Source organism: Metabacillus sp. KH_069 (assembly GCF_057838075.1).
In genome coordinates this window covers 2,689,532-3,144,270 of sequence record NZ_CM174460.1, presented here as the reverse complement: position 1 = coordinate 3,144,270, position 454,739 = coordinate 2,689,532, and the positions used below count along the sequence as shown (strand labels likewise).

The following is a 454,739-nucleotide window of genomic DNA, read 5'->3' as shown; positions in this document are numbered from 1 at the left end:
CGATCTTCTTGGGGAAATACGTGTCTTAGAGCTGATCGTGCCATATGGTTTTTTAAGGGGAAAATTCGAGCAGGAAATCATCGATAAAGCGAAAAGTACAGGGACGGAGGTTTCCGTTTTGAGAAGCGGTGACGCTGTATATGACCAATTTTTTAAATTGAATATTTTATCTCCAATCGCGTTATCCGAGAGTGAAAATGACGATTCACTAGTTATATTTGCAAAGATTGGAGGATTAAAATGGCTGTTTACGGGTGATTTAGAGCACGAAGGAGAAAAACGCATCCTTGAAAAATATAAAGGACTAAAAACCGACGTATTAAAGGTTGGACATCATGGAAGCAAAGGTTCTACATCCGAATCGTTTTTAAATCAGCTCCAGCCTGAGTTTGCTTTAATTTCAGCAGGTGAGAACAACCGGTACAACCATCCTCATGATGAAGTCCTTCAGCTATTAAAGAAATATGATGTATCAGATCTTCAAACAAAAAGGGATGGTTCGATTACGTATAAATTTCACGGTGACAGTGGAACGTTTTCCGTGCAGCCTCCATACGATAGCGTATCAGATAAATGATTTATGTAAATGAAAAAGAGACTGCTCTGCAGTCTCTATGTAAGGGTTGTCATGAACCGATTAACTTAATAACTGTCGCTAATACGAAAATAGTGGCAAAAAAGCCAAATGAAACGATAAATCCTACTCCCGAGTCTACTGCATCGTTGCGTTTGCTTTGAACATTCTTTTCAAATTCATTCACAATTTACCCCTCCTATATGCCTTATAGTATAAGCCAAATCATACAAAAAATCTATCATTTTCCAATATGGGTTTTGACAACACTTTACACCTATAGAAACCCATCATCGTGAGAAAAATAATGACAACATATCGATCGCTTACCTGCACATGTATCCTGGGGCATGGGCGGTGGCGTTTATATATAGGGGAACCGGCTGAGCCTGTTCCCTGTTCATTTTGCCCATTTCCAAAATCCGCACTTGCTAAACAGGCAAGGGACCGATAGGATTAGAAAAGAATGATTGAAACTGGGTGATAAAATGATATCAAACGTCTGGAAAGATTTAAAAAATAAACAGCTGAAGCCTGCTTACCTGCTTCTTGGAAAGGAATCTTATCTTATTCAGGAAACCGTTCAGCTGATTATTGAAGCTGCATTGGATCCGTCTGAAATGGATTTTAATCTTGCGCAGTATGACCTGTCTGAGACAGCATTGGAATCTGCCATTGAAGATGCAGAAACACTTCCTTTCTTAGGTAAAAAAAGAGTGGTTATTCTTCGGAATCCTCACTTTTTAACAAGTGAAAAGAAGAAAGAAAAGATAGAACACCGCATTGAAAAATTAGAGGAGTATTTGAAAAGTCCTGCTCCCTACACCATTTTGGTTATTGTAGCACCTTACGAAAAGCTGGATGAACGAAAAAAAATCACTAAAGCTGTAAAAAAAATGACTGAAGCTGTTGAAATGAACGGGTTTTCTGAGCATGAAACAAAGAAGTGGATGAAGGAACTGGCAGATGCAAATGCCATTGCACTTCAGGACTCAGCAAGAGATCAGCTATATTTGCTGACAGCCGGAAATTTAATGGCGATTTCACAAGAGATAAAAAAGCTGAGTACATATGCGGGTGAAGGCGGAATGATAACGGAAGACATTGTGTCTTCTCTTGTTTCAAGAACACTTGAGCAAAATATTTTCGAGTTGATTGAGAAGGTTATCCGCAAAGACAGGACTCGTGCCATGCAGATTTTTTATGATCTGCTGAAAGCAAACGAGGAACCAATAAAGATTTTATCCTTGCTGATTAATCAATTCAGATTGATTCTTCAAGTGAAAGAGCTGTCTGTTCTGGGATACGGACAGCAGCAAATTGCAGGAAATCTTAAGGTGCATCCATTCCGTGTAAAGCTTGCCATGCAGCAGGCACAGCTTTTTCAAACTCAGGAACTGACATCGATTATGAATCAGCTGGGTGACGCAGACTATGACATGAAAACCGGCAAAATGGATAAAAGACTCGCCGTTGAACTATTTTTGCTCCGATTGTTCAAATAAAACCCATAAAAAAAATCCTCTTCTCGGGAAGAGGATTTTTTTATTATGCTGAAAGACCGTTAACAGATTTCGTTAAACGAGATTTGTAACGAGCTGCAGCATTTTTGTGGATGATACCACTTTGAGCAGCTTTATCAATTCTTTTAGAAGCTACAGCTAGTGCAGCTTTAGCATTGTCAGCATCATTGTTTACAACTAAAGCTTCTACTTTTTTAATAGCAGTACGCATAGCAGATTTAACTGTTACGTTTTGTGCATTGCGATCAGCATTAGTTCTTGTGCGTTTGATAGCAGATTTGATGTTTGGCATTCGTTTCACCTCCTAAAAAGCATTCGAGATCTATTATACTCGACATTTTCGTCAATAATAAGAACAAGTGATATTTTATCAAACGGACATATAGATTGCAATATAATTGTAAAGGAAATTATCACGGCTTATGACTGTCAAGAATGAAAGCTGGAAATTAAGGCAAAAATACAGATTAAGAAAGACTATGCAGCCAGGAGGTTATGACATTGAAAGAACCTTTAGATTTAAGTATGTATTCAGTCCGAACAGATTTGGCCATTGAAGCACGCGATTTGGCAGCTGAAACAAAAACGCCTGAGCCCGAAAAGAAATCACCCGAGATCGAAGGCGTAATTGTTAAAGAGCGGGATGATAATGGAGTGAAAATAACATCTCTTCAAATTACCGAGAAGGGGGCAGAGCTCACCGGAAAGAAGCCGGGAAATTACTTGACCCTTGAAGTACAGGGAATTCGCCAAAAAGATACAGCCTTGCAAAATCAGGTTGTTGACGTTTTCGCAAAAGAATTCAGCAGTTTTATGGATGGATTGAAGATTCCAAAGGATGCAAGCTGTCTTGTAGTCGGTCTTGGCAACTGGAATGTGACACCAGATTCGCTTGGCCCCCGCGTTGTAGAAAACCTTCTTGTTACACGTCATCTATTTCAGCTTCAGCCTGAAAATGTCCAGGAAGGCTTCAGGCCAGTGAGCGCGATATCACCTGGAGTAATGGGGATTACAGGAATTGAGACAAGCGATATTATTACCGGCATTATTGAAAAAAGCAATCCGGATTTTGTCATTGCCATTGATGCGCTGGCTGCAAGATCGATTGAGCGCGTAAATACAACGATTCAAATTTCAGACACCGGAATTCATCCGGGATCTGGCGTAGGAAATAAACGAAAAGAGTTAAGCATGGACACCCTGGGTATTCCTGTTATTGCACTTGGCATTCCTACAGTGGTGGATGCTGTTTCCATCACAAGCGATACGATTGATTTTATCTTAAAGCACTTCGGAAGAGAGATGAAAGAAGGGGACCGTCCTTCTAAGTCGCTTACTCCGGCAGGAATGTCATTTGGAGAAAAGAGAGTGCTCTCCGATGAAGATCTTCCTTCAGATGAACATAGACAGCAATTCCTTGGAATCATTGGAACTCTTGAAGATGAAGAAAAAAGAAGACTGATCCATGAAGTCCTCTCCCCGCTTGGACATAATTTGATGGTGACTCCAAAGGAAGTGGATACCTTTATTGAAGACATGGCCACAGTTGTAGCGAATGGGCTGAACGAGGCACTTCATCAGCAGGTGGACAGCAGCAACGCGAGGTCATATACGCATTAAAAATCAGTCTACTTTCTCCGGCTTCTGCATATAGTTAAGCAGGCAAGCTTTGAAGGAGGAAGAAGATGAAGCATTCTCGAACTAATCGCGGAATAATAGTAACTTTGAATGGGACAAGCTTGAAAAAAGGATTTGCACTCGGCTTTATCGGGTTTATGCTCGTATTTTTACTTTCAGGCGCGCTGACTTCCTTAAAGCCCGAATATAGAATCACTTCAAAATCGATTAATGAATTAACAAATAATATTACCGGCAATTCTTTTATTCATCTGCTTGGTTTTGAAAATCGTTATTTTGTTCAGGATCTGCCTGAAGAGGCTAAACCGCCAAGTGTTTCATCACTCTTTTTCAAAGCGGCAACAAGCATCAATCCGGAAGATCCCCGAAGTCTGCTGGGAAGGGAGCTCCCTGGATTCACCCTTTTTGACAGCGAAATTGTAGTTGCTGGAGAAGGAACAGATTATACAACAATGCCAATTGAATCTCCGCCGCCGACAGAGGTGCTTTTAGAGGAGCGGGAAGCATCAATCGCTGACTTGGAAGGTGCGGATGATCAGCCGGATCAGTCAAAAACACCGCCGATTGCGACAACAGGAGAACGGAAAGTGGTTTACATTTACCATACACATACAACAGAATCCTATCTGCCTATGCTAAAGAATGTCAAAAATGCAAACAGCGCTTATCATTCCGAAGCAAACGTAACACTCGTAGGTGACAGGCTCGGAAAAGCACTTGAAGATAAAGGAATCGGAACAAACGTAGATAAAACCAATTTCATGAAGAAACTGAATGAAAAGGGCTGGTCATTTACAAAAGCCTATACCATGTCCCGGCCGACAGTTGAAACAGCAATGGCGGGAAATAAAGAGATTCAGTATGTGATAGATATTCACCGTGATTCACAGCCTTATAAAATAACAACCGCGGATATTAACGGGAAGAAATATGCAAAGGTTGCATTTGTCATAGGGGGAAAAAATCCTCTTCATGATAAAAACAAACAACTGGCATCCGAGCTTCATAAAAAAATTGAAGCAAAATACCCGGGGCTGAGCAGAGGTGTGTTCCTTAAAGATTCTCCAGGTTCAAACAGCCTGTATAATCAGGATCTTACAGAGAATGCGATGCTGATTGAATTCGGCGGCATTGACAACAACCTTGAAGAACTTAATCGTACTGCAGATGCAGTTGCAGATATTTTCAGTGAGTATTACTGGCAGGCTGAAAAAGTAAATGCTGCAGCTCCTGAGAAAAAATAAGATAAATTCAGATTAGAGGGAAGTATGATGATGAAATTCATGCTAAAGTGCTTTGTCTTATGCTCAATATTGCTGCTTGGTGTTCTGTTTGGCATGCAGCAGGCCAATCAGGGTCTTGTAAAAATGAAAGGATACGATGACCCTAATTTGAGCAGCGCTTTTGAAGTGAAAAATGATTCATCAGGAGAACTGGAAGCTTCCGTATTAGGCGTCAGCCATAATCTCGAAGAAAAACAGGAAAAGCTTGAGGAAATGGAGGCATTCAATTTCTTTTCCCAGCTTGGAAAAAAATTTGCCGCGCTGGCAAGTGCAGTCATAACTGGCTTTATTACTTTTTTGGCAGGGCTGGTTGAAAGCCTGTTTCAATAAACCGAAGATTGAATAGGATGGAGGGAAGCGGATTGGAGGCTTTTCTCTTTTTTGTGCGGTGGTGGATTCTTATCTGTCTGCATGCGCTAACCGGGCAATTCCGCTTTTTTGGTGTCAAGCTCCGCCTCCCAGTCTTCGGCCAGAACAAAAATTCTCCAATTAAATTGGAAACCCCTCCAATTAATTCGGAAACCCTATGAATTAATACCAAAACCCCTCCAATTAAATTGGAAACCCCATCAATTCGGTATTGACTGCTCGGCCTGAACAGTCGGTTCCGCTTTTCGGTGATGTCCAGCTCCACCGCCCAACTCCTCGGCCAGAACGGCTCATCCAGTAAAGGCAAAAAGCGCCTTTTCTGGATGATCCTTATCTGTCTGTCGGAGCTAAACGGGCAGTTCCGCTTTTCGGTGTTGAATGTTACTTCCCCTATTGATATAATCAAATTTAGTGCATTGGCCAGTTTAGTAGGAGTGATAGAACGATTATGAAGAATAAAGAAGATAAATTAAATAGACAATCCAAGATACGCAATTTCTCGATTATTGCCCATATTGATCATGGGAAGTCAACGCTTGCGGACAGAATTCTGGAAAAAACGTCAGCGTTAACACAAAGAGAAATGAAAAATCAGCTTCTTGACTCAATGGATCTTGAGAGAGAACGCGGAATAACGATTAAATTAAATGCCGTTCAATTAAGATATAAAGCAAAAGATGGAGAAGAATATATTTTCCATTTGATTGATACACCGGGACATGTCGATTTTACATACGAGGTTTCCCGCAGTCTGGCTGCATGTGAAGGAGCTGTACTGGTTGTTGATGCTGCTCAGGGAATTGAAGCTCAAACCCTTGCGAATGTTTACTTGGCTCTTGATAATGATCTGGAAATTCTTCCGATTATCAACAAGATAGACCTTCCAAGCGCTGATCCTGAACGTGTCCGCCAGGAAATTGAAGATGTAATCGGTCTTGATGCTTCAGAAGCTGTCCTTGCTTCAGCTAAAGCTGGCATCGGAATTGAAGAAATATTGGAACAGGTTGTTGAAAAAGTGCCTGCTCCTCAAGGTGATCCTGATGCACCGCTTAAAGCGCTTATCTTTGACTCCTTGTATGACGCATACCGCGGTGTTGTGGCATACATTCGAGTGGTAGAGGGAACGGTCAAAGTCGGACAAAAAATCAAGATGATGGCAACGGGCAAGGAATTTGAAGTAACAGAGGTCGGAGTATTTACACCTAAAGCTCTATTGCTTGATGAATTAAATGTAGGCGATGTCGGATTCTTAACAGCTGCCATTAAAAATGTTGGCGATACAAGAGTCGGTGACACGATTACGGACGCTAAAAATGGTGCAACCGAGGCGCTTCCAGGCTACCGTAAATTAAATCCGATGGTGTATTGCGGCCTGTATCCAATTGATACGGCAAGATACAACGATCTGCGCGAGGCTTTAGAAAGATTGGAGCTGAACGATTCCGCACTGCAATATGAACCGGAAACGTCTCAGGCTCTTGGCTTTGGTTTCCGCTGCGGATTCCTTGGACTTCTTCATATGGAAATTATCCAGGAACGGATTGAACGTGAATTTAAAATTGATTTAATAACAACTGCACCAAGTGTAATTTATAATGTCTTTTTGACAGATGGCAGCGAAGTCCGGATTGATAACCCATCCAATCTTCCTGATCCTCAAAAGATTGACCGGATTGAAGAGCCATATGTGAAAGCGACCGTAATGGTTCCAAATGATTATGTCGGTGCTGTCATGGAGCTTTGCCAGAATAAACGCGGCAACTTTATCGATATGCAATATTTGGATGAAAACAGAGTCAGCATTGTTTACGAACTTCCATTATCGGAAATCGTTTATGATTTCTTTGACCAGTTAAAATCAAACACAAAAGGGTATGCGTCATTTGATTACGAGCTGATTGGATATAAAACGTCCCAGCTTGTGAAAATGGATATCCTGCTCAATAATGAGAAAATTGATGCCCTTTCATTTATCGTACACAGAGATTCAGCCTATGACCGCGGTAAAATCATTGTAGAGAAATTAAAAGAACTGATTCCGCGCCAGCAATTCGAGGTGCCGATTCAGGCTGCAATCGGACAAAAAGTGGTTGCGCGTTCGACAATCAAAGCCATGCGCAAAAACGTTCTTGCCAAATGCTACGGAGGAGATATCTCCCGTAAACGCAAACTTCTTGAGAAGCAAAAAGAAGGTAAGAAACGAATGAAAACGGTCGGTTCTGTAGAAGTTCCTCAGGAAGCTTTCATGGCTGTTCTGAAAATGGATGATAACTAATTCCAATCATTTTCATTCAAACAAAAATTATGATAACGTAAGAAAAAACATTTGCCGCAGTCAACGCACTGCGGCTTCTTTATTAGAAGGTGAGAAAAATGGTCAAAGCTGCATATCTTCACATTCCTTTTTGCGAGCAGATCTGTCATTATTGCGACTTTAATAAGGTCTTTTTAAAAAATCAGCCAGTTGATGAGTACCTTGACAGCATGCAAATGGAAATGAAAAACACTCTTATAAAATACCCGTCAGATTCTCTTGAAACAATTTTTATAGGCGGAGGCACACCCACTGCTTTAAATGAAAAACAAATGGAAAAGCTCCTGACAGCAATAAATGAGGAGTTTAAGCCATCCTCTTCTTTACACGAATTTGCAGTAGAAGCGAATCCTGGTGACCTTTCATATGAAAAGTTAAAGGTGATGAAAGACCTTGGAGTAAACCGCCTGAGTTTCGGCGTGCAGACATTTAACGATGGGCTGCTTGAAAAAATCGGGCGCACTCACCGGTCGGCTGATGTCATGAAAAGCATTGAGCTTGCCAAAAAAGCAGGCTTTGACAATATAAGTATTGACTTGATGTACGGGCTGCCCGGGCAGACAATCCATGATTTCAGAGATTCCCTGAAGATTGCGTTCGGCCTTGATGTTCAGCATTATTCTTCGTATTCTCTCATTGTTGAACCCAAAACGGTTTTTTATAATTTAATGTCCAAAGGCAGACTGATTCTTCCGCCTCAGGAAGATGAAGCCGTCATGTATGAATATCTCATGGAAGAGATGGAACAGCATGGTTTCCATCAATATGAAATCAGCAATTTTGCCCTTCCAGGATATGAAAGCAGACATAATCTTACGTATTGGAATAATGAAGAGTACTACGGAATCGGAGCGGGAGCGCACAGCTACACAGGCAATATCCGGCGGGCAAATGCAGGTCCGCTGAAAAAATATATGCAGCTGATTGAAGAAACAGGTTTTCCCTATCTGAATGAGCATCAAGTAACACAAGCTGAAAAGATGGAAGAGGAACTTTTCCTTGGATTGCGTAAATCTGCCGGAGTCAGCAAAAAGAGATTTGCCGATAAGTTCGGCAGACCTATTGCAAATGTTTTTGGTTTGCAAATCCAGGAACAAACCGAAAAAGGCCTGTTAAATGATGGACAGGATTCCATTTCACTCACGCACCAGGGGAAATTGCTGGGAAATGAAGTTTTTCAGGCGTTTTTAGGTGTTATGCCTGCTGAATAGGGTAAACAGAAAAGACGGCGTTTTTGCGCATGTCTTTTTGTTTTCCTTTTCTCAAATGATTTACCAATAAACTCATGGGGAACTTAATCTAAATAATTGACAATTAACGTTTGATTTGATACTTTTTATTATAGATTTAGCACTCACGCATACAGAGTGCTAACAGAGGTGATGATAATGTTAACAGATCGTCAGCTTTTAATACTTCAGGTCATTGTTGATGATTTTATTCAATCTGCTCAGCCGGTCGGCTCGAGAACTCTTTCTAAGAAGGAAACGATCACATTCAGTTCTGCAACAATCAGAAATGAAATGGCAGACCTTGAAGAAATGGGTTTTATCGAAAAGACCCACAGTTCATCTGGCAGAGTTCCGTCGGAGAAAGGGTACCGCTATTATGTGGATCACTTGCTGGCTCCGCAGAAACTGACAAATATGGATGTTGTTACGATTAAGTCCGTCTTTGCAGAGCGTATATTCGAACTTGAAAAAGTAGTGCAGAAATCTGCTCAGATTCTTTCGGACTTAACGAATTACACGTCAATTATTTTAGGTCCTAAAGTAAACGAAAATCGGCTGAAACGAATACAGATTGTTCCAATCAGTGAAGATACAGCTGTTGCAATTATAGTGACCAATACGGGCCATGTTGAAAACAGAACCATTTCTTTTCCGGGAACAATTGATCCGCAGGATATAGAGAAAATGGTTAACATATTAAATGAGCGATTATTTAACGTCCCGATTGTCGAATTGCATGACAAAATATACAAAGAAATAGTAAACTTGCTGAGGAATCATATTCAAAACTATGACTCCATCATGAAAGTTCTATCTGGAACATTCACGATGAACGCAAATGAAAAGATATACTTCGGCGGTAAAACAAATATGTTAAGCCAGCCGGAATTCAATGATATCTCGCGTGTCAGAACACTTTTGACAATGATTGAGGAAGAGCAGGAATTATATAACATTCTGCAGGCCTATGATTCAGGAATTACAATTAAAATCGGCAAAGAAAATCAGAACATTGCAATGGAAAACTGCAGTCTGATTACAGCAACCTACTCTGTTGATAATAAACAAATAGGGCGGATTGCCGTTCTTGGCCCTACACGAATGGAATATTCCCGAGTAATCAGTCTGCTGCAGAGAGTCACAAAAGATATGTCCAAAGCCTTAACAAATCTGTATCACTCATAAAAACATTGTCCATATTGTAAGAGAGTGGAAAATTGTTTTCCGCTCCCTTTCCATGGCTTTGCACTTTAAGGGAGGTGAAAGAAATTGACTAACGACGCAAAAGAAAGCTTAAAAGAAAATGAAACAGCATCAAATCAAGAAGAAACGTTGATAAACCAAGAGGGCGAATCAATGGATTCTGATACACAAGCTGAACAAGCGCAGGAATCTGATGAGTTAACAGCAGCTAAAGCTAAGATTGATGAACTTGAAGCCAAGCTTAGTGAAACTGAAAACCGCATGTACCGCGTACAGGCAGATCTAGATAACTTCAGAAGAAGAGCACGTCTTGATCTTGAAGCTGCCCAAAAATATCGTTCTCAAAATCTGATAACCGAAATACTGCCAGCTCTTGATAACTTTGAAAGAGCGTTAAAAATAGATACGGATGACGAAAAAACACAATCCTTACTACAGGGAATGGATATGGTTTATCGCCAGCTGGTTCAGGCGCTGCAAAATGAAGGCATTGAAGCCATTCAAGCAGAAGGGCAGCCGTTTGACCCGCATCTTCATCAGGCAGTTATGCAGGTGGAAGATGATCAATATGAATCCAATGTTGTCATTGAAGAATTCCAAAAAGGCTACAAATTGAAAGACCGCATTATCAGACCAGCAATGGTTAAAGTGAATCAATAACTTACATATTAGGAGGTTTCTACGATGGGGAAAATTATCGGCATCGATTTAGGTACAACAAACTCATGTGTTGCAGTATTAGAAGGCGGAGAACCTAAGGTTATTCCAAATGCAGAAGGCAACCGCACAACTCCTTCAGTAGTAGCATTTAAAAATGGCGAGCGCCAGGTTGGTGAAGTAGCAAAACGCCAGGCTATTACAAACCCAAACACTATTATGTCCATCAAACGACATATGGGCACGGACTATAAAGTAGAGGTAGAAGGCAAGGAGAATACTCCTCAGCAAATCTCTGCAATTATCCTTCAGCACTTAAAAGCATATGCAGAAGACTATTTAGGCGAGCCTGTTACAAAAGCTGTTATCACAGTACCGGCATATTTCAATGATGCTGAGCGTCAGGCAACTAAAGATGCAGGTAAAATTGCAGGACTTGAAGTTGAACGTATTATCAACGAACCAACTGCAGCAGCACTTGCTTACGGTTTAGATAAAACAGACCAAGATCAGACAATTCTTGTATACGATTTAGGCGGCGGTACATTTGACGTGTCCGTTTTAGAACTTGGAGACGGAGTATTTGAAGTTCGTTCAACAGCTGGAGACAACCGTCTTGGGGGAGATGATTTTGACCAAGTAATCATTGATTATCTTGTTTCAGAATTCAAAAAAGAAAACGGCATCGACCTTTCAAAAGACAAAATGGCTCTTCAGCGCTTAAAAGATGCTGCTGAAAAAGCTAAGAAAGATCTTTCTGGTGTATCTTCAACACAGATTTCACTGCCATTCATCACAGCTGGAGAAGCTGGACCTCTTCACTTGGAAGTAACATTGTCACGTGCTAAATTCGAAGAGCTTTCTTCTGATTTAGTTGAAAGAACAATGGGTCCTGTTCGCCAGGCACTTAAAGATGCAGGTCTTTCTAAAAATGAAATTGATAAAGTAATCCTTGTCGGCGGATCTACTCGTATTCCTGCTGTTGTGGAAACAATCAAAAAAGAGCTTGGCCAAGAGCCATCAAAAGGTGTTAACCCGGATGAAGTTGTAGCACTTGGTGCAGCAATTCAAGGCGGTGTTATCACTGGTGATGTGAAAGACGTTGTATTACTTGACGTAACACCACTTTCACTTGGAATTGAAACAATGGGCGGCGTATTCACAAAGTTAATCGAGCGCAACACGACGATTCCAACAAGCAAATCACAAGTATTCTCAACGGCTGCTGACAGCCAAACAGCTGTAGACATCCATGTTCTTCAAGGGGAGCGTCCAATGTCTGCAGATAATAAAACATTAGGCCGTTTCCAATTAACGGATATTCCTCCGGCTCCGCGCGGAGTTCCGCAAATTGAAGTATCATTCGATATTGATAAAAACGGTATCGTAAATGTTCGTGCAAAAGATTTAGGCACAAACAAAGAACAAACAATCACAATTAAATCTTCAACAGGTTTAAGTGATGAAGAAATCGAACGCATGGTAAAAGAAGCAGAAGAAAATGCAGATGCAGACAAAGCGCGCAAAGAAGAAGTTGAACTTCGCAATGAAGCAGATCAGTTAGTTTTTACAACTGAAAAGACTTTGAAGGATCTTGAAGGTAAAGTAGACGAAGCTGACGTTGCAAAAGCGAACGAAGCAAAAGATGCTTTAAAAGCTGCTATTGAGAAAAATGAGCTTGAAGAAATCAGAACGAAAAAAGATGAGCTTCAAGAAATCGTTCAGCAATTATCAATGAAATTGTATGAAGAAGCTGCAAAACAACAGCAAGGTGCTGAAGGTGCAGCAGGCGCGAAACAAGATGACAACGTAGTTGATGCTGAATATGAAGAAGTAAACGATGATAAAAAATAATACTGAGCGGAAATGAGTGACTTCATCCCGCATAAGGAAAAGTCAAAGTCAGGCTTGTCTTGACTTTGACTTTTTTTCATGAAGAAAGAAAAGACTTTTCAGAAAAGAATGAATAGATTATGAGTATGAAAACACCTTCTATACGTAAACAATATCTTGCAATCAGGCTAAATCGAGTGATACAATTTACTTTATGTGAGAATTCGGGAGTGAGAAATTATGAGCAAGCGTGATTACTATGAAGTGCTTGGAGTAAGTAAGAGCGCGACAAAGGATGAAATGAAAAAAGCGTACCGCAAGCTTTCTAAACAATATCATCCTGATATCAACAAAGATGCGGATGCAACCGATAAATTCAAAGAAATTTCAGAGGCTTATGAGGTTTTGACCGATGATCAAAAGCGTGCGCAATATGATCAATTTGGACATACTGATCCTAACCAAGGCTTCGGAGGATCTGACTTCGGCGGAGGATTCGGGTTTGACGATATATTCAGTTCAATCTTTGGCGGCGGCAGAAGACGCGATCCAAATGCGCCAAGACAAGGTGCTGATCTTCAGTATACAATGACTCTGTCCTTTGAAGATGCCGTATTCGGCAAGGATACAACCATTGAAATTCCCCGTGAAGAAACATGTGATACATGTGACGGCTCTGGAGCAAAGCCTGGAACTAAACCGGAAACATGTAAACATTGTAACGGATCAGGACAGCTGAATGTTGAGCAGAACACGCCATTCGGCAGAATTGTCAACCGCCGCGTATGTCATCATTGCAGCGGAACAGGCAAAATGATCAAGCATAAATGTTCAACGTGCGGAGGAGCCGGCAAAGTTCAAAAACGCAAAAAGATTTCCGTTAAAATTCCAGCTGGAGTCGATGATGGCCAGCAGCTTAGAGTTTCCGGACAAGGAGAGCCAGGATTTAATGGAGGGCCAAGCGGTGATTTATATGTCGTATTCCAAGTTAGATCTCATGAGTTCTTTGAGAGAGACGGAGACGATATTTACTGTGAAATGCCGCTTACATTTGCACAGGCCGCTTTAGGCGATGAAATTGAAGTGCCTACTCTGCACGGCAAAGTGAAGCTGAAGGTACCGGCCGGAACACAAACGGGCACAAAATTCCGCATGAAGGGAAAAGGTGTCGCAAATGTGAGAGGGTACGGACAGGGCGATCAGCACATTATCGTTCGTGTATTAACGCCTACTAATGTTACAGAAAAACAAAAAGAGCTTCTTCGCGAATTCGCTGAAATGAGCGGGGGAAGACCAGATGAGCACGAAGAAAGCTTTTTTGATAAAGTGAAGCGTGCATTCAAGGGTGAATAAACAGAAGTGGAGCTGGTAGAATGAAATGGTCCGAGTTAAGTATTCATACAACACAAGAAGCGGTAGAACCAATTTCGAATATATTGCATGAGGCCGGAGCGAGCGGTGTCGTCATAGAAGATCAAATGGATCTATTAAAAGAGCGCGAAAGTGTTTATGGAGAAATCTACCACCTCAATTCTGATGATTATCCTGATGAAGGTGTTATTATTAAGGCATACCTGCCGGTAAACAGTTTCCTTGGCGAAACCGTTGAGGAGATTAAAGAAGCTGTAAATAACCTGCTTATTCATGATATTGATTTAGGAAAAAATGATATCTCAATAAGTGAAGTAAATGATGAAGAGTGGGCAACTGCGTGGAAGAAATATTATCATCCTGTAAAGATTTCGGAGCGATTTACGATCGTGCCGACATGGGAAACTTATACACCGGTCCATTCTGATGAACTCATTATTGAGCTTGATCCTGGGATGGCTTTTGGCACAGGCACTCATCCTACAACGGTTCTTTGTATTCAGGCGCTTGAACGGTCTGTAAAAGAACATGATTTAGTAGTAGATGTCGGCACAGGATCGGGAGTTTTAAGCATTGCCTCTGCAATGCTTGGTGCAAAGCAGGTTCAGGCACTGGACTTAGATCCTGTTGCTGTTGAAAGCGCACGTTTAAATACGAAATTAAATAAAGTGAACCAGGCCGTCACAGTATCTCAAAATAATTTGCTGAACGGTATTCAAGGTCCTGTAGATGTAGTCGTTGCAAATATTTTGGCTGAAGTCATTCTGCGATTTGTCCACGATGCAAATCAGATACTGAAACAAGGCGGTTTGTTCATCACTTCTGGAATCATTCTCAATAAAAAGGCTGAGGTTAAAAACGGTTTAATCGAGGCTGGATTTGAGATTGAAGAAACAGTTGTTATGGAAGACTGGGTGGCCTTTATCGCAAGAAAGAAATAAGAGGTGCTCATCTGTGCAGCGTTATTTTATAAGTGAGAAAAAAGAAAATTTAACAACCAGGATTACAATCACGGGAGACGATGTTCATCACATCTCCCGTGTTATGCGTATGAAACCCGGCAGTAAACTGATTTGCTGTACGTCAGATGGACAGGCAGCGCTTTGTGAGATAGAAGAGGTAAATGATGAGACAGCAGTATGCATGATCATCGAATGGCAGACTGCTGATCATGAACTCCCTGTATCAGTCACGATAGCGAGCGGGCTGCCTAAAGGGGATAAGCTGGAATGGATTCTTCAAAAGGGTACAGAACTTGGTGCCGCTTCGTTTATCCCTTTTAATGCTGCTCGTTCCGTTGTAAAGCTTGATGCAAAAAAAGCAGTCAAAAAAGTGGAGCGCTGGAGAAAGATTGTAAAAGAAGCTTCTGAACAATCCTATCGCAACAGAATTCCTGAGGTTGCTGAACCATACAGCTGGAAGGAACTCATTAATACTTCCGCTTCATATGATGTCAAAATCGTTGCATATGAAGAATCCGCTAAAAATGGGGAACTCGCAAATCTTGCAAAAGCATTAAATGAAAGTCGTTCAGGGCAGACCATTCTTGTAGTTTTTGGACCAGAAGGCGGACTAACAGAAGAAGAAATAAAACAGCTGAAGGATGCAGGGTTTACAGCCTGCGGGCTGGGGCCGAGAATTTTACGGACGGAAACGGCTCCGCTGTATGTTTTATCTGCTGTTTCTTATTATTTTGAATTATCGAGGTGATTTCCATGCCAACCGTGGCATTTCATACACTTGGCTGTAAAGTAAACCATTATGAAACAGAAGCTATCTGGCAGTTATTCAAGGACGCAGGCTATGACCGTTCTGAATTTGAAAGCAAAGCTGATGTTTATGTCATAAATACATGTACAGTAACGAATACTGGCGATAAAAAAAGCCGGCAGGTCATTCGCCGTGCAATCAGAAAAAATCCGGACGGCGTTATTTGCGTAACCGGCTGCTATGCTCAAACCTCTCCTGCTGAAATTATGGCGATTCCGGGTGTTGATATCGTAGTAGGCACATCTGCCCGTGTTAAAATGCTTGACTATATTGAGCAATTTAAGAACGAAAGACAGCCTATTAACGGAGTCAGCAATATTATGAAGGCCCGGGTATACGAGGAGCTTGATGTACCTGCTTTTACAGACCGCACTCGTGCATCATTGAAGATCCAGGAAGGCTGCAACAACTTCTGTACATTCTGTATTATTCCATGGGCACGCGGCTTAATGCGCTCCCGTGACCCTAAAGAAGTGATTAAACAGGCTCAGCAGTTAGTTGATGCAGGCTACAAAGAAATCGTATTAACAGGTATTCATACCGGAGGATACGGCGAAGACATGAAGGATTACAACTTCGCTATGCTGCTTCGTGATCTGGACACTCAGGTTCACGGCTTAAAGCGCATCAGAATCTCATCTATTGAGGCAAGTCAAATTACAGACGAAGTCATAGAAGTGCTTGATCAGTCTGATAAAATTGTCCGCCATTTGCATATTCCGATTCAATCAGCCTCAAATACTGTATTGAAAAGAATGCGGCGCAAATACACAATGGAATTCTTTGCTGAGCGTTTAACGCGCCTGAAACAAGCTTTGCCGGGACTTGCTGTAACTTCTGACGTAATCGTCGGCTTCCCTGGTGAAACGGATGAAGAATTCATGGAAACATATAACTTTATTAAAGAACATAAATTCTCAGAGCTTCATGTTTTCCCATATTCTAAACGGACTGGCACGCCTGCTGCAAGAATGGAAGATCAAGTAGATGAGGACGTCAAAAATGAACGTGTTCATCAGCTGATTGCTCTTTCTGATCAGCTTGCCAAAGAATACGCATCTGTATATGAAGATGAAGTTCTGGAGGTTATTCCAGAAGAACTCTACAAAGAAGATCCTGAAAGCGGACTTTATGTCGGTTATACGGACAATTACCTGAAAGTTGTTTTCCCTGCAGCAGAAGAAATGGTCGGGAAAATTGTGAAAGTGAAAATAACTAAAGCTGGCTATCCATATTCAGAAGGACAGTTTGTACGCGTCATGGATGAAGAACCTGCAGCTGAAAGCATGCGAAACATCTCTTAACCTGGTCGATCAGACCGGGTTTTTTTTAGTTAACTTAAAAAATCAGAAAACGCTCTTTCTTTTAAAAATAGGTTTAGAATTATTTTACTGGTGTAAATTAAGTTTGTACTCGTATTTATTTTTAAAAAATGTTAAGATGTAAGAGGTCAGACGACTAATTAAATGGAAAAGGGGTACTTACATATGTCAGTAAATATTGGCAGTATGATTGACCATACAGCGTTAAAGCCGGAAACAACAAAGGCTCAAATCGAAACATTATGCGCAGAAGCAAAGGAATATAAATTTGCATCTGTCTGTGTAAATCCAACTTGGATTGAAACAGCAGCTGCTTTACTAAAAGGAACAGACGTGAAAGTTTGTACTGTAATCGGTTTCCCTCTTGGTGCTACTACAGTTGAAACAAAAGCATTTGAAACAAAAGATGCAATCGAAAAAGGTGCAACAGAAGTTGATATGGTAATCAACATCGGCGCATTAAAAGATAAAAATGACGAGCTTGTTGAGCGCGATATCCGTGCGGTTGTAGATGTAGCTAAAGGAAAAGCGCTTACTAAAGTAATCATCGAATCATGCCTTTTAACAGATGAAGAAAAAGTAAGAGCCTGCGAATTATCAGTTAAAGCGGGAGCGGATTTTGTTAAAACTTCTACTGGTTTTTCAACTGGCGGAGCAACTGTCGAGGATATCGCTCTTATGCGCAAAACAGTAGGACCTGATGTTGGAGTGAAAGCTTCAGGCGGCGTCCGTGACCGTGCAGGGGCGCTCGCAATGGTTGAAGCTGGAGCAACCCGCATTGGTGCAAGTGCTGGAATTTCAATCGTTAAAGGTGAAGTTTCAAACTCTGATTATTAATATAAAACTATTAAGACTGCTGAAATTTTTTCGGCAGTCTTTTTTTTAGGCTCTTTTCGTAAACATTGTTCCTTTTAGACTAGATATTTAAAACCATTAGTGGATTGTGGCGGATAAATTTGACTCCTGCGGGAAAATAGAGCGAAATGGAAGACCGCGCAGGCAGGGCAGATGAGGCTCCCACCCTCCCCGCGGAAAGCAGTTCCTGCAGCAGAAAGTAACGGACAACATATATAATCGAAAACAACAATCTATACGAAAACAGCTTTTTTAAAAGATAAGAAAGTATAAAATTTTGCGATTCGATGGCGAGCGGAACCTTATCTTTCTGCCTGCGCTAAACGGCCGCTTGCGCTTTTCTTATTTCCTTCTAAAAAAAGTTGAAAATGAAACAACGAAACTGCCGAATGCATTTGCAAAGGGAAGCAAGGCAAGTGAACTGATCACATTAAAAATTAAACTAAAATGAGCAAGCTGCAAGTCAGGCTGAGAAGATAGATTTTGAACAGCTGCACTGCAGAATGAAATGAAAGGGAAAAATGCGGCTGCACCTATAACATTTACCCATATATGTGCATAGGCTGTCAGCTTTGCTTCTTGATTTGCGGCGGCGGCTGCCATCCAGCCTGTAATACATGTGCCGATATTTGCTCCGAGAACATAAGCAATGCCTGCACTGAGTGTAAGAATATCTGCATTTAAAAAACTCATAATGATGCCTACAGTCGCTGCACTCGAGTGAATAATTGCTGTTAGAAGCGTCCCGCTGATGACTCCTGCAAAAGAATGTTCATTTGTATACAGCAATAACTCGCTAACAAGCTCCAATTGCGATAGAGGATAAGCAAGCCGGCCAAACCCAGACATTGCTGAAAAAAGTGCTCCGAGTCCGATAAAAGCTGCACACATTCGAATCAGCGCTTCCTTTTTTAACACAACTCCCATAAAAAAACATAGAAATCCAATAACGAAAAGCGGAAGAATCAATGATCCAATATCCAAAGTGATTAGCTGTGTCGTGAAAGTAGATCCGATATTCGTTCCAAGAATAATTCCAATCGTTTGTTTAAACGAGATGACTCCTGCTGAAACAAGACCGATTACGATGACCATCACAGCTGAACTGCTTTGCAGGATTCCCGTAAAAATGATACCTGCCATAAAAGCTTTAATCGGATGATTAATACAAGCAAAGATCCAGTCTCTCATCGCATGCCCGGATAGAATAGACAGGCCTTTTTTCAGCAAATGCATACCAGCTAAAAAGAATATCAAGTAAAGCAGGAAAAAGCCTGCAGCCCCCATCAAATCACCTCTTATTTTAAAAATATATGGACAAGCGCACGGCGGCATGACAAAAATCTACCGGACAAATGAACGAATTTAAGAACTTTTTCTTATATAAGTTGACCTCTGAGAAACGTTATATTATAATTGCAAAGTACATGTTTTCTTTAAACATGTTTATTAAACAGATGATGTCGATTGGTTGTATTCGGAGGGAGGGAATAAGAATGTCAAAAACGGTCGTTCGTAAAAACGAGTCGCTTGAGGACGCTCTTCGTCGCTTCAAACGTACAGTATCAAAAAGCGGTACTATACAAGAAGCTAGAAAGCGCGAATTCTATGAAAAACCTAGCGTAAAACGTAAGAAAAAGTCTGAAGCTGCTAGAAAACGCAAATTCTAAAGAGGGTGGATTTATGAGTCTTCTTGAGCGTTTGAATCAAGATATGAAACAAGCGATGAAGAACAAAGAGAAGGACAAACTGGCTGTTATCCGCATGGTGAAAGCCTCATTACAAAATGAAGGCATCAAGCTGGGTAAACAGGAGTTGTCTGCTGAAGAGGAACTGACTGTGTTTTCTCGCGAATTAAAGCAACGTAAAGACTCCCTCCAGGAATTCAGTAAAGCTGATCGCTTAGATTTAGTTGAAAAGACACAGGCTGAACTTGATATTTTAACTGTATACATGCCTGAACAGCTTTCAGAAGATGAACTTCAAGCTATTGTGAAAGAAACAATAGCAGAAGTAAATGCAACTTCTAAAGCAGACATGGGTAAAGTTATGGCTGCGATCATGCCTAAAGTTAAAGGTAAGGCTGATGGCGCGCTTGTCAATAAAACTGTAGCTGGACAGCTATCATAAAAAGACGGAAAACACCTTGTTCATTTGAACAAGGTGTTTTTTAATGTCTTAATGGAAAAACTTATTCAGCTATAACCTTAAAAATAGTCTTGAAAATCAATCGCAGGACCATTTCAGCTAAAAAAATAGGCCACTGTAACTTGTAACAGAGATAAACCGCTATACAGGTTTAAAAATAGACGAATGAAAAGATGAGTTGGCTAGATAAAACGTGAAAATCTTTTTGGCCCCCTTTATCTGCCTGTCAGGTCTAAACTGGTATTTCTGCATCACACATTGTCCAGCTCCACCTCCTAACTTCTCGGTCAGAACGTCTCAGCCTGAAAAGTCAAACCCGGACTTTCCAGTCTGAGACGTTCTGACTGTCGGAGCTAAACGGGCGGTTCCGCTTTTCTTTTAAGAATTTTTCCTAAAAACGAAACCTATACATAAGTTGATACGTATTACTGTTAAAGCTAAGGATTGAAAGGGGGCTTGCGATTCAATTGATGGGAAATCATAACCGTTTATTTCACATATTATTTGGGTGTGTTTTGTTTCTTTCCTTATTCGGCAGCGCGTATATGCCCGCTGCAGATAATCATTCTGAAAAAGTGGCGGTCATCCCAATTGAAGAAACCGTTGAAAAAGGGTTGTCACAATTTATTAAAAGATCTTTTAAGGAAGCTGGAGCTGAAAATGCTGACCATATTATTCTCGATATAAATACTCCGGGAGGAGCGGTTGATGCAGCACTTGAAATCGCGGATACAATAAGAGCATCAGAAATCCCTGTAACCGCTTTTATTGACAGACGGGCATTATCGGCTGGAGCTTATATTGCCTTAAATGCTGACCGGATTTACATGGTCCCTGGAGCCAAGATGGGTTCTGCGGCAATTATTGATCTCGAGGGGAATACCGCTGATAAAAAAGCGGAATCTCTCTGGCTGGCTGAAATGAAAGAATCAGCGGAACAGAATAACAGAGATTCAAAATATGCACTAGCGATGGCTGACCCTGATGTTGACCTTCCTGAGTTTGGGGCAGGCAAGGGTGATTTATTGACATTGACTGCAGAGCAGGCGGTAGAGGTAAACTATGCAGAAGGCATCGCCGAAAATCTGGACAGTTTGTTAAAAGAACTGAACTTAAGTTCTGCTGAAGTGATTGATATTGAAGTAAGCTTCGCTGAAAAAGTAGCAAGATTTGTGACCAATCCTATTGTGATTCCGATTCTGCTTTCGATTGGAAGTCTAGGACTTATCGTTGAATTATACAGTCCTGGCTTTGGGCTTCCGGGCTTCATGGGCCTATCCTCGCTGTTCCTGTTCTTTTACGGGCATTATATTGCGGGGCTGGCTGGGCTTGAAACTGTGATTTTGTTCATCGTTGGATTAATTCTGGTGGCAGCTGAGTTTTTTGTTCCCGGCGGAATAATAGGCTTTATTGGGTTTGGAGCGATCCTATTAAGCTTTTTCATCGCAACTGATGATATTGCATATATGGCATTTTCATTAGGTGTGGCACTACTCGTTGCCGTAACGGCAGCCATCATATTTGTAAAGGTGTTTGGAAAACGTATGAATATATTTAAAAAACTGATCTTGCGTGATTCTACAAATACTGAAAGCGGGTATGTTTCAAACCGGAACCGTCTTGAGCTGATTGGAAAAACCGGCATTGCCCTCACGTCAATGAGGCCATCTGGAACGGCACTCATAGACGATGAACGAATCGATGTTGTGACAGAAGGCACGTATATTACTAAAGATCAAAAAATAAAAGTGGTTAAAGTTGAAGGCTCTCGTGTTGTTGTGAGAGAAATCCTTTAATACAAGGAGGAGTACAATGGATCCGTCATTGTTATTAACATTAGGTTTAATTGTTATTGGAGTCATACTAATAGGTGTTTTATTTACATTTGTACCGATTACGCTGTGGATTTCAGCACTTGCTGCAGGTGTTCGAATCAGCATCTTCACCCTTATTGGAATGAGGCTTCGACGCGTAAGCCCAAACCGGATTATTAATCCATTAATTAAAGCGCATAAAGCTGGACTTGGTGTCACGATTAATCAGCTTGAGAGTCATTATTTAGCAGGAGGAAATGTTGACCGCGTAGTTAATGCCTTAATTGCCGCAGAACGTGCGAATATCGAGCTGTCTTTTGAACGATGCGCAGCCATTGACCTTGCCGGACGGGATGTTTTAGAGGCTGTTCAAATGAGTGTAAATCCTAAGGTTATTGAAACGCCGTTTATCGCCGGTGTAGCGATGGACGGAATTGAAGTGAAGGCTAAAGCCCGTATCACAGTACGTGCAAATATCGAACGGTTAGTCGGGGGCGCAGGCGAAGAAACGATTATTGCGCGTGTAGGTGAAGGGATCGTCAGTACAATCGGTTCTTCGGCCAATCACAAAAAAGTTCTTGAAAATCCTGATATGATTTCTCAAACCGTGCTGAATAAAGGGTTAGATTCCGGAACTGCTTTTGAAATTCTGTCGATTGACATTGCGGACGTTGATATCGGCAAAAATATCGGAGCCATCCTTCAGACTGATCAGGCTGAGGCAGATAAGAAAATTGCCCAGGCTAAAGCTGAGGAACGCCGTGCCATGGCAGTTGCTCTTGAACAGGAAATGAATGCAAAAACTCAGGAAATGAGAGCGAAAGTAGTGGAAGCAGAAGCAACTGTTCCACTTGCAATGGCTGAAGCTTTGCGAAACGGAAAAATTGGTGTAATGGACTATATGAATTTTGAGAATATAAATGCCGATACGGATATGAGAGATTCAATCGGAAAGTTATCTAAAGATCAGCCGGATCATGATAATAAATAGTAATAGCTCGAAAAGGAGGTGCTGAAGAATGGAATTAGTAGATTTTATTCTTGGCAATCCATTAGTCATTGTGGGCCTGATCTTTGTTTTATCATCCTTATTCGGCAAAAAAAAGAAGGAAAGACAACAGCGGAGGAAAAAGGAAAAACCAGCATCCGCAGCGCCTTCAATTGATCAGACCGCAAATCAGCAGCCGGCTAAAGAACGCATGAAGGAAGCGATTCAAACAATTGAATCCAGATACCAGGCAGCAAAAACGGATTCTGGCGAGCTTGGAAATGAAATTGGATCACCTGCTGATGAAATTAAAACGGAAATTGTGACTGTTTCCAAAATCAATCAGCCTGAGCGCACGAAAGCAAACTCTGTCATCAATAAGAATAATGTCGTTCAAGGATTTATCTGGAGTGAAATTCTTGGTTCGCCAAGATCTAAAAAACCTCATTCTTCTGCAAAACGCCGAGTTTAAAAAAGAAGTGTTAGAACCCCCTTTCTGCTCATACATATGAGATGAGAGGGGGTTCTTTTTTATGGCGAAAAAATGGCGACAGCAAGTAGCGAAATGGATCTCACGAACAGTAGAAATACCCCAGGATGTCATGATGGATCTTCCCCGTATCACGATGATCGGCCAAATACATATTTATATTGAAAATCATAGAGGGCTGCTCACTTTTACAGATAATGAACTGCGGCTTCTGCTCAAACAGGGACAGCTTCAGATTAAAGGCGAGGCTTTTGTCATAAAAGCGATTTTGCCCGAAGAAATCCTTCTGCAGGGAAAAATCGATCAAGTTAATTACTTAGAGCAATCATGAGTATAGGAGGGTCACGATGAAAAACCAATGGATGCATTTCTTTTATGGTGTCATAAAAGTCACAATAACAGGGAGGGGAACGGAAAGGTTTATTAATGACTGCATTAGAAAGGACGTACCGGTATGGAATGTAAGAAGAGAAGGAGAGGCGGTCTCTTTTTTTATTCGGCTGAAAGATGTACATGCCATCCGGGCTGCGAGCTCGTAAAAATGAATGCAGATGCTCTTTGAAGAAAGTGTCTGGCCTGCCTTTTCTAGTTCAGAAATCTTTGAAAAACAGCGGTTTTGTCATTGGATTCGCATTGTTTTTTACCGTTATTCTCCTTTTATCCAACATGATCTGGGGAATCGATATTAAGGGTGCCAAGCCCAGCACGGAGCATCTTATTAAAAAAGAGCTTGATGCTATGGGCGTGAAGGTAGGGAAATTGCAGTTTCTTACGCTTGATCCGGATTCCATTCAAAAAAATTTGACAAACAATATTAAAGAGCTTACTTGGGTTGGGGTTGAACTGAAGGGCACAAATTATCATTTTGAAGTTGTAGAAAAAAATGAACCGGAAAAAATAACGTATTCAAGTCCTCAGCACATTGTAGCAAAGAAAAAAGCGATCATTACTAAAATGTATGTTGAAAAAGGACAGCCTGCGGTCACTATAAACGAGCATGTGAAAAAAGGACAGATGCTTGTTTCCGGATTAATAGGCAATGAGAACAATCAGCAGAAGGTGGCAGCGAAAGCGGAGATACTCGGAGAAACCTGGTATCAAGCTGAAGTGGCTGTACCTATTAACACAACGTTTAATGTTTTCTCGGGTGATGAAAAACGGAAGTATTATGTGGAACTTGGTTCATGGCAGCTTCAGGTTTGGGGGTTTAAACAGGACATGTTTAAAGACACTGAAGTGGAGGAAGACATTAGAACCATTAAATTTCTGAAGTGGAATCTGCCGATTGGCTACGGCAAAAAAATATACCGTGAAAAAGAAATTGTTACACGCAGTTACAATAAAGAAGAAGCGCGAAAAGCCGGACTTGAGCTGGGCAAGAAAAAATTAATGAATGAATTGGGAGAAGAAGCAGAAATAAAGGGTCAAAAAGTTTTGCACGAGACGAACGAGAATGGTAAAGTAAAACTAACAGTGCTCTACCAAGTTATAGAAAATATCGTAAAAACAACACCAATTGTTCAGGGAGATTAAATCATGCCAGAAGAACTAGTTACGATAAATCAGCAATTAGAAAATCCAAATGAAGCGGTTGCGCTGTTTGGAAATAATGATGCACATTTAAAGCGTATGGAAGAGGAGCTTAACGTCTCTATTGTGACAAGAGGCGAAGCAGTATATGTATCCGGGGACCCTGACAGCGTTCAGACGGTGAATGATGTTTTAAAATCGCTGCTTGTCCTGATACGAAAAGGAATCACTATTAGTGAACGAGACGTTCTATACGGAATTGAAATGGCGAAACGATTAAAACTTGATGAATTTGAAGCATTATATGTAGATGAGATCAGCAAAGACGCGCGCGGTAAATCAATCAGAGTGAAAACTCTTGGACAAAGACACTATATCTCTTCTATCAGGAATAAAGATCTTGTCTTTGGAATTGGACCTGCAGGAACAGGGAAAACCTATCTGGCCGTTGTCATGGCAGTCAGCGCCTTGAAAAATAACGGGGTTAAAAAAATCATTTTAACCAGACCTGCCGTAGAAGCCGGTGAAAGCCTCGGCTTCCTGCCGGGGGATCTTAAGGAAAAGGTTGATCCATATTTGCGTCCTCTTTATGATGCTTTGCATGATGTTCTTGGAATGGAGCACACACAAAGACTAATTGAAAGAGGAACGATTGAAATTGCACCTCTTGCTTACATGAGAGGAAGAACGCTTGATGATGCCTTTGTCATTTTAGATGAAGCCCAGAATACGACGCCTGCGCAAATGAAGATGTTTTTGACGAGGCTTGGTTTTGGTTCGAAAATGGTCATTACCGGGGATATTACACAGGTAGACTTGCCAAAAGGCGTAAAATCAGGACTTGCTGCCGCTAAAGAAACTTTAAGTGCTGTCAGCGGCATTGCTTTTAACGAACTGCAGCAATCAGATGTTGTTCGCCACCCGCTGGTTGCGAAAATCATCGAAGCATATGATCAGACAAAGTGACCCGACAGCCCGATTTCGGGTCACTTTTTTCACGATTGCATAGGGGAGCAGGGGGTGATGTTATGAAATTGAAGCAGCAGCCAAAACTTAATCAGCTGATCGATAAAATAAAGAATTATAAGTTTATACATATTTCGATGTATATTATGCTTGCCGCGGTCATTTTTGTCTCGCTTTACAGCAATGTAAAGCCGGAAACGATTGATGTTGAACTTTTCACTTATTCAGATCAAACGATCATTGCTCCTACGCAGGCTGATGATACTTATGAAACGGAAAACAAGCGCCAGGAAGCCTATGATGCAGTGGAAGATGAATATGTTCTAAGAAAGGACTATGTCGTAAATAGAGTAGAAGTCATAACATCCATTTTTGATTTTGTAAAAGAAACAAATAAAGAGGCAGCAGACGAAATAAAAATGCAGAATGAAAATGTTACTGAAGGGGAAGAAGTCTATTCTATTTCTGCAGATGAAAAGCTTAAACGTTTAAAGGACAAGCTTACAGCGGACATTAGAGAAAAAATTCCTGATGACGCCTTTAGAGCGTTGCTGGATTCTTCAGACAATGAATTGGCTATTGCAAGAGATGCCGTCATTACTGCCGTTAACCGCGTGATGAGCGATGAAATTCCCCTTCAGAAACAGGATGAAGCAAAGGACCTGGTAGAAGAGGATCTTAAGTCTTCTACACTTAGGGCTGACTTGTCAAATGCAGCTGTACAGCTTGGAAGATATGCTGTAATAGCAAACTATGTTTTTGATCTCGATGCAACGGAAGAGAAAAAGCAGCAGGCGTATGATGATGTGAAAGAAGTACAGATAAAACAAGGCCAGATTCTTGTTGAAGAAGGCGGTTACATCAGCCGGGACATCTACCGGAAGCTTGATCTTGTCGGGCTTCTCGATAATCAGCTTGCATTAAAGCCATTTGCGGGCCTTATGCTGATTATTCTTCTGATTATTGCCACACTCATTTATTATTTTGAAGCACCTGATAAGCCATCAGATAGAAAGAATCATTCTCTTATTCTTTACGTGTTAATTTTCAGCATTACGATCCTGGTTATAAAAATCATCAGTTTCTTTCAGGAGATTGATTATTCTAATGTAGGATATTTGGTCCCGGTCGCAATGGGTGCGATGCTTATTAAACTTCTTCTGCACGAAAGGCTTGCTATATTAACGAGCATTATTTTTGCCGTCTGCGGAAGCATTATCTTTAATGAAGGTGTCACGGGTACCTTCAATTTTACGATCGGGGTGTATTTCTTATTTGGAAGTATTGCAGGAGTCTTATTTCTGAATGAACAAAATGTCCGTTCAAGAATTCTTCAGACAGGTCTATTTGTAGCCTTGATCAATATCCTGATTATCACTTCTATTCTGTTAATGCAGAATGGGAGCTACTCTAACATTGAACTTGGTTCTTACTTTATCATGGCACTTGCCTCAGGTCTTGTATCGTCCGTTTTGACCATCGGATTTATGCCGTTTTTTGAAACGGGGTTTGGTATTCTGTCTACCATGAAATTAATTGAATTATCAAATCCAAATCATCCGCTGCTCCGCAAAATATTAACGGAAACACCAGGGACATACCATCACAGTGTCATGGTGGCAAACTTGTCTGAGGCAGCTTGTGAAGCAATTGGTGCGAATGGCCTTCTTGCGCGTGTGGGAGCCTATTATCATGATATAGGCAAAACAAAACGGCCTCAATATTTTATCGAAAATCAAATGAATATTGAAAATCCGCATGATAAATTGTCGCCTCAATTAAGCAAAAATGTGATTATTTCTCATGCGTCAGATGGTGCAGAACTTCTCCGCAGGCACAAAATGCCAAAGGAATTTGTAGATATAGCAGAACAGCATCATGGAACAACATTATTGAAGTTTTTCTATCATAAAGCAAAACAAAATCATCCTGATATTTATGAAGAAGAGTTTCGTTATCCGGGACCAAAACCTCAAACAAAAGAAATAGCTATCATTTCGATTGCAGACAGTGTTGAAGCCGCAGTTAGATCCATGTCAAGTCCAACTCCGGACAAAATCGAAAAGCTTATTCGGGGCATCATAACAGACAGGCTTCAGGATCATCAGCTGAACGAATGCGATTTAACGCTCAGAGAGCTTGACATTATTGCAAAATCATTCAGCGAAACATTAAAAGGGATATTCCATTCCAGAATAGAATATCCGGAAATTTCAAAACAGAAGGTGAAACAAGCATGAATAAAATGATCATCGATATGGCAGATGAAACAGAATTGCTGACAGAAGAGCAGCTGGAAATGGTTGAAACGCTGCTTCAGTTTGCAGCGGATGCAGAAAGCATTGCACAGGATGCCGAGCTGTCTGTTACATTTGTAGACAATGAAAAAATAAAAGAAATCAATCGGGATTACCGCAGCAAAGACCAGGTTACAGATGTGATTTCTTTTGCCATGGAGGAGCAGGGGGAAGGGGAAGTTTCAATTGTAGGGGTGGACATGCCTCCGGTTTTAGGAGATATTATAATATCTGTCCCCCGTGCAGCAGAACAGGCAGAGGAATATGGTCATTCCTTTACAAGAGAGCTTGGCTTTCTGGCTGTTCACGGCCTGCTTCATCTGCTGGGCTATGATCATATGACAGAGGAAGATGAAAAAAAAATGTTTGGAAAACAAAAAGAAATCCTGGATGCATATGGGCTCAAAAGAGAGATCTGAGCGGGAACGATTTATTAGAAGTTTTTCATATGCGTGGGATGGGATAAAAAGCACGTTTGGAGCTGAACGGAATTTTCAAATACATACCGTGATTTGTATTCTTGTTACCGCGGCAGCCTTCTTCTTTCATATCAGTCTAACTGAATGGCTGATCGTCCTTATTTTAATGGGGGGAATGCTTTCGCTTGAGCTGATGAACACCGCGGTTGAAAGGCTTGTTGATCTTGTCACGGCAGAATATCATCCGCTTGCAAAAGCCGCTAAGGATGCTGCAGCAGGTGCGGTTTTGATTTATGCGGTGCTAGCAGTTATTATAGGGTTAATCATTTTTATCCCTAAAATTTTATAAGTTATGAGAAAATTCTTACAATTAAATTACATTTGCGGCATCTGCGTGAAATTTCACCTTATTTTAGGTAAAATAGAAATACATGATGTCGCCATACAGAAAGGAAGTAGAGCTTTGAACTCAGAACAACTCATCAAAGAAGCAAAAGCAGCACGCGAAATGGCATATGTTCCTTATTCCAAGTTCCAGGTTGGAGCTGCTCTATTAACGAAAGACGGAAAAGTATACAGAGGCTGCAACATTGAAAACGCCTCATACGGCATGACAAATTGTGCTGAAAGGACAGCATTGTTTAAAGCTGTTTCAGAAGGCGACAAAGAGTTTGCTGCCATCGCAATTGTTGCTGATACAGAAGGTCCTGTTTCACCGTGCGGAGCCTGCAGACAGGTTATTTCTGAACTTTGTCCAAAGGATATGAAGGTTATCCTGACAAACTTGAATGGTGATGTGAAAGAATGGACAGTTGCAGATTTATTGCCTGGGGCATTTTCATCGGAGGATCTTCATGAATAAAAAAGAAACTGAATACAAATCCGGCTTTGTCTCCATCATTGGCAGACCAAATGTGGGGAAATCAACATTCCTTAATCGGGTGATTGGTCAAAAGATTGCCATTATGAGCGACAAACCTCAGACTACACGCAATAAAATACAGGGCGTATATACGACAAATGAATCTCAAATTGTTTTCATAGATACACCAGGAATTCACAAACCAAAGCATAAGCTCGGTGACTTCATGATGAAAGTAGCGCAAAACACGCTGAAAGAAGTAGATGTTGTACTGTTCATGATCAATGCTGAAGAAGGATACGGCCGCGGAGATGAATTTATCATCGAAAAGCTGCAGCATACAAAAACACCGGTCTTTCTGATCATTAATAAAATTGATCAGATTCACCCGGATCAATTGCTCCCGTTAATTGATCAGTATCGCGCTTATTATCCATTTAAAGAAATTATTCCTATTTCAGCGCTGCAGGGAAACAATGTCGATACGCTTCTTGAGCAGATTGAATCCTATTTGCCTGCAGGTCCGCAATACTATCCTGCAGATCAAGTAACGGATCATCCTGAAAGATTTATTATTTCAGAATTGATCCGCGAGAAGGTTCTTCATTTAACGCGGGAAGAAATTCCGCACTCTGTTGCCGTTGTTATTGATGCTATCGAGAGACGTGATAACAATCAGTCTATATATGTCAGCGCAACAGTCATTGTTGAACGTGATTCCCAAAAAGGAATTGTCATCGGCAAGCAGGGGAAAATGCTGAAAGAAGTCGGCCAGCGGGCCCGCGTTGATATTGAAGCATTGCTTGGCACTAAAGTCTTTCTTGAACTGTGGGTTAAAGTTCAAAAGGATTGGCGCAATAAAATGACTCAGCTTCGCGACTTCGGATTTAGAGAAGATGAGTACTGATTTTAGAATTTGCTCTTAGCAAACCGCTTGATTTAACAAAATTTGTTTAACATGAAACGAAGGATATCAGGTCAAGATAACGATATAGAAATTGGTTTATAGCTTGCTTGTCTTAACGACAGAAAGGCGGGGGTTTACATGTTGGATTTTACCTGGAAAGTCTTTATTCAAACAGGTAATATTGATACCTATCTTCTTTTTAAGGAACTGGAAAAAGATACTGGTGACGGACCCGATTCACAAGATCATGAGCTGGCTGAAGCTGACTTTCCAATTTCGTGATCTGACCGAATCCTTCTGGATGGTGAGAAAGATTGCTTCAAAAGTGTGAAGGCATTGTCATTAGAACAAATGATTATGGTGAAACAAATAAAATTGTGACAATTTATACCCGTGAACTTGGGAAAGTGGGGGTAATGGCCAGAGGGGCAAAAAAGCCTAACAGCCGCCTAACCTCATCAACTCAGTTATTCACATACGGGTATTTCTTATTTCAGAAGTCTTCCGGACTCGGAGGGCTGCAGCAGGGCGAGACGATTTCTTCTATGCGGGGGATTAGGGAAGATATCTTTCTGACGGCATATGCTTCGTATGCCGCAGAATTGCTTGATAAAAGCACAGAGCAAAATGAACCTAATCCTTTTCTTTTTGAATTGTTCAGTCAGACTCTTCAGCGCCTGAATGAAGGCGTCGATCCTGATGTCCTGCTTTATATTTTTGAGATGAAAATAGTGAATGTTCTGGGGATGTACCCGCAGCTTGATTCGTGCGTAAACTGCAGCAGCAAGGATGGAACCTTTCATTTTTCGATAAGAGAAAACGGTTTTATCTGTCACAGGTGTTTTGATGCCGATCCGTACAGACTGCAAATTTCCCAGGCAACCGCTAAATTATTGCGTTTATTTTATTATTTTGACTTAGAAAGGCTGGGCAAGGTAACTGTAAAGCCTGAAACAAAAGCAGAGCTTAAAATGGTGATTGATTCCTATTACAGTGAATACTCGGGGATATTTCTAAAGTCTAAAAAGTTTCTAGATCAGATTGAATCGTTAAAAGGAAAGCTGACATGATGTATACATATTGACTTTGTCTTCTGTTTCTATTATGATGCTTGTAAATTAATATGTTGCTGTGAAGGAAAAAGAGTATTTGCAGAGCGTTATGAAAAGCGACCTTAGGATGGTGTGAGCTAAGGGATAACCGGCAAAGAAAGGCGTTTCTTGAGCAACTTTACCGGAAAGAGGCTGATGCATATGAAATGCATTGGCAATTAGGGTGGAACCGCGGGTTAACTCTCGTCCCTATGCTGAATCACACAGCATAGAGACGGGAGTTTTTTGTTTTATATATTTATTAGATATTTGGAGGTGCTTGGTTTGAATATTCAAGACATGATAGTAACACTGCAAAAGCATTGGTCAGATCAAGGCTGTATTTTAATGCAGGCCTATGATACTGAAAAAGGAGCAGGAACGATGAGTCCTTACACGTTCCTAAAGGCAATAGGTCCTGAGCCGTGGAAAGTGGCTTATGTAGAGCCATCCCGCCGTCCTGCTGATGGCCGCTACGGGGAAAACCCGAACCGTCTTTATCAGCATCATCAATTTCAGGTTATCATTAAGCCTTCTCCGGACAATATACAGGAATTGTACTTGGATTCCTTAAAGGCGTTGGGCATTGATCCCCTGAAACATGATATCCGTTTCGTTGAAGATAACTGGGAGAACCCTTCTCTTGGCTGTGCTGGACTTGGATGGGAAGTCTGGCTTGATGGAATGGAAATTACTCAATTTACCTATTTCCAGCAAGTGGGAGGCATCGAGTGCAAGCCCGTATCTGTTGAGATCACATATGGAATTGAACGACTGGCTTCCTACATCCAGGATAAAGAAAATGTATTTGATTTAGAATGGACGGATGGATTTACCGTCCGCGATATTTTCTTGATGCCTGAATTTGAGCATTCAAAGTATACCTTTGAAACATCGAACGCTGAGATGCTGTTTAATCTGTTTTCCATTTATGAAAAAGAAGCGCATCGACAAATGGACGAAGGACTCGTTCATCCTGCATATGACTATGTTTTAAAATGTTCTCACACGTTTAACCTGCTTGATGCAAGAGGAGCCATTTCTGTAACAGAGAGAACAGGATACATTGGACGTGTAAGAAACCTGGCCAGAAAAGTGGCAAAAACGTTCTATGATGAAAGAGAAAAATTGGGATTTCCAATGCTGAAAAAAGAGGAGGTTAAAACAGATGAGTAAACATGATTTGCTGCTTGAACTCGGACTTGAGGAATTGCCTGCACGATTTGTAACGGATGCAATGAATCAGCTTTCTCTAAAAACAACGAACTGGCTGAAAGAGAAAAATATCTCTTTTGGAGAGGTAAATGTTTTTTCAACACCAAGAAGACTTGCGGTGCAAATAGAGGGTGTTGCTGCAAAACAGGAGGATATTGAGGAAGAAGCTAAGGGACCTGCTAAGAAAATTGCGCTTGACGGAGACGGAAATTGGTCAAAGGCAGCTGTTGGATTCTCAAGAGGCCAGGGAGCAAGTGTTGAGGATATCTTTTTTAAAGAAATTGGCGGCATTGAATATGCACATGTACAAAAGTTCATTAAAGGGAAAGAAACACAAGAACTTTTAACAGAATTAAGAGAGATCATTACTGGCCTTACGTTTCCTAAAAATATGCGCTGGGGATCTCAGGAACTGAGATTTGCAAGGCCGATAAAATGGATGATCGCCCTATACGGCCAGGAAGTGATTTCTTTTAACATTACTGGCGTCCAAACAGGTAAAGAAACGAGAGGACACCGCTTTTTGGGCTCAGATCAAGTAATCAATCATCCATCTGAATATGAAAAGTCGCTTCTTTCACAATTTGTCATTGCTTCACCAGTAAAAAGAAAAGAAGCTATTCTCACACAGCTTCATCATATTGAAGAAGAAAACAAGTGGAATATTCCAATTGATAAAGATTTATTAGAAGAAGTGACCAATCTTGTTGAGTATCCAACTGCATTGTTTGGGAAATTTGAAGAAGAGTATCTGTCGCTTCCAGAAGAAGTGCTTGTAACAACAATGAAAGAACATCAGCGTTATTTTCCGGTGAAAAATGCGGAAGGTGAATTGCTTCCTTATTTTGTAACAGTCAGAAATGGCGACCACAATCATATTGAAAACGTGGCAAGAGGAAATGAAAAAGTTTTACGCGCACGTCTGTCAGACGCAGCTTTCTTCTATAATGAAGACCAAAAGCTTGTGATTTCGGACAATGTAAAAAAACTTGATAAAATAGTTTTCCATGAAGAGCTTGGATCTACAGGAGATAAAGTCAGAAGAATGACTTCTCTTTCACAAAATCTTGCTGAACGATTTAACGTATCCTCCGAAGAAAAAACGCATGTCTTGCGTGCAGCTGAGATTTGCAAATTCGACCTTGTCACTCACATGGTATATGAATTCCCTGAATTGCAGGGGATCATTGGCGAAAAGTATGCCAGAGCATTTGGAGAAGCAGAAGAAGTGGCAGCTGCAGTAAACGAGCACTACATGCCGCGTCATGCCGAAGATTCAGCACCAGCTTCAGCTGCAGGGGCGATTGTGGCGCTTGCAGATAAACTCGATACCATTGCAGGCTTCTTCTCAATCGGTGTCATCCCGACTGGCTCACAGGACCCATATGCCCTCAGACGCCAGGCGAGCGGCATTGTTCAAATCCTGTTAGCGAAAAAGTGGACAATTTCTTTAGACGAATTATTTGACTTTGCTCTTGCACCATTTAAAGAAATTGATCAAAACAAAGTGAAAAATGAAATGCTCGCATTTTTCAAAATGAGAGTAAAACACGTTCTTGATGAGAAAAAAATCAGATACGATATCATTGATGCGGTGCTCGGAGCAGGTCAAATGGAACTGACTGCAATTATGGATAAAGCTGCAGTGCTGGAAGATGCTGCTAAAGAGGAAAGCTTTAAGGGAATAATGGAAGCTTTTGCGCGCGTTCAAAATATCTCAAAAAAAGGTACTGGAGCAGCTGTTAATCCCGAACTCTTCAAAAATAAAGAAGAGCAGGAGCTGTATGATCAATACATGCACGTGAAAGATGAGTATGAAGCAAATACAGCTGCCGGTGAATACCATGCTGCATTTGGAGCTCTTCGTAAATTGCAGCCATTTATTCAATCTTATTTTAACGAAACAATGGTCATGGCGGAAGATGAGGCATTGAAAAGCAATCGCCTTGCACAAATGAAACAGCTTGCTGCATTGATAGAATCCTTTGCTAATATGGATGCTGTCATTGTAAAATAATACAGTCAGACGATTGCCTGCAATAGGGCAATCGTCTGCTTGTTTTTAAATAATAAGGAATTGATTAATGTCTTTTTTTAATTATATATTGAGCGTCTGTCGGGTCTAAACGGTCGGTTCCGCATTTCTTTTTTTCCAAAGGTTCTTTTCAATCCGTTCAAATAGTATATAATATTTTTATATAGTATAACCTATTTACCATCGGAAATTAGAACGCTTGATACATATGTATTGGAACCTTAAGGCGGTGAGTATAATCGAACTTAATAAAAGGCAGGAACACATTCTGCAAATTGTAAAAGATAACGGACCAATTACCGGTGAACATATTGCCGATCAGCTGAATTTAACAAGAGCGACTCTTCGTCCTGATCTCGCAATACTGACAATGGCCGGATATCTTGAAGCAAGACCTAGGGTGGGCTATTTTTATACAGGGAAAACAGGAGCAGGTCTTCTTTCAGATAAACTGAAAAAATTGCAGGTGAAAGATTTCCAGTCCATTCCGGTTGTAGTGAACGAGAATGTATCGGTTTATGATGCAATTGTTACGATGTTCCTTGAAGATGTCGGCACGTTATTTGTTGTAGATCAAGGGTCTATCCTAGTTGGAGTATTGTCCCGGAAAGATTTGCTCAGAGCAAGCATCGGAAAGCAGGAGCTTGCATCCATCCCTGTAAACATAATCATGACACGAATGCCGAATATTACGATGTGCAGGCGCGAGGATTACATCATGGATATTGCGAAATTTTTAATAAACAAGCAAATTGACGCCATTCCAGTCATTAAAGAAACGGAAAAAGGCTTTGAAGTAACTGGAAGAATCACTAAAACAAATATGACGAAGATATTGGTCGGATTAGCTGAGAATGAAATCATCTAACAAGGGGAGTGGGGAATGGTATGTACAATCGCCATGTCTATGTAGTATCAGATTCAGTAGGCGAAACAGCTGAACTTGTTATCAAAGCAGCTATCAGCCAATTCAATGGAAATGCTGCGGACACAAAAATTAAACGAATTCCTTACGTGGAAGATTTAGGCACAATAAAAGAAGTGGTGGCGCTCGCTAAACTTGAGCAGGCAATTGTGTGCTTTACCCTAGTTGTTCCTGAGCTTAGACAGGGACTGATAGAAGAAGCGAATTCTCAAGGGGTTGTCTATTATGATATCATCGGGCCATTAATAGACAAAATGGAATCTGCTTATGGGATTAATGCTAAATATGAACCTGGCAGAGTCCGTAAACTTGATGAAGATTACTTCAAAAAGGTAGAGGCCATTGAGTTTGCGGTTAAATACGATGACGGCCGTGATCCTCGCGGCATCATGAAAGCAGACATTATTCTTGTTGGTGTATCACGAACGTCAAAAACACCGCTGTCCCAATATTTGGCTCACAAGCGGTTTAAAGTTGCGAATGTGCCGATTGTTCCGGAAGTCGAACCTCCTGAGGAGCTATTTAAAGTTTCTCCTAAAAAATGCATCGGACTTAAAATCAGCCCTGATAAATTAAATGACATAAGAAAAGAACGATTAATCTCTCTCGGACTTAATGATAAAGCTATTTATGCGAATATCGACAGAATCAAAGTGGAGCTTGAATACTTTGAAAAGGTTATTGATAAGATCGGCTGTCAGGTAATCGATGTTTCCAATAAAGCAGTTGAGGAAACGGCAAACATGATCCAAAATATCATGAATCGGTATAACTGAAAATCAGGACAAAAATATTGAACTCAGAGAAGCAGAAGCTCTGAGTTTTATATATGTTCTTGCTAAAGCAATAATATAAGACTATGTCCTGAAATTAACAAATTAAGTTCGTGAAAAAGAATGGAAAATTTAAAGACTTTGTATTATAATAAAAAATTGTGATAAAATTACTTATTTTAGGTTTAGACTTGACCAAGAACGAATAAACTATTTATTGTGATCTGTCAAGTGAAGCGATGAAAAATAATTCGACAAATTCAGTCTCGTTTTCCATGCGATCTTTTCTAAAAGGTTAAGAAGGAATCTATCGGAGTGATGTAGAATAGTGAAAGATGACGAAAAAAAGATGCAGATAATTGTCGATGCAGATGCATGCCCTGTAAAACAGGAGATTGCCGACCTTGCTGCCCATTACCAGATCAATGTCCTGTTTGTTGCTTCATACAATCACAAAACATCAAATACATACGGATATGACTGGGTCTATGTGGACACCGGCAAAGAATCTGCTGATTTATACATCGTTAATCACTCTTACCGTGATGATCTCGTTGTGACGCAGGATATTGGTCTTGCGGGTCTTTTGCTGAAAAAAGGGGTTATAGTTATGACACCCCGGGGTAAACAGTATACAGAAGAAAATATTGAACTGGCGCTTGAGTTCAGGTATCTTTCTGCGAAAGAACGCAGAGGCGGAAAGCATACAAAAGGCCCCAAAAAGTTTACCCAGTCAGACAGAGACAGTTTTATTTTCACACTTGAAAAGATTTTGTCGAAAGATGCAGGAATTAGTGGTTAAATCGCGAATATTTGTATCACGGAGTTGTTAGTATGGGAAATCGAATTCCCGATGAAATAATCGATAAAATTCAGCAATCGGCAGACATCGTGGATGTTGTCAGTGAATATGTTCAATTGAAGAAGCAGGGAAGAAATCATTTTGGGCTATGTCCATTTCATGGCGAAAAATCACCATCGTTCTCCGTTTCACATGATAAGCAGATCTATCATTGCTTTGGATGTGGCGCCGGCGGGAACGTCTTTTCATTCTTAATGCAAATTGAAGGCTATTCATTTGTTGAAGCAGCTTCGGCACTTGCTGACAAACTGCATATTGATCTTCCCGATCAGCTAAATGCCGTTCAGCCAAAAGATGCAAACAAAGATGATGAAAAAATGATTGAAGCACATGAACTGCTGAAGAAGTTTTATCATCATTTGCTTGTAAACACTAAAGAAGGGCAAGCTGCCTTCGATTATTTAACAGCAAGAGGCTTTTCCAAAGAAACAATTGAACAGTTTGAAATTGGCTATGCTCTGGATTCATGGGATTTCGTTGCCAAGTTTTTAACAAAGCGGGGCTACGATCAGCAAATGATGGAAAAAGCCGGTCTGCTAGTTAAGAAAAGCTCCTCTGATGGGTATCTGGACCGTTTTCGCAATCGGATCATGTTTCCAATCCTGGATCATACCGGCCGTACCATTGCTTTTTCAGGAAGGGTGCTTGTAAAAGAACAGCCCAAATTTCTCAACAGCCCTGAAACACCTATCTTTAACAAAAGCAAAATTCTTTATAATTTTCATCAAGCAAGAGTACATATACGCAAAAATCAGCAAGTTGTTTTATTTGAAGGTTTTGCGGATGTTATTTCCGCTGTCCGTTCAGATGTGCAGCATTCGATTGCAACGATGGGCACATCACTGACAGAAGCTCAGGCAAAAATCATCAAAAGAAACGCAGGAGATGTTATAATCTGTTTTGACTCTGATTCTGCTGGACTTGAAGCGACATTAAGAGCATCTAAAACACTTGCTGCTGCCGGCTGCAAAATGAGAGTTGCTGCGCTGCCTGATGGAACAGACCCTGATGACTACATCCGGACATTTGGTGCAGAAAAGTTCAAAAAGGATGTAATAGGGGCAAGCATTACGTTAATGGCATTTAAAATGCAGGTTTTCCGCAAAGGAAAAAATCTTCAGGATGAAGGACAACGGCTGCAGTATATAGAAGACATACTGAAAGAACTCAGCCTGCTTGAGAATCCAGTAGAAATCGAACTGTATTTAAAGCAGCTGTCCGGAGAATTTTCATTATCAATGGATGTTTTAAAGAGTCAAATGCAGGACAAAAGATCCGGCCAAAAGCCTGAACGAAAAAAGGAGCAGCAGAAAAGCGCCCCTGTCCAGCATGCGATGAAGCCTCAGCAAAAGCGTCTTTTGCCGGCATTTCATAATGCTGAAAGACTCCTTATAGCGCATATGTTGCGAAATAAGGACATTGCACAGAAAGTGCTTGACCGTCTTGGACTTCAGTTCAATATAGAAGAGCACAGAGCGATTATAACTTACTTATATGCTTATTACGAAGAAGGAAATGAGGCAAGTGTCAGCTCGTTCCTGAGGAAACTGCCGGACAATCAGCTTCACCAGTTTGTTTCAGATATAGCCATGCTCTCGGTAAATGAAGAAATATCCGAGCGGGAGCTGTCAGATTATATCAAACAGGTGTTGAATCACCAAAATTGGTTAATGATAAAAGAAAAAGAAGCTGAAAAGCATGAAGCAGAGCGCCAGAAGGATTTTGTCAAAGCTGCCAATATCGCTATGGAAGTCATAAGACTTAAGCGCGATCTTAAATGAAGGCAGATGTTTGACTTGCGCAAAAACACAGAGATTCATTGCGGCTAATCGGTTTCAACTATCAATTAGCACATTCACATAAAGCATTAATTGCAAGAGTTTGGAAGGAGGGGATCCAATGGCTGATAAACAAACCCATGATTCTGAATTGACATTGGAACAAGCAAAAGACCAATTAACAGAAATCGGAAAAAAACGTGGAGTTTTAACATACGAAGAGATTGCTGAGCGCATGTCGGGCTTCGAAATTGAATCAGACCAAATGGATGAGTATTATGAGTACCTTGGCGAGCAGGGCGTAGAATTAGTAGGTGATAATGAATCGACCGATGATCCTAATATACAGCAGCTGGCAAAGGAAGAAGAATTTGATTTAAATGATCTAAGTGTGCCTCCAGGTGTTAAGATTAATGATCCTGTGCGTATGTATCTGAAAGAAATAGGCCGGGTTGATCTTTTAACTGCAGATGAAGAAATTAAGCTTGCAAACCGCATTGAAGAAGGCGATGAAGAAGCAAAGAGAAGACTTGCAGAGGCCAACCTTCGTCTTGTTGTAAGTATCGCGAAAAGATATGTGGGACGCGGAATGCTGTTTTTGGATCTTATCCAGGAAGGCAATATGGGCCTAATGAAAGCTGTAGAGAAATTCGATTACCGCAAAGGCTTTAAATTCAGTACCTATGCTACATGGTGGATTCGTCAGGCTATTACAAGAGCAATAGCTGATCAGGCCAGAACCATTCGTATACCTGTACACATGGTTGAGACAATCAATAAATTGATTCGTGTTCAGCGTCAGCTTCTTCAAGATTTAGGCAGAGAACCATCTCCTGAAGAAATTGCAGAAGATATGGACCTGACTCCTGATAAAGTAAGAGAGATCTTAAAAATCGCACAAGAACCTGTGTCTCTTGAAACACCGATTGGTGAAGAAGATGATTCACATCTTGGAGATTTTATTGAGGATCAAGATGCAACTTCTCCTTCCGAACATGCGGCTTATGAGCTGTTAAAAGAACAGCTTGAAGATGTGCTGGATACACTGACAGACCGCGAGGAAAACGTGCTTCGTCTTCGTTTTGGACTGGATGACGGCCGTACAAGAACACTTGAAGAAGTAGGTAAAGTGTTTGGCGTTACAAGAGAGCGCATCCGTCAAATTGAAGCAAAGGCACTTCGCAAGCTTCGTCACCCAAGCAGAAGCAAACGATTAAAAGATTTCTTAGAATAGAAAGCGGACTTTAGTTCGCTTTTTTTTTTCGTTTTTTTATAAAAAAACATTTTTGACAGCGGTAACAATAAATTTCATTATTACATCTTCTTTTCATTTATTTTACTTAATTGTTATTTAATTTGCAAATCACCCTCAGAAAATTTTAAGCCTTCATAAGCACTTTTCACCTCTGGAATTTGACATATAACTCCTTTATCCGGGTATAAAAATCCTTGAAATTGCTGACAAATTCATCAGAATGTCATTCTCATGAAGCAGCCTTTATAAAAATGAAACAGTGCAGAAAAATATTTTTTAATTAAATAAAAAATTTAAAAAGTTGTGAAAATAGAGTGTTACACCTTATAATTTAACATGTAAGCGTATTCATAACGGAGGGATAAAATGAATTTTGAACTATCACAAGAACAGCGCATGATTCAGAAAACCATCAAAGAGTTTGCAGAAGAAGTTGTTGAGCCAGGGGCATATGAAAGAGACAAAACAAAGCAATTTCCAGCAGAAATTTTTCAGCAGCTCGGTGAAATGGGAATGCTTGGACTTCCGTTCTCAGAAGAATACGGAGGAAGCGGCGCAGATACAATCAGTTTCGCAATTGTAACGGAAGAACTCAGTAAAGCGTGCGGTTCAACTGGAATTACATACTCTGCCCATATTTCATTAGGCGGAGCTCCTATTAATATGTTTGGTACAGAAGAGCAAAAAAGAAAGTATCTTTCAAGAATCTGCTCAGGTGAGTCTATGGGTGCCTTTGGGCTGACTGAGCCAAATGCAGGCTCAGATGCAGGAGGCACTCAGACTGAAGCTGTGCTGCAAGATGGTCAGTTTACGATAAATGGCAACAAGTGCTACATTACAAATGCCTCTTACGCAAAGTTTCTGGCTTTGACGGCCATCACGGATCGCAAAGAAGGAAAAAAAGAGATAAGCGCAATAATTGTTCCTACAGATGCACCGGGGTTCAAGGTAATTGATAATTATGAAAAAATGGGATTGAATGCATCGAATACAACAGAACTGATATTTGAAGATGTTGTCGTTCCTGAAGAAAATCTTCTTGGTAAAAGAGGGCATGGCTTCAGGCAGTTTCTCATGACTTTAGACGGAGGAAGAATTGGAATTGGCGCTATGGCAGTCGGAATTGCACAGGCAGCTTTTGAAAGAGCATTAGCTTATTCAAAAGAAAGAAAGCAATTCGGAAAAACATTAAGTGAATTCCAGGCGATCCAATTTAAACTTGCCGATATGGCCATGAAAATTGATTTGGCGCGTACAATGGTTTATAAAGCAGCCTGGTTAAAGGATCAGGGAAAATCATTTACGAAGGAAGCTTCTTTTTGCAAGCTGTTTGCATCCGAAATGTGTACAGAAGTAACAAATCAGGCCATTCAAATTCATGGAGGCTATGGCTACATGAAAGAATATCATGTTGAACGATATCTGCGGGATGCTAAATTGCTTGAAATCGGCGAAGGCACAAGCGAAGTTCAGCGGATGGTTATTGCAAGACTTATTGGCTGCTGATGAATAAGAAAAGCGCAATCCCCCGTTCTAGCCGAGGAGCCTGAGCGATTATGCCCGCCATCGAAGCGCAAAATTTTATACTTTCTTATCACTTGAAAACAAGAACTTCATCTTAATTGATGAAGTTTTTTTGACTAATTTTTGAAAAATAGCCCAACTTATACAATAAGTCTTTTACTTCCACAAATTTTAAAGTAAAATAGAGATTGTTTAAATCTATCGTTTACCTGCATTTCAAGATTTTTACATAGGGGAGGTTACATAATGAATCGCAATCCACTAATTCCATTCGCTTTAGTTGCCGTAATCGGAATCGGCCTTATGTTTTTCTTATCTATTAAAGGGCTCGGCGATATGAAAGAAATGGCTGGAGAAGGAAAAGAGGAAGATAAATCGGGAGAAGTTGCAAACGCTTCACCAGAGGAAATCTACAAGCAAAGCTGTGTTTCTTGTCATGGCGAGAATTACGAAGGCGGTGCCGGTCCTGCTCTTAAAGGGGTTGGGGACAAGCTTGGCGTTGACGGCATTAAAGAAACGATTAAAAATGGCCGCGGAAACATGCCGGCCGGTTTAGTTCCTGATGAAAAACTGGACGAGATGGCAGAATGGGTTTCTAAAATCAAATAGTTTTTCACGAAAGAAACGTAAATATGAATCGTTTTATTAAACGAAAAGAAAAGTCCTTTGCATCTGCGGAGGACTTTTCTTATTATATAGAGAGATCGAATTAAAAGTACATAAGAATGTGGTGGTTTAGAATGAATGAAGTTAATTTATCAAATAGGCTAAAAACTGTGGCTGATTATATACCAAAGAATGCTGTGCTGGCAGACATCGGCTCTGATCATGCTTACTTGCCCTGCTACGCCCTTTTAAACGGCTTGGCAGCTTCGGCTGTTGCTGGGGAAGTCGTTCAGGGGCCGTTTCAGTCTGCCAAGAAGCAAGTCCAAAAAAGCGGACTTGAGGATGTCATATCGGTTCGTTTAGGAAGCGGGCTCGATGTCATTGATCCTAATGAAGCAACGTGCATCACAATTGCGGGAATGGGCGGAGCATTAATAGAAAAAATCCTTGAAGCTGGAAAAGAAAAATTAGCCGGCGTCCAGAGGCTGATTCTTCAGCCCAACATTCATGCACATCATGTAAGAAGATGGCTGCTTGACAATGGCTGGGAACTGATAAATGAAGAAATATTGGAAGAAGACGGAAAGATCTATGAGATTCTTATTGCTGAAAAGGGTGAACCAAAAGCTCCATATCAGCATACTTCCCTGCAAAAAGGCTTGCTTGTCGGTCCTTTTTTGATGAAGGAGAAAACAGAACCGTTCATTAAGAAATGGACGCAGGAAATTGAGCATAACAGACGGATTTTAACTAGTATAGAAGGTGCGGCACTAAGCCCAGGGAATGAAGCTAAGAAGAAAGAGCTGAATGATTTGATTGAAATGCTTGAGGAGGTTACAAAGAAATGAGCAAAATACCTAACGGCTTTGAAATCATCCAATTGTTCGAATCGTTTTCGAAAAAAGAATATGCAATGGAAGGCGATAAGATCGGCCTGCAAATAGGAACTTTGAATAAACCTATTCATGGCGTGTTAATCGCCCTCGATGTTCTGGATGAAGTAGTTGATGAAGCAATCGAAAAAAATGCGAATTTAATTATCGCTCATCATCCGCCAATATTCCGTCCTCTTAAAAACCTGGTGACAGATCAGCCGGGGGGCGCACTGCTTGAAAAATGCATTAAACATGATATTGCTGTTTACGCAGCACATACCAATTTAGATGTTGCTGCAGGCGGTGTGAATGATTTACTTGCAGAAGCTCTCCAGCTGACAGACACAGAGGTCCTTGTTGACACCTATCAGGAGGAAATGAAGAAGCTGGTCGTCTATGTACCAAAAGATCACGCGGACGATCTCAGGGCTGTTCTGGGGCAATCAGGTGCAGGGCATATTGGCATGTACAGTCATTGTACATTCTCATCAAATGGAACTGGAAGCTTTCTTCCTCTTGATGGAACAGATCCTTATATAGGAAAATCAGGGGAAATTGAGTTTGTAGAAGAAGAGAGAATTGAAACGATCATTCCGGCAAGCAAGCAGCGGAAGATTGTTTCCGCAATGCTGAAAGCTCACCCATATGAGGAACCTGCATTTGATCTTTTTCCAGTTGAAGGGCACGACAAGGCTTTAGGATTAGGGCGTGTAGGTTTGCTTGGAAATGAGATGTCTTTAACTGAATTTGCAGAGCATGTGAAAAAGCAGCTTGATGTTCCTTGTGTAAGAATGGTAGGGAATAAGGATGCTAAGGTCCGGAAAGTTGCTGTTCTTGGAGGAGATGGAAATAAATACATCCACCAGGCAAAGCGCAAGGGAGCAGATGTTTATGTTACAGGTGATCTTTATTATCACGTAGCTCATGATGCCATGATGCTGGGCTTAAATGTGATTGATCCAGGTCACAACGTGGAGAAAGTCATGAAAAAAGGGGTTGCAGATCTGCTTCTTTCTATGTCTGAAGAAAAAAAATTTGAAGTAAGTATTTTCCCTTCAGACATTCATACAGATCCATTTACGTTTGTTTAAAAACAAAACCGCTGGAATTTGATCTCCAGCGGTTTGTATGATTATTTAGCTGCTTTTACTTTTGGCAGTATTTTTTGAAGAGGAACATTATGTTCGATGTTCCAGGTAAGGCTGTTTTCAGGATCATACTTTTCCAGGAACTGAATGACTTCTTTTGTAATAGGTGTTGGAGTTGAGGCGCCGGCAGTGATCGCGACCTTTTTAACTCCTTCAAACCATTCAAGCTTCAGTTCGCTAATGTCTGATACTCTGTAGGCTTTTGTTCCTGCTATTTCTTCAGAAACCTGTGCAAGCCGGTTTGAGTTATTGCTCTTTGGATCCCCAACGACAATCGTAAGGTCCGCATCTTTTGCCTGCTCTGCAACAGCTTCCTGCCGGACTTGGGTAGCCAGGCAAATCTCCTGATGATATTCTACATGCGGATATTTTTCTTTCACGCGCTCCATTATGTCATAAACATCCCATTGACTCATAGTCGTCTGATTCGTGACGACTATTTTATCGTTTTGGAAAGTAAGAGCATCAACATCTTCTTCTGTTTCCACTAAATGGACAATGTCAGGTGCTACACCAACCGCTCCTTCAGGCTCAGGATGCGACTTTTTCCCAATGTAGATAACATGATAGCCTAAAGCTTTTTTTTCGCGAATTAAATCATGTGTTTTTGTCACATCAGGGCAGGTGGCATCAAGCGTAATGAGGCCTTTCTCAGAAGCGATTTTTCTGACTTCCGGAGAAACACCGTGGGCTGTAAAAATAACGGTGCCGCTTTCTACTTTTTCAAGTATTTCCATGCGGTTGCTGCCATCCAAAGTTATGATGCCTTCTTCTTCAAAAGCGTCAGTAACGTGTTTATTGTGAACAATCATGCCCAAAATATAAATAGGCCTTGGCAAAGTTTTATCTAAAGCGGCATTCTTTGCAATAACCATGGCATCAACGACACCATAGCAATATCCCCGCGGTGCAATCTTAATAACTTCCATTAAAGGATCCTCCTAGAGAGAAGTTCGAGAGAAAATATAAAAAAGCCAAAGAAAAGGCTTTTGGCTCTCGTAATCTCTTATTATTATAGCGGAGACTGCAGAAGAATACAAAGAAGAATGTCAGATATAAAGCTTTGGAGCAGATGCGCCTTTGACAGCTGATGCTTTAACCTGTTCTTCTTTTACTGCTTTCTTAGGCGAGCTGACGGCAGGTGTGTCTGCTTCAGACGGTGCAGCACTTGAAACTTCAGCAGAGGTATTTTCTTCATTTGATTCTGTGGTTTCCACGTCGCCTGAACCTCCGCCTTTTAATTCACTGTAAATTTTAATCATGGCAGGAAGGTTTCTGACCAGAGGCCCATATTGCTGAACCATAGGCGTGACTTGCTGAGCCATGCCCAGAACTTTTTGTACGTTTCCAAGCATGCTGGATAAATTGGCGGGATTAGTTATTCCCTGCAGACCCTGGGCTGCATTGGCAGCACTTGCGGCACCTTGGCCGCCGCCAGGAAGAAACCTTGAGAGAATGCCTCTAAGTCCGCCCCCTTTTCCCATTGCCTGCTGACCGAATTGCTGACCGAATTGCTGCGCGCCAAACGGCTGGCCGCCAAATCCCGGCGGTCCAAACTGTGATGAAAAGGGTCCCATTTGCTGTCCGAACGGCTGGAAAGAACGAGGCGGTCCAAATCCCCGGGCTTGCTGATTTCCAAAAGGCTGGTTTGAAAACGGCTGACCGCCCATTTGCATTCTTTGAGGCTGGAATCCTCTAGAAGGCATTGGAGGCATAGGTCTTTGCTGAAACATGATGATCCTCCTTTTAAACTAACGCGTATACTACCTACACAATATGCAGAATCAGCTTAAAAGGTTTGCGCGTCTGAAAGAATAGGCGGAATCGATTGGAGTTTTTCTATAAAATCGTATATAATGTTTTGATGGACAACCGTGTCTTATTTTTTGGCTTTTATTGCAAGGATTGTTGTACTTCGCAAAAAGAATATTTCCCTTCCTTTATTAGAACTGTGCTCTTTTCTAATAAAGTGTTATAAATGAAACCTTTTGCCTGGATGAAACTCTCAGGTTAACACCCGAAAAACAGCAAGGTCTTATAATAGAGCCTATTTTTATTAATTTACTCATCAAGGAGATGATGAACATGGAACAAACTAAGTTCACTCAGTTTCCATTTAAGCCTTTTATTATAGATGCTGTCAAAGCGCTGGGTTTTTATGAACCGACTGAAATACAAGCACGCTTATTCCCTTCACTATTAAAAGGGGAAACAGCTATAGGACAATCACAAACAGGCACAGGGAAAACACATGCTTATTTATTGCCTCTTATTCAAAGGATTGATCCCTCAAATAAAAACGTACAAGTTGTGATTACTGCCCCTACAAGAGAACTGGCCAATCAAATTTATCAGGATGCTTTACATGTTCTTAAATTTGCACCGGAAAATGAAACGATTTCCGCAAAATGTTTTATTGGCGGAACTGACAAGCAGCGCACAATTGATAAACTGAAAAGCCAGCCTCAGCTCGTCATCGGAACGCCCGGAAGAATTAAGGATTTAATTGCTGAAAAAGCTCTTTTTGTTCATCAGGCAAAAGCATTAGTTGTTGATGAAGCAGATCTCATGCTTGATATGGGATTCATTGAAGACGTTGATAAAATTGGCGGCAATATGCCTGAAAAACTTCAAATCCTTGTTTTTTCAGCTACAATTCCTGAAAAATTAAAGCCTTTCCTGAAAAAATATATGGAAAACCCTAAATTTACTCACGTTGCTCCAAAGCAGGCAACAGCGAAGAAAATCAAGCACGTATTAGTGCCTTTGCGTCACCGTAATAAAACAAACCTTTTATTTGAAATGCTGAAAAACTACAACCCTTATTTAGCTATTGTTTTTACTAATACAAAGAAAAAAGCGGATGAGGTAGCGGACGGACTGATTGCTAAAGGTTTTAAAGTCGGACGCATTCACGGCGATCTATCACCTAGAGACCGCAAAAAAATGATGAAGCAAATTAATGATCTTGATTATCAGTATGTTGTAGCAACAGATCTTGCTTCAAGAGGCATTGATATTGACGGAGTAAGCCACGTCATTAATTTTGAGCTCCCAAGTGATCTTGATTTTTACATTCACCGTGTGGGACGTACAGGACGTGCAGATTATTCCGGTATTGCAGCAACGATTTATGAGCCGGCTAATGAAGATGCGTTAATCACCCTTGAAAAATTAGGGATTGAATTTGAAAATCAGGATCTTGTAAACGGCGAGTGGAAAAAAGTCGAGGACCGCAAACGCAGACAAAAACGCGTAAGACCTTCAGATGGCGTCGATCAAATGGCAAAAAGCAAGGTTAGAAAACCAAAAGGTGTAAAACCGGGATACAAAAAGAAACTGACGAGAGAAATGGACGAAATTAAAAAACGTCAAAGAAGATTGAATCAAAAGCGCAAGTAGGGGGAGAAGAGATGCTGAAAATAGGATCACATGTATCAATGAGCGGGAAAAAGATGCTGCTTGCTGCAAGTGAGGAAGCAGTATCTTACGGTGCGAATACGTTCATGATCTATACTGGAGCACCTCAGAATACTAGACGTAAAAAAATTGAAGAGCTGAATATTGAAGCCGGACAGGCCCATATGCGGGAAAATGGGATTGTTGATATAGTTGTTCATGCACCTTATATCATTAATATCGGCAATACCACAAACCCTGCAACCTTTGAACTTGGCGTGCAATTTTTGCGGTCTGAAATGGACAGGTCGCATGCTCTTGGAGCAAAACAAATTGTCCTGCATCCAGGTGCTCATGTTGGAGCGGGTTCTGAAATAGGCATAAAAAAAATCATTGAAGGACTCAATGAAGTTCTAGATAGAGAAGAAAATGTTCAAATCGCTCTTGAGACAATGGCCGGTAAAGGCTCTGAGTGCGGCCGCTCATTTGAAGAACTCGCACAGATCATTGAGGGTGTCACTCATAATGAGCACCTTTCCGTTTGCTTTGATACGTGCCATACACATGATGCCGGTTATGATATTATTAATGATTTTGATGGTGTGCTGCAGCAATTTGATTCTATTATCGGACTGGACAGGCTGAAGGTGCTTCACATTAATGACAGCAAAAATATATCTGGAGCCCGCAAGGACCGTCATGAGAACATCGGATTTGGCCATATCGGATTTAAGGCATTAAATAACATCGTTCATCATCCTGAGCTTGCAGATGTGCCAAAAATTCTTGAAACTCCATATGTAGGTGAAGATAAAAAAGATAAAAAACCGCCATATCAATTTGAGATTGATATGCTGCGCGGGAAAGAATTCAATCCTGATATATTGGATCTAATCCGCAATCAGGCATAAGAAAAGCGCAAGCGCCCGTTCTGTCCGAATAGTCAGGCGACTCCGCTTGCCTTCGAAGCGCAAAATTTTATACTTTCTTACAACTAAAAAAAGAAAGCTGTCGGAGGAAATCGACAGCTTTTTATCCTATAAATTGCTGAAACAATTGGTTCACTTGCTGCGCTGTGGCAGGCGAAGTAATGGCCGCTACCTTTTTTAATAGGCGGATTCGCTCAGCATCATCAAAAATATTAATGTTTTTGCCCCGGATGATTCTTACGATTTGCTGAGCCTGGGTTCTGTCAATGGCAAGGCTGTTCTGCTTGGCAAGCTGAAGCAATCCATCAGCATCCAATGAGTTGAGTTTCTGGTTGACAATCTTTTGAAATAGTATCACGTACATACCTCCTTCACCATTCAATGTATGGTGAAGTTTTAAGAAAAGTGCCTAATTTTTAAAAAGAAGGGGGATTATTCATATGACAAAAAAACAGCATAAAAAAGAAAGTACTGGGCGGCTGATCACAAGACTGATTTTGATCATTGTTGGTGCAGCGCTGGCAGCTGTCTCGATTGAGCTGTTCCTTATCCCCAATCAGATTATTGACGGAGGAATTATCGGGATCTCGCTGATCATTGACCACATTACACCAGACAGTCTGTCATTTATCAATTTCGGAACACTGGTCGTCCTTTTGAATTTGCCTTTCATGTATTACGGCTATAAGCAAATTGGGAAAACGTTTATGATCTCCTCTATTTTCGGGATTGTCTTTCTGGCAATCATCGAGAGTATGCTGCATCATGTCGAAGCCTTTACAGCGGAGCCGATTTTAGCGACTGTATTTGGAGGTTTAATACTTGGTGTAGGTGTAGGATTGGTCATACGAAACGGCGGTTCAATGGACGGAACTGAAATTTTAGGCATTTTGCTTACTAAAAAGCTGCCGTTTTCAGTAGGAGAATTTGTGATGTTTATTAACATTTTCATTTTTGCCTGGGCAGCATTTGTTTTTGGACCAGAGCAAGCTATGTATTCAGTCATGGCTTACTATATTGCTTTTAAAACGATTGATACAGTTATTCAGGGATTAGACGAAACTAAAGCAGTAATTATTGTTTCGGATTACTACGAAGATGTATCAGACGCCATTCTTCAAAGGCTTGGGCGCGGCACCACAAAATTAAAAGGCAAAGGCGGATATACCGATGACGAAAAAGAAGTCATTTATGTCGTTGTAACAAGGCTTGAAGTTACGAAGCTTAAATCGATTGTCCATGAAATTGATACAAATGCCTTTATTACAATAATGAATACCCAAGAAACTAAAGGGACGAATTTTAAGTCAGCGATACATTAATTTCTTAATTATTCGAAACAAGTTTCTTGCTCTTTTAAGTACAATCTTGTATAATCTCTATGTTAAAGATCAGACATTGGTTTCTGATCTTTTTTTACGATGTTAAATCGGAACCATTCTTAAACTAGAAGGTGAAAGTAATGAATCAGCCTATTATTGATATCCGTCATTTATCATTCACATATGAACGCACTAAGGTGCTTGAAGATGTTCATTTTAAAGTAAGAGAGGGTGACTTCCTGGGACTCGTCGGACCAAACGGTTCAGGAAAGACAACTCTGCTGAAATGCCTTCTCGGTCTATTGAAGCCCGACGAGGGAGAGATTCTCCTTTTCGAAGAAGATATCCGCAAATTTAAAGAGTGGTATAAAATCGGATTTGTTTCTCAAAAAGCAAACAGTTTTAATACAGGCTTTCCGGCATCTGTATACGAAGTAGTTGCAAGCGGACTGACGTCTAAATTAGGTTTGTTTAAAATGCTGAAACCGGCCCATCATGAAAAAGTAAAAGCTGCAATTAAGGCCGTCGGTTTAGAACAGCTGTCAAAACGGAATATCGGTGAACTTTCAGGCGGCCAGCAGCAGCGGACATTCATTGCAAGGGCGCTTGTGAGTGATCCGAAATTGCTCATACTTGATGAGCCGACAGTTGGAGTTGATGCTCAAACAGTTCAGAGTTTTTACGAAATGCTGAAAAATTTAAACACTGAAATGGGAATTACTTTGATTCTTGTCACGCATGATGTAGGGACCATCACAGATAAAGTAACTCACGTAGCCTGTTTAAATAAACATTTGCATTTCCACGGAAATACACAGGAATTCGAAAGCCTGCAGAACTCTGATATGTCTGACTTTTATGGTCATTCTGTTCATGTATTAACTCACGATCACCATGATCATGGGGGAAGATAAAATGATAAATAGTATCCTTAATTATGAATTTTTACAAAATGCATTTTTGGCAGGAATTCTCATCGGACTGATTGCACCGCTGCTCGGTGTTTTTGTTGTCGTAAGAAGACTGTCTTTAATAGCGGATGCACTTAGTCATGTGACTTTGGCTGGGATTGCAGCGAGCTTGCTTCTTGAGAAAAAAGTGCTTGGCATGTCAGGGCTCAATCCAATTTATTTAGGGATGGGTTTTTCTGTGGCAGGGTCTTTGTTTATTGAAAAGCTGAGAGCCGTCTATAAGCATTTTCAGGAGCTTGCCATTCCGATTATCCTATCAGCCGGAGTAGGACTGAGCGTTATTTTTATATCACTTGCTGATGGATTTAATACGGATTTATTTAGTTATCTTTTCGGAAGTGTCAGTGCGGTAACGAGAACGGATTTATGGGTGATCGCTGCCATTACAGTATTTGTTCTCATTGTCATTTTTGCGTTATTTAAAGAACTGTTTTTGTTGTCATTCGATGAAGAACATGCTGCAGCTTCAGGCATCCATTCTAAGTGGATTCACTTTATTTTTATTTTAACAGTTGCTCTTGTCATTGCTGCTTCCATGAGAATTGTCGGCATTTTATTAGTATCTTCTCTCATGACCCTGCCGGTTGCAGCAAGTATTCGGATTGCAAAAGGGTTTAAACAGGCAATATTCTTTTCTGTACTCTTTGGAGAAATCTCTGTTATTATTGGATTAGTGCTGGCTTATCAATTAGATCTAGCTCCAGGAGGAACGATTGTTATGCTTTCAGTCGTCATCCTGATACTGTCGATACTATGGACCAAAATAAAAAGGGGTCAGTAAGATGAATGTTCAAGAAGCTCTTCTTCTTATGAAGGAAAAAGGATATAAGTACACAAGCAAGCGCGAAGAAATGCTTGAATTATTCGCGCAGTCAAATAAATATTTAACAGCAAGAGATGTTCTGGAAAAAATGAAACCGGACTATCCGGGATTAAGCTTTGATACCATTTACCGCAATCTTTCTTTGTTTGCCGAAATGGGCATACTGGAAACAACAGAACTGTCAGGGGAAAAACATTTTCGATTTTTATGCGGAACGAAGCATCATCACCATCATTTCATTTGCCTGAATTGCGGGAAAACGAAAGAAATTGCTTCTTGCCCTATGGAAAAATTAAAAGAGAATTTAAGCGGATATGAAATCAGCGGACATAAATTTGAGATATACGGCACTTGTCCTGAGTGCCATGAACATACCGTATAAACTCAGTACAAAAAAGCTTGCGAAGTTTCGCAAGCTTTTTTGTGTCTATAGTGTTAGCGTATAACGGGAAATGTGTTTGTTTTGTAGGAATTTACCCATTCTCTTGCTTCAAGCCAATTATTTACACGGATGACCCCATTAGGAATGGGATCCTGATTGTATGGAGTATCAAACAAAATAACTGGAATGTTAAATTCCTCGCTGATCATACAGGCATTATCATGCTTGTCCTCAAAAAAGACGTCAATTTTGTTTTCACGGACCGCACCTAGTTTATCATGAGTGCCAATCAGGTCAATTTGATGATAAAATAGTTCATTGCGCTTAAACCAGTCAAATGTCACCTCGCGCAAGTGATTTCTGCGCGCACTGATAAAGAGAAGTTTATGGGTTTTCTTCCATTCATCAAGCACTAACTTTGCATCAATCGCCATAGGTGCATCTTTGTATATTAGCGGTTCTTGCTCATCCATCCATTTCCAGAAATCCTCTTCTGAAATGTTAAGTAATTTAGTCAGGTCATATTCCTTCATATCATCAAGCGTAATGTTTATGCCGAATGATTTGTTTAAATATGGAACGAATGTTTCAGGCGAAGTAACGGTTCCATCAATATCAATCCCTAATCGCAGCATCATGTACTCTCTCCCTTGCTGTCTGAACTATACTAGTTAGTGTATCATAATCCGTTCTTACAATCACAGTAATCTTTAACAGTTATACGGAAAGGCCGTGCGGCTCATACTATAAATGTTCCTTTACTATATGAATGGAGGGATCACGCATGGCAGATGAGAAACATTATGATTATCACGGAAACATTAAAGAATATGATCTTCGTGAAGATGAAGTTGGCTACAACAGACCAGATATGCGGGATGATTATAAAGAAGAAACAGCGGCTGAAATTGCAGCTCCTGCAACCCTAGGAAGAGATGCAGACTACGACCGTCATGAAGAAAAGGAAGGGACAGTTGATGACGGACGCAGAATGGGGTATTTGGCTATCGTCCTCTCCGTTATTTCTTTGCTGATATTCCCGGTTATTTTAGGCGCAGCAGGGATTATCGTAGGGTTTATTGCACGCCGCAGGGGAGCAGAAGGATTAGGAGGATGGGCGATCGGAATTGGTATCGTTTCATTAATCCTTGGGATTTTCATTTTGCCCTTCTTTTAAGGAACTAAAAAAACAAGCTTGGCATAAATTGCCAAGCTTGTTTTTTATTGAATTTCGGCAGCCGCTTTTTCAGCTGCCTGTTTTGCATAATATTCTTCAGCGATTTTATCAATTTCTTTTTTCAGTTCTTCTACCATGGTTTCCTCAGGGACTTTTCGGACAATTTGCCCTTTCATGAAAAGAAGTCCTTCTTTTCTGGCGCCGGCAATTCCAATGTCAGCTTCCCGTGCTTCACCAGGTCCATTTACTGCACAGCCTAAAACCGCAACTTTAATGGGAGCCTTAATCGTTGAAATATACTCTTCAACCTCGTTTGCAATGCTGATCAAATCAATTTCAATCCGACCGCAGGTAGGACATGAAATAAGTGTTGCTGCGTTTGAAGACAGCCCGAAAGATTTTAATAACTCTCTTGCCACTTTTACTTCTTCAACTGGATCGGCGCTTAGTGAGATGCGCAGCGTGTTCCCGATGCCTTTGCTCAGGATGGCACCAAGGCCGGCAGCACTTTTTACGGTGCCTGAAAATAAAGTGCCCGACTCTGTAATGCCTAAATGAAGCGGATAATCAAAAGCTTTTGCCGCTTTTTCATATGCTTCAATCGCCAAGTTCACATCTGAAGCTTTCATCGATACGATAATATCGTGAAAATCCAGATCTTCAAGTATTTTTATATGATGAAGGGCACTTTCAACCATGCCGTCTGCTGTTGGATATCCATATTTTTCAATAATGCGCTTTTCTAAAGAACCGGCATTAACCCCAATGCGAATTGGAATACCTTTTTCCTTTGCAGCTTTTACGACGGCTTCTACTTTTTCACGTCTGCCGATATTGCCCGGGTTGATTCTGATTTTATCTGCTCCGCCCTCAATTGCCTTAAGCGCAAGTTTGTAATCAAAATGAATATCAACAACAAGTGGAATATTTATGCGTTTTTTAATTTCTGCTATAGCATCGGCTGCACGTTCATCCGGACAGGCGACACGAACAATTTGACAGCCTGCTTCTTCTAATCGCAGGATCTCAGAGACCGTAGCTTCCACATCGTGTGTTTTCGTCGTTGTCATACTTTGGATGACTAATTCATTGTTTCCGCCGATTGTTAAATTGCCGACTTTAACAGGACGGGTTTTGGTACGATGTATGATTTCACTCACGTGTAAATCGCTCCTTAAATTAATAATCATGGTTCTATATTATCATGTTAACCATTTTTATCGTTCAATGCGAGAAATTGTGCTTTCCCTCACATATTGTAACAGTGTGTGCTTAATATTGACAAGAATTATGAAGCAACTTCTTTTTCATAAAGTGGAAATTTATATGTTTTTCCGACCTGAATATTGTCAGCTTTTACATTTGGATTCAGCTTTTCGAAATCCTGCCTGATTTGATCGATGGGCACCGGGAATTCCTTATGAAGCTGCTCGACAATTGTCAGCACGGTTTCTCCCTGACTGATCTTTTTTTCCATATATGGCTTAGAACCGGCGGATACTGCTTCAGCAGCAGGCTCTTCAATAACTTTACCTTGAGGATTTATGGAGATGGTGCCGCTGTTCATATCATAGTAGACGATATACATCAGAAATATAAATAAAATGAAGATCATAAGACGCTTCAATAAAATCATCTCCCATTTGAATTCACGATAGTTATTTCTATGCTTGTCCCAATTAAATATGCCTTTTTATATAAAAAAGAGGAAAAAGGTCCTCCAATTCATTAAAATGACAAGGTAATTGTTAAAAATTAATGATGGCTTTACACTTGCTTAATAAACATTTGGGATAATTTTCATGAACTGATGGGAAGGATGAACCAAAAATGAAGTTATTCTTATTTTTAAATGAAGCAAATATAAAACCCTTGCTTTCTAAGATCAGTCTTCAGACAAGGCTGCTGATCCTTGTGCTGTCTTTATTGATAGCCTCTATTGTGGCAGTGGGCTGTACTTCTTATGTAAAATCAAAAGCTGCGACTATGGAAATGGTTGAAGACCGTCTGCAGCGGGAGGTAAATACAACCGGAGAAATAGCTGGCAATTTAATGATTGCCTATCTTGGTGAAGAAGAGGAATTTTTAAAGAGATTCGACAAAGTTGTGCTGACTAATCAAGCTTCAGAGCTCATTCAGGATGGACTGAGTGCTGATTTCTTTTTAATTAAAGAAAATAAGGCAAACCCATTTTCAGTAAGTGAAAATTCAAAGGTTGCATTTACTGAAAAGCAGATCAGCGGCATCATGGAAAAAGACAATGGAATTTTTCACGAAAAGATAAACGGAATTGACTACACATTATCCTTTAAGCAAGTTCAGGAATTAAAGGGACAGTTTTTAATAGCAGTACAGACAGAGAGCTACATGAATACAACAAAGGAGCTTGCCTCGTTTTATGTATGGATGGTTCTTCTGAGCGGTCTTGTTACAACAGCTGTGCTAATCGTCGTGATTCGAAGTTTGACCAAACCTTTAGCGGTGCTCAGAAACACGATGAAGGAAGTTAGAGAGGGGGATTTAACTAAAAATATTCATGTAGAGACATCGATGCCTGAAATCAATTCACTCATGAAAAGCTTTAACCAAATGATGACCCAAATGCAGAAGATGGTAGGCAACATTGATAAAACTACAGGGGATTTGTCAGTAACGGGGGAGCAGCTCAGAGAAGCGACAGATGATGCAATCGTACATAACAGTCAGCTTGTTGAGGCGATAAGGATAGTAAGAGCAGGAGCTGTACAGACAGCATCAAGCTCAGATCACAGCATTCATGCTTTTGGTCAAATGAGGGATGAACTCAGAGTGGTTTTTCAGGATATGGAGTTTTTATTCAGCAGTGCAGCAGACATGAATATGTCAGCTGATCGCGGAGAAAAAAATGTGTCTAAAATGATAAAGGGAATGAATTCGTTTGAACAGGAATTTGAAAAAATGACAAATACAATAAGAGGAGTGAAAGAACACTCTTTATCAATTGCAAATGTAGTAGTAATTATTAAAGCCATTGCCGAACAGACTAAGCTGCTTGCTTTAAATGCAGCGATAGAAGCAGCAAGGGCTGGCGAAGCGGGAAAAGGATTCGCTGTGGTTGCGGGTGAAGTCAAAAAACTTGCTGAACAGTCAACAAAGGCGACTGAAGATATCACTATTTCCATCTTATCCATGGAAAATATATCTTCAAAAGCATCTAAGGAGTTTGAATATATGCTCGCTAACATTCATTCCCATCTTGATGTGGCCGCAAAATCCAGAGTCTCATTTGATGAACTGATGAGTGAGATTGATAGTGTAAACAGAAGGCTCTCAGATATGAAAAAGCAGATTCAGCATTTGAACGCTTCTCTTCCAATTATGGAAAGCTCGGCTGAAAGCTTTGCTTCCGTTTCTCAGGAGACACTTGCCAGTGCAGAACAGATGCTTGCTGCTTCTGAGGAGCAAATTGCCCAGATGAACAGAACTCACCAAATTGGGCAAAAAATAACGGATTTATCAAGAAATCTTTCCAGCGCTGCAAAAGAATATAAAGTGAGTTAAAAAAAGCGAACCTCTTGGCTGAAGGGGTTCGCTTTTCTAATTGCTTGTTATTTTTTTCGGGAAGCAGGAATTTCTTTTAGAACAAGATACATGATGATCAGATTAACAAACCAGTTCACAAGAATTCCGCTTGGTACGGATACTTGAAGAAACTCCATAATCATAAAGAAAACAGTGGAAAGCGTTACGCCATAGGCTGACATTACCCAAAGCTGTTTAAAATTAAGGTTTCGCTTCAAACTATTTTTAAACAGGATGCTGATAAAAGCTAAAAAAGTAATTTCAATAAATTTGGAAGCTGCTGTAAACAGAAACAGCATAATAAGAACAACACTCAATACAATCGGAAACACACTTTCAAATTCAGAGGAGTATTGGGATAAGTCATCCTTTGTTAAAGTCATTGTATTCAGCATGGAATAATCATAGCTTTGTGCTTGGCCAGCAACAGCATAAACAAATTCATTTTTTAAAATGCCGATTCCGTTTTGCTTATTTTCAATCTCATCTGCTGTGAATGCGCCAGTCGGATCAAAAACAATAAATAAATCATCCTTTTTTAATTCAAGAGGTTCTGTGGTATCTGAAATTAAAGTGCCATCCTCTATTTTAAATTCAGGAAGGTCTTCCTGCAGGGTAGAATCTAATCCTTTCAGCAGTCCCGAAATGCCTGTGGTCATATACACTGCCATGGGGAGAGTCGCAAGCAGGGTCAGTAAAAACACGTAAAGAATGGTTTTGCCGATTCCTTGAAATCTGAACATGGAAATCGATTTCGGAGAGTATAAACTTTTAGCAAACTGTTTAAAAATGTTCATTTATGTACACTTCCTTCATTATAATCCAGCTTTCATTTTATACATCTAAGAAGAAAGAAACAAGGCTGAAGGTATGCTGCTGATTAGAATGTTAAGATATTGTAAATTTTTAAGGAATTAGTTCTAAAAACCTTTACAAATAATCTACAATTCGTTAATAATTGGGGAGGTTGTAGAAAGTTGTCGATAAAAGATGTTAGGGGTTGAAATAGGTTGGATTTAGATATACAAAAAATGATATTTGAATTTCTTGGCGGCCTTGGGATTTTCTTATTTGGTATTAAATTTATGGGTGACGGACTGCAGAAATCTGCAGGCGACAGACTTCGGGATGTTCTAGATAAATTTACTACAAATCCTATTATGGGTATTCTTGCAGGTATATTTGTTACCATCCTTATTCAGTCAAGCAGCGGGACCACTGTTATTACAGTGGGCTTAGTAAGTGCAGGCTTTATGAGCTTAAGACAGGCAATTGGTGTCATAATGGGAGCAAACATTGGAACCACTGTCACGGCCTTTATTATCGGTATTAAAATTTCTGAGTACTCGCTTCCTATTTTATTTGCAGGAGCTATATTACTTTTCTTTTTCAAAAATAAAAAAATCCATAATATCGGTCAAATTATATTTGGATTTGGCGCTCTTTTCTTTGGTCTTGAGCTAATGGGCGACGGCATGAAGCCTTTGCGTTCTTTAGAAGCGTTTCAGGAATTAACAGTCAGCATGAGTGATAACCCTCTGCTAGGTGTAGTCATAGGGACTGTATTTACTGTAATCGTTCAAAGTTCAAGTGCCACAATTGGAATTCTGCAAGAGCTGCATGGCTTGGGCCTAATCGACATTAAAGCGGCATTGCCTGTTCTGTTCGGAGATAACATTGGTACTACGATTACTGCAGTCCTAGCATCAATTGGAGCTTCAGTAGCTGCAAGACGCGCTGCGTTAACGCATGTTCTTTTTAACTTAATAGGTACAGCAATCTTTTTAGTGATTTTGCCTTTATTTACAGCTTTTATAGGAATGCTGAAGATGAATTTAGGTTTAAATCCAGAAATGACGATTGCCTTTGCACATGGTACATTTAATATTACAAATACACTGATCCAGCTTCCTTTTATTGGCGTACTTGCTTATATTGTTACTAAGCTGATACCAGGAGAAGACTCCATGATCGAATACAAAGCAAAGCATCTTGATCCAATCTTTATAGAACAATCATCATCTATTGCGCTTGGACAGGCAAAAGAAGAAATTCTCCGTATGGGTCAATTTGCGACTCTCGGACTTGAAGAAGCAAATCAATATCTTAAATTGAACTTGCCTAAGCATTCAGAAACTGCCTATCAAATAGAAGATGCAATTAATAATCTTGACCGTAAAATCACAGATTATCTAGTGCTGATCTCCAGAGCGGAAATGTCAGCGGCGGAATCTGAAGAACATTCAACACTGATGGATACCGTTCGCGACATCGAGCGCGTGGGTGATCATTTCGAAAATATTGTTGAGCTTGTTGATTATCAATTATCAAATAAAGTGAAGCTTACTGAGTCTGCTCTTGCAGATTTGGATGAAATGTTTACACTGACGATCCAAACACTAAAAGATGCGATTTCAGCATTAGATGACAAAGACACATCCCTGGCTTCTAAAGTTATGAAATCAGAAGAGCAAATTGATAAAATGGAGCGCATGCTCCGCAAAAAACACATCCTCCGCATCAATGAAGGAAGCTGTACAGGTCAAGCAGGCATTGTGTTTGTTGACATCATCAGCAACCTTGAAAGAATCGGTGATCATTCAGTAAATATTGCAGAGGCAGTTTTAGGCTACCGTAAATAATGTTTAAAAAAGAATGATTCAGTTATAATGAAAGCAAGGGCTTATGCTCTTGCTTTTTTTACATATATTTTATAAGAGATCTAGAAATGGTGGTGGATGGCAGTGGAGGTTGTATACTGGGCTCTGATTATATTAATGTTCATCATTGCGTTTGCCGGATTGGTCTATCCAATTATACCCAGCGTTATTTTTATAGTTGGGGGATTTCTTCTTTATGGAGCATTTTTTGGCTTTCAGGAATACGGATATCAATTCTGGCTGATTGAAGGTGTATTTGTAGCGGTTTTATTTGCAGCGGACTATGTATCCAATTTAATGGGGATCAAACGGGTTGGCGGAAGCAGGGCTGCAATATGGGGAAGCACGATTGGCTTATTGATAGGTCCTTTTCTTATTCCAGTTGCAGGGATTATTATTGGGCCATTCCTTGGAGCAGTTATTGCTGAACTCCTGGTTCATAAAAAGGATATGAAAGAATCAGTTAAAGTAGGTCTTGGGTCATTGATCGGATTTATATCCGGAGTGTTTGCCAAAACAATTATTCAGCTGATCATGATTGGTTATTTTTTGTATGCAGTTCTATAAAAAGCTTCATAAAAAAAGACGCCTCATATTTTAAGGCTTTTAAATTGAAACAATCGGACAATTTTGGTAATCTTAATGTGACAAGCTTATGAAAGAATAAGCTTCCTATTTACATACAATTTAAGGAGGAGATTTAAATGGCTTACGAACTACCGCAATTGCCTTATGCTTATGATGCTTTAGAACCGCATATTGATAAGGAAACAATGAACATTCATCACACGAAGCATCATAATACGTATATTACAAACGTAAACGCTGCATTAGAGGGTCACGAAGATCTTCTCAGCAAAAGCGTTGAAGAACTAGTAGCTAATTTAGATGCAGTTCCTGAAGCAGCACGTACTGCAGTCCGCAACAATGGAGGCGGGCATGCAAACCACAGCCTTTTCTGGACAATCCTTTCACCAAACGGCGGAGGAGCTCCATCTGGTGAACTTGCTGATAAAATCAACAGCAAATTCGGAAGCTTTGAAACATTCAAAGAGGAATTTGCTAAAGCTGGAGCAACTCGCTTTGGTTCTGGCTGGGCTTGGCTTGTTGTTAACAACGGTGAGTTAGAAGTAACTAGCACTCCAAATCAGGATTCTCCTTTAATGGAAGGCAAAACGCCTATCCTTGGACTGGATGTTTGGGAGCATGCATATTACCTTAACTACCAAAACCGCCGCCCGGATTACATTTCTTCATTCTGGAATGTAGTCAATTGGGAAGAAGTTACAAGACGTTACGAAGAAGCTAAATAATGTTTCAAGTGAAGCAGGAGATCTTTTAAGATCTTCTGCTTTATTTCTGTTTCATTTAACATACATAACTCCTCCTCATAAAGAGAGACTAATGGTTAGTTAATAAAGGGGAGTTTTAAAGTATGTCTAAGTTGCAGAAAATATTTGGTGAAGTAGAAGTGAATAAAGAATTAATCTTTTTGCTGGTCATTGGAGGATTATATTCTTTAGGTATCGCCCTCTCAAATTCCTTTGTCAATGTGTATCTTTGGAAGCAGTCTGGCAGCTTTCTTGACTTGGGCATTTACAATCTGTCCATTGTAATCATGCAGCCGGTCACGTTTGTTATTGCAGGGAGATGGGCAAAGAAAATTGACCGGGTGATTGTTTTCAGGCTTGGTATTGCTTTTTTGGCTGTTTTTTATTTGTCAGTTCTTATAATAGGAGATAATGCGGCGAATAACATTATCTTGCTTGGAGGGCTGCTTGGAATTGGATCGGGATTTTACTGGCTGTCTTTTAATGTGCTTACATTTGAAATTACAGAACCTGAGACAAGGGATTTTTTTAACGGGTTTTTAGGAATCATGACATCCTCTGCAGGGATGATTGGTCCAATTGTCGCAGGTTTTGTGATCTCAAGGTTAACGGGTGATATCGGATATAAGTCCATCTTTTCAATCTCACTCGGATTATTTTTCTGTGCGGTAATTTTAAGTCTTTTTTTAAAAAGGAGACATGCGCACGGGAGATATTTGCTGCTTGACGTATTAAAGGAAAGGAAACGTAATGTCAATTGGAGAATGATCACTAACGCGCATTTTTTTCAGGGTATAAGAGAAGGAACTTTCATTTTTGTAATTGGAGTGCTGGTGTTTATTACTACAGGAAGCGAATTTGCCTTAGGTAAATACGGACTGATTAATTCAGCTGTAGCTTTTGTGTTTTACTATTTGGCAACTCGGCTGATTACAAAAAAGATGAGGAAAAAATCAATTTTAATTGGCGGAATTTTATTGTATGCTTCCATCTTTTTGCTTCTGTTTGACCTTACATATCCAAAGCTGATCATGTATGCTGTTGCGATTGCCATTGCATATCCGATGCTGCTTGTACCTTATATTTCTCTGACATATGATGTGATTGGGCGGTCATGGAATGCTGCGGAAGCGAGAATTGAATACATTGTTGTAAGAGAACTGTTCTTGAACTTTGGGAGAATCACATCTATTCTTTTATTCATTTTTGCCGTTACAGTATTTGATGAAAAAGAAAGCATTCCTATTTTACTGGCCGTTATAGGCTCTGGCCACAGCTTAATTTATTTCTTTATCCGCAAGGTATCTTTGTCGGAATCAAATGAACCAATAAATGATGACGGTCAAAAAAAAATGCCCGAACCGAATCTTGTAGATGGAGAAAGCAGTTAGGCTGACATATGACAATCGTGTTACAAGTGTCGAATTTAATAGAAATTCGTCGATATTTTTCATAAACTGTAACAATAGACACCTTAAAATGGTGTCTATTGTGTTTTAAAAGAAGATAAGGCGGTGCTATATGTCAAAGAGAAAGAAACGAACGGTTCCGCTTCGCCTTAACATTTTGTTTTTCCTCGTATTTTTAGTATTTTCAGGAATGATCTTAAGGCTTGGAATTGTTCAAATTGTTTACGGCGAGGATTACCGCAAAGAAGTTGAACGGAATGAGGAAGTGAATATCAGCACTTCAGTTCCGCGGGGAAAAATCTTTGACCGTAACTACAATACAATTGTCGATAACAAACCTATTAATGCCATTACATACACCAGGTCAAATTCCACGTCACAAGAAGAACGTATAGAAGTTGCTGCAAAACTTGCAAAGATTTTTGACCAGGACCGAACAGATTCAAAGGAAGACCAGGAGGCATTGGAACAAGAGTTAAAGAAGATTACATTAAGGGATAAAAAAGATTATTGGATTTTAACTCGTCCAAAGAAAGCTGAAAAGAAAATTACAAAAGCGGATAGACAAAAAGTTATTGATGGTGTCATAAGCGATGATGACCTGTATGATCTTCAGCTTGATCGGATAACACAAAAAGATTTACAGGATATTTCGATAGATGAATTAAAGATACTTGCGATAAAAAGAGAAATGGACAGCGGGTACGCATTAGCTCCGCAAATTATTAAAAAAGACAATATTTCAGAGCAGGAATTTGCATATATAAGCGAGCATCTCGAGGACCTGGCCGGCGTGGATATTACAACGGACTGGGAACGCCGCTACGTTTTTGACAAAACATTAAGAACGCTGATTGGCAGCATCTCTTCGTCAGAAGAAGGAATTCCAAACGATCGTCTGGATTATTACACATCCCGCGATTACAGCAGAAATGACCGGGTGGGAAAAAGTTATTTAGAGTATCAATATGAAGATATTCTTCAAGGCCAAAAAGCAAAAGCCCGCAATATTACAGATAAGTCGGGCAAAATTCTTGAAACAGAAATTATATCTGAAGGAAAAAGCGGGAAAGATCTGATTATGACAATCGATGTACAGCTTCAGCAGGAGGTTGAGAAGATTATCGAGGAAGAACTGCTTGCTGCTAAGAAAAAATCTGGAACAGCTTTACTTGACCGGGCATTTGTCGTCATGATGGACCCAAGAAATGGCGAAATGCTCTCAATGGCAGGTAAGCAAATTAAAAAAGATGAGAACGGAAAAATGGTTCTTGAGGATTATGCGTTAGGCGCGATGACAAGCTCCTATACAATGGGTTCTGCAGTGAAAGGAGCCACAGTTCTTTCAGGTTTTGAATCAGGCGTGATCAAACCCGGAACAGTTCAGCTTGATGAACCGTTATATATTAAAGGATCTCCGCCTAAAAAGTCGTACCGGAGCATGGGTAATATTGATGATCTTGAAGCTTTGCAAAGATCTTCAAATGTATATATGTTCAAAACAGCGATAGCAATGGCAAACGGGGAGTATAGAAGAAACAAATCTTTGCCTCTTGATACATCAGCATTCTCCGTGCTCAGAAATTATTACAGTCAATTCGGATTAGGAGTAAAAACAGGGATAGACCTTCCTAATGAAGCAACCGGCTTTAAAGGGCAGGATCTGACCCCCGGATTATTGCTTGATTTGTCCATAGGGCAGTACGATACGTATACCCCGCTGCAAATGGCCCAATACGTTTCAACCATTGCAAATGGCGGATACCGAATGAAGCCTCAAATTGTAAAAGAAATAAGGGAGCCGTCGCCTAAAGACAATCTTGGTTCTGTTATTCAATCTATAAATCCTGAAGTTTTAAACCGCCTCGATATGAAGAGTGAATACATTGAGAGGGTGCAGGAAGGATTCAGGCGTGTAACACAGGAGAAGAATGGAACAGCCTACAGTTATTTTTCAGGGGCAGATTATTTTCCTGCAGGTAAAACGGGTACGGCGCAAGCTTTCTACGACGGGCCGAACAAAGACAAATTCCTGTCGCCTACTTATAATTTAACACTTACAGGATATGCACCCCATAATAACCCGGAGGTTGCATTCGCTGTAGTAGTGCCATGGGCTTATGATGAGGCGAAAAATTCACATCCTATAAATAACCTGATTGGAAGACGGGTCATGGATAAATACTTTGAGCTGAAAAGCGAGCAAAGTAAAGAAGGCATTCAGGAAGGTGTAGGCCAGCCTGAAAATGCAAGGGTGCTGGAAGAGGAAGAAAATGAATAGAAACTAATACAAATGAAGATAATATAAGCACTCTGGTTAGAGTGCTTTTTATTATGCTTTAGACATTCTACAAAACGCGACAAAATTATTCATGCATTTACAAAACCTTAACATTCGATTAAAACCATGTTAACACTTTAGCGTTATTCTAGTACTTGTAGGACAAAAACACCACTTTGTAGGGGGAATTAAGAAATATGAAAAGCTTCAAATTTTTAGCCATGACAATTATGATTTCATCATTGCTTGCATTCGCAGCAGCTTGTGGAAATGGTGAAGGTTCAGAAGGCAACGGTTCAGAAAATGGTTCTTCTGAAGAAGCAGCTCAAGTAGAAGGTGAAGTTGGAATCGACGGATCATCAACTGTTGCTCCTATCGGTGAAGCAGTATCTGAAGAGTTCTCTATGGACTACAAAGATGTTAAAGCTCCAATCGGCGTATCAGGAACTGGCGGCGGCTTTGAAAAATTCGTAGCTGGCGAAACAGATATTTCTCAAGCATCACGTCCAATCAAAGATGAAGAAGCTCAAGCAGCAAAAGATAATGGAATTGAATATACAGAATTACAAGTAGCCTTTGACGGTTTATCAGTAGTAGTTAATAAAGAAAATGACTTCATTAAAGAATTAACTGTAGAAGACTTGAAAAAGATCTGGGTTGAAGACGGCAAAGAAAAGAAATGGTCTGATATTAATCCTAAATGGCCGGATGAAACAATCAAACTTTTCTCACCTGGAACTGACTCAGGAACATACGATTATTTCAATGAAGTAATTCTTGAAGATGAAGCAGTAGCTAAGCAGGCAACACTTTCTGAAGATGACAACGTTCTTGTAAAAGGCGTACAAAGCGATAAAACAGCAATGGGCTTCTTCGGATATGCTTATTACTTAGAAAATAAAGACACTTTAAAGGTTGTTCCAATTGTAAATGAAGAGGGCAAAGCTGTTGAACCAACTAACGAAACAGTTGAGTCTGGCGATTACAACCCGCTTTCACGCCCGCTTTACATCTATGTAAATAATGCATCAATGAAAGAAAAGCCGCAAGTTGCTGAGTATGTTAAATTCTACATGGAAAATGCTGGTGCATTAGCTGAAGAAGTTGGCTATGTAAGCCTTCCTGAAGAAAAATACAAAGAACAGCTAAAAACAATCGAAGGTTTAAAATAATTTCAAAATCTAATAGATGAGAAGCATAACTGCTTCTCATCTTCCCATGTTTTGGAAAGGGGTTTTCACAATATGGCAACACAAAGAAGCCAGTCTGTCAGTGAAATGATAAAAGAGAAAAAGGAAAAAAGATCCTGGTTAAGATATATAGAGAAGATCGTTCCTGCATTTCTGCTGCTGACAGCTATTATATCTGTACTTACAACTGTTGGAATTTTATTTACGCTGATTGTTGAGACAATTACGTTCTTCAGCAAAGTTTCATTTTTGGATTTTATTACACAAAGAGAATGGTACCCATTCTTTGCAAGTGACCCTTCTTACGGAATTATTACATTAATATCAGGTACGCTTCTCGTTGCATTTATTGCTATGCTGGTTGCATTGCCTATAGGCCTTGCTTCTGCTATTTATTTGAGTGAGTATGCTTCGGACCGCGTCAGAAGAATTATCAAACCGATATTAGAAGTGCTGGCAGGAATCCCTACAATTGTTTATGGATTCTTTGCTCTTTCATTTGTAACACCATTGCTGCAATCCATCATCCCGGACCTAGGATTTTTTAATGCACTTAGTCCCGGTATTGTTGTAGGTATCATGATTATTCCTATGATTGCATCCCTTTCAGAAGATGCGATGACTTCTGTTCCTAAATCAATGCGAGAAGGAGCTCTTGCACTTGGCTCTACGAAATTTGAAGTGGCAATGAAAGTTGTCTTGCCTGCAGCTGTGTCAGGTGTAGTGGCATCATTTGTTTTAGCTATTTCAAGAGCGATCGGTGAAACGATGATCGTAACTCTTGCGGGTGGAGCTACTCCAAAGCTTACATTTGATCCGACTGAATCAATTCAGACAATGACAGCTTATATTGTACAAGTAAGTTCAGGTGATGCAGGATATGGAACAACCATTTACTATAGTATTTATGCTGTAGGTATGACGCTGTTCATCTTCACACTGCTGATGAATTTATTCGCACAGTTCATTTCTCGTCGCTTTAGGGAGGAATATTAATATGAACTACATCAATAAAGATAAAGTCGCTAAAAAAATGTCAAGCAGGCTGGCCGTTAACGGTATTTACAAAGGCATTTTCTTATTGGCTACAAGTTTTGCACTGGTCGTGCTTGCGATCCTTTTATATCGGATATTCACTCAAGGATTTAGTTATATAACTCCAGAATTCTTTCAAAACTTTGCATCAAGAAGACCATCTGCATCGGGAATTAAAGCTGCACTTGTCGGATCATTGTGGGTAATGGCAGTTGTTATACCGGTTGGTTTAATTCTTGGAGTTGGAACAGCGTTGTATTTGGAAGAATACGCCAAGAAAAACAGATTTACAAATTTCCTGCAAATCAATATTGCTAATCTGGCAGGAGTTCCTTCTATTGTATTTGGCCTTTTGGGGTTAACGGTATTCGTTCGATTTTTTGATCTTGGAAGAAGTATATTAGCAGGCGGATTTACAATGGCGCTTCTTGTACTGCCGGTCATTGTTGTTGCGTCTCAGGAAGCAATAAAGGCTGTTCCGAAAGAAATGCGTGAAGCGTCATTTGGAATGGGGGCAACAAAGTGGCAAACGATCCGTCAAGTGGTTTTGCCAGCTGCTGTACCAGGTATATTAACAGGGAGCATCCTTGCTTTCTCAAGGGCAATTGGTGAAACAGCACCATTGCTTGTAGTTGGAGCTTTTGCGTTTGTAAACTACCTGCCTGCAAATGTTATGAGTACATTTACAGTAATGCCAATACAAATTTTCAACTGGGCTTCAAGACCTCAGGCTGATTTTCAGGATGTAGCTGCTGCAGGAATTATCGTTTTGTTCATTTTCTTGATTGTCATGAACTCAGTTGCAGTATTCATTCGTAATAAATTCCAAAAAAATTATTAAGCAAGCTTTGAAAAGGATGAAGGAGGTTTCACACGATGGAAATGACAAAAGTTGTGAAAGAGCGCAAGGAAAACGAAGAATTTGAAACGGTAGCTAAAAAAGAAAAAAGCATCGTTTACAAAACAGATAATCTCAACCTTTGGTACGGAAATGATCAGGCATTAAAAAATATTGATCTGGACATTTATGAAAATGAAGTCACGGCGATTATCGGACCGTCCGGCTGCGGAAAGTCTACTTACATTAAAACTCTTAACCGCATGGTAGAGCTGATCCCTACAGTTCGCACATCTGGAAAAATTATCTACCGCGGTAAAAATATCTTTGATAAAGGCTATGGTGTTGAAGATTTGCGCACGCGCGTAGGCATGGTATTCCAAAAACCGAATCCTTTTCCAAAATCCATTTATGACAATGTTGCATACGGACCAAGAATTCATGGAATCCGGGATAAAAAGACTCTTGATGCGATCGTTGAAAAGAGTTTAAAAGGTGCTGCCATCTGGGACGAAGTAAAAGACCGTCTTAAAGAAAATGCTTTTGGTTTATCAGGCGGTCAGCAGCAGCGTCTATGCATCGCCCGCTGTCTTGCCATTGAGCCTGATGTTATCTTAATGGATGAGCCTACATCTGCTCTTGATCCAATTTCAACGCTGAAAGTGGAAGAGCTTGTTCAGGAGTTGAAAAAACAGTACAGTATCGTAATCGTTACTCACAACATGCAGCAGGCTGCACGTATTTCTGACCGGACAGCGTTCTTCTTGAATGGAGAAGTTGTTGAGTATTCAGAAACAGACCGCTTGTTCTCGAATCCTTCAGATAAACGTACAGAAGATTACATTACTGGACGTTTCGGATAATGTTTAAAGGAATAAGTCGTGCATATGAAAAATTGCACGACTTATTCCCATATCAATCAACAATCATTTATTATTAAAAGACAGATAAAATGTGGAGGTAATTAAACATGGTGGTTAGAGAGAAATTTGAATACGATTTAAAAATCCTGCGTGATCGATTAAATGAAATTTCACAGCTCACTGAAAAGGCTTTATTAGAAGCGATTGAGGCACTTGAAACGAAAAATGTAGAAGCAGCTTTGGAAATCATTGAAAACGATGAGCGCATTGATGATTTAGATGAGGAAATCAACGATTTGGCTATCCTTCTTATTGCAAAACAGCAGCCGGTTGCCATTGATTTAAGGCGGATTATCGTTGCCATTAAAATCTCCAATGATGTTGAAAGAATGGCTGACTTTGCCGTGAATATCGCTAAATCAACAATTCGTATCGGTGATGAGCCGTTATTTAAACCGATTGAAACAATCAAAAAAATGCATGCGCTTGCTGTAGAAATGCTTTCACTATCTGTAAAAGCATTTAACGAGGAAGATGTCATATTAGCTAAGAGAGTTGCAGATATGGACGATCAAGTAGATGATTTTTACGGACAAACGATTAGAGAGCTTCTGGAAATTATGCCGGAGCGCAAAGAACTTATGCAGCAGATTACTCAATTAATGTTTGTATGCAGATATATTGAGCGTACTGCTGATCATGCAACAAATATTTCTGAAAGTGTCCTATATCTTGTTAAAGGCAGAAGATATGATTTAAATGCATAAACATAAAAAGAGCCTGTCACGTCTTAGTGACAGGCTCTTTTTATGTCATTTTACAAGGACATTGACAATTTCGCTGAAGGACATGCCTTTAGTAAGTTCAAATGTTCCCATACGAACCTTCGTATGATAATTTCCGTTAATGACAAATTCATTAAAATCCTTTGCAGAGGCAATGACGCCTTCTTGCTCAAGGATGTCAGAAACATCACCTGTATTCATTCCCTCTACAATTTTCAATGTGTATTTTTCATTTTGTGGCTTTTCTTCAGGCGGGGCCTCGGCTTGCTTTTGTTTTTCAATCAATGCAGTTTCTTTAAAGGCGATTAGCTCGTCATATTCTTTCGTGTCGATAGCCGTCTGGCCCTTTTTAATTAGATATTCTTTTATATCATTTTCAGTAACTTCTTTGCTCACAACAGCAGCTGTTTTTTCATTGGTTTCTCCCATGAAATATGTAGCGGCAAGAACAGATGTAGACAAAATCATTCCAGCTGCGAATGATTGAAATCCTTTTTTGCTCATGTTAAGACCCTCTCATTCTTTCTAAGAATGGCTCCGATCTCTTTTTCGCTTAAGTATTCAGATCTTGCAATTGCTTCAGTAGATAAGCCTTGATTATGTTTCAAAATGATGCGCTGCAGGGTCTGAGGATCGATTGAATCATTATCAGCAACCTCTAAATCATTTTGAAGAATTTCTTCTTCCAGCACTCTGACTTTTTTCTTCAGCTTATATATCTCTTGCATCGAAGAAACAGACAGGTGTTCAACTTCCTGTTCAATATCTTTTACATGGTCTCTTTGAAAGAATGAAACGCCAATTAAAAGAATACTGACTACAAACAGGGCAATGATCATAATCTCCATATTTATTCACCTTCTAATATTTTTTCCCTTTTTCTTTATATCACAGATTTCATACATTCTAAAGCGGAATATGCAATTTGTCGAAAAATGTCTTAATTCAAGCGATTTTCTCATAGAATAATCTTATGTCATAATAATAGCAGCAATTTATTAGGAAAGGGATGAAAATCCTGGAACATCTACCTTCAATGAATCAATTAAACCGCCTTCATGGTGATGCAATGACTCTATTAATGAGAACTCGATCCATGTTTTTTTTACAATGGAATATTGGAAGGAAAACGGAAACGGCGCTCTCAATCATTTGCAGCGAGCAATATACTTCACTAAAAAAAACAATAAGGTTTTATCAAAAGAAGCAAAACTCTCTATACTATAAAGATTTTAAGATCTCAGATCAACATGCTTGCCTTTTTATAGAAGGTATAGGACCAGATGCCGGATATTATGCAGAATTGATTCTTCATACATCTGAAAATAGTCAACTGACTGTTCTGAAGTCAAATGAATTAATAGTGAATGATACAAATGACAGTCAGATTGATTGGAGAGCATATAAAGACGAACCTGATTCGTGGGAAAAGCAATTCTCAGCATATACGGTATACGACAAATAGAAGGAGTATAAGCACATGGTGAAAAACAGCATGATCATTCTTCATGCCCACCTGCCGTTCATCACTGACTATACAAATACGGAATATGAACAGCTGTGGCTTTTTGAGGCTTTGTCAGAATCCTATATTCCAGTGCTTTGGAGTTTGAAGGCTGTGGAAAACCCGTCCATAACGATTTCTTTTTCTCCTACTCTTATGGAAATGCTTACAGATAAGAAGATTCAGGCAAACTATCGCCGTCACTTGGAAAAAATAATTTTGTTAATCAGATCAGAATTAAGCAGGGGTGTGGATGATGAGCAATCAGTCCTGAAATTTTATCTTTCTCGTTATGAGAAAATTATCGAAACCTATGAAGAATTTGAGGGCAATATTTTAAAAGGGTATATTGATTTATTCAATAGAAGAAAAATTGAGGTTATCACTACATGTGCAACACATGCAATTCTCCCTTTTCAATGCACAGAAGAGGGCATGAACATGCAAGTAGAAACGGGAATGAGAGTATTTGAACATCATTTCGGAACAGCTCCGAAAGGGTTCTGGCTGCCAGAGATGGCAATCAGCGCTCAAACTGTTAAAATTCTGGCTCAACAGGGAATTGAATATACGTTCGCCGATTCACCTGAAATAACCTGCCCGGCAGCAGTTGATCAAGGCCTAATCATTTTTAAACGGAATAAAGAAATGGCTGGTGCTGTATGGGATAAGCATAATGGATACCCATCACACCACGTTTACCGGGAGTATTATCGGGATGTCGGGTTTATTAGAGATTGGGATGATATTAAAGAGTTTGCATTTCTTGAAAAAACAAGAATCAATACTGGACTGAAGCTTTGGAGGATAACTGGTCAGACAGAACGGAAAAAGATTTATATGGAAAAAAAGGCATTCGACCAAGCTAAAAGGGATGCGCATGATTTTTTGCAGAGACTGGGCTCTGAAAGTGAGCTCTCTGTGATTCCATTTGATTTTGAGCTGTTTGGTCATTGGTGGTTTGAAGGGCCAGCCTTTCTATGGGAGCTGTTAAAACATGAAAGCCAATTTATTCTGCCGTCTAATTGGCTTAAGAATAAGAGCAAGGTCAGCGAGCATGTGGACTTAGCTTTTTCTACATGGGGGAGAAACGGATATGGCGACATGTGGCTTAATGAAAAAACAGCGCAATATTTTCAGCACTTTCACTTAATCGAGAAACAGCTATTTTGCACCACTGTCAATTCCCGGGAAATGAATGCGAAAAAAAAATGGAGTCTTATTAAAGAATGGATGCTTGCCGCAAGCAGTGACTGGACATTCATGATAGGAAATGGGACTTCTGCTGATTATGGACATTACCGGATTAGAAAGCATCTAAAGAATTATTATAAACTGAGTGAATCAACAGATGAAACACTAGATACCTATAATCAGGAACCAGATTTATTTGCCTTTCTTCCATTGAAAAGAACGGCATCTGAAATAAAAGATCTTGCTGCCGGGGCTAAAATACTGATGGTGTCTACAGAATATCCCCCAAATATTGTCGGGGGGCTCGGAAGACATGTAGATGAACTTTCAAATGCACTTGCCGGGCAAAATGTCGAAGTTGTTCTTCTTACAATAGCTTCAGATGAAAAACCTTTGTATGAAAACCCAATTCCAAATCTGCATGTCTACCGGATAAAGTCTCTTCAGCAAAAGCATAAGTCACTTACTGAATGGACAATGAATCACAATAGTGCATTTGTTCAATTTTTATTAAATAATAAACATATAGAATATGATATCGTGCATGTTCATGATTGGCTTACTGCAGGGGCAGGAAGAACCATACAGAACCTTTTTAAAGTGCCGCTCGTTGCAACCATTCATGCGACAGAAAAGGGAAGGAACAAAGAAATCTCGACCTCTCTTCAAAAGTATATACATAGGGAAGAGAACTTGCTTGTACAGGCAGCAGACCGGGTAATTGTATGCAGTGACTATATGCGGAAGGAGGTCACGGAACAATTTCACACACCATCTGAAAAACTAACTGTGATCCCTAATGGAATAAATCTTTTAAAAACTAATATGTATGATAAAAATTCACAAAAGTGCAAAGTGATATCTTTGACAGGGCAGCCTTATCTTTTCTCGATGGGAAGACTGGTCGCAGAAAAAGGTTTTGATATCCTTTTATCTGCCTTACCGGGTATTTTGAAGCGTTTTCCTAAAATCCGCATGATTATAGCAGGAGATGGGCCGCATCGCAACGAATATGAAAAAAAAGCGAAAGAATTGAACGTTCATAAAAATGTAACATTCCTTGGTTTTATAGATGAAGACCTTATACATATACTCCTTACGCACTGTGAGATGAATATTATTCCTAGCTATTATGAACCATTTGGGATTGTTGCACTGGAGAGCATGGCGGCAAAAAAACTGACAATTGCTGCAAATACCGGCGGTTTAAGAGAAATTATCAAACACAATGAAAATGGACTCCTGTTTGAGCGGGGAAATTCAAAAGCTTTGGCATCAGCTATCCTAGAGGCACTCCAACATAAAGAGCGGGCAGACCGTCTGGCTCAAAAGGGATATGAAGAAGTTTTGAGCCGTTTCGCCTATGAACATATTGTTAAAAAAGTTATTAAAGAGTACGAAGTGCTTTATCCTAAAAGATAAGGAGCTGAAAAATGTGAAAGCTGTGATCCTCGCAGGCGGAGAAGGCTGCAGGCTTAGACCTCTTACAAATCACTGTCCAAAACCAATGGTCCCAATATTAAACAAGCCTGTTATGGAATATAGCATTGAGTTATTAAAAAGACACGGTATTAAGGATATTATAATGACTGTGCATTATTTATCATCTTCTATTCGTGCCTATTTTGGAGACGGTTCAAAATGGGGAGTCACGATCACTTACAGTGAAGACGGGATGCCTCTCGGTACAGCAGGAAGTGTGAAGCTGGCAGAGCAATTGCTTACCGAGTCATTTCTTGTCATCAGCGGAGATATTCTTACTGACTTTGATTTGAGGGCAGGCATACAGCATCATGAGGATCAGCTTGCAGCAGCGACTATTTTTACAAAACCGCTGGACTTGCCGATTGAGTACGGAGTGCTTTTGTCTTCAGATAAAAAGATGAAAAAAATGTTCGAGAAGCCTAACTGGAGCGACCTTTCCCAGCATTCTATCAACACGGGCATCTATATTCTGGATCCGAAAATCTTCAGTTATTTAGAAGACTTTACTCATTATGATTTCAGTAAAGATGTGTTTCCTGCTATCTTAAAACATAATGAGAAAATCAGTATTTTTGAAGCTGTTGGATATTGGTCAGATATTGGGACGCTTGCAACATATCGCGAAGCTCAGTTTGATATGCTCAATCATAAAGTCAACCTTCCATCTAAGGGCAAAGAGATAGCTAAGGGGATCTGGATGGAGGATGGGGTAACCATTCATGATGATGTGACGTTAAAAGGGCCGATTTATATCAGCAAGAATACAATCATTCATGAAGGGGCAACAGTAGGTCCAGAGACGGTTCTCTCAGAGTCAGCCATTATCCATGAAAAATCAGAAATTACCCATTCTATTCTATGGGAAAACAGCTATGTTGGAAAATCGTGCAGCCTTGGCGGGATGATTGGACACTGTCAGATTCAGGATCATTCAGCTCTCGCTGATATCAACGAAGAGACGGTTAATGCCTGGAGAGAATATACAAAAAGAGATTCTTAATTCTTTTCTTTTCAGACATTGAAGAAAAAAATAAAATAATGTGGAATTTCTTTTTTAAAAATGCTATTATAGTTAAGTCTGATTTAGTATAAGTTTTTTAGTTTGGAGGGAAATCAACATGCGCGTTAATCTTACACTAGCTTGCACAGAGTGCGGCGAACGTAATTACATTTCTAAAAAGAACAAACGTAATAACCCGGATCGCATGGAGCTTAAAAAATATTGCTCTAGAGAGAAAAAGGTTACATTACACCGCGAAACAAAGTAAGCAGCAGGAATTTATTTCCTTGCTGTTTTTTTTATACCTATACATTAATTTTTAAAGGGAGCGCTTTGGAATGCTGAAGACAAATCTTAGAAATGATGTGAAACGCAGGCTTAATTCTTTAGAAAACGATACATACGAAGAAAATTGTGAACGTATAAATAAAAGACTGTTTGCTCAGCCGTACTGGCTGAAGAGCGAAACAATCGCCATCACCATTTCAAACGGCAGAGAAGTGGATACAGCCATAATCATACAAGAGGCCTTGAGGCTGAACAAAAGAGTGGCCATACCTAAATGTTATCCCGATCAAAAAAAGATGGAATTTCGCACCTTTCAGACGGCGGATCAGCTGGAGACCGTTTATTTTGGGCTGAAAGAGCCTGTTGTTTCAAAAACAGCCTTTGTTCCGGCTGGTGAGATTGACCTTCTTATTGTCCCGGGAATATGCTTTGACAGAAAAGGCTTCAGAATAGGGTACGGAGGAGGTTATTATGACAGATATATGACTCAGTACAGGGGTTTTTCTGTTTCACTCGCATTTGAGGCACAGTTGGTCTCTGCTGTTCCTGCTGAAGCGCATGATCTGCCTGTACATCAAATTTTGACGGAAAACGAGGTGATTGTTGCCAGTGGCTGATCACTTATTTGCCATTCTTTTTATTCTTTTTATTTCTATCGCCGGCCTTAAGCTAAAGTCGTTAACCATAAGCGGAGCCATCGCTGCGGGTTTCATTGGAATATCCATTTATGCAGGTTTTGGCTATTTAGGATTAGTGGTGCTCGGGATATTCTTTGGAAGTTCTAGTTTCTGGAGCAAATTTAAGCGTGATCGCAAAATGAGTACATCCGAACTGCTTGTGAAAGGAGATCAGAGAGACGCAGCTCAAGTGCTGGCAAATGGAGGTGTTTCTGCATTAATCAGCATTGTTCATACATTTATGCCTTTTGAAGGCAGTTTCGCCGTATACAGCGCTTCAGTCGCTGCTGCAAATGCGGATACTTGGGCATCTGAAATTGGGACACTCAGCAAAAAAATGCCAAGAATGATTTTTACTTTGAAAAAGGTAAAGAAAGGAACGTCAGGGGCAGTAAGTCCTCTCGGCACTGGTGCAGCGTTTGCAGGCGCATGGTTAATCGGAATTACAGCTTATGCTGTTTTTCCTGTGCAAGAGATGGATTTACTTCTTATTGTTCTTTTCGGATTCACAGGCAATCTGATTGATACGGTGCTTGGCGCTTCTGTTCAAGTGTATTATCAATGTCGAGTTTGCGGATTAAATACAGAGCGATACGAGCATTGTCAGGAACGCAGCATGAAGATTAGAGGTTTTTTAAATAATGATGCTGTTAATTTCATAGCCATTTTTACTGCTGCAATTCTAGCATTGCTTGTATACTGAAAGAAAATATGGATAAAAAATGGGATAGCGGCAAAAAGTATCAATAGGAGGGATGAAGATGCGAAAATTGAATTCAGTACTTCTTATGGTCCTTGGTATACTTGCATTTTACCAATATCGCTACCGTCTGATGAATGTCGTGCTCAGCCAGCCGAATATACGGCACTTTTTCATTCAGCTTTCCATGAGAATTCCTTTTATAAGGGAAAAATTTATGTTCCGTGCTTTTCATTAATGCTCACCTGTTGTCCAACAGGTGTTTTTTTTCATTTTTTAATAGTTGGCGTCTTGCATCAAAAATAGCCCCATTATAGAAAGAAAGCACTATTCTTTAACAAGATGCAGGTAAGTTGATATAATATTTTAAAAAAGTTCGGAGAGAAGAATATGGGAATAAGCGGGGATAATCTTTTTTGGAAGTTAACCCATGAAGCTGTGACGAGACACGATTATCAGATAATCCGTTTATCAGAAGATGAACAGGAAGTATTGCTTGGTCCATATAAAAATAAAGAGTTTCAACTTGTACGTTTCATTAGGGTGGATCTTGATTGGGGAAGAGAGCTTCACCAGGATATCGAAAGGACTGCCGGACACATTGACCGGATACGCAAACAATCATGGAAGCATCCGATCCAACTATTGAACGTTTATATTTCAACATATCCGCCAGTGGATGAGTGGGAATTTCGTATTGAAAAACCGCATCAGGAAGGACAAACGACTATAAAATCAATTGTTGTTCATAAAGACAATGAATCAGAAATGGTCTTTTACCTTGCACAATTGCTTGGAGTGAGCCTGTCTACAGATAAATCGCTTGATCCGAATGACACTGCAAGGCTTAGAAACGAGGCAATTACTCACTCAAATCGCAGAGTAAGGGAAGAAAGACAGATTTTTAATTTCGGAAAACCAATCTTCACCTATTTATTTACTGCGCTGCAAATCTTAATGTTTATCCTTTTAGAAGCTGCAGGAGGGAGTCAAAACACTCAAGTATTAATTCAGTTTGGCGCTAAATACAATCCCTCGATTATTAACGGTGAATGGTGGCGTTTCTTTACTCCGATTATTCTCCATATTGGGGTGCTGCATCTTCTGATGAATACGCTGGCCCTGATTTATATTGGCAGTGCGGTTGAGAGAATGTACGGATCTGTAAAATTTTTGTATATTTATTTATTTGCTGGCGCATCAGGGACGCTTGCAAGTTTTGCTTTAAGTCCCTCGATTTCAGCAGGAGCTTCAGGAGCTATTTTTGGCTGTTTCGGTGCCTTGCTTTATTTAGGAATAATCAAACCAAACTTGTTTTTCAGAACAATCGGCTCAAATTTAATATTTATTATCGCGCTTAATCTTCTATTTGGCTTCGCTGTCCCTAATATTGATAATGCAGGGCATATTGGAGGCTTGATTGGAGGGTTTTTGGCTGCACTGATCGTTCAGCTCCCTAAACAAAACAAATGGGGACTGAGACTGCTTGGAGCTTTTCTGTCCATTCTATTAATTGCCGGTGCATATATTTACGGAATTCACTTTGCGCGGATTTTTTAGGACAGGAGACTGTTCTTTTTTTTAGCTGTTTTCGCATAGATTGTTGTTTTTCTTGATAAATGTTGTCCGTTCCTTGCAGCGAGAGGAACTTGCTTTCCGCGGGGAGCACGGGAGCCTCCTCGGCGTTGCCTGTGGGGGTCTCCCGATTTGCTCTATTTCCCGCAGGAGTCAAGTTTATCCGCTGCAATCCACTCATGTTTTTTAACATTTAGTCTAATAGCAACAATATTTACGAGAAGAGCTTTTTTTATTTCCTGTTTTTTGGCTCCAGATAAAAGTCTGCGGACGATTTCAGAAGATATCTGTCCTAATTGATGATAATTCTCTTGACGCATTACGACATTCCTTTATACTTTAATGTAGTTAGATTAAGCTTCATATGAGTAGGTGGGAAAGTGAAAACAATTTATGATGTTCAGCAGCTCTTAAAAAAGTATGGAACTATCATATACATTGGCGATCGCTCAGCTGATTTAGAACTGATGGAGATGGAAGTCAGACAGCTGTTTGAATCGAATCTTATCGAAGTGCAGGATTACCAGATGGCAGTGCTGCTTTTAAGGCAGGAGCGCCAGCGGGTGAAAGACAAAATGTAAGGCAAACCGTTCAGGAAATTGTGCAAACGGTTTCTTAAAAAATATAAAAAAGGATGACATTGAAAATGACAGATAAATGGCTAGTAGGAATTGACTTAGGCGGAACAACAATTAAAATGGCGTTTATCAGCCATTATGGCGAAATGATCGAAAAATGGGAAATACCTACAGATAAAAGCGGAAAAACGATAACAACAGATATAGCAAAGGCAATCGATGCGAAGCTTGCCGAACTCGGACAAACAAAGTCCAAGCTTGCAGGAATTGGCATGGGAGCACCGGGTCCTGTGAATTTAGAAACAGGTCTTGTTTATGAAACAGTAAACTTAGGCTGGAAGAACTACCCGCTGAAGCATCATCTTGAAATTGAAACAGGCTTAAAAGCCGTGATAGACAATGATGCAAATATTGCTGCAATCGGAGAGATGTGGAAAGGTGCCGGAGACGGTGCCAAAGATGTGATCTGTGTTACTCTTGGCACCGGAGTAGGCGGAGGCATTATTTCTAATGGAACAGTTGTTCACGGAGTAAACGGAGCTGGCGGAGAGATTGGCCATATTACTTCTGTAGTAGAGGGAGGCGCACCTTGCAATTGCGGCAAAGAAGGGTGTCTGGAAACAATTGCTTCTGCAACGGGAATTGTGAGGCTTGCTGTTGAAAAGCTGCATCAGGACTCTTCACCAAGCTCGCTGAGAAAATTATACGAAGAGAACGGCAGCATTTCTTCAAGAGATGTGTTTGAAGCATCTGAACAAGGAGATCAGCTTGCATCAGAAGTTGTTGAATATATTACAAAGCAATTGGGTCTTGCTATTGCGAACTTATCGAATGGTTTAAATCCAGAAAAGATCGTTATTGGCGGCGGGGTTTCAAAAGCAGGTGAACACTTAAGAAAAAATACAGAAAAGTATTTCAAGCGCTTTGCATTTCCGCGCGTGGCAGAAGGTGCTTCCATATCTATCGCCACTTTAGGAAATGACGCAGGGGTAATCGGCGGAGCATGGCTTGTGAAAACAAAACTTTCGACTGTATAAGGCACATATAAAAAATAAAATAAATTATAATAAGAAGGAGCCCTATCTCGCATAGATAAGGCTCCTTCTTATTGTGATTAAATATTCTGAAAAGTTTTACTTTAATATTATTGAAACTTTTTTATGTTTTATACGTCTAACTATAGGGTAAAACGAATAAGCTGAACATTATTATTCTATCATCCTAGTGTAAGGGAAATGTTAAAAACGATTGATTTTTTGTTAAAGAAGTATTAAGATATGGTTTAGCTGTGATATTTCAGCCTAATTTATGGAAAAAATATTGATTTATAATAAATAAAAAAAAATATATGTTACGCAGGTTCTAACGAATGAGGAGGTTATGAAATGCGTATAAAATCACTTTCAAAAATTTCATTTTTACTGATTGCGACATTGTTCATGTGGATAAAAACATACATTGTCTACAAAACTAGCTTCGACATTAAAATTGAAAACTTCACCCAGGAATTTATCCTGTTCATAAACCCATTAAGTTTTCTTCTGTTCATATTTGGATTTGGGCTGTTTATGAAAGAGAAAAATCGCAACAGGTACATTTTAGGGGCAAGCATTGTTGTCACTGCTGTCCTTATAGCCAACATTGTATTCTACCGGTTCTTTAATGATTTCTTAACGATTCCCGTTTTATTCCAGACAAGCAATATGGGTGATCTCGGAAGCAGTATATCATCTTTATTTGAACCTTTTGATTTATTGCTTCTTGTTGACATCGTCATCCTCTTCTGGCTGATGAAACGTCCAAGATTTCAAATTGGAGCAGCTGTTACCAGAAAAGAAAAAACAGCTTTTTACCTTTTAGTAGCGGGGGTCTTTTTCTTTAACTTAGGCTTAGCTGAAACAGAGCGCCCTCAGCTTTTAACACGCTCTTTTGACCGTGAAATGCTTGTTAAAAACATCAGTGTTTATAACTTTCATGTTTATGATGGAGTCCTTCAGTCAAAAACATCTGCACAGCGTGCGCTGGCAGACAGCAATAGTTTGACTGAGATTGAAAACTATGTAAAAGCAAATAAAAAAGAACCAAATGATGAAATGTTCGGCATTGCAGAAGGACGAAATGTCATTATGGTTTCATTAGAGTCGACACAGAGCTTTGTCATCAACGAAAAAATTAATGGAAAAGAAATTACCCCATTCCTGAATGACTTCATTGGGGAAAGCTACAATTTTGATAATTTTTATCATCAAACCGGCCAGGGAAAAACTTCTGACTCAGAGTTTATTGTTGATAACTCTCTTTACCCTCTTGGACGGGGTGCAGTATTTTTCACAAACAGCAACAATGAATATGCAGCCACTCCGGAATTATTGAAAGATAAAGGCTACTACTCAGCTGTTTTCCATGCTAACAATAAAAGTTTCTGGAATCGTGACATCATGTATCAGGCTTTAGGATACGACAGATTCTTTGATGTAAATGATTATGAAGTAAACGAGGGAAATTCAGTAGGCTGGGGACTGAAAGACAAGGAATTCTTTGAACAGTCAGTTGATCATATGAAAGAATTGCCTCAGCCATTTTACAGCAAGCATATTACGCTCACAAATCACTTCCCATTCGAACTGAATGAAGAAGATAAAATGGTGGATGAGTTTAATTCTAACAGCAAAACATTAAATAATTATTTCCCGACAGTCCGTTACCAGGATGAAGCTTTGAAAAATTTCATTCAAAAGCTTAAAGATGAAGGGTTATATGAAAACTCAATTATTGTCCTTTATGGAGATCACTATGGTATTTCAGAAAATCATAATGCAGCAATGGGTCAATTCTTAGGCAAGGAAGTCACGCCTTTTGATGAAATTCAGCTGCAAAGGGTCCCATTTGTCGTTCATATTCCAGGTGTAACGGATAAAAAACCTGAAACGATTTCAGATGTTTCTGGACAAATTGACATTCGTCCTACACTTATGCATTTATTGGGCATCGAGACAAAAGAAGAAATTGAATTCGGCAAAGATTTATTCTCGAAAGACAAATTGCCATTTACTGTTCTTCGTGATGGAAGCTTCATTACAGACAAATTCGTCTATACAAGCGGAACATGCTACGATAAATCAACCGGTGAACCTGCTGAAGATAAAAATGCCTGTGAGCCGTTTATGGAAAAAGCGAAGCAGGAATTAAATTACTCAGATAAAATCATCTATGGAGATCTTTTGCGCTTCTATGATGAAATGAAAAACGGAAAAGAAAAGAAAGAACCTGAGAAAGAATCCAATAAATAAGTAATTTAAAGCTTTGGCCTTGCGGCCAAAGCTTTTTTTATGTCAGTCTTTGTGACTGTTTTAAAGCGTTTAACAAGAATAGGGAAGTTGAATCATATGCTAATAATAACCAAAAGCCAGGGGGGAATCAGGATGAAAGTCAGAGCAGAAAAAAACACAACCTTAAAGGAGCTCTCGAGTATTTTAAACGTCCATGAGCAGCTGCTATATGATTCAAATCCTCATTTGAAAACAACCTTTATAAAGTCCGGTGAAACATTCCATATCCCTTTTACTGAAAAATTGAAATGTCACATATCGTCCACTTCCAAAGAGGCACCAGTAAGGAATATAATAGACTTTTATGAGGGTCATGATTCTTTCCCTCAATCATCAGAGTTTATCCAAATAAAACGGGCATATGATTACAATGTTCTTCTTGAAGATTTGGCAAAAGTAACGGAAGCCTTTCCTTTTATAGAGAAACGAACCATTGGATACAGCGTACTCGGCCTTCCTATATTTGAACTTTTGATTGGAACCGGCACAAAGAAGGTTCACATGAACGGATCGTTTCATGCAAATGAATGGATTACAACATCCGTTTTAATGTGCTGGCTTCATGAATATCTGCAAGCAGTTGTAGAGGGAGGGGCATTTGAAGGGCACGCTGCGATGGAACTGTATCAAAAGACGTCTTTATCTTTTGTTCCGATGGTTAACCCAGATGGGGTGCAGCTGGTGATCAATGGACTGCCTGCTGAGCATTCTCATTACCAATCCGTCCTGTTCATGAATAACAACAGTTTAGATTTTGAGCAATGGAAAGCCAACATTAGTGGAGTAGATTTGAATAATCAGTTTCCTGCTTACTGGGAGATAGAAAAGGAAAGAAAAATTCCTAAATTTCCTGCATCGAGAGATTATCCTGGAGATGCGCCCCTTACAGAACCGGAATCTATTGCAATGGCTAAGCTTGCAGATGCCAGTGACTTTGATCTAATTGTGGCTGTACATACCCAGGGTGAGGAGATCTACTGGGGGTACATGAACTGTGAACCGGAGGAAGCATTGGCCATTGTGACCGAATACAGCCGTCTAAGCGGATATAAAGCTATAAAAAATATAGACAGTCATGCAGGTTTTCGGGATTGGTTTATTTATGAAAAGAAAAAATGCGGTTTTACCATAGAACTTGGCATTGGTGTCAATCCGCTTCCGCTAAATCAATTTGATGAAATTTATGAAAAGAGCAGAGGGATTTTCTGGGCTTCTTTATATTCTTTAAAATGATGAAACAATTAGGTTGACTGAAACGTAATACTAGATGTGACAGATAAGAGGGGAGCATTTGTTGATGAGATTCAGACTAACACTACTAGCATTCATAACGGCAATAATATTCACTGGCTGTTCACAACAATCTCATCAACCACATGATGTTTCTGAACTTGCAGAGATACGAAAGCCAGCAACAGTAGAACGATACATTTCTGTTGATTTTCTTGAGGAGAAAAATCTTATTCCCATCTCGGATGAGAATTTCTTTTCAGTTGAAGGCTGGCTTGATAATCAGCATGTCCTTTATTTAAGCGAGACTGCGGAAAAATCAACGGTTTATAAATATAACCTCTTTACAGGTGAAAAAGAGAAAGTCTTCGAATCGGAAGCGTCAATCGTGCAGCTCGAATTGAATCCTGATAAAAACTTAATTCTTGTTCACGCCAGTCCATCGAGCTTTGAGGCAGAAATAACGATTATTGATCCAATGGGCAATGTGAAGACGAAACGGTCTATTCCTTCTTCTGAGCTTACTTTTTCATGGAGTCCTTCAGGAGAACGTTTATTTTTGACCTCTTTTGATGAGAACTGGACGTTTCAAACTTTTATCTTGAATATGAGCGATTTCTCATTAGATAAAAATCCTGTGGATATTCCATTCATTCAGTGGCTGTCTGATGAGGATGTAACGTATCTGAAATGGGATGAAGCGGAACCTCAATTAACAGCACCTTTATATAAGCATTCATTAGTGAGTAAGAAAGAAGTTTTGATTGAAGAACATATTATTTCTCACGCGAATTTTAAAGATCTTTCATTTGCTGTTGTTGTTGAAAATGAAGAAAAATCAATCGGTTCTTACACTTTTTATGATGATAATTACGAGGATTACATCTATTCTTTTGATGAAAAGCTGCTGCCGCTGTACTCGGAATGGCTTGTGCCTGAATTTGATTATTCAAGCAGAAGCGGCCTGTTTTATACATTTGTTCCAACAGAAGAAAATAGTTTCAATTTAACAGCCGTTGATCCTAAAAATAAAAAAACAGAGATTGTCTTAAAAAATATTGAAAACAGCGACATCAAACTTTCTCCAAACGGAGAACTGGCCTTGTACGGCTCCTATTTAGAAAAGGTAATTGACTTGAAAGGCTCCGAAATTAAAGGTATTGTAAAGTGAAATCACTTCAGGAGGCGGTAGAGTATATGGCAATTGCAGACGTAACTGTTATTCCGATAGGCACTGAAACGGCCAGTGTAAGCGAATATGTCGCTGCTGTTCAATCAATTCTTAAAGATTATGAACGCGAGGGCAAAATTAAATTTCAGCTTACTCCAATGAATACAATTATTGAGGGTGAGTTATCTGATTTGCTCGATGTTATTAAAGCCATTCATGAATCACCATTTGAGAAGGGGATTAAGCGCGTGGCTACTAATATCCGCATCGATGACCGCAGAGATAAATCTTCAACGATGGAGAGCAAGCTAAACAGTGTAAATCGCCATTCAAAGTTATAATTAATACCGGAAAAGAAAAAGCGGCTCTAGTCTATTTCTGCTTGCGCAGACTGACTCGAGCCGCTTTTTGTCGATTAAGAGATAAGAAAGTATAAAATTTTGCGCTTGGATGGTGAGCGGAATCGCTCAGGCTTCTCGGACAGAAAGGATCCGCAAGTATTGGCAAACAGCGCCTTTTCTGCCGGATCCTTAATTGTCTGCCTGTGCTAAACGGGCACTTGCGCTTTTCTTATTAATGCGCAGTAGGAAATCCATGATGGATGATAGTCATGACAGTGAACCATCCAAATACTGCAAGAGTACCTCCGGCAAAGACGATGCCAAGTACGTTTTTGCCTTTAAACGAGCGGTAAAGTCCGTATACAGACAGTAATGTAACTAGAGCGAATATAATAACTAATCCCATTTTGAAGCCCCCTGACGTATGTAAGTCTTTTTTTTATGGTGAAATGTAATCAGAATGAAAAACAAAATATTCCTTTTAATATTTTAAACGTTTTCATTCTTTTTGTCGAGGTCGAAATCAACCGTTACTTCATATGATTGAGCAATTTTTTGAACAAGCTCAGAGTCGTGGCTGCCGGCATAAAACGTCTGATCACTGACAGCAAGTAAATGTTCTTCAATTTGCAGGATGCACATTTTCGTCTGAGTGAATTCAGTTGATTTAAGCTGAAAATGACAAACCATTTCTTTGAATAGGTAGTGATTGCCTGTCTCTGAAATCATTCCATAGTCAGTATAAGAGCTGTATATCTCTGTTGGATGCAGCTTTATTAATTCGTGCATTTCCTCATAGATGTTTTTGGAGATAAATTGATTTCTTAATAGGATTGCCTGCTTGTAACAATCTGTTATCAGTATACTGCCGTCTGAATCACAGTATTCATAGTCGGCAATTATGTCTTTAACATCTGCCTCTGAATGAAATTCGACTCCGTAATACACTTTCACCCCGCATTTCACTCCCTAATTATTTAGTTCAACATAAGTTTAGTGTAAAATAGAAAGAAAAATCATGCAATCGGGGTGTTTATATGAAATGGGAGCAGATGCCTTTAGGCCCACTCCAAACGAATTGTTATCTAATATCGAATGCTATGAAAGAATGTCTTGTCATCGATCCTGGAAGTGAAGGCAGAAAGTTAATTCAGCATATTCAAAAAAGAGGATTGAAGCCAATCGCGATTTTGCTGACACACGCACACTTTGACCACATTGGAGCTGTAGATGAAATACGGGATCAATTTAAGATATCAGTATACATACACCGTCTAGAAAAAAAATGGCTTTCTAATCCAGCAATGAACGGATCAATTGCATTTATGTCACAGACCATATCTGCGCGTGAAGCAGATCACTTAATTGATCAGGAAGACACACTCACATTGGGCTCTTTTTCCTGTCAAATATACGAAACACCTGGACATTCACCAGGCAGCATTTCATTTTATTTTAAAGAAGGCGGCTTTGTTGTTTCAGGGGATGCTTTATTTGCAGGCAGTATCGGCAGAACTGATTTGCCGCAGGGTGATCACGGTCAGTTAATTAAAAGCATTCATCAAAAGCTGCTTACTCTTCCAGAGGATACAATTGTTCTGCCTGGACACGGACAAGATACGACAATCGAAATCGAAATGGAAAGCAATCCATATTTAAATGGTTTTTAAAGAAAAGATGATTCAGCCTGTTATTGACTTTATTAATAAACAAGGCGGAGCGATCACATACTCAGAATACATGAATCTTGTCCTCTATCATCCAGAGCTCGGGTATTATTCAAAAAGGGAAAAGAAAATCGGCAAAGATGGGGATTTTTATACGTCCAGCAATGTTTCTGATGTCTTTGCAAAAGTATTTGCCAATCTGTTTGCAAAGCTCGTTAAAAGCGGGGCTGCAGAGCCGTTCTTTTGTGAGCTGGGAGGGGGAACAGGAAGATTTCTTTCAGCTATGCTCCGTGAATGGGAAGAGATATCTCCCGAGACATTCAAGGTACTGACCGTATATTCTGTTGAAAAAAGCGGATTTCACAGAGAACTTCAATCAGCCAGTGTTAAGCTGAACCGTCATACATCTATATCTACCATAGATGATCTCCCAAAACCTTACAGCGGCATATTGTTTTCAAATGAACTGTTCGATGCCTTTCCTGTAGAGGTCATAGAAAAAAATAATAACCAATTGTTTGAAGTGTGTATTTCCTTTAATCAAGAAAATGAGCTTGTTGAAAAACGTGTTCCTTTAAAAAATGATAAAATAAAAGAGTACTTAAATTGGCAGAGAATCAACCTTTGTGAAGGACAGCGATATGAGATTCCGCTCGCCATGCTCGAATATTTAGAAAAGATAAATGCCTTAACTCATCAGGCAGTCATTGTTACAATTGACTATGGATATACAAATAAAGAATGGCAGCATCCAGCCAGATATGAAGGAAGTATGCGGGGGTACTTGAGGCATAGAATGATGACTCCGCTTGCGAACCCTTTTGAAATGGATCTGACTGCGCACATCCACTTTGATGCAATTGAGAAAAGAGCAATGGAGTTTGGCTGGAATTTGCTGAAAAGCGAAAGGCAGGATCTATTTTTGGCGAACTCAGGAATTCTCTCATACCTTATGGAAAATGGAGATCTAAATCCTTTTGGGGAAGCGGCCAAACAAAATAGAGCGATCAGAAGTTTAATTATGCCGGAGGGGATGAGTTCTTCTTTTCAAGTATATATACATGAAAAGGGAACAAACCTACGTGAAAAAGATATCTATTAAAAAAAGGTGAGCTGCCACTGGCAGCTCACCTTTTTAATTTATTAATGTCCGCCCTGTCCAGGCACCATCATAAATGTTGTCCAATATGTAAAGCCTACGAAGAAAACGGTTAAATATGCTCCAAAAATGTAAATATACATGCGTTCAGATAATTTTAAATAAGATAAAAGCACGAAAAATCCAGTCTGTCCGAAGAATAATAATGAAGTCGTTTTCATATCTCCCAAATAAAACATGACAGCAAAGATGCCAGTCCAAAAGCCTAATACTCGGAACATGCGATCCATATGTCAATCCCTCCTTTGTTTAGTCCCTAAGTCCATCACTTTTTTTATTATAATGTACGTCCAATACCATTGTAAATAGCGTTTACATTCTAGAAGTGCCATTTATGTAACAAAGTGTAAACTTTTTATAAAAAAAAGATGGTTATTCCAAGGTTTATTGCTGTACAAAAGTTAAACAAATACTGTACAATGAAATTAGAAAGTAAGAATTGCTGCCGGATGAGCGTTATTTTTAAACAAACCTTATACAAGAATGGGAGATGAAGAACAATGAACGAGTTACTTTTTTATAGTTATCCAAGCTGCACATCGTGCAGGAAAACTAAGCATTGGCTAAAAGCGCACAATATCGAATTCAGTGAAAAGCATTTGTTTCGTGAAACTCCTTCTTATACAGAACTCCAGAAAATTCTTCAGCTTACAACAGATGGCATGGATGAGATTTTAGCTACCCGCAGCCAAACGTATAAAGATTTAAATTTAAATATTGATGATCTTCCTTTATCAGATGTCATTAAACTTATTATTGATGAGCCAAAGCTTTTAAGAAGACCGATTATAACAGATGGAAAAAAGCTGGTCGTTGGTTATAATCCCCAAGCTCTGACAAAACTTGCAAAGAAGAAGGAAGTTCATAAATCTGTATCATAATTTATAAAGAACGATTCGTTCTTTATAGGAAACGAAAAAGTGAGAATAAGTGAGTATTCGTAAGAAATATCAAGTAAATATAATATATATTAAGAAATCAACCATTTTTAGCCATTTTCAATCCGCCATTTTCTTTGTATAGTGAATACAAATAGTTCATTATAAAGAACGAAAAGGTGGAGCTAAAATGACAGAAATTCAATTCTTTTTAGAGGGCATCGGCAATAGGAATGTAGCAACCGACTATTCAAGTCCAAATTATATTTCCAATGAAATAAGCATTGAGAAAGCCTCAAAGGATTTCGCTAAAAAAAACAAACTTAAATACATCGATCATGAAATTCTAAACAGCGGTTACCGGGTATATTATATGAAACCGTCATTGCTTAAATCCAAGCGCAAGCCGTACATTTATTACGCCAAAAGAGAAGCATAAAAAAACCCTGCGGACATTCGCAGGGTTTTTCGCGCTTAATAAACTGGGCTAGCTGGATTCGAACCAGCGCATGACGGAGTCAAAGTCCGTTGCCTTACCGCTTGGCTATAGCCCAAAGAAAATCTCTATTCATTATTGACTGAACAAGCAAAATTATACAGTAAGCCGTGAAATCTTTATTTTTTCTGGGAGATAATGAAATTATCAGACGGGAAAACGACTAAAATGGATGAAAAAACTGCATTTTAAGGATGTGCATTTTGAACGGAAAACAAGTATGCTTTGTTAAATTGATCAGAAAGGAGGATGTCATGAATTCAATCGAATTATTAAGTGAAAGAATTGTGGAAGAAGCGTGTTCATTACATGCATCAGATATCCATTTTGTCCCGAGAGAAAAGGATGCCGTTATTCAATATCGTATAGATGATGACCTTATCGAAAAGCGCTCCATCAGAAAAGAGGTATGTGAACGGATTATCGCACACTTTAAATTTTTGGCCTCTATGGATAATTGGAGAAAGAAGAAGGCCGCAAAATGGGGCCTTGGCCCTTTCAAATGAAACCATTGATGTTCAGCTGCGTCTGTCAACACTTCCAACAATCTTTGAAGAAAGTCTTGTGATCCGCATACTTCCAAATGAAGTTATTCCCTCACTGGCGCATCTTTCTCTGTTTCCCCACACAGCAAATAAACTTCTCTCCTTTATTAACCACTCTCATGGTCTGATGGTATTTACCGGACCAACTGGCTCAGGTAAAACCACCACTCTTTATTCTCTGATTCATTATGCAAAAAAACATTTTAACCGCAGCATTATTACCCTTGAAGATCCTGTAGAAACAAAAAGCTCTGAAGTTTTGCAGGTACAAGTTAATGAAAAAGCCGGAATTACTTATGCCGTTGGATTAAAAGCTATTCTAAGGCATGATCCTGACATTATCATGGTAGGTGAAATCAGGGACAGGGAAACAGCTCAAATTGCCGTCAGAGCAGCGCTGACAGGACACTTAGTATTATCAACGATGCATACTAGAGATGCAAAAGGAGCTATTTACAGAATGCTGGAGTTTGATGTCAGTTTATCTGAGATTGAACAAACCTTTATAGCAGTTGTGGCACAAAGGCTTGTAGCGGTAAAATGCCCATTTTGCACGAATGTTTGTTCTCCGCACTGCAAAAAAATGAGAAAGTCCAGACGGCTTGGAATTTTCGAGATGCTTTATGGGAAAAATCTCACTCTCGCATTAAAGGAAGCCAGGGGGGAAGAAGTAGATTGTGACTATACAACCTTAAAAGATGTGATTAAAAAAGGAATCGCTTTAGGTTATTTATCTAATCAGACTATGAATAAGTGGATCTATCAGTATGAAGATTAAAAAAAAATGGCTGATAAAAGATCAGGCATTGTTCTTAAATAGACTCAGCGATCTTTTAGAAAAAGGATATACACTCAATGAAGCAATGATATTCACATCGATTGATTTAAATGAGGAAAAAAAACAAGCTGTTTTCTTTTGCCTGCAGGAATTATCCAAAGGAGTTCCTGTCCGAACAGCTTTTGAAAAGCTGAGCTTTCACACTGAAGTGCTAAGTTACTTGTATTTTGCAGAACGGCATGGAGATCTTGAAATGGCTCTTAGAGAAGGGGGAGAAATGCTCAGCCGCAAACTTGTTCAGCATGAAAAAATGAAGAAAGTTCTGCAATATCCTCTTTTCCTCTTTTTCACAATCGGCATTCTTCTGTATATTTCCCAGTCAGTTATCGCTCCGCAGTTTCAGCAAATCTATCATTCCATGAATATAAAGCCAAGTATATTGACTGAAATTCTATTTATAATTTTTGAGGGAACAAAGATTTTTATTGTATTAATTCTCTTTCTTTTTATATTAGGCAGCATTTTTTACATCAGTTATTTAAAAAAGCTGCCTCCTCAGGAAAAAATGAGATTTGCGATAAAAATTCCGCTCTGGAAGAAATTTGTGATCCTTATTAATAGCTACTACTTTTCCCTGCAATTAAGCAATTTACTGAAAGGCGGCTTATCTATATATGAAAGCCTGACGGTTTTTGAAAATCAAAATTTGCTCCCTTTTTACAGGGATGAAGCTTCATGGTTTATTGAACATTTAAAGAAAGGAGAGCGATTTGAGGGTTTAGTGGAACGAAACTCATTTTATGAAAGCGAAATGACACAAGTAATTGGGCACGGACAAGCAAATGGGAATTTAGCGAGGGAGCTCTATACTTACAGTCAATTTGTTCTTGAGCGCCTTGAAGGCAAATTAATGAAATGGATCATGATGATCCAGCCCGCGGCTTATTTGGCTGTGGGAGTGACGGTTTTATTGATGTATTTATCAATGATTTTGCCAATGTATCACATGATGGAAGCTTTATAAAAAGACTCTTTTCGTAAATATTGTTGCTATTAGACTAAATGTTAAAAAACTTGAGTGGATTGCAGCGGAAGGAACTTGACTCCTGCGGGAAATAGAGCAAAATGGGAGACCCCACAGGCAACGCCGAGGAGGCTCCCATGCTCCCCGCGGAAAGCAAGTTCCTGGAGCGGAAAGAAACGGACAACATTTATCATGAAAAGCAACAATCTATGCGAAAACAGCCAATAAAAAAGAGGAGGACCACCATGGTTAAAAATGAGAAAGGGTTTACTTTAATAGAGATGCTGATCGTCTTGCTTGTCATTTCTGTCCTGCTTTTGATTACTATTCCGATGATAGTGATTAATAAACCTATAAAATGACAAATAAAGATGTAAAATGACATATAAACGAATAAAATGAAAATTAAACAAGGAAAATCTGTGTATATAATTCATAATAAAATAAACCAAGGAATTCCTAAAATATATATTCAGGGAGATTTTTGCATGGATACAAGATGTCCACAATGTAGAAGGAAATTTCAATTTCGTGATCATGTCCATTTAACTCAGGACAACGTATTAATGCATACTGACTGTTACAAAGGAAGTCCAAACAATATAAAACACACAGGAACTTTTCAAGATATTATTGGAATGTATTCGTTTTTTTATAGTTCTATAGTGCATTAATAAAGTATCAAAAGTATCTAAAAAAGAGTCAGCTTATAACTAAGAAAATCAATGGTAACTGATTCTTCTTTTCATTAATTTTTTGTTATTTCAAGAATGGTAAAGATTATTCAAATTAGACCAATGAAAACTGCACTTCTAATAAAATTCGATGTTTTTTCAGAAACTGAAAACTTCTGAAAAAGACCAGAAATAGTGACTATAACAAAATGAAAATAGAGAAATCCTAAGTTTCTGAATACTTTTCCGTTTTAATTGAATCTTAAGGTTCCTATATTGTAAATAACCAACCCTCAATTATCATTTTATTGGAATGTATTTTAAGCTGTTACTTAATTAAACTTAGTGCATGTTCCATGATTTTTATTATGTGGTTCGTTTTTTCAGGGTGTGTTTTGCAAGTTTCAATTAATTGTTTAGTAAGTTCCCTTATACGAACGTCTTCTATATCTATGACTGACATGTCATTTTCTATGGGGAATAATCCTAAATCATCCTGCAGTTTCTGCAATAAAGTTAGATGAATAGTATCGGTTTTCCCTGTCTCTAAATTGCTAAGGTATGCTGGAGAGACATCTAATTTTTGTGCATAGGAGTTAAGACTAAAACCTTTTTTTGATCGAATGTATCTGAGTCGAGCACCTAGATCTGATATCATTAAGACCCTCCTACATGTTATAGACTATTATATTTTATTCTATAAAAGTTAAAATTTTTCCTTTAATAGTTTTCTCTATGGAAAAATAAAAGTGGAACATGTTTCAAATTGATAAACTTAGTAATCAATCAAAATAGCTTTTGTGATGTTTTATATATTAACCGATTTGATATGTTGACCAATTTTATAGGGTAAATCAAGCAGAATATGGCTACTATAAAATAAGACTTGTTTTTTTATGTGGTATTTTCTAGTAGTATAGAATTAATAGTCTATTTTTAGGAGGTTCTTCTGTGGCAGAAGCTGTTGAAAAAGTTGTATCAATTGAACCAGATTTAGTAATTAAGAAACCTGTAAAAAATGAATTATCTTCATTATTGCGTTCTCACCCTAAAGGGAGTCGGTCAGAGCTTCTTGAAAAGAAGTATGGAATAAAGTTGAAAATGACCGCTACTTTAGATGCAATCAGTAAACAGATTGAAAAACATGAAAACTCAAAGGAGATTATTAGCGACCTTGTGGAAATCAAGGAATGTGCAAGTAAGGTTCACCATGAGAACTTTATTGAACTCTGTAGGAAATATGGCATGGAAAACTTGGATTACCAAGTTCCCGTCAAAGAGGCAGTAACACGTTGTCTGATTGAGATGCCTGAGCAATTCAAAACGATAGAAGTTTTGGCTACAGTAAATGCCCAAAGAAACTTCGAAGTGTTAAAAGGGAAAGACATTGAGGATGAAGTGCAACTTCAAGAGGGGCATGGTGAACAGTTAAAAGAAGTCATGCAGTCATATCTTGAGCAGGAGCGTCAGTATATTGTCAACATAGAACAAGTGGGCTTCGAGGTAATATTAACAGCTCACATCGAACAGCGAAGGAGGACGATTACCACAATATCAAGCGGATCTTCTATCACTGATATTACAGTTACCCCTGCATCAAAAGTTGTAGCAAAGTATGACACAAAAACAAATAAAATCCACATGAGAGGCGGTAATCAAAAAAAGTTAAAAGATTGCATATTACAAACGATGGGTCAAGTACTTTTTAGCGATAACAACCACTTCTATACTGAACAAAATAAAAGCTATTCTCTAGAAAGTCTTGTTTCAGAGGGATACGAGATGAATATCGATGAAGAGCTTCAAGAAAAAGTTGCTTCTGCACGCATTGTGGAGCAAACCATCATAGTACCCCATCAAAATGAAAGTGTCATTCTTACTGTAAAGTCTAGAGATACAGAACAATTTTTAATATACCTGTCAAATGGGGAATTAGATCTGTCAAAACAGAAAAGGAAAAGTGTGACTATTGATATTGTCTTAAAAGATAAAATGGCGGCTTCGCAAAAAGAAGAAGGGGACAAAGTTATCTCAATTCCCAAAACTGTTCGAGTCACAGTTACAGATGATAGCAAGATTTCCTATAATCCTAAATATAACGCAATAGTCGCCACTTGCTTGGCAAAATGGGGGATTAAACTTGGAGTATAAAGACAAAACAGGTTTAGAACACTATTTCAGTCTATCCCGCTTTCACCCTTTTAAAAATGTGACTCACCAGGAATTATTAAATTCTCCAAGTGGTTCTGAAAAGTGGTTTGTTAAAAAAACTAAGGAGACACTGGTTTGCTCTAGATGTATTGGAAGAACATGTCATGTTTCTTTTCACCACTCTCAACCTTTTATTCTGTGTCCTGAAGGTGAGCCTGAAATCATTGAAGTGGATGACAACAATCGTTACAGTTATGAGTTTGACAGGACTAGATTATACGATTTCCTAAAAGAACCTCTATCTTTGGCATATCACGAACCAAAAGAGTATGGAAAGCTGGCTTTGTTAGGAGAAAATAGCTATAAAAATATTGATTGGCTGGTTGGTTTCGTCCCAACCTATTCCATCACAAACAGTATTTATGATTGTTTAGCAGGATTAAAAGAAAACCAGAAAAACGTCTTACTTATTCTTACAGATGATCTATCTTCGATGGATTCTTCCACTCTCGGTTTACTTTCTACACATGGGATTTTTGTTGCTTCATGGGATTCGCCATTGGAGAATGCGTTGTCTGAATTATATGATGATCAGAAAGCTAACTTATTTGTTCGAGAAACATTTCGTAAGATGAAACAAGAGACAGAAACAGAGCTTGAAATTTCTGCTTTAGAAAGAACAGCTACACATGCAGACGGTGACGGTTTTGAGGAAGAGGTTTATAAAGTCATTAGAAGGTTTTTTCAGACAGTCGTACCATTTGGAGGCCAATATAAAGGGTTTGCTGTACCAGATGGACTCATCACACAAGGAAAACACACCCCATTTCCTGTTTTGTTTTATGATTGCAAGTCATTTAAATCTGAAGAATACAAGCATAAACCCCAAATACCTATGCAACTGTCTTATTACGAAACGTTCCTCCAAGACTTTTATCGGGACAACCAAGTGGAGAATTCTGGATTTATTATCTTCTCGAGTTCATTTCCTGAAGAGGTTAAACAGCAAATTACTGGGTCTGCACAGTGGAAAACTGTCTTTCAAAGCAGCAAGCTGTTCTTTATTAGCGTAAGCGTATTGGAAAGAATAAAAAGAATTTTAGATTTGTTTGAGACAAACGGTAATTTTCTTTCTGAAGATTTCTTTCATTTATGCTTTAAACAAAAAACATCTCTGATCAGGCAGCCTAAAGCTCGTACCTATTATGAAAAGATTTTTGAACATAATGTTCATTTCAATTATTACTTTTTAAGTGAAGATCAAGTTGAGGTAGCCTTAGTTGTCTCGTTTCTAAATTATGTATCGTCAAATAATCAGATGGAAGGCTTAAGCCGCTCATTGAAAGAAGTATTGGAAAATGCTTTACATGAGAATCTGAAGAGAAAAGTTGAGAAACCCACAATGTTTTATTTATATGAGGTTTTTATGGGGAATCTAGAACAACTTAGAGCAGAACTGCATCCAATGTCCACTTTCTTGATTTTAATGAAACAGGAAGAAGAACTTTACAAGATTCTCGGTGAAAGTAAATTTAATCAGTTAAAAGACGATGTAATTAATCAATTAGAGTCATTGGAAGTTCAAATAAAATAAATATTCTGGTCACCTGAAATCTAACCATTTACTCGAATAAAAATCGTATTCCATTTATGATTTAAACCCTTATCAGCTACATGAGAATTCTGACTAAGCACTCTATTTAAATAGTAGACTGGTTTTACGGGGTGTAATTCGATTGGAAAACTTCTTAGGTTTTGCTTTATATATCTATGTAATTTTTCTTTATTATGAAATTCGCAATGTACCTTTTAATTCATCATATACAATCACTTTTGAAATTGATCAGAATACGAAAGAAAATAAAAAATAATTACAAAAAAAAAACTATGCCAAATAATATAGATTTGGTATAGGTTTATATATACAGTTCTGCTCTTTTTCCTAATCATTCTGAGGATAAAAAAGATCATATTTTCTTGGTTCTTACTCTATTAATTTCATTGGAGGTCACATGAAACAAAGTTCTAGTTCGAAAGGAATAAAGATTTTTTATGCAGTATTAGTAGTAGCGGTTATATTATTAGCTATTTGGGAAATTCCATCTCAAGATAAAGAAAATATAAGTAACAGTGATACCAAATTAACAACTTCAGGTACAAGTCCTGACTCTAAAATCAGCAATAAAACTGGTAAAGATAAAAGCAACTGGACTGATTTAGTTATAAAACCAATCGTAGAAAACCCAATAAATCAGGTTATTTTTAAAATTTTGTTTTATCTTATTGTGTTAGTTAGTTTATTTTTAATTATTCCTGCAGGTTTAGCTACTTTAAAAAGATTCAAGTTGTTTAATTTTGAATTTGAATTAGTAGAGAAGGAGCAAGTACAGAATACAATAGTTGATTTAGTTAATATTTATGAGGGTAAAGCTAATTACATAAAAGAATTAACAAAAGTTGAAACTTATCAAACTATCGTAGATAGCTTTGTAAGTAGTACTGGTAAAGTGGATTTTTTTGCAGCACTAAGTTGGTTTTTAAGTGATATGAAACTGAATTATAAAGAAAACTTCGATAAAAATATTAATTGGGTATTATTAGAAGTTGATTCCAATGACAAATTTAAAATTATTGAAAAAGATAGTAGTGGAAAGTTTAATTTGAACAAAAAAGGTAATCATTTAATGAAGAAGAGTATATCAGAGGAAAAAATTCAAGCATTAATAGATGAGAGTAGGTTTTTTACTACACATTATTTAATGTTACCTTTTAAACAAGATGGAAAAAATTATGTTATAGTTGTTTTCGATTATCAAGTAGGGTTTGATGCATTGGATGAGTCAATTTTAGAAGGTTTATATAGAATCATTCGCTTAAGTACTGACGGTATTGAATATTCGATCTTATCAAAGAAATTTTTTCAAATTCTTAGGACAAATAGTCTTATATAAGTAGTTGTGCTTAATTAAAGAATTAATTATAATGAAATTAAAGGGGGTAAGCAATATGCCTCAAAAGAAAATTAAATTATCAGACCATGAACTTAATTTGTTAAAAGAGCTTGAAGACATTATTATAAAAGAAAATGGGGATCTTTTATTTGTGCAAGTAAAGAGCAGTGAAACGATGACTACGCATAAAAAAAGACGGAATTTAAGAACTAGAAAGACGAAAAAAAATAGTCCATCGATTAGGGCTGCATACTCTAAATTAGGAATTTGACCATATCTCATAGGGGATATGGTTTTTTAGTTAAATAAAATTAATGTAAGGTACATAAAATATAAATGGAGGTGATAAATCCGTGAGTCTTAAAGATGTTATGGAAGAGTACTTCAACGGTGTAAAAAGGGAGCATAAATTAAAAGCAAAAAATTTAATCAAACATCCAAACTGTATGGAAGATGTAAGGAAGAAAGCAATAGCTTTTCCTATAATTAATAGAATGATCACTGACTACTATCGAAATCAATTTAGACCATAAGAGAACCTGTTAATTTTGCTCTAGATCAATGTATTAAAACCCGTTAAATTAAACGGGTTTTTCTCTATTAAAGAAAATGCTACTGCATCTAATGCAGAGTTTTCCCTCCTAAAACGGAACCCCTAGCATTCAGGCGATTAAAGGAATTATTCTGTCGCTATTTTAACTGCGTATCCATGCTCTTGGAATAAATGAACCAAATATGAACCATCAATTAAGGTAATGGGCTTATCCTTAACAAATTTGTGACTGTCATTTCCATAATAGCTTGTGGTGACCAAGAAGCCTTTTACCGCTCCTTCATTAATCATCGTTCCATATAGGTCACGTACTGCAGATACAGGAACAACTTTGTTATATCGTTTAGCTTGGATGACAAATGTACCGCCACGAATAGGATCAGGATCATAGATCACGACATCCACGCCTCCATCTCGGCTGGCCTTTGTAGTCCTCACTTCACTGCCATTATTGGAAAACATTCGTTCAAACAATCCGCGTACAAGGTGTTCAAAGTCTTCCCACGGCATTTTAGCAATATTAGGAATGTTTTCTACCTCCACTAAAATGTCTCTGGATTCAACAAATCTTTTCTCGTTCATCGTGAACTGCATGTAAGGTTTGACAGGTGCCACATTTTTTAAAGCACCAATTGATAGACCGTTTAGTTTTCTAAAGCACTCTTTTGGATCCACTTTTTCTAGATTAAGGCGTTGGTATTCCTCTTTTGATACATGTAATGTAAGAATACATGAAGTATATTCTTGACCAGTAGAGAGGCTTGTCCCATGTATCCACCCATTAAACACGATTGAATTAAGACATTGGTTTGCATCAGAACTAAATATCTCATGCAGGGTTTTCAATGTAAGTTGGTAGATAACAGAATCATAAAAAAGGTCCAACTCTTTTTGATTCATGTGCTTTTCAACTATATCTTTCCGAGTTTTAACATATTTCACGTCTATTGCTTTAGGTATCTCGCTTTGTTTAGGAAGAATGTAATCAACAACCATAATTTTGGTGTCATTCACATAATTGATTTCAAAATTACGTTCAAAACCTATAGGAGCGGGGGAATTCATCAGCACGATTGAAAAATAGTCGCAAATAGCTTTAGGATCTTCATTTTTTAAACCATCCTTTATCCCTTGTATATATTGATTGTGACTGTTTTTACTTGCTTCAAATAACCGCTTTTCTCGAAGATACTCTTGGTAAGACTTATCCTTCTCAGATTTGTGAAATTGGTAATCCGATTCAAATTCTGTTTTGGCTGCTTCCTCAAACTTCAATCTCGATTTCTTCATAAACGGAAGTATTTCTTCCCAAAAAGAAGGGGAGGGTACATTGTGTTTTATGAAATAATCATCAAGTTGAGGCGGCGATTCTTTGTATGTAAAAGGAGGCATTTCTTCTTTTTTCATGAGGTGATTCCAATTGATTGAATGAGTTTTTTCCGCCGAATGGAGGAGCATATTTTTATATTCATAAAGTGTTTGTTGTACTTCTCTCAATAAACCCTCGGCTCGCATCAATTCTCGCTCTTCGATGGATTTATTTTTTATTTTCTGTACTTGAGAATCCCATCTCGCTTTTTGATCATTTATTTTCTTTTCCATTTCTGTCCAGGTTTTTGCAGTAAGTTTTTTGCTAATCCCTAGACGAGTGTTGAAAATTGTTTTTTCATAAGGATTCTTTGTTGCCAATTCCATAGCCTCCATCTTTTATCTAGTTTGAATACATTCTAAAGCACACGATTTAAAAATACAAATTATGGTATAAAGATAATGAACATTAGGCACAAACTGTATAGCGAGGTGAAATCATATGTGCGGAAAAGAGAAAGGGTCCGAACAGAACGCCTGGTTTCAGGAGACAGTAAGAGTAGTGGATGCGGGAAATATGAAGTGCGAAGCGAAAAGAAAATGAATTACTCCGATTATTTGGCGGTCAAGAAAGCTACCGTGCATGAATGAGGTAAAGCAAAGAAAAGGGGGAGTTTAATTGAAAAAAAGGTTCGTATTATTTAGTTTTATAAGCATGTTTATTTTACTTACAGCCTGCACGTCTAAACCGCCTGTTGAGCTAATTCGTTCAACGATTGATCTGAAAAATGATAAGCATCACCTTGGCTCAATGACGATCATGACTGGAGAAAGAGAAGGCGAAGAAGTTGTTCCAACAGCTCTTTATTATTCCATTACCCTTAAAAATACCAGCTGGAAGAAACTTGGGGAAGAAGATCCTGAGGAACAGGTTTCGATCAAAATCATTCCTAGTGAAGAGTTGATTAACGCTTCGAAAAACATTGTCGGGTTTAATATTTTCAATTCTGATGAATATGTGGACTCAGGTGTCGGTTTCGGAGTGTCTTCTGATGGGATCATCCCAAAAGGAAGAACGGGACAGTATGATATGTATTACGATTTGGGAGTAGAGGATGCTAACCAATCTGAATTTAAGGTAGCTCCTTCAAAGGAAGCGTTGGAAGAATTATTGAAAGTCTCCTCACACGCAACAGTCGTAGTCTATGAAGGGAAAAAGGAAGTAGCTCGATTCGATTTGAGTAAGTAAGTTTCATTCCCACATTGCTAAAAACAAACGCATTTGGCATAAATGCGTTTTTGTGTGTGTTTTATTAAATGTCCACCAAAAGAGAACCCGTTAATTGCTAGTAAATAATCTATTTTTATTCCATTACAATCAAATATTCTATTTAAGCCGCTTCTATTAATCCTGCCAATTTGAAGTTATTCGTTAATAATTGTATGGTGGTTTTTTATTATTGCTAAAGTTATAAGAAACATAAGTAAATCCATAACAGATTAGAATCAGCGTATCACTTGGATAAGTGAAGTACTTAGGTCTACTTATCTTTAATGACATAAATGGGTAATGAATACACTATTCTTGCTAAACTAAAGTGTTAGTTAGTTTGTAAAGACGCCTTAAAGAAACACATTAAGATGGGTTCTGTTTTAATGCAAATACAAAACAGCACCCTTAATAGAATACGTAAACTTTAAAATACACATCATTAATGACGTGTATTTTAAAGTTAAACATAGATTTGAATTGATACGGCTATTCAATTAACGCCCCCTTAGTTGAATAAGATTGTTTCATTTTACCCTGTCCTTTGGAAATCCCTTGGCCCATTTGAAGGTTTTTTACTTGTCAGGTATAAATATGATCCTATATTCTGAACCCAATTTTTCTTTCAACTTTTCAGTTAGGTTTTGCCCGATTGCATTATGTTCATTAGTTGAGATTTTCTTATATTGTTATATCCATTGAAATAAGTCATTTTTAAAATTATCTTTCAAAGGAAATTCATCAATATCAAGATTCCATCCACATATGGTGCACCAAATTGGATCAGCCCCATAATCCGCTTCAAGTTTAAATGAATACGTAAATTTGCATTTACAAATATTTTTTAACATCAAAAGCCAGCTCCCGAAAATAAAGTCCTCAATATAAAAAAGCGATCACACTATGCAGCAATCGCCCCCTTTAATTGAAGATCACATTACAAACCTTAGAGACTATATAAATGTATTACTTCACAAGGCTTCTGATATATTCAATTCTCCAGCTTATAGCCTCGTCGTTGAATCCTTTTGACTTAATCATTGCAAATTGATAATCGTATCCGATCATTTCCGATGTTTTATAAGTGAGGAAAATTCTTTCTCCTTCAATTTTAAACTCCTCAAGATCAAGCACTGAATTAGGACGCCATTCTATGGCTCGATTTCTAAATGAAACACTGCAAGGGCAATTTCCTTTAATTGTGCCGAAGTCTGTGTACAATGAGTATGCAAAAAAATCTATCGCCTTGCTAAATGATTCTTCACCTTTATATACTTCGACTATACGTACTGCTTCTAGGAAATCTTTGTACGAAACTGGTGATTTGATACTTTCAATTTCTTTTTCGAGTTTGGAAATATTGCTTTTCAATCGTTCATTTTCATTCATTGTCTCTTCAGTCTGATTTAAACGCTTTGCTTTATCCTGTTTAAAAACTGAGACCTGTTCTGAGAGTTTGTCCTTTTCATTTTGAAGTTCCTCTGCAACATTATCCATTCTTAAGTTATCGGTAATAATCATTGCGAGAAGAATTAAAAATACAATGAATACATAAGTTCTTTTTCTCATAAGCGTTCGCCACCTCATTCTTTAATTCATTAAAATCTAGTAAAGAAAATAATAAATAATAAAATAGCTTATAAAAAACAATATGGAGCCAACTAGAAAGGGATTAATGATTAAGTAACTTTCTTCTCGTTTAATTTGATAACTTCCTGCCATTGCATTGAAAACGGAGTATTCAGAATTACTTGACAGAAATCCCCCAGAAGAACTGAGCAAGAAAGCGAGGAAAACAAATAAAGATGAACCAAAGAACATAGTCTCTGGAAAACGGGTATTAAAAGTAAAAATGATAGCAGTAATTAATATAGATTCAATTACCACTGTTAATAAGATTAATAAAATATACTTCTTCATAATTTCACCCCCGTTATATATATGACTTAATATACGAAATTAAATGATAAATGTTTCATTTTTCTGATAATTATAATGATTAAAGTTCGTTAATTACTCTTCTGGTATAATTTCATATCAAAAAAGGCTGCAATTAATGTTGCACGCCCATTTAATTATGCTTCTCCTATATTTCTGTTTATTCAACAATCCTGCCCTTTACTTCAATAAGAAGAGGCGACACTCTTTGTTAAGCAATCGCCCCCGATTGTTGAAAAACATTTTAAAATTTGAAGTGCATTATCATTTCTCAAATCTAACTAACGTTTTTGTTGGGATTTCAATCTGATCAATGTCAAAACTATTGATTTTCAAAGTTAACTCTCCTTCTCTCTTGTCAGCTTCTTCACCCACCCAGCAGCTAAACAGCTCAAAAAAATCGTCCTTTATAAGATGACCGTCCATAATCCTGCACAATTCTGTTAGCTTTTTTTTGGAGTCTTCACGCGTTTCTGCATCCAGATGTTCCGTAATTTCAATCCCCCAATGACTTGATACTTCATATACAAAAGGAGTAGAAAATTGATATTCCTTTACATCTTTTCGCATTTCTTCATCTGAAAAGCAGTTACCAATTACAATCAAATCCTCTGAGCTTTCATCACTCGTTGGAATTTTTACATTACTGCCAATATAACTTGCTAAACTCATTTTTTCATCACCACTTTAAATTAAATGTTTTCTACTAGAATCCATCAAAGAAACTGATATGCAAATAGGGCTATGCTATGCTGCAATCGCCCGATTGTGGGAATAAATCCTTATTTATATTAACAGTAATACAATTGGACCATTTTTATAATTCATAAAGGAAAATGAATTATAAATGCAGAATTCATCATACAATAATTTACAATTCAATAAAGTCATAAAAAGATTAACATATTAAAGCAGGAAGGAGTGGAACTAATTGAATAAACAGTCTAAAAAATTACTCATTATCGCTGCGTCTGTAATCTTTCTTGTCTTAGGATTTATTGGAGTTGCTACTTTCTTCTCTACATAACATTATTGTTTTACAAACTTGTTCTTCGTAAGGTTTACTAGTAAAATTCAAATGCTGGTTACTCGTAATTTAAAAAGTCTCGTTCCCATTCTAAAGGGATCCGTTTTAGAGTGCAAAACACAGAATAGCAGCCTAATTAGCAATACAATTAGCATAACTTAACGAGAAAAGACTCGTCATAATTTTATGATGAGTCTTTGTTTCGTATATGCAACTGGAAGCTGTTATTCCGATAAAGCCCCCTTATACGGTTTAAAATTATTTCTTATTAAATCGTAAATAAACAAAGACAAGTATGATAGCAATTATCGAAATTATTATTGAGTACTCTACTATCATAAAGAAAAAATCTGGATAAGAAGTTACTTCAGATGAACCCATACCGTTTACATCTTCTGTAAACTTTGTTCTATTTAAGAATACTAACAGCAATGAAAAAGAAGTTATAAATGAATAAATAGCAGTTTTAACTAAAATTTTCTCCAAAATAAATTCCTCCATCTATATAATGACATTGAATTGAATTATTAAACAACAATTCTTCACTTCACTTCACTTCAATAAGAAGTTGCGATAACTTTTTAAGCGATAGGCCTATGACTGAATCCAGGTTCACCTAGAAAATAGGCAAAGATAGTGAACAATATGATAATCGATGCAAATAATACCATCCCTAAACCGATTGAGAAAACATAGTTTGGCTTATTTATTTTCAGTAATGGGATACCGCAAAGCAAGCTTGTAATTCCAAATATTAAACAGGAAGTAGCAGCTAAAACAGGAGGCAAAACAGAAAGCAATGAACTGATAAACAGTAATATGAAAAACAGTTGCAATGTAAAACCAACCCACATAAACGAATTGTATTTAACGGTCATTAAGTTCTCCCCTTTTTTCAATTCTTTTATTCAACAATCCTGCCCTTTAACGAAATATCCTTATATAGACTTTAACATAAATACCCAGTTTCCTGTTGTAGAAGAATCAAAACAGTTTTCAAATGCAGAGAAAAGAGTCTGTCGTTATTTCATCATGAATTTTCAGTTGAAGTTATCTTGTATAATATGACTTAATGGTATCAGCAATGTCGTTTTAGATAATGCAATAAAAGGGGAGTGAATCGCTTGGATCAAACAGAAGTCATGGCATACTTCTCATTATTTGGAGAAACATTTCCGACTGATGAAGTAACTGAAATGCTGGGGATTGAACCAACTGAAGTATACAATAAGGGAGAACTCATAGTCAGGTCGCCCAATCCCAACGTGGTGACGAAAGGGAGAATCTATCGAAAAGAAACATCGTGGTCATTTGGCACGGTCTATGAAAAGAGTTTTGATGTCAAATACCAGTTGGACCAAATTCTGAAACCGCTTGAAAATAAGGTGGAAATCATCAATCGATTAAAAAAAGCATACAATTTAACAGCTCAAATTACCATCGTAATAAAGATGGAAGACGGAGCGACACCTGGGCTCCATCTGGATAGAGATCAGATTGAATTCGCGAATCAAGTCGGTGCGGAATTTGATATTGACCTTTATGTAAACCCTTATAAAGGAAACTTTGAGGACTAGAGCGTATGAATAGGAGTGGTTCTATGAAAAGGTACGATAAACTGCTGATGGCGATTCATAATGAAGAACGGAATTGCTATGCCTTAAAAGGTAGCTGGCTCTATATAGCAGATAAGAAAGATACTAAAAAGGGGCTTTTTAGACTGCCGCACTACATCTATTATTTTGTTTCTTTGGATGATGAACGCTTACCTTCCGAATTAGGAGTGGTTAAAAAGATAGAGGTTCCAATTTCAGCAAGAGAATTTGCAGAACGAGATTATACAAGCCGAAAAAAAGATCAATCCCTTTTGACGGATGAAATCGTCAAAGAATATGAATGGTTTTTAGAAAAAGTTAATGCTCAGCCTGAACATACTCCTATGGCAGTAACATGGTTTGAAAGGGTGTTTCCTAAAAAAGAAAAAGAGCTGTGGGTACATAAAAAATTCTTCACGGGATTAACAAAGGAACAGAAGAAAGAGCTGTTTGAGGATTAACCATTACTAAGTTATATTGACTGGAAAAAGTGTTTCTTCCATACTAAAAGCAAAATAAAAAGCCCAGTCCTCGCAAGGAGCGTGGGCCTGATCACTATTATCTTTGAATTCAGATCATTTTTTATGCTTAACTTTCTCCCATTTTTCAAAAATGAAAAGAATCAATAATATACTTCCAATTAATAATGGAGTACCTATAAATAAGTAGTAATTATTTTTGGGTATTCCAAAGAATTTGGCAAGGTAAATGAAAAGGACCATCCATAAAAATACAACTAAGTTTTTTAACAAACTCTTCATTGAATACCAAGCCTTTCCCTAGGTAATCAAATCGCTCCGCCTTAATTTATTTAAGATATGATGTTATATGCTTTTATTAGTCTGGTCATTATTGTGAACCAATCCTTTAGGAGCGTTTCTTAATGATGAATTTAATAGGAAATAAAAAGATACTACAATAAAGCTAAAGCCTGCAAGATAAAAAACGGTTGTTTGACTGAATGATGTACCTACTAAACCTCCTAAAAGAGATCCTAAAGGCATTGATGAAGCTGTAACGCTTGTAATAACCGACATTGTTCTTGCTAACATTTTCTCAGGTACAATGCTTTGTATAGCTGTAATAAAAATGACACCTGTGGCTCCTACGGGGATCCAGGAAATTCCGAACAACAGAATACTTACTAAAGTAGAAGAAGCAAATACGGAACTTACCCAAAAGACAGAGATGGTTATATAGGAGACAATCATTAATTTTCCAAAAGGGAACCTTGCGAATAAGAACGCAGTTAACGCACCAATTAAATTGCCGCCGAATAAAGCAGTTAAGAATAAACCATATACTTCTGGTCCACCGCGGTAATCCGCATAAGCTGGTAAATTCGCCATAGTAGCACCAACCATGAAATTTACCACAACAGCTCCAAAAATGAATTTTGAGAAGCTGGTTCCGAAAACATATTGAAAACCATCTTTCAGTTCTTGGATATAAGTTTTTATATTGGCTTTCACCTTCCCTTTTTCTATCGCATTTGACGTCTTAACTGGTTTGCTTAGTTTAGTCGATTGTAAACCGAGAAATAATAAACACCCAATAACAAAAGTGATTGTATCAAAATAAAACAAATATCCTACGCCAACAAGAACGATTAATATCCCTGCTAAGGCATTAAAAGCTAAGTCAACACCTTGATAGGCAAACGATAAAAGAGAATTCCCTTTTAATAAATCATTTTTAGGCAGGATATGGGGAATGATGGCTAATTCTGCGGGATCAGAAAATTGATTTATGGATGAGATAATAAACATTAATAGCAAGAAGATAAAAATATTCAGAGAGTCAAATGTGATCATAACAGAAACAATGAAAAGGAGGAACGCTTGTATACCTTGCGTAATGACCAATACTTTTTTCTTATCCCAACTTTCAACGAACGGACCTGCAAGAAATTGAAGAGATTGCGGCAGCAAAATTAAAAATCCTGCTAGTCCTGTATAAAAGGATGATTTACCAAGTTCAAAAACAAACCACATGGCAGCGACATAATAGATGCTATCCCCAGCATTTGTAATAATTCTTCCAAGAAACAGGTATAAAAAATTTCGATTCTTGAATAAATTAAATATAAAAATCCTCTCCCATCTGTTGTGTTACATTCGAAGATGTCCTATAGATGTTTGATAATTCTCTCCTTTAATTATACCATTTTAAGGGAATCGTCATGTTTGAAATCCTTTATTTTATTCGCTTTTCAGTAAAATTGGAATGTGTATTTTACAATAGTTAGACAGAATGATTTACGTTGGAAGTTAACTCTGAGCACAGAGTGAGAAGGAGGATTAAATTGAAGAACTTGAAAAAGCGGATATCCGATTACATGAATCATTACGCAAAATCATTCCCAATCAGTGGCAATGTATTAGTTGCCATAGAAGGTAGAATTATATTTGAAGAATGCTATGGATTTTCTAATCTGGAACATCAAGTATTAAATTTCCCAACCACCAAATTCCGCATCGCCTCTCTTACAAAACAATTTACAGCAGCACTCATAATGATCCTAAATGAAAAAGGACTCCTCAAAGTAGAGGACAAACTGGCAGCATTCTTTCCAAAATATCCTGAATTCAGCAACGAAATCACTATCCACCATCTGCTAACCCATACATCTGGAATACCTGATTATTACGACTGTGTTCCCACTTTTATTGATCGAGAAGACAAGCTTTATTTAACACCTGATCAATTTATCTCTTTGTTTAAAGATGAGCCTTTGGATTTTAAACCAGGGTCAGATTGGAAGTACAGCAACTCAGGATATCTATTACTCGGCTTGATTATCGAGCGAGTAACCTCTAAAAAATTCGAAGAAGTATTGAATGATTACATCTTGACACCATTAGATATGAATAGCACAGGTTGTGATCATCAAAATTCCATACTGGCAAATAGGGCGGCGGGTTACATTAGACCTGAACAAGTAATGGAGAATGCACCATATGTGGAAATATCAAAGTATTTTTCTGATGGAGGAATGTACTCTACTGTCCGAGATTTGCTTAAATGGGATCAGGCACTATATAGTGAGAGCGTTCTTTCTAATGAGACTCTAGGCAAAATCTTTACACCTAATCGTAATAATTATGGCTATGGATGGTTTGTGGAAACCCAATTTGAACGTAGAAGAGTCATGCATGCAGGTAAGATAAGCGGCTTTGTCAGTCTTATCGATCGATATCTTGACGATAAGGTAAGCATAATCATGCTGGGCAATTATGATTTCATTAATTGGTACACTATTTCATATGGCATCGCTGCAATCATTTTTGGACATCCGCACCCTTCACCATTAAAGGAACCTTATCCGATTTCTTCAAAACTGCTTGACTCTTATTTAGGAGTTTATGAGAGTACGGATGGAAGAAGATTGACTGTCACTCAAGAACAAAAAAAGATCTACTTTAAATGGGGCGATGATTCCAAATTTGAAGTTTATCCTATTTCGGATGTCAGCTTCAGACGTATATGTGACGATGTAGACGAAGTTCACACATTTAGGAAAGAAGGAAATAGGATTAAGATTTGGGAGTATGAAAAAATAAGACAACAAAACTAGGGAGAGATACACCTATGACAGAAGGTGAAGAGTATTTGATGATGTACCCAAAGCTTAGAAAATGGATCAATCAGTGCAATGCTTGTCAGGATATTGGGTACAAGCCTGAATTGCCACTGGGACCTGTCAACTTATGACGGTGATATATCTGCAGCGGCTGATAATCTACGGGCGTTTTTTAAATGCCTTCAAATAAATGAAGTTGGTCTTTGTGATGTTTGCAAGAAATTCATAAAATGATCAAACCCCAAGAAGAGGCTTGATCATTTCTATTCACTTGGCATATGTTAACCAATTACTTTTTTTGTATCGGTTTTAGTTTTCGGCAGTAAATGTAAATGTTTCTTTTAATGGTCTGCCATTTTTATCTTGAGTCCAAATGATTTCCACTTCCAATTCCGTTGCTTTTTTAGCCAGAAGAAAATTTTGAAATTTATAAGGCATACCATCATTTAACTGTTTTGCAGTAGATTTCGCCATTTTCAAACGATCTTTATTGCAATCCCAATCTTCAGGACAACTAAAAAGTGAGAATTTAGTTTTAGAATTAGGTTCATTTCTAAACATATTAATTTCCACAGAAAATGCATCCTTACCAATGTTATCAACTTCTAAGGAGTAAGTGTGAAATTTCCCCTTAACTGGTTTTACATTTTCTTTTTCATCTATAGCTTCCCCAACTCGAACTGACCACTGTTTACTTGTTTGTTTGATTGGTAAGGTATCAAAGGTTAAAGCGTTTGCTCCAGTTGGTACAAAGTAAAAGAACAGGATGAATAATGAGCAGCAAACAAATGAGATTTTCTTCATGTAAAACCCTCCTTAATGTTATTTTTTTATTTTCTCCAATAATTAATGAAATATGAAAATAATGTTTAATTAGAAAGGGGTGGGCTTATGAAATGCTATGCTAACTGCGATAAAGATCTATCATTTGATCAACTGATTGAAAACTTAGGCACCTTTCCTAGAAAACAGTCGAACATGTTGATTGGGATAGACGGTTGTGGAGGTTCTGGAAAAAGTACGTTTGCACAAAAAATATACGAGCAATGTAAGGGTGTAACGATTGTTCATAAAGATGATTTTTACATTCCCTCTGCACAGCGTTTACCCCGCCATCCAACAAGAAAACCTATAGGGGCGGATTTTGATTGGAAGAGACTTTTAATTCAGGTTCTTGAGCCAATAAGCCAAGAAAAAGCAGGTCATTTTCAACGATATGACTGGGAAATAGACAAGCTGGCTGAATGGCATACGGTCCCTGTAGGGGGGATTGTTGTAATTGAAGGAGTATATTCCATTCGCAAGGAATTGGCAGATAGATATGATATGAAAATATGGATCGATTGCCCAAGGGAAATAAGACTTTCAAGAGGGCTTGAACGGGATGGTGAAGGGGCTCGTGATATGTGGATAAGAAATTGGATGATTTCAGAAGACATTTATGTTGAAGAGCATAAGCCGCACAACAGAGCAGATATCATTGTTCTCGGTAATCAGGCAATATAGCCAGGAGGCGATTAAACGATGGGCATCTTAAGTAAGTTGTTTCAGAAAATGTTTCTTAACGATCTAGATCGGTATAGCCAAAGTCTGGGTTTCTCTACGTGGAAAGAGTTGAGGGATCACTCCTTTCATATCTTTACGATTCCTCCTGATGCAGAATGGTTCATCACTGAGTTGCCGAACAAAAAATGGGCAGCATGGAATGACGAGGGGCAGCCACCGTTTGAATATGTTGAGTTTGCAACTTGGGAAGAAGCAATAAAATATGTGAGAGAAGTATTCGAGGAAAGCGGAATTACTGAAGAAAATTGGGAGCCTGAAGTTTTTGAGTTAAACGATGATTTGTTCTTGCTTTTGCCCGATAAAAATAAACGACCATTAGACTAAACATCATGGATTCAATTTAAGATTAGCAAAGAAACAGTCAAATTAGAATGGAACTGTTTCTTTGTATTTTTAGTGACGAATTCCGCCAGGATATTTGGGTTTTTATGTTAAAGTGTATATAAGTGGTATTCAATTAAAGGGCAGGATTGTTGAACAATGGGGATTAACTTTAAAAGTGTAAATTTTATAATGATGGGAGTATTTTTTAGATGTCAAACTACGAAAACGAAGAAATGCTAACAGGAGGAAATATCTCAACCGTATATCGTTCTGGAGATACTGTTCGTAGAAATTTAAAGCCAGACAGTACCAAAATTCACAAGCTATTAAAGCACCTGGAAAACAAGAGGTTCATTTATGCACCAAAGTTTTTAGGTATTGATGAAAAAGGTAGAGAGATCTTGTCATTTATCGAAGGAGAAACTGGTAATTATCCTCTAAAAGAATATATGTGGTCTAATGATGTTTTAAAAGAAATAGCTAAGGTGCTTCGTCTCTATCACGATTCTGTGAGTGATTTTCCAATGGAGGAAGGTTGGCAGTCAATAGATAACACTCCGCAACCATTTGAGGTCATTTGTCATAATGATTTCGCTACATATAATATTATTTTTAATCATAAACGACCAGTTGGTATTATAGATTTTGACGTTGCTGGTCCTGGCCCGAGACTTTGGGACATTGCCTATACCCTTTACACTTGCGTTCCCTTAAGTAGGGTTTATCATTCTGAAACAGGTGAGGAAGTTTTTTATTCTTTAGACCACACTGAACGGAAAAAACAAAGAATAAAATTGTTTTTTGAATCCTATGGGGAGGAATTGGAAGAAGGCTTTTTGGATATGGTATTGTTGCGATTAGAAGGGTTATGTAAAACAATTGAAAGAAAAGCGAACGAAGGCGATAGTGCTTTTCTAAAAATGATAGATGAAGGACACCTTGAACATTATCAGAACGATATTGAATTCATTCGTGAACACGGAAAAGAGTGGATTTAAAGAGGAAAAGGTTTTATTGAACAAACGGGGGCTATAGCTGCAAAGTAATTTGCTTTGGTCCTTCATTAACTAATTGTAGGTGTTAATCCAAGGAGGGTTAAGGCCTTTTTTGTTGAATTCTTTGAATGTCGTTATCAAATTTCTCAACCAACCTAGAGGGGTAATGAAATTATGAGTGATATGAAATTGGTAAGGGGAAAAGTCAACTCCTTTAAAGAGTTTATGGAAACTATCAGTGAGATCACTAAAATGCAATCAACTTTGGTGATTGGAATAGATGGATGTGGCGGCTCAGGGAAAAGTGCATTTGCTGATAAAATGAAAGAAGTACTCCCTAGTATAACAATTGTACATAATGATGATTTTTACTTTCCTTCATCACAAATTATAAAAAAACATCCTACACAAAAGCCAGTCGGTGCAGACTTCGATTGGAAACGTCTTTTAAATCAGGTACTGGAACCAATAAGCCAAGGGAGAGAAGGGCAATATCAACGATACGATTGGGAAACTGATTCCTTAGCAGAATGCCATACTGTGCCTGTAGGTGGTATTGTCGTAGTTGAAGGTATATATACCATTCGTCAAGAACTAGAAAATAAATATGATATAAAGATATGGATTGATTGCCCTAGAGAGATAAGGCTATCAAGAGGTATCATAAGAGATGGAGAAGACGCTCGTGAATTGTGGGAAGATAATTGGATGATATCAGAAGATATTTATCTGGAAGAGCAAAAACCATTCCAAAGAGCAGATCTTGTATTCAGTGGGACTAAGTGAACTTTTCATTCCGTAATTGGGGAGTTCTAAAAAATATGGATTAACGCCAATGGTGATTCAAATAACATTATAGGAGCAGATGATGGTTTTTATCAACGAGGAATTATTGAGTCTAGTTCTACTTAATAAAAATGACATTTCAGATTTGATTAAATTATCCAACTCTATTGGGTGGGATTATGATGAAAAAGAAATTGCGACAATTATGAGAACAGGTAAAATATACGGGCATAAAAATTGCAAAGGTAAGGTTGTTTCAAGTGCTGCAATCATCACGTACGATACTAAAGCAGCTTCAATTGGGATGGTCATCGTGGATAAAGCATATAGAGGATTAGGACTAGCCAAAGATGCTACTCTAAAATGTATAGATTCTGTCCCTAATACCGTTTCTATTATGTTAATAGCTACTGAAGAAGGGATACCTCTATACGAAAAAATAGGTTTTAAGGCTATTAATAGTGTACATAAATATCTATGTGAAAACTATAAACCTGTAAAATTTGCGGAAATCAATGGTGTTACTTTAGAAAATTTTAGTAACATTCATTTTAATTGTGTTATCCACATTGATGAGAAAGCCTTCGGAGCTAGAAGAAGTAGTTTCCTTTATAATAGGATAATTCAATCGGAAAATTGCATAGTGGCCAAGGATTATAAAAATAATGTTATTGGCTATGGAGCAGCTATTTTAGGTCCCGAAAACTTGATATTAGGACCCATTGTAGCTCCAGATAATAAGGTAGCTGCCTTACTCGTAAATAGCTTGGCATCTAGGCATCAAGGAAAATTAAGAATAGATGTACCGTCAGGTAAAGAGGAATTTATGATTGTATTACAAGAGATGGGATTTATGATGGTTAATAATCCTCCAATAATGATTATAAATTCACCCACTATGCCATTGAGAAATAATACACTATTTGGAATTGCAGCCCAGGTATTTGGTTGAATTAGTAAACATACAATAACGAGCGTTACAAAAGTTATTTGATGTTTCGTTAAAGGGGGCGATTGTTGAATAGCAAAAGAATTTTTTGGTTTTAAAAGTGATTATTTTAACTAACGAGTAAATTAGTTTGGTTTCACAACAATCTTAATATAATTAGAGAAAAAATGAAAAGAGTGAAAAAGTGAAACTGTTATTCGCATTTTTATTAATAGGAACATTAAGCGGTTGTTCAATTTTTGAAAAAGAGAAAACTACCGATAACATTTACCTTATTCCAGAAGGTTTTGAAGGCTCGATTACGGTTTTCTATGATGTACCGAGTGAACCAAAACTTAAAAAAGAGGGGAAGTACACAGTTATTCCAGTAACCGAGTTAGCTTTAGAGGCACTAAAAGACACTGATATTTATATATATGGAGCTTCATTCACTTCAACACCAAATGTGACTTATGGAGTTGTAACCGACAAATATTATTATGTCGATGAAAACGGAAAAAGAACGCCTATAGATAAGCAATGCGTTCATCAAAGTGGAAATGGGTCTTTTTCGGGTGCAAGTGATATAAAAATTATATACAGTGAATTACAAATAACAAAAACACATTGTAATCAGTCATTTTGGACTGATGGTATAGAGAGATATCACTCGCAACAAAGTGAAGTGTTAGGATTCTGGATGAATAAGTATGATTAGGTGAAAAATGCGGAATTTTCTTTTTCGACAAACGAGGGCGATAGCAGCAGATAGTGATCACCCTTTAGATAAGAATTGGGCAATTTAAAAGGAATAATCACTGTTTTAAAACAAGGAGACTAGTAATGAGAGCAGCAATTGAAGTTGAATTAGATAAAATAAAAGGTTTGAAATTACAGTATGCAGGAAGAGCCTCAAACCTATTTTGGCTGGGATTTGGAGAAATGGTTCAAATTATTAGAAGTGGCCAAACAGAAGAAACAGCAGAATATGCATTACATATACAATGTTCGTGGAGGATTATATTAGAAAACAAAATTGTTATAGCTTTTCGCGATTTCTATTCTCCAAACTCGTTGTGGGACGACCTTGATGAGGATTTTGATTGGGATATTCAAGGTAACAATCGATTTGATGAACGGATTAAATCTTTTTTTAACGATAATGAACAATTAATAGTAGAAGAAATTAAAGCAGATGATTTCGGGGGATTCGCAGCCATTTTATCAAATGGTTATAAGTTAGAAACTTTTCCAGACAGTTCAGAAGACGATGAGGATAGTGAGCATTGGAGGTTCTTTAACCGAAAAGAAAAAAGCCCTCATTTTGTTGTTTCTGGAAAAGGGATTGAAAGAGTTTAATCTTCCACAATCGGGGGCGATTATCCAAGAAGGGATAAATCGCTTCTTTTATTGAACTCTTTAAAAAGTAAGCAAAGATTTAAAAGGTAGGAGGATGACCGTTGGATAAAACAGTTACCTTTTCTTTCGCTAGTTCAAATTATGTAGGTATAGAAGCGACAGAAACATTTAGTCTTAAAGAATTAGGAATTGACGAGGAATTAAATGATGAAAATTTGAAAATAGAAATAGATAAATTATTTCAGGCTTGGGTTTGGGATAAGATTAATATTTCATACAGTATTGTAATAAGTGACTAGTTAAAGGTTCTATGTGCTATTTTGAATGCTGGACAAAGTGGGGCGGTTATCTAAAAATGAATAAGAAGCTAGGGTATGCAAGTATATTAGCAGGCTTAGTGCTTATGGGCCTGTCGGTAATTAATTTCACTACACCTATTGGTGAAAGGGAAATGTCAATTGGTCATACATATCTAGGTATTTCTGAACCAGTTCCCACTCTGTTAGGATTATTTATTGGATCAGTTTTAATTTGCTGGTCTCTTAACCTTATTTGGAACATATCAGCGAAAAAGGTAATTAAAATAGCGATATTATCCTTAATTGTCATTTCTCTATTTCCAATAGTCATACTATTCTTTTATGCTGGCTCCATTTAAATTTCTTTTAGGTGATTTATTAAGCAATCGGGGGCGATTGCAGCATATTGTGATTGTCTCCTTTATCAAAGATTATGACAGGATGTTAAATAAACTTATAGTAGTTATATACAAATGAAGGGGTTCTTAAATGGATTGGAATTCTAATGAGACGAGAATAAACATTCCATATACAGTTGGAAACTTAAAAACATTATTGGATACCCTGTGCAGTAAAGAAAACAGATTTTCCCAATATGATTTTGTTAATTGGTGCGATAACTTAACAATGGTATTCGATAATGATGAAGGTATCGCATTAGATGAGAATGATTCAATGGCTATAAACATAGCAAGAGATATTGAATGTCAATGGGATTTGTTTTTAGTAAATACATATTCATTAGAAGAATTGCAGAAATTAGACCTTTCAAAAGTAGAGCTTCCTTACGAGTGGTTAAAAGAATGGTTGAAGCAGTTAAACGAGAAGCAAAAGTGAAATCCTTATTAAGCTATCGGGGCGATTACTGCTCAAGGTAATCGTTTTTCTTTATTTTGAAAGCAACTAAATTACAGAGAGGTAAAATAATGAAAAATGATTTAATAAACAATCTTAAAATCCTTTATGAAACAGAATTAAAAAATGCATTTCCCTATGAAGATATTGAACAGATTGAAAAGGATTTCGATGGAGAACTCTCGGAAGAACATTTTCTCACAGGGGATTTTAATGAATTTTGTATGACTATCGCAGGAAGTTCTACTTATGTAATTAGCAAAGAGAAAATACCTTATCATCAAAGGCAAAATCTTGATAAAAACTTTTTTTCACTCTACCCGCAATACTTCTTTTTAACTGATTCGGTAAGTAAATATCCACAATTCTATAAAGAACTTATGAGTTTTGAAAAAGCAAGATTATTATTAATAGAAATTACTCAATAATTAATTAGTCTGCAAAAGGTTTCTAATATTGTTACCTTATTCAACAATCGGGGGCGATTGCAGCAAAGCGGATCGCCTTTTCTTATTGAGGAATTGGGGTTTAATGGAATAAGGAAATAAACTCTCTGTTAAGAAATTAGGAATCAGATAAGTATCTTTTTCATTTTATTAGGGGTGTTTCTGTGATTGCATTTTCAATGGAAGAACATAAAGTAGTTGACGATTTTAAGTGGTTAAATTATGAACATAATTATCTCGAAAAGCTCCGTCAAAAATTCCGTTTAAATAGCTTAATTAATAATCAAATGGATGATTTGCAAATTGTTGAAGTGGTAATGAAATGGGTCAGCGGACTTTGGGAACATAATGGCGAAAATGAACCTCAACACTCTGATCCATTATTTGTATTAGAGGAAGTTTCAAATGGTAAACAATACAGATGTGTGGAATATGCAATCGTTCTAAATGGTTGTTTAAATGCATTAGTGCTATATTCCAGAATTCTATCCTTAAAAACCAAGGATTGTGAGACTAGGGAGTTCGGTGCAGGTCATATTGTAGTGGAAGTATATATTCCAAAGTTAGAAAAATGGATTATGGCGGATCCACAATTTAATGTAGTACCTTACATTAATAAAACCCCTATAAATGCTGTAGAATTTGCTCTAAATAAAAATCAATCAGTGCAAATAAAACCTTCTCTTAAAAATGATTTTTCTTATTTAAATTGGATAAGGCCATATTTATATTATTTCACAGTGAACTTTGATAATCGAGTCAATGATAACAGGTCATATAAAGAAAAAAAGCAATTAATACTTGGACCTATAAATGCAAAGATTCCAACTGTTTTTCAACGAATCCACCCAATTGGAGATATACAATTTATAAATTCTTTAAAAGCATTTTATAGTGATCCTAGAGCTTTTTAAAGCAGCTGCCATACGATATTCATTATTTAACAATCGGGGGCGATTGCTGCAAAGTGAAATAGTCGTTCCATTAGATAAGCCCATAAGTTAGACATTTAAGTTTAAGTAAAGGTATAGGTGACACTAAAATGACTTCGACTAAACGCAAACTAATGATAATCGGCATAAGAAATGTAGTTCAGCCTTTGCTGAAAGCAGAAGGATTCAAAGGTTCTATTCCTCATTTCAGACGAAGTAATGAAGCAAGTATAGATTTAATTACATTTCAATTTAATAGGTGGGGTGGCTCTTTTGTTGTTGAATTAGCATCTTGTCCAAGGCAGGGGATTTTTACGTCTTGGGGAGAACAGATACCACCAAATAAGGTTACCGCTCATCATATGGATAACAGATTTAGGCTGGGAGCAACTTCACAGGAGGAAGATGGAATTTGGTTTAACTTCGAAGAAGCTGAGTCGCAAGAGGATTTTGAAAAAGTTGCATCAGAAGTATTAAATTTGTTAGATGTCGCAGATCGAGATTGGATTTCTAATCTTCTCAAATAAAGTTAAATGAAGTATCCAGCAATCGGGGGCGATTGCAGCACAATGGATCGCCTTTTCTTATTGAGAAATTGGAGAGGCTAGTTGAGGAAAGGCTTTGTTACAATATTTTTGGATGGTGAATAATTTAGTGTTTATATACAAATTGAATGGTGCGGGTTGGGCGGAATGTCATCTAGAGATAAATTCAAGGAAATATTCTTTCACGGCAGGTTATCTAACCAATGCTCTAGGTGATTTACTTCAAGCCTTATTAAATATTAATCCCTTTTATACTGAAGATGTTTATGTGAAATCTGGTTCTGAACTCTTTTGGGATGCAGAACCTAGCAGAACGGATTGGTACTTTCGCTATTTGGGTGATGGAAAAATGCAATTAAAAGTCACGTTCTATGAGGATGACAATGATGATGAAAATCCTAAGATAGAACTAAATAATGAGTGTTACTACGACAATTTCCTAGGTGAAGTGATTGGTGAAGCTGAAAAAATCCTGAGAGAATATGGGATTGTCGGATATAAAAATATGTGGATTGAGCACGATTTTCCTTTAAGCACATTTTTGCAATTAAAATTCTATCTAGAACATAGATCAGAGTTTCCAATTACTAAAAATACTATTAGTGATTCAGAAATAATAAAAAGTGATATAGAAATGGAATTGAATTATTTGAACAGAAAGTAATTCTACCCACGGGAGAATTCAATCAAGGAAGTCTGCTCAACACTTTTTTCATCCTCAACAATCGGGGGCGATTGCCAAATATTTTCGCCCCTAATGATATCAGTTCTTTCTTATTGAGTCCGCGATTTCAGCTAATACTTCTTTTGAGACTGTTGTCATATCTTTACTAATGCTCAAAATGTATTGAAAGCCATACTTTTCAAAGACAAGAAGATTAAATCCGTCTGTAGCTGTGGAATAAATAGCTTTGCTACCATCCCTCAATTTAACGGTTTGGGATATGTGTCTCTCCTCAAATTTTATCCCGAATTCAATCAGTCTAACTGATATCATGTAATGATTGTGCGGTTTAGCTTCATTTATATATTCAATTTCAAACTCATCATTAATACGTCCATCTAAATCATTAAACCTGACAAAACTATGAGTAAATGCAACTGGAGGAAGCCTATTAGGTAATACGATATTCTTTCGGAAATGCTCTTTGCTGAGCTGAAGTTCCTCATATATATCCCCGTATCCACTCTGTAAATACATATTTGTGTTCTCATCAAGACTATCGTTTGCATTTGCCGTATTAATTAGAGGTCCAATAAATATTAGGCATACTAGCACTGCAATTCTAATGATTATCACTTCCTTCCCTATGTTTAATTGAAATATTCATCTTATTATTTGCTGAAATTCAAATTTTTATGTTATTAAACAAGCGGGGGACTACTGTATAAGGAAATCGCACTTTGTTTTCTAGAAGATATAGGCAAAATTAAGTGAGAATCTTCATTAATTATAAGGCCATCCTATAAGTAGGAGGGATGATCTTGATATTTCGGATTTTATTATTTCTAATACTCATTAGTTTTCATTTATCAACTATGGTCAATGCAGAAGCCCCGCTCAAAGCTGCATTTATCCGTAACCATCAACTTTGGATCAAAGAGGGAGATAAAGAAATACAACTCACCAAAAATCGTTATGTATATTCTCAGAAATGGTCATATGATGGTCGATTTATTGCTTATATTGATGGTGATAAACATGGAGAAAAAACGGATTTATTCATTTATGATACTAAGGAAAAAGAAAGCTACCAGCCATACGTCAGGGTCGAAACATCTAACTTCAAATGGTCACCTATCAAAAATCAATTAGCCTACAATGTTCAAGGTTTATTAAATGTGACAAAAATAAAAAATGGCCGCCCGCAAGGATTTGAGAATGTTTCATTAGGGGTCAGCGATTTTGAATGGTTTCCGAACGGGAAAGAATTTATTGTTTCTTCTCCATCCAGTTTACGCCCTACTGGATGGGGACCAATCAAGCTTTATAAAATACCAGTCGATGCAAATCTTTCTGCTGATAAGATGCAGCTTTTTTATACGATTCAAACAAAAGAGCCTGAATTGTTTGCAATCTCAGCAGATTATTTTAAATGGAGCTTTGATGGAAAGTGGATGAGTTTTCTAGCCACTCCAACAGCTTCTTGGTCAAATGATAGTAATACATTATGTGTGTTGTCATCACAGGGAGAGCAGTTTCAACCGATAGGAAAAATGCTTGGGTACCAAGATTGGATGAAGTGGGCTCCAGCTGCTAACCAATTAGCCTATATTTCAGGTGAAGGAAGATTTTTTGTTGAAAACAAGAAAACCACAATTGCAGATATGCCAGCTGCTAATCAGCAAAAGGAATATACACCTAAAGGATATGTAGACCTTGATTTGGAGTGGTTTTCACCAGATATTGTCATTGTGGCCCGTTCAAAAGAGAATAAGGAGTGGAAGGAAGGACCTGTTCCAATCATGTTCACAGCCCTTTATGCTATCAACATCAGAACAAAAGAACAAAAACAAATCACTTTTCCGAAGCAGAATGAACTTGATGAAGATCCTCAAGTTGTCGGTTCAAATCTTACCTGGTTTAGAAAGAAGGAAAGGGATTCTCAAGGCGATGTATGGGTGAAGGATGGTTTAAATGGTCAAGAGCATTTGTGGCTTAAGAATGTTGATTCAGCTCCTATCTTTTTTCCGCTGAATTGAAGGTCTTGAGAAAATGGCAATTAAATATGATTCAACAATGAGGCTTTACTTTAATTCGAAGTAGAGCTTTTTTTTAGCATTAACGGGCAGGTTAAATCTTTAAAGAATATCAATTAAGTTCAGGTCAAGAATAAGGAGTAAACATTCAAATGAGGTGAATCTTATGATTAAGCAATACATCATCTTATTAGGCTTTTTATTATCAGCCTTTACTCCTTGGCAAGCTGTCAAAGCAGATTCGAATTCAAAAGTAGAACAAGAAATATATGTCACAACTGAGGACATTATATCAGATATTATTTTTCCAACTGTAGATAAAAAAGTTCAAAAAGAATATAGTAATGATTTGATAGGATGGCAATGGGTAAGAATTGTTGGCATCAATTACAACAACAGTCATTCTTATGATATTGTTGTAAAGATTGAAGTGAATTCCCAGCTTAGTGGTAAAGATAGATACGCTGATGATTTGGTTAAATTAAGAATTTTTCCATCCTGTAACAGCAATAAGCTAAAATGTAGACACGATTTTAAAGTAGAGCTATTAGATTACAGTCATTTATCCCAATGAAAATTATGACCATTGTTATTCAACTGACGGGTGGTTTCATGGAATTAGAATTGTTCATAAAGGTTAATAAACTCAGTTCTTAAAGGGACTGGGTTTTTCTATACAAAAACACCGCTAAAGGCGGTGTGGTTAATCTTACTTTGTAATAGGGGTCTGATTTACAATATTTCGTCCTAAATCGGAACCCATTACATCAATATAAGTGCTATAAATCATTTATAACATTGCTTTAAAAGGAATTAAATGTCGTCATCCTCATCTTCATCCTCATGAACGTAAAAAGGATCATCATAATTCACAACATATGCCACTCCATAAACGAGGTCTGCTTGTACTTCCCAATCCCATGATGCTCCAAGCCGCTTCATAATTGGATTCCAGAAATCATGACGCTGCGTTTCAAATTCTTGAACAAAGGCAAAATATTTCTCGAAATCTTCGAATGACTTAGGATTTATATCGATAGCACTTAATGTTTCCGCTTTAATCTTGATTTCGCGTGCCGTTATAAGCTCTTCTTTTGTTAATGGACCTAAAACTGTCCCGTCTTTCGGCTTGTTTTGATAAATGTTGTCTAGTTTACTCAATTGAATGCCCCCATTACCTTGATAGATATTAAATTCTTCGCCCCTCCCAAATAACCTTCATGAAGTGAATAATAATCTATATACTCATTGTTAATCAACGGAAAATGAATTCTTCACATTTCAAAAGAGTAATACCCTAATATTTTCATTGTTTACAATATTTATCAATTCATCTAGAATTAGTCTATATTACATACGATGGGGGTCACTATGAAGAAATTAAGTTTTGTATTAACGGTTTTCTTAATCTTATATATTCAAATCTCTGTAGCGAGTGCTCATTCAGGTCGAACTGATGGTAATGGGGGACATAATTGTTCAGACAAATCAATTTCTAAAGGCTTATGCACAGGATACCATTATCATAACGGTGGTAGCTCAGAAAGCAGCGGAAGCGAGGATACAACATCAGTCAATCGGTCCTCGTCAACAACTGCCGCTCCCTCGAGTGCTGAAATCGAGAGACTTGAAGCTGATAATGCAGATTTGAGCAAACAAATCGATGATCTGACTAGTGAGAACTCTTCTTTAGATGCAACTCTGGACGAGAAAGAGCAGGAGCTAGTGGCATTGAAAGATCAGAATAATGACCTTTTAGAGGACATTGAACAAATTGAAAAAAAAGAAGCGGATTTAACTCAAAAAGAAAATGAGTTGGCTGAAAGAGAAGCGGAATTAAAAACACTTGAAACCGATCTGGTGAAAAAAGAGAAAGAATACGTCACAGAGATAGATGATCTAAACAAGGACTTGGACGATAAAGTTGTACAAATGAATGAAATGGAAGACGATGCAACGACTTCAATCATTGGAACTTCTCTTTTGTTTGGGACAGGTATTGGAGGATACGCCTTATACCGTAAAAAGCAAAGAAGGAATGCAGGATAATCAGTATAGGATGCAGGTCAGATTGAATCGAACGCTAATAGCAAACATGCTGCGATTTTATTTATGTAATATAAAAGGTAAGGGAGTTTCTTAAGTGGAGTTCTTTAAAAACTGAAAGAAGATTAGAGGGGGCAAAAATGAATGTTGGAATAGGATTTGTGCCGCAAAATTTATTAACTCCTCAACCAGATGCAGGAGGTTATTTTCCCTTTTGTATTGAAGGCGACGCTCCTTATATTCTGGAGATAGCCTATGATGAAGAAGAATCGGATGCATTCATGTCGAATTGGATGGACAATATAGATCAGTACCCAATCTATGTTTTCTTCGAAGCGTTTGACTTTCATTTAGAGGATTTTGAACATGACTGTGCAAAACACAAAATCGAATATGAAGTTCTCCCTCGGAAAAAACATGATTTCTACGGCAAAGCTAGAATCACAAACAAAGAGCAATTTGGTGCGGTTTCGCACTATCTATATAACAATGGAAACATGAATAACTTTTCAGCCTGGTCATTAGAAAAGGATGTCTTTAACCTAGGTAATAGGGAATTCAAGACATTATTTGGGAAGAAAAAGCTTGAAACACCGATTGTATCGATCACTGAAAAGACTACCGTTTTCTGGATTGGTCACGACGGGGATTATGTAATCATCATTTCTAATGATGCGAAATTCTCAAATTTATCTTCCGTTACAAGCACATTTCCAGAAGGAGTCGATTTCTCAATTATAGAATGAGCGGAGAGTTACTCAAATGAGCGTTAAATACAAAAGAATAAATAACATAAGAATATGGGAAGATTCCAACGGTGAAGGTGTAGAAATTTCTAAAAAGTATCTAAACGAGTGTATAGACTACATTAAAATGAACAGAGTCAAAAAGATTGATATCCTTGACTTCTTATATAAAGGGAAAGATCTCAATTTTTTGAAGGAATGTCCTACGGTAGAGGACATTCGTGTAGACAGTATTTTTTTGAAAGATATTAGTGGTTTGTATTATTTAAAGAATCTTAAAAGACTGGCATTAGGTGAGTCTACTACTATAGATGGGAAAAATGAAATTGATCTGACAGCATTCACCAGTCTGAGAATCCTTGATCTGACTTGGTCAAAAAAGATTAGGGGTCTTCATTCCCTAGAAAATTTAAAAGAGCTGTACCTTCATAAATACTCTCCCTCTAGCAGGAATCTTGATGAATTACGGCATTTAAAAACCCTTGAAATGTTGGAGATTAGAACATCTAAAATACAGTCACTGGAAGGTATTGAACAACTTCAAGAACTGCAAGAATTAGAATTGAGTTATTTAAGAACACTGGAGTTAATAAAGCCTTTAACAAATTTGGGCAGTTCATTAAAAAGACTCGAAATCAATTCTTGTAAGAAAGTAGCAGATTTCGGGGAACTAAAACATTTACATTCTTTAGAATGGTTAATGCTTGATAACTGCGGAGAAGTAGATTCCCTTGAATTTGTAAAAGGATTGCACAACCTAAAACATTTTGTTTTCCCAAAAACAAACGTTCTTGATGGAAACATCTCACCTTGTCTGCATATCAACTATTGCTATTTTGATAGCAAGAAGCACTATTCGCATAAGTGGAAGGACATCGAATATTGGTATAAACAAATACACTAATTCATAAAGGGTTGGCGTTTCTTCATTTAGAAGGAACGCTTTTATAGTACAGCAAAAATGAAAAACGATTCCAAGGGAGGGGACTCCATAAAGAATACATTCAGCTATCCACAGAATAAAGGGTGAGGATTTTTGAAACTAAGACAAATGGCGGTAGCCTTTCTAAATAACGATAATCAAGATTTCTTATTTCTTCAAAAAGATTCGAACAGTTCATTTTTACCTGGCCATTTGGTGCCGATCGGAGGACATATCGAAGGCCATGAAATAAATGATCCTATGAAAGCCTGTTTACGAGAAATTGGAGAAGAAACAGGGTTACTAGAGTCTTCCATAAACAATTTAGCACTCCGATACATTGTATTAAGGGTTAAGGACAACAAAGAGATTCGAATTCAATATGTTTATTTTGGAGATGTTGCGAAGGAACATACCCTAGTTGAAAGTGAAGAAGGGCAGTTATCCTGGATAAATGGTAAAAAGATAATCGATCTTCAAGTATCTGCTACAACAAAAGAAATCATCAACCATTTTTTCACTTATAGAAAATCCAATTACTTGGTCTATCTTGGAGGATTGGGAACAACAGAGTGGAATTTTAATAAAAGATTAAACTTTTTCCATAGAATGAGGAATATACATGAAAAATAAAGAGATGGGAGGACTTCTATCAATCAGCAGTGAACTATTGCAGCATGATTGAAGGTTTCGATTCCAACAAGGACACCAATAAATTAAAAAGTCTGCTGCTTGCACTTTTAGATCTGTATTCCAAAGCTCTTTATCTTCCGACAGTTGAAGCAGAAGATGATGGAAACCCTAGCTTTAAAATATCCGCACCACCTATTAATTTCGAAGAGTATGAACATTATTGGGAAGTGTTTGATCCGTACCACTTAGAGGAACCTGTGGGTTCGAGTTTAACGGATGATATTTTAGATATATATTTGGATGTAAAGCACGGTTTGAAGCTATACGATGAGAAACAATATAGCCAAGCAATCTGGGAATGGACAAACAGCTTTGAAATACACTGGGGCAGTCACGCGGTGGATTCAATACGGGCTCTCCATTCTGCACTGAATAGAAAAAAGACCGAATGTATTAATGACGGTTTTGATATCCCTCAATAAAACCTATATACGTTGAATCTTTCTATTAAAACCGCATCAAATCTTTAGTGAATTTATAGATTGTTAAAATCTTACGTGATGGTATGAAAATGTTTTGTGGTATCTGAATAATTCAGTAATCAAAAAGCGATCGCAGTATGCTGCAATCGCTCAGAGTTCTTATATAGGCTATAGTAATAAAACATTACTTATCTAAAGTCAATCATCACTCCCACAACCTCTTTAGAAACGTTATATTTTACTTTCACTTCGTACATTCCATCACCATAACCAGACATTGAAACTGCACCACTTGGAACAACTCCCCCATGTGCATCGGAAGCAACTATATCACAACATGCAAGATAATATTTTGCGTCTCTACCAAATGCTGTAAGATCGAAAATTCCAGCCTGGGCAGAGTCAACTCCAACTAGTTTATCGCAATCATGCCATTTCCCTTTCGGCTTCTGTACTCCATAAAATACAAATAAATTTTCAACCACATCTTCATGAGAGTAAGAGATGGTTGTTGTCCAATTCCCTTTTTTTACATTTGAAAGAAGAATTTGCATCTCATTTTCATTATCCACCTGAAAATATGGATCAGTAACAATTAATTTTCCAGATTCTACTGAAAAAGTACCAACTGTTTTGGGCTTATTAATACCAGCTCTCGGTACATACCAATCTATAAATTGGCTTAATGTTGATGCTTTACAATCGCTTATCCCAGTTTTATCATTCCAAAGATAGATTTGTTCCTGCATAAATCTTTTTCTAATACGGTAGCAGAGTATATCACCATTCATTTTTTCACCAATACAGATCATATCACTAGGTAAATTTTTAGGCCTTTTAGCTCGATTTCGTTTAACAATATCAAAGGTTATTTCTAATAGGTCAATTGTTGGAATGGGGAACAAAGTCCATTCGCCAAATTTTGCTCCATTCGTTTCTAGAAAGAGTTCCTTATATTCCTCTGGAAAAATAGCACCAAGTTCTTTTTCAGTTTTTTTCAATTCAATCAACGAAGCACTTGCCACTTTCGAACTTGAATCAATCATGTTAATTACTTTCATCCTCGATTCTCCTAAATAATAATATTCTAAGTGAATATGGAAGTATGTCATTGTTTATAAAATAAGAATTCATTGTTCCTAAAGCTATACACTTTAACATAAATGTCCAGAAGTTCAGATAAGTTATACGGTTATTCTGCAGAACGATACAAGCGTCCTAAAAATTCATCAAAGGTATCTGCAACCTTTATATACTCCCATGTAGTAGAATTGGAAGCGGACGGCGTGAAATTTTCTGCTATATACAATACAGATGGGTCAGCATCTTTAACTCTGTAATCAAGTACAAGCCAATAATGGAAATCTGTCCACAAAACAACCAGTTTGTCAGGAAGACTCATGTCTTTCAAAAGATTTAATGAAAATACGATGCTCATATAAGCAATTTCGAAATGGATAGGTAAGATATATGGAATACTTGCATCTTCGTCATAAAAGAAGCTTTCTTCATCACAAGCTGGGAGCATGATTTGCGGATAGGTTAGATCCCCTCCATTTTGTAATTTCATTAACTCAATAAAAGCTTCAGGCAATTTAACACGCAAACGTTCCTCCGCTTTATTGATTATTTCTTCAGTGATTGGAAAGCTCGGATCGACCTCGTCGTCAACTATCCAAAAATCTCGACCATTATAAAAATTTTTGCTCATATTGTTTCTCCTTTCCTTAAACGCCGCCACCAAAAAACATGTCTGCATAATACGCGATTTCAGTGTCTTTTAGAATTATCATCACGATATTCTTTATACATTGACGAGACAGCTGCCCATTTTCATTGAAGTGATGAGCATAGTTTGCTGCATTTTCTTTAATAGCTAGTTTTTCATTTTGGAGAAGAGCAGGTAATGCCTTTTCTAGGATGTGTTGACGATTGTCAGGATATAAGTACAAATTATCTAATGCATAGCAGATTTCAAATTCATCCTCTGAAGCAAAAGCAACTTGGATTTCCTCCAGCGTCCATTTCCTTTCAGGCACAGAAGCATATTCTTCTCCATCAACCACATCACTCTTGTATAAACTAGAAAGGAAGGCTTGAAAGCTTGGAGCCAATGTCATGATTATATCTGTGTCTGTATCAATATAGATGATAGGAGGTTCTTCTTTTGTATCGCGGTAATCTAATGCAATCCAAGAATGGCCGTCACCTGAAAACAAGATGATACCTTCAGGCAATCCCCATTCTTTAATTAAATAACTGCTTTCTGTTACACCATTCTCTTCCCCAATGCCTCTTATGTGATCTATATGTAGATGATCATCCGCCCAAGATGTTGGAATAGCGGTAGGGAAGGAATCGTATAATATGGATCCGCCGTTTTGTTCAAAAAGAATCCTTAAATAAGACTTGGGAAATTTCACTTTGAATTTTTCTTCTACCCGTTTTACTACCAGATCGGTTAATGGGTCTAACTTGAATGAATTATCGTTCACTTGCCATAACTTGTTCTCCAATAGGATCACCCCAAATTTATCTGCCTTTTTCATAATACAGTCTAGGTTTTTGTACTTAAAGGGCAAATTTTAAAAAAGGTACAATGGAAACTATCGATATCCAGTTTCTTGTTGTAAATGCATTAAAATAGTTCAACATCTACCAAGGAGTATTTCTTCGAAGCGAAGAAATTCTTTTTTGATTTAGGAATTAAATAAATAATTTGATAAATATTGTAAACTTAAATCACATGTAAACGTCTAGTAAGCAGGAGGACGATGATGAATGACATAAATGCGATAAAGGAACTTAATTCTGAACTGAATATCGTATACAGGTACTTACGTAAATTGCAAATCACTCATGCGGATGCAGAAGATATTGTTCAGGAAACAGCATATAAGTACTTACTCTACTCTGATACCATACAGTCTTCCAAGATTCGAAGCTGGCTCATTCGTGTAGCTTTAAACTTTCATTACGATCAATGCCGTAAGAAAAAGCGGAATGAGCTCTTTCTAAACAATGGAATTTTAGACACGGATATTGAAGAGAATCCCGAGGCAGTAATCCTACTAAAAGAAAAGCGAGGCCAGCTCGAACATGCCCTTTCAAAATTAAAGCCGCGATATAGGGAACTGCTGCTATTGAAGTATCAAACAGAGCTGTCATATGAAGAGATCTCTACATTATTAGAACTTCCTGTCGGTTCAGTTAAGACGAATTTATTTAGAGCGAGGAAACAGTTAGCAAAGGTTTACAAGGAGGAAAAACATGAGCGATAACCATGATTCAAATAATGTGGAGGATATTGATTTTCTTAGTAGCCCATCCATGCAGAAAGCTATCAAAAAAACGAAAAGAAAGCAGACAATAAAGTATGTGATTATATCGGTACTAACGATGACCATTCTATTGCCTGTTGTTATTAACGGAAGTCAATACCTTATGAATAAGCGAATAGAAAAAGAAGAAAGTACAATGTTTGACACGGTTCATGGTGCAAACATACACGCAAGTGGTGGGGGATATAATTATGATCTTTTCAGTGTAACTTCAGAAAAAAGATACCGTAAAACGATTGGAGACCGCTCCATACTATGGGATATCAAAAGGGAGAAAATCCCCCTTTTTGGAAGGAAGGAAACACTGGAAAGCGGAAATGGTATGGTAGAAGTCAATTCCATTAATAGAAATGCTCAGAGATACGTCCGTTACAATGATTTAAATAATGAGAGAAAAATTGATTTTTATTATCCAGAGCTGTCCTATGATTTTTTGCCAAACGAACTTGAACTCATTGATCGGTTAAATGAAGACATGCTGGTGGAAGTAGCTCTTTCTTTCGATGAGCCAATGACTTTAACAGAAGCAAGTAAGCAGCTCGGACATGACAATGTCAATTGGTTATGGGTGGATACAACAACCTTAGCTCAAATGAAGAGAATGGAAAAAGAACTTGATAGTGACAGTAATAAAACAAAGGGCGGTGGCGGAGCATTTGGTTTTGATGTGTACCCAGAATCCCCATATTCAGATAAAAACGGACAGTTTTTTATGGATACGATGGAGCAGCTGAGTCAATCTGGCTCACAGAAGGGATCTATCAGAGAAGCCCTTAAAGGAATAGAAGAAAACACACAATCGACAAATGGGATGATTCGAATTAACGGAGCGGTTGTAACGGGAGCACCTAAGGAGATTCAACGCTTTCAAAAGATGGAATTTATTCGTGCTTCTGTTCTTGGGGCGACGATTGATAAATATTAATCCATAAGGGGGGAGTTAGATGAAAAGTGAGAAAGAAAAGAGCAAAATCAATCAAGAGGACGGTTTGAATCGAACATTCTTTGGCAATCCTACCATCGGCGGCTTTATCATTTTTGGAATAGTAATCATCTATATTCTTTATCAGTTAATATTTGGCTGATTCAGCAACAAAAACGACAAGGAGGAAAGGAAATGGACTTTTTCTGGATTGGTCTCGTTTTTTGGCTGTTTAGCGTGTCTTCAATTTTCTTGCTCGTATGGGGAATTACAAAAAATTCCTGGAAATTGATAGCATTATCAGGCTTGTTCCTATTGCTTCCTTCGTTATATTTTTTAGGCACAAACAATGGATTTAAACTGTTCGTGCTCCTTCCTGTACTTCCTTTCATTCTTGCCTTCAGACTTAAACAAGAAGCTCTTTAATCAAGCTAAGCGGTTAGCGTTTCTTTAATTGAAGGAACGCTTTTTTATATTATTTGATGAAATCAATAAATTCGATCCAATGTTGTATAATTAATATATTTTAATGCTCCATCCTCATTTAATTATCTAATCTTTTTGCAAAAACAGACCGTATTAGGCGGAATGACCTCAGCTTCCTGGTACTCAGTTCTTCCAATAGAGGATATTTATATAAGGAACAACAGACGGAAAGTTCTTTTACTTTTATAAAGAGCTGTCATATTTAACTTCTTATAATTGAATAATGGTGTGTTTCTTTGAGTCTTACAAGTTCTAGGAGGGGTAGAAATTGTTCCAAAAAGTTGAAGTCCATAATTGGGTGATTGATGTTGATATTGATGCAACTAAAACACAATACAGTCATAATTGGGGATTATGTCATTGCTTAGATTGTTTTAATTTTTATGAATATATGAAGTCATTTTCTAATTTAGAGTCGAAATTTCTAAATAGTTTAGGAATAACTCCTTCTAAGTGTGTTCATTTATCGGAATTTGGACCCAATGAAAATGGATTGCACCTCTATAGTGGCTGCTACCATATCGTCGGCATAATAAGGAAGGGAGAACCTGTAAACACCGACACTTGGAATGATGAGAATGTAGGGAAAATAGGTCATTTCACTTTTGTTTTTTCAAACGATTTACAGTTTGTTCCTGGTGGATTTTCCAAACCAACACTTCAGATTGATTTTGAAATGGAAATACCTTGGGTACTTAAAGAATCCTAGGAAACAAACATGGCAATTTGTAATCGTCAGTTCTAATAAAGCAGCAAGCTTAGCTGATCGAGAAGCAGTTTAAAAATAAGGGAGTAACGATAAATGTATAAATTCCCAGAAGAAATCGACTTTCTCTCGTTATTTGAATGTGAGCCTATGTTATTTGATACCACTTCGAAGGATTTACCCTTCTACTATAATATAGCATCATATAAATTTTCTAACGGAGAAGAAGATTTTAATGTTACACTTTCACCCGCCTACGGTGAAGTGAAAATACAAGTATCCCATCGAGCCTCAAATAAATTGTTATCACTATTGGATTTAAAACGGGTTAGCAAATTCGAAATTACAAAAGATAAAAAGGAACAGGCAAGTATTCTGTTGACAATCCTAAACGAAGATTCCCAACAAATCATTGAAATTGACATTAAGCCGCGGTTTAAACTGATTTTTAAAGAACATTTATAACTCGTTAAAATGCCAAAAGCTGTGTTCAAGTGAATAAATGGGGGAATTTATTATAAAAACGTGCACAGAGTGTAAATCCTCTGTGCACGTTTTTCCAATCTACCATACTATCCTTGATATTCGGGATGGTTATGGCGGTTGCAACCAAATAGGTAGCATGCTGTATGGATAGGTGGATCAAAATCTAAGAGAGGGATGTAACCAGAAGAGATTCGTTCAACCATTTGTCTATACTCGTTCATTTCTTCGTACAATTCATTAATATGTTCCTGTTTATCCCTTTCTGTCCAGTCTTCATCACACATTTTTTCTGAAGCTTCTTTTAGTTCTTCCGCTTTTTGATTCATCAATTCTTGTATGATCTCATTAGCACGAGTTACTTGATTCAATTTTATAAGGGAATAAACATATTGACTAACCCAATTAGGTTCTTTTGAGTAACTGTTCCATCCCTTTGTGAACCATTTGATCGCCTCTTGGTGGCAGCCCAACTCTACGTATAATTCCGCTAAATCAACTCCACCAACAAAGTCATCGTCAGATTCGGAAAATGAATCGACTATCCGTTTCGCATCATTAACCTTTCCTAATTCAATCAGACACAATACATGGCTGTACCTTGCAAAATCTGTCTTTGCTGAAGCTAGCGAAAAATACTTTGCCGATTTTTCGAAGGATCGCAGATGAAAATGAGCAACCCCAAGATTATGATAAGCGGTTTGTGTAGGATGGATAGAAATGGCCGTGAGTAAGATATCTTTTGCTGGCAGCCACTTTTCTTGTCTGAGATAAACCTCTCCCAGTAAGTTATATGGAAAATAGGAAGTGGGATTCATGCTTACCGCTTCTTCCAGCAAAGAGAGGGCTTTTTCGTCATCATGCTCTTCATTGGAATAGAACCAAGCCAGGTTGGTTAGAGATTGGATGTCCCTCGATTGATTCACAGCATCTTGAAACAGGTTTAATGATTCATCATGCTGATTTTCCTCAAATAATTTTACTGCTCTTTGATTGATATTCAATTTATCCCACTTCCCATCATAATAATCTTGTTATTTAGTTATACCATCCATCCTTAACCGAGCTTTAAATTGTATGCTTGTTGCTTTTCCAGCATTTGAGTTTCTCGATACTCCTTTGCTTGGGTGAGCATTGTAAATTCGATATGAGCATTGTGATTTTGATGAACGATTTCTCTAATTTCTTCAAGCGTTACTCTAAAGAACTCTTTGCGTTCATTCATTTTATTTACCCGCTTATAAGCAAATGTTCGATGCAGAGTTGCTTCCAGGGATGGAGCGTCATCGGAAAAAATCATTGCATGTACATCAAAGTGAAAAGGTACAGAGGCAGCTCCCAATTCTTTAATGCGATCCATGGGTTCTAATCGTCTCGTCATCCCTATTTTATAAACATCTTCACCAAAGCAGCCAAGGTTTGAAATGATGTATACATAACCCGCTCGGGTATTTTTAACTCTATAATCCACATGAGCTTTTTGGATGTTGATTTCCTCTAATCTCTTTTTATATTGAAGCATTTCATCCTTGCTTATTTGACTTGAAAGGTTAGATATGGCGTTGAGTAGATGTTGTTCTTCTTTTTTTATTTTGGTTAATTCTTCTTCAAGCTCTTTTTGTACTCGTTTTTCTTCTCTAATTAAGTCATTAATTCTTCGCTGCTCTTCTTTTTCTTCGTGCTTTTTCTCTGCATATTCATGGACTAAGAATAATTCCTCTAATTTAAGATGCAAAAATTCTTCTGTGATGAAAATAGAATTATAGGAATTCAATTTGTTAATATCATAAAACGAAGTACGGATTTTCTTTTCTCCAAGTTCCACTGTGTTAAATTTCACTCTGCTAATAACATTGTCACATTCATTAATAAAAGAACGAACAGATAATGTCATTTGCTGTTTACTTTTTAAGCTTCCAGGTGTTACCCTGCCTTCTTCAATAGAGAGTATATCGTAATCTGCCGCTCTTCTTTCTTTTATCATCTGTTTTTGTTTTTCCCTTACCAGTTCCAATGAGCTTAGATACTCTTGGGAATTTACAAGGAAAAATTTATTGTCGTGAAAACCGAATGATTGAAGTGAAACCTCATCTTCAAGATCAATTTTCTTTTTTTCAAAATAGTGAATCTGCCGCTTAATTTCCTCTAGCTTATTTTTCTGACGATTAATTTCCCGATCGCATTTTAACATCTCTTCTTCTTTTGCTTTTGTAATATGGATTCTTCTTAGTTGCTGAGCTAATTGTAATCCGATGATCGTTTTTTGCATATGAAACAACTTCTCTGAAGTTTCTTTTTCATTTTTTTTCAGATCTAACCTACTTGCGTCCATTTCTTGTTCTTTCTTTAATAGTTCGTTTGCCCGATGAAGCAACGCTGCTTCAAATTCTTTCACTTTTTTGTGATTTTCATTTTGTACTTTATTAAATCTAATCAATAATACAATCCCTATTATTAGCGGGATAATGAAAAACCAAAGTGCAAACATGATCGCAATAAACCACAAAGAAAAATACCATTTATTTTTATTCATTATTAATCTCCTAAAATTTACAGTATATTCCTAGTTTAACTTATTTATCTGTTAATAAGAACTGCTAAAAAGGCGGAAGGACTTCAATCGTATCTTTATATTTTTAATTAGGAGGAATACGTATGTAAGAAGGGGGTTTGTCTTATGAAAAAATCCACAAGTCCAAATGCACTCTTTCTACCAGGAATCGTCGTCGTTATCGTCTTCGGGACATTCCTCATGGTAGGGGTATTGGTCAATTTGAATATTCGCTATCAAACTGATTACGTTCAGAAAATTGTAGACGACATTGGACCAGAGCAATTATTCTCATACTTCTTAAGAGCAGAAAATATTATTTTCACCAACCAAATGAGGCGGAAGAAGACTTGTTTTCAATTGGGAATCTCACCAGGTTATCCTTGCAGCTGAGTACAAACATCATTCCCGAGGATGCCAGAACTTTCTTGGGAAGGGAATTGCCTGGGCTTTCTTATTACGATACTGAAATTTCAGTGGCTGGCGAGGGGGTAAATCTTGCCACGCTTCCAATGGAGTCTTCTCCGCCGCTAGATGTCTTGCTAAAAGAAAGAGAAATTGCTGAAGATCAGCTGAAGGGCAGGGAGCAAGAAGTTGTACCTCAAACACCTAATACAAAAGTTCCTGCAGTTTTTGTTTACCAAACACACAGCTGGGAGTCCTTTCTTCCGCTATTAAAGAATGCAAAGGTGCCTAATGATGCAACGAGCAATGATAACAGGGTCAATGTGATTGCCCTTGGAACCCGATTAAGCAACAATCTCCTTAAAAAAGGAATAGGAGTTAAACACGATCAAACAAATATGACCCAAGAATTGCATAAAAGAAAGTGGAAAGATACTAAATCCTATAATCTATCTGGAGAAATTGTTCAAGCAACGGCTAAGACAGAGGGAGATCTTGAATACTACATTGATATTCATCGAGATTCAACAAGGAAAAAATCCACGACTAAAACAATCAATGGAAAGGATTATGCAAGGCTGTACTTTGTTATAGGTAAAGGGCATGCAGCTTATGAAAAAAATGAGGCATTCGCGAAAAAACTCCATTATGAACTTGAGAAACGTTTTCCTGGTATTAGCAAAGGGGTTTATCTTAAAAAGAAAACCAAGCTAACGAACGGTATTTACAATCAAGAAGTCTCAGACAGGGCTATTCTTTTGGAAGTTGGCGGAGTAGATAACAATCTTGATGAGTTAGAAAGAAGTGTCGATGCTTTTGCCGAGGTATTCTCAGACGTCTATTGGAAAGAGCGGAAAGCTCAAGAGGTAAATGGCGATGCGGATTAAAATGAGACAATCTTTAAAGTGGCTGTTGTTCACCCTTATTTCAACCTTTTTAAGTGCAATGTTATTGGGTCTTTCGTTTTTTACCATTGCCTTTTTTGCGACAGGCCTCATCTTTGCGATCGGTTACTTATATAAAGAAGAATTAATAAAACAAACGTGAGTTTTTCTTCCTGTTTTCAGTGAATAAGAATGTATATTCAAGACAGTAGAGACTATTTGAAATAGTAATTAATTTCCATGAGTCATCATAAAATTCTATATATAGTACTTAAACAGGATTGGAGGTATTACGATTAGAAGAATCCATCCGCTTGCCGTATTCTTAGGTGGCCTGATATGTACGGTGTTGGTTCTCCCAACCTTATTGGTTTTACCTTTTTCAAATCAGACAACGCATGTGCAGAAAGAAGATCATTCTTCAAAATTGGAACCTGCCCAAAATGTGAATTCAAATGCAGCATTCGAAGTGGCCGTATACCGTACCAAAAGTGAGAAAATAGAGAAGGTTCCAATTGAGGATTACGTATTAGGCGTGGTAGCCTCAGAAATGCCCATTAACTTTGAAACAGAAGCATTAAAGGCTCAAGCCATCGCTGCCAGAACATTTCTTGTTAAGCAAATGCTCTCGCCTAAAAAAATTGGCACTCCAAGAGGAGCAGATATTTCGGATAATCCCGAATTTCATCAGGTATACAAAAATCTAGATGAAATAGAAAAATACTGGGGAATGAAGTCCAATACAAATCTGGCAAAATTAAAAACTGCAATAGCTGCAACAGAAGGACAGATTTTGGTTTATGACGGGAAACCAATTGAAGCTTTATTTTTTTCGACAAGCAACGGGTTCACTGAGAACTCAGAAGATTATTTCACGAGCACCATACCATATTTGAAAAGTGTGGAAAGTCCATGGGACAAGCAATTTTCGCCTAAATTTGAAAACCAAATAACCATGAGTGTGCAAAATTTTGAACGTGTATTAGGGGTGAAATTAGATGAAGGAAAAGTAATTGGCTCAAGTATTTCCAAGACAACAGGAAACCGAGTTAAATCAATCGATATAAATGGAAAGAAATTAAGCGGGAAAGATATCAGAGTAAAATTGAAACTCAATTCATCCGACTTCGTTTTAGAGAGGTATGGCAACAAAGTACTGATATCAACAAAAGGAAATGGTCATGGTGTTGGAATGAGTCAATACGGAGCAAATGGAATGGCGTTGGGCGGACAGAAATATAAGGATATTATTGAGTACTATTACAAAGGGGTCGAAATGGCTTCGTTAGAATCCTTTATTGATAAAACTGTGGCGAAGAATTAAAAAAGGGCGGATTCCTAAACAGTTTAGAGGATTCATTTTTCGGGTGCATATTTATTTATAAAAATGACTTGGAATTTACACGGTCGTTTTTCTTATATATATGGTTTCATTTAGAGTGTATAAAAGACTCATCTTAAATTTTATGACGAGTCTTTATACATATATGCTTTCTAAAAAAGGACTCTACTCCATGTTTTCAAAGAACTGATAAATTGGATAAGTAATTGCGATTTCTTTATCTTCCTCTTTAAGAGAATCAAAGAGTCTCTGAGCTCTTACTTTATTTTTCAATAACACTTCACATGCAAACCTTATGATTTGCTCATTTTGAGTAACAGCCTTTTCTTGTATATCCAAAACATCTGCTTGGTCTTCGTTTGAAAGCTCAAGACTTTGCTTGAGTTGAATTAGATATATATTGATCTTTGCAACATCATTGTTTGGAACCACCGCTAAGTGTCGTTGATTAAGCTCATAAGCGAAATTTAAGTATTCTGGATCTCTCGATTTATCATAGAAATCTATATATGGCAAAGATGCATTAATTGTCAGTTCAACACTTAAGTCATGGTATTCGTCTGCAAAAGATAATTTTATAGTCTCAAAATTGAAATTAGCATCTTCAACCATATCCCCAATCCGTTGAGAAATATAAATGCTTACTTTCTTATAATAATCTTCCCAGTTATCAGGTACTACTTCAAGGTTCTCACCATTTTGTCCGAGAAGCTCGTTCAAATTTGTTTTTGGAAGTAACCCACCGATTGTTGTTAAGACCTCTTTACTATAAAAATCCACGAAAACTTCATTCACGTACAGTAACTTTAGTTTCAGAAAGTCGGATATCTTAATGTTATAAATATGAGTATTTTCCAATTTCCCTTGATGGAAATTCAGTGATCCGTACTGTTTGTTTTTAAAAATATTGATAATTGTACTGAATAAAGAAGGTAAATCTTCATCATCATGGAATACATAATTCTCACTTATTCCGATTTGACCGCAAACGTCAATCAGCTCTATATAAGACTCTATTTCTTCTTCTATCTTTTCGAAAAGATCCTTCCCTTCCAAATTCATCGTTGCTTGGAAAGATTGAAAAGGAAGCTTGTTATGCTCCTGAAAGTAGTTTATGAGCTGCAAGCATTTTAGGAATGAACCAAGTGTAATTAGTTTCCCTAAAGAGAATCTGCTGTTTTTCTTCTTTTTATCGATATCAAAAGTTAATGATTTTTCAATAATGACAATATATCTTTTTTCTGTTTGTTTAATCTGGTAAGAATATTCAATTTCCTTACCATTAATACTCACTATTTCTGTTTTACTTACTTCTAACTCTTCTACTTTAGCAGCTTCTACAGGCATAACAAGATTGTCAGAAGTAACTCCATATATGTAGGCAATTTCTTCAAACATATCAAATGAGCCTTCTCTTATGTCAATGAATGTTACTTCATAATGAGTAAACTCCTTATCCTTTGATGCTTCAATGTAGTGTTTAGGCTGTTTTTCAACCAAATCAATGAATATCTTACAGAGTGTCTCTAAATAGCCTTTTTCAAGGATTTTAAAAGACAAGGAAATTGAATTATTATTTTTTTGATTCATTTGCGTTAAGAGGCCTTTTAACTCTAATGGAGCCAATATCCGATAATATGCCTGCTTAACATACGTTAATGGATTGATTGTTACGACAAAAAATAAGACGCCTTGGCCATGTTTGTAATATACTTCTATGTCTTTCTTTTTTACAGAGTGCTTTATTTTGTCTTTAAGAATTTCTGTTTTTTGAATAGTTGTACCCTTTACTTGTACAGGAACTTTATTAATGAAATTTGATTTTTCTATCTCTTGATTGCTATATACCTCAATATCACCATCAAAAGAAACCCCTTTATCATTCCATTGAATATTACTGACTAGATGGAAGGGGGGGTGAAGGATTAAGCTATTGATTTCCATACACGCCATATGTTCGATAATTATTGTATTGAAAGCTCTAGGTTTAAACTCAACCTTTTTGGTATTTTTCTTTCTAGCCATTCCTTTTTCTCCTTCTTCCTTCAAATGAAATCCTGCTATGAAGCTTGTAAATGAAATCGATTCTAATTAATTAATAATGTTCTAACTTATTTAGAGGATATTTCCATATTATCATATCAACGCAATCCAAGGCGTTAAAATGGCCGCTCTTTGTGGAGCAGGCCTTCTTTGCATTTTCATTACATTCCGAATGTCAGTTCCCTTATAGGTATTTAAGTATTTTGATATAATTGACCTAATACTAATTTACATTTCAGATAAATATTGGAACTATTTTATGGGAGCGGAGGGTATTTTATTATGTCGTCGCCATTACGTGCTACCAGAAAAGAAGATTTTCTGGACCAATATATTCAGTCTTTACTCCGAGGCAATGGAGAGGAATTAAACGCTTATCTAACACAAGTAAATACTCATCAACAAATTATAGGAACAAAAGCTACGACAAGATGCTTTATGCTTTCGTCTGATGGGCAGCATTTACCGAGAGTAGAAGATTTTGCAATTAGAATAGCATGTTATCTATTAGATTATGCGATTCCTCGCTCAGAAATTGCAAAGGCAAAAAAGATGGATGATGAAGAGAATACTACTATTAATACAGTAATGTTAAAAAAGAAAGCCAGAAAGCTGTTTACCCAATTAAAAAAAACAGGAGAAGGCGGGGAGATGTTGCTCTATTTACTCATTCAAAGTGTATTAAGGTTCCCGCAGGCAATCTCCAAGATGTCGCTAAAAACAAGCGGACAACTTCATTACCAAGGGGCAGATGCTATTCATATAGGGTATGACACGACAACTGAAAAATTATTGCTTTATTGGGGGGAGTCTAAACTTTACCAATCAATTGATAGTGCGATTCGGGAGTGTTTTGAAAGTCTTGCTCCTTACTTAATAGGACCAGGAGGGGCGGAAAATCCTAGAGAAAGAGATCTTCAATTGCTTTTGACAAATCTGGACTTTGCAAATGAAGAGTTGGAAGCAGCTATGCTTAACTATCTTGATCCAAACCATCCATCGTTCAATTCTCTCGAGTATAGAGGTGCGTGTTTAATAGGATTTGATATCGATTCGTATTGTTCAGTCCCATTCGCAAAGACACAAGAAATTGTTTTAGGTGAAATTAATCAAGCTCTTACAAACTGGTTAGGAAAAATAAATACGGGTATTAATAGGCATCAATATCTAGAAAATTTCACTTTAGATGTGTTTCTTGTCCCTTTTCCTTCTGTACAAATTTTCAGAGACAAATTTTTGGAGGCAATTCAGGATGTATAAATCAAGATTGCCACATAATTTATATCAATTACAGGGATATCAAGAAAAATATAAACCTCTTCTTTATAAATCCATCCGAGAACAATTTCCATTAACTTATGACGAATCATCTGAAATCGATTTAAGATACTTGCTTATGTGTGCCAGTATCTTTTCAGAATCAGATGACGCAAAGCACTTGGATACTGCATTTAGAATTGCTCAATACGTCTTGCAAGCAGTTGGTACGTCAGAAAATCAAAAAAATTCTGCCGCTTACATTCTGGATAAAATGACAAATCACACAGCTATCAATCTTGGTATAAATAGGAACCAACTATTATCCAATTACAAAGATCATATACCAATGGAATTCAATTTAGATTCTATGAATCGGTTAATGAAGTATTCTATTTTTGACTCTAAGAGAGAATTGATCATTCCCATCAATAAATTTCAGTATGAGGTATTAGATGAAACAAGAAAAAATGACTGGGTTAGCATTTCTGCTCCGACTTCGGTAGGGAAATCCTTTATCTTGCTTCATATTATTCGAATGTATCTCCAAAATCATTCGAATGGAGTGATTGTATACATCGTACCGACTAGGGCTTTAATTCAACAGGTTGAGCTGGATATCAGGAAAATGCTTATTGAACATCAGTTGGAAAACATATTTGTTTCTACTGTTCCGCTTATGGATGATTTATCAAATAGGTTTAGTAAAAAAGTGTTTGTTTTAACACAAGAAAGATTTCAATGGTTATTAGCAGATCATCATGAAATGGCTCCTGAGTTGTTGATAGTAGATGAAGCACAAAAAATAGGGGATGGGACAAGAGGGATATTGCTTCAACAAATAATAGAAGAAGTTTCTAGGAGATCCGCAAATGGGAAGGTCATTTTCTCAAGTCCGATGACTTCTAATCCAGAAGTTTTACTAGAACAAAGAGCAGAAACTTCAAAGGGAAAAGCCGTAGAAAAAGAACTAGTTACTGTAAATCAAAACTTACTGTGGGCAAATCAGGTTTTTAGGAAGCCAAAAGAATGGACAATGTCTTTATGTGCAAACGGAGAAGTTGTTAAACTAGGTGATTTTTCACTTTCAAAAAGGTCGTCTAATGCCACGGAGAGATTAGCATATGTTACCCATGCATTAGCTGATCCCGCAGGAGGAAATCTCGTTTATGCAAATCTCCCTTCGAGTGCGGAAAATTGCGGACATATTCTATGGGAATTACAAGGTGCAGAAAATGATTCAAATCATCCTGAAATAATCGAACTGATTAAGTTAATCAAAGACACAGTAAATCCTGATTATACCCTTGCACATATCCTGTCACGAAAAGTGGGGTATCATTACGGCAACATGCCGCTGATCATAAAGAATGAAATAGAACGACTCTTTTCTGAAGGTATTATTCAATTTTTAATATGTACCTCTACTTTAATCGAAGGGATGAATCTTCCCGCAAGAAGCATATTTGTCAGGGGACCACAAAAGGGCAGAGGAACACCTATGGGAGAAATGGATTTTTGGAATCTTGCTGGAAGAGCAGGCAGGCAAGGAAAAGAGTTTCAAGGAAATGTGATTTGCATTGATACAAATAAAGAGGATATATGGAACAACTCACCTCCAACGATTAGAAAAAAATATCAGATAGAAAAAACGATGGACAATTTATTGAATAACGACGTTGAAAAATTGATCGAATTTATTGTAGAAGGAACACCTAGAAGTAAAAGTCTACAAAAGCCTGAATTTGAATATGGATTTTCATATTTACTGGGAGAATATATAAGAAATGATAGATTAAGTGAATCTCCATTTTTGCAAAAATATGATGAGGATTCCATTAAAGAATTAGAATCAAGCATATCGAACGCCTTAAAAGATATCGAAGTTCCAGAAAGGATTCTTCTTAAACATCCAGGTGTTAGCCCATTAGCACAGCAGCAGCTACTCGATTTCTTTAAAGATGCTTATCACTCAATTGAACTTTACACTCCAGTTCACCCCAATAACCAAGTTGCTTTAGATAGATATATTAAAATCGTGGAAAAAATACAAGAAATTTTATCAGGGGAACATCCTGGTAAAAACTATCCTTATTCATTGCTGATAATTGAATGGATGAGAGGTTATTCATTGTCTCGTATCATTGCTCGTAATATTAAATATTGGCAGAGACGAGATCGGAGTAAAAATAAACAAAGCATTATTAGAGAAACAATGAAGGATATCGAAGAGTTTGCCCGCTTTAAATTTGTAAAATATTTTGCGTGTTACCGCGATATTCTAAATTACTTCATGGAATTGAACAATGACTTAATTGAAGAAGATCTATCAGATTTAACGATGTGGCTAGAATTAGGTGCTTCAGAAAAAACACCTATTTCATTAATGGGAATAGGGTTTACACGTACAACGGCTATTAGTATTGCAGAAATATTAAAAGATCAAAATTTAGATGGAGAAGAATGCATTAAATTATTGAAACAAATAAATTGGGAAAAGGTTCCCTTATCGTCGATTGTGAGGCGAGAAGTGATACAAATACTTCGATTGTACATTTCAGAGGTTGAATTGAATTAATGAATTTTGACATTTGATACGGTCTGCATGTAACAGTAGGGGGGTATAGATGAAAATAGTAGAATATGAGAATCTGATAAAGAAAAGAAAAAACTGTTTTCTGTGTGGTCCAAACATGCAAAATCCATCAAAAATACTGGATGGGAAATTTGATTCCTCAGCAATAGGTCCTTGGAGTGAATGGTATGGGGATCTAGATGCGGAGGTTCTCGTTATTGGGAAGGATTGGTACAATAGTTCGGGGTTTATTAAACAAAAAGGGAAAGTAAATGTTTTGGATGATACGAACCGCAATCTGCTCCAACTCCTCAAATGGATTGGAGTTGATGAGAACGTTGGACTGTTTTTTACCAATAGCGTGTTATGTATGAAAGACGGAGAAAAAAACCAAAAACTAAAATCTGCATGGAAAAGTAACTGCAGTCATTCCTTTTTAAGGCCAGTGATTGAAATAATCAAACCGAAGATTATCATTGCCTTGGGCGAGGATGCATTCGATTCAATAAAGCGGGTGTATCGCAATGAATACCCAAAACTCAAATGCTCTTATCCAAAAGCCAGAGATTCTGCGGAGCCATTTATCGTTGGAGAAATGAAGCTATTTAGCGTGGTTCATCCAGGGAGGCTGGGTATGGCCAATTTCGGTGGAATGGAAGGGCATAAAAAAAGCTGGATGAAAATAATTCCTCATATTGACGCTCTGAAAGGATAAATGACGATGTCAAATCTAAAACATATTGATAGAATAAAATTAGAAAGATTTTTAAATATGGGCAGTGGGTATGTTTTACATTTTAATAATGGAACGCTACGAGATCTTGTAATCGAAACGACAGGTATTGATATATATGATGAACAGTATTCTATAAAAGGTGAATCGAAAGCAAATCGATTACGTGCTTTTTGGGAAATAGAGGCGGATGAAACCGTATCAAAGCTAGTTTTTGCATTACTTGAAGTTTGGAAAGATAGAAAAGAAATGTACGATCAGGAAATTGAAGAATCTGAGCAAGCTTTATTTAATGATTGTTTTTCCATTGCAGAGAATCTGAATCAAAAAGGTGTATCAGAATTTGTGCATGGAATTTTAAAACCACAGATAGAAGATAAAGACTTTTCCGTTTTAGCCAAAAATATTAAAGAAAGCATTGAAAGAAATGAACCAGAAGCAGCTCTTGACAGGCTTCATACATATACTGTGAAATACTTTAGGAGTCTGTGTAGAAAACATCAAATTTCTTATGATAAAGATAAAGCGTTACATAGTTTATACGGGGAATATGTAAAGGTGCTTGAGAAAAACAAGTTAATTGAATCTGTTATGACTCTGCGAATTCTTAAGTCATCCATTTCGTTGCTGGATGCTTTTAACTCAGTGAGAAATGACAAAAGTTTTGCCCATGATAACCCGATTCTGAATTATCAAGAAAGCATGTTAATTTTTAAAAATATATCCAGTATGATTGAGTTCATTGAATCTGTTGAAGGAAAGTTGAGTCATGTTCGTGCTAATACGTGAAACGGAGAAGAGGCAGCCTACATGGAGTTTCAAGCGTTTGAATTAATAGCCTAAGAAAACCGCTCATGTTGCATGAGCGGATATTTTATTTTCATTAATTTCTTCAGTGTCGATTATGCAAGCAATTAAATGGCAGAGAGCAAAAAAAGTGCGTATCCCTCAAGATGTGCACTTTTTTTATTTTATAAATAACCAAAAGTGTTTATTTATATAAACAGTGTTCATTATTATGAATAATTATTACTGAATATGGAAAATGATATAAATATGTTGGTTTAACGTTAATAATTCTTCAAGGGAAATACTGGTTTTTTTGTCGCGGAATGTTCAGTTCAATAAAAGTGAATAGTGATTTCAATAATAGGCCTACACCTTGTCAAAAAAGGGACAAATTGTTTTTAAGATTTTTTAAAGTATTTAATAAAAAAATATATATTAATATCTTATGCTAAATTCCACGAAAAAAAAATCTCAGTGTTTTCCATTTTTTAGTATGAGAGAATGAGGGCTTAATGTGTTTTAATGATCATGTTTCAAATATAAATTGATCAACATAAAAGGAAGCTTGATTTAATTGCCACGTTATAAGTATATAACATCTTCACAAATAAATAAGATGTTAAAAAAGGGCCGCGGTATTGGAGAGGGAAAATCATATTATCCTTGGACGACAATACGAGATGTCCCATCAAAAGGTTTTTTACACAGAATAAGAGGATGGAAAACGAATAGAGTCCATCACTTATTTTCTAATATAGAACTAGGTTTCTTTTTGAAACTGGAATGGGCTTCTAATGTAATTGATATTAGAGAAAGATTTCCATTGTTGCCGATAAATACTACATTAGAAATTGCCGATGAAATGGAAATTAACCATCCATATGATAGAAGTGTTAATGAACCAATTGTTTTTACCACCGACTTCTTAGTTACTATTCTTACAAAAAATAATGAGCTTAAGCAAATTGCTTATAATGTAGTACCTTATTCAAGATTTGAGTCAAAGCGGATATTGGAAAAAGCAGTAATTGAAAAGATTTATTGGAAACGAAAAGGTGTAGAATACTTTATTATTACAGAAAAAGATACGCCAAAGTCCTTTGTTAGTAATATGAAATGGATACATCAGTCAAGAGAATTGACATTCGCCCCTGGTGTATTGATAGATGATGTAATAAGAGCAGAAGAATTTATGTTTTATAGGTTGATGGAAAAAAATACATCATTATCAAAAGTATGTTCAGAAGTAGACGAACTACTTGAGTTTCATCCTGGTGTTTCCTTATGGATTGTTCAACATTTGATTGCAAACCGCTACTGGTTAATTGATATTACAAAGCAATTGGATACGACACAGCCGCTTTATTTCAAAAGAAATTTAAGGGGCTTATTAAGTAAAAATAATGCGAGGGATGCTTATGGAACATTTGATTAAAGGAACGGTTATACAATGGGAAGAATCCTCTGGAAGAGATAAGTACGAGCGAGTTTTGTGGCTAGATAGAGAGAATAATCTTTCGGTTGTATTTCCGCTTACGCCAGGAGTGAATGATAGTAATTTTCCACTATACCTACCTATATCAGATATTCAAGATGCACTTGAAATGAAAGAAGCTTTTATTAGAACGGTGGATCCTTATTTTAGAAACATTTCATCTGACTCAGATTTTTTATTGAAATATACAAATGAAAGAGATAGGGGTTGGCTTATTATTAAAGATATGGTGGTGAATGAGCCTGATATTTATGATCCAGATACAAGGGGAAAGTTACTTGAATTCACGGTTAAAAAGTTGGGTACAAGTTCAAAAACTGTATACAAAAATCTTCGGAAGTATTGGAGATATGGGTTGACTCCAAATGCTGTATTACCATTAAATGAAAACTGTGGTGGGCCAGGTAAAAGTCGAACTCTTACTGAAGAAATGGTTGCAAATGCTATAGAGAAAGGAAAGCCCATACCCAAGAGAGGTAGAAAATCGAATTTATCAAAAGAAAATCCAGAAATGATTGGAATAAATCTAACTGATAAAGATAAGGAGCTGATTAAAAAAGGAATTAATAAATATTACTTATCTAGGAAAGAGAATTCATTAAAGAGCACACACCAAAGGATATTAGAAGATTATTATTCCGTTATTGTGAAGGGTACTGAGGTAATCGATCCTGAAGGAAGATATCCTTCTTTATGGCAGGTTAAAACAGAGTTCTACAAAAATAGTAAGTTGAAAGAAACTATAACCGCCAGAAAAGGCTCCAATGAATACAATCTAAACTTCAGGCCCAATATAGGTACTTCAGATAAGGAAAACTTAATGGGGCCAGGATCGGTGTATCAAATTGATTCCACTGTCAGTGATGTAGAATTGGTAAGTAGTTTGGATAGAAGTAGGAAAATTGGAAAGGCAACTGTTTACTTTATTATGGATGTGTTTTCTAGATACATCGTTGGTGCTCACATTGGATTCGAAAAGGGCTGGGATGGAGCTCATAGAGCATTGTTTAATGCTTTTACGAATACGGCAATATTAAGAGGAGAAAGCCCTAAAGAAGAAAAACAGAAATTCTGTTCTGTCCCAAAGGTATTATATGCAGACAAAGGTTCAGAAAATATCAGCCTGAATTCTGATAATTTAACTCTTTTTTTTAATGTAGATGTGGCAATTGCCCCTCCTTATCGGGCTGACTTAAAAGGAATAATAGAACAGGAATTTAATCAGCTAAAAGAAAGCTGCAGAGAAATTCCTGGCTTTGCTAAAAATAGCATTAAGAAGAGAGCAGATAAAGACCCAGCAGATGAAGCTGCATTGACAATAAGTGAACTTAGGGAATTTATTAATAATATTGTTGATGATCACAATAATAAAAAATTTCTTGGGAATTACATTCGAAATACCGAGATGGTTAAAGAAAATATAGAGCGTTACCCGATTGATTTATGGAAATGGGGTTTGAAAAAGTCAGGTGCTCTCACTTTATACCCTGTTGATTTAGCAATTGCAAATCTTCTCCCTAGAGGAAAAGCCACGATTACTAGTAGCGGCATGAAGTTCAATAAGAAAACTATTCGGAAAAAGAATGAAATCAAAAATGTACAAAGTGAATCTCTATTTTATACTCATTCACGTGCAATTAAGGAAGGTTGGTTTGTAGAATCAGGATCAATGATAGGAAAGCAAGTGGATGTTTCCTATGATGTTTATGATACAAATGTTCTTTTTCTTATTTTAGATTCAGGGAGGATTATCGAAAAGTGTCAATTAATACCTAGCAATCAACGTTATGTTGGACTTCACCATATAGAGGCTATCGATTTAAAGAGGATGGAAAAGATTGAAAACTCTCTTCACAGCATAAAAAGATATCAATCTCAGAAAGAGCTGCATCAAAAGAACGATAAAATTACTAATACTGCTAAAACTAAAACCAAGCTTGCTATAGCTGAAAGTGGAATAAGCAAGACTAGGCAAAAAAGTAATAAACGATCTAACGCTAAGGAAGAGCGGCATCATGATCAAAGCGAGACATCTATTGCAAACATTATCAATGGTGAACAAAAAACAGGTGTTATAAAAGAACATGTTGAAAATCAAATTCATCTTGTACCAAAATCATCTAAATACCAGAAAATACTGAATCAAATTAAAGATATGGAGGATTAATTCATGGCAGGACAGATTGTTTTAAAAGGGAATTTTGTAGAAGCAAATTATACTGAGGCTGATATTCCTATGCACAGACATAATCTATACATTGAAGCATTACCCGATCTTTTAAAAGTTGCAGATGTAGTGAAAAAAGTGAAAAGGTATCCTTATTACAATTCTGAAGATCGGAAGCTGCCAGCATTACGAAGGGTTCATCGAGTTCAAACCATTTCTAATTTTATTGAACCATTACCGATTCACATTGATTTTGAAATGAAGTTTTCAAGGATGATTCGTCATGGATATATAGCGAGAAATCCTATTAAGGCAGAGTGGATAAAGCAGATGAGAGGTGGTTTTGAGGGACTGGAATGGGGAACAAAAGACGATCAATATGAACCACTTATCCGTTCAACATCAGCGGGTTTTGCAATCATTGGTCCTAGTGGAATTGGTAAAACTACAACAATTGAAAGCATTCTCGGTCTTTATCCGCAAGTAATTCAACATGTAAAATACAAGGATACTATTTTTGAGCACAAGCAATTAGTTTGGTTGAAAATCGATTGTCCAAAAGACGGTTCAATTAAAGCATTATGTCTGAATTTTTTTCAATCAATCGATCGAGTATTAGGAACAAAGTATTTTTCAAGACATTCTAAATCAGGTAGCAGTGCAGAGGTGTTAATCCCAGAAATGGCTAATGTAGCTAATTTATTTGGATTAGGTGTTCTCGTAATTGACGAAATTCAAAGACTTAGTTTAGCAAAGAGCGGCGGTCCAGAAAGTATGATGAACTTTTTTGTTCAACTTGTTAACACGATTGGGGTTCCTGTCGTTCCCATGGGCACACCTAAAGCTTTGAAAATTATTGAAAAAGATTTTGCAAATATAAGACGATTTGAAGGACAAGGTGACATCTATGCTTCTATATCTCATTTTGATGAAGCGTGGGATCACTTTATTCGAAAGTTATGGAAATTTCAATGGACCAATGTGGAGACTCCATTTACTAATGATATTAGTAAAGTTTTATACGATGAGTCTCATGGAATAATTGATATCGCTGTGAAATTATTTATGCTTGCCCAATGGAGAGTTATTGGAGAAGAGGATGAAAGACTAACTATAGCTTTAATTAGAGACGTATCAAAAAATGAATTGCGTTTAGTGAAAAAAGCCCTAAATAAAGTCTTTACAAATGCAAGTAAGTTGGAAGAATTAGAAGAAATATTTCCAGATTCAATAGACTTAAATAATTTCTTAAAAAATGCGACTGAAAGGGTCGTGTTATTAGGAAAAGCTGACACTTTGCATAATCAGCAAAAATCTAGCGAGGAACTAGAGGGAAATCAAATGTCTCCGTTATTTTCTATTGCTCATTGGTTAGTAGAGGCAGGTATTGAACCTAAGCTAGCTCAAGATTGTGCAAAAAAAGCATTGAGTAATAACGGTTCTAATTTTGATATGGGAATTGCCATGCAAGAAGCAATACAACTCGCTATTAATAATGGAAGTTGTAAGAATTCCAACGAAAAAAAGAGCAAAAAAGCAAAAAAGAAAAATAACTTGAATGAGAATCAAATGATAGAAATACTTAAAGCGGAAGAATTAGATGATTATCTTGAGTTTTAATCTTTTCAATCTCTTATAGGAGGTAAGTTTATATGTTAGCTTTTTTTCCAACTCCATATCCAGACGAATTGTTTTATAGCTTGTGTGCTAGATACCATGAATGGAGCAGAAATCCAACAACTCAATCAACTATCGAGGATTTGTTCAATCCTAAATTGATGGGACCAAGAATTGAATTTCCCTCTGGATTGAATGTATTCTGTAGTAATCTATCTCCCTCATCGACTATAACCCCAGAGTTCATCCTCTACAATCATACTTTCTTTCCACTATACCAACCCTTCATCCCACAAGAAAGAGCGGGAAAAGTTATGAAAGAGATGTTTGGAACTAATAGTGCGATTCATAGGGTAGTCGGAAAACATCTTGATAAACAAAAGATAGAATTCCTCAGATTTTGTAAAACATGTACTGAACATGATATTGAAAAATTTGGGGAGCCCTACTGGCATAGATGTCATCAGGAATATGCGGTAAAGATTTGTCCACACCATAATACGTGTTTATATGAAAGTGGCGTCCCTATTAGTAGAACTAAAGGAGGTAGTAGGCATTTTACTGCATTAGATGAAAGTATTATTGAGAGAGGAACTGTTTCAATAATTAACGATAGAAATAAACCGCTTTTTTTGAAGTTGGCTAAAGACTTTTATTGGCTACTAAACAATGAAAATACTCATGTAAATTTAAATGAGGTAAAAGAGAGATTGAGAGTATATTTGATTCGCTCAAACTGCATGACTGAATATGGTCAGATTAAGAAGGAATTTCTACAAAATTTCAAATCATCTTACTCAAGTGAAGTGCTAGAAATAACTGATGCAGATTTTGATTGTGCAAACAGTAAATCTTGGGTTCATAAAATGATTCATAATTATAATTACTACTTTAAGCCAGTTAGGTTTCTTCTATTATTGAATTTCCTTGAAGTTCCTATTTCAACCTTTTTTAAAACGAGGGTTAGATATGAGCCATTTGGCCAAGGTCCTTGGCTATGCCTAAATCCTAGCATAGCCCACTATAATCATAGAATCATAGAAAATATAAATACTTTCTATAATAGTCGAAAAAAACAAACCTTTGGTATTTTTAAGTGTTCATGCGGGTTCATATATTTAAGATCAAATAAAACTTCTGAGTCGGATATAGATAAAATCCTTCAATTTGGACCTTATTGGGAGAAGGAATTAATAAGATTAGTAGATAGTGTAAAACTTGATTTTGAAAATGTTGGACTTTTGCTAAAAGAAGATTCAAAAAAATTGAGAGAATATTACCGAAATCTTACTGAATCTGGTGAGGTTAAAATCGAAGATACATTAAAGTTGAAAAAAAGGGATTCTTACCGCAAATTATGGCTGCAGAAGAGGAAGGAAAACCCGCATATGACAAGGAGCAAGTTTTATGAAATACTTCCTGTAGAATATACATGGTTGAGAATAAATGATATTAAATGGCTTGCAAACAATTTACCTCCAAAGCAAAATAAACGAGATTTTAAGCGGAAAGAACGGATAGATTGGAAGAGTAGGGATCAAGAACTGTCTAATCAAGTCATTAATATAGCACAAAAAATCAATTCTATTGGGGGAAAACCTATTAAAATTACTAAAACTGCAATTATGAAAGAAATGAAAGATGGAAGAAAATTGGAATGGTTGGAAAAGTTGCCTATAACCAAAATGACTTTGAATGAAGTAATGGAATCCACAGAAAGTTTTCTAATTAGAAAAGTAAAGTGGGCTGTTAATTCTCTCTATAGTAATAACAAGAATATTTCTAAAACAAGTATTTCGAAATTGATTGGAGACCCTAAAGTTTTGTCTGAAACTTTAGAAAGGCTCATCTCGGAACAAGTCGAAAAATACAATTAGTACTTAAATTTATTTGTGTGAGAATCTCACGTTAAAAAACCAGTCCTCAATAATAAAGGATTGGTTTTTTTTAGTTTAAGATTTTTCAGATACATATTAAGCTATGTAATTGGGATAATAAAAGTATTATAAAACAAAGGGAGGTGTCTCAATTGGAGAAATTACCTTTTTTTCCTGCACCTTATCCAGATGAAATATTCTATAGCGTTATATCTAGGTATCATTATTGGAGCAGAAATAAATTTACAAGTTGGACCTTTGATGACTTATTTGATAATTCATCCACTTCAATATGTATTGATTTCCCAAATAATTTAAATGATTTATGTATGAAGTTTTCTAGAAAGTCATCAATAACTCCGAATAAAATAATTTATGATCATACGTTATTACCTCTATATCTTCCCTTTATTTCTATAAAAAATTCAGAAGATGTTATAAATAGCATAATAGGTGAAAATTCGTCAAAAGTAAGTATGCTTGTGGGTACAACTCAAAATAAAATTAAAAACCCTAGATATTTACGGTATTGTGAAGATTGCTTCCAAGATGATTTGCATTATTATGGTGAACCTTATTGGCGGAGAGAGCATCAGGTCTTCGGAGTACTTTTGTGTCCAATTCATAACAACGTTTTATATGAAACAACTTACGATGTTCGTAATTCATATCCCCTGCGTAAATGCTATCAGCTCTTTCCTGAAGACTTAAGATCTGCTATCCCTGTTCTAGCTTCCCAAGAACACATAATTCACTTAGAGTATTTATCTAAATCTATTAGGAATTTGTTAAATAACCAATACGAGTGTCTTGGATTAGACAAATTAAGAGAACGATACCTTTTCTATTTAGGAGAAAAGAACTTAACTACTTATAACGGTAGAATCAAAGAGAATGAATTAAATAAGGAATTAGTGAATTTTTATGGTGATGGTTTCCTGCAAGCAATGAACAGTAAAATAGTTGAAGGCAAGAGGAATAATTGGACTGAAGGTTTTTTTCGAACAAAGAAAGTGCATCCTTTGAGACATTTATTGATCATGAATTTTTTAGGTTTATCTATTACAGATTTTATGTCAAATCCAATATCTGAGTATAGACCTTTTGGTCAAGGACCTTGGCTTTGCTACAATGCAGCATCTTTACACTATAAGCAGCCAGTCATTGATGATCTTACGATTAAGAATAATACCAATAAAGACAAACTGGTTGGTATATTCAAATGTAAATGTGGATTTGAGTACTCTCGAAAAGGACCAGATCTTTCCCCTATAGATAAAAATAGAGTTGGAAGAATTAGATCATTTGGGTATGTATGGGAAGCGGAATTAATTAAATTGAGATATGAAGAAAAAAAGACTGTAAATACTATTGCAAAAACTTTAAAAACTACCCATTTAACCATTAGCAGAAAATTGAAGGAGATGAATAATAAAATAGTAGCCACTCAGGTCGAGGATATAACTATAGATATTAAAATGGTAAGAGAAAAATGGATTCAATTGATTAATGATAATCCTCAATTAGGAAGAAATGAATTAAGGAAATTGGCAAAGAAAGAGTATATCTTCCTATATCGCAACGATAAAAAATGGTTAATGACAAATCTGCCTAAACCATTAAAGAAAAATAACGTTAGAAAATCACACTATCTTATTACAGAAGATAAGGCTTTGTCTGAAAAAATTACTTTAACAGTAGATAGGCTGATCCGATTAGAAAGACCAAAAAGGATAACCAAAACTTTAATTGGTAAGGAACTCGGAGTAAGCATTAGGAAGATTGACAATTCACCTATTTCGAAAAAAACAATTGAGGCTTCCATTGAATCGAAGGAGGATTTTCAAATTCGCCGAATCGAACTAGCTGTAATTAAGCTATTGGGAAAAGGTGAATATCCAACTCCCCATAAATTAAAAAAAGAAGCTGGTTTATTGCAGCAGGATTTGTCGCAGCTTATTATCAGTAAAATAAATTCAATAAGTAAAAATTTTTAATAAACCACTACTGTAAAAATGGTTTAGGGTCTCAATCTGCGGAGCTAATAACATGGTGTTTTACAGGTTTATTTATCATTTATGCTTTGGGTGTATATTTCTTATTTTACGGGTTTATTTATCAACTTTTTTCTTTGAAATGTGGTAACCCTTGATAACACTGGTTTTCTTATTTTACAGGTTTATTTTTCACAAACACCGAACATTACGAAGCATCACTCAAATATTCAGGCTAAAGGATGCGAAGGTTTGAAAAATACTTTACAGGCTCAGTCCACTGCCTATCAAATTGAATTAAAATCGGTCCCTACTATTGATGATCTTAAGACAGAGAATTATATTGAGGAATCACCTGTATGCCCGAATGGAACCGAGCTGATTATTGATGGCGACGGCAAGGTTGCTGAGAAGGCAGATTGAGTCAGGCTTTACATTGGCAGAAACGATTATGGTAATGAGTATTGTATCTGTCCTAATGGTGGTAACAATGCTCATCATACAGCCATTTCAAAGTCAAAAAACAGCAGAATTATTTTTTGAAGCGCTTGAAAGGGATGTTCTATATGCTCAGCAGCATGCAATCTCGAATAAAAAAGGGGTTATGATTCTTTTTGATACAGCCAAAAACCACTACATCGGTGTAGAGGGCGGGATACCAGCAAAGAGATTATTCACAGTAAACTATGATTCGGATATTCAAATTGATCCCGCAACAATGGACGCCAGGGTACAATTTAACAGCGAAGGTGGAATAACAGCGAGCGGAACAATGAATGTTGCCTATCGCAAAAAGAAGTACAGGATGATCTTTTATATGGGAATGGGGCGAATGAATGTTGAAGGGCTGTAATGGGTTTACTATGGCTGAAATCCTTATGGCCTTCAGTATATGGTCGATGATTTCTCTTATGCTGCTTCCGGCATCGGTTTATTTAAAAAAAGAGCGGGAAGAAACTAAGATCAAGCATGAAGCTTTGGTTCTGCTGAAAGATCACATTGAATCCCTGAATTTTGAAAATCCTGCAAAAGAGAACCTTAATCTTTCCGTTAAAAATCAAAGGTTTGAGATTATATGGAGCAAGGAGGAAGGAATTGATCAAGCTTGCATCAAATGGGAAAGCCATAAAGCTGCGCAAACGGAATGCCTGTATTCTTTTTGAGAATAAAGGATTTACGTTTCTTAACATGCTGTTCTCTTTAAGCATAGTCGTTATAATTGTTTCTTCTTCGGCCATCCTTATCCCTTATCTTTATAGAATATCTGAAAGGGAAAATGATTTGAGTCTGCTGGAATGGGAAGTTTTTCTGCAGCAGACCGTTATCGAAATGCGGGAAGGGACGAATTTAATTGTTGAGCCCCAAAGAATTTCATTCACTTCAAAATCAGGAAGAATCATTGAATATGAAAAATACGGATTTCTTATTCGCAGACAAGTTGATGGAACGGGGCATATCATCTGTCTCAGAAATGTTAAAACGATTAAATTTGAGCAGATTGCAGGCGGAGCATCTCTTACGGTTACCAGCATGACAGATAATGAATACCGCTATAGTTTCAGAAATTTTCATGAACTGAAGGCCATGAAATGAAAAACGAAAGAGGGTATATTCTTCCTTCAGTCTCGATATTGGCTCTATTTTTTCTTATGGTTGTCTTTCATCATACAGCTTTATATATAACAGAAAAAAAATTCTACGAGGAAAGAAGCCAGTCGGTGTTATTAGAGAATCTTATGCTATTCGGGGTTAAACATTCTTTAAATCAAATTACTCGAGAAGATGCAACAGAACAGCAGCTCATAAAATTAAAAAAAGGGACAATAGTTTATACGGTTACTAAAATTGATCCGGAACATATTCTTGTAGAACTTTCATGCGAAACAGAAAATAAGAATTTTACTTCAGCAAAATATAGATACAGCATCATGCAAAAGAAAATTGTCTATTGGACGGTATATTAGAAGATCGATAGAAAATCATTTCCCATTATGAGCAAATCTGTGTTAAAGTTATGAAAAAAATGCGGAGTGAATGTTTGTGAAGGCTATTTTTTTAACAGGATTTATGGGAACTGGAAAAACAACCATCGGAAAAGCTTTGGCTGAAAGGCTGAAAGTTCCTGTTTATGATATGGATGAATTCATTGCTGATAAGACCGGAAAAGAAGTGAAGACAATCTTTAAGGAACAGGGAGAAGAATTCTTCAGGGATCTGGAGACAAAATCTATCCGGATGCTCCCCCTTGAAGATGTGGTCATTACAACAGGAGGCGGGCTTCCTGTGCGCACCCAAAACCGAAAGTATATGATGGAGAATGGAATAGTTGTATTTTTGCATACGGATCTAGATGTTATTTTTGAACGGCTAAAAGAGGATGAAAATCGGCCGCTTGCACTCCATGCTTCAAAAGAAGATCTTACTGAATTGTATTTGTCCCGAAAAACAGCTTATGAAGATTGCACATTCATGATAAATACGACAGGAAAATCAATCAATGAAGTTACTGAAGAAATGATTGAGAGATTAGAAAGACAAGACACTGGCTATACTGAATAAAAAAGTGTGCATGAGGTGTTTGTTTTGTCTACCAATGATTATGTGAAATATATGACACAGCAATTAGTTCGTTATATGGATACTCCAAAGGAAGTACGAAAAGCCAAAAAGTCAATCCGCAAAACGGAGCGGACTCCATTTGCAAGCAGATGGTTCGGAATTTTGCCATTTGCCGTCATGTTTTTTATGAAGAAAAGAAGATAAAAGGACAGGTGCTGGTATGATGTGTCCCCACAATGTTAGAACGATCTAATAATTGGGTGCAATTCAAAACAGCACTTTTTTAAAAGTTTAATGTTAAGTAGACTTTACAAAAAGGTTATTCAACCTTACAATACAAGTAGAAATAGGTAGAAGGTGGACAACATGATTTTAAAAAATCGAGTAAAGGAAATGCGTGCAAGGTTTGACTTTACTCAGGAAAACCTTGCAGCACGAGCAGAAGTTACAAGACAGACAATCGCAGCAATCGAAAAAGGGAATTATATACCATCGCTGCTGTTAGCTTTAAAAATCTGCAAAGTGTTTTCACTTAAAATGGAAGAATTATTTTGGATAGAAGAAGAGTTAATTGACTAAAAGATGGGGACCGATATGCAGCCAAAGTTTGATGGACTATATAATTTCCGCGATATTGGCGGACTAGTCACAAAGGATGGGCGGAAAATAAAAACATGTGTTATCTTCCGCTCAGATGAGCTTTCTAAATTATCTAAGGAAGATCTTCATAAGATGGCACAGCTTAACATTAAAATGGTTTGTGATTTAAGAACATTACGGGAACAAAAATCAAAGCCAAGTAAAATAACAGATGAACACGGGATAAAGGTTATAAAAATTTCCTTTCAAGATCAAAGCCAGGAATTTACACATTTTCAATTCTTTAAGTTTCTTGCAGGGAGATCAGGGGGGATTGATTTTTTAGAGGTTATGGAGAATCTTTACCGTCAAATGGCATTTGACAGCGGGAAGCAGATAAGAGAAATCATGGTGCAGCTTTCAGATGAAGACCAGCTTCCTGCTCTTATCCACTGTACTGGCGGTAAAGACAGAACAGGTTTTGTTTCAGCTTTTATTCAGCTTTTGGCGGGAGCATCTATTGATGATGTGACGGACCATTATCTCATATCAAACGAGCTCATTGGGCCGCGCATGAAAAAAATTGAGCGTTTTATAAGATATTTTAGTTTGTTCCGTGTGTCTGCTGAACAATTAAAGCCAGTTTTAGAAGTGAGACGGGAATATTTGCTTGAAGTCTATGAGGAAATTTTGAAGAAGTACGGAACGTTTGAAAAGTATGCGGAAGAGGTTTGCGGTATAAATCAGGATCATATTGAGAAGTTAAAACAGAATCTCTTTGTATAGCCAGAAAAGGTACCCATTTGGGTACCTTTTCTGGTATCGTTTCTTAATCCTTTAGTCTGCCTCTTCTAATACTTGAATCTTTTTTACTTTTTCTGTTTTGGCATCGTAAGAGATTGTTACAAAAACGCCAATGTCTTTCATTCCTTCACGTACTGTAACTTTATATTGTTTTACTGTTTGATTTTTTTTGGTATTATCCCAAATCTTTTGTGCAAATAGAACCTGTGACAAAGGATAACGTTTTTTTGTCTCTTTGACAGCAACGTTTTTCCAATCTGTGTGCTGTGCGGCTGAAACATCACTGGAAATTGAAACCAATGAAGGAGTTAATCCGTATATAAAGAGAAGAAGCAATACAACAATCGATTTTTTCAAACGCAACACCCTCCTTTTTAGTTATTTTTACCAAAAAAGGAGCTGTTATTCAAAAATGGGTTAATATCTGAAGGGGGCAATGAAATGGTATTCGTGATTATTTTCTTTTTTATTATCCTTATTGCTGCAATTGTTACAGATGGGAATAGAAGTAAAAACAGACACAGAGGCAACGGTTCCTCCGCAGTGTTTCCTTTTGCCGGAACAGATTCGGATGATCGTCATCACTCTGACTCTGGCTTCTTTGACTGGGGAGGCGGAGGAGATTCTGGAGGAGGTGACGGCGGCGGTGGAGGCGGGGGAGATTAAGCGGAATAAAGCCGTCAGCTGGCGGCTTTATTCTTTTTTTATTTTCGCGGAGAAAGGAATAGATCCAGGGACTCCAGCTTATTCCATAATTGAAAGCCATGTGTGTCGAAATGAAGCTATACCAGCTTCATTGTTTCTTTTTTTCTTTATATCGTTTAAATTTTATAAAATCCTGAAAGGTGCGAAAATCATCCTTTGTCAATCCCTGGTCAATAGCCTCAGAAATGAGATCCGTCCATTCTCTGTCCAATTGTTTTTCAGCCTTAGGTTTTAAATCCTGATCCTCTGCAAGAAGCTGTTCAAGATCCGTTCCTAATGAAACAGCAACTTTAGTCAAAAATTGCATGGAAGGATTTTTTTGAATATCCCGCTCAATATAGCTTAAATAGGATTTTGATACTCCTGATAGTTCTGCAAGTTCAGAAAGGGAATATCCTTTCTTTTGCCGCAAAGATTTAATCCTTTCCCCAATCATCAAGAATGCTCCTTTAATATCAGTGTGTTTTCATTATATAGAACAATTTGTTCTTTATAAAGTAGTGAAATAGTAAGAAAATAAGAGTAAATAGCAGATAGTGTACGAAAAATGTTCTTTAAAACGAAAAAACGACGGTTTTTAATGATATATTATTTGTCTTTAACGTTTTATAATTTAATAGATCCTTATAATAAATAACTGGTTGAAAGCTGTGCATGAAAAGAGATTAGACAGCAATAAATTGCAGGTAAAATGTTCTTAATTAAGAATATATAGGGGTAAATCAAGCAAAAAAGGGGAGACGCCCTTGAAACGTACTTTCATATTTTTGGCTGTTGTTAATGCGCTAGATGCTTTGCTTACTGTTATAGGTCTTAAATACGATTTAATAGCTGAAGCTAATCCATTTATGAAGCTGCTCTATGAGATACATCCCCTTTTATTTGCAGGTTTCAAACTATCCTTTTCTCTTTTTTTGCTTTTATTTATTTATTTCAGGTGCTTGCCTTCTTCATCACCAGTAAAATTCATTGCTTATACAGCTTCTTTGGCTTATGGCATTGTGCTGGCGATGCATGTCTATTGGATACATTTCATTTTCATTTAGAGCGGGGGGACAGTATTATGTATAAAAAACTTTGCAATCGCTGTTATCAGCCTTCATTCAGCAGCTGTCCGGCGGATCGATGGATTTGTCCAATCTGCACAAATGATCTGACAAAGATAAAAGCTATTCGAGCGGTACATACAGCTAATTTTAATCCGGAAAAGTATTTGCAGAACAATAGGACAAAATTAACCGGCAATTTTAATAAATACGCATAATAAAAACGCTCTGGCAAAATACCAGAACGTCTTTGTTCGTTATTAATTCGAGTCATTTAACATATAACCGCATGGTGAACCGAAATTGAAAAAGCACCGAATGAAATGAGCCTGTTTAAGGCTCTTTTCATTCGGTGCAGAAATTTATTATTTATCTTGGTTCATTTTCCACCGGTTAAATTCAAGAAATTCACGAAATTGATCCTTCGTCACACCAGAATCCATCGCTTCTTTCACGAGGTTTGCCCATTCACTATCAAGATTATCTTTTTTAGTCTCATATATTGGTTCGTCTAAAATCAGGGTATTCATAGATACTCCCAGTACGGATGAGACTTTTTCAAGAAATTGAACAGAAGGATTAGACTGCAGATTCCGTTCAATTGAACTCAAATACGATTTAGCAACACCAGCGCGATCGGCAAGCTCTGATAGAGAAAGTCCTCGTTCTTTGCGGTATTTACGGATGCGTTCACCAATCATATGATCACCTTCCCAGAGCCATTATAGCATATAACGAAGGTGGTGTTATATATATAGAACGATTTTTACAAAAAAAAAATATGTACTTTTCTTGTTTGTCAATTTTTAAGTGTTTGCGTTTTCAAAAATTCTCTAATTTCTTCTTTGCTGATGCCCATTTTTAAAGCTGACAGGATTAACTCTTTCCATTCCTGATCCATCTTTTCTACTTCCTTCAATAACATCTCCATTTTTTCTCCTCCTAAAATACGTCTCTGTATTTCAGGCAGTCCAGCCATCATAGTTTTGTGAACCTTAGATCTGTGACTTTGCGTCCCTGCCTTTCAGCAAGTTTGCCTTTGTCTGATTATGTGCAATCGTCCATTTTGCATAAATCAAGTTTTTGTTTCTTTAGTCCTTCAGAAGAGTGTATCTTATTTACTACTATTATAAAAAATGATTTTTGTTTTTTGTGCTGAAATGTGTCGATTGAAAAATATTTTTTAATTTTTTTGAAAATATTAGAATTAATTGGGTGTTAATTCCTTTATTGTAGGCATTTTGATGGGTTTTGTTTTTAAGAAACGACAGAAAATTTTACGGAATAAAACAAACTGCAAAATCTCATTTTCTTTTTTGAAAATAAGATTTTGCAGTTTTCGACATTAATAGAACGCATTTTGCGACAAATAAAAAATTCCGCCATTTACAATCGAAACGTTTATTTGCGGATCATATAATTCTTTCAATGCTTCTTTTTCTAATTGGTAGGCTTCCGGTTTTTCATCAAGATCTTCATAAAAATGACTGAGCAGCATCATATCAGCATTCCAGCGCTGTCTGGCATCTTCCGCCCAAGAGTGATCATCCTGCTCAATAATGGATTGAATATAGTTCTGAATACGATTTAATCCGCTTTGTTCCTTAATCATTGGGGAGGTCGTAAAACAAAGATCAGGAATGCGGGGAGTAAGCGTCATTTTTTCCAATTGATCCTGGAAGTTTTCAATGATTGCGCCGCTGATCAAATGGAGACCGATTGAATAAAGCTGGTCCTTCTTTTTGTCGCTCTGATAAGATACCATGATATTTACTCCGAGCCATGGATGCAGAGATTGAGAGCTTCCTTTGTTCGGAGGACTTTCATAAAGGCGGATGTGGCTTCCAAGCTTTTTGCTCGTCCGGAAAATTTGATGGAGCCGCGGTGCCCCGAAATGCATGATTTCTCCTTTTAAATCTTCTGGAGCCTGTTTGGCATCTGTAAGAAATGTCAGCTGCATAGGATTTGGAACACCGCCGGTTTTTTCAAGATAGGTCCAGTAAAAAGGCCGATTCATCAGCTCTTTATCCATTTCGATTGTTAACTGCACAGTCATATACTCTGGCTGTTTATCTGTGATCTGACATGAATTTGCTGTGAAAAAACTTTCTAAGAATTGGCTGATCTCTTGCTGCAGCATATCGTCAAGCCTCCTTGCCTAATTTTACTTTCCATTTGCAGCTTTTTGTTCTGATTGTTCCTGTTCTGCAAAATGAAGGATGGATGTTAAATTTTCCATTTTGATTTTCATTTCGCCCTCGCTTTTTGATTGAAAGAGAATATCCTGCAAATGATCTTCAAAATTGGAAATATCCAGTTTGGTTAAGATTTCATCAAGCTCACCGATTACTTTTTCGAATAGATTAATTTTTTCATAAAGCAGTTTTAATATATGCTCTTCTACCGTGTTTTTTGTAGCCATGTTATAAATGTAAACGTCCTTTTCCTGACCGAGGCGATGAATCCGGCCAATTCGCTGTTCTAGCCGCATGGGATTCCAGGGCAGGTCATAATTGATGATGTGATTGCAAAATTGAAGATTTATGCCTTCGCCCCCGGCTTCTGTTGCAATAAGCACTTGAACGCGGTTTTTAAATAAATCTTTCATCCAATCTTTTTTGCCCCGCTTAAATCCTCCCCGAAAAGGAACAGAAGTAATGCCGTGCTGCTGCAAAAACCACTGCAGGTAAAATTGAGTGGCACGGTATTCAGTAAAAATGATCACTTTATCATCAATTCTTTTAATAAGCTCTACTGTTTTTTGAGCTTTAGAGTTTCCGTCCACCTCATCAATGCACTGCATCAATTCCCTGATAATAGGTTCAGGAAGCGGGGAGGCCTCACCATCAGGCCGCTCGATCATTTTTTTCAGCGTCATATACACAGCTTCTCTGCTTGAGCAAGCTTCTCTTTGAAGGGTCATGATGGAAAACATGCTTGCAGCAGCCGTTCCGAACGATTTCAGCCTGGAAATAGCTGTGTACAAATTTCGTTCAGCTGGAGAGAGTTCAATTGGAACCGTTTCAACATGGCGTTTAGGCCAGTCAATTCCGGTATCGCCGCGGCGGTTTCGAATCATTACCTTGTTGACAAGCTCCTGCAGATGCTCATGATGTTCGAGTGAGCGATTTTTTGCTGAGAAAACTTCTGAAAAATAAGCTTCGTTTCCAAGATGACCGGGTTTAAGAAGAGAGACAAGATTGAAAATCTCTTCTACACGGTTTTGGATTGGAGTTGCTGTCAGAAGCAGGCAGTATTTCTTTTTCAGGCTCTGAACAAATTCATAGTTTTTTGTTTTATTATTTTTGAGTTTATGAGCCTCATCTATAATGACTAAATCATATTGCTGGGCAAGGACAATTTCCCTGTGAGGACTTCGTTTTGCTGTATCAATAGAAGAAACAACCACATCACATGCTTCCCATACATAGCTCTTTTTCTGCTCAACAGCTGGAATATAGAATTTTTCATGCAGTTCTCTTGCCCATTGTGAAACAAGGGAGGCCGGCACAAGAATTAAGATCTTATTGGCCAGTCCGCGGATCATATATTCTTTTACAATCAGTCCGGCTTCAATCGTTTTTCCAAGCCCTACCTCATCTGCCAGTATCGCTTTGCCGTTCATATGCTCTACTACTTGTCTTGCAACCTCTAATTGGTGAGGAAGCGGTGTGAAATCGGTCAGATGATTTGGTGCCTGCAAGCCTTCAAATGAAGGAACAATTAAATGTTTTTGCACTTCACAGGCGAGTTTGTAATTTTCCCAGCTTGCCCAGGGTCCATCATCTTCAAGTTTCTTAAAAAAAGTATCCTGCCAGGAGGAATCAAAGTTGATTTTTACATTCATTAATGACAGCCCTTTCAAGAAAAGGTATTGTTATACTGGATCGTTCACTTTAAAGTGTGAATTCGTAGTTTATTATGATAAAATACAAATAAAATAGGTTAAACACGAACATTAAACTAAAATATATGTTTAATATTTGTGTAAAAATAGATTGATGAATATTGTTCATAATGGTAGGATGTTAATAAGTAAGAAAGTTGCTAACATACTTACTTTTCAGTCAGCAAGCTTCTTTTGTCAAAAATGTCAAAATGTCAAAGAATGTTATTTCTTAGTATGACCAGTTTTAAAGAAAATATGAGCGAATGAGAACAAGGGGAGAGACTGCCGGCGGCTTCATTGGATGTATGCCGCAAACGCAGCGCCGAAGGAGCAAACATCTGTGAATCTCTCAGGCAAAAGAACTCTTGTTTGACGCAACTCTGGAGAGAGTTTGTGAAAGCAGCAAACCACCAAAGGGGAAAGCTTTGCATATATTGGCAAGGTAAACTTTCAGGTGCAGGGACAGAGACTTCCTTTTTACATAAAAGGGGGGTCTCTGTCCTTTTTTTATACTTTTTGGGGAGGCGATTTGATTATGGCGGATTTAAAGCGAACACCATTATTTGATGTTTATAAAGAGCATGGAGCAAAGACCATTGATTTTGGAGGATGGCATTTCCCGTTCAATTTTCTTCTATTAAAGAGGAGCACGAAGCCGTTCGGGAAATGGCAGGCTTATTCGATGTTTCGCATATGGGTGAAATTGAAGTGACAGGCACGGACAGTCTCGCTTTTCTTCAAAAAACGATGACGAATGATGTTTCCCTGCTGAAAGACGGCGGAGCCCAGTATACGGCTATGTGCTATGAAGATGGCGGAACAGTGGACGATTTATTAATTTATAAAAAATCAGACTCTCATTATTTATTAGTCGTAAATGCTTCAAATATTGAAAAAGATTATGATTGGCTGGTCTCGCACAAATTCGGAGATGCAGAGCTGCATAATGTTTCATCTGAAATTGCCCAGCTGGCCATACAGGGTCCAAAAGCTGAATCAATTCTACAACAATTAACAGAAACAGATTTAAGTGAAATCAAGTTTTTTAAATTCAAAGATGACGTTGTCATAAATGATGTAAAAGCGCTTGTCTCAAGAACGGGTTATACAGGCGAAGACGGCTTTGAAATCTATTGCCCTTCTTCAGAAGCGCCTTCCCTTTGGAGTGCGATTTTAAAAGCAGGCAAAAATGATGGAATTCTTCCTTGCGGTTTAGGGGCACGCGATACACTGCGCTTTGAAGCAAATCTTCCTTTGTATGGCCAGGAGCTTACTAAGGACATTACTCCGATTGAGGCAGGAATTGGCTTTGCGGTAAAACCGAATAAAGAGACAGACTTCATCGGGAAAGATGTATTAAAAGAACAAAAAGAGAATGGCACAGCAAGAAAGCTTGTCGGTATAGAGATGATTGACAAGGGGATTCCAAGGCATGGTTATGAAGTATTTCATGGAGACGAACAAATCGGCGAGGTAACGACCGGCACTCAATCTCCTACATTAAAGAAAAATATAGGCTGGGCTCTGCTGAAAAAGGAATTTGCAGAACCAGGCTCTGAAGTGAGTGTTCAGGTGCGCAAGAAACGCTTAAAAGCAGTTGTAGTTTCAACACCTTTTTATAAACGACCAAAAAAATGAACTAGTTTGAAAGGGGAACACATCCATGAAACATCGTTATTTGCCGATGACAGAACAAGATCAGCAGGAAATGCTTGACGCTGTCGGAGTATCTTCTATAGATGAGCTTTTCTCAGATATTCCCGAGAGTGTGCGTTTTCAGGGGGAATACAAGATCAAACAAGCAAAGTCTGAAACGGAACTTGTAGGTGAGCTGAGTGAGCTTGCTTCTAAAAACAAGGATTTAAGAAGCAATGCTTCTTTCCTTGGCGCAGGTGTATATGATCATTACATGCCGATCATCGTAGATCATGTTATTTCACGATCAGAGTTTTATACAGCCTACACTCCGTATCAGCCTGAAATATCACAAGGCGAGCTTCAGGCCATCTTTGAATTTCAAACGATGATCGCTGAGCTTACTGGAATGGATGTTGCAAACTCATCCATGTACGACGGCGGTACTTCTCTGGCTGAAGCTGCCATGCTTGCTGCCGGTCAAACAAAAAAGAAAAAAGTCATCGTTTCAAAAGCTGTTCACCCGGAAAGCAGAGATGTTCTGAAAACATATGCAAAAGGACAGTACATTGAAGTAGTAGAAGTGCCAGTGAAAAATGGCGTAACCGATCTTGAAGCTTTAAAAGCGGAAATGTCAAACGATGTTGCGGCTGTCGTTGTGCAATATCCAAACTTCTTCGGGCAAGTCGAGCCGCTTAAAGACATTGAACCTATTGCTCACACAGGAAAGAGCATGTTTATCGTGTCTTCTAATCCGCTTGCGCTGGGAGCTTTAACACCTCCTGGGAAATTTGGAGCTGATATTGTGGCAGGCGATGCTCAGCCATTCGGTATTCCTACTGCTTTTGGCGGACCGCACTGCGGATATTTTGCTGTAACTCAAAAATTGCTCCGCAAAGTACCGGGACGATTGGTTGGACAAACGACAGATGAACAAGGCAGACGCGGGTTTGTCTTAACCCTGCAGGCACGTGAGCAGCATATTAGACGTGACAAAGCGACTTCTAATATATGTTCAAATCAGGCTTTAAATGCTTTGGCAGCCTCGGTTGCCATGACTGCACTGGGAAAAAAAGGCGTAAAAGAGATGGCTTTGCAAAATATTCAAAAAGCAAATTACGCTAAAAAAGAATTTACTGCAAGCGGGATTGAAGTTCCATTTGAAGGGGCAATTTTTAACGAATTCGTCATTAAATTAAACAAACCGATTAAAGAGGTAAATGCGAAGCTTATTCAAAAGGACATCATTGGAGGTTTCGATTTAGGCAGTGTATACCCCGAGCTTGAAAACCACATGCTTGTTGCGGTAACTGAATTGCGCACAAAAGAAGAAATTGACTTATTTGTTAAGGAATTGGGGGATGGACATGAATAAGCAGGATCAGCCATTAATATTTGAACTGACAAAACCAGGACGAACAGGCTATAGTTTGCCTTCATTGGATATCCCTGAATTGGCAGCAGATGAATTGATTCCAAGTGAATATTTGCGTGCAGATGATGCTGAACTTCCGGAAGTATCTGAACTTGATATCATGAGACATTATACAGCTCTTTCCAAGAGAAACCATGGAGTTGATTCCGGGTTTTATCCGCTTGGATCCTGTACGATGAAGTACAATCCGAAAATTAATGAAAATGTTGCGCGTATGGCAGGATTGGCTCATATTCATCCATTACAGGATGAGAGTACAGTTCAGGGTGCACTTGAGCTAATGTATGATTTACAGGAGCATCTCATTGAAATTACCGGAATGGATGAAGTTACACTTCAGCCTGCAGCAGGAGCTCATGGTGAATGGACCGGCCTGATGATGATCCGTGCTTATCATGAAGCGAACAATGACTTGAACCGGACTAAAGTAATTGTTCCTGACTCGGCTCACGGAACAAATCCGGCATCTGCCACTGTAGCGGGATTTGAGACGATTACGGTTAAATCAAACGAACAGGGGCTTGTTGATCTTGATGATTTAAAGCGTGTGGTAGGGGACGATACAGCTGCGCTTATGTTGACGAATCCTAATACCCTGGGCCTTTTTGAAGAAAATATATTGGAAATGGCGAAAATTGTTCATGATGCAGGAGGCAAGCTTTATTACGACGGTGCAAATTTAAATGCCGTACTAAGCAAGGCACGTCCCGGCGATATGGGATTTGATGTCGTTCATTTAAATCTTCATAAAACATTTACCGGCCCTCACGGAGGAGGCGGTCCTGGATCTGGTCCAGTCGGAGTAAAAGCTGATCTGATTCCGTACTTGCCAAAACCTGTTTTAGTAAAAAGAGATGATAAATATACGTTTGACTATGACCGCCCGCAGTCTATCGGCAGAGTAAAGCCATTCTACGGAAACTTCGGAATCAATGTCCGTGCATATACTTATATTCGCACAATGGGACCTGATGGATTAAAAGCGGTGACGGAATATGCAGTACTAAACGCCAACTATATGATGAGAAGACTTTCAGAAGCTTATGATCTGCCATTTGACAGACATTGCAAGCACGAATTTGTTCTGTCAGGCAAGCGCCAGAAAAAATTAGGGGTCCGTACGCTTGATATCGCAAAAAGGCTGCTTGATTTCGGCTATCATCCGCCAACAATCTACTTCCCGTTAAACGTTGAAGAATGCATCATGATTGAACCGACTGAGACAGAATCAAAAGAAACGTTAGATTCATTTATTGAGGCGATGCTCCAAATCGCAAAAGAAGCGGAAGAAAACCCTGAAATCGTCCAGGAAGCCCCGCATACGACAGTTGTCAGCCGCTTAGATGAAACAACAGCAGCAAGAAAACCGATCTTGCGTTATCAAAAGCAATAAAAGATGCAAAAAAAGGATTCGCTCTTCTGCGGATCCTTTTTTCTATATTAGATAAAAAAGGGTCTGCAGAACTGTCTGCAGACTTCTTCTTATTTCTTTGCTTTAATTTTACCGCCCCAGCCCTTAAAGCCGCCTTTTAGCATGTAAAGATCATTGTAGCCTTTTCTTTTCAGCATTTGAGCTGTGCGTCCGCTTCTGACAGTGTTTTGGCAGTAGATGTAGACAGGCTGATCTTTGCGGATTTCCTTATGTCTTTGTCTCATTTGAGATAAAGGAATGTTTCTTGCTCCAAGAATATGTCCGCCGTCAAATTCATTTGGTTCACGGACATCAATTAACTGAGCTTTTCTGTATCCTGCTCGGAATTCTTCTTCCGTTAATGTTTTCATAATTTTACGCTGGTAAAAATAAGAGTAAATCGTGTAGGCTGCTAGTGCACCTAATAGAATCAATAAAAAAATCCATGTTGTCAAGCTGACCCGACTCCTTTATAAGCAACTTTTCTAAGACAAGTTCAAATGAACTTTAATAATATTGGACAACTACTATTATATAAGAGCAGGATCAAATTGTCATCTATGAATAAGACATAAATATTTTCAACCTTGCCTTCTTTTTGATAGACTAGGTAAGGCACAGAAAATGAAATACATACTTATCATGGAAAATGGGGTATGAAGATGGCTAAAGAAACTTGGAGATTTATTGATTCAGGGAATTGTTCCCCGTCCTATAATATGGCATTAGATGAAGCGCTGCTTGAATGGAACAGTCAGGGAATGATCCCGCCGGTCATTCGTTTTTACGGCTGGAACCCGGCCACTCTTTCAGTTGGATACTTTCAGAAAGCCGAAAAAGAAATTGATCTTGATGCCGTTAAAGAGTACGGGCTGGGATTTGTCCGCAGGCCGACAGGAGGCAGGGGGGTTCTTCATGACAAAGAGCTGACCTACAGCGTCATCGTGTCAGAAGAGCATCCTGAAATGCCAAAGACTGTAACAGAAGCATATAGAGTCATATCTGAAGGTATTCTTCAAGGTTTCAGGGAACTGGGACTTGATGCATATTTCGCCGTTCCGAGAACCGAGGAAGAGAAGCAGGGGCTTAAGAATCCTCGGTCTGCCGTATGTTTTGACGCACCCTCCTGGTATGAACTTGTTGTAGAAGGACGCAAGGTAGCAGGGAGCGCTCAAACGCGCCAAAAAGGAGTCATTCTTCAGCACGGCTCCATTTTGCTCGATATAGATGAAGAAATGCTTTTTAATCTGTTTAAGTATCCAAGCGAGCGGGTAAAAGAACGAATGCAGAAAAATTTTAAAAATAAGGCAGTAGCTGTCAATGCGTTGCGTGAAATTCCTGTTACTCTGGAGGAGGCAAAGCATGCATTTAAAAAGGGCTTTGAGATGGGTCTGAATATTTCGCTTGAGCCTTATACACTGACAGATGAAGAACATGCATATGTAGAGAAGATTGCAATGGAAAAATATGATACAGATGAGTGGAACTATAAACGATAAGCGACTTGAACTTAGTCGCTTTTGTTTATTTTTTTGTGATGGTTTTCAAATTATTTCAAACCATTCCTTATTTTTCTAACTTCAAGATCTCTTCGGATTTTGCAAGCGACAAAATTCATCAAAAAAAGTGATTATGGAGTTCCTACCTTCTTTTTTCTCATTATTTCTGCTTCATTTGTGCAGTTATTAATTTGACAAAATAAAATAGGTTTGCCTGTTTATCCATATATAGTATTGTCGAACGAAAATAGAATACTATATATTGATAAATGGGTCGCTTTGTGATAAATTAAATCAAGTAAAGATAGATAGGGGAGTTGTTTGAATGACCGTAGCACTAAATGAAAATTTAAAACTTGATGTGGACAAGCTGAACCACGATATTACATTGTTTCCCCAAGTTCACCCAATAACTGATGACATGAAATTGACACACAAAGGGGTATCGCGTTTAGTCATGCTTGACCGATACACGTTTAAAGACACTGAAAAGCTGACATTATCAAAAGGGGATTTTGTCGTTCTGACGATCAAAGAGGATCCAAAATTCCCTGCAAGAGGGCTTGGCTATATTTTAGAGATTGACTGGCAGACTAAAATGGCAAGTGTACAGGTTGAAGAAGAGTACCGCCATTCACTTGAAAAGCCTGAAGAGGTTGAAACGGGAGTTATCCATCGTTCTTTGGATGTCATTGAAAAACCGCTTGAAGTATTTTACGAGCAAATTGCAAAACGAAATGCAACAGGGCTTGCATCTGTTGAAAAAACAGAAGAGAAGCGGAATGAATGGTTCCAGAAGTTCTATCAGGAATTGGTCGGATTGAACTTTGTGCCGGCGGGACGTGTTTTATACGGAGCTGGAGCAGGCACAGACGTGACTTACTTCAACTGTTACGTGATGCCATTTGTGCAGGATTCACGCGAAGGCATTTCAGAGCACCGCAAGCAGGTAATGGAAATCATGAGCAGAGGCGGCGGCGTTGGAACAAACGGTTCAACACTGCGCCCAAGAAATACACTCGCACGCGGTGTGAACGGCAAATCGTCCGGATCTGTCTCATGGCTGGATGATATAGCGAAACTGACGCATTTAGTTGAGCAAGGGGGTTCGCGCAGGGGCGCTCAAATGATCATGCTTGCCGACTGGCATCCTGACATTATTGAATTTATCATTTCAAAAATGCAGAATCCTCGTATTTTACGCTATTTAATCGAAAATACGAATGACGAAACAATCAAGAAATATGCACAGGAAAAATTAAAGTTCAAGCCTCTGACTGAGGATGAAAAAGCAATGTACCAAAGCATTGTGAACTACAAGCAAATTCCAGGCTTCGGCGGATTTAACGAAAAAATCATTAAAGACGCAGAATTAAAGCTTGTGACTGGAGGAACATACAGCGTTCATAATTCTGAATTCCTTACAGGCGCCAACATTTCCGTTACGTTAACGAAGGATTTCATGGATGCTGTTGAAAAAGATGAAGATTACGAGCTTCGCTTCCCCGATGTGGAAAGCTATACTGCAGATCAAATGAAAGCCTATAACGAAGACTGGCACAATCATGGCGATGTCCGCGAGTGGGAGAAGCTGGGATACAAAGTCCGAACATACCGCACAATCAAAGCGAAAGAGCTTTGGAACTTAATCAATATTTGTGCGACATATTCAGCAGAGCCCGGCATTTTCTTTATTGACAATGCAAACGACATGACGAATGCTAAAGCGTATGGACAAAAGGTAGTAGCAACAAATCCATGTGGAGAACAGCCTCTCGCACCTTATTCTGTCTGCAACCTTGCAGCGGTCAATCTTGCTGAAATGGCAGACAAAGAAAGCAAAACAGTCAATTTTGAAAAGCTGAAAACCACGGTTGAAGTCGGTGTCCGCATGCAGGATAACGTCATCGATGCAACACCTTATTTCTTAGAAGATAATAAGAAGCAGGCATTAGGCGAACGCCGTGTCGGCCTTGGCGTTATGGGCTTGCATGATCTGCTGATCTACTGTGAAACAGAATACGGTTCAGAAGAAGGCAATCAATTGATTGATCAAGTCTTTGAAACGATCGCAACAACTGCTTATAAAGCATCTGTTGAGCTTGCAAAAGAAAAAGGCAGCTTCCCGTTCCTCACTGCTGAAACAGAAGAAGAAACAAACCGTTTGCGTGATGCATTCACACAAACTGGCTTTATGAGCAAAATGCCTGCTGATCTTTTAGATGATATTAAAGAATACGGTATTCGAAACTCCCATTTATTGACTGTTGCACCTACGGGCAGCACGGGGACAATGGTTGGCGTATCCACCGGACTCGAGCCATACTTCTCTTTCTCTTACTACAGAAGCGGAAGATTAGGAAAGTTCATAGAAGTTAAAGCGGATATCGTCCAGGAGTATCTGGATCAGCATCCTGAAGCTGATCCTAATAATTTGCCAAAATGGTTTATTTCAGCAATGGAATTGAGTGCAGAAGCTCATGCAGATGCACAGTGTGTGATTCAGCGCTGGATTGACAGTTCAATCAGCAAAACTGTAAATGCACCAAGAGGATATACGGTCGATCAAGTACAAAAAGTTTACGAACGTTTATATAAAGGCGGCGCAAAAGGCGGAACGGTTTACGTTGACGGAAGCCGTGACACACAGGTTCTGACTTTAAAAGCGGAGGAAAACACATTCTCTGAGAGTGAAGAAGCACCAGCTAAAGAAAAAGGAAAAGTTGTGCTGGTTGATACAATACAGGCATTAAGATCAACAAATGTAACGATAGGCAACGAGGTAGGAAATACATGTCCGGTCTGCCGTGAAGGTACGGTTGAAGACATCGGCGGCTGCAACACATGTACTAGCTGCGGAGCACAATTGAAGTGTGGCTTATAAGATAAAGAGCTGGCTATCCAGCTCTTTTCTTTTCGCAATTAGAACGAAGCCTTCCTTGTCATCACCCTAAAACTAGTGTACACTTGTAATGATTTCCTATGTTTTGAACGTTTTTTGGAGGGGACCGCATGCCAACACCGAGTATGGAAGATTATATTGAACAAATTTACTTATTAATAGAAGAAAAGGGATATGCCCGCGTTTCTGATATTGCGGAAGCACTTTCCGTTCATCCCTCCTCAGTAACAAAAATGGTCCAAAAACTAGATAAAGATGAATATCTCATATATGAAAAATACCGTGGACTTATCTTAACGCCAAAAGGCAAAAAAATTGGAAAGCGTCTCGTTTACCGTCATGAGCTTTTAGAGCAGTTCATGAGGCTGATCGGCGTGGATGAAGAAAAAATTTACAATGATGTTGAAGGCATCGAGCATCACCTTAGCTGGAATGCCATTGACCGCATCGGCGATCTTGTGCAATTCTTTGAAGGGGATGAAGCGCGCGTTGAAACACTGCGTGCTATACAAAAACAGAATGAACAGGACAGCGAGTCCTAAGAAGACGGAAGCAAATGCTTCCGTCTTTTTTTACGCTGAATTGCTTTTAAGCTTAAACATGACCACAGAATTATCCCTTCTAATATATCAACAAAAAAATGCTTAATGAAAGAGTGCTGTCCTAAACGTGCAGAAAAGGTCTATTTTCCCCCTCCCCAACTTACAATGTAAGGATGGGAAGAGGGGAGGAACTTCTGTGTATATTGATGGTGTCTTCTCTGGAGGTGGAATTAAAGGTTTTGCCCTAATTGGGTCTTATCAGGCAATTGAGCAAAGGGGCCTGCAATTTGTAAGGGTAGCAGGTACCAGCGCCGGATCCATTATTGCTGCCTTTATTGCTGCGGGATACCGAAGTGATGAAATTATAACAATGATGGATGATATGGAGCTCGGAAAGTTTTTGGAACGAAATCCTACCATCCTTCCATTTAAATTTATGAAATGGCTGAATATCTATTGGCGGCTGGGCCTTTATAAGGGCGGCAAGCTTGAAGAATGGATAGCAGGCAAGCTGAAGGAGAGAGGGGTATCGACCTTTGGTGATTTAAGACCAGGCTCCCTTAAAATCGTTGCTTCTGATTTGACTAATGGAAGAATTATTGTGCTTCCGGATGACCTGCCAAGGTACGGGCTTGTTCCAGAACGTTTTTCTGTTGCGAGAGCTGTTCTTATGAGCTCGAGCCTTCCCTATTTTTTTGAACCTGTCAAACTGACGTCTTCTGAAGGAACCAATATTGTCGTGGATGGCGGAGTTTTAAGCAATTTTCCAATTTGGCTGTTTAAAGAAAAGAAATCGCTTCAGGCAAGGCCGGTTCTTGGCATCAAATTAAGTCCAAGAGATGAAGAGAGGCCGAGAAACAATATCCGAAATGCAATAGAAATGTATGGCGCTCTTTTTGAAACGATGAAAGACGCGCATGATGCCAGGCATATTTCGAGCAGGCATGAAAAAAATATCATTTTTCTGCCTGTAGAAAGTATTTTAACGACTGAATTTGACTTAACTGAACAAAAAAAACTAGCTCTAATTGAGCTAGGAAGAAGCCGTACTGAACGTTTCTTAAATAAATGGACGTATTAACAGCAGGCTAGAAAAATGCCCTGCTTTTCTTTTTGCCTTTTTTTCCTTCAATCACTGTTAAATGAGAGGCTTGTTTCTTTTTAAGAGCAGATGTTTTGCTGCTCTTTTTTTGCGTTGAAACGCTTTTCAAATGGGAGCTGCTCTGATTGCGGTCGCTGAAACGTCTTTTAGAATGTTTAGCAGCTTTAGAGTATGAGGAAGAGTCTTTTCCCATTCTTTGTTTTGTAAAGTAACGGACAACAAAATAGATGATGGCTAGAACAATAACGAAGATCAGCATTTCTCTGAAGAGGAATCCGGGTCTGGTTATAAGCGTAACCAGGAACCCGATGCCGCCAAGAGCTAACACAATCATCACAAATGGATTCACACGATTTTTCATGAGTCCACCTCCCAAGATGAAAATGAATTAATGAAGTTCAGCTTATACAATTTGTTCCGTTTTTATACCTTCTTCAGTTTCCTTTTCCATCCGCAGCAATTCATTAAAGCTTGCGATGGCAACTTCGACCTGATCGTTGTCAGGTTCTTTCGTCGTCAGCAGCTGAAGACTTAAGCCGGGATAACCGAGCCATTTTAAAACAGGAACATCCCTGAGTTTATTTGTAAACTGAAGGACTTCAAATGAAATGCCAATCACGACAGGTATTAATGCCAGCCTGTTAAGGACACGCACATAAAGCGGTTCTGTCGGAACAAGCATGTAAACAAATACCCCTACAATAACAGTGAATAACAAGAAACTGCTTCCGCACCGGTAATGCAAACGAGTTTGTTTCTGAACATTTTCTATCGTAAGCGGCATTTCATTTTCATAGCAATTTATGACTTTATGCTCTGCACCGTGATATTGAAAAACACGCTTGATCAGCGGAGTAAATGATATCGCATAAATATAGACTAAGAGCAGAATTAATTTGAATAGCCCTTCGATTAATATTTGTGCAAGGTCAGAAGAGAAAATGGGCCTCGTCAGCTCAGCCAGAAACAGAGGCACTAAAGTGAAAATAAATTTCCCGAAGAGAAAGGAAAGAACACCGATTGCTGCAACTCCAAGAATCATCGTCATCTTTGATTCTTTTTTAGGCTGCTTGAGTATTTCATCTTCCTCAGGATCGAGATCATACCTGTCTGTTGAAAAATTCAGGTGCTTCGTTCCATTTGCGCTTGCTTCTATTATAGCTGCGATGCCGCGAATGAATGGAATCTTTTTAAGGCTTGTCATCATGCTGCTTGATTTTCGCGGTAACCGGAAATAGTCGATTTGTTTGTTTTTGCGTCTGATGGCTGTTACATAATGATGCTTTCCGCCGAACATGACGCCTTCTACCACTGCTTGCCCGCCATATGCAGGCTTATTCTGCTTTGACATTTTTCACCAACCTACCTATCTATTCTCTTTTTGGACTGTTTTTAAACAAAGCTGCAGAGAATGTTATGTTTATATTCTACATAAAAACAGGATAAACCTCTAGGCAGTTGAATTTAATTCTTTTTAGATTGTGATCAATTTTTCTCTGCTGTATTCGCAAAGGATTTTGTTTTCGATTATTAATGTTGTCCGTTCCTTTCCGCTCCAGGAACTTGCTTTCCGCGGGAAGCATGGAAGTCTCCTCGGCTTTTTTGCCTGTGGGGTCTCCCATTTTGCTCTATTTCCCGCAGGAGAGTCAAGTTTATCCGCTGCAATCCACTTATGCGTTTAAATATTTAGACTAATAGCAACAAAGTTTACGAAAAGAGCTTAAGACAAAGATCAGCTTATATTTTACTGTCAGTGCTGAACAAGCGATGTCTCACTCTTAGTAGTATAACCCAGCAGTCTTTTGCTAGACATCTGATTTGTATCCTTTTTGAATGAGGGAGCGGAATTCCTGCACATACTAAGAGCAGGAGGTGTACATATGACAGAAGATTTTCAATCTAATTCTGCCGGAGAAAAAAGAGATGATCCTGATAAGCCTGGTGAATCGATTCCTTTTATAGGAAGAGTGGTGATTACAGGTTTTGCAGGCGGTGTGATTTGGAGTTTGCTCGGTTATTTAGCTTATGTGCTGAACTTAACAGAAATTAGCCCGAATTTATTGCTTCAGCCCTTTATTTTAGGAGAATGGAAAAACGGCGTCATGGGAAACTTTGTTTCAGTATTCTGTATTGGTTTTCTTTCCGTCGGAACGGCGCTTTTGTATTATCTTGTTTTAAAGAGATTCTCATCCATGTTTGTTGGCCTTGCTTTTGGTCTCTCGCTGTGGGCGCTCGTATTCTTCCTTTTAAATCCGATTTTTCCTAATTTAAAATCTGTCTTTGAACTTGAACGGCTGACCACCGTTACGACAATATGTCTATATATTTTATATGGCGTATTTGTCGGCTATACCATTTCCTTTGAACATAACGAGATCTTAAGCAAAAAAAATGCGAAGGCGTCCCCTCAACATTAAGGAAAGTAATCGTCGATTATGGTAGAATGTTCATAAATTGAACATTCTATTTTTTTTAGTTTATTTAAGCAAGGAGTTTTTATGATGCGGCATTTCTTGATAATTAATGGTCCAAATCTCAATCGTCTTGGTCTGCGGGAGCCTGATGTTTATGGCAGCAAAACGCTTACAGACTTAGAACGTGAATTAATGTTATTTGCAGAAAAACAAGGATTTCAGATCACCTGCTTTCAATCAAATCATGAAGGGGACTTGATCGATGCGATTCATGAGGCAGACGATCAGTATGATGGAATTGTGCTTAACCCCGGGGCTTTTACTCATTACAGCTATGCCATAAGAGATGCCATTGCAAGCGTTTCCCTGCCTGTCATTGAAGTTCATATATCTAATGTGCATAGCCGGGAACCATTCAGGCACCAGTCTGTAACAGCGCCAGTTACAGCAGGGCAAATTATCGGCCTTGGTTTTGAGGGTTATCAATATGCTTTACTCGCATTACATAAAAAGATGGGGGAGAAATAAGATGAAGCTTGAGAAAATGAGAAACAGATTAAAAGAACTTGATGTGGATGCAATTCTTATTACGAGCAGCTACAACCGCCGTTATATGACAGGTTTTACAGGTTCTTCCGGTGTTGCGGTCATAACTGACTCGCATGCTGTATTTATTACAGATTTCAGATACACCGAGCAGGCAGCAAAGCAAATTGAGGGTTTTGAGATTGTTCAGCATAAAGGACCGATTCTTGAAGAGGTGGCAGCTCAAGCCGCTAAGATGTCGGTCAAACGTCTAGGTTTTGAGCAGGATGACCTTTCCTTCGCTTCATACTCTGCTTATAAGGCTGAATTAAAAGGGATTGAGTTTGTTCCCGTCTCAGGTGCTGTAGAAAAGTTACGCTTGATTAAGTCTGCAGCAGAGATTAAGATATTAAAGGAAGCTGCGGAGATTGCAGATGCTGCATTTAAGCACATTTTGACAGTCATTCGTACTGGAATGAAGGAAATTGAAGTCGCAAATGAGCTTGAATTTTTCATGAGAAAACAAGGCGCTGTTTCTTCTTCATTCGATATTATTGCTGCATCAGGTTATCGCTCTGCCTTGCCTCACGGTGTAGCAAGTGAAAAAGAAATTGAAAAAGGCGATTTTTTAACACTTGATTTTGGTGCATACTACAAAGGATATTGTTCAGATATTACAAGAACGATAGCGGTGGGAGATCCAAGTGATGAGCTGAAGAAGATTTATTCCATTGTACTTGAAGCACAGCTGCGGGGAATGAATGGGATAAAAGCCGGAATGACGGGAAAAGAAGCAGATGCTCTAACAAGAGACTACATTGCAGAAAACGGCTACGGTGAATATTTCGGCCATTCAACTGGTCATGGTCTCGGCATGGAAGTTCATGAGGGGCCGTCACTGTCTGTCAAATCTGAAACGGTTCTTGAACCCGGCATGATCGTAACTGTCGAGCCTGGCATCTATATACCAAAGCTTGGCGGGGTCCGCATCGAGGATGATACAGTCGTTAAAGAGGACGGTAATGAGTCGCTGACACACTCCCCGAAAGAGCTTATTATTTTATAATAAAAGCTTCCAGAACGTTAAAAAAGCAGCATTTACATAGGAGGAACATAAATGATTTCAGTTAATGATTTTCGTACAGGCTTAACAATCGAAGTAGATAATGGCATTTGGCGCGTAATGGATTTCCAGCACGTAAAGCCAGGTAAAGGAGCAGCATTTGTACGCTCTAAACTTCGCAACCTGCGAACAGGAGCTGTTCAGGAAAAAACATTCCGCGCTGGTGAAAAAGTTGCGAAAGCTCAAATTGAGAACCGCAAAATGCAATATCTTTATGCAAATGGCGATCAGCATGTATTCATGGATAATGAATCATACGATCAAGTGGAACTTCCGGAAGCATCTATTGAATACGAATTGAAGTTCTTAAAAGAAAACATGGAAGTGTCCATCATGATGTTCGGAAGCGAAACGCTTGGAGTTGAACTTCCAAACACAGTTGAGCTAGAAGTTATTGAGACGGAGCCTGGCATCAAAGGCGATACTGCTTCAGGCGGAACGAAGCCTGCAAAAGTGCAGACTGGCCTGGTTGTAAACGTTCCTTTCTTTGTAAATGAAGGAGACGTTCTTATTATTAATACTACTGACAGCTCATACGTTTCAAGAGCATAGTCATCAAAAACTCCATCTTTTCAGATGGAGTTTTTTGTATCCTCTAATAGCGGCTGCGTCTGGAAAACTTTTCCTTTACCCTCTTTCTTTTTACCCGCTCTGAAAAGAAGTGCTGCCGGTATGAAAATATAAATCATCATTCCAATGAACCATTGTAAATAATTATATAATTCATAAGCTTCCACTCCAAATCCCATGACACATCCCCCTTTCTACCTATTATTATTAAATCTGAAAATTCTGTCAAGAATTCTTTTTGTCTATTTATCCTTCGTTCTTCATAGGTTTTAGTAATAACCACAGAGGAGGACAAGATGAAACACTACCTCGCTAATTTAGATCCGGCAGTAAGATCAATGGCTCTATTAAGACTATTATCTGCAAGCATTGAAATGACGGCAGCTATATTAATGCTCGTATTCAACGATGTGCGCAAAGCTGTATTAATTAATTCCATGCTAGCCATCGTCGGTCCGATTATTTTTATTTTAACCATGACAATAGGAATCTTTCAGATTGCAGAGCAGCTTTCATATGCAAAACTGATTTTTATCGCAATCGGGGTGTCATTTATATTAATTGGCGTCTATAAGTAATATAAGAAGTCATATTGTGTCCAAGCCTGCATAAACATTAGAGTATCAAGAGACTATGCAAGGAGGAAGCCAGTTGAACGAGATTACAGAGATGCTTCCTGAAACTATAAGAAGACACGTGCTGAACCTGCCTCGGGAAGCGCTTGAAAAAATTGAAGAGATCCGCATCAGGATTTTGAAAAGAGTAGAAATTGTTGTTGCAGGAGAACCATTTTTTCTGCCTTGCGAGGCTACTTATCAAGACGGAATATCTCTATTAAATGAGCTGAGCCAATACTCCATCTATACGCTTGAAGAGGAGCTGAAGCGAGGCTTTATTACGATTCAGGGCGGCCATCGCGTGGGACTGTCAGGACGTGTTATTACAGAAAACGGCGCTGTGAAAGCAATTCGAAATGTAACATCTTTTAATATTCGGGTGGCAAAGCAGAAGAAAGGCATTGCTGAACCTTTTATTTCCAGCATCTATCATAAAGCCTGGATGAATACCATGATTATTGGTCCCCCTCAAACAGGAAAAACAACTCTTCTTCGCGATTTTGCAAGAGTTATGAGTACAGGAACAGGCAGTATTCCTTCTGTAAAAGTAGGAATTGTGGATGAGCGGTCAGAAATTGCAGGCTGCATCAATGGAATTCCGCAGCATGAATTTGGGGATAGAGTGGACGTGCTTGATGCTTGTCCGAAAGCAGAGGGAATGATGATGATGATCAGGTCAATGAGTCCGGATGTTCTGGTTGTGGATGAGGCAGGCAGGATGGAAGATACAGAAGCTATTTTGGAGGCCGTTCATGCCGGAGTAGGGCTTTTCATTTCTGTTCACGGCTATTCGCTTGACGACGTCATTTCACGCCCGACAATTAAGCCTTTGGCAGAGCATGGCATCTTTAAACGGTATATTGAACTCTCAAGAACGAATGGGCCTGGGACGATTCAAAGAATATTGGATGCTGATAGACGGCTGATACGGAATGAAGTGAGTATACCGTTATGATAAAAATACTAGGAGCTGTATTTATTTTGCTTGCGACTACATGGACAGGGTTTGAAGTGGCGAAGCATATAAGTGAGCGACCGCGCCAGCTGAGGCAGCTTAAGGTTGCTCTCCAGGCTCTTGAGGCGGAAATTATGTATGCGCACACTCCTCTCAAAGAAGCGGCAGCCACTTTGTCAAAACAGATGCCAAAGCCGCTCTCATGGTTTTTTGAAGAGTTTTCAAAACGATTGTCCGCAGGGCATACAAGTGTGAAGGCAGCCTGGGAAAATAGCCTGCAGGAAGTTTGGCGGATGACGGCATTTAAGCAGGGAGAATATGAAATTTTAAAGCAATTTGGTGAGACGCTCGGACAGCACGACATCGTATCGCAGCAAAAACATATTCGCCTGACCTTAACCCATCTTGAACGAGAAGAAGCGGATGCTCTTGATAAACAAAGCCGCTATGAAACAATGCTGAAAAGCTTAGGTTTTTTATCTGGATTATTGCTCGTTATTTTATTGATGTAGCAGTCAGGAGGATTACATGTAATGGGAGTAGATGTGAATATCATTTTTCAGATAGCGGGAATTGGAATTGTCGTGGCATTTCTGCATACGATACTTGATCAAATGGGAAAGAAAGAGTATGCACAATGGGTTACATTGCTTGGATTTATCTACATTCTGTTCATGGTTGCTTCCATAGTTGAGGATCTGTTCCAAAAAATAAAATCAGTCTTCCTCTTTCAGGGATAGGGGGGGCTCTGCGATTGAAATTATCCAGATTGTCGGACTTGGCTTAGTGGCCACTTTTTTAGCATTAATCGTAAAAGAACAAAAGCCGACATATGCTTTTATGCTTGTAGTATTTGTCGGCTGCGTCATTTTTCTATTTCTGGTCGATCAGGTTTCACAGATTATCACGATGATTGAAAAAATAGCATTGAATGCAAATATTAATATGATGTATGTAGAAACGATTTTAAAAATAATCGGAATCGCCTATATTGCAGAGTTTGGAGCTCAGATTACAAAAGATGCCGGACAGGGCGCCATCGCCTCAAAAATTGAGCTTGGCGGAAAAATTTTGATTCTGGCCATGGCAGTGCCGATATTAACTGTCATTATAGAAACCATTATCGGATTAATACCGGCTTAAAAGCGAGGCTTTAAGGGGTGAGTAAAATGAAAAAAGGAATCATCGCCATCTTCTTTCTTTTCTTTTTTTCTTTTCCAGTGATTGTACAAGCCTCTCCCCCTCCACAGCAGCAGGACTTAATTGATCAGCAAATAGACAAGCTCGGAATTCAGGAAATCAAAAAATTCTGGGATGATATTATGACAGAGTATGGAGGGTATCTTCCAGAGAGTCAAAAGGGAAGCTTGCTTCAATTTTTAAATGGAGAAAAGGAATTGTCCTTTCAGGAATGGTCAAAAGCGTTTTTGAAATATATTTTTCACGAGATCATTGCAAACGGAAAATTGCTCGGAACTCTAATTCTGCTGACGATATTCAGCATGCTTCTGCAGCTGCTTCAAGATGCATTCAGCCAAAGTACGGTAAGCAAAGTAGCATATGCGCTTGTCTATATGGTGCTGATGATCATCGCTCTTAATAGTTTTCACATAGCGATTGAATACACAGTTGAAGCCATACAGACGATGACAAGCTTTATCTTGGCGCTGATCCCCCTGTTGCTTGCGCTCATGGCGGCTTCTGGAGGCTTAATCTCAGCAGCGTTTTTCCATCCTGTCATCCTCTTCCTTATGAACACAAGCGGGGTATTGATTGAAAAAATCGTTCTGCCGCTGTTATTCCTCTCAGCTCTGTTAAGCATCGTAAGTACATTGACAGATCAATACAAAGTGACCCAGCTTGCACAGCTGCTGCGCAATATAAGTATTGGTCTTCTCGGAACGTTTTTAACCGTCTTTCTCGGTGTCATCTCTGTTCAGGGAGCATCAGCCGCCGTATCAGACGGTATGGCAATTCGAACAGCTAAATTTGTCACAGGCAACTTTATTCCGGTGCTTGGCAGAATGTTCACCGACGCAACGGATACAGTCATCAGTGCTTCGGTCCTTTTAAAGAATACAGTCGGGATTATCGGTGTCGCGATCCTGCTATTTATCGCAGCGTTTCCTGCGATAAAGGTTTTGACACTTGCCTTTATCTATAAATTTACGGCTGCCCTGCTGCAGCCGCTCGGCGGAGGACCGATTATCAAGTGCCTCGATATCATCAGTAAAAGCGTGATTTATATTTTTGCCGCACTTGCCATTGTTTCTTTGATGTTTTTCTTAAGTATTACGGTCATTATTGCTGCTGGAAACATTACCATGATGGTTCGTTAGGAGGAGGATGCATGTCTTTTTTAACAGAATGGATAGCGAATATCATTCTATTTATTATGCTTGCTGTCATCCTTGATTTGCTGCTGCCGAATTCGGCCATGCAAAAGTACGCAAAGATGGTCATCAGCCTTCTGCTTATCGTCATCATTCTCTCGCCGATCTTCAAATTATTATCAGCTGACATCAATACGCTTGTATCAGATGTTCAAATGGAATCTCCAACAAAGGAAGAAGAAATAAAAAAAATGATTGATTTGCAAAAAAAAGAAATACAAGCTTCCAATGATGCATATATTTTAAAAAACATGGCTGTCCAATTAAAATCACAGGCAAAAGAGGAGCTGGTGCAAAGCTATGATGTATCGATTAAACAAATCTCTCTATCTGTAGATGAACCATTTGAAGAAATTCAGGAAAGCCTGCAGGGCATAGAGGTGATACTTGAAGCAGAGGAAGCAGAATCCGAAGCGGTTGAAACCATTCAGCCAGTTGTTCTTGGTGCAGCGGAAACAGAAGAAACTGAAAAAGAAAATCAAATCAGGCAGGCATCAGAGATAAAAACATACCTGGCAAGTATCTGGGAAGTTGACCCTGATAAGATTTCCTTGAAAATGGAAGGAGGGGAGGGCAGCACAGATGAGTAATCCAAAGAATTTGTTTGAGAAGCTAAAAAGTATGATAAACATTGAAAACGGCAAAAAACCATCTAAGTATCATTATGTTCTAATCGTTTTGGCAATCGGAATAGGTTTTATGTTGATCAGCAACCTTTTCACGAATGAGGCAAGTTTGCCGAAGGTGTCGCAAGTCTCCGGTCTGACATCAACAGCTTCAGGTGATGCCGATGTCTTTAAACCCTCTGAAGAAAGCGGGGGTTCAGGGTCTATCGATAAATACGAGCAAGAATATGAGAATCAATTAAAAGAAGCGCTTGATTCAATGGTTGGCATTGAGAATGCAATGGTTGTCGTCAATGTAGATGCCACATCAGAGCAAATTCTTGAAAAAAACAGCGTGTCACAAAGCCAAACGACAGAAGAGACTGATCCTCAGGGAGGGAAGAGGACGGTCGAAGATGGATCAACAGAAGAATCCGTTGTCATTATCCGAAAGGGAGAACAGGAAACTCCAATCATCCTTCAGACAAAGAAACCGGAAATCAGGGGAGTGCTTGTTGTAGCTGCGGGTGCTGATAACATTCAAATAAAAAAATCAATTGTTGAAGCTGTAACGAGAGTGCTTGGGGTACCGAGTCACCGCGTTGCGGTTGCAGCTAAAAAAGGGAAATAAAGGAGGATTCACGAATGATGCTGAAAAAACAAACGGTTTGGTTATTAACGATGTTAAGTTTGGTTGTAGTTCTGTCAGTCTACTATATTACAACTCCTGAAGAAGTGAAAAACGATGTGGCATTGACTGGAGCAGAGGCTGAAAAAGGTGAAAAAGCAGAAGCCGTGAAAGGGACAGAAAAGGAAAATGACAAAGGGGAAGTTACGATCGAGGAGGCTGAGGACGGAACTGTTGTATCGGTTTCAAACGATGAGCTTTTTGCTACAATGCGCCTGCAGCTTGAAGATGCGAGAAGTGCAAGAAAAGAAAGCTTAGAGGATATCGTAGCAAGCAAAGATGTATCAGCCGCTGAGAAAAGTGCAGCAAGAGATGAAATGAATGCAATTGATGAAGCGGTGGCAAATGAGGAAATTCTTGAAACGTTCATTAAATCCAATGGTTATGACGATGCTCTCGTCCGCATCGAAGGAGAGAAAGTGAAAGTAACGGTGAAAGCAAAAGAGAGCTCAGCATCTGAAGCAAACAAAATCATTCAGCTTGTCAGCAGTGAGATGAAAGGCATGAAAGATGTAGCGGTTACATTGGAGCCTTCTAATCAATAAACAGCAACTTCCCTGTGTGTCTGCTACACAGGGATTTTCTATTTAATTGGTGTAAACGTTTCATATTTTTTTGATTTACCTTATAATTTAAAGTAGTCTTACATATTAAGATCCTCTTCTTCAGGAAAGAATTAATATTGAATTTAATGCATGACCTGTCGTAAGATGTATAATAGGACTAAGTTTTAGTACTAGATTATAAAACAAATAAGATGGTCAAGAAATCATCAAGAATTTGAATAGGGGTGCCAGCAGATGTTGAAGATACAAGAAATCAGAGAACTGATCAAACTCATTGACCAGTCATCTATTGATGAATTTACTTATGAACATGAAGGTTCAAAAATTAAATTGAAAAAACGTTTGGATGAATTAGAGAAAGCTGCAAATCGCGTTACTTCAGTAGCAGCAGTCGAACAGAGCCAAAGCCCTGCTCCACAGGCTGTGGCCGCAATGCAGGAAGTAAAAGAACAGCCTAAGAAAGAAGCAGAAGCTCCTGTTCAGGAGGAATCCTTACATAAAATCACGTCTCCAATGGTTGGAACGTTTTATGCTGCATCTTCACCGGACACAGACGACTATGTAAAAGTAGGATCAAAAGTGACAACTGATTCAGTTGTTTGTATCGTTGAAGCCATGAAATTGTTTAATGAAATTGAAGCAGAAGTAAAAGGGGAAATTGTTGAAATTCTAGCTGAAAATGGTCAGCTTGTTGAATACGGTCAGCCATTATTCCTTGTCAGACCAGAGTAAGGAGAGAAACTATGATTAAGAAATTGCTTATAGCAAACAGAGGAGAAATTGCGGTTCGGATTATTCGGGCGTGCAAAGAACTTGGAATAGAGACGGTTGCAGTCTTCTCAGAAGCAGACAGGGACTCATTGCATGTTCAGCTGGCTGATGAAGCGTATTGTGTCGGTCCGACAGCTTCAAAAGACAGCTATTTGAATTTCACGAACATTATTAGTGTTGCAAAATTAACCGGCAGTGAAGCCATTCATCCCGGCTACGGTTTTTTAGCTGAAAATGCTGACTTTGCAGAGCTTTGTCAGGAATGCAACATCATCTTTGTGGGACCAAGCGCTGATGCCATTTCCAAAATGGGAACAAAGGATGTAGCAAGGGAAACGATGAGAAAAGCGGGAGTGCCGATTGTTCCGGGTTCACAGGGAATTATTAAAGATTCAGGCGACGCTGTCTCGCTTGCAAATGATATCGGGTATCCTGTTATAATTAAAGCAACAGCAGGCGGAGGCGGAAAAGGGATCCGGGTCGCTAAAACAGAACAAGAGCTGATTAAAGGCATCCAAATTACTCAGCAGGAAGCAGCAACTGCTTTTGGAAATCCTGGAGTCTATATTGAAAAGTACATTGAGGATTTCAGACATGTAGAAATTCAGGTTATGGCTGATTCCCTGGGCAATGTCATTCACCTGGGCGAAAGAGATTGTTCCATTCAGCGCCGTCTTCAAAAATTACTTGAAGAAACACCTTCTCCGGCATTGTCAGCAGAAATGCGCGAGACGATGGGAAGAGCAGCTGTTAAAGCAGCAGAAGCAGTTAACTATACAGGAGCGGGAACGGTAGAATTTATTTTTGATTATCTTGAAAATAAATTTTATTTCATGGAAATGAATACACGTATTCAAGTTGAGCATCCCGTGACTGAAATGGTAACAGGCATTGATTTGATTAAAGAACAGATTAAAGTAGCCTCAGGATCTGCCCTGTCCGTTAAGCAGGAAGATGTTGTTTTCAACGGCTGGGCCATCGAATGCCGGATCAACGCAGAGAATCCGGAGAAGAATTTTATGCCGTCACCAGGAAAAATTGAGATGTACTTGCCGCCCGGCGGACTGGGTGTTAGAGTAGATTCTGCAGTGTACCCTGGCTATACAATTCCGCCATACTATGACTCGATGATTGCTAAACTGATTACATACGGCGCTACGCGTGAAGAAGCAATTGCGAGAATGAAGCGAGCCCTGGGTGAATTTGTGATTGAAGGAATTCATACAACGATTCCTTTTCACCAAAAGCTGCTTGAGCATGAAACATTTGTATCAGGGGAGTTTAATACGAAATTTTTAGAAATCCATAAAGTGATGGAAGCTTGAAAAATATATGGAGGTGCTGATTCTTGAAAGAAAACAAATTACTTGAAATGACTCATGAAGAAAATGGTCTTGGCAAGGTTGAAATTGCCCCTGAGGTCATTGAGGTTATTGCCGGTATTGCAGCTTCTGAAGTAGAAGGCGTTGCCCAAATGCGCGGCAACTTCGCATCTGGCGTAGTTGAGCGTTTAGGGAAAAAAAATCACGGCAAAGGTGTAAAAGTTGATCTTTCAGAAGACGGAATTACGATTGACGTATATTGTGTCATGATGTTCGGAGTTTCCATTCCTACGGTTGCTCAGCGCATTCAGGATAATACGCGCCAGGCTTTATACAACATGACAGCACTTGAAATCAATGAAATTAATATTCATGTAGTCGGAATTCAGTTTGAAACAAAGTCACAGGAAATTGAAGTCGACCAGGAAATGTAAAACCAGAGGAGATCTTCCTTTGGTTTTTTTTTGCATAAATAGATTGAACATTTGGTTAAGTACGAATATTAAGTTGTATGTGAAGTTTTTTATTCGTTATTTCGACAGAAAAGGTTTTTAACGATGTGCTTCTGTTCATGAAATATGGTATTATCTTTTTATGACATTTCGACATTTTTGTACATAAAGGAGCAAGAACAAATGAAACGAAGATTAGCAAGAGAAAAAGCGCTGCAGGCACTCTTTCAAATAGATGTAAGTGATATTGATCCTAAAGAAGCGATGTCTCATGCGCTTGACGGGGAAGAATTGGACGAGTTTATGACTGCTCTTGTTCTTGGAACAATTGAGCATATGGCAGAGATTGATGAACAAATCAAACCTCATTTAGTGAAATGGAAACTCGAAAGACTTGCAAATGTAGATCGATCTGTACTGCGTCTCGCTGTATACGAAATGATGTATATTGAAGAAATTCCAGTCAATGTGACTCTTGATGAAGCAATTGAACTCGCAAAAACCTTTGGGGATGATCAATCACCGAAGTTTATTAATGGTGTCCTCTCAAACATTAAACAGACGATTGACAAATAATCAATCACAATACTCGGAGGAGGAACAAACAATGACAGCTTCAATAATCAGCGGAAAAGAATTAGCTCAGGAAAAACGCAAACAGCTTGCACAGGAAGTGAAAGAATTAAAACAGCAAGGTGTTGTGCCGGGACTTGTCGTAATTTTAGTAGGCGATCATCCAGCATCTATTTCTTATATTAAAGGAAAACAAAAAGCGTCAGAAGAAATCGGCGTGGCATTCACGCTTGAACATTTTCCTGAATCAATGCAAGAAAAAGAACTTCTGGATGTAATTGAGAAATATAATCATGATGAAAGCTGCCATGGCATCCTTGTTCAGCTTCCATTGCCAGATCATATTCAAGAAAAAGCAGTCATTGAAAAAATTTCTCCTTTAAAAGATGTAGATGGATTTCATCCTCTGAATATCGGGCAAATGATGATCGGCGAAGATACATTCTTGCCGTGCACACCTGCAGGAATTGTGGAAATGATAAAATCTGCAAATATTGAAATTGCGGGTAAACATGTTGTAGTAGTAGGACGAAGCAATATCGTAGGCAAACCGGTCGGCATCTTGCTTCTGAATGAGCATGCTACTGTTACGTATTGTCATTCAAGAACGCCGGATTTAAAAGATGTAACAAAGCAAGCCGATATTTTAGTTGTAGCTGTAGGCAGAGCTAATTTCATTACAGGCGAGCACATAAAAGAGAATGCTGTCGTAATCGATGTTGGTGTCAATAGGCTTGAGACAGGGAAGCTGTGCGGAGATGTTGTTTTTGAAGATGCAAAGCAAATAGCAAGCCACATCACTCCTGTTCCGGGCGGCGTAGGTCCGATGACGATTACAATGCTTGCTCACAATGTAGTAAAATCAGCAAGAAATTCCGCTGAAAGACTGCAGGTAAGTAAAGAGCTTTAAAGGAGTCCTTGGCGATGAGTGAAATGAAGCATGTGACAGTTACGGCGTTAACAAAGTATATAAAACGAAAGTTTGATGTCGATCCCCACCTGAAGGATATATGGGTGAAGGGTGAACTTTCAAATGTTAAAATGCACAGCCGAGGCCATATGTATTTCACATTAAAGGATGAAGGTGCACGAATTGCAGCCGTTATGTTTGCAGGCCAAAATTCATCTCTTAAATTCAAGCCTGAAAATGGCATGAAAGTGCTGCTGCGCTGTGAAATTTCTGTTTATGAACCGAGCGGCAGCTATCAAATGTACGTGAAAGAAATGCAGCCGGATGGTATCGGAAGCCTGTACCTTGCATATGAGGAACTTAAAAAGAAACTTGAACAAGAAGGGCTGTTTGATCAAAAGCATAAACAGCCGATTCCAAAATACCCTCAGGCAATAGGTGTCATTACCTCGCCTACAGGAGCTGCAATCCGGGATATTTTGATTACAATCAAGCGCCGCTATCCTTCAGTTAAAGTCATCATTCTCCCTGCACTTGTGCAGGGAATCCATGCTGGCCCGTCTGTTGTTGGAGCGATTAAGCAGGCCAATGCACTGGGCTATCTGGACGTGCTGATTGTTGGCCGCGGCGGAGGATCCATCGAAGAATTATGGGCATTTAACGAAGAAATGGTTGCTAGAGAAATATTCAATTCCGCCGTTCCGGTCATCTCTGCTGTGGGACACGAAACGGATTATACAATTGCAGATTTCGTTGCAGATTTAAGGGCTCCTACTCCAACTGGAGCAGCAGAGCTTGCAGTACCGCATTTTGCAGAGCTTCTGGAGAGAACTTCAAATCGGCAAACACGTCTTCTGCGTGCAATGCAGGAAAAGATTTCTTCAAAAAAAGAGCAATTGGCCTATTATCAAAAGTCGTATGCCTTTAAATATCCGAAGCAGCTGTATCAGCAAAAGGAACAGCAGCTCGATCAATTAGTAGAAGCACTTCAAAAAGAAAGCCTCAGGTCCATTCAGCTGAAAAAGGACAAATATGATCAATTAAAAAATCGTTTATACCGTCTGCATCCCCGTGAACAAATCCACCGTGAAAAAGAGAAGCATCAGCAATTGATCAAGAAAATGACAAGGGATATGTCCGTTCTGCTGCGTCATAAACAGACGGAATTTCAGTCAATGGCCGCAAGCCTGAACGCGCTGAGTCCGCTGAAAATAATGGAGCGGGGATACAGCATTGCTTATCAGGATGAAAATCTTGTGAAAAGTATCTCACAAGTCAAAACGGGTGATGAACTTCACATTCAAATGCAGGACGGGCAGGTTACTTGCCAAGTTACAGGAGTGGAGGAGCGAAAAGCTTATGAGTGAGAAAAAAGAAGCTACTTTTGAACAAGCCATGGAAGAGCTCGAACAAATAGTCGAAAAGCTTGAAGAGGGCGATGTGCCACTTGAGAAAGCAATCGCTTATTTTCAGGACGGAATGAAGCTTTCAAAACTTTGCCATGATAAGCTGCAGGCGGTTGAAAAGCAAATGGACCAGATTCTCCGCGAAGACGGAGAGCTTGCTCCTTTTGATCTGCAGGAGGAAGAGTAATGACGCTGTCCCTTGACGTTTTTCTTTCTTCCAGAAAAAAGAAAATGGAGGAAGAGCTGCCTTTATACATCAGGAGGCTTGCTGCCCCTCCATCTATTAAAGATGCAATGATCTACTCGCTAAGCGCAGGCGGCAAAAGAATTCGCCCTGCTTTAGTGTTCGCCGTGCTGCATGCTTTCGGAAAGAAGGAAGAAATCGGAATCCCTGCTGCGTGCGCAGTGGAAATGATTCATACATATTCTCTTATTCATGATGATCTTCCCTCTATGGATGATGATGATTTAAGAAGAGGAAAGCCTACAAATCATAAAGTGTTCGGAGAAGCACTGGCCATTCTTGCAGGAGACGGTCTCCTTACGCACAGCTTTGGTCTGATTGCTGATCAGGAGGACATTTCTGCAGAGAAGCGCCTTGCCCTGATCAGTGAATTAGTAAAAGCTGCAGGCGTTGAAGGAATGGTAGGCGGTCAGGTGGCAGACATGCAGGGTGAAGCGAAAAACCTGACCCTCTCAGAGCTGGAATATATTCATGAACATAAAACGGCAAAATTACTCGTTTTCAGTATTATCGCTGGAGCAATCTTAGCTGATGCATCCCGCGCGGAAATCGCTCAGCTGCGTGAATTTGCTTACCATATCGGAATTGCCTTTCAAATTCAGGATGATATTTTAGATATTGAAGGCCAGCAGGTTAAAATAGGAAAACCTGTCGGATCGGATGAAACAAATCAAAAAACGACCTATCCGTCACTTCTTACTTTACCCGGTGCGAAACAGAAACTGGAAGACCATATTAGCCATGCAAAAGCGATTCTGGGAGATATTGATATCCACTCAGACTTGCTTGAAGAGTTATGCGACTTAATTGCTTCAAGAGATCATTAAACCAAAAACGTGACAGCTGAATGTCACGTTTTTAATTTTAAACGGTTTTTTCACCTCAATTCGGTTTCACCTTCTGCTCAATATCTCTTCAACCTGTTATAGCACACCATCAAATTGAGGTTTTTATGACGGTATGTTATACTTACACCATATTTTATACATATCGATTCCATACAGCACGGGATATCAGGATGAAAAAAGAATTTCATGAAATGCTGCAAATGTCGCCGTTATCACAGCTGTGTTAGCGGCTATTTTAAACAATAAAAGAACCATTTAGAAAATGAACTGAAAGTGAGTGATCCATTTGGATCTGTTATCCATTAAAGACCCTTCATTCCTTAAGAAGCTATCAAATAATGAATTAGAGCAATTGAGCGCCGAAATCCGCAAATTTTTAATCGAGAAGCTCTCTGTCAGCGGCGGACATATCGGACCTAATCTTGGCGTTGTTGAGCTGACAATTGCTTTGCATAAAATATTTGACAGTCCAAACGATAAATTCCTGTGGGATGTGGGGCATCAATCGTATGTTCATAAAATTTTGACTGGACGGGCATGCGAATTCGATACAATCAGGCAATATCAGGGTCTGTGCGGATTTCCTAAACGCAACGAAAGCGAGCACGATGTTTGGGAAACAGGACACAGTTCTACTTCTTTATCTGCAGCAATGGGGATGGTCATTGCAAGAGATTTAAAGGGGACAAAAGATCATATCGTGCCGATTATCGGTGATGGCGCCTTAACAGGAGGAATGGCTCTCGAAGCGCTAAATCATATTGGACACGAACAAAAAGATATGATCATTATTTTGAATGATAATGAAATGTCTATTGCACCAAATGTAGGTGCTCTTCATAATGTGCTTGGAAAATTAAGAACGGCAGGAAAATACCAATGGGTTAAAGATGAGCTTGAGTATATTCTGAAGAAAATACCTGCTGTTGGCGGCAAGCTTGCAGCGACTGCCGAACGTGTAAAAGACAGCTTAAAATATATGCTGGTATCAGGCATCTTTTTTGAGGAGCTTGGAATTACTTATCTAGGCCCCGTAGATGGTCATAATTACGATGATCTTTTTGAGAATCTGCAGTATGCTAAGAAAACAAAAGGACCCGTTCTTTTACATGTCATTACAAAAAAGGGCAAAGGGTATCAGCCTGCTGAAACAGATAAAATTGGGACATGGCATGGTACTGGACCGTATAAGATTGAAACGGGCGATTTCGTAAAGGGTGAAACCGCAGGTCCTGCGTGGAGCAGCCTTGTCAGCGAGACCGTCAGAAGAATGGCGCGGGAAGACAATCGAATCGTTGCCATTACACCTGCTATGCCTGTCGGTTCAAAACTCGAAGGCTTTGCAAGTGAATTTCCGGACCGGATGTTTGATGTCGGAATTGCAGAACAGCATGCAACTACAGTGGCTGCGGGACTTGCCACACAGGATATGAAACCGTTTCTGGCCATCTATTCAACATTCCTTCAGCGTGCATACGATCAGGTCGTTCATGACATATGCCGTCAAAACCTCAATGTTTTCATCGGAATCGACCGATCAGGATTAGTTGGTGCTGATGGTGAGACGCATCAGGGTGTTTTTGATATCGCGTTCTTGAGACATTTGCCGAACATGGTAGTCATGATGCCTAAAGATGAAAATGAAGGACAGCATTTAGTCTATACTGCATTAAAATATAATGATGGGCCAATCGCACTCCGTTACCCTAGAGGGAATGGAATTGGCGTAAAAATGGATGATGAGCTGAAAGAAATCCCAATCGGAACATGGGAAGTAATCAGAGAGGGTACAGATGCTGTTATCCTGACTTTCGGCACAACGATTGAAATGGCTATGAAGGCTGCGGAAAGTCTTGCGGAAAAAGATATTTCAGTCCGAGTGGTGAATGCAAGGTTCATCAAACCTCTTGATGAGGCAATGCTTTCAGAAATCTTTGCTGAAAATATACCGGTGCTTACAATTGAAGAGGCTGTTCTTCAAGGCGGATTCGGCAGTGCGGTGCTTGAATTTGCTCATGAGCAGGGCCATTCAGATGCGGTTATAGACCGAATGGGCATTCCTGACCGTTTCATTGAACACGGCAGCGTAAATAAACTGCTTGAAGAAATAGGATTAACGGCTGCTCACGCAGAGGAACGGATTTTAAGCATATCAAAAGCGAAAGAGAAAAGGGTTTAATGAATGAGTTCGAAAAAAGAAAGAATTGATATCCTCCTCGTTGAAAGAGGACTGATTGAAACGAGAGAAAAAGCGAAGCGTGCCATTATGGCAGGGCTCGTCTATGCAAATGAAGAAAGAGTTGAAAAACCGGGCGAAAAAGTAGATCCTGCTCTAACTCTTACGATCAAGGGGAATATGCTGCGATATGTAAGCCGCGGAGGTTTGAAACTTGAAAAAGCATTAAAAGAATTTGATCTTTCAGTTGAAAATAAAATTCTCCTCGATATTGGCTCTTCAACAGGGGGATTTACAGATTGCGCCCTGCAAAATGGAGCCAAGCTGTCTTATGCGCTTGATGTGGGCTATAATCAGCTTGCTTGGAAACTCCGTCAGGATGACCGTGTTGTTGTCATGGAACGGACGAATTTCAGATATTCCACACCAGCTGATTTTTCAGAAGGATTGCCTGAAATTGCTTCGATAGATGTTTCATTTATTTCTTTGAAATTAATTCTGCCGGCACTTAAAAAGATTCTGGTTGCCGGCGGTGACTGCATCGCTCTAGTTAAACCGCAGTTTGAAGCAGGCAGGGAGCTCGTGGGTAAGAAAGGGATTGTCAGAGATCCTAAAACGCATAAAATGGTATTGGAATATATTACTGACTTTGCGCTAAAAGAAGGATATGACTGCTGCAATCTGTCTTTTTCTCCTATAACAGGAGGAGACGGCAATATCGAATTTCTGCTCCATCTGCGATGGAAGGGAACGGATGAAGCAGGAAACATGAACTTTCCTGATACAATCGACAGCGTGGTTGAAAAAGCCCACAATGAACTAAAAAGCAAAAAATCGGAACAGGAATAATAGAGCAGCTATTATTCCTGTTTGTTTTGATTAAAATAAGAACATACACTTCGACAAAAACGTGTACTTTTATTAAAATATCATATAACATATTCAGTATAAACATACAGTTAACAAGGGGTGCCTAATGAATAAAGGTCAAAGACACATAAAAATCCGCGAGCTGATTACTCATAATGAAGTTGAAACTCAGGATGAGTTAGTGGACATGCTTAAGGAAGCTGCCTTCAACGTGACACAGGCCACTGTTTCAAGAGATATTAAAGAGCTTCATTTAGTGAAAGTGCCTATGCTTGACGGAAGGTACAAATACAGCCTTCCTGCAGATCAGCGTTTTAATCCGCTGCAAAAGCTGAAGCGGGCTTTAATGGATGCCTTCGTGAAAATTGATTCAGCAGGGCATAACATCGTCATGAAAACGCTGCCTGGCAATGCTAATGCCATTGGAGCATTAATTGATAATCTTGATTGGAATGAAATTCTGGGCACTATATGCGGAGATGATACGATTCTCATCATTTGCCGTACGCCTGAGGATACTTCAATTATTTCGAAACGTTTTCTTGATATGCTTTAATAACGAAATATTTAAGGGGGGATCCGGCGCTGTGTTAGCGGAACTTTCAATAAAAAACTTTGCAATTATTGAATCATTGACGGTTTCCTTTGAGAAAGGGCTGACCGTCTTAACTGGAGAAACCGGAGCAGGTAAATCGATTATCATTGATGCCGTCCATTTGCTGGTCGGCGGAAGAGGCTCATCTGAATTTGTTCGTTACGGAGAGAAACGTGCTGAATTAGAGGGTCTTTTTTTACTTGATGATGAAAAACACCCCTGTATAGAGAGGTGCAATGATTTTGGAATCGATACGAGCGACGGCATGATTGTTTTAAGACGAGACATTTCATCCTCGGGAAAAAGCATCTGCCGTATTAACGGGAAGCTTGTCACCATAGGAATTCTTAGAGAAATCGGACAAATGATTATTGATATTCATGGACAGCATGACAATCAGGAGCTGATGAACGAGGAAAACCACTGGAAGCTTCTCGATCAGTTCGGCTCGGGAAAAATCAATCATGCACTTGCTTCTTACAGAGAAATTTACGATACATACGCAAAGCTTGTGAAAAAAATAAAACAGCTGTCTGAAAATGAACAGGAAATGGCCCATAGGCTTGACTTAATTCAGTTTCAGCTTGAAGAAATTGAAAAAGCAGATTTGAAAATCAAAGAAGATGAGAGGCTGATGGAAGAAAAAAGCCAAATATCCAACTTTGAAAAAATATTTGAATCGCTTCAAAACAGTTATAATTCACTGCACGGCGAGCAGAGAGGCCTCGATTATATTGGCCATTCCATGAGTCAATTAGAAGAAGTATCAGCAATAAATGAGTCGCTGAAAGAAATGTCCGAAACCATTTCAAACTGCTATTATATGCTTGAGGATTTATCTTTTCAGATTCGAAATGAGCTGGATCAATTGGAATTCGATCCCGAACGCCTGAATGAAATCGAAACAAGACTTGGGGAAATTACCCATCTTAAGAGAAAATACGGACAGGATGTAGAAGAAATCCTGGAATACGCAGCAGCCATTGAAGAAGAAATTGACACGATTCAAAACCGTGACAGTCATTTGTTCAAGCTGAAAAACGAGTTGGACAGCCTGGTGAAAGATCTGATCGTTGAAGCAAAGAATGTGACGGCCGTCCGGAAAAAAAGCGCCGCTGAGCTGACAAAACAAATTCAGCGGGAGTTAAAAGAATTGTATATGGAAAAAACAAAATTTGAGGTTGTTTTTGGCGTAAGGGAAGGAAGCAAGGATGCGCCTCAGATTGATGGTGTACCTGCTAAATTTGGAGAAAATGGCGTGGATGAAACGGAATTTTACTTATCGACTAATCCTGGCGAACCATTAAAACCGCTCTCTAAAATTGCTTCCGGCGGAGAGCTCTCAAGAATAATGCTTGCCATGAAAAGCATCTTTTCAAAGCACCAGGGTGTCACATCCATTATTTTTGATGAGGTGGACACAGGTGTAAGCGGACGGGTTGCACAGGCAATTGCAGAAAAAATTTACAAAGTTTCTGTCGGTTCACAGGTCCTTTGTATTACGCATCTTCCACAAGTTGCTGCGATGGCAGACACACACCTTTTCATATCAAAAGAAACGGTTAAAGGAAGAACCAAAACAAGCGTAAAACCTCTTCTGGAAGAAGAAAAAATAAAAGAGGTCGGCAGGATGATCGCCGGGGTTGAAGTAACAGATTTAACAAAACAGCACGCAAAAGAGCTGCTTGCTCTTGCTGATACGGTCAAGAGCTTATAAATACTGCCATCCCCGGCAGTATTTTTTTTGGGTTTTTTACGTCAAATCAAGTATACAGCCGATTTATCACGGCTAACTATTCAATCCGCTACCTTATTTTTTAGCATTACCCGCGTTATACATCAAAACAGCAACATTTTCTTTTTATATCAGTTATAAATGCGCCTTCAGAAGGCAAAATTAATGAATGTAGCCGATGTATTGGTGTGGTGTAAGGAGCGAGGAGAGTGTGTATATTTGGGCTTTGATAAAATTAGAAAAATAATTGGTTGTATTCTCCTTGTTTCTTTAATGAGTTTAGGATTTGTAAAACCTGTTAAAGAATACATTCAATTGCCAAATTCTTTAACCGTATTTGAAAATCAGCAATTATCAATGGAAACATCTCTGCAGGCTGGTGCCAAAGCCGGCAATTCAGAACAGGTTTTTTCAATTAAAACCGGTGCTGAATCCCTTCAGATTGAAGGAAAGCAAAGCGGAGTTGGTGAAATAGTATTTGATTTAGCGGGAATTCCCATTAAAAAAGTAGATGTAAAAGTGCTTGAAGATTTTAAAGTCATTCCAGGCGGTCAATCAATCGGTGTGAAACTAAATACGCTTGGTGTTCTTGTTGTCGGTCATCATCAAATTAAAACAGCAGAGGGCAAAAAGTCACCCGGTGAAATTGCCGGTGTTCAAGTCGGAGACATCATTAAGAAAATAAACGGCTCTACAGTCGAGAGTATGAGTGATGTAACGCCGTTTATACAGGATGCTGGAAAAACAGGCAAACCGCTTGATTTAGTTATATCCAGAGAGAATCAAGAAATTGAAACAAAATTAGTTCCTTTAAAAGATGAAAATGAACGTGCTTACCGAATAGGTTTATATATACGTGATTCCGCAGCAGGAATTGGGACCATGACTTTTTATGATCCAAATTCAAAAAAATACGGAGCCCTTGGACATGTTATTTCTGATATGGATACGAAAAAGCCGATTGTCGTACAGGATGGGCAAGTCGTACAATCAACAGTGACATCGATTGAAAAAGGAAGCAACGGGAATCCTGGCGAAAAGCTGGCGAGGTTTTCAAGTGACCGTCATGTAATCGGCAATATTACAAGGAACAGCCCGTTTGGAATCTTCGGGAAGCTTAATGAGGACATGGCAAATGGACTTTACGATAAGCCAATGCCAATTGCATTATCAAACGAAGTAAAAGAAGGTCCCGCTCACATTTTGACAGTGGTCGACCAGGACAAAGTAGAAGAATTTGATGTTGAAATCGTCAGTTCAACTCCTCAAAAATTTCCAGCGATTAAAGGGATGGTCATTAAAATTACCGACCCGGCACTTTTAGCGAAATCCGGAGGTATTGTTCAGGGGATGAGCGGAAGTCCTATTATTCAAAATGGGAAAGTAATCGGAGCAGTCACTCATGTTTTCGTAAATGACCCAACGTCAGGTTATGGTGTTCATATTGAGTGGATGCTGAGTGAAGCGGGTATTGATATCTATCATAAAGATGCAAAAAAAGCGAGCTGATGAATTAGCTGTTGAGACAAGTTTCTTAACAGCTATTTTTTTTTGGCTTTATTTATGGTCTAATTTTAGGTAAAATGTAAGAAAGAAGATTTTTCGACAAAACTGTTTAACTTTGGAAAAGACAAATAGCGTAACTCGTCGAAAACGTGAGGAAATTGAAGAATAATTTAGATATTTCATTTTTTTGGTATTTTTTAAAAAAATAAGAGGAATTTTTGTTGCATTGTCGAAATTCTCATTTAGAATGATGTATAGAGATACTATCGATTTAGGCGGGAAATGAAGACTGAGGAGGAAGCTTAATTGAAGAAAATAAAAGTGTGTGTCGTTGATGATAATCGGGAGCTAGTGGGGCTTTTGGATGAATTTATTTCAAGTCAGGAAGACATGGAAGTGCTTGGTATTGCATACAATGGACAAGAGTGTCTGAATATGTTAAAGGACAAAGATCCAGATGTTTTGGTTCTGGACATTATCATGCCTCATCTGGACGGACTTGCCGTTTTAGAAAAAGTGAGAGAGATGGAAAAATCCAAACAGCCTAATGTTATCATGCTTACAGCTTTCGGGCAGGAAGATGTGACAAAGAAAGCAGTTGACCTTGGTGCATCTTATTTCATCTTAAAACCTTTTGATATGGAAAACCTGGTTAATCATATTCGTCAAGTAAGCGGAAAATCAGCAGCGCCGATTCTTTCAAGATCAAACTCCTCTCTCAGATCCCAGTCCGAAAATAAAGGAAGAAACCTTGATGCGAACATTACGAGCATTATTCATGAAATTGGCGTTCCCGCTCACATCAAAGGCTATTTATATTTAAGAGAAGCCATTTCAATGGTGTATAACGATATCGAATTGCTTGGATCCATTACAAAAGTGCTGTACCCTGATATCGCCAAAAAATATAACACGACAGCAAGCCGTGTAGAGCGGGCGATCCGCCATGCAATTGAAGTAGCCTGGAGCCGCGGGAATATTGAATCGATTTCCTCTTTATTTGGATATACAGTAAGCATGTCTAAAGCGAAACCGACAAATTCAGAATTCATCGCAATGGTCGCTGACAAATTGCGATTAGAGCATAAAGCTTCTTGAGAGAGCTAGAATCTTAGAGGCTGGATCATAAAAAAAGAACCCAATCAATTGAAAATTGGGTTCTTTGCTGTTTATTCTTCTTTGTCTTGTTTCTGCATTTCAGCAAGCTTAGCAAGAAGGATATGCTGAGGCATATGCATAATTTGTTCAATCGGCACGTTTAGTTCCTCAGAAAGCTTTATCGCTGTTTCAGCGGATATTGGAAGTGGTCTCATAGCTCTTTTATGCTCCTTTTAAAAATAATGGAAACAGGTGATGCACATGACCAAAATATTTGGGCACCGAGGTGCTGCAGGTACTTGTCCTGAAAATACGATGCCTTCTTTTAAGGCGGCAATTGACTATGGTGCCGATGGAATTGAACTTGATGTCCATCTTTCCAAGGACGGAGTTCCAGTTGTTATTCATGACGAAACGGTTGATCGTACAACGAATGGAACTGGTTTTGTGAAAGACTTACCTTTTTCGCAGCTTAAAACATTGGATGCCTGCTTCCGCTTTCCTGAATACTCAGGAATAGCATGCATCCCATCTCTTGAAGAAGTGCTTTCATGGAGCGGAACTTCAAATTTTCTGGTGAATATCGAACTGAAAAATGATCGGATTCATTATGAAAACCTTGAAGAAAAAGTCATACAGCAGATTTTCACTCATAACATGCAAAATCGCGTTATTCTCTCATCCTTTAATCATGACAGTCTGATGAGATGCCGCAGTATCTCAACTGAACTGGAGACGGCAGTCCTTATAAGCGAGAGGTTATTTGAACCGTGGAATTATGCCAAAACACTTTCAGCCAGCGGAATTCATCCTATCCATTATGCAGCTGATCAGCACGTGATCTTTCAATCTCAGGCTAATGGTATCCATGTGCGCCCGTTTACAGTCAACGATGACACGACCATGCGAATGCTTTTCAAATCAGAGTGTGCAGGATTTTTCACGGATTACCCCGAAAAGGCACGATTGCTAAAAAAAGAAATAATTTGACCCCGTTTATCTTAAACTAACGGGGTTCTTTTATTTTTCTGGAATTTTTTCTGCACTTTATTTCGTTTGCGGTCACGGTAAAAAATAAATCCTGCGACAAAACTTAATCCGCCTATAAATAAAAGCAGCCCGGCAGTGAATTGCAGCCCCAGGTTTGGAAAAGGAGCTTGGAGAATTCCAAAGAGCATATCACGCATTAATTTAATGCCGTAGCCGGCCAAAACTCCGGGAATCACCATGATTAATAAAGCGAAAATTCGTATCATTTTTTTATTCCTTTCCCCTTTGTCTGTTTAAATTGTTCAACGAAAAAAACAATTTGTCAAGTGTACAAAAAATGATATGATGAAACTGTGCAAAATTTTGCACGAATCATTCAAATACATATTTTTCATATAAAAAACGGTAAGGGGTTATCATTATGCAAAAGGTCTTGCTGGTAGGTGCGGGAAAAGGCGGGACAACACTCCTCAAAATGCTTTTGGAAATAAAAGCGATGGAAATTATGGCAGTAGTGGACATTGAACCGGATGCACCAGGCATGCAGCTTGCAAAAAAACTTGGAATTTTAACAAGTTCTGAATGGAAGCCGCTGCTGTCCGATCAGATCAATATTGTAATCGAGGCAACAGGAAGCAATGAGGTATTTGAGGACCTGCTGCAGTGCAGAAGCAGAAATACGGTCATTATCCCGGGGACTGTCGCTCACATTATTTCCAATCTGATCAATCAGAAAGAGGATTTAATTACAGCTTTAAAAGATATTACACATAAGCATGAAACCATTTTTGATTCAACGAATGACGGCATGATCGTCATCGATGATAAAGAGCGGCTGATTCTTTTCAATAAAACAGCAGAGCGGATGACAGGGTTAAAAAAGGGAGATGTGATTGGACGTCTTATTGAAGAGATGATTCCTTCAAGCAAGCTGCCAAGAATTCTGAAAACAAAAGAAGTGGAAATGAATCAGGAACAGGTGCTTGAAAATGGCCTTAAAATTATTACGACAAGAATCCCGATCTTTGATGACTCGGGAACACTGCTCGGTGCCCTTTCCTTGTTTAAAGATATTACCGATATTGTGAACCTTGCAGAAGAAATGACGAACTTAAAAGAGATTCAAACACTTCTTCAAGCCATCATTCAATCATCCGACGAGGCCATAACTGTTGTAGATGAAGAAGGAAGAGGGATTTTGATCAATCCTGCCTATTCAAGAATGACTGGCCTGACTGAAGAACAAGTGCTGGGAAAGCCAGCGACGGCTGATATATCTGAGGGTGAAAGCATGCATATGAAGGTTCTTGAAACGAGAAGACCTGTCAGAGGCGTGCGGATGAAAGTTGGCCCTGGCAAGAAAGACGTCATTGTAAATGTAGCTCCAATCATTGTAGACGGAAAACTAAAAGGAAGTGTGGGCATTATTCATGATGTGTCCGAGATCCAGACTTTAACGACAGAATTGCACAGAGCAAGACAAATCATCAGAACACTTGAAGCGAAATATGCCTTTGAAGATATTATCGGGGGAAGCGAAGAGATCAAGCTTGCGATTGAACAGGCGAAGCTTGGGGCTAAAACACCTGCGACTGTTCTTTTAAGAGGGGAATCAGGGACAGGAAAAGAATTATTCGCCCATGCGATCCATAATGCAAGCGACCGGAAGTACAACAAGTTTATCCGTGTGAATTGTGCGGCTATTTCAGAAACGCTGCTTGAAAGCGAGCTGTTCGGCTATGAAGAAGGAGCTTTTTCAGGAGCGAAGAGGGGCGGAAAAAGAGGGTTTTTTGAAGAAGCCAACAAAGGGAGCATCTTTCTTGATGAAATTGGAGAGCTTTCGGCAAATGTACAGGCCAAATTGCTCCGTGTGCTGCAGGAAAAAGAAATTGTCCGTGTTGGTTCAACGAAATCTATTCCAATCAATGTAAGAGTCATCGCTGCAACAAATATTAATATTGAAAAAGCTATGGCAGACGGCACGTTCCGTGAAGATTTATATTACCGGTTAAATCGTTATCCAATTTCCATCCCGCCGCTCAGGAACCGGAAAAGTGATATTCCTATGCTTGCTGAGCACCTTATCAGGAAACTGAATCAGGACTATGGCAGAAGTATTGAAGGAATTGAAGAATCAGCTCTGGGCATGCTTGTTGCGCACAGCTGGCCTGGTAATGTAAGGGAGCTTGAGAATGTGCTTGGAAGAGCAATGATTTTTATGAAATACAATGAAACCGAAATTACTGCTCAGCATTTGCCGGAACTCGCACAGGATGATGAAAAAAAGTCCGGAGTAATAGCCTATTCTTTAGAAGGCAGCGGCAATCAAACTCTCGCAGAATCAATCGAACAGCTTGAAGAAGTAATAATAAGAGAAGCATTGAACAAGCATCATTTTAATCGGACTAAAACCGCCCTATCATTAGGTATTTCGCTTAGAAACCTGTATTATAAAATAGAAAAATACAATCTTGCAAAGTAATGCACGCAATTTCTTGCACAGTATGAAACGAATTGCATGTTTTATGCACGATAAGATGAAGCGTTTACAAGATTTTTTGTTGGCACGCTTCTTGCATTATAAAATAACGGGTGCTGTGAATACATCTTGAAGGGGTTGAAAACACGATGAACTTAGAAGACCTGCTAGAAAAAGCAGCCCAGCTTGAGAACAAAACAGTGGCAGTGGCCTCTGCGGAAGATCCAGAAGTGCTTGAAGCAGTTTTGGAAGCTTCAGAACGGGGACTGGCCGAATTTATTTTGTTCGGAAATAAAGAAGAAATTGAAATCATGCTTCAAAAAAGAAGTGCTGATGCTAAAATGTTTTCAATTAAACATGCAAGATCTGTTGAACAAGCTTCAGAATTTGCTGTTAAAGCTGTGTTTCAAAATGAAGCAGATGTTTTAATGAAAGGAAATGTTCCTACAGCCGTTATTTTAAAGGCGGTTTTAAACAAGGAATATGGACTTCGCACGGGCAAAATTCTATCCCATGTAGCTGTTTTTGAAGTGCCAGGCTACGACAGATACACGATTGTAACGGATGCAGCGATGAATCTTGCGCCAGATCTGGAACAGAAAAAGCAGATTCTTGCAAATTCTGTCATGGTTGCAAGGAAGATTGGGATAGACATTCCAAAAGTAGCGCCACTCGCAGCTGTTGAAGTTATAAACCCTTCTATGCAGGCGACGCTCGATGCAGCTGCACTCACCCAAATGAACAAAAGAGGGCAGATAAAAGATTGTATCGTCGATGGCCCGCTTGCACTTGATAATGCTGTTTCATTTGAAGCGGCAGAGCATAAAGGCATCAGAAGCGATGTGGCAGGACAGGCTGATATTCTTTTAGTACCAACCATTGAAGTTGGCAATGTTTTATATAAATCGCTCATGTATTTTGCGAATGCAAAAGTAGGAGCTATCATTGCGGGTGCAAAAGCCCCGATTGTCTTAACCAGCCGTGCTGATTCAGCTGAAAGCAAGCTATACTCGCTGGCTTTGGCAATTTGTTCTAGTTAAGCGACAAACCGGAAATGAATACGAAAAGAACTTTAGGAGGATTTACACATGGAAATTTTTAAATATATGGAACAATATGATTATGAGCAATTGGTATTTTGCCAAGATAAACAATCAGGGCTAAAAGCTATTATCGCTATTCATGATACAACTTTAGGACCTGCACTTGGCGGCACGCGCATGTGGACATACGCTTCAGAAGCAGATGCGATTGAAGATGCTCTTCGCTTAGCAAAAGGCATGACTTACAAAAATGCAGCTGCAGGATTAAACCTTGGCGGAGGGAAAACAGTTATCATCGGTGATCCCCGCAAAGATAAAAACGAAGAAATGTTCCGCGCTTTCGGCCGCTACATTCAAGGACTTAATGGCCGTTATATTACTGCTGAAGATGTCGGCACTACTGTTGAAGATATGGATCTGATCCACGAAGAAACAGATTATGTAACGGGTATTTCACCTGCTTTCGGATCTTCTGGCAACCCGTCTCCTGTAACGGCGTTCGGCGTATACCGCGGAATGAAAGCTGCTGCAAAAGCTGCGTTCGGCACAGATTCATTAGAAGGCAAGACTGTGGCAGTTCAAGGTGTCGGCAACGTTGCATTCAACCTCTGCAGACATTTGCATGAAGAAGGCGCACAGCTGATTGTGACGGATATTAATAAAGAAGCCGTTCAAAGAGCTGTTGAAGCTTTCGGAGCTAAAGCTGTAGATCCAGATGAAATTTACGGAGTGGACTGCGATATTTATGCACCATGTGCACTTGGAGCTACTATCAATGACGATACCATCCCTCAAATCAAAGCTAAAGTTATTGCAGGAGCTGCTAATAATCAATTAAGAGAAACTCGTCATGGTGATACGATTCATGAAATGGGAATTGCTTACGCACCAGACTATGTCATTAATGCCGGCGGCGTTATTAACGTAGCGGATGAGCTGCTTGGCTACAACAGCGAAAGAGCGATGAAAAAAGTAGAAGGCATTTATCAAAATATTGAACGTGTTTTTGAAATTGCAAAACGCGACGGCATCCCTACATATGCGGCAGCTGATCGTTTAGCGGAAGAGCGCATTGAAAGAATGAGAAATTCCCGCAGCCAGTTTCTGCAAAATGGACATCACATTTTAAGCCGCCGCTAATAGGCAATTTTTTGAGAAGAGATAAGCAGGCAGCGTGTCGGTGCGCTGTCTGATCTTTCTCATATTTGGAGGTTTTGGAAGTTGCAGGAAAAAGAATATCGGATTCTCGTCATAAACCCGGGTTCGACCTCGACGAAAATTGGTGTATTTGATAATGAACGATCGATTTTTGAAAAAACAATCCGTCATGATACAGATAAAATAAATGCTTTTAACAGTATTATTGATCAATATGAATTCAGAAAACAAACAATACTTGAAACGCTGGATGAAGAAGGCATTAACATCTCTAAATTAAGCGCAGTATGCGGAAGAGGCGGACTGCTTCGTCCGATAGAGGGCGGAACATACCATGTAAATGAACAAATGCTGCACGATCTCCGCATCGGTTTTGCAGGACAGCACGCTTCAAATTTGGGAGGCATCATCGCTTTTGAAATAGCGGGCGGGCTTAATATCCCTTCTTTCATTGTGGATCCGGTAGTTGTAGATGAAATGGAAACGATTGCAAAAGTATCTGGAGTTCCATCCATCGAACGAAAGAGTATTTTTCATGCCTTAAATCAAAAATCCGTTGCGAGGAAAGTTGCTCAGCAGTACGGCAAAAAATACGGCGAAATGAACCTGATTGTGGCTCATATGGGCGGCGGGATTACGGTTGGTGTACACAGGCTTGGAAAAGTAATTGATGTCAACAACGGACTCCATGGAGATGGCCCATTCAGTCCTGAACGGGCAGGCACAGTACCTGCAGGTGATCTGGTGAACCTCTGTTATTCCGGTGATTATTATCGTGAGGAAGTTATGAAAATGCTTGTTGGAAAAGGCGGGCTGGTCGGGTATCTTGGCACCAATGACGGCCAGAAGGTTGAACGCATGATTTCTGCAGGGGATCAAAAGGCTAAACTTGTATTTGATGCAATGGCCTATCAAATCGGCAAAGAAATCGGTGCTGCAAGCGCCGTTTTAAAAGGGAAAGTAGATGCAATCATTCTTACAGGCGGCCTTGCCTACGGGAAAAAATTCGTAAAAGAAATTTCTTCCTACATTGATTGGATCGCAGATGTGAATGTATTTCCGGGTGAAAATGAACTTCAGGCATTAACCGAAGGAGCTCTCCGCGTTCTCCGCGGGGAAGAAGAAGCCAAGGAATATCCGAATAAAAGAGTGGATTCAAAGATTTACAACCAGGTTTAAAAGAGAGGAGCATCAGTATGGCAACCGATTATGATCTCGTTATTGTAGGCGGCGGAACAGGCGGATATGTAGCCGCGATTCGCGCAAGCCAGCTCGGCTTAAAAACAGCGATTGTTGAAAAAGGAAAACTGGGAGGCACTTGTCTTCATGCCGGATGTATTCCAAGCAAAGCGCTGCTCAGAAGTGCGGAAGTGTTTGCTACAGCGAAAAGAAGCGAAGAGTTTGGCGTCATGACATCAGGTGTTGCGCTCGATTTCACGAAGGTTCAAGAGCGCAAACAATCGATTATTGATACCCTGCATAAAGGCGTCCAGCATTTAATGAAGCAGGGGAAAATCGATGTCTATGAAGGGACAGGCCGCATTTTGGGTCCGTCTATTTTCTCTCCAATGCCCGGAACCATTTCTGTTGAAATGAATAACGGCGAAGAGAATGAAATGCTGATTCCTAAAAATGTGATTGTCTCTACAGGATCAAGACCGCGCAGTCTGCCGGGCCTTGAAATTGACGGTGAATCTGTTTTAACGTCAGATGAAGCACTTGCGCTTGAATCACTGCCTAAATCAATCATTATTGTGGGCGGCGGAGTAATTGGAATAGAGTGGGCATCCATGCTGTCTGATTTTGGACTTGAGGTAACTGTGCTTGAGTACGCAGACCGCATCCTGCCTACAGAAGATGCTGAAATATCCAAAGAAATGCAGCGCTTGCTTAAGAAAAAAGGCATTAACCTTGTAACAGGGGCTAAAGTGCTGTCTGAAACCCTTGAAAAAGGAGAAGCTGTTTCTATCAGTGCTGAGCATAAAGGCGAAGTGAAGACATTCTCTGCTGAAAAAATTCTTGTATCTGTCGGGCGTCAGGCAAATGTTGAGGGCATCGGGATTGAAAATACAGATATTCAGATTGAAAATGGCTTTATTAAGACCAATCAATTTATGCAGACGAAAGAATCACATATCTATGCGATTGGCGATGTTATTGGCGGACTTCAGCTTGCACATGTGGCTTCACATGAGGGCATTACAGCAGTTGAGCACATTGCCGGACATACTCCTTCTGCAATTGATTATAAAAAAGTTTCCAGATGTGTATACAGCACGCCTGAGATTGCAAGTGTCGGCTATACAGAAGATGAAGCGAAAGAAGCGGGATTTGAAGTGAAAACAGGTAAATTTTCATTCCGTGCGATCGGAAAAGCGCTTGTTTTTGGGGAATCCGATGGCTTTGTCAAATTAATCGCCGATGCTAAAACAGATGATCTCCTTGGTGTCCATATGATTGGACCGCATGTAACAGATATGATATCTGAAGCAGGCCTTGCAATGGTGCTTGATGCAACACCGTGGGAAATTGGACAAACCATTCATCCTCATCCAACGCTGTCTGAAGCAATAGGTGAAGCGGCACTTGCAGTTGATGGGAAAGCAATCCATTCTTAAAGGGAGCATGTCCCTTACATACTGATTTTTAAGGAGGCAAAATGATGGCTGAAAATCGTCATAAAACACTTGGTTTATCTGATCAAGAAGTTCTTGAAATGTATGAAACAATGGTCATGGCGCGTAAAATCGATGAACGCATGTGGCTGCTCAACCGTTCAGGGAAAATTCCATTCGTGATTTCATGTCAGGGACAGGAAGCGGCACAGGTTGGTGCTGCATTTGCACTTGACCGCAAAAAAGACTATGCCCTTCCTTATTACCGTGATATGGGTGTCGTGCTTGCGTTTGGCATGACGGCAAAGCAATTGATGCTTTCCGGATTTGCAAAAGCAGAAGATCCGAACTCAGGAGGCCGTCAAATGCCCGGTCACTTTGGCCAAAAAGAAAATCGCATTGTTACAGGCTCATCCCCGGTTACAACCCAAGTGCCGCATGCGGTTGGAATTGCTCTTGCCGGCAAAATGGAGAAAAAGGATCTTGTCACGTTTGTCACATTCGGGGAAGGCTCTTCAAACCAGGGAGATTTCCATGAAGGAGCAAATTTTGCAGGAGTACATAAGCTGCCGGTCATTTTCATGTGTGAAAATAATAAATATGCAATCAGCGTTCCTTACGAAAAGCAAGTCGCATGCGAGAAAATCTCAGACCGTGCGATTGGCTATGGAATGCCTGGTTTTACAGTGGATGGAAATGATCCGCTTGAAGTGTATCAGGCAGTAAAAGAAGCTGCAGACAGAGGACGCCGCGGAGAGGGCCCTACACTTATAGAAGCAATCTCATACCGTCTGACTCCTCACTCAAGTGATGACGATGATCGTTCATATCGCGGGCAGGAAGAAGTCTCAGAAGCTAAGAAGAATGATCCGATCTTAAAATTTGCAGCTTATTTAAAAGAAACCGGCGTCATGACGGATGAGTTGGAAAAAGAAATTCATGACGGAATCATGAAGGTTGTAAACGAAGCAACAGATTACGCTGAAAGTGCTCCATATGCAGATGCAGAGTCAGCACTTAAATACGTATACGCAGAGTAAGGGGGAAGAACAATGCCAGTCATTTCTTATATAGATGCTGTCACGATGGCGATTCGTGAAGAGATGGAACGTGATCCAAAAGTTTTCGTGCTTGGGGAAGATGTAGGCAAAAAAGGCGGAGTTTTTAAAGCAACGGCCGGATTGTACGACAAGTTTGGAGAAGAGCGCGTCATTGATACTCCGCTTGCAGAATCAGCGATTGCAGGTGTGGGAATTGGCGCAGCCATGTACGGAATGAGACCAATTGCAGAAATGCAATTTGCGGACTTTATCATGCCTGCAGTCAATCAAATCGTTTCAGAGGCTGCCAAAATCCGCTATCGTTCAAACAATGATTGGAATTGCCCGATTACGATCCGTGCTCCTTATGGCGGAGGCGTGCATGGCGCTCTCTATCACTCTCAATCGGTCGAAGCTTTATTTGCCAATCAGCCTGGTCTTAAAATTGTGATGCCTTCAACTCCTTATGATGTAAAAGGACTCTTAAAGGCTGCAATTAGAGACGATGATCCAGTTCTGTTCTTTGAGCATAAAAGAGCTTACCGCCTCATCAAAGGCGAGGTTCCAGATGATGATTATGTACTGCCGATCGGAAAAGCCGATGTGAAGCGTGAAGGTGAAGATCTTACAATCATCACTTACGGCCTGTGCGTGCATTTTGCACTCCAAGCTGCAGAAAAGCTTGCGCAGGATGGCATTTCAGCACATATTCTTGATTTGCGCACAGTATATCCGCTGGATAAAGAAGCAATTATTGAAGCCGCTTCTAAAACAGGAAAAGTGCTGCTGCTGACAGAAGACAACAAAGAAGGAAGCATCATGAGCGAAGTGTCAGCCATCATCGCTGAAAACTGCCTATTTGATTTGGATGCTCCAATCATGCGTCTTGCAGGGCCTGATGTGCCGGCAATGCCATATGCTCCGACAATGGAAAAATATTTTATGATCAATCCAGATAAAGTAGAAGCGGCTATGCGGAAGCTTGCTGAATTTTAAATAAGATTTTCATTTGAGGAGGGAACAGACATGGCAGTTGAACAAATGACAATGCCCCAGCTTGGGGAAAGTGTAACAGAAGGCACCATCAGTAAATGGCTAGTATCGGTCGGTGATACTGTAAACAAATACGATCCGATTGCTGAGGTTATGACAGATAAAGTAAATGCGGAAGTTCCATCTTCCTTTACGGGCGTAATCAAGGAATTGGTTGCAGATGAAGGCGATACGCTTGCTGTCGGCGAAATTATTTGTAAAGTCGACGTCGGCGGAGGAAGCGAAGATGCTAAAGCAGCAAACGCACCAGTATCATCGGCTTCAGAGGAAACACAAAAAGCAGAACCTGCGGAGCAAACAGACCAATCAAACAAGAAACGATATTCTCCTGCTGTCCTGCGCTTAGCACAGGAAAACGACATCGATCTTGAACAGGTTGCAGGTACAGGCGCCGGCGGCAGAATTACAAGAAAAGACCTGCAGCAAATCATTGAGAGCGGAAATATCCCTTCATCAGCAAACAAAGGAAATGCTGCTGCACAAGAATCACCAGCTAAAGCAGAAGTACAGCAAAATGCACCAGCAGCTGCACCGCAGAAAACTGCACAATCAGCTCCTGCTGCATCTGTTTCTGCACAGCCGGGAGATATTGAAATTCCTGTAACCGGCATCCGCAAAGCGATTGCTTCTAACATGCTGCGCAGCAAGCATGAGGCACCTCATGCCTGGACGATGATTGAAGTGGATGCAACCAATCTGGTTGAATACCGCAATACAATCAAGAATGAATTCAAGCAAAAAGAAGGATTTAATCTTACATTCTTTGCGTTTTTCGTCAAAGCTGTCGCTCAAGCATTAAAAGAATTCCCGCAGATCAATTCAATGTGGGCGGGCGAAAGCATTATTCAGAAGAAAGATATCAATATCTCAATCGCGGTTGCAACAGAAGATGCTTTGTATGTTCCCGTGATTAAGCATGCTGATGAAAAAACAATCAAAGGCATAGCACGGGAAATTTCTGAACTTGCAGGCAAGGTCCGTGCAGGGAAGTTAACTGCAGATGAAATGAAAGGCGGCACCTTTACAGTAAACAATACAGGTTCATTTGGATCTGTACAGTCAATGGGAATCATCAACTACCCGCAGGCTGCCATTCTTCAGGTGGAATCCATCGTAAAACGTCCTGTTGTGATGAACAACGGCATGATCGCAGTGCGCGATATGGTTAATCTATGCATGTCTCTTGATCATCGTGTGCTTGACGGTTTAGTGTGCGGCAGATTCCTGGCCAGAGTAAAAGAAATTTTAGAGAATACGTCAAAAGAAACGACTTCTGTTTATTAAGAACAAAAGCGGAAGTGCCAAGTCCAGCTCCGACAGGCAGATAAGAATCCGACAGAAAAGTCCGGGTCCCGACTTTTTTAGCGGATTCGTTCTGACCGAGGATCTAGGCGCTTACGCTTACCGCAGATAACTTTATTTATATATCTACAACTATTTAACTGTTAAAATTTCCTTAACAATAAGAAAAAAAGCCATCACATCTTGTCTTGTGATGGCTTTTTTTCTTATATTTGCTCCTTAGGTGAAAGCATTTGAAAGTGGTTATGTAAGATCGTGATGGTTTCGGGTGTTTTTGAATAAACCTCACCGTCTGTATCAACGCTCATTTCTTCTTTTGTTTCAATTTGCATGCTGCTTGCCTGATAGTGCATCAGCTGAGAATCTATATGATTCCATTCAATGTTATCTTTCATTGTCATCACTTCTTTAATAAGTGAAAAACTGGCTTCTTTAATAATGAAAATATCGGCGAGGCCGTCATCGATTTTGATATCGGGATAAGGCAGAACATTTGTGCCGATGATTTTGCCATTAGCAATCAGCACCATGATCGCTTCTTCTTCAATCCAGGTGTCATCAAGCTTCAGTCTGAAGTGAAAAGGCTTCATGGATTTAATCGTTCGAATCGCGCTTAGAAAATAGCTTACTTTTCCGAGCAGTGCTTTTTCGGTGTCATTAATATTTTCAGATGTTTCCGCAACAAGGCCGATGCCCCAAAAATTGAGGAAGTATCCTTCGCTGGTTTCTGCAGCGTCTGTTCCGCGAATTTCACCGGCAAATAATGCCTCAGTGGCTTTCTTTAAGTTTTGAGGAATGCCGAGTGTTCTTGAAAAGTCGTTGCATGTGCCGCCGGGCAAAATGGCGATAACCGGTCTTTGAATCAGTCCTCCAAGTCCGTTTATACACTCATGTACCGTTCCATCTCCGCCCAGTATAATCACGATGTCCATGTTTTCCCCGTGTTTCCTGCAGTATTCCTGTGCATCCAGAGGTTTTGAAGTTTGAAGCAGCAAAAGCTGTTCCACATGCAGAGAAATAATCGGAACACAGGTGCCAAGTGTTTTTTCAGCATCCTTCTGACCGGCATTTCCATTATAGATCAGCATGCCTTTTTTATATTTCGCCATAAAAAAACCCCTTATGAGCTTGCAGAATAGGATTAAAAATTAAATAAATTGATTAAGAACCTTATTGTGAAAATCAGAATTCTAAACGGAAGAAGGATAAGGTATTCAATCAAATCGATACACTCAAGTAAAGTGTCGACTAACCAATTCCCCCGTTTTTAGCGTTTCTTTTTTTCTCCGAATTTTCTCTTCATCTTTAAATTAACCTCTCTTCATGTAATTGAAACATTTTTTAGATAAATACGTTTGAATGAGCTTTAAGGTTTCAATATTGAAATAGAATTGCTGATTGGGTAAAGGTATTATAAAATGAAATAGATTAAGTTTTTACTATTTTCATAAATGTAAACGCATTCTTTTGCGTCAAGGGGGTGGGCTTCCTATCCGGGAAGCGGGAGTATGAAGCAAAGAATCAATCACGAAATAAATGATTTTGAAAAAGCATCGGAACAAATGTGGGTGGAAGAGGCAGAGAAAGCTTTAAAGGGGAAAAGCATTCAAAGTCTTTCCAGAAAAACATATGAAGGCATTACTCTAAATCCATTATATACTGAGCACAATACTCAATCCATAGGGGAAAATGAGGCGACCGCTGCCCAGAAGAAAAATGATTGGTCTGTCAGCCAAAAACTTCAGCGGTCAAAAACACCAGAACAGTTAAATGAAGAAATTCGGGAAACCATGCAGCGGGGCCAGGATATCATTCACTTAGAAGACATTGGGTATTTGGAAACCTATCAGAACATTTGCACAGCATTTGATGGCATCGACTTGGAACAAACAGAATTCCATATCTCATTGCAGGGCAATATCGGATTCTTTCCATTATTTATCACGTATTTGAAAAATAAAAATTGTAAAGGCTCGTTCGCTTTTGATCCATACGGTGAATGGATTAACGGATCGGACCTTGTTTCTTTAAAGAACAAAATAGAATGTCTGGCTGAAATGATCGAAATACTGGATCAGGAAAATTTGCCTAATGTAAGAGCTGTATTATTTAATGGTGAATTTTTCCACGGCGCAGGCGGATCTGCAAAAGAAGAGCTGGCATATACGTTTTCTAATGCTATTGAGCTATTAAACGCATTAAAAGATCGCGGCTTTTCCATCGAAAAACTTGCAGACAGGGTCGGTTTTACGTTCTCTGCCGGATCTAATTTTTTTATGGAGATTGCTAAATTCAGAGCGGCTAAAAAAATATGGGCAACCATTTTGACAGCTTTTGGGGCAAGTGCCGGTCGTCATCCGCTTGTTTTGCATGCTGCTGCATCAACATTCAATAAGACAAAGCACGATTTGCACGTAAATATGCTTAGATCAACTACAGAAGCATTTTCAGCTGCTATCGGCGGGGTGAACAGCTTATCTGTTGCGCCTTTTGATGAAGTGCTTGGCAACGTCAGCAAAACAGGAGACAGAATTGCAAGAAATACTCACTTTATTTTGAAAGAAGAAAGTCTTCTGTCTAAAGTTGCTGATCCTGCAGGAGGCTCATGGTACATTGAAGAGCTTACTGCTGAGCTTGCGGAACTTGCCTGGAAGGAAATTCAGTCGATTGAAACCATGGGCGGATTCGTGCTGGCAGCAAGGCAAAATTACATTCAGGAAAAATTGCGTACGCTTCTGACACTAAGACTGGAAGATGTCAGTAAACGAAAGGTGCAGCTGATTGGAACGAACCATTATGCGAATTTGCAGGAGCCTGAAAGAGAAATCCAAAAATCTGAAGGGCAAATTCCAATTGAAGAAGCGGGCGGGACTGACCGTGGCGCTTCATTGAAAGAATGGATGAAAGACGCAAAAACGGTAAAAGCAAGTGAAGTAAATGCAGGATTATTAGGTGACAACTCAAATGAGGAATTGACTCATCTGTTATCAATGAGGCTTGCTGAACAATTTGAAGGACTCAGGGCTGATTCGGCTAAATACAAAAGCAAGTACGGTCATTATCCTAAAATTGGAGTCGTGGTGCTTGGAAAGATGCTTGACTATAAACCGAGGCTTGATTTTGTATCAGGCATGCTTTCGGCAGGTGGTATAGAGGCTGTGATTTTGAAACCTGATCAGCTGGAATGGCCGGACAAGCCTATTATCGTATGCGGGAAAGATGAGGATTACGAATCGCTTGATTTCTTAAAGGGACTTCAAGGCTCCAACGTTTATGCAGCGGGACGGCTTGATAAAGATAAACTTGAGAAGCACGGTATTCATGAATGCATTTATCACGGAATGGATGTTTATGCCTTCTTAAAAAAATTGCAGCTTCAATTGGGGGTATCGTAATATGACTCGAATTAATCTTGCGGATGTAGAATTGATCAGCGGCAGCTTTACCGAAAACAATCAGGAAAACGTTCAATCTGCCGAACCTTATCAATCGAATGAAGGGATTCCCTTAAAAGCTTCTTATAATTCAGAAGACCGAAAAAATATGCCTTATCTGAACAGCTATCCGGGCATTGCGCCTTTTCTGAGAGGGCCCTATTCAACCATGTATGTGAACAGACCCTGGACAATCAGGCAGTATGCCGGTTTTTCAACCGCAGAAGACAGCAATGCTTTCTACCGCCGGAATTTAGCCATGGGACAAAAGGGCTTATCCGTTGCTTTTGATCTCGCGACCCACAGAGGATATGATTCTGATCACCCGCGAGTTGAAGGGGATGTAGGGAAAGCAGGCGTGGCTATTGACTCCATTCTTGATATGAAAATCCTTTTTGATGAGATTCCGCTGGATCAAATGTCAGTATCGATGACGATGAACGGAGCTGTTCTGCCTATCATGGCCTTTTATATTGTGACAGCTGAGGAACAGGGGGTTTCTAAGGAGAAACTGGCAGGCACGATTCAAAATGACATTTTAAAAGAATATATGGTCCGGAATACATACATTTATCCTCCAGAAACATCAATGAGGATTATCGGGGATATTTTTGAGTATACGGCGAAATTTATGCCTAAATTCAACAGCATCAGTATTTCCGGCTATCATATGCAGGAAGCGGGGGCCACAGCGGATATCGAGCTTGCTTATACATTGGCTGACGGACTTGAATATATCCGGACAGGATTAAAAGCAGGCCTTGATATTGATCAATTCGCTCCGAGACTTTCCTTTTTTTGGGCAATCGGCATGAATTATTTTATGGAAGTTGCAAAGATGAGGGCGGCAAGGCTGATGTGGGCAAAGATTGTCAAAGAATTTAATCCTAAAAACCCAAAATCACTGGCTCTCAGAACACATTCCCAAACTTCAGGCTGGAGTTTGACAGCACAGGATCCGTTTAACAATGTTGTCAGAACATGCATTGAAGCACATGCTGCTGTTATGGGCCACACCCAGTCACTGCATACAAATGCACTGGATGAAGCCATCGCACTTCCAACTGATTTTTCAGCACGCATTGCCAGAAACACTCAGCTTTATTTGCAGCAGGAAACCGGTATATGCGATGTAATCGATCCGTGGGGGGGTTCTTATTATGTAGAATCTCTTACAAAACAGCTGATGGATAAGGCGTGGGCGCATATTGAAGAGGTGGAAAACCTTGGCGGAATGGCAAAGGCGATTGAAACAGGGCTTCCTAAAATGAAAATTGAAGAAGCCGCAGCTAAACGGCAGGCCAAGATAGATTCGGGAACGGAAACGATTATAGGCGTCAATAAATTTCAAGTGGAGGAAGAGGATCCGATTGAAATTTTGAATATTGATAACACAATCGTAAGAAAAAAACAGATTGAAAGGCTGCAGACTTTGAAAGAGGCACGTGATCAGGGCAGGGTGGACCTGGCACTTGAAGCATTAACAGAGGCTGTCAGAACCGGAGAAGGGAATTTGCTTGCGCTTGCTGTTGAGGCAGCGAGAGCAAGAGCAACTTTAGGGGAAATTTCCGATGCGGTTGAAAAGGCATCTAAACGGCATCAGGCAGTGATTCGTTCCATCAGCGGCGTGTACAGCTCTGAATTTTCAAATGAAGAAGAAATTGAAAGTGTAAGAAGAATGACGGATGAATTTTCCGAGCTGGAAGGAAGAAGACCCCGCATCTTAATCGCCAAGATGGGACAGGATGGTCATGACCGCGGTGCAAAGGTTGTGGCAACGGCATATGCAGATCTTGGTTTTGATGTGGATATCGGTCCATTATTCCAAACACCTGCGGAAACAGCTGCCCAGGCAGTCGAAAATGATGTTCATATTGTCGGCATGAGTTCTCTTGCAGCAGGCCACAAAACTCTCCTTCCGCAATTGATAAAAGAATTGAAGGCACTTGGCAGAGAAGATATTGTCGTTATTGTCGGAGGAGTTATTCCTTATCAGGATTATGAATTTTTATTAAACAGCGGCGCTTCTGCAATATTTGGCCCAGGTACGGTTATTCCAAATGCAGCAAAGGTGATGCTTGAGAAGATCTACGAAAGACTTGGGTATGAGGATGCAGAGGAATGACAGGAAGTTCAGAAAAGCGTAAAAAAGCGGGAAGTATGGAAAAGAGTGCAGAGCACTATATTGAAGGTGTTCTGAATGGGGACAGAGTGGCTGTTGCCCAGGCTATTACTCTAGTGGAAAGCAATGCCGAAAAGCATTTTGAAAAAGCGCAGCAAATGATTGAAGAACTCCAGCAAAAAGAGACCTCTTCGATACGAATCGGGATAACAGGGGTTCCTGGTGCAGGAAAGAGCACTTTCATTGATTCTTTTGGGACGTATTTGTGCAGTCTCGGGCATAAAGTGGCTGTACTGGCTGTCGATCCGAGCAGCCAAGTTTCAAAAGGAAGTATACTGGGAGATAAAACGAGAATGGAGAGGCTCTCCCGCAATCACGATGCCTTTATCAGACCTTCTCCATCAAGCGGAACACTTGGAGGCGTCACGCGAAAAACAAGGGAATCCATCATTGTTTGTGAGGCCGCAGGGTATGATGTGATCCTTGTTGAAACGGTTGGTGTCGGACAGGGTGAGTTTGCCATAAGAGGCATGGTTGATTTTTTCCTCTTATTGGTTTTGACCGGTGCCGGAGATGAGCTGCAGACGATGAAAAAAGGAATTATGGAGCTTCCCGATCTTGTGGTCGTCAACAAAGCTGATGGTGATAATCGTGATCATGCAAAAAAAGCTGAGCATGAGTACAATCATATTCTTCATTTTCTAAAATCCTATACACAAGGCTGGGAAACGAAAGCAGTGACTGCTTCTGCCCTCCATGAAACAGGGATAAAGGAAATATGGGAGACAATCAATGTTTTTGCACAGAAAACAAAAGAAAGCGGAATGTTCGAAGGCAGAAGGAAGCTTCAGCAGAAGGAATGGCTCTATGAAATGATTGAGGAACAGCTCAAGCATCATTTTTTTCAGCATACTTATATAAAAGGCAATATGCAGAGCTATGAAAAAGATGTGGTGGAAGGAAAGCGGCCGGTTTCAGGCAGTGTAAAAGAGCTGATCTCTGCTTTTTTAAGCAGATAAGTGCCGTTTTTCTGCCGAAGTTTAAATGGCGGATTTTTTTCTGAACAGGCAGTTCCGCATTTCAGAGGTGTCCAGCTCCACCGCCTAACTCCTCGGCCAGAACGGATCCGGCGTAAAAGTCAAACCCGGACTTTTACGCCGGATCCTTATCTGTCTTTCGGAGCTGAACAGTCGGTTCCGCATTTCAGTGGTGTCCAGCTCCACCTCCTAGCCCCTCGGCCAGAACAAATTCCCCCAAAAAGTCAAACCCGGACTTTTCGGGTGAATTCTTATCTGTCTGTCGGGTCTGAACAGTCGGTTCCGCATTTCAGTGGTCATTTGACGCAACTCTTGGTAAACTGTATGTATTGTAAGTAAAGGAGAGGTTATGACGTGAATATCGATTTTAATATGTTTATGAATGATGTAGTCGCACAGGCAAGAAAAGAAATCACGGCTGCAGGATATACAGAATTAACTACACCTGAAGAGGTGGAAGAAACATTTAAGCAAGAAGGAACAACTCTTGTGATGGTCAACTCGGTATGCGGCTGTGCAGGCGGTATTGCAAGACCTGCAGCTGCTCACTCTGTTCATTATGATAAAAGACCTGACCGTCTTGTCACTGTCTTTGCAGGACAGGATAAAGAAGCAACTGCATATGCAAGAGAGCATTTCACTGGTTATCCGCCTTCTTCACCATCGTTTGCCCTGTTAAAAGACGGCAAGCTTGTGGCTATGGTTGAACGCCATGAAATTGAAGGACACGATCCGATGAGTGTTGTAGCAAAGCTTCAAGAAGCTTTTGATCAGCATTGCGAAGAAATCTAAACTGCCGTTTTTACGGCAGTTTTTTTTGTGGTTTTTTATATTTCCGAAAAGTTTAACATTCTTTTCCAATATAATATTTTTGCATAAAAATAAATTATTGATCTATATATTGCATATTTATAAGTATGTGTTAAAATACATTTATTCGGATATTTATTCGTAAAAAAACACTTGTAAAATATTATTCTATAGAAGATAATATTATTAAATTTAGAATTTTAAGAAAACTATCTAGGGGGAAGAAAATGAAGAAGGTATTATTGTTTATGATTTCGATTTTAGTGATTGGAGTTCTTGCTGCATGCGGATCTTCAGACAATGGATCTGGAGAAGAGAAAAAAGTGTTAAAAATGGCAACATCGGCAGATTATCCTCCTTTTGAGTACATTGACACTGCTAAAGGGAGTGAAATCATTGGATTTGACATCGACCTTGCCAAAGCAATCGGCAAAGAGCTTGGTTATGAAATTGAAGTTCAGGACATGGATTTCACTGGTTTAATCCCGGCACTTCAGGCTAACAAGGCTGATATTGTTTTAGCAGGGATGACACCAACTGAAGAACGCAAAAAAAGCGTGGATTTCTCAGATGTATACTATACAGCTAAGCATATGATCGTCTCTCCAAAAGGCAGCGGCATTAAATCTGTTGAAGATTTAGAAGGAAAGACAGTCGGTGTTCAGCTTGCTTCGATCCAAGAAGGCAAAGCGGAGGAAATCGCTAAAGAGGTAAACATCAAAGTTGAAAACCGCAACAGAATTCCTGAACTGATTCAAGAAATGAAATCAGGCCGTTTTGATGCAGCGATTATTGAAGACACAGTAGCAAAAGGCTATTTTGAAAAGGATAAAGAACTAGAAGGCGTGACAATTGAAGACGGTGAAACAGAAGAAGCAGGTTCTGCGATTGCTTTCCCTAAAGACAGCAAGTATGCAGAAGAATTCAACAAAGAGCTTCAGAAGATGAAAGAAAACGGCGAGCTTGAAAAATTAGTCGTGAAATGGTTCGGCGGAGAAGAAAAATAAGTTAACTTTAAAAAACGTTCAACGGAACGATTGTTGAACGTTTTTTATTTCCTTAAACAGAAAGGAGTGTCATGAAAAATGAATCTGGATTTTCCGGCTATAGCACCTTCCATACCTTTTATTCTTCAGGGGATACCTGTTACATTGAAAATTGTAGGACTTTCTGCTTTAATTGGATTTATTCTAGCTGTCATTCTTGCACTGTTGAAGATTAGCAGAATTAAGCCGCTGATGTGGATTGCAGATGCATATACATCCGTTTTTCGCGGCACGCCGCTCATCTTGCAATTATTAATCATTTATTATGGTGCACCGCAAATACTTGGCTTTGAGATTGATCCTTATCCAGCAGCAGTTGCAACATTTGCCCTGAATTCAGGCGCATACATTTCTGAGGTTATCAGAGCAGGCATCATGGCAATCGATAAAGGACAGCGCGAAGCTGCAATGGCTCTTGGTGTTCCTTACTCAAAAATGATGAAAGATATCATTTTTCCTCAGGCCATCAAAAATATTCTTCCTGCACTGATGAATGAGTTCATTACGCTGACAAAGGAATCTGCTATTGTAACCATCATTGGCGTACAGGATATCATGAGAAGTTCGTATATTGTCGGAGGACAAACATACCGTTATTTTGAACCGATCTTAATTGCGGGTTTAATCTATTATGTCATGGTTATCATCTTAACGCTCCTTGGCAAACTCGTTGAAAGGAGAATGGCGCGCAGTGATTAAAGTAGAAAATCTTCATAAGTCATTCGGTAAATTAGAAGTGCTTAAAGGAATTACCACATCAATTGCTGAAAAAGAGGTTGTCGCGATTATCGGGCCTTCAGGCTCAGGAAAATCCACCTTTTTGCGCTGTTTAAATCGTTTGGAAGATCCAACAGACGGACATGTCTGGATTAAGGATCATGATATCACTAATCCGAAAACAGATATCAATAAAGTTCGTCAAAATGTCGGAATGGTTTTTCAGCATTTTCATCTTTTTCCTCACAAAACCGTTTTGGAAAACTTAACATACGCACCATTAACGGTTAAGGGAACTTCCAAAAAGGAAGCAGAAGCACAGGGTCACGAGCTTTTAAAGAAAGTCGGTCTTGCTGAAAAAGCTCACGAATATCCAAGCAGGTTATCAGGCGGACAAAAGCAGCGGGTTGCGATTGCAAGGGCGCTTGCAATGAACCCGGAAGTTATGCTGTTTGATGAACCTACCTCTGCTCTTGATCCAGAGATGGTAAAGGAAGTATTGGAAGTTATGAAAAATCTTGCGTTCTCCGGTATGACGATGGCGATTGTAACCCATGAAATGGGATTTGCAAGAGAAGTAGCAGACAGAGTCCTCTTTTTAGATGAGGGGATTTTAGTTGAAGATGCACCGCCTAAGGAGTTTTTCACAAATCCTAAAACGAAACGTGCTCAAATTTTCCTTGAAAAAATGCTATAATCCTAAAGTGAAAGGTGATCATGATGATCATCTTTTTCTTTTTGGAGTTTTTCATTTATATATTTTAAGTTTTCTTTTCGTAAATATGATTGCTGTTGGATTAAATGTTAAAAACCTTAAGTGGAGCGGAAAGGAACGGACAACATTTATCATGGAAAACAACAATCTATGTGAAAACAGCCTAATTAAAAGAAACACCATTAAATTAGCTGTTCATTTAAAAACCGCATCAGCATACATAAGACTTATTCAAAAATCATTCTTCTTTTTGGTTACACTAACAAACAGAAGATTGAAGCAAGGGGCAAGAAAATGTTTAAAATCGGATACCGCACGCTTAAAACTGCATTGGGAGCAGCGATTGCCATCAGTCTGGCTCAGATGTTTCAGCTGGATAATTTCGCATCAGCCGGGATACTGACGATTCTCTGTATTCAGGTAACAAAGAAGAAATCATTGCAGACTTCCTGGGCAAGATTTTTTGCCTGTTTAATTGCCATTCTCTTTTCATTTGTCTTCTTTGAAGGAATTGGCTATTATCCTTTTGTTATCGGTCTTCTTTTACTGTTCTTTATTCCTGTGACAGTGATTGTTCGTGCAAAAGAAGGGATTGTGACCAGTTCAGTTATTATTTTGCACTTATACACATCCTCACATATTACGTTCAGCCTTGTTTTAAATGAAATCGCGCTTATTTCAACCGGGATAGGGGTGGCCCTGATTATGAACCTTTATATGCCGAGCGTTGATAAAAAGCTGAAGGAATATCAGCTGAAAATTGAAGATAATCTTTCGAAAATCTTTCTGGAAATTGAGGAGTATTTACTATCAAACGATAGTTCATGGGATGGAAAAGAAATAACGGAGACCGCTCTTTTAATAAACGAAGCCAAAACTCTGGCATTCAGAGATGTTGAAAACCATTTTATGAGACATGAAAATCTCTACTACCACTATTTCAAAATGAGGGAAAAACAATTTGAAATTATCGAACGGGTCCTTCCGATTATTACTTCCGTTAATGTAACGGTGGATCAGGCCGAAATTATCGCTGAATTTATTCAGGAAGTCAGAGAAGCGATACACCCTGGTAATACGGCACACAAGTTTTTAGTCAAGCTTCATCATATGAGAAAGATTTTTAAAGAAATGCCGCTTCCCGAAACACGGGAAGAATTTGAAGCAAGAGCCGCTCTCCTGCACTTTGTACGGGAGATGGAGCAGTATCTTGTCATAAAAAGTCAGTTTAAAGGCATATCTTCAGAGCATGAATTTCATCCTTCCAGCGCAACATAAAGAAAAAAGGGTGATTCATCATGAAGGTATTGCTTCTTTCCATCTTGTTTCTCTCTCCGCTTTGGCCGCTCGGAGAAAATCCATCTGTCGGTGATCCATATGTCATTATCAATAAGCAGTCGAACGAACTTGCATATATAGATAATGGTCAGGTTGTGAAAATCTTTGACGTTGCTACAGGCAAGAATGAAGAGCTTACACCAGAAGGAGAATTCACGATCACTGTGAAAGCGGCAGATCCGTATTACCGAAAAAAGAATATTCCGGGCGGCGATCCTAAAAACCCGCTTGGGACCAGGTGGATTGGATTTGATGCAGAAAATTCTGATGGCAGAACGTATGGCATTCATGGAACGAATAATGAAGATTCAATCGGTTCTTTTGTGACCCAGGGATGTGTGCGCATGTATAATGAGGAAGTAGAAATTCTGTTTGAACATATTCCAATCGGCACAAAGGTATTTATTACAAAAAACAAGAAGCCGTTTGAAGAAATAGCTGCTGAAAAGGGCGCAATGAAAAAAGGTGTTTCCCAATGAGGGAATCACCTTTTTTAGTATAAGATGCCGGTCATCAGCCGGTTCCGTTATTCATGGTGTCAACTCCGCCTCCTAACCCCTCGGTCAGAACAAATCCGTCAGCAAAGGCAAAAAGCGCCTTCACCGCCTGATTCTTATCTGCCTTTCGGGGCTAAACAGTCGGCTCCGCATTTCTTATTAGAACCACATGCTCATCCCAGCAAGTAATGTTGTTGCAATCATTACAGCAAGCATCAAATAAACAATCACTTTTTGAAATCTTTTAGACATAATCTTCACTCCTAAATAGGATTCTGTCTATATTTTAACGTGAATAATTAGACTGGACAAGGGAGGAGTTATGAACAAAATTGCACATTTTAGTCGAAACAGCAGGAATATTGACAGTAAATAAAGAAGTAAGTCACGTTCATAAGAGTTAAGCGTTTTCAACAAGAGGAGGGAAGAGATGATTAAAAAGGTAGATCACATAGGGGTAGCGGTGCGTTCCATTTCTGAGGTGCTTCCGTTTTATGAGAAGACTCTCGGATTACAGCTTCAGGGCATTGAGCATGTAGAAGAGCAAAAGGTGAAAGTCGCTTTTTTGAAAATCGGGGAGACGAAAATTGAATTGCTTGAGCCCACTTCAGAAGACAGTGCTGTAGCCAAATTTATTGAAAAACGGGGAGAAGGCATACATCATTTGGCTTTAGGAGTGGATGATATAAAGAAACGGATTGAAGATTTACGGAATAATGGAGTGAAAATGATAGATGAAACTCCAAGGAACGGTGCAGGCGGCGCTTCAATCGCTTTTTTGCATCCGAAAGCTGCAAATGGAGTATTAGTGGAACTATGTGAAAAGAGAGAGGGTACTGTTCAATGAGCATAGATATTTTCGATAAAATAAATGAACTGTATGATCGAAGACGTGAAGTGGAAATGGGCGGCGGAGATGAGCGCATTGAAAAACAGCATGAAAAAGGAAAGCTGACAGCGAGAGAGCGAATTGATCTATTAGTAGATGAAGGCACTTTTGTCGAGATGAATCCTTTTATTGAGCACCGATGCAATGACTTTGGCCTTAGCGGGAAAAAAGGACCTGGAGACGGAGTTGTCACAGGCTACGGGAAAGTCCATGGGCGGCCAATCTACTTATTCTCACAGGATTTTACCGTTTTTGGAGGAGCACTTGGAGAAATGCATGCCAAAAAAATTGCTGCAGTCATGGATCTTGCCGCGAAAAGCGGAACGCCTTTCATTGGCCTCAACGACTCCGGAGGTGCTAGAATTCAGGAAGGTGTGGTATCATTAGATGGATATGGGCAGATATTTTACCGCAATACCATCTACTCAGGCGTTATACCGCAAATTTCGGTTATTCTTGGTCCTTGTGCAGGCGGTGCCGTCTATTCTCCTGCCATTACAGACTTTGTTTTTATGGTCGAGAAAACCAGTCAAATGTTTATAACAGGGCCTAAAGTGATCGAAACCGTAACAGGCGAAAAAATCAGTTCCGAAGATCTAGGCGGAGCTAAAGTACATAATACAATCAGCGGAAATGCCCATTTTTCTGGCGAAACAGAAGAAGAGGTGCTTTCTCAGGTCAGAAAATTAATCACTTATTTACCTCAGAATAATCAGGAAAAAGCACCAATAATGCCGTTTGAGAATGATTCAGATTATCGTCCGAATCTGACAGACTGCATTCCATTTGATGCTCTCAGGCCTTATGATGTTCGAGTGGTGATTCAAGAAGTGGCTGATGCCGATTCTTTTTATGAGGTGCAAAAGGACTTTGCAAAAAATATTGTCGTCGGTTTTGCAAGAATAAAAGGAGAAGTCGTAGGACTTGTCTGCAATCAGCCAAAGTATATGGCAGGCGGACTGGATATTGATTCTTCAGATAAAGCTTCCAGGTTCATCCGCTTCTGTGATTCTTTCCAGATTCCGATCATTACATTTGAAGATGTAACTGGGTTTTTCCCAGGAATTAAGCAGGAGCACGGGGGAATCATCAGACACGGAGCAAAAATTTTATATGCCTATTCAGAAGCAACCGTTCCTAAATTGACGGTTATTTTGCGAAAAGCCTATGGCGGAGCATATGTTGCACTGAACAGTAAATCCATCGGAGCGGATCTAGTGTTTGCATGGCCGAATGCCGAGATTGCTGTAATGGGTCCTCAGGGTGCTGCGAATATTATTTTCGCCAAGGAAATTGAAAACAGTGATAATCCTGAGGAAACAAGAGCAAATAAAATTGAAGAATACAGGGAGAAATTCGCAAATCCGTATGTTGCTGCAAGTCAGGGCATGGTCGATGATGTCATTGATCCGCGGGATACAAGAATCAAATTGATTCAGGCGCTTGAAATGCTGCGGACAAAGCAGGAGCAAAGACCTGTCAAAAAGCATGGAAACATTCCGCTTTAATACAATTTATGGAGGAAATACATATGGTTAATCAAGAGCGCTTAGTTAATGAATTTCTGGAGCTTGTGCAAATTGATTCAGAGACGAAATTTGAAACAGAAATAGCAAAAGTATTAAAAGAAAAGTTTTCAGCACTTGGTGTTCATGTAGTGGAAGATGATACAACCGGCGTCACTGGACACGGAGCAGGAAATCTAATTTGTACTCTGGAAGCTGTAAAGGACGGAATAGATCCAATTTACTTTACTTCACACATGGATACGGTTGTACCAGGAAAAGGCATTAAGCCATCCATTAAAGATGATTACATCGTGACAGATGGAACGACGATTTTAGGTGCTGATGATAAAACAGGTTTATCGGCGATGCTTGAAGCCGTCCGCGTTTTAAAGGAAAATAACATCGCACATGGAAAAATCGAATTTATTATTACCGCCGGTGAAGAATCTGGCCTTGTAGGTGCAAAAGCTTTAGATGGATCTCAAATCACTGCAAAATTCGGTTATGCATTAGACAGTGATGGTAAAGTCGGCACAATCATTGTAGCAGCTCCAACACAGGCTAAAGTAAAAGCAGCCATCTTTGGCAAAACGGCTCATGCCGGTGTCGCTCCTGAAAAAGGTGTATCTGCGATTACCATTGCAGCCAAAGCGATAGCAAAAATGCCTTTAGGCAGAATTGATCAAGAAACAACAGCTAATATTGGCCGTTTTGAAGGAGGCACGCAAACAAACATCGTTTGCGATCATGTGAATATCTTAGCTGAAGCAAGATCTTTGGTTCCTGAGAAAATGGAAGCTCAAGTGGCGAAAATGAAAGAAGCTTTTGAGAGCGTTGCTGCTGAAATGGGCGGACGAGCTGAAGTGGACATTGAAGTGATGTATCCAGGATTTAAATTTGGCGAGGGTGATCATGTTGTGGAAGTCGCTAAAAAAGCGGCTGCAGCAATCGGACGCACAAGCGAGCTTCAAACAAGCGGCGGAGGCAGTGATGCCAACGTGATTGCCGGATTTGACATTCCAACCGTAAATTTGGCAGTAGGATACGAAGATATCCATACAACTAATGAAAAGATGCCGATAGAAGAGCTTGTGAAAACAGCAGAACTCGTTGTGGCTATCATTGAAGAAGTAGCTAAAGGCAAATAATCCAAAAAGAATGGCAGGCGCAGCGATTGCTCCTGCTGTTTCTTATTTAGAAAATAGAGGTGTCATGCATGAATAAAAGAGAAAAAGCAACGTTTGCGGGAGGATGTTTCTGGTGTATGGTCAAGCCGTTTGACGAGCAGCCTGGAATCATTGAGGTTGTTTCAGGCTATACAGGCGGAACCTTGGAAAATCCTTCTTATGAACAAATTAAGACAGGTGAAACAGGCCATCGTGAAGCTGTCGAAATTACCTTTGAACCTGAAGTATTTTCATATCAAAGACTGCTCGAGTTATATTGGCCGCAAATAGATCCGACAGATGACGGCGGACAGTTCTTTGATAGAGGAAGCCAGTACCGTACAGCCATTTTTTATCACACCGAAGAACAAAAGCAAAAAGCAGAAAAGACAAAGCAGGAAATTGACGAAAGCGGCCGCTTTAAAAATCCGGTTGTCACTGAAATCCTGCCTGCAGCACCTTTTTACCCTGCAGAAGAATATCATCAAAAGTTTTATGCTAAAAATCCGGAGAAGTATAAGCAAGAAAGAGAAGAGTCAGGAAGAGAAGAATTTATTCAGAAAAATTGGAAGAAGTTAGCCCTAAGCCCTTTGCCTTTAAACAGGTGAGGGGCTTTTGAATGTGCTGATAATAGTTTGTTAAAGAGGGCAGCGGGGTACTTTCCATATTAAGGAGAGGTGATCAATATGAATACATTTAATGAAAGCGCCATCGCTTCCTATGTGAAAACGAGAGCGGAGGAGAATTGCAAGCTTCTGAAAGATGACGAAATGAACGAGCTTGAAAAGGGCAAAATATTGGGCAGAATGGAAGCTTACAATGAGTTTCTTGAACGGTTTGGGTTTGATAAGGTTGAGTGCAAGTGAAATAGATTTAGATTAAAACACACCATTCATTGCTGAATGGTGTGTTTCGCTTTGATAGGGAAATCGTGCCCTCAAAAACCGTTTCTCGGTTTTAGAGGGTAAGAAAGCGAAGGAATCGAACCCTCAGTAAGAGAATTATACCCATAAATATAGATAGTTGTAAGCAACTGGGAGAGGGAGGGTGAACAAGAGATGCATGAACGGATTGAACTGCTGAAAGAAAAAGCTGATGATTCTTCCATTCCCGGAAATTCTGATTGTATAAGAAACCCCCGGCAGCAACGCCGGGGGCAGATTATTTTTATGCACTTGCTTTCATCACTTCGTTCGCTTTAATGCGGTTGTATTTTCCTTCTGATTTTGACATGACAATTGCAGCCAATGTATTTCCAACTAAGTTTACTACCGTGCGCGCCATGTCCATGATGCGGTCAACTCCGGCAATAAAGGCGAGTCCTTCTGCCGGTATTCCAATGGTTCCAAGGGTAGCAAGCAGGACGACAAAGGATGTGCCCGGAACGGCAGCCATACCTTTAGAAGTGACCATCAAGACTAAGATCAGCGTTAATTGCTGTACGATTGTCAACTCGATGCCGTAGACTTGTGCAAGGAACAAGGCAGCGATTGCCTGATAGAGCACAGATCCGTCAAGGTTGAAGGTGTAGCCAATCGGAACGACAAATGAAACAATTCCTTTAGGGCATCCCATTTTTTCAAGCTTTTCCATAATGCGGGGGAGGACGGTTTCAGAGCTGGATGTACTGAATGCCAGCAGGAGCTCGTCCTTAATGTAGCGCAGGAGTGAAAAGATATTAACCCCTGCCCATTTGGCAACTGCACCTAAAACAACGATCAGGAAGAAGATCAGGGCAGCGTATACCAGCAGAACTAATTTGCCTAGAGACAATAAAGAATCGATCCCGAACTTTGACACGGTTACTCCAATCAGAGCAAACACACCAAGCGGAGCGACTTTCATCACAAGATTTACTACGTGGAACATCGCGTGCGAGACGCCGTCAAAGAACTGAAGAACAGGTTTTCCCCGTTCGCCGATGGCTGCGACCCCGAGCCCAAACAGGACTGAGAAAAAGATAATTGCAAGCATGTCTCCTTCAACGACAGATTTAAAGAAGTTTGTCGGAACGATATGAAGGAACGTTTCGGCGACCGATTTTTCACTTTGCTCCTCAGACGTATCGACATACTGCTGGATATCTGTCTTTTGAGCAGACTCAAGGTCAACACCTTGTCCAGGCTGGAAGACATTTGCAAGCAATACGCCAAGAACAATCGCAACTGTTGTAATGATTTCAAAATAAAGGATTGTTTTGCCGCCAAGCCTTCCAACGTGTTTTCCATTGCCTGCTCCGGCAACACCGACAATTAAGCTGGAAATGACAATAGGAATGACGATCATTTTAATTAACCGGAGAAATAAATCACCAAGCGGCTGCAGGAACGCTGCAACACGCGGATCGTTAAACCAAATAACACCTGCCAAAATCCCTAAAATCAAACCGATGAAAATTTGGGAAGCCAGTCCCAATTTAAATTTCTTCATGTATGAACCCCCTCTAAGTTGTCTGAAAACACAAAAAAAGACCGTTCTTAAGAAAGAAAGGTCTTTAATTCACTAAAGTTCTTTCTCTCAATAAAGCACACGAGGTTAACTGTCGGATTCGGGATTGAGAGTTCCCTGCCTTTGTTTAAAGGATTCACCCCAAGGTAAATGGATTACCAATTGCATGATTCCCCCGTTCTGGATAGATTAAGCTTGTTATTCATTTGTTCAGTATAATAAAAAACACACAAGATATAATTTACTCTGACAAACAGCAGCTTGTCAATCTTTTTATGCTGAATGGCCGTGTTTACTGCTGTTATGGTAAACTTAAGATTAACAACAGTCTGGAAAGAAGTTGAACGGAAATGAAAGAGCAAAGCGGGCCAAAAGTGATTCTTCATGTGGATATGAACAGCTTTTATGCATCTGTTGAAATGGCATTTGAACCCGAACTCAGAGGAAAGCCGCTTGCCATTGCAGGAAATGTTGAAGAAAGAAAAGGAATTGTGGTTACCTGCAGTTATGAGGCGAGGGCTAAGGGTGTAAAAACGACCATGCCGCTTTGGCAGGCGAAACGGCATTGTCCTGAACTAATTGTGCGCAAACCAAACTTTGACCGTTACAGGAAAGCCTCGAAAGCTATGTTCGATCTTTTGCGGGAGTTTACCCATTTGGTAGAGCCCGTTTCAATTGATGAAGGTTATATGGATTTAACGGAATTTTTAAAGGAGGGCAATCCTCTTCAAATCGCAAAGACCATTCAGGACAGACTGATGGAAGAACTTTTGCTGCCTGCTAGCATCGGCGTCGCACCTAATAAATTTCTCGCCAAAATGGCATCCAATATGAAAAAACCGCTTGGCATCACAGTACTCAGAAAGCGGGAACTGGGTAAAACGCTTTGGCCGCTTCCTGTAAGCGAGATGCATGGGGTTGGCGAAAAAACAGCGGATAAATTAAGAACAATTGGCATTCAAACAATAAAAGACCTTGCAGATGCAGATGCGATCGGGTTAAAGCAGCTTCTCGGAATTAATGGAGAGAGGCTGAAAAAAAGAGCGAATGGAATCGATGACAGAGAGGTAAACCCTGACTCTATCTATGATTTTAAAAGCATTGGAAATTCAACTACATTATCAAAAGATACGACAGAGCCGAGAATTCTTTATGAAACACTGAACCGCCTGTCACAATCGGTAAGCAGCAGAATGAAACGGAAGGATGTTCTCGGCACGAAAATCTTCACGACAATCCGCTATTCTGACCGAAGCACATTTACCCGAAGTAAAAAGCTGAACAACCCCATTGCAGAGAAAGAAGATATTCTTACACATGCTAAAGCTCTGTTTGATAAACATTGGACAGGTGAACCGATCCGGCTTCTTGGGATCACATGCCAGGATCTCGTTCAGAAAGAGGAGGCTTATAAGCAGCTGGATCTTTTTTCTTTTCAGGAGGATGCAAAAAAAGAACCGCTTTACAAAACCATTGAAGATATTAATAGAAAATATGGCGGCAGCATGGTGAAACGCGGGATGAAAGTGGACAAATCAGAAGATGATAAGACAAGCGGCACAAGTTTTAATAAAGATTTTTTAAGGGAATGAGCAAGGCGCTTTACTTGATAAAAGCAAGGCTCCTGTGTTATTTTACATGAAGAATCCATGTGCATGTATACATGAGCTCTGTCTATTAAAAAATTGATTGAGAAGGGAAGTATTATAATGTCAAAACAGCAAATTGGCGTCATCGGTTTGGCCGTCATGGGCAAAAACCTCGCTCTTAATATAGAAAGCCGCGGTTATTCCGTATCGGTTTATAATCGTTCTTCTGATAAAACAGAGGAAATGCTGAAAGAAAACAGCGGAAAAAATCTTGTTGGTACATACAGCATTGAAGAATTTGTTCAATCACTTGAAACTCCCCGCAAAATTTTGTTAATGGTCAAAGCGGGCTTTGCAACAGATGCTACTATTGAACAATTGCTTCCTCATTTAGACAAAGGGGATATTTTAATTGACGGCGGAAACACGCTTTATACAGACACACAGCGCCGGAACAAGGAGCTTGCCGAGAGCGGCATTCACTTCATCGGCACCGGTGTATCCGGAGGCGAAGAAGGGGCACTTAAAGGACCATCCATTATGCCTGGCGGACAGAAAGAAGCATTCGATCTAGTAAAACCTATTTTTGAAGCGATTTCTGCAAAAGTTGATGGAGATCCATGTACTACATACATCGGTCCTGATGGTGCTGGCCATTACGTGAAAATGGTTCATAACGGCATTGAATATGGGGACATGCAGCTGATTTCAGAAGCTTATTTTATTTTGAAAAATGTTCTTGGTCTATCTGCAGAGGAATTACATGAAGTATTTGCAGACTGGAATAAAGGTGAGCTTGACAGCTATTTAATTGAAATCACAGCTGACATCTTCACGAAAACAGATGAAGAAACAGGCAAGCCGCTAGTAGATGTTATCTTGGATACTGCAGGCCAAAAGGGCACTGGAAAATGGACAAGCAAAAGCGCTCTTGATTTAGGTGTTCCGCTTCCGATTATTACGGAGTCTGTATTTGCACGCTTCATTTCAGCCATGAAGGATGAGCGGGTGAAAGCAAGCAAAATCTTATCAGGACCTGCAGCTGTTTCTTATGAAGGCGACAAAGCAGAACTGATTGAAGTTGTGCGCAAAGCTCTTTATATGAGTAAAATTTGTTCTTATGCACAAGGCTTCGCTCAAATGAGAGCAGCTTCTGATGAATATAAGTGGGACCTTCAGTATGGTGACATCGCGATGATTTTCAGAGGAGGCTGCATCATCCGCGCTGCATTCCTGCAAAAAATTAAAGATGCGTATGACCGTGATGCAAGCCTTGCAAATCTGCTTTTGGATCCATACTTTAAAGAAATTGCTGAAGGCTACCAGGGAGCACTCCGCAAGGTCTTAACGGTTGCGATTGAGCAGGGAGTACCAGTGCCTAGCTTCTCAGCTGCGTTATCTTACTATGACAGCTACCGTACAGAAACGCTTCCTGCCAACCTTATTCAGGCGCAGCGTGACTACTTTGGAGCTCATACGTATCAGCGTACAGATAAAGAAGGTATTTTCCATACAGAATGGATGTCTAAATAAGCAAACAAACACGGTGCCCTCTGGCGCCGTGTTTTCATTTGGCTCTTTCGTAAACTGCTAGAGATAGCTAGTAAAATCGGGTTATGGATTTTTTGCATTCCATACGCCGACTAAAAGAGCACGTCTGAGACCTTATTTCGCGTTAAATAACGATAGCAAATCAGCAATTAATCCGAACACAGCCCTTTCATATATGTTTTCACCTTGATGTTTCCGGGTAAAAAAGAAACAGAATGAGAGAACGGGGTGAAGTCGGATGCTTTATTTGCTTGCCATATTATTGCCGCCAGTTGCGGTGCTTTTTGTCGGAAAACCATTTCAGGCTCTGCTGAATTTGATTTTAACTTTGATCTTTTATATTCCCGGAGCCATCCATGCGGTACTAGTTGTGAAAGATGCGAAGGCAGATAAACGAGCGAAAAAATATGGCACTCATTATTAATAGATACAGCCGGGCATGTAAGCGGATGCCCGGTTTTTTCATGAATTCAAATTGGTTGACGATTGTCGTTGGAGCGCGTATATTTCATTAGGTACACGAAATAAAAAGGCGGGATCACATGTCTGCAATTACAACGGAATTACCTATTGAAAAAAACGATCATGGATTAGCCCACGAAACAAAGATTGTTTTATTATGGAGCTTAACCGTCTGGCTTGTCGTCATGAACACCACGATGTTCAATGTTGCGCTGCCAAGTGTGTTAAATAACCTTAGCTTATCATCTGGAACAGCATCTTGGATTGTATCCGGCTATTCGATTGCCTTTGCTATTTCCACTTTGACATACAGCCGCTTATCCGATTTTATTCCGATCGCAAAGCTGCTCTCTATTGGTTTAATGCTGCTTGGAATCTCATCCATTATCGGGTTTTTCTCAAACAATTTTTATATGCTTTTAACTGCCCGTGTCCTTCAGGCTGCAGGAGCCGGTGCTGTTCCTGGTCTTGCGATGGTTCTTGCAGGAAAATATATTCCCATCTCAAGACGGGGAAAAGCAATGTCTCTTATCTCATCTGCTGCCTCGCTTGGATTTGGTCTGGGTCCTGTTATAGGGGGAGCCATTACACAATATTTAGGCTGGCATTATCTATTTTTGATCACAGGATTTGTTATCCTGCTATTGCCGCTCTTTCAAAAACTTTTGCCGAAAGAAGATGCGAAGCAAGTGCATTTTGATTCTTTAGGAGGCTTGTTGACCGGAATTGGTGTTACAGGCTTGCTGCTGTTTTTATCAACTATGTCAATTCCATTGCTTGCCGGCACAGTTATTCTTTTATTTATTCTCTGGAGACATATTCATAAAGTCGACATCCCGTTTGTCCAGCCGTCCCTTTTGCGCAATCGTCAATATTTAAAATTAGCAGGAGTCGGGTTTTCGGCTTTTATAGTTCATTTTTCAACACTGTTTTTAATGCCTATTATTCTCACAGTTATTTTTGAGAAGGATCCGGCAGCCATTGGAATGATTATCTTCCCCGGTGCGATTTTGTCTGCAGTCGCAGCTCAGTTTATTGGCCGCTTGATTGATAAGTTCGGAAATCTTCCGCTCATCTTTTTTGGTCATGCATTTTTATTGATTTCAACTGTTATTTTGGTGTTTTTCTCAACCATTTCGCCTTATGCGATTTTAATTGCCTATATGTTTATGAGCACTGGTTTTTCAAGCTTGACATCAAGCATTGCAAATGAGGCTACCCGCATTCTTCCGGAAAAAGAAATTGGAGCGGGAATGGGGATGACACAGCTTGTTCAATTTTTTGGGGGAGCGTTCGGTGTTGCCCTCTCCGGTCTGTTTATTGAATGGCAGGAGGGACTATCGCCTAAGCTGATTTATACCAATATTTTTGCAGGACTTGCCGGATTAATTGTATGTTCTCTTGCCGTATTTTTTATGTATTTTCTCAAAAGCAAAAAAGATTTTAACAAGTAAAAGCCCCTCAGCTTAGAGCGGCTTTTTTTTTGCGCAATAAAACGCCTGGATTGTTCCAGGCGTTTTATCATCTTATTCTACAATATCTGTAATTGGCCACCAGTGAAAGCCGTCTTTTTCAAGCATTTCATCTGCTGCTTTCGGTCCCATAGAACCGGCAGCATAGTTAGGAAACTCTGCTTTAGCTGATTCCCATGTTTTTGAAATGGTATCAACATAGCTCCATGAGAGAGAAACTTCATCCCAGTGCGTGAAGTTTGTTGCATCTCCGCGCAGGCCATCATAAATCAATTTTTCATACGCTTCAGGTGTATTGAATTGATCAACACAATTGCTGCAGTAGTCAAGCTTGATCGGCTTTACATAGGATCCGCCGCCTGCTTCTTTTGCATTCAGATGAAGGGTAATTCCTTCATCAGGCTGAATATGAATCACAAGCAGGTTTGGATGCTTGCTGTCAACATCATTTGAATACAGGTTCATCGGCAAATCTTTAAATTGAACAACAATTTTTGTGGATTTCGCGGCCATTCGTTTTCCTGTACGGATGTAGAATGGAACACCTGCCCATCTGAAGTTATCAATCATGACTTTGCCTGCTACGTATGTTTCTGTATTGGATTCCGCATCTACGTTGCTTTCTTCACGGTAGCCGGGAACCGCTGTTCCTTCAGATTCGCCTTTGCCGTATTGTCCGCGTACGAAGTAATCAGGAACATCTTTTTCCGTCATCGGGCGGAGGGCACGCATGACCTTCACTTTTTCAGAACGGATTTCATCAGTTTCGAGCTTAATTGGCGGCTCCATTGCAAGCAGGGCAACCATTTGCATTAGGTGATTCTGAACCATGTCCCGAAGAGCGCCGGAATTTTCATAGTAACGTCCGCGGTCTTCAACACCGAGCACTTCGCTTGAAGTTACCTGGATATTTGAGATATATCGGTTGTTCCAGACAGATTCAAACAATGCGTTTGAGAAACGGATCACTTCTATATTTTGGACCATTTGTTTTCCTAAATAATGATCAATCCGGTAAATTTGATCTTCAGAAAAAGCTTCGCGGATTTCATCATTTAATTCCTGTGCAGAAGGCAGATCATGTCCAAACGGTTTTTCAATCACTAGACGGCTCCAGCCATCTGTTGCCGTTAATCCTTCTTTTTTTAGATTGCGCGCAATCGTTCCGAAGAATTCAGGTGCCATAGCCATATAGAACATGCGGTTTCCCGGAATTTGATACTTGCTGTCCATATCGGAGAGGATCCCTTTTAACTCTAAGTACGAAGATGGATTTGTCACATCAAACGGATGATAATAAAAGTGTGATGCGAACTCTTCTAGCTCTGATGATTTCTTGATCGATGATTGAATCGATTCACTGACATTCGAGCGGAATTCATCATTTGTCCACGGTCTTCTTCCTACACCGACGACTGCAAAATCAGCATCAATTTTCTTGCTGCGGTACAGGCGGTAAATGGAAGGGAAAAGCTTGCGTTTTGCAAGGTCTCCTGTTGCCCCGAATATTACAATTACTGCTTTTGGTTTTTGTTCCGTATTCATGTATTGAACCTCACTTTATATCAGCCGGATTTATTAAAAAAGTATGTAACCTGTTCAAGTACTTAATTTTAATGCTAAAAATGAAGTAAATCAAACATTTAAGATTATTTTCATACATAAGTAGTATGAACCAATTGATTGCAATCCATAAATCGGAAAAAAAGATGAAAGATGAAATGAAAATTGAAAAATAGTTCAAAAACTACTTGTCGCCGGCTATTTTCTGATGTACGATAATTATGAAATTAAATTTAAAAAACATTTCATAACTTGTGGGGTGCAAAATGAGTATCCAATTAAAAGGCGTCAGCAAATCTTATAAAGCAGGAGAAGTAGAGGTTGCTGCACTCAAAGAGGTAAGTTTAACGATCAGCCAGGGTGAAATTGTCGTTATATTGGGTCCATCAGGATCAGGGAAGTCTACACTGCTGAATGTCACCGGAGGAATTGACCGGGCTGATAAAGGAGAAGTGGCTGTACAAGGATTGCAGCTTCATCAGTTAAAAGATAAAGAGCTGACAGCTTACCGGAGAGATCACGCAGGCTTTATTTTCCAATCGTACAATCTGATTCCATCTCTGACGGTCAGGGAAAATGTTGAAGTCGGCTCTGAAATCAGCGGGTCACCGCTGCCGAAAGATGAAATTCTTAAAAAAGTGGGGATGTATGACCATCAGCATAAATTTCCGCACCAATTAAGCGGAGGAGAACAGCAGAGAACAGCGATAGCCCGTGCCATCGTCAAAAACCCAAGCATTTTGTTTTGCGATGAGCCAACAGGTGCCTTAGACGAAGAGACAGGTAAAAAGATTCTGTCGCTGATTCAAGAAGTGAACCGCGCTTATCAAACCACGGTTCTGATCATCACTCATAATCCAGGTATTGCGGATATGGCACATACCGTTTTGAAAATGAAAAGCGGCATGGTCATTGAAACGATAAAAAATGAAGAGCCAATCGAGGCTGAGCAGGTGAGATGGGTATGAAAATCCGTAAAATGGCTGTGCGAGGGATGCGGCAAAAGCCTTTGCAATTTTCAGGAGCTGTTTTTCTACTAGCCATAGCTGTCATGCTGTTTGTCATGCTTTCAAGCTCGATGGCACTGATGGATTCGAGTAATCAATTATTCAGAAAAGACTATAAGCAGGAAGACTTTCAATTTGCTGCAGGCGAAAGGCTCACAAATGGGCAGATGGATGACCTGGAAAATAAGTTTAATCTTGATCTAGAGGAAAGATCCTGGCTTGATGCTGAATGGAAAGAAGGGACTACAGTCCGGTTTCTGTCTCTTCAAAACAGCATGAATCTGCCCTATGTTGTAGATGGAACGCTCCCTGATGAAGAAAATGAAGCTGCGGTTACGGCTGCTTATGCCAATCACCACAGTCTTGATATCGGCGATCAATGGAAAGCCGGCGGGAAAACTTATACTGTAACGGCACATGTGCACTTGCCGGATTACATTTACGGCGTACAAAATGAAAACGATCTGTTTTATGATTCCAAGACTTTTGGTGCAGCATTAATAAGAAAAGCTGATTTTCCGGAAAATCGTCAGGCGCCCGTCTACTACACAGGTCTTTTCAAAAAAGAGGAGCAGCAGACGGCTGAGCTGAAAAAAGCCGTTTCGGCCGTTGTTCCTGTCACAAAATGGACAGATGCTGAGGATAATATCCGGATTTCATATATTGATACAGAGATTGAATCGAATCAGTCATTTGGAACGGTTTTGCCCTTATTTATCGGACTGCTTTCCTTATTCATCGTCGTCCTGATTGTTAAAAGGCAAATTGAGCTTCAGGCTAAACAAATTGGCACTCTTTTAGCATTAGGCTATACACCAAGAGAGATTACTTCTTCCTTTATGGTATACCCTCTTGCTGTTTCTGCTGCCGGCTCAGCCGCTGGAATGGCAATTGGCATACTTGCTTCAAAGCCAATGACAAGTCTGTATACGTCTTTTTATAATCTGCCGATTTTAAAAAGCTTTGCCTTTGATCCGTATACCCTTGTGCTTGGATTAGCAGTGCCGGTTATTGTCATCGGAGCAGCCGGTTTCTTTACGATCCGAAAGACGGCTATAAAACCGCCTCTTCAGCTGCTGAATACTAGACCTGCCTTTTCAAAAAAAGGAACCGTCAGCCTGTCAAAAAGACTTTCCTTTAAAGCTCGTTTCCGATTGAAAATGCTGATTGGCAATCCGTCGAAAAGTTTCGTTCTATTCATCGGAATTCTTTTCTCAGCTATCCTTCTCACGTTTGGATTCATTTCGATGAACTCTATGAATCAGCTTCTGAAAAAGACTTATGAGGATGCTTATCGGTATGAATATGCAGTCTATTATCAGGATTTAAAAACCAATGAAATGACGGGCGAAGACAGTCCGTTTACTGTTTCTGAAGTAACCCTTAAAAGCGGGGACAAAAAGGATGCAAAAACGCAGCTCTATGGAATAGATGCGGATACCTCCATGCTGAAGCTGATTGACAGCAGGGGAGCCGATTTGAATCAAACCTTATCAGACGGAGCTGTTGTCACACAGACGCTGGCTGCTGCAGAAGGTCTGCAAAAAGGGGATTCCGTTACTATCAGCAATCAGTGGACGGAGAAGGAACAATCCTTCAAAATCACCGGCATTGCTGAGATATTCATTGGCCACGCAATCTATCTGCCAAGAGAAGAAGTAAATAGTTTCTTAGATTTGGAGAATACGGCGTACCTTGGAAAATGGACGAATGAAAAACCGGAGGAGAACCTAAACGAACCCATTACAATGATTGAAGACAAACAAGCAATGAAAAAGGTGTTTGAAACCCTGCTTGAGCCTACAAAATATTCAGTCGCAGTCATCAGTTTATTTGCTTTTATAATCGGATTGGTCATCATTTATTTAATTACAAGCCTGATCATGGAAGAAAATACAGTCAATATATCATTGCTTAAAGTCATGGGATATAAGCAAAAAGAAATCTCATCCGTTCTATTAAATGTTTACACTCCCATTGTGATCATTGGCTATATTCTGGGAGTTCCTCTCGCTTTCATCAGCTATAAAGGGCTGATGGCTTCCGTTTCCGAATCAACAAGCTTTTCCCTGCCGATTGAAGCGGAACCGTTCATGCTTATAGCCGGATTTGTAATTGTCTATCTTGCTTACTGGACGTCTCTGCAGCTTTCAAAACGGAAAATCAGAAACATATCGCTTCAGGAAGTTTTAAAGCGTCAGGAATAGAAATGAGAAAAAGGCACTGATTTTGGTGTCTTTTTGTCGGTATAAGCATCTTACTGGCAGGGTGATGGTTCACTTTAAGAAGGCTTCTTACTCATCAGGAGTTAATTCAACTGTTCTATTCTTCTAATAGGCGCGGTAATCCAAGTTTCGCAGGGGACAGTGAGTTTTTAGATCAACGCATGAAAGACACGGGGAACTAATTGTTCTCTGCTCATATAGTTTCTTATAGGAATTCCCTTTTCATTCTTCATATTTTCCTCTAAGTCATGTATTCTAAAAGATAAGAAAACTGGACGAGGTGAAGCCATTTTGGATCTGCTGTTTTTAGGAACGGGTGCAGGAATGCCCGCAAAAGCAAGAAATGTCAGCTCAATCGCACTCCGTCTTTTAGAGGAGCGAAAAGCTGTCTGGCTGTTTGACTGCGGAGAAGCAACGCAGCATCAAATTTTATATACAACGATTAAACCGAGAAAAATCGAGAAAATTTTTATAACACATATGCATGGAGATCATATCTACGGTTTGCCGGGATTTTTGGGAAGCCGTTCATTTCAGGGCGGGGACGAACCTCTGACAATCTATGGTCCAGCAGGAATTAAAGAGTATGTTCAAACATCCCTTGAGCTTAGCTTTACCCATTTAAAATATCCGCTTGAAATCGTTGAAATTGAGGATGGTTTTGTTTTTGAAGACGAGCAGTTTACCGTTCAAGCAAAGAAGCTGGAACACGGGGTTCCTTCATACGGTTACCGGATTACCGAAAAAGATGCTCCCGGAATGCTGCTTGTGGACAAATTAAAAGAAGCAGGTGTTGGGCCGGGTCCTGTTTATAAAAAATTAAAAGATGGCGAAACCGTTCAATTAGAAGACGGCAGACTATTATCTGGCGCTGATTTCCTTGGAGCCCCTAAAAAAGGCAGAATCGTGACAATATTAGGAGATACGAGAACGTGTCCGCAAATCGTGGAGCTTGCAAGAAAAGCAGACTTGCTTGTCCATGAGGCGACGTTCGGAGAGGAAGATGAGCTGCTTGCATCCCAGTATTTCCATTCCTCCACAACCCAGGCAGCAGCTGTTGCTTTAGAAGCAAATGTAAAAAAGCTGGTTCTGACTCATATCAGTGCGCGCTATCAGGATGATGATAAGGGCACACTTTTGCACGAAGCAGCCTCAATCTTTAAAAATACATTGGTTGCTGACGATTTTTCATGTTTTGAAGTGGAGAGAGCACATGACTAAAATTATTTATGCTGTCCGGCATTGTCAGGCGAAGGGGCAGGCTTTTGATGATGAGCTTACAAATGAAGGGCTCATCGATGCTCAAAAACTTGCCTGTTTTTTCAAAGGACTTGAAGTGGATACGATTATCTCAAGTCCTTTTCTCCGTGCTGTTCAAACGGCAGCACCGCTTGCCGAAAAGAAAAAACTTGAACTGAATCTTGATGAACGTTTGTCTGAGCGAGTAATGAGCGGAAAGAGTATGGAGGATTGGAAAGACAGGCTTAAGGATACATTTGACGATCTATCTCTTTCATTCGAAGGCGGGGAGTCCAACCAATCGGGCATGGAGCGTGTTCATTCTCTTCTAGCCGAGATCGCGGCTGCAAAGGAAAATCATACAGTTCTTGTCAGTCATGGGAACTTAATCACTCTGCTGCTGAAATCTTTTGAAGATACTTATGGATACGATCACTTGATGAGCATGACGAATCCCGATGTGTATAAAATTACGCTTAAACAAGTTGGAGAAGCAGACATTCAGAGAATATGGAGTTGACAAAGGAGAGAAGAGCAGATAGAATGATCATATCAAATCGTAATTATTACGTTTTATGATTTTTATAGGAGGAAACATGATATGAGAGTGAACGTAACCCTGCAATGCACGGAGACTGGTGACCGTAATTACATCACAAAAAAGAACAAACGAAATAATCCAGACCGTCTGGAATTGAAAAAATATTCACCAAGACTTAAAAAAGTGACACTGCACCGCGAAACAAAATAACGAATGAGGGAGGAACGGCATCACTTTTTGATGAAGTTCCTTTTTTCTTGCCTGAAAATAGCGAAATACTTCAGATTATTTCCCTCTTATGTTAAAAGGAATACGGCATAAATTCCTAGAATATAAAAATAACAGGAGACATTTGAAGAATGGGGGGATTTGGTGAATAAATACAAAGTATCCTTAGGTTTATTCATTTGTTTTGGTCTGGCCTTTGTTATTTGGTCGATGACAGAAATATCACAATCCTTCGATGAGCCTCTTGAAGCGCTGCAGCATACGAAACATGATATGGAAGTTGTCATTCCAGCCTATAAAATAAATGATGAAGCTCTCTTCTTTTTTATTGACCAAAAGAAACATTTAGGAACGGCCTTTTTAAAAGAAGGAATTTATGGCTGGAAAGCGGGTTCCATCTCAACGAATCCGCTGGCAGATCGTCCTGCAGAAAGTGAACTTTTAAATTATCATTTCTATGGAAACTCTATGATTTATGGCCTTCTCTCTGATGAGAAAGGATCTCTGGAAGTAAAAATAAACGGAGCCGAAGCACGCACGCTCCAAGTAGGCGGCATGCTGGAGCAGGAAATTGCCAAAAAATACAATCTGCAAAATACGGTCCTTTGGTATTATCAGCAAGATGAGCTGGTTCCCGGGGGAGGAGAGGTGAAACTGTTTCAGGATAAAGTGAAGGTTGTAGATGAAAAGGGGTTTTAGCAGAAGGGAAAGAGGGGCTTTTGAAGCGCCTTTTTTTTGACTTTTGCTTACCGGAACATGATAAGAGGTGCTGCCCGTGCTTTTTGTTTTGAGATGCCTGAAATTCGGGTACAAGTCAAACCAAACAGTTTAAAACAGAAAGGAGAAATTTGATGCCTGAAGGGCCAGAAATCCGCCGCGCAGCCGATCAAATAGAAAGGGCTCTGCTTGCTTTGCCAGTCGGTGAAGTGTTTTTTGCATTCGACCGGCTCCGGGAATATGAAGCTTTTTTTACAGGAGCCAGAGTCAAAAAAGTGGAGACCAAGGGGAAAGCCATGCTGATTCGTTTTGATAATGGCTATACGATTTATTCCCACAACCAGCTTTACGGGAAATGGGTGATCAGATCTTCTTATTCTTATCCTAAAACCAACCGTCAGTTGAGGCTTGCTATACATAATGAAAAAAAATCAGCTCTTCTTTACAGTGCATCTGAGATTGAGGTGCTAAAGGACTGTGAAGTATCAGAACATCCATTTATCTGCAAGGCAGGACCAGATATTTTGAATGATGAAATAACCTCCAAACAATTATATGATCGCTTTCAGGAGAAAAGATTTTATCGCCGGAAGTGGACTTCGCTGCTTCTGGACCAAAGCTTTATCGCGGGGGCAGGCAACTATTTGAGAAGCGAAATTCTGTATGTTTCCGGCATTCATCCTGATTATCGGCCAGTTGATTGTACAGATGAGCAATTGCGCAGTGCCTCAAAGGCGATCATTAGCCTCACCCAGCAGTCCTACAGAAGTCAGGGCATTACAAATGACTTGGAGCTTGCTCTGAAACTGAAGGAGCAGGGAGAAAAGAGGTCTGAATACCGTCACTGGGTTTTTAACCGGGAAGGAAAGCCTTGCCGCAAGGATGGAACGGAGATTGAGAAGATGATTGCCGCCTCAAGGCGATTATATTTTTGTCCTTTGTGCCAGAGGAAAGATTAAGATGGATGTGTTAAAAAAAGCAGCCATGACGGCTGCTTTTCAGTTATAAGCTCAATAAATTCTTACCAGCCGCGTGAATATTGCTTAGGTGCTTCAATCTCCGCTCCAAGCTCAACTGCTGCTGTACGGGGCCAATATGGATCGCGAAGAAGGGCGCGTGCAAGGAAAACCAAATCTGCACGTCCGTTACCCAGAATCTCATCTGCCTGTATTCCTGATGTAATGAGTCCCACTGCACCAGTGTCAATCCCTGCTCCTTCGCGGATGCGCTCGGCAAATTTCACTTGATAGCCAGGGAACACTTTAATTTCAGCAGGCACTAGAGCACCTGAGCTGACATCAATTAAATCAACCCCCTGTTCTTTCATCCACGTGCTGAATTCCACATAATCTTCCACATTTAATCCTTCCGTGTGATAGTCTGTCGCGGATACACGGACAAATAATGGACCATCCCAAACTTCTTTTACAGCCTCAATCACTTCATGGAGGAAACGGTAGCGGTTCTCTTTGCTTCCGCCGTATTCGTCTGTCCGCTTATTGGAAAGCGGCGAAAGGAACTGATTAATTAAGTATCCATGCGCCCCGTGAAGCTCAATAATATCGAATCCGGCTTTTTTAGCTCGGATGGCTCCGTCTTTAAAAGCCTGAATGGTTTCTTGGATTTTCTCTTTTGTCATTTCAACAGGTGTTTTGCTTTTCTCGTTGAAAGGAAGAGCAGAGGCGGATACAATTTCGCCCTCAAGAACGGCTTTTCTTCCTGCATGTGCAAGCTGAATGGCTGTTTTTGCCCCGTATTGCTTCATGCCGTCTACAAGCTTTGCAAGACCCTCTACATGATCATCGCTCCATATCCCTAAATCCTGAGGGGAAATTCTTCCTTGAGGAGTGACTGATGTTGCTTCAATCATGATCAGTCCGGTACCGCCGACTGCCCGGCTGATATAGTGCGTCATATGAAAGTCTTCGACCATGCCGCCTTCTCGGTGAGAAGAATACATGCACATTGGAGACATCACGATGCGATTTTTCAGTGTGACATTTTTAACGGTGTATGGTGTAAATAAATGATTTTTCATTTAGCTTTGCCTCCCTGAAGTGAATTTCATAAAAAGTATAACAGCTTTATATCCATACTTCATTTAAGTTGCCTGACACCCTCTTTTAAAAATTGTGAAAATTCTTTAGAATAGAATCAGCATCTATTTAAGGAGGTCTCATCATGAATTCAAAATGGCAATCAAAGCAGCAGCTGACGGAACTATTAACAGGCCTAGTGAACCTTGCAAGCGTTACAGGTTCAAAAGATGAGATTGCACTTGCCCAGCATCTTTATTATGTGCTCAATGATTTTCCTTATTTCAAAGAAAATCCGGACTTTCTGCAGCTCCATCCCTTGGCTGATGGAAGGTATTTTCTGACTGCCCTTGTAAAAAGCGAAAAGCAGACAGACGAAACTGTAATGTTACTAAGTCATTTTGATGTGGTTGATGTAAAAGATTACGGTCACCTGCAGCATTTAGCGTTTCATCCTCACGAGTTAACGAAGGAGCTGCTGAACACTGCTGATCTCCTGCCGCCTCATGTTAAAGAAGATATCGAGACAGGCGAGTGGCTTTTTGGCCGCGGCACTATGGATATGAAAGCGGGTCTTACGGTTCAGCTTGGAATGCTTGAACGTGCAATGAATGGGGAGTTTGAAGGGAATCTTCTTTTGCTGACCGTTCCTGACGAAGAAGTGAATTCTGCGGGAATGCTCGGCGCGGTTCCTGTTTTGACAGAGTTGAAAAACCAATTTAACCTTTCATACCGGGCATGTGTAAATTCTGAGCCCATGTTTTCTAGATACCCAAACGATAAAAATTATTATGTATATAGCGGTTCAATCGGCAAAGTGCTTGCGGGATTTTACTGCAGCGGAGTCGAAACTCATGTAGGAGAGCCTTTTTCAGGATTAAACGCAAACCTTATGGTATCTGAGCTGAATAGGCTCCTTGAACTGAACGGGCGCTACAGCGAAAAAGTCGATGACGAAGTCACACCGCCGCCGATGAACCTGATGCAAAAGGATTTAAAGGAAGAGTATTCGGTGCAAATTCCGCACGAAGCCGTTACGCTTTTTAATATTTTAACAATGAAACGCAGCATGCTTGAACTGCATGGCATGCTCATGAGAACGGCCGAACAGGCGGCAGATAATATTGAGCGCTTTTATGATAAGAAAGCGAAACATTACAGCCAGTCTATATCCTTTACACCCGCATCATATAAGGTAACCGTTATGTCCTATGATGACCTGCTTAAATACGCCGTGATGAAAGTCGGAGAGGCTGAAGTGAACCGGCATATTCATTATTTAAAAGCGAACCGCGGCGATCTGGATGATCGTCATTTCACAAATAAAATCGTCTCTGGCTTATCCGGGTTGTGCAAGGAGCTTGCGCCTTTGATTGTTGTATTTTACAGTCCGCCGTTTTATCCATCCGTTTCATCAAAAGAGGATGAATTTATTCAGGGCATTCTTTCAGAAGTTCAAAGCTACGCGAAAGATCAGTTTCAGATTTCACTCAAAAATCAGCAGTATTTTGCCGGACTTTCCGATTTGAGCTTTCTGCAGATTAAAGAAAGCGAAGAATCCATTCGTGAGCTGACAGACAATATGCCGATTTACGGGGACCATTATCAGCTTCCTCTTGAGGAAATCAAAGCACTGAATATTCCTGTTTTAAATGTTGGGCCGTTCGGAAAGGATCCGCATAAATGGACGGAGCGTCTGCATCTCCCGTATTCTTTTGAAACGTGCCCTGAGCTTCTTTCTTTTACACTAAAGAGGATATTTGAAAAGAAATAGGTGAAAAAAAATGAAGTGTGAGCGAGTTGAAATAAAGAATTCCCGGCAATTAACATTGATCGGGAATTTTTATCCTGCATCGTCAAATGCCGTCATCATTATGTGCCACGGTTTTACTTCAGATAAGTCTTCCCGCGGAAGGTTTGACCGGTTTGCGCTGCGGTTTCAAGCGTCAGGCTTTCATGTTCTTGCGTTTGATTTCAGCGGCTGCGGGGAAAGCGATGACGATTCACTTACAATGGCTAAACAAGCAGATGATCTGCAGGCTGTACTTGCGTTTGTAACACAAAAAGGCTTACATAAAATTGCTCTTTACGGACACAGTTTAGGGAGCAGAATCTGTTTGATGAGCTATTCTAAGGACATTCAGACAATGGTGCTTACCGGTGCTTCGACAGGCGGGACGGTATATGACTGGAACGAGCATTTTACACCGGTGCAAATGAAAGAACTGAGGGAAACCGGGAAAATAACACAGCTGCTGACAAATGGCCCGAGAAAGAAAGTGATCATTGAGCAGCAAATGCTTGATGACTTTGAACAGTGTGATCAGAAAAAACTGCTGTCTGCCATATCGTGTCCTGTCTTAATCATTCATGGCAATCATGACGGGGAAGAAAAGATGCTATCAGAAAAATCGCGGGAAGGAATGAAGTTTCTCTCAAAGGAATCGAAGCTTGTTATTATAGATGGCGCAGCTCATAGTTTTATGGGGTATTTGGACGTTGTGGAAGAGCTCTCGATGGATTGGCTTTTGCAGCATGTGAAGGCCTGAGGATGGGAATAGCTGATTTTATTTTATGAAGGTTTCTGCGGTGAATTACTTACGGCATCGCGTTCTGCCTGAAGGAAAAAGTACTTTTTAAATGGATTCGAAGAGCTTTTGTGGTTTAATTTACGGATAAGGGAGCGGTTTGCATGTTTGTTGTAAATGTTGAAGGTGCTGTCTTTAAAGATGGCCGATGGCTGATTATTGAAAGAAGCATGACGGAAGAACACGCACCAGGCCAGCTTTCCTTAGCAGGCGGAAAAGTGGAGCGGGAAGGGGCTTCCTCAAATATTCTAGAACGGACGCTGAAACGCGAAATTGAGGAGGAAACCGGCATCGAAATAAGTGATGATATGTGTTATGTGCATAGTACATCCTTCGTATCAGATGATGGAGTTCATGTGGTTGATGTTGTTTTTTTGTGTGAATATAAGAGCGGCACACCTTATGCAAAAAGCGAAGAAGAGGTATCATCTGCTGCATGGATGACTTTTGAAGAGATTATGGCGAATGAGGATGCTCCGCCATGGCTTAAAAACAGCATTCAGCTCTCAAACTCATTAAAACTAAAAAAAGAGACCGGCCAGATCCTTTCATAGGATGCAGGTCAGTCTCTTTTTTTTAGAGATAAGAAGTATAAAATTTTGCGCTTTGATGTCTAGCTCCATCGCCCAACTCCTCTGCCAGAACGGATCTGCAAGTAAAGGCAAAAAGCGCCTTTACTTGCAGATCCTTATCTGTCTGTCGGAGCTAAACGGGCGCTTGCGCTTTTCTTAGTTTAATGGAGATACAGTTTGGCTTGCTTCAGCGAGAGTGTGAGTCTTGTACTCAAGCATTCTGTGCTTGCTCAGCCAGTTCTCTATGGCTTTTAAATCGTACATGATTTCTGCCTGGCCTGAACAATAAGGCTGCAAATCATATTGATTCACAATTCTGCCTCCAATAAGAATGGCTGGATGATTAGGCAAAGCAGCAAGAGCATCAACATATTTTTTTATATTCGGTAAATGATACACAATGGAAATGGAGAGGCAAATGACTTCCGGTTTCCAGAGCTCTGCTTTCTTAATGGCGTATTCAAGCGGAAGGTTTGGGCCTAAATAGTGTGTTTCATACCCATTTTCTTCGAATAAGCTGTTGACCATCTTCAGGCCCAAATAATGCTGCTCTCCCTCAACACACAGAAGCATCGCTTTCTTTCTGCCTTCTGCTGCTGAATGCTGCATCGGAGGATAAAGCGTTGATAAAATAAAATCACAAACTACGCTTGCCAAATGCTCATCTGCCACCGTAATTTCATTATTTTCCCATAACTCGCCTACATGCCGCATCGCAGGCGTGAATAGCTCTTCAAACAGTTGGGGGCGTGACAGGTGACTGTGAGCGTTGACCAGCTGGACTGCTGCATGCTCATCGCCGTTCAACAGCAATTGAGCAAATTCCAGTGCTTGAGAATTCTTCAAAACAGAACACCCCGTTTCTCTTTATTTCTCTTTTTCTAGTAAAAGTGAGCGGATGCCAGCATCTAAATATGAAAGATAATCTGATACTGTCTCTGCGTCCTCGATCTCAGCTGAGAGGAGCACTTCTTTAATCAGCATGAAATTATCAATCAAATGCTGTGTTTTCATGCCGTGTTTCACTAATATCCCATTCAGCCATTTCGCATAATCTGTAAAAACCTGCTCATTTTGCAGTTCATAAGCTGTTTTAAGATGGTTTAAGTGATGATGATTATCTTCCTTGCATTTCTCCTTGCCTTTTTCTCCGAAACGTTCCAGCAGAGAAGGCTCATTCTGATAGATTCTTTCGGTCACGTCATGGGCAATTTGGTCTGCCGGAAAAAAGCTCATCGCGCAACCACCTTGTATTGTTTGACTTTAGGAATCACAGCCGCAAGTTCCTGATCAGGATATTTCTTTTCAAGATCATGAATCTTCTTGAAATCCGCGCTTTTTACCCAGTTCAAGTAATCTTCTTTACTCTTAAAAATAAGCTGTACCGTTAATTCTCCTGCGCGCTTATCGTTTTGCAGAAGGAGAAAATCGACAAAGCCTTCTGCATCGTCTACCATGCGGGAACGATTCTTATATATGGAAATGACTTCATCTGCTTTTTCATTCGGCACATCAAAAGTCGAAAATACTGTATACATTTTATCACCTGTCTGAATTATGACTTTGCTTGACCTTGTCTTTTTTACTTCAACAAGGCCGTTGTTTTTCCTGCACCCAATCTCTTTAAGTATGCTCTTTTAATGCATTTTTTGCAAATATCTCCCCGAGCTCATGCGAACGCTCTGTCGCTCTTTTAACACAGGAGGCAATTGCTTCGCTGACTTTATATTCCTCAAGCTTCTCTAAACCGGCTTCAGTCGTTCCGCCGGGGCTTGTGACCTCTTTTCGGAGCACTGCGGGCTCTTTTTCTGAAGTCAGCAGCATTTCAGCTGCCCCGAGCAGTGTTTGTGCAATCAATGCTTTCGCTGTCTCTTTTTCAAGACCGGTTTCTTCAGCTGCTTTTTCAAGTGCTTCCGCGATATAATAAATGTAAGCGGGGCCGCTTCCGGAGAGCCCTGTTACAGCATCCAGCTGATGCTCTAAAACATGGGTAACGGTCCCGATTGCCTCAAAAAGCCCTGCTGCCTGTTTCAGCTGATCCGCTGTTACAGCTGAATTGCATGCAAGTGCTGTTGCCGATCTCTGAATCGCAGCCGATGTATTTGGCATTGCGCGGACAATCGACAGCTCTTTTCCGAAAAGCTTACGGATGGTTTCACTCGAGATGCCGGCGAGAACGGAAATAATGACCTGACTGCTGTCTACATAATCCTTGATGCTTTCGATTCCTGCTTTGACATCTTTTGGTTTCATCGCAAGGATAATAATCGATGCACCCCCAACTGTCTCCTGTTTGTTTTTTGTAACGGACACTCCGTAAGCCTGATTAAGAAAGTCCAGCCGTTCCATGCTTGAGCGATTCGTGACTTTTATATGTTCAGGGAGGCAGACACCGCCATTGACTAATCCGTTTATGATGGCTTCTGCCATGGATCCTGCACCTACAAACGCGATTGTTTTCATGTGAATTCCTCCTTTTTTTTCTGCAAAGCAGTTCATGTAAAGCGCAATAAAAAAAACCTTTTCATCCAATTAAAAATAAAGGACGAAAAGGTTTCCGCGGTACCACCTTCATTGGGAAATGCACGAAGCATGACCCCAACTTAATATCCCGTAACGAGGGAACACGTCAAGTTTGCCTGAGAGCTCACAGGGCAGGTTCAATCAGCAAGAGGATGGTGAAACCTTTCAGCCGGCGGATTTCACTCTCTGTTTATCATTGCTTGATTTACTATTCCTGTTCATTGCTTAATCTATATTCATTTCCTGCATTTGTGCGTTAAAGTGATTTTCATCATTATGCGAGGTTGGACAAGTGTTTGTCAAGCGGATTTTTCTCCTTTTTCGATGATGAATTATTTGAAAATAATGACACATTTGCAGGGAACGTGTAAAATAAGCTTTATAATCAATGAATAAGCATTCATAATTGGTGCCTTGAATATATTAGACTTATATAAAAATAACAAATGAGGAAGATGGTATGAAAACGAAATCAGATATGATCATCAAATTAACCTTGCCGACTCCTTTTCCAGTTGGAGATGTGAATGTTTATCTTGTTAAAGGAGATAGGCTCACACTGATTGATGCCGGACCTAAGACACCTGAAGCTCTCGCTGCCCTGAACACTCAAATGGAGCGGGCAGGATACAGAATTGAAGACATTGAGCAGGTAATCCTGACGCATCATCATCCAGATCATGTCGGGCTGCTTGATTACCTGCCTCAGTCAGTGGACGTGATTGGGCATCCATATAATGCTCCATGGATCATGCAGGATGAATCTTTTATGACGTCTCAAAAAGAATTCTTTATGAAACTGTTCGCGGAATTTGGCATTGATGAGCGCCTGCTTACGAATTTGGCCAAGTTTGATTCATCGATGAAGTATGCCTGCAAACGAAACTTAACATCATCTCTCAGGGAAGGGGACGCTGTTCCAGGCATGGATGGCTGGCATGTCATTGAAACCCCGGGGCATGCTCAAACTCATATCGCTTTGTATCGTGCTGAGGATGGCCTGATGTTTGGCGGGGATCATATCCTTCAGCATATATCAGCAAATCCGCTGCTTGAGCCTCCAATGGATGGGGGAGAGCGGCCAAGACCTCAGATCCAATTTAACGAATCATTTAACTCCCTGCTGAAAATTCCGATTTCAAACGTTTTTTCAGGACATGGGGAAACGGTTCTAAAGCCGCATGATTTGATCCGCTACCGCTTGAAAAAACAGGAGGAGCGTGCATTTGAAGTGCGCGGCTATATAAAAGAAAAACCGATGACAGCATTTGAAGCCTGTCAGAGGCTCTTTCCGCATCTTTATAAAAGACAAATGATGCTCACCATGTCTGAAACGGTCGGACAGCTGGATTATTTAGAGGCATTGGGAGAAATTAAAGGGCATGTGGAAGGAGCACAGAAAATTTATTCTTGCTGAGGTGTGCGAAATGAATGAAAAACTGAAAAACCGATACGTAGTCATAACAGGAGCGTCAGGCGGAATCGGCGAAAAAATGGCTGTGCAGGTAGCTAAAAGCGGCGGACATCCTATTTTACTTGCAAGAAGAGCAGACCGCCTTGCTGAAGCCGCTCTGCATATTACAAAAAACTACAATGTTTCTTGTCCTTACTATCAGCTTGATGTCAGTGATTTGAACGCTGTTCAGCAAACATTTGAACGGATTTTAAGTGATATTCCGCAAATCGATGTGCTCGTAAATAATGCGGGATTCGGTATTTTTAACACGGTTGAAGATGCGACTCTTGAGGAAATGAAATCCATGTTTGAAGTGAACGTCTTTGGCTTGATTGCATGCACAAAAATGGTGCTGCCTGCTATGAAGGAGCGGAACGCTGGCCACATCATCAATATCGCTTCACAGGCAGGAAAGCTTGCCACGCCGAAATCAAGCTTGTATTCAGCTTCCAAGCATGCTGTGCTCGGCTTTACGAACAGCCTGCGGATGGAGCTTTTAGAGACGAACATTCATGTCACCTCGGTAAATCCAGGTCCAATCAAAACAGACTTCTTCACCATCGCCGACCAAAGCGGCAACTATGTGAAGAATGTGGAGCGCTTTATGCTGGGTCCTGATAAGGTATCAGAGAAAATCGTTGACTCTATGTTTTCAAACAGGCGTGAAATTAACTTGCCCGGCTGGATGAATGCCGGCAGCAGCTTTTATCAGCTTATGCCCCGTTTGTTTGAGAAAGTGGCAGGGAAGGCATTATCAAGGAAATAAAACAAAAACCGGCCGCTGATGAAGGCCGGTTTTTTGCATTTTTGGAGGCTTGCTGGCGGTTTCTGCTGCTGCCCGAAAAAGAGGATAAAGGCAAAAAGCGCCTTCACTGTCGGATCCTTATCTGTCTGTCGGGTCTAAACGGGCGATTCCGCATTTCGTAGTGTCCAGCTCCATCGCCCAACTCCTCGGCCAGAACGTCTCAGCAAGCATTGGCAAAAAGCGCCTTCACTGGCTGAGACTTATCTGTCTGTCGGAGCTAAACGGGCGATTCCGCATTTCTAATTAAAGCTCCTGGTTCGTCACATATCCATATACTACATCCTGAACAACTTCAAACCATTCTGTGTCTTCCTGCTGCTTTTTTTCTATTACTTTTGCAACAAGGCCATGTGCTTCTTTTTCACTGAGCGATCCCTCCAGCTCATACTGCTGAAAGGATTGCTGAATCATTTTATAAATCCACTTTTCGTCCATGTTCCACCTCTTCTTACACTGATTATAAGCAGCTGCGCGCCTGATGCCAAGCGGGGAATTATCTGCGCTAAATGGGCGATTCCGCATTTCGTGTTGTCCAGCTCCTCGGCCAAAACAAAATCCTCCAATTAAATTGGAAACCCCATCAATTCGGTATTGACTCCTCGGCCTGAACGGTCGATTCCGCATTTCGTGTTGTCCAGCTCCACCTCCTAGCCCCTCGGCCAGAACGGATCAGCAAGCAAAGGCAAAAAGCGCCTTCACTGGCGGATCCTTATCTGTCTGTCGGGTCTGAACAGTCGGTTCCGCATTTCATAGTAAAAACTACCATTGAAATCGAACGTATATTCGCTTACTATTAGTCATATAATAAACACGAACATATATTCTGCAATGAGGAGTAAGAACTATGATTGAGGATTACAGTCAATTTCCAAAACGAAAAATTTTGTGCATTGACATGAAAAGCTTTTATGCAAGCTGCGCAGCGGTTCTGAAAGGACTTGATCCGCTGACATGCCATTTAGCTGTTGTCGGTGATACAGAGCGGCAGGGAAGCATAGTGCTCGCGGCTTCACCTTGTCTTAAAAAGGACTTTGGCATTAAAACCGGATCTCGTTTGTTCGAAATTCCAAAAGATTCCCGCATTCACATTGTAAATGCAAAGATGGCATCCTTTGTCCGCATTTCAACAGAGCTTACACGTCTATTCCACCGGTATGTTCCAAAGGATGCCATCCATACGTACAGCGTGGACGAGAGCTTTATTCAAGTCGATGGAGTCGAGGGGATATGGGGAGACGCCTGGACCATTGCAGCAAAAATCAGAGATGACATGGAACGCGAATTTTCTCTCCCGTGCGCGATTGGCATCGGTCCTAATATGCTGCTTTCTAAAATCTGCCTTGATCTGGAGGCGAAGAAAAAAGGGATTGCTGAATGGACGTATGCTGATGTGAAGGAAAAGCTCTGGAAGGTCGCGCCGCTCCGGGAAATGTGGGGCATCGGCAGCCAGGTGGAAAAAACACTGAACCGGATGGGAATCTTTAATGTTGGACAGCTTGCGCGTCATCCGCTTGAGGTGCTGGAGAAGAAATTCGGCATTATGGGAAATCAGCTCTATTATCATGCCTGGGGCGTTGATCTGTCTGAAATTGGAGCGCCGATTCTGCAGGGGCAGATCAGCTTTGGCAAAAGCCAGATCCTGATGCGGGACTATCCCGATCCGAAAGAAGTGAAGCATGTCATTCTTGAGATGTGCGAGGAGGTCGCAAGAAGAGCGCGCAGCCACCGGAAAGCGGGCAGAACGGTGAGCCTTGGCATCGGCTACAGTCACGATGAGCTTGGAGGCGGATTTCACCGCTCACGGACGATGCGCCAGCCGACCAATATCACAATGGAGCTTTACGAAACATGCATCGCGTTATTTGATCAATTTTATGCAAATAAAACCGTCCGGAAAATCTCGATTGCTCTGTCCAATATTGAAGATGATGCTGAAATGCAGCTGGATTTGTTTCAGCCTAATCGTGAAAAAGAACAGATCCTCGGTTATGTGATGGACTCCATTCGGGGGAAATACGGCTCAAATGCCCTGCTGCGGGCCGTTTCCTATACAAACGCCGGCACCGCGAGGCACCGCGCCAAGCTTGTCGGCGGACACAAAGCTTAACAAAAGGAGGGATCGTCATGATTCGGGATCGGGGCAATATCAAATGGACATCCATGATGCTGCCTGAGCATGTGAAAATTTTGCGGGAGCTTGAAATTGAACAGGGATATGCAGCAAAGCCTTCGGTGGATGAGCAGCAGCTGGAGCATTTCAATGAATTGATCAGTCTTGCCATGGAAGAAAACCGCGAGCTTGCTTTTACGTACTATGAAAATCACGGTTTTCATGTTCAGGAAGGGTATGTGCACTATGTAGACCCGATCCGCGGATGCATTCGGATCGTAAATGCAGAAGAAGCCCGCTTTGATCTGCCATTGAACAAGATAACAGATATTCGCGAGAAATAGACTGTCTTTTAGGACAGTCCATTTTTCGGTTTAACAGAAATTTTAAGCTATAAAGTTTTTCACACTTCGCTATTCAGCACGCACAACCGACTGAAACGTGCCCTTATGTGATCCATCACAAAACGGCATCTTCTTTGACAACCCGCAGCGGCAAAGCGAAAAGCTTTGTTTGGTTTGAAACACATTGGCTTCTGCGTCCACTACTTCCACATCACCGGTCACACGAAGCGATCCATTATTATTCAAGTCAGTTTATTTATTTGAAGATATTTTCAGATATTTCGTTCTAGCTTTTTTAAGATTCTCCAACCTCCTTCATCATAAGTAAAGATAGGTCGATATTCTCCACCCCAACGTTGTAATGATATACTTACAATCTCTTCAAAAACCTTCTTATAGTATCCTTTTACATTCTCATTTACTAGGTTTTGCTCGTGTCTGCGCACATGATATAACATTTGATCGATCCAATGAATATTGTATTTTTCGATGATTCTCAGCAAAAGTTCCTTGTCTCCAAGTAATCTTCCATGTGAAGAGTTTTCTCCAAGCCATCCACCAACATCGATAAGTGCATTAGTACGAATAAAATAAGGAAATAAATTTTGATTTGAGGATAGTAATTCATATTTATCTTTAAAAGATTTACCTTTGTAAATGGAAGTGAACCATCGAGTTCCATGTTCATTTTCAAATACGATTGTTGCGTTGCCGCAAATCATTGCTGTTTCGTCAGAGTGGAACTTTGCTTCATTTATCAATATTTCCAAGGTATGAGGATAAAAAAAGTCATCGCTATCCAATTGAATGACAAATGGGGTATCTACAAGCTTTAATCCTTGATTTAAACTGAAAGCTGTTCCGGCATTTTGGTGATTTTTTATTAGTATTACGCGGGGGTCCTTTAGATACTCGGTAATTAATGTAACACTTTCATCAGTGGATGCATCATCGATTAAGATGAGTTTCCAATTTTCATAGATTTGTTCAAAAACACTTTTTACTGCTTGAATAAGTTTTTTTCCTGGGTTATAAAAAGGGATAAGAACGGATACGTCCATAATGCTTCACTCCATTTTGAATATTACTTAAAGTGGTACCGAAAATCGCGGGTTTTTAATCCGTTTATTTTTTTTAGTAGGAATATAATCTTTAATTACATACATTCCCCAGACTTTTACGAATCTAGCGCGGTATTCGTCTCCCCACTCTTTTAGGAGCTGATTATAGAGGTCGTAAACATACTGGGTTCTTATCGGGAGTGTATCCGTATGTTTTTTATTATTTCCATCATAAATTCTACGATAATATAGGGTCTCATTAAGCCATTTCCAGTCGTATTTCCCAGCCAGCCTTAATATCATTTGGTAATCCTCGACTAACATATCACCGTCTGACTGAGCTAACCAGCCTCCAATATCTTTTACAGCATCAGTCCGGTAAAATCTTGGCAATAATGTATACCATAATTCCTTGAGTAATTCATAGCGGTCATTAAACTGCTTATGAGTAATTTGTCGAGTAGAAACAATATTTCCATTCACATCTTCGATATAATCAATATTATTAGCATAAACTATTGCTAACTTTGTGTTAGATTTCATAACATTATAGGAATGAAGAAGGGCTTTTTCATCTAACCAATCATCTGCATCTAATTGGATAAAAAAGGGGGTATCAATGAGTGTTAACGCAAAATTTAATAGATGGGTTTGGCCTAAATTTCTTTTTAACTTTATTAGTTTTATACGCTCATCTGGAAGAAATAGTTCCACTTTTTTTGTTGAGTCATCTGTTGAGGCATCATCAATTATCAATAATTTCCAATCAGTAAATTGTTGTTTAAGGACACTATTAATCGTTTGTTCAATAAATTTATCCTTGTTAAATAGGGTAATAATGATGGTGATTTCTGACAAAGACAATCATCCTTTCAATAAAAATGTTAAGGGAGAGTTTTATAGTTGAAAAAATGACTTTTTATTTTTTGGCTTTAAGTTGCGTAACCACCTTCCACCCTTTTTTAGTCGTTTTAAAAATGGGCTCAAAATCATCCCCCCAACGCTTTAATGTATCCCGAACTCTCCACTCTATAACTTCCCCGTAAATTTTTTCCATATTGGATTGATTATAGTTATGTCGACGATGGTTCATCAAAACCTCATCGACCCAATGAAAGCGGTAATTCTCAATTAGACGCAAGAGAACGCTTAAGTCCTCTGCGTAACGTCCTTCATATGGATCATCTACCGGCCATCCCCCAACGCTTTGCAACGCAGAAGTAAGATAGAAACGAGGCCATACCGAACAATTAGCCATGAGAAAATCATATCGGTTCTGGAAAGAGCGTCCTCTCACTATGGTTTGTGCCTTCGTTCTTAACCGCTCTTGTTTTTTTAATGATTGAATATTTCTATTTCTTTTACGGATGGCTTCATTTTTTGAAAATTCAAATAATACGTTTATATTTCCACTAAAAACAGCTATTTCCTCAGGATTCGTTTCCGTCTCTTTTATTAAGATCTCTAAAGTATGGGGATAAAACCAGTCATCTGCATCCAGTTGGATCAGAAAGGGGGTTTCAACTTGTTTTAAACCCGTGTTCATGCTTTTAGATTGACCCATGTTTTGAGAATGCCGAACCAATCTGACTCGTGGATCTTTCAGGTAATCTTCTATTATAGTCACAGTGTTATCTGTAGAAGCATCATCTATTAAGATAATTTGCCAGTCTTTATAAGTTTGTAAAAAAACACTATCCAATGCTTCCAATATATAGGAACCTGGATTATAAAATGGAATAAGAACAGTCACCTTACTACCCATCATGTTTCCCCTTTGCTTTTGAAAGGCTATTTACTACCTGAAATTCTGTTAGAATTTCTTCATTTGGAACTATTATTTTCAAAAAACTTTTTTGTCTCATTCAAACCTCTTATCAAATCATAATTAGGACTCCAGCCCAATAACTGCATTGCTTTTTCATTATTCAACCTGCTGTATTGGATATCTCCATTTCTTTTTGGAAGAAATAATGGTGAAATATTTTTAGATGAAATTAAAGCATGCAACTTATTAATACTTGTTTTTTTATTTAGACCGAGGTTTATAATTTGATTTGTTCCTTTTTCTAGAGCGAGAAGGTTCGCTGCTGCAACATCTTTCACATAAACGAAATCCCTAGTCTGTTTTCCATCCCCATAAATTACCGATTGTTCACCTTTTAAATCCTTTTGAATGAAGCTAGCTATAACTCCTCCATCACCTTTTGGAGTCTGACGAGGACCATAAACATTGGCATATCGGAGGATGGTATAGGGAATATCATAGAATTGATGATAAAGTCGAATATATAATTCCGGAGTAAACTTAGAGATTCCATAAAAAGATGTAGGGTGTAAGATAAAATCTTCTTGAATACTGCAGTCGTCAGTTTCTCCATATACGGCACAAGAAGAGGCATAAATGAATTTTTGAACATGAAACTTTCGACAGCATTCCAATAAAAGGATGGTGCCTATGATATTAGAGTCTGCATCGTCAACCGGATTCTGAACAGATTTTGCCACATCCACTTGTGCTGCTTGATGAATGACATATTCCGGTTTTTCTTTGGTAAAAACATCCTCTAAATGAGGCGAGGTAATATCTAACAAATAAAAGTTCGCTTTTTTATTAATAAACTCTTTATTTCCTGTACTTAAATTATCAACAACGATTACCTCATGCCCCCCTTTAATGAGCAAATCAACAATATGGGAACCGATAAAGCCAGCTCCTCCCGTTACTAGTACCCTCATTTTTCCTCCCTCTCAATTTCTGCTTTATACCAAGCTATTGTTTTTCTAAGTCCTTCATCAATATCAATTGCAGGATAGAAACCCAACAGTTTATTTGACTTTGTGATATCTGGAATTCTATTAGGCGTGTCTTCATAGCCTTCACCATACGCAGTTTTATAAGGAATATGAATGATAGGGGATGTCGAATTGCTTAAAAATTTAATTTTTTCAGCAAGTTCATTAATCGAAATAACTTGATCCTTACCAATGTTGAATACCTCATTATTATATTTATGGTCAATGCAAGAGAGCGTTCCAGTAACCATATCATCAATATACGTAAAGCACCGGGTTTGTTTACCATCTCCATATACCGTTAATGGTTCTCTTTTCAATGCGGCGGTAATAAACTTTGGGATAACACCTCCATATTGTGAAGCTGTAGCTCGGGGTCCATAGGCATTAAAATAGCGGACAACCGTTACAGGTAGCCCAATATGTGAATAAGCAAAGCATAAATGTTCGTCAAGGGCCTTTGCTGTAGCATAACACCAGCGATGTGTCGTAGTTGGTCCCAATACTCTGTTCGAATATTCACTGAATGGAAGTTGGTCGTTTTTCCCATACACTTCAGATGTAGAGGAAAAAATCACTTTAATCTTTCTTGGATAAGCAAGTTCTAGTACGTTCCGAGTTCCGTCAATGTTTCCCTCAATTACCTTCAGTGGATTTTCGACTGTATTCTTAACTCCTAATACGGCTGCTAAGTGAAAAATGAGATCACACTGGTTGATTAAGCTTTCGAGAAGTTCACGATTCAGCACTGACCCATTCACAAATGTATGTTTAGGATGGTTAATCACCTCGTTAAGAAAAGCTCTTTTCCCTGTCGATAAATCATCCAATGTAATTACAGCATGGTTCAACTCAATCAGCCTTTTTACAATATGTGATCCAACAAACCCTGCACCGCCTGTTACAAGTATTTTCATTGGCATCCGCCCCCTAATCGAATAACTTTGGCATTTCCGGAGAGACCCTCAGTAATATTTCTAGTATCATAAACAAGCTTTGCATGCTCTAATATTTTTTGAATGGGAATTTCAGTATGATTCGTTAGAATCAGGATACAGTCCGCTTGTTGAATTTGCTCATCTGTAAAGGCGATACTCTGCATTTTTACACCATTAACGGTTATTTCTGGAATAAAAGGATCATGATAGGTTACCTGGAAGGAAGAGTTGTTCAGTCTTTGAATGATGGTAAAAATAGATGATTCTCGAGGGTCATTAGTGTCTTTTTTATAGGCAGCACCGTAAATAAGAATACGTGGATTTTCTTTAGATGATATAGCTTCAACCTGGTCAACGATGTAGTGTATGATATCTTGATTAATTCGGTTCGATAGCTCAACAAATTGGCTGAATGTCCCATTATTTTTTGCGACCCACTGCAAATATAGCGGATCAACAGGAATGCAATGTCCTCCAATACCCGGTCCAGGATAAAAAGCAGTAAATCCAAAAGGCTTCGTATTTGCTGCTTGAATAATTTCCCACACATTTAAGTTTAATTCATCGCATAACATGGCCATTTCATTGATAAAAGAAATGTTGATAAAGCGGAAAGTATTTTCAAGTAACTTGGTAAGTTCAGCCGCTTCAGGTGAAGAAACGACAAAAACTTGTCTATAAACTTGGCTATACAAATGATAAATTTGCTCTTTACATTGATCCGTAACTCCACTGATTACCTTTGGAATTTCGTCTACCATAAATAATTTATTCCCTGGATCAATGCGTTCAGGGGAATAGGCAAGGAAAAAATCAGTTCCTACATGGAATCCGTTCTTTTCCAAAACGGGGAGAAGTTCATTTTTCGTTGTTCCAGGGTAAGTTGAACTTTCTAGGATAACCAGTTGTCCTTTTTTCAGGTGTGGGACAAGTGACTTTCCTGCATCAAGAAGAAAGTTTAAATCTGGTGTATAAGAAGGAGTCAAAGGTGTTGGTACACAAATAATGATTACATCTAACATTTCAACACATAGATAGCTTGAAGAAACAGTAAATTTTCCTGAGAAGGATGCCTCTTTAATTTCTTCATCGCTAATATCCGGTATATATGAGGTATTTTGTTCCAAACTCTCTACTTTGAGTTGGTCGATATCTATTCCGATGACATCGAATCCCTTCTTTACAAAGAGAAGAGCAAGGGGTAATCCAACATAGCCTAATCCAATTATACCAACCTTCATTAAATGGGCAGTATTGTGCTTTATTGTATCTAACATATTTTACTTCCCTCAATTTTATAATTTATTTGTTTATCCTATGCAGATAAACCTAGGAGGGAATAGTCTAATATAACGTGACATCAAAAACTTATGTAAATTACAAATAGCACTTTATATCACCATTAACAAAAATTATTGATATTCATATGATATACGATGATTCAAAAGTACAAGTTTAAATTCTAAAATTCTCTATTTTATTTTTTGATTCAGGAGGTTATTTTATGGAACCTACTCAAGTTAGTGTTGTAATTCCAGTATACAACCGGGGAAAAATATTGCGGAATACCATTTTATCTCTTGACAGACAGTCCTATCCGAAGTCAAGGTATCAGGTAATAATTGTTGATGATGGATCTACAGATGATACGTTAACTTTATTAAAGCAGTATTCATTTGATAATTTAACTGTTTTATCCCATCCTATAAACAAAGGGGCTCCAGCTGCAAGAAACACAGGGATACAAGCAGCAGAAGGTGATTTGATTATTTTTTGTGATAGTGATTTCATTTTACCCTCAACCTTTATTGATTCCCACGTTAAGGAACATGAAAATAAGGAGAATTTTGCCGTATCAGGAATGGGACATTGGCATTATATATTTTCATATGATTATAAGAATAGATGGTCTGAACTTCAAAAAGAGGTTTTACATGAGAAATTTAATGATCCTTATATTCAACAACGGATGCTGGACTCACCAGATCAACATTTATTATTTGAAGAAGAAATATATAAAGAAAATTATACACCGTTTGTTTTTCGACCTAATCTCCAATTTGTAAACATGTTTGAAAAGATTATATCTACACACGGTCCCATGCTGAATAATTTTCAATTGCCGTGGATTTCTTTTTGTACTGGTAATGTATCAATACCAAAGCACTGTTTAAGATCAATTGGAGGTTTTGATGAACAATTTTCACCATTAGGTTATGAAGACTGGGAGTTTGCTTATCGCTTTTTTTTAGAAGGAGGAAAATTTTGCTTTTCCACCAATACTGAAGCATTCCAACAAATGAGTCCTGTAAACCCAAATAGAGGACAAATAGCGATACAGAACTATCAAAAATTTTGTCTAAAGCATCCAGATTTTGATATTTTTCTTCTATCATTAGATTTAAGAAAAGCTGTCCCATATACCACACTATCAGATATTTTGGAACAACATAAATCAATTCAAAATATGGGGAAAAATTATAAAATTTTATCAGAGAAATTTGAAGATATGTTAAAATTACTAGCTTTTGGTCAAACACCTCCATTTAAAAATGATCCAAAATTTAAAAAAATTACAAGAGGAACAAAGTTAACAAAAGAATATAAAAATCTAGAAAATAATTCAAATGTTGAAGATTGGTTTAAGTATTTTAATAAGTTGCTTACTGAAAAATAGTTACACTAGGGTGGTGATCAGCATTATTTCCGTTATTGCTTGCACAAATAGGGAGGAGTATGTAAAAAATATTATCAGTAATTATCAAAAACAGACCTTACCTGAAAAGGAACTAATCTTAATTCTTAATTCCTCAAGTATGAACTTGAATAGGATCTATCGAGTTCTGGAAGAACTCACAATTAATTGTTATATCTTGCAAACTCCAGCTGAGATGAGTTTAGGAGAGTGTTTAAATAAAGGGGTTGAGATGGCAAAATATAATTTCATCGCAAAGATGGATGATGATGATTACTACGGTTCAGAGTATTTAAAGGAAGCATATGAGGCTGTGGTGGGAACCAATTCAGATGTAGTTGGTAAAAGCACTTTTTATATATATTTTAAACAATATCAAGAATTACGTTTATATAATCCTAATCATGAGAATCACTGGATATTGAATAATGACCAAAACTGCTATAAAAGCTCATATTTTTTAAGTGGGGCGTCGGTGGTGTTTAGGAAAGAAATTTTTAAAAAAGTGTCCTTTCCTGCTGTCAATCAAGGTGAGGATAGTGCTTTTCAACGGCTATGCTTTGAAAATAAGTTAAAAATGTATTCTCTATCAAAGGAACATTATGTGTACATTCGATATGATACACCTCAGCATCATACCTCTGATGCAAGGGAGTCGATTTTAAGAAGGCGAAGCAGATTCGTAACCAAAACTCTTGCTATTGAGGACTTTATGGATAAAAGAGAAAAACAGTGATCATGTTGTCACTGTCTTTCTTCTAATTCTATAACTTATTCAGCTTACAGATATTCAACTGAAAAGCTTTCAATGTCTTGACAACGGATGAATGTCAATCTTTGTCCAACAAAAGGGGATAGACTACCTGGCTCAATAATTTGTACGACGCAGTCTTTTACACGTCTTAGTTCACCGGTAATGATATCTCCAGTCTTTGTAGTAATGGATACTTCATTACCCTTGTAATCTGCGAGATAATGACATAATTTGTCACCACTACAACTTTTACTATTTTTTCCCATATTTTTACATCCTTTCGAAAATTCATTCAAGATAATATATTCATTTGAACAGGAAAGGGCAGGGCTAACTACATTATTTTTAATTTTTGTTACTTCAAGTGTCAGTCAGACCATTTTCTAATAGTAAGAACTTAAGTTTTCTCATTTTTTCATTTATCATAACTTCGTTGACGCCATTATCTACAAGTAATTTCATAATACTGGTTACGTTTTTTTAAAAATCGATCAAGGTGATGAGATTAATCATCACCTTGATCGATTTAAAGACAATTTCATCCTGATGAATTTGAAGATCCTTAGAGGGTGGAATGGCAATATATTAGAATGCATTCATGTTTTGAAATAAGGTTCGTCAGCTGTCTGCTTGTTTCAGCTAAAAAACGGGCGTACAAATCATTAGCTTTGCAACATCAAACTCGGGAGAAAAAGTAGCTGGACTACCCAGCCTCAAATTTTCTGGTTCGAATCTAAGCAGATCTCATATCCCAATTCGTCGAGCGAATGTTTATACAAGCCATCAAAGTTCTCGGAAAAACGAATTGAAAAATGTTCTAAATATCTTTTCGCATTGTAATATTCATCGTCAAATTCTTGCTTTAAAAAATCTTCAAACACCATTGTGTAGCCATTTCTATTTATCTACAATTCCTTGCAGATGGATTCAATCAGGCATTTCAACGTGACAAAGCAGGTCCTTATGCGTAGTTTGGAAACTTATGATAAAATGGCCGTATGCAAGCTGAAATGAGGAGACATAGATGATGGAAATAAAATGGACAGAGCGTGCAATCAAAAAAATTTCAGGAAACGTTCAGGAGAATTCAGATAAGCACATCAAATTAAAATATGATACAGACGGCTGCGGCTGCGTTGTCAGCGGTGTTACGGCACTTTGGCTCATAGATGAAAAAGACAGTGATGATCTGGAAATTGACACAAACGCATTTCCGGTACTTGTTGAAAAATCGAAAATGGTTTTCTTAGATGAAAAAATGACCATCGATTTTAATGAAACAGCAAACACATACATGCTGACATGTCCTTCGCAAATCTTGAATCCCCGCATGAGCTTAACAGTAAAGTGAGGTGGAGAAAAAGATGAAGGACCGCTTAACATCACTTAAAAATATTGCGTTAAATAAAACTTGGGTTTCCTTTTTAAACAGCAACCATCCTTATACGCTGCTTCACTGGTCCATCGGAGGAGTATACGAGGATAAGAAAGATGTCTGGCTTCTGCAGGATGAAATGACCTTTGAGGCAAAAGAGTTTGCCACAATTGACGAAGCCATCGCCTATATGGGCGAAAATATGAAAGAAATAACAGATGTTCTTGGTTAATACGAAACGCCCGGATTCAGAGACTGAACCCGGGCGTATTTCTTATATATTGGCAGTGTGCCTGTGTTTCTTCAATTCTACAAAAAATTCATCAATAATGCGCTCATATTCATCCCGGTTTTCAGTATATGACATAGCATGCGCACCTTTTTCAGCAAAGTAAATCTTTTTGAAACCAGGCTTTTTATCAAACAATTGCTGTGTCATCGCAGCCGGTATGTAATCATCGTCCTTGCTGTGAATAAATAAAACAGGATGCTGAATCCGGTCAATCACGGAGATAGGGGAGACATCCTGAAGCGAATAGCCGTCGCGGAGTTTAAGAAAGCGTCTTGCAATCGGCATAACCAGGTAGCCCGGAAGTTTAAAATCGGATTTCAAGCGGTACAGCAGCTGCTCCTGTAAATCAGAAAAAGGGCAATCGGCAATATAGTAATCAGCACCGTCTTCAACCAGTCCTGCATAAAGCAATGTTGTAACAGCTCCCATTGATTCTCCGTGAATGCCAAGATGCAGTTCATCGCCAACCCGGTCCTTCAGCCAGTGCACAACAGACTGGAGGTCAAATTTTTCATAATGTCCAAAGCTTGTTGTTTTGCCGCCTGATTCTCCGTGTCTGCGGTGATCATAGATCAGCACGTTCATCCCCCGGTTTAGAAAAAGCTTCATATACTTGATGGAATTATACCGGTTCATTGTGACTCCGTGGCAAATAATCACATATGAATAGGTTTTATGAGGGGCGATGAGCATGCCTTTAATGTCATAGCCGAATTTCGAAGGGATGGAAACTTCAATTTTGTTATAAGAATCATATTCCTTCTCGTCGTAATGTCCGTCCTTCGTTTCACGGTCGATAATTTCTTTATCCGTCTTCTTTTTCATATACATCATCTGATTGGTAAAAAAGAATCCCACGATAAAAATATAGGAGAGAACAATACCTGCTCCGATCAGCCATTTTTTCATATGCATTCTTCCTCTCAAAGGTTCATGAAATTATTTTAGCATGAGAAAAGGCGGACAGGAAATAAGGATCTCCGCAATTCAGGCAAAAAAACAGCAAGCCAGGGACGGCTTGCCGCATGATCACTGCTCAGAATTTTGCCGCTTTGTCGGATGAACGGCCTTTTCCATTTCTTCAAACGCCATCGTTTGCTTTACTGTATCAGCATTCGGTTTCCCTTTTTGACTTTTTGATGTTTTTTCATGTGACATGAGGTATCGCTCCTTTCTATAATCCTAACGTTTGGAAAAAGAATAGAAATTATACAAATAAACGAAACATCCTGCCTGTCCATTACGTATAAAGGAAAAGGAGCGTGAAAAACATGAAAGCATTGGGAACTGGAATTCTGACTGCATGTATAGCAGGCATCATCAGTTTTACTGAGAAGGATCTTCAATTGTTTTTCATCATGATGTCCGGAGTTGTTCTGATTTGCTTCGGGATCTCAGGCCTGCTGACAAATGCCTTCCTCGGCGGAGACCGTATAAGCGCTAATTTTCATTCAGAAACAAAGGAGCACAGGGAAGCGAGGACAAACTGGGCTATCCAGCTGTTTTTACTAGGCTTGCCAAGCTGTGCTGCCGCCATTATTTCCGCATTCATTCTCTTTATTTAAGCTTTTTCTGCCTGTCTTAATTAACCGCCTTTTCCTGTTTGTGCAGCAGATGCTGTTTGCTTTGAATCGCTCCTGCAAGATGGGGCTCAATCACTTCAACTGCTTTTAAAAGCTGATTCATATCAATCCCAGTCTCAATGTTCAAAGCCTTCAGCATATGAAGAACATCTTCAGTCGCAGCATTTCCAGTAGCGCCTGGTGCAAACGGACAGCCTCCAAGCCCGCCGGCAGAAGTATCAAACCTGTCGACTCCCGCCTGCAAAGCAGCATAAATATTCGCCAGTGCCATCCCGCGTGTATCGTGAAAATGGGCTGTCAGCAGCATGTCGGGAAATTGCGCTTTCAAGCGGGAAAAAAGCTCATAAACCTCAAGAGGATTCGCCATTCCAATCGTGTCAGCCACACTTAAATCATCCACTCCGGCATCCGCAAACTGCTGACAAATGTCCAGCACAGCATCAGGGTGAATTTTCCCCTCATACGGACAGTAGAAAGCAGTGGAAATACAGGCGCGAACAAAAAATCCGTCTGTTTTTAACTCGCGGATCAGCGGCAAAAGCTTATTCATACTTTCTTTCGTTGTTGAATTAATATTCTTTAAGTTAAAGGATTCGCTTACCCCGACGAAAAAGGCTACATCCCGGCACTTTGCCTCTTTTGCCCGCATGACGCCTTTTTCGTTTGGAGTCAGCACAAGATTCCGGTGTTCATCTGTGCAGTATTGAATGATGTCTAGAGCATCCTTCAATTGCGGAACCCACTTGGGAGAAACAAATGATGTAAGCTCCATTTCCTTAAAACCAGCTTTTTTTAACTCCTTGATAAACTGAATCTTAACATCAGTCGGAATTTCATTTTTTTCATTTTGAAGCCCGTCACGCGGGCCAACTTCAATTAATGTCACATGTTCAGGAAGATTCAACTTGAAGCACCAGCCTTTCTGCAATGGTTGATGTGGAAATAAATGGACGGTTTCGCTATTCTGTAATTCCAGCTCGAACGCATAACGAGTAAAGGCAAAAAGCGCCTTCACTGGATGAGACTTATCTGTCTGTCGGAGCTAAACGGGCGATTCCGCTTTTCGTGGTGTCTAGCTCCACCTCCTAACTCCTCGGCCAGAACGGCTCCGCCAGTAAAGGCAAAAAGCGCCTTTTCTGTCGGATCCTTATCTGTCTGTCGGAGCTAAACGGGCGATTCCGCTTTTCGTGTTGTCTAGCTCCATCGCCCAACTCCTCGGCCAGAGCGTCTCATCCAGCAAAGGCAAAAAGCGCCTTCACTGGATAAGACTTATCTGTCTGTCGGAGCTAAACGGGCGATTCAGCTTTTCGTGATGTCTAGCTCCATCGCCCAACTCCTCGGCCAGAACGTCTCATCCAGCAAAGGCAAAAAGCGCCTTCACTGGCTGAGACTTATCTGTCTGTCGGAGCTAAACGGGCGATTCCGCTTTTCGTGATGTCTAGCTCCACCTCCTAACTCCTCGGCCAGAACGGATCAGCCAGCAAAGGCAAAAAGCGCCTTCACTGGCTGATCCTTATCTGTCTGTCGGAGCTGAGCAGTCGGTTCCGCTTTTCGTATGAAAGGGTTTACATATTTCTATATTAGTAGTTAACTAGGAGTAGATGCAAATGAAATTTGAATCTTGAAAATTTTGAAGGAATTTATCTTTATTTAGCGAAACCAATCTATGAACCAATGAAAAAAGGGGATGAATGAGAAATGAGCAACAATGAAGTGGTCATCGTAAGTGCAGTCCGTACGGCAATTGGAAGTTTTGGGGGATCACTGAAGGGTGTATCTGCTCCTGAGCTTGGAGCTATCGTCATTAAAGACGCTCTCGAAAAAGCGGGATTAAAAGGGGAGCAGGTCGACGAGGTCATCATGGGGAATGTCCTTCAGGCTGGACTTGGGCAAAATCCTGCGCGTCAAGCAGCTATTAAAGCAGGATTGCCGGAAAACATTCCTTCTATGACAATCAATAAAGTATGCGGTTCAGGGCTGAAAACAGTTCATCTTGCTGCACAGGCAATTTTGTCCGGAGATGCTGACATTATCGTTGCCGGCGGCATGGAAAATATGAGCCAGGCACCATACATATTAAAAAATGCACGGGACGGATTCAAAATGGGCGATCAAAAGCTGATCGACACAATGGTTTCCGACGGATTAACGTGTGCTTTCAACAATTATCATATGGGCGTAACAGCTGAAAACTTATGCGATAAATATGAAATTTCAAGAGAAGAGCAGGATGAGTTTGCTGCCTGGAGCCAGAAAAAGGCAACAGACGCTATTCAGGCTGGAACGTTTAAAGATGAAATTACGCCTGTCGTTATTCCCAAGCGCAAAGGGGATGCCGTCACATTTGATACAGACGAGTTTCCGCGTGCGGGTTCAACAGCTGAGAAGCTTGGCGGGTTAAGGGCAGCTTTCAAAAAGGACGGATCTGTCACAGCAGGCAATGCATCCGGAATAAACGACGGTGCAGCTGCCGTAGTTGTGATGAGCCGAAAAAAAGCGGAAGAGCTTGGCATTCAGCCGCTAGTTAAAATTACAGCGAACGGCAACGCTGGCGTTGATCCGAGCATTATGGGGATTGGACCGGTTGCAGCTGTGCAAAAAGCCTTTCAGAAGAGCGGGCTAAGCATGAAAGATATTGACCTGGTGGAAGCAAATGAAGCATTCGCAGCACAATCGATAGCCGTTGACCGCGAACTTCATTTTGATAAAGAAAAGCTGAACGTAAACGGCGGCGCCATTGCACTAGGACATCCAATCGGAGCGAGCGGCACAAGAATCCTTGTTACACTCATTCACGAAATGAAGCGCAGAGATGCAAAACGCGGTTTGGCGACACTTTGCATCGGCGGAGGACAAGGTGTAGCAACAATCATTGAAAATCTATAATTTCTGGGGTGAAAAAAATGAAAACGGTGTATACATCTTTTACAGAAGCAGTGAAGGATATTAAAGACGGGTCAACATTAATGGTTGGCGGATTTGGCTTATGCGGAATTCCTGAGAATCTGATTCTTGCATTAGTAGAAACAGGCGTAAAGGATTTAACAATCATCTCGAACAATTGCGGAGTAGATGACTGGGGTCTTGGGCTGCTTCTTAAAAATAAGCAAATCAAAAAAATGATCAGCTCATATGTTGGCGAAAATAAAGAATTTGAACGTCAAGTGCTCTCAGGGGAGATTGAAGTTGAACTTGTCCCGCAGGGTACGCTTGCTGAAAAAATCCGGGCAGGCGGTGCAGGAATTCCGGCTTTCTATACGCCAGCAGGTGTAGGAACGACAATCGCAGAAGGTAAAGAGACGAGAAGCTTCGGCGGAAAAGAATATTTGCTTGAAGAAGCGCTTACGGCAGACTTCAGCCTTGTCCGTGCGTGGAAGGCTGATAAAATGGGCAATTTGCTTTACAATAAAACGGCTCAAAACTTCAATCCGATGATTGCAGCAGCGGGAAAAGTAACAATTGCTGAAATTGAAGAACTTGTTGAGGTAGGTGAGATTGCTCCAAGTGAGATTCATACGCCGGGCATTTATGTACAATCATTGATACTTGGCGAGCAGCAAAAACGCATTGAACGATTAACGGTACAAAAGACAGGATGACAGGAGGCAAAGCGATGATACAGGATAAAGTAGGAGTGCGTGAAAAAATTGCAAGAAGAGCGGAACAGGAAATTGAAAACGGTTTCTATGTGAACTTGGGAATCGGCATGCCGACACTTGTTGCCAATTATATCAGCGAAAACAAACAGGTTGTCCTTCAATCTGAAAATGGACTTCTTGGAATTGGCCCATATCCGAAAGAAGCGGATGTGGACCCTGACTTAATCAATGCGGGAAAAGAAACGGTTACGGCTATTCCGGGGTCTGCTTATTTTGACAGTGCCGAATCATTCGCCATGATCCGCGGAGGACACGTGAATGTGGCAATTCTAGGTGGCATGGAAGTATCCGAAAAAGGAGATCTCGCAAACTGGATGATTCCAGGCAAAATGATTAAAGGAATGGGCGGAGCCATGGATCTAGTACATGGCGCGCAAAGAATCATTGTCATCATGGAGCATGTGAACAAATCCGGCGAGTCAAAAATTCTCAATGAGTGCACATTGCCGCTTACGGGGAAACAGGTTGTCCACCGCATCATTACAGATCAAGCTGTCATTGATGTAACAGAGCTTGGCCTGAAGCTTGTCGAAGTCGCAAAAGGCTACACAATCGAAGATATCAAAAAATCAACAGAGCCCGAGCTGATCATCGGAGACGATGTAAAGCTTGATGCTTATTAAAAGGTCAAATCGCTTTCTATAAACCACCTTTCTTGTATATAATGAAAGGATACGGGAGTGATCATCATGGCTAAAAAACAAAAAAAACAGCAAAGACCTCAGCCTAAAAAAACAGACGACAGCCTCAACTTAAAGGATCATCTTGAGTCTGATTTGTTCCAAAAACTATCAAACATGAAAAAAGGCTTGGTGGAAGAACAGGAGCAGAAGGCAGAGCAAGAACGCCTTCAAAAAATCAAAGAGAAAAAAGAAAAAGAGAAGAACAAAAGCTTTGAAGAGCTGCTCAATGACAGCAGTATGAAGTGGTCTGATTATAAATGACATAAGTGAAACTGACTCACCTGAGTCAGTTTCTTTTTCGTTTTTTTTTGCTTTTTATTGAATGTATATAGAAGTAAAAGCTAATAAGATGGGATTCTTCCTTATTCGGAAAGAATCCCTAATCGTGCACCAATTACTAAGACCGATGCTGCTCATATTTATCAAATTTCGTAAGTGCCTGCAGCGCTATATATTCCTCGCCGGATAAAGGACGTGCATTGGCAGCACGGCAATTAGCCTGAACCTGTTCAATTTTGCTGGCACCGGGAATAATGGATCCTACTGCAGCCTGTTTCAGGCAGTACTGAACGGCGGTTTCTGTCATGGATAAATCAGTTTCTGCTTCAATTGATGGAAGCACCCGGCGCAGTTCCTCTTCGCTATAGGATAAATAGCCTTTCTCAGAAAGCTTGGACTCCCAATTGTCTGTTAGTAGACCTTTTGCCATAGGACCTCTTCCAATCACGCTGACGTTTTGATCCTTAAGAAGAGAAAACCATTCCTCAGGACGTCTGTCGAGCAGACTGTACTGCATCATGACGGATACGATCGATGATTTTTCCAAGTACTGTTTAATGACATTTGGACGAATCGAGGATATTCCGTAATAACGGATGACGCCTTCTTTTTTCAGATCTTCAAACGCTTCAATCGTTTCGTCAATGTTATCTTCCATTGTGCCGCCATGCAGCTGATACAAATCGATGTAATCGGTCTTTAATCGTTTAAGGCTGTTTTTCACCGCTTCTTTTATATAGGCTTTAGAGGGATCCCACGTCCAGCCGTCTTTGTTCTCGTTCCAGCGGTTTCCGGCTTTCGTTGCAAGAATGATATCTTTTCTTCGTTTTTTTAAGGCATCGCCTACAAACTCTTCATTTAATCCGAAATCATACAAATCCGCTGTATCAAAATAATTGATTCCTTCATATAGAGCTGCATCAATGATGGATTCAGCCTGTTCTTTATCTGTTCCAAGAGACATGCAGCCAAGTCCCAATTCACTGACCATTAAATCTGATGTGCCCAATTGTCTTTTCTTCATCGTATCACTCCTGCCTATATGTCTTGCTTAGACATTAGTACAAGAGAGGTGAAAATGCAATTGTGACGCTTACTTATCTTTAGTCCACTGTTCAACCGTTTCATATTTCCGGCTGTATTCCTTCAGTTTTTCCCGGACTTCCCAAGCTTTGCCGACCAGCACGACGCCTTTGTCAAGAAGGTAGATCTTCATTATGCGCTCGCCTCGTTTCTTTCGTTAATTGGTGAGTAAGTATTAAGTTGTTCCGCGCCAAGCTTGTTTTTATCGATTCAAAGCTAAAAAGTGGCGTCAATCTAGATAGTGCTGCCACTTTTAATGATTCAAAGCTTAAGAAGTGGCGTCAATCTCCATAGTGCTGCTGAATCCGTCCTGCCTGAGCCAAACGGGCAGTTCCGCTTTTCGTATTGTCCAGCTCCATCGCCCAGCACCTCGGCCAGAACGGATTCGTCTGCCCGAGTTTGAACAGTCGGTTCCGCTTTTCTATATATGATAAAATATATGTGAAAAGCAGAATTTGCAGAACGCGGAGGAATGAGTATGAATCATTTAAAAGAAACAACAAAATCATCTGAAAAATTATTTTCCGGACGCATTATTGATTTGTACTTAGAAGAAGTAGAGCTTCCGAATGGAAAAACAAGCACAAGAGAAATTATTAAGCACCCGGGTGCGGTCGCTGTTATCGCCATTACTAAAGAGAACAAAATAGTCATGGTTCAGCAATACCGGAAAGCAATGGAGCGTGTCCTCGTTGAGATTCCTGCCGGCAAGCTTGAAAAAGGGGAACTTCCTGAGGTCACGGCTAAACGGGAATTAGAAGAAGAAACAGGGTACACAACGGATTCGCTGCAGCACTTAATCTCGTTTTATACTTCACCAGGGTTTGCGGATGAACTTGTCCATTTATATTTTACGGAAGAATTACAGATTTTAACCGAAAAGGCAGAGCTTGATGAGGATGAATTTGTAGATGTTCTGGAGTTGACACTTGAGGAAGCGCAGCAAATGATTGACGATCAGCGGATTTTCGATGCGAAAACAGCATACGCTGTTCAGTATTTGCAGCTGAAACTGGCGCTTCAAAAATAAGATGAATACCTATTTTGCAGATTTACATATTCATATCGGGCGAACCCGTTCCGGCAAACCAGTTAAGATTACTGCTTCAAATAAGCTTACGCTTGAAAATATTTTAATTGAAGCAAGCGGGCATAAAGGAATGGATATCATCGGAATTATTGACTGCCACGTACCCGAGATTTTGGATACGCTGGAGCAGGGGTTGAATGAAGGACTTTGGACAGAGCATGCTGAGGGCGGAATTCAATTCAAACAGACCACCATGATTCTTGGCTCTGAAATTGAAGTATATGACTCCACATGCAAAGGTCCATTGCATGTGCTCGTCTATATGCCGGCTATTCAGCAGATGAAGCAGTTTTCCGAATGGCTGTCTCTTCGGGTGAAAAATAGGACATTAAGTACGCAAAGAATATATGCAGATGCGCGGGTTCTTCAGGAAAAAGTAAACGAGCTTGGCGGCTTATTTATTCCGGCTCATATTTTCACGCCGCATAAAAGTCTGTACGGCAGCGGGGTATCTTCTTCACTTGAAGAAGTGTTGGATCCTGACTTGATTGATGCGGTTGAACTTGGCTTAAGCTCTGACACTGAAATGGCCTCCCAGCTGTCTGAACTGAATCCGTATCCTTTTCTGACAAACTCTGACGCACACTCTCTTGCTAAGATTGGGAGGGAGTATCAGAAGCTTCAATTAGAAGAGCCGTCCTTCGAAGAGTTGAAAAAAGCTCTAAAAGGAATAGGAAACCGGGGGATTCTTTCCAACCATGGTTTAAATCCGCTTTTAGGAAAGTATTATGGCACAACCTGCGAGAAATGCGGCACACAAAAAGAGTCAGTGGACACGGTTTGTCAAAGCTGCGGCAACAAAAGATCGACTAAAGGGGTCAGCACCCGCTTGAAAGAGCTCTCAGACAACAATGCTGAGAAACCGCACCGTCCTCCATATATTCATCAAGTGCCTTTGCAGTTTATCCCTGGAATCGGCCCAAAAACGCTTGAAAAATTGAAAACGGCGTTTGGAACTGAGATGGTCATTTTAAATGAAATCTCAAGAAAGGATCTTTTAATGGTCCTGCCGGCAAAAACAGCAGATTATATTATCGCAGCGAGGGAAGGGAAGCTTAGTGCTGTTCCTGGCGGGGGCGGAGTGTACGGGAAAATCGCTCCTGAATAATGAAGAGGCTGGGACAAAAGGTTTTCAGCCAAAGAATAATGCGAACTATTATGTGAAATTCCAACTTGAATTTCGTTTTAGTTCGGATTTTTTTCTTTGGCTCTTTTCATAAATATTGTTGCTACAGTACTAAATGTTAGAAACCTTAAGTGGATTGTAGCGGATAAACTTGACTCCTGCGTGAAATAGAGCAAAGTGGCTTAAAAAATCTTCGAAAACAAGCACGTATCACGCAATGTGCTGCCGTCTGCCGAAACATCATCCTGTCTAAGAACTCCTTCTAAAATAAATCCTAATTTCTCAGGTATGCGGCGGCTTCTTATATTCTCAGGATCACATCTGATTTCCACCCGTTTAGCCCCGAATTCTTCTGCAGCAAACAGCGTCAGAGCCTCAACCGCTTCCGTCATATAGCCTTTTCCGGCATATTTCGTTGAAATCCAATACCCAATTTCCACCTTCGGCACAACCCAGTCCATACGGTGAAAGCCTGTGCTTCCAATAAAATGACCCTGCTCACGGTCGAATATAAGCAGCCTCAGATCCTCGCGCAAGATGAACTTCGCACATGATTCTCTTATATTTGCTTCCGTCTCTTCAAGTGCAGGGGGTTTTTGAGCAAAAGGCATCCACGGTTTAAGCTCATTCAAAGATTCATTGACGGCGGCATTGACTACTTTTCCATCGCCCGGACGAGGAGCCCGGATATAGAGTCTTTCAGTCGTAATTTCAGTCGGAAAATCAATTAATAATGGATTTTTCATAACAAAACCGCCTTTCTGATTTTTTAGTATTATATTATACTTGGAAAAAAATGCAATGATAGAATGGCATAGTTTCTTCCTTTTTTCATACAATCTAGTAAGAGAACGCTAGGAGGAAGGTATATGCGCAAACATCCATTAAAAGCAATGATTATTCAGCATATAAAAGAACGCTCATCGCTTTATCTATTTGTATTTGTCTTGTTTTTGATGGGGGTCATTTTCGGTGCAGTCATTGTCAACAGCATGAATTTTACACAAAAAGAAGATTTGTATTTTTATTTAAGCCGGTTTTTCGGACAAGTATCTGAAGGGAAAGTGGCAAGCTCGGCCGAAATGCTTCAGCAGAGTTTCTTTCATAACCTGAAATATCTTGGTCTGATGTGGGTGCTCGGCATCTCAATTATCGGTTTGCCGGTCATTCTGATTATGTTATTCTTAAAAGGAATGGTCGTTGGATTTACGGTGGGATTTTTAGTCAATCAAATGGGATGGCAAGGCTTTATGCTTTCATTTGTATCGGTTTTGCCTCAGAATATAGTCTTAATACCGGCATTTATTATCATGGGGACGGTTGCAATCTCTTTCTCATTGAAAATTGTTAAGCAGCTGCTGATGAAAAAAACAAATTTAACAGAATCGCCTTTCGCCCTTTTTACGAAATACGCGGCCGTTTTTATGTTTATTTCAGCGCTGACGATGATTGCCTCAACTCTTGAGGCATATGCGTCGCCGATCCTGATGAAGAACGTCATTGAACTGGTTTCTAAATAGAATAATTTTTACTTAATAATCATTTCATTTATTAGATTGTAATTATTTTCGTTGGACACATCCCTTTCTTTTGATATAATGAATGAGGAACGTGGCGAGGGAGGAATGTGTGTTATGGAAAGCAGAATTGAGCGTATAAAGAAGCAGTTGCATTCATCCAGCTACAAGCTGACTCCTCAGCGCGAAGCTACCGTAAGGGTTTTGCTTGAACGCGAAGAAGATCACTTGAGTGCTGAAGATGTTTACCTCCTCGTTAAGGAAAAGGCGCCAGAGATTGGTTTAGCAACTGTTTATCGAACGTTAGAACTACTTACAGAACTTAAAATTGTCGATAAAATAAATTTTGGAGATGGCGTATCACGCTATGATTTAAGAAAAGAAGGCGCAGCCCACTTTCACCATCATCTTGTGTGCATCGAATGCGGCTCAGTCGCTGAAATTGAGGATGACCTCTTAGAAGATGTTGAACAGATTGTCGAACGCGACTTCAATTTTAAAATTAAAGATCATCGTCTGACGTTTCATGGCATATGCTACCGCTGTCAGGAAAAAGAAGAGAAAGAAGATGAACAATAAACCTTTCCGGTCAAACAGGAGAGGTTTTTTTGTATTTTCTAGTATAAAGTTTGTCCTTTTTGGCATATGTTTTAAGATGAGAGACCGGCCAAAGGAGGACTGCCGCGATGAGAGCAGCGAGAACACTATTTGATATGATTAAAGTATTTATCCTGTTTACTGGATTTACGATTCTTTTCTATTATGCTATCATTTGGATTAACTTAGAGTATGAAGAAATCCACCGATATGACCAGCCTGAGGGTGCAGCCCTGAAAGTCACGAAAATGGTGGCGGACGAAGAAGAGCACTGGCTTAATCGTCTGTTTTTCTTCTATTTAAACGGGGAGTAGAGGAGATTGAAAGATCAAATTCAGGATTTCATGCATTACCTGGTTGTGGAGAGAGGGCTTTCCCATAACACAATCATTTCGTATGAACGCGATTTAAAGAGCTATCATCAATTTCTTACTGCACAGGAGCAGCTTGCTTCATTTCAGGATGTCACTAGATTATCCATCATTCATTTTTTAAAATCATTGAAGGAAGCGGGAAAATCAAGCAAGACGATTGCACGCCATACCGCATCCATCCGCAACTTTCATCAGTTTCTTCTAAGAGAAAAAGCAGTCGATCATGATCCGACTGTACATATCGAATCTCCTCAAGTTGAACGGACACTGCCTAAAGTACTTTCTCTTACAGAAGTTGAAAAACTGCTAGATACTCCTAAATTGATTTCGCCATTCGGCTACCGGGATAAAGCGATGCTTGAGCTTCTTTACGCAACAGGCATCCGGGTAAGTGAAATGATCAATCTGGATTTGAGCGATGTTCATTTAACAATGGGATTTATCCGCTGCTTCGGAAAAGGAAACAAAGAGCGCATCGTTCCAATTGGCAGAACGGCGTCAGAAGCGCTTGAATCCTATATCGAAAAAGGCAGACCTAAACTAGCTTCAAAGAAAAAAACTACGGAAGCCTTGTTTTTAAATCATCATGGAAACCGCATGACCAGACAGGGCTATTGGAAGAACCTGAAAAAAATTGCCCTGGAGGCAGGCATCAGCAAAGAGCTGACCCCTCATACGCTTCGACATTCTTTTGCAACCCATCTGCTTGAAAATGGAGCAGACTTAAGGGCTGTTCAGGAAATGCTCGGACATGCCGATATTTCTACAACGCAAATCTATACTCATGTTTCAAAAACTAGATTAAAAGATGTATATAAACAATATCATCCGAGAGCTTGAAGTCATTCGCGCAGGTGCGATGGCTTTTTTTGTTCTGTTTGCGGGAATTGTTGCAGAATCAAATATGAAACAAGTATATTTACGGACAGCTTCATGTTTTAAAAAACGTGTAAAAGGAAAACAGAACTATAGAAGAATATCAAGATATCTATTGTCAGAAGGCATGAAAACGGTTTATACTTTAGATGTCAGACTTCTGACCAATAAAAGCAGCTAATCATTCCTGAACAAATGGGAATGTTATACAAAGAGTGATCTCTGAACGATTAAAGGAGGATTTACATGTCTGATTATACATATAAAAGAATATTTCTGATTGTCATGGATTCAGTGGGAATCGGCGAAGCGCCTGATGCAGCTGATTTTGGCGACACTGGCTCACATACTCTCGGACACATTGCAGAACATATGAACGGCCTGCAAATGCCGCACATGGCGAAGCTTGGATTGAGCAATATCGAAGAAATCCAGGGCATACCTGTGCAGGAAAAACCTCAAGCTTTCTATACGAAAATGAAGGAAGCATCTAACGGCAAAGATACGATGACAGGTCACTGGGAGATCATGGGTCTTCATATTGAAACACCATTTAAAGTATTCCCTGATGGATTCCCTGATGAATTGATCGGGGCTCTTGAAGAAAAAACAGGCCGAAAAATCATCGGCAACAAACCTGCTTCAGGAACGGAAATTTTAGATGAACTGGGCGAAGAGCACATGAAAACAGGAGCGCTGATTGTTTATACGTCTGCAGATTCCGTCTTGCAAATTGCCGCTCATGAAGATATTGTTCCGATTGAAGAGCAGCTGAAAATCTGTGAAATGGCCCGCGAAATGACACTTGATGAAAAGTATATGGTAGGCCGCGTAATTGCACGTCCGTTTGTAGGCAATCCGGGGAACTTCCAAAGAACGCCTAACCGTCATGATTATGCCTTAAAGCCGTTTGAGAGAACGGTCATGAATGAGCTGAAGGACGGAGGTCTAGATGTTATTGCAATCGGTAAAATCTCTGATATTTATGACGGGGAAGGAATTACAGATGCGCTTCGCACGAAATCCAATATGGATGGCATGGACAAGATTGCTGAAACAGCTGACCGCGACTTCACTGGTCTTAGTTTTGTCAATCTTGTAGACTTCGACGCACTGTACGGGCACAGACGCGATCCTGAAGGCTACGGTCTTGCACTTCAAGAGTATGATGCTCGTCTTCCTGAACTGCTCTCTAAATTAAAAGAAGATGATCTCTTAATTATTACAGCTGACCACGGCAATGATCCTGTTCATCACGGGACAGACCACACGCGTGAATACGTTCCTATGCTCGCTTACAGTCCAAGATTGGGTAGCGGTTCTGAGCTTCCGGTCCGTGAAACGTTTGCAGATATCGGGGCTACAATTGCTGACAACTTTAAAGTGAGCATGCCAAAGCACGGAAAAAGTTTCTTAATGGAATTAAAGAATTAAGGGGGAGCGGTAAATGAATATTCAGGAAATCAAACAATCTGCACAATATATGAAAGAAAAAGTAAAAGACCTGCCTGAGATCGGGTTGATTTTAGGATCTGGCCTTGGAGTACTCGCTGATGAGATCGAAAATGCGGTGAAAATTCCCTATGAGGAAATCCCGAATTTCCCGGTTTCGACTGTAGAAGGCCACGCAGGACAGCTTGTATTCGGCACATTAAAAGGAGCTAACGTTGTTGCCATGCAGGGACGTTTCCATTTTTACGAAGGGTACGACATGAAAAAAGTGACGTTCCCTGTACGTGTGCTGAAGGAAATGGGTGTAAACACGATCATTGTTACAAATGCTGCCGGCGGAGTAAATGAATCGTTTGAACCTGGTGATTTAATGATTATTTCTGATCATATTAATAACATGGGGACAAGCCCATTAATCGGACCAAATGATTCTGATCTAGGCGTCCGTTTCCCTGATATGTCTCAGGCATACAGCAGAGAGCTCAGAACGCTTGCTAAAAATGCGGCTTCCGGGCTTGGCATAAAAGTTCAGGAAGGTGTCTATGTAGGAAACACAGGACCTGCATATGAAACGCCTGCAGAGGTGCGTCTTGCACGCGTGCTTGGAGGAGATGCTGTTGGCATGTCTACAGTTCCCGAAGTAATCGTAGCCAATCATGCAGGGATGAAAGTGCTTGGGATTTCATGCATTTCAAATATGGCAGCCGGTATTTTAGATCAGCCATTATCACATGATGAAGTCATGGAAACGACTGAAAAAGTAAAAGCTAATTTCTTGAATCTAGTGAAGAAAATTGTTTCAGACATACACGAATCAAACTGACAAAGGGTGGGTAAATCATGAGAATCGTTGACTTAATTGAAAAAAAACGTGACGGTAAGGAACTGACGAAAGAAGAAATCAGCTTTATCATCAAAGGCTATACAAATGGGGATATTCCGGATTATCAAATGAGTGCTTTAACAATGGCCATCTATTTTAAAGGCATGACAAAGGAAGAGCGCGCTCAATTGACGATGGAGATGGTTCATTCTGGCGATACGATTGATCTAAGCAAAATCGAAGGCATTAAAGTAGATAAGCACAGCACAGGCGGCGTAGGCGATACAACGACTCTTGTGCTGGGACCTCTTGTGGCTGCAGTCGGCGTTCCGGTTGCTAAAATGTCAGGCCGCGGTCTTGGCCATACTGGAGGCACAATCGATAAGCTTGAAGCTGTTCCTGGCTTCCACGTTGAAATCGAAAACGATGAGTTCATCAAATTAGTCAATCAGAATAAAATTGCTGTCATTGGCCAAAGCGGAAACCTGACTCCAGCTGATAAAAAACTTTACGCTTTGCGTGATGTAACAGCTACAGTTGACAGCATTCCATTGATTGCAAGCTCGATCATGAGCAAAAAAATCGCTGCAGGTGCAGATGCGATCGTTCTAGATGTGAAAACAGGAGCAGGCGCATTTATGAAAGATCTTGATGATGCGAGAGAGCTTGCACAGGCAATGGTTGAAATCGGAAATGCTGTCGGCCGCAAAACGATGGCTGTTATTTCAGACATGAGCCAGCCGCTTGGTTATGCAATCGGGAACGCTTTAGAAATTAAAGAAGCGATTGATACATTAAAAGGCGAAGGACCTGAGGATCTTCATGAGCTTTGCTTAACGCTTGGAAGCTACATGGTATTCTTGGCTGAAAAAGCCTCTTCACTTGAGGAAGCAAGAGCGATGCTTGAGGAAGTTATCCAAAATGGAAAAGCGCTTGAAACACTGAAAATCTTCTTAGAAGCTCAAGGCGGAGACGGTTCAGTTGTGGATGATCCAAGCAAGATGCCTCAGGCGAGCTACAAAGTAGAACTTGAAGCAAAAGAAGACGGCTACGTTTCTGAGATCGTGGCAGATTCTGTTGGAGTTGCAGCAATGTGGCTTGGTGCAGGACGAGCAACAAAAGAATCAGAAATTGACCTTGCTGTAGGCCTTATGCTGAATAAAAAAATCGGGGATGCTGTTAAAAAAGGCGATTCGCTAGTAACGATTTACAGCAATCAGCAAGATGTGGAACAAGTGAAAACAAAGCTGTATGAAAGCATTAAAGTAACAGCTGACTCAGTAAAAGCACCGCCGCTTGTTCACGATACAATTAAAGAATAATAGTACAAGAAAGCCGGGAGAAAATCCCGGCTTTTTGTATGCAATTTTTTCTTGTCCGCAAGTATATTTTTTCTTCAATTGGAAAAAATGGGGGTGTATAAGAATGGAGGGTTTGGAGATGAAACGTCTACTATCTACCGTAGCGATTAGCACCATGATATTAACCATTGCATCACCGGCATTTGCAAAAGAAGGTTCAGTACAGCTTGCAGATCAGGCAAAATCAGCTGTTCTGATTGAACGTGACACCGGAAACATTCTATATGATAAAAACAGTGATGAAAAACTTCCTCCGGCAAGTATGACGAAAATTATGACGATGCTGCTGATTATGGAAGAGATTGATAAAGGCCAGCTCAAAATGGATGAAAAAGTCCGTACGAGCGAACATGCTGCCTCTATGGGCGGTTCTCAAATTTTCCTTGAGCCTGGAGAAGAAATGACCGTTCATGAAATGCTGAAAGGGATTGCGATTGCCTCAGGAAATGATGCATCTGTAGCCATGGCTGAGAGAATTGCAGGGTCTGAAGATGCGTTTGTTGAAAAAATGAACAATCGGGCAAAAGAACTCGGGCTGAAGAACACTTCCTTTCAAAACCCGACAGGTCTTCCTGAAAAAGATCATTACAGTACAGCACATGATATGGCCGTTATGGCAAAAGAGCTATTGAAATTCGAAGGCATTACAAAATACACAGGTCAATATGAAGATTATTTGCGTCAGGATACAGACAAAAAATTCTGGCTGGTCAATACAAACCGCCTTGTGAAATTTTATAAAGGCGTAGATGGTGTAAAAACAGGGTTTACGAATGAAGCAAAATATTGTTTAACTGCTACAGCCAAAAAAGGTAACATGCGTGTCATTGCTGTCATCATGGGTGCTCCTACACCAAAAGACCGCAATGCGCAGGTGACAAAAATGCTCGATTACGCATTCAGCCAGTATGAAACACATCCTTTATTTAAACGAAATGAAGTTGTGGCGAATATGAAAATCAGCAAAGGAAACAGCAAAAAACTCAACCTTGTTACTTCAGAGCCGATTTCGGTTTTGACGAAAAAAGGCGGAAGTGTCAAAGATGTTACTCAGGAAGTTGTCATGAAGCAGAATTTGCAGGCTCCTCTGAAAAAAGGGGATGAACTTGGAAAACTGATTCTGAAAAAAGACAATAAAGTTGTGGTAGAAAGTCCTCTTGTAGCTGAGGGCGACATAGAGCAGGCAGGTTGGTGGACACTCTTTAAACGAGTTCTTGAAGACTTCGCGAAATCAGGCTGACTGCATGAAGAAGTCTAGCTGATGTTGGCGAATCTCCACTAGTTTTGTCATAGGGCAGGAAAAGCACATCAAAACCTCGAAACAGACATTATCCAGAAATTGAAGGAGGAGTATGGATGAGTCTAGCAGTAGAGCTTGATGTAAAGCAATCTGTCCTGTGCATTCGTCTGATCGGAGAATTGGATCATCACACGGCGGAGGAATTGCGGCAGAAAGTGACAGAAATTCTTGCATCAGAAGACATTCAGCATATCGTGCTGAACTTGGAGCAATTATCCTTTATGGACAGCTCTGGTTTGGGCGTAATTCTTGGAAGATATAAGCAAGTGAAGCAATTTGGCGGAGAAATGGTCGTTTGTGCAATTTCTCCTTCAGTGAAAAGACTGTTCGATATGTCTGGGCTGTTTAAAATCATTCGTCTTGAGCCATCGGAGGAAAAAGCGCTGATGACATTGGGGGTGGCATCATGAAAAATGAAATGAACCTTCAATTTTCAGCCCTCAGCCAAAATGAATCCTTCGCCCGGGTGACTGTTGCGGCATTTATTGCTCAGCTTGATCCTACGCTTGATGAGTTAACCGAAATCAAGACAGTTGTCTCTGAAGCGGTGACCAATGCCATTATTCATGGCTATGATAATGATCCAAGCGGTATTGTTTACATCTCAGTAACACTCGAAGACAGTGTGGTCAGGCTGTCGATCAGAGATGAGGGCATGGGAATACCTGATGTAGAGGAAGCAAGACAGCCGCTTTATACGACAAAGCCGGAACTTGAACGATCAGGTATGGGTTTTACAATCATGGAGAATTTCATGGATGAAGTGCAGATTGAATCATCAAAATCACGGGGTACAGCGGTAAAGCTTACAAAACACTTATCGAAAAGCAAAGCTTTAGTAAATTAAGGAGACTTGCTATGGATGTGGAGGTCAAGAACGATATCTCAAAAACACAGTTAAAGGACCATGAAGTAAAAGCGTTGATTAAGCGCAGCCAGCAGGGCGATCAAACAGCCAGAGATACCATCGTTGAGAAAAACATGCGTCTTGTGTGGTCTGTTGTTCAGAGGTTTTTAAATCGGGGCTACGAAGCAGATGACCTGTTTCAAATTGGCTGCATCGGCCTTTTGAAATCGGTAGATAAGTTTGATTTATCCTACGATGTAAAATTCTCAACCTATGCTGTACCGATGATTATTGGTGAAATTCAGCGCTTTATCAGAGATGACGGCACAGTAAAAGTGAGCCGTTCCCTAAAAGAACTGGGCAATAAAATCAGAAGGGCCAAAGATGATTTATCGAAATCATTAGGCAAGGTGCCGACTGTTTCTGAAATTGCAGCCTACCTTGAAATCACATCTGAAGAAGTCGTTCTTGCACAAGAAGCGGTACGCGCACCTTCCTCCATCCATGAAACCGTTTATGAAAATGACGGTGATCCCATCACACTCCTTGATCAAATCGCTGATTCAGGAGAGACGAAATGGTTTGATAAAATTGTCCTGAAGGATGCAATTAAAGAGCTCGATGAACGTGAAAAGCTGATTGTTTATTTAAGGTATTACAAGGACCAGACGCAATCAGAAGTTGCTGAGCGGCTGGGCATATCACAAGTTCAAGTATCGAGGCTCGAGAAGAAAATTCTCCAGCAGATGAAAGACCGCATGGATCAATAACATGGAAAAGACATGTCCGATATGGAGGTGTCTTTTTTGCTTTTTAGAAAATAAATGCAGAATAAGCGGGCATACTTTTTTTGAACATTGAATCTTGAAGATGTCCGGAGAATAAGACTGACTTAGCGGAGAATAAAAAGTCCGAATCAGATAGTAAGCAGGCAAATCCGGCTGGTAAACAACGATCCAATCAACACCCGCCATTAATTACTGCATCAACGAACCCTTTGGTAATTAATGGACCATTCGTGCAATCTGCATGATATAAATTCTTCCAATGCATACTACAGATACAATCCTATTTTCAGGAAGTGAAATGTGATGGAAAAAACGGTGTACATCAGACTGCGTCATCGCGTACAAGTCCATCCGGACGATTGTATTACCGTCTCTAAGATTGCTCAGATTGTTGCCGGAAAGCAGCTTCGCGACATGATTGGAGAACTTGAGGTCCATAAAGTTCAGCCAAGTGACAAAAACATTGTTGTGATTGATGTCATGCGCGTGCTGTCTGAAGTACATAAAACAGATCCTGATATAGATGTTCAGGCGGTTGGGCCGGCCCAGACGATTGTTGAAATTATTTATCAAAAGAAGACGTATTCTCCTGTTTTATTCGCACTTGTTTGGCTGCTGCTCTTTGTCGGTGCAGCTCTTGCGATTATGAATTTTCACGAAGATGTCAGCATGCAGCTTGTGCATAAGCGTCTTTATACCATTATTACAGGTGAGACATCAGAACATCCTCTTATATTGCAGATTCCATATTCCATTGGCCTCGGATTAGGGATGATTCTTTTCTTCAATCACCTTTTCAAGAAAAGAATTAATGAAGAGCCAAGTCCTCTTGAGGTAGAAATGTTCAACTACCAGCTTGATATGGATATGTACGTATCGATGAAAGAAAATAAAGAGAGCATGAAGAAAATTGATGACAATTAATATTCTGATCACCATTTTCATCGGACTCTCGGGAGGTCTTGCAGTCGGCTCTGGCTTTGTAGCCTTTTTAACTGTGCTTGGCATCATACCGAGGTTAACGCAGCTGACGAAAACAGTCGATATGATTCAAGCTTATGAATGGGCTATCGTAGCCGGTGCCATTACAGGGGGATGGGTAAGTCTCAGAGACTCCAAGCTTTACTTATCAGAGTTTTTTCTTGTACCGATTGGATTAATAAATGGAATCTTTATCGGCATGCTTGCTGCCGCGCTAACAGAAGTTTTAAATGTCTTTCCAATTATGGCTAAACGGATTGGGATTGCTGATAAAATCGTGATTCTTTTAATGGCCATCGTTTTTGGCAAAGTAGCAGGCTCGCTGTTTCACTGGCTTTATTTTGTTGACCAATAAGACATGAGAGGAGAAAGAAATGAGTACCTCAAAATTGAAAGATGATTATAAAAACAACATTAAAACCTATCAGCCTAAACCGCCTTATCTTTTGAACTGCATAAAGGCTTTCGTTATTGGAGGTCTGATTTGCACATTAGGTCAGGCTATTCAGAATATGTACATGACCTTTTTTGACTTTACTGAAAAAACAGCGGGGAATCCAACTGTAGCCACTTTAATTCTCATTTCAGCACTGCTGACGGGCTTTGGTATTTATGATCGAATCGGACAATTTGCCGGTGCGGGGTCAGCTGTTCCTGTTACTGGATTTGCAAACTCCATGACAAGTGCGGCGCTTGAGCACCGCAGTGAGGGATTAGTTCTTGGTGTAGCTACGAACATGTTTAAACTGGCAGGCTCAGTTATTGTATTTGGGGTTGTTGCAGCATATGTTGTTGGAATTATCCGGTATCTATATGGATTGGCATTTTAACGAGGAGGTGTCTGAGCAATGAGGTTGACTGGAAAACAGACATGGCAATTTGAGAATCAGATTTATGTGCAGGCAAGCGGTACAGCTGTCGGTCCAAAAGAAGCAGATGGGCCCTTTGGAAAATTATATGATAAAACCTATGATGATCTTCACTGTGATCAGGATAATTGGGAGCTTGCGGAAAGACGTTTGATGGAAGATGCGATTGAACATGCATTGAAAAAAGGGAATTATACGAAAGAAGACATCGATTTTTTCCTTGCTGGAGATCTATTAAATCAGAATGTAACGGCAAATTATACAGCCAGGCAAAATAAGATTCCTTTTCTATGTATGTTCGGTGCTTGCTCAACTTCAATGGAAACGCTTGCGGTAAGTTCAGCACTTGTAGACGGGGGATTTGCTAATCGCGTCATGGCAGCTACGAGCAGCCATAATGCAACAGCTGAAAGACAATTTCGTTATCCAACAGAATATGGCGGGCAAAAACCGGATACTGCACAATCGACGATTTCAGGTTCAGGGGCCGTCATCGTAAGCCGTGATCCGAGTGACATTATGATTACTTCGGCAACGATTGGAAGAGTGGCGGATCTTGGGATTACAGACCCATTTGATATGGGGTCCGCGATGGCGCCGGCAGCTGCCGATACGATTGCGCAGCATTTTAAAGATTTGAACAGCAAGCCTGAAGACTACGATTTGATTGTGACAGGGGATTTGGCATCTGTCGGAAGCCCGATTCTAAAGGACCTGCTGAAAGAAGAAGGATACGACGTATATGCAAATCATAATGACTGCGGATTAATGATTTACCGCCCTGATCAAAATGTCTTTGCAGGCGGAAGCGGATGCGGGTGTTCTGCAGTTGTCACCTACAGCCACATTTTTAATGAACTGAGGAGCGGAAACCTTAATCGTGTGATGGTTGTTGCAACAGGCGCGCTGCTTAGTCCGACAATGATTCAGCAAAAAGAGTCGATACCGACTATTGCTCATGGCGTCGTGTTTGAACGTGTGAACAGGGGTGTGATCGGATAATGGAATATTTAATTGCGTTTGTAGTAGGCGGAGCAATATGCGTCATCGGCCAGCTGCTCCTAGACGTGGCAAAATTGACACCGGCTCATGTCATGAGTTCGTTTGTTGTAGCTGGTGCCATTCTTGACGGCTTTGGGATCTATGATAATTTTATTGAATTTGCCGGGGCAGGGGCCACTGTTCCAATTACAAGCTTCGGACATTCTTTGCTGCATGGTGCAATGCATCAGGCAGATGAACACGGCATTATTGGAATCGGAATCGGAATTTTTGAATTGACATCAGCGGGGATTTCTTCAGCAATCGTCTTTGCATTTTTTGTAGCACTTATTTTCAAGCCGAAAGGATAAGATCATCCTATGACAGAAACGAGAAGGGTCATATTAGTAACAGACGGGGATGTTTATGCAGCTAAAACCATTGCGTATGCTGCAAAGCAGATCGGCGGGAGGTGCATCTCTCAGTCAAAAGGCAATCCAACTTTTTTAACGGGGCCTGAGATTGTGAAGTTAATTTTGAAAACACCTTACGACCCTGTTTTTGTCATGTTTGATGATTGCGGTTTATTGGAAGAGGGACCAGGTGAAAGAGCCATGAAGTACGTAGCGGAACATCCGCAGGTTGATGTGCTTGGTGTGATTGCAGTTGCAGCAAAAACGCACGGATCAGAGTGGACGAATATTGACGTTTCCATTGACCGTGACGGACTTATCTCTGAGTACGGTGTGGATAAGAGCGGAATCCGTGAATTTGAGGTAGGGAAAATGACTGGAGATACGGTGTATTGCCTCGACAAACTGGATGTACCTATCATAGTCGGCATTGGGGACATCGGTAAAATGTCCCGTAAAGACAGTTTAGATCATGGATCACCGATAACTATGAAGGCGGTAGAACTGATTCTTGAAAGGAGCGGCATGGCAGATGAGCGAAAACGTGAAACAAAAGACATCAATCTCTCCTAAGCTCGTTGTAAATGAGAATTATTTTAAAAATCATGTAGGGTTAAATCAGAGTTTTGACTTGGGTGTCCGTAAAATTACTGTGATGGGCATTGGCGTGAATCTGTATTATGTTAATGGACTTTGCGATACCTCCTACATCATTCAGCTTTTAAAAGAATTAATTGAGATAAATGATTATGAACACGAGAAGATGAAAGTCAATGAAATCGTCGAAAACCGCTTAGTGAATCAGCAGGTTCAAAGAATTAAAACGATCGATGAAGCCGTTGATCAAGTGCTGTCAGGCCTTGTCGTCTTTATGATTGAAGGGTGCGATTACGGGCTGGTTGTTGATGTAAGGAGCTATCCCGGCAGAAACCCTGAGGAACCGGATACTGAAAAAGTCGTAAGGGGATCAAGAGACGGATTTGTAGAGAATATCATTGTGAATACAGCCCTTATCCGAAGAAGAATCAGGGATGAACGCTTAAGGTATTCGATGATGAAGGTCGGTGAGCGTTCAAAAACGGATATCTGTCTTTGTTACATAGAAGATGTTGCTGACCCGAATTTGATAGAAGTTGTTAAAAAAGAGCTCGAAACAATTAAAATTGACGGTCTGACTATGGCGGATAAAACGGTGGAAGAATTTTTAGTCAAGCAGGGCTATAATCCTTATCCCCTTGTCAGATATACAGAGCGGGCAGATGTAGCAGCCAATCATTTATTAGAAGGTCATGTATTAATTATTGTGGATACATCGCCAAGTGTGATTATAACCCCGACAACCTTCTTCCATCACGTGCAGCATGCAGAAGAGTACCGCCAGGCGCCTGCTGTCGGAACGTTTTTAAGGTGGGTTCGTTTCCTTGGGATTATCGGTTCAATCCTTATCGTTCCCTTGTGGTTTATGTACGTACTTCAGCCTTCTTTATTGCCGGAGAACATTGCCTATATCGGGCCGAATGAGCAAAAGAATATTCCGATTGTCGTTCAGATATTCATGGCCGATCTGGGTATCGAATTTTTAAGAATGGCCGCCATTCATACACCAACCGCTCTTTCTGTTGCGATGGGATTAATTGCAGCGGCATTGATCGGGCAAATTGCAATTGATGTAGGGCTCTTTGTACCGGAAGTTATTTTATATGTGGCCATTGCTGCAATCGGCACGTTTGCCACTCCAAGCTATGAACTCAGCATCGCCAATAAGATGATGCGGCTTGTTCTGCTGCTGTCAGTTGCTTTATTCAAGGCAGAAGGATTGGTCATTGGCGCAACCGCCATCTTTTTATTCCTGACACACATCCGGTCTCTGAATACGCCATACCTATGGCCATTCCTTCCATTTAATCCGAAAGCATTCTGGCAGATTCTCATTCGCACATCTGTTCCTGGAGCGAAAATCAGGCCTAGTATTGTCCATCCCCAAAATGTAAGAAAACAGCCTCGCTGAGATTGAAAGTACATGGCTTTTGTGATATTGTAAGTTTAATTTACCTGAAGGAAACGAATAAAAGGACAGTTGTTAAAGCCATGAGTCAGCGACTGTCTTTTTGTCCTTTTTACCCGAGATGAAAGAGGGAATGTTAAATTGTTCTTACATGGAAGCAGTAAAGTTAACGAGCGGAATCACCTGGAAATTGGCGGAGTTGATGCGGCCGAACTGGCATCGAAATATGGAACACCCCTGTACATCTATGATGTTGCGCTTATTCGCGACCGTGCGAGAAGCTTTAAGAATACATTTGAAAAGCTTGGAGTAAAAGCTCAGGTTGCCTATGCAAGCAAAGCCTTTTCATCCGTTGCGATGTTTCAGCTGGTTGAAGAAGAGGGATTATCACTGGATGTAGTTTCAGGGGGAGAGCTTTATACGGCTGTTACAGCGGGTTTCCCTGCCGATAGAATCCACTTTCATGGAAATAATAAGAGTAAAGAAGAATTAGAAATGGCGATCAAGCTGAAAATCGGCTGTATCGTGGTTGATAATTTTCACGAAATAGAGCTTCTGAAAGAACTTGCTTCACAAGAAAATACAGTCGTACCGATTCTGCTCAGGGTTACTCCTGGAGTTGAAGCGCATACGCATGATTACATTACAACAGGTCAAGAGGATTCAAAATTTGGGTTTGATCTGCAAAATGGCCAAGTAGAACGTGCAATGGAAAATGTTCTTTCTTCATCTGCCTTCAACATGCTCGGCTACCATTGCCACATTGGATCACAAATCTTTGATGCAACCGGTTTCGTTCTCGCTGCAGAAAAAATATTCACTAAAGTCAGCTATTGGAGAGATACCTTCCAGTATGAACCGAAAGTAGTGAACTTGGGCGGAGGATTTGGCATCCGCTATACGGATGAGGATGAACCGCTTCCGGCTACTTATTATGTTGAAAAAATCGTTAAAAGCATTAAAGGTCTTGTGGCCGAAAACGGCATTGAAATGCCGGAAATCTGGATTGAGCCGGGCCGTTCACTTGTTGGCGATGCCGGAACAACCATCTATTCCATCGGGTCTGAAAAAGAAGTGCCGAATATCCGCAAGTATGTATCTGTTGACGGCGGAATGAGCGATAACATTCGCCCTGCCCTCTATCAGGCAAAATATGAAGCGGCGCTTGCAAACCGCATGAATGATAAAAATGATGAGGCTGTTTCAATCGCAGGAAAATGCTGTGAAAGCGGCGATATGCTGATTTGGGATCTGCCGCTTCCAAAGGCAAACCCTGACGATCTGCTGGCTGTGTTCTGTACAGGAGCATACGGCTATTCCATGGCGAACAATTACAACCGCATTCCGCGTCCTCCGGTTGTTTTTGCGGAAAATGGGGAAGAACAGCTTGTGATTAAAAGAGAAACGTATCAGGATTTAGTTGCACTGGATTTGCCTTTAAAATCAAAAGTGACGCAAAGTTAAGATAAAAAAAAGACGAGTCGGCCGGCTCGTCTTTTTTTCGGTTTATGCATTATCTTTATTGCTGAAAATGGAGATGATCGCATTCCATAGAGCGATGAAAAACTCCTTCAGCTGATCAAGGAAGTTTTGTCCTTCCTCTGAATCTATAAACTTAGAAATCTTATCTTTTGCTTTATCAAGCTGCTGTCCGACTTGATCCCAGTCAACGTTGACTTCTTTCATTTTGTTAAATAATTCAACGAGACTGTTAATTTCTTCTTCTGACAGAGTGATGCCAAGGTCGCTTGCCGCTTTTTCAATTAATTCGCGGAATTCCGCATCTGTTTCCGGCACGCCATTATTTGCGATTTCTTCTTTAATTTTCGCCATTAGCGCACTCGCATTTTCTTCGCCGACTTTATCTCCAAGCTCTGCTGTTTTGACAAGCTCTTCGTTTGCCACCTGCTTGACTTCTTCTGGAATGGCTTCATCCGAAGTAACTTCGTATGCTTTTAATAATCCGGTCAGCGCCGCCGTTCCGGAAACTTCAAAAGGAGCGGTAACCTGGATTGTTGCATCCTTTACACCCGCTGTCATCAGGGCATTCAAGTACATTTCATCTGTTACCCAATTAATGTTTTTTGTATCTACTTCAAGACCTGATCCGCTTTTTTCAATTGTAATGGCTGACGATGAAATCGCCTTTGTTCCAATCTGGGCTTTAGGAATGTAGTTTCCTAAATATTTATGTTCCTCTTCATTCGTCACTTCAATAACCTGTGAATTGTCATCAGCGCCCATCTCGCTAAGCATAGACTGCTTCTGCTCTTCTGTTAAGTTCTTTCCGAGTGTGATAATTTTATCTCCGGCAGCTGCATCTGCAAGCCCGATCGTCGGGAACGCAAATAATGCAAACGCCATAATAGAAACCAATATCTTTTTCAAAAAAAGACCTCCTTAGTTCATGACAGCAACCTTCATTATAGTATTTTTTTCTGATTGGGAACAGAGTTTTTTGGCTGTCGTATCTTCTTGGTGCGGCGGCAGACGATCTCCTTGGCTTTCTTGAACGTATTATAGTAGAATGAATAACGTTCAGTCTATTAGACGAAAAAAAGAAGCAGGAGGTTTCATACATATGAAAAAAGGTCAAATTACAATGGAAAACGGCGATCAATTAGTGATCGAATTTTATCCTGAGGCAGCTCCAAAAACAGTTGAAAACTTTGAGAAGCTTGCAAACGAAGGCTTCTACAACGGAGTAAACTTCCACCGTGTTATTCCAGGCTTTGTTGCACAAGGCGGAGACCCGACGGGAACAGGCGCTGGCGGCCCTGGCTACTCTATTAAATGTGAAACAGCAGGAAACCCTCACAAGCATGTAGCTGGAGCATTATCAATGGCTCATGCAGGCAAAGACACAGGCGGCAGCCAGTTCTTCATCGTTCACGAGCCGCAGCCTCATTTAAATGGCGTTCACACTGTATTCGGCCAAGTGGTTGAAGGCATGGACAACATTTATAAAATCAAGCAAGGCGATGTTATGAAAGAAGTTAAAGTCTGGGAAGAATAAAAATAGAAAAAAAGCTGGCCGCATGCGGTCAGCTTTTTTGCATATATTTGAGCTAGTTAACCGCCTGCAGCAGGCGCAGCTGCATTACGCTGACCTAATTCCTGATCTAACATAAGGATCGCTGCCGGGTTGTCTTTTGCTAGTGTTAACCTATCCACAATGGTTTGAGCCTGAGCTTCTTCGTCGATTTGTTCAAGGAGGAACTCTTGGATAAAGATGGCCGTTTGTTCATCTGTTTGTTTCATATAATTGTAGGCCTGGCGGTAAGAGTTTGTGACAAACTGCTCATGCTCAAGAACCTTTTGAAATGTTTCCAAAGGCCTTCCAAATTCAGATGGCTGTGCAGGAAGTGCCTGAATCTCCACTAAACCGTTCTTGTCAGTAACGTAATTAATCAGTTTCAGCATATGCGTCCGTTCTTCCTCTGCCTGTAGTCTCAGCCAAGCAGCCATACCGGTATAACTGCGGGTTGCCATATAAGCTGACATGGCAAGATACAGAGTTGTAGATACATGCTCAATCTGAATTAAGTTATTGAGAAGCTTCCTTATCTGCTCATCAAGCATTCTATCCCTCCTAAAAATGGATTACATTTTAATGTATTTATGAAAAACGGTTATATGCTAAGTGGAGTTGGGGATAAGTTGAAACTCCGCTTTTAAGTTTATTCATTGCATAATTCTCACACTCTCGTTAAAATGGTAGAAAGGAAAACTTAATATTCATTGAAATCCTTCGGGGCAGGGTGAAATTCCCAACCGGCGGTGATAAAGCAAAAGCTTTTAAGTCCGTGACCCGGCTGCATTTATTGCGGGCGGTGGATCTAGTGAAAATCTGGAGCCGACAGTATAGTCTGGATGGGAGAAGGAACACAATGTGAACACGCGGGTATTATTTTTCTGAAAAAACAGGAGAATAGTACTCTTGTTTGGCATGCATATGTGACTGAAATCCCTTACAAAGCCCCAGGTATCTATTACCTTGGGCTTTTTATTTTATGCTAAAAGGGGGGGCAGTGCATTGAAAGATCAGGATTATATGAAAGTGGCCCTTCAGCTCGCAGAACAAGGTTCTGGACAAACAAGTCCTAACCCGCTCGTAGGAGCTGTTGTAGTGAAAAATGGACAGATTGTTGGAATGGGAGCCCATTTAAAAGCAGGCGAACCTCATGCTGAAGTACATGCTATCAGGATGGCAGGCTCACACGCCGAGGATTCAACCGTCTATGTGACGCTCGAGCCTTGCAGTCATCATGGAAAAACACCTCCGTGCGCTGACCTGCTCATTTCTTCAAAGGTGAAAAGAGTGGTTGTTGCAGCGGAAGACCCGAATCCGCTTGTAGCAGGAAGAGGAATGAAGAAGCTTCAGGCTGCTGGAATCGAAGTGGTTTCAGGAGTATTAAGTAACGAAGCAGAAGAGCTGAATAAAGTCTTTTTCCATTACATTCAAACGAAACGTCCTTTTGTCACACTAAAATGGGCGGGCAGCCTTGACGGAAAAACCGCTACTGTCACAGGTGAAAGCAAATGGATAACCGGTGAACCGGCAAGGAAAGATGTACACAAATACCGGGAAGTTCACGATGCGATTTTAGCTGGCGTGGAAACCGTGATAAAAGATGATCCATCCCTGACTTGCCGGCTTGAAAACCCGAAAAAGCAGCCAGTCAGAATTGTTTTGGATACGCACCTTAGAACACCGGAAACGGCTGCTTTGGTCAACGATGGTCTTTCACCTGTATGGATTATTACCGGCAGTGAAGCTTCTCCTGAAAGGATTGAGTCTTTTCGAAAGAAAAACGCGGTTATCATTCAAATGAATACTCCGGCTATTAAGATAGATGATCTTCTTCACCTGCTGGGAGAAAGAAACATCACATCGCTGTTCGTAGAGGGCGGCGCCACAGTTCATGGCAGTTTTATAAAAAGCGGGCTGTTCAATCAAGTGGTGAGTTATACTGCCCCGATGCTCATCGGCGGAAAAGAGGCACCTCCTGCAGTAGCCGGTGCAGGCTTCAGCCGTATAAATGAGGCAATCCGACTAAGAATAAAAGAAACTGAGATACTCGGAGATGATCTAAAAATAGTCTGTGTGAAAAAAGAGGGGTGACAAGGGAATGTTTACCGGAATCATTGAGGAAATCGGCACAATCGCGAGTATGCAGGGAACTGAGAATGCGATTGAAATGACCATACAAGCAGAGAAAATTACAGATTATGTGAATCTTGGGGACAGTATTTCCGTTAATGGCGTTTGTTTAACAGTGACAGCCTACACTGCTGGATCGTTTACTGTGGATGTGATGCCCGAAACAGTCAAAGCAACTTCCCTGAATTCGCTTGTGCCTGGTTCATCTGTCAATCTGGAGCTGGCGATGTCCGCCAATGGACGCTTCGGAGGTCATTTTGTATCAGGGCATGTTGACGGCACCGGAACCATCATCCGCAAAAAGCCTTCAGCCAATGCGGTCTACTATGAAATCAAGGTGAGTAAAGAAATAACGTCAACATTAGTCATGAAAGGCTCCATAGCCATTGACGGCATCAGCCTAACCATATTTGGTTTAGAGGATGAAAAAGTAACGGTATCAATTATTCCCCACACATTGTCTGAAACAGTGCTTGGTGGCAAAAAGGCAGGGGATACCGTAAATATCGAATGTGATATGCTCGGAAAATATGTCAAAAAGTTTGTAATGCAGTCAGATTCAAAATCTTCATCTTTAACACCGGATTTTCTAAAAGAAAATGGTTTTTATTAGAATGGGGGATCATCATGACATTTCATTCCATTAAAGAAGCTTTAGACGATTTAAAACTTGGAAAAACAGTCATCGTAGTAGATGATGAAGACCGCGAAAACGAAGGTGATTTTATTGCGCTGGCTGAATATGCAACGCCTGAGGTTATTAACTTCATGATTAAGCACGGCAGAGGGCTGGTTTGTGTACCCCTGACAGAGGAATATGCTGAGAAGTTTAATTTTCATCCTATGGTAAATGACAATACAGATCCGCATGGCACTGCCTTTACGATCAGTATTGATTACAAAACAACCAAAACAGGAATCAGTGCATCAGAACGCTCAGAAACCATTAAAGCTATTTTAAAAGAAGATGCAGAGCCGCTTGATTTTAAAAGACCCGGCCATATTTTCCCTCTCATTGCAAAAGAGGGCGGAGTTTTAAGAAGAGCAGGGCATACAGAGGCAGCGGTTGATCTGGCTAAACTCTGCGGAGTGAGCCCGGTCGGAGTTATTTGTGAAATTATTAAAGAAGATGGCGAAATGGCGCGGGTTCCTGATTTAATTGAAATTGCCAAAGAGCTTGATTTAAAAATGATTACCATCAAGGACTTGATTCATTACCGCAATATGTCAGATGCTCTAGTGAAAAGAGAAGCGGACATAAAACTCCCGACTGAATTCGGCATGTTCAGGGCAGTCGGATATTCAAATATCCTTGACGGTAAAGAACATATTGCCCTTGTTAAGGGAGAGATTTCAGAAGATAAGCCGACACTTGTCCGAGTTCATTCTGAATGTCTGACCGGAGATGTATTTGGATCCAACCGGTGCGACTGCGGCCCGCAGCTGCATGCAGCGCTTGCTCAAATCGAGGAAGCCGGCAGCGGCATCCTCTTGTACATGAGACAAGAAGGCAGGGGAATCGGCCTGCTGAATAAAATGAAGGCTTATGCACTGCAGGAAGAAGGTTACGATACAGTAGAAGCCAATCACAAGCTTGGATTTGCAGATGATTTAAGAGAGTATGGGATTGGGGCTCAAATCTTAAGAGATCTTGGCGTTTCAGAAATGAAGCTGCTGACGAACAATCCTAGAAAAATAGCAGGACTTGAAGGGTATGGCCTTGCCGTAGTTGACCGCGTACCTATTCAAATGCCATCTAAGAAAGAAAATGAAGGCTACATGAAAACAAAGCATAGTAAACTTGGACACTTATTAAACTTATAATCGGAGGAACTGTACATGAAAACATATGAAGGAAATTTAGTCGGATCAGGATTAAAAGTAGCGATCATCGTAGGAAGATTCAATGAGTTTATTACAAGCAAGCTTTTAAGCGGAGCAGTGGATGCTTTAAAACGCCACGGAGTAGAAGATGAAAATGTAGAACTTGCATGGGTTCCTGGAGCATTTGAAATTCCGCTCGTAGCGAAAAAAATGGCTTCTTCAAACAAATATGATGCAGTTATTACTCTTGGAACAGTTATAAGAGGTTCTACAACTCACTATGACTACGTCTGCAATGAAGCAGCGAAGGGGGTTTCTCAAGCTTCAATGTCTACAGGTGTACCGGTAATCTTCGGTGTCCTGACAACCGAATCAATCGAACAGGCGATTGAAAGAGCGGGAACAAAAGCTGGGAATAAAGGCTATGAAGCAGCGGTTGCGGCGATTGAAATGGCGAATTTAATGCGTACAATGGATTAATTTTAGGCAAAAGTGTTTAAAATGCGCGGAAAACTGTTTATAATGTTCTGAGGAGTGATTCTTCTTGAATCGAGATCAAAAAGATAAGGGAAGAAATCAGGAAAGAATTCTATTTTACATCATGATAGGCGCAAGTTTATTGTTTTTGCTTTCTCTAATCGGAAGGTTATTTCGTTAATGAGGGGTTCATATGTTAATTCGCTATAAGAAAAGCTTTGAAAAAATTGCAATGGGTCTTCTGTCTTTTATGCCAAATGAAAAAGATTTAAAACATTTGCAGCAGACGATGAAACAATACGAAACAGATGAGAAATGGCAGCTGTTTCTTTGGAAAGATGAAGATATCATTGGAACAATCGGAGTAGTGTTCCAGGATGATGATCACGTGAAGATTCAGCATGTAAGTGTGAACCCTTCGCATCGCCATCAGGGAATCGGCAAGAAAATGGTGACGGCATTAAAAGAACAGTACAAGACAAAAACAGTTATCCCAGACGAACATACAAAAGCATTTTTTGAGAAATGCACAGATTGCGATTAAAAAACAGATGAAGCACATGCTTCATCTGTTTTTTTTCTGATTGCGGATCAGGCTGTTCTTCCTTTCCGCAATCACATCGCTCCGGTCCCGCATCGTATGCTTATGAATCAGGAATTCATCAGAGAGGTCGCTCGGATTACCCCATTGAATCTGATGCTTTGTGCAATATTCTATGCAAGTATGAAGGAGATCGCTGTCTTCAATCGGCAGATTCACACTTTCATATGGACGTTTGTTTTCGATGTCTTTGCTTTTTTTTCTTAAAAGTACCGCCGTTTTCTGAGGATTTAAACCAAGGGAGAGCAGAGCGTCTTTTTCCTGCTCCAATATGGCAAGGGCATTGGATATCATTCGGTGAGCGCCCTTCCAGTTACTTCTTCTGTGATGATAAAGGCCGACCGCTATTTGGATTAGACCAACCCAGTATATCTTTCTCTGCCCGGGAGGATCTTCTTTCCAATATTCTTCAAGCACTTCATGGCATTCGAAATAGTCTCGGTCTCCGTGAAAATGAACAAGGTACTCTATATATGATTTCGGATACAAACCATCACCCCATTATCTATGCATATGTATTGATTAGTGTAGCATAAACTCCAGGACTTGCCTTTATGAAACACAAAAAGTGCTCATGAAGAGCACCTTAGGGATAAATCTGCATCATTGTCTAGCTGCAGCACCTAACTCCTCGGTCAGAACGGATCCGCCAAAAAAGTCAAACCCGGACTTTTCTGTCGGATCCTTATCTGCCATGCCTGCGCTGACCAAGGCGCTTCCGCTTTTCTCAATACAACCAAGCAGCTCCAACAATAATCAGCAAAATAAACAATACAACGATTAATGCAAAGCCTGAACCGTAACCTTTATCTCCCATTTACTTGTTCCTCCTTAAGTATCTTTCATTTACATAGGTATCTTATGTGGGTGGACCTGTGTTTGTTTGGGCGTTTATCACAATTCTGGACTTTTTTTGAACCTGAGGACTTCTCCTCTCTGAAAATAAGTGTTGGAGATTGGAAGCAGAATGTTCTATACTATAGGGTAGCCGACATGAATGGTACAGAATGAAGTGGTGGGATGAAGTTGCAGTACAAAGTGAAAATTGACGCATTTGAAGGGCCGCTCGATCTTCTCTTGCATTTTATCAATACGCTCGAGATTGATATATACGATATACCAGTAGCTGAAATTACAGAGCAGTATATGCTTTATATACATACGATGAAAGAACTCCAGCTTGATGTAGCTTCAGAATATTTAGTGATGGCGGCAACTCTGCTCTCGATCAAAAGCGGAATGCTGCTTCCAAAGCATGAGGAAGAGCTGGTGGAGGACGAATTCGGGTTTGAATCTGAGGAAGATCCGCGGGACGAACTGATGAGAAGGCTGATCGAATACAGAAAGTACAAAGAGGCTGCAGTTGATCTGAGACATATGGAAGAAGAACGTTCTCAGGTTTATACAAAACCCCCGAGCGATTTGAGCGAGTTTGCCGGTGAACCTGTATTTGATAAAGAATCTATGAATGTATCAATCTACGATATGCTCGGTGCCTTTCAGAAGATGATGCGGAGAAAGAAGCTTCAGAAACCATTGCAGACAAGAGTTGCACGGCAGGAAATACCGATTGAAAAGAGAATGGATGAAATCCTTATGGAATTGAAGCGGAATCCGAGGCGGCGAAAATTCACTGAGCTTTTTCCATCCGATCAAAAGGATCACCTGGTTGTCACATTTCTTGCCATCTTGGAATTGATGAAAAAAAACAACATCATGATTGAACAAGAAGAAAATTTTTCTGATATTTATATTCTGGGGAGGTCTTAAAACCTTGGAGAAATGGAAATCCATCATTGAAGCTCTTCTATTTGCTGCAGGGGATGAAGGGCTGTCAATGAAACAGCTGACGTCCGTTCTTGAAACAGAAGAGGGAACAATTTCTGAAGTCATACAGGAACTTCAGAATGAATACAAGAAAAAACAGCGCGGCATCGAATTGATTGAAGTGGCGGGAGTCTTTCAATTAACGACGAAAAAAAAGCATGCTGCCTATTTAAAAAAGCTGGTTGAAACACCTAATCACACCGCATTATCTCAGGCAGCTCTTGAAATTCTGGCGATTGTCGCATACCGTCAGCCTATAACAAGGGCTGAAATCGAAGATATCCGCGGCGTAAAATCAGAGCGTCCGCTGCAGACACTTACTTCTAAAGTGCTTGTGAAAGAAGTGGGACGGGCTGAAGGAACAGGAAGAGCGATTTTATACGGAACGACGAAGGAATTCCTTGAATACTTCGGATTAAAAACGATAAAAGAACTTCCGCCGCTTCCTGAAAAAGATGATGATGACTCCTTTAATGAAGAAGCCGATCTCTTTTTTGAGAACTTTAATCAAACTTTTGAAGAAATCAAATAATTTACACAATAGCATCATGACCTATGATAAAATAGAGGAGAACGGGACAAAGGAATATCTTTGTTCCTTTTTTTGAATGAAAAACGCATAGGGGTGCAGATCAGGTGATTATAAAAAATGGCAGAGGGTATGAATTAGTAAAAGAGATGCCGAATACATCCGAAGATTTTTTTAACCGCTCTGAAATCACAATTGTGTCAAAAAAGATGGAGAAAACGTTTTATGTTTTGTATGTGAGGTATTTCGAAGACAAATTCAGAGAACAAAATCCTTTGCTTTTTGAAGGGTCGGACCTGAGCATTAAAGACGTAATGGCACTGATATGCATCATTCAAAACGAAGCACTTTTAGACCGCAAAAGGCTCTATCTGAACACAGAAGAAGAATTTCTCATGTATCTTCAGGGAATCGACCTTCGTGCAGCAATTCAATTGATTCCGGAGATGAACCGAAATCAGACGATGAAATGGTCAGAAGTTGTTCAAAAGCTAAAAACACCCATACATAAAAAATAGCTTAAGAATTTGAAAGGATGTGTTTGAATGGGAAATATGATCGTAAAAGCACAAACAGAACAAGTTGAAGTATTTTTAGGAAACGTCGTAAAGGAGCTGAATACGTTTTTAAATCATGCAACGATTTCATCATTTTTGGATGAAACAGCAGGGGATGAAGCGTATTATGAGGATCTTTTCCGTAATTTGAGAAGACTTTCTGTTTATTGTGAAGAGGGGCTTGAAGCTTGTCACATTGTTCTTCAAAATGAGCCTTTCAGAAAGCCGGCAGCAGAAAAAGCACTTTATAAAATTTATCATCAGTGCATTGAGGAGTTTTATAATCCTAAAAATGATGTATGGTATGAAGACAGCAGATCTGCCTATACCGGCAAAAATGCAATCAAATACCGTCACTCTGCCCCAGAATCACTTAAGGTCATGATTGCCTCTCTGGAAAGCGGTTTTCAGGAAATCCGTGAGGAACTTGAGTACTACGAGACAGATTACCGTACAAAAATGATCCAGTCTAAATAATAAAAATGGCAGCTGTTCTGTTACTCACAGAGCAGCTGCTTTTTTATGACGTGCTGTTCACTCATCCATGTCTGCCAACAGCTGTTTTTCAAATTTAACGTTCATAACCTTTGTCCACCCGCATAAACTTGTACAAAACAATAAAAGGACGTGGGTGTATGCGGCAATGGAAACAGATAGCAGCGATCGTACTCATCTTCTTCTTGCTGATTTCAGGCTTGCCTCGCCATTCTTCTGCTGAAATGGGCGTAAGTGCAAGAAGTGCGATACTAATTGAACAGGAATCCGGCAGAGTCCTATTTGAGAAAGACGCCCATGCAAAAAGAAGAATTGCCAGCATTACAAAGATTATGACAGCGATTCTTGCAATTGAATCCGGAAAAATGGACGAGAAGGCAACGGTAAGCAATCGTGCGATACATACAGAAGGTTCAGCGGTCTATTTGCAAGAAGGTGAGAAAATCAAGCTTGAAGATCTTGTATATGGACTGATGCTCCGTTCAGGAAATGATGCAGCTGTTGCCATTGCTGAACATGTGGGAGGCAGCGTTGAGGGGTTTGTCCATTTAATGAATCAAAAAGCTGCTGAAATCGGCATGATGAATACGGAGTTTGCCAATCCGCATGGTTTGGATGATCACGAAAATCACTATTCGTCAGCCTATGACATGGCGATCCTGACGAAGTACGCAATGGAAAATCCGATGTATCAAAAAATTTCCGGGACAAAGGTTCATCGTGCACCAAATCCGAATGAACAATGGGACCGTGTGTGGAGAAATAAGAATAAACTGCTGACCAGTCTATATGAGTACAGCACCGGAGGGAAAACAGGCTATACAAAAAGAGCGAAACGCACACTCGTTTCCACAGCTGAAAAAGATGGCATGAATCTCGTCGCCGTGACGATTGATGCATCAGATGATTGGAATGATCATATTGAAATGTTTAACATGGCGTTCAGCAAGTATGATTTATTCAAAATTAAAGATTCAGGTACGTTAAAAAAGATAGATATTAAAGATAAAATCTATAAAAATAAGCTTTTTATAAAGAGAGATGTGTTTTATCCATTAACAAAGGATGAAGAAGACGATCTTAGAATCGATGTCTCCATAATGAAACCGGAAAAAAGCTGGAAGGACCCGGAGGATGTTCCGAACGTTGTGGGAAAAATGACAATTATTGTTGATGATGAAAGAGTGGATGAAGTGCCCATTTATTATGATAATGGTTTGACAAATAAACCAAATGCCTCGCTGTGGGAAAAATTCCGCAAGCTGTTTTTCATTAGGGCAGGCATGAGCAATCATGATTAATATTATTTGGGTTGGGCTGACTGTCATCGGCATCGCCTTTGCCATGATCAATGGAACGATGGAACAAGTGAACGCTGCTGTTTTCAAAGGAGCAAAAGATGCTGTAACAATCAGCATCGGACTGATCAGTGTCCTTGTATTCTGGCTCGGGCTGATGAAGGTTGCTGAAAAGGCAGGTTTGCTTGAAAAGCTTGGGCAGCTCTTTAAGCCATTCGTAAAAAGACTTTTCCCGGAAATTCCTGCAGATCATCCGGCAATGGGTTACATTTTGTCAAACATGATTGCCAATCTTTTCGGACTTGGGAATGCGGCAACTCCGCTTGGCATCAAAGCAATGGAACAGATGAAAAAATTAAATGGAGACAAACCTGAAGCAAGCAGGTCCATGATTACTTTTCTTGCCGTGAACACATCGAGTATTACCTTAATTCCAACGACCGTTATTGCCGTCAGGATGACATACGGGTCTAAATCTCCAACAGATATTGTCGGCCCCACTTTGCTTGCGACAATAATTTCAGCGATTGGCGCCATTTTAATAGACCGCTATTTCTATCATAGAAGAATGCGAAAGGAGAAAAAATAGGATGGCAATGATCAGTTTAATCTCTTTATGGATGATCCCGCTGATCATCGGGTTCATTCTATTATATGGGACGTTCAAAAAAGTGCCTACGTACGAAACGTTTGTAGAGGGCGGAAAAGAAGGAATTGATATTGCATTTTCAATTATTCCTTATTTAGTGGGCATGCTTGTTGCAATAACAATTTTCAGGGCTTCAGGAGCTCTTGAATTTTTTGTGGGCATGATGAAACCGGCGCTGGATGCCATCAGCGTTCCAAGCGAGATCGTTCCCCTCGTATTTATCAGGCCTATTTCAGGAACAGCAGCACTTGGGATGACTACAGATCTGATTGCAGCTTACGGACCTGATTCGTTTATTGGGAGGCTGGCGGCCGTCATGCAGGGAAGTACAGATACAACTTTGTATATTCTGACGGTCTATTTCGGAGCTGTAGGAGTCAAAAAAATGGGGGATGCTCTTAAAGTCGGTCTGCTTGCTGACCTAATGGGAATTATTGCTTCAATCGTCATTGTTATGATGCTATTTTAATTTCGCTGTTTTGCATTGACCGCTGGGAGCCTTATCTCCAGCATGAGTCAATTGAAACTTAAAAAAAGGCTCTTTTAAGACTATATGTTTAAAACCATTAGTGGATTGTGGCGGATAAACTTGACTCCTGCGGGAAGATAGAGCGAAATGGAAGACCCCGAAGGCTCGCCGAGGATGCTTCCACGCTCCCCCGGAAAGCAAGTTCCTGGAGCGGAAAGGAACGGACAATATTTATAATCGTAAACAACAATGGGAACACAGCCTTCTTAAAAGCAGCAAACTTAGTATAAAACCTATAATTTAGTTGAGAGGACTTCAGAATGCAGGAGTCCTCTTTTTGGTGATGAAATATTTTTATCTCATTCTTGCTGTTTTTGTGAGATAATAAGACTTCATGCGTTTTTATAAAAAGGTTCATTTAATGAGAACTTGTATAAAAAAATGATAAGAAGTAAGATGTTAACGAGGTGAAAGAAATGGAACGTTTACAAAAAGTGATAGCTCATGCAGGTCTTGCATCAAGAAGAAAAGCAGAGGAGCTTATATTAGAAGGAAAAGTGACCGTCAACGGGAAAGTCGTAAGGGAGCTTGGTGTTAAAGTTTCCGGAAATGACCGTGTTGAAGTTGCAGGAGTTCCTGTTGAAAAGGAAGAGCCAGTTTATTTTATCCTTTACAAACCGCGCGGTGTTATATCCTCTGCCATTGATGATAAAGGAAGAAAAACAGTGACAGACTTTTTCCCCCAGATTAAAGAACGCATTTATCCAGTTGGCCGGCTTGATTACGATACATCCGGCATCTTAATCATGACAAACGACGGAGATTTTGCCAATCTTCTTATGCATCCAAGCAATCAAGTAGAAAAAACATATGTAGCCAAAGTGAAAGGAATTCCGCTTCGTGAAAAGCTGAAGTCGTTAGAAAAGGGCATTATGCTTGAAGACGGGAAAACAGCTCCTGCCAAAGTGAAGTTTGTGTCACTCGACAAAAAGAAGGAAACAAGCATTATTGAACTGACGATTCATGAAGGCAGAAACCGTCAAGTCCGCCGCATGTTCGAGGCGATTGGACATCCTGTACTGAAGCTAAAGCGCGAAACATATGCTTTCCTGGACCTGAAAGGATTGAAAACTGGGGATGCGCGTGAATTATCTCCGCATGAAGTCAAACAGCTCAGATCACTTGCCAAGTTTGGAAAGTAAGCCCTTTAATTTTCACATAAACTTCAAATTATCAAGAAAATGTTTGAAATAAACAGTGATATAATGAGTTGAAATGTATGAGGATATGGGAGAGTTTTTTATGAAAAAAAGACGGTTGCTCATGAGATCGATCATTCTGTCAGTGCTGGTTGCAGCACTTGGATACACGTTATACACAAATTTTTTCTCAAGCAAGGAAAAAGTAAAAGTTGGAAGCGATGCCCCTGATTTTGTTTTAACAGACATTAACGGGGACAAGCATCAGCTATCAGATTATAAGGGGAAGGGCGTTTTCCTTAACTTTTGGGGAACTTGGTGCGAACCGTGCAAACGCGAAATGCCCTACATGCAAAATCAATATGATTATTATAAAGAACAAGGTGTAGAGGTGCTTGCCGTCAACATCGCAGAGTCAAAGATTGCCGTACAGAATTTTACGGATACATATGATTTATCGTTTCCTGTCGTCCTCGATAAGGACCGGCAAGTGTTAGAAGCATACGGTGTTGTCCCTCTTCCGACTACATTTCTGATAGATAAAGATGGAAAAGTAGCAGAAATAATCACAGGCCAGATGAATGAACGGATGGTCAGGGATTATATGGAATCAATCAAGCCGTAAACGGGGAGTTTTCATCATGAATGAAGTGATATGCAAGTGCGGGCACAATAATCCGCACGGAACGATTCTTTGTGAATCCTGCGGTCGTCCTGTAGAAGAAACGGACAGCAATAATCAGGCTGCTCCTGACCAGCTGCTGGATATGAAATATGATGGGAGTGCAAGACGCTCACAGACCTATAAGAAAACGCCAATCGATAAGATCTGGAACTTTTTTTCATCAGTAAAGGTCGGGATATGGATTATTGTCCTGATTTTAATTGCATCTGCAATTGGGACGATCCTGCCGCAGGTTATGTACATTCCGCCTAATGTAACGCCTGAACAGTTTTACCGCGAGGAGTACGGTGTAATTGGTCAGCTCTATTACCAAATGGGGTTTCATGAACTATTCAGCTCGTGGTGGTACATGGTTTTAATTGGAGCGCTGGCTGCTTCATTGGTTATTGCAAGCTTAGACCGGTTTGTTCCGCTCTATCGGGCGCTGAAAAAACAAGGTGTCACCAGGCATGAATCCTTTATGCGAAGACAGCGGTTATTCAGCGAAACAGCTTCTGTTATGAATACGGAAGAACAGCTTGAAGCCATTAAAGATAAGTTAAAGAGAAAACGCTATCATGTCCGAGTGGAAAATGGCAATCTCCTTGCTGAGAAAAATCGTTTCTCAAGATGGGGACCTTATGTCAATCATATCGGTTTGATCATCTTTTTGTTTGGAGCGATGCTCAGATTTGTTCCTGGCATGTATGTGGATGATGTTATTTGGATCCGCGAAGGGGAAACGAACGTCATTCCTGGTACAGAAGGAAAATATTTTCTCAAGAGCGACAAATTTGTGATGGAAACATACAAAAAAGACAGCGAAGATGAAGTCTTCCAGGATGCTATTACTAGAGTAGGAGACGGAAGCGTTGCTAAGAATTATCAGACGAACGTCACTTTGTACGAAAGACAAGGCGAAGCAGTCCTTGGAGAAGAGCCTGAGCTTAAAAAGATAAAGGATGAGCAAATCAAAGTGAATCAGCCGCTTAAGCATGATTCATACGCTTTGTATCAAGTTGATTTCAAATTAAATGAATTGAACAAAATGACATTTAGTTTAGTAGACAAAGAGACCGAGGAAAACTTTGGACAGCTGACAATCGACTTGCTTGATCCTCAAAAAGAATTTGATTTGGGCAATGGCTATAAAGTAGAAGTGGCAAGCTACCTTCCTGATTTTTATTTTAACAGCGAAGGAGAACCTGCTACGAAAACGAGAATACCGGATAATCCAGCTTTTGTGTTTAAAATGATTTCTCCTGATAAACCTGAAGGCGAAACAAGCTTCGTAGCCATTCAGCAGACAATTGAACCAAACGAAGACAATCAGCTGAAAATGAAGTTTGAAGGCGTGGAAACAAAGAATCTCTCAGCTCTTACGGTGCGCAAAGACAATACTCTTTGGTTTCTTGGACTTGGCGGAGCCATTTTCATGATCGGTGTCACCCAGGGCATGTATTGGAATCATCGCCGCATCTGGATCAGACGAAGCGGAGATGGGATTCTTCTTGCAGCGCATACAAATAAGAATTGGTACGGAATTAAAAATGAGATTGATACGGTGCTTGAGGGCACGCAAATTGAAAAGCTGAAGGATCAGTCAGACGAGAAATAAGACAGATCATCGAGGAGGAAAAGGTGTGGCGGCTCTAAGCAGTAATTTGCTATTTGCAGCATTCATTTTATATCTGGCTGCGACATTTCTTTTTGGCGGAGCCATCCGTGATAAGAGAAAAGAATACAAAAAGCCAAGCAAATGGGCGTCTGCGGGTATTGCGATCACAATTCTTGCTTTTGCAGCACAAGCTGGCTATTTCATTACGAGATGGATTGCATCCGGTCATGCACCGGTCAGCAATCTGTTTGAATTTACAACATTCTTTGGCATGATGCTCGTTCTTGCATTTATAGTACTCTACTTTATTTATAAAGTGTCCATTTTAGGACTTTTCACTCTGCCGGTTGCCTTGCTGCTTATCGCTTATGCAAGCATGTTTCCGACAGATATCTCACCGCTTATTCCTGCGCTTCAAAGCAGCTGGCTGCACATTCATGTGACAACAGCCGCTCTTGGACAGGCGATTCTTGCTATCAGCTTTATAGCAGGTGTCATTTATTTGATCCGGACAGTCGATCAGTCAAAAAATTCCAAGAAAACATTCTGGCTTGAAGTAGTTATGTATACACTTGTAGCTACGATTGCATTCATTGCCATTACAAGCACTTTCAGAATGATGGATTATGAAGCCGTATATAAATGGACAGATAAAAATGACCAGAATGCTGAAATGATCTATAATCTGCCTGCCCTTGTAGGACCGCATAAAGGCGAGCTATTAACAGAAGGGAAAATGGAAGCTATTATTGAAGTTCCTGCTCTCATTTCTGCCAGAAAGCTGAATACTGTCATCTGGTCAATTGCTGCGGGGTTATTATTATACGGAGCAATCCGTTTAATTCTGAGAAAGCGAATCTCAGCTTTCCTTCAGCCTCTCACTAAAAATGTGAATCTTGACTTAGTAGATGAAATCGGATATCGCTCAGTTACAATCGGGTTTCCGGTTTTTACACTTGGAGCGCTCATTTTTGCGATGATCTGGGCGCAAATTGCCTGGACCCGCTTTTGGGGCTGGGACCCTAAAGAAGTATGGGCATTAATTACATGGCTTTTCTATGCAGCCTACCTGCATTTGCGCCTGTCCAAAGGATGGCAGGGAGAAAAATCAGCATGGCTTGCTGTGATTGGATTTGCCATCATCATGTTTAACTTGATTTTCGTCAATCTGGTCATTGCCGGCCTGCATTCTTACGCATAGACAGAACATGCTTTTCTTGCTAAAGAGCCTTCACTCATATAAAGTGAAGGTTTTTTGGTAAGATAATGCTATAGGAGTTTTTTAAGGAGGAGAAGCAAGATGGAAAACAACATGAACTATAAAATTCTGGTCGTAGATGATGAAGACAGAATCAGAAGACTTTTGAAGATGTACTTAGAGAGAGAAAACTATCAGATTGAAGAAGCAGACAACGGCAGCGCTGCTCTTGAAATGGCACTATCTGCAGAATACGATTTAATCCTGCTTGACTTAATGATGCCGGGCCTTGATGGGATTGAAGTATGCAGACAGCTTCGCCTGAAAAAAGCGACTCCGATCATTATGCTTACAGCAAAAGGGGAAGAAGTGAACAGAGTTCAGGGATTTGAAGTTGGAACAGACGACTACATCGTCAAGCCTTTCAGTCCGAGAGAAGTTGTTTTAAGAGTGAAAGCACTGCTGAGGCGCTCATCGACAACATCATTCCTGAAAACAGAAACGAAAGCTAAGAATGTGATTGTCTTCCCGCATCTTTCCATCGATCACGATGCACACCGCGTGCTTGCAGACGGCAAAGAAGTCAGTTTAACTCCAAAAGAATATGAGCTGCTCTATTTTCTCGCAAAAACGCCTGATAAAGTATACGACCGTGAAAAACTGTTAAAAGAAGTATGGCAATACGAGTTCTTCGGGGACCTGAGAACGGTTGATACGCATGTCAAACGGCTGAGAGAAAAACTGAGCAAGGTTTCACCTGATGCAGCTACTATGATTGTCACGGTATGGGGAGTTGGATACAAATTTGAGGTAGGCAGTGAATGATGTTTTGGAAAAGCGTAGTCGGTAAACTGTGGTTTACCATTTTATTGCTCGTATCATTTGTTTTATTAATTCTGACTGTGCTTCTTCTTGAATTTATTGAAAATTATCATGTGGATGAGGCCGAACGGGAGCTTACGCAATTAGCCAACAAAATCTCGGTTATTCTGGAAAATCATGAAGATCAGGAACTGGCCAGGTCAATTTCATGGGAACTGGCGGATGAACTTACAAGCATCATCATCGTTGAAGATCAGGACAAATACTGGTTTTCGCCCAAGAAATTCGAGAGCACCCCGGTTTTTGAGATGCAGGATATTCAGAAAGACAGCGAGCTTTCTAAAGTTTTTACAGATCAAAAAAATGTCAGCAAGCTCACAGAACTCTCTAAAGAGCAGCAGATCAGCTCGGACAACAATGATGAAGTGCTTGTCGTTGGCGTACCCTATGAGCTGAAAAATGGCGATAATGGGGCAGTGTTTATGTCGCAGTCACTGCTGGCTGTTCACGAAACAACAAAGCATACGACAAAATATATTCTGCTTGCTGCAGGTATTGCCATTGTATTAACGACGATATTCGCTTTCTTTTTATCAACTAGAATTACTTATCCGCTCAGAAGAATGAGGGAAGCCACGCAAGAGCTTACACGCGGTAAGTTCGATACGAAGGTGCCGATTTTAAGTCACGATGAAATTGGCGAGCTTGCCATCGCGTTTAATCAGATGGGCAGGCAGCTGAAATTCAACATTAATGCACTTAACCAGGAAAAAGAACATTTAACAAGCATATTAAGCAGTATGGCAGACGGTGTCATCACACTAAATATTGATGGGACGATTCTGGTTACGAATCCGCCTGCTGAACGTTTTCTTCAGTCCTGGTACTACGAACAAAAGATGCAAATCAATGAGGGGGAGGAAATCCCTCCAGAAGCGAAAGAACTATTTCAAAGAGTCGTCAATACAGAGAGAGAACATATAGTAGAGGTCAATCTGCAGGGCAGGAGCTGGGTGATGGTCATGAGCCCTCTATATAACCAGTCTTATGTAAGGGGCGCAGTTGCTGTTCTTAGGGATATGACAGAAGAAAGAAGACTCGATAAGCTCCGTAAAGATTTTATTGCCAATGTCAGTCATGAGCTGAGAACGCCGATTGCCATGCTGCAGGGATACAGTGAAGCGATTGTCGATGACATTGCAAGCTCTGAGGAAGAGAAAAAAGAGATTGCTCAGGTCATCTATGATGAATCACTGCGCATGGGAAGACTTGTTAACGATTTGCTTGATCTTGCAAGAATGGAAGCAGGACACATCTCTCTTAATTTAGAGCGAATCTTGGTTCATGAGTTTATTGAGAAAATCAGCCGGAAATTCCAGGGACTTGCAAGAGACAAAAAAATTACGTTAACCTCCTCTTTTTCACTGGATGATCCTGAGTTTGTCCTTGATCCGGATAAGATTGAACAGGTTTTGACGAACCTTGTTGATAATGCGATCAGACATACCCAAGAAGGGGGATCTGTTGAAATTCATGTTCAAACCGTTGCAGGCGGCATGAAAATTGACGTAAAAGATACAGGAACGGGTATTGTAGAAGAGGATTTGCCTTTTGTCTTTGAACGTTTTTATAAAGCGGATAAAGCAAGAACAAGAGGTCGTTCGGGCACTGGACTTGGCCTTGCGATTGCAAAAAACATCGTTGATGCCCATGCAGGCACAATTAATGTTCACAGCAAGGTGAATGAAGGGACAGCGTTCAGCTTCTATTTGCCTCGAAAAAGCGATGTTTCTGATAGAACATGACGAAAATTCTTGTTTCATAAGAAACACCGAATGAAATTTCTGTTGAAGACCTCAGTCGTTTTATGTAAAATAAGACTGAATTAATAAAATCGTATACTTTGAGATATAGGTGCTTTACGCTTAATAGGGAATCAGGTGAAATGCCTGAACTGTCCCCGCAACTGTATTTGCCGACGAAACTTTGTCTAAACCACTGTATAATCAGATGGCTCTATTGCTGTTTATTATATGGGAAGGTTCGAGTGGAGGATGACGCAAAAGTCAGTAGACCTGCCGATATCTCTTACATTGTTTGTATTCTTCGGGGCTTGAGCATAGAAACGGCAGGATTTATGTTTCTTTGCATACAATCCCAATCTATTTATGCCGTTTTTAAGCCCATCTTAGGAGATGGGCTTTTTCGTATTTCTCAGGATAAAAAGATCAAGCTCCAGAGCCTGACTTCCGTGAAGTGTTTCATGATCCACTAAATAGATACATACAGAAGAAGGAGAGATTAGTTGTGAAAAAATTAATAAGTTTACTGTCCGTTTTCCTTTTAGCGCTGCTTGCAGCTTGCGGAAATACAGCGGAGGAACCGAAGAAAGAAGCTCCAAAATCTGAACAGGCTGCTGATGAAGCAGAAGAAATGAAAGCTGCTGTCACACTTACTAAAAATGAAATGGCAGAAAAAGTAGACTCTAAAGAATTGGCTTTTGAAGAAGGTCAGACACTGATGGATGCAATGAAAGCGAATTTCAAAGTAGAAGAATCTGGCGGCTTTATCAGCGGAATTGATGGAATCATGGCAAGCGATGCGGATAAAACTTACTGGCATTTAATTGTTAATGGAGAAGACGCAATGACGGGTGCTAATGAAATCGAGCTGAAAGATGGAGATAAAGTTGAGTTCGATTTAAGAAAATATGAGTAATCCTGGAGAGCGCTATGTCGACTAGAAGAATCAGTCTGCTTTCGCTGCTGATCGCACTATCAGTTGTTGGAAGAATGGCATTTCAATTTGTGCCGAATATTCAGCCAATGACTGCCATTATTCTCATCACTTCAATATTAATTGGCCCTGTAAATGGCATGATTGTAGCCGTTTTAGGGTGCTTCCTGAGCAATTTGCTGCTCGGGATGGGAACATGGACAATCTGGCAAATGCTCGCATGGGGCATTCTCGCATTGATATCAGGTCTTTTAGGCAAATATGTGAAATCAAATCGTCTTATCATCTTTACACCCATTTCTGTATTAGCAGGATACCTATTCGGGTTTGTTGTTTCACTGAATATGTTTGTCTTGACTGACCATGGATTCGCCTATTATCTTGCTGGTCTGCCTTTTGATACAGCACATGCAATCGGAAATGGCATTTTCTTTCTTTTGCTATACCCTATCATGAGAAAAACGTTTGAGTATTACTTGAATAAGAAGGATTATGGCGTAACAATGCAATAAGAAAAATGGTAAAATAAAAGAGCGATTAGTTTCGCTCTTTTTACTTTTAAACCCTAAAGGAGCTGCTGAAAAATGAATTTATATACAAGAACAGGCGACAAAGGGAAAACAAGCATTATTGGCGGCCGAGTCGATAAAGATGATTTAAGAGTAGAGGCATATGGCACGATTGACGAAGTCAATTCATTTGTCGGACTTGCCATGACGTGGCTCCATGAAGCTAAACTTACAGACATGTATCATGAATTTGAAAAAATTCAGCATGAGCTGTTTGACTGCGGAAGCGATCTTGCTGTCATACATGGCAAACAGAAGCATCCGTATAAAACAACAGCCGAAATGATTGCATTTTTAGAAGAAAGAATTGATCAGTATTCTTCTGAAGCTCCGCCGCTGCAGCGCTTTATCCTTCCTGGAGGCACTCAGGCAGCATCCGCCATACATATTGCAAGAACTGTAGCAAGAAGAGCTGAACGCTGCATTGTTTCCCTGCAGAAGCAAACAGAGATCAATGAACATGTATTAAAATATATGAATAGATTGTCAGATTACTTCTTCGCTGCAGCAAGAGTCGCAAATGCGAGACTCGGCTCTCAAGATGTGGAATATGAAAGAAGCGCGATCGTATTTACGAAGCCGAAACAGTCATAAAATAGTTGGAAATGAGGGAAGGGAGCACCTTCCTTTTTATTTTGATCAGATATATAGTGGGTAATATGTAACTTTTTATACTAGAAAATCGACTAATGGTTTGATCGGGGGTTCATTCATGGAAGAGGCCTTTCAGAGGATCTATGAAAAGTATCATGGAGATATTTTTCAATTCTTATTTTATATGGTGAAAAATCGTGAGCAGGCTGAAGACCTCGTTCAGGAAGTTTATATACGAATCTTAAAATCCTATGACAGCTTTGAAGGAAGAAGCAGTGAAAAAACGTGGATTTTCTCCATAGCAAGGCATGTAGCCATCGACTTTTTCAGAAAGCAAAAAACCTTGAAGCAAAGAATTCTGGAAACATTTGATTGGGACCGGCAGCAAATAAAGGATGTGCAGCCAATGCCTGAGGAAATTGCCGCTCAAAAAGAAGAACTGCAGGGAATTTACCGTTCTCTCGACAGCTGCACAGTTGATCAGCGCTCTGTCATTATTTTGCGTTATTTGCAAGGACTGTCCATTGCTGAGACCGCTGCTGCACTTGGCTTTACTGAGGGTAAAGTGAAAACCACCCAGCACAGGGCATTAAAAGCGTTGAAAAAACATTTGGCTGACCATAATGTGAGGGAGGAGGGGATTTTAAAAGGATGAACAAATCAAATTGGAATGAAGATCAAATTGCCGAAGCCTTAAGAAAGCTGCCGGCGATTGAAGATAAACGGACTTCTGCTGAAATTTATGCCCGATTGCCGAAAAAAGAATATAAACACAGGAAGCCTTGGGTAACACCTGCTTTCGCAAGTATTGCCGCACTTTTTATTCTATTATTAATATCGCCTTTTTTCTTTAATCAATTGGGTATAAATCAAAGCAGCAGCAAATCTGAGTCAAGCATGGATAAAGCAAGTTTAGACCGGGCCCAGCCATTCTCAGAGAATGCTGAATCAAAAAAAGAGGCTGAACTGACAGGCGGCTCTGAAAAAAGCACATTTGTTGCCCGTTCTGAAGACGGTTTTTCCATTGTCACGGCTGCTTATCCTGATCAGCAGGTGCAAAACATGATCCCTCTCAGCTTTCAAATGGAAAAAAGTGAAGATTATCTGGCCATGTTTCAATCGGTTCTTTCAGATTTTGATCCGGCACAGGCAGGGCTAATTTCTTCTTCTTTATCAGGGGTGAAGCTATCTTATGCAGAAGAGTCTCCATCTAAGCTTTTAATAGATGTTAATGAAAATCCTTTCGCTGAGTCCGAATCAGAAACGGACAATAAACTTTTTACAGAAGGCATTGAAGAGTCCTTCCGCTGGCAGGGCATTGAAGAGGCAGAGTACTTTAAAAACGGAGAGAAGGGAATAGAATTGGGTGCATATGGCTTCCAGGAAGGGATGAAACTGAGCACTCTTAAAAGAAAAGCATATTTCCTTTACCAGGAGAGCATTGAAGCGCCTAAACTTCTCGCACCATCCCTGCTCCCATTCGATAAACTTTCTGAGGCATTGTCCGCAATGAAAGAAAATGGAACACTCGGGCTAAAGCCTGTGATCGAAAAAACAGTTGTCATCAAAGACATTGAAGAAACAAATGATGATGTGACCATTGAATTTACTGCTGAATCAACGATTGATGATAATGAAACAGATACTCTGATGCTTGAAGCAATCCTAATGACAGCTAAAGAGTTTGGGTATGAGAATGTAAAGTTTGAAGGATTAAATGTAGACAGAGTCGGAGAAATGGATTTGACAGAGGCAGTGCCTGTGCCGTTTTCCCCAAATCCTGTCGATTTAAATGAATAGTGAAGTGTTTTGAACGCTGCAGGAGTGAATGCTGCGGTTTTTTTTGTTAGGAAAGAAAGAATCTTAGTGCCTTCCGCTGCAATCCACTTGCGAGACGAAAAGTGCCTTCCGCAAAGAATCAAATATATTTAGCAAATAAAAGAAAATGTAAAAAAAAATAGAACCCTTCATTGCCTGCGAAAATCCAGGGATGTACAGGAATGGCCAGCTTAAGCAATTCAATCCCCTATAAATCCTTATGTATGAATTGGAAATCACTGCATAATACTAGTATTGGTCATTTTTTGACAAACAAAGTTTAGGGGGAAGTTATGTTAGATTTGTTAAGAAGGTTATCTATCGCGTTACTAGTTGGTATATGCATCGTTCTGTTATTCGTAAGCGGCACCCAGGCAAAGGCTGAAGGAAGAACTGGCGCTGAAGAATTGAATTGGTCCAGCCCCATAAAGGGGACAATTACTGATACGTTTGGAACAAGAAGCGGAAAACATAAAGGGATTGATATCGCAGCTCCAGAAGGAACCATTATTCAGTCCGTGCAAGAAGGTATAGTGACGAAATCCTATTATTCCGATACATATGGACATGTGGTATTTATTCAGCATCCCGAAGGCTATGAAACGGTCTATGCTCATTTAAGCAAAAGATCAGTCACAGAAGGTTCGAAAGTGGAGAATGGAGAAGAAATAGGCGTTATTGGAAATACAGGCGCATCCAGAGGAACACATCTTCATTTTGAAGTACACAAAGGAAAGTGGACCTTCGATAAGAAAAATGCTGTTAATCCATTTTTGATGGTGGCTGCAAACAAAATTGAAACCGTGCCGGTCCTCGCGATGCCTGTATCAGCTGCGCTGAAAAATCCAGCTTCTATTACTGTGAAAAAAGGGGACACGCTGTGGGGGCTCTCAAAGACATACGGTCTTTCCATTGAAGCATTAAAAGAGAGGAACGGACTGTCATCAAACACTTTGGCAATAGGCCAAAAGATAATCGTTAAAGATAAGCCGGATAGTAAAATGTATACTGTGAAAAAAGGAGATACCCTTTTCTCGATTGCAGATGAGTTTCAAGTTACTGTTCATCAGCTGAAAAAAGAAAATCGTTTAAAAACGGAAGCGATTTTCCCCTATCAGAATTTGAAAATCTCTAATCATTCCAGTTCTTCAGAATAAACAGAAAATGCATTGTCACACTGCCTAAAAAAAGTTATAATGGACAAAACTTACGGGGGGCAGACGATGCGGACAGACTATCACAATCATTTAGAACGAGGCAGCCTGACACTTGATTATTTGAAGCAATTCACAGATGAAGCTGCAAAAAAAGGCATAGAGCACTTTGGAATCTCTGAACATGCCTATCACTTTTATCAGACAAAAGATATATTAAGCAATCCGTGGGTTGAAGAAAGACGATACTATGATATGAAAGACTATGTTGCCCTTTTTAAAGAGGCATGGAATCATGGGATTGATGTGAAAATGTCTATTGAAATGGACTATACACCAGGAAAGCATGCTGAGATGAAAACTTTCATTGATACATATGATTTTGATTATGTTATCGGTTCCATCCACTGGGTTGATGACTTTGGCATTGATTTAAAAGAGTTTCTTCACGAATGGGACAGGCGTGATGTAAACGAAGTATATGAAAAATATTTCGATCAGGTTGTAACACTCGCTCAGTCAAATTTATTTGATATTGTAGGACACCTTGATTTAGTGAAGATTTTTAAGTATGTGCCAAATGATGATGAATTTCTGATGAAGCAATATGATAGAGCAACAGATGCCCTTGCCGCATCGAAAACCTGTGTTGAGATCAGCACGGCCGGCTTGAGAAAGCCTGTTGGGCAACTTTATCCGGATGAAAGGCTTCTATCTCTATGTTTTCAGAAAAACATTCCGATTGTCCTTTCTTCTGATGCACATGTACCTGGAGACGTCGGGGCGGACTATGATCAGGCCGTGGCTCTTGCAAAAAAAGTCGGATATACTTCATTAATGACGTTCCAAAAAGGGGAGCGAAAAGAAGTGCCGCTTAAATAGTTGTATAAAAAAGGTCATTCTATACAGAGTGATCTTTTTTTTGTAAAGAGTTTGGTTTCTGCAGTTCTCATTTCATAAATGAGAAAAAATTCAATCGCCTCCTATCTATTTATACGCTAATAGTAGTAAAATGAAAGTCAACACATCATTTAGCGGGAGAATTTCATGTCAAAAAAGAAAAAAGTTCTTTACATATATTTTTTTATCAGTATGATCTGGATTTTTGGAACAGATCATTTAATTGCGATTTTAGACTACGATATTTATACGTTTATTCTTATTTCAAAATTTAAAGCCATTGTTTTTATCATCGCCACAAGCATCTTCATCTACTACTTAATCAATGAAAACGAACAGTTTAAGGAGTTGGAGCGGGAGAAAGAAAAGCTTTTGTCTCTGATTAATTCCATGGTCGATTTTGTGAACTTTAAAGATGGCCAGGGCAGATGGATAGAAGTCAATACGTTTGGTTTGAATCTATTTCAGCTGCAGGGTGTTGAATATAAAGGGAAAAGTGACCGGGAGCTTGCTGAATACACGGATTTCTATAAAGAGGCGCTTTTATTTTGCGAAAGATCTGATGAAATCACATGGCAGGGCGGAACTGTAAGCCGCTGTGAAGAAATTATCCCACTGCCTGACGGAAGCTTCAAAACGTTTGATACGATCAAAGTTCCGCTATTTAACGATGACGGGTCAAGAAAGGCTCTTGTTGTAATCGGACGGGATATTACACAAATGAAAGAAGCCGAGGACCGTCTGCAGAAGGCTGAAAAATTAAGTGTTGTGGGAGGGCTTGCTGCAAGTGTAGCCCATGAAATAAGAAACCCCCTGACCTCTCTAAAGGGTTTTGTTCAGCTGATGAATAAAAACGACAGTGTGAACAAAATGTATTACGAAATTATGGAAAGCGAGCTGGACCGGATTAACGAGATCGTCGGTGAACTTCTTGTTCTGGCCAAACCGCAGAATATTCATTTTAAAAAAACAAATTTGAACCAGTTGATGTGCAACGTTATCTCACTTTTGGAGTCGCAGGCTAATATGTACGGCGTTCATATTGAATTTGAGCACGCAGCTGGCATGCCGGATATCGATTGCGAGCCTAATCAGCTTAAACAAGTCTTTATTAATGTCATTAAAAACTCGATTGAAGCCGGCTCTAAAACCATTGAGATTAAAATCAGCCACAATCAGGAACATGCCTTCGTCATGATTGCTGATGATGGTGACGGAATGGAAGAAGAGAGACTTAAAAGACTCGGTGAACCATTCTATTCCGTAAAAGAAAAAGGAACAGGACTCGGCCTTACTGTAAGCTACAGAATTATTGAATCACATAATGGAAAAATATCTTTCAGCAGCAAAGTTGGAGAAGGGACGGCCGTTGAGATTGAAATTCCGATGAATAGAGCGTAAAAAAACAGAGAGCAGGGTGCCTGATCTCTGTTTTTTTATCTGTTATGTTTTACTTATTTGAGTTAAACAAGCTAAGCAGCCGGTTCCGCATTTCGCAGTGTCCAGCTCCACCGCCCAACTCCTCGGCCAGAACGGATCCGTCAATAAAGGCAAAAAGCGCCTTTTTTGCCGGATCCTTATCTGTGTGTCGGAGCTAAACGGGCGGTTCCGCATTTCATGGTGTCCAGCTTCACCGCCCAACTCCTCGGCCAGAACGGATCCGTCAATAAAGGCAAAAAGCGCCTTTACTGCCGGATCCTTATCTGTCTGTCGGAGCTAAACGGGCGGTTCAGCATTTCATAGTTCAATGGCTCTAATAGACACGATGTCGTCAATTTCAGATAGGGTTGTAAGAAGTGCATCGTCTAAGGAACGGTCGAATGAGAGCATCATGATGGCTTCTCCGCCGGCATTTTTACGGCCTACTTGCATCGTTGCAATGTTTACTTCATGATCACCTAAAATCCGGCCTACGCGCCCAATGACCCCCGGTTTATCAGTATGCTGAATATAAATGAGATGTCCTGATGGGTAAAAGTCGATATTAAAGGAATTAATGCCGACAATTCGTTCCCCGTAGTGAGGAATGTGTGTGCCTTTTATTTCAAAGGTTGTTTGGTCACCATGAATGGTAACAGTGATGCAATTTTCATATCCTGACTGATTTGAAGTGATTTTTTCGCTGAAGCTGATTCCGCGTTCTTTTGCAATCATGCCTGCGTTTACTTCATTTACATTAGAAGCAACACGGGGAGTTAAGAAGCCTGCAATCAAGCTTTTTGTAATAAATGAAGTTTCAAGCTCAGCTACTGATCCTTCATATTTTATGGAAATGTCATTTACTGGCTCCTTCATGCACTGAGAAACGACATTCCCCATTTTCTTGGCAAGCTTGTAAAATGGCTGAATTTTTTCGAATATTTCTTTTGTTAATGTCGGCAGGTTAACAGACGTCGTCACCATTTTGCCGTCCAGAAAATGAAGAACATCCTGTGCGACTTGGGCTGCAACGTTTAACTGCGCTTCCTTCGTAGAAGCTCCTAAATGAGGAGTTGCAATCACATTGTCATAGCGCAAAAGCGGATGATCAACTGGAGGTTCTGTTTCAAATACATCCAGCGCAACTCCTGCAATGTGCCCGTTTTCTAAAAAAGGGATAAGGGCTTCTTCATCGATAATTCCCCCTCGTGCACAGTTGAGCAAATAAACGCCTTTTTTAGTCTTAGGCAAGGATTTTGCTCCAATAAGTCCTCTTGTTTCCTTTGTAAGTGGAGTATGTACAGTAATGATATCTGCCTGCTCTAGAAGTTCATCAAGACTCGCGCTTTTTACTGATATTTTTGCAGCACGGTCACGGGTCAAAAATGGATCGAAAACAAGCACATTAACTCCAAAAGCCTGAGCGCGTTTTGCGATTTCTGTTCCGATTCTGCCGAGTCCGACAATTCCCAATGTCTTGCCGTAAAGCTCGGTTCCGACAAAGGCTGTACGATTCCATTCATTAGATTTAACGGATACATTTGCCTGCGGAATATGGCGGAGAAGGGAAGTCATCATCGCAAATGTATGCTCAGCAGTAGAAATCGTATTTCCATCAGGTGCATTAATGACGACAACACCATGTTTAGTCGCTGCATCAAGATCAATGTTATCGATTCCAACACCAGCTCTTGCGATTATTTTAAGGGACGGCATTTTGGCGATTAATTCATCCGTTACTTTAGTGGCACTTCTGACAAGCAAAGCGTGAAACGTATGAAGCTCGTCTGCTGCCTCTGACGATTTTTTCTGAACAACCTCTACATTTTCTGCTGCAAGCAAAGGCTGAAGCCCGTCTGCGCTCATTGAATCTGACACTAGTATTCGATACATGATTATCCCCCTAAGCACTTCTATTAAATATCAGATAATTTATCATATTAAGATTATTATGTCAATAACAGTAAAGCGTTAAAAGGGTAAAGACTTTAATTGGAAAAAGAATGCTGATCCGATTTTAAGCATTTATATTCACAAATTGAAAAGGATGCAGTATACTTATCTCGAAAACAAAATAATATGATCTATCTTCGGGGCAGGGTGCAATTCCCGACCGGCGGTAATGAAACAAATGTTTCTAGCCCGCGAGCCGTTTGCAGTTTGGCAGGATCTGGTGTGATTCCAGAGCCGACAGTATAGTCTGGATGGGAGAAGATGGAGGTTCTGGCGTTTAAAATGCAAATTTTAATCGTTTATTTAACCTTGCTTAATTTCTCCCTTTGTGTATGATGCGCAAAGGGTTTTATTTTTGCTTGGATAAACAGGACGTTTCCTTTCTTTCCGGATGGATCGAATAAGGAGAGAGAAAGATGCAGCAGAGTAAGGTGAAAAAGCAAGTATCAATCGCAATGCTTGCAAGTGTAGGGTTTGTATTAATGATTTTTAATTTTCCGATTGGGTTTTCAAGCTTTTTAGAGCTTGATTTCGGAGATGTTCCGGCCATTATCGCAGCTATTCTGTTTGGGCCTGGAGCGGGTATTATGGTCGAAGCAATCAAAAATATTCTTCATTACATTATCATGGGAAATGCAACAGGCGTTCCTGTAGGCCAGCTGGCTAATTTTACCGCAGGTGTCTTATATATTCTGCCTGCTTCCTATATGTACCGTAAAATGAATTCAATGAGAGGCCTTGCAATTGGACTTTCAATCGGCACAATCGTGATGGCTTTAGTCATGAGTGTCTTAAACTATTACCTGTTCATACCGGCATACACATGGTTCCTTAATGCTCCGGCTATGGCAGCGCCGGAATTGCGCGCACTTATCGCTACGGGAATTCTGCCGTTTAACTTAATTAAAGGAATTGTCATGGGATTTGTGTTTATGGCAATCTTCGCGAAGCTTAAAACATGGGTTCATGCACAAACTGACTATAAACGTGCTGCATAAAAAAAATCCTCTGCAATTGCAGAGGATTTTTTCTATTCGAATTTTAAAGCGTCGCCGTCAAATGACTCGTCAGCAATTTTAATGGAATCAGTCGGACAGCCTTCATAAGCGTCCATCATGTCTTCCTCTAAAATTTCAGGTACTTCGACAATTCCCTGGTTATCATCAAGGGTTACAAATGCAATACCCTCATCATCATAATCATAAATGTCTGGTGCAGCAGCTCCACATGCACCGCAAGCAATGCAAGTGTCTTTGTCAACGATTGTGTACTTTGCCATAAAAAAACCTCCTCTGAAATGGTCACACTCTATGATATGGTACATTCATTCATTTGTCAGCGAAGAACTGAAAAATCAGGTGCGTACCTCTTTATATTTATACATTGTAAATCTGTTTTCGAAACTTTTCAATAGGAAAGTACATTGAGAATGCTTATCATACAAGGCTTTCTAGTAATTAAGATACCCTTTACAGGCAACTTTAAACGCCAATTTTCAGATGGAATCTGTTACAATAGAAGCAAGAATCGAAACGTGTCAAAAAGTGTAAGGTGATGTGAATGACTCAAAATTATTTAGATATTGTCTATTTAGATTGTCTTAAGAAATTTGGCGGGGAACGCTCTTCATCAGCCGTTTTTCATTTATTAAAAGGGAAAAAATCCTCACAGACGATTCAGGACAGCAAGCTTTTTCACCTTTCAAACTTATTCGGCATGTATCCGGTTTTGAAGCGAAAAGAGTTTGATGAAGCTGTACAAAATCTCATTGAAAATGGGTACTTAATTTATTCAGAAAATGATGTTCTTATTTTAACAAAAAAAGCTGAAACTTTTCTTGAAACAGTACTGAAAAATAAGCCAATTCCTAAAAACTTGAATGGATCCATCTTTTCATCAAGCGGGTTTCTTTTCTGGAAGAGACTTATGCTGATGACTCAAGTTCTTTCTCATTCAAAAGCAGGCAGCACAAAATACTTGCCGGTAACAAAAGATGAAAAAGTGCAGCGGTGGGTAAAGCATTTTTTAAAGAGGTCACCTCTAAATAAAATAGAGCTGTCAGATGCACTCTATTATGAAATGCTCAGTCATCTGCAGCGGTTTTCAGATCGGGAGGCAGCGATTTGGGTTTATCAATTGACTTCAAATCAGCGCATTGGCCTGACATATGAACAGCTTGGCGAAAAATTTAAAGAAGATGCAGAGTACATAAAACTGCTGTTTTGGAACCTTATACACCGTGTACTAGAAGAATGCAGTCTGAAAAAAAATCACTATCCGCTTTTGAACTCAGTGATACAAGACCTTTCAAAGGTTCACCCTCTTACCGAATCAACCTCAAAAACGCTGCAACTGATCCAATTGGGAAAGTCAATAGAGGATATTGCAAAAATCAGGCATTTAAAATTAAGCACGATTGAAGATCATGTTGTAGAGATTTCATTGAATGATTCTGCTTTTGATTTTTCCATGTTTTTAGCGGACGATTGTCTTCAGGTTATTGCTATGAAGATCGAGGAATTAAACACGCATCAGCTGAGAATTGTAAAAGAAGCGCTGAATGGCCGTTTTTCATATTTTCAGATCAGGCTCGCTTTTACGCGTCTTTAGGAGGAAGTCATGAACGTTCAAGAAGCATTAAAGCGCCATTTCGGACATGATTCCTTTCGAACTGGACAGGAAAACATCATCACAGACATTATAGACGGCCATGATGCGATCGCCCTTCTCCCTACAGGAGGAGGGAAGTCGCTATGCTATCAGCTGCCTGCTTACATTCTGGAAGGGACGGTTCTAATCGTTTCACCGCTCCTTTCACTAATGGAAGATCAAATTCAGCAAATTCGCCTCCGGGGAGAGAAGAGAGTAATCGGCTTAAATGGCGCTCTTCCTTATATGGAAAGACAAAAAGCATTAGGCAGACTGAATCAATACAAATATATCTTTGCATCGCCGGAAATTCTGCAGTCTGAAGCAGTTGCTTCTGCACTTCGGGAGATAAAACTCTCATTATTCGTAGTTGATGAAGCTCACTGTATTTCTCAATGGGGTCATGATTTCAGACCTGACTACTCAAAGCTTGGGGAATTAAGAGAGAAACTTGGCGGTGCCCCTTGCATGGCACTGACCGCGACGGCGACACCGGAAGTACTTAAGGATATTGAAAAGTCTCTTCGGATGACGAACGTGAAAATGCATATTCAATCAGTTAACCGCAGCAATATTGCCATTAAAATTGAGGAATGCCATTCACTTGAAGATAAGATGAAAAGAGTATCTGAACTAGTAAAAACACTGAAAGGCCCTGGAATTATATACTGCTCAAGCAGAAAATGGACGGAAAACCTTGCGCAATTTCTAAAAATGGAGGGCATTCACGAGTCTGCCTGTTATCATGCCGGGATGGAGCAAGAGCAGAGGACACTGATTCAGCAGCAGTTTATTTATGATCAATTAGATGTAGTCTGCTGCACAAATGCATTTGGAATGGGTGTTAATAAAGGGAATGTCAGATATGTCATTCATTTTCATTTTCCCTCTCAAATGGAATCCTACGTTCAGGAAATAGGGAGAGCCGGAAGAGATGGACTGCCAAGTGTGGCAATATCTCTTATTGGTAGCGGAGATATGGAAATACCTTTAGTCCTGATGGAATCTGAGTTTTCAACGTATGAACAGCTCCATCAGACCATTTATCAAATCTCTGCAGACAGAGATGCTGAAGGGTCATTTGAAACGGCTGGTGTAAATGAAATACAGGGAAGATTTATTCTTCATCATTTAGAAAAGCTCCCATATCCTCTGCCGGGGAATGAACAACAGGCGATTCAATTCATTTGGGGGAAAATTGAAGACAGACGTTCTTTCAAAAAAAGAAAATTAGACTCAGTTATGAAATGGCTGCTGTCAAAAGAGTGCAGGCGACAGGGTATTCTCAATTATTTTGAAGAAAAGAATTTTAAGTCACAGGAGATATGCTGTGACAGGTGCGGACTTGATCTTTTACTTTATGAAGAAAAGAAAGAGGAGCATACGCATCGGCATCTCCTTGAGTGGAAGGCAGAATTAAAGGCTATTTTTGGCCAGAACGAGTGATAAAATGCTTAAGCGTCAAAATGAACTTGTCAAAAGAATGACAGATGGGCAGCTGCTTCAGCAGCTCTATTTTACTCAAATTTTACTACTTACAATTTCCGTCTTTTTAAGTATGATGTTATTTAACAGATTGTCTGATTTTAAAGAAATATGGAGGCCTGAACTGGCAGAAATTTTGCTGTTTGGCGGATTGACTGCTGTTATTGTGCTGATTTTCGATTGGATCATCATGCACACTATGCCGAAAGAATGGTATGATGATGGCGGCATCAATGAAAAAATGTTCAGACACCGTTCCTTGCCGCATATTTTCTTTTTATGTCTGTTAATTTCCTTTACAGAAGAACTTTTATTTCGCGGTGTCATTCAGACTCATTTTGGCATTTGGACAGCAAGTTTCATCTTTGCGGTCCTCCATTTTCGTTATTTAACAAAAGGTCTGCTGTTTATTATGGTGATGCTGATCAGTTTGCTGCTCGGGTTTGTATATGACTGGACAGGTAATTTATTCGTCACAGTCTTTGCACATTTCTTAATCGATTTGGTGTTTGCCGTTCAAATTCGTTTGCAGTATATTAACGGAGGTGAAAAATATGAGTAAAAATGAAGAGCCAGCTGCGTCACGCACTTCCAGAAAAAATAAGATTGATGAATATAAATCAAGAACTGGCACCTATCCATCCAGAAGTGAACTTCATAAAAAGAAAGACAAAAAGAAATCAAAGTATAAATATCCCGCTATAAGCATACTGGCCTTATTCTTTTTTCTGCTTCCCATAGTGTTTTACTACAGTATTTCTTATTTCGATGACCGCAGTAAAACTGTCAATGGAGAAAATATTTCCGACTATGAAGATGTTTTAATAAAATATGGTGATGAAGAGGAAGAAGAAGAGCAGACTTCTGACGAACAGTCATTAGAAGAATCTGATACAAAATCTCAAGAAGCTGATCAAGCGTCTCTAAGCTCAGCTGAGACAACTGTCAAAACAGAGGCCGCACCTCAGCAAACTTCAGCAGAGCCTGAACCTGAAAAACCAGAACCAGAACAAGAAGCAAAACCAGAACCAGAACCAAAACCAGAATCAGAACCAAAACCAGAACCAAAACCAGAACCAAAAGAAGAGTACAAAGTAATCAAACACACAGTGGGACCTGAAGAAAATCTGTACAGAATCTCCGTGAAATATTACAGTGACCGTTCAGGCGAGGCTTTAATTAAGCAGTGGAATCAGCTGAGCGGAGACGGTGTGTATGAAGGTCAAGTACTTAAAATACCGATCAAACAGTAAACGCATGAAAACAGCATGCGTTTTTTTCATGCTTGCTTTTCATATCAAGATGGACAACATCATATAATCTGATATAAGAAGAGAACCTTTCCCAGGAGATGTGATGTGTGTGGAAAAGCAAATACAGCAGCTGAGTGAGTCTACCGACTTAGCGACTAAACAAATGCTTCAGAGCGTGCTGAATAAAAAACGAAAATATGAGCGGTATAAAAAGAACTGTTTTAGATGGCAGATGTTTACACTGACAGGCGGGATGGCTTTTTTTCTCTACTTTTATCAATTCATTGTGGTTCCAAAAGGAAGCGATATTGGCTACATGCTCGGTCAATTAGTTGGAAGCGCCTTTCACTTTTTCATCATATTAACCATAGGGGCAGGGTATGCAACATCCCATTATTATAAGAAAAAAGAAGAAAAGTACGAAAAGGAATATCATGGCTTGAGAACGGAAATTATCCGGAAAAGCTCTGAATTGTGGCCTCAGCCTTATCACTGGAAAAAAAGAGGCGAGGTTTATGACATGATGAAGAAGGATTTTGATATTAACCTGTATTTTGAAAGCAAATAAATAGGCGGAGTATAGAGGGATTTAGCAAATAACAGCGAATGTATGGTAAAACGTTAATGGGGTGATGCGATGTTTGTTAAAAGTACAATGATTCCTAAAGCAAGAACAATTCATGCCACAGCGGAGGATTCGCTGTATACGGTGCTTGAAAAGCTGGAAACACATAAGATTGATGGAATTCCAGTCTTGAAGGGGGCGGCATACATAGGGATGATCACCCGTTATCACCTTTATGAACATTTTTTTGAGTCTAATGTGCAGAAAGACGATTTCTTAAAGAACAAAAAAGCGGAAGAAATTGCCGTCAATCGGGATGTGTTCCTTGAAGGTGATGAGATTTTTGAAAAAACGCTGCTGCGGTTAAAAGACTTTCCGCTGATTGCCGTTGTCGGAGAAGAAAAGGAATACTTGGGTATTGTTACGAGATATGATGTTCTTGAACAATTTCAAAGCGCATTTGGAATGAACAAAAAAGGAGTCAGAATTGCATTTACCTCAGTTGAAACAGAGGGCAGGATCGCAAGGCTGACAGAGCTTGCAAGGCAGTTTCATGAAGACATTATTTCCCTTGTAACGTTCGATGAAACCGAAAGCATGGTCAGAAGAATGGTCATGAAAATTGAAAAAAAGGACAATATCAGCCGGTTTATCGAAAGGATAGAAAAGTCAGGATTCAGAGTCCTCGATATCCACGAAGATGAATAAACCTCCTTTCCCTACATATAAAAGTGTAGGGGAGGGATTTTTTTGTTTAAACATGCCGCGTTTTTGATCATTGGATACATATCTGCCTATTTAGTATGTGTTTGGATACCTGTACAGCTTCCGTTTCAGCTGTCTGAATTTATTATGATGCTCGTATTAAACCCTGCAAGATCCTTTTTTTCAATGATTCTATTTACAATCGGATTCATCCTGCACGCTTCGCTTATAAAAACAGCATTAAGACTAACATATAAAATCGCAAGAAACGAAGGCGATGTGCTTGAAACGACGATTAGTTATTGTGTTTTTATTAATTTTTATATATTATTTCAAATAGGATTTTGGCAAACTTTAGTATTAGCAGCTTTTACAGTTTTATATGGGCTGGCAACGGCAAACCATCAAAATTTCTCGCCTAAAAAAGCTCATTAAGATTTTAGTGTACATATCTAATGAAAAAATGTGCTGCCCTTGCAGGATTATTCATTTGTTATACAAAGTTTACACATGCTGTTTAATCCTATATACTTTGAGTACAGTGATTTTTGTTATTGGAGGATTAGATATGTCTGGTCAAGAAGGCAAATACAACATTAAGGCAGTTTCCAAAATGCTTGGAATCCAACCAGGGACATTAAGAGCTTGGGAAAGACGCTATAATATGATTGCACCGGTTCGAAATGATTCAGGGCACCGTTTATATACAGAAGAACATATAAAAATATTGAAGTGGCTGGATCACGAAAGTAAATAAAGGCTTTACCATCAGCCAGGCAGTTAATTTGCTTGAAAACAGCGGCCTTGCTTCAGAAGAGCCTCTTGCTGTGTCAGCAAGTTCCGATACGCCTGACCATGCGCTGGATTTAACGGAAGAGCTGCTTTCGGCTTTGCTTTCATTTGATGAAAATCAGGCGCATGAACTATTGAACAAGGCTTTTAGTCTTTATTCAATTGACAAAGTCCTCATCGACATTTTAGGAACGCTTCTCGTTAAAATCGGAGACATGTGGGAAAATGGCAAAATTACTTCTGCACATGAGCATTTTGCCTCGTCATTTCTCCGTTCGAGAATCGGGATCATCCTTCATACCCTGCCTGTAAACGGACTGCTTCCGAAAGTAGTTTCCGTTTGCGGGCCAGGAGAGTGGCATGAACTGGGACTTCTGATCTTTACTCTTTATTTAAGAAGAAAAGGGTTTGAAGTCATTTATCTTGGGACGAGCATTGCCGACGGGGATATCGATATTGTCCTTGAAGAAGTAAATCCGAAGTTTTTATTCTACTCATGCACGCTTCAGGAAAACGTTGCAAAAACGGTCGAGTCAGTTGAAGAGCTGTCAAAAAAATACAGCAGCTTAATCATAGGTCTTGGAGGCAACGGGTTTAATAAAGCTCCAAGAGAGCACTTGAAAAACTATGAATCATTTTTTGTCGGGGATACGAAAAACCAGTGGGACAATTGGCTTAAAGAGCGCCTTTCAGTTTAACCCGAACACCCCGAAATCTTTTGCTTGTCTTAATGGGTTAAGAGAGTGTAAACTTGTTAAAAATCAACGAACCATCCCATCTGTATTTCATATGATAAGGAAAAGGGCGTTCTGACGGCAGGAGGGTAAGGGATGCGGCTAGAGCGATTGAACTATAACAAGATAAAAATCTTCTTAACAATAGACGATCTAATGGACAGAGGACTTACGAAGGAAGACTTATGGAAAGATTCATTGAAAGTGCATCAGCTTTTCAGAGAAATGATGGATGAAGCAAGTGAAGAGCTTGGTTTTGAACCAAGCGGGCCAATTGCAGTCGAAGTATACTCTCTTCAAGCTCAGGGGATGGTCATCATCGTAACCAAAAACCAAGAGGAAGAAGAGACTGATGAAGATTACGCAGATGATTACATTGAGATGCAAGTGAAGCTCGATCAAAGCTATGATATTATATTTGAATTCAATGAGTTTGAAGACATTATACAGCTGTCAAATGCACTTTTCTCGCAAGGAATAAAAGAAGGGGCCGTATACTCCCATCAGAACAGATTTTACTTCATGCTGGATGAGCATCAGCCGATCGAAGTGGATTCCTTAATTTCAATCATTGCAGAATACGGTAATCCATCCATGATCTCCATTCATTATCTTCATGAATACGGAAAATGCTTAATGGCAGATGGTGCAATTGAAAAACTGCATCACTACTATTGGAGTAAAACAAAATAACAAAAAACGCCTGCAGCCTGCTGCAGGTTTTGTTTTTGGATTTGGCCGTTTGTCATTTTGAAACTATGCCTAAAAACTGGAGTGCCGAAGAAGATTAAATCCTCAAACAGTTAAAAATGTTCGCTATTTTCAAACTTCAAACTGCGATATTTAACCAATTTCACCCATTTACACCACATCGTTGAAATCGCTTACAAAATTGTGTTTGTTTTTGTTTTATTTCTGCTTTTTCTACTTTGCAGAAAACATCTGAAGGTGTATACTATGTCATGAAAGGTGGACATTTCCACACAATTGAAAAGACAGTAGGAGGTTTACTCGAATGGTAGCCGAAAAAAGCACCGATCATAAACGAGAAAAGCATGATGTGTTGAAATCAACACAAACGGTGATACATAAAGCCCTAGAGAAACTAGGATATCCTGAAGAAGTTTATGAATTATTAAAAGAACCGCTGAGAATGATGACGGTAAAAATACCTGTAAGAATGGATGACGGCTCAGTCAAGATTTTTACTGGCTACCGCGCCCAGCATAATGATGCAGTTGGACCAACTAAGGGCGGAATTCGATTCCATCCGGGTGTAACCGAAACTGAAGTTAAAGCGCTGTCAATTTGGATGAGTTTAAAGTGCGGCATTGTTGATTTGCCTTACGGCGGAGGAAAAGGCGGTATTGTCTGTGATCCGCGTGATATGTCATTCCGTGAATTAGAGCGCCTGAGCCGCGGATACGTAAGAGCGATCAGCCAGATTGTCGGACCGACAAAAGATATTCCTGCTCCGGATGTTTTCACCAATTCACAAATTATGGCGTGGATGATGGATGAGTACAGCAGAATAGATGAATTTAATTCACCTGGATTTATTACAGGAAAGCCTTTAGTGCTTGGAGGTTCACATGGCCGTGAATCAGCGACTGCGAAGGGTGTTACGATTTGTATATATGAAGCTGCCAAGAAAAAAGGAATTGAGCTTAAGGGCGCCCGTGTTGTTGTACAGGGATTTGGAAATGCAGGAAGCTACTTAGCGAAATTCATGCATGACGCAGGTGCTAAAATTATTGGGATCTCAGATGCGTACGGAGGTCTGCATGATCCAGAAGGTCTTGATATTGACTACTTGCTGGACCGCCGCGACAGCTTCGGAACAGTAACAAAGTTGTTCAATGATACAATTTCAAATAAGGAACTGCTAGAGCTTGATTGTGATATTTTAGTGCCGGCTGCGATTGAAAATCAAATCACAGAAGAGAATGCACACTTAATCCGCGCAAGCATTGTTGTTGAAGCTGCAAATGGCCCGACGACGCTTGAAGCAACGCAAATCCTGACTGACCGCGGCATCCTTCTTGTGCCGGATGTATTGGCAAGCGCAGGAGGCGTTACCGTCTCTTACTTTGAATGGGTTCAAAACAACCAAGGCTATTACTGGTCCGAAGAAGAAGTTGATGAAAAACTTGAAAAAGTGATGGTTAAATCCTTTAATAATATTTATGAAGCAGCACAAACACGGCGTGTTGATATGCGTCTCGCAGCATACATGGTCGGGGTCCGCAAAATGGCAGAAGCATCTCGCTTCAGAGGCTGGATCTAAAATCAAATATTTGCATGAATTCATGAAATCTCCTATCATTACTGATAGGAGATTTTTTATTAAATAGACAAACAGGACGATTTTAGTTTTATTCAGGAGTGAACGCTTTGAAAACGGAACAGGTCATTATTATCGGCGGTGGTCCATGCGGATTAGCTGCAGGCATTGCCTTAAAAGAAAAAGGGATTAACCCTCTTATTATAGAAAAAGGAAACATCGTAAATTCCATTTACAACTATCCGACACATCAGACGTTTTTCAGTTCAAGTGAAAAACTTGAAATTGGCGAAATTCCTTTCATTACAGAAAACAGGAAGCCATTCCGTATCCAGGCGCTCGCTTATTACAGAGAAGTGGTAAAGAGGACCGGCTTAAGAATCAATGCTTTTGAGAAAGTAACTGAAGTATTGAGAGAAGGAACAGGATTTATTGTCAAAACGTCTAAAGCGGACTACCGAACTGAATTTATCGTGGCAGCAACCGGCTATTACGATCATCCAAACTATATGAACATTGAAGGAGAAAATCTTCCAAAAGTGTTCCACTATTTTAAAGAAGGACATCCGTATTTCGATAAAGATGTTGTTGTGGTAGGCGGGAAAAATTCAAGTGTGGACGCAGCGCTTGAACTTGTTCATGCCGGTGCGCGTGTTACTGTCATTTACAGGGGCGGAACCTATTCCCCAAGTGTAAAACCATGGATTCTGCCTGAATTTGAAGCACTTGTTAGAAACGGAACAATTAAAATGGAATTCAACTCTATTTTAAAGAGCATAACAGAAGAGGCTGTAACGTATGTAGTGGACTGCAAAGAAGAAAAAACAATAAAAAATGATTTTGTATTCGCTATGACAGGATATCATCCGGACCATTCATTTCTCACTAAAATGGGCGTTGCAATTGACGAAGCGTCCGGCAGACCTGCATTTTCTGAGGTAACAATGGAAACTAACGCAGAGGGTATCTATATTGCAGGTGTTATCGCAGCAGGAAACAACGCAAATGAGATTTTTATTGAAAATGGCCGATTTCATGGCGGATTATTGGCCAATCATATTGCAGAGAAAATGAAATAAAGAAAAGGGCTTCCCGATAAGTCTATAAAAAAAAGCAGGCTGGAAAAAGAATGATTTTCCTGCCTGCTTTTTTTTATAAGAATATTTAGTGGCATTATTCGCAGTAGTGCAACCACTTTTAACGGTTCCAAGTATTACAAGTGGCGTCATTTGCAGTAGTGCAACCACTTTTAACGGTTTAGAGCATAACAAGTTGCATTATTCGCCGTAGTGCAACCACTTTTAATGTTTCAAAGCATAACAAGTGGCGTCATTCGCCGTAGTGCAACCACATTTAACGGCTCAAAGCAAAACAAGTGGCATCATTCGCCGTAGCGCTACCACTTTTAACAGTTTAAAGCATAAAAAGTGGGGTCATTCCAAATAGTGTCGCCGGATCCTTATCTGTCTGTCGGAGCTGCCCAAGGCGGTTCCGCTTTTCTATTTTAATAAGAAAAGATTTCCTGCAATTCTTCTGCATTCTGTGTGGTTTCTAGGGCGATCATGAGTTTTAGTCTCGCTTTTTGTCCATTTAGGCCGTTGCTGAAAATTATGCCGGCGTCTTTGAGTGTTTTTCCCCCGCCTTCATAGGCATAGACGTCCTGCACGATGCCGTTGAAGCATCTGGATACGATCACAATTTTAACGCCTAGGCTCATTAATCTTTTTAAGTAAGTCATCATTTTGGGCGGCAGGTTGCCTTGTCCCAGTGCTTCAATGACCAATCCGTCGAGTTTTAATTGTTCTATTGCTTTCAAGATTGTTTCATCCATGCCTGCATATGCTTTTAAAAGCAGGACTTGCTTTGTTAAAGAGGCAACAGCCAGGGATGTTCGATTGACTGGTTTATGATGAAAGGCAACGCCTCTTTTATTAACGATGCCGATTGGGCCGTATTGCGGACTCTGAAAGGTCGCTACATTGCTTGTGTGCGTTTTCGTTGCATTTTTTGCCGAGTGGACCTCATCGTTCATGACAACGAGTACACCCATTTCTGCTGCTTCTTTGCTTGCGGCGACTTGAATGGACGATACTAGATTGTACAATCCGTCTGAACCGAGCTCATTGCTTGATCTCATGGCTCCTGTAATGACAACAGGTATGCTGACATTTAAAGTTAAGTCCAGAAAATACGCCGTTTCCTCAAGAGTGTCAGTACCGTGAGTAATAACGATGCCGTCAATTTTATCCTTCTTGCATGCCTTTTCAATCGTTTCTTTTAATTGGAGCATTTCGTTTGGGGTGATATGTGGCGAAGGCAGGTAAAATAATTCCTTTGCCGTAATCACAATATCATTGAATTTCAGTAAGTTCTGAAGCAGGGGATTTGATTCTCCCTGTTTGACTTCCCCTGTTGTTTCATCCTCACTCATTGAGATCGTGCCGCCTGTGTGAATGACAAATATATGTTTCATAAGCTCCTCCGAATGTTTGAAATCTTTTTCTCTGTTTGATCTGATTCATTCATTTTCAATTCTACGATAACATGATACCATTAATAAATAGAAGATTTTAGAAGAAAGAAGGCCTGTGGATGATTGCCATTATATCTGCCGGCATAGCCCCTGGTTTAGCCATTTTAAGCTATTTTTATTTAAAAGACCAGTATGATTCAGAGCCGTTCTACATGGTTTTCAGGTCATTTGTTTTTGGGGCATTGCTCGTTTTTCCAATCATGTTTATTCAATATGTTCTTGAAGCAGAAAAAGTCTTTGACTCTGGGCTGATGCTTGCATTTATATCAAGCGGGCTTCTGGAAGAGTTTTTTAAATGGTTTATTTTAATAGTGACTATTTATCCGCATGTTCATTTTGATGAGCATTATGACGGTATTGTTTACGGTGTTGCATCTTCTCTTGGATTTGCCACCCTGGAAAATATTCTGTATTTGATCGGAAATGGACTGGAGTTTGCAATTGGCAGGGCGCTATTGCCCGTGTCAAGTCATGCGCTGTTCGGTGTTATTATGGGGTATTATCTTGGCAAAGGAAAGTTTTCCCTTATTTCTGAAAAAAAGAAATGGATTTTGCTGTCTTTGATGCTTCCTGTTCTATTGCACGGATTATATGATTACATATTGGTTGCACATGAACTTTGGCCGTTTTATATGGTCCCATTTATGTTTTTCTTATGGTGGTTCGCTCTGCACAAAGCAAAAAAAGCAAGAATGATCAAACATCCTGTATAAGCAAAAAGCAATCCTTTAAGAGGGTTGCTTATTTTTTTATGGACAGAAGTTCTTAATCAGGTTGTATAAAATGCCATTTACTACAAAAAATACGTTGTAAGGAAAACCATTAATCATGAGGAGGCAGCAGCATGCAAAAAAATCGTTTCATTTGGATGACGGCAGGAGCAGTAATCATTGCCCTCTTTTTCCAAATGACTATTTTAAATCAAAATGAAGCCCATGCGTTTTCGAATCAAGTGATTCAAAAAGGCGCTGTTGGCGATGATGTTGTGGAACTGCAGGCGAGATTGCAGTACAACGGATATTATAACGGTTCAATCGACGGAGTATATGGATGGAGCACTTATTGGGCGGTACGCAACTTTCAATATGAATTTGGATTAAAGGAAATAGATGGACTAGTGGGAGAGTCAACAAAACATAAACTCACACAGACTACAAAATATTATCGGGATTTTGTCCATAAGCAGCTTAACTCAGGCAAAGATTTTACACATTACGGAGGCGTTCCGCTCAGCAGACAGAGCTCGCCTTCAAAAACGTATAAGGCTAAATTAAAAGCGACATACGGCAAAAAAGGAGGAGGCAAGGCCCCTTCAGGACAGGCAAAACAAACACAGCCGAAGCAGCAGGCGCAGCCAAAGCAGCAAGCTCAGCCAAAACAGCAGGCACAGCCTAAAGCAAAGTCTCAGCCTAAAGCAAAAACAACCGCTGTAAATATGCCGGAGGGTTTTTCGCAAAATGATATCCAGCTAATGGCAAATGCAGTATACGGCGAAGCGCGCGGAGAACCGTATATCGGGCAGGTTGCCGTTGCCGCTGTTATTTTAAACCGGGTAGACAGTGCAACATTCCCTAATACAGTATCAGGTGTTATTTTCGAGCCAAGAGCCTTTACAGCTGTAGCAGATGGGCAAATTTGGCTGACTCCGAATGAAACGGCTAAAAAAGCAGTAATGGATGCAATAAATGGCTGGGACCCAACAGAGAATGCGACTTATTATTTTAATCCCAATACTGCAACAAGCGGCTGGATTTGGGGACGCCCTCAAATAAAACAGATTGGGAAACACATATTCTGCAATTAAGAGGTGAATGAAATGATCAGAGGGATATTGATCGCGATTCTGACAATTGGAGTCGTTGGAACGGCATATTGGGGCTACAAAGAGCATCAAGAAAAAAATGCAGTGCTGATTCATGCTGAAAATAACTACCAGCGTGCATTCCATGATTTGACTTATCAGGTTGATCAGCTGCATGATAAAATCGGTGCCACTCTTGCAATGAATTCAAAAAAATCGCTGTCACCGGGCCTTGTTGAAGTATGGAGAATTACATCAGAAGCTCATTCTGATGTGGGACAGCTGCCGCTGACACTGCTCCCTTTCAACAAAACAGAAGAGTTTTTAGCAGCAATATCTGATTTCAGCTACCGTACAGCTGTGCGGGACCTGGATAAAGAACCATTATCAGATCAGGAATATGCCACACTAAAGCAGCTTTATACAAAATCAGAAGATATTCAAAAAGAACTGCGCAATGTCCAGCATTTAGTTATCGATAACAATCTCAGATGGATGGATGTTGAACTTGCTCTGGCTTCTGGCGATGAAAAAGATGATAACACCATTATTAATGGATTTAAAACAGTTGAGAAAAATGTCAATGCCTATTCAGAAACAGATTTTGATCCGTCCTTAACGTCTGTTAAAAAAGAGGAAGAAGGTTTTAACCATTTAAAAGGCAAAGTCATTACAGAAAAAGAAGTTCCAAAGATAGTAGAAAAGTTTGTTCCGGGTTCCACCGGCGAAATGAAAGTAACGCCTAATGGGAAAGGTTCACCGCTTGAGTTTTACAGCGTATCAGTCAACGATCCGAAAAAGAAATCCGAGATTTATCTGGATATTACAAAAAAAGGGGGCTATCCGATTTGGCTTCTTCAGAATAGAGAAGTAAGAGATCCTAAGATCAGCTTAAATGATGCCTCAAATAATGCGGCGAAATTTTTAAAAGATCAGGGATTTGAGGATTTGGTTTTATATGAAAGTGCTCAATTTGAAAACATAGGCATTTTCTCCTTTGTGTCCGTCTATAAAAATGTAAGGCTTTATCCGGATGCAATCAGAATGAAAGTGGCTCTTGATGATGGAAAAGTAATTGGCTTTTCCGCAAGAGACTATCTTGCATCACACCGCAAACGCGTAATTCCGCAGGCGAAAATCAGTGCAGAAGAAGCAAGAAGTTTTGTTAATCCAAATCTGATGGTCCAAGAAGACAGACTGGCTATCATTACAAATGAGCTGGGTGAAGAAGTTCTTACTTATGAGTTTTTAGGAACAATGGAAAATGATACTTACAGAATCTTTGTAAATGCGAATGATGGAACGGAAGAAAAAGTTGAAAAGCTGGACAACTCTGAGCCGATCTATCAGGAAATTTAAAAAGGAAAAATGACAAAAAGATCCTAAAAAAAAAGGAAAAGATGAAATAGACTTTTCCTTTTTTTTATTCCATGATTTAATAATAGAGTAGAGTGAAATAGAGAGTATGTGATCATGTGCTGAATATTGGGGATCGTTTAATTTTTGAAATAAAAGATGATCAGTCTGTAAAATTAAAATGCAGAGTAGTCGATCTTAAGGATCAGGTATTATATACCGATTATCCAGTGAATGAAAAGACAGGAAAACCAGCTTTTTTGCTGAACGGAACTCATTTATCTGCCACCTTCGTTGGATATGATCAAAATCCTTATTTTTTTGATACAGAAGTCCTGGGCAGATTCAAAGATAATATACCGATGCTTGCCTTTAAACTGCCGGCAGCGCATGACATGACCAGAATCCAAAGAAGAGAGTACGTCAGGATTGAGACAGCAATTGATGTCGCTCTTCATTCTGTAAATGGCATGTTTGAGCCGTTTGTGACCACAACACTTGATTTAAGTGCAGGCGGTGCTGCAGTCAGCCTGCCGTCTCATGTCACTGTCAATCAAAATGAAGAGGTGTATGCATGGCTCTCTTTGCCTTTTCAAAAAGGAACAACTGAATATGCAAAAATCAAAGCAAAAATGATAAGAATCATAAAAAACGGTAAGAAAGACATGGCCACGCTTCAATTTCTTGACTTATCAGAATCAGACCGCAAGAAAGTGCTGCAATTTTGCTTTGACCAGCAGCTGCTTATGAAGAAAAAGGGCGTTTTAGCCGAATAAGAAAATTCCAATTGCATCATACTAGTTATAAAAAGTGGAGATGGATACATGTATGATGCGGTTTGAACGAATTGTGATCAAGATTGTGATCATTCAATTGATTCTTTTATTTTGTGCACAGGCTGCGCTGACGAATGCAAATCTTCAGCCCCACATCTCGCGTGTGGTACAATATGAAGGTGTAAATAAGCTCACAATCAGTGAGTGGCTTGAAACCTTTAAACAATCAACTATGCAGGATAAATAGACCTGCATTCTTTTTATTTCTTATTAAAACAGCATGAAGATTCCTGAATATGTATCTAGGAAACTATCAAGGAGGAACTATGGAACAAAATATATCGATTGCAATTGATGGACCTGCAGCAGCAGGCAAAAGCACAGTTGCAAAAATTTTAGCAGAAGACTATTCATATGTTTATATCGACACGGGTGCCATGTACAGAGCTCTTACTTATAAAGCGATTCAGCAGAATGCCGATTTAGAAAACGAAGAAATCCTGAAAGAAATTCTGTCTGATACAAAAATAGACCTAGTTCCAAGTGAAAAAGGGCAGCTTGTTTATGTAAATGGGGAAAATGTCACAGAAGTGATCCGCACTCATGAAGTGACAAACTCTGTTTCAATAGTGGCAAAACATGCTTCTGTCAGAGAAGAAATGGTCAAAAGACAAAAAGAAATGGCAAGCGGCGGCAGAGTGGTTATGGACGGAAGAGATATCGGCACCCATGTTCTGCCTGATGCAGAAGTGAAGATCTTTTTGAGAGCATCTGTGCTTGAACGTGCGAAAAGACGTCATGACGAAAATCTTTCAAAAGGATTTGAATCCGATTTAGAACAGCTGAAGCTTGACATTGCAAGAAGGGACAAACTCGATTCTGAACGGGTCATTGCTCCTCTTAAAAAAGCAGATGACGCTGTTGAAATTGATACCACTTCACTTTCTATTTCTGGTGTTGTGGAAGAAATCAAAAAAATTGTCAAAGAGAGGCTTTGATGAGAATGAACTTTTATCAATTTGCCAAAGGTGTTGTAGCTTCAGTGTTCTTTCCTCTTTACCGGGTCGAGGTAAAAGGGAAGGAGAATTTTCCTAAAGAAGGCGCGGTTCTTTTGTGTTCGAATCATATTGATAATTTAGATCCTCCTACAGTCGGGATATCAGCTCCAAGACAGGTGCATTTTATGGCGAAAGAAGAATTGTTTCGAGTCCCTATATTAGGGGGTATAGTCAGAAAAGTTGGATCTTTCCCTGTTAAAAGAGGCATGAGTGACCGTGAAGCATTGAGAAATGGTTTAAATGTGCTAAAAGATGGCGGCGTCCTGGGATTATTCCCTGAAGGCACAAGAAGCAAAGACGGGCAGCTTGGAAAGGGGCTTGCGGGAGCAGGTTTTTTCGCCCTCAGATCTAATGCTTTAGTCGTTCCCTGTGCGGTTATCGGCACGTATAAGCCTTTTCGAAAAGTGAAAGTTTTCTTCGGCGAGCCTATCAATCTTGATCCTTTAAGAGAGAGAAAAGCTACTGCTGAAGAAGCAACTGAACTGATTATGTCGAAAATCGGAGAACTTCTCGAAAAACATCGCTCTTAAGAGTCTTACTACTTGACAAAATGTAACATTTATTAGAAGTTAGTAAAAAGAGTATTTTCACTTTATTCTAAAAAGTGATTTCATACATATCCAACTAAAGTCGTGGGTTGTGACCAAGGAGGTAATTGGAATGGTTGAAGACATGAATGATGTAGAAGTAAAAACACCGGAAGTTGGTGACATTCTAAAAGGGATCGTTACCAAAGTGGAAGACAAACAGGTAATTGTTGAAATTGATAACGTGAAACATACTGGTATTATTCCTATCAGTGAATTATCCAGTCTGCACGTTGAAAAAGCTTCTGATGTTGTAAGTGAAAATGAAGAATTGCAGCTAAAAGTGACAAAAGTCGAGGATGAAGCATTAATCCTTTCTAAACGAGCAATTGACGCAGATCTTGCCTGGGATCAGCTGCAGACTAAATTCGAATCTAAAGAAGTATTTGAAGCAGAAGTCAAGGATGTAGTGAAGGGCGGCCTCGTTGTCGATCTTGGAGTAAGAGGATTCATTCCTGCATCATTAGTGGAATCTCACTTTGTTGAAGATTTTTCTGACTATAAAGGAAAAACACTGACACTTATGGTTGTAGAGATTGACCGTGAGAAGAACCGTGTGATTTTATCTCATCGTGCCGTGGTTGAAAAAGAGCATGGCGAAAAGAAACAGCAGAGATTAGATATGATTAAAGCAGGCGAAGTGCTTGAAGGAACGGTTCAGCGACTGACTGATTTCGGAGCATTTGTCGATATCGGCGGCATTGACGGGCTTGTCCACATTTCACAGCTGTCACATAACCATGTTGACAAACCGTCTGAAGTAGTAGAAGTAGGACAAAAAGTTCAGGTAAAAGTTCTTTCGATTGATCGTGATAATGAAAGAATCTCATTATCTATTAAAGAAACCCTTCCTGGACCATGGGAGAACATTGCAGATAAAGTAAAAGCAGGCGATGTTGTGGACGGCACAGTGAAACGATTGGTTTCTTTCGGTGCATTCGTAGAAATTCTTCCTGGGGTAGAAGGTCTTGTTCATATTTCTCAAATCTCGAATAAGCATATCGGCACACCGCATGAAGTGCTTTCAGAGAATGAAGAAGTAAAAGTAAAGGTACTCGACGTTAATGAAAACGAACAGCGCATTTCCCTAAGCATTCGTGAATTAGAAGGCCCATCTAAAGCTGATGAAGAGGATTACCGCAATTATCAGGCTAAAGAAGAGTCATCAGGTTTTCAATTAGGCGAAATGATTGGCGATCAATTAAATAAATTGAAATAAACGGTGATGAATGTGAGCAGAGCTAAGCGCAAGATCGACCATATACAACATGCTTTAAAAACAGGACAGCTAAGACAAAATGGATTTGATGATGTCATGTTTCTGCACCAGAGCTTGCCTGATACGGCTGTTCATCACATTGATCTTCACACTGAAATAGGCGAACTTGTTCTAAGTTCGCCTATTTTTATCAATGCAATGACAGGCGGAGGCGGAATAGAAACCGTCAAAATTAATGAAGCTCTCTCCTCCGCTGCAGCTGAGTGCGGAATTCCGCTCGCTGTCGGCTCCCAAATGTCTGCTATTCGCGATGCTTCAGAAAGACCTTCCTATGAAGTCGTGCGCAAGGTTAATCAAAAGGGACTGCTTTTTGCAAACCTTGGAAGCGAAGCAACCCCGGATCAGGCAAAAACGGCCATTGATATGATCGAAGCAAACGCCATTCAAATTCATTTGAATGTTGTTCAGGAATTGGTTATGCCAGAGGGAGACAGAGATTTCAGCGGTGCTTTAAAAAGAATTTCGGCGATAGCAAATGCAGCAGAGGTTCCGGTTATCGTGAAAGAAGTCGGATTCGGCATGAACCGTGAAGCGGCCGAGCAGCTGAGAGATGCAGGCGTGGCAGCCATTGATGTCGGTGGCTTTGGCGGAACGAACTTTGCAAAAATTGAAAACGAAAGAAGAAACAGACTGTTATCCTATTTCAATGATTGGGGAATTCCAACAGCCGTTTCAATAGCGGAGCTAGGTTCGTCGATTAAAGGCATTTCCATTCTTGGGTCCGGAGGCATTCAAAACGCGATGGATATAGCGAAAGCTATTTCTCTCGGTGCATCAAGTGCAGGAATGGCCGGTTTCTTTTTGAAAATATTGATTGAAGAAGGCTATGATGCACTTGTTTCTGAAATTAAAAACGTTCAGGATGACTTAAGAATGATTATGACAGCCGTTGGGGCAGAAAGTATAAACCAGCTACAGCAGGCACCCGTCATTTTATCCGGTCTGACTCATCATATTTTAACCGAACGAAACATCGACACAAAAGTGTTCAGCAATCGAATCATCGAAAAATAAAAATCCGCATCCTATTACAGGGTGCGGATTTTGTTTTGAAAAAAAGGCGCCGTATATTTGGCGGCTTTTTTGCTGCGGGAAACGAAACTTGATTGCCTATTTATTTCGGGCTCTTGATTCCTCTGGGCTTTCTAAAGATGTGGCTCCTTTGTAATGCAGCGATTCGATCTCGGTCGGATTCGACTCGTTTACTTGCTTTCAGCTTTTTTTCTTGACGGTCACGTCCCATTTCATATCCCTCCTTTTACTCCTTAGTATGACTCAAGCATCCGCTGCACATGAATTCCATTTTATGAGGCTTTGGATTTCCAAGAAACGCTGCAATGTATCATACGAGAAAGCTCATTTAATCAGCTATCTATACATAAACGTCAATTTTCACCCGAGATGTGGATTAAAGATCAAAAAATCCTCCCATAATAGGAACAATAGGAGTGAGGATCGTGGAAAATGTCTTTTACTATTGGATTTTGTGGGGAGCTTGGATTGTTGCGGCTTTTTTTCTTCAAAAATCCATCAGGCGAACATTGATATCAGTAATTATTTTAGCATTCATAGCATTTGGGGAACTATTTGTGGAGGTTTCTTCTTTTTCCGTTAGAGTTTCCTTTATTATGGCACTTTGTGTTGGGTATTATTTGGCCGCAGGCAGCATGCGGAAGGTTTATCACTTTTTTTCAGTGATGACGTTAACTAGTGCATATGCAGGTATTCATTTATTTGAAATCTTTGATCCCGTATGGTTTATGGTCGACCGCTTTTTTGTCATTATCGGGGTTATCAGTATATTAGCTCTTTATCTGGGGAAAAGTATGCGCGAGCGTTTAGGGCTTCTGATCCTTTCCATGAGCCAGGGAGAATTATTGTTTTGGGTCATCCTTGGAAAATTTCATGACGGATTAACAATTGGAACAGCTGATTATTTAAATATGGCTGCAATTGGTTTTTTTATCTTATGTACATGGACTTTTATAGAACAAGTGACGGCGTCATTAAATCAGCAGGTTCAAAAATCAGCAAGGGGGAAGCAGGCTTAATATGAATGAATATACTCTTCCGATATTATTCGGTGTTGCTTTTGGTGTGGTTTCAAGACTTTATATGCTGCGCACAGATTACAGACAGTACCCCACGTACCTGCACGGGAAAATCATTCATGTTGCATTGGGATTTATTGCTGCAGGGCTTGGAACGATTGCCATACCAGCTATTATGGAGGAAGAATTTACTGCCATTACTTTTCTGACGCTTGCTGCTTCGCAATTCAGGGAAGTGAGAAATATGGAGAGGAATACGTTAACTGAGCTGGATCGATATGAGCTTGTTTCAAGAGGGAGCACATATATTGAAGGGATTGCCGTTGCGTTTGAAAGCAGAAATTATCTGGTCATTTTCACTTCTTTAGTGACGACGTTAACTTATTTAGTAATAAACATCTGGGCAGCAGCCGCTGCAGGAGTCATTTGTCTGATCGTATCAAAAAAATTAATGGCAGGAAGCAAATTGAAGGATATCGTACATATTGAATATAAAGAACCTCATTTTGAAGGTGCAGGATTATATATAGATAACATTTATATCATGAATATCGGGATACCTGCCAAACAGGAAGCTGTATTAAAATATGGCATGGGCTTTATTTTGACTCCGAAAAATTACAATGCAAGAACGACAATTGCCAATTTAGGACAAAGACAGGCGATTCTGCACGATGTCTCAACTGCGCTTGGAGTCCACCGGGATTCAGGTGAACCATCCTTAGTACCGCTTGCTAAGCGTGATTTGGATGATGGGAGAGTAGGAGTATTCGTCCTCCCTCAAGGAGGAGACATTGAGCTTGCCAAAACCGTTATAGGGGAAGTCCCGACACTTGAAAATGCGATAAGAATGCCAAGTGAGTCTAAAGCGAATAATGAAGGCAGGTCTAAACATTGAGTACATCACTTGAAAAATATATTCTGGCAGCTGTAACGACAAGCCCTGAAAAAGTAACAGGAGGGACAGCCGTGTTTGTAGTCAAAACAAAAGAAGAAATGGATTTTTACGCAAAAAATCTAGAAGCCATTTTAGATGGAATCGCACACGGAATCGGCGAAGATCTGTACATTATTGTAAAGCATTGAGTTGTACAACATGCTAAACTCTGCTAATATATAAAAGTTAAGCCCTTCCCGAAAATAGAGAAGGGTTTCTTTCATGAAAAGGGAAAGCTTATAATGTAAGAGATGAACTTATATGTTGCCCGCATTAAAATACATAAACTGCAAGCTGAAAGGAAAGATTGCTATGGCTAAACCGGTAATTGCAATCGTCGGCCGCCCGAATGTCGGGAAATCGACGATATTTAATCGAATCGTTGGCGAGCGTGTGTCAATCGTCGAAGATACACCAGGAGTAACAAGAGACAGAATATACAGTTCGGGAGAATGGCTGAACTACCAATTTAATTTAATTGATACAGGCGGAATTGATATTGGAGATGAACCGTTCTTAGCTCAGATTCGTCAGCAGGCTGAAATTGCGATCGATGAAGCGGATGTTATTATTTTTCTGACAAACGGACGCGAAGGTGTGACTTCTGCTGATGAGGAAGTGGCAAAGATTCTCTACCGCAGCAAAAAGCCTGTTGTGCTTGCTGTAAACAAAGTGGACAATCCTGAAATGAGAGCAAGCATTTATGATTTCTATGCGCTTGGATTCGGAGAGCCTTTCCCGATTTCCGGTTCCCATGGACTGGGCCTTGGAGATTTGCTTGATGCAGTAGCTGAGCATTTTAAAAATATCGTGACAGAAGAGTATGATGAAGAAACAATCAAATTCAGCTTAATCGGCCGTCCAAACGTTGGGAAATCTTCCCTGGTGAATGCTCTTCTTGGAGAAGACCGGGTAATCGTCAGCAACATTGCAGGCACTACAAGAGATGCGGTTGATACGAGCTACCGATATGAAGGCCAGGATTTCGTTATTATTGACACCGCCGGCATGAGGAAAAAAGGGAAGGTATACGAGTCTACTGAAAAATACAGTGTTCTCCGCGCCTTAAAAGCCATTGACCGTTCAGATGTCGTGCTCGTTGTGATTGACGGGGAAGAAGGCATTATTGAGCAGGATAAAAAAATTGCAGGCTACGCACATGAAGCTGGACGTGCAGTCGTGATTGTCGTGAATAAATGGGATGCAGTTGATAAAGATGAAAAAACGATGAAAGATTTTGAAACAAACATTAGAGAGCATTTCTTATTCCTGGATTACGCTCCAATCGTTTTCTTGTCAGCAAAAACGACCCGCCGTATCCATACACTGCTGCCAAAAATCATTCTGGCCAGTGAAAATCACTCTCTGCGTGTTGAAACAAGCGTCCTGAATGATGTCATTATGGATGCTGTAGCGATGAATCCTACGCCTACTGATAAAGGGAAGAGATTGAAAATTTATTATGCTACACAGGTTGCAGTTAAGCCGCCGGCATTTGCTATTTTTGTAAACGAACCAGAATTAATGCATTTTTCATATGAGCGATTCCTGCAAAACAGAATCCGTGATGCATTTGGTTTTGAAGGCACACCAATTAAAATTTTCGCAAGAGCAAGAAAATAATAGGGGTGAATAGGGATGGAACGAATTGCCGTTCTTGGTGCAGGCAGCTGGGGGACAGCGCTTAGTATTGTACTTGCAGATAATCATCATGAAGTTAGACTTTGGGGACATCGCAATGAGCTCATTCAGCAAATAAATGAAATACACCGGAATCAAAAGTATTTGCCTGATGTTGAGCTTTCAGATGCCATTAAAGGCTATACAGATTTAACAGAAGCTCTGAATTCAGTGAATATCGCGGTTTTGGCTGTTCCGACAAAAGCAATAAGAGAAGTTCTGCAGGATGTTATCAAAGTAATTGACCATAAATTGACAATTGTGCATGTCAGTAAAGGAATTGAGCCTGATTCCCTTCTGCGCATATCTGAAATCATTAAAGAGGAAGTGCCTGAAAACCTGCTCCAGGATGTAGTGGTTCTATCAGGTCCAAGTCATGCTGAAGAGGTAAGCTTAAGACAGCCGACAACGGTAACATCATCTTCCGATAACCTTGAAGCAGCAGAGCTTATTCAGGACTTATTTATGAATCAGCATTTCAGAGTGTATACAAATCCTGATGTCATCGGAGTTGAGATTGGCGGAGCTCTGAAGAATATTATTGCACTTGCAGCAGGAATCACGGACGGTCTTGGTTACGGGGATAATGCCAAAGCTGCTCTTATTACGAGAGGACTTGCTGAAATAGCGCGTCTTGGCAGTATAATGGGCGGAAATCCATTAACGTTTTCAGGACTAACAGGTATCGGAGACTTAATCGTTACATGTACAAGTGTACACTCGAGAAACTGGCGGGCCGGCAATTTGCTTGGTAAAGGCCAAAAGCTTGAGGATGTGCTTGAAAACATGGGAATGGTAGTAGAAGGCGTCAGAACAACAAAGGCAGCCTATCAGCTTGCCCAAAAATATGATGTGAAAATGCCGATTACAGAAGCTCTGTATGATGTATTATTCAACGATAAAGAAGTAAAAGATGCCGTTGATTCGCTGATGGCCAGAGTGAAAACACATGAAATGGAAGATCTTGTGAATATAAGTGAAAATCGCTGCTGACTTATGTGGCATAAGGGGCGGAACGTGCATAGTATAGCTTGAGTTTGTGAAAGAATAACAATCTTACTCATGAAACGGACCACTAGGTGCAAATGCGTAAATCCCACTATAGCATTGAATCACATACTTACGTTTCCTCTCTGCTTATAAAAATGGCTTACTTAATCCACGAAAATAGGCATTAGAGGATGCAAATGCTCTGAAATTCGCATAAAATGCATCGTAGTAAATTATGAGTTGCTCTAATCAATGGGATCCGATTAGTCTGAAGCAAAAAATGGCTGAAGTAAAGCTGCCCCCTCTTTACTTCGGTTTTTTTTGTCATGAAAACGGACAAGCCTGGTGTTCCGCTTGGGTGGAGTTCATACATAGAGAAACTGTTATTTATTCATACCGGACTCGGCTTAAAAATCAAGATTTCAGCTAAATAGTGCATAGAACGGCTAAATAAGCAGAAATCCAGCTGGATATAATGGGATTTCAGCTTATAAAAAGAGGTGGCTAGATTGAGATTTCTTATCTGCCTGTCGGGGCTAAACAGGCGATTCCGCTTTTCTTGTGATATAATATTTTCGGATAATAAGGGGAGGTAAGGGAATGAGTCCAGCGTTGATGAAGATGTGGATTGCTCTCGCTTCAATGGGGTTTATGTTTGTTGCGATTATATCAATCTATTTCAGCAGATTTAAAATGAAAGGGTTTTTAAAGATTGCTTTTGCGGCAATTGCCTATTTTTTTATGATTCTTGCAGGATTATTAATCTTTTTCGTTGTGTTCAGCGGACCTGTTAATGAATAATGAACTTCACTATAAAGGAAGATTTTCATGAAAAAGCTTGCTTCACTATTACCTGTTTTTTTAATCATGACACTGCTTTCAGGCTGCTTGTATCCTGATCAGGAGCTGAGCCAGAATCAGGTTCCGTATGAAGATCAGATAGCAGGGGTACAAAACACGGTTGACCGGTTTAAAGAAGATTCCGGAGGTCTGCTTCCAATTAAAACGAGAGATATGGAAACGCCGATCTATCAGAAATACCCGATTGATTTTGCCCAGCTTGTGCCGAAATACATGGCTGAACCCCCTGGAACATCCTACGAAAGCGGCGGAGTTTACTTGTATGTTCTTGTTGATGTTGAAAAAAATCCGACGGTCAAACTGATTGATCTCAGAATTTCAGAGGAAATCCGTGATTTAAAAACAAGATTAAATGTATATAAGGCATCCAACGGCTATCCGCCTTATAAAGATGTTGTAGCTGAAAATGTGTTTACTTTGGACTATAAGAAGCTTGGCTATGAGGAAGCTCCTCATGCTGTAAGCCCTTATTCAGGAGAAATACTCCCTTTTGTGATTGATAATACGGGGGAAGTGTATGTTGATTACCGCATAGATTTGAATAAAGCATTGAGCGAAAAGAAAAATAAAGCCGCAGATGGTGAAGATATAAGAAATCTATTGGTCGCCGACTCTCCGTTTGTTCCGGCATTTTCCTTGCCGTATACCGTCAATGAAAAAAATGAACCTGTCTTTTTAGATAAATAAGTCATGAACCCTTCTTAAGAGAAATAAACTCTGAAAGAAGGGTTTTTCATTTTTTAAAATCATATAAGAAAAATGAAATGAAAAAAATTTCAGATCACTGTCATAAATAAATAGGACAACGTCATAAATATATAGTGTCCTAAAACACGAAGAAGCAGACGGTCAATAACCCAAGAAGCCTATGATCGGGAGGGGATCACTTGGAAAAGGTAGATATTTTTAAGGATATCGCAGAGCGCACTGGCGGCGATATCTATCTCGGAGTAGTGGGAGCAGTAAGAACAGGCAAATCTACTTTTATCAAAAAGTTCATGGAGCAAGTCGTGCTTCCGAATATTGATAATGAAGCAGATAAGGCACGGGCGCAGGATGAGCTGCCGCAAAGTGCCGCTGGAAAAACCATCATGACGACAGAGCCTAAATTTGTTCCGAATCAAGCGGTTTCAATCCATGTTGATGAGGGACTTGAGGTCAATATTAGATTGGTAGATTGCGTTGGTTATACGGTACCCGGGGCAAAAGGGTATGAAGATGAAAATGGGCCTAGAATGATTAATACTCCGTGGTATGAGGAGCCGATTCCTTTCCATGAAGCAGCAGAAATCGGCACACGCAAAGTGATTCAGGAGCATTCAACAATCGGTGTCGTCATTACAACAGACGGCTCAATTGGGGAAATTCCAAGAAGAGATTACATTGAAGCTGAAGAGCGTGTCATTGAGGAATTAAAGGAAGTCGGAAAACCTTTCATCATGATTATTAATACGGTTCAGCCGTATCACCCTGAAACAGAAACGCTCCGAAGACAGCTCAGTGAAAAATATGACATTCCGGTTCTTGCCATGAGTGTTGAAAGCATCCGTGAAACAGATGTCATGAACGTTCTCCGCGAAGCGCTGTATGAGTTCCCTGTGCTTGAGGTAAATGTAAATCTGCCTAGCTGGGTTATGGTACTCCGTGATAATCACTGGCTGCGCGAAAGCTATCAGGAAGCAGTTAAAGACACTGTCCAGGATATCAAGCGGCTCAGAGATGTTGACCGTGTGGTCGGATATTTCAGTGAATATGATTTCATTGACCGGGCAAGCCTTGCAGGCATTGAAATGGGGCAGGGGATCGCAGAAATCGACCTTTATGCGCCGGATGATTTATACGATCAAATATTAAAAGAGGTTGTTGGAGTTGAAATCCGCGGAAAAGATCACTTGCTTCAGCTTATGCAGGACTTTGCCTATGCAAAAGCAGAATATGATCAAGTATCTGATGCGCTCAGAATGGTAAAACAAACAGGATACGGCATTGCAGCACCGGCACTCAGCGACATGAGCCTTGATGAGCCGGAAATTATCAGGCAGGGTGCAAGATTCGGTGTGCGGCTAAAAGCTGTGGCCCCATCGATTCATATGATTAAAGTGGATGTGGAATCAGAATTTGCTCCGATTATCGGAACAGAAAAGCAAAGTGAAGAGCTCGTTCGATACTTGATGCAGGATTTTGAAGATAATCCGCTGTCCATCTGGAATTCAGATATTTTCGGACGCAGCCTGAGTTCAATTGTGAGAGAAGGCATTCAGGCGAAACTCTCATTAATGCCTGAAAATGCAAGATATAAGCTGAAAGAAACGCTCGAACGCATCATTAACGAAGGATCTGGCGGATTAATCGCGATCATTCTATAGAAGTCATACGAACAGATGACCACAAAAAAGTGGTCATCTTTTTGTCTTTAAAAATAGTTTTCAATCTGATGACAATAAGCTTACAAAATTTTATTTTAATAAAATTAATGTTTACATATATCCCAATATGTATTAGTGTCTTTAATAAGTTTTACATATTTCAAAATAATATTTGCATCTGCGGTTATTTTTTTGTAAAATAAGTTCTTAACGAGAATGCACGTTCGCAGAAAGCACCTTCACTTATTGATTTATATAGGTTTTATAAAGGTTTCTCCTTGCTTAGCGAAAAAGGATGTGTTAATCTACTATCAGAAATTATTTTCTGCATTGGTCGATTCTTCCTTGAAACCCAATATTCATGCGGAAAATCATTGAATTATAGCCGTTAATCGTATAAGATTAGCGTGTTAACAGTAAAATGCTTATCTATCATGTATAGATTTTGCATAATCTGTGAAGAAATGAAAATAACAGAATGCTTTTATTGCTTAACAAACAATCTTTGGGAGGAGGTGAAAGGCATGAATAAAACAGAACTTATCAACGCGGTAGCAGAAGCTAGCGAATTATCTAAAAAAGATGCAACGAAAGCGGTTGATGCTGTTTTCGATACACTTTTAGATGCACTTAAAAACGGTGATAAAGTACAATTGATCGGTTTTGGTAACTTCGAAGTACGTGAGCGTGCGGCTCGTAAAGGACGCAACCCACAAACTGGCGAAGAAATCGAAATCGCAGCAAGCAAAGTGCCTGCGTTCAAACCAGGTAAAGCTCTTAAAGACGCTGTTGCTGGAAAATAATGTGCTCTTACCCGTGTATGATGCATAAATTACATACACAAAAATGCCATGGATAGCCCCTTTTATAGGGGCTTTTCCTTTGTTCTGGAAAAAAGTAAAGACACGTCTGCAGCATAAACTTCAAAAGATGCATCATTCTTTGCTTTTAATCGCTTACCTATGCTAGAATCTGTATCAAATATATTGTTTTTAGGAGGATATGTATGGGGCAAATCAATACTCAGCAGATCGAAGAGGCGGTAAGGCTCATACTTGAGGCGATAGGGGAAGATCCAAATCGCGAAGGGCTGCTTGATACTCCTAAGCGTGTTGCTAAAATGTATGCCGAAGTATTCTCTGGACTTAACGAAGACCCAAAAGAGCATTTTAAAACCGTGTTCGGCGAAGACCATGAAGAACTTGTGCTGGTAAAGGATATTCCATTTCATTCGATGTGTGAGCATCACCTTGTTCCGTTTTTTGGCAAGGCTCACATTGCATACATACCAAAAGGCGGAAAAGTAACGGGTCTGAGCAAGCTTGCAAGAGCTGTTGAAGCTGTTTGCAGAAGACCGCAGCTCCAAGAAAGAATTACCTCGACAATTGCAGACAGCATTGTGGATTCATTAGAACCGCATGGTGTCATGGTGGTTGTAGAAGCAGAACATATGTGCATGACAATGAGGGGAGTCAAAAAGCCTGGAAGCAAAACAGTGACATCAGCAGTCAGAGGTGTTTTTGTAAAAGATCCTGCAGCCAGAGCTGAAGTATTATCATTTATTAAAGAATAAGGATTCGGGGGTGTACATATGAAAGACAACACAAATGATTTTTTAGTGATTAAAGCGGTGGAAGATGGAGTGAATGTCATCGGTTTGACCCGCGGATCGGATACTCGATTTCATCATTCAGAGAAGCTTGATAAAGGCGAGGTCATGATTGCCCAGTTTACCGAGCATACATCTGCAATCAAGATAAGAGGCAAAGCTATTATTCAGACAAGCTACGGTGAAATAGAAAGCGACTCCAGAAGATAATTTTCTGACGGCTGCAATTATGGTATAATATCTAGTATTCAGCTGTAACTATTTGTTGCTGTTGCTGGTTTTTCGAAAAAATTTCTATATACATGGGGACAAGGGTGATTCATTTGCAAGACATCTATGTACAAATGGCTAAAATTAAAGACGCGCTGCACGTAAAGCTCACTCATCCATTTTTAGCAAAATATATTCCTTCTCCTGTGATTGATGAAGATAAACTGCTCCTCTTCTATGCTTTGTTCGATCAGATTGATCTTCCAGTTGAAAAAAAAGAGAACTACATAATTACAGCGATGCTCGTGCAAATTGCCCTTGATACTCATGATGAAGTATCCACTTCCGTTCATTTAAAGCAGGAAGAGTTCATGCAAAGACAGCTTATTGTTCTTGCAGGAGACTACTTCAGCGGTCTGTATTACGCGTTATTATCAGAAATGCAGGATATTGGAATGATTCGAACGTTAGCAACGGCAATAAAAGAGATAAATGAACATAAAATTCGCCTGTACGAAGAGACTGTAAGTGATTTTGATTCATTCGTTGCAAGTATCATAAAAGTAGAAACGGCTCTTTTTCAGCATGTTTCTGATTATTTTCAGGCAGGATTATTCTCTAAGCTGACGACAAAATTTTTATCATACAAGCGGCTGATGCTTGAGAAAAACAGATACAACGAAGAATCTTTATCGATCATGAGGAATTTGGAGAAAAAGAAGAAAAATATCGGCACAATCGAATTTACCGGAGTGTATCTTAAAGAGTTTTGCAACCGTTATTTCGAAGAGACAGCCGAGCTTTTAGAAAGCTGTTTTCAGCAGCCGTCCTCTCTGCAGAAAGTCCTGTTAGCAAGATTGCAGTCATTCAAGTATAATCAGGATATAAGATACACTACGCTTGCGGAAGAAGGTTTATGAAATGCAGCAATCTAAAGAAGAAAGAGTCCATTCTGTATTTGAAAAAATATATAAAAACTACGATAAAATGAATTCAGTCATCAGTTTTCAGCGCCATATTGCCTGGCGCCGCGAAACAATGAAACGAATGAATGTCAAGCAAGGCTCGATTGCCCTTGATGTTTGCTGCGGAACAGCTGACTGGACAATTGCGATGGCTGATGCGGTAGGCGAGAGAGGCCGGGCGGTTGGTCTTGATTTCAGCAACAATATGCTGAAAATTGGAAGAGAGAAAATAAAAGATTACTCCAATATCGAATTAATTCACGGCAATGCCATGGAACTTCCTTTTGAAGACAACACGTTTGATTATGTAACGATCGGTTTTGGACTCCGGAATGTTCCAGACTATATGACCGTGCTTAAGGAAATGCACCGCGTTGTAAAGCCAGGCGGAAAAGTAGTCTGCCTCGAAACCTCCCAGCCGACCATGATCGGATTTAAGCAGCTTTATTACGGTTACTTCCGATTTGTGATGCCTGTCTTCGGAAAACTGTTTGCTAAGAGCTACAATGAATATTCATGGCTGCAGGAATCAGCCAGAGATTTCCCGGGAATGCGTGAACTTGCTCAAATGTTCAGAGACGCGGGCTTTAAAGATGTTGAAGTGAAGCCTTTTACAGGCGGCGTAGCCGCTATGCATCTCGGGTGCAAGTGATTCTCTCAATTGCAGCTTTTTTGTTTTTATTTCTGTCCAGTTCCTTCCATTAAGAATAAATGGCGCAGGGATTGGATGCGGACATATTTACTGCAATTTATTATTAGACCAGCCATGTTTTAAAAATGCGAGTATTTAGGTGAATTGAATGAAATTTAAAATGGCGTATTCGTTCTTAAATGCAGATCTTGATCTGATTGAACAGGAACTTGAAAAAACGGTAAGCTCAACAGAGCCTTTGTTAAGCGAGGCAGGGCTTCACCTTCTTCAGGCAGGGGGAAAGCGTATCCGCCCTGTTTTTGTATTGCTTTCTGCCATGTTTGGCGAATATGATATCGAAAAAGTCAAAAAAGTGGCCATCGCTCTTGAAATTATTCATATGGCATCTTTAGTGCATGATGATGTAATTGATGATGCTGAGCTCAGGCGGGGGAAACCGACTATTAAAGCAAAGTGGGATAACCGCATTGCCATGTATACTGGGGATTATTTATTTGCTAGATCACTTGAGATTATGACATCTTTAGAAAATATTGCAGCACATCAAATCCTTTCAAAAACAATTGTTGAAGTATCTCTTGGTGAAATTGAACAAATAAAAGACAAGTATGACTTTGACCAGAATCTGCGTGTTTATTTAAGACGCATTAAAAGGAAAACAGCATTATTAATTGCTGCCAGCTGCCAGCTTGGAGCGATTGCAGGCGGCGTTCCGGAATCCATACATAAAAAATTATTCCTGTTTGGCTATTACGTGGGAATGTCCTTTCAAATTACAGATGATATTCTCGATTTTACCTCTACAGAAGAAGAGCTTGGAAAGCCTGTTGGAGGAGACCTGCTGCAGGGCAACATTACTCTTCCAGTGCTGTATGCAATGGAAAATTCCGAGCTGAAAAGCAAAATCAGCAAGGTTGCAAGTGATACGGACGAAAAGGAAATGGCGGAGATTATTGATGCCATCTTATCTACAAATGCAATTGAGCGGTCCATACAAGTCAGCGACATGTATCTTCAAAAAGGGTTCAGCATTTTAAACCAATTGCCGAAAAATCGGGCAAAATTTGCTTTATCCAATATTGCAAAATATATTGGAAAAAGAAAATTTTAAATTCCTCCGCCCCATACGATTGCGAAAAAAGTGAAAAAATGGTACGATTTCCATGGGGCATGAAAGCCCATACATAACAATCGCGGGGTGGAGAAATTACGATGGAAAAAACATTTATGATGGTCAAACCTGATGGCGTTCAGCGTCAGCTTATCGGGAAAATTGTTTCTAGATTTGAAAGTAAGGGCTTACATTTAGTTGGAGCTAAATTAATGCAAATTCCGGTTTCACTTGCTGAACAGCATTACGGGGAACACAACGGGAAGCCATTCTTCGGAGAATTAGTTGAATTCATCACATCCGGGCCAGTTTTCGCTATGGTTTGGGAAGGGGAAAATGTGATCGAAATCTCCCGCACGATGATGGGGAAAACAAAACCTGCCGAAGCATTGCCGGGTACAATCAGAGGCGACTATGGTTTATTCGTAGGAAAAAACATCATCCACGGTTCTGATTCACCGGAAAGTGCAGAGCGCGAAATTAACCTGTTCTTCAAACAAGAAGAATTAGTAGAATACGACAAAGATATTCATACTTGGATTTACTGATCCGCCTAAAAGCCAGCAGAGATGCTGGCTTTTCTCATGTTTAAATATCACTTGCCCTTAAACCTTTCCATATTAATTTTTGAGAGTTTTCAGATTTTTTCATTCAGGCCTCACAAGAGACTATCACTTTCCGATATACTATACATAGAGGGAATTCCTGCAGGAGAGTTGAGTCAGATGGAATATATGCAATTTCAGAAAGAATTTAAAAAGTTAACTGGAATAGATCTAGGTCTTTATAAAGAGGCACAAATGAAAAGAAGAATTACTTCACTATATTTGAAAAGGGGATTTAACGGTTTTAAGGAGTATGGTTCAGCACTTCAAAGAGATAGGGAGCTGCTCTATGAACTTCTGGACAGAATAACAATCAACGTAACAGAGTTTTATCGGAATAAGAAGCGCTGGGATCTATTAGAGACTGAACTGCTGCCTGCTATGCTGAGCGGGTCCCGCCCGCTGAGAATATGGAGCGCAGCCTGTTCAACCGGTGAAGAGCCTTATACAATCGCAATGATTCTGTCAAAATATTTGCCATTGCGCTCTATTAAAATTCTGGCAACAGATTTAGACGAAAATGTCATAGCCAGAGCAAAGCTCGGGATGTATCCGGAAAGAAGTCTTGCTGAGCTGCCGGGTGAGATGAAGAGCAAATATTTTGTTCAGGATGGGGCAGGCTTTCAAATTAGCAAAGAAATCATTGAGACCGTCCAATTTAAAAAACACAATCTGCTCTCAGACCCTTTTGAAAGCGGATTTGATTTAATCATTTGCCGAAATGTGCTGATTTATTTTACGGAAGATGCAAAGAATATGCTTTATCATAAGTTTTCAAGGGCTTTGAAAAACGAGGGTATCTTCTTTATCGGGAGCACGGAACAGATTTTTTACAGTCAGCAATATGACCTTGAATCAGCAGGCACCTTTTTTTACAGAAAAATACAGATGTAAACTTTCTATTCAATTTTTCATACATATGGTATAGTGTTACTTAAAAGCGTTAGTGCGCTGAAGGGAGAGCTTTAGATGAGATACTTAACAGCAGGAGAATCACATGGACCGAAGTTAACCGCTATTGTTGAAGGAGTGCCGGCGGGGCTGTCAATTACTGCAGAGGATATTAACCTCGATCTTTCGCGCAGACAAAAGGGACATGGCAGAGGAAGAAGAATGCAGATTGAGAAGGACGAGGTTCAGATTACAAGCGGAATCCGTCATGGAAAAGCACTTGGCTCTCCAATCGCACTTGTAGTTGAGAATAATGATTGGAAACATTGGACGAATATTATGGGTATCGAGCCTTTAGAAGAAGGCGAAGAAAAAGATATTAAACGCCAGATCAGCCGTCCGCGGCCTGGACATGCTGATTTAAACGGAGCGATTAAATACGGGCACAGAGATATCCGCAACGTGCTTGAACGCTCGTCTGCCCGTGAAACAACGGTCAGAGTTGCGGTTGGTGCAGTAGCTAAAAAGCTATTGGCAGAGCTTGGCATTAAAGTTGCAGGCCATGTAGTTGAAATCGGAGCAATTAAAGCTGAAAAAACAGATTATCCGTCTATTGAAGAATTACAGCGGGTCACTGAGGAATCGCCTGTCCGCTGCCTGGATGAGAATGCTGCAGTAAAAATGATGCAGGCCATTGATGATGCTAAGAGCAATGGGGATTCCATCGGCGGTGTCGTGGAAGTGATTGTAGAAGGAATGCCTGCCGGGGTCGGCAGCTACGTTCATTACGACCGCAAGCTTGATTCAAAAATTGCAGCGGCTATCGTTAGCATCAATGCTTTTAAAGGTGTGGAATTTGGCATCGGTTTTGAAGCAGCGCGAAGATTTGGCAGTGAAGTACATGACGAAATTAGTTGGAGCGAAGAGAATGGCTACTCACGCAAAACGAATCGCTTAGGCGGTTTAGAAGGCGGAATGTCTACGGGCATGCCGATTGTAGTCAGAGGAGTCATGAAGCCAATTCCAACCCTTTATAAACCTCTTCAAAGTGTTGATATCGAAACGAAAGAACCTTTTTCAGCCAGCATCGAACGTTCTGACAGCTGTGCCGTGCCTGCAGCAAGTGTAGTTGCTGAAGCCGTTGTGGCATGGGAAATTGCGAATGCGATTCTTGAACAATTCGGTTCAGACCGGATGGATGCAATCCGTGAGAATGTTCAGGAAATGCGCGAGTATGCGAGGAAGTTCTAATGGAAAATTTGCTTATTGAAACTGCTTCCGGATCATATCCCGTTTCAGTAGGAAAAAATATCATTGAGACTGAATTGATTAAGCAAGTAAATGAATTAAAGCCTTCAAGTATATTGATTATTGCTGATGCAGCTGTTCAAAGCCTTTACGGTCAGCGGCTGCTGAATGCATTGAGCCATTCTTATAAAACGGAAGTCTTCGTTGTACCGAGCGGTGAAGAGAATAAATCATTCCAATCTTTTTATGATATTCAAACGCTCGCTCTTAAACTTGGACTTGACCGGAAATCTCTCATTCTTGCATTCGGCGGAGGAGTCATTGGCGACTTGGCTGGTTTTGCTGCTGCTACTTATATGAGAGGTATTCCATTCATTCAGCTGCCGACTACTTTGCTTGCGCATGATAGTGCGGTCGGAGGGAAAGTCGCGATTAACCATCCAGAAGGAAAGAATATGATCGGAGCGTTTCATCAGCCACGGGCAGTCATTTATGATCTGGCTTTTCTATCGACATTGCCAAATCATGAGCTTCGTTCTGGATTTGCAGAAGTGATAAAACACGGACTGATAGGAAATGCAGATTTCTATCATTGGCTGACGTCTGAAATTTCTGTTCTCGATGATCTGGATGATGAAAAACTACAGCATATGATTCTTGAAGGAATTCGTGTCAAAGCGGCAGTAGTAAAAGAAGATGAAAAAGAAACCGGAGTGAGAGCCCATCTGAACTTTGGCCATACCCTTGGCCATGCGATTGAAGCTTCCGAAGGATATGGAAAGATCAGCCACGGTGATGGTGTTGCCATCGGCATGCTTTTTGCAATTTGGCTCAGCGGGAAGATTCACGGCTCCAGTCTTCCTTATGAAAAAATCAAAAATTGGTTTAAAGAATTAGGCTTTCCGGTTAAAGTGCCTGAAAATTTATCTGCGGATGCTTTAATCAGCAGAATGCTGAAAGATAAAAAGTCGCATTCCGGGTCGATCACGATGGTTTTGTTAAAAACGATCGGAGCACCGGAAACTACACCTTTCGAAAGAGATCACTTAAGATCCTTGCTAGAAACATGGAGACAGGAGGGATCAGTTTGATTCGTGCAATTAGAGGAGCTGCTACAGTTGAACACAATGATGAAGAGCAGATCATCAAAGCAACGGAAGCTCTTGTTTTAGAAATGATTGAAAAAAATAATGTAGAGCCTGAAGATGTCGCATCTGTCCTGCTCTCAATGACTGCAGATTTAGATGCGGTGTTTCCTGCGAAAGCTCTGCGGAATTTTGACGGATGGGAATATGTTCCTGTCATGTGCATGCAGGAAATCCCTGTAGCAGGAAGTCTTGAAAAGTGCATCAGGGTCATGATGACAGCGGAAACTGTTCTTAATCAAAAAGAAGTAAAGCATGTTTATCAGGGGAAAGCGATTGTGCTAAGACCCGATTTAACAGGCAAAGAATAAATTTAAATTTATAATATAGTGCCTGATGTTCCTCACTGAGGCGGGAATATCATTCGTTGACAGAAAACAGCATGTGTATTAAGATAGACCCCAAGAATAGAAATTAGAAGAGAGCTTCTAATATGTTCCAGTGCGTTAGATGAGTATAGTGAGCAAGTCAGATTAGTTCAGTGATAAACCAATTAGTTTAGCATAGTTTAGGGTAGCCGAGAATGAGTTTAGCTGAGGTCTTTTATATTTTCCGTTACGGTTAAGACTACCCAAAAACAGAGATTCTTTGTTTTTGGGTTTTTTCGTTTTACCGCAGCGTTTCCGCTTAAAACCTCCTAAATACTTATTCTCCACAATGCTGGAGGAGTGAGTACTTATGTTTCATACCGATTTTGCCTCATTTAAACAAGATAGCATGAGCTATCAAACCATACCTGTTATTAAGTCTTTTCAAGTTGACACGTTCACCCCGATTCAGCTTTTTAAAGTGTTTGAAGATGAAGCGGTGTATTTATTAGAAAGCAAAGACGCGGAATCATCATGGTCACGTTATTCATTTATTGGATTAAATCCTTTTTTGTTTATTGAAGAAGAAAATGACCGCTACTGCGTGAGGTCCAAACAAAGAAAAACAATCTATGAATCTTCATCTCTGAAAGAAATCTTCCAATGGATGGACGGCTATTTAAAGGTAAAGCTTCCAGATCTTGATATTCCGTTTGCTGGGGGCGCTGTAGGCTATTTAGGATATGATTCTGTTTCGATGTTTGAACGCGTTCCAAAGCATGCCAATCAAGATTTGAATTTTAAAAAGTGCCTTTTATTCGTTTGCCATACGATGATTGCATTCGATCATATTGATAAAACACTTTCGTTTATCCATTACGAACGCCTCTCCGGCAAAGAGTCAGAAGGAGGCAAGCGTGCAGTTTATGACATTGCTGAAACCAAAATCAATCAGCTGATCTCCCAACTGACTGAAAAAAGGGATTTCAATGATTTGATGCTCTCTCCGATGGATCAGGCATCTGTTTCGTTTGAAGGAGTAACCTCCAATTTTGAAAAGGATGATTTTCTTGACTCAGTCGAAAAAATAAAAGAATACATCAGAGCAGGGGATATTTTTCAGGGCGTTCTTTCTCAAAGATTCGAAATGCCAATAACAGCTAAAGGCTTTGACTTATACCGAATGCTGAGGGTTGTGAATCCCTCGCCTTACATGTTTTACATCAAATTTGATGAGACTGAGCTGATCGGCAGTTCTCCCGAAAGACTGATCTACGTTCAGGACGGCTATCTAGAAATTCATCCGATTGCAGGAACCAGAAAACGCGGAAAGACGGAAGAAGAGGATCTGAGGCTCGAGGAAGATCTGCGCAGCGATGAAAAAGAAAAAGCAGAGCACTATATGCTTGTTGACCTGGCAAGAAATGATATTGGCAGAGTAGCTGATTACGGGACAGTCAAGACTCCGGTGTTAATGGAGCTCGGACGGTTTTCACACGTAATGCATTTAATTTCTAAGGTGACCGGTCAATTAAAAACGGGCACACATCCAATAGATGCCTTGCTCTCATCCTTCCCGGCCGGAACGGTATCGGGTGCCCCTAAAGTGCGGGCCATGCAGATTCTGCAGGAGCTCGAACCAACAGCGAGAAACGCGTATGCAGGGTGCATCGCCTATATTGGCTTTGACGGCAATATTGATTCTTGCATTACAATCAGGACAATTTCTTTGCAGGGCGGAAAAGCTTACGTTCAGGCCGGTGCCGGAATTGTAGCAGATTCAAAGCCGGAACTTGAATGGGAAGAAACGAGAAATAAAGCAAGCGCCTTAATTAAAACGATTGAACTTGCAGAAAAAGTGTTTGGCAAAAAGGAGGAGGCAGAAAATGAAAACATTACTCAGCAAATGCATTGAAGGCCACACGCTTACAGAAGAAGAGGCAATGGCTGCCATGAATCAGGTAATGGAGGGAAAAGCCACTTCCAGCCAAATCGCAAGTTTCATTTCCATATTAAGATTCCGCGGTGAAACGGTTGACGAGCTTGTCGGCTTTGCAAAAGCTATGAAACAGCATATGACCCGCATAGATTATGCAGAGGACCTGATTGATACATGCGGAACAGGCGGAGACGGGGCATCGACATTTAATATTTCCACTGCATCAGCAATTCTTGCGTCTGCGCTCGGAGTAAAAGTAGCAAAGCACGGAAATCGGGCAATCTCATCCAAAAGCGGCAGTGCAGATGTGCTTGAACAGCTTGGGATCTCCATTCAAACAACACCGGATGAAGCGAAGCTCGCTCTGCAGGCTTATGATATGAGTTTTCTGTTCGCGCCAATCTACCATTCTTCCATGAAGCATGCTGTAAGCCCTAGACAGGAAATCGGCTTCAGAACGGTTTTTAACCTTCTTGGACCATTAGCAAACCCTGCTGATGCCAAGCGCCAGGTAATGGGAGTGTTCTCTACAGAGTATGCAGAAAAAATAGCCTTTGCCCTGCGCGAGCTTGGCTCAGAACATGTTCTCCTTGTTACAGGAAGAGATGGCCTCGACGAATGCAGTATTACAGGTGTAACAGATATTGTTGAACTGAAAAAAGGCAAGATTGACCGTTATGAAATAACCCCGGAAGAGATGGGACTGCAGCGTGGAGAATTGAAAGACATCCAGGTTGAGAGCCCAGCTGAAAGTGCAAAACTGATTCTGGGTGTGTTCGAAGGGAAGCGCAGCGGGGCGGCGGCAGACATTGTTGCACTGAATGCCGGTGCTGCTTTATATGTAGCAGGCAAAACGGATTCACTTGCTGATGGAGTGAAAAAAGCGGCAGACGCAATCGCAAATGGCACAGCCTATCGTCAGCTCGCCCGTCTTCAAAGAAAGAAGGAGGAGCAGTATGCTTACTAAAATTCTTGAAAAAAAACGGGAAGAAGTGCTTTCTCTGACTATTCCTGAAAGAACTAACGTATCTGAACGGTCATTTTACAGCGCGTTGAAGCATTCAAACCGGAAACCGGCTTTAATCGCGGAAGTAAAAAAGGCATCTCCTTCTAAAGGGGTCATTAAAGAGAATTTTCATCCGGTGGAAATTGCAAAAGCTTATGAAGCTGGAAAAGCTGATTGTCTCTCTGTTTTAACAGATGAAAGCTTTTTTCAGGGCCATCGTGATTTTATAGCGGAAATTAAGAAAGAAGTCAGTCTTCCGGTTTTAAGAAAGGATTTCATTATTGATCACAAGCAAGTTGAGGAATCCAGGAATATAGGGGCAGATGCCATCCTTTTAATAGGAGAGGCGCTTGAAGCTAAAGAGCTGCACGAACTGTATGTGCATGCTTATGAGCGCGGCATGGATGTATTGGTGGAAGTGCATTCTTTGGCAGTTCTGGAAAAGCTTATGTCTGAGTTCACCCCTAAAATACTAGGTGTGAATAATAGAGATCTTTCAACCTTTAAGACAGATATCCATCAAATAAAGACAATAAGCACATCCGTTCCAAAAGAAACTCTGCTTGTGAGTGAAAGCGGCATTTTTACATTTGAAGATGTAAAAACGGTTCAGCAAGAAGGTGCTCATGCCATTTTAGTCGGAGAATCACTCATGCGCGGCGAGAATCAAATATCTGCCATCAAAGCTCTGTACGGAGAAGAATATGAGTAAACCTTTGATCAAGTTATGCGGAAATCGATCTTTGGAAGATTTGAAGCTGACAAGCAAGTCGAAAGCAGATTATCTCGGACTTATTTTTGCTGAAAGTAAGCGGAGAGTGGAAGCTCTGGATGTAAAAGAGTGGCTAAAAGAAGTTGAAACTGAGGATAAACAATTAGTGGCGATATTTGTAAATGCCCGCCTGAATGAAATAGAACAAGTCATGAATGAACTTCCGATTGATGTCATTCAATGCCACGGCTCGGAGACAGTTAAAGACATTGCAGAAATTAAGCATCATTTTAAGAGGGAAGTATGGAAGGCATTGCCCCATTTTGAGGGAACACTGTCTGATATGAAATTATATGCAGAAGCAGCGGACGGCTTTGTGATTGATTCAAAAGTCAAAGACGCTTTCGGAGGAACAGGCCAGACGTTTGATTGGTCAAAAGTGCCGTGTTATATACAGGCCGCTGAGGAGATAAACAAAACACTCTTCATTGCAGGAGGCATTACTCCTGGCAATATTGAACAGCTGCTCGGGCTACATCCGGCGGGAATCGATATTTCAAGCGGGGTTGAACAAAACGGAAAAAAAGATGAGGCCTTATTGACAAGGCTAGAAGAAAGGGTGAATCACCATGTATCAGTTTCCAGATGAATTTGGCAGATTCGGAGATTTTGGAGGGAAGTATGTACCTGAAACATTAATGCAGCCGCTTGAAGAATTGCAAGAGGCATTTGCAGAAGCGGCGGCAGATCCTGATTTTATGAACGAATACCACCGTCTTCTCATTGAATATTCCGGAAGGCCGACAACATTAACCTATGCCGAAAACATAACGAAAAAACTTGGCGGAGCAAAGATTTTCCTGAAACGCGAGGATCTTAACCATACAGGCGCTCACAAAATTAATAATGCGATTGGCCAGGCCCTTCTAGCACAGAAAATGGGGAAAACAAAAATCATTGCAGAGACAGGTGCAGGTCAGCACGGTGTAGCGGCAGCAACGGTTGCAGCAAAATTTGGCCTTGAATGCAAAGTCTTTATGGGGGAAGAAGATGTGATCCGACAGCAGCTTAACGTCTTTCGGATGAAGATGCTCGGGGCAGAAGTAATCCCTGTTCACAGCGGAAATAAAACGCTGAAGGATGCTACAAACGAAGCGATCAGATACTGGGTTCAGCATTGTGAGGATCATTTTTATATGATTGGTTCAGTAGTAGGACCTCATCCATATCCGCAAATGGTCAGAGAGTTTCAAAGAGTAATAGGAGATGAAGCGAAGCAGCAGCTGGCTGAACGAATGGATTGCCTTCCTGATAAAGTAGTCGCATGCGTCGGCGGAGGAAGCAATGCGATTGGCATGTTTGCAGCCTTCATTGAGGAGGATGTAGAACTTGTCGGCGTTGAAGCAGCAGGCAAAGGCGTTGATACACCTCTCCATGCTGCAACCATCACCAAGGGCACAAAAGGGGTTATTCATGGTTCGCTCACTTACCTGATCCAGGATGAGTACGGGCAAATTATTGAACCATACTCCATTTCAGCCGGACTTGACTACCCTGGAATTGGACCTGAGCATGCACACCTTGCAGACACAGGCCGGGTGAAATATGAGAGCGTAACAGATGACGAGGCATTAGAAGCGTTAACTGTCTTAGCAAAGGAAGAAGGAATTCTTCCGGCTATTGAAACCGCCCATGCTCTTGCAAAGGCCTTCCAGCTTGCAGAGAAAATGGATCCAGATGAAACGCTGCTCATCTGTTTATCAGGACGCGGAGACAAAGATGTTCATACACTCATGGAATCTCTTGAAGGGAGCGATAAGAATGCAGGAATACTTGCAGAAGCAGCTAGCGCAAAATAAGAAATTATTTATCCCGTTTATAACAGCAGGCGACCCAAATGGCGAAGCCACAATCGGACTCGCCCTTACTCTTCAGAAGGCTGGAGCTTCAGCTATTGAACTTGGCATCCCATATTCAGATCCCCTGGCGGACGGTCCTGTCATTCAAAGGGCTTCGCAAAGATCGCTGTCGGCCGGTATGAATATTGTAAAAGCCATGGAACTTGTTCCATCTATGCGCGAAAGAGGTCTAACTATTCCAATAATTCTTTTTACGTATTATAATCCTGTGTTACAATTAGGAAAAGAATCCTTCTTTGCTTTAGCGGGAAAAAACACAATAGACGGGCTGCTGATTCCGGATCTTCCTTTTGAAGAGAGCGGAGATTTGAGAGAGTCCTGCAAGCAGCATGGCGTCACGTTTATTTCAATGGTTGCCCCTACATCTGTTCAGCGGCTTAAGAAAATTGTGTCAAATGCAGAAGGCTTTCTATACTGTGTTTCATCGTTAGGTGTAACAGGTTCGAGAAAGACGTTCGATCAGCGCATTTACGATTTTCTTAGTGAGGTAAAACAAGAAGCTTCAGTTCCTGTCGTTGTCGGTTTCGGTGTTTCTTCAAAGGAACACGTAGAAGAACTGACAAAGGTATGTGACGGAGTTGTTGTAGGCAGTGCACTTATTGAAGAGGTTGAGAGGTTATCTTCAAAACTGAAAGAGGCTGATTCATTGGATGCTGCCCTTCTCGAGTTTGAAGAAAAAGCTTCCTCCTTTGTTTCAGGTGCTAAAGTAAGCACAGGATGAAACGCGCAGCAAGCGGAGAAATCTTCGCTTTTATTACAGAAGAGGTGTCCATTCATGCAAATTAAAGATCAGCTTACGAACTTAAAACCGTATCAGCCCGGTAAACCAATTGAAGAAGTAAAAAAAGAGTATAACTTAACTCACATTGTGAAGCTCGCTTCCAACGAAAATCCTTACGGCAGCTCAGAACGCGCGAAAAAAGCCATTCAGGATGAATTGAACCAGCTGGCTATGTATCCAGACGGCTACAGCGCTCTGCTTCGTGAAACGCTGGCCCGTTTTTTAAACGTAGAAGAAAATGAAATTATTTTTGGAAATGGATCCGATGAAATTGTTCAGATTATTTGCCGCGCCTTTTTGAAAAAAGGGACGAACACAGTAATGGCAACACCGACATTTCCTCAATACCGCCACAATGCCATCATTGAAGGCGCGGATATTAAGGAAATTCCGCTGATTGATGGAGATCACGATCTAAACTCCATGCTTGCAGCAATTGACGAACAAACAAAGGTCATTTGGCTATGTTCACCAAACAATCCAACAGGTACTTATATCAACGAGCAGTCTTTGAATGCTTTCATGAAAAAGGTGCCAAATCATGTGCTTGTTATCCTGGATGAAGCTTACTATGAATATGTGACAGCTTCAGATTTTCCGGAAACACTGCCATTAATCAAAGAATATAAAAACGTCATGATTCTCCGTACCTTCTCAAAAGCATACGGCCTTGCAGCCCTCCGCGTCGGTTACGGAATTGCGAACAGAGAGTTAATCAAAAGCATCGAACCTGCAAGAGAGCCCTTTAATACGAACCGTTTAGGACAGACTGCCGCACTGCATGCTTTAGGTGATCAGGATTTCATTAAACAATGTGCAGAAAAAAACAAACAGGGTCTTGAACAGTTTTACAATTTCAGTAAGGAACACGGTTTATCCTACTATCCTTCTGAAGGAAACTTTATTCTGATCGATTTTAACCGCGATGCGGATGAAGTATTTCAGGCATTGCTGGAAAAAGGCTATATTGTCCGTTCCGGCAAAGCACTCGGATTTCCAACGTCTATCCGGATCACAATTGGAACGAAAGAACAAAACGAAGAGATTCTGCAGATTCTAACAGAATTGATTTCATAAAAGAAGAGGTGATCTTAATCACCTCTTTCTTCATACATAAGCTGAAGGTGATAAAGAATGGAACAGCAGATTGAAAAAATTCATCTCATCGGACTCGGGTTAATCGGCGGTTCGATCGCCCTTGCGATTAAGCAGGAGTATCCTGCTGTAAAGATTGTCGGGTATGATATTAATCAAAGTCAGGCTGAAATCGCCAAGACTCTGACCGTAATCGATGAAATAGCTTCAAATCAATTCGGCGGCATAGAAACAGCCGATTTAATTATTCTTGCAACTCCGGTGGAACAGACTTTGTCCATAATCGACTCATTAAGTTCACAACATTTAAAAGAAAGCGTGATTATTACGGATGTCGGCAGCACAAAACAAAAAATCAGCAAATACGCTGATTCTGTTTTCAGGAACGGGGTGCAATTTATCGGCGGACATCCAATGGCCGGGTCTCATAAATCAGGGGTGATTGCGGCGAAAGCCCACCTTTTTGAAAATGCCTTTTATATCCTGACCCCGACGGAACATACATCCCATGCTTCGCTTAGTATCCTTCAGAACGTCTTAAAAGGAACGAAAGCTCATTTTGTTGAAATGACTCCAGCTGAACATGACGAGGTTACTGGTGTAATCAGTCATTTTCCGCATATCGTTGCAGCGAGTCTTGTTCATCAGGCAGGCCGTTTTGAAGACAGTCATCCTGTGATTAAGCGTCTGGCAGCGGGAGGATTCCGCGATATCACGAGGATTGCTTCAAGCAGCCCCGCGATGTGGAGAGATATTCTCCTTCATAATAAAGACAAGCTGCTTGCTTTATTTGATGACTGGCAATACGAAATGAACCGTGTCAGAGAGCTTGTTGATGGACTTAATGGAGATGCTCTATTTACGTACTTTCAGGAGGCAAAGGATTTTAGAGATGGCCTGCCTGAGAGAGAAAAAGGAGCGATTCCTTCTTTTTACGATTTATATGTGGATGTACCTGATTATCCAGGGGTCATTTCTGAAATTACAGGTTATCTTGCAATGGAGGAAATCAGCATCACGAACATCCGGATTATCGAAACGCGCGAAGAGATTTACGGTGTGCTGAGATTAAGCTTCCAGACGGATGTCGACCGTGAACGTGCACAAAAATGCATCGAGAAATATACAGACTACAAAACATTTTTCAGTTAATGAGGTGAGGACCATGTCAAATGAAAAGAAATTGCGGAGAGCAGAGGCGTTAAGCGGTGAAATTGCCATTCCAGGTGATAAATCCATTTCACATAGAGCGGTGATGTTCGGAGCTCTTGCAAACGGTGAGACTGTCATTGAAAATTTCCTTGCAGGAGCAGACTGTTTATCAACGATTGCCTGCTTCAGACAAATGGGCGTTGAAATCGATCAGGAAGGAACAAAGGTGAAAGTGTCTGGCAAAGGTATTGATGCACTCAGGGAACCTGAGGGAATACTGGATGTCGGCAATTCGGGAACAACTACCCGTCTTATGCTTGGCATTTTAGCAGGACGTCCTTTTCATGCCTGTATCGTCGGCGATGAATCGATCGCTAAAAGACCGATGACACGCGTCACTGACCCGCTGAGAGAAATGGGAGCAGCTATCGATGGCAGACAAAACGGCAATTACACGCCTATTTCTATTCGCGGCGGCAAGCTTAGTGGATTAGAGTATGTATCCCCTGTAGCAAGCGCTCAAGTCAAGTCAGCAATTCTGCTTGCGGGGCTTCAGGCAAATAACGAAAAAACGAAAGTAACAGAACCGCATAAGTCAAGGGATCATACAGAAAGAATGCTGAGAGCATTTGGTATAGAAGTGAAGGAAGAAGGTCTGTCAGCAGAATTGATCGGAGGTCAGTCTTTACAGGCTGCATCTATTCAGGTTCCAGGAGATATTTCTTCTGCTGCCTTCTTCTTAGTAGCAGGTGCAATTGTTCCATCAAGTACCATTACGCTGAAAAATGTAGGGATTAATCCGACCAGAATCGGGATCATTGAGGTTCTCCGTCAAATGGGTGCGGATTTAACAATCGAAGAGAGAGGATCTCACGCCCATGAGCCTGTTGCAGATTTAACGATTTCAACCTCTGAATTAAAAGGAACGGTCATTTCAGGCGAATTGATTCCGCGATTGATTGATGAGATTCCCGTTATTGCTCTGCTTGCCACTCAAGCTGAAGGGGATACGATCATTAAAGATGCAAGTGAGCTGAAAGTAAAAGAAACAAACCGCATTGATACAGTTGTACAGGAGCTGAGAAAACTTGGAGCAGATATTGAGCCGACAGATGACGGCATGATTATCCGCGGTAAACAAACCTTAAGAAATTCAGCTTCCGTATCAAGCCACGGTGATCATCGGATTGGAATGATGCTTGCTGTTGCGGCCCTTATAACGGAGGGAGACGTTTCATTGTCAGATCATGAAGCAATCAATGTATCCTATCCGCAATTTTTTGATCACTTAAATCAGCTCGCTGATTAAAAAGAGCGGAAGCGCCCGTTCTGGCTGAGGAGTTGGGCGATGAAGCTGGTCATCGAATTAAAAAAATGCCTGCAGAATAAAGTTTTTCTGCAGGTTTTTTCATTAACAGTCATATCCCGCGCCTTCCCTTCATAGCTTGTCTTAAGAAGGTTTCAGGGGGAGGGATAAAAGGCGTTGTCCTATCTTATTGAAGATGCAAATGTTTTAAAAAATGGCGAACTTGTTAAAACTTCCATTCTAATACGAAACAACAAAATTGATTACATGAGTCCTTCGCTGCAGAGGATGACGTGCATGAAAATGAATGCTGCGGACTATCTGTTAACACCTGGACACGTGATGCTTGATTTTTCTATTGGAGGTTCTTTTACAGAAATAAAACGAATCTTTACGGAAAAGCTGATTTCAAAGGGCTGCACCTCAGTTATAGCCATTGCTCAGGCAGAATATGAACGGGATCTCCCCGAAGCGATTCGCAAAAAGAAACAAATGATGATTAATTCTCCAATCGATTACTGCATCGGTGTAAAAGTTCCGCTGAAAAGATTGACCCCATCATTGCTCATTAGCTGCAAAAAAAATAAAATTCCACTGCTTATTTTAGAGATTCATCCAGAAGATTCAATCTCTGATTTTCCGTGGGAATGGATTCGCGGATGCATATACGGATTCCCGATGACATTCCTGCCTCAATGGACCGGATCATCATCAGATAAAAGGAGAAAACAGTTTGCTGCAATGATGGATAAACACCGGATGGCAGCAGAACCGGACTGTCCTCCAGAACATGAAATTCTTGAAAAATCACTATTAATGAAAATAGGGATATACCCTGAAAAAGGAGAAATCAGGATCGGCGGCGAAGTTGATTATAACCTCTATGTGCGGAAAGAATTCAATTCAGTTGAAGAAATGTCCGCTAGCGGGTATCATAATCATATTCCTAAATTTACGATTCATAAGGGACAGCTGATTAAAGTGGATGAAAAAGTCTGCATAAAGCCTGGGTTTGGAGAGTTCTGTGCCATTTCCATGTCAGGCAGGTTTACCGCAAATGCAGTCCCATAAGGATTTTCCTTGGAAAGGGCGTTACAAGTTGAAAAATTCACTAATCGAAGCAATTGAACTAGTTGAGACAGGACAAGCTGAAGAAGGTTTAAAAAAACTTTCAGGGCTTGAGAAGACTCTGCATGATGAAGAAAAATTTCTGCTTGCAGAAAAATACTACCAGTGGGGCAACACACAGCAGGCTCTGAATATAATGGCAGACATGCATATGTTATATCCGGAAGAATCTGAGGTTACGGTATTTCTGGCAGAAGTCTATATAGATATGGACGAAGAAGAAAAAGCAATTGAACTATTAAGTACAATCCCTGAAACAGATCCTGCGTATGTACAGGCTTTGATCCTTTCAGCTGATTTGTATCAAATGCAGGGATTAAATGAAGTCAGTGAACAAAAGCTGCTGTCTGCAAAAAAAATCGTCCCGGATGAACCCGTCATTGACTTTGCTTTAGGCGAGCTTTATTTTCATCAAGGACATTATCATAAAGCAATCCCTTATTTTAAGGATGTTTTAAAAGAGCACACTGTCTTAACCGGAGTTAATGTGTATCAGAGGCTTGCAGAATCAATCAGCGCCTCAGGCGAATTTGAAGAAGCGCTTCCGTATTATGAGAAAGCGGTCGATGAACAAGTAGATCTGCACACATTGTTCGGCTATGGTTTCACAGCTCTCCAAGCTAATTATCCCAAAACAGCAATTGATCAGTTTTTAAAATTAAAAGAACTCGATCATGAATATACATCTCTTTATTTATATTTAGCTAAAGCATATGAAGAAGAAGGCATGCTTGCAGAAAGCCTCGAAACAGTAAAAGACGGCCTGAAGGCAGATGAGTATAATAAAGAGCTTTACGTTTACGGCGGAAAAATCGCTTTAAAAAATAATCAGTCAAACGAAGCTTCTGCCTTGCTCCAGCAAGCAATTGCCATTGATCCAGGGCATGTCGAAGCAACGATTACACTGACAAATATTTATATGCAGGAACAAAAATATGAAGAAGTCATTGACTGTTTGAAAGAAGTAATGAGGTACGGCGAGGAAGATCCTGAATATGACCGTAAATTAGCACGAGCTTATCATCAAACAGAGCAATATTCGGATGCATTAAACCATTACCAGCGAGCATATAATTTCTTCAAGGAAGAACCAGATTTTCTTACAGAGTACGGCTATTACTTGTTAGAGGACGGAAATCGCGCCGCCGCCAGGGAAATGTTCCGTCAGGCATTAAAGCATGATCCGGCGAATGTCGAAATCGAAGAGATTTTGATACAATTAGAAGATGATTTTTAACGTCCAATCGGAAGGATTTCACCTAGGATCTGTTGAACTCTAAGAATAAGAATCTACAGTTAGCAGAGGAGGGAAATGCATATGATGGCCCCTGTATCTGTCATTGAGAAGAAGGATTTTATCAGGTGGTTTTTAAATCATTATCAGTTGAAAAGACGGGAATGTGTTTGGATTTTGAATTACTTAATGAGTCACGACACGCTGATGGAAAAAGTGCATTTCGTTGAGCAGGCTCAGTATTGTCCGCGAGGGATTATCATGTCGACCCACTGCGTAGAGGAAGTGCCGTTTCGTTTTTACAAAGAAAATGTCATGACAACGGATGCAGAAAAATCCTTCCATGACATTCGGTTAAATAAAGACGAGGATCTGTACATTCAGCTCAACTTCCGCTCGGCCTACCAATCGCCGAATTATGCAGCAGTGCTTGAAGCGAATCCATTTGTGCCGAAACATCTCAACATTAATGAAAAAGACCGTGTAGTTGCTGAACGCATTTTAGAGCAGTCGATTCAAACGTTCCAAAAAGAAAAATTACTTCAAATGATTGATGACGCACTTGACCGCCAAGATAAAGCAGCATTTGAAAGCTTAACTGAAAAACTGAAATGCTTGAAATAAGGAAGAACCTCTCTGCTAGATGAGGTTCTTTTTTTGATTAAAAAGAGGGCAGGTTGCAAAATGTTTTTTCAGAATTTTCAATTGATTTTTCGGTCGAAACGTGACAAAATATGATTGCAATTGTAATCGTTTACATATGTGGAAGCATCTCTTTTTAACAATAAAATTTTGCAAACGATTTCGCTTAGAGCTGAAGGGGGAAATGGGATGAGGAGAAAGAGAAGCAAGTGGATATCCATTTTGTTAATTATACTGCTTATGGCAAGCGGGGTAATGAGTTCATGGCAGGTGTTTGCTGCTGAACAGAATGTGATAACAGTTGATGGGAACGGTGAGGATTGGGCAGGAATTGAACCTTTGGCCACATCTGAAAATCCAGGATATGAAGGTTTTCATCTCGGAGATGTACATCTGAAGAATGACAGCCAGTTCCTCTATTATTGGGTCCAATCTAAAAATGTCCCAAACTGGGGCGAAAATGGCATGTACCTGAATCTCGCATTAAATGTTAATAACGAAGATTCAAAAGTGGAAGGAAATCCATGGGGCGCACCGTTCCATTTTGGCGGTACAGACGCAAAACCGCAGTTCCATATTGTTTCCAGAGTAAAGAATGATCAAGAAATAGCCGGTGCTGCATTGTACAATGCAAAAGACTTTAATCATCCAAAACTCTCAACATGGGAAAATATAAAAGGTGCACAGTTTGCAGCTGACCGTACGAAGGGATTTGAAGGAAGAATCCCATTAAGCGAACTGGGACTTGAAAATGATGATCGTTTGAAAGCGATTGCCGTATTAAGCGGAAATACTGCTTCTGAACATGGCGCATTTGATGTGAGTCCTGAAGCTCAAGGAAACAATACTGCGGTATCCTGGAATGAAAAAGATCAGCCAAATGAGCAATCTGTCTATAGCAAAGAGTATACGCTTAATGGAATCAGCGATGCAGAACAGCTTGAACTTACTTCAGCAGCTCCTGCTGATGGAGATGGAGACGTTCAAACAACTTCTCCTATTATCCTGACGTTCAATGAGACTATTATACTCGGGCAGACAGACGGCATTTCCTTGAAAGAAAATGGAGGACAGGCTGTAACGGCAGCGATTTCGGCGGATGCAAATCAGCTAAAAATCGTTCCTGAGACTCTGCAGAAAGCTCAAGACTATACACTGACTGTTCCAAAACAAGCCATCACCGGAGAAAAATCAGGAACAGGATTAAAACAGGATCTCTCCCTTTCATTTAAAACGAGTGAAATGAAAAGCCCGGTTAAAAGGTATGTTCAGTTTACCTATTCCAGAGAAGATGCCGATTATGACGGATGGAATATATGGACATGGCAGACCGGACTTGAAGATGGTGAAAAACGGTTTACGGAAGAGACTGATCAAGGTGCCGTCTCAACGTTCGAAATTGGAGCAGAGGCATCAAACATTGGATTTGTCATTAGAAAAGGCCAGGACTGGGCTGTAAAAGATCCGTATGATCAAGACCGATATATTGAAACAGACCCAGATCAGCCGCTGACAAAAGTGTTTGTCGAAAGCGGAAAGGCTGAATTTCACACAGTTCCAGCGATAAAAGGTCCTGTCATATCTGAAGGGAAAGCTACATTTTTCTACCGGGATCAGGAGCTTTTCGAAAACAATGCGATGTCAGATATTGAGCATGTGAAAATAAAAATTGACGGCAAGCAATTTGACATGAAATATGATGAGAAAAATGAATATTTCACCTATACATTTGATATCCCTGAAGAGGGCAAGTATGAATATACCTATCTAGTCACAAAGGGCGGAACAACGAATGAAGTAACAGATCCATATTATGAGCAATCTTATATAGACTTCGTGATTCCAAAAGTAAAGATGAAGGCAACTGTATTTCCAAAAGAAATCACATCTAATCAGAATGCCGTCTTGAGTTTAGATATAAAATCTGATCAGGAAAGCATTCAGTTTTCAGATATGTATGCCGATGCATCGTCTCTTGGAGGCCCGGAAGTATTGCAAATCGATCCTGCTCTGAAAGAGGTGAGTTTGTCAGTTAAGGATTCAGTGCCGGCCGGTGTTAAAGAAATTCCTGTTACAGCTGTTGATGAATTTGGAAATAAACATACCGCGAAAGCAGCAGTTTCAGTGGAACCGCGAGTTTCCGGAAAAGAAGGGGATTTTGACTGGGATGAGGCACGAATTTACTTTATGCTGACTGATCGCTTTTATGACGGAGATAAAGGGAATAATGACCCGAATCATGAAGGATATGATGTAAACCATCCTGAAACGTATCACGGCGGCGATTTTAAAGGGATAACGGAGAAGCTTGACTATCTTGATGATCTTGGCATCAATACAATCTGGATTACACCGATTCTCGATAATATTGATTGGGATCTGCGTCATAATAAAAGCGGCAATCAATACGGGTACCACGGATATTGGGCAAAGGATTTTTCAAAGCTTGATGAACATCTTGGCGAGATGGACGATTTAAATGAATTGCTTGATAAAGCACATGAAAGAAATATGAAAGTCATGGTTGATGTGGTCCTGAATCATACCGGCTATGGATTGAAAGAAACGGATAAAAATGAACAAAACATTCCCAATTTCCCTGGGGATGAAGATCGGGAACGCTTTAAAGGGATGCTCCGCAGCGGAGGAACGGATGTTATAAAAGGGGAGCTTGCAGGATTGCCGGACCTGATTACCGAAGATCCGGCTGTAAGAAAGCAAATCATTGACTGGCAGACAGCGTGGGCATCACACAAAACTAAAAAAGGAAATGCTATTGACTACTTCAGGGTAGACACTGTAAAACATGTGGAAGATACAACATGGAAAGCATTTAAAAATGAGCTGACCAAAGTGAATCCTGATTTTAAAATGATTGGTGAATATTATGGCGGGGGCATCGATAATACAGGCGGTTACTTAAACAGCGGACAGATGGATTCTCTGCTTGATTTCAATTTTAAATACGACGCAAGAGATTTTATTAATGGAGAGATTGAAGCTGTTGAAGCAAGACTTGAAGATAGAAACGGCAAGCTCTCGAACACTGCCGCAATGGGACAGTTTCTGAGCAGCCATGACGAAGACGGTTTCTTATTGGCGCACGCAGGCGGAGATAAAAGCAAGCAGAAAATTGCCGCTGCTCTGCAAATAACAGCAAAAGGGCAGCCGGTTATTTATTACGGTGAAGAGCTTGGGCAAACTGGAAAGCACGCAGGCGACATGGATAAAGGCGAGTTTAATGAAAATAGGTATAATCTTGACTGGGATCATACGGAAAATAATGATCTCCTTGCCCATTACCAGAAGCTGTTAAACATCCGTAAAGACTATTCAAGTGTCTTTTCTAAAGGAGAACGGACAAAAGTAGCAGGCAGCAATGAAGATGGATACCTTGTTTTCAATAGAGACTACAAGGATCAATCTCTGGTTATCGGAATCAACACGACAGAAGATGAACAGCAGATTACAATTGATGTGCCATTTGAAAAGTCTGATAAGATTATAGATTTATACAGCGGTAAAAAATACAAGGTTTCCAGTGAAAAGCAAGTAACAGTTGACTTAGTGGAACGGGAACTTGGAGGTACATTCATTTTAGCACTTGAAAATGAGGTGACTGAGCCTCCGGCAGACGGTGAAAATCCTCCTGGTCCGAGTGATGCTGATGAAGATAAACCTGATAAAGGCGGAGGAACAGTTCCGGGTCCAAATGAACCTAATAAGAAAGATGATTCAGTCAGCAAATCGTCAGGTGAAACAGATTCGAAGAATGATAACAGCAACAAACTTCCCTTGACTGCTACAAATACCTTTACTTACATGGTGATTGGAGCTGTCTTGCTGATAATTGGAACAATTTTATTTCGGCAAAAACATCAGAAAACGTAAAAATGGAGTCCCTTCTACTAAATGAAGGGGCTTTTTGTATTTAGTTTCATTCGTATAAGAATAGAAGAAGGAGAAATAATAAAAAAACGATAAAGCTTGAGGAGAACAAGATGAGTAATAATACCCTGCTCAGAAGTCAATTAACAGAGAATATGGAAAGTTTAGTCCCGATTATTTCAGAGAGTACAGATTTGGAGAAAAAAGAGATCTATATCCAAGAGCATCAAAAAATGTGTGTCATGCTCTATCTGTCTGGTATGACAGACAGCAATAAACAACATGAAATGATCAATTCATTTTCATCCATTGATTTTATGACGGATTTTAATCACTCTTTTTCCCAGCTCTTTTTTTCAAAAGTTAATCCTCTAAAAAAACAGGAAATCCATACGATTGAAGATGTCTTGAAAAATATTTTTTCCGGCCAGACCGTTCTTTTAGTTGATGGAATTTCCACTGCTTTTGTCATTGATACTGAAAAAGAGAAGATGAGAAGCTTTACAGAACCTACAACAGAACGGATCGTAAGGGGGCCGAAGCTTGGTTTCATAGAAAGCCTGGATGAAAATCTAGGGCTTATCCGTCAGCTGGCAAATGATCAGTCTATTATCGCAAAAAAAATCGAAATTAAGGAAGATAGCAGTATTAAACGTATTGTTTACCTGTTTAACAAAGAAAAAGCCAATGAAGAGCTGATAAATGAAGTGAAAAAACGCCTTGAGAATGTGCAAACAACAAATGTGGAGGATTCAGGCATACTCGAGGAGCTGATTGAGGATTCACCTTATTCTCCATTTCCGCAGATTCAAAACACAGAACGCCCAGACAGAGTTGTTGCTGCCCTGAAACAGGGAAGGGTAGTGATATTTATAGATGGTTCGCCTTTTGCTTTAATTGCACCAACGACAATCGATATGCTATTTCAATCACCTGATGATTATTATGAAAGATGGGCAGCAGGATCTTTTCTGCGGCTGCTAAGATATATTTCAGTGGCTATTACTTTGTTTCTTTCCGCTATTTACATATCCCTGGTTTCATTTAATCCTGGACTGCTTCCTACTGAGCTTGCAATCACTATAGCGGGAACCCGGGAAAATGTGCCGTTTCCGCCATTTGTTGAAGCAATGATTATGGAGATTACAATTGAATTGCTGCGGGAAGCAGGAATTCGTCTTCCTTCTCCTATCGGACAGACAATTGGCCTTGTCGGAGGGGTTATCATTGGTCAAGCTGCAGTTGAAGCCAACATTGTAAGCTCACTTATGGTCATCATTGTTTCAATCACAACCATCACATCTTTTACTGTACCTCAATATGGTTTTGGCTTAGCTTTTAGATTATTGCGCTTTGGAGCTATGACAGCTGCTGCGGTGCTTGGGATTTATGGAACGACTTTGTTTTTTATTTTAATATTTATACATCTATCTAGACTTTCAAGCTTTAACACTCCTTATTTCACGCCGGAAACGATTTTTAACCCGAGCATGGCAAGGGATATCTTGATCAGACTGCCATTCAGGCGGAAGAAGGTTACTTAGCAGGAGGCTCAAAAATGAAGCAAATGGATAATCTCTCGGTCTTTCAAGTAGCGATGCTTGTAAGCAACGCCATGCTCGGAGTCGGACTGCTCACTCTGCCAAGAACGATTACAGCAGAAATTGATTCGCCGGATGGATGGATCGTGTTAATAATAGACGGAATCATAGCTATCTTGTTTGCTTTTCTCGTCCTGTATTTCTTTAAAAAACATCAGGTGAAGGATATTTTTCAATATACAAGAGAAGGGTTTGGATTATGGATTTCAAAAGCAGTCCAGTTATTTATCATTCTGTACTTCATGGGTGTAGCAAGCTTTGAGGCTGTTGCAATGAGTGAAATGGTCCGTTTTTTCCTGCTGGCGACAACTCCGGTACAAGTCGTTATTTTATCCTTAATGTGTTTAAGCGCGTATTTGGTTTTAGGGATGCTGCAGAGTATAACAAAGGTTTTCAGTGTCTTTCTTCCTCTGGCAATTGTTGAACTGTTTCTTATCTATTTCTTCAGTATTAAAAGTATTAATATTGAAAATATTAAACCCCTATTGGGAGATGGGTTCTCTCCCATATTCAAAGGGTTAAACTCAGTGATTCTTTCCTTTATCGGAGTGGAAATTTTCCTTGTCATTTCAGCCTTTTCAAAAAACAGACAAAACTTGAAGAAGGGTTTGATGATCGGTTTTGCCATTCCATTAATCTTATATATTACAACGTATGTTCTAGTTGTTTCAGGTTTATCTGAACAAGAAGTGAAAGCTGTGACATGGCCGACTATTTCATTTGTACAGTCCTTTGAAGTAAGGGGCATATTTATTGAACGGTTCGAATCGTTTCTGCTGACAACGTGGATTCTGCAGTTTTTCACGACTACTTCCATGTATTATTATCTAGCTGCGTACGGAATGACTCAAGTGTTTAAAACAACTTTTAAAACGAACGTGCTTATCCTGCTTCCGCTCCTGTTTTTGTTAGCCTGCGTACCCAACAATACACTTGAAATTATTCAAATGAGCACAATAGTCGGAAAAATGTTTCAAATTGTCTTTTTCGTCATTCCAATCGCAACGTTTTTAACAGTCGCTTTGAAAAGGAAGCTAATAAAACTATGAAAAAAATTCTCCTTATTTTTATTACACTGATGCTCTCAGGATGCTGGGACAGCCAAAACATTGAAGATCTTTCGCTTGTAGTAGGTACAGGTATAGATAAGATTGATCCTGTTGAAGGGGTGCAAATCGTTCAGCAAATCATTTTGCCGAAAAGCGGATCGATTGGACAGGGTCAGGGAGCCGGCTATAAAAATATTACAACAGGAGGGGGAACTGTGCATGAAGCGATTCGAAATGTCTCATTAGAAACGAAGCCAATATCAAGCGAACATCAGCGGATATTTTTAATTAATCAAGAAGTTATTAAAGAAACGCCCTTGGATACAGTCATTAATCAGTTTATAAGGGATGATAAAACAAGAAGAAGCTTATACATATTTCTTACGGAAGAACCTGCATCGGAGCTTTTATCAGTTAAAACAGATAAAGAAATCCCATCTAATATTATCTATGAACTCACAGAAAATCGAAAAAAAACGAATAAAATTTTGCCTCCGCTCAAGCTTGGTGAAGCCTCTGCCCGCTTGCAGTCTGAAGGAAGCTTTGCCATTCAGATTGTAGGATTAGAAAAGGGCAATTTAAAATTAAAGGGTGCCGGTGTAATCAACAATGGAAAACTGGTAGGTGAAAACTTAACTGGTGATGAAGTATCAGCTCTCTCTTGGCTTAATGGGTCAGTAGAAGGAGGCACAGTTGAAGCTGTTCATCATGATAAGCCATTTGGCTTTGAAGTGATTAAATTGAGAAGCAAAAAAATAAAGACGAAGATTAAGAATGGACGTCTTTTCATCGATATCTTTATCAGAGTAGAAGGCAGATTAGCGGAGGATTGGTATGAAAAGGAGAATTCTTTTGATAAAGGGTATCAAAAAGGAATTGAAGAAATCGTGGAAGAGACAATTGAAAAGGAGGTAAATGACTTAATCTATACACTGCAGAACGACTATAAGACAGGTGTGGCCGGGCTCTTTCATTATGTTAAAAATCAGCATCCTGCCTATTGGAGAAAGTATGGAAAACAGTGGGATGAAAAATTCAGCGAAGCAGAAATCACTTATAAAGTAAGAATTGATAAAACGGATTTTGGGACAAAAGGTTCTTCGCAATGAGCCTGGAAAGCCAATATCTCCCTCATTTTCAAAAGCTTATTAACAAACACATATAATACCTTTATAATTATTACATAATAAGCAGAGGGAGCTGTAAGACATGAAATGGACATCAGAAGACACAAACATGTTTCTTCAATCAAAGGAATATGTAGATACTGCCATTATCCCGCTTGTTCAAATCGGATTTGGAGATAATCTGAAATCTTTGGCGGCAGAGGGAGAGTATACAACGCTGATCACAGAAGATCTGGAACGCCAGCTTAAAGGAAGAATCTTTATGCTTCCAGCCTACACGTACATAACCGGACAAATGCATGACAGAGAAAAAACAATTTTACAATGGTATCATGAATTAAAGGACAATTTCAAACATATTTTTTTCGTGACGAGTGATGAATTATGGAGAAATGAAGGCGGAACGCACAAGGACAGCTTGATCTATCTTCCTCCAATTCCTATGGAACATATGGACGAGTCCCTGAAAAGGAAAATGATTGAGGATCAAGTAAGTCAAATTTTGAACATTTTCTTACAATCTTGGAGGGTTTCATAAAAACCCTTACATTTTTAAAGTTCCAAAAAAGGATAATATTGACCTTACTGGAAGATTGATATATCATGAGATTGTCCTAGTTTTATATGGTTTTATCGTATGTCCTGACGGACTTCAGCTTAAGATAGAGGGGGGAAAATGATGAGCGAGAAAAAACATCGGGTTTCAAGACGGCAATTTCTCAACTATACACTGACTGGTGTAGGCGGTTTCATGGCTGCGGGTATGCTGATGCCAATGGTTCGCTTTGCGCTCGACCCTGTACTTGGAAAGGTCGAAGAGCAAGACCTTGTACAGGTAGTGAGTGTCGATGAAATTACGAACGAACCAACGCGTTTTAATTTTAAAATTAAACAAGTTGATGCTTGGCACAAGTCTGAAGAACCTAGATCGGCTTGGGTATTTAAAACGGAAAAAGGGGATATTGTTGCACTTTCTCCTGTCTGTAAGCATTTAGGATGTACAGTTAACTGGAATAGTGATCCATCTAATCCAAACAAATTTTTCTGTCCATGCCATTATGGCTTATATGACAAAGACGGCACGAATGTTCCTGGAACACCGCCGCTTGCTCCGCTAGATGTATTCAAGAGTGAAGTGAAAGATGGATTTTTGTATCTTGGTTCGGCTAAACCGCGAAAGGAGGCGTAATCAATGTTAAACAAGATTTATGATTGGGTTGATGAACGTTTAGATATTACGCCGATGTGGCGGGATATAGCTGACCATGAAGTGCCAGAGCATGTAAATCCGGCGCACCATTTTTCAGCATTCGTATACTGCTTTGGCGGTCTGACGTTCTTTGTAACCGTTATTCAAGTTTTATCAGGCATGTTTTTGACGATGTACTATGTTCCCGATATCAAAAATGCATGGGAATCTGTTTATTATCTGCAAAATGAAGTCGCTTTCGGACAAATTGTCCGCGGCATGCATCACTGGGGAGCGAGTCTCGTCATCGTTATGATGTTCTTACATACATTGCGGGTATTTTTCCAGGGTGCCTACAAAAAACCTCGTGAACTTAACTGGGTAGTTGGCGTTTTAATTTTCTTCGTTATGTTAGGGTTAGGCTTCACAGGTTATTTATTGCCTTGGGATATGAAAGCGCTATTTGCCACAAAAGTTGGTCTTCAAATAGCTGAAGCAACACCGCTTATCGGCACTCAAGTAAAAACATTGCTTGCAGGCCATCCGGAGATCGTCGGTGCACAGACATTGACGCGTTTCTTTGCCATCCATGTGTTCTTCCTGCCGGCAGCTCTTTTTGGATTAATGGGAGCTCACTTCATCATGATTCGCAAGCAGGGTATATCTGGACCTCTATAAAATAATCGATGAGATAAAATCCGCAAGTGCATTCTAGTTCATTTGCGTAACTGCCAAAGAAGGAGGGGAAATCATGCATCGCGGAAAAGGGATGAAATTTGTTGGAGATTCACGTGTTCCAGCTGAAAGAAAACCGAATATTCCAAAAGATTATTCTGAATTCCCAGGTAAAACAGAAGCATTCTGGCCAAACTTTTTATTAAAAGAATGGCTTGTTGGCGCCGTTTTCCTGATCGGGTATTTATGTTTAACTGTGGCGCATCCATCGCCGCTTGAACGTGTTGCAGATCCGACTGACACTGGATACATTCCATTGCCGGACTGGTATTTCTTATTCTTATATCAATTGCTGAAATACACGTATGCCGCAGGTCCTTATACTGTTATCGGGGCATTTATTATGCCAGGACTTGCATTCGGAGCGCTGCTTTTGGCGCCGTTTATTGACCGCGGCCCTGAACGCAAGCCTTCGAAACGTCCTGTAGCTGTAGGTATGATGCTGCTTGGTGTTGCAGCGACTATTTTCTTAACTTGGGAATCCGTTGCCACCCATGACTGGGAAGCAGCTGCAGAACAAGGGAAAATTAAAGCTGAAGCTGAAATTGATAAAGAATCTGAAGGCTACAAAATTTTCACTGAACAAACGTGCGTTTCCTGTCATGGCGATAACTTAGCAGGAGGAGCTGCCGGTCCATCTTTGGTGGATACAGGTTTAAGTCCTGAAGAAGTTGCGAAAATCGCTAAAGAAGGTCAGGGTGGAATGCCGGCTGGCATCTTTAAAGGCACGGATGAAGAATTGAAAGTGCTTTCTGAATTTGTTTCAAGTGTAACAGCAAAATAAGTGAAAAGCTGACCAAAAGTCAGCTTTTTTTCTACGTTTAAGGATTATTCATATTTGAGAATGAAAGTAGTTGAACAAAGATGAAGTGGTTTCAATACCTTCTTGTTAAACAGCCTTTTTTGTTTATGATGTTCACCGTTAACTTGTTTGGAACAATCTATGGGTATTACTGGTACCGGTACCAGCTATACGAGACACCGGCAATTTTTCTGCCGTTTGTCCCTGACAGCCCAACAGCAAGCTTATTTTTCACGATCGTTATGCTTGGTTTTTTATTTAAGAAAAATCTCCCCCTGATTGAAGCACTTGCCATCATTACTCTTTTTAAGTACGGGATTTGGGCAGTTGTGATGAACCTGCTAGTGCTTAATGAGACAGGTGTTCTGGATCCGGTCGGCTATATGCTCATTCTTTCTCACCTCGGCATGGCTGTACAGGGACTTCTGTATGCCCCTTATTACAGATTCAAAGCGTGGCATTTAGCTGCTGCTGCTGTATGGACTCTGCATAATGAGATCATAGACTATGTGTTTGGCATGATGCCAAAATACAGTGTTTTGATGAATTATTTGCCTGAAATCGGATATTTCACATTTTGGCTGAGCCTTTTCTCCATTTATCTCGCATACTATTTTGTCGTCAGAAAGAATTCCCTGAAACTAAATCTTCTTTAACTGCAGACCGCCTTTTGATGTTTGTGTAAAAAGGTGGTCTAACCTTGTCCACTTTTTCATACTTTTTTAGTAGAAGCTGTAGGAGGGACAAGGATGAAAAAAAGAATGATCGTGATGGCGGTTTTCGTGGTTATGATAGTCGCACTGCCGTATTGGGCTTTAGCTGATCATCAGGCTGAACACACGGATAAATGGGACGATTTAAATAAACTCACTGATACAGCACTTCAGCTGTCAAAGCAAAATCGTTTTGAAGAATCACGTCAGCTTATTGATTATTTTCAAAGAGAGTTTGAGAAGTCTGTAAAAGGTGACAGCGGCATTTCAGCAAGAGATATTCGCACGATATCAGCATCACAGCTAACAGCAGCTAAAATGCTGCAGGAAAATGGCATCACTCCTGATCAGAAGGTAAGGGCGCTTATTCAGCTGAGACTTGTGGTGGATGCGGCAGCATCGGAACACCAGCCGCTATGGAGCTCAATGGAAGAGCCGGTCATGTCTGCTTTCTCTCAAGTGAAAGGGGATGTTGAAAGCGGAGATCATCAGTCTTTTCAGCAGAACTGGGCTGAATTCGTCTCGCTTTATGAAACCGTTTATCCCAGCATGATGATGGATCTCGACTCAGAACAGCTTAAAAGAATGGACGCACATAGATCCGTAGTAGAAGATGCTATTTTTACTCAAATACCAGTAGAGTCTCAAGTGAATCAGCTTGCATTGATGGAGGAGGAATTGCAGGATTTGTTTAATCGGGTAAAAGAAGACGAAGCCGATCCTTCATTATGGTGGGTCATGATATCAACCGGCAGCATCATTTTTATGTCGCTTACTTATACGGGATGGCGGAAGTACAGAGGCGAAAAAGAGAAAATGAATCGTGAACGCGATATGAACAAATAAAAAGCCTCCAGCTGGGAGGCTTTTTCGCTTGAACTTATTTTTTATGATTATCGGTGAATGGGATTCTTATCCGCATCTAATGTAAATCCTTCGCCAAGCACATCGTGCACATCGCTTACTGCAACAAATGCATGTGGATCAACTGAGGTTATGACCATTTTAAGCCTGACAATTTCGTTTTTGCCGACTACACAATACAAAACGTTCCTATCCATCTTTGTGAAAGATCCCTGACCTTTTAATATGGTTACACCGCGGTCCATCTCCTGCATGATTCTGTCAGCTATTTCCCCGTTTCGCTCTGATATAATGGTCGCTCCTTTGGCTGCATAGGCACCTTCCTGCATAAAGTCGATGACTTTCGCCGCAATAAATACTGCAACTAATGTATACATCGCTTCTTTATAGGATAAATAAGTGACAAGAGAGAGAGCAATGACGACAAAATCGAACATGAACATCGTTTTGCCCATGCTGACGCCTTTATATTTATGTACAAGCCGGGCAATGATGTCTACTCCTCCGGTGGTACCCCCGTATCTGAAGATGATTCCTAGTCCAACACCAATAAATACCCCTGCAAATAAAGCTGCAAGAGTCAGATCGTCTTTGAGCGGCATATAAATCTGGAAACGCTGAAACAGCCATAGGAAAACCGATAATGCGACTGTTCCGATAATGGTATAAAGAAAGGTTGTCCTGCCAAGCAGCTTCCAGCCGATGAAAAAAATCGGAATGTTCAGCACGAGATTTGAAATGGATGGATCAATATCGAAAATAAAATATAAAAGCAGGGTAATTCCGGTAAAACCGCCTTCAGCCAAATTGTTCTGCATGTTAAAATGAACTAAACCAAATGCAAATATAGCTGAACCGAGTAAAATAAAGAAAATATTTCGTATTTTCAGTTGATTGAACATGCTGTACATCATCCTCTGCTCTAAGTCTTAGCGATAATATTATAGATGATGGAAACAAAAGGTGCAATCGGAGGCTTAAAGACGACCTAAAAATTTGTCAAAAAGGCGCAGACCCGCTAACATGGAAAGGAATGAAGATGAGGTGAAGAATCATGAACAATAAAACGATGAAAGATCTCCAAAAAGAAGTTGACGACTATATTGGGCAATTTAAAGAAGGCTACTTCAGTCCGCTTGCTATGATGGCGAGGTTAACAGAAGAAATGGGCGAACTCGCCCGTGAGATAAATCATACATACGGTGAAAAACCAAAAAAGCAGACAGAACAGGAAAAAAAAATAGAGGAAGAAGCGGGCGATATATTATTTGTCTTAATATGCCTTGCGAATTCTTTAAATATTGATCTTGAAGAAGCGCATAACCTTGTGATGAAGAAGTTTAATACTAGAGACAAAGACCGCTGGACCAAAATTGATTCTTAAGGAGAAACAGACATGGAAACAATCAAAATTGTTATTGCAGGACCTAGGGGAAGAATGGGAAGAGAAGCCGTTAAACTTGTGGAAGAAACGGAACACTTCTCACTTGTGGGTGTCATTGATCATAAATTTGATGGACAAAAGCTCAGTGAAGCAGATGATTTTAAAAGCAATGCCATTATCTACACAGATATTGAGAAATGCTTTTCTGAAACGAAGCCGGACGTTTTAATTGATCTGACAACACCTGAAATCGGGAAAATACATACGAAGAAAGCACTTGAATATGGAGTAAGACCTGTTGTGGGGACGACTGGATTTTCTGATGCCGATTTAAAGGAACTTGAAGAGCTGACAGAAGACAGAGGGATTGGCGCCATTATCGCACCGAACTTTGCCATAGGAGCTATTTTAATGATGAAATTTTCACAAATGGCTGCAAAATACTTCAGTGATGTAGAAATCCTTGAAATGCATCATGATCAAAAGCTTGATGCACCTTCTGGCACAGGACTTAAAACAGCTGAAATGATTTCCGCAGTGAGAGAGGCAAAAGAACAGGGCCATCCTGACGAAAAAGAAACATTAGCGGGAGCAAGGGGAGCAAATTATCAGGGAATTCATGTTCACAGCATCCGCCTTCCAGGGCTTGTCGCTCATCAGGAAGTCTTGTTCGGAGGGGACGGACAGACATTATCCATCCGTCATGATTCGTTTAATCGGGCATCTTTCATGTCAGGCGTAAAATTATGCGTGGAGCAAATTATGAAACTGGATGTATTGGTTTACGGGCTTGAAAATTTAATCGACTAAAGGGGAATGTCTGATGAATATTGCACTCATAGCTCACGATAAGAAGAAAAATGATTTAATTCAATTTACGCTTGCTTACAAAGGGATTCTTGAGAAGCACAAGCTATATGCAACAGGAACGACCGGTTTTAAAGTTACTGAAGCTACAGGACTTAGTATTCACCGTTTTCAATCTGGACCTCTTGGCGGCGATCAGGAAATTGGAGCGTGCATCGCAAACAATGCAATGGATATGGTCATCTTTTTCAGAGATCCGCTTACAGCGCAGCCGCATGAGCCTGATGTTACAGCCCTTATCCGGTTATGTGATGTTTATGCCGTTCCGCTTGCGACAAACATGGGTACTGCTGAAATCCTAATACACGGACTTGAACGCGGTGATTTGAAATGGAGATCAATTGTAAATGACAAAGAAATCGATGACGACTATGGAAAAGAATAAGCTTGATATCCTTGCCTTTGGAGCTCATCCTGATGATGCTGAAATCGGAATGGGAGGAACTCTTGCAAAATATGCAGAGCATGGCTTCAAAATTGGCATTTGCGATTTAACAGAAGCAGAGCTGTCATCCAACGGTACTGTAGAACTCAGGCAGGAAGAAGCAGAACGTGCATCCAGTATACTCGGCATACATAAACGTATTTTTCTCAATCTGCCAGACAGAGGACTATACCTGAAAGAGCAATATATTGAAAAGATTGTATCAGTCATCCGGGAATACAAGCCGCAGCTTGTGTTTGTTCCCTGGTATGAAGACCGTCATCCCGATCACGGAAATTGCGCGAAACTGGTGGAAGAAGCGAGTTTTTCAGCCGGTGTGAAAAAAGTAAGCGAACCCGGCGCCCTTCCCCCTCATCGTGTAAACCGTCTATATTATTACATGATCAATGGGTACCATAAGCCGGATTTTGTGGTCGATATAACAGATACAATGGATAAAAAACTCTCTAGTTTAAGAGCGTATGAAAGTCAGTTTATAAAAAGTGATTCTTCGTTAATCACGCCATTAATTAATGGATACATAGAAAGCGTAGAGAGCCGTGAGCGCTTATTCGGCAAAGAGGCAGGCGTTAAGTATGCGGAGGGATTTTTAACAAAATCCCCGATTCTGCTCGACAAAGATTTAATAGGGGACAGATGATGAAGAAATTAAAAATAGGCATAACCTGCTATCCTACAGTCGGCGGTTCAGGTGTAGTAGCGACGGAGCTTGGGAAAAAGCTTGCTGAAAATGGACATGAGATTCATTTTGTCACAACAAGCAGGCCCTTCCGGTTAAACAAGATGTATCACAATATTTTTTTCCATGAAGTAGAGGTCAATCAGTATTCGGTCTTTAAACATCCGCCATATGATCTTGCCCTTGCAAGTAAAATGGCCGAAGTAGCAAAGCGTGAAGAACTTGACCTGTTTCATGTCCACTACGCTGTGCCTCACGCGATTTGCGCGCATTTGGCCAAACAAATGACAGGCGATCATCTTAAAATTGTCACCACTCTGCACGGAACAGATATAACGGTTTTGGGACATGATTTATCTCTTTCAAATATGATCAAGTTTGGCATAGAAGCTTCTGATTCTGTTACAGCTGTTTCAAAAGCTCTTGCTGATCAAACCTATGATCTGCTGAACCCGGATAAAGAAATTCAGACGGTTTATAATTTTATTGATGAACGCATTTATCAAAAACAGGATGCAGCTCATTTGAAAAGCGAATACGGAATTTCAGAAGACGAAAAGGTCATCATCCATGTTTCGAATTTCCGGCAAGTGAAGCGGGTTCAGGATGTTGTCCGTGTTTTTGCGCGTGTTTTAGAAAAAGTCAAATCAAAGCTTTTGCTAGTAGGCGACGGTCCAGAAATGACATCCGTGTGTAAATTGGTCAAAGAATTTGGAATTAAAGAAAACGTTCTATTTCTTGGGAAGCAAAATCACTTGGAAGAGTTATATTCGATCAGTGATTTGAAACTGCTATTATCTGAGAAGGAAAGCTTCGGTCTGGTTCTTCTTGAGGCAATGGCCTGCGGTGTGCCGTGTGTCGCTACAAACATCGGAGGCATTCCTGAAGTAATTAAAGATGGAATATCAGGTTTCTTATGTGATGTAGGGGATATTAAAGCAATTGCCGAAAAAACAAGCTGCATATTAATGGACAAACAGCTCTATGAACGAATGTCAGCAGAGTCTGTGAGAATTGCTCAGGAAGAATTTCATTCTAGCCTCATCGTGAAGCAGTACGAGGATCTTTACTACGGATTGCTGAATTCTGGTGAGCGTGATGAATAAAGAATTTCAAGACGCGCTTCCGGTGATCCGAAGGTTAAAAGAACATGGTTTTGAAGCCTATTTTGTAGGCGGTTCTGTAAGGGATCAGCTGCTTAAAAAGGATATTAAAGATGTAGATATCGCATCTTCTGCAGCGCCGGAACAAGTGAAAGGTCTTTTTGAAAAGACAATTGATATTGGATCTCTGCACGGGACAATGATTGTGATTGTTGGCGGCATCCATTATGAAATTACGACCTTCAGAACGGAGTCTGCATATGAAGACAATCGCAGACCAAGCGGGGTAACATTTGTTTCTTCCCTGAAGGAAGATTTGAAAAGACGGGATTTTACTGTAAATGCGATGGCTATGGATGATGAAGGAAGAATCATTGATTATTTTCAAGGGAAAGAACATGCTGAAGCAAAGCTGATTACGACTGTCGGCAGTCCGCATGAGCGCTTTTCTGAAGATGCACTGAGAATGATGAGAGCCGTCCGGTTTGTAAGCCAGCTAGGCTTCTCTTTAAGCAGAGATACGTATGAGGCAATCTGTGAGAAAACACATCTGCTTGAAAAAATATCTGTCGAGCGAAAGACGGCAGAGTTTGAAAAAATCATGGCTGGAGACGGAAGCGGGCAAGCTTTAAAGCTCGTTGCAGAAACAGGCATTATTGATTACCTTCCTGGTTTAAAAGGGAAAAAACAGCAGATGCTGAAGGCATGTGACCTGCCAATTAACAGCTTGTCTTCAACCGAAAAACGCTGGACAGCATTGCTGGATGTTTTGGAAATAAGCAGCATAGAAGCATTTTTAAGAAGCTGGAAGCTTTCAAATCGTCAAATTGAGATGATCGCTAAAAATAGTTTATTTTTGCAAAAACGCAAGAAGAGTGAATGGACAAGGCTGTCCGTTTACGAGGCAGGCTTGCATTGCACCCTTGAAGTAGAAGCTGTTTATTGCCTAATAAAAGGGAAAGCGCTATCCTGCGAGAGAACGGCAGCGCTAACAGCACTTTACCAGAGTCTGCCGATTCACTCTAAAAATGAACTCGCGATTGGCGGAGCTGACCTGATGAAGATCAGCAGTCAAAAGCCAGGCCCGTGGATGGGCGAATTACTTAAAAAGATTGAGCTCGCCGTTGTGAACGATGAAGTCGAAAACAGCAAGGAAGCTATTAAGGAGATGTTAGCATCGTGCAATCTGATTTAAGAACACGATTGTTGCAGGCTTTTTCAGAATCTGAAGGGGAATTTCTATCAGGACAGAAACTAAGTGAAACTCTTGGCTGTTCAAGAACTGCAGTCTGGAAGCATATTGAAGATTTAAGAAGCGAAGGGTATGAGCTTGAAGCCGTGAGAAAGCGCGGCTACAGAATCACTCATAAACCTGATAAAATCAGCGGCAATGAAATACAGCTTGGACTGAAGACAGAATTTATGGGCCGTCATATTCATTTTGAAGAGGTTGTTTCATCCACACAAAAAATTGCCCACTCATTAGCGGGGGATGGAGCGGAGGAGGGAACAATTGTCGTAGCGGATCAGCAGACAGGCGGAAGAGGCAGACTTGCCCGGGCGTGGTACTCTCCAAAGCAGACAGGCATTTGGATGAGCATGATTCTCAGACCGAAGATTCCGATTAACAAAACACCGCAGCTAACCCTGCTGACTGCTGTCGCTCTTATCCAGGCGATTGAAGAAGTGACAGGACTTACACCAGAAATCAAGTGGCCGAATGATATTATGATAAACGGCAAAAAGATTGTCGGCATTTTGACGGAACTTCAGGCAGAAGCAGACAGAGTCCATTCTGTCATCATCGGAGTCGGAATGAATGTCAATCACACTCTTGATCAATTCCCTGAGGAGCTGCAGGCAATAGCAACTTCCATTGCTGAAGAAACGGGAGAACCGGCTGACAGGGCACAGGTCATTCAGGCCATTATGAAAAATTTCGAAAAGCTCTATACCAGCTATTTGATTCATGGGTTTAAACCTGTAAAGCTGCTGTGGGAAAGCTATGCCATCAGCCTGAATAAAAACCTTATTGCAAGAACCCTTCAAGGCACCATTCGCGGGCGTGCCATCGGAATTGATGATGAAGGTGTGCTCCTTCTTGAAACAGCCGAAGGCAAAATTGAAAAAATTTATTCAGCAGATATCGAAATTCAGTCTTAATTGTTAACTATGACCTTCAACAATAAATTGGTATCCCCTTTTATTTTCTGTTATAATTCTAGGCGGGTAGTATCCTTAATTGGAACTGCACCTGCACTTAGTTTTATCACATATTTGAATAAAAGTTCTGCCTTGATCCGGAATGCGGACTGGGACAGAGGGATGAAAAGCCGGCTGGATACGATGAGTATAATCCTTCTTCCTATTTGAAGAAGGTTTTTTCATGTCACTCGGTTATGAAATTCCTCTGCAATTAATGGGAGGGGAAAAAATGAAAACAAGATTGGATTTTATGAAAATGAAGCAGCAGCATGAACCGATTGTGATGCTTACCGCATACGATTTTCCTTCAGCTAAGCTTGCAGAAGAGTCTGGCGTGGATATGATTTTAGTCGGTGATTCCCTTGGCATGGTTGTACTCGGCTATGATTCTACGGTGCCGGTTACAGTCAGTGATATGATTCATCACACAAAGGCTGTCAAAAGAGGAGCGCCTTCTACTTTCATTGTGACAGACATGCCGTTTATGTCCTATCACTTTTCAAAAGAGCAATCTTTAAAAAATGCAGCTGAAATCATGCAGCAAAGCGGGGCGCATGCTGTAAAGGTTGAGGGTGCGGATGATGTGCTCCCAATTATTGAAGCGCTTACAGCGGCGGGAGTGCCGGTTGTTGCCCATTTAGGGCTGACTCCTCAGTCAGTCGGTGTACTTGGCGGTTATAAAGTACAGGCAAAAGATGCTGAAAGTGCAAAAAAATTAATGCATGACGCAAAACAGTGCGAGGAAGCGGGAGCAATCGCTTTAGTGCTTGAATGTGTGCCAAGACAGCTCGCTTCAGAAATTTCAAATAGATTAACCATTCCTGTCATTGGAATCGGTGCAGGATCCGAAACAGATGGACAAGTGCTTGTTTATCATGACGTTCTCGGATACGGTGTAAATCGTGTGCCTAAATTTGTAAAGCAGTACACGAATATTGGCGGACAAATTAAAACTTCTTTGAATGAATACGTGCAAGAAGTAAAGAGCAGACAATTTCCTGAACAAAAACATACCTTTACGATGAAAGATGAGGAACTTCAGTCTCTATATGGAGGAACTCAAGCCAAATGAAAATCATTACAGCAATAAAAGAACTGCAGCAGAGTATGAAAGAGCATAAAAACTCACAGCAGACGATTGGGTTTGTTCCGACAATGGGCTTTCTTCATGAAGGACATCTGAAATTAATGCATGAGGCAAGAAGCCAGAATGATATCCTGATCATCAGCATATTCGTCAATCCTCTGCAATTTGGAGAGAATGAAGATTTTGATTCCTATCCGAGAAACATGGAGAGGGACACACGTTTTGCCGAAGAGGCGGGTGCAGATTATATCTTTGCTCCATCAGTGAATGAAATGTACAAAAACGAGCCTTCCGTTACAGTCAGAGTGGAGAAGCGGACCGATGTTTTATGCGGGAAATCAAGAGCCGGCCACTTTGATGGTGTAGCAACAGTGTTAACTAAGTTTTTTAATCTGATCGGTCCTGACCGCGCATATTTCGGCATGAAGGATGCTCAGCAGGTGGCGGTTGTCAGCGGACTTATTTCAGACTTTCATTTCCCTGTCCAGCTCGTTCCCGTTCAGACAGTAAGGGAAGAAGACGGACTTGCAAAAAGCTCCCGCAACGTTTATTTATCAGAAGATGAAAGGGAGCAGGCCCCGCATCTTTATAAAGCCCTGCAGGCAGGAAAAGAAAGGATGATGAAAGGGGAAAAATCCCCGGCGGCCATAATTGAATCAGTGTCATCCTATCTGTCGGCTCATACAGATGGCGTAATTGATTATGCGGAGATCTATTCCTATCCTGAACTTGAGACCTTGGCGGAATTGAAGGGGAACGTGATTCTCGCAGTTGCTGTCAAGTTTACAAAAGCAAGGCTGATTGATAATATAACAATCGAATTAAATTGAAAAAGAATGAAATTTATATAGATAACAGCAGTGGAGGAGATCATAATGTATCGTACAATGATGAAGGGGAAAATTCATCGTGCAAGAGTGACGGAAGCAAACTTGAATTATGTCGGCAGCATCACAATTGATGAAGATATTCTGGATGCCGTTGATATGCTTCCTAATGAAAAAGTGCAAATCGTCAACAACAACAATGGTGCCCGGTTTGAAACTTACATCATTCCTGGTCCGCGCGGGTCTGGCGTTGTGTGCCTGAACGGCGCAGCAGCAAGACTTGTACAGGAAGATGACGTTGTTATTATCATTTCGTATGCAATGGTGGCAGAAGAAAAGGTCCGTGATCATGAACCTAAAGTGGCTATCATGAATGAAAAAAATCAGATTGTCGAACTTCTCGGCCAGGAGCCTGCGGCAACCATTCTATAATTTTTTTTAAAAATCCCCCGATTGTTTGGGGGATTTTGCTTTATAAGTGGTAAAATAACGTTATTGGTTTTTCGATTAATTGAGGTGTATCAAAATGAAACAAAGATTTGTTGTAATAGATGTTGAAACAACTGGAAATTCTCCAAAAAAAGGGGATAGGATCATTCAGCTTGCAGCCGTGGTGATTGAAAACGGCAGGGTGGCAGAGCGTTTTTCAAGCTTTGTCAATCCGCTGAAGCCTATACCGCTTTTTATTGAGCAATTAACCGGTATTTCAAATGAGATGGTAAAGGATGCAGCTCCTTTTGAAGTTATCGCTGAAAAGGTTTCGTCTCTTTTAAGTGATGCTTATTTCGTGGCGCATAACGTTCATTTTGATCTTTCCTTCATACAAGAAGAACTCGAACGCAGCGGAATGCAGAGATTTACCGGTCCTGTACTTGACACAGTCGAGCTCTCAAGAATTGTATTCCCTGGAGCGGACAGCTATAAATTGTCAGAGCTGTGCGAAGAGCTGAACATCAAGCATGACAATCCCCATCGTGCCGACAGCGACGCTGAAGTGACAGGGGAATTGTTTATTCATATATTCAAAAAAGCAGCATGTCTGCCTCCAGCCACTCTTCAAGCCCTGAAGCGTTTATCACGCTCATTTATAAGTGATGTTGAAGATGTTCTGGAGGATATCATTTCTGAGAGACTGCTTGATCTTAAAGAACCTGAACACATAGAAGTCTTTCGTTCCATTGCAATAAGAAAACAATCCAAAGATATTCATGATGATCAGAACAGCCGGATATCAGAGAATTTTGAGACCTTTTCAACTCGGCTGATGAGCAGCGATGGACCAATTGCGGGGCAATTTGAGCAATATGAAAAACGTACAGAACAAGTGAAAATGATGAATGAAATACACGAGTCCTTTGGGTCGCATCAGCATGCTTTAATAGAAGCTGGTACAGGAACAGGCAAAACACTTGCTTATTTAATCCCTGTCATTTTCTATGCAATGTCTGAGAAAAAAAGTGTATTAGTCAGTACATATACAACCGCTCTGCAGCAGCAGGTCATGGCAAAAGAATTTCCGATGCTCCGAAAAGCGGTCAACCAGCCGTTTCTTATGGCGGTTCTTAAAGGGAAATCTCATTATTTATGCTTGCGTAAATTTGAAAAATATTTGAATGAAGATGATTATAATTACGATAATATTTTAACGAAAGCACAGCTCCTAATATGGCTGACCGAAACAGAGACTGGGGATTTTGATGAACTTAATTTGCCATCGGGCGGGAAATTGCTCTGGCAAAGGCTTCATTATGATGAAAAATCATCAAACTCTGTCAAAAACCCCTGGCTGTCGCGCTGCTTTTATAAAAGAGCATATGAAAACGCCAAACAAGCGGATGTTGTTATAACAAATCACTCTCTTTTGCTATCAAGTATTTCGTCCTCAAGTGATTTTCTTGATGATATTGAAGAAGTGATTATTGATGAAGCACATCATTTTGAGCGTATCGCCTGCGAACATTTAGGCACAAGAATGCACTATTTAACCTTGCAGGCATTAACCAATCAGCTTGGAAACCTTTATACAGACGGTTTGCTTAGAAGAACACAGCATCTTTTTTCGATAAATGGATTAAATGATGCCTTTATTGAAATGGATGTCATAATCAAACAGCTCGTTGAAGATAATGGAGTGCTGTTCAGCACCCTGCACAGCTATGTCCTTCAAAATGAAAAAGATGTGCAAACAAACAGGATCACTCATCGTTTTAAACATAATCAAAAAAAGAGCAGAAAATGGCTGGCTATTTTAGAGGTTGCAGCCAGAGTGAAATTTCAGCTTCACGATTTGATGACGATCATGAATAAACAAAAAGAAGATTTTCACAAGATAAAAAATGAAGAAGAATCCTTTATTCTATATGAATATTTTGCCGTTCTTGATAAATTTGCCGCTGCATACCAGGATTTGGACAAACTTTTTTTCAAGGAAAAAAAAGATGCTGTCAAATGGATTGAAATTGAATCCCGCGGAGCGAAAAACGCTGTCAGCGTCTATTCACAGCCCGTTTCTGTATCAGAGCAATTGGCAGATGGGTTTTTCGCAGAGATGAAAAGCGTGATCCTTACATCAGCTACCTTGACTGTCGATCATTCTTTCGATTATATGATCAGAGAACTTGGTCTGACAGATTATTATCCAAAAACGCTGATGATCAAATCGCCATTTGTCTATAAAGAACAGGCGAAGTTAATGATCCCTTCAGATTTTCCAGCCGTGCAGCATGTGACGCTTGATGAATATACGGCAGCTATTGCTAAAAATGTTTCAGCGATTGCCAAGGCCACAAAAGGCAAACTGCTGGTATTGTTTACTGCCTACGATATGCTGAAAAAAACACATCAGCTGTTAAAGGCTGATTCAGGACTGGAAGATTTTATGATTATGGGTCAAGGAGGCGGCAGCATTTCAAAGCTGACGAAAAATTTCCGGCAATTTGATCAGGCTATTCTCCTCGGAACGAGCACTTTTTGGGAAGGGATGGATTTTCCGGGTGATGAACTGACAACGCTGATAATCGTTAGACTTCCGTTTTCTCCTCCGGATGATCCGGTCGTTGCAGCTAAATGCGAACAAATCACAAAGCAGGGGAAGAATGCCTTTTATCATTATTCACTGCCTGAAGCGATCCTTAAGTTCAAACAGGGCTTCGGCAGACTAGTAAGGACAGAAAGGGATAAAGGACTTCTCTTTGTGTTTGACAAACGGATTATAGAAGCAAAGTACGGCAGGCACTTTATTGCATCCCTGCCGCCGATCGATGTCCATGTGGAGCGGATGGAGAAGCTTCATGATGAAATTCTCCGCTGGAATCATAAGGAACCCGCCACCGACACGGAATAGCATTATCAGGCCGATAAAATTGTATATTATGCAATATGAATCACATAAAAAAAAGCCTGTGTGAGCAGCACAGGCAATGGTGTGGGTAGGAGAAAATTTATTTTCACTTATTGATAATGATACTGTTATAATGGGTACATAAAACAACATCTTGTTGTCTGTATTTGTTATTGTTGCCCTTAGCGGCTGACATATAAGTTACAATTTTTGTTTTTGCATAGGAGGAATAGGTCATGGAAAGTAAAATCGAAATTTTATCAACCGTAACCGTAGAACATTCAGATGACCTCTATAAAATTGTCGATGGCTTAAATCGGACATTGAAGAGAGAAAATCTGATGTTTGGTCTGGCGCTTGATCAGGATGATAAAAATAAAGCCGTATTTACGATTTACAGAACGTAGGGATTTAAAACATGGGGAAAAAAATAGTAATCACAGCAAGTGCTGCCGCCGTTTTTCTGCTTGTATCACTGGGAGTTTTTTTAAACGTTTATCATTCAGCGATGGCTCAAAAAAACGATGGTCATGAAGAAGCGATTGACCGTGCATTAAAAGAAACAGACCTGAAAAATGCCGAAAGTGTTGAAACGTTTAATGGTCTTAAACAGTTTTACGTGATAACAGGCTTGAATAAGTCCAATAAAGCTGTTTACGTATGGGTTCCTGAGAACAAGAAGGAAAAGCCTGTGCTGAAGCTTGCCTCAGATGGCATAACTGAAAAAAAAGCGCTGGAAATTGTAGAAGCAGAACAGAATCCTGTAAAAGTAATAAGCGTCAAGCTTGGAATGGAAAAGAATGTACCGCTTTGGGAAGTAAAATATATTGACGATCAAAATCGTTATACATATGATTTAATCAATTTCAGCAATGGTGAACTTAGAAAGCATATTGCCATTAAAAAATAGGGGGACACATCCATGAAATTAGCCGATAGAGTATCTGCATTAACACCTTCATCCACTTTAGCGATCACAGCAAAAGCAAAAGAGCTGAAAGCCGCCGGACATGATGTGATTGGACTTGGAGCAGGAGAACCTGATTTTAATACACCTCAGCATATTATTGATGCTGCTGTTCAATCAATGAATGCGGGTCAGACAAAATATACGCCTGCAGGCGGACTTGCAGAGCTGAAAAAAGAAATCATCGGCAAGTTTCAGAAGGATCAAAATCTTTCGTACAAACCTGGTGAAATTATCGTCTGCACAGGTGCTAAGCACGCTCTCTACACACTTTTTCAAGTTCTTCTTAATAAAGGAGACGAAGTGATCATTCCTTCTCCATATTGGGTAAGCTATCCTGAGCAAGTGAAGCTTGCAGATGGAGTGCCAGTATATGTGAACGCCTTGGAAGAAAATCAGTTTAAAATGACTCCTGATCAGCTAAAAGCTGCGATCACTGATAAAACGAAGGCTGTCATCATCAACTCTCCTAGCAATCCAACCGGAATGCTTTATACAAAAGAAGAGCTTGAAGAGCTGGGAAGCATCTGTATCCAGCATAATCTGCTGATTGTTTCAGATGAAATTTATGAAAAATTGATATATGGCGAACATTCTCATGTATCTATTGCCGAGATATCTGAGGAATTAAAGCAGCAGACAATCATCATTAACGGTGTTTCAAAATCTCATTCAATGACGGGATGGAGAATTGGATATGCTGCCGGAAATGAGCAAATCATTAAAGCAATGACAAATCTTGCAAGCCACAGCACATCTAATCCGACATCCATTGCCCAATATGCATCTATCGCAGCATATGCAGGTTCACAGGAACCGGTGGAAGAGATGAGAACAGCATTTGAAGAACGCCTGAACATTATTTATGACAAGCTTGTTTCAATTCCTGGAATTACGTGCTTAAAGCCTCAGGGAGCTTTTTATCTCTTCCCTAATGCAAAGCAGGCGGCAGAAAATACTGGGTTTGCAAATGTAGATGAATTTGTAGAAGCATTGCTTGAAAAAGAAAAAGTGGCAATTGTCCCAGGCTCTGGCTTTGGAGCTCCTGACAACGTAAGACTTTCCTATGCAACTTCTCTTGATACACTTGAAGAAGCTTTAGTCAGAATTGACCGATTTGTAAAAGAAAACAGTGTTCATTCATAAAAGATGAGCCGTCATTTGACGGCTCACATTTATGTTTGAACGAAGCAAGCAACAAATGTATAATAGCAATTACGTACATATATTATGATCCGGTTTTTGGAGGGAACAATTACGTGAAAACAACAATTAAAGAAGTAAGCAAATTTGTAGATAAAGAAGTAACAATTGGCGCTTGGATTGCAAATAAACGGTCCAGCGGCAAAATTGCCTTTTTGCAATTGCGGGACGGCACGGGCTTCATCCAGGGCGTAGTCGTAAAAGCAGAAGTAGCTGAAGAAGTATTCCAAACAGCAAAATCAATCACCCAGGAATCTTCCATCTATGTAACAGGTGTTGTAAGAGTGGACGAGCGTTCTCCGTTTGGATATGAGCTTGGGGTGACAGGCATTGAAGTCATTCATGAATCTGTAAACTATCCAATTACACCAAAAGAACACGGCACAGAATTTTTAATGGATCACCGCCATTTATGGCTCAGGTCCAAGCGTCAGCACGCTGTGATGAAAATCAGAAATGAAATCATCCGTGCAACGTATGAGTTCTTCAACAAAGAAGGCTTCTCAAAAGTAGATCCGCCGATCTTAACAGGCAGCGCTCCTGAAGGGACTTCAGAGCTTTTTGCAACTAAATATTTTGATGAAGATGCTTATCTGTCTCAAAGCGGTCAGCTCTACATGGAAGCTGCAGCAATGGCACTTGGAAAGGTTTTCTCATTCGGACCGACGTTCCGCGCTGAAAAATCAAAAACAAGACGCCACTTGATCGAATTTTGGATGATTGAGCCTGAGATGGCCTTTTATGAATTTGAAGACAACCTGGTTGTACAGGAGAATTATGTTTCTTATATTGTCCAAAGCGTTCTTGAAAACTGCAAGCTTGAACTGACTACACTAGGACGTGATACAGCTAAACTTGAACAAATCAAGGCGCCTTTCCCTAGAATCTCCTATGACGACGCCATTAAATTCTTGAATGAAAAAGGATTTGATGACATTAAGTGGGGCGATGATTTCGGTGCACCGCATGAAACAGCTATCGCAGAAAGCTTTGAAAAACCGGTATTCATTACTCATTACCCGACAGGCATTAAGCCTTTCTACATGCAACCAGCTCCTGACCGCGATGACGTCGTGCTCTGTGCAGACTTAATCGCACCAGAAGGCTACGGGGAAATCATTGGCGGATCACAGCGTATTCACGATCACGAACTTCTAAAGCAGCGCATTGAAGAGCACGATCTATCACCAGAAGCATATCAGTGGTACCTGCAGCTGCGTGAATTCGGATCTGTTCCGCATTCAGGATTCGGCCTTGGCCTTGAGCGCACAGTTGCCTGGATCAGCGGCGTAGAACACGTGCGCGAATCCATTCCGTTCCCTCGTTTGCTTAACAGATTATATCCATAATAATAATGTGAGTCTCCTTGATAGGAGGCTCACATTTTGTTTACAGGTTCGCAGTAACGGGTTTATATTTCCTTGTTTTTATAAATAAGGAAGCTGAACAGTCGGTTCCGCTTTTCCATGAAAGTCCATCACCGTTTTTCTGCTTGGACATGTTATACTATTTTAGGTGAGGTGACTCGTTATGAATAAAGAGCAATTTGTTAACATGCAAGAGCAGGGCTCGCTATCTGTTCCTGCAGCACTAATTATGCATTATCATCAAATCGGAATTAAAGAAGAGGAGCTTGTTTTGCTTCTTCAAGTCAATCTCCATCTTCAAAATGGAAATCAGTTTCCTACTCCAAGTGAATTATCAAGTAACATGTCCATTTCTGTATCTTCATGTACATCCCTTCTCAGAAGCTTGCTGCAAAGAGGATTTTTAGACATTGAGGAATATGAGCAAGCTTCCATCAAATACGAACGGTACTCTCTGAAACCTCTTTGGAGCAAAATATATGAATTTATGCTGATGAAAGATGAGAAAAAAACAGAAGAAAAACAGCAGCAGGAAAACGTGAATTTGTATCCTGTATTTGAAAGTGAATTCGGAAGGCCTCTTTCACCGTTTGAAGTTGAAACTCTGTCAATTTGGATGGATCAGGATTATCATGATCCGATTATCATAAAAGCAGCTTTGAAAGAAGCCGTCATATCCGGTAAACTAAACTTCAGGTATATCGACAGAATTTTATTTGAGTGGAAGAAAAACGGGATCCGGACAATCGATCAGGCGCGCAATTACGGCAAACGATTCCGGCAGCATCAATCCCAGCCACAAAAGCAAAATCAATCAGATGAAGAATATAAACGAAAAGTGCCGTTTTATAATTGGCTGGAGAGTTAACTTCTTCATGAGATTTTTACAAACAATAACTAAACAGGTGATCGCATGCTGAATATGAAACAAATCAGAGAAGCTCTTGATACAATCGGTGAGCTCTTTCCTGATGCACATTGTGAGCTGAATCACAGCAACCCTTTTGAACTTGTCATTGCAGTGGCCCTGTCTGCACAGTGTACAGATGTCCTGGTCAATAAAGTAACGAAACAGCTTTTTGAAAAATACAAAACGCCTGAAGATTATTTAGCAGTACCGATTGAAGAACTGCAAAATGATATCAGATCGATTGGTTTATACCGCAATAAAGCTAAGAACATCCAAAAACTGTGCACCCTTCTTATCCAAGAATATGGGGGAGTTGTGCCTAAGGACAGGGACGAGCTGACAAAGTTTCCAGGTGTTGGCCGCAAAACAGCCAATGTCGTTGTATCTGTTGCCTTTGGAGTTCCTGCTATTGCAGTTGATACACATGTTGAGAGAGTCAGCAAGAGACTTGCTATATGCAAATGGAAAGACTCCGTAATGGAAGTGGAAAAAACACTCATGCGGAAAGTGCCGATGGAAGAATGGTCGCTTACTCATCATCGCCTCATCTTTTTTGGAAGGTACCACTGTAAAGCGCAAGCGCCAAAATGCACGGAATGCCCGCTGCTTCACATGTGCCGTGAAGGACAAAAAAGAATGAAAAAGGGAACGGTGCGGAATGCAGCGATTAATTAATCTGCCTGACGCCTTTAAGGTTGAGCCATTCTTTCGCAAGAATGAATTAACAATACCGCTGAATTCTGCGGCAACAGCGGAAGAAATGATCAAAGCAAATCCCTTTTATTTTGATATTTGCTTTAAAGCGAATGTGCACATCGATTTTCATCCTTGGAAAAATCCTGAAATAAGTATCCCAATTCTAATTGATAAATGGCAGTCAATTAAGGAGACAATCAAGAGCGGGATCTCTTCAAAAGCAAGGAAAGCTGATAAAGCAGAAATGATTAAGGGGATCTCCATTTTGATCTGTATGATTTATTGGAGCAATGAAACTCCAGTCCATCATCTAAATATAGAGCCGTCTGATTTCACAGCTTTTGCGGCGAAGCCGTTCAATCCGTCTGAAAGACTGATGTATGTGCTTTTAAAACCGGAACAATATCATTCCTTTATTCAGCTCGATCAGCTTATTGAAGAAACGGTTAAACAATATCATAAAAAAAGAGCTATGAGCAGCCGAAATAAATAAAACGCAAGGATCAGTTTTTGATCCTTGCGTTTTTTAGTGCGGCACTTTCATTTATACATATGCAGGAAACCGCCGATCATAAAAAAACCCCTCTGCTTAAGCAGAGGGGTCCCTATCATTAATCTCCATCTGAACTTCCATCACCATCATCATTTCCGCCATTGCCATTTCCGTTCCCATTATTTCCATTCCCGTTGCCAGGAGGATTTGTCGGAGGGACTGGTTCGAGCGGATTGCTTGGTTCTTGGGGGGTTTCACCTTCACCAGGCTGCCCTTCGCCTTCGTCGTCGCCCTCATCATCGCCATCGCCAGGAGGTTCTTCACCAGGAGGCAGTTCACCTTCATCAGGAAGCTCCTCGAGAGGAGGCAATTCACCTTCACCAGGCTCTTCACCTGGTTCTTCAGCAGGCGGTTCTTCTGGTTCAACAGGCTCTTCAATAACTGCTTCAGGAACTTTTAAAACCGCTGCTGCAGAATCACTGCGGTTTGAGCCGTCATCGTCACTTACTGCGGTTACGTAGAATTTATACGTTGAACCGGCAACAGCATTTGGAATCACCATGCTGGTATCTTTCGTATTATTGATGACTTGTGCTGGACCGTCATCGACAGATTGGCTGATCTCAAAGGATACAGCGTCTTTTAAGTCATCTTTATAGTCCCAGCTGAGTGTTATCTGATTGCTTGTTTGATCATAATCCACTTTAAAGCCGGATGGCTTCGCAAGTCGTTTATATTGCTCAGAAACTTTTGTAGGCTCCGTTCCTTTTACAAAGTACTCGCTGATTTTTTTGCTGTCAGGAGTAAATTTGCTTGCAAGCTTAGGAGGATTTGAACCATCTTCAACCGTTATTTTCACAACGGAATTCGGCTTATTAAAGTCTTTGCCATCACCGCTTGAAACTTCTGAGATTACTTCTTTAAAGATTTTTTTTGCAAGCTGCTGATCTGTTTTTGTTAAGTGCATTTTTTCATCGTTTTTCATATATCCAGTCCATACGGCTGCTGAATACTCAGGTGTGTAGCCTACAAACCAGCTGTCTTTTGCACCGCCTGCAGGAACGTTGTATCTTGCTTTGTCTTCTTCAGAGAAGTTCGTTGTTCCAGTTTTTCCTGCTACTGTAACACCAGGTACCCGGGCAGCTGTACCTGTGCCTTCTTCAACAACAGAGATCATCATATCAGTTGTCATGTAAGCTGTATAATCACTCATGGCAGCTTCAGGCTCAGGAGAGAGATCGATTTCCGTGCCATCGCTTAGAACAACTTTCGTTACAGCGTGAGGCTCTGTATAGATCCCGTTATTTCCGAATGCAGCAAATGCTCCCGCCATATGAAGAGGGGAGACACCGGTATCAAAACCGCCAATTGAATAGGCTTCCGGTATTTCTTCTTCAAGCGGAATGCCAAGACCTGCTGCAAAGTCGCGCGCTTTATCAACACCGACCTCCTGCATAGCTTTTAGTGCAGGAATATTACGTGATTGAGCGAGGGCATCACGGATAGACATTTGGCCTTTATACCCTCTGTCAAAGTTATTGATTTTCACGCCATTTGAGTAAGTATAAGGTTCGTCTTTAATTTGTTCGTACGTTGACCATTTTAGGTATTCGATTGCCGGACCGTAGTCCAGAACCGGCTTAATCGTTGAACCAGGCTGTCTTCTTGTATCAATTGCATAGTTGAAGTCACCGACATTCTGATTGCGGCCTCCGCCGATTGCGCGGATTTCGCCTGTTTCTGTATCAATGAGGGTTACCCCAGCCTGGAAGTTGTCATCAGGATAGCCGATCTCACTTCCATTCAGCAATTCTTCAACATAGTTTTGGGCATCTGTATCAATAGTTGTATAGATTTTTGCACCTGCTGAACTTGCATCAATGTCTGTTTTATCTTTTACTTCTTCAATGACTTGCTCTACATATGCGCTGTAAGGATTCGATTTTTCTCTCTCGGGAACGACCGTTGACTGTACAGGCACTTTCTTAGCTTCTTCTGCTTCTTGTTCAGTAATGAACCCTTGCTTTACCATTAAGTTAAGAACGATATTGCGTCTTTTTTCTGCTGACTCCGGATTTTTTCTTGGATCAAAATTTGTAGGGCTTTGCGGAATGCCTGCAAGCATTGCTGCTTCATGCAGTTCAAGATCCTTTAACTCTTTGCCGTAAAATCCTTCTGCAGCTTTCCCGACACCATAGTATTGAGGGTGGTAATAGATTTTGTTTAAGTACATTTCCAGGATTTCATGCTTTGAATATTTCTGCTCTAATTGAAAAGCGAGCCAAAGCTCCTGTATTTTTCTAGTGATTGTTTTTTCATGTGTAAAAAAAGAATTTTTAATAACCTGCTGTGTGATGGTACTTCCGCCCTGTGAGCCGAAACCCTGTGTGACGTTCGCTACTACAGCTCCGCCGAGACGGATGACATCTACGCCGCTGTGCTCGTAAAAACGGGCATCCTCAGTTGCAAGGACGGCTTCTTCTAATTTTTTGGGAATATCATTATAAGAAATATAGGTTCGTTTTTGGGCTCCTACTTCTGATATTTCATTGCCTTCTTTATCATAGATAGTAGAAGAGTAGGAATCCTTTAATTTTTTCTCATCAAGCTTCGGGGCGCCTGCAGCAATTACTGCAAAAGTAACTCCGCCTGCAATCAGGCCGATCAGACCGATGGAAACTAAGATGAACAGGATGCGTTTAAAGAGAGATCCGCGCTCTGGTTTATTTGGTTTTTTGTTTTTGCTTTTACTTGTTTGCGCTAACGCTTTTCTGCGTTCTTCGCGGCTTTTATATTGATCTGACATTGCTTTTTCCAACCTTTCATTTTACAAAATCCGCTTCGCTTATGGTTTATAGAAAATACAGTTTTTCCAATACCTTAATATAATCAATTCTAGGCTGATAGCCAAGCGGAATGGGGTGGGATGTTAATTCAATTTCTTTTTTTGTGATCGACTTTCTTCCGCCGTTTTCTTTTCTCTCCCAAAATTCAAGAAGAATGGCAGCTTCCATCAGATAAAATGATTGGAAGGCAGAAAGAATGACGAAAGACAGTCCGCCCTGGTCAAGCACCATTTTCATATGCCTGACTTGATGTTCATGGAAGTTTTGAAGCGGAAAGGATGTACTGCTTTGCGTTTCTTTTGCTTCAAAGTCAATATACTTTCCTTTATAAACGCCATTATAGTCTGTTGTAGATGACTGTTTGAAATAAGCTTCCCGGATAACGGCTGCACTCCGTTTTGGGAAATCTACATTTACAATTTGAACAGGGGTCGGTTTTTTATGGATGACAGCGATGCCTCTGTCTAAATAATATTGATTTGTTTCGTTCAAATCTTCCTCAAGCGTCATCCCTCTGTTGCTGTAGGTTTCTTTCGGCTGGCGCTGTTTAGGCGGAGCAGTACTCGGGTTATACGTTTTTCCGTTAGGATAACGAAAAATCATTTCTTCCCTCCTCAGGTAAAACTACTACTTATCATATCAAAAAAAAAGAAAAAGACATGGTGAAAAAGTTTCGATTTTGTTAACGCTGCTTATGTGTACTTCAGCTTCAATCAGGATAGTCTATAAGAAGTGAGGTGAACGTATGCACATCAATCAAGATTTCCCGTCGAAGCAAAGAACAATAGAAGAAAATAATATTATAGCACTTATAAAGAATACGACATTAAAAAAAAATTACGACAACATATCGAGAACAGAAAGCTACAATCGATATTATAAAAGAAATCCCGAAATTAGATGGGCATTTCTTGCAGGCATGGTATCACGGAATGCCGGCTACTGTATGACGGATTTAAAAGGCACTTGGTTTCAAAAAATGATAAATAAAAAAATGATAAAGGCATTGTTTCTGACTTATGAAGATGCAAACTGGCTTATTTTCTCCGATGCGTATCCCCAGCTCTTGCTGTATGAGATTTCAAAACAAACAGGCCGGCCTCTTTTTCATTTGCTGGATGAATTCCATGTTTCGCCGTTTATGAAAAAAGTATGGCAGGGTTTTTGGGTAGAAAAAAACATTGAACATTTAATGACATCGCTGATCATTAACGAACAGCATTTAATTCAGAAGCCAATTATCGAAAAGGCTATTTTTAAAAGAAAGGTTTTTCATACACCGCTGTTTTTCTTTCAGGACCTCTTTCATTTTAGCACAGTCGTTTTCCCTACTTTAGAAGGCAGATTATTCGGTTTTTCCGTTCACGATTTTAAAAAGCTGAAAAGTCGCATCAAGCTTGGAAGATCTTTAGCCTGGCTGCTATTTCACCCGGAATATTTTCCGGATTTTATGGACTTCTCAGAACGGACACCACATACAGGGTCCAGATTTGATTATGAAAAGCACTTGAGTGACGGAAGAAAAAGAGACACACCTTATTTAAGAACATCCTATCCGATGATCTCACACCAATTAGACGTAAAAGAAAGAAATTGGTTTCATGGCCAGCCGATGGAAAAATGGTACAGCCCGCTGCCAACTCCAAACGAATTCGAAATGACAGAGTGGCATATAAAAAAACAAAATCAAATGCATGCATTTTCTTTGCTGAATGAGTACTTAATCAATAAAGGGAAAAGAAGCAAGGATTAATTGATCCTTGCTTTCTTTTTTGAAGCAAGTGGTCCCATCTCCGCCTCCTAGCCCCTCGGCCAGAACAAAATTCTCCAATTTATCTGGAACCCCTCTAATTAATTCCGAAACCCCATGAATTAATTGCAGAACCCCTCCAATTAATTTGGAAACCCCTCCAATTAATTCCGATACCCCATGAATTCGGTATTGACTCCTCGGTCTGAACAGTCGGCTCCGCTTTTCTCATTGTCCAGCTCCATCGCCCAACTCCCCGGCCAGAACGGCTCATCCAGCAAAGGCAAAAAGCGCCTTCACTGGCTGATCCTTATCTGTCTGTCGGAGCTAAACGGAAATTTCGTAATACACAGTGTCTAGCTCCGCCTCCTAGTCCCTCGGCCAGAACAAATTCCCCCAAAAAGTCAAAACCGGACTTTTCGGGTGAATTCTTATCTGTCTGTCGGGCCTGAACAGTCGGCTCCGCTTTTCTATGTCGATGGGCGGTTCGGCCCGCCAAGCTTTTTATCCAGGTCGTTTTTTGATGGTGCCTGAGATTGTTGTTTTTGCTGTTTCTTTTTCGTTTCTTTTGCCATGTTGCCACCTCCTATCAGTATTGTTTGCACGCAGATTGATTTCATGCAGAATGTCGCATAAGGGAATGTCGAAAATTAAGCTTTATCCAATATTTTCTTCTTTCTTTGGCGAATGGAAACTAGTTTTGTCACCCTTGAAGGGAGGAGGGAAAAGCTTCTCGAATAGTACCTGTAGATTGAAAGGAGGAGTCAGCGTGGAGCACCTCATACCTAAGATGGTTGTAGAAAAATTATTGATGGAATTAGATGAAGAGATGACGAAATTAGAACTTGCCATACAAAAAAGAGTAACGGAAACAATCTGCCAAAGTGAAGAAGAACTGTATAAGAACATGGAAGGCGCTGCTCAGCATGTAATGGAAGCTAGCAGGTTTTTGAACGAGGAAGGGATAAGGGAGGACACGAACTCCAGAGTGCAGCCGAGATACCGATTAAGTTACTAGAGATCAGATGATAATGGAATTTTAGGTTCATGTTTGGTAAGATACCCCAGAGAGGTGATGCAAAACATGAATATAAAAATTCTGAATAACTCAAATAAGCTCCTTCATATAACAGGCGAATGTGTCAGCCGTTTTGAAAATGATGCAAAAAAAAAGGATGAAGTAGATTTCTTTAATGAAGTAAAGCCTGCATTTGAAGAGGCGATGGCGATCATGAATGAGTGGAAAGAAGATGTCTTGACATGGAGAATCACGGCGAGACCAAAATATTTATTTCCTGCTCAAATCGACTCTACAGTAGAAAATTTCGAACAGCTTGTGCTGCAGTCTTTTTATAAGGAGTCAAAACCAATACGATTTAAAAACATGAAACAGTCCATTGACTATGTGATTGAACAAGTCATTGCACATATTCAGACGGAAAGCTCCTTATAGAAGAGGGGGGCTTTTTTGTTGTTAAATAAGGCTCTTTTCGAATTGATTGTTGTTTATGATTATACATTCATCCGTTGATCTCGGCTGCAATCCACCCAATGTTTAAACATTCGCAACAAGCTTTACTAAAAGAGCCTAAAAAAGAAACCGGCAAAATTGAGCCGGTTTCCCTTATTTATTCATCAATCTCGCGTGCTTCCTGAAGGGTCACAGCACGGTCTCCCTCACTTGCCACAGGCTCAATTGCATATTCGACATCTTTAGAATGTTTCGCAGCGACAGGCTGTCCTTTTTTTGAAATCGTTAAATCCTGTCCTTTTTTCTGGTGATTGAAATCTTTGCCTCTTCCCATATAGAAAACCTCCATTTTTTGATATAAGAGTCCTTCATAATATGGTTTCATTCAGGAGGATTATGTATTTTAAAAGAAAAAACAGAGAAGGGATTGCTTCTCTGTTTAAGAAAATATTGGCTATGCGTTTACTTCCTGTCCGGGATTAGATGTGTCAGACGTTTCAAGCAGCATGACAGCAGTTCTGTATTCGCTGATGGATAATTCACCTTTGATGTACATGGTTTTAATAAAATTCAGGAGCTCGCCCATGCTATTCGGTTCATATTGCTTCGCTTCAAAAAATGCAGTTTTTATGCTTTGCATCATGTATCTCCTCCCATTCCCCTTGCTAATATCGTATCATGTCATTTTTTTATCTTAATTTTTTGTAAAATTTAAACTTCCGACAAGAGTTGACATATTTTTTCACTTTAAAGGATAAGCACGGGAGCGCTTTTTTCAGCATACGTATGAAATAGCCTAATGTATGGGAAAGGGGTATGAAACATGTATTCAGCCGGAGGAAATTCATTTAAAAACCGCAGAAGAAAAAAAGAAGAAAGAATTAGCTATTACTATCCATATGAAGGGTATCCTCCATATGAAAACCCGACATATTTACCTCAGGTTCAACATAATTATCAACAAATGCAGCAAAATCCAGCTTACTATCAGCAGGGACAAATACCGCCTTATATGAATGGCTATCAAACTCAAGGGTTTCCGGTGCAGCAGCCGCAGACTATGATCCAGCAGGCCATGTATGCAAATCCTTATCCAAAGCCTGTGCCAAATGCTAAAAATCAGGCTGGGGGAATCTCAACTGTCATGTCTCAATTTAAAAAACCGGACGGACAAATGGATTTTAATAAAGTGATGGATACGGCAGGGCAGATGATGGGTGCAGTGAACCAGATGAGTTCGCTTGTAAAAGGTGTTACATCCATGTTTAAAGTGTAAATTGGGCTTCCTGCATGAACTATAATGGAAAAAGAGGTGTTCTGGGTGGTGACAGGCGCACTTTCAAGCGTGTTTGATCAAATCAGCGTTCATCCTCAGCTGGTTATTGTTGTGCCAGCCTTGATGATTTTGGGATATGCCTTAAAAAGGACCCCAAAAGTTCAGGATTGGATGATTGTCTGGATTCTGCTTGGAGCGGGGATAATTGCAAGCGTATTTACATTAGGCTTTTCTGTAAGCAGCATTGCAAATGGCTTTATTGCTGCAGGTGCTGCGATAACAACTCATCAGGCATATAAACAGTCAGTAGTCGAAAGGGATAATGATGATCAAAACAAAAACGCGTGAAAGACAGCACGCGTTTTTGTTTATTATGATTCTTTGTTGTTTGATGCAAATTGGCGGGCCAGAGCCTCCTTAACTTCCTGATAAGACAGGCCTGATTGAGCATTCAGCTGTTTTACTTTTTCAGTATCAGTATTGCTGTATTTTCTTGTATTAAAAGATCCATTCTCTTTCATTTAAACACCTCTACAGCAGTTCCTCATAAACTTCATTCAGCTGATCAACACGCACATAATCCTGTTCACCCATGGCGTGCTTGATTTCATGAGGCAGCATTTTATTTAGAAATGACAGTTCTTTCTCAGATAAATCTCTCACAAAATGTTTTTCGTCATCAAAGGCCTGCTGAGACAGCTTTTGATATAAATGCCTGCTGACTTCGTGATCTTCCAGATAATTGGACAGAACTTCGCGCAAATAGCTCAGTGATTTATCCATGTTCAGCGGTCCTCAAAATATTTTTTTGTTTTTTCCTTATCGCTGCCTGAGTAATAGGGATTCTCTTCAGCAGGGGTGGAAGAGTCCAAATTTGTCTTAATCACAAGCCTTGGGGAATCTGAAGGTTCTGCGTTAATCCGTTTAGTATGTTCATTCTGCATGTCATGCACCTCCTGCTTATAGTTTCTTATAGGAGGGGGTTAATTATGGTGTTAATTTTTGGACGGCGGCAAAAAAGATTCTTCAAAAGGAAATGAAATCATCATGCAGCTGTTTTTATAGGTTGTCTTTATTTGATTTTTATCGGGAGCAAAAGGCAATAATACTGTTTTAGAGATATGCTCGCATGTTTGGGAAACACTGGAGCCGCCTGTGTGCTGGATGTTGATTTCTTCCTGATGGGTAATGGTAATAGTTAAATAACATTCATGCAGATCAATGCTGACTTGTTTCTTTTTAATTCCCCGAAGCTCCGCAATAACAAAATAATAGCCGTTTTCTTCGAACTGAGAAATTTTAAGATAGGATGCGCTGCTTTTTAACCGAAACATCTTTTCGAATTCATTTAAATCCTGTTTAAATGAGCTTTCGCTAAAAAATTGTTCAGCGAGCTCATAAAGAGGATTTTGTTTTTTTTCACTCATAAATATGCTCTCCTCGCTCTTTTAGGCTAAATTATGCATAAACCCGTGAATTTGTTGCTTGATTTAAGCTTTTTGTGATTAAATAATGAAGATAAATAAGGGGACGGGCTTTTTCACACTTAGGGAAACGTTTAATTTCAGGGGTACAGGGTATTTCTAATAGTAGAGATCAATGCAGAAAAGGAGAATGAATATGCTGAAAAAATTATTTGGCAAAAAAACTGAAAAGCAAACAGAAGAAACGGTTTACGCACCTCTTACAGGTAGATTGCTGAGCCTTGAAGATGTTCCGGATCCGGTTTTTTCTCAAAAAATGATGGGTGACGGAATGGCGATTGAACCTTCTGAAGGGACACTTGTATCTCCAGTTGAAGGAGAAATCATTCAGCTTTTCCACACGAAACATGCGATTGGAATTAAAAGCTTAACCGGCATGGAAATTCTGCTTCATATCGGACTTGAAACAGTTGCGATGAACGGGGAAGGCTTTGAAGCATTTGTAAAAGAAGGCGACAAAGTAAAACCTGGAGATAAATTGATTACATTCGATCTGAATTTAATTAAAGAAAAAGCAGCGAGCACGATTACACCGATTATCATCACAAATGGCGATATCATTGAGAATGTGCAAAAATCTCCATTAGGCGAGGTTAAAGGCGGCTCTGATAAAGTGTTTGAAATTAAAGTGAAATAATGAAATATTAGAAGCGGGCTGCGGCCTGCTTTTTTTATGCAGAAATGATGTTGAAAGTCATCAATGAATAAGCGATTTCAAGCTCGATGCCGTACTAGGCTGCCATGCTAACCTCGTCTATATTTCCAATAATTAATTATAGGCTGTTCCGCTTAAAAACGAACGTTTATTCTGTTAGAATAAGGAGAGAGGTGAAGCAAATGAGAAGAAAGCAGTCACTGGCAGAAATCATTGAATTTCTAAAAAAGGATGAGCAGTTCAAACATCAGGTCGTACATGCTCATACTATTCAGCCAAAAGAAGCAAAAACGGCGGAAATGCCTGCTTCAGTAGACCCTAAATTAAAATCAGCCCTTGCAGCTAGAGGCATACATAATTTATATACACATCAGGCTACGGCCTATGAGCTTGCCCAAATGAAAAAAAGCTTTGTAGCAGTGACACCGACAGCTTCTGGAAAAACACTGTGCTACAACTTGCCGGTCCTGCAGCAAATCTTAAATGATGAGACGAGCAGAGCCCTCTATTTATTTCCGACAAAAGCACTTGCGCAGGATCAGAAAAGTGAATTGAACGAACTCATTACAGAGCTTGGAGTGGATATTAATTCTTATACGTATGACGGCGACACTGCCCCCAACATCCGAAATGTCATTCGCAAAGCGGGGCATATAGTCATGACAAATCCGGATATGCTTCACTCTGCCATTTTGCCGCACCATACGAAATGGGTTTCTCTTTTTGAGAACTTAAAATATATCATCATAGATGAGCTTCATATTTACCGGGGAATTTTCGGAAGCCACGTTGCCAATGTGATAAGAAGATTGAAGCGTATCTGCCATTTTTATGGAAGTGATCCGGTGTTTATTTGCACATCTGCTACGATTGCAAATCCGCAGGAGCTCGCAGAAAATTTGCTGGAGGAGGAGATGGCTCTTGTTGATGACAACGGTGCGCCATCAGGAAAAAAGCATTTTTTATTTTACAATCCTCCTATCGTGAATAAGCCGCTGAATATACGCAAAAGCGCTACGCTTGAAGTCAGAAAAATTGCAAGCGAGCTATTAAAAAACAAGATTCAGACAATCGTTTTTGCAAGAAGCAGGGTGCGTGTTGAAATCATCTTAACGTATTTGCAGGAGCTGATTAAAGGCGAGCTTGGCAAACAGACGATACGGGGATATCGCGGAGGCTATTTGCCAAAGCAGAGGAGGGAGATTGAAAAAGGGCTCAGAAATGGTGAAATCCTTGGTGTGGTCAGTACAAATGCCCTTGAACTGGGAGTAGACATCGGTCAGCTTCAGGTGTGCATCATGACTGGATATCCAGGAACCATTGCAAGTGCATGGCAGCAGGCGGGAAGAGCTGGGAGAAGAAGCGGAGAGGCACTTATTGTCATGGTCGCAGGATCCACGCCGATTGACCAGTATATCATTCAGAACCCTGATTACTTTTTTAAGCAAAATCCCGAAACAGCTATTATTAACCCCGATAATCTGATTGTCTTAGTAGACCATGTGAAATGTGCGGCGTTTGAACTGCCTTTCAAAAAAGGCGAGAATTTCGGTAATGCTGAGCTAGAGGATATCCTTGAATTTTTGACAGAAGAAAAGGTGCTTTATTACAACCGGGAACGTTATCACTGGATGAATGATTCATTTCCAGCCCATAATATCAGTCTGAGATCAGCTTCTCAGGAAAACGTCATTATCGTTGACCAGTCTAACATCGCTCACGTTAAAGTGATTGGGGAAATGGACAGATTCAGCGCAATGACTTTGCTTCATGATGAAGCCATCTATCTGCATCAGGGGGTTCAATATCAGGTTGAGAAGCTTGATTGGGAAGAGAAAAAAGCGTTTGTGAGAGAAGTGGATGTTGATTATTTTACAGATGCAAATCTTGCCGTTCAGCTGAAAGTGCTGGAGGAAGATAAATCAAGAAGCAATGAAACTCATCAGCTTGGTTTTGGAGATGTAACCGTCCAGGCGATGGCTACGATTTTCAAAAAAATAAAATTTGATACACATGAAAACATCGGTTCAGGTCCCATTCATTTGCCTGAAGAAGAGCTGCATACGAATGCTGCATGGATCAGTTTATCAGATGAACTGGCAGCATCGCTGAAAAAAGACAGGCTAGAGGAAGCACTGCTTGGAATTGCACATGCTCTGAAACATATTGTCCCATTAAGCGTCATGTGTGACCCATCCGATATCAGTGTCATTCCGCAAATGAAAGCAACACATAATGATCTGCCGACCGTATTTCTGTACGACCGCTATCCAGGCGGGGTGGGTCTTTCAAATAAAGTATTTGAAACAATGGAGATCGTCCTGCAGGAAGCGATGGCGATGATTGCCGGCTGTCCATGTGAATCCGGCTGCCCGTCGTGCACAGGCCTTGAAGGATCTGACCATCAAAAAAACGATACCATTCAATTATTAGTTCAGTTAAAAGGAGCAGAGAATCCTTGTCATTAAAAGGAAAGTTAAATCGATTAAAAACACATATGTCGCTTGAAGGCGGTTTGGAAACTGCCCAAACGCCCCATTCAGAGGAGATTCCAAACCTTGAAAAGTGGGCCGCACTGGATGCATTGCCTTTTTGGTTTGATGGCGAGTATTGCATGGTCAGGGAACGCACTTATCCTCTGGACTATAAACACGGTCTCTATCAGATGGGTGAATTTCATAGAGCCGTTTCTCTTTGGAATGAAAGAAACAGCCAGCATCCATTATCATCTAAAGACCATGATTCCTATGAATTATTTTTCTTTGATACAGAAACCACGGGACTCGGCGGCGGAGCAGGTAATACCATCTTTCTGCTTGGACACGCACAGGTTTTCCGCGACAAAGTGGTCGTTAAGCAGCACTTTCTCCCTAAACCGGGAAATGAAGTTGCTCTTTATCAAAGCTTCTTAAGCGATGTGAATACGAAGACTCTCGTAACCTATAACGGGAAAGCGTTTGACTGGCCCCAGGTGAAAACACGGCATACTCTAGTGCGCGAGCAAGTGCCAAAACTGCCAGCTTTCGGTCATTTTGATTTGTTTCATGCAGCGAGAAGATTATGGAAAACAAGCTTGGAATCCGTTAAACTCAGCATTGTAGAGAAAGAAATACTGGGTATTGTACGAGAGCATGATGTTCCAGGCTATCTTGCTCCTATGCTGTATTTCAGCTTTGTTCAGTCGCAGGATCCTGATCATATTGAGGGTGTGCTGATTCATAATGAGATTGATATTCTTTCTTTGATTACTTTATATACTCATCTTTCTTACCGAATTTTGTACCCGGGTGTCGAAGCGACGGATACAGAACAATATGAAGTGGCAAGATGGCTGCTTTCTGCCGGAGATCAAGAAACAGCTTTCGACACATTCAAATCTGTAGCTGACCGCAGTGAGGCGAAAGAATTTGAGGCGAAATTCGAAATGGCCATGCATTTAAAAAAGAAGAAAAACCTGCTGGAAGCACTGCCGTTATTTCAGTCAGTTGCTGAGGGCCCTAGCTTGAAACAGAAGGCGAAAGCTGCTGTGGAGATTGCGAAGTATTATGAACATAAAGTGAAGGATTACGAAAAAGCGCTGTCTTATGCAACTTCAGCTTACTTGACGATAAAGGCAAAAGATCAAGCATTAAAAACGGACTCGGAAAAAGAGAAGCTTGAACTTTTAAAAAGAATGAAACGATTAGGAAATAAAAACAGGTGATTATTCCCCGGGGAAGCGCAAAATCAGCGGTTTTTCGCGAAGAATTTGTCGATATTGTGAAATTTTCCAAAGATTAAAATAGGTAATTGTAGAATGGTGTAGATGTGTGTAAAATTAAGGACTGTAAACACTATCTGCATGGGGTGAACGGAATATGTACAAAGGAATTTTCTACTTGTTTTTCATCGTTTTATTTGCAACTGTTTTTATCTTTTCAAACTTCAAAGACACTTTCTACGCTTTCTTGTAAAAAATAGGTTAATGCATCAGTACATGTACACACTTTTCTTCATAGACTATCACTGTAAGACAGATAAGAAATGAAGGAAAGGAGTCAAACAAATATGATGCCTAATAACAATATGCCAAATATGGTTTCTCCGATGGGACCGAATATGCCAAACATGGTGTCACCGATGGGACCGAATATGCCTGCTGTGGGCGGAGCTCAAATGGGACCAAATATGCCTGCACCGAATATGGTTGGCGGAGCTCAAATGGGACCAATGGGACCAATGGGACCAACTAAAATGTGTCCGCCGATTGTCCATCCGACAAAATGCTGTGTGCAGCACACATTTTCTACAACAGTCGTTCCGCACATTCATCCAACCCATACTACTGTAGTAAACCATCAAATGGTCCAGCATAAACATTTTTTCCCTCAAACACAATCTATGGCAAATCAAGTTTCAAACCAACAATTTAACTGCGGCGGCGGCGGTCCAAGACCACCATTTAGTCCTTACGGCCGTTAACCTCAGATAGTAGGAGCTGATGCTAGGGTGTCAGCTCCTATCTTCTTTTGAAGGGAGACGATACATAGATGAAAGTAGTAACAGTTTCCGGCTACAAGCCTTTTGAACTTGGCATTTTTAAAAAAGATGATCCAGCCATTGGGTATATTAAAAAAGCAATCGAAAAGTCATTGCGTCAGATGATTGATGACGGCTTAGAATGGGTATTGATAAGCGGACAGCTTGGTGTTGAGCTATGGGCCGCAGAGGTTGTCTTTGATTTGCAGTTGGAGTATGATGAACTAAAGCTGGGTGTGCTAACACCTTTTTTGGATCAGGAAGAGAAATGGAATGACGACAATAAAGAATACTATGAATTCATTCTGTCTCAAGCTGATTTTGTTGATAGTATAACAAAACGAAAATACGAAAATCCAAATCAGTTTCGCTTAAAAAATGAGTTTTTTGTTTCAAAAAGCCAAGGTTTGCTTCTTGTTTATGATGAAGAAAATCAAGGATCTCCAAAATTTTTGCTGGATACGGCCAGAAAAAAGGCGGAAGCAAACGAATATTCATTAATGATGATTTCTTTTTCAGACCTGCAAATGATTGTAGAAGAAGAACAGAGCAAATCGGATGGATTCTGGTCAAGTTAGCGAAGAGAAATTGACAATTGCAATCAAGATGTGAAAAAATATGTAAAGATGATTTCAGTGTGACGAGGTGAAAGAGATGCTTTCTGATAAAATTAAATTAACGGCTAAAGAAATTTTAGAAAAAGAATTTAAACAGGGTATGCGCGGCTACAAACAGGAAGACGTTGATAAATTTTTAGATTTGGTAATTAAGGATTATGAGACGTTTCATCAGGAAATTGAAGAGCTGCAGCAGGAAAATCTTCGTTTGACTAAGCAGCTTGAAGATTCATTTAATCGCAAACAGGCGCAGCCGGTTCAAACAAATACAACGAACTTTGATATTCTTAAACGTTTATCAAATTTAGAGAAACACGTTTTCGGCAGCAAGCTGTACGATTGATTCCATTTATTTACACTTGCATTAATCTCTTAAATTCACTATACTAATATTTGCTGTTAAAATAATAACGTTCAGGTAATCGCTGCAGTCTTTAGGGCTGTAGAGGAAAGTCCATGCTCGCACGGTGCTGAGATGCCCGTAGTGTTCGTGCCTAGCGAAGTCATAAGCTAGGGCAGCCAAAGATTTGGCTGACGGCAGGGAACAAGCCTAAGTCCCATCCGGGATACGGCTTTACTACCTTGAAAGTGCCACAGTGACGTAGTCTTTCGGGAAACCGAAAGAGTGGAACGCGGTAAACCCCTCGAGCGAGAAACCCAAATATAGGTAGGGGCACCTTCTCTTAGGAACTGAACAAGGAGAAGGCCGGAAGCGATTCGCTTCTGTAGATAGATGATTACCACCGGAGTACGAGGTGATACCGGCCGTTTGCAGTACAAAGGGACAAAACATGGCTTACAGAACGTTATTACAGGTTACTATAAATGCGAAACAGGCTCTCTTCACTTAGATGAGAGCTTTTCATTTACATAAAAATTCGGTTAAACAAGCTTACAGAAGGTTGAGTTAACTGTATGATCTTACAGAAAAGAAGGTGATTTCATGGAAAAAGTCACATTAATTGCTACTGCAGCAATGGGCCTTGAAGCTCTGGTTGCAAAAGAAGTGCGTGATCTTGGCTATGAATGCACGACAGAAAACGGCAAGGTTACATTCCAGGCAGAAGCAAAAGACATTCCGCGGGTAAATTTATGGCTCCGCACAGCAGACCGGGTCAAATTAAAAGTAGGTGAATTCAAAGCCTATTCATTTGATGAGCTTTTTGAAAAGACAAAAGCACTGAACTGGGGAGATATTATTCCTGCACAAGCGGAATTCCCGGTCACAGGAAAATCAGTAAAATCAAAGCTGTTCAGTGTCTCAGACTGTCAGCGGATTGTAAAAAAGGCAATTGTTGAAAAATTGAAAAGTCATCATAAAATTGCGTCTGACTGGTACGAGGAATCCGGCCCTCTTTATAAAGTGGAAATTGCTCTGTTAAAAGATGTTGCAACGCTGACGATTGATACCAGCGGCGCAGGTCTCCATAAAAGAGGCTTCAGGCTTGATCAGGGCGGAGCCCCATTAAAAGAAACATTGGCAGCAGCTCTTGTCATGCTGACCAACTGGACACCGGACCGCCCATTTGCGGATCTCTTTTGCGGTTCAGGCACGATTCCTATTGAAGCAGCTTTAATTGGACAGAACATTGCTCCCGGTTTTAATCGTGAATTTGTATCTGAACAATGGAACTGGATTGATAAGAAGCTCTGGAACAATGCAAGAGTGGAAGCTGAGGACCTGGCCAACTATGATATTCCTCTTGACATTGCAGGCCATGATATCGATCACCGCATGATCCGCATAGCTGAAGAAAACGCGGATGAAGCCGGACTTGGCGGCATCATTCAGTTTAAACAAATGCAAGTCAGTGACTTTACGACGAGAAAAGAGTACGGCGTTATCGTCGGCAATCCTCCGTACGGAGAACGTCTTGGCGAAAAAGAAGAAGTAGAACAGATGTATAAGGAATTAGGACGGGCACTTGCTCCTCATGATACATGGTCTGTATATATGCTGACTTCCCATAAAGGATTTGAGCAATATTACGGCAGACAGGCTACAAAAAAACGCAAACTCTTTAATGGATTTATCGAAACAGATTATTATCAATTCTGGGGAAAACGCCCTCCCCGTGAAAAGAAACAGGTATAGATTGATCCTCCCTTGAATACACTAGAATCAGTATTGATAAAATTCAGGGGAGTGGTCTTTTTGCACGTAAACGAAGACTTTAACTTAATATCGAAGGCGCTGTCGTCTTCCTATCTATCGCTCATAGAAAATGGCCAGGACCCAGCAGCTCATGCTTCGCTCAGCAATGCTCGCGCTGATTTTCTAAAAGCTGTTGCACACGCCTCTGCTATTGATCAGAAAGTGATGATCGATACACTTTATGACCGTTAAGAGATAGGCTTTCTCATGATGAAAGCCTATCTTTTTTAGTGTATATCAGTAAATTATAAATTTATAGATTGTGGATATCGCAATAATGATATCTACGTCCAGCTCCGGCGCCTAACTCCTCGGTCAGAACGGAGCTGACCAAGGCGCCTGCGCTTTTGTTCTTGGGGAAATGCATCATCAGCTTTATAAAAACCAATCTTATTCTTGCGTTCATTCATGGTCATGAAATCTTGACTATGAGTGCGTTAAGTGAAATAATGACCTTTTGAGTATAAAAGAATGTGGGGGATCTGATACATGCCGACGTCACGTCTGCCTTTTGCCGTATCAAAGAATGAAACCTTCTATGAAGGATTAAATAACTGGATCGGCGATGTTTTTTATGATATTTTGCCTGAAAAAGGCTTTGAACTTAGAGATGAACAAATATTTATGGCGTTTCAGCTTGAACGTGCGTTCAGAGAAAAAAATGTCATGTTTGCTGAAGCGGGAGTAGGAACGGGTAAAACTCTTGTTTATTTGCTTTATGCAATAAGCTATGCAAGATACACAGGAAAACCAGCCATCATTGCTTGTGCTGATGAAACACTCATTGAACAGCTTGTTAAAAATGAGGGCGATATTGCCAAGCTCCGCAAGCATTTGGACTTGAATATTGATGTGCGTCTTGGGAAATCACAGGATCAGTATTTATGTCTTAAAAAACTGGATCAAACGATTCAGCGTACCGGTGATGATCTTTATCTTGATTTATTTGAATCATTGCCGTCGTTTGTGCATGAAAAAGCGGGCATGCAATCATTCAGCCATTATGGCGACAGAAAAGAATATCCTCATTTATCTGATGAAGAGTGGAACACAGTCAATTATGATTCGTTTCAAGATTGTTTGTCATGCGATCAAAGGCATCGCTGCGGCCTGACTCTTTCTCGCGATCATTACAGAAAAGCAGCAGATTTGATTGTCTGCTCGCATGATTTTTACATGGAGCATATATGGACATTTGATTCCAGAAAACGCGAAGGCCAGCTGCCGCTTCTTCCGGAGCACAGCTCTGTCGTTTTTGACGAAGGCCATCTACTGGAATATGCGGCGCAAAAAGCCTTAACATACAGAGTGAAAAGCAGCACACTTGCCGTTTTGCTGGAAAGACTGCTCCAGAATGATATCCGTGAGGAATTCGCTCACTTAGTGGAGGACACACTTGTAGTCAATGAAGAGTTTTTCGACAGCCTGCTGGATGCATCTGAAGAAGTTCCCGGGTCGCACCGTTCGAAAATTATCATGAATGATACATTAAAGAAGCAGGGCATTCAGCTGCACAGGCTTCTTGCTGAAATCGGGGAAGCGCTCGTTTTTGAAAGCGAAATGTACACCATTGATTCTTATGAACTTAAAATTGTTGAAGAGTATCTGGATTCGATGGAATTCTCCATCTCTCTTTTTAATAAGCAGAGCGGAGCCATTCATTGGATAGAAAGCGGCGAGCAGGACTTTTCGCTGATTATTATGCCGCGTACTGTTGAAGAAGTGCTGAGTGAAAAAGTATTTTCACAGAAAAAACCGTATATTTTCTCTTCTGCCACACTGTCTAACAATAAATCATTTGATTTTATTGCCGGAAGTCTAGGCATTAAAGATTACTTGTCTCTAACAGTGGAGTCGCCATTTGATTATGAAGAAAATATGAAAATAAAACTCCACGATCTATCAGCAGCGCTTGATTTAAATAAATTGAAGTGTGTTCAGACTCTTGAAAAAGTTAATAAGACTGGCGGCCGTGCACTCATCCTGTTCAGTGCCATGAACGAGCTCGAAGTCTTTAAACAATTTATTAGTGAACAGAACACTGAATACTCGTTCCTATTTGAAGGAGATCAGGAAATCAGCCAACTCGTATCTGAATTCCAAAATGACGAAACCTCCATTTTATGTGCCGTGCATTTATGGGAAGGACTCGATATTCCAGGTGCATCACTGTCTAATGTGATCATTTGGTCATTGCCGTTTCCTCCAACAGATCCTGTTTTTGAATCAAAACGGGGCAGCTCAGCGAATCCATTTGCTGATGTAGACATGCCTTACATGATATTAAGACTGAAGCAGGGCATCGGGCGCCTGATCAGAACAAGCACCGATCAGGGAGAAATCTCGGTTTATCTTTCAAATGAACGCGATATAAAAGTATTAGATCAGGTGAAAGCTGTATTGCCGGTTGAGCCTGAAATGGTGTAGAGGGATTGTTCAATAAGTCTATAAAATGAAGCAGGCAGGAAAAACAAATGGTTTTTCCTGCCTGCTTTTTTCTGTAGGTTCTTTTCGTAAACCTTGTTGTTTTTAGACTACATGTGAAGAATCTTAAGTGGATTGCAGCGGAAAGGAACGGACAACATTAATAATCGAAAACAACAATTTTTGTGAATCCAGACTTTTTGAACAACCTCTTTTTTATTTCTCTCTAAACAGACTATCCAGTCGATAAAAAGATTGACAAAAGACTTACCCATCATTTAATCTGAAAATGTTAGAAAATTATTACTATTTATTTACATAAAAATCAAGGGGTGAGCAGATTGTCCATTCAATCCGTTGAAAAAGAATTTTTAGAGTATCTTCAAAAAATGAAAAGCTATAATGAAGCGATTTCTCTCATGTTCTGGGATCTTAGAACGGGAGCTCCAAAGAAAGCGGTTGAGCAGCGTTCTCAGGCAATTGGTGTCCTTTCTACAGAAGTTTTTCAAATGGCAACGTCTGATCAAATGAGATCATATATTGATCAAGTTTTACAGGCGAAAGAAGAAGTTTCAGAAATTGCCTATAAAGCAGCATTGGAGTGCGAGAAAGAATACAAGCTCAGCAAAGTGATACCGCAGGATGAATACAAAGAATACGTCATTCTTAAATCAAAAGCAGAATCGGTATGGGAGGAAGCAAAAGATCAATCCGATTTCAGCTTGTTTGCTCCATACTTAAAAAAGCTTGTTGAAACGAACAAAAAGTTCCTTAAATACTGGGGTTATAAAGAAAACAAATACGATACTTTCCTCGATCAATATGAGCCAGGTGTAACAGTAGAAGTGCTTGACCGTGTATTTGGAGAACTCAGAGAACGGATTGTTCCGCTGGTAAAGAGGATTACAGAGTCTCCTAATCAGCCAGAAACCGGCTTTTTATATGAGCCGATCTCAAAAGATAACCAGCGTCAAATTTCTGAATTTTTCTTAAAAGAGCTTGGCTATGACTTTGAAGCTGGCCGATTGGATGAAACGGTTCATCCATTTGCCATCAGTTTAAACCGCGGGGACGTAAGGGTTACAACAAAGTATGCAGAGAAGGATTTCCGCACTGCTTTATTCGGCACTATTCATGAGTGCGGGCACGCCTTATATGAACAGAATATATCTGAAGAGCTTGAAGGAACACTGCTGTGCGACGGAACTTCTATGGGAATTCATGAATCACAATCACTCTTCTATGAAAAATTCATAGGGAAAAATCCAGGTTTCTGGAATCGTTACTATGATTCTTTGAAACAGGTTGCAGGAGGACAATTCGATGATGTCTCTTTAGAGGATTTTTATAGAGGCGTAAACGAATCGAAGCCTTCCCTTATTCGAATTGAAGCAGATGAGCTGACCTATCCGCTTCATATCATGATCCGCTATGAAATTGAAAAAGGTTTATTTAATGACGAGATTGAAGTTGAGGATCTTCCGCGTATTTGGAATGAGAAATATGAGGAATACTTAGGGGTAACACCTGCAAATGACGGAGAAGGCGTTCTGCAGGATGTGCACTGGTCGGGCGGGATGTTCGGCTATTTCCCTTCATATGCATTGGGATATATGTATGCAGCACAGTTTAAACATGCGATGCTGAAAGACCTTCCAAATTTTGATGAGCTTGTTGAAAATGGAGAGTTCGGCACGATTAAAAACTGGCTGACTAAAAACATCCATCAATATGGAAAAATGAAACAGCCGCTTGAAATTCTTCATGATGTAACAGGAGAAGGCCTGAATGCCAACTATTTAATTGAGCATCTTGAAACGAAATATGCGAAGCTTTACCAGCTGGAAGCTGCAAAATAAAATCATTTAGGGATTGTCCAATAAAATGAAGCAGGCAGGAAGAACTAATGTTTCCTTTCTGCTTTTTTCTATAGGGTCTTTTCATAACTATTTTTAGACTCCATGTTACAAACTATTAGTGGAGCGGAAAGGAACGGACAGACATTCTTGACAACCCCTTTTGTGAAAGGAAAGAAGTAAAAAAATCAGCAAAATTTTAAGCCATTTTTATACTTGTTGAAAAACTTCGGTAAAGATCCAGTGGCAACTGAATCTAAATATGCCTGATCGATTAATTTGTTTGAAAAAACGAATAATTGAAAACTTTCGCTACTCGATTATTCGTTTTTTCTCTATAAAAATACTTCCCATTCACTAAAATCCTTGTTATAATGCAACTAATCAAATAAACGAGCACTCATATAATCGCAGGGATAGGGCCTGCAAGTTTCTACCGGATGACCGTAAATCATCTGACTATGAGTGAGCAGTGTTGTTTTTATTCGAAAAAGTTCCTTTTATGCATGGGGAATTTCTTTCCATTTTTTCCGGATATAGCGGCATTGTCTCACTCTATGTGAGGCAATGCCGTTTTTTGCATATTTGGAGGGATATTAACATGAAACAATTACAGGAAAAAATTAAAAATGAGGGAAAAGTTCTTTCAAATCAAGTATTGAAAGTGGATTCCTTCTTAAATCATCAGATTGATGCATTCTTAATGAGAGAAGTCGGGAAAGAATTTGCAGATCGATTTAAAAACGATGGCATTACAAAAATCGTGACACTTGAATCATCTGGAATTGCACCATCTGTTATGACTGCACTTGAGCTTAATATTCCTGTAGTATTTGCACGCAAAAGAAAGTCACTGACACTTACAGATCAGCTGTTAACGGCATCTGTTTACTCTTTTACAAAACAAGAAGAAAATACGATCGCTGTATCTGGCGAGCATCTGAGTTCTGAAGACCGTGTTTTAGTCATTGATGATTTCCTTGCGAATGGACAAGCTGCACTTGGTCTTGCTGAAATAGTCGAGCAAGCGGGAGCTTCGCTTGCAGGCATCGGAATCGTGATTGAAAAGTCCTTTCAAGAAGGCGGCAAAATCCTCCGCGAGAAAGGATTCCGCGTAGAATCGCTTGCAAGAATAAAATCACTTGAAAACCATGAAGTGCAATTCCTGGAAGAAACGGAGGAGGCAGCAGTATGAAAAACGGTTCTTTTAAGGTTTTTTCATTAGGAATACAGCATGTTCTGGCGATGTATGCAGGTGCAATCATCGTGCCGCTTATCGTTGGGGGAGCACTGGGACTAAATGCAGAACAGCTTACCTACCTCGTTTCAATTGATATCTTCATGTGCGGACTGGCGACTCTTCTCCAAGTATGGAAGAATAAATTTTTTGGTATCGGTTTGCCGGTCGTTTTGGGATGTACATTTACAGCAGTCGGACCGATGATTGCAATTGGAACAGAGTACGGTATATCTTCTATTTATGGAGCGATTCTTGCATCTGGGGTTTTTGTCATCATAATTTCAACTGTTTTTGGCAAGCTGGCGAAATTTTTCCCGCCTGTCGTAACGGGTTCAGTAGTAACGATTATTGGAATTACACTTATTCCTGTTGCGATGAACAATATGGCAGGAGGGCAGGGATCGCCTGATTTTGGTTCTATTTCAAATATAGGACTTGCATTTGGTGTTTTGCTTTTCATCATTCTTCTTTATCGCTTTTTCACTGGGTTTATCCGCTCCATTTCCATTCTGATTGGTCTGCTTGCAGGAACAGCAAGCTGCTGCATTTATGGGGAAAGTTGATATTCAGCCTGTATATGAAGCAAGCTGGTTTCAAATTGGAAAACCTTTTTACTTCGGAACACCGACGTTTGAAATTGCACCGATATTAACGATGATTTTAGTCGCCATTGTCAGCATGGTTGAATCAACAGGTGTATATTATGCTTTAGGAGATCTTACAAAGCAGAAAATAACGAAAGATGATCTTGCGAAAGGATATCGTGCAGAGGGTGTGGCGTACTTATTGGGAGCGATTTTTAACGCTTTTCCATACACAGCTTACTCTCAAAACGTCGGATTAATTTCTCTTTCAGGCGTTAAATCAAAAAATGTGATTTACACAGCAGCCGGTATGTTAATGGTGCTTGGTCTTGTTCCAAAGATTGCGGCATTTACGACAATCATTCCTGAAGCCGTGCTTGGCGGGGCAATGGTAGCTATGTTCGGAATGGTTATCGCCTATGGGATTAAGATGCTCAGTCAAGTTGAATTTGCTTCACAGGAAAATCTGCTGATTATTGCTTGCTCCGTAGGTATGGGACTTGGTGTGACAGCTGTGCCTGATATGTTTGCAAATCTTCCTGAATCCGTTAAAATTCTGACGAACAATGGGATTGTAGCAGGAAGTTTAACCGCCATTTTCTTAAATATTCTTTTCAATGTCGTGAAAAAAGAAAAGAAGAGCGGGATCGTTTCATTAGAAGGAAAACAAGCTTCTTAATTCTCAGGGACCTCACTAAATCTGGTGAGGTCCTTTTCTATTCTGGAAGAGGAGCTAGAATTCTTGTTTTATTAATTGCTGTCATGTTAATATTCCCCTATCAACTTTATAGGAGATGCAGAGGAAATGACGGATACGCTTCTATTAAACCAAACAGAATTAAAGCCATACTCCTTCAAAAAGGAAACCGCTGATAACGGTGCTATAAAAATAACAATGGATTTTAAAGTTCATTCCAGCGACTATCATGAGATTACAACGCTGCTATATAATCAAACCTTTGAAGTGAACGTTCCGGATGAGAATCTCTCATTTAAAGGAACCATCATCAATTATACGGCATCGCTTACAAATTTATATGTAGAAGGTGCTGAAGGCGATTTTCATCTGGAGCTGATGGAGATACAATAAAAAAAGCCCTAAAACCATTTTTAGGGCCTTATTAATCAATACATACTCAGTGCTTTTCTTGTATTAGGTCCGACGATTCCATCTGCCGTTAATTTCTTGCTTTTTTGGAACGACCTCACCGCTTTATCTGTATTATTTCCAAAGATGCCATCAATGCCCTTTGTGTTGAAGCCCTTCGATGTTAATAGCTGCTGAAGCTGCTTCACTTCGCTTCCCTTGCTGCCTTTTCTTAGAATTTGCCCGGAAGATGCGGCCGGTTTAGACGGGACTGCCTTGCTTCCGCTTACTTTGTAGCCATTGGAAAGCGCGATCGAATCGAATGTTTTTCCTGATGTCGTGATAATAACAGGAGTATTCATCTTCACCTGGCTGTAGAGCCATTCAACTTCACTGTCATACATGCGGATGCATCCGTTGCTGATGTATTGGCCGATTGAGCTCGGGTTATTATTGCCGTGAATGGCATAAGTCGTACCCCAGGTGCCTCTTGCATTGATGCCAAGCCAGCGGTTGCCAAGCGGATTGCGCGGATCGCCGCCCGGGATGCCAAGTTTATAATAAGGTCTGTTGACAATTTTGCTGACAACTTTAAACTTTCCTTCAGGAGTGTAAGAAGGCTGCTTGCCTGTAGCTACTTTGAATACACTTTTTAATTTGCTGTTTTGATAGTAGGCCAGCTGGTTTTTAGATTTGTTGATGATGATAAAATCACTTCCGGCTGCATAGCTTTTGCTGATTCCGGCGCCAAAAAACATGATAAGCGCCAAGGTGAAAATAACGAGTATTTTTTTCATGTGCATCCCCTTTGATGTAAGAATAAAATGCAATTACTACATCATATGAGAATATACCCTATATATTTCCAATCGATAAAAATTAATCTCCGGAGGTCAATTCGATGAAAAAGTGGGCTTTTGTTTCAGATTTTGACGGAACCATTTCAAAGAAAGATTTTTACCATCATGTCATTGAACATTACTTTCCTGAGGGAGAAGTGCTTTATAAAAAATGGAAGGCCGGGCAAATGCTCGACATTGATTTTTTAGGTCATGTGTTTTCCTCAATCCATGAAGAGGAAGAGAGACTTATAAAATCAATTCTGACGCTGCCGATGGATGAGCATATTGGACCGTTTATCAAGCTTGTTCAAAAAAATGGGGGAGATTTTTTTGTTTTAAGTGCCGGTACAGATTATTATATCCGGCATATCCTGGATGATATTGGAGCTGAAGATGTAGAAATTTTTTCGAATGAAGGATATTACCACAAAAAGAATATTCACTTAAAAATTGATCAAGAAGACTGGAAATACTCAGAGCGATACGGAATAGATAAATCGAAAGTGATTTTAAAGCTGAAGGAACAATACGAAACCGTTTATTTCTTTGGAGACAGTGAACCTGACTCTCATCCAGCTGTTTATGCGGATCTGACTTTTGCAAAGGGTGCGCTGTGCGGGCTGCTGGAAGAGAAAGGAATTAAGTATGTTGGCGTGAACAGCTTTAAGGAAGTTGAAGAACATTTGCGTGATTCGGGCAGACTTATGCTTTGAAAAAATAACAGCCAGACTGTATAATGTGTTACTTCTTGGGTCCCTGAGATATACTAAACCGAAGGAGCTGAACATCATGATTACTCAAGAGATCAAAACAGTATTTACAGCAAAGAACGGTGAACAGGTCACTTTGCGGCAGGTAAGAGAAGAGGATGCGGAGGACATCATTCAGGCCGTAAAAAGCATTATTGATTCCGGGACGTACATACAAAAAGAACGGCCGCGGTCTATTCAGGAAGAAGTGGACTTTATTTCAGATATGAGAGAAAAAAACAACCTGTATTTAGGTGTTGAATTAAAAGGCAAAATTGTCGGTATAGCAAGAGTCATCCGCGGAGAACTTGAGATGAAAAAGCATACAGGACTATTCCGGACGTGGCTTTCAGATTCTGCCCAAGGACTTGGCATCGGCAAGGAGCTAATGAACGCTGTGCTTGAGTGGTGCAGTTCGAACAATCTCCATAAACTCAGCTTAACCGTATTTGCATCAAACGAAATTGCCATGAAGCTGTATCAGAAGTATGGATTTGTTATTGAGGGAACACAGCGTGATCAGGCGATTCTAAACGGAAAGTTTGATGATGAAATTCATATGGCCTATTTTTTTAAGTCTGAGTGAAAAATCGGCAATTGGGTAACGCAGCCATGTCTAACCAAAACGGTTTACACTTTTCCTTACATGAATTCCCATTTAATCTTTGCTGTTCAAACAGGATTTTAAGGTTATAATAAAAGAGCACAACAACAACTCCTTTAAAACGTTGCTTTTCCCATTTATCGGGAAGAGCTTTTTTTTGTTTACCTGATGTAGTACTACATAAAGCGGCGCCATAATGGAAAAAGTAACCTTATCAGGTGAAAAATGAGGTGTATTTATGGCGTATATTTTGTCTGTTGGTAAAAGCATACCGCCGAATCAAATGCCGCAGGACACTACGGTTGAATTCGCTAAAGAACTATTCTCAGGCTCCTTTAAAGATATTAATAGGCTGCTTCCGGCATTTAAAAACGGAGACATTGAAAACAGGCAGTTCGTAAAAGATATGGAGTGGTATACTTCAGCTCACTCATTCGAAGACAAGAATAATACATATATTGAAGCTGCAGTAGCGCTTGGGACCAGTGCTATAGTAAACTGTTTAACTGCAAATCAGTTTTTAAAAAGAGACATCGGCTGCGAAGAGATTGATGCGATTTTCTTTATTTCAAGTACGGGAATTTCGACTCCGAGCATTGACGCGAAGATTATGAATCAATTGCCTTTTAAGGATTCAACAAAAAGGGTGCCCATCTGGGGCCTAGGCTGCGCAGGGGGAGCATCCGGCTTATCAAGAGCTCATGATTACTGCAAAGCCTATCCAAAGGCTAAAGTGATTGTTGTTTGCGTGGAACTGTGCAGCCTGACTTTTCAGCATGATGATTTATCGAAAAGCAATTTTATTGGCACATCCTTGTTTGCAGATGGAGTAGCATGCACATTGCTTACAGGAGAAGAAGTTCAGGCAGAAGAGCTCTCCCTTCTAAAAACACTTCCTAAAACGCTTTCTACTCGTTCAACCTTTATGAAGGATTCTGAAGATGTCATGGGATGGGATATAAAAAATAATGGATTTTACGTCATCTTCTCGAGAGATATACCAAGCATTATTAAAAACTGGCTAAGACAGACGGTTGAAGATTACCTGAAAGAAGAACACATTCCCCTGCACCAAATTAAGCACTTCCTTGCACATCCAGGCGGAAAGAAAGTTCTCCAAGCCTACCAGACAAGCCTTGGATTTGAAGAGGAACAACTTCAGGTCTCTAAAAACGTCCTTAAAAACCATGGCAATATGTCATCCGCTACAGTTATGTATGTGATTGAAGAATATTTAAGCAGCGGGCTGGGTGAGGAATCGGATTTAGGCATCATTGCAGCCCTCGGACCAGGATTTTGTTCAGAGCTATTACTTGTAGAATGGGAGAAGGCTGGATGATCTTTTATCTTTTTCTCTTCATTATCATTGTTCAAAGAGTATCTGAATTAGGGATTGCGAGGAGAAACGAAGCACACATGAAAAGTATGGGGGGAGAAGAGCATGGCAGCAGGCATTATCCGCTGATTGTAGCCGTTCATCTGCTGTTTCTGCTGTCATTCACACTAGAGGTCATTCTCTTTAATAAAGAAATTTCACCCTTGTGGATGATCATCCTGCCGATTATTTTGATCACACAAATCATCAGATATTGGGCGGTCTTCAGCTTAGGACCGTTTTGGAATACGAAAATCATAATCGTACCGGATCTTGAAGTCATCGCAAAAGGCCCCTACAAATTTATGAGGCATCCAAATTATTTAGTTGTAGCGGTTGAGATTCTTTTTCTCCCGATTCTATTTCAAGCATATATTACCGCGATTCTATTTACGATTCTAAATGCCGCGATTTTGTCTATCAGGATACCGGCGGAAGAAAAAGCGCTGATGGAGCATACAGATTATAAGAAAGCATTTCTTGCTAAAAAAAGGTTTATACCAGGGAAGGAGGAATCTTGAGTGAGCAGGGGCCGGGGGGCAGCTTTTCGTGGAGTTCAGCTTCACCTTTTGGCCCCTCGGGCGGGACGGAATTCTCAAATTAAATTGAAAACCCCATGAATTAATTTCAAAACCCCTCCAATTAAATTGGAAACCCCAATCATTCATTTCAAAACCGCCAATTCTGTAACTTGCCGGTATTAAAATTATCGGCTCAGATCCAGGGGTAAGCACGGCGATTCCTCTTTTCTTGTTGTCCAGCTCCATCTCCCAGCTCCTCGGCCAGAACGTCTCAGCCAGTAAAGGCAAAAAGCGCCTTTACTGGCTGATCCTTATCTGTCTGTCGGGTCTGACCAGTCGGTTCCGCTTTTCCTATTGAAAATGATTTTCATTCGTGCTACACTGATTTTAAGAATCATTCTCAGCGAAAAGGTTGTGTGAGACAATGACAATGGTATTATTATTAGGAACCGTCTTAGGCTACAGCTCGTTAATTGGTTACGTACTTAAAAAAGTAAATACTGTTTCGTAAATACATTCGCTGCCTCTTTGGCAGTTTTTTTATGTGAATTTTTCTATCGGCCTCTGTAAGCCATTATCGAAGTATTGACAGAAGAATAGGCTCCTGCAGCTGCAGTACCGTAAAAAAAACCCAAAAGATTCCTGAAGCCAGGTGATGCGGATGGCTGATGAAAATAGAGATTCCCATTACGAGCAATCCTGCAATACTGGGTACAAATCTTCCGGGAATACGGATAGAAAGCTTTGAGAATTGTTTTTAGTGAAATCAAATCAATTGACAAAGAATAAAATATTCGATATTATTATCTCGAATTGAAGATATTCAATTTAAAGATTCATAATTTATTGTTTTAATCACTCATTTTAAAACAATAATAAAATGTCTCTAATTTTTAACAAGGAAAGGTGAAATGACAAAATGGCAAAAGTTTTATACATCACAGCACACCCGCACGATGATACTGCATCATTCAGTATGGCAGCAGGAAAAGCATTCTTGGATACTTACAAGGAAGTAAATTCAAATGACGAGGTCGTTCATATCGATCTTTATAAAGAGAACATCCCTCATATCGATGCAGACGTCTTCAGCGGCTGGGGAAAACTCCAGACCGGAAAAGGTTTTGAAGAGCTATCTGCAGAAGAAAAAGCAAAAGTAGGTCGTCTATCTGAGCTGAGCGAACAATTTGTTTCAGCTGACAAATATGTTTTCGTAACTCCTCTTTGGAATTTCTCATTCCCTCCAGTTATGAAAGCATATCTAGACTCTGTAGCTGTAGCAGGCAAAACGTTTAAATACACAGAACAAGGACCTGTCGGTTTGTTGACAGATAAAAAAGCTCTTCACATTCAAGCACGCGGCGGCATCTATTCAACTGGTCCGGCAGCTGATATGGAAATGGGACACCGTTACCTTGGCATTATGATGAGTTTCTTCGGAGTTCCATCATTTGATGGCTTATTCATTGAAGGTCATGCGGCAATGCCTGACAAAGCTCAGGAAATAAAAGAAGATGGAATTTCCCGCGCTAAAGATTTAGCTCATACGTTTTAATGGAAGAAGGTCTCCTGATGAAGGGGATCTTTTTTTATTTGTATAGAGAATGCCTTATCAGAAAGTTTTTCCATCATAGTCGTCCCGGCAGGACTTTTTTATATTAGAATAATAGTATTAATCAAAAAGGGGACTGGTATCATCTATGAACGGAACATCACACATGGCTATAGGTGCCGGAACAGGATTTATTATCGCCAATACAGCAGGTGCTGACTTTCAGACAACCTTGCTGTTATCAGGTCTGGGCGGTTTGACAGCGTTAATGCCTGATTTTGATATTGACGGTAAATTGAGCAACAAACTTACGTTTTCTCATCAATTTTTCCGCACGGTTGCACAGATTGTCGGTTTTTTGATGATCATGTACAGCTTTTTTCAAGGAAGAGGCAATGAAATTTGGATAGGCATGGGGGCTGGAACGGGAATTATTGTCCTCTCAGCTTTTATCAGGCAAAGGCATATGCTGACGATGACTGGCATCGGCGCTGCAGCAGGAGGATTTTCGCTTCAGGAAATTTGGATCATTCTTCTTGGAGCATTCATTGTTGTTGCATCTTTCGTTCCTCATCGAAGCTACACTCACTCATTTGCGGGCCTCGCTTTTTTCGCCCTGATCGCATTTCAATTTGAACAGGCAACCGGAGTCAATCACTCATTTATTGTCAGTACATCGGGATACGCAAGCCATTTGATTGCTGATATGAAAATTCTCCCGTTTAACAGAAGGGGAGTTAAATATTTTTTGCCGTTTTCTTCTAAAGAGTTTTAGAACAATTGAGGACTTTGTGAATAATAGTGCAAACTATTTGAATACATCAAAAAAGTTAGATACAATGAAAGTAAGAAAATTGGAGACCTTATAAAAGGCCTCTATTTTTTTGCCCAAAATGTAAGGAGGAATAGGTGTGAATTGCAGAGAGAGTGAATTGCCCGGAATCGGCAGAAAGTTTGAAGTGATCACAAAAACAAATGATAAAATTGTCATTGTTATTCATGATGATGGCAGAAGAGAAATTTATCATTTTGATGCGGATGATCATGAGGAAAGCATTTCCAGTGTTACATTTAATGATGATGAAGCTAGACAAGTTGCAGCCATTTTAGGCGGCATGGTTTACAAACCAAAAGCATTAGAGACCATTGAAATCGCTCTTGATGACCTTGTGATTGAATGGTTCAAAGTCGAGCCTGGTGCTCCTGCTGTGAATAAATCCATTCTAGACATTGATATTAGAAACGATTACGGCGTAACGGTCATTGCTATTATGAAAAAAAATCAGAAGAAAGTTTTGAATCCCGGACCAGAAACGGTGATTGAAGCAGGAGATACATTAGTTATTTCAGGAGAAAGAAAGGATTTGAAAGCGCTGATCAAAAATTTATTATCATCTTAAGGGGGAGTATGTATAGATGGATCATTTAGTATTTGAAGTAGGAACAGCATTAGTTTTAGTAGCAATTGCAGCCCTTTTGGCTGGGAAATTTAAGTTCTCCATTATTCCATTCCTCATTATCCTTGGAATGCTGGTAGGTCCTCACGCTCCAAAGATTGGAGTCATTGATTTAACCTTCATTGAGAGTGCGGACATCATTGAATTTATGGGACGCATGGGTGTTCTATTTCTCCTTTTTTACCTCGGACTCGAGTTTTCTATCGGAAAATTGATCAAATCAGGAAAGTCCATTGTGATGGGCGGTTCAATCTATATTTTAATAAACTTTTCTGTAGGGGTGATGTTTGCCTATCTTGCGGGATTCCCCCTGCTTGAAATCTTGATTATTGCAGGCATCATCACCATTTCCTCAAGTGCCATCGTTGCAAAAGTATTGGTTGATTTAAGAAGAACAGGTAATGCTGAGACCGAACTGATTTTGGGAATTATCATGTTCGAGGATATCTTTTTAGCTGTTTATTTATCTGTTGTTTCAGGCCTCGTTCTTGGAGATGCAACGTCAATTGGCGGAGCTTTAACTTCCATTCTAATAGCCCTCGGGTACATGCTTTTATTTTTCATTGTTGCCCGGAAAGCAACTCCAATCCTAAACAAAGTATTAAATATTTCTTCAAATGAAATCTTTATCATCGTTGTATTTGCATCCCTGTTTTTTATTGCCGGTTTTTCAGAAACAATTCATGTTGCTGAAGCAATTGGTGCCCTTTTATTAGGTCTGGTGTTTTCAGAAACAGAACACAGCGACCGCATCGAACATTTAGTTGTTCCATTTCGCGATTTCTTTGGAGCCCTCTTTTTCTTCAGCTTCGGATTAAGCATTGATCCATTTTCACTTGGAGGCGCTGTATGGCTTGCTCTGGGTGCAGTTGTGCTGACGATTACCGGTAATATCATCGCGGGTATGATCGCAGGCAGAAGAGCCGGATTATCTCATAAAGGATCACTAAACATCGGACTGACCATCGTCTCACGGGGAGAGTTTTCAATAATCATGGCTAACTTAGGAATAGCTGGCGGTCTGATGCCGATTCTAAAACCATTCTCAGCTCTCTATGTGCTCATTTTAGCGATCCTTGGCCCATTATTAACGAAAGAGTCTAAAGCCATCTATCATTTCCTGAATAAAATCTTCAAGTGGAAAGTAACGAAAAAATCAGAGCCTAAAATAAAACAGCCGGAAAATTAGTAAACCAGAAAACGTTCTATTCATAGAGCGTTTTTTTCATATTTTAAATAGGCTGTTTTCGCATAAATTGTTGTTTTTGATTATAAATGTTGTCCGTTCCTTTCCGCTGCAGGAACTTGCTTTCCGCGGGGAGCGTGAAAGCCTCCTCGGCGAGCCTGCGGGGTCTTCCATTTCGCTCTATTTTCCCGCAGGAGTCAAGTTCCTTCCGCTACAATCCACTAATGGTTTTAAACATTTAGTCTAAAAGCAACAATGTTTACGAAAAGAGCCTTTAAATACAATAAATGGTATAATTTATGAATATTCAAACGATATAAAGGAGGAAGAGCATTGAATTCCGTCATCGATTATTATACAGGTTTTGCTGAAAGAGAATGGACCCGTTTGGACCGTGAACCGCTTGAATATATTATCAATTACCATTACATAAAACAGTACCTTTCTGAAAAAGCCCACATTCTTGATAATGGAGCAGGACCTGGCAAGTATTCAATGGCGCTTGCCGCAGAGGGATACAACATCACGTTGTCGGATCTGACTCCTAAGCTTGTTGCTTTGGCTGAAAAGAAAGCCAAGGAGCTTGGTTTAACAGATCAGTTTCATGGTTTTCACCATCTGGATGCAGCGGATCTATCTCTCTTTCAAGATGATATGTTTGACGCTGCGCTGATGATGGGACCGCTTTATCATTTGCAGAAAGAGCCAGCTCGGATAAAAGCAGTTCAGGAATTATACAGAGTGACAAAGAATGGCGGCATAGTATTTGCTGCTTTCAGATCACGAGCCCATCATATGTATGCTTCCTTACAGTCGCCGGATCATTGGAAGCCAAATGATTCAATTGATGCAATCCAGTCTTTTTTAGTGAATGGAACGTTTGATCACCAGGAAAAAGGGCGCTTTACTGGCGCATATTTTTATCGTGTGGAGGATATCGCTCCTTTCATGGAAGCAAACGGATTTCAAACGGCGGCATTAATTGGATCAACGGCTATTGGTGCAGCACTGAACGAGAACTCCTGGAACTTGTGGAAGGGAAAAGGAGACCAGGAGTTCAGTAAGCTTATTGAGCTATTAATTGAAACAGCAAAGGACCCGTCCTTACTTGGCATTTCTTCACATTTGCTTTATATAGGAAAAAAAGGATAAGTCAAAAACCGGATTTTCAGCTGCTAGGAAGCAAATGCGGTCAGTAAGACCGCAATTCCGTTAAATAGTCCATGAATGATCATTGCGGGTATTACAGAATTTGTTTTTTCATAGGTCGATGCAAAGATCACTCCTGATAAAAAATTGACGGGCAGCGTGTTGTAAGTTGGGATATGCGCTAGGGTGAAAAGAGAGCTGCTGATCATAATGCCTGGGAAAATACCCAATCTGTTTCTCAGAAATTGATATATAAAACCACGGTAAAAAAGTTCTTCATAGATTGGAGAGACCACACTTGCCGACAGCAGTCCAATCAGCAATGTGAGCGGAGAAATGCTTTGCTGTATACTTTCTGTTTTTGCATTTTCATAGGTTCCTCCTATTAAAGACATGAAAATCATAATGAAAGTGCTTAAAACGATCAGCGCTAAAGTCCACAGAAGAATTTGTTTCCAGTATCCTCTCTCAAAAGAAACAAGGCCAATCTCTTTAAAAGAAAGAGCATGAGGCTTTATGGAAATATAGTAAAGACTTAAGGTAAATAAAATAGACATGAAAAATCCAATTAACGTACCTGAATAGAAAGTATCCTTAAAAAATGCTTCAAATAGATTGTAAAGATACATTTCAATGAGCAAAGGAACAGCAGCGAAAGCAATGAACAGTAAAAGGAAGAAGTCTTTCATTTCCCAAGAATCCCGCTGTTTGATAAAAGAAATACTTTGCATGTAAATCCCCCATTTCTAATGTTAACTTGATCATAAAAGATGACGCTGCGTCACCTGCAAGAACTTTTTTAAAAGGAGGCATGAAAGTGAAATCCTTTACAACCGGTCAGCTTTCCAAGATGCTGAATATCAGTGTCCGCACCCTGAGGTACTACGATCAAATCGGCTTGATCGAGCCAAGCATAAAGGACCAGAGCGGACGGAGGCTGTATACAGAAGCAGATCTATTGCTTCTAGAAAAAACAGTACTCTTGAAATCTTTAGCGCTTCCGCTGGATCAAATCAAAATCCTGCTGAAAGAGCTGAATACAGTTGAAATTGTTTTAAAACATAAACACCACTTAGAAGCTCAGCTTAAAGAACTATCAGCTCAGCTTAAAAAAACAACTGGATTGCTCACAATCAATGAGGTGGACGACGGCTTAAGCTGGGAGCGTGTTCTGCCGCTTGCCAGGAGTGCACATGAACAGACTTTTCACTGGAAAGACTCTTTCAATGATGAGGAAATAAAAGCGATGTCTTTGCTGCCTAAAGCTGAGCAGGAGGATTACATAACAAAACAATGGATTTCCATTCTAAAGAGGGCACGGCTTCATCTGCAGAAAGAAATAAGCCCGGATTCTGAAGAGGGACAACTTCTTGCACAAGATATCATAAGGCTGTCTGATTTAACATTTCGCGGAGACGCTGAACTTATGGAGAAATTTTGGGATGTGCGAAAGCAAGATCCAGAAGGGAAGACCGGTTTGTATCCAGTCGAAAAAGAAGTCCTTCAATATATAGATAAACTTTTAGAGAATGAAGGGATTGTCCAATAAGTCTTTTCTAAAAAGAAGCAGGCAGGAAAAATAAATGTTATTTCCTGCCTGCTATTTTCTGTAGGCTCTTTTCAATAACTTTAGTGGATTGCAGCGGAAGGAACTTGACTCCTGCGGGAAATTAGAGGGAAATGGGAGACCCCGGAGGCAAAGCTGAGGAGGCTCCCACCCTCCCCGAGGAAAGCAAGTTCCTGGAGCGGAAAGGAACGGACAACATTAATAATAGAAAACAGACTTTCTGGACAGCCCATTCTTGATTTAGTCAGGCTGAATAATAATTTCATCATGATCGACACTGCTGATGCCGTCTGTAAAAATCAGCCGTGTAATGAATTTGTAGGATACTTGGTGGTCAGATGGCTGAAGGGTTGATGGAAGCTTAAAAGAGAAGCCCATCACTTTCTTTTCCTGCGCCGTTATCACAGCTGAGGAGTAAATGGTGTTCGTATGAATCACTCTTTCCCGGTCATCATTTGAAGTAGTCAGCACCAGATCTGATTCCACACGTTTTAATCGCTGTTCAACAACGCCGCCGTCGATAATATATTCACCTTTGATCATATCGCCGCTGCAGTATGTATCACCTTTTAAAACAAGATCAATTTTTGCCGAGCCGACTCCAAATTTGCATAATACCTTACCAAACAACAAGAAAATGCCCACCTTTCAGCTAGTGAAAAAACCATTTATAATTAATTATTATACGAGTCATGTAATAAAAAAGTTTCAGAATTCAGAAGAACATTCATACATTCTATAATATGATGGGAAAAAGGCAAAAAATCAAGTAAAATAGCAATATACGCTAGGGTAAAGGGGTTTAGGCAATGAGCACGAAAACGTTAAAACATCACCTGCTGCCGCGTTCAGCTGCTGTTTTCGAACGGATGAAAGAGGATAAAGCCGCAGCAGATAAGGTAAAAGAGCTGATTTATAAAGTTCATAAAGAGACAAAGCATATTGCGTTTACCGGTCATTTTTCTGCCGGAAAATCAACAATGATTAATACGATCCTTGAAGAATCCATTCTGCCCACAAGTCCAATCCCGACCAGTGCTAATGTGGTGCTGCTACAAAAAGGGGACAAGTCGGTCATTTTGCATGACAGCAGCGGGAATTTACTGAAGCTGAACGGGGAATATTCCATTCAGCAAGTAAAAGATTACTGCAAGCAGGGCGAAGAGATTTTGAAAGTGGAGATCAGCGATTTGTATCAGGCTCTGCCTGAAAATGTGGTGATTATGGATACACCCGGGATCGATTCAACAGACGCCGCTCACCGGATGGCAACAGAATCAACGCTGCACCTTGCAGATCTGATCTTCTACGTGACAGATTATAATCATGTACAATCTGAAGAGAATGTTGCGTTTATAAGTGAAATGATACATAAAGGAAAAAATGTCTGTTTGATTGTGAATCAAATCGATAAACACAGGGAAGAAGAAGTTCCTTTTACTTATTTCAAATCACAAATTGAAATGACATTTGGCGGAGCAGGTCTTTCTAAGAACCATATCTTTTATACATCTTTAGTAGACCTTGAAAATACTCATAATCAGCTTCAGACAGTAAAAAAGCTTATTCGGGATACAATTGCCGAAAATCACCTTGTTATCCAGAATGCCCAGTTCACTTTGAAATCATTAGTGGAAGAATTTTTGAAGTGGAAAGAGGACGATCTTGAAATTAAAGATATCGAGGCAGATGATTTAATTCAGCAATTAGAATCGGTTCAATTAAATAAAGAGTCATCAGCTTCAGCCCTGCAAAGCCTGCTTGATACAGTAAACAGCGCCGTATTTGATATGAAGGAGCAGCTTCAGTATATTCTTAAAAATGCGAATTTGATTCCATTTGAAACAAGATCAAAGGCGGAGAGGTTTATTGAAGCTGCTCAGCCCGGATTTAAGGTCGGACTTCTCTTCTCTAAAGCTAAAACGCTTGAAGAGAAGCAAAAGCGTGAATCTGAGCTCTTCGAAGAAATAACAGAGCGCTTGCAGTCGCAAATTACGTGGCATTTATCTGAGCTTTTAAAGAAAAAAAGTGCTGAATATGAGATCCATGATCCCGTTATCTTAAATAACATTCAATCGTTCCAAGTTAAGATTCAGCCGCAGCTGCTCGAGGACTCTATTCATAAAGGTGCAACAGTCAATTCTCAATATACGCTGACCTTCTCCAATGATTTAAGCGAGGCTGTCAAGAAAGAGTGCAAACAGCAGGTCCTCCCTCTAATTGAAGAGATTGAGCGCCATCTTAAAAATCAAAGTGCAGATCAAATTAAAACGCTTGAAGCACAGGTTGACGAAGCGAATAAACAGCTTGAAGAATTGAATGAAACCTATCACAGCCTGATTTCATATGAACAAGTAAAAAATGATTTAAGGGAACTTATGGATCAGCTAAGCTTTCCAGATATCAATTTTACAGAGTGGATGCAAAAGCACCCTGAGAAAGAACCAGTAGAGGGGATGCTTGAGGCGCGTCATCCAGTTCCGGCCGCGAGCGATGAAGTCACAAATGAAGAAAAGCCTGAACATGATCTGCAGCCCGATCAAGATTTCTTTTCACGGCAGATTGCCCGGGCTTCAGAAGCGATGCGGGATATTCCCGGTTTTCAAATGCTGTCGGCATCTCTTTTAGAAAAGGCGCATTCGCTTCAAAATAAATCATTTACGGTTGCTTTATTTGGTGCTTTCAGTGCAGGCAAGTCTTCATTTGCCAATGCGCTGCTAGGGGTAAAGCTTTTGCCTTCGTCCCCGACGCCAACTACAGCTACAATCAACAAAATTGTTCCAGTAACAGCGGATAAGCCGCACGGTTATATTGAAGTGAAATTTAAATCAGAAGATGCGTTTTTGAAGGAAATCGCCGATTTATTTTCGATTGAAGCAGAATCGATAACATCAGCTCTCTCACAACTCGAAAAGCTGGAAGGCGGGAATGAGAGACTGAAATCTCTTCTTCCGCTCTACACACATGCTCTTAAAAACTTCTCCTCAATCAGCGGAACGGTAAGAGGAGTTGACAGAGAGGAATACAAAGAGTTTGTTGCCAATGAAGAAAAAGCATGCACGGTTGAAGAGGTCATCATCTATTTTGACAGCCCTCTTAGTCGAAACGGGATTACGATTGTTGATACACCGGGTGCGGACTCGTTTAACTCGCGGCATACAGAAGTAGCCTTTGACTATATTAAAAATGCAGATGCTATTTTATTTGTCACCTATTATAACCATCCTTTTTCAAAAGGCGACCGTGAATTTCTGAAGCAGCTTGGACGCGTAAAAGATACATTTGCGATGGATAAGATGTTCTTTGTCATCAATGCCATTGATCTTGCAGAGAGCAAGGAAGAAATTGAGATGGTAAAAGAGTATATTACAGGGCAGCTGCTGACACATGAGATTCGCCATCCGCGTCTTTACGGCATTTCTAGTCTGATGGAGCTTGAGAAAACAGCAGATCCTGCTCTTTCTGAATTCGAACAGTTCCAAGATGATTTTATGCACTTTATCAACAACGATTTATCCGCTTCGATGATCATGTCTGCCAGGGTAGAACTGTCTATTGCAAAGCAGCAGCTGCAGTCGATTCTGGAAGCTGCAAACGATGATCAGGAGAAGAGGAAGAAAGAACTTGAAAGGCTTTCAACAGAACGTGCTGAGATTGGATCTATGCTCAGCGCGGATGAACACGAGCTTGAGCAAAAACAGGTTCTTCAGGAAATAAAAGAGCAGCTTTTTTATGTGAAACAGCGCACGATGCTGAGATTTCCAGACCTGTTTAAAGAAGCCTTTCATCCAGGAGCTTTTGCAGGATCATCTAAGCAGACTAAAGAAATCCTTGAAAACTGCCTGCAGGACCTGCTGGTTTCGCTGCAATTTCATGTCCTGCAAGAGCTGCAGGCAACAACCCTTAGGCTTGAAAAATACATCCACAAGCTGCTTGCGGATGTGTTTAAGCGCCATTCCAAAGATATGGCACTGACTAATAACCAGCTTAGGACATCTTTGCCTGAATTCTCGAAATTTCAAACACCCAACCTGCAGGCTGCGTTAAAAGACATGACCAATGGTGAAATTCGCCAGCCGCTGAAAAGATTTAAAAATACAAAATCCTTTTTCGAAAAAAATGAGAAGAAAATTATGAGTGACGAGCTGCAGAAGAATCTTGATCAGCCGATCTCAGATATACTGGAAGCTCACGAGCATCAATTCGGAGTATATTATCGCGGGCAGTTCATGAATGAATGCAGACTGCTGACTGAGAACCTGGCCAATCAGGCAGAGAATTATTATGAAGCGCTGCTGTCTGCTTATACAAATGATGATTTGACCCTGCATCAACTAGGTCATCAAACTCTGAAGCAAATTATGATGGAGCTTGAGAGCAATGAATAGCAAAAAATATCAGGTTTGTGCAGCATGCACTCATTTTCAAAGCTTCCGGAGCGAAGGAAAAATGATTTACCGCTGCGGAAGGCTTGGATTTGAAACAAAGCCGGATTATTCTTTTGATTGCTGGACACCGGCTGAAGCCGTTTTGAACCTGATGAAAAAAAGAGGAGACTTGCCCAATGACAAACGTACATGAAGAAATTTCAGCTCACAGTAAAAAACAGCACGCGATTGTTTCTGAATTTTTATCATTAGAAGAAAGAAGAGAAGCGCTGATTGAGCAAGCCGTTCAGCAATGCAGACAATCACAGTCCTTCTCTCTTACTGGCATTAATGCAGTTACAGCTGAGATCAATGAGCTTGCTAAACAAGGCATTATCCCGACGAGAAAACTCGTCACAGAAGATATGGTTCATGAGTACGTACAGCGAAAATATACTGGTGATAACCAATAACTTCTGCGTGTAATCAGACCTGCTTAATGGAAAACCTAAGACTAACACAACTGAAAAGAGGTGTTAAAAATGGGCAGAACAAAAAGCGGAAATGCAAATGCACAGCGCAACAACAATGAAAAAAAGAAAAATGGCTTTAATGAAGAATTCGCTTCTTATGCAGAAACAGAAGTGAAAAAAATGAACAGCAAAAAGAAAAAGGATTCTAACTAGATAGATTAAGGCCTTCACAAATGTGGAGGTCTTTTTCATGTTTTTCCCTTTCAGCCTTCCGTCCTTAATATGATATGATAGAGGTACTTGAATTTTTTAGATAGGGGATCAGATAATAGATGAATAATAAACAGCATTTATTAATTGTAGATGGCATGGCGCTTCTTTTTAGAGCCTTTTATGCAACATCTGTATACGGCAATTTTATGATTAACAGCAAAGGCGTTCCAACTAATGCGGTGAACGGCTTCTTAAAGCATTTACTGGCATCCGTTAAACATTTTAACCCGAGTCATGTGATTTGCTGCTGGGATATGGGAAGCAAAACGTACCGTTCGGAATTGTTTGATCACTATAAAGCAAACCGTCCGGAAGCTCCAGTTGAAATGCTTCCGCAATTTGACTTAGCTAAAGAAGTAGTTGAGGCTTTAAACATCCCGAATATTGGTCTTGCAGGCTATGAGGCAGACGATTGCATCGGTACTCTTGCGAAACTGTACGGAGGTGAGATGAATGTCTCCATCCTGACTGGTGACCGTGATCTGCTGCAGTTATTAACGGAGGATGTACAGGTTGTTCTTATGCAAAAAGGGATTGGCCAGTATAAAGTCTATACACACGACTTTTTTACAGAAGAGACAGGCATTCTTCCAGCTCATCTGATCGATGTAAAAGGACTGATGGGAGACAGCAGTGATAACTATCCTGGCGTAAAAGGCATTGGTGAAAAAACCGCCTATAAATTGATTGCGAAATACAAGTCCATTGAAGGCCTGCTCAGCAGCCTGGAAGAGCTGACCAAAGCGCAGCGTTCTAAGATTGAACAAGATCTTGAAATGCTTCATTTGTCACGAAGACTTGCTGAGATTACGTGCGATGTGCCAGTTGAGTGCGCGCTTGATGAAGCTATTTTGAATGTTGAACATAACCGGGCTGTTCAGATGATTGAGGAACTGGAACTCAGAGGGCTGCACACATTTTTATCAGATGCCCTGGCAGTGAGAGAGGCAATGTGACCTCTCTTTTTTTGATTAATGGCTCTAATTCCTTTATGATTCTAATTATAAGATTGGAGTGGCGATCATGAAGAAAGCATTGATTATCGGAGCAACTGGCTTGATCGGGACCGAATTGCTCAGCCTCCTGCTTGTATCTAAGCAGTACTCAGAAGTGAAGACGATTACAAGAAAACCATTAACACATGAAAATACCAAACATAAAAATACCGTAATTTCTGATTTCGATCATTTATCTGATTACGGCAGTGAATTTGCCGCAGATGAATTATTTATTTGTTTAGGCACCACGATGAAGCAGGCAAAATCAAAGGAAGCATTTTATAAAGTCGATTTTGAATACGCAGTGGAAGCTGCCCGGCTGGCTAAACAGCATGGCGTTAGAAAAGTCCTTGCTGTCTCAGCTATCGGAGCAGATTGCGATTCAATGTTTTACTATAATCGTGTAAAAGGACAAATGGAGGATGCCTTAAGGAACATGGGTCTGCCCTCGGTCATATTGTTCAGGCCGTCTCTGCTGCTCGGTGACAGGGAAGACTTCCGTTATGGAGAAAAGATGGGTGAATGGATAGCTAAAAGTTTTGGATTCCTTTTTATCGGAAAATTAAAAATAATGAAGCCGATCCATGCAAAAACAGTGGCTAAAGCAATGGTAAAAGAAGCTCAAAATAAAGATCCGCTCGTTATCACGTTTCAATCAGATGAAATTCATGAAATTGGCTATTACTAATCAGTATAGAAATTTTTTCACCCATCAGCTAAAATTAGGATGGATGAAACTTTACACCTAAGGCGGGGTCTGCTTGCTACATACGAAACAGTCGGTTACAGATTATTTGCTGCATTTAAAAGATAAAGGATTTCAGCTGAAGGAAGATGCTCTTGGCTTTATCGAGTTCGGCAAACATTATACAGGTGCTGAAGATGAGCTTGTCATTGCTGCAATCGAGCTGACATTAAAAGCACAGAAGGAATTTGACGGCTCATTTTTTGTCTCCCTTTTAGAAAGACTGACAAAAGAAAAGGCAAAAAACCACAGACAGGCAATTCTTGTGGCGCAAAAATTGAATTTGATCTAATTTATATGGCGGAAGCTTGGTCAGCTCTAACCCGAAAAAGTCTGCATTTTATTTTATTTCCGGAGCCGTTCTAACCGGGAAGTTAGGCGCTTCCGCTTTCCATCATCGCACACAAAACTTTATTTTTAAAAAAATCTCGGGGCTCCCGAGATTTTTTATGTGGAAAGAGATTCTTCTGTTTTGTCCTGCTTCCATTCAGCTGTAAGCATGGCCGCCAAAATAAGCAGACAGCCGGTCATGCCGTACACGGTCAGCCGCTCGCCAATGAAAATAAAAGCGGTTAAAGCAGCGAATACAGGCTCTGAGGCATAGATGAGAGCAACTCTTGAGGCTGTTGTGTATTGCTGAAGCTTTGTTTGAACGAAAAAGGCGAAAGCAGTTGCAAATAGAGCTGTAACAATAAGCGCAAACAGAACTTCAAATGTAAACATGCTGCTGAAATTTTCTTTAACGGTTGAAGCTTCAAATAATCCGAATGAAAAAAAACTCAAAAAAGAGACCGTCCCAAGCTGAACAATCGTCAGCATCCAAGCATCATGACTGCCTGAAAACTTTCCGGTAAAGATAATATGAAGAGCAAACGCAGCAGCACAGAAGAAAACAAGCAAATCCCCAATATTCAGAGAGGAAAAATCACTCAGGGTTAAAAGGTATAAGCCGGCAGTTCCAAGTGCCGCTGCAAAATAAACTGTTTTTCTTGCCCGTTCCCTAAGCAGCCGAATCGACAAAAGAGGAACGATCATAACACTTAAACCCGTAATAAATCCGGCTTTTGAAGAAGTCGTATATAACAGCCCAACAGTTTGAAAGGCGTATCCTAAGAACAAAAAGACGCCAAGCGATATTCCCGCAAGCAATGTTTCTTTTGAAAGACGAAAACGGGTTACTCTTAAACTTATCATCGTAAGGATAACTGCAGCCGCAAAAAAACGGACGCCATTAAAAAAATGCGGCGGCATAAATTGAATGGCTTTTTGAACAATAACAAAGGTAGAACCCCAAATAAGAGCAACAAGCAGGAGACTTAGATCAGCAGCGGAAGATTTTTTGAGCTTCATCTTTTATTTTCTCCGTTCATCCGAATAGCAGCTCTTGATAACTGGTCCGCTACGCTGTTTTGTTTGCTTGGAATCCACTTTATAAAAAAGAGCTCAAATTGATTTTTTAAGCTCAAAACCTTCTCAAGAAGCGGGACAAAAGCTGGATTTTTCACATATTCTTTTTCAACTGCCCGTTCGACAAGCTGTGAATCCGTTCTGACTGAAATAATCGTAAAACCTTTCTCTAGACAAATTTCCAGACTTTTTATTAGCGCATGGTATTCCGCTTCATGATTTGTCATGATGCCAAGAGGAACGGAAAACTGTTCCCCTTTGCCGTGGCCTTTAATGAAAATACCGGCTCCGGAAGGTCCTGGATCACCAGCACTGGCCCCGTCTATATATACTTCGATCATCTAGTTTACACTCCTTACTCATGGGGCTTCATTTTTTTAGCTAAATAGGCGAAAGGTGTATCAATAATCGCCACAACAAACTTAATCAAATAGGTTGTAATAAAAATTTGGATCCACACTGAAAATGGGTAGACGCCAAGAAACGCGATAGAAGTGAAAATTAGTGTGTCAATCAATTGGCTGATCATCGTGCTGCCATTATTGCGAACCCAAAGCAATCGGTCAGAAGGAAATTTCTTTCTGATAAACGAATAAATAGAAACATCCGCATATTGACTGATGATAAATGCAGCAAGACTTCCAAGAGCTATGCGTGGAATGAGGCCGAAAATCGTTTCCAGTGCACCTTGTGCAAAATCAGTCTCGTCAGGCTTGAACAAAAGAACACCCTGCATGATGACAGTTAAAGAGATTAACGTTGCAAATCCGAGCCATACTGCTTTTTTGGCTTCTTTCTCTCCATATTTTTCATTTAATATGTCAGTTACTAAGAAAGCTGTCCCATACATGATATTCCCCATCGTTGCGGTCAAACCAAAGATTTCAATGGTTTTGACAACCTGCAGATTGGCAACAACCGTTGAAAAGCCGACCCAGACAAACAATCCGCTTTTTCCGAACAGTTTATAAAATAAAAGAACAATGATAAAATTGATTAACGCAAAACCAAGCCACAATACTTCATTTGGCATACAATCTGTCTCCTTGCTTATATGTTTAGTAAGGCTGCTTTAGTATAGGCTGTTTTTGAGTCAGCAAGCGGCCATGTTAATTACCGAATATGATTATAGCACAGTGAATACATTTGATGGTATGAGCAAAACTACTGCATATAGAGCTCATCCGATTTAGGGAGTGGAACAGGTGAAATATTTAATAAAATGGATGTACAGCAGCCCGAAGAAAAAGAACATGTTTTTCACATCTGATGATGAAACAGATCTTGATTCAGCCATTTTGATTGGTGATGATCTCGAAAAAACAGGCAGGGTGAAATCAATAGAATTTATTGATACACGAGGGACTCCATGGTCTCTTAAAGAATTAAAGAAATTAAAATTGGAAGTTGTGCATGAGCCTTCCGATGTTGAAGCTTATTTTGACGGCAACTACAATAAACAAACAAAAGAAGCAGGCCTTGGCGCTGTCATCTACTACACATTAAACGAGAAACGGATAAGAATGAGATTCAGTGCAAAAGCAGAAGAGGCAGCATCCAACAATGAAGCAGAATACATGGCTGTTTACTTTCTGGTGCAAAAGCTTGAAGAGCTCGGCGTCCGCTATCAGGATGTAACATTTAAAGGAGATTCGCAAGTCGTGCTCAACCAGATCTCTGGGGAGTGGCCCGTATATGAAGAAGCGTACACCGTCTGGCTTGATAGAATTGAAGCAGCCCTGAAAAAAATGAAAGTGCGCCCAATATGCATGCCAATTGCCCGCAAAGAAAATGAAGAAGCTGATAAGCTTGCAGGTCAAGGGTTAAAAGGAATAACAATTGCGAGTGAATGGAAGCTTGACAGTGATTGATGGAGATGAATGAATTGGAGAAAAAACAAGTTGTTTGTGAGATTGACCAGCTTCTGGACACTTATTGCACAGATTGTTTGTTGAAAAAGCATTTTCGCAAAGAATACGGTAAAAAGTATGCACATTCATTCTGTATTGAAGAATGCACGGTCGGTCAAAAAATTAAAGAATACGGCAAAAAGCTAATATGAAAATCCGCTGACAATTTGATTCAGCGGATTTTTTATGTTGTTTGCTTATTGCTTAGCCTCGTTCAGCTGGTGTTCACATTGCAGCAGAAGTTCATTCTGATTGCTGAGAAAGTCTTGGTCGACTCCTGTATCGCCAGCGGTCTGATAGATTGCTTTTGCATCCTGCAGTGCTTTTTCCGCGTTTTGAATGGCCTCAGGGTCCATGCTCATCGTTGCTGATCCAGTCATTTTTTGTGCTGCTGCTACAGCCATTTCCAATTGTTTAAGATTATTAAAGCCGCTGATAAGGCCGGTATGATTAATCTGATCCATGTTCGTCACCTCCACTTACTTATCGTTCGACATCTTTCTTAAAATATACATCGGAAAAATGAGTCTAAAGAAACAAAAGGAATTTTCAGAATAAATAAACATTCGTTAAAAAGAAGGGTTTTTGTTCCTTATAACAGAAATATGTAGAATAGAACATAAAATTGAATCTTTTAGACTAGGCGGATGGCGTGGAAGGGAGGAAAGAGTATTTCATGAGAACCAAGGTCAGCATTAATGAAGACGTAAAAAATGCATTTTATGAAATATATGGAGATTTAGACATGCTGCTGTTTATGGCGAAGAATGGAAATGTCTTTAATCAATATGAAGTAAACAGAATCGAAAAAAAATTGAAGCAGAATATTAAGGCAGTGGAATACTTAATGATCAGCCAGGATTTCACGAAAGAAAGAGGCTGAGATAGCTCAGCCTCTTTCTTGCATCGTATATGATCAAATATAATGTACGTTTGTAATTATAATTTCACAACGTTAGCTGCTTGTGGTCCACGGTTGCCTTCAACGATTTCAAAAGAAACTTCCTGGCCTTCTTCTAAAGACTTGTAGCCGTCTCCTTCGATAGCTGAGAAATGTACAAATACATCGTCTCCGCCTTCAACTTCGATAAAACCGAAACCTTTTTCGTTGTTGAACCATTTTACTTTACCGTTTTGCATAGTACTTTATCCTCCTAATACTGTAGCACAAGGTGTTGCTACCTGGAAATATTTATCATGCAGCAAATATGTATGCGCAAACATTGTTTGATAAAACAATGTCTCACCAACTATTAGCTAAATGATGATTTTAATATACACTATTGAAAATTTGTCGTCAAGTTACCTATAGCTTTTTATTGAAATTTCAGATATTTTAAATATAGGGTGGAATAACTTGTAAAGGGATGTGGGAAACGTGTACAAAACAAGCATTGGAGATAAGCAGGTTATTTTTAAAAAAGACCGCAAAATGAGTGATGAGCGTTTTCTGCTTGCATGCCGTCAGCTTGAGGCACTGGAGTCCATACTCGATTTTGAGCGTGAACGGATCATTCTGATTAAAGACCCGCTTGAAAATACGATTATTCTTGAAAAAAAGAGCACAGAAACGTGCACCATCTATCTTCACAGCTACATCCTTCACGAAGAAATCATCAAGCTTGCCTGACTCAAAAAAACAGTTTTCTTTTATCGGAAAACGATTATAATATTGTTTATTAACAATTTGAGAGGGGAAGTAAGCAATGGTACAAAAATCATTTGAAATTACAAGTCAATCTGGAATCCACGCACGTCCGGCGACTTCATTAGTCAATGCAGTCAACTCCTTCACAGCTGATGTAAACTTAGAAGCAAACGGCCGGAAAGTAAACTTAAAATCAATCATGGGCGTCATGTCCCTTGGCATCTCTAAAGGAACAACAATTGTCGTTTCAGCAGAAGGCAGCGATGCGAAAGACGCGATTGAAGCTGTAGAACGTGTCATCATAGCAGAACAATTAGGCGCATAAGTCTTGCAGAAAATCTCCTTAAAAAGGGAGATTTTTTTTATTGCCTGAGGGGATGATAACATAGAATGGAGGCGGGCACATGACACGGAAAAACGATAAATCCTCATATCTTGGCAGTGAAGAAACATCGAGGGCAAACGAGCAAATAAATGAAGCCTTTTATGATAACGGCGACAAGATGCAAGTACCTCTTTATATGAATAATGAAACAGCTGCCATTACAATTGACAGAGGCAGAAATGAAAAGGAATTTGATAAAGAAGATTAAAAATTGCAGGCACTGTCTGCAGTTTTTTTATTGCGGGGATGTGGCAGAACAAAAGTTATCCGACTCCTTCAAACTAATAAACCAGCTGCTCAGGCAGCCGGCTGCATTCACTTCTCTGAAGTTTTCGATTTTTGATCTTTGTTCCGTTTGTTTCCTTTGCTGTTATCGCCAGAAATGATTTCTTGGCCGAATTCTTCCTGGAAATGTCCTTTTCTAGGGGAATTGCCGTTTTCGCTGCCGCCTTTATTAAATTTCTTTGTCATGATGATTTCCTCCTAAAATGGTGGTAATGAATCTAGGTTATTTGCTTATTGTGATCCGGGTTGCTCCGAATATACATCTCTCCGTCTTTTCCTTTAAAGGTATTTACACCTTCTATAGCACCTTTGTCGATTTCCATCAGTGCTTCAGGGTAGGAGAGGGTTCTTCCTGCTGATGTTTTAAATGAGACGAGATCTCCGTCTCCGTTTTTTTGTCGTATAGGAAATTATAAAAGGAAATAGGGTGTGGATAATGAAATAAGGTTATCTCCGTCCAGCTCCAGCGCCTAGATCCTCGGTCAGAACGAATCCAACAAAAAAGTCAAACCCGGACTTTTCTGTCGGATTCTTATCTGCCTGTCGGATCTGACCAAGGCGCTTCCGCTTTTGTTCTGCAGCCACAAAAGATTCTTTTTCCATCTTCAGCACCCCTTTCTATTTTAGTATTCATTCTTGCCGCGCAATTCATCCTCAGAAAAGGATTTTCACAGGTTTTTCTAGAAATAGTAGAAGATGATTAAAGATGGAGCTGATTAGAATTGAAGAATACATATAATTGGGAAAAAGAAGCTGAAAAGAAGTGGGATGAGCGTGCTGCGTTCTGGAATAAAGGAAGCAAGGAGATGTGGGATTCGGGAAGCAGGAGCTCCGTTGTGCCATTTTTCACGAAGTATGTGAAACCGGAAGCTGAAGTGATTGACATTGGCTGCGGAGACGGATACGGTTCGTTTCTTTTGATGAAAGAGGGCCTGAAGGTTACTGGAGTCGACCTGTCTCCTGAGATGATTAAGCTCGCAAAGAAGCATGAAGTAGAAGGAAAGCTTTCATTTATTCAGGCGAATATGATGGAGCTTCCATTTAAGGATGAAACAGCGGATGCGCTGCTGACGATCAATTGCATCGAGTGGACAGAGAATCCATTAGCGGCATTAAGCGAATTAAAGCGAGTGGTAAAAGCGGATGGTTTTTTATGCATAGCAATTTTAGGTCCCACGGCTCACCCTCGGACGAACAGCTATGACCGGCTTTACGGAAAACCTGTCATATGCAACACAATGATGCCTTGGGAATTTGAAAAATTGGCGCTTGAAAACGGATGGGAATTGACTGGAAGTCAAGGCGTTTACAAACGAGGCGTTACAAAAGAAATGATAGAAGTACTGTCGCCAGAATTAAAACAGTCCCTTTCATTTCTATGGCTGTTTATGCTTCAAAAGAAAGAAGGAGAGATCAAATGAACCGATATTCGATTGAAGAGTTTGTTGAAAAGACTGAGCAGCAGGATAAAGGGCAGGGCTTATTTGAACTTGAGACAGAGAGGCTGCTTGAGATCAATCTGAATGGACAGATTTGGGCGAAATCAGGGGCGATGATATCTTACAGAGGGCAAATTAAATATGAAAGGGAAGGCATTCTTGAACATGGAATCGGCAAGATGTTCAAAAAAGCGTTTACTGGAGAAGGCACCTCATTAATGAAGGCAACCGGGAATGGAAAGCTGTATTTAGCAGATCAAGGGAAAAAGATTTCGATTTTGAACCTTAATGGTGAAGAATTATATGTGAATGGAAATGATTTGCTTGCATTTGAACCATCTATTTCGTGGGATATTAAAATGATGAGAAAAATCGCAGGTATGCTCTCAGGAGGCTTATTTAATGTCAAGCTTGAAGGAAGAGGGCTTATTGCCATTACCTCTCATTATGAGCCGTTGACTCTGATTGTGAAGCCGGGGGTTCCAGTATATACAGATCCAAATGCAACGGTTGCATGGTCCGGCAGTTTAACTCCGGAATTTGTAACCGACATTTCTTTGAAAACGATACTTGGGCGCGGCAGCGGAGAATCTATTCAAATGAAGTTTGCAGGAGAGGGCTTCGTAGTCGTCCAGCCGTTCGAAGAGGTGTATTTCAGAGAAACGACAAGCTGACGGGAGAAATGCTTTGTTCATTCTTTTCTCCTGTCCTAAAAAATCATGGAAGCTATGGTATAATAGGGATATGATGAAAGGAAGTGCTGAATGAAGAGCAATGCCAGCAAGTTTCAAAATGGTGAATCAGTCCAAATTGTGAAAACAGGGGAAAGCGTCACTATCATGCAGTCAAAATATATAAAAAATATGAACCGTTACTCTTACATTCTGAAGGAATACCCATCAACCTTTTATTTCGAAGAAGAATTAAACAAAGATCAATAAAAAAAGGATGACTATTAACGCACTCTGCGTTCATTAGGTCATCCTTTGTTTTTTGTATCGATGGTGTGCCCTATAATTGTTCCAGAAGGTAACAGAGGGTGTCAAAGCAAGTCTTTGGTTATCAAAAATAGAAATCAAAAACGGGTAAAAAATTGCTGCGCAATCTATACCCGTTTTTCATCTGTATTTTTTTCAGTACCTAATACTTAAGCTTCCAATTGTTTCTTACCAGCGTTCTCATGCGATAGCAGTTTGCTTTTAAACTGATCTGCCTGATGGAACCACCCCGTGCATGATCCGAGAATCTGCCCGTTTTTAGTCATTTGACAGACGGCCATATAGGGGTAATGGTTTTTAGTGCGAAATCTCAAATCAAAAAAGCGAATCTCATATCCAGAAGGGATTGGAAGAACAACAGTATGAACGTGCTTGGAATTTTTTAAAAAGTGGACAACATTTTCATCCTTTTTTGCTTTATCTATGATATAGGCGTCCCGATCTGACTTTTCGAAAGAATGAATCCATTTCATTTCCTTATTGCGCAGCTCTCCTACATCAAAGGATGAGTCTGTTTCAGAAACGATATGCCAGACAGACCAGCGGATTGTTGGAATGATTGTCACTGAATCATTTCCTTCTGATTCCTTTTTGACCATAGCCAATACTCTTCTGGAACTGAAAAATCGCTCTAATAGATAGAGAATAATCATTAAATAAACCAACAGGAAAACCATCCCTGGATCACCTGTCAACCCCCACAAAGCAAATCCCAATAGATGCGAAAATACGATTAGCGGGTCAAACAGCGGAATGAAATTCAATGAAAGCCATTTTTTCGTAAAGGGTCTCGCTGCCTGAGTGCCGTATGCGTTAAAAATATCAAAGATGACATGCAGTATGACAGCTAAGAAAATCCAGACTGTTAAATGAATCAGCTCTAGTATTGTGAGATTAAAATGAAAAAGATAGATAATAGCTGTTAACAATCCTGTCCACATAAACCATGCAGGGATAGAATGTGACAGTCCGCGGTGATGCTCTGTATACATGCCATTTCCTTTAAACAGCCTGATTCCGTAATCAAAATCAGGAGCATTCGATCCAAGGACAGTTCCGATTAAAACGGCAGAAGCAAGCTCCGGTTGAGCAGCGACTGCAGGGTCTATAAAAGCAAGACCGGCAAGGCCAAATCCCATCGTAATATGTGTGCTCGTATCCATACAGTTGACCTCCAGGATTCAATTCCCCTTCATCCTGAAAGCCGCAAGTTCTTTTACTGAGCTTTAATATATTTTTTCTCTTTAAAGACAGCAGCCTCTTTTACGATATCTTCCATAATTGTAAGAGAGGAATGCGGATGATGCAGCCGTTTAATATTCCGCTTCATTTTGCGCAGCTTTTTGTCATCCTGAAGGAGGGTGCTGACAGCATCGTATACTTCTTCAGAACGGTTTACGACAAGTGCAGCTTCGTTTTCCTGGAAAAAGAGCGCGTTTTCCTTTTCCTGTCCAGGGACAGGTTTATATAGAATGACCGGCACACCGACTGCCGCTGCTTCGCTTAGGGTGATTCCGCCTGGTTTTGTTACCATGCAGGAAGCGATTCGGAACAATTCATCTACGCGTTCAACATATCCCAGAAGTTTTAAGTTCTCCTTGTTCTTTCCGGTTATGCTTTCAAGACTTTCTTTTAATGCAGTGTTGTTTCCGCAGACAACAACTGTCTGCAGGTTTTTGTCTGATAAGAACGATTCGCACAGCTCTTTGACATTTTTCAAAACTCCGTGCGCACCGGCCATGACCAGCAGTGTTTTTTTGGCTGGATCTAAATTGTATTTTCTATAAATGGCCTTTTCATTTAAATTTTCTTCAAACTGAGAGCGGATTGGAATGCCTGTTACCTTAACGGCTGCAGGATGAATGCCAAGGCTCATGACTTTTTCTTTTACTCTTTTGCTTGCAACATAATATTTGTCAATGTTTTTATGAACCCATATTTTATGAAGGCAAAAATCTGTGAGAACATTGAAAGTCGGGATGATATTTCCCGTGCGCCTGCGGTATTCAGGCACGACAATGATCGGAAACGTGTTAATAATGATGTCCGGCTGCTCTTTTTCGATCAGCTCATGCAGTCTTTTGTTGCCAAGCTTAAAATAAAGAGTAAGAAGCTTCTTGTTGTAAATTTTGTCTACGCCGTAGTAAAACATGCGGTAAAATTGCTTTCCGATTGTAAAGCTTTTTAAATAGAGGTATTGAGTGATCTCTGTAAATACAGGATTTGATTCTGCATATAAATCGGACACCACCACTTCCTCTATACCCAAGTCCTGGCATTGCTTTACAAGTGTTTTTGAGACTTGAACATGTCCATTTCCGTACTTTGCAGTTAAGATCAGCACTTTTGGTTTTTTTAACAACGCATTCACCTCAAATTTAATCTGAAAAACAAAGAAACATGATTAACTACGATCAGCGTATCATATGAATATTTAAGAAATATAAAGATTACATAAAATTTAAATTAAATTCCGCTTAATTTTAACAAAATAATCCAATTGTTGTAAGCTTTATTTTCAAGTTCATTCCCATTCGTAAGGTGTTTCCTGGTAGACGCAATAATTCAGCCAGTTGGCAAATAAGAGATGCGCATGGGATTTCCATTTCTGGACAGGCTTTCTCTCCGGATCATTATCCGGAAAATAGGAAAGCGGGACGGCGGTATTCATCCCTTTAGCCAGGTCGCGTTCATATTCCTCTTTCAGCGTAAGCAAATCGTATTCCGGATGACCTGTTAGAAAAACTTGCTTCGCATCCTTTGAAGAGACTAGACAGACTCCGGCTTCAGCAGATTCACTGATAATCTCAAGTGCTTCAACTGCTTCGATATCTTGTCTCTTTATATCCGTATGCCGGGAATGCGGCACATAGTATTGATCATCGAAGCCTCTGACAATTTTTACAGAACTATTACAAATATCATGCTTGAAAACACCGAAGCATTTTTCCTTCAGACTATATTTATTTACGCCGTAATGATAGTAAAGTCCTGCTTGTGCACCCCAGCATATATGCAGCGTGGAAGTGACATTCTGGTTTGTCCATGCAAAAATCTCTTTGAGTTCTTCCCAGTAGGACACTTCTTCAAATTCCAGATGCTCAATCGGGGCACCTGTGATGATCATTCCGTCAAATTTTTTGTGGCGGATTTTATTAAACGTCGTATAAAACTGCTGAAGATGCTGCTGCTTTTCTGTTTTTGAGACGTGCGTTTCCGGGCGCAAAAAGGTAATGTTCAGCTGCAGCGGCGAGTTTCCGAGAAGGCGCAATAATTGCACCTCTGTTTTTTGTTTTTCGGGCATAATATTTAAAATCACGATATTTAAAGGCCTGATGTCCTGCTGATAGGCTCTGGCATCATCCATGATGAAGATGTTTTCTTTTTCAAGAATTTCTTTTGCGGGAAGGTCAGCTGGAATATTAATAGGCATGAAAGAACCTCAACTTTCTTTATCAATCTGAGTTTTCTCTATTATAGAAAGTTTAGAATAATAATTCAATTTGCTTTTGTGTTACAATTGTGCGTGAAATCTATATTTAAAAGCAGAAAGTAGGGCGCTGTGTGTTAAAAATAAAACATAAATCAGACATCGAAATCGCTCAGGAAGCACCAATCAAGCCGATCCAGGAGATTTGCGGCGGTCTTGATATTCTAGAAGATGAAATTGAATATTACGGAAAATACAAAGCAAAAATATCTTTGGAATTTTTTAATCGGGTGAAAACAAAACCTGACGGAAAAGTCATTTTGGTGACGGCTATTAATCCCACACCTGCAGGAGAAGGGAAATCGACTGTAACCGTTGGACTTGGCCAGGCCCTTAATCTGCTGAAGAAAAAAGCCGTCATTGCGATGAGGGAGCCGTCACTCGGTCCAACAATGGGCATTAAAGGCGGAGCTGCTGGAGGCGGGTACTCACAAGTCATTCCCATGGAAGAGATCAACCTGCATTTTACAGGTGACATACACGCAATCACGACAGCTAATAATGCACTGGCAGCACTGATAGACAATCATATTCATCAAGGAAACGAATGCTCGCTTGATCCGCGAAGAATCACCTGGAAAAGGGTTCTGGATTTAAATGACCGTGCCCTTAGAAATGTAGTTATTGGCCTTGGCGGACCGGCAAATGGAACACCAAGGGAAGATCATTTCGACATAACCGTAGCCTCTGAAATCATGGCTATTCTTTGTCTTGCCTCTGACCTTGATGATTTAAATAATAGACTTTCTAAAATTGTTGTTGGCTTTTCTTATGAGCGAGAGCCAGTAACAGTCGGTGATATGGGATACGAAGGAGCTTTGACTCTATTATTGAAAGACGCCCTGAAACCTAATCTTGTTCAAACGCTTGAACATACGCCGGCGATTATACATGGTGGCCCATTTGCAAACATTGCCCACGGCTGCAATAGCCTTCTCGGCACAAAAATGGCTTCAAAGCTCGGTGACTATGTTGTGACAGAAGCAGGATTCGGAGCTGATCTCGGAGCAGAGAAATTCCTTCATATTAAAACGCGGGCTGGAGAATTTTCACCTGCAGCGGTTGTCATTGTCGCAACAGTAAGAGCTTTAAAAATGCATGGAGGCGTGCCGAAAGACAAGCTTGGAATCTCAAATAAAGATGCCATGCTTGCAGGTGCAGAAAATCTTGCGAAGCATATTGAATCGATTGAAAGCTTTGGACTTCCTTATGTTGTAGCGGTTAATCGTTTTGTGTCAGACTCAGAGGAAGAAACGGATGCTCTCATGAAGTGGTGCGAGGAGCATGCTCATCCTGCAGCTCTTACGGAGGTTTGGGAAAAAGGCGGTGCAGGCGGAATAGAGCTTGCAGAAAAGGTGCTTGAAACAATCGGGCATACGGATAATCACTTCGATTACTTATATGATTTAAATGACAGCATTAAGGATAAAATTGAAAAAGTTGCTAAATCTGTTTATGGAGCTAAAGGCGTTGATTTTTCTTCAAAGGCACTGAAGCAAGTAAAAGAATTTGAACAGTATGGATGGTCAAATTTGCCGATATGCATGGCGAAAACGCAATACTCCCTTTCAGATCAGCCTGAGCTTCTTGGCAGGCCGAAGGATTTTACACTGACAATCCGGGAACTGAAGCCATCAATTGGTGCGGGATTCCTGGTTTGTTTAACAGGAGATATTATGACAATGCCCGGTCTGCCGAAAAAACCGGCTGCGCTTTCAATGAGTGTAGATGAAAACGGCAAGCCAAGAGGACTGTTTTGATGTTTGATCCGACTGCTTTTGATAACTTAAAGGTCGTCCTGGAAGGGGCGATTTACGATGCTGATCTTGGCGGAGTCATTACCGTAATAGACCGAAAGGATTTAGTGGATCTTGCCGCCATGTCAAGATGCTACAAAAATACGTTTCAATTAAAAGAAGGAAAAAAAGCAGCTTCCGCTGAATTTCATCTATTGATGAATGTGTCACAATTATCCGGTGAACTGTTAAAAACCGCTGCAGTTCCCGGGTGTGAAGTGATTTTATTCTTCCATGCCCGGACACCTGAAGATGAGACGTATATTAAATCAATCATTGAAGATCATTGGTGCGTTCATCAAGAGGTAACACACAGGATTTCATACGGAGTCCCGTTTGAGGTCTATCATCATACATTTGAAGTGCAATTCAACCGGCTTATCGGGGAAGAACAGATAGATGACTTAATCGCTATGGCTGATCATGCCATCGATACCCTTGAAAAAATAGATGAAGGAGCAAAGTGATGAGTATTTATGACATGAAAATGAAAACCATAAACGGCGCGGAGCAATCTATGAGTTCCTATAAAGGAAAGGTTCTTGTTATTGTGAACACAGCAAGCAAATGCGGCTTCACTCCGCAATATAAGGGACTGCAGGAGCTTTATGAACGCTATCAATCTGAAGGGCTTGAAATCTTGGGTTTTCCTTGCAACCAGTTTATGAGCCAGGAGCCGGGAGACGAAGAAGAAATCAAAAGCTTCTGTGAAATAAATTACGGAGTAACATTTCCGATGTTTGCAAAGGTTGATGTAAACGGCTCTGATGCCCATCCGCTTTTTACACACTTAACAAGCGAGGCGCCTGGTCTCTTGGGTTCAAAAGCTGTGAAGTGGAACTTCACGAAATTTCTAGTAGATCGAAATGGTAAAGCAGTTGAAAGGTTTTCGCCAAATACAGACCCTAAAGAATTGGAAGAGAAAATTCAGCAGCTGTTAAAAGAAGCATAAGCTGACTGAAGTGCTCTTCTTGTCTTGTTATTTATACATTCATCATTTAAAAGAAGAAGCCTGATTAATCGGCTTCTTTTCTTATATCCATTCCAAGGAGGATCCTTCATGAAAATCATTGATGCTCATATGCATATTTCTAAGATTCAAAGCTTTAAGCAAACGGCTGAGACATTATCATTTGTTGATTATTCGATTGCCGGCCTGCAAAAAGAATATGAAGCAGAAGGCGTTGTCGCTGCAATAGCCATGGGTGTGACAGAAACAAAACCTGGGGCATTTCCTGATCCGGAAGCTGAAACACCGATGGGAATTGACCTTGATGGTCCGGTTCCAAACGAGTTTTTTTATTGTCCGGGGATCAACCCTAATAAATTGAATGAACAAAACCTGTTATTGCTTGAAAAGTCGCTTCAGAATCCGCAGACTGCAGGAATTAAAATCTATTTGGGGTATTATCCTTATTATGCCTCTGACAAAGTTTATGGCCCTGTATACGAACTCGCAAAAGCCTACAGACTTCCTGTTGTTTTTCACACAGGCGATACATACTCTGAACGCGGACTTTTAAAATACAGTCATCCGCTTACACTTGACGAAGTGGCAGTCGAAAACCGCGATATCCAATTTATGATGGCGCATTTAGGGGACCCATGGGTGCTGGACGGGGCAGAAGTTGTCAATAAAAATGACAATATGTTTGCAGACTTGTCAGGCCTGATTGTCGGCACTGCCAAGGATATTTCAGATAAAAAACAATCAAGATTCTTTGATCATCTTCTTCATGCTTTGTCTTATTGCGAACACTATGAAAAGCTTTTGTTTGGAACGGACTGGCCATTAATTGGTGTTAAGCCTTTTGTAGATTTATATAAGGACATTATTCCTGATGAGCATCACGAGAATTTTTTTTATAAGAATGCACTGAGATTATTTCCAAAATTAAATATGGTTTTAAAAGAGGATTCTTAAATGTCTGTGCTTAATAAAAATAAACGGGGATAGTTTGAATTCTAAACAAAGGGGTAGTCATATATGAGGAGAAAAATTGCATGGGTAACAGACAGCACGGCAAGCATTGATGCGGAGATGAAAGATCATCCGGACGTCTACTGGGTGCCGATGGTCATCTGTATAAATGATGAAGAATATCTTGACGGAGTGAATCTTCAGGCAGATGATCTTTATGCCTTATTAAAAGACTCATCAAATGCCATTACCACCTCACAGCCGCCGCCAGGTGCATTTGTCGAGCTCTATACGGAGCTTGCAGAGAACTATGATGAAATAGTTTCAATCCACTTATCCAGTTTGCTCAGCGGTACATATACTTCTGCTGTGCAGGCTGCTGCTGAAGTTGATATTCCTGTAACTGTGGTTGATTCTTTGACATTATCTGAGCCTTTAACAAGATTAGTTAAGGCAGCGATAAAAATGCATGAATCCGGTCTTGCACCGGATGAAATTGCCGCAAAGCTTGAAACACTTCGTGAAAATCACCGCACATATGTCCTGATCGGCGATTTAACAAGGCTGCACAAGAGCGGCAGAATGTCGGGGACACAATATTATCTCGGAAGTCTATTAAATATACAGCCCATCATCCGCGTAGAATCAGGCAAGCTTTCCACGGCTGAGAAAGTAAGATCAGAGAAAAAAGCGTTTCAGTATATTATCAATCTAATAAAAAATGGAAATCAAAATCACGGCATTCATGAAATA

The 454,739-nt window shown here is 40.0% G+C and carries 499 protein-coding genes, 1 tRNA gene, 1 other RNA gene, 7 pseudogenes and 7 riboswitches (2 of these 515 running past the window's edge); of the genes and pseudogenes, 405 read left to right on the top strand and 103 right to left on the bottom strand.

Annotated features, from left to right (window positions below):
* Positions 1 to 577, top strand: the final stretch of a protein-coding gene (locus AC3ISE_RS15890; protein ID WP_489221722.1) for a DNA internalization-related competence protein ComEC/Rec2. It extends 1,757 nt beyond the left edge of the window; 577 of the gene's 2,334 nt are visible here — the last part of the coding sequence; the start codon falls outside the window, past its left edge; its stop codon occupies positions 575 to 577.
* Between the two features lie 49 nt (positions 578 to 626).
* On the opposite strand, the gene AC3ISE_RS15885 is transcribed toward AC3ISE_RS15890, so the two are convergent.
* Positions 627 to 761: a YqzM family protein gene (locus tag AC3ISE_RS15885; protein WP_070874390.1), complete on the bottom strand. Its 135-nt coding sequence runs from the start codon at positions 759 to 761 to the stop codon at positions 627 to 629.
* A 301-nt stretch (positions 762 to 1,062) separates the two neighbouring features.
* Here AC3ISE_RS15885 and holA point away from each other — a divergent pair, with 301 nt between their 5' ends.
* Positions 1,063 to 2,079 carry a DNA polymerase III subunit delta gene (gene holA / locus AC3ISE_RS15880; RefSeq protein WP_489221721.1) on the top strand — a complete coding sequence of 339 codons (1,017 nt, stop codon included), beginning with the start codon at positions 1,063 to 1,065 and terminating at the stop codon, positions 2,077 to 2,079.
* 43 nt (positions 2,080 to 2,122) lie between these two features.
* Here the strand turns inward: holA and rpsT are convergent, their stop codons facing one another.
* Positions 2,123 to 2,389, bottom strand: a complete 267-nt coding sequence (rpsT, locus tag AC3ISE_RS15875) for a 30S ribosomal protein S20 (protein WP_489221720.1) — start codon at positions 2,387 to 2,389, stop codon at positions 2,123 to 2,125.
* A gap of 209 nt (positions 2,390 to 2,598) precedes the next feature.
* Between rpsT and gpr the strand changes: the two genes are divergently transcribed.
* The 13 genes from gpr to deoC all read left to right on the top strand — a co-directional run bounded on the left by gpr (position 2,599) and on the right by deoC (position 17,926).
* Positions 2,599 to 3,717, top strand: coding sequence for a GPR endopeptidase (gpr, locus tag AC3ISE_RS15870; RefSeq protein ID WP_070874388.1), 1,119 nt, complete (start codon positions 2,599 to 2,601; stop codon positions 3,715 to 3,717).
* A 65-nt stretch (positions 3,718 to 3,782) separates the two neighbouring features.
* A complete protein-coding gene (gene spoIIP, locus AC3ISE_RS15865; RefSeq protein WP_070874387.1) occupies positions 3,783 to 4,979 on the top strand; it encodes a stage II sporulation protein P in 1,197 nt (398 codons plus the stop codon).
* Positions 4,980 to 5,003: 24 nt separating this feature from the next.
* Positions 5,004 to 5,348 (top strand): YqxA family protein, encoded by a 345-nt coding sequence (locus AC3ISE_RS15860; protein ID WP_286166034.1) that lies wholly within the window; start codon positions 5,004 to 5,006, stop codon positions 5,346 to 5,348.
* A gap of 487 nt (positions 5,349 to 5,835) precedes the next feature.
* Positions 5,836 to 7,662 (top strand): translation elongation factor 4, encoded by a 1,827-nt coding sequence (gene lepA, locus AC3ISE_RS15855; protein WP_252201652.1) that lies wholly within the window; start codon positions 5,836 to 5,838, stop codon positions 7,660 to 7,662.
* Positions 7,663 to 7,760: 98 nt separating this feature from the next.
* On the top strand, positions 7,761 to 8,912 hold the full coding sequence (gene hemW / locus AC3ISE_RS15850) for a radical SAM family heme chaperone HemW (protein ID WP_489221719.1): 1,152 nt from the start codon (positions 7,761 to 7,763) through the stop codon (positions 8,910 to 8,912).
* Positions 8,913 to 9,089: 177 nt separating this feature from the next.
* Positions 9,090 to 10,118: a heat-inducible transcriptional repressor HrcA gene (hrcA, locus tag AC3ISE_RS15845; protein ID WP_489221718.1), complete on the top strand. Its 1,029-nt coding sequence runs from the start codon at positions 9,090 to 9,092 to the stop codon at positions 10,116 to 10,118.
* A gap of 84 nt (positions 10,119 to 10,202) precedes the next feature.
* Complete coding sequence (gene grpE, locus AC3ISE_RS15840; RefSeq protein ID WP_489221717.1) at positions 10,203 to 10,796, top strand: nucleotide exchange factor GrpE; 594 nt, start codon at positions 10,203 to 10,205, stop codon at positions 10,794 to 10,796.
* A gap of 24 nt (positions 10,797 to 10,820) precedes the next feature.
* Positions 10,821 to 12,647 carry a molecular chaperone DnaK gene (gene dnaK, locus AC3ISE_RS15835; protein ID WP_309192552.1) on the top strand — a complete coding sequence of 609 codons (1,827 nt, stop codon included), beginning with the start codon at positions 10,821 to 10,823 and terminating at the stop codon, positions 12,645 to 12,647.
* A gap of 219 nt (positions 12,648 to 12,866) precedes the next feature.
* Entirely contained in the window at positions 12,867 to 13,979 is a 1,113-nt protein-coding gene (gene dnaJ, locus AC3ISE_RS15830) for a molecular chaperone DnaJ (protein ID WP_070875422.1), read from the top strand.
* 20 nt (positions 13,980 to 13,999) lie between these two features.
* Entirely contained in the window at positions 14,000 to 14,938 is a 939-nt protein-coding gene (prmA, locus tag AC3ISE_RS15825) for a 50S ribosomal protein L11 methyltransferase (protein ID WP_489221716.1), read from the top strand.
* Between the two features lie 13 nt (positions 14,939 to 14,951).
* On the top strand, positions 14,952 to 15,707 hold the full coding sequence (locus tag AC3ISE_RS15820) for a 16S rRNA (uracil(1498)-N(3))-methyltransferase (RefSeq protein WP_489221715.1): 756 nt from the start codon (positions 14,952 to 14,954) through the stop codon (positions 15,705 to 15,707).
* A gap of 5 nt (positions 15,708 to 15,712) precedes the next feature.
* The gene (gene mtaB / locus AC3ISE_RS15815; protein ID WP_489221714.1) at positions 15,713 to 17,071 is read left to right on the top strand and encodes a tRNA (N(6)-L-threonylcarbamoyladenosine(37)-C(2))-methylthiotransferase MtaB; all 1,359 of its coding nucleotides are present in this window, start codon (positions 15,713 to 15,715) and stop codon (positions 17,069 to 17,071) included.
* Positions 17,072 to 17,254: 183 nt separating this feature from the next.
* Positions 17,255 to 17,926 carry a deoxyribose-phosphate aldolase gene (gene deoC, locus AC3ISE_RS15810; RefSeq protein WP_489221713.1) on the top strand — a complete coding sequence of 224 codons (672 nt, stop codon included), beginning with the start codon at positions 17,255 to 17,257 and terminating at the stop codon, positions 17,924 to 17,926.
* 360 nt (positions 17,927 to 18,286) lie between these two features.
* On the opposite strand, the gene AC3ISE_RS15805 is transcribed toward deoC, so the two are convergent.
* Positions 18,287 to 19,231: a Na/Pi symporter gene (locus tag AC3ISE_RS15805; RefSeq protein WP_489221712.1), complete on the bottom strand. Its 945-nt coding sequence runs from the start codon at positions 19,229 to 19,231 to the stop codon at positions 18,287 to 18,289.
* Positions 19,232 to 19,440: 209 nt separating this feature from the next.
* Here AC3ISE_RS15805 and rpsU point away from each other — a divergent pair, with 209 nt between their 5' ends.
* The 26 genes and pseudogenes from rpsU (at position 19,441) to AC3ISE_RS15675 (ending at position 44,395) form a co-directional block, all read left to right on the top strand.
* Complete coding sequence (gene rpsU, locus AC3ISE_RS15800) at positions 19,441 to 19,614, top strand: 30S ribosomal protein S21 (RefSeq protein WP_015595024.1); 174 nt, start codon at positions 19,441 to 19,443, stop codon at positions 19,612 to 19,614.
* 13 nt (positions 19,615 to 19,627) lie between these two features.
* Positions 19,628 to 20,074, top strand: a complete 447-nt coding sequence (locus AC3ISE_RS15795; protein WP_489221711.1) for a GatB/YqeY domain-containing protein — start codon at positions 19,628 to 19,630, stop codon at positions 20,072 to 20,074.
* Between the two features lie 488 nt (positions 20,075 to 20,562).
* Positions 20,563 to 21,888 (top strand): NfeD family protein, encoded by a 1,326-nt coding sequence (locus AC3ISE_RS15790; RefSeq protein WP_489224357.1) that lies wholly within the window; start codon positions 20,563 to 20,565, stop codon positions 21,886 to 21,888.
* Between the two features lie 16 nt (positions 21,889 to 21,904).
* Positions 21,905 to 22,897 carry a flotillin-like protein FloA gene (gene floA, locus AC3ISE_RS15785; protein WP_489221710.1) on the top strand — a complete coding sequence of 331 codons (993 nt, stop codon included), beginning with the start codon at positions 21,905 to 21,907 and terminating at the stop codon, positions 22,895 to 22,897.
* Between the two features lie 28 nt (positions 22,898 to 22,925).
* Positions 22,926 to 23,366 carry a hypothetical protein gene (locus AC3ISE_RS15780; protein WP_489221709.1) on the top strand — a complete coding sequence of 147 codons (441 nt, stop codon included), beginning with the start codon at positions 22,926 to 22,928 and terminating at the stop codon, positions 23,364 to 23,366.
* Between the two features lie 61 nt (positions 23,367 to 23,427).
* Positions 23,428 to 23,715, top strand: a complete 288-nt coding sequence (gene yqfC / locus AC3ISE_RS15775) for a sporulation protein YqfC (protein ID WP_070875432.1) — start codon at positions 23,428 to 23,430, stop codon at positions 23,713 to 23,715.
* 16 nt (positions 23,716 to 23,731) lie between these two features.
* Positions 23,732 to 24,917: pseudogene (gene yqfD / locus AC3ISE_RS15770) on the top strand (sporulation protein YqfD).
* 3 nt (positions 24,918 to 24,920) lie between these two features.
* Entirely contained in the window at positions 24,921 to 25,880 is a 960-nt protein-coding gene (locus AC3ISE_RS15765) for a PhoH family protein (protein ID WP_309192559.1), read from the top strand.
* Positions 25,881 to 25,942: 62 nt separating this feature from the next.
* Positions 25,943 to 28,120 (top strand): HD family phosphohydrolase, encoded by a 2,178-nt coding sequence (locus AC3ISE_RS15760; RefSeq protein ID WP_489221708.1) that lies wholly within the window; start codon positions 25,943 to 25,945, stop codon positions 28,118 to 28,120.
* 5 nt (positions 28,121 to 28,125) lie between these two features.
* Complete coding sequence (ybeY, locus tag AC3ISE_RS15755; protein ID WP_070875542.1) at positions 28,126 to 28,596, top strand: rRNA maturation RNase YbeY; 471 nt, start codon at positions 28,126 to 28,128, stop codon at positions 28,594 to 28,596.
* Positions 28,568 to 28,945 (top strand): diacylglycerol kinase family protein, encoded by a 378-nt coding sequence (locus tag AC3ISE_RS15750; protein WP_489221707.1) that lies wholly within the window; start codon positions 28,568 to 28,570, stop codon positions 28,943 to 28,945. Before ybeY ends, AC3ISE_RS15750 begins: the two co-directional genes overlap by 29 nt.
* Before the next feature lie 114 nt (positions 28,946 to 29,059).
* Positions 29,060 to 29,458, top strand: coding sequence for a cytidine deaminase (locus tag AC3ISE_RS15745; RefSeq protein ID WP_309192563.1), 399 nt, complete (start codon positions 29,060 to 29,062; stop codon positions 29,456 to 29,458).
* Positions 29,451 to 30,365 carry a GTPase Era gene (gene era, locus AC3ISE_RS15740; RefSeq protein ID WP_133310065.1) on the top strand — a complete coding sequence of 305 codons (915 nt, stop codon included), beginning with the start codon at positions 29,451 to 29,453 and terminating at the stop codon, positions 30,363 to 30,365. The genes AC3ISE_RS15745 and era overlap by 8 nt, the downstream gene beginning before the upstream one ends.
* 138 nt (positions 30,366 to 30,503) lie before the next feature.
* The gene (locus tag AC3ISE_RS15735) at positions 30,504 to 30,647 is read left to right on the top strand and encodes a YqzL family protein (RefSeq protein ID WP_070875439.1); all 144 of its coding nucleotides are present in this window, start codon (positions 30,504 to 30,506) and stop codon (positions 30,645 to 30,647) included.
* Positions 30,648 to 30,679: 32 nt separating this feature from the next.
* Entirely contained in the window at positions 30,680 to 31,435 is a 756-nt protein-coding gene (gene recO / locus AC3ISE_RS15730; RefSeq protein ID WP_489221706.1) for a DNA repair protein RecO, read from the top strand.
* Between the two features lie 306 nt (positions 31,436 to 31,741).
* Positions 31,742 to 32,632, top strand: a complete 891-nt coding sequence (gene glyQ, locus AC3ISE_RS15725; protein ID WP_489221705.1) for a glycine--tRNA ligase subunit alpha — start codon at positions 31,742 to 31,744, stop codon at positions 32,630 to 32,632.
* Positions 32,625 to 34,688 (top strand): glycine--tRNA ligase subunit beta, encoded by a 2,064-nt coding sequence (glyS, locus tag AC3ISE_RS15720; protein WP_489221704.1) that lies wholly within the window; start codon positions 32,625 to 32,627, stop codon positions 34,686 to 34,688. The genes glyQ and glyS overlap by 8 nt, the downstream gene beginning before the upstream one ends.
* Before the next feature lie 247 nt (positions 34,689 to 34,935).
* Positions 34,936 to 35,574, top strand: coding sequence for a transcriptional regulator CcpN (ccpN, locus tag AC3ISE_RS15715; protein ID WP_489221703.1), 639 nt, complete (start codon positions 34,936 to 34,938; stop codon positions 35,572 to 35,574).
* Positions 35,575 to 35,594: 20 nt separating this feature from the next.
* Positions 35,595 to 36,407 carry a pyruvate, water dikinase regulatory protein gene (locus AC3ISE_RS15710; protein ID WP_489221702.1) on the top strand — a complete coding sequence of 271 codons (813 nt, stop codon included), beginning with the start codon at positions 35,595 to 35,597 and terminating at the stop codon, positions 36,405 to 36,407.
* Positions 36,408 to 36,753: 346 nt separating this feature from the next.
* Entirely contained in the window at positions 36,754 to 37,206 is a 453-nt protein-coding gene (locus AC3ISE_RS15705; RefSeq protein WP_070875543.1) for a YaiI/YqxD family protein, read from the top strand.
* A 32-nt stretch (positions 37,207 to 37,238) separates the two neighbouring features.
* A complete protein-coding gene (gene dnaG, locus AC3ISE_RS15700) occupies positions 37,239 to 39,047 on the top strand; it encodes a DNA primase (protein WP_489221701.1) in 1,809 nt (602 codons plus the stop codon).
* A gap of 118 nt (positions 39,048 to 39,165) precedes the next feature.
* Entirely contained in the window at positions 39,166 to 40,278 is a 1,113-nt protein-coding gene (rpoD, locus tag AC3ISE_RS15695) for an RNA polymerase sigma factor RpoD (protein WP_070875446.1), read from the top strand.
* Between the two features lie 387 nt (positions 40,279 to 40,665).
* On the top strand, positions 40,666 to 41,805 hold the full coding sequence (locus AC3ISE_RS15690; protein ID WP_489221700.1) for an acyl-CoA dehydrogenase family protein: 1,140 nt from the start codon (positions 40,666 to 40,668) through the stop codon (positions 41,803 to 41,805).
* Between the two features lie 264 nt (positions 41,806 to 42,069).
* A complete protein-coding gene (gene cccA / locus AC3ISE_RS15685) occupies positions 42,070 to 42,432 on the top strand; it encodes a cytochrome c550 (protein ID WP_430006777.1) in 363 nt (120 codons plus the stop codon).
* A gap of 131 nt (positions 42,433 to 42,563) precedes the next feature.
* On the top strand, positions 42,564 to 43,277 hold the full coding sequence (locus AC3ISE_RS15680) for a tRNA (adenine(22)-N(1))-methyltransferase (protein WP_489221699.1): 714 nt from the start codon (positions 42,564 to 42,566) through the stop codon (positions 43,275 to 43,277).
* Positions 43,274 to 44,395: a Nif3-like dinuclear metal center hexameric protein gene (locus tag AC3ISE_RS15675; RefSeq protein ID WP_489221698.1), complete on the top strand. Its 1,122-nt coding sequence runs from the start codon at positions 43,274 to 43,276 to the stop codon at positions 44,393 to 44,395. The genes AC3ISE_RS15680 and AC3ISE_RS15675 overlap by 4 nt, the downstream gene beginning before the upstream one ends.
* 41 nt (positions 44,396 to 44,436) lie before the next feature.
* Here the strand turns inward: AC3ISE_RS15675 and AC3ISE_RS15670 are convergent, their stop codons facing one another.
* Both AC3ISE_RS15670 and vrrA read right to left on the bottom strand, forming a co-directional pair.
* Positions 44,437 to 45,381, bottom strand: coding sequence for a 4-hydroxy-3-methylbut-2-enyl diphosphate reductase (locus tag AC3ISE_RS15670; RefSeq protein ID WP_489221697.1), 945 nt, complete (start codon positions 45,379 to 45,381; stop codon positions 44,437 to 44,439).
* A 120-nt stretch (positions 45,382 to 45,501) separates the two neighbouring features.
* Positions 45,502 to 46,122 (bottom strand): VrrA/YqfQ family protein, encoded by a 621-nt coding sequence (gene vrrA / locus AC3ISE_RS15665; RefSeq protein WP_489224356.1) that lies wholly within the window; start codon positions 46,120 to 46,122, stop codon positions 45,502 to 45,504.
* A gap of 415 nt (positions 46,123 to 46,537) precedes the next feature.
* Here vrrA and AC3ISE_RS15660 point away from each other — a divergent pair, with 415 nt between their 5' ends.
* Positions 46,538 to 47,854: a DEAD/DEAH box helicase gene (locus AC3ISE_RS15660; protein ID WP_191555934.1), complete on the top strand. Its 1,317-nt coding sequence runs from the start codon at positions 46,538 to 46,540 to the stop codon at positions 47,852 to 47,854.
* Between the two features lie 11 nt (positions 47,855 to 47,865).
* Positions 47,866 to 48,762, top strand: a complete 897-nt coding sequence (locus AC3ISE_RS15655) for a deoxyribonuclease IV (protein ID WP_489221696.1) — start codon at positions 47,866 to 47,868, stop codon at positions 48,760 to 48,762.
* 121 nt (positions 48,763 to 48,883) lie between these two features.
* Here AC3ISE_RS15655 and AC3ISE_RS15650 read toward each other — a convergent pair whose 3' ends face one another.
* On the bottom strand, positions 48,884 to 49,144 hold the full coding sequence (locus AC3ISE_RS15650; RefSeq protein WP_154319245.1) for a DUF2624 domain-containing protein: 261 nt from the start codon (positions 49,142 to 49,144) through the stop codon (positions 48,884 to 48,886).
* 76 nt (positions 49,145 to 49,220) lie between these two features.
* Here AC3ISE_RS15650 and AC3ISE_RS15645 point away from each other — a divergent pair, with 76 nt between their 5' ends.
* From AC3ISE_RS15645 to zur, 4 genes are all read left to right on the top strand, one after another.
* On the top strand, positions 49,221 to 50,102 hold the full coding sequence (locus AC3ISE_RS15645; protein ID WP_309192577.1) for a YitT family protein: 882 nt from the start codon (positions 49,221 to 49,223) through the stop codon (positions 50,100 to 50,102).
* Between the two features lie 140 nt (positions 50,103 to 50,242).
* Positions 50,243 to 51,016 (top strand): metal ABC transporter ATP-binding protein, encoded by a 774-nt coding sequence (locus AC3ISE_RS15640; RefSeq protein WP_489221695.1) that lies wholly within the window; start codon positions 50,243 to 50,245, stop codon positions 51,014 to 51,016.
* 1 nt (position 51,017) lies between these two features.
* Positions 51,018 to 51,854, top strand: a complete 837-nt coding sequence (locus AC3ISE_RS15635; RefSeq protein ID WP_489221694.1) for a metal ABC transporter permease — start codon at positions 51,018 to 51,020, stop codon at positions 51,852 to 51,854.
* Position 51,855: 1 nt separating this feature from the next.
* The gene (zur, locus tag AC3ISE_RS15630) at positions 51,856 to 52,278 is read left to right on the top strand and encodes a zinc uptake transcriptional repressor Zur (RefSeq protein ID WP_489221693.1); all 423 of its coding nucleotides are present in this window, start codon (positions 51,856 to 51,858) and stop codon (positions 52,276 to 52,278) included.
* Positions 52,279 to 52,331: 53 nt separating this feature from the next.
* Here the strand turns inward: zur and AC3ISE_RS15625 are convergent, their stop codons facing one another.
* The gene (locus AC3ISE_RS15625) at positions 52,332 to 52,913 is read right to left on the bottom strand and encodes a hypothetical protein (protein WP_489224355.1); all 582 of its coding nucleotides are present in this window, start codon (positions 52,911 to 52,913) and stop codon (positions 52,332 to 52,334) included.
* Between the two features lie 236 nt (positions 52,914 to 53,149).
* Between AC3ISE_RS15625 and AC3ISE_RS15620 the strand changes: the two genes are divergently transcribed.
* Positions 53,150 to 53,455 (top strand): hypothetical protein, encoded by a 306-nt coding sequence (locus tag AC3ISE_RS15620; RefSeq protein WP_489224354.1) that lies wholly within the window; start codon positions 53,150 to 53,152, stop codon positions 53,453 to 53,455.
* 44 nt (positions 53,456 to 53,499) lie between these two features.
* Here AC3ISE_RS15620 and ispG read toward each other — a convergent pair whose 3' ends face one another.
* Both ispG and AC3ISE_RS15610 read right to left on the bottom strand, forming a co-directional pair.
* Entirely contained in the window at positions 53,500 to 54,606 is a 1,107-nt protein-coding gene (ispG, locus tag AC3ISE_RS15615; protein WP_489224353.1) for a flavodoxin-dependent (E)-4-hydroxy-3-methylbut-2-enyl-diphosphate synthase, read from the bottom strand.
* A gap of 137 nt (positions 54,607 to 54,743) precedes the next feature.
* A complete protein-coding gene (locus tag AC3ISE_RS15610) occupies positions 54,744 to 55,082 on the bottom strand; it encodes a hypothetical protein (protein WP_489221692.1) in 339 nt (112 codons plus the stop codon).
* Between the two features lie 203 nt (positions 55,083 to 55,285).
* Here AC3ISE_RS15610 and AC3ISE_RS15605 point away from each other — a divergent pair, with 203 nt between their 5' ends.
* The gene (locus AC3ISE_RS15605) at positions 55,286 to 56,995 is read left to right on the top strand and encodes a methyl-accepting chemotaxis protein (protein WP_489221691.1); all 1,710 of its coding nucleotides are present in this window, start codon (positions 55,286 to 55,288) and stop codon (positions 56,993 to 56,995) included.
* A 47-nt stretch (positions 56,996 to 57,042) separates the two neighbouring features.
* Here the strand turns inward: AC3ISE_RS15605 and AC3ISE_RS15600 are convergent, their stop codons facing one another.
* Positions 57,043 to 57,813 carry a DUF1189 domain-containing protein gene (locus tag AC3ISE_RS15600; RefSeq protein WP_489221690.1) on the bottom strand — a complete coding sequence of 257 codons (771 nt, stop codon included), beginning with the start codon at positions 57,811 to 57,813 and terminating at the stop codon, positions 57,043 to 57,045.
* A gap of 234 nt (positions 57,814 to 58,047) precedes the next feature.
* On the opposite strand from AC3ISE_RS15600, the gene AC3ISE_RS15595 reads away from it, so the two are divergent.
* From AC3ISE_RS15595 to phoU, 10 genes are all read left to right on the top strand, one after another.
* The gene (locus AC3ISE_RS15595; RefSeq protein WP_489224352.1) at positions 58,048 to 59,658 is read left to right on the top strand and encodes a Na/Pi cotransporter family protein; all 1,611 of its coding nucleotides are present in this window, start codon (positions 58,048 to 58,050) and stop codon (positions 59,656 to 59,658) included.
* Between the two features lie 96 nt (positions 59,659 to 59,754).
* Positions 59,755 to 60,243, top strand: coding sequence for a DUF456 domain-containing protein (locus AC3ISE_RS15590; protein WP_489221689.1), 489 nt, complete (start codon positions 59,755 to 59,757; stop codon positions 60,241 to 60,243).
* Between the two features lie 137 nt (positions 60,244 to 60,380).
* Positions 60,381 to 60,989 carry a superoxide dismutase SodA gene (sodA, locus tag AC3ISE_RS15585; protein ID WP_489221688.1) on the top strand — a complete coding sequence of 203 codons (609 nt, stop codon included), beginning with the start codon at positions 60,381 to 60,383 and terminating at the stop codon, positions 60,987 to 60,989.
* Between the two features lie 122 nt (positions 60,990 to 61,111).
* A complete protein-coding gene (locus AC3ISE_RS15580) occupies positions 61,112 to 62,398 on the top strand; it encodes an MFS transporter (RefSeq protein ID WP_489221687.1) in 1,287 nt (428 codons plus the stop codon).
* A 130-nt stretch (positions 62,399 to 62,528) separates the two neighbouring features.
* The gene (locus AC3ISE_RS15575) at positions 62,529 to 64,697 is read left to right on the top strand and encodes a peptidoglycan D,D-transpeptidase FtsI family protein (RefSeq protein WP_489221686.1); all 2,169 of its coding nucleotides are present in this window, start codon (positions 62,529 to 62,531) and stop codon (positions 64,695 to 64,697) included.
* Between the two features lie 197 nt (positions 64,698 to 64,894).
* A complete protein-coding gene (locus tag AC3ISE_RS15570) occupies positions 64,895 to 65,869 on the top strand; it encodes a PstS family phosphate ABC transporter substrate-binding protein (RefSeq protein ID WP_489221685.1) in 975 nt (324 codons plus the stop codon).
* Positions 65,870 to 65,941: 72 nt separating this feature from the next.
* Complete coding sequence (gene pstC, locus AC3ISE_RS15565) at positions 65,942 to 66,883, top strand: phosphate ABC transporter permease subunit PstC (protein WP_489221684.1); 942 nt, start codon at positions 65,942 to 65,944, stop codon at positions 66,881 to 66,883.
* 1 nt (position 66,884) lies between these two features.
* The gene (gene pstA, locus AC3ISE_RS15560; protein ID WP_309192592.1) at positions 66,885 to 67,763 is read left to right on the top strand and encodes a phosphate ABC transporter permease PstA; all 879 of its coding nucleotides are present in this window, start codon (positions 66,885 to 66,887) and stop codon (positions 67,761 to 67,763) included.
* A gap of 35 nt (positions 67,764 to 67,798) precedes the next feature.
* Positions 67,799 to 68,623 (top strand): phosphate ABC transporter ATP-binding protein PstB, encoded by an 825-nt coding sequence (gene pstB / locus AC3ISE_RS15555; protein ID WP_489221683.1) that lies wholly within the window; start codon positions 67,799 to 67,801, stop codon positions 68,621 to 68,623.
* Positions 68,624 to 68,730: 107 nt separating this feature from the next.
* On the top strand, positions 68,731 to 69,390 hold the full coding sequence (gene phoU, locus AC3ISE_RS15550) for a phosphate signaling complex protein PhoU (RefSeq protein WP_489221682.1): 660 nt from the start codon (positions 68,731 to 68,733) through the stop codon (positions 69,388 to 69,390).
* A 45-nt stretch (positions 69,391 to 69,435) separates the two neighbouring features.
* On the opposite strand, the gene AC3ISE_RS15545 is transcribed toward phoU, so the two are convergent.
* Together AC3ISE_RS15545 and AC3ISE_RS15540 are read right to left on the bottom strand one after the other, a co-directional pair.
* Positions 69,436 to 69,912 (bottom strand): MltG/YceG/YrrL family protein, encoded by a 477-nt coding sequence (locus AC3ISE_RS15545; protein ID WP_070875473.1) that lies wholly within the window; start codon positions 69,910 to 69,912, stop codon positions 69,436 to 69,438.
* On the bottom strand, positions 69,909 to 70,256 hold the full coding sequence (locus AC3ISE_RS15540; protein WP_489221681.1) for a hypothetical protein: 348 nt from the start codon (positions 70,254 to 70,256) through the stop codon (positions 69,909 to 69,911). Before AC3ISE_RS15540 ends, AC3ISE_RS15545 begins: the two co-directional genes overlap by 4 nt.
* 248 nt (positions 70,257 to 70,504) lie before the next feature.
* On the opposite strand from AC3ISE_RS15540, the gene AC3ISE_RS15535 reads away from it, so the two are divergent.
* From AC3ISE_RS15535 to AC3ISE_RS15500, 8 genes are all read left to right on the top strand, one after another.
* Complete coding sequence (locus AC3ISE_RS15535) at positions 70,505 to 70,873, top strand: hypothetical protein (RefSeq protein ID WP_489221680.1); 369 nt, start codon at positions 70,505 to 70,507, stop codon at positions 70,871 to 70,873.
* Between the two features lie 15 nt (positions 70,874 to 70,888).
* The gene (locus AC3ISE_RS15530; protein ID WP_489221679.1) at positions 70,889 to 73,528 is read left to right on the top strand and encodes a 1,4-alpha-glucan branching protein domain-containing protein; all 2,640 of its coding nucleotides are present in this window, start codon (positions 70,889 to 70,891) and stop codon (positions 73,526 to 73,528) included.
* Positions 73,529 to 73,541: 13 nt separating this feature from the next.
* Positions 73,542 to 74,591, top strand: a complete 1,050-nt coding sequence (locus AC3ISE_RS15525; RefSeq protein ID WP_489221678.1) for a nucleotidyltransferase family protein — start codon at positions 73,542 to 73,544, stop codon at positions 74,589 to 74,591.
* A gap of 118 nt (positions 74,592 to 74,709) precedes the next feature.
* Positions 74,710 to 74,859, top strand: coding sequence for a 50S ribosomal protein L33 (gene rpmG, locus AC3ISE_RS15520; RefSeq protein WP_070875478.1), 150 nt, complete (start codon positions 74,710 to 74,712; stop codon positions 74,857 to 74,859).
* Between the two features lie 70 nt (positions 74,860 to 74,929).
* Positions 74,930 to 75,496 (top strand): 5-formyltetrahydrofolate cyclo-ligase, encoded by a 567-nt coding sequence (locus tag AC3ISE_RS15515; protein WP_489221677.1) that lies wholly within the window; start codon positions 74,930 to 74,932, stop codon positions 75,494 to 75,496.
* Positions 75,489 to 76,259, top strand: coding sequence for a DUF92 domain-containing protein (locus AC3ISE_RS15510; protein WP_489221676.1), 771 nt, complete (start codon positions 75,489 to 75,491; stop codon positions 76,257 to 76,259). The genes AC3ISE_RS15515 and AC3ISE_RS15510 overlap by 8 nt, the downstream gene beginning before the upstream one ends.
* A gap of 58 nt (positions 76,260 to 76,317) precedes the next feature.
* The gene (locus AC3ISE_RS15505) at positions 76,318 to 76,494 is read left to right on the top strand and encodes a hypothetical protein (protein WP_165970853.1); all 177 of its coding nucleotides are present in this window, start codon (positions 76,318 to 76,320) and stop codon (positions 76,492 to 76,494) included.
* Between the two features lie 152 nt (positions 76,495 to 76,646).
* Positions 76,647 to 77,816, top strand: coding sequence for a rhomboid family intramembrane serine protease (locus tag AC3ISE_RS15500; RefSeq protein WP_489221675.1), 1,170 nt, complete (start codon positions 76,647 to 76,649; stop codon positions 77,814 to 77,816).
* A gap of 152 nt (positions 77,817 to 77,968) precedes the next feature.
* On the opposite strand, the gene AC3ISE_RS15495 is transcribed toward AC3ISE_RS15500, so the two are convergent.
* Positions 77,969 to 78,151, bottom strand: coding sequence for a hypothetical protein (locus AC3ISE_RS15495; protein WP_489221674.1), 183 nt, complete (start codon positions 78,149 to 78,151; stop codon positions 77,969 to 77,971).
* A gap of 60 nt (positions 78,152 to 78,211) precedes the next feature.
* On the opposite strand from AC3ISE_RS15495, the gene AC3ISE_RS15490 reads away from it, so the two are divergent.
* The 6 genes from AC3ISE_RS15490 to AC3ISE_RS15465 all read left to right on the top strand — a co-directional run bounded on the left by AC3ISE_RS15490 (position 78,212) and on the right by AC3ISE_RS15465 (position 84,480).
* Positions 78,212 to 78,412: a YqgQ family protein gene (locus tag AC3ISE_RS15490; RefSeq protein WP_070876608.1), complete on the top strand. Its 201-nt coding sequence runs from the start codon at positions 78,212 to 78,214 to the stop codon at positions 78,410 to 78,412.
* A gap of 65 nt (positions 78,413 to 78,477) precedes the next feature.
* Positions 78,478 to 79,446 carry an ROK family glucokinase gene (locus tag AC3ISE_RS15485; protein WP_489221673.1) on the top strand — a complete coding sequence of 323 codons (969 nt, stop codon included), beginning with the start codon at positions 78,478 to 78,480 and terminating at the stop codon, positions 79,444 to 79,446.
* Positions 79,447 to 79,794: 348 nt separating this feature from the next.
* Positions 79,795 to 81,699 carry an LTA synthase family protein gene (locus tag AC3ISE_RS15480; RefSeq protein ID WP_489221672.1) on the top strand — a complete coding sequence of 635 codons (1,905 nt, stop codon included), beginning with the start codon at positions 79,795 to 79,797 and terminating at the stop codon, positions 81,697 to 81,699.
* Between the two features lie 132 nt (positions 81,700 to 81,831).
* On the top strand, positions 81,832 to 82,971 hold the full coding sequence (locus AC3ISE_RS15475) for a M14 family metallopeptidase (RefSeq protein ID WP_489221671.1): 1,140 nt from the start codon (positions 81,832 to 81,834) through the stop codon (positions 82,969 to 82,971).
* 64 nt (positions 82,972 to 83,035) lie between these two features.
* A complete protein-coding gene (locus AC3ISE_RS15470; RefSeq protein WP_489221670.1) occupies positions 83,036 to 84,139 on the top strand; it encodes a YqgU-like beta propeller domain-containing protein in 1,104 nt (367 codons plus the stop codon).
* 26 nt (positions 84,140 to 84,165) lie between these two features.
* Positions 84,166 to 84,480, top strand: a complete 315-nt coding sequence (locus AC3ISE_RS15465) for an MTH1187 family thiamine-binding protein (RefSeq protein ID WP_489221669.1) — start codon at positions 84,166 to 84,168, stop codon at positions 84,478 to 84,480.
* A 232-nt stretch (positions 84,481 to 84,712) separates the two neighbouring features.
* Here AC3ISE_RS15465 and AC3ISE_RS15460 read toward each other — a convergent pair whose 3' ends face one another.
* A complete protein-coding gene (locus AC3ISE_RS15460) occupies positions 84,713 to 84,886 on the bottom strand; it encodes a DUF2759 domain-containing protein (protein ID WP_223436693.1) in 174 nt (57 codons plus the stop codon).
* Between the two features lie 83 nt (positions 84,887 to 84,969).
* Positions 84,970 to 85,434, bottom strand: coding sequence for a hypothetical protein (locus AC3ISE_RS15455; RefSeq protein WP_489221668.1), 465 nt, complete (start codon positions 85,432 to 85,434; stop codon positions 84,970 to 84,972).
* An 83-nt stretch (positions 85,435 to 85,517) separates the two neighbouring features.
* On the opposite strand from AC3ISE_RS15455, the gene AC3ISE_RS15450 reads away from it, so the two are divergent.
* Positions 85,518 to 86,150 carry an MBL fold metallo-hydrolase gene (locus AC3ISE_RS15450; RefSeq protein ID WP_489221667.1) on the top strand — a complete coding sequence of 211 codons (633 nt, stop codon included), beginning with the start codon at positions 85,518 to 85,520 and terminating at the stop codon, positions 86,148 to 86,150.
* Complete coding sequence (locus tag AC3ISE_RS15445) at positions 86,140 to 87,249, top strand: class I SAM-dependent methyltransferase (RefSeq protein ID WP_489221666.1); 1,110 nt, start codon at positions 86,140 to 86,142, stop codon at positions 87,247 to 87,249. Before AC3ISE_RS15450 ends, AC3ISE_RS15445 begins: the two co-directional genes overlap by 11 nt.
* Before the next feature lie 41 nt (positions 87,250 to 87,290).
* On the opposite strand, the gene AC3ISE_RS15440 is transcribed toward AC3ISE_RS15445, so the two are convergent.
* Positions 87,291 to 87,536, bottom strand: a complete 246-nt coding sequence (locus AC3ISE_RS15440; RefSeq protein ID WP_070876617.1) for a DUF2626 domain-containing protein — start codon at positions 87,534 to 87,536, stop codon at positions 87,291 to 87,293.
* Between the two features lie 270 nt (positions 87,537 to 87,806).
* Between AC3ISE_RS15440 and AC3ISE_RS15435 the strand changes: the two genes are divergently transcribed.
* Both AC3ISE_RS15435 and AC3ISE_RS15430 read left to right on the top strand, forming a co-directional pair.
* Positions 87,807 to 88,187: a Spx/MgsR family RNA polymerase-binding regulatory protein gene (locus AC3ISE_RS15435; RefSeq protein ID WP_070876618.1), complete on the top strand. Its 381-nt coding sequence runs from the start codon at positions 87,807 to 87,809 to the stop codon at positions 88,185 to 88,187.
* 187 nt (positions 88,188 to 88,374) lie between these two features.
* Complete coding sequence (locus AC3ISE_RS15430) at positions 88,375 to 88,623, top strand: hypothetical protein (RefSeq protein WP_070876619.1); 249 nt, start codon at positions 88,375 to 88,377, stop codon at positions 88,621 to 88,623.
* A 43-nt stretch (positions 88,624 to 88,666) separates the two neighbouring features.
* Here the strand turns inward: AC3ISE_RS15430 and AC3ISE_RS15425 are convergent.
* Positions 88,667 to 88,738: transfer RNA gene (locus AC3ISE_RS15425), tRNA-Gln, on the bottom strand.
* Between the two features lie 196 nt (positions 88,739 to 88,934).
* Between AC3ISE_RS15425 and comGA the strand changes: the two are divergent.
* The 3 genes and pseudogenes from comGA to AC3ISE_RS15410 all read left to right on the top strand — a co-directional run.
* Positions 88,935 to 90,003, top strand: a pseudogene (gene comGA, locus AC3ISE_RS15420) (competence type IV pilus ATPase ComGA).
* Complete coding sequence (gene comGB, locus AC3ISE_RS15415) at positions 89,993 to 91,027, top strand: competence type IV pilus assembly protein ComGB (protein ID WP_489221665.1); 1,035 nt, start codon at positions 89,993 to 89,995, stop codon at positions 91,025 to 91,027. Before comGA ends, comGB begins: the two are co-directional and overlap by 11 nt.
* A gap of 245 nt (positions 91,028 to 91,272) precedes the next feature.
* Positions 91,273 to 91,365 (top strand): annotated as a pseudogene (locus AC3ISE_RS15410) (prepilin-type N-terminal cleavage/methylation domain-containing protein); the annotation flags it as partial.
* Positions 91,366 to 92,029: 664 nt separating this feature from the next.
* On the opposite strand, the gene AC3ISE_RS15405 reads toward AC3ISE_RS15410, so the two are convergent.
* Positions 92,030 to 92,359, bottom strand: coding sequence for a helix-turn-helix domain-containing protein (locus tag AC3ISE_RS15405; RefSeq protein ID WP_489221664.1), 330 nt, complete (start codon positions 92,357 to 92,359; stop codon positions 92,030 to 92,032).
* 293 nt (positions 92,360 to 92,652) lie between these two features.
* Between AC3ISE_RS15405 and AC3ISE_RS15400 the strand changes: the two genes are divergently transcribed.
* The 5 genes from AC3ISE_RS15400 to AC3ISE_RS15380 all read left to right on the top strand — a co-directional run bounded on the left by AC3ISE_RS15400 (position 92,653) and on the right by AC3ISE_RS15380 (position 97,336).
* Positions 92,653 to 93,852, top strand: coding sequence for a hypothetical protein (locus AC3ISE_RS15400; protein WP_489221663.1), 1,200 nt, complete (start codon positions 92,653 to 92,655; stop codon positions 93,850 to 93,852).
* Positions 93,842 to 95,446: a hypothetical protein gene (locus AC3ISE_RS15395; RefSeq protein WP_489221662.1), complete on the top strand. Its 1,605-nt coding sequence runs from the start codon at positions 93,842 to 93,844 to the stop codon at positions 95,444 to 95,446. Before AC3ISE_RS15400 ends, AC3ISE_RS15395 begins: the two co-directional genes overlap by 11 nt.
* Before the next feature lie 418 nt (positions 95,447 to 95,864).
* Positions 95,865 to 96,803, top strand: a complete 939-nt coding sequence (locus AC3ISE_RS15390) for a hypothetical protein (protein ID WP_489221661.1) — start codon at positions 95,865 to 95,867, stop codon at positions 96,801 to 96,803.
* Positions 96,804 to 96,858: 55 nt separating this feature from the next.
* Positions 96,859 to 97,074 carry a hypothetical protein gene (locus tag AC3ISE_RS15385; protein WP_489221660.1) on the top strand — a complete coding sequence of 72 codons (216 nt, stop codon included), beginning with the start codon at positions 96,859 to 96,861 and terminating at the stop codon, positions 97,072 to 97,074.
* 82 nt (positions 97,075 to 97,156) lie between these two features.
* The gene (locus tag AC3ISE_RS15380) at positions 97,157 to 97,336 is read left to right on the top strand and encodes a hypothetical protein (protein WP_489221659.1); all 180 of its coding nucleotides are present in this window, start codon (positions 97,157 to 97,159) and stop codon (positions 97,334 to 97,336) included.
* 146 nt (positions 97,337 to 97,482) lie between these two features.
* Here AC3ISE_RS15380 and AC3ISE_RS15375 read toward each other — a convergent pair whose 3' ends face one another.
* Positions 97,483 to 99,045 (bottom strand): restriction endonuclease, encoded by a 1,563-nt coding sequence (locus tag AC3ISE_RS15375; protein WP_489221658.1) that lies wholly within the window; start codon positions 99,043 to 99,045, stop codon positions 97,483 to 97,485.
* 298 nt (positions 99,046 to 99,343) lie between these two features.
* Here AC3ISE_RS15375 and AC3ISE_RS15370 point away from each other — a divergent pair, with 298 nt between their 5' ends.
* Positions 99,344 to 99,913, top strand: coding sequence for a hypothetical protein (locus AC3ISE_RS15370; protein WP_489221657.1), 570 nt, complete (start codon positions 99,344 to 99,346; stop codon positions 99,911 to 99,913).
* A 710-nt stretch (positions 99,914 to 100,623) separates the two neighbouring features.
* Here the strand turns inward: AC3ISE_RS15370 and AC3ISE_RS15365 are convergent.
* The 6 genes from AC3ISE_RS15365 to AC3ISE_RS15340 all read right to left on the bottom strand — a co-directional run bounded on the left by AC3ISE_RS15365 (position 100,624) and on the right by AC3ISE_RS15340 (position 103,777).
* Complete coding sequence (locus AC3ISE_RS15365) at positions 100,624 to 100,785, bottom strand: hypothetical protein (RefSeq protein ID WP_489221656.1); 162 nt, start codon at positions 100,783 to 100,785, stop codon at positions 100,624 to 100,626.
* Between the two features lie 115 nt (positions 100,786 to 100,900).
* Positions 100,901 to 101,503, bottom strand: coding sequence for a hypothetical protein (locus AC3ISE_RS15360; RefSeq protein ID WP_489221655.1), 603 nt, complete (start codon positions 101,501 to 101,503; stop codon positions 100,901 to 100,903).
* Positions 101,504 to 101,539: 36 nt separating this feature from the next.
* Positions 101,540 to 101,854: a hypothetical protein gene (locus tag AC3ISE_RS15355; RefSeq protein WP_251625688.1), complete on the bottom strand. Its 315-nt coding sequence runs from the start codon at positions 101,852 to 101,854 to the stop codon at positions 101,540 to 101,542.
* A 282-nt stretch (positions 101,855 to 102,136) separates the two neighbouring features.
* On the bottom strand, positions 102,137 to 102,544 hold the full coding sequence (locus tag AC3ISE_RS15350; RefSeq protein ID WP_251626619.1) for a hypothetical protein: 408 nt from the start codon (positions 102,542 to 102,544) through the stop codon (positions 102,137 to 102,139).
* A gap of 613 nt (positions 102,545 to 103,157) precedes the next feature.
* A complete protein-coding gene (locus AC3ISE_RS15345; RefSeq protein WP_251626618.1) occupies positions 103,158 to 103,385 on the bottom strand; it encodes a hypothetical protein in 228 nt (75 codons plus the stop codon).
* 95 nt (positions 103,386 to 103,480) lie between these two features.
* Entirely contained in the window at positions 103,481 to 103,777 is a 297-nt protein-coding gene (locus AC3ISE_RS15340) for a hypothetical protein (protein WP_251626617.1), read from the bottom strand.
* Positions 103,778 to 104,014: 237 nt separating this feature from the next.
* Here AC3ISE_RS15340 and AC3ISE_RS15335 point away from each other — a divergent pair, with 237 nt between their 5' ends.
* Entirely contained in the window at positions 104,015 to 104,476 is a 462-nt protein-coding gene (locus AC3ISE_RS15335; protein ID WP_489221654.1) for a DUF4279 domain-containing protein, read from the top strand.
* A gap of 23 nt (positions 104,477 to 104,499) precedes the next feature.
* Positions 104,500 to 104,955, top strand: coding sequence for a hypothetical protein (locus AC3ISE_RS15330; RefSeq protein ID WP_489221653.1), 456 nt, complete (start codon positions 104,500 to 104,502; stop codon positions 104,953 to 104,955).
* Positions 104,956 to 105,318: 363 nt separating this feature from the next.
* Here the strand turns inward: AC3ISE_RS15330 and AC3ISE_RS15325 are convergent, their stop codons facing one another.
* Positions 105,319 to 106,581 carry an MFS transporter gene (locus AC3ISE_RS15325; RefSeq protein ID WP_489224351.1) on the bottom strand — a complete coding sequence of 421 codons (1,263 nt, stop codon included), beginning with the start codon at positions 106,579 to 106,581 and terminating at the stop codon, positions 105,319 to 105,321.
* A 218-nt stretch (positions 106,582 to 106,799) separates the two neighbouring features.
* Here AC3ISE_RS15325 and AC3ISE_RS15320 point away from each other — a divergent pair, with 218 nt between their 5' ends.
* Positions 106,800 to 108,071, top strand: a complete 1,272-nt coding sequence (locus AC3ISE_RS15320; protein ID WP_489221652.1) for a serine hydrolase domain-containing protein — start codon at positions 106,800 to 106,802, stop codon at positions 108,069 to 108,071.
* 14 nt (positions 108,072 to 108,085) lie between these two features.
* Positions 108,086 to 108,208, top strand: a complete 123-nt coding sequence (locus tag AC3ISE_RS15315) for a hypothetical protein (protein ID WP_489221651.1) — start codon at positions 108,086 to 108,088, stop codon at positions 108,206 to 108,208.
* A gap of 178 nt (positions 108,209 to 108,386) precedes the next feature.
* Here AC3ISE_RS15315 and AC3ISE_RS15310 read toward each other — a convergent pair whose 3' ends face one another.
* Positions 108,387 to 108,881 (bottom strand): hypothetical protein, encoded by a 495-nt coding sequence (locus AC3ISE_RS15310; protein WP_251626582.1) that lies wholly within the window; start codon positions 108,879 to 108,881, stop codon positions 108,387 to 108,389.
* 174 nt (positions 108,882 to 109,055) lie between these two features.
* Between AC3ISE_RS15310 and AC3ISE_RS15305 the strand changes: the two genes are divergently transcribed.
* The 14 genes from AC3ISE_RS15305 (at position 109,056) to AC3ISE_RS15240 (ending at position 117,776) form a co-directional block, all read left to right on the top strand.
* Positions 109,056 to 109,583 carry a uridine kinase family protein gene (locus AC3ISE_RS15305; RefSeq protein WP_489224350.1) on the top strand — a complete coding sequence of 176 codons (528 nt, stop codon included), beginning with the start codon at positions 109,056 to 109,058 and terminating at the stop codon, positions 109,581 to 109,583.
* 18 nt (positions 109,584 to 109,601) lie between these two features.
* Positions 109,602 to 109,967 carry a hypothetical protein gene (locus tag AC3ISE_RS15300; protein WP_489221650.1) on the top strand — a complete coding sequence of 122 codons (366 nt, stop codon included), beginning with the start codon at positions 109,602 to 109,604 and terminating at the stop codon, positions 109,965 to 109,967.
* Positions 109,968 to 110,176: 209 nt separating this feature from the next.
* On the top strand, positions 110,177 to 110,965 hold the full coding sequence (locus AC3ISE_RS15295; protein WP_489221649.1) for an aminoglycoside phosphotransferase family protein: 789 nt from the start codon (positions 110,177 to 110,179) through the stop codon (positions 110,963 to 110,965).
* A 222-nt stretch (positions 110,966 to 111,187) separates the two neighbouring features.
* Positions 111,188 to 111,748, top strand: a complete 561-nt coding sequence (locus tag AC3ISE_RS15290) for a uridine kinase family protein (RefSeq protein ID WP_489224349.1) — start codon at positions 111,188 to 111,190, stop codon at positions 111,746 to 111,748.
* A gap of 79 nt (positions 111,749 to 111,827) precedes the next feature.
* Positions 111,828 to 112,700, top strand: a complete 873-nt coding sequence (locus tag AC3ISE_RS15285; RefSeq protein WP_489221648.1) for a GNAT family N-acetyltransferase — start codon at positions 111,828 to 111,830, stop codon at positions 112,698 to 112,700.
* Positions 112,701 to 112,881: 181 nt separating this feature from the next.
* Positions 112,882 to 113,394, top strand: coding sequence for a DUF6843 domain-containing protein (locus AC3ISE_RS15280; protein WP_489221647.1), 513 nt, complete (start codon positions 112,882 to 112,884; stop codon positions 113,392 to 113,394).
* 125 nt (positions 113,395 to 113,519) lie between these two features.
* On the top strand, positions 113,520 to 114,035 hold the full coding sequence (locus AC3ISE_RS15275) for a hypothetical protein (protein WP_489221646.1): 516 nt from the start codon (positions 113,520 to 113,522) through the stop codon (positions 114,033 to 114,035).
* 101 nt (positions 114,036 to 114,136) lie between these two features.
* Positions 114,137 to 114,334 carry a hypothetical protein gene (locus AC3ISE_RS15270; protein ID WP_251625682.1) on the top strand — a complete coding sequence of 66 codons (198 nt, stop codon included), beginning with the start codon at positions 114,137 to 114,139 and terminating at the stop codon, positions 114,332 to 114,334.
* Between the two features lie 56 nt (positions 114,335 to 114,390).
* Complete coding sequence (locus AC3ISE_RS15265; protein ID WP_251625679.1) at positions 114,391 to 114,693, top strand: hypothetical protein; 303 nt, start codon at positions 114,391 to 114,393, stop codon at positions 114,691 to 114,693.
* A gap of 130 nt (positions 114,694 to 114,823) precedes the next feature.
* Entirely contained in the window at positions 114,824 to 115,171 is a 348-nt protein-coding gene (locus tag AC3ISE_RS15260; protein ID WP_251625676.1) for a hypothetical protein, read from the top strand.
* Between the two features lie 89 nt (positions 115,172 to 115,260).
* Positions 115,261 to 115,617, top strand: a complete 357-nt coding sequence (locus AC3ISE_RS15255; protein WP_489221645.1) for a YxiJ family protein — start codon at positions 115,261 to 115,263, stop codon at positions 115,615 to 115,617.
* A gap of 182 nt (positions 115,618 to 115,799) precedes the next feature.
* Complete coding sequence (locus AC3ISE_RS15250) at positions 115,800 to 116,549, top strand: hypothetical protein (protein ID WP_489221644.1); 750 nt, start codon at positions 115,800 to 115,802, stop codon at positions 116,547 to 116,549.
* A gap of 128 nt (positions 116,550 to 116,677) precedes the next feature.
* A complete protein-coding gene (locus AC3ISE_RS15245) occupies positions 116,678 to 117,094 on the top strand; it encodes a DUF4304 domain-containing protein (protein WP_489221643.1) in 417 nt (138 codons plus the stop codon).
* 94 nt (positions 117,095 to 117,188) lie between these two features.
* Positions 117,189 to 117,776 (top strand): hypothetical protein, encoded by a 588-nt coding sequence (locus tag AC3ISE_RS15240; protein WP_489221642.1) that lies wholly within the window; start codon positions 117,189 to 117,191, stop codon positions 117,774 to 117,776.
* Between the two features lie 99 nt (positions 117,777 to 117,875).
* On the opposite strand, the gene AC3ISE_RS15235 is transcribed toward AC3ISE_RS15240, so the two are convergent.
* Positions 117,876 to 118,313 carry a hypothetical protein gene (locus tag AC3ISE_RS15235; protein ID WP_489221641.1) on the bottom strand — a complete coding sequence of 146 codons (438 nt, stop codon included), beginning with the start codon at positions 118,311 to 118,313 and terminating at the stop codon, positions 117,876 to 117,878.
* Between the two features lie 284 nt (positions 118,314 to 118,597).
* On the opposite strand from AC3ISE_RS15235, the gene AC3ISE_RS15230 reads away from it, so the two are divergent.
* Positions 118,598 to 119,815 (top strand): eIF2A family protein, encoded by a 1,218-nt coding sequence (locus AC3ISE_RS15230; RefSeq protein WP_489221640.1) that lies wholly within the window; start codon positions 118,598 to 118,600, stop codon positions 119,813 to 119,815.
* Between the two features lie 163 nt (positions 119,816 to 119,978).
* Positions 119,979 to 120,386 carry a hypothetical protein gene (locus AC3ISE_RS15225; RefSeq protein ID WP_489221639.1) on the top strand — a complete coding sequence of 136 codons (408 nt, stop codon included), beginning with the start codon at positions 119,979 to 119,981 and terminating at the stop codon, positions 120,384 to 120,386.
* Between the two features lie 239 nt (positions 120,387 to 120,625).
* Here the strand turns inward: AC3ISE_RS15225 and AC3ISE_RS15220 are convergent, their stop codons facing one another.
* Positions 120,626 to 120,973: a hypothetical protein gene (locus AC3ISE_RS15220; protein WP_489221638.1), complete on the bottom strand. Its 348-nt coding sequence runs from the start codon at positions 120,971 to 120,973 to the stop codon at positions 120,626 to 120,628.
* Between the two features lie 210 nt (positions 120,974 to 121,183).
* Between AC3ISE_RS15220 and AC3ISE_RS15215 the strand changes: the two genes are divergently transcribed.
* The 5 genes from AC3ISE_RS15215 (at position 121,184) to AC3ISE_RS15195 (ending at position 124,641) form a co-directional block, all read left to right on the top strand.
* Positions 121,184 to 121,861, top strand: a complete 678-nt coding sequence (locus tag AC3ISE_RS15215; protein WP_251625657.1) for a YHYH domain-containing protein — start codon at positions 121,184 to 121,186, stop codon at positions 121,859 to 121,861.
* A gap of 137 nt (positions 121,862 to 121,998) precedes the next feature.
* The gene (locus tag AC3ISE_RS15210) at positions 121,999 to 122,604 is read left to right on the top strand and encodes a hypothetical protein (RefSeq protein WP_251625656.1); all 606 of its coding nucleotides are present in this window, start codon (positions 121,999 to 122,001) and stop codon (positions 122,602 to 122,604) included.
* Positions 122,605 to 122,620: 16 nt separating this feature from the next.
* Complete coding sequence (locus AC3ISE_RS15205; protein WP_489221637.1) at positions 122,621 to 123,508, top strand: leucine-rich repeat domain-containing protein; 888 nt, start codon at positions 122,621 to 122,623, stop codon at positions 123,506 to 123,508.
* Between the two features lie 132 nt (positions 123,509 to 123,640).
* Complete coding sequence (locus AC3ISE_RS15200) at positions 123,641 to 124,159, top strand: NUDIX domain-containing protein (protein ID WP_489221636.1); 519 nt, start codon at positions 123,641 to 123,643, stop codon at positions 124,157 to 124,159.
* Positions 124,156 to 124,641 (top strand): DUF5063 domain-containing protein, encoded by a 486-nt coding sequence (locus AC3ISE_RS15195; protein ID WP_489224348.1) that lies wholly within the window; start codon positions 124,156 to 124,158, stop codon positions 124,639 to 124,641. The genes AC3ISE_RS15200 and AC3ISE_RS15195 overlap by 4 nt, the downstream gene beginning before the upstream one ends.
* A gap of 188 nt (positions 124,642 to 124,829) precedes the next feature.
* Here AC3ISE_RS15195 and AC3ISE_RS15190 read toward each other — a convergent pair whose 3' ends face one another.
* The 3 genes from AC3ISE_RS15190 to AC3ISE_RS15180 form a co-directional block, all read right to left on the bottom strand.
* Positions 124,830 to 125,702 carry an SMI1/KNR4 family protein gene (locus AC3ISE_RS15190; RefSeq protein ID WP_489221635.1) on the bottom strand — a complete coding sequence of 291 codons (873 nt, stop codon included), beginning with the start codon at positions 125,700 to 125,702 and terminating at the stop codon, positions 124,830 to 124,832.
* A 131-nt stretch (positions 125,703 to 125,833) separates the two neighbouring features.
* Entirely contained in the window at positions 125,834 to 126,352 is a 519-nt protein-coding gene (locus tag AC3ISE_RS15185) for an SMI1/KNR4 family protein (RefSeq protein ID WP_489221634.1), read from the bottom strand.
* Positions 126,353 to 126,368: 16 nt separating this feature from the next.
* A complete protein-coding gene (locus tag AC3ISE_RS15180) occupies positions 126,369 to 127,157 on the bottom strand; it encodes an SMI1/KNR4 family protein (RefSeq protein WP_489221633.1) in 789 nt (262 codons plus the stop codon).
* A 258-nt stretch (positions 127,158 to 127,415) separates the two neighbouring features.
* Here AC3ISE_RS15180 and AC3ISE_RS15175 point away from each other — a divergent pair, with 258 nt between their 5' ends.
* The 6 genes from AC3ISE_RS15175 to AC3ISE_RS15150 all read left to right on the top strand — a co-directional run bounded on the left by AC3ISE_RS15175 (position 127,416) and on the right by AC3ISE_RS15150 (position 130,561).
* On the top strand, positions 127,416 to 127,922 hold the full coding sequence (locus tag AC3ISE_RS15175; protein WP_489221632.1) for an RNA polymerase sigma factor: 507 nt from the start codon (positions 127,416 to 127,418) through the stop codon (positions 127,920 to 127,922).
* Positions 127,912 to 128,907 carry an anti sigma factor C-terminal domain-containing protein gene (locus AC3ISE_RS15170; protein WP_489221631.1) on the top strand — a complete coding sequence of 332 codons (996 nt, stop codon included), beginning with the start codon at positions 127,912 to 127,914 and terminating at the stop codon, positions 128,905 to 128,907. Before AC3ISE_RS15175 ends, AC3ISE_RS15170 begins: the two co-directional genes overlap by 11 nt.
* Before the next feature lie 19 nt (positions 128,908 to 128,926).
* Positions 128,927 to 129,067, top strand: coding sequence for a hypothetical protein (locus AC3ISE_RS15165; protein WP_489221630.1), 141 nt, complete (start codon positions 128,927 to 128,929; stop codon positions 129,065 to 129,067).
* A gap of 32 nt (positions 129,068 to 129,099) precedes the next feature.
* A complete protein-coding gene (locus tag AC3ISE_RS15160) occupies positions 129,100 to 129,330 on the top strand; it encodes a hypothetical protein (protein WP_489221629.1) in 231 nt (76 codons plus the stop codon).
* 328 nt (positions 129,331 to 129,658) lie between these two features.
* Positions 129,659 to 130,099 carry a hypothetical protein gene (locus tag AC3ISE_RS15155; RefSeq protein ID WP_489221628.1) on the top strand — a complete coding sequence of 147 codons (441 nt, stop codon included), beginning with the start codon at positions 129,659 to 129,661 and terminating at the stop codon, positions 130,097 to 130,099.
* Positions 130,100 to 130,192: 93 nt separating this feature from the next.
* On the top strand, positions 130,193 to 130,561 hold the full coding sequence (locus AC3ISE_RS15150) for a hypothetical protein (protein WP_489221627.1): 369 nt from the start codon (positions 130,193 to 130,195) through the stop codon (positions 130,559 to 130,561).
* Positions 130,562 to 130,668: 107 nt separating this feature from the next.
* Here AC3ISE_RS15150 and AC3ISE_RS15145 read toward each other — a convergent pair whose 3' ends face one another.
* Positions 130,669 to 131,583 carry a tetratricopeptide repeat protein gene (locus AC3ISE_RS15145; RefSeq protein WP_489221626.1) on the bottom strand — a complete coding sequence of 305 codons (915 nt, stop codon included), beginning with the start codon at positions 131,581 to 131,583 and terminating at the stop codon, positions 130,669 to 130,671.
* 53 nt (positions 131,584 to 131,636) lie between these two features.
* Entirely contained in the window at positions 131,637 to 133,112 is a 1,476-nt protein-coding gene (locus AC3ISE_RS15140; RefSeq protein WP_489221625.1) for an SNIPE associated domain-containing protein, read from the bottom strand.
* Between the two features lie 144 nt (positions 133,113 to 133,256).
* Here AC3ISE_RS15140 and AC3ISE_RS15135 point away from each other — a divergent pair, with 144 nt between their 5' ends.
* From AC3ISE_RS15135 to spoIID, 4 genes are all read left to right on the top strand, one after another.
* The gene (locus AC3ISE_RS15135; RefSeq protein ID WP_489221624.1) at positions 133,257 to 133,523 is read left to right on the top strand and encodes a hypothetical protein; all 267 of its coding nucleotides are present in this window, start codon (positions 133,257 to 133,259) and stop codon (positions 133,521 to 133,523) included.
* On the top strand, positions 133,481 to 134,422 hold the full coding sequence (gene spoIIP, locus AC3ISE_RS15130) for a stage II sporulation protein P (RefSeq protein WP_489221623.1): 942 nt from the start codon (positions 133,481 to 133,483) through the stop codon (positions 134,420 to 134,422). Before AC3ISE_RS15135 ends, spoIIP (AC3ISE_RS15130) begins: the two co-directional genes overlap by 43 nt.
* Complete coding sequence (locus AC3ISE_RS15125) at positions 134,412 to 134,582, top strand: hypothetical protein (RefSeq protein ID WP_252201536.1); 171 nt, start codon at positions 134,412 to 134,414, stop codon at positions 134,580 to 134,582. The genes spoIIP (AC3ISE_RS15130) and AC3ISE_RS15125 overlap by 11 nt, the downstream gene beginning before the upstream one ends.
* A gap of 183 nt (positions 134,583 to 134,765) precedes the next feature.
* Positions 134,766 to 135,743: a stage II sporulation protein D gene (spoIID, locus tag AC3ISE_RS15120; protein WP_489221622.1), complete on the top strand. Its 978-nt coding sequence runs from the start codon at positions 134,766 to 134,768 to the stop codon at positions 135,741 to 135,743.
* 183 nt (positions 135,744 to 135,926) lie between these two features.
* On the opposite strand, the gene AC3ISE_RS15115 is transcribed toward spoIID, so the two are convergent.
* Complete coding sequence (locus AC3ISE_RS15115; RefSeq protein WP_489221621.1) at positions 135,927 to 137,810, bottom strand: DUF4365 domain-containing protein; 1,884 nt, start codon at positions 137,808 to 137,810, stop codon at positions 135,927 to 135,929.
* Positions 137,811 to 138,086: 276 nt separating this feature from the next.
* Here AC3ISE_RS15115 and AC3ISE_RS15110 point away from each other — a divergent pair, with 276 nt between their 5' ends.
* From AC3ISE_RS15110 to AC3ISE_RS15025, 18 genes are all read left to right on the top strand, one after another.
* Entirely contained in the window at positions 138,087 to 139,064 is a 978-nt protein-coding gene (locus AC3ISE_RS15110) for a HamA C-terminal domain-containing protein (protein WP_489221620.1), read from the top strand.
* On the top strand, positions 139,057 to 141,639 hold the full coding sequence (locus AC3ISE_RS15105) for a DEAD/DEAH box helicase (RefSeq protein WP_489221619.1): 2,583 nt from the start codon (positions 139,057 to 139,059) through the stop codon (positions 141,637 to 141,639). The genes AC3ISE_RS15110 and AC3ISE_RS15105 overlap by 8 nt, the downstream gene beginning before the upstream one ends.
* A gap of 49 nt (positions 141,640 to 141,688) precedes the next feature.
* Positions 141,689 to 142,351 carry a uracil-DNA glycosylase family protein gene (locus tag AC3ISE_RS15100; RefSeq protein ID WP_489221618.1) on the top strand — a complete coding sequence of 221 codons (663 nt, stop codon included), beginning with the start codon at positions 141,689 to 141,691 and terminating at the stop codon, positions 142,349 to 142,351.
* 6 nt (positions 142,352 to 142,357) lie between these two features.
* Complete coding sequence (locus AC3ISE_RS15095; protein ID WP_489221617.1) at positions 142,358 to 143,158, top strand: abortive infection family protein; 801 nt, start codon at positions 142,358 to 142,360, stop codon at positions 143,156 to 143,158.
* Between the two features lie 574 nt (positions 143,159 to 143,732).
* Positions 143,733 to 144,593 carry a TnsA endonuclease N-terminal domain-containing protein gene (locus AC3ISE_RS15090; RefSeq protein WP_489221616.1) on the top strand — a complete coding sequence of 287 codons (861 nt, stop codon included), beginning with the start codon at positions 143,733 to 143,735 and terminating at the stop codon, positions 144,591 to 144,593.
* Positions 144,577 to 146,820: a hypothetical protein gene (locus AC3ISE_RS15085; protein WP_489221615.1), complete on the top strand. Its 2,244-nt coding sequence runs from the start codon at positions 144,577 to 144,579 to the stop codon at positions 146,818 to 146,820. Before AC3ISE_RS15090 ends, AC3ISE_RS15085 begins: the two co-directional genes overlap by 17 nt.
* A gap of 3 nt (positions 146,821 to 146,823) precedes the next feature.
* Positions 146,824 to 148,440 carry an ATP-binding protein gene (locus AC3ISE_RS15080; RefSeq protein WP_489221614.1) on the top strand — a complete coding sequence of 539 codons (1,617 nt, stop codon included), beginning with the start codon at positions 146,824 to 146,826 and terminating at the stop codon, positions 148,438 to 148,440.
* 32 nt (positions 148,441 to 148,472) lie between these two features.
* Entirely contained in the window at positions 148,473 to 150,314 is a 1,842-nt protein-coding gene (locus tag AC3ISE_RS15075; protein ID WP_489221613.1) for a TnsD family Tn7-like transposition protein, read from the top strand.
* Between the two features lie 152 nt (positions 150,315 to 150,466).
* Entirely contained in the window at positions 150,467 to 152,311 is a 1,845-nt protein-coding gene (locus AC3ISE_RS15070; protein ID WP_489221612.1) for a TnsD family Tn7-like transposition protein, read from the top strand.
* 249 nt (positions 152,312 to 152,560) lie between these two features.
* Complete coding sequence (locus AC3ISE_RS15065) at positions 152,561 to 152,731, top strand: hypothetical protein (protein WP_489221611.1); 171 nt, start codon at positions 152,561 to 152,563, stop codon at positions 152,729 to 152,731.
* The gene (gene comGD / locus AC3ISE_RS15060) at positions 152,697 to 153,161 is read left to right on the top strand and encodes a competence type IV pilus minor pilin ComGD (protein ID WP_489221610.1); all 465 of its coding nucleotides are present in this window, start codon (positions 152,697 to 152,699) and stop codon (positions 153,159 to 153,161) included. Before AC3ISE_RS15065 ends, comGD begins: the two co-directional genes overlap by 35 nt.
* Positions 153,145 to 153,471, top strand: coding sequence for a competence type IV pilus minor pilin ComGE (comGE, locus tag AC3ISE_RS15055; protein WP_489221609.1), 327 nt, complete (start codon positions 153,145 to 153,147; stop codon positions 153,469 to 153,471). Before comGD ends, comGE begins: the two co-directional genes overlap by 17 nt.
* Positions 153,404 to 153,901: a competence type IV pilus minor pilin ComGF gene (gene comGF, locus AC3ISE_RS15050; RefSeq protein WP_489221608.1), complete on the top strand. Its 498-nt coding sequence runs from the start codon at positions 153,404 to 153,406 to the stop codon at positions 153,899 to 153,901. The genes comGE and comGF overlap by 68 nt, the downstream gene beginning before the upstream one ends.
* On the top strand, positions 153,898 to 154,272 hold the full coding sequence (comGG, locus tag AC3ISE_RS15045; RefSeq protein WP_489221607.1) for a competence type IV pilus minor pilin ComGG: 375 nt from the start codon (positions 153,898 to 153,900) through the stop codon (positions 154,270 to 154,272). Before comGF ends, comGG begins: the two co-directional genes overlap by 4 nt.
* Positions 154,273 to 154,348: 76 nt before the next feature.
* A complete protein-coding gene (locus tag AC3ISE_RS15040; RefSeq protein WP_489221606.1) occupies positions 154,349 to 154,867 on the top strand; it encodes a shikimate kinase in 519 nt (172 codons plus the stop codon).
* A 24-nt stretch (positions 154,868 to 154,891) separates the two neighbouring features.
* A complete protein-coding gene (locus tag AC3ISE_RS15035; RefSeq protein WP_070876628.1) occupies positions 154,892 to 155,071 on the top strand; it encodes a YqzE family protein in 180 nt (59 codons plus the stop codon).
* A gap of 162 nt (positions 155,072 to 155,233) precedes the next feature.
* Positions 155,234 to 155,446: a helix-turn-helix transcriptional regulator gene (locus tag AC3ISE_RS15030; RefSeq protein WP_489221605.1), complete on the top strand. Its 213-nt coding sequence runs from the start codon at positions 155,234 to 155,236 to the stop codon at positions 155,444 to 155,446.
* Between the two features lie 15 nt (positions 155,447 to 155,461).
* Positions 155,462 to 156,232, top strand: coding sequence for a tyrosine-protein phosphatase (locus tag AC3ISE_RS15025; RefSeq protein ID WP_489221604.1), 771 nt, complete (start codon positions 155,462 to 155,464; stop codon positions 156,230 to 156,232).
* A gap of 51 nt (positions 156,233 to 156,283) precedes the next feature.
* Here the strand turns inward: AC3ISE_RS15025 and AC3ISE_RS15020 are convergent, their stop codons facing one another.
* Positions 156,284 to 156,607: a DUF3889 domain-containing protein gene (locus tag AC3ISE_RS15020; RefSeq protein ID WP_489221603.1), complete on the bottom strand. Its 324-nt coding sequence runs from the start codon at positions 156,605 to 156,607 to the stop codon at positions 156,284 to 156,286.
* Positions 156,608 to 156,691: 84 nt separating this feature from the next.
* Here AC3ISE_RS15020 and AC3ISE_RS15015 point away from each other — a divergent pair, with 84 nt between their 5' ends.
* Positions 156,692 to 156,916 (top strand): hypothetical protein, encoded by a 225-nt coding sequence (locus tag AC3ISE_RS15015; protein ID WP_489221602.1) that lies wholly within the window; start codon positions 156,692 to 156,694, stop codon positions 156,914 to 156,916.
* Between the two features lie 127 nt (positions 156,917 to 157,043).
* On the opposite strand, the gene AC3ISE_RS15010 is transcribed toward AC3ISE_RS15015, so the two are convergent.
* Positions 157,044 to 157,391 (bottom strand): helix-turn-helix domain-containing protein, encoded by a 348-nt coding sequence (locus AC3ISE_RS15010; RefSeq protein ID WP_489221601.1) that lies wholly within the window; start codon positions 157,389 to 157,391, stop codon positions 157,044 to 157,046.
* Positions 157,392 to 157,701: 310 nt separating this feature from the next.
* Between AC3ISE_RS15010 and AC3ISE_RS15005 the strand changes: the two genes are divergently transcribed.
* Positions 157,702 to 158,001, top strand: coding sequence for a DUF5658 family protein (locus tag AC3ISE_RS15005; RefSeq protein ID WP_489221600.1), 300 nt, complete (start codon positions 157,702 to 157,704; stop codon positions 157,999 to 158,001).
* A gap of 17 nt (positions 158,002 to 158,018) precedes the next feature.
* The gene (locus tag AC3ISE_RS15000) at positions 158,019 to 158,219 is read left to right on the top strand and encodes a hypothetical protein (protein WP_489221599.1); all 201 of its coding nucleotides are present in this window, start codon (positions 158,019 to 158,021) and stop codon (positions 158,217 to 158,219) included.
* 147 nt (positions 158,220 to 158,366) lie between these two features.
* On the opposite strand, the gene AC3ISE_RS14995 is transcribed toward AC3ISE_RS15000, so the two are convergent.
* The 4 genes from AC3ISE_RS14995 to AC3ISE_RS14980 form a co-directional block, all read right to left on the bottom strand.
* Positions 158,367 to 158,702 carry a helix-turn-helix domain-containing protein gene (locus AC3ISE_RS14995; RefSeq protein WP_133310128.1) on the bottom strand — a complete coding sequence of 112 codons (336 nt, stop codon included), beginning with the start codon at positions 158,700 to 158,702 and terminating at the stop codon, positions 158,367 to 158,369.
* 98 nt (positions 158,703 to 158,800) lie between these two features.
* Positions 158,801 to 158,932, bottom strand: a complete 132-nt coding sequence (locus tag AC3ISE_RS14990) for an anti-repressor SinI family protein (RefSeq protein WP_309192624.1) — start codon at positions 158,930 to 158,932, stop codon at positions 158,801 to 158,803.
* A gap of 31 nt (positions 158,933 to 158,963) precedes the next feature.
* A riboswitch (cyclic di-GMP riboswitch) is annotated at positions 158,964 to 159,049 on the bottom strand.
* A gap of 297 nt (positions 159,050 to 159,346) precedes the next feature.
* On the bottom strand, positions 159,347 to 160,141 hold the full coding sequence (locus AC3ISE_RS14985; protein ID WP_133310129.1) for a YqhG family protein: 795 nt from the start codon (positions 160,139 to 160,141) through the stop codon (positions 159,347 to 159,349).
* A gap of 24 nt (positions 160,142 to 160,165) precedes the next feature.
* A complete protein-coding gene (locus tag AC3ISE_RS14980; protein ID WP_489221598.1) occupies positions 160,166 to 161,848 on the bottom strand; it encodes a DEAD/DEAH box helicase in 1,683 nt (560 codons plus the stop codon).
* Between the two features lie 305 nt (positions 161,849 to 162,153).
* A riboswitch (glycine riboswitch) is annotated at positions 162,154 to 162,265 on the top strand.
* Between the two features lie 160 nt (positions 162,266 to 162,425).
* Here AC3ISE_RS14980 and gcvT point away from each other — a divergent pair.
* The 3 genes and pseudogenes from gcvT to gcvPB all read left to right on the top strand — a co-directional run bounded on the left by gcvT (position 162,426) and on the right by gcvPB (position 166,353).
* Positions 162,426 to 163,528, top strand: a pseudogene (gcvT, locus tag AC3ISE_RS14975) (glycine cleavage system aminomethyltransferase GcvT).
* Between the two features lie 25 nt (positions 163,529 to 163,553).
* Entirely contained in the window at positions 163,554 to 164,900 is a 1,347-nt protein-coding gene (gene gcvPA / locus AC3ISE_RS14970) for an aminomethyl-transferring glycine dehydrogenase subunit GcvPA (protein WP_489221597.1), read from the top strand.
* Entirely contained in the window at positions 164,893 to 166,353 is a 1,461-nt protein-coding gene (gene gcvPB, locus AC3ISE_RS14965) for an aminomethyl-transferring glycine dehydrogenase subunit GcvPB (protein WP_489221596.1), read from the top strand. The genes gcvPA and gcvPB overlap by 8 nt, the downstream gene beginning before the upstream one ends.
* Positions 166,354 to 166,442: 89 nt before the next feature.
* On the opposite strand, the gene AC3ISE_RS14960 is transcribed toward gcvPB, so the two are convergent.
* Positions 166,443 to 166,814, bottom strand: coding sequence for a rhodanese-like domain-containing protein (locus AC3ISE_RS14960; RefSeq protein WP_224771138.1), 372 nt, complete (start codon positions 166,812 to 166,814; stop codon positions 166,443 to 166,445).
* A gap of 219 nt (positions 166,815 to 167,033) precedes the next feature.
* On the opposite strand from AC3ISE_RS14960, the gene AC3ISE_RS14955 reads away from it, so the two are divergent.
* The 4 genes from AC3ISE_RS14955 to AC3ISE_RS14940 all read left to right on the top strand — a co-directional run bounded on the left by AC3ISE_RS14955 (position 167,034) and on the right by AC3ISE_RS14940 (position 172,395).
* Positions 167,034 to 167,870, top strand: a complete 837-nt coding sequence (locus AC3ISE_RS14955; RefSeq protein WP_489221595.1) for a lipoate--protein ligase family protein — start codon at positions 167,034 to 167,036, stop codon at positions 167,868 to 167,870.
* A 325-nt stretch (positions 167,871 to 168,195) separates the two neighbouring features.
* Positions 168,196 to 170,754: a vitamin B12-dependent ribonucleotide reductase gene (locus AC3ISE_RS14950; RefSeq protein WP_489221594.1), complete on the top strand. Its 2,559-nt coding sequence runs from the start codon at positions 168,196 to 168,198 to the stop codon at positions 170,752 to 170,754.
* 128 nt (positions 170,755 to 170,882) lie between these two features.
* Entirely contained in the window at positions 170,883 to 171,314 is a 432-nt protein-coding gene (mntR, locus tag AC3ISE_RS14945; protein ID WP_070876642.1) for a transcriptional regulator MntR, read from the top strand.
* A gap of 196 nt (positions 171,315 to 171,510) precedes the next feature.
* Positions 171,511 to 172,395 (top strand): patatin-like phospholipase family protein, encoded by an 885-nt coding sequence (locus AC3ISE_RS14940; RefSeq protein WP_489221593.1) that lies wholly within the window; start codon positions 171,511 to 171,513, stop codon positions 172,393 to 172,395.
* A 7-nt stretch (positions 172,396 to 172,402) separates the two neighbouring features.
* Here the strand turns inward: AC3ISE_RS14940 and AC3ISE_RS14935 are convergent, their stop codons facing one another.
* The gene (locus AC3ISE_RS14935; RefSeq protein WP_070876644.1) at positions 172,403 to 172,777 is read right to left on the bottom strand and encodes an SA1362 family protein; all 375 of its coding nucleotides are present in this window, start codon (positions 172,775 to 172,777) and stop codon (positions 172,403 to 172,405) included.
* 42 nt (positions 172,778 to 172,819) lie between these two features.
* Positions 172,820 to 173,767 (bottom strand): DUF1385 domain-containing protein, encoded by a 948-nt coding sequence (locus AC3ISE_RS14930; RefSeq protein ID WP_070876645.1) that lies wholly within the window; start codon positions 173,765 to 173,767, stop codon positions 172,820 to 172,822.
* 529 nt (positions 173,768 to 174,296) lie between these two features.
* Here AC3ISE_RS14930 and AC3ISE_RS14925 point away from each other — a divergent pair.
* The 4 genes from AC3ISE_RS14925 to efp all read left to right on the top strand — a co-directional run bounded on the left by AC3ISE_RS14925 (position 174,297) and on the right by efp (position 177,030).
* On the top strand, positions 174,297 to 174,833 hold the full coding sequence (locus AC3ISE_RS14925) for a YqhR family membrane protein (protein WP_489221592.1): 537 nt from the start codon (positions 174,297 to 174,299) through the stop codon (positions 174,831 to 174,833).
* Positions 174,834 to 174,917: 84 nt separating this feature from the next.
* Complete coding sequence (aroQ, locus tag AC3ISE_RS14920; protein ID WP_489224347.1) at positions 174,918 to 175,358, top strand: type II 3-dehydroquinate dehydratase; 441 nt, start codon at positions 174,918 to 174,920, stop codon at positions 175,356 to 175,358.
* A 1-nt stretch (position 175,359) separates the two neighbouring features.
* Positions 175,360 to 176,421, top strand: coding sequence for a M24 family metallopeptidase (locus AC3ISE_RS14915; RefSeq protein ID WP_489221591.1), 1,062 nt, complete (start codon positions 175,360 to 175,362; stop codon positions 176,419 to 176,421).
* A 51-nt stretch (positions 176,422 to 176,472) separates the two neighbouring features.
* Positions 176,473 to 177,030 carry an elongation factor P gene (gene efp / locus AC3ISE_RS14910; protein WP_070876649.1) on the top strand — a complete coding sequence of 186 codons (558 nt, stop codon included), beginning with the start codon at positions 176,473 to 176,475 and terminating at the stop codon, positions 177,028 to 177,030.
* Between the two features lie 20 nt (positions 177,031 to 177,050).
* On the opposite strand, the gene AC3ISE_RS14905 is transcribed toward efp, so the two are convergent.
* Positions 177,051 to 177,227, bottom strand: a complete 177-nt coding sequence (locus AC3ISE_RS14905) for a hypothetical protein (RefSeq protein ID WP_489221590.1) — start codon at positions 177,225 to 177,227, stop codon at positions 177,051 to 177,053.
* Between the two features lie 117 nt (positions 177,228 to 177,344).
* Between AC3ISE_RS14905 and AC3ISE_RS14900 the strand changes: the two genes are divergently transcribed.
* The 23 genes from AC3ISE_RS14900 (at position 177,345) to spo0A (ending at position 197,378) form a co-directional block, all read left to right on the top strand.
* Positions 177,345 to 177,626: a YqhV family protein gene (locus tag AC3ISE_RS14900; protein WP_070876650.1), complete on the top strand. Its 282-nt coding sequence runs from the start codon at positions 177,345 to 177,347 to the stop codon at positions 177,624 to 177,626.
* A 73-nt stretch (positions 177,627 to 177,699) separates the two neighbouring features.
* Positions 177,700 to 178,620 (top strand): stage III sporulation protein AA, encoded by a 921-nt coding sequence (gene spoIIIAA, locus AC3ISE_RS14895; protein WP_489221589.1) that lies wholly within the window; start codon positions 177,700 to 177,702, stop codon positions 178,618 to 178,620.
* Positions 178,617 to 179,132, top strand: coding sequence for a stage III sporulation protein SpoIIIAB (gene spoIIIAB / locus AC3ISE_RS14890; RefSeq protein ID WP_070876652.1), 516 nt, complete (start codon positions 178,617 to 178,619; stop codon positions 179,130 to 179,132). Before spoIIIAA ends, spoIIIAB begins: the two co-directional genes overlap by 4 nt.
* A gap of 21 nt (positions 179,133 to 179,153) precedes the next feature.
* Complete coding sequence (gene spoIIIAC / locus AC3ISE_RS14885) at positions 179,154 to 179,360, top strand: stage III sporulation protein AC (RefSeq protein WP_029279768.1); 207 nt, start codon at positions 179,154 to 179,156, stop codon at positions 179,358 to 179,360.
* Positions 179,361 to 179,373: 13 nt separating this feature from the next.
* Complete coding sequence (gene spoIIIAD, locus AC3ISE_RS14880; protein WP_175443507.1) at positions 179,374 to 179,763, top strand: stage III sporulation protein AD; 390 nt, start codon at positions 179,374 to 179,376, stop codon at positions 179,761 to 179,763.
* Between the two features lie 26 nt (positions 179,764 to 179,789).
* A complete protein-coding gene (spoIIIAE, locus tag AC3ISE_RS14875; RefSeq protein WP_489221588.1) occupies positions 179,790 to 180,959 on the top strand; it encodes a stage III sporulation protein AE in 1,170 nt (389 codons plus the stop codon).
* Between the two features lie 11 nt (positions 180,960 to 180,970).
* Positions 180,971 to 181,603, top strand: coding sequence for a stage III sporulation protein AF (gene spoIIIAF / locus AC3ISE_RS14870; RefSeq protein ID WP_489221587.1), 633 nt, complete (start codon positions 180,971 to 180,973; stop codon positions 181,601 to 181,603).
* Positions 181,596 to 182,249: a stage III sporulation protein AG gene (spoIIIAG, locus tag AC3ISE_RS14865; protein WP_489221586.1), complete on the top strand. Its 654-nt coding sequence runs from the start codon at positions 181,596 to 181,598 to the stop codon at positions 182,247 to 182,249. Before spoIIIAF ends, spoIIIAG begins: the two co-directional genes overlap by 8 nt.
* A gap of 17 nt (positions 182,250 to 182,266) precedes the next feature.
* A complete protein-coding gene (locus tag AC3ISE_RS14860) occupies positions 182,267 to 182,851 on the top strand; it encodes a SpoIIIAH-like family protein (RefSeq protein WP_489224346.1) in 585 nt (194 codons plus the stop codon).
* 255 nt (positions 182,852 to 183,106) lie between these two features.
* The gene (gene accB, locus AC3ISE_RS14855; protein WP_489221585.1) at positions 183,107 to 183,604 is read left to right on the top strand and encodes an acetyl-CoA carboxylase biotin carboxyl carrier protein; all 498 of its coding nucleotides are present in this window, start codon (positions 183,107 to 183,109) and stop codon (positions 183,602 to 183,604) included.
* Between the two features lie 11 nt (positions 183,605 to 183,615).
* Positions 183,616 to 184,968 (top strand): acetyl-CoA carboxylase biotin carboxylase subunit, encoded by a 1,353-nt coding sequence (gene accC, locus AC3ISE_RS14850; protein WP_070876658.1) that lies wholly within the window; start codon positions 183,616 to 183,618, stop codon positions 184,966 to 184,968.
* A gap of 23 nt (positions 184,969 to 184,991) precedes the next feature.
* Entirely contained in the window at positions 184,992 to 185,399 is a 408-nt protein-coding gene (locus AC3ISE_RS14845; protein ID WP_070876659.1) for an Asp23/Gls24 family envelope stress response protein, read from the top strand.
* A gap of 201 nt (positions 185,400 to 185,600) precedes the next feature.
* Complete coding sequence (nusB, locus tag AC3ISE_RS14840) at positions 185,601 to 185,993, top strand: transcription antitermination factor NusB (RefSeq protein ID WP_070876660.1); 393 nt, start codon at positions 185,601 to 185,603, stop codon at positions 185,991 to 185,993.
* Positions 185,994 to 186,024: 31 nt separating this feature from the next.
* A complete protein-coding gene (gene folD, locus AC3ISE_RS14835) occupies positions 186,025 to 186,900 on the top strand; it encodes a bifunctional methylenetetrahydrofolate dehydrogenase/methenyltetrahydrofolate cyclohydrolase FolD (protein ID WP_489221584.1) in 876 nt (291 codons plus the stop codon).
* 14 nt (positions 186,901 to 186,914) lie between these two features.
* On the top strand, positions 186,915 to 188,267 hold the full coding sequence (gene xseA, locus AC3ISE_RS14830; protein ID WP_489221583.1) for an exodeoxyribonuclease VII large subunit: 1,353 nt from the start codon (positions 186,915 to 186,917) through the stop codon (positions 188,265 to 188,267).
* Positions 188,260 to 188,493, top strand: a complete 234-nt coding sequence (locus AC3ISE_RS14825) for an exodeoxyribonuclease VII small subunit (RefSeq protein ID WP_133310152.1) — start codon at positions 188,260 to 188,262, stop codon at positions 188,491 to 188,493. Before xseA ends, AC3ISE_RS14825 begins: the two co-directional genes overlap by 8 nt.
* A complete protein-coding gene (locus AC3ISE_RS14820) occupies positions 188,493 to 189,377 on the top strand; it encodes a polyprenyl synthetase family protein (RefSeq protein ID WP_489221582.1) in 885 nt (294 codons plus the stop codon). Before AC3ISE_RS14825 ends, AC3ISE_RS14820 begins: the two co-directional genes overlap by 1 nt.
* Positions 189,378 to 189,684: 307 nt before the next feature.
* Positions 189,685 to 191,577 (top strand): 1-deoxy-D-xylulose-5-phosphate synthase, encoded by a 1,893-nt coding sequence (dxs, locus tag AC3ISE_RS14815; protein ID WP_489221581.1) that lies wholly within the window; start codon positions 189,685 to 189,687, stop codon positions 191,575 to 191,577.
* Between the two features lie 3 nt (positions 191,578 to 191,580).
* Positions 191,581 to 192,423 (top strand): TlyA family RNA methyltransferase, encoded by an 843-nt coding sequence (locus tag AC3ISE_RS14810; RefSeq protein WP_489221580.1) that lies wholly within the window; start codon positions 191,581 to 191,583, stop codon positions 192,421 to 192,423.
* Between the two features lie 127 nt (positions 192,424 to 192,550).
* Complete coding sequence (ahrC, locus tag AC3ISE_RS14805; RefSeq protein ID WP_133310156.1) at positions 192,551 to 193,000, top strand: transcriptional regulator AhrC/ArgR; 450 nt, start codon at positions 192,551 to 192,553, stop codon at positions 192,998 to 193,000.
* 31 nt (positions 193,001 to 193,031) lie between these two features.
* Entirely contained in the window at positions 193,032 to 194,756 is a 1,725-nt protein-coding gene (recN, locus tag AC3ISE_RS14800; protein WP_489221579.1) for a DNA repair protein RecN, read from the top strand.
* A 237-nt stretch (positions 194,757 to 194,993) separates the two neighbouring features.
* The gene (spoIVB, locus tag AC3ISE_RS14795) at positions 194,994 to 196,283 is read left to right on the top strand and encodes a SpoIVB peptidase (RefSeq protein WP_489221578.1); all 1,290 of its coding nucleotides are present in this window, start codon (positions 194,994 to 194,996) and stop codon (positions 196,281 to 196,283) included.
* A 303-nt stretch (positions 196,284 to 196,586) separates the two neighbouring features.
* Positions 196,587 to 197,378 (top strand): sporulation transcription factor Spo0A, encoded by a 792-nt coding sequence (gene spo0A, locus AC3ISE_RS14790; RefSeq protein ID WP_070876669.1) that lies wholly within the window; start codon positions 196,587 to 196,589, stop codon positions 197,376 to 197,378.
* A 71-nt stretch (positions 197,379 to 197,449) separates the two neighbouring features.
* Here spo0A and AC3ISE_RS14785 read toward each other — a convergent pair whose 3' ends face one another.
* Positions 197,450 to 197,593: a YycC family protein gene (locus AC3ISE_RS14785; protein ID WP_309192651.1), complete on the bottom strand. Its 144-nt coding sequence runs from the start codon at positions 197,591 to 197,593 to the stop codon at positions 197,450 to 197,452.
* Between the two features lie 46 nt (positions 197,594 to 197,639).
* Here AC3ISE_RS14785 and AC3ISE_RS14780 point away from each other — a divergent pair, with 46 nt between their 5' ends.
* The gene (locus AC3ISE_RS14780) at positions 197,640 to 198,368 is read left to right on the top strand and encodes a glycerophosphodiester phosphodiesterase (RefSeq protein WP_489221577.1); all 729 of its coding nucleotides are present in this window, start codon (positions 197,640 to 197,642) and stop codon (positions 198,366 to 198,368) included.
* A gap of 11 nt (positions 198,369 to 198,379) precedes the next feature.
* Here AC3ISE_RS14780 and AC3ISE_RS14775 read toward each other — a convergent pair whose 3' ends face one another.
* Complete coding sequence (locus AC3ISE_RS14775) at positions 198,380 to 198,634, bottom strand: DUF2627 domain-containing protein (protein WP_070876672.1); 255 nt, start codon at positions 198,632 to 198,634, stop codon at positions 198,380 to 198,382.
* A 155-nt stretch (positions 198,635 to 198,789) separates the two neighbouring features.
* On the opposite strand from AC3ISE_RS14775, the gene AC3ISE_RS14770 reads away from it, so the two are divergent.
* From AC3ISE_RS14770 to AC3ISE_RS14735, 8 genes are all read left to right on the top strand, one after another.
* Entirely contained in the window at positions 198,790 to 200,850 is a 2,061-nt protein-coding gene (locus tag AC3ISE_RS14770) for a sigma 54-interacting transcriptional regulator (protein WP_489221576.1), read from the top strand.
* 146 nt (positions 200,851 to 200,996) lie between these two features.
* On the top strand, positions 200,997 to 201,887 hold the full coding sequence (gene yqiS / locus AC3ISE_RS14765) for a phosphate butyryltransferase (protein WP_489221575.1): 891 nt from the start codon (positions 200,997 to 200,999) through the stop codon (positions 201,885 to 201,887).
* A gap of 48 nt (positions 201,888 to 201,935) precedes the next feature.
* Positions 201,936 to 203,030 carry a branched-chain amino acid dehydrogenase gene (gene bcd, locus AC3ISE_RS14760; RefSeq protein WP_070876675.1) on the top strand — a complete coding sequence of 365 codons (1,095 nt, stop codon included), beginning with the start codon at positions 201,936 to 201,938 and terminating at the stop codon, positions 203,028 to 203,030.
* Positions 203,031 to 203,111: 81 nt separating this feature from the next.
* Positions 203,112 to 204,227, top strand: coding sequence for a butyrate kinase (gene buk / locus AC3ISE_RS14755; protein ID WP_489221574.1), 1,116 nt, complete (start codon positions 203,112 to 203,114; stop codon positions 204,225 to 204,227).
* Between the two features lie 17 nt (positions 204,228 to 204,244).
* The gene (lpdA, locus tag AC3ISE_RS14750; RefSeq protein WP_489221573.1) at positions 204,245 to 205,666 is read left to right on the top strand and encodes a dihydrolipoyl dehydrogenase; all 1,422 of its coding nucleotides are present in this window, start codon (positions 204,245 to 204,247) and stop codon (positions 205,664 to 205,666) included.
* 44 nt (positions 205,667 to 205,710) lie between these two features.
* Positions 205,711 to 206,703: a thiamine pyrophosphate-dependent dehydrogenase E1 component subunit alpha gene (locus AC3ISE_RS14745; RefSeq protein ID WP_154319138.1), complete on the top strand. Its 993-nt coding sequence runs from the start codon at positions 205,711 to 205,713 to the stop codon at positions 206,701 to 206,703.
* A gap of 12 nt (positions 206,704 to 206,715) precedes the next feature.
* A complete protein-coding gene (locus tag AC3ISE_RS14740) occupies positions 206,716 to 207,699 on the top strand; it encodes an alpha-ketoacid dehydrogenase subunit beta (RefSeq protein WP_489221572.1) in 984 nt (327 codons plus the stop codon).
* Between the two features lie 30 nt (positions 207,700 to 207,729).
* Positions 207,730 to 209,040 (top strand): dihydrolipoamide acetyltransferase family protein, encoded by a 1,311-nt coding sequence (locus AC3ISE_RS14735; RefSeq protein ID WP_489221571.1) that lies wholly within the window; start codon positions 207,730 to 207,732, stop codon positions 209,038 to 209,040.
* A gap of 224 nt (positions 209,041 to 209,264) precedes the next feature.
* Here AC3ISE_RS14735 and AC3ISE_RS14730 read toward each other — a convergent pair whose 3' ends face one another.
* Positions 209,265 to 210,167 carry a diacylglycerol/lipid kinase family protein gene (locus AC3ISE_RS14730; protein ID WP_489221570.1) on the bottom strand — a complete coding sequence of 301 codons (903 nt, stop codon included), beginning with the start codon at positions 210,165 to 210,167 and terminating at the stop codon, positions 209,265 to 209,267.
* 399 nt (positions 210,168 to 210,566) lie between these two features.
* Between AC3ISE_RS14730 and AC3ISE_RS14725 the strand changes: the two genes are divergently transcribed.
* The 9 genes from AC3ISE_RS14725 to AC3ISE_RS14685 all read left to right on the top strand — a co-directional run bounded on the left by AC3ISE_RS14725 (position 210,567) and on the right by AC3ISE_RS14685 (position 220,756).
* Positions 210,567 to 212,453: a methylmalonyl-CoA mutase family protein gene (locus tag AC3ISE_RS14725; protein ID WP_489221569.1), complete on the top strand. Its 1,887-nt coding sequence runs from the start codon at positions 210,567 to 210,569 to the stop codon at positions 212,451 to 212,453.
* A gap of 1 nt (position 212,454) precedes the next feature.
* Positions 212,455 to 214,617, top strand: coding sequence for a methylmalonyl-CoA mutase (gene scpA, locus AC3ISE_RS14720; RefSeq protein WP_489221568.1), 2,163 nt, complete (start codon positions 212,455 to 212,457; stop codon positions 214,615 to 214,617).
* Positions 214,614 to 215,633 carry a methylmalonyl Co-A mutase-associated GTPase MeaB gene (meaB, locus tag AC3ISE_RS14715; RefSeq protein ID WP_489221567.1) on the top strand — a complete coding sequence of 340 codons (1,020 nt, stop codon included), beginning with the start codon at positions 214,614 to 214,616 and terminating at the stop codon, positions 215,631 to 215,633. Before scpA ends, meaB begins: the two co-directional genes overlap by 4 nt.
* 372 nt (positions 215,634 to 216,005) lie before the next feature.
* Positions 216,006 to 216,443: a BrxA/BrxB family bacilliredoxin gene (locus AC3ISE_RS14710; RefSeq protein WP_133310171.1), complete on the top strand. Its 438-nt coding sequence runs from the start codon at positions 216,006 to 216,008 to the stop codon at positions 216,441 to 216,443.
* Between the two features lie 245 nt (positions 216,444 to 216,688).
* A complete protein-coding gene (locus tag AC3ISE_RS14705; protein ID WP_489221566.1) occupies positions 216,689 to 217,468 on the top strand; it encodes a transporter substrate-binding domain-containing protein in 780 nt (259 codons plus the stop codon).
* A 78-nt stretch (positions 217,469 to 217,546) separates the two neighbouring features.
* Positions 217,547 to 218,206: an amino acid ABC transporter permease gene (locus tag AC3ISE_RS14700; RefSeq protein ID WP_070876687.1), complete on the top strand. Its 660-nt coding sequence runs from the start codon at positions 217,547 to 217,549 to the stop codon at positions 218,204 to 218,206.
* Entirely contained in the window at positions 218,199 to 218,921 is a 723-nt protein-coding gene (locus tag AC3ISE_RS14695) for an amino acid ABC transporter ATP-binding protein (protein ID WP_170292815.1), read from the top strand. Before AC3ISE_RS14700 ends, AC3ISE_RS14695 begins: the two co-directional genes overlap by 8 nt.
* A 312-nt stretch (positions 218,922 to 219,233) precedes the next feature.
* The gene (locus AC3ISE_RS14690; protein WP_489221565.1) at positions 219,234 to 220,217 is read left to right on the top strand and encodes an aromatic acid exporter family protein; all 984 of its coding nucleotides are present in this window, start codon (positions 219,234 to 219,236) and stop codon (positions 220,215 to 220,217) included.
* A 20-nt stretch (positions 220,218 to 220,237) separates the two neighbouring features.
* Complete coding sequence (locus tag AC3ISE_RS14685) at positions 220,238 to 220,756, top strand: L,D-transpeptidase (RefSeq protein WP_489221564.1); 519 nt, start codon at positions 220,238 to 220,240, stop codon at positions 220,754 to 220,756.
* Positions 220,757 to 220,933: 177 nt separating this feature from the next.
* On the opposite strand, the gene prli42 is transcribed toward AC3ISE_RS14685, so the two are convergent.
* Positions 220,934 to 221,026, bottom strand: a complete 93-nt coding sequence (prli42, locus tag AC3ISE_RS14680) for a stressosome-associated protein Prli42 (RefSeq protein WP_154319130.1) — start codon at positions 221,024 to 221,026, stop codon at positions 220,934 to 220,936.
* 178 nt (positions 221,027 to 221,204) lie between these two features.
* Between prli42 and mce the strand changes: the two genes are divergently transcribed.
* The 5 genes from mce to AC3ISE_RS14655 all read left to right on the top strand — a co-directional run bounded on the left by mce (position 221,205) and on the right by AC3ISE_RS14655 (position 225,203).
* On the top strand, positions 221,205 to 221,621 hold the full coding sequence (mce, locus tag AC3ISE_RS14675) for a methylmalonyl-CoA epimerase (protein WP_489221563.1): 417 nt from the start codon (positions 221,205 to 221,207) through the stop codon (positions 221,619 to 221,621).
* Positions 221,622 to 221,623: 2 nt separating this feature from the next.
* Positions 221,624 to 223,171 carry an acyl-CoA carboxylase subunit beta gene (locus AC3ISE_RS14670; protein ID WP_489224345.1) on the top strand — a complete coding sequence of 516 codons (1,548 nt, stop codon included), beginning with the start codon at positions 221,624 to 221,626 and terminating at the stop codon, positions 223,169 to 223,171.
* Positions 223,172 to 223,194: 23 nt separating this feature from the next.
* Positions 223,195 to 224,319, top strand: a complete 1,125-nt coding sequence (locus tag AC3ISE_RS14665) for a M20/M25/M40 family metallo-hydrolase (RefSeq protein ID WP_489221562.1) — start codon at positions 223,195 to 223,197, stop codon at positions 224,317 to 224,319.
* A gap of 68 nt (positions 224,320 to 224,387) precedes the next feature.
* Entirely contained in the window at positions 224,388 to 224,945 is a 558-nt protein-coding gene (msrA, locus tag AC3ISE_RS14660; protein WP_489221561.1) for a peptide-methionine (S)-S-oxide reductase MsrA, read from the top strand.
* A 78-nt stretch (positions 224,946 to 225,023) separates the two neighbouring features.
* Positions 225,024 to 225,203 (top strand): hypothetical protein, encoded by a 180-nt coding sequence (locus AC3ISE_RS14655; RefSeq protein ID WP_489221560.1) that lies wholly within the window; start codon positions 225,024 to 225,026, stop codon positions 225,201 to 225,203.
* Positions 225,204 to 225,504: 301 nt separating this feature from the next.
* Here AC3ISE_RS14655 and gltT read toward each other — a convergent pair whose 3' ends face one another.
* Positions 225,505 to 226,767 (bottom strand): glutamate/proton symporter GltT, encoded by a 1,263-nt coding sequence (gltT, locus tag AC3ISE_RS14650; RefSeq protein WP_489221559.1) that lies wholly within the window; start codon positions 226,765 to 226,767, stop codon positions 225,505 to 225,507.
* Positions 226,768 to 226,846: 79 nt separating this feature from the next.
* Positions 226,847 to 226,991, bottom strand: a riboswitch (cyclic di-AMP (ydaO/yuaA leader).
* A gap of 144 nt (positions 226,992 to 227,135) precedes the next feature.
* Here gltT and AC3ISE_RS14645 point away from each other — a divergent pair.
* The 4 genes from AC3ISE_RS14645 to AC3ISE_RS14630 all read left to right on the top strand — a co-directional run bounded on the left by AC3ISE_RS14645 (position 227,136) and on the right by AC3ISE_RS14630 (position 231,841).
* Positions 227,136 to 228,377, top strand: coding sequence for a DNA polymerase IV (locus AC3ISE_RS14645; protein WP_489221558.1), 1,242 nt, complete (start codon positions 227,136 to 227,138; stop codon positions 228,375 to 228,377).
* A 117-nt stretch (positions 228,378 to 228,494) separates the two neighbouring features.
* Positions 228,495 to 229,907: an NADP-dependent phosphogluconate dehydrogenase gene (gene gndA, locus AC3ISE_RS14640; protein ID WP_133310181.1), complete on the top strand. Its 1,413-nt coding sequence runs from the start codon at positions 228,495 to 228,497 to the stop codon at positions 229,905 to 229,907.
* A gap of 256 nt (positions 229,908 to 230,163) precedes the next feature.
* Complete coding sequence (locus tag AC3ISE_RS14635) at positions 230,164 to 230,349, top strand: YqaE/Pmp3 family membrane protein (RefSeq protein ID WP_489221557.1); 186 nt, start codon at positions 230,164 to 230,166, stop codon at positions 230,347 to 230,349.
* A 118-nt stretch (positions 230,350 to 230,467) separates the two neighbouring features.
* Positions 230,468 to 231,841, top strand: a complete 1,374-nt coding sequence (locus AC3ISE_RS14630; RefSeq protein ID WP_489221556.1) for an MFS transporter — start codon at positions 230,468 to 230,470, stop codon at positions 231,839 to 231,841.
* 72 nt (positions 231,842 to 231,913) lie between these two features.
* Here AC3ISE_RS14630 and zwf read toward each other — a convergent pair whose 3' ends face one another.
* Positions 231,914 to 233,404, bottom strand: a complete 1,491-nt coding sequence (gene zwf, locus AC3ISE_RS14625; protein WP_489221555.1) for a glucose-6-phosphate dehydrogenase — start codon at positions 233,402 to 233,404, stop codon at positions 231,914 to 231,916.
* A gap of 284 nt (positions 233,405 to 233,688) precedes the next feature.
* On the opposite strand from zwf, the gene AC3ISE_RS14620 reads away from it, so the two are divergent.
* The 7 genes from AC3ISE_RS14620 to nei all read left to right on the top strand — a co-directional run bounded on the left by AC3ISE_RS14620 (position 233,689) and on the right by nei (position 240,338).
* Positions 233,689 to 234,390: an ABC transporter ATP-binding protein gene (locus tag AC3ISE_RS14620; RefSeq protein ID WP_489221554.1), complete on the top strand. Its 702-nt coding sequence runs from the start codon at positions 233,689 to 233,691 to the stop codon at positions 234,388 to 234,390.
* A complete protein-coding gene (locus AC3ISE_RS14615; RefSeq protein WP_489221553.1) occupies positions 234,387 to 236,636 on the top strand; it encodes an ABC transporter permease in 2,250 nt (749 codons plus the stop codon). Before AC3ISE_RS14620 ends, AC3ISE_RS14615 begins: the two co-directional genes overlap by 4 nt.
* A 309-nt stretch (positions 236,637 to 236,945) precedes the next feature.
* Positions 236,946 to 237,875: a ribonuclease Z gene (rnz, locus tag AC3ISE_RS14610; RefSeq protein ID WP_489221552.1), complete on the top strand. Its 930-nt coding sequence runs from the start codon at positions 236,946 to 236,948 to the stop codon at positions 237,873 to 237,875.
* Positions 237,868 to 238,413, top strand: coding sequence for a histidine phosphatase family protein (locus AC3ISE_RS14605; protein ID WP_489221551.1), 546 nt, complete (start codon positions 237,868 to 237,870; stop codon positions 238,411 to 238,413). The genes rnz and AC3ISE_RS14605 overlap by 8 nt, the downstream gene beginning before the upstream one ends.
* Before the next feature lie 81 nt (positions 238,414 to 238,494).
* Positions 238,495 to 238,644 carry a 50S ribosomal protein L33 gene (rpmG, locus tag AC3ISE_RS14600; protein ID WP_070876717.1) on the top strand — a complete coding sequence of 50 codons (150 nt, stop codon included), beginning with the start codon at positions 238,495 to 238,497 and terminating at the stop codon, positions 238,642 to 238,644.
* A 162-nt stretch (positions 238,645 to 238,806) separates the two neighbouring features.
* Positions 238,807 to 239,361, top strand: coding sequence for a hypothetical protein (locus tag AC3ISE_RS14595; protein ID WP_489221550.1), 555 nt, complete (start codon positions 238,807 to 238,809; stop codon positions 239,359 to 239,361).
* A gap of 152 nt (positions 239,362 to 239,513) precedes the next feature.
* A complete protein-coding gene (gene nei, locus AC3ISE_RS14590) occupies positions 239,514 to 240,338 on the top strand; it encodes an endonuclease VIII (protein WP_489221549.1) in 825 nt (274 codons plus the stop codon).
* Positions 240,339 to 240,400: 62 nt separating this feature from the next.
* On the opposite strand, the gene namA is transcribed toward nei, so the two are convergent.
* Positions 240,401 to 241,417: an NADPH dehydrogenase NamA gene (namA, locus tag AC3ISE_RS14585; protein WP_489221548.1), complete on the bottom strand. Its 1,017-nt coding sequence runs from the start codon at positions 241,415 to 241,417 to the stop codon at positions 240,401 to 240,403.
* 143 nt (positions 241,418 to 241,560) lie between these two features.
* Here namA and AC3ISE_RS14580 point away from each other — a divergent pair, with 143 nt between their 5' ends.
* From AC3ISE_RS14580 to AC3ISE_RS14570, 3 genes are all read left to right on the top strand, one after another.
* Positions 241,561 to 243,189, top strand: a complete 1,629-nt coding sequence (locus tag AC3ISE_RS14580) for a M20/M25/M40 family metallo-hydrolase (protein ID WP_489221547.1) — start codon at positions 241,561 to 241,563, stop codon at positions 243,187 to 243,189.
* 10 nt (positions 243,190 to 243,199) lie between these two features.
* Entirely contained in the window at positions 243,200 to 243,964 is a 765-nt protein-coding gene (locus AC3ISE_RS14575; protein ID WP_489221546.1) for an alpha/beta hydrolase, read from the top strand.
* Positions 243,965 to 244,107: 143 nt separating this feature from the next.
* Positions 244,108 to 244,557 (top strand): NUDIX domain-containing protein, encoded by a 450-nt coding sequence (locus AC3ISE_RS14570; RefSeq protein WP_489221545.1) that lies wholly within the window; start codon positions 244,108 to 244,110, stop codon positions 244,555 to 244,557.
* Between the two features lie 174 nt (positions 244,558 to 244,731).
* On the opposite strand, the gene AC3ISE_RS14565 is transcribed toward AC3ISE_RS14570, so the two are convergent.
* The 4 genes from AC3ISE_RS14565 to proC all read right to left on the bottom strand — a co-directional run bounded on the left by AC3ISE_RS14565 (position 244,732) and on the right by proC (position 247,038).
* Positions 244,732 to 245,421 (bottom strand): cobalamin B12-binding domain-containing protein, encoded by a 690-nt coding sequence (locus AC3ISE_RS14565; RefSeq protein ID WP_489221544.1) that lies wholly within the window; start codon positions 245,419 to 245,421, stop codon positions 244,732 to 244,734.
* 21 nt (positions 245,422 to 245,442) lie between these two features.
* Entirely contained in the window at positions 245,443 to 245,811 is a 369-nt protein-coding gene (locus tag AC3ISE_RS14560; RefSeq protein WP_489221543.1) for a hypothetical protein, read from the bottom strand.
* Positions 245,808 to 246,113 carry an antibiotic biosynthesis monooxygenase family protein gene (locus AC3ISE_RS14555; protein ID WP_070876725.1) on the bottom strand — a complete coding sequence of 102 codons (306 nt, stop codon included), beginning with the start codon at positions 246,111 to 246,113 and terminating at the stop codon, positions 245,808 to 245,810. The genes AC3ISE_RS14560 and AC3ISE_RS14555 overlap by 4 nt, the downstream gene beginning before the upstream one ends.
* Positions 246,114 to 246,198: 85 nt before the next feature.
* Positions 246,199 to 247,038, bottom strand: coding sequence for a pyrroline-5-carboxylate reductase (gene proC / locus AC3ISE_RS14550; protein WP_489221542.1), 840 nt, complete (start codon positions 247,036 to 247,038; stop codon positions 246,199 to 246,201).
* A 520-nt stretch (positions 247,039 to 247,558) separates the two neighbouring features.
* Between proC and AC3ISE_RS14545 the strand changes: the two genes are divergently transcribed.
* Entirely contained in the window at positions 247,559 to 248,515 is a 957-nt protein-coding gene (locus AC3ISE_RS14545; RefSeq protein ID WP_489221541.1) for an MBL fold metallo-hydrolase, read from the top strand.
* Between the two features lie 10 nt (positions 248,516 to 248,525).
* Positions 248,526 to 249,320, top strand: a complete 795-nt coding sequence (locus AC3ISE_RS14540) for an SDR family NAD(P)-dependent oxidoreductase (RefSeq protein ID WP_489221540.1) — start codon at positions 248,526 to 248,528, stop codon at positions 249,318 to 249,320.
* Positions 249,321 to 249,602: 282 nt separating this feature from the next.
* On the opposite strand, the gene AC3ISE_RS14535 is transcribed toward AC3ISE_RS14540, so the two are convergent.
* On the bottom strand, positions 249,603 to 249,794 hold the full coding sequence (locus AC3ISE_RS14535; protein WP_489221539.1) for a YqzH family protein: 192 nt from the start codon (positions 249,792 to 249,794) through the stop codon (positions 249,603 to 249,605).
* Between the two features lie 409 nt (positions 249,795 to 250,203).
* Between AC3ISE_RS14535 and AC3ISE_RS14530 the strand changes: the two genes are divergently transcribed.
* Both AC3ISE_RS14530 and AC3ISE_RS14525 read left to right on the top strand, forming a co-directional pair.
* Positions 250,204 to 251,466 (top strand): Y-family DNA polymerase, encoded by a 1,263-nt coding sequence (locus AC3ISE_RS14530; RefSeq protein ID WP_489221538.1) that lies wholly within the window; start codon positions 250,204 to 250,206, stop codon positions 251,464 to 251,466.
* A gap of 17 nt (positions 251,467 to 251,483) precedes the next feature.
* Positions 251,484 to 251,813, top strand: a complete 330-nt coding sequence (locus AC3ISE_RS14525) for a YolD-like family protein (protein ID WP_489221537.1) — start codon at positions 251,484 to 251,486, stop codon at positions 251,811 to 251,813.
* Between the two features lie 69 nt (positions 251,814 to 251,882).
* Here AC3ISE_RS14525 and AC3ISE_RS14520 read toward each other — a convergent pair whose 3' ends face one another.
* The 7 genes from AC3ISE_RS14520 to AC3ISE_RS14490 all read right to left on the bottom strand — a co-directional run bounded on the left by AC3ISE_RS14520 (position 251,883) and on the right by AC3ISE_RS14490 (position 257,885).
* Positions 251,883 to 252,059, bottom strand: coding sequence for a CDGSH iron-sulfur domain-containing protein (locus tag AC3ISE_RS14520; protein WP_489221536.1), 177 nt, complete (start codon positions 252,057 to 252,059; stop codon positions 251,883 to 251,885).
* A gap of 26 nt (positions 252,060 to 252,085) precedes the next feature.
* A complete protein-coding gene (locus AC3ISE_RS14515; protein WP_489221535.1) occupies positions 252,086 to 252,874 on the bottom strand; it encodes a glycosyltransferase family 2 protein in 789 nt (262 codons plus the stop codon).
* 27 nt (positions 252,875 to 252,901) lie between these two features.
* Positions 252,902 to 253,732, bottom strand: coding sequence for a glycosyltransferase family 2 protein (locus tag AC3ISE_RS14510; protein WP_489221534.1), 831 nt, complete (start codon positions 253,730 to 253,732; stop codon positions 252,902 to 252,904).
* A gap of 61 nt (positions 253,733 to 253,793) precedes the next feature.
* Positions 253,794 to 254,642: a glycosyltransferase family 2 protein gene (locus AC3ISE_RS14505; RefSeq protein ID WP_489221533.1), complete on the bottom strand. Its 849-nt coding sequence runs from the start codon at positions 254,640 to 254,642 to the stop codon at positions 253,794 to 253,796.
* A 56-nt stretch (positions 254,643 to 254,698) separates the two neighbouring features.
* The gene (locus AC3ISE_RS14500) at positions 254,699 to 255,613 is read right to left on the bottom strand and encodes an NAD-dependent epimerase/dehydratase family protein (protein ID WP_489221532.1); all 915 of its coding nucleotides are present in this window, start codon (positions 255,611 to 255,613) and stop codon (positions 254,699 to 254,701) included.
* A complete protein-coding gene (locus AC3ISE_RS14495; protein ID WP_489221531.1) occupies positions 255,610 to 256,587 on the bottom strand; it encodes an NAD-dependent epimerase/dehydratase family protein in 978 nt (325 codons plus the stop codon). Before AC3ISE_RS14495 ends, AC3ISE_RS14500 begins: the two co-directional genes overlap by 4 nt.
* Positions 256,584 to 257,885: a nucleotide sugar dehydrogenase gene (locus tag AC3ISE_RS14490; protein WP_489221530.1), complete on the bottom strand. Its 1,302-nt coding sequence runs from the start codon at positions 257,883 to 257,885 to the stop codon at positions 256,584 to 256,586. The genes AC3ISE_RS14495 and AC3ISE_RS14490 overlap by 4 nt, the downstream gene beginning before the upstream one ends.
* Positions 257,886 to 258,112: 227 nt before the next feature.
* Here AC3ISE_RS14490 and AC3ISE_RS14485 point away from each other — a divergent pair, with 227 nt between their 5' ends.
* Positions 258,113 to 259,285 (top strand): glycosyltransferase family 2 protein, encoded by a 1,173-nt coding sequence (locus AC3ISE_RS14485; RefSeq protein WP_489221529.1) that lies wholly within the window; start codon positions 258,113 to 258,115, stop codon positions 259,283 to 259,285.
* Between the two features lie 13 nt (positions 259,286 to 259,298).
* Positions 259,299 to 260,039, top strand: a complete 741-nt coding sequence (locus AC3ISE_RS14480; RefSeq protein WP_489221528.1) for a glycosyltransferase family 2 protein — start codon at positions 259,299 to 259,301, stop codon at positions 260,037 to 260,039.
* Positions 260,040 to 260,770: 731 nt separating this feature from the next.
* On the opposite strand, the gene AC3ISE_RS14475 is transcribed toward AC3ISE_RS14480, so the two are convergent.
* Positions 260,771 to 260,962: a YheC/YheD family protein gene (locus AC3ISE_RS14475; RefSeq protein WP_489224344.1), complete on the bottom strand. Its 192-nt coding sequence runs from the start codon at positions 260,960 to 260,962 to the stop codon at positions 260,771 to 260,773.
* Positions 260,963 to 261,084: 122 nt separating this feature from the next.
* Between AC3ISE_RS14475 and AC3ISE_RS14470 the strand changes: the two genes are divergently transcribed.
* Positions 261,085 to 261,408: an iron-sulfur cluster biosynthesis family protein gene (locus AC3ISE_RS14470; RefSeq protein ID WP_489224343.1), complete on the top strand. Its 324-nt coding sequence runs from the start codon at positions 261,085 to 261,087 to the stop codon at positions 261,406 to 261,408.
* A 13-nt stretch (positions 261,409 to 261,421) separates the two neighbouring features.
* Positions 261,422 to 261,664 carry a DUF2552 family protein gene (locus AC3ISE_RS14465; RefSeq protein ID WP_070876733.1) on the top strand — a complete coding sequence of 81 codons (243 nt, stop codon included), beginning with the start codon at positions 261,422 to 261,424 and terminating at the stop codon, positions 261,662 to 261,664.
* A 42-nt stretch (positions 261,665 to 261,706) separates the two neighbouring features.
* Here AC3ISE_RS14465 and AC3ISE_RS14460 read toward each other — a convergent pair whose 3' ends face one another.
* Positions 261,707 to 262,633 (bottom strand): alpha/beta hydrolase, encoded by a 927-nt coding sequence (locus tag AC3ISE_RS14460; RefSeq protein WP_489221527.1) that lies wholly within the window; start codon positions 262,631 to 262,633, stop codon positions 261,707 to 261,709.
* A 120-nt stretch (positions 262,634 to 262,753) separates the two neighbouring features.
* A complete protein-coding gene (locus AC3ISE_RS14455) occupies positions 262,754 to 262,882 on the bottom strand; it encodes a hypothetical protein (RefSeq protein ID WP_263596930.1) in 129 nt (42 codons plus the stop codon).
* A gap of 113 nt (positions 262,883 to 262,995) precedes the next feature.
* Between AC3ISE_RS14455 and AC3ISE_RS14450 the strand changes: the two genes are divergently transcribed.
* Positions 262,996 to 263,289: a DUF5316 domain-containing protein gene (locus AC3ISE_RS14450; RefSeq protein ID WP_489221526.1), complete on the top strand. Its 294-nt coding sequence runs from the start codon at positions 262,996 to 262,998 to the stop codon at positions 263,287 to 263,289.
* A 16-nt stretch (positions 263,290 to 263,305) separates the two neighbouring features.
* Here the strand turns inward: AC3ISE_RS14450 and AC3ISE_RS14445 are convergent, their stop codons facing one another.
* Entirely contained in the window at positions 263,306 to 264,211 is a 906-nt protein-coding gene (locus AC3ISE_RS14445; protein ID WP_489221525.1) for a hydroxymethylglutaryl-CoA lyase, read from the bottom strand.
* Positions 264,212 to 265,005: 794 nt separating this feature from the next.
* On the opposite strand from AC3ISE_RS14445, the gene AC3ISE_RS14440 reads away from it, so the two are divergent.
* The 4 genes from AC3ISE_RS14440 to AC3ISE_RS14425 all read left to right on the top strand — a co-directional run bounded on the left by AC3ISE_RS14440 (position 265,006) and on the right by AC3ISE_RS14425 (position 267,910).
* A complete protein-coding gene (locus AC3ISE_RS14440; RefSeq protein ID WP_489221524.1) occupies positions 265,006 to 266,193 on the top strand; it encodes an acetyl-CoA C-acetyltransferase in 1,188 nt (395 codons plus the stop codon).
* Between the two features lie 17 nt (positions 266,194 to 266,210).
* Positions 266,211 to 266,906 (top strand): CoA transferase subunit A, encoded by a 696-nt coding sequence (locus tag AC3ISE_RS14435; RefSeq protein ID WP_489221523.1) that lies wholly within the window; start codon positions 266,211 to 266,213, stop codon positions 266,904 to 266,906.
* Between the two features lie 14 nt (positions 266,907 to 266,920).
* Complete coding sequence (locus AC3ISE_RS14430; RefSeq protein ID WP_070877635.1) at positions 266,921 to 267,589, top strand: CoA transferase subunit B; 669 nt, start codon at positions 266,921 to 266,923, stop codon at positions 267,587 to 267,589.
* Positions 267,590 to 267,655: 66 nt separating this feature from the next.
* A complete protein-coding gene (locus AC3ISE_RS14425; RefSeq protein WP_489221522.1) occupies positions 267,656 to 267,910 on the top strand; it encodes a DUF3886 domain-containing protein in 255 nt (84 codons plus the stop codon).
* A 136-nt stretch (positions 267,911 to 268,046) separates the two neighbouring features.
* Here AC3ISE_RS14425 and AC3ISE_RS14420 read toward each other — a convergent pair whose 3' ends face one another.
* Together AC3ISE_RS14420 and mciZ are read right to left on the bottom strand one after the other, a co-directional pair.
* The gene (locus AC3ISE_RS14420) at positions 268,047 to 268,952 is read right to left on the bottom strand and encodes an aldo/keto reductase (protein WP_489221521.1); all 906 of its coding nucleotides are present in this window, start codon (positions 268,950 to 268,952) and stop codon (positions 268,047 to 268,049) included.
* A 69-nt stretch (positions 268,953 to 269,021) separates the two neighbouring features.
* A complete protein-coding gene (gene mciZ / locus AC3ISE_RS14415) occupies positions 269,022 to 269,144 on the bottom strand; it encodes a Z-ring formation inhibitor MciZ (RefSeq protein ID WP_070877628.1) in 123 nt (40 codons plus the stop codon).
* A gap of 345 nt (positions 269,145 to 269,489) precedes the next feature.
* Between mciZ and AC3ISE_RS14410 the strand changes: the two genes are divergently transcribed.
* Both AC3ISE_RS14410 and AC3ISE_RS14405 read left to right on the top strand, forming a co-directional pair.
* Positions 269,490 to 270,041 carry an NUDIX hydrolase gene (locus AC3ISE_RS14410; RefSeq protein ID WP_489221520.1) on the top strand — a complete coding sequence of 184 codons (552 nt, stop codon included), beginning with the start codon at positions 269,490 to 269,492 and terminating at the stop codon, positions 270,039 to 270,041.
* Position 270,042: 1 nt separating this feature from the next.
* Positions 270,043 to 271,209, top strand: a complete 1,167-nt coding sequence (locus AC3ISE_RS14405) for a TIGR00375 family protein (protein ID WP_489221519.1) — start codon at positions 270,043 to 270,045, stop codon at positions 271,207 to 271,209.
* Between the two features lie 200 nt (positions 271,210 to 271,409).
* On the opposite strand, the gene AC3ISE_RS14400 is transcribed toward AC3ISE_RS14405, so the two are convergent.
* Complete coding sequence (locus AC3ISE_RS14400) at positions 271,410 to 271,973, bottom strand: GNAT family N-acetyltransferase (protein ID WP_489221518.1); 564 nt, start codon at positions 271,971 to 271,973, stop codon at positions 271,410 to 271,412.
* 123 nt (positions 271,974 to 272,096) lie between these two features.
* On the opposite strand from AC3ISE_RS14400, the gene spoIIM reads away from it, so the two are divergent.
* The 20 genes from spoIIM to lysA all read left to right on the top strand — a co-directional run bounded on the left by spoIIM (position 272,097) and on the right by lysA (position 287,875).
* Entirely contained in the window at positions 272,097 to 272,747 is a 651-nt protein-coding gene (gene spoIIM / locus AC3ISE_RS14395; RefSeq protein WP_133310275.1) for a stage II sporulation protein M, read from the top strand.
* Positions 272,748 to 272,861: 114 nt separating this feature from the next.
* Complete coding sequence (gene fur, locus AC3ISE_RS14390; protein WP_309192705.1) at positions 272,862 to 273,323, top strand: ferric iron uptake transcriptional regulator; 462 nt, start codon at positions 272,862 to 272,864, stop codon at positions 273,321 to 273,323.
* Positions 273,324 to 273,430: 107 nt separating this feature from the next.
* Positions 273,431 to 273,655: a YqzK family protein gene (locus AC3ISE_RS14385; RefSeq protein WP_070877621.1), complete on the top strand. Its 225-nt coding sequence runs from the start codon at positions 273,431 to 273,433 to the stop codon at positions 273,653 to 273,655.
* Positions 273,656 to 273,661: 6 nt separating this feature from the next.
* Positions 273,662 to 274,555, top strand: a complete 894-nt coding sequence (gene xerD, locus AC3ISE_RS14380; protein WP_489221517.1) for a site-specific tyrosine recombinase XerD — start codon at positions 273,662 to 273,664, stop codon at positions 274,553 to 274,555.
* Positions 274,524 to 274,772, top strand: a complete 249-nt coding sequence (locus AC3ISE_RS14375; protein ID WP_489221516.1) for a hypothetical protein — start codon at positions 274,524 to 274,526, stop codon at positions 274,770 to 274,772. The genes xerD and AC3ISE_RS14375 overlap by 32 nt, the downstream gene beginning before the upstream one ends.
* 65 nt (positions 274,773 to 274,837) lie before the next feature.
* Positions 274,838 to 276,025 carry a phosphopentomutase gene (deoB, locus tag AC3ISE_RS14370; protein ID WP_489221515.1) on the top strand — a complete coding sequence of 396 codons (1,188 nt, stop codon included), beginning with the start codon at positions 274,838 to 274,840 and terminating at the stop codon, positions 276,023 to 276,025.
* A gap of 13 nt (positions 276,026 to 276,038) precedes the next feature.
* The gene (locus tag AC3ISE_RS14365; RefSeq protein WP_489221514.1) at positions 276,039 to 276,866 is read left to right on the top strand and encodes a purine-nucleoside phosphorylase; all 828 of its coding nucleotides are present in this window, start codon (positions 276,039 to 276,041) and stop codon (positions 276,864 to 276,866) included.
* Between the two features lie 17 nt (positions 276,867 to 276,883).
* Positions 276,884 to 278,188 (top strand): pyrimidine-nucleoside phosphorylase, encoded by a 1,305-nt coding sequence (locus AC3ISE_RS14360; RefSeq protein WP_070877616.1) that lies wholly within the window; start codon positions 276,884 to 276,886, stop codon positions 278,186 to 278,188.
* A gap of 118 nt (positions 278,189 to 278,306) precedes the next feature.
* Positions 278,307 to 279,467, top strand: a complete 1,161-nt coding sequence (locus AC3ISE_RS14355) for a D-alanyl-D-alanine carboxypeptidase family protein (protein ID WP_489221513.1) — start codon at positions 278,307 to 278,309, stop codon at positions 279,465 to 279,467.
* 116 nt (positions 279,468 to 279,583) lie between these two features.
* Complete coding sequence (gene spoIIAA / locus AC3ISE_RS14350; RefSeq protein ID WP_133310282.1) at positions 279,584 to 279,937, top strand: anti-sigma F factor antagonist; 354 nt, start codon at positions 279,584 to 279,586, stop codon at positions 279,935 to 279,937.
* Positions 279,934 to 280,374 (top strand): anti-sigma F factor, encoded by a 441-nt coding sequence (gene spoIIAB, locus AC3ISE_RS14345; protein WP_070877613.1) that lies wholly within the window; start codon positions 279,934 to 279,936, stop codon positions 280,372 to 280,374. The genes spoIIAA and spoIIAB overlap by 4 nt, the downstream gene beginning before the upstream one ends.
* 11 nt (positions 280,375 to 280,385) lie before the next feature.
* A complete protein-coding gene (sigF, locus tag AC3ISE_RS14340) occupies positions 280,386 to 281,144 on the top strand; it encodes an RNA polymerase sporulation sigma factor SigF (RefSeq protein ID WP_489221512.1) in 759 nt (252 codons plus the stop codon).
* 321 nt (positions 281,145 to 281,465) lie between these two features.
* Positions 281,466 to 282,086, top strand: a complete 621-nt coding sequence (locus AC3ISE_RS14335) for a stage V sporulation protein AA (RefSeq protein WP_489221511.1) — start codon at positions 281,466 to 281,468, stop codon at positions 282,084 to 282,086.
* Positions 282,076 to 282,498, top strand: coding sequence for a stage V sporulation protein AB (locus tag AC3ISE_RS14330; RefSeq protein ID WP_489221510.1), 423 nt, complete (start codon positions 282,076 to 282,078; stop codon positions 282,496 to 282,498). The genes AC3ISE_RS14335 and AC3ISE_RS14330 overlap by 11 nt, the downstream gene beginning before the upstream one ends.
* A gap of 19 nt (positions 282,499 to 282,517) precedes the next feature.
* On the top strand, positions 282,518 to 282,973 hold the full coding sequence (gene spoVAC / locus AC3ISE_RS14325) for a stage V sporulation protein AC (protein ID WP_489221509.1): 456 nt from the start codon (positions 282,518 to 282,520) through the stop codon (positions 282,971 to 282,973).
* Positions 282,974 to 282,991: 18 nt separating this feature from the next.
* Positions 282,992 to 284,014 (top strand): stage V sporulation protein AD, encoded by a 1,023-nt coding sequence (spoVAD, locus tag AC3ISE_RS14320; protein WP_489221508.1) that lies wholly within the window; start codon positions 282,992 to 282,994, stop codon positions 284,012 to 284,014.
* Positions 284,014 to 284,364, top strand: a complete 351-nt coding sequence (gene spoVAE / locus AC3ISE_RS14315) for a stage V sporulation protein AE (RefSeq protein WP_133310287.1) — start codon at positions 284,014 to 284,016, stop codon at positions 284,362 to 284,364. The genes spoVAD and spoVAE overlap by 1 nt, the downstream gene beginning before the upstream one ends.
* Positions 284,365 to 284,373: 9 nt before the next feature.
* Positions 284,374 to 284,979, top strand: coding sequence for a stage V sporulation protein SpoVABEA (gene spoVAEA, locus AC3ISE_RS14310; protein WP_070877606.1), 606 nt, complete (start codon positions 284,374 to 284,376; stop codon positions 284,977 to 284,979).
* Positions 284,939 to 286,414, top strand: coding sequence for a spore germination protein (locus tag AC3ISE_RS14305; RefSeq protein ID WP_489221507.1), 1,476 nt, complete (start codon positions 284,939 to 284,941; stop codon positions 286,412 to 286,414). Before spoVAEA ends, AC3ISE_RS14305 begins: the two co-directional genes overlap by 41 nt.
* A 138-nt stretch (positions 286,415 to 286,552) precedes the next feature.
* Positions 286,553 to 287,875: a diaminopimelate decarboxylase gene (lysA, locus tag AC3ISE_RS14300; RefSeq protein ID WP_489221506.1), complete on the top strand. Its 1,323-nt coding sequence runs from the start codon at positions 286,553 to 286,555 to the stop codon at positions 287,873 to 287,875.
* 42 nt (positions 287,876 to 287,917) lie between these two features.
* Here the strand turns inward: lysA and AC3ISE_RS14295 are convergent, their stop codons facing one another.
* The gene (locus tag AC3ISE_RS14295; RefSeq protein WP_489221505.1) at positions 287,918 to 288,799 is read right to left on the bottom strand and encodes a DUF1002 domain-containing protein; all 882 of its coding nucleotides are present in this window, start codon (positions 288,797 to 288,799) and stop codon (positions 287,918 to 287,920) included.
* Positions 288,800 to 288,992: 193 nt separating this feature from the next.
* Between AC3ISE_RS14295 and AC3ISE_RS14290 the strand changes: the two genes are divergently transcribed.
* The gene (locus AC3ISE_RS14290; RefSeq protein ID WP_070877602.1) at positions 288,993 to 289,427 is read left to right on the top strand and encodes a peptidylprolyl isomerase; all 435 of its coding nucleotides are present in this window, start codon (positions 288,993 to 288,995) and stop codon (positions 289,425 to 289,427) included.
* Between the two features lie 56 nt (positions 289,428 to 289,483).
* On the opposite strand, the gene AC3ISE_RS14285 is transcribed toward AC3ISE_RS14290, so the two are convergent.
* Complete coding sequence (locus tag AC3ISE_RS14285) at positions 289,484 to 289,993, bottom strand: ferritin (protein WP_489221504.1); 510 nt, start codon at positions 289,991 to 289,993, stop codon at positions 289,484 to 289,486.
* Between the two features lie 161 nt (positions 289,994 to 290,154).
* Positions 290,155 to 290,300, top strand: a riboswitch (FMN riboswitch).
* 147 nt (positions 290,301 to 290,447) lie between these two features.
* Between AC3ISE_RS14285 and ribD the strand changes: the two genes are divergently transcribed.
* From ribD to AC3ISE_RS14260, 5 genes are all read left to right on the top strand, one after another.
* Positions 290,448 to 291,536, top strand: a complete 1,089-nt coding sequence (gene ribD / locus AC3ISE_RS14280; RefSeq protein ID WP_489221503.1) for a bifunctional diaminohydroxyphosphoribosylaminopyrimidine deaminase/5-amino-6-(5-phosphoribosylamino)uracil reductase RibD — start codon at positions 290,448 to 290,450, stop codon at positions 291,534 to 291,536.
* A 7-nt stretch (positions 291,537 to 291,543) separates the two neighbouring features.
* The gene (gene ribE, locus AC3ISE_RS14275; RefSeq protein ID WP_489221502.1) at positions 291,544 to 292,188 is read left to right on the top strand and encodes a riboflavin synthase; all 645 of its coding nucleotides are present in this window, start codon (positions 291,544 to 291,546) and stop codon (positions 292,186 to 292,188) included.
* Positions 292,189 to 292,202: 14 nt separating this feature from the next.
* Positions 292,203 to 293,399, top strand: a complete 1,197-nt coding sequence (locus AC3ISE_RS14270; protein ID WP_070877600.1) for a bifunctional 3,4-dihydroxy-2-butanone-4-phosphate synthase/GTP cyclohydrolase II — start codon at positions 292,203 to 292,205, stop codon at positions 293,397 to 293,399.
* Between the two features lie 15 nt (positions 293,400 to 293,414).
* Complete coding sequence (ribH, locus tag AC3ISE_RS14265; protein WP_133310295.1) at positions 293,415 to 293,879, top strand: 6,7-dimethyl-8-ribityllumazine synthase; 465 nt, start codon at positions 293,415 to 293,417, stop codon at positions 293,877 to 293,879.
* Positions 293,880 to 294,069: 190 nt separating this feature from the next.
* On the top strand, positions 294,070 to 294,420 hold the full coding sequence (locus AC3ISE_RS14260; protein WP_070877598.1) for a GNAT family N-acetyltransferase: 351 nt from the start codon (positions 294,070 to 294,072) through the stop codon (positions 294,418 to 294,420).
* A 21-nt stretch (positions 294,421 to 294,441) separates the two neighbouring features.
* Here the strand turns inward: AC3ISE_RS14260 and AC3ISE_RS14255 are convergent, their stop codons facing one another.
* Both AC3ISE_RS14255 and AC3ISE_RS14250 read right to left on the bottom strand, forming a co-directional pair.
* The gene (locus AC3ISE_RS14255; RefSeq protein WP_489221501.1) at positions 294,442 to 294,966 is read right to left on the bottom strand and encodes a DUF309 domain-containing protein; all 525 of its coding nucleotides are present in this window, start codon (positions 294,964 to 294,966) and stop codon (positions 294,442 to 294,444) included.
* Positions 294,967 to 295,204: 238 nt separating this feature from the next.
* Positions 295,205 to 295,294, bottom strand: a complete 90-nt coding sequence (locus tag AC3ISE_RS14250) for a YjcZ family sporulation protein (protein WP_070877596.1) — start codon at positions 295,292 to 295,294, stop codon at positions 295,205 to 295,207.
* A gap of 209 nt (positions 295,295 to 295,503) precedes the next feature.
* On the opposite strand from AC3ISE_RS14250, the gene AC3ISE_RS14245 reads away from it, so the two are divergent.
* The 21 genes from AC3ISE_RS14245 to AC3ISE_RS14145 all read left to right on the top strand — a co-directional run bounded on the left by AC3ISE_RS14245 (position 295,504) and on the right by AC3ISE_RS14145 (position 314,974).
* Positions 295,504 to 296,247 carry a segregation/condensation protein A gene (locus tag AC3ISE_RS14245; RefSeq protein ID WP_489221500.1) on the top strand — a complete coding sequence of 248 codons (744 nt, stop codon included), beginning with the start codon at positions 295,504 to 295,506 and terminating at the stop codon, positions 296,245 to 296,247.
* Between the two features lie 4 nt (positions 296,248 to 296,251).
* Positions 296,252 to 296,836 (top strand): SMC-Scp complex subunit ScpB, encoded by a 585-nt coding sequence (scpB, locus tag AC3ISE_RS14240; protein ID WP_489221499.1) that lies wholly within the window; start codon positions 296,252 to 296,254, stop codon positions 296,834 to 296,836.
* 104 nt (positions 296,837 to 296,940) lie between these two features.
* Entirely contained in the window at positions 296,941 to 297,351 is a 411-nt protein-coding gene (locus tag AC3ISE_RS14235; RefSeq protein ID WP_489221498.1) for a hypothetical protein, read from the top strand.
* Positions 297,352 to 297,378: 27 nt separating this feature from the next.
* Complete coding sequence (locus AC3ISE_RS14230; RefSeq protein WP_489221497.1) at positions 297,379 to 297,867, top strand: YpuI family protein; 489 nt, start codon at positions 297,379 to 297,381, stop codon at positions 297,865 to 297,867.
* 158 nt (positions 297,868 to 298,025) lie between these two features.
* Positions 298,026 to 299,186 (top strand): D-alanyl-D-alanine carboxypeptidase family protein, encoded by a 1,161-nt coding sequence (locus AC3ISE_RS14225; RefSeq protein ID WP_489221496.1) that lies wholly within the window; start codon positions 298,026 to 298,028, stop codon positions 299,184 to 299,186.
* Positions 299,179 to 299,772: a nucleoside recognition domain-containing protein gene (locus tag AC3ISE_RS14220; RefSeq protein ID WP_489221495.1), complete on the top strand. Its 594-nt coding sequence runs from the start codon at positions 299,179 to 299,181 to the stop codon at positions 299,770 to 299,772. Before AC3ISE_RS14225 ends, AC3ISE_RS14220 begins: the two co-directional genes overlap by 8 nt.
* Position 299,773: 1 nt before the next feature.
* Entirely contained in the window at positions 299,774 to 300,301 is a 528-nt protein-coding gene (locus AC3ISE_RS14215) for a spore maturation protein (RefSeq protein WP_489221494.1), read from the top strand.
* A gap of 476 nt (positions 300,302 to 300,777) precedes the next feature.
* On the top strand, positions 300,778 to 301,503 hold the full coding sequence (gene rluB, locus AC3ISE_RS14210; protein ID WP_070877588.1) for a 23S rRNA pseudouridine(2605) synthase RluB: 726 nt from the start codon (positions 300,778 to 300,780) through the stop codon (positions 301,501 to 301,503).
* 100 nt (positions 301,504 to 301,603) lie between these two features.
* Complete coding sequence (gene resA / locus AC3ISE_RS14205) at positions 301,604 to 302,125, top strand: thiol-disulfide oxidoreductase ResA (RefSeq protein ID WP_070877587.1); 522 nt, start codon at positions 301,604 to 301,606, stop codon at positions 302,123 to 302,125.
* A 16-nt stretch (positions 302,126 to 302,141) separates the two neighbouring features.
* Positions 302,142 to 303,782, top strand: a complete 1,641-nt coding sequence (resB, locus tag AC3ISE_RS14200; RefSeq protein WP_489221493.1) for a cytochrome c biogenesis protein ResB — start codon at positions 302,142 to 302,144, stop codon at positions 303,780 to 303,782.
* Between the two features lie 25 nt (positions 303,783 to 303,807).
* Positions 303,808 to 304,983 carry a c-type cytochrome biogenesis protein CcsB gene (ccsB, locus tag AC3ISE_RS14195; RefSeq protein ID WP_489221492.1) on the top strand — a complete coding sequence of 392 codons (1,176 nt, stop codon included), beginning with the start codon at positions 303,808 to 303,810 and terminating at the stop codon, positions 304,981 to 304,983.
* 99 nt (positions 304,984 to 305,082) lie between these two features.
* Positions 305,083 to 305,805 (top strand): response regulator transcription factor, encoded by a 723-nt coding sequence (locus AC3ISE_RS14190; RefSeq protein ID WP_489221491.1) that lies wholly within the window; start codon positions 305,083 to 305,085, stop codon positions 305,803 to 305,805.
* Entirely contained in the window at positions 305,802 to 307,607 is a 1,806-nt protein-coding gene (locus AC3ISE_RS14185) for an ATP-binding protein (protein WP_489221490.1), read from the top strand. Before AC3ISE_RS14190 ends, AC3ISE_RS14185 begins: the two co-directional genes overlap by 4 nt.
* A gap of 90 nt (positions 307,608 to 307,697) precedes the next feature.
* A riboswitch (cobalamin riboswitch) is annotated at positions 307,698 to 307,899 on the top strand.
* 210 nt (positions 307,900 to 308,109) lie between these two features.
* A complete protein-coding gene (locus tag AC3ISE_RS14180) occupies positions 308,110 to 308,520 on the top strand; it encodes a DUF4430 domain-containing protein (RefSeq protein ID WP_489221489.1) in 411 nt (136 codons plus the stop codon).
* Between the two features lie 14 nt (positions 308,521 to 308,534).
* Entirely contained in the window at positions 308,535 to 309,050 is a 516-nt protein-coding gene (locus AC3ISE_RS14175; RefSeq protein ID WP_489221488.1) for an ECF transporter S component, read from the top strand.
* Positions 309,051 to 309,122: 72 nt separating this feature from the next.
* Positions 309,123 to 309,701, top strand: a complete 579-nt coding sequence (locus tag AC3ISE_RS14170) for a cob(I)yrinic acid a,c-diamide adenosyltransferase (RefSeq protein ID WP_489221487.1) — start codon at positions 309,123 to 309,125, stop codon at positions 309,699 to 309,701.
* 118 nt (positions 309,702 to 309,819) lie between these two features.
* The gene (gene sigX / locus AC3ISE_RS14165) at positions 309,820 to 310,356 is read left to right on the top strand and encodes an RNA polymerase sigma factor SigX (RefSeq protein ID WP_489221486.1); all 537 of its coding nucleotides are present in this window, start codon (positions 309,820 to 309,822) and stop codon (positions 310,354 to 310,356) included.
* Positions 310,353 to 311,501, top strand: a complete 1,149-nt coding sequence (locus AC3ISE_RS14160) for a GerMN domain-containing protein (protein ID WP_489221485.1) — start codon at positions 310,353 to 310,355, stop codon at positions 311,499 to 311,501. The genes sigX and AC3ISE_RS14160 overlap by 4 nt, the downstream gene beginning before the upstream one ends.
* Before the next feature lie 311 nt (positions 311,502 to 311,812).
* The gene (locus tag AC3ISE_RS14155) at positions 311,813 to 312,676 is read left to right on the top strand and encodes a M23 family metallopeptidase (RefSeq protein WP_489221484.1); all 864 of its coding nucleotides are present in this window, start codon (positions 311,813 to 311,815) and stop codon (positions 312,674 to 312,676) included.
* A gap of 66 nt (positions 312,677 to 312,742) precedes the next feature.
* Entirely contained in the window at positions 312,743 to 313,555 is an 813-nt protein-coding gene (locus tag AC3ISE_RS14150) for a histidinol-phosphatase (protein WP_489221483.1), read from the top strand.
* A 165-nt stretch (positions 313,556 to 313,720) separates the two neighbouring features.
* Positions 313,721 to 314,974 carry an ATP-binding protein gene (locus tag AC3ISE_RS14145; RefSeq protein ID WP_489221482.1) on the top strand — a complete coding sequence of 418 codons (1,254 nt, stop codon included), beginning with the start codon at positions 313,721 to 313,723 and terminating at the stop codon, positions 314,972 to 314,974.
* 336 nt (positions 314,975 to 315,310) lie between these two features.
* Here AC3ISE_RS14145 and serA read toward each other — a convergent pair whose 3' ends face one another.
* Positions 315,311 to 316,885 carry a phosphoglycerate dehydrogenase gene (gene serA / locus AC3ISE_RS14140; protein ID WP_489221481.1) on the bottom strand — a complete coding sequence of 525 codons (1,575 nt, stop codon included), beginning with the start codon at positions 316,883 to 316,885 and terminating at the stop codon, positions 315,311 to 315,313.
* A gap of 189 nt (positions 316,886 to 317,074) precedes the next feature.
* Positions 317,075 to 317,212: riboswitch (FMN riboswitch) on the top strand.
* A 149-nt stretch (positions 317,213 to 317,361) separates the two neighbouring features.
* On the opposite strand from serA, the gene AC3ISE_RS14135 reads away from it, so the two are divergent.
* Entirely contained in the window at positions 317,362 to 317,943 is a 582-nt protein-coding gene (locus tag AC3ISE_RS14135; protein ID WP_489221480.1) for an ECF transporter S component, read from the top strand.
* 32 nt (positions 317,944 to 317,975) lie between these two features.
* On the opposite strand, the gene AC3ISE_RS14130 is transcribed toward AC3ISE_RS14135, so the two are convergent.
* The gene (locus tag AC3ISE_RS14130) at positions 317,976 to 318,224 is read right to left on the bottom strand and encodes a ferredoxin (protein ID WP_029280187.1); all 249 of its coding nucleotides are present in this window, start codon (positions 318,222 to 318,224) and stop codon (positions 317,976 to 317,978) included.
* A gap of 281 nt (positions 318,225 to 318,505) precedes the next feature.
* Between AC3ISE_RS14130 and AC3ISE_RS14125 the strand changes: the two genes are divergently transcribed.
* The 11 genes and pseudogenes from AC3ISE_RS14125 to AC3ISE_RS14075 all read left to right on the top strand — a co-directional run bounded on the left by AC3ISE_RS14125 (position 318,506) and on the right by AC3ISE_RS14075 (position 328,491).
* On the top strand, positions 318,506 to 319,555 hold the full coding sequence (locus tag AC3ISE_RS14125; RefSeq protein WP_489221479.1) for a YpbB family protein: 1,050 nt from the start codon (positions 318,506 to 318,508) through the stop codon (positions 319,553 to 319,555).
* Between the two features lie 9 nt (positions 319,556 to 319,564).
* A complete protein-coding gene (locus AC3ISE_RS14120) occupies positions 319,565 to 321,040 on the top strand; it encodes a RecQ family ATP-dependent DNA helicase (protein WP_489221478.1) in 1,476 nt (491 codons plus the stop codon).
* Between the two features lie 4 nt (positions 321,041 to 321,044).
* Positions 321,045 to 321,641 carry a CPBP family intramembrane glutamic endopeptidase gene (locus AC3ISE_RS14115; RefSeq protein WP_489221477.1) on the top strand — a complete coding sequence of 199 codons (597 nt, stop codon included), beginning with the start codon at positions 321,045 to 321,047 and terminating at the stop codon, positions 321,639 to 321,641.
* Positions 321,634 to 322,332: a LysM peptidoglycan-binding domain-containing protein gene (locus tag AC3ISE_RS14110; RefSeq protein ID WP_489221476.1), complete on the top strand. Its 699-nt coding sequence runs from the start codon at positions 321,634 to 321,636 to the stop codon at positions 322,330 to 322,332. The genes AC3ISE_RS14115 and AC3ISE_RS14110 overlap by 8 nt, the downstream gene beginning before the upstream one ends.
* 109 nt (positions 322,333 to 322,441) lie before the next feature.
* Positions 322,442 to 322,900 carry a DUF2663 family protein gene (locus AC3ISE_RS14105; RefSeq protein WP_489221475.1) on the top strand — a complete coding sequence of 153 codons (459 nt, stop codon included), beginning with the start codon at positions 322,442 to 322,444 and terminating at the stop codon, positions 322,898 to 322,900.
* 69 nt (positions 322,901 to 322,969) lie between these two features.
* A complete protein-coding gene (locus tag AC3ISE_RS14100; protein ID WP_489221474.1) occupies positions 322,970 to 323,605 on the top strand; it encodes a CBS domain-containing protein in 636 nt (211 codons plus the stop codon).
* Positions 323,606 to 323,647: 42 nt separating this feature from the next.
* On the top strand, positions 323,648 to 324,037 hold the full coding sequence (locus tag AC3ISE_RS14095) for a hypothetical protein (RefSeq protein ID WP_489221473.1): 390 nt from the start codon (positions 323,648 to 323,650) through the stop codon (positions 324,035 to 324,037).
* Between the two features lie 133 nt (positions 324,038 to 324,170).
* Positions 324,171 to 325,092, top strand: a pseudogene (locus AC3ISE_RS14090) (MerR family transcriptional regulator).
* Positions 325,093 to 325,224: 132 nt separating this feature from the next.
* A complete protein-coding gene (locus AC3ISE_RS14085) occupies positions 325,225 to 325,821 on the top strand; it encodes a genetic competence negative regulator (RefSeq protein ID WP_489221472.1) in 597 nt (198 codons plus the stop codon).
* 322 nt (positions 325,822 to 326,143) lie between these two features.
* Entirely contained in the window at positions 326,144 to 327,415 is a 1,272-nt protein-coding gene (locus AC3ISE_RS14080; protein ID WP_309192777.1) for a Glu/Leu/Phe/Val family dehydrogenase, read from the top strand.
* A gap of 107 nt (positions 327,416 to 327,522) precedes the next feature.
* Positions 327,523 to 328,491 (top strand): YpdA family putative bacillithiol disulfide reductase, encoded by a 969-nt coding sequence (locus AC3ISE_RS14075; protein ID WP_489221471.1) that lies wholly within the window; start codon positions 327,523 to 327,525, stop codon positions 328,489 to 328,491.
* Positions 328,492 to 328,916: 425 nt separating this feature from the next.
* On the opposite strand, the gene AC3ISE_RS14070 is transcribed toward AC3ISE_RS14075, so the two are convergent.
* A complete protein-coding gene (locus AC3ISE_RS14070) occupies positions 328,917 to 329,885 on the bottom strand; it encodes an asparaginase (protein ID WP_489221470.1) in 969 nt (322 codons plus the stop codon).
* A gap of 119 nt (positions 329,886 to 330,004) precedes the next feature.
* On the opposite strand from AC3ISE_RS14070, the gene prsW reads away from it, so the two are divergent.
* The 9 genes from prsW to fni all read left to right on the top strand — a co-directional run bounded on the left by prsW (position 330,005) and on the right by fni (position 337,816).
* Positions 330,005 to 330,658, top strand: a complete 654-nt coding sequence (gene prsW, locus AC3ISE_RS14065; protein ID WP_489221469.1) for a glutamic-type intramembrane protease PrsW — start codon at positions 330,005 to 330,007, stop codon at positions 330,656 to 330,658.
* Between the two features lie 194 nt (positions 330,659 to 330,852).
* Positions 330,853 to 331,749, top strand: coding sequence for a spore cortex-lytic enzyme (sleB, locus tag AC3ISE_RS14060; protein WP_489224342.1), 897 nt, complete (start codon positions 330,853 to 330,855; stop codon positions 331,747 to 331,749).
* Positions 331,750 to 331,761: 12 nt separating this feature from the next.
* Complete coding sequence (gene ypeB, locus AC3ISE_RS14055; RefSeq protein WP_489221468.1) at positions 331,762 to 333,105, top strand: germination protein YpeB; 1,344 nt, start codon at positions 331,762 to 331,764, stop codon at positions 333,103 to 333,105.
* A gap of 116 nt (positions 333,106 to 333,221) precedes the next feature.
* Positions 333,222 to 333,878, top strand: coding sequence for a flagellar brake protein (locus AC3ISE_RS14050; RefSeq protein ID WP_489221467.1), 657 nt, complete (start codon positions 333,222 to 333,224; stop codon positions 333,876 to 333,878).
* Positions 333,879 to 333,930: 52 nt separating this feature from the next.
* Entirely contained in the window at positions 333,931 to 334,125 is a 195-nt protein-coding gene (locus AC3ISE_RS14045) for a YpfB family protein (RefSeq protein WP_070877556.1), read from the top strand.
* Positions 334,126 to 334,204: 79 nt separating this feature from the next.
* On the top strand, positions 334,205 to 334,876 hold the full coding sequence (gene cmk / locus AC3ISE_RS14040; RefSeq protein WP_489221466.1) for a (d)CMP kinase: 672 nt from the start codon (positions 334,205 to 334,207) through the stop codon (positions 334,874 to 334,876).
* Positions 334,877 to 334,881: 5 nt separating this feature from the next.
* Entirely contained in the window at positions 334,882 to 335,466 is a 585-nt protein-coding gene (locus AC3ISE_RS14035; protein ID WP_489224341.1) for a lysophospholipid acyltransferase family protein, read from the top strand.
* Between the two features lie 130 nt (positions 335,467 to 335,596).
* A complete protein-coding gene (gene rpsA, locus AC3ISE_RS14030; protein WP_489221465.1) occupies positions 335,597 to 336,742 on the top strand; it encodes a 30S ribosomal protein S1 in 1,146 nt (381 codons plus the stop codon).
* 12 nt (positions 336,743 to 336,754) lie between these two features.
* Positions 336,755 to 337,816 (top strand): type 2 isopentenyl-diphosphate Delta-isomerase, encoded by a 1,062-nt coding sequence (gene fni / locus AC3ISE_RS14025; protein ID WP_489221464.1) that lies wholly within the window; start codon positions 336,755 to 336,757, stop codon positions 337,814 to 337,816.
* Between the two features lie 96 nt (positions 337,817 to 337,912).
* On the opposite strand, the pseudogene AC3ISE_RS14020 reads toward fni, so the two are convergent.
* Positions 337,913 to 338,045, bottom strand: a pseudogene (locus AC3ISE_RS14020) (YpzI family protein).
* 214 nt (positions 338,046 to 338,259) lie between these two features.
* Here AC3ISE_RS14020 and AC3ISE_RS14015 point away from each other — a divergent pair.
* From AC3ISE_RS14015 to ypjB, 41 genes are all read left to right on the top strand, one after another.
* Positions 338,260 to 338,853 (top strand): YphA family membrane protein, encoded by a 594-nt coding sequence (locus AC3ISE_RS14015; RefSeq protein ID WP_489221463.1) that lies wholly within the window; start codon positions 338,260 to 338,262, stop codon positions 338,851 to 338,853.
* A 1-nt stretch (position 338,854) separates the two neighbouring features.
* Complete coding sequence (locus AC3ISE_RS14010) at positions 338,855 to 339,751, top strand: YIEGIA family protein (protein WP_489221462.1); 897 nt, start codon at positions 338,855 to 338,857, stop codon at positions 339,749 to 339,751.
* Positions 339,748 to 339,939: a capping complex subunit for YIEGIA gene (locus AC3ISE_RS14005; protein ID WP_070877549.1), complete on the top strand. Its 192-nt coding sequence runs from the start codon at positions 339,748 to 339,750 to the stop codon at positions 339,937 to 339,939. Before AC3ISE_RS14010 ends, AC3ISE_RS14005 begins: the two co-directional genes overlap by 4 nt.
* A 163-nt stretch (positions 339,940 to 340,102) precedes the next feature.
* The gene (der, locus tag AC3ISE_RS14000) at positions 340,103 to 341,413 is read left to right on the top strand and encodes a ribosome biogenesis GTPase Der (RefSeq protein ID WP_070877548.1); all 1,311 of its coding nucleotides are present in this window, start codon (positions 340,103 to 340,105) and stop codon (positions 341,411 to 341,413) included.
* Positions 341,414 to 341,428: 15 nt separating this feature from the next.
* Entirely contained in the window at positions 341,429 to 342,463 is a 1,035-nt protein-coding gene (locus AC3ISE_RS13995; protein WP_489221461.1) for an NAD(P)H-dependent glycerol-3-phosphate dehydrogenase, read from the top strand.
* Positions 342,464 to 343,060: 597 nt separating this feature from the next.
* Positions 343,061 to 343,261: a DUF2768 domain-containing protein gene (locus tag AC3ISE_RS13990; RefSeq protein WP_070878173.1), complete on the top strand. Its 201-nt coding sequence runs from the start codon at positions 343,061 to 343,063 to the stop codon at positions 343,259 to 343,261.
* Positions 343,262 to 343,288: 27 nt separating this feature from the next.
* The gene (locus AC3ISE_RS13985; RefSeq protein WP_070878171.1) at positions 343,289 to 344,008 is read left to right on the top strand and encodes a hypothetical protein; all 720 of its coding nucleotides are present in this window, start codon (positions 343,289 to 343,291) and stop codon (positions 344,006 to 344,008) included.
* A gap of 200 nt (positions 344,009 to 344,208) precedes the next feature.
* Entirely contained in the window at positions 344,209 to 345,687 is a 1,479-nt protein-coding gene (spoIVA, locus tag AC3ISE_RS13980; RefSeq protein WP_070878169.1) for a stage IV sporulation protein A, read from the top strand.
* Positions 345,688 to 346,211: 524 nt separating this feature from the next.
* Positions 346,212 to 346,490 carry a non-specific DNA-binding protein Hbs gene (gene hbs, locus AC3ISE_RS13975; RefSeq protein ID WP_029280242.1) on the top strand — a complete coding sequence of 93 codons (279 nt, stop codon included), beginning with the start codon at positions 346,212 to 346,214 and terminating at the stop codon, positions 346,488 to 346,490.
* A 203-nt stretch (positions 346,491 to 346,693) separates the two neighbouring features.
* Entirely contained in the window at positions 346,694 to 347,260 is a 567-nt protein-coding gene (gene folE, locus AC3ISE_RS13970) for a GTP cyclohydrolase I FolE (protein WP_070878168.1), read from the top strand.
* 18 nt (positions 347,261 to 347,278) lie between these two features.
* Positions 347,279 to 347,506 carry a trp RNA-binding attenuation protein MtrB gene (mtrB, locus tag AC3ISE_RS13965; RefSeq protein WP_133310347.1) on the top strand — a complete coding sequence of 76 codons (228 nt, stop codon included), beginning with the start codon at positions 347,279 to 347,281 and terminating at the stop codon, positions 347,504 to 347,506.
* Between the two features lie 113 nt (positions 347,507 to 347,619).
* The gene (locus AC3ISE_RS13960; protein ID WP_489224340.1) at positions 347,620 to 348,426 is read left to right on the top strand and encodes a heptaprenyl diphosphate synthase component 1; all 807 of its coding nucleotides are present in this window, start codon (positions 347,620 to 347,622) and stop codon (positions 348,424 to 348,426) included.
* A gap of 1 nt (position 348,427) precedes the next feature.
* Positions 348,428 to 349,123, top strand: a complete 696-nt coding sequence (locus AC3ISE_RS13955) for a demethylmenaquinone methyltransferase (RefSeq protein ID WP_309194185.1) — start codon at positions 348,428 to 348,430, stop codon at positions 349,121 to 349,123.
* A 148-nt stretch (positions 349,124 to 349,271) separates the two neighbouring features.
* Complete coding sequence (gene hepT / locus AC3ISE_RS13950; protein ID WP_489221460.1) at positions 349,272 to 350,234, top strand: heptaprenyl diphosphate synthase component II; 963 nt, start codon at positions 349,272 to 349,274, stop codon at positions 350,232 to 350,234.
* Positions 350,235 to 350,335: 101 nt separating this feature from the next.
* Positions 350,336 to 350,782 carry a nucleoside-diphosphate kinase gene (ndk, locus tag AC3ISE_RS13945; protein WP_070878161.1) on the top strand — a complete coding sequence of 149 codons (447 nt, stop codon included), beginning with the start codon at positions 350,336 to 350,338 and terminating at the stop codon, positions 350,780 to 350,782.
* Between the two features lie 177 nt (positions 350,783 to 350,959).
* The gene (locus tag AC3ISE_RS13940; RefSeq protein WP_489221459.1) at positions 350,960 to 351,733 is read left to right on the top strand and encodes a CheR family methyltransferase; all 774 of its coding nucleotides are present in this window, start codon (positions 350,960 to 350,962) and stop codon (positions 351,731 to 351,733) included.
* A 75-nt stretch (positions 351,734 to 351,808) separates the two neighbouring features.
* Complete coding sequence (aroC, locus tag AC3ISE_RS13935; protein ID WP_489221458.1) at positions 351,809 to 352,981, top strand: chorismate synthase; 1,173 nt, start codon at positions 351,809 to 351,811, stop codon at positions 352,979 to 352,981.
* Positions 352,981 to 354,069: a 3-dehydroquinate synthase gene (gene aroB / locus AC3ISE_RS13930; protein ID WP_489221457.1), complete on the top strand. Its 1,089-nt coding sequence runs from the start codon at positions 352,981 to 352,983 to the stop codon at positions 354,067 to 354,069. The genes aroC and aroB overlap by 1 nt, the downstream gene beginning before the upstream one ends.
* Positions 354,066 to 354,434 carry a chorismate mutase gene (gene aroH, locus AC3ISE_RS13925; protein ID WP_489221456.1) on the top strand — a complete coding sequence of 123 codons (369 nt, stop codon included), beginning with the start codon at positions 354,066 to 354,068 and terminating at the stop codon, positions 354,432 to 354,434. Before aroB ends, aroH begins: the two co-directional genes overlap by 4 nt.
* Before the next feature lie 367 nt (positions 354,435 to 354,801).
* Positions 354,802 to 356,346, top strand: a complete 1,545-nt coding sequence (gene trpE, locus AC3ISE_RS13920) for an anthranilate synthase component I (RefSeq protein WP_489221455.1) — start codon at positions 354,802 to 354,804, stop codon at positions 356,344 to 356,346.
* The gene (trpD, locus tag AC3ISE_RS13915) at positions 356,318 to 357,337 is read left to right on the top strand and encodes an anthranilate phosphoribosyltransferase (RefSeq protein WP_489221454.1); all 1,020 of its coding nucleotides are present in this window, start codon (positions 356,318 to 356,320) and stop codon (positions 357,335 to 357,337) included. The genes trpE and trpD overlap by 29 nt, the downstream gene beginning before the upstream one ends.
* A complete protein-coding gene (gene trpC, locus AC3ISE_RS13910) occupies positions 357,327 to 358,088 on the top strand; it encodes an indole-3-glycerol phosphate synthase TrpC (RefSeq protein ID WP_489221453.1) in 762 nt (253 codons plus the stop codon). The genes trpD and trpC overlap by 11 nt, the downstream gene beginning before the upstream one ends.
* Entirely contained in the window at positions 358,081 to 358,737 is a 657-nt protein-coding gene (locus tag AC3ISE_RS13905; protein ID WP_489221452.1) for a phosphoribosylanthranilate isomerase, read from the top strand. Before trpC ends, AC3ISE_RS13905 begins: the two co-directional genes overlap by 8 nt.
* Positions 358,718 to 359,947: a tryptophan synthase subunit beta gene (gene trpB / locus AC3ISE_RS13900; RefSeq protein WP_489221451.1), complete on the top strand. Its 1,230-nt coding sequence runs from the start codon at positions 358,718 to 358,720 to the stop codon at positions 359,945 to 359,947. Before AC3ISE_RS13905 ends, trpB begins: the two co-directional genes overlap by 20 nt.
* A complete protein-coding gene (trpA, locus tag AC3ISE_RS13895) occupies positions 359,910 to 360,728 on the top strand; it encodes a tryptophan synthase subunit alpha (protein ID WP_489221450.1) in 819 nt (272 codons plus the stop codon). The genes trpB and trpA overlap by 38 nt, the downstream gene beginning before the upstream one ends.
* A gap of 54 nt (positions 360,729 to 360,782) precedes the next feature.
* Positions 360,783 to 361,865 carry a histidinol-phosphate transaminase gene (gene hisC / locus AC3ISE_RS13890; protein ID WP_489221449.1) on the top strand — a complete coding sequence of 361 codons (1,083 nt, stop codon included), beginning with the start codon at positions 360,783 to 360,785 and terminating at the stop codon, positions 361,863 to 361,865.
* Positions 361,866 to 361,922: 57 nt separating this feature from the next.
* Positions 361,923 to 363,035, top strand: coding sequence for a prephenate dehydrogenase (locus AC3ISE_RS13885; protein WP_489221448.1), 1,113 nt, complete (start codon positions 361,923 to 361,925; stop codon positions 363,033 to 363,035).
* Positions 363,036 to 363,048: 13 nt separating this feature from the next.
* Positions 363,049 to 364,344, top strand: a complete 1,296-nt coding sequence (gene aroA, locus AC3ISE_RS13880; RefSeq protein WP_489221447.1) for a 3-phosphoshikimate 1-carboxyvinyltransferase — start codon at positions 363,049 to 363,051, stop codon at positions 364,342 to 364,344.
* A gap of 174 nt (positions 364,345 to 364,518) precedes the next feature.
* Complete coding sequence (locus AC3ISE_RS13875) at positions 364,519 to 365,412, top strand: hypothetical protein (protein ID WP_489221446.1); 894 nt, start codon at positions 364,519 to 364,521, stop codon at positions 365,410 to 365,412.
* Entirely contained in the window at positions 365,399 to 366,706 is a 1,308-nt protein-coding gene (locus AC3ISE_RS13870; RefSeq protein ID WP_489224339.1) for a tetratricopeptide repeat protein, read from the top strand. The genes AC3ISE_RS13875 and AC3ISE_RS13870 overlap by 14 nt, the downstream gene beginning before the upstream one ends.
* Positions 366,707 to 366,787: 81 nt before the next feature.
* A complete protein-coding gene (locus AC3ISE_RS13865) occupies positions 366,788 to 367,327 on the top strand; it encodes a ReoY family proteolytic degradation factor (protein WP_070878132.1) in 540 nt (179 codons plus the stop codon).
* 207 nt (positions 367,328 to 367,534) lie between these two features.
* Positions 367,535 to 371,236 (top strand): alpha-amylase family glycosyl hydrolase, encoded by a 3,702-nt coding sequence (locus tag AC3ISE_RS13860; RefSeq protein ID WP_489221445.1) that lies wholly within the window; start codon positions 367,535 to 367,537, stop codon positions 371,234 to 371,236.
* A 110-nt stretch (positions 371,237 to 371,346) separates the two neighbouring features.
* On the top strand, positions 371,347 to 372,777 hold the full coding sequence (locus AC3ISE_RS13855; protein ID WP_489221444.1) for a spore germination protein: 1,431 nt from the start codon (positions 371,347 to 371,349) through the stop codon (positions 372,775 to 372,777).
* A gap of 14 nt (positions 372,778 to 372,791) precedes the next feature.
* The gene (locus AC3ISE_RS13850; RefSeq protein WP_489221443.1) at positions 372,792 to 373,883 is read left to right on the top strand and encodes a GerAB/ArcD/ProY family transporter; all 1,092 of its coding nucleotides are present in this window, start codon (positions 372,792 to 372,794) and stop codon (positions 373,881 to 373,883) included.
* A complete protein-coding gene (locus AC3ISE_RS13845; protein ID WP_489221442.1) occupies positions 373,880 to 374,992 on the top strand; it encodes a Ger(x)C family spore germination protein in 1,113 nt (370 codons plus the stop codon). Before AC3ISE_RS13850 ends, AC3ISE_RS13845 begins: the two co-directional genes overlap by 4 nt.
* Before the next feature lie 100 nt (positions 374,993 to 375,092).
* Positions 375,093 to 375,548 (top strand): YpiF family protein, encoded by a 456-nt coding sequence (locus AC3ISE_RS13840; protein ID WP_489221441.1) that lies wholly within the window; start codon positions 375,093 to 375,095, stop codon positions 375,546 to 375,548.
* A gap of 141 nt (positions 375,549 to 375,689) precedes the next feature.
* Entirely contained in the window at positions 375,690 to 376,199 is a 510-nt protein-coding gene (locus AC3ISE_RS13835; protein ID WP_430008558.1) for a QcrA and Rieske domain-containing protein, read from the top strand.
* Positions 376,200 to 376,202: 3 nt separating this feature from the next.
* Positions 376,203 to 376,877 carry a menaquinol-cytochrome c reductase cytochrome b subunit gene (gene qcrB / locus AC3ISE_RS13830; protein WP_029280290.1) on the top strand — a complete coding sequence of 225 codons (675 nt, stop codon included), beginning with the start codon at positions 376,203 to 376,205 and terminating at the stop codon, positions 376,875 to 376,877.
* A gap of 73 nt (positions 376,878 to 376,950) precedes the next feature.
* A complete protein-coding gene (locus AC3ISE_RS13825) occupies positions 376,951 to 377,718 on the top strand; it encodes a menaquinol-cytochrome c reductase cytochrome b/c subunit (RefSeq protein WP_133310368.1) in 768 nt (255 codons plus the stop codon).
* 80 nt (positions 377,719 to 377,798) lie between these two features.
* Entirely contained in the window at positions 377,799 to 378,392 is a 594-nt protein-coding gene (lhaT, locus tag AC3ISE_RS13820; RefSeq protein WP_133310369.1) for a lipoprotein heptaprenylglyceryl N-acetyltransferase LhaT, read from the top strand.
* 93 nt (positions 378,393 to 378,485) lie between these two features.
* Positions 378,486 to 379,295, top strand: coding sequence for a sporulation protein YpjB (gene ypjB / locus AC3ISE_RS13815; RefSeq protein ID WP_489221440.1), 810 nt, complete (start codon positions 378,486 to 378,488; stop codon positions 379,293 to 379,295).
* Between the two features lie 47 nt (positions 379,296 to 379,342).
* On the opposite strand, the gene AC3ISE_RS13810 is transcribed toward ypjB, so the two are convergent.
* Complete coding sequence (locus AC3ISE_RS13810) at positions 379,343 to 380,215, bottom strand: YitT family protein (RefSeq protein WP_070878117.1); 873 nt, start codon at positions 380,213 to 380,215, stop codon at positions 379,343 to 379,345.
* Positions 380,216 to 380,367: 152 nt separating this feature from the next.
* On the opposite strand from AC3ISE_RS13810, the gene AC3ISE_RS13805 reads away from it, so the two are divergent.
* The 18 genes from AC3ISE_RS13805 (at position 380,368) to AC3ISE_RS13720 (ending at position 396,886) form a co-directional block, all read left to right on the top strand.
* Positions 380,368 to 380,697, top strand: coding sequence for a nucleotide pyrophosphohydrolase (locus AC3ISE_RS13805; protein ID WP_070878115.1), 330 nt, complete (start codon positions 380,368 to 380,370; stop codon positions 380,695 to 380,697).
* Between the two features lie 12 nt (positions 380,698 to 380,709).
* On the top strand, positions 380,710 to 381,507 hold the full coding sequence (gene dapB, locus AC3ISE_RS13800) for a 4-hydroxy-tetrahydrodipicolinate reductase (protein ID WP_489221439.1): 798 nt from the start codon (positions 380,710 to 380,712) through the stop codon (positions 381,505 to 381,507).
* A gap of 13 nt (positions 381,508 to 381,520) precedes the next feature.
* On the top strand, positions 381,521 to 381,949 hold the full coding sequence (gene mgsA, locus AC3ISE_RS13795; RefSeq protein ID WP_489221438.1) for a methylglyoxal synthase: 429 nt from the start codon (positions 381,521 to 381,523) through the stop codon (positions 381,947 to 381,949).
* Positions 381,912 to 382,649: a bacillithiol biosynthesis deacetylase BshB1 gene (gene bshB1, locus AC3ISE_RS13790; RefSeq protein ID WP_489221437.1), complete on the top strand. Its 738-nt coding sequence runs from the start codon at positions 381,912 to 381,914 to the stop codon at positions 382,647 to 382,649. The genes mgsA and bshB1 overlap by 38 nt, the downstream gene beginning before the upstream one ends.
* Positions 382,646 to 383,794 (top strand): N-acetyl-alpha-D-glucosaminyl L-malate synthase BshA, encoded by a 1,149-nt coding sequence (bshA, locus tag AC3ISE_RS13785; RefSeq protein ID WP_489221436.1) that lies wholly within the window; start codon positions 382,646 to 382,648, stop codon positions 383,792 to 383,794. Before bshB1 ends, bshA begins: the two co-directional genes overlap by 4 nt.
* On the top strand, positions 383,787 to 384,986 hold the full coding sequence (locus AC3ISE_RS13780; RefSeq protein WP_489221435.1) for a CCA tRNA nucleotidyltransferase: 1,200 nt from the start codon (positions 383,787 to 383,789) through the stop codon (positions 384,984 to 384,986). The genes bshA and AC3ISE_RS13780 overlap by 8 nt, the downstream gene beginning before the upstream one ends.
* Positions 384,971 to 385,954, top strand: a complete 984-nt coding sequence (locus tag AC3ISE_RS13775; RefSeq protein WP_489221434.1) for a biotin--[acetyl-CoA-carboxylase] ligase — start codon at positions 384,971 to 384,973, stop codon at positions 385,952 to 385,954. Before AC3ISE_RS13780 ends, AC3ISE_RS13775 begins: the two co-directional genes overlap by 16 nt.
* A 271-nt stretch (positions 385,955 to 386,225) precedes the next feature.
* Positions 386,226 to 387,068: a 3-methyl-2-oxobutanoate hydroxymethyltransferase gene (panB, locus tag AC3ISE_RS13770; protein ID WP_489221433.1), complete on the top strand. Its 843-nt coding sequence runs from the start codon at positions 386,226 to 386,228 to the stop codon at positions 387,066 to 387,068.
* Positions 387,065 to 387,913: a pantoate--beta-alanine ligase gene (gene panC, locus AC3ISE_RS13765; RefSeq protein ID WP_489221432.1), complete on the top strand. Its 849-nt coding sequence runs from the start codon at positions 387,065 to 387,067 to the stop codon at positions 387,911 to 387,913. Before panB ends, panC begins: the two co-directional genes overlap by 4 nt.
* Positions 387,914 to 387,958: 45 nt before the next feature.
* Positions 387,959 to 388,342, top strand: a complete 384-nt coding sequence (gene panD / locus AC3ISE_RS13760) for an aspartate 1-decarboxylase (RefSeq protein WP_489221431.1) — start codon at positions 387,959 to 387,961, stop codon at positions 388,340 to 388,342.
* Positions 388,343 to 388,436: 94 nt separating this feature from the next.
* Positions 388,437 to 391,253, top strand: coding sequence for an ATP-dependent DNA helicase DinG (dinG, locus tag AC3ISE_RS13755; RefSeq protein WP_489221430.1), 2,817 nt, complete (start codon positions 388,437 to 388,439; stop codon positions 391,251 to 391,253).
* A 233-nt stretch (positions 391,254 to 391,486) separates the two neighbouring features.
* Positions 391,487 to 391,657, top strand: coding sequence for a YpmA family protein (locus tag AC3ISE_RS13750; RefSeq protein WP_070878095.1), 171 nt, complete (start codon positions 391,487 to 391,489; stop codon positions 391,655 to 391,657).
* 11 nt (positions 391,658 to 391,668) lie between these two features.
* A complete protein-coding gene (locus AC3ISE_RS13745) occupies positions 391,669 to 392,160 on the top strand; it encodes a cell wall elongation regulator TseB-like domain-containing protein (RefSeq protein ID WP_489221429.1) in 492 nt (163 codons plus the stop codon).
* A gap of 12 nt (positions 392,161 to 392,172) precedes the next feature.
* The gene (locus AC3ISE_RS13740) at positions 392,173 to 393,363 is read left to right on the top strand and encodes a pyridoxal phosphate-dependent aminotransferase (RefSeq protein WP_489221428.1); all 1,191 of its coding nucleotides are present in this window, start codon (positions 392,173 to 392,175) and stop codon (positions 393,361 to 393,363) included.
* 113 nt (positions 393,364 to 393,476) lie between these two features.
* Positions 393,477 to 394,769 carry an asparagine--tRNA ligase gene (gene asnS, locus AC3ISE_RS13735; RefSeq protein WP_133310385.1) on the top strand — a complete coding sequence of 431 codons (1,293 nt, stop codon included), beginning with the start codon at positions 393,477 to 393,479 and terminating at the stop codon, positions 394,767 to 394,769.
* Positions 394,770 to 394,950: 181 nt separating this feature from the next.
* Positions 394,951 to 395,655 carry a DnaD domain-containing protein gene (locus AC3ISE_RS13730; RefSeq protein WP_489221427.1) on the top strand — a complete coding sequence of 235 codons (705 nt, stop codon included), beginning with the start codon at positions 394,951 to 394,953 and terminating at the stop codon, positions 395,653 to 395,655.
* Between the two features lie 45 nt (positions 395,656 to 395,700).
* Entirely contained in the window at positions 395,701 to 396,372 is a 672-nt protein-coding gene (nth, locus tag AC3ISE_RS13725; RefSeq protein WP_489221426.1) for an endonuclease III, read from the top strand.
* Complete coding sequence (locus AC3ISE_RS13720; RefSeq protein WP_489221425.1) at positions 396,356 to 396,886, top strand: YpoC family protein; 531 nt, start codon at positions 396,356 to 396,358, stop codon at positions 396,884 to 396,886. The genes nth and AC3ISE_RS13720 overlap by 17 nt, the downstream gene beginning before the upstream one ends.
* 118 nt (positions 396,887 to 397,004) lie before the next feature.
* Here the strand turns inward: AC3ISE_RS13720 and AC3ISE_RS13715 are convergent, their stop codons facing one another.
* Together AC3ISE_RS13715 and recU are read right to left on the bottom strand one after the other, a co-directional pair.
* Entirely contained in the window at positions 397,005 to 399,692 is a 2,688-nt protein-coding gene (locus AC3ISE_RS13715) for a PBP1A family penicillin-binding protein (protein ID WP_489221424.1), read from the bottom strand.
* Between the two features lie 46 nt (positions 399,693 to 399,738).
* On the bottom strand, positions 399,739 to 400,332 hold the full coding sequence (gene recU, locus AC3ISE_RS13710) for a Holliday junction resolvase RecU (protein WP_489224338.1): 594 nt from the start codon (positions 400,330 to 400,332) through the stop codon (positions 399,739 to 399,741).
* A 145-nt stretch (positions 400,333 to 400,477) separates the two neighbouring features.
* Here recU and AC3ISE_RS13705 point away from each other — a divergent pair, with 145 nt between their 5' ends.
* Positions 400,478 to 401,485: a DUF2515 domain-containing protein gene (locus AC3ISE_RS13705; protein WP_489221423.1), complete on the top strand. Its 1,008-nt coding sequence runs from the start codon at positions 400,478 to 400,480 to the stop codon at positions 401,483 to 401,485.
* Positions 401,486 to 401,952: 467 nt separating this feature from the next.
* On the opposite strand, the gene sspM is transcribed toward AC3ISE_RS13705, so the two are convergent.
* Positions 401,953 to 402,057 (bottom strand): acid-soluble spore protein SspM, encoded by a 105-nt coding sequence (sspM, locus tag AC3ISE_RS13700; protein WP_070876319.1) that lies wholly within the window; start codon positions 402,055 to 402,057, stop codon positions 401,953 to 401,955.
* A gap of 194 nt (positions 402,058 to 402,251) precedes the next feature.
* Here sspM and AC3ISE_RS13695 point away from each other — a divergent pair, with 194 nt between their 5' ends.
* Both AC3ISE_RS13695 and AC3ISE_RS13690 read left to right on the top strand, forming a co-directional pair.
* Positions 402,252 to 402,500, top strand: coding sequence for a hypothetical protein (locus AC3ISE_RS13695; RefSeq protein WP_070876317.1), 249 nt, complete (start codon positions 402,252 to 402,254; stop codon positions 402,498 to 402,500).
* Between the two features lie 66 nt (positions 402,501 to 402,566).
* Positions 402,567 to 402,935, top strand: a complete 369-nt coding sequence (locus AC3ISE_RS13690) for a DUF1798 family protein (protein ID WP_070876315.1) — start codon at positions 402,567 to 402,569, stop codon at positions 402,933 to 402,935.
* A 175-nt stretch (positions 402,936 to 403,110) separates the two neighbouring features.
* On the opposite strand, the gene AC3ISE_RS13685 is transcribed toward AC3ISE_RS13690, so the two are convergent.
* Positions 403,111 to 403,287, bottom strand: a complete 177-nt coding sequence (locus AC3ISE_RS13685; RefSeq protein ID WP_165970867.1) for a hypothetical protein — start codon at positions 403,285 to 403,287, stop codon at positions 403,111 to 403,113.
* 120 nt (positions 403,288 to 403,407) lie between these two features.
* A complete protein-coding gene (gene yppF / locus AC3ISE_RS13680; RefSeq protein WP_489221422.1) occupies positions 403,408 to 403,596 on the bottom strand; it encodes a YppF family protein in 189 nt (62 codons plus the stop codon).
* A 180-nt stretch (positions 403,597 to 403,776) separates the two neighbouring features.
* On the opposite strand from yppF, the gene AC3ISE_RS13675 reads away from it, so the two are divergent.
* Positions 403,777 to 404,229: a YppG family protein gene (locus tag AC3ISE_RS13675; protein ID WP_489221421.1), complete on the top strand. Its 453-nt coding sequence runs from the start codon at positions 403,777 to 403,779 to the stop codon at positions 404,227 to 404,229.
* Positions 404,230 to 404,253: 24 nt separating this feature from the next.
* Entirely contained in the window at positions 404,254 to 404,577 is a 324-nt protein-coding gene (locus AC3ISE_RS13670; protein WP_489221420.1) for a phage holin family protein, read from the top strand.
* Positions 404,578 to 404,600: 23 nt separating this feature from the next.
* Here the strand turns inward: AC3ISE_RS13670 and AC3ISE_RS13665 are convergent, their stop codons facing one another.
* The 4 genes from AC3ISE_RS13665 to AC3ISE_RS13650 are packed head-to-tail and all read right to left on the bottom strand — an operon-like array spanning position 404,601 to position 405,656.
* Positions 404,601 to 404,750 (bottom strand): hypothetical protein, encoded by a 150-nt coding sequence (locus tag AC3ISE_RS13665; protein ID WP_489221419.1) that lies wholly within the window; start codon positions 404,748 to 404,750, stop codon positions 404,601 to 404,603.
* Between the two features lie 10 nt (positions 404,751 to 404,760).
* Entirely contained in the window at positions 404,761 to 405,012 is a 252-nt protein-coding gene (locus AC3ISE_RS13660; RefSeq protein ID WP_070876310.1) for a sigma-G-dependent sporulation-specific acid-soluble spore protein CsgA, read from the bottom strand.
* 2 nt (positions 405,013 to 405,014) lie between these two features.
* A complete protein-coding gene (locus AC3ISE_RS13655) occupies positions 405,015 to 405,173 on the bottom strand; it encodes a hypothetical protein (protein ID WP_489221418.1) in 159 nt (52 codons plus the stop codon).
* A gap of 51 nt (positions 405,174 to 405,224) precedes the next feature.
* On the bottom strand, positions 405,225 to 405,656 hold the full coding sequence (locus AC3ISE_RS13650) for an Hsp20/alpha crystallin family protein (RefSeq protein ID WP_489221417.1): 432 nt from the start codon (positions 405,654 to 405,656) through the stop codon (positions 405,225 to 405,227).
* A gap of 193 nt (positions 405,657 to 405,849) precedes the next feature.
* Here AC3ISE_RS13650 and AC3ISE_RS13645 point away from each other — a divergent pair, with 193 nt between their 5' ends.
* From AC3ISE_RS13645 to AC3ISE_RS13580, 14 genes and pseudogenes are all read left to right on the top strand, one after another.
* Positions 405,850 to 406,350, top strand: a complete 501-nt coding sequence (locus tag AC3ISE_RS13645) for a PTS sugar transporter subunit IIA (RefSeq protein ID WP_489221416.1) — start codon at positions 405,850 to 405,852, stop codon at positions 406,348 to 406,350.
* Positions 406,351 to 406,550: 200 nt separating this feature from the next.
* Entirely contained in the window at positions 406,551 to 408,836 is a 2,286-nt protein-coding gene (locus tag AC3ISE_RS13640) for a DEAD/DEAH box helicase (protein WP_489221415.1), read from the top strand.
* Positions 408,827 to 410,071, top strand: coding sequence for a ribonuclease H-like domain-containing protein (locus AC3ISE_RS13635; RefSeq protein WP_489221414.1), 1,245 nt, complete (start codon positions 408,827 to 408,829; stop codon positions 410,069 to 410,071). The genes AC3ISE_RS13640 and AC3ISE_RS13635 overlap by 10 nt, the downstream gene beginning before the upstream one ends.
* Before the next feature lie 344 nt (positions 410,072 to 410,415).
* Positions 410,416 to 410,829, top strand: a complete 414-nt coding sequence (locus AC3ISE_RS13630; RefSeq protein WP_489221413.1) for a CotD family spore coat protein — start codon at positions 410,416 to 410,418, stop codon at positions 410,827 to 410,829.
* A 68-nt stretch (positions 410,830 to 410,897) separates the two neighbouring features.
* On the top strand, positions 410,898 to 411,464 hold the full coding sequence (locus tag AC3ISE_RS13625; protein WP_070876301.1) for an SLOG family protein: 567 nt from the start codon (positions 410,898 to 410,900) through the stop codon (positions 411,462 to 411,464).
* Positions 411,465 to 411,540: 76 nt separating this feature from the next.
* On the top strand, positions 411,541 to 411,846 hold the full coding sequence (gene gpsB, locus AC3ISE_RS13620) for a cell division regulator GpsB (RefSeq protein ID WP_070876299.1): 306 nt from the start codon (positions 411,541 to 411,543) through the stop codon (positions 411,844 to 411,846).
* 67 nt (positions 411,847 to 411,913) lie between these two features.
* Positions 411,914 to 412,307, top strand: an RNA gene (rnpB, locus tag AC3ISE_RS13615) — RNase P RNA component class B.
* Positions 412,308 to 412,446: 139 nt separating this feature from the next.
* Positions 412,447 to 413,598 (top strand): THUMP domain-containing class I SAM-dependent RNA methyltransferase, encoded by a 1,152-nt coding sequence (locus AC3ISE_RS13610; RefSeq protein ID WP_489221412.1) that lies wholly within the window; start codon positions 412,447 to 412,449, stop codon positions 413,596 to 413,598.
* A gap of 60 nt (positions 413,599 to 413,658) precedes the next feature.
* Positions 413,659 to 413,850 carry a hypothetical protein gene (locus tag AC3ISE_RS13605; protein WP_489221411.1) on the top strand — a complete coding sequence of 64 codons (192 nt, stop codon included), beginning with the start codon at positions 413,659 to 413,661 and terminating at the stop codon, positions 413,848 to 413,850.
* A 297-nt stretch (positions 413,851 to 414,147) separates the two neighbouring features.
* On the top strand, positions 414,148 to 416,085 hold the full coding sequence (locus AC3ISE_RS13600; RefSeq protein ID WP_489221410.1) for an ATP-dependent DNA helicase: 1,938 nt from the start codon (positions 414,148 to 414,150) through the stop codon (positions 416,083 to 416,085).
* 386 nt (positions 416,086 to 416,471) lie between these two features.
* Positions 416,472 to 417,941 (top strand): carboxypeptidase M32, encoded by a 1,470-nt coding sequence (locus tag AC3ISE_RS13595; RefSeq protein WP_489224337.1) that lies wholly within the window; start codon positions 416,472 to 416,474, stop codon positions 417,939 to 417,941.
* Positions 417,942 to 418,318: 377 nt separating this feature from the next.
* Positions 418,319 to 418,420, top strand: a riboswitch (purine riboswitch).
* Between the two features lie 119 nt (positions 418,421 to 418,539).
* Positions 418,540 to 419,133 carry a xanthine phosphoribosyltransferase gene (locus AC3ISE_RS13590; RefSeq protein ID WP_489221409.1) on the top strand — a complete coding sequence of 198 codons (594 nt, stop codon included), beginning with the start codon at positions 418,540 to 418,542 and terminating at the stop codon, positions 419,131 to 419,133.
* Positions 419,130 to 420,441, top strand: a pseudogene (locus tag AC3ISE_RS13585) (nucleobase:cation symporter-2 family protein). Before AC3ISE_RS13590 ends, AC3ISE_RS13585 begins: the two are co-directional and overlap by 4 nt.
* Before the next feature lie 126 nt (positions 420,442 to 420,567).
* Positions 420,568 to 420,852 carry a DUF3219 family protein gene (locus AC3ISE_RS13580; protein WP_489221408.1) on the top strand — a complete coding sequence of 95 codons (285 nt, stop codon included), beginning with the start codon at positions 420,568 to 420,570 and terminating at the stop codon, positions 420,850 to 420,852.
* 35 nt (positions 420,853 to 420,887) lie between these two features.
* Here AC3ISE_RS13580 and AC3ISE_RS13575 read toward each other — a convergent pair whose 3' ends face one another.
* Positions 420,888 to 421,646, bottom strand: coding sequence for a L,D-transpeptidase family protein (locus tag AC3ISE_RS13575; RefSeq protein ID WP_489221407.1), 759 nt, complete (start codon positions 421,644 to 421,646; stop codon positions 420,888 to 420,890).
* 104 nt (positions 421,647 to 421,750) lie between these two features.
* Between AC3ISE_RS13575 and AC3ISE_RS13570 the strand changes: the two genes are divergently transcribed.
* The 9 genes from AC3ISE_RS13570 (at position 421,751) to AC3ISE_RS13530 (ending at position 430,287) form a co-directional block, all read left to right on the top strand.
* Positions 421,751 to 422,404, top strand: coding sequence for an MtnX-like HAD-IB family phosphatase (locus tag AC3ISE_RS13570; RefSeq protein WP_489221406.1), 654 nt, complete (start codon positions 421,751 to 421,753; stop codon positions 422,402 to 422,404).
* Between the two features lie 76 nt (positions 422,405 to 422,480).
* Complete coding sequence (locus AC3ISE_RS13565; protein ID WP_489221405.1) at positions 422,481 to 423,026, top strand: GNAT family N-acetyltransferase; 546 nt, start codon at positions 422,481 to 422,483, stop codon at positions 423,024 to 423,026.
* 256 nt (positions 423,027 to 423,282) lie between these two features.
* Positions 423,283 to 424,383 carry a type III polyketide synthase gene (locus tag AC3ISE_RS13560; RefSeq protein WP_489221404.1) on the top strand — a complete coding sequence of 367 codons (1,101 nt, stop codon included), beginning with the start codon at positions 423,283 to 423,285 and terminating at the stop codon, positions 424,381 to 424,383.
* Positions 424,380 to 424,940: an isoprenylcysteine carboxyl methyltransferase family protein gene (locus AC3ISE_RS13555; protein ID WP_489221403.1), complete on the top strand. Its 561-nt coding sequence runs from the start codon at positions 424,380 to 424,382 to the stop codon at positions 424,938 to 424,940. Before AC3ISE_RS13560 ends, AC3ISE_RS13555 begins: the two co-directional genes overlap by 4 nt.
* A gap of 919 nt (positions 424,941 to 425,859) precedes the next feature.
* The gene (locus tag AC3ISE_RS13550; protein ID WP_489221402.1) at positions 425,860 to 426,495 is read left to right on the top strand and encodes an FMN-dependent NADH-azoreductase; all 636 of its coding nucleotides are present in this window, start codon (positions 425,860 to 425,862) and stop codon (positions 426,493 to 426,495) included.
* 145 nt (positions 426,496 to 426,640) lie between these two features.
* Entirely contained in the window at positions 426,641 to 427,267 is a 627-nt protein-coding gene (locus AC3ISE_RS13545; protein WP_489221401.1) for a metal-dependent hydrolase, read from the top strand.
* A gap of 136 nt (positions 427,268 to 427,403) precedes the next feature.
* Positions 427,404 to 427,892: a cation:proton antiporter regulatory subunit gene (locus AC3ISE_RS13540; protein ID WP_489221400.1), complete on the top strand. Its 489-nt coding sequence runs from the start codon at positions 427,404 to 427,406 to the stop codon at positions 427,890 to 427,892.
* Between the two features lie 16 nt (positions 427,893 to 427,908).
* Positions 427,909 to 429,138, top strand: a complete 1,230-nt coding sequence (locus AC3ISE_RS13535) for a cation:proton antiporter (protein ID WP_489221399.1) — start codon at positions 427,909 to 427,911, stop codon at positions 429,136 to 429,138.
* Positions 429,139 to 429,468: 330 nt separating this feature from the next.
* A complete protein-coding gene (locus tag AC3ISE_RS13530; protein WP_489221398.1) occupies positions 429,469 to 430,287 on the top strand; it encodes a class I SAM-dependent methyltransferase in 819 nt (272 codons plus the stop codon).
* A 23-nt stretch (positions 430,288 to 430,310) separates the two neighbouring features.
* Here AC3ISE_RS13530 and AC3ISE_RS13525 read toward each other — a convergent pair whose 3' ends face one another.
* A complete protein-coding gene (locus tag AC3ISE_RS13525) occupies positions 430,311 to 431,015 on the bottom strand; it encodes a CPBP family intramembrane glutamic endopeptidase (RefSeq protein WP_489221397.1) in 705 nt (234 codons plus the stop codon).
* A gap of 86 nt (positions 431,016 to 431,101) precedes the next feature.
* On the opposite strand from AC3ISE_RS13525, the gene AC3ISE_RS13520 reads away from it, so the two are divergent.
* The gene (locus AC3ISE_RS13520) at positions 431,102 to 431,833 is read left to right on the top strand and encodes a MerR family transcriptional regulator (RefSeq protein ID WP_489221396.1); all 732 of its coding nucleotides are present in this window, start codon (positions 431,102 to 431,104) and stop codon (positions 431,831 to 431,833) included.
* 258 nt (positions 431,834 to 432,091) lie between these two features.
* Here AC3ISE_RS13520 and AC3ISE_RS13515 read toward each other — a convergent pair whose 3' ends face one another.
* On the bottom strand, positions 432,092 to 432,484 hold the full coding sequence (locus AC3ISE_RS13515; RefSeq protein WP_489221395.1) for a sporulation protein: 393 nt from the start codon (positions 432,482 to 432,484) through the stop codon (positions 432,092 to 432,094).
* Between the two features lie 176 nt (positions 432,485 to 432,660).
* Here AC3ISE_RS13515 and AC3ISE_RS13510 point away from each other — a divergent pair, with 176 nt between their 5' ends.
* From AC3ISE_RS13510 to AC3ISE_RS13480, 7 genes are all read left to right on the top strand, one after another.
* Positions 432,661 to 436,239 carry a dynamin family protein gene (locus tag AC3ISE_RS13510; RefSeq protein ID WP_489221394.1) on the top strand — a complete coding sequence of 1,193 codons (3,579 nt, stop codon included), beginning with the start codon at positions 432,661 to 432,663 and terminating at the stop codon, positions 436,237 to 436,239.
* The gene (locus AC3ISE_RS13505; RefSeq protein ID WP_309194117.1) at positions 436,232 to 436,432 is read left to right on the top strand and encodes a hypothetical protein; all 201 of its coding nucleotides are present in this window, start codon (positions 436,232 to 436,234) and stop codon (positions 436,430 to 436,432) included. The genes AC3ISE_RS13510 and AC3ISE_RS13505 overlap by 8 nt, the downstream gene beginning before the upstream one ends.
* Complete coding sequence (locus AC3ISE_RS13500) at positions 436,416 to 436,691, top strand: DUF2533 family protein (protein WP_489221393.1); 276 nt, start codon at positions 436,416 to 436,418, stop codon at positions 436,689 to 436,691. The genes AC3ISE_RS13505 and AC3ISE_RS13500 overlap by 17 nt, the downstream gene beginning before the upstream one ends.
* Before the next feature lie 69 nt (positions 436,692 to 436,760).
* Positions 436,761 to 436,904 (top strand): hypothetical protein, encoded by a 144-nt coding sequence (locus AC3ISE_RS13495; RefSeq protein ID WP_165970872.1) that lies wholly within the window; start codon positions 436,761 to 436,763, stop codon positions 436,902 to 436,904.
* Positions 436,905 to 437,023: 119 nt separating this feature from the next.
* Entirely contained in the window at positions 437,024 to 437,920 is an 897-nt protein-coding gene (locus AC3ISE_RS13490; RefSeq protein WP_489221392.1) for a 5'-3' exonuclease, read from the top strand.
* Between the two features lie 67 nt (positions 437,921 to 437,987).
* Positions 437,988 to 438,650 (top strand): oxidoreductase, encoded by a 663-nt coding sequence (locus tag AC3ISE_RS13485; RefSeq protein WP_489221391.1) that lies wholly within the window; start codon positions 437,988 to 437,990, stop codon positions 438,648 to 438,650.
* Between the two features lie 73 nt (positions 438,651 to 438,723).
* A complete protein-coding gene (locus tag AC3ISE_RS13480) occupies positions 438,724 to 438,999 on the top strand; it encodes a DUF6123 family protein (RefSeq protein ID WP_489221390.1) in 276 nt (91 codons plus the stop codon).
* 155 nt (positions 439,000 to 439,154) lie between these two features.
* Here the strand turns inward: AC3ISE_RS13480 and AC3ISE_RS13475 are convergent, their stop codons facing one another.
* The 3 genes from AC3ISE_RS13475 to AC3ISE_RS13465 are packed head-to-tail and all read right to left on the bottom strand — an operon-like array spanning position 439,155 to position 441,147.
* Positions 439,155 to 440,057 (bottom strand): DMT family transporter, encoded by a 903-nt coding sequence (locus AC3ISE_RS13475; protein ID WP_489221389.1) that lies wholly within the window; start codon positions 440,055 to 440,057, stop codon positions 439,155 to 439,157.
* Entirely contained in the window at positions 440,054 to 440,455 is a 402-nt protein-coding gene (locus AC3ISE_RS13470; protein WP_309194111.1) for a reverse transcriptase-like protein, read from the bottom strand. The genes AC3ISE_RS13475 and AC3ISE_RS13470 overlap by 4 nt, the downstream gene beginning before the upstream one ends.
* Positions 440,456 to 440,469: 14 nt before the next feature.
* Complete coding sequence (locus tag AC3ISE_RS13465) at positions 440,470 to 441,147, bottom strand: queuosine precursor transporter (protein ID WP_489221388.1); 678 nt, start codon at positions 441,145 to 441,147, stop codon at positions 440,470 to 440,472.
* A 172-nt stretch (positions 441,148 to 441,319) separates the two neighbouring features.
* Between AC3ISE_RS13465 and AC3ISE_RS13460 the strand changes: the two genes are divergently transcribed.
* Positions 441,320 to 441,985 carry a reverse transcriptase-like protein gene (locus AC3ISE_RS13460; protein WP_489221387.1) on the top strand — a complete coding sequence of 222 codons (666 nt, stop codon included), beginning with the start codon at positions 441,320 to 441,322 and terminating at the stop codon, positions 441,983 to 441,985.
* 5 nt (positions 441,986 to 441,990) lie between these two features.
* Positions 441,991 to 442,176, top strand: a complete 186-nt coding sequence (locus AC3ISE_RS13455) for a zinc-finger domain-containing protein (RefSeq protein WP_375142571.1) — start codon at positions 441,991 to 441,993, stop codon at positions 442,174 to 442,176.
* Between the two features lie 45 nt (positions 442,177 to 442,221).
* On the opposite strand, the gene AC3ISE_RS13450 is transcribed toward AC3ISE_RS13455, so the two are convergent.
* Positions 442,222 to 442,488 (bottom strand): DUF2564 family protein, encoded by a 267-nt coding sequence (locus AC3ISE_RS13450; RefSeq protein WP_223436123.1) that lies wholly within the window; start codon positions 442,486 to 442,488, stop codon positions 442,222 to 442,224.
* Between the two features lie 212 nt (positions 442,489 to 442,700).
* On the opposite strand from AC3ISE_RS13450, the gene AC3ISE_RS13445 reads away from it, so the two are divergent.
* Positions 442,701 to 442,907, top strand: a complete 207-nt coding sequence (locus AC3ISE_RS13445; RefSeq protein WP_133310429.1) for a hypothetical protein — start codon at positions 442,701 to 442,703, stop codon at positions 442,905 to 442,907.
* Positions 442,908 to 442,963: 56 nt separating this feature from the next.
* On the opposite strand, the gene cspD is transcribed toward AC3ISE_RS13445, so the two are convergent.
* On the bottom strand, positions 442,964 to 443,164 hold the full coding sequence (cspD, locus tag AC3ISE_RS13440) for a cold-shock protein CspD (RefSeq protein WP_029280415.1): 201 nt from the start codon (positions 443,162 to 443,164) through the stop codon (positions 442,964 to 442,966).
* Positions 443,165 to 443,402: 238 nt separating this feature from the next.
* Here cspD and AC3ISE_RS13435 point away from each other — a divergent pair, with 238 nt between their 5' ends.
* From AC3ISE_RS13435 to AC3ISE_RS13425, 3 genes are all read left to right on the top strand, one after another.
* Complete coding sequence (locus tag AC3ISE_RS13435; protein WP_489221386.1) at positions 443,403 to 443,654, top strand: hypothetical protein; 252 nt, start codon at positions 443,403 to 443,405, stop codon at positions 443,652 to 443,654.
* Positions 443,655 to 443,730: 76 nt separating this feature from the next.
* Positions 443,731 to 443,997: a phosphocarrier protein HPr gene (locus tag AC3ISE_RS13430; protein WP_489221385.1), complete on the top strand. Its 267-nt coding sequence runs from the start codon at positions 443,731 to 443,733 to the stop codon at positions 443,995 to 443,997.
* Between the two features lie 79 nt (positions 443,998 to 444,076).
* Positions 444,077 to 444,265: a hypothetical protein gene (locus AC3ISE_RS13425; protein WP_489221384.1), complete on the top strand. Its 189-nt coding sequence runs from the start codon at positions 444,077 to 444,079 to the stop codon at positions 444,263 to 444,265.
* A gap of 107 nt (positions 444,266 to 444,372) precedes the next feature.
* On the opposite strand, the gene AC3ISE_RS13420 is transcribed toward AC3ISE_RS13425, so the two are convergent.
* Genes AC3ISE_RS13420 through AC3ISE_RS13410 form a run of 3 tightly spaced genes read right to left on the bottom strand, consistent with a single transcriptional unit; the run spans position 444,373 to position 444,945 of the window.
* Positions 444,373 to 444,528: a hypothetical protein gene (locus AC3ISE_RS13420; RefSeq protein ID WP_165970873.1), complete on the bottom strand. Its 156-nt coding sequence runs from the start codon at positions 444,526 to 444,528 to the stop codon at positions 444,373 to 444,375.
* A 32-nt stretch (positions 444,529 to 444,560) separates the two neighbouring features.
* Positions 444,561 to 444,746, bottom strand: coding sequence for a DUF3892 domain-containing protein (locus AC3ISE_RS13415; protein ID WP_489224336.1), 186 nt, complete (start codon positions 444,744 to 444,746; stop codon positions 444,561 to 444,563).
* 43 nt (positions 444,747 to 444,789) lie between these two features.
* On the bottom strand, positions 444,790 to 444,945 hold the full coding sequence (locus tag AC3ISE_RS13410; RefSeq protein ID WP_489221383.1) for a hypothetical protein: 156 nt from the start codon (positions 444,943 to 444,945) through the stop codon (positions 444,790 to 444,792).
* Between the two features lie 119 nt (positions 444,946 to 445,064).
* Between AC3ISE_RS13410 and AC3ISE_RS13405 the strand changes: the two genes are divergently transcribed.
* The 3 genes from AC3ISE_RS13405 to AC3ISE_RS13395 all read left to right on the top strand — a co-directional run bounded on the left by AC3ISE_RS13405 (position 445,065) and on the right by AC3ISE_RS13395 (position 446,722).
* Positions 445,065 to 445,763 carry a class I SAM-dependent methyltransferase gene (locus AC3ISE_RS13405; RefSeq protein ID WP_489221382.1) on the top strand — a complete coding sequence of 233 codons (699 nt, stop codon included), beginning with the start codon at positions 445,065 to 445,067 and terminating at the stop codon, positions 445,761 to 445,763.
* The gene (locus tag AC3ISE_RS13400) at positions 445,760 to 446,455 is read left to right on the top strand and encodes an AIM24 family protein (RefSeq protein WP_489221381.1); all 696 of its coding nucleotides are present in this window, start codon (positions 445,760 to 445,762) and stop codon (positions 446,453 to 446,455) included. The genes AC3ISE_RS13405 and AC3ISE_RS13400 overlap by 4 nt, the downstream gene beginning before the upstream one ends.
* 90 nt (positions 446,456 to 446,545) lie before the next feature.
* The gene (locus AC3ISE_RS13395) at positions 446,546 to 446,722 is read left to right on the top strand and encodes a hypothetical protein (RefSeq protein WP_489221380.1); all 177 of its coding nucleotides are present in this window, start codon (positions 446,546 to 446,548) and stop codon (positions 446,720 to 446,722) included.
* Positions 446,723 to 446,928: 206 nt separating this feature from the next.
* On the opposite strand, the gene AC3ISE_RS13390 is transcribed toward AC3ISE_RS13395, so the two are convergent.
* From AC3ISE_RS13390 to metA, 3 genes are all read right to left on the bottom strand, one after another.
* Entirely contained in the window at positions 446,929 to 447,942 is a 1,014-nt protein-coding gene (locus AC3ISE_RS13390) for a metal-dependent hydrolase (protein WP_489221379.1), read from the bottom strand.
* A 53-nt stretch (positions 447,943 to 447,995) separates the two neighbouring features.
* Complete coding sequence (locus AC3ISE_RS13385) at positions 447,996 to 449,141, bottom strand: diglucosyl diacylglycerol synthase (RefSeq protein ID WP_489221378.1); 1,146 nt, start codon at positions 449,139 to 449,141, stop codon at positions 447,996 to 447,998.
* 162 nt (positions 449,142 to 449,303) lie between these two features.
* Complete coding sequence (metA, locus tag AC3ISE_RS13380; RefSeq protein ID WP_489221377.1) at positions 449,304 to 450,212, bottom strand: homoserine O-acetyltransferase MetA; 909 nt, start codon at positions 450,210 to 450,212, stop codon at positions 449,304 to 449,306.
* A 131-nt stretch (positions 450,213 to 450,343) separates the two neighbouring features.
* Between metA and AC3ISE_RS13375 the strand changes: the two genes are divergently transcribed.
* The 5 genes from AC3ISE_RS13375 to AC3ISE_RS13355 form a co-directional block, all read left to right on the top strand.
* Positions 450,344 to 452,029: a formate--tetrahydrofolate ligase gene (locus tag AC3ISE_RS13375; RefSeq protein WP_489221376.1), complete on the top strand. Its 1,686-nt coding sequence runs from the start codon at positions 450,344 to 450,346 to the stop codon at positions 452,027 to 452,029.
* Positions 452,029 to 452,532: a hypothetical protein gene (locus AC3ISE_RS13370; RefSeq protein ID WP_489221375.1), complete on the top strand. Its 504-nt coding sequence runs from the start codon at positions 452,029 to 452,031 to the stop codon at positions 452,530 to 452,532. Before AC3ISE_RS13375 ends, AC3ISE_RS13370 begins: the two co-directional genes overlap by 1 nt.
* Positions 452,532 to 453,017 carry a glutathione peroxidase gene (locus AC3ISE_RS13365; RefSeq protein WP_489221374.1) on the top strand — a complete coding sequence of 162 codons (486 nt, stop codon included), beginning with the start codon at positions 452,532 to 452,534 and terminating at the stop codon, positions 453,015 to 453,017. The genes AC3ISE_RS13370 and AC3ISE_RS13365 overlap by 1 nt, the downstream gene beginning before the upstream one ends.
* Positions 453,018 to 453,125: 108 nt before the next feature.
* On the top strand, positions 453,126 to 453,989 hold the full coding sequence (locus AC3ISE_RS13360) for an amidohydrolase family protein (protein ID WP_489221373.1): 864 nt from the start codon (positions 453,126 to 453,128) through the stop codon (positions 453,987 to 453,989).
* A 63-nt stretch (positions 453,990 to 454,052) separates the two neighbouring features.
* Positions 454,053 to 454,739, top strand: partial view of a DegV family protein gene (locus AC3ISE_RS13355; RefSeq protein ID WP_489221372.1) — the 5' portion only. The gene runs 159 nt beyond the window's last position; only the first 687 of its 846 coding nucleotides appear in the window; its start codon is at positions 454,053 to 454,055; the stop codon falls past the right edge of the window.

What these genes read in the sequence shown, in the direction of transcription:
- AC3ISE_RS13885 (WP_489221448.1), top strand. Translation starts at nt 361,923, where the DNA reads ATGGAACAGCAGATTGAAAAAATTCATCTCATCGGACTCGGGTTAATC.
- mgsA (WP_489221438.1), top strand. Translation starts at nt 381,521, where the DNA reads ATGAATATTGCACTCATAGCTCACGATAAGAAGAAAAATGATTTAATT.
- lpdA (WP_489221573.1), top strand. Translation starts at nt 204,245, where the DNA reads ATGGCAACCGATTATGATCTCGTTATTGTAGGCGGCGGAACAGGCGGA.
- AC3ISE_RS13835 (WP_430008558.1), top strand. Translation starts at nt 375,690, where the DNA reads ATGAGCGAGAAAAAACATCGGGTTTCAAGACGGCAATTTCTCAACTAT.
- AC3ISE_RS14425 (WP_489221522.1), top strand. Translation starts at nt 267,656, where the DNA reads ATGGCTAAAAAACAAAAAAAACAGCAAAGACCTCAGCCTAAAAAAACA.
- AC3ISE_RS13510 (WP_489221394.1), top strand. Translation starts at nt 432,661, where the DNA reads ATGAGCACGAAAACGTTAAAACATCACCTGCTGCCGCGTTCAGCTGCT.
- floA (WP_489221710.1), top strand. Translation starts at nt 21,905, where the DNA reads ATGGATCCGTCATTGTTATTAACATTAGGTTTAATTGTTATTGGAGTC.
- AC3ISE_RS14950 (WP_489221594.1), top strand. Translation starts at nt 168,196, where the DNA reads ATGACCGTAGCACTAAATGAAAATTTAAAACTTGATGTGGACAAGCTG.
- AC3ISE_RS14985 (WP_133310129.1), bottom strand. Translation starts at nt 160,141, where the DNA reads ATGCTGCAGCAAGAGATCAGCCAATTCTTAGAAAGTTTTTTCACAGCA.
- AC3ISE_RS15125 (WP_252201536.1), top strand. Translation starts at nt 134,412, where the DNA reads ATGCGGATTAAAATGAGACAATCTTTAAAGTGGCTGTTGTTCACCCTT.
- AC3ISE_RS15080 (WP_489221614.1), top strand. Translation starts at nt 146,824, where the DNA reads ATGGCAGGACAGATTGTTTTAAAAGGGAATTTTGTAGAAGCAAATTAT.
- AC3ISE_RS13690 (WP_070876315.1), top strand. Translation starts at nt 402,567, where the DNA reads ATGAATATAAAAATTCTGAATAACTCAAATAAGCTCCTTCATATAACA.
- qcrB (WP_029280290.1), top strand. Translation starts at nt 376,203, where the DNA reads ATGTTAAACAAGATTTATGATTGGGTTGATGAACGTTTAGATATTACG.
- AC3ISE_RS15315 (WP_489221651.1), top strand. Translation starts at nt 108,086, where the DNA reads ATGACAGAAGGTGAAGAGTATTTGATGATGTACCCAAAGCTTAGAAAA.
- AC3ISE_RS13600 (WP_489221410.1), top strand. Translation starts at nt 414,148, where the DNA reads ATGCCGACGTCACGTCTGCCTTTTGCCGTATCAAAGAATGAAACCTTC.
- AC3ISE_RS14230 (WP_489221497.1), top strand. Translation starts at nt 297,379, where the DNA reads ATGGGAAATATGATCGTAAAAGCACAAACAGAACAAGTTGAAGTATTT.
- AC3ISE_RS13365 (WP_489221374.1), top strand. Translation starts at nt 452,532, where the DNA reads ATGAGTATTTATGACATGAAAATGAAAACCATAAACGGCGCGGAGCAA.
- AC3ISE_RS15305 (WP_489224350.1), top strand. Translation starts at nt 109,056, where the DNA reads ATGTTGATTGGGATAGACGGTTGTGGAGGTTCTGGAAAAAGTACGTTT.
- AC3ISE_RS14535 (WP_489221539.1), bottom strand. Translation starts at nt 249,794, where the DNA reads ATGGACGAAAAGTGGATTTATAAAATGATTCAGCAATCCTTTCAGCAG.
- xseA (WP_489221583.1), top strand. Translation starts at nt 186,915, where the DNA reads ATGAGTGAAATGAAGCATGTGACAGTTACGGCGTTAACAAAGTATATA.
- AC3ISE_RS15600 (WP_489221690.1), bottom strand. Translation starts at nt 57,813, where the DNA reads ATGAACATTTTTAAACAGTTTGCTAAAAGTTTATACTCTCCGAAATCG.
- AC3ISE_RS15445 (WP_489221666.1), top strand. Translation starts at nt 86,140, where the DNA reads ATGGTTTTTAAAGAAAAGATGATTCAGCCTGTTATTGACTTTATTAAT.
- prli42 (WP_154319130.1), bottom strand. Translation starts at nt 221,026, where the DNA reads ATGTCTAAAAGATTTCAAAAAGTGATTGTTTATTTGATGCTTGCTGTA.
- AC3ISE_RS13660 (WP_070876310.1), bottom strand. Translation starts at nt 405,012, where the DNA reads ATGGATAAATCACTGAGCTATTTGCGCGAAGTTCTGTCCAATTATCTG.
- prmA (WP_489221716.1), top strand. Translation starts at nt 14,000, where the DNA reads ATGAAATGGTCCGAGTTAAGTATTCATACAACACAAGAAGCGGTAGAA.
- bshB1 (WP_489221437.1), top strand. Translation starts at nt 381,912, where the DNA reads ATGACAAAGAAATCGATGACGACTATGGAAAAGAATAAGCTTGATATC.
- AC3ISE_RS13425 (WP_489221384.1), top strand. Translation starts at nt 444,077, where the DNA reads ATGACACGGAAAAACGATAAATCCTCATATCTTGGCAGTGAAGAAACA.
- AC3ISE_RS14490 (WP_489221530.1), bottom strand. Translation starts at nt 257,885, where the DNA reads ATGTTAGATACAATAAAGCACAATACTGCCCATTTAATGAAGGTTGGT.
- AC3ISE_RS15580 (WP_489221687.1), top strand. Translation starts at nt 61,112, where the DNA reads ATGTCTAAGTTGCAGAAAATATTTGGTGAAGTAGAAGTGAATAAAGAA.
- AC3ISE_RS14570 (WP_489221545.1), top strand. Translation starts at nt 244,108, where the DNA reads ATGTTTGTTGTAAATGTTGAAGGTGCTGTCTTTAAAGATGGCCGATGG.
- AC3ISE_RS14070 (WP_489221470.1), bottom strand. Translation starts at nt 329,885, where the DNA reads ATGAAACATATATTTGTCATTCACACAGGCGGCACGATCTCAATGAGT.
- AC3ISE_RS14825 (WP_133310152.1), top strand. Translation starts at nt 188,260, where the DNA reads ATGAGTGAGAAAAAAGAAGCTACTTTTGAACAAGCCATGGAAGAGCTC.
- dnaG (WP_489221701.1), top strand. Translation starts at nt 37,239, where the DNA reads ATGGGAAATCGAATTCCCGATGAAATAATCGATAAAATTCAGCAATCG.
- AC3ISE_RS15495 (WP_489221674.1), bottom strand. Translation starts at nt 78,151, where the DNA reads ATGCGTCAAGAGAATTATCATCAATTAGGACAGATATCTTCTGAAATC.
- AC3ISE_RS15760 (WP_489221708.1), top strand. Translation starts at nt 25,943, where the DNA reads ATGAAATTGAAGCAGCAGCCAAAACTTAATCAGCTGATCGATAAAATA.
- AC3ISE_RS14580 (WP_489221547.1), top strand. Translation starts at nt 241,561, where the DNA reads ATGAATTCAAAATGGCAATCAAAGCAGCAGCTGACGGAACTATTAACA.
- AC3ISE_RS15025 (WP_489221604.1), top strand. Translation starts at nt 155,462, where the DNA reads ATGCAGCCAAAGTTTGATGGACTATATAATTTCCGCGATATTGGCGGA.
- AC3ISE_RS13845 (WP_489221442.1), top strand. Translation starts at nt 373,880, where the DNA reads ATGAAAAAAATTCTCCTTATTTTTATTACACTGATGCTCTCAGGATGC.
- sodA (WP_489221688.1), top strand. Translation starts at nt 60,381, where the DNA reads ATGGCTTACGAACTACCGCAATTGCCTTATGCTTATGATGCTTTAGAA.
- AC3ISE_RS13395 (WP_489221380.1), top strand. Translation starts at nt 446,546, where the DNA reads ATGAAGAGCAATGCCAGCAAGTTTCAAAATGGTGAATCAGTCCAAATT.
- era (WP_133310065.1), top strand. Translation starts at nt 29,451, where the DNA reads ATGAATAAAAAAGAAACTGAATACAAATCCGGCTTTGTCTCCATCATT.
- trpD (WP_489221454.1), top strand. Translation starts at nt 356,318, where the DNA reads ATGAAAACATTACTCAGCAAATGCATTGAAGGCCACACGCTTACAGAA.
- deoC (WP_489221713.1), top strand. Translation starts at nt 17,255, where the DNA reads ATGTCAGTAAATATTGGCAGTATGATTGACCATACAGCGTTAAAGCCG.
- AC3ISE_RS15530 (WP_489221679.1), top strand. Translation starts at nt 70,889, where the DNA reads ATGGTGAAAAACAGCATGATCATTCTTCATGCCCACCTGCCGTTCATC.
- vrrA (WP_489224356.1), bottom strand. Translation starts at nt 46,122, where the DNA reads ATGGGCGGTCAGCCGTTTTCAAACCAGCCTTTTGGAAATCAGCAAGCC.
- dnaK (WP_309192552.1), top strand. Translation starts at nt 10,821, where the DNA reads ATGGGGAAAATTATCGGCATCGATTTAGGTACAACAAACTCATGTGTT.
- AC3ISE_RS15500 (WP_489221675.1), top strand. Translation starts at nt 76,647, where the DNA reads ATGGGAATAAGCGGGGATAATCTTTTTTGGAAGTTAACCCATGAAGCT.
- AC3ISE_RS14220 (WP_489221495.1), top strand. Translation starts at nt 299,179, where the DNA reads ATGATTAATATTATTTGGGTTGGGCTGACTGTCATCGGCATCGCCTTT.
- AC3ISE_RS15140 (WP_489221625.1), bottom strand. Translation starts at nt 133,112, where the DNA reads ATGAATAAAAATAAATGGTATTTTTCTTTGTGGTTTATTGCGATCATG.
- AC3ISE_RS15215 (WP_251625657.1), top strand. Translation starts at nt 121,184, where the DNA reads ATGAAGAAATTAAGTTTTGTATTAACGGTTTTCTTAATCTTATATATT.
- AC3ISE_RS15405 (WP_489221664.1), bottom strand. Translation starts at nt 92,359, where the DNA reads ATGATATCAGATCTAGGTGCTCGACTCAGATACATTCGATCAAAAAAA.
- AC3ISE_RS15340 (WP_251626617.1), bottom strand. Translation starts at nt 103,777, where the DNA reads ATGACCGTTAAATACAATTCGTTTATGTGGGTTGGTTTTACATTGCAA.
- AC3ISE_RS14045 (WP_070877556.1), top strand. Translation starts at nt 333,931, where the DNA reads ATGATGCGGTTTGAACGAATTGTGATCAAGATTGTGATCATTCAATTG.
- yqiS (WP_489221575.1), top strand. Translation starts at nt 200,997, where the DNA reads ATGAACTTAGAAGACCTGCTAGAAAAAGCAGCCCAGCTTGAGAACAAA.
- AC3ISE_RS13390 (WP_489221379.1), bottom strand. Translation starts at nt 447,942, where the DNA reads ATGGATACGAGCACACATATTACGATGGGATTTGGCCTTGCCGGTCTT.
- AC3ISE_RS14470 (WP_489224343.1), top strand. Translation starts at nt 261,085, where the DNA reads ATGGAAATAAAATGGACAGAGCGTGCAATCAAAAAAATTTCAGGAAAC.
- AC3ISE_RS15475 (WP_489221671.1), top strand. Translation starts at nt 81,832, where the DNA reads ATGAAAGTCAGAGCAGAAAAAAACACAACCTTAAAGGAGCTCTCGAGT.
- metA (WP_489221377.1), bottom strand. Translation starts at nt 450,212, where the DNA reads ATGCCTATTAATATTCCAGCTGACCTTCCCGCAAAAGAAATTCTTGAA.
- rluB (WP_070877588.1), top strand. Translation starts at nt 300,778, where the DNA reads ATGGAACGTTTACAAAAAGTGATAGCTCATGCAGGTCTTGCATCAAGA.
- AC3ISE_RS15310 (WP_251626582.1), bottom strand. Translation starts at nt 108,881, where the DNA reads ATGAAGAAAATCTCATTTGTTTGCTGCTCATTATTCATCCTGTTCTTT.
- yqfC (WP_070875432.1), top strand. Translation starts at nt 23,428, where the DNA reads ATGGCGAAAAAATGGCGACAGCAAGTAGCGAAATGGATCTCACGAACA.
- pstC (WP_489221684.1), top strand. Translation starts at nt 65,942, where the DNA reads ATGGCAACACAAAGAAGCCAGTCTGTCAGTGAAATGATAAAAGAGAAA.
- AC3ISE_RS13445 (WP_133310429.1), top strand. Translation starts at nt 442,701, where the DNA reads ATGAGAACCAAGGTCAGCATTAATGAAGACGTAAAAAATGCATTTTAT.
- AC3ISE_RS14080 (WP_309192777.1), top strand. Translation starts at nt 326,144, where the DNA reads ATGGTAGCCGAAAAAAGCACCGATCATAAACGAGAAAAGCATGATGTG.
- pstA (WP_309192592.1), top strand. Translation starts at nt 66,885, where the DNA reads ATGAACTACATCAATAAAGATAAAGTCGCTAAAAAAATGTCAAGCAGG.
- AC3ISE_RS13990 (WP_070878173.1), top strand. Translation starts at nt 343,061, where the DNA reads ATGAGTCCAGCGTTGATGAAGATGTGGATTGCTCTCGCTTCAATGGGG.
- AC3ISE_RS14905 (WP_489221590.1), bottom strand. Translation starts at nt 177,227, where the DNA reads ATGGGATTTGGAGTGGAAGCTTATGAATTATATAATTATTTACAATGG.
- AC3ISE_RS13625 (WP_070876301.1), top strand. Translation starts at nt 410,898, where the DNA reads ATGAAAGTAGTAACAGTTTCCGGCTACAAGCCTTTTGAACTTGGCATT.
- AC3ISE_RS15245 (WP_489221643.1), top strand. Translation starts at nt 116,678, where the DNA reads ATGACTTCGACTAAACGCAAACTAATGATAATCGGCATAAGAAATGTA.
- AC3ISE_RS13665 (WP_489221419.1), bottom strand. Translation starts at nt 404,750, where the DNA reads ATGAAAGAGAATGGATCTTTTAATACAAGAAAATACAGCAATACTGAT.
- AC3ISE_RS13500 (WP_489221393.1), top strand. Translation starts at nt 436,416, where the DNA reads ATGACAAACGTACATGAAGAAATTTCAGCTCACAGTAAAAAACAGCAC.
- AC3ISE_RS15635 (WP_489221694.1), top strand. Translation starts at nt 51,018, where the DNA reads ATGATAAATAGTATCCTTAATTATGAATTTTTACAAAATGCATTTTTG.
- AC3ISE_RS13850 (WP_489221443.1), top strand. Translation starts at nt 372,792, where the DNA reads ATGAAGCAAATGGATAATCTCTCGGTCTTTCAAGTAGCGATGCTTGTA.
- spoVAEA (WP_070877606.1), top strand. Translation starts at nt 284,374, where the DNA reads ATGACAGAAACGAGAAGGGTCATATTAGTAACAGACGGGGATGTTTAT.
- AC3ISE_RS14860 (WP_489224346.1), top strand. Translation starts at nt 182,267, where the DNA reads ATGCTGAAAAAACAAACGGTTTGGTTATTAACGATGTTAAGTTTGGTT.
- AC3ISE_RS15645 (WP_309192577.1), top strand. Translation starts at nt 49,221, where the DNA reads ATGACAAAAAAACAGCATAAAAAAGAAAGTACTGGGCGGCTGATCACA.
- sigX (WP_489221486.1), top strand. Translation starts at nt 309,820, where the DNA reads ATGGAAGAGGCCTTTCAGAGGATCTATGAAAAGTATCATGGAGATATT.
- AC3ISE_RS15650 (WP_154319245.1), bottom strand. Translation starts at nt 49,144, where the DNA reads ATGTACGTGATACTATTTCAAAAGATTGTCAACCAGAAACTCAACTCA.
- AC3ISE_RS13675 (WP_489221421.1), top strand. Translation starts at nt 403,777, where the DNA reads ATGTATTCAGCCGGAGGAAATTCATTTAAAAACCGCAGAAGAAAAAAA.
- AC3ISE_RS15170 (WP_489221631.1), top strand. Translation starts at nt 127,912, where the DNA reads ATGAGCGATAACCATGATTCAAATAATGTGGAGGATATTGATTTTCTT.
- AC3ISE_RS14690 (WP_489221565.1), top strand. Translation starts at nt 219,234, where the DNA reads ATGTTTAAAATCGGATACCGCACGCTTAAAACTGCATTGGGAGCAGCG.
- AC3ISE_RS15440 (WP_070876617.1), bottom strand. Translation starts at nt 87,536, where the DNA reads ATGGATCGCATGTTCCGAGTATTAGGCTTTTGGACTGGCATCTTTGCT.
- AC3ISE_RS15735 (WP_070875439.1), top strand. Translation starts at nt 30,504, where the DNA reads ATGTTGGATTTTACCTGGAAAGTCTTTATTCAAACAGGTAATATTGAT.
- AC3ISE_RS15860 (WP_286166034.1), top strand. Translation starts at nt 5,004, where the DNA reads ATGATGATGAAATTCATGCTAAAGTGCTTTGTCTTATGCTCAATATTG.
- AC3ISE_RS14530 (WP_489221538.1), top strand. Translation starts at nt 250,204, where the DNA reads ATGATTGAGGATTACAGTCAATTTCCAAAACGAAAAATTTTGTGCATT.
- AC3ISE_RS14145 (WP_489221482.1), top strand. Translation starts at nt 313,721, where the DNA reads ATGTCAAAAAAGAAAAAAGTTCTTTACATATATTTTTTTATCAGTATG.
- AC3ISE_RS14655 (WP_489221560.1), top strand. Translation starts at nt 225,024, where the DNA reads ATGAATACATTTAATGAAAGCGCCATCGCTTCCTATGTGAAAACGAGA.
- AC3ISE_RS13740 (WP_489221428.1), top strand. Translation starts at nt 392,173, where the DNA reads ATGAAATTAGCCGATAGAGTATCTGCATTAACACCTTCATCCACTTTA.
- AC3ISE_RS13560 (WP_489221404.1), top strand. Translation starts at nt 423,283, where the DNA reads ATGGCGTATATTTTGTCTGTTGGTAAAAGCATACCGCCGAATCAAATG.
- AC3ISE_RS15075 (WP_489221613.1), top strand. Translation starts at nt 148,473, where the DNA reads ATGTTAGCTTTTTTTCCAACTCCATATCCAGACGAATTGTTTTATAGC.
- AC3ISE_RS14810 (WP_489221580.1), top strand. Translation starts at nt 191,581, where the DNA reads ATGAGTTCGAAAAAAGAAAGAATTGATATCCTCCTCGTTGAAAGAGGA.
- comGG (WP_489221607.1), top strand. Translation starts at nt 153,898, where the DNA reads ATGAAAAACGAAAGAGGGTATATTCTTCCTTCAGTCTCGATATTGGCT.
- AC3ISE_RS15450 (WP_489221667.1), top strand. Translation starts at nt 85,518, where the DNA reads ATGAAATGGGAGCAGATGCCTTTAGGCCCACTCCAAACGAATTGTTAT.
- AC3ISE_RS15640 (WP_489221695.1), top strand. Translation starts at nt 50,243, where the DNA reads ATGAATCAGCCTATTATTGATATCCGTCATTTATCATTCACATATGAA.
- AC3ISE_RS13780 (WP_489221435.1), top strand. Translation starts at nt 383,787, where the DNA reads ATGAATAAAGAATTTCAAGACGCGCTTCCGGTGATCCGAAGGTTAAAA.
- prsW (WP_489221469.1), top strand. Translation starts at nt 330,005, where the DNA reads ATGATTGCCATTATATCTGCCGGCATAGCCCCTGGTTTAGCCATTTTA.
- AC3ISE_RS14355 (WP_489221513.1), top strand. Translation starts at nt 278,307, where the DNA reads ATGAAACGTCTACTATCTACCGTAGCGATTAGCACCATGATATTAACC.
- rpoD (WP_070875446.1), top strand. Translation starts at nt 39,166, where the DNA reads ATGGCTGATAAACAAACCCATGATTCTGAATTGACATTGGAACAAGCA.
- AC3ISE_RS14495 (WP_489221531.1), bottom strand. Translation starts at nt 256,587, where the DNA reads ATGAAAATACTTGTAACAGGCGGTGCAGGGTTTGTTGGATCACATATT.
- AC3ISE_RS14645 (WP_489221558.1), top strand. Translation starts at nt 227,136, where the DNA reads ATGAAAGAGCAAAGCGGGCCAAAAGTGATTCTTCATGTGGATATGAAC.
- AC3ISE_RS14010 (WP_489221462.1), top strand. Translation starts at nt 338,855, where the DNA reads ATGAATGAATATACTCTTCCGATATTATTCGGTGTTGCTTTTGGTGTG.
- cccA (WP_430006777.1), top strand. Translation starts at nt 42,070, where the DNA reads ATGAATCGCAATCCACTAATTCCATTCGCTTTAGTTGCCGTAATCGGA.
- AC3ISE_RS15540 (WP_489221681.1), bottom strand. Translation starts at nt 70,256, where the DNA reads ATGGAGATTATGATCATTGCCCTGTTTGTAGTCAGTATTCTTTTAATT.
- ypjB (WP_489221440.1), top strand. Translation starts at nt 378,486, where the DNA reads ATGAAAAAAAGAATGATCGTGATGGCGGTTTTCGTGGTTATGATAGTC.
- hepT (WP_489221460.1), top strand. Translation starts at nt 349,272, where the DNA reads ATGAAATTTAAAATGGCGTATTCGTTCTTAAATGCAGATCTTGATCTG.
- AC3ISE_RS13475 (WP_489221389.1), bottom strand. Translation starts at nt 440,057, where the DNA reads ATGAAGCTCAAAAAATCTTCCGCTGCTGATCTAAGTCTCCTGCTTGTT.
- zur (WP_489221693.1), top strand. Translation starts at nt 51,856, where the DNA reads ATGAATGTTCAAGAAGCTCTTCTTCTTATGAAGGAAAAAGGATATAAG.
- AC3ISE_RS13450 (WP_223436123.1), bottom strand. Translation starts at nt 442,488, where the DNA reads ATGGATCAGATTAATCATACCGGCCTTATCAGCGGCTTTAATAATCTT.
- AC3ISE_RS15255 (WP_489221645.1), top strand. Translation starts at nt 115,261, where the DNA reads ATGAAAAATGATTTAATAAACAATCTTAAAATCCTTTATGAAACAGAA.
- nth (WP_489221426.1), top strand. Translation starts at nt 395,701, where the DNA reads ATGCTGAATATGAAACAAATCAGAGAAGCTCTTGATACAATCGGTGAG.
- accC (WP_070876658.1), top strand. Translation starts at nt 183,616, where the DNA reads ATGATTAAGAAATTGCTTATAGCAAACAGAGGAGAAATTGCGGTTCGG.
- AC3ISE_RS15680 (WP_489221699.1), top strand. Translation starts at nt 42,564, where the DNA reads ATGAATGAAGTTAATTTATCAAATAGGCTAAAAACTGTGGCTGATTAT.
- AC3ISE_RS14175 (WP_489221488.1), top strand. Translation starts at nt 308,535, where the DNA reads ATGTCGACTAGAAGAATCAGTCTGCTTTCGCTGCTGATCGCACTATCA.
- AC3ISE_RS14575 (WP_489221546.1), top strand. Translation starts at nt 243,200, where the DNA reads ATGAAGTGTGAGCGAGTTGAAATAAAGAATTCCCGGCAATTAACATTG.
- AC3ISE_RS14545 (WP_489221541.1), top strand. Translation starts at nt 247,559, where the DNA reads ATGAAAACGAAATCAGATATGATCATCAAATTAACCTTGCCGACTCCT.
- AC3ISE_RS15690 (WP_489221700.1), top strand. Translation starts at nt 40,666, where the DNA reads ATGAATTTTGAACTATCACAAGAACAGCGCATGATTCAGAAAACCATC.
- AC3ISE_RS13745 (WP_489221429.1), top strand. Translation starts at nt 391,669, where the DNA reads ATGGGGAAAAAAATAGTAATCACAGCAAGTGCTGCCGCCGTTTTTCTG.
- AC3ISE_RS13400 (WP_489221381.1), top strand. Translation starts at nt 445,760, where the DNA reads ATGAACCGATATTCGATTGAAGAGTTTGTTGAAAAGACTGAGCAGCAG.
- AC3ISE_RS15670 (WP_489221697.1), bottom strand. Translation starts at nt 45,381, where the DNA reads ATGGAAGTTATTAAGATTGCACCGCGGGGATATTGCTATGGTGTCGTT.
- AC3ISE_RS15300 (WP_489221650.1), top strand. Translation starts at nt 109,602, where the DNA reads ATGGGCATCTTAAGTAAGTTGTTTCAGAAAATGTTTCTTAACGATCTA.
- mtrB (WP_133310347.1), top strand. Translation starts at nt 347,279, where the DNA reads ATGAAAGACAACACAAATGATTTTTTAGTGATTAAAGCGGTGGAAGAT.
- AC3ISE_RS13670 (WP_489221420.1), top strand. Translation starts at nt 404,254, where the DNA reads ATGGAAAAAGAGGTGTTCTGGGTGGTGACAGGCGCACTTTCAAGCGTG.
- AC3ISE_RS13655 (WP_489221418.1), bottom strand. Translation starts at nt 405,173, where the DNA reads ATGCAGAATGAACATACTAAACGGATTAACGCAGAACCTTCAGATTCC.
- aroA (WP_489221447.1), top strand. Translation starts at nt 363,049, where the DNA reads ATGTCAAATGAAAAGAAATTGCGGAGAGCAGAGGCGTTAAGCGGTGAA.
- mntR (WP_070876642.1), top strand. Translation starts at nt 170,883, where the DNA reads ATGCCAACACCGAGTATGGAAGATTATATTGAACAAATTTACTTATTA.
- AC3ISE_RS15505 (WP_165970853.1), top strand. Translation starts at nt 76,318, where the DNA reads ATGCGAAAATTGAATTCAGTACTTCTTATGGTCCTTGGTATACTTGCA.
- AC3ISE_RS13485 (WP_489221391.1), top strand. Translation starts at nt 437,988, where the DNA reads ATGAAGAAAGCATTGATTATCGGAGCAACTGGCTTGATCGGGACCGAA.
- AC3ISE_RS15570 (WP_489221685.1), top strand. Translation starts at nt 64,895, where the DNA reads ATGAAAAGCTTCAAATTTTTAGCCATGACAATTATGATTTCATCATTG.
- AC3ISE_RS15165 (WP_489221630.1), top strand. Translation starts at nt 128,927, where the DNA reads ATGAAAAGTGAGAAAGAAAAGAGCAAAATCAATCAAGAGGACGGTTTG.
- AC3ISE_RS14935 (WP_070876644.1), bottom strand. Translation starts at nt 172,777, where the DNA reads ATGAAAAATCGTGTGAATCCATTTGTGATGATTGTGTTAGCTCTTGGC.
- aroB (WP_489221457.1), top strand. Translation starts at nt 352,981, where the DNA reads ATGGAAAATTTGCTTATTGAAACTGCTTCCGGATCATATCCCGTTTCA.
- AC3ISE_RS15535 (WP_489221680.1), top strand. Translation starts at nt 70,505, where the DNA reads ATGTTTTTTTTACAATGGAATATTGGAAGGAAAACGGAAACGGCGCTC.
- rpsT (WP_489221720.1), bottom strand. Translation starts at nt 2,389, where the DNA reads ATGCCAAACATCAAATCTGCTATCAAACGCACAAGAACTAATGCTGAT.
- lhaT (WP_133310369.1), top strand. Translation starts at nt 377,799, where the DNA reads ATGAAGTGGTTTCAATACCTTCTTGTTAAACAGCCTTTTTTGTTTATG.
- AC3ISE_RS14375 (WP_489221516.1), top strand. Translation starts at nt 274,524, where the DNA reads ATGTATATAAACAATATCATCCGAGAGCTTGAAGTCATTCGCGCAGGT.
- AC3ISE_RS15485 (WP_489221673.1), top strand. Translation starts at nt 78,478, where the DNA reads ATGACAGATAAATGGCTAGTAGGAATTGACTTAGGCGGAACAACAATT.
- AC3ISE_RS14430 (WP_070877635.1), top strand. Translation starts at nt 266,921, where the DNA reads ATGATACAGGATAAAGTAGGAGTGCGTGAAAAAATTGCAAGAAGAGCG.
- AC3ISE_RS13905 (WP_489221452.1), top strand. Translation starts at nt 358,081, where the DNA reads ATGAGTAAACCTTTGATCAAGTTATGCGGAAATCGATCTTTGGAAGAT.
- AC3ISE_RS14455 (WP_263596930.1), bottom strand. Translation starts at nt 262,882, where the DNA reads ATGTCACATGAAAAAACATCAAAAAGTCAAAAAGGGAAACCGAATGCT.
- gpsB (WP_070876299.1), top strand. Translation starts at nt 411,541, where the DNA reads ATGCTTTCTGATAAAATTAAATTAACGGCTAAAGAAATTTTAGAAAAA.
- AC3ISE_RS15205 (WP_489221637.1), top strand. Translation starts at nt 122,621, where the DNA reads ATGAGCGTTAAATACAAAAGAATAAATAACATAAGAATATGGGAAGAT.
- spoIIP (WP_070874387.1), top strand. Translation starts at nt 3,783, where the DNA reads ATGAAGCATTCTCGAACTAATCGCGGAATAATAGTAACTTTGAATGGG.
- AC3ISE_RS13545 (WP_489221401.1), top strand. Translation starts at nt 426,641, where the DNA reads ATGAACGGAACATCACACATGGCTATAGGTGCCGGAACAGGATTTATT.
- AC3ISE_RS14605 (WP_489221551.1), top strand. Translation starts at nt 237,868, where the DNA reads ATGACTAAAATTATTTATGCTGTCCGGCATTGTCAGGCGAAGGGGCAG.
- glyS (WP_489221704.1), top strand. Translation starts at nt 32,625, where the DNA reads ATGAGTAAACATGATTTGCTGCTTGAACTCGGACTTGAGGAATTGCCT.
- AC3ISE_RS15790 (WP_489224357.1), top strand. Translation starts at nt 20,563, where the DNA reads ATGGGAAATCATAACCGTTTATTTCACATATTATTTGGGTGTGTTTTG.
- AC3ISE_RS14120 (WP_489221478.1), top strand. Translation starts at nt 319,565, where the DNA reads ATGAACGTTCAAGAAGCATTAAAGCGCCATTTCGGACATGATTCCTTT.
- AC3ISE_RS14400 (WP_489221518.1), bottom strand. Translation starts at nt 271,973, where the DNA reads ATGAAAAATCCATTATTAATTGATTTTCCGACTGAAATTACGACTGAA.
- AC3ISE_RS13535 (WP_489221399.1), top strand. Translation starts at nt 427,909, where the DNA reads ATGGATCATTTAGTATTTGAAGTAGGAACAGCATTAGTTTTAGTAGCA.
- spoIIIAF (WP_489221587.1), top strand. Translation starts at nt 180,971, where the DNA reads ATGTCTTTTTTAACAGAATGGATAGCGAATATCATTCTATTTATTATG.
- spoIIIAG (WP_489221586.1), top strand. Translation starts at nt 181,596, where the DNA reads ATGAGTAATCCAAAGAATTTGTTTGAGAAGCTAAAAAGTATGATAAAC.
- aroQ (WP_489224347.1), top strand. Translation starts at nt 174,918, where the DNA reads ATGCGGCATTTCTTGATAATTAATGGTCCAAATCTCAATCGTCTTGGT.
- AC3ISE_RS14115 (WP_489221477.1), top strand. Translation starts at nt 321,045, where the DNA reads ATGCTTAAGCGTCAAAATGAACTTGTCAAAAGAATGACAGATGGGCAG.
- AC3ISE_RS13955 (WP_309194185.1), top strand. Translation starts at nt 348,428, where the DNA reads ATGCAGCAATCTAAAGAAGAAAGAGTCCATTCTGTATTTGAAAAAATA.
- AC3ISE_RS14450 (WP_489221526.1), top strand. Translation starts at nt 262,996, where the DNA reads ATGAAAGCATTGGGAACTGGAATTCTGACTGCATGTATAGCAGGCATC.
- AC3ISE_RS13940 (WP_489221459.1), top strand. Translation starts at nt 350,960, where the DNA reads ATGGAATATATGCAATTTCAGAAAGAATTTAAAAAGTTAACTGGAATA.
- AC3ISE_RS15100 (WP_489221618.1), top strand. Translation starts at nt 141,689, where the DNA reads ATGAAAATAGTAGAATATGAGAATCTGATAAAGAAAAGAAAAAACTGT.
- AC3ISE_RS13590 (WP_489221409.1), top strand. Translation starts at nt 418,540, where the DNA reads ATGAAACAATTACAGGAAAAAATTAAAAATGAGGGAAAAGTTCTTTCA.
- phoU (WP_489221682.1), top strand. Translation starts at nt 68,731, where the DNA reads ATGGTGGTTAGAGAGAAATTTGAATACGATTTAAAAATCCTGCGTGAT.
- trpE (WP_489221455.1), top strand. Translation starts at nt 354,802, where the DNA reads ATGTTTCATACCGATTTTGCCTCATTTAAACAAGATAGCATGAGCTAT.
- AC3ISE_RS15010 (WP_489221601.1), bottom strand. Translation starts at nt 157,391, where the DNA reads ATGATTGGGGAAAGGATTAAATCTTTGCGGCAAAAGAAAGGATATTCC.
- AC3ISE_RS13495 (WP_165970872.1), top strand. Translation starts at nt 436,761, where the DNA reads ATGGGCAGAACAAAAAGCGGAAATGCAAATGCACAGCGCAACAACAAT.
- AC3ISE_RS14085 (WP_489221472.1), top strand. Translation starts at nt 325,225, where the DNA reads ATGCGGCTAGAGCGATTGAACTATAACAAGATAAAAATCTTCTTAACA.
- cspD (WP_029280415.1), bottom strand. Translation starts at nt 443,164, where the DNA reads ATGCAAAACGGTAAAGTAAAATGGTTCAACAACGAAAAAGGTTTCGGT.
- AC3ISE_RS14385 (WP_070877621.1), top strand. Translation starts at nt 273,431, where the DNA reads ATGAGAGCAGCGAGAACACTATTTGATATGATTAAAGTATTTATCCTG.
- AC3ISE_RS13995 (WP_489221461.1), top strand. Translation starts at nt 341,429, where the DNA reads ATGGAACGAATTGCCGTTCTTGGTGCAGGCAGCTGGGGGACAGCGCTT.
- AC3ISE_RS13565 (WP_489221405.1), top strand. Translation starts at nt 422,481, where the DNA reads ATGATTACTCAAGAGATCAAAACAGTATTTACAGCAAAGAACGGTGAA.
- deoB (WP_489221515.1), top strand. Translation starts at nt 274,838, where the DNA reads ATGTCTGATTATACATATAAAAGAATATTTCTGATTGTCATGGATTCA.
- AC3ISE_RS15605 (WP_489221691.1), top strand. Translation starts at nt 55,286, where the DNA reads ATGAAGTTATTCTTATTTTTAAATGAAGCAAATATAAAACCCTTGCTT.
- AC3ISE_RS14515 (WP_489221535.1), bottom strand. Translation starts at nt 252,874, where the DNA reads ATGGACGTATCCGTTCTTATCCCTTTTTATAACCCAGGAAAAAAACTT.
- AC3ISE_RS13420 (WP_165970873.1), bottom strand. Translation starts at nt 444,528, where the DNA reads ATGACAAAGAAATTTAATAAAGGCGGCAGCGAAAACGGCAATTCCCCT.
- AC3ISE_RS14260 (WP_070877598.1), top strand. Translation starts at nt 294,070, where the DNA reads ATGTTAATTCGCTATAAGAAAAGCTTTGAAAAAATTGCAATGGGTCTT.
- AC3ISE_RS15210 (WP_251625656.1), top strand. Translation starts at nt 121,999, where the DNA reads ATGAATGTTGGAATAGGATTTGTGCCGCAAAATTTATTAACTCCTCAA.
- AC3ISE_RS15705 (WP_070875543.1), top strand. Translation starts at nt 36,754, where the DNA reads ATGCAGATAATTGTCGATGCAGATGCATGCCCTGTAAAACAGGAGATT.
- proC (WP_489221542.1), bottom strand. Translation starts at nt 247,038, where the DNA reads ATGAAAACAATCGCGTTTGTAGGTGCAGGATCCATGGCAGAAGCCATC.
- AC3ISE_RS14190 (WP_489221491.1), top strand. Translation starts at nt 305,083, where the DNA reads ATGGAAAACAACATGAACTATAAAATTCTGGTCGTAGATGATGAAGAC.
- holA (WP_489221721.1), top strand. Translation starts at nt 1,063, where the DNA reads ATGATATCAAACGTCTGGAAAGATTTAAAAAATAAACAGCTGAAGCCT.
- AC3ISE_RS14440 (WP_489221524.1), top strand. Translation starts at nt 265,006, where the DNA reads ATGAGCAACAATGAAGTGGTCATCGTAAGTGCAGTCCGTACGGCAATT.
- ndk (WP_070878161.1), top strand. Translation starts at nt 350,336, where the DNA reads ATGGAAAAAACATTTATGATGGTCAAACCTGATGGCGTTCAGCGTCAG.
- resB (WP_489221493.1), top strand. Translation starts at nt 302,142, where the DNA reads ATGAATGAAGTGATATGCAAGTGCGGGCACAATAATCCGCACGGAACG.
- gndA (WP_133310181.1), top strand. Translation starts at nt 228,495, where the DNA reads ATGTCAAAACAGCAAATTGGCGTCATCGGTTTGGCCGTCATGGGCAAA.
- ribE (WP_489221502.1), top strand. Translation starts at nt 291,544, where the DNA reads ATGTTTACCGGAATCATTGAGGAAATCGGCACAATCGCGAGTATGCAG.
- AC3ISE_RS15275 (WP_489221646.1), top strand. Translation starts at nt 113,520, where the DNA reads ATGAGAGCAGCAATTGAAGTTGAATTAGATAAAATAAAAGGTTTGAAA.
- AC3ISE_RS13730 (WP_489221427.1), top strand. Translation starts at nt 394,951, where the DNA reads ATGAATAAAGAGCAATTTGTTAACATGCAAGAGCAGGGCTCGCTATCT.
- AC3ISE_RS14990 (WP_309192624.1), bottom strand. Translation starts at nt 158,932, where the DNA reads ATGGAGATGTTATTGAAGGAAGTAGAAAAGATGGATCAGGAATGGAAA.
- AC3ISE_RS15235 (WP_489221641.1), bottom strand. Translation starts at nt 118,313, where the DNA reads ATGTATTTACAGAGTGGATACGGGGATATATATGAGGAACTTCAGCTC.
- AC3ISE_RS14135 (WP_489221480.1), top strand. Translation starts at nt 317,362, where the DNA reads ATGCAGCAGAGTAAGGTGAAAAAGCAAGTATCAATCGCAATGCTTGCA.
- hemW (WP_489221719.1), top strand. Translation starts at nt 7,761, where the DNA reads ATGGTCAAAGCTGCATATCTTCACATTCCTTTTTGCGAGCAGATCTGT.
- namA (WP_489221548.1), bottom strand. Translation starts at nt 241,417, where the DNA reads ATGAAAAATCATTTATTTACACCATACACCGTTAAAAATGTCACACTG.
- AC3ISE_RS15015 (WP_489221602.1), top strand. Translation starts at nt 156,692, where the DNA reads ATGGTATTCGTGATTATTTTCTTTTTTATTATCCTTATTGCTGCAATT.
- AC3ISE_RS13505 (WP_309194117.1), top strand. Translation starts at nt 436,232, where the DNA reads ATGAATAGCAAAAAATATCAGGTTTGTGCAGCATGCACTCATTTTCAA.
- AC3ISE_RS14100 (WP_489221474.1), top strand. Translation starts at nt 322,970, where the DNA reads ATGTTTGTTAAAAGTACAATGATTCCTAAAGCAAGAACAATTCATGCC.
- AC3ISE_RS13985 (WP_070878171.1), top strand. Translation starts at nt 343,289, where the DNA reads ATGAAAAAGCTTGCTTCACTATTACCTGTTTTTTTAATCATGACACTG.
- ribH (WP_133310295.1), top strand. Translation starts at nt 293,415, where the DNA reads ATGAAAACATATGAAGGAAATTTAGTCGGATCAGGATTAAAAGTAGCG.
- rpsU (WP_015595024.1), top strand. Translation starts at nt 19,441, where the DNA reads ATGTCAAAAACGGTCGTTCGTAAAAACGAGTCGCTTGAGGACGCTCTT.
- sspM (WP_070876319.1), bottom strand. Translation starts at nt 402,057, where the DNA reads ATGGCAAAAGAAACGAAAAAGAAACAGCAAAAACAACAATCTCAGGCA.
- spoIIIAC (WP_029279768.1), top strand. Translation starts at nt 179,154, where the DNA reads ATGGGAGTAGATGTGAATATCATTTTTCAGATAGCGGGAATTGGAATT.
- AC3ISE_RS15175 (WP_489221632.1), top strand. Translation starts at nt 127,416, where the DNA reads ATGATGAATGACATAAATGCGATAAAGGAACTTAATTCTGAACTGAAT.
- spoVAD (WP_489221508.1), top strand. Translation starts at nt 282,992, where the DNA reads ATGAGGTTGACTGGAAAACAGACATGGCAATTTGAGAATCAGATTTAT.
- AC3ISE_RS14215 (WP_489221494.1), top strand. Translation starts at nt 299,774, where the DNA reads ATGGCAATGATCAGTTTAATCTCTTTATGGATGATCCCGCTGATCATC.
- AC3ISE_RS13840 (WP_489221441.1), top strand. Translation starts at nt 375,093, where the DNA reads ATGAAATGGACATCAGAAGACACAAACATGTTTCTTCAATCAAAGGAA.
- gcvPA (WP_489221597.1), top strand. Translation starts at nt 163,554, where the DNA reads ATGAAACATCGTTATTTGCCGATGACAGAACAAGATCAGCAGGAAATG.
- AC3ISE_RS14785 (WP_309192651.1), bottom strand. Translation starts at nt 197,593, where the DNA reads ATGAGACCACTTCCAATATCCGCTGAAACAGCGATAAAGCTTTCTGAG.
- AC3ISE_RS15660 (WP_191555934.1), top strand. Translation starts at nt 46,538, where the DNA reads ATGGAACAAACTAAGTTCACTCAGTTTCCATTTAAGCCTTTTATTATA.
- AC3ISE_RS15285 (WP_489221648.1), top strand. Translation starts at nt 111,828, where the DNA reads ATGATGGTTTTTATCAACGAGGAATTATTGAGTCTAGTTCTACTTAAT.
- AC3ISE_RS15135 (WP_489221624.1), top strand. Translation starts at nt 133,257, where the DNA reads ATGAAAAAATCCACAAGTCCAAATGCACTCTTTCTACCAGGAATCGTC.
- AC3ISE_RS14290 (WP_070877602.1), top strand. Translation starts at nt 288,993, where the DNA reads ATGAAAAAAGGTCAAATTACAATGGAAAACGGCGATCAATTAGTGATC.
- AC3ISE_RS14730 (WP_489221570.1), bottom strand. Translation starts at nt 210,167, where the DNA reads ATGGCGAAATATAAAAAAGGCATGCTGATCTATAATGGAAATGCCGGT.
- AC3ISE_RS15225 (WP_489221639.1), top strand. Translation starts at nt 119,979, where the DNA reads ATGATTAAGCAATACATCATCTTATTAGGCTTTTTATTATCAGCCTTT.
- AC3ISE_RS13525 (WP_489221397.1), bottom strand. Translation starts at nt 431,015, where the DNA reads ATGCAAAGTATTTCTTTTATCAAACAGCGGGATTCTTGGGAAATGAAA.
- AC3ISE_RS15000 (WP_489221599.1), top strand. Translation starts at nt 158,019, where the DNA reads ATGTATAAAAAACTTTGCAATCGCTGTTATCAGCCTTCATTCAGCAGC.
- dinG (WP_489221430.1), top strand. Translation starts at nt 388,437, where the DNA reads ATGAAACAAAGATTTGTTGTAATAGATGTTGAAACAACTGGAAATTCT.
- rpsA (WP_489221465.1), top strand. Translation starts at nt 335,597, where the DNA reads ATGGTTGAAGACATGAATGATGTAGAAGTAAAAACACCGGAAGTTGGT.
- AC3ISE_RS15095 (WP_489221617.1), top strand. Translation starts at nt 142,358, where the DNA reads ATGTCAAATCTAAAACATATTGATAGAATAAAATTAGAAAGATTTTTA.
- hbs (WP_029280242.1), top strand. Translation starts at nt 346,212, where the DNA reads ATGAATAAAACAGAACTTATCAACGCGGTAGCAGAAGCTAGCGAATTA.
- AC3ISE_RS13360 (WP_489221373.1), top strand. Translation starts at nt 453,126, where the DNA reads ATGAAAATCATTGATGCTCATATGCATATTTCTAAGATTCAAAGCTTT.
- AC3ISE_RS15185 (WP_489221634.1), bottom strand. Translation starts at nt 126,352, where the DNA reads ATGAGCAAAAATTTTTATAATGGTCGAGATTTTTGGATAGTTGACGAC.
- panC (WP_489221432.1), top strand. Translation starts at nt 387,065, where the DNA reads ATGAAAATCATTACAGCAATAAAAGAACTGCAGCAGAGTATGAAAGAG.
- bshA (WP_489221436.1), top strand. Translation starts at nt 382,646, where the DNA reads ATGATGAAGAAATTAAAAATAGGCATAACCTGCTATCCTACAGTCGGC.
- AC3ISE_RS14160 (WP_489221485.1), top strand. Translation starts at nt 310,353, where the DNA reads ATGAACAAATCAAATTGGAATGAAGATCAAATTGCCGAAGCCTTAAGA.
- comGE (WP_489221609.1), top strand. Translation starts at nt 153,145, where the DNA reads ATGTTGAAGGGCTGTAATGGGTTTACTATGGCTGAAATCCTTATGGCC.
- folE (WP_070878168.1), top strand. Translation starts at nt 346,694, where the DNA reads ATGGGGCAAATCAATACTCAGCAGATCGAAGAGGCGGTAAGGCTCATA.
- spoIIIAE (WP_489221588.1), top strand. Translation starts at nt 179,790, where the DNA reads ATGAAAAAAGGAATCATCGCCATCTTCTTTCTTTTCTTTTTTTCTTTT.
- panB (WP_489221433.1), top strand. Translation starts at nt 386,226, where the DNA reads ATGAAAACAAGATTGGATTTTATGAAAATGAAGCAGCAGCATGAACCG.
- AC3ISE_RS14665 (WP_489221562.1), top strand. Translation starts at nt 223,195, where the DNA reads ATGGTTAATCAAGAGCGCTTAGTTAATGAATTTCTGGAGCTTGTGCAA.
- pstB (WP_489221683.1), top strand. Translation starts at nt 67,799, where the DNA reads ATGGAAATGACAAAAGTTGTGAAAGAGCGCAAGGAAAACGAAGAATTT.
- AC3ISE_RS13610 (WP_489221412.1), top strand. Translation starts at nt 412,447, where the DNA reads ATGGAAAAAGTCACATTAATTGCTACTGCAGCAATGGGCCTTGAAGCT.
- AC3ISE_RS15780 (WP_489221709.1), top strand. Translation starts at nt 22,926, where the DNA reads ATGGAATTAGTAGATTTTATTCTTGGCAATCCATTAGTCATTGTGGGC.
- AC3ISE_RS14630 (WP_489221556.1), top strand. Translation starts at nt 230,468, where the DNA reads ATGTCTGCAATTACAACGGAATTACCTATTGAAAAAAACGATCATGGA.
- AC3ISE_RS14435 (WP_489221523.1), top strand. Translation starts at nt 266,211, where the DNA reads ATGAAAACGGTGTATACATCTTTTACAGAAGCAGTGAAGGATATTAAA.
- AC3ISE_RS15365 (WP_489221656.1), bottom strand. Translation starts at nt 100,785, where the DNA reads ATGTTAAAAAATATTTGTAAATGCAAATTTACGTATTCATTTAAACTT.
- AC3ISE_RS14250 (WP_070877596.1), bottom strand. Translation starts at nt 295,294, where the DNA reads ATGGGAGATAAAGGTTACGGTTCAGGCTTTGCATTAATCGTTGTATTG.
- AC3ISE_RS13490 (WP_489221392.1), top strand. Translation starts at nt 437,024, where the DNA reads ATGAATAATAAACAGCATTTATTAATTGTAGATGGCATGGCGCTTCTT.
- AC3ISE_RS13715 (WP_489221424.1), bottom strand. Translation starts at nt 399,692, where the DNA reads ATGTCAGATCAATATAAAAGCCGCGAAGAACGCAGAAAAGCGTTAGCG.
- AC3ISE_RS13570 (WP_489221406.1), top strand. Translation starts at nt 421,751, where the DNA reads ATGAAAAAGTGGGCTTTTGTTTCAGATTTTGACGGAACCATTTCAAAG.
- yppF (WP_489221422.1), bottom strand. Translation starts at nt 403,596, where the DNA reads ATGATGCAAAGCATAAAAACTGCATTTTTTGAAGCGAAGCAATATGAA.
- bcd (WP_070876675.1), top strand. Translation starts at nt 201,936, where the DNA reads ATGGAAATTTTTAAATATATGGAACAATATGATTATGAGCAATTGGTA.
- AC3ISE_RS13370 (WP_489221375.1), top strand. Translation starts at nt 452,029, where the DNA reads ATGTTTGATCCGACTGCTTTTGATAACTTAAAGGTCGTCCTGGAAGGG.
- AC3ISE_RS15430 (WP_070876619.1), top strand. Translation starts at nt 88,375, where the DNA reads ATGACAGAAATTCAATTCTTTTTAGAGGGCATCGGCAATAGGAATGTA.
- AC3ISE_RS14745 (WP_154319138.1), top strand. Translation starts at nt 205,711, where the DNA reads ATGGCTGAAAATCGTCATAAAACACTTGGTTTATCTGATCAAGAAGTT.
- AC3ISE_RS15085 (WP_489221615.1), top strand. Translation starts at nt 144,577, where the DNA reads ATGGAACATTTGATTAAAGGAACGGTTATACAATGGGAAGAATCCTCT.
- mce (WP_489221563.1), top strand. Translation starts at nt 221,205, where the DNA reads ATGATTAAAAAGGTAGATCACATAGGGGTAGCGGTGCGTTCCATTTCT.
- AC3ISE_RS15360 (WP_489221655.1), bottom strand. Translation starts at nt 101,503, where the DNA reads ATGAGAAAAAGAACTTATGTATTCATTGTATTTTTAATTCTTCTCGCA.
- AC3ISE_RS15330 (WP_489221653.1), top strand. Translation starts at nt 104,500, where the DNA reads ATGAAAAGGTACGATAAACTGCTGATGGCGATTCATAATGAAGAACGG.
- AC3ISE_RS14900 (WP_070876650.1), top strand. Translation starts at nt 177,345, where the DNA reads ATGAAACACTACCTCGCTAATTTAGATCCGGCAGTAAGATCAATGGCT.
- resA (WP_070877587.1), top strand. Translation starts at nt 301,604, where the DNA reads ATGAAAAAAAGACGGTTGCTCATGAGATCGATCATTCTGTCAGTGCTG.
- AC3ISE_RS14505 (WP_489221533.1), bottom strand. Translation starts at nt 254,642, where the DNA reads ATGATGGGTAGTAAGGTGACTGTTCTTATTCCATTTTATAATCCAGGT.
- AC3ISE_RS15750 (WP_489221707.1), top strand. Translation starts at nt 28,568, where the DNA reads ATGCATATGGGCTCAAAAGAGAGATCTGAGCGGGAACGATTTATTAGA.
- AC3ISE_RS15110 (WP_489221620.1), top strand. Translation starts at nt 138,087, where the DNA reads ATGTCGTCGCCATTACGTGCTACCAGAAAAGAAGATTTTCTGGACCAA.
- fur (WP_309192705.1), top strand. Translation starts at nt 272,862, where the DNA reads ATGGAAAGCAGAATTGAGCGTATAAAGAAGCAGTTGCATTCATCCAGC.
- AC3ISE_RS13595 (WP_489224337.1), top strand. Translation starts at nt 416,472, where the DNA reads ATGAAAAGCTATAATGAAGCGATTTCTCTCATGTTCTGGGATCTTAGA.
- AC3ISE_RS13645 (WP_489221416.1), top strand. Translation starts at nt 405,850, where the DNA reads ATGCTGAAAAAATTATTTGGCAAAAAAACTGAAAAGCAAACAGAAGAA.
- AC3ISE_RS15350 (WP_251626619.1), bottom strand. Translation starts at nt 102,544, where the DNA reads ATGAGTTTAGCAAGTTATATTGGCAGTAATGTAAAAATTCCAACGAGT.
- spoIIIAB (WP_070876652.1), top strand. Translation starts at nt 178,617, where the DNA reads ATGATAAAAATACTAGGAGCTGTATTTATTTTGCTTGCGACTACATGG.
- AC3ISE_RS13550 (WP_489221402.1), top strand. Translation starts at nt 425,860, where the DNA reads ATGGCAAAAGTTTTATACATCACAGCACACCCGCACGATGATACTGCA.
- AC3ISE_RS13455 (WP_375142571.1), top strand. Translation starts at nt 441,991, where the DNA reads ATGAATGAATTGGAGAAAAAACAAGTTGTTTGTGAGATTGACCAGCTT.
- AC3ISE_RS14150 (WP_489221483.1), top strand. Translation starts at nt 312,743, where the DNA reads ATGCGGACAGACTATCACAATCATTTAGAACGAGGCAGCCTGACACTT.
- AC3ISE_RS15260 (WP_251625676.1), top strand. Translation starts at nt 114,824, where the DNA reads ATGGATTGGAATTCTAATGAGACGAGAATAAACATTCCATATACAGTT.
- AC3ISE_RS14620 (WP_489221554.1), top strand. Translation starts at nt 233,689, where the DNA reads ATGAGTATCCAATTAAAAGGCGTCAGCAAATCTTATAAAGCAGGAGAA.
- AC3ISE_RS14925 (WP_489221592.1), top strand. Translation starts at nt 174,297, where the DNA reads ATGACAGAAGATTTTCAATCTAATTCTGCCGGAGAAAAAAGAGATGAT.
- AC3ISE_RS14525 (WP_489221537.1), top strand. Translation starts at nt 251,484, where the DNA reads ATGATTCGGGATCGGGGCAATATCAAATGGACATCCATGATGCTGCCT.
- msrA (WP_489221561.1), top strand. Translation starts at nt 224,388, where the DNA reads ATGAATAAAAGAGAAAAAGCAACGTTTGCGGGAGGATGTTTCTGGTGT.
- AC3ISE_RS14615 (WP_489221553.1), top strand. Translation starts at nt 234,387, where the DNA reads ATGAAAATCCGTAAAATGGCTGTGCGAGGGATGCGGCAAAAGCCTTTG.
- AC3ISE_RS13650 (WP_489221417.1), bottom strand. Translation starts at nt 405,656, where the DNA reads ATGAGTGAAAAAAAACAAAATCCTCTTTATGAGCTCGCTGAACAATTT.
- AC3ISE_RS14125 (WP_489221479.1), top strand. Translation starts at nt 318,506, where the DNA reads ATGACTCAAAATTATTTAGATATTGTCTATTTAGATTGTCTTAAGAAA.
- AC3ISE_RS13805 (WP_070878115.1), top strand. Translation starts at nt 380,368, where the DNA reads ATGAACAATAAAACGATGAAAGATCTCCAAAAAGAAGTTGACGACTAT.
- AC3ISE_RS14155 (WP_489221484.1), top strand. Translation starts at nt 311,813, where the DNA reads ATGTTAGATTTGTTAAGAAGGTTATCTATCGCGTTACTAGTTGGTATA.
- AC3ISE_RS14405 (WP_489221519.1), top strand. Translation starts at nt 270,043, where the DNA reads ATGAATACCTATTTTGCAGATTTACATATTCATATCGGGCGAACCCGT.
- AC3ISE_RS15265 (WP_251625679.1), top strand. Translation starts at nt 114,391, where the DNA reads ATGAATAAGAAGCTAGGGTATGCAAGTATATTAGCAGGCTTAGTGCTT.
- sleB (WP_489224342.1), top strand. Translation starts at nt 330,853, where the DNA reads ATGACTATTTTAAATCAAAATGAAGCCCATGCGTTTTCGAATCAAGTG.
- AC3ISE_RS13430 (WP_489221385.1), top strand. Translation starts at nt 443,731, where the DNA reads ATGGTACAAAAATCATTTGAAATTACAAGTCAATCTGGAATCCACGCA.
- hrcA (WP_489221718.1), top strand. Translation starts at nt 9,090, where the DNA reads ATGTTAACAGATCGTCAGCTTTTAATACTTCAGGTCATTGTTGATGAT.
- nusB (WP_070876660.1), top strand. Translation starts at nt 185,601, where the DNA reads ATGAAACGAAGATTAGCAAGAGAAAAAGCGCTGCAGGCACTCTTTCAA.
- AC3ISE_RS15385 (WP_489221660.1), top strand. Translation starts at nt 96,859, where the DNA reads ATGCCTCAAAAGAAAATTAAATTATCAGACCATGAACTTAATTTGTTA.
- AC3ISE_RS15625 (WP_489224355.1), bottom strand. Translation starts at nt 52,913, where the DNA reads ATGCTGCGATTAGGGATTGATATTGATGGAACCGTTACTTCGCCTGAA.
- AC3ISE_RS15390 (WP_489221661.1), top strand. Translation starts at nt 95,865, where the DNA reads ATGAAACAAAGTTCTAGTTCGAAAGGAATAAAGATTTTTTATGCAGTA.
- AC3ISE_RS15710 (WP_489221702.1), top strand. Translation starts at nt 35,595, where the DNA reads ATGTACAATCGCCATGTCTATGTAGTATCAGATTCAGTAGGCGAAACA.
- ahrC (WP_133310156.1), top strand. Translation starts at nt 192,551, where the DNA reads ATGAATAAAGGTCAAAGACACATAAAAATCCGCGAGCTGATTACTCAT.
- spoIIM (WP_133310275.1), top strand. Translation starts at nt 272,097, where the DNA reads ATGCGCAAACATCCATTAAAAGCAATGATTATTCAGCATATAAAAGAA.
- AC3ISE_RS15435 (WP_070876618.1), top strand. Translation starts at nt 87,807, where the DNA reads ATGAACGAGTTACTTTTTTATAGTTATCCAAGCTGCACATCGTGCAGG.
- AC3ISE_RS13865 (WP_070878132.1), top strand. Translation starts at nt 366,788, where the DNA reads ATGATGGCCCCTGTATCTGTCATTGAGAAGAAGGATTTTATCAGGTGG.
- AC3ISE_RS15515 (WP_489221677.1), top strand. Translation starts at nt 74,930, where the DNA reads ATGCTGAAGACAAATCTTAGAAATGATGTGAAACGCAGGCTTAATTCT.
- AC3ISE_RS14360 (WP_070877616.1), top strand. Translation starts at nt 276,884, where the DNA reads ATGAGAATCGTTGACTTAATTGAAAAAAAACGTGACGGTAAGGAACTG.
- AC3ISE_RS14770 (WP_489221576.1), top strand. Translation starts at nt 198,790, where the DNA reads ATGCAAAAGGTCTTGCTGGTAGGTGCGGGAAAAGGCGGGACAACACTC.
- AC3ISE_RS15460 (WP_223436693.1), bottom strand. Translation starts at nt 84,886, where the DNA reads ATGGGATTAGTTATTATATTCGCTCTAGTTACATTACTGTCTGTATAC.
- spoVAC (WP_489221509.1), top strand. Translation starts at nt 282,518, where the DNA reads ATGAGTACCTCAAAATTGAAAGATGATTATAAAAACAACATTAAAACC.
- comGD (WP_489221610.1), top strand. Translation starts at nt 152,697, where the DNA reads ATGGCGACGGCAAGGTTGCTGAGAAGGCAGATTGAGTCAGGCTTTACA.
- rpmG (WP_070875478.1), top strand. Translation starts at nt 74,710, where the DNA reads ATGCGCGTTAATCTTACACTAGCTTGCACAGAGTGCGGCGAACGTAAT.
- ybeY (WP_070875542.1), top strand. Translation starts at nt 28,126, where the DNA reads ATGATCATCGATATGGCAGATGAAACAGAATTGCTGACAGAAGAGCAG.
- AC3ISE_RS15160 (WP_489221629.1), top strand. Translation starts at nt 129,100, where the DNA reads ATGGACTTTTTCTGGATTGGTCTCGTTTTTTGGCTGTTTAGCGTGTCT.
- trpC (WP_489221453.1), top strand. Translation starts at nt 357,327, where the DNA reads ATGCTTACTAAAATTCTTGAAAAAAAACGGGAAGAAGTGCTTTCTCTG.
- mtaB (WP_489221714.1), top strand. Translation starts at nt 15,713, where the DNA reads ATGCCAACCGTGGCATTTCATACACTTGGCTGTAAAGTAAACCATTAT.
- AC3ISE_RS15465 (WP_489221669.1), top strand. Translation starts at nt 84,166, where the DNA reads ATGGCAATTGCAGACGTAACTGTTATTCCGATAGGCACTGAAACGGCC.
- AC3ISE_RS14915 (WP_489221591.1), top strand. Translation starts at nt 175,360, where the DNA reads ATGAAGCTTGAGAAAATGAGAAACAGATTAAAAGAACTTGATGTGGAT.
- AC3ISE_RS15480 (WP_489221672.1), top strand. Translation starts at nt 79,795, where the DNA reads ATGCGTATAAAATCACTTTCAAAAATTTCATTTTTACTGATTGCGACA.
- AC3ISE_RS14955 (WP_489221595.1), top strand. Translation starts at nt 167,034, where the DNA reads ATGGCTAAAGAAACTTGGAGATTTATTGATTCAGGGAATTGTTCCCCG.
- dapB (WP_489221439.1), top strand. Translation starts at nt 380,710, where the DNA reads ATGGAAACAATCAAAATTGTTATTGCAGGACCTAGGGGAAGAATGGGA.
- gltT (WP_489221559.1), bottom strand. Translation starts at nt 226,767, where the DNA reads ATGAAGAAATTTAAATTGGGACTGGCTTCCCAAATTTTCATCGGTTTG.
- AC3ISE_RS14725 (WP_489221569.1), top strand. Translation starts at nt 210,567, where the DNA reads ATGAAGCAAAGAATCAATCACGAAATAAATGATTTTGAAAAAGCATCG.
- AC3ISE_RS15620 (WP_489224354.1), top strand. Translation starts at nt 53,150, where the DNA reads ATGCGGGATGATTATAAAGAAGAAACAGCGGCTGAAATTGCAGCTCCT.
- AC3ISE_RS13720 (WP_489221425.1), top strand. Translation starts at nt 396,356, where the DNA reads ATGCAGCGATTAATTAATCTGCCTGACGCCTTTAAGGTTGAGCCATTC.
- AC3ISE_RS14740 (WP_489221572.1), top strand. Translation starts at nt 206,716, where the DNA reads ATGCCAGTCATTTCTTATATAGATGCTGTCACGATGGCGATTCGTGAA.
- AC3ISE_RS15470 (WP_489221670.1), top strand. Translation starts at nt 83,036, where the DNA reads ATGAGATTCAGACTAACACTACTAGCATTCATAACGGCAATAATATTC.
- cmk (WP_489221466.1), top strand. Translation starts at nt 334,205, where the DNA reads ATGGAACAAAATATATCGATTGCAATTGATGGACCTGCAGCAGCAGGC.
- AC3ISE_RS14780 (WP_489221577.1), top strand. Translation starts at nt 197,640, where the DNA reads ATGACCAAAATATTTGGGCACCGAGGTGCTGCAGGTACTTGTCCTGAA.
- AC3ISE_RS14110 (WP_489221476.1), top strand. Translation starts at nt 321,634, where the DNA reads ATGAGTAAAAATGAAGAGCCAGCTGCGTCACGCACTTCCAGAAAAAAT.
- AC3ISE_RS14980 (WP_489221598.1), bottom strand. Translation starts at nt 161,848, where the DNA reads ATGAATGTAAAAATCAACTTTGATTCCTCCTGGCAGGATACTTTTTTT.
- AC3ISE_RS15355 (WP_251625688.1), bottom strand. Translation starts at nt 101,854, where the DNA reads ATGAAGAAGTATATTTTATTAATCTTATTAACAGTGGTAATTGAATCT.
- AC3ISE_RS14735 (WP_489221571.1), top strand. Translation starts at nt 207,730, where the DNA reads ATGGCAGTTGAACAAATGACAATGCCCCAGCTTGGGGAAAGTGTAACA.
- AC3ISE_RS13750 (WP_070878095.1), top strand. Translation starts at nt 391,487, where the DNA reads ATGGAAAGTAAAATCGAAATTTTATCAACCGTAACCGTAGAACATTCA.
- AC3ISE_RS13640 (WP_489221415.1), top strand. Translation starts at nt 406,551, where the DNA reads ATGAGAAGAAAGCAGTCACTGGCAGAAATCATTGAATTTCTAAAAAAG.
- AC3ISE_RS15765 (WP_309192559.1), top strand. Translation starts at nt 24,921, where the DNA reads ATGCCAGAAGAACTAGTTACGATAAATCAGCAATTAGAAAATCCAAAT.
- serA (WP_489221481.1), bottom strand. Translation starts at nt 316,885, where the DNA reads ATGTATCGAATACTAGTGTCAGATTCAATGAGCGCAGACGGGCTTCAG.
- AC3ISE_RS14560 (WP_489221543.1), bottom strand. Translation starts at nt 245,811, where the DNA reads ATGAGCTTTTTTCCGGCAGACCAAATTGCCCATGACGTGACCGAAAGA.
- trpA (WP_489221450.1), top strand. Translation starts at nt 359,910, where the DNA reads ATGCAGGAATACTTGCAGAAGCAGCTAGCGCAAAATAAGAAATTATTT.
- AC3ISE_RS14820 (WP_489221582.1), top strand. Translation starts at nt 188,493, where the DNA reads ATGACGCTGTCCCTTGACGTTTTTCTTTCTTCCAGAAAAAAGAAAATG.
- AC3ISE_RS14225 (WP_489221496.1), top strand. Translation starts at nt 298,026, where the DNA reads ATGCGGCAATGGAAACAGATAGCAGCGATCGTACTCATCTTCTTCTTG.
- AC3ISE_RS15190 (WP_489221635.1), bottom strand. Translation starts at nt 125,702, where the DNA reads ATGAAAGTAATTAACATGATTGATTCAAGTTCGAAAGTGGCAAGTGCT.
- AC3ISE_RS15795 (WP_489221711.1), top strand. Translation starts at nt 19,628, where the DNA reads ATGAGTCTTCTTGAGCGTTTGAATCAAGATATGAAACAAGCGATGAAG.
- AC3ISE_RS14335 (WP_489221511.1), top strand. Translation starts at nt 281,466, where the DNA reads ATGGAAAAAACGGTGTACATCAGACTGCGTCATCGCGTACAAGTCCAT.
- AC3ISE_RS14285 (WP_489221504.1), bottom strand. Translation starts at nt 289,993, where the DNA reads ATGCTTGATGAGCAGATAAGGAAGCTTCTCAATAACTTAATTCAGATT.
- accB (WP_489221585.1), top strand. Translation starts at nt 183,107, where the DNA reads ATGTTGAAGATACAAGAAATCAGAGAACTGATCAAACTCATTGACCAG.
- gcvPB (WP_489221596.1), top strand. Translation starts at nt 164,893, where the DNA reads ATGAATAAGCAGGATCAGCCATTAATATTTGAACTGACAAAACCAGGA.
- dnaJ (WP_070875422.1), top strand. Translation starts at nt 12,867, where the DNA reads ATGAGCAAGCGTGATTACTATGAAGTGCTTGGAGTAAGTAAGAGCGCG.
- AC3ISE_RS15595 (WP_489224352.1), top strand. Translation starts at nt 58,048, where the DNA reads ATGATATTTGAATTTCTTGGCGGCCTTGGGATTTTCTTATTTGGTATT.
- sigF (WP_489221512.1), top strand. Translation starts at nt 280,386, where the DNA reads ATGGATGTGGAGGTCAAGAACGATATCTCAAAAACACAGTTAAAGGAC.
- AC3ISE_RS14930 (WP_070876645.1), bottom strand. Translation starts at nt 173,767, where the DNA reads ATGTCAAAGCAGAATAAGCCTGCATATGGCGGGCAAGCAGTGGTAGAA.
- AC3ISE_RS14410 (WP_489221520.1), top strand. Translation starts at nt 269,490, where the DNA reads ATGAATCATTTAAAAGAAACAACAAAATCATCTGAAAAATTATTTTCC.
- AC3ISE_RS14775 (WP_070876672.1), bottom strand. Translation starts at nt 198,634, where the DNA reads ATGATACGAATTTTCGCTTTATTAATCATGGTGATTCCCGGAGTTTTG.
- spoIIAB (WP_070877613.1), top strand. Translation starts at nt 279,934, where the DNA reads ATGAAAAATGAAATGAACCTTCAATTTTCAGCCCTCAGCCAAAATGAA.
- AC3ISE_RS14465 (WP_070876733.1), top strand. Translation starts at nt 261,422, where the DNA reads ATGAAGGACCGCTTAACATCACTTAAAAATATTGCGTTAAATAAAACT.
- AC3ISE_RS15290 (WP_489224349.1), top strand. Translation starts at nt 111,188, where the DNA reads ATGGAAACTATCAGTGAGATCACTAAAATGCAATCAACTTTGGTGATT.
- AC3ISE_RS15295 (WP_489221649.1), top strand. Translation starts at nt 110,177, where the DNA reads ATGTCAAACTACGAAAACGAAGAAATGCTAACAGGAGGAAATATCTCA.
- AC3ISE_RS14500 (WP_489221532.1), bottom strand. Translation starts at nt 255,613, where the DNA reads ATGAGGGTACTAGTAACGGGAGGAGCTGGCTTTATCGGTTCCCATATT.
- AC3ISE_RS15675 (WP_489221698.1), top strand. Translation starts at nt 43,274, where the DNA reads ATGAGCAAAATACCTAACGGCTTTGAAATCATCCAATTGTTCGAATCG.
- AC3ISE_RS15575 (WP_489221686.1), top strand. Translation starts at nt 62,529, where the DNA reads ATGTCAAAGAGAAAGAAACGAACGGTTCCGCTTCGCCTTAACATTTTG.
- comGB (WP_489221665.1), top strand. Translation starts at nt 89,993, where the DNA reads ATGAAGATTAAAAAAAAATGGCTGATAAAAGATCAGGCATTGTTCTTA.
- AC3ISE_RS14270 (WP_070877600.1), top strand. Translation starts at nt 292,203, where the DNA reads ATGACATTTCATTCCATTAAAGAAGCTTTAGACGATTTAAAACTTGGA.
- ypeB (WP_489221468.1), top strand. Translation starts at nt 331,762, where the DNA reads ATGATCAGAGGGATATTGATCGCGATTCTGACAATTGGAGTCGTTGGA.
- AC3ISE_RS13870 (WP_489224339.1), top strand. Translation starts at nt 365,399, where the DNA reads ATGCAGTCCCATAAGGATTTTCCTTGGAAAGGGCGTTACAAGTTGAAA.
- AC3ISE_RS14365 (WP_489221514.1), top strand. Translation starts at nt 276,039, where the DNA reads ATGAATATTCAGGAAATCAAACAATCTGCACAATATATGAAAGAAAAA.
- AC3ISE_RS13810 (WP_070878117.1), bottom strand. Translation starts at nt 380,215, where the DNA reads ATGTTCAATCAACTGAAAATACGAAATATTTTCTTTATTTTACTCGGT.
- AC3ISE_RS14170 (WP_489221487.1), top strand. Translation starts at nt 309,123, where the DNA reads ATGAATTTATATACAAGAACAGGCGACAAAGGGAAAACAAGCATTATT.
- AC3ISE_RS15545 (WP_070875473.1), bottom strand. Translation starts at nt 69,912, where the DNA reads ATGAGCAAAAAAGGATTTCAATCATTCGCAGCTGGAATGATTTTGTCT.
- AC3ISE_RS15655 (WP_489221696.1), top strand. Translation starts at nt 47,866, where the DNA reads ATGCTGAAAATAGGATCACATGTATCAATGAGCGGGAAAAAGATGCTG.
- meaB (WP_489221567.1), top strand. Translation starts at nt 214,614, where the DNA reads ATGACAGGAAGTTCAGAAAAGCGTAAAAAAGCGGGAAGTATGGAAAAG.
- trpB (WP_489221451.1), top strand. Translation starts at nt 358,718, where the DNA reads ATGTATCAGTTTCCAGATGAATTTGGCAGATTCGGAGATTTTGGAGGG.
- spoVAE (WP_133310287.1), top strand. Translation starts at nt 284,014, where the DNA reads ATGGAATATTTAATTGCGTTTGTAGTAGGCGGAGCAATATGCGTCATC.
- scpA (WP_489221568.1), top strand. Translation starts at nt 212,455, where the DNA reads ATGACTCGAATTAATCTTGCGGATGTAGAATTGATCAGCGGCAGCTTT.
- AC3ISE_RS14305 (WP_489221507.1), top strand. Translation starts at nt 284,939, where the DNA reads ATGAGCGAAAACGTGAAACAAAAGACATCAATCTCTCCTAAGCTCGTT.
- zwf (WP_489221555.1), bottom strand. Translation starts at nt 233,404, where the DNA reads ATGAATACGGAACAAAAACCAAAAGCAGTAATTGTAATATTCGGGGCA.
- AC3ISE_RS13580 (WP_489221408.1), top strand. Translation starts at nt 420,568, where the DNA reads ATGACGGATACGCTTCTATTAAACCAAACAGAATTAAAGCCATACTCC.
- AC3ISE_RS14700 (WP_070876687.1), top strand. Translation starts at nt 217,547, where the DNA reads ATGAATCTGGATTTTCCGGCTATAGCACCTTCCATACCTTTTATTCTT.
- AC3ISE_RS14705 (WP_489221566.1), top strand. Translation starts at nt 216,689, where the DNA reads ATGAAGAAGGTATTATTGTTTATGATTTCGATTTTAGTGATTGGAGTT.
- AC3ISE_RS14420 (WP_489221521.1), bottom strand. Translation starts at nt 268,952, where the DNA reads ATGAAGAAAAGACAATTGGGCACATCAGATTTAATGGTCAGTGAATTG.
- AC3ISE_RS14555 (WP_070876725.1), bottom strand. Translation starts at nt 246,113, where the DNA reads ATGTATACAGTATTTTCGACTTTTGATGTGCCGAATGAAAAAGCAGAT.
- mciZ (WP_070877628.1), bottom strand. Translation starts at nt 269,144, where the DNA reads ATGAAGATCTACCTTCTTGACAAAGGCGTCGTGCTGGTCGGCAAAGCT.
- AC3ISE_RS14995 (WP_133310128.1), bottom strand. Translation starts at nt 158,702, where the DNA reads ATGATTGGTGAACGCATCCGTAAATACCGCAAAGAACGAGGACTTTCT.
- AC3ISE_RS13465 (WP_489221388.1), bottom strand. Translation starts at nt 441,147, where the DNA reads ATGCCAAATGAAGTATTGTGGCTTGGTTTTGCGTTAATCAATTTTATC.
- AC3ISE_RS15150 (WP_489221627.1), top strand. Translation starts at nt 130,193, where the DNA reads ATGTATAAATTCCCAGAAGAAATCGACTTTCTCTCGTTATTTGAATGT.
- hisC (WP_489221449.1), top strand. Translation starts at nt 360,783, where the DNA reads ATGCAAATTAAAGATCAGCTTACGAACTTAAAACCGTATCAGCCCGGT.
- AC3ISE_RS15590 (WP_489221689.1), top strand. Translation starts at nt 59,755, where the DNA reads ATGGCAGTGGAGGTTGTATACTGGGCTCTGATTATATTAATGTTCATC.
- rpmG (WP_070876717.1), top strand. Translation starts at nt 238,495, where the DNA reads ATGAGAGTGAACGTAACCCTGCAATGCACGGAGACTGGTGACCGTAAT.
- AC3ISE_RS14185 (WP_489221490.1), top strand. Translation starts at nt 305,802, where the DNA reads ATGATGTTTTGGAAAAGCGTAGTCGGTAAACTGTGGTTTACCATTTTA.
- AC3ISE_RS14460 (WP_489221527.1), bottom strand. Translation starts at nt 262,633, where the DNA reads ATGAAAAAATGGCTGATCGGAGCAGGTATTGTTCTCTCCTATATTTTT.
- AC3ISE_RS13825 (WP_133310368.1), top strand. Translation starts at nt 376,951, where the DNA reads ATGCATCGCGGAAAAGGGATGAAATTTGTTGGAGATTCACGTGTTCCA.
- aroC (WP_489221458.1), top strand. Translation starts at nt 351,809, where the DNA reads ATGAGATACTTAACAGCAGGAGAATCACATGGACCGAAGTTAACCGCT.
- nei (WP_489221549.1), top strand. Translation starts at nt 239,514, where the DNA reads ATGCCTGAAGGGCCAGAAATCCGCCGCGCAGCCGATCAAATAGAAAGG.
- AC3ISE_RS13555 (WP_489221403.1), top strand. Translation starts at nt 424,380, where the DNA reads ATGATCTTTTATCTTTTTCTCTTCATTATCATTGTTCAAAGAGTATCT.
- AC3ISE_RS14485 (WP_489221529.1), top strand. Translation starts at nt 258,113, where the DNA reads ATGGAACCTACTCAAGTTAGTGTTGTAATTCCAGTATACAACCGGGGA.
- AC3ISE_RS15030 (WP_489221605.1), top strand. Translation starts at nt 155,234, where the DNA reads ATGATTTTAAAAAATCGAGTAAAGGAAATGCGTGCAAGGTTTGACTTT.
- AC3ISE_RS13575 (WP_489221407.1), bottom strand. Translation starts at nt 421,646, where the DNA reads ATGAAAAAAATACTCGTTATTTTCACCTTGGCGCTTATCATGTTTTTT.
- AC3ISE_RS15805 (WP_489221712.1), bottom strand. Translation starts at nt 19,231, where the DNA reads ATGGGGGCTGCAGGCTTTTTCCTGCTTTACTTGATATTCTTTTTAGCT.
- AC3ISE_RS13630 (WP_489221413.1), top strand. Translation starts at nt 410,416, where the DNA reads ATGATGCCTAATAACAATATGCCAAATATGGTTTCTCCGATGGGACCG.
- AC3ISE_RS13860 (WP_489221445.1), top strand. Translation starts at nt 367,535, where the DNA reads ATGAGGAGAAAGAGAAGCAAGTGGATATCCATTTTGTTAATTATACTG.
- AC3ISE_RS13470 (WP_309194111.1), bottom strand. Translation starts at nt 440,455, where the DNA reads ATGATCGAAGTATATATAGACGGGGCCAGTGCTGGTGATCCAGGACCT.
- AC3ISE_RS13410 (WP_489221383.1), bottom strand. Translation starts at nt 444,945, where the DNA reads ATGGAAAAAGAATCTTTTGTGGCTGCAGAACAAAAGCGGAAGCGCCTT.
- der (WP_070877548.1), top strand. Translation starts at nt 340,103, where the DNA reads ATGGCTAAACCGGTAATTGCAATCGTCGGCCGCCCGAATGTCGGGAAA.
- AC3ISE_RS15105 (WP_489221619.1), top strand. Translation starts at nt 139,057, where the DNA reads ATGTATAAATCAAGATTGCCACATAATTTATATCAATTACAGGGATAT.
- AC3ISE_RS14330 (WP_489221510.1), top strand. Translation starts at nt 282,076, where the DNA reads ATGACAATTAATATTCTGATCACCATTTTCATCGGACTCTCGGGAGGT.
- AC3ISE_RS14540 (WP_489221540.1), top strand. Translation starts at nt 248,526, where the DNA reads ATGAATGAAAAACTGAAAAACCGATACGTAGTCATAACAGGAGCGTCA.
- efp (WP_070876649.1), top strand. Translation starts at nt 176,473, where the DNA reads ATGATTTCAGTTAATGATTTTCGTACAGGCTTAACAATCGAAGTAGAT.
- spoIIAA (WP_133310282.1), top strand. Translation starts at nt 279,584, where the DNA reads ATGAGTCTAGCAGTAGAGCTTGATGTAAAGCAATCTGTCCTGTGCATT.
- AC3ISE_RS14035 (WP_489224341.1), top strand. Translation starts at nt 334,882, where the DNA reads ATGAACTTTTATCAATTTGCCAAAGGTGTTGTAGCTTCAGTGTTCTTT.
- panD (WP_489221431.1), top strand. Translation starts at nt 387,959, where the DNA reads ATGTATCGTACAATGATGAAGGGGAAAATTCATCGTGCAAGAGTGACG.
- AC3ISE_RS13685 (WP_165970867.1), bottom strand. Translation starts at nt 403,287, where the DNA reads ATGGGAAGAGGCAAAGATTTCAATCACCAGAAAAAAGGACAGGATTTA.
- AC3ISE_RS14130 (WP_029280187.1), bottom strand. Translation starts at nt 318,224, where the DNA reads ATGGCAAAGTACACAATCGTTGACAAAGACACTTGCATTGCTTGCGGT.
- folD (WP_489221584.1), top strand. Translation starts at nt 186,025, where the DNA reads ATGACAGCTTCAATAATCAGCGGAAAAGAATTAGCTCAGGAAAAACGC.
- AC3ISE_RS13705 (WP_489221423.1), top strand. Translation starts at nt 400,478, where the DNA reads ATGCACATCAATCAAGATTTCCCGTCGAAGCAAAGAACAATAGAAGAA.
- lepA (WP_252201652.1), top strand. Translation starts at nt 5,836, where the DNA reads ATGAAGAATAAAGAAGATAAATTAAATAGACAATCCAAGATACGCAAT.
- AC3ISE_RS13855 (WP_489221444.1), top strand. Translation starts at nt 371,347, where the DNA reads ATGAGTAATAATACCCTGCTCAGAAGTCAATTAACAGAGAATATGGAA.
- AC3ISE_RS14685 (WP_489221564.1), top strand. Translation starts at nt 220,238, where the DNA reads ATGAAGGTATTGCTTCTTTCCATCTTGTTTCTCTCTCCGCTTTGGCCG.
- AC3ISE_RS14635 (WP_489221557.1), top strand. Translation starts at nt 230,164, where the DNA reads ATGCTTTATTTGCTTGCCATATTATTGCCGCCAGTTGCGGTGCTTTTT.